At 55.6% G+C, this 461,373-nt stretch carries 364 protein-coding genes, 7 tRNA genes, 4 rRNA genes, 2 other RNA genes, 78 pseudogenes and 1 riboswitch (1 of these 456 only partly in view); of the genes and pseudogenes, 170 read left to right on the top strand and 285 right to left on the bottom strand.

What is annotated here, in order from left to right; genetic code table 11:
• A pseudogene (locus tag JNO11_RS15485) lies at positions 1-673 on the top strand (LysR family transcriptional regulator); it begins 249 nt to the left of the window's first position.
• On the opposite strand, the gene JNO11_RS15490 reads toward JNO11_RS15485, so the two are convergent.
• Complete coding sequence (locus JNO11_RS15490) at positions 670-1,833, bottom strand: MFS transporter (protein WP_010248677.1); 1,164 nt, start codon at positions 1,831-1,833, stop codon at positions 670-672. The pseudogene JNO11_RS15485 and the gene JNO11_RS15490 overlap by 4 nt on opposite strands.
• A gap of 361 nt (positions 1,834-2,194) precedes the next feature.
• Here JNO11_RS15490 and JNO11_RS15495 point away from each other — a divergent pair.
• Positions 2,195-2,822 (top strand): annotated as a pseudogene (locus tag JNO11_RS15495) (serine protease).
• Here the strand turns inward: JNO11_RS15495 and JNO11_RS15500 are convergent.
• From JNO11_RS15500 to xerD, 6 genes and pseudogenes are all read right to left on the bottom strand, one after another.
• Positions 2,819-3,314 (bottom strand): annotated as a pseudogene (locus JNO11_RS15500) (cupin domain-containing protein). The pseudogenes JNO11_RS15495 and JNO11_RS15500 sit on opposite strands and share 4 nt — an antisense overlap.
• Positions 3,315-3,438: 124 nt before the next feature.
• On the bottom strand, positions 3,439-4,959 hold the full coding sequence (lysS, locus tag JNO11_RS15505; protein ID WP_010248682.1) for a lysine--tRNA ligase: 1,521 nt from the start codon (positions 4,957-4,959) through the stop codon (positions 3,439-3,441).
• A gap of 9 nt (positions 4,960-4,968) precedes the next feature.
• Positions 4,969-6,067, bottom strand: a protein-coding gene (gene prfB, locus JNO11_RS15510) for a peptide chain release factor 2 (RefSeq protein ID WP_099257461.1) whose coding sequence is annotated in 2 segments (ribosomal slippage) — positions 4,969-5,991 and positions 5,993-6,067 — 1,098 coding nt in all. Because the reading frame shifts where the segments join, the coding sequence is not laid out codon by codon here.
• 233 nt (positions 6,068-6,300) lie between these two features.
• Positions 6,301-8,035 (bottom strand): annotated as a pseudogene (gene recJ / locus JNO11_RS15515) (single-stranded-DNA-specific exonuclease RecJ).
• Between the two features lie 3 nt (positions 8,036-8,038).
• Positions 8,039-8,752 carry a bifunctional protein-disulfide isomerase/oxidoreductase DsbC gene (dsbC, locus tag JNO11_RS15520; RefSeq protein ID WP_010671049.1) on the bottom strand — a complete coding sequence of 238 codons (714 nt, stop codon included), beginning with the start codon at positions 8,750-8,752 and terminating at the stop codon, positions 8,039-8,041.
• A gap of 21 nt (positions 8,753-8,773) precedes the next feature.
• A complete protein-coding gene (gene xerD / locus JNO11_RS15525; protein ID WP_010248689.1) occupies positions 8,774-9,667 on the bottom strand; it encodes a site-specific tyrosine recombinase XerD in 894 nt (297 codons plus the stop codon).
• Positions 9,668-9,815: 148 nt separating this feature from the next.
• Between xerD and fldB the strand changes: the two genes are divergently transcribed.
• Positions 9,816-10,289 carry a flavodoxin FldB gene (gene fldB / locus JNO11_RS15530; protein WP_325177679.1) on the top strand — a complete coding sequence of 158 codons (474 nt, stop codon included), beginning with the start codon at positions 9,816-9,818 and terminating at the stop codon, positions 10,287-10,289.
• A 128-nt stretch (positions 10,290-10,417) separates the two neighbouring features.
• Here fldB and JNO11_RS15535 read toward each other — a convergent pair whose 3' ends face one another.
• Together JNO11_RS15535 and sdhE are read right to left on the bottom strand one after the other, a co-directional pair.
• Positions 10,418-10,828 (bottom strand): protein YgfX, encoded by a 411-nt coding sequence (locus JNO11_RS15535; protein WP_263056289.1) that lies wholly within the window; start codon positions 10,826-10,828, stop codon positions 10,418-10,420.
• Positions 10,803-11,069, bottom strand: a complete 267-nt coding sequence (gene sdhE / locus JNO11_RS15540; RefSeq protein WP_010248781.1) for an FAD assembly factor SdhE — start codon at positions 11,067-11,069, stop codon at positions 10,803-10,805. Before sdhE ends, JNO11_RS15535 begins: the two co-directional genes overlap by 26 nt.
• A 226-nt stretch (positions 11,070-11,295) precedes the next feature.
• Here sdhE and ygfZ point away from each other — a divergent pair.
• Positions 11,296-12,283, top strand: a pseudogene (gene ygfZ / locus JNO11_RS15545) (tRNA-modifying protein YgfZ).
• A gap of 58 nt (positions 12,284-12,341) precedes the next feature.
• Here ygfZ and JNO11_RS15550 read toward each other — a convergent pair.
• A pseudogene (locus tag JNO11_RS15550) lies at positions 12,342-12,948 on the bottom strand (hemolysin III family protein).
• A gap of 230 nt (positions 12,949-13,178) precedes the next feature.
• Between JNO11_RS15550 and JNO11_RS15555 the strand changes: the two are divergent.
• Complete coding sequence (locus JNO11_RS15555) at positions 13,179-13,898, top strand: MurR/RpiR family transcriptional regulator (protein ID WP_010248792.1); 720 nt, start codon at positions 13,179-13,181, stop codon at positions 13,896-13,898.
• Positions 13,899-14,013: 115 nt separating this feature from the next.
• Positions 14,014-15,453 (top strand): 6-phospho-beta-glucosidase, encoded by a 1,440-nt coding sequence (locus JNO11_RS15560; RefSeq protein ID WP_029519408.1) that lies wholly within the window; start codon positions 14,014-14,016, stop codon positions 15,451-15,453.
• Positions 15,454-15,483: 30 nt separating this feature from the next.
• Here the strand turns inward: JNO11_RS15560 and JNO11_RS15565 are convergent, their stop codons facing one another.
• The 8 genes and pseudogenes from JNO11_RS15565 to JNO11_RS15600 form a co-directional block, all read right to left on the bottom strand.
• Entirely contained in the window at positions 15,484-16,227 is a 744-nt protein-coding gene (locus tag JNO11_RS15565; protein ID WP_263056286.1) for an SDR family oxidoreductase, read from the bottom strand.
• Positions 16,228-16,293: 66 nt separating this feature from the next.
• Positions 16,294-19,168 (bottom strand): annotated as a pseudogene (gcvP, locus tag JNO11_RS15570) (aminomethyl-transferring glycine dehydrogenase).
• An 81-nt stretch (positions 19,169-19,249) separates the two neighbouring features.
• Positions 19,250-19,636 (bottom strand): glycine cleavage system protein GcvH, encoded by a 387-nt coding sequence (gene gcvH, locus JNO11_RS15575; protein ID WP_010248802.1) that lies wholly within the window; start codon positions 19,634-19,636, stop codon positions 19,250-19,252.
• Between the two features lie 23 nt (positions 19,637-19,659).
• Positions 19,660-20,757, bottom strand: a complete 1,098-nt coding sequence (gene gcvT / locus JNO11_RS15580) for a glycine cleavage system aminomethyltransferase GcvT (protein ID WP_325177477.1) — start codon at positions 20,755-20,757, stop codon at positions 19,660-19,662.
• Positions 20,758-21,192: 435 nt separating this feature from the next.
• On the bottom strand, positions 21,193-22,395 hold the full coding sequence (gene ubiI / locus JNO11_RS15585) for an FAD-dependent 2-octaprenylphenol hydroxylase (protein ID WP_010671056.1): 1,203 nt from the start codon (positions 22,393-22,395) through the stop codon (positions 21,193-21,195).
• 13 nt (positions 22,396-22,408) lie between these two features.
• Entirely contained in the window at positions 22,409-23,587 is a 1,179-nt protein-coding gene (gene ubiH, locus JNO11_RS15590) for a 2-octaprenyl-6-methoxyphenyl hydroxylase (RefSeq protein WP_061703080.1), read from the bottom strand.
• Complete coding sequence (gene pepP / locus JNO11_RS15595; RefSeq protein WP_325177478.1) at positions 23,584-24,906, bottom strand: Xaa-Pro aminopeptidase; 1,323 nt, start codon at positions 24,904-24,906, stop codon at positions 23,584-23,586. Before pepP ends, ubiH begins: the two co-directional genes overlap by 4 nt.
• Before the next feature lie 46 nt (positions 24,907-24,952).
• Positions 24,953-25,486, bottom strand: a complete 534-nt coding sequence (locus tag JNO11_RS15600; RefSeq protein WP_325177479.1) for a YecA family protein — start codon at positions 25,484-25,486, stop codon at positions 24,953-24,955.
• A 216-nt stretch (positions 25,487-25,702) separates the two neighbouring features.
• Between JNO11_RS15600 and zapA the strand changes: the two genes are divergently transcribed.
• The 3 genes from zapA (at position 25,703) to JNO11_RS15615 (ending at position 26,940) form a co-directional block, all read left to right on the top strand.
• Complete coding sequence (gene zapA, locus JNO11_RS15605) at positions 25,703-26,032, top strand: cell division protein ZapA (RefSeq protein WP_008925677.1); 330 nt, start codon at positions 25,703-25,705, stop codon at positions 26,030-26,032.
• A gap of 39 nt (positions 26,033-26,071) precedes the next feature.
• Positions 26,072-26,254: non-coding RNA, 6S RNA (gene ssrS, locus JNO11_RS15610), on the top strand.
• A gap of 92 nt (positions 26,255-26,346) precedes the next feature.
• Positions 26,347-26,940, top strand: coding sequence for a 5-formyltetrahydrofolate cyclo-ligase (locus JNO11_RS15615; protein WP_325177680.1), 594 nt, complete (start codon positions 26,347-26,349; stop codon positions 26,938-26,940).
• A gap of 344 nt (positions 26,941-27,284) precedes the next feature.
• Here JNO11_RS15615 and serA read toward each other — a convergent pair whose 3' ends face one another.
• Positions 27,285-28,523, bottom strand: a complete 1,239-nt coding sequence (serA, locus tag JNO11_RS15620) for a phosphoglycerate dehydrogenase (protein WP_010248817.1) — start codon at positions 28,521-28,523, stop codon at positions 27,285-27,287.
• 279 nt (positions 28,524-28,802) lie between these two features.
• Positions 28,803-29,463: pseudogene (rpiA, locus tag JNO11_RS15625) on the bottom strand (ribose-5-phosphate isomerase RpiA).
• 182 nt (positions 29,464-29,645) lie between these two features.
• On the opposite strand from rpiA, the gene JNO11_RS15630 reads away from it, so the two are divergent.
• Positions 29,646-30,551, top strand: a complete 906-nt coding sequence (locus tag JNO11_RS15630; protein WP_010248822.1) for a LysR family transcriptional regulator ArgP — start codon at positions 29,646-29,648, stop codon at positions 30,549-30,551.
• Positions 30,552-30,807: 256 nt separating this feature from the next.
• Here JNO11_RS15630 and JNO11_RS15635 read toward each other — a convergent pair whose 3' ends face one another.
• From JNO11_RS15635 to tkt, 7 genes and pseudogenes are all read right to left on the bottom strand, one after another.
• Positions 30,808-31,530: an oxidative stress defense protein gene (locus tag JNO11_RS15635; RefSeq protein WP_010248826.1), complete on the bottom strand. Its 723-nt coding sequence runs from the start codon at positions 31,528-31,530 to the stop codon at positions 30,808-30,810.
• A gap of 143 nt (positions 31,531-31,673) precedes the next feature.
• Positions 31,674-32,299: pseudogene (argO, locus tag JNO11_RS15640) on the bottom strand (arginine exporter ArgO).
• Positions 32,300-32,423: 124 nt separating this feature from the next.
• A complete protein-coding gene (gene mscS, locus JNO11_RS15645) occupies positions 32,424-33,305 on the bottom strand; it encodes a small-conductance mechanosensitive channel MscS (protein ID WP_010248833.1) in 882 nt (293 codons plus the stop codon).
• A gap of 191 nt (positions 33,306-33,496) precedes the next feature.
• Positions 33,497-34,576, bottom strand: coding sequence for a class II fructose-bisphosphate aldolase (gene fbaA / locus JNO11_RS15650; RefSeq protein WP_010248835.1), 1,080 nt, complete (start codon positions 34,574-34,576; stop codon positions 33,497-33,499).
• A 105-nt stretch (positions 34,577-34,681) separates the two neighbouring features.
• Positions 34,682-35,845 (bottom strand): phosphoglycerate kinase, encoded by a 1,164-nt coding sequence (gene pgk / locus JNO11_RS15655; RefSeq protein WP_010248837.1) that lies wholly within the window; start codon positions 35,843-35,845, stop codon positions 34,682-34,684.
• A 51-nt stretch (positions 35,846-35,896) separates the two neighbouring features.
• A pseudogene (gene epd / locus JNO11_RS15660) lies at positions 35,897-36,917 on the bottom strand (erythrose-4-phosphate dehydrogenase).
• A 314-nt stretch (positions 36,918-37,231) separates the two neighbouring features.
• Positions 37,232-39,226 carry a transketolase gene (gene tkt / locus JNO11_RS15665; protein ID WP_033785631.1) on the bottom strand — a complete coding sequence of 665 codons (1,995 nt, stop codon included), beginning with the start codon at positions 39,224-39,226 and terminating at the stop codon, positions 37,232-37,234.
• Positions 39,227-39,497: 271 nt separating this feature from the next.
• Between tkt and JNO11_RS15670 the strand changes: the two genes are divergently transcribed.
• Entirely contained in the window at positions 39,498-40,253 is a 756-nt protein-coding gene (locus JNO11_RS15670; protein ID WP_010671064.1) for a M48 family metallopeptidase, read from the top strand.
• A 55-nt stretch (positions 40,254-40,308) separates the two neighbouring features.
• Here the strand turns inward: JNO11_RS15670 and JNO11_RS15675 are convergent, their stop codons facing one another.
• From JNO11_RS15675 to speA, 3 genes and pseudogenes are all read right to left on the bottom strand, one after another.
• Positions 40,309-40,719, bottom strand: coding sequence for a YidB family protein (locus JNO11_RS15675; RefSeq protein WP_010248845.1), 411 nt, complete (start codon positions 40,717-40,719; stop codon positions 40,309-40,311).
• Between the two features lie 197 nt (positions 40,720-40,916).
• A complete protein-coding gene (gene speB, locus JNO11_RS15680; protein WP_010248847.1) occupies positions 40,917-41,837 on the bottom strand; it encodes an agmatinase in 921 nt (306 codons plus the stop codon).
• A gap of 169 nt (positions 41,838-42,006) precedes the next feature.
• Positions 42,007-43,984, bottom strand: a pseudogene (gene speA / locus JNO11_RS15685) (biosynthetic arginine decarboxylase).
• An 843-nt stretch (positions 43,985-44,827) separates the two neighbouring features.
• Between speA and metK the strand changes: the two are divergent.
• Both metK and JNO11_RS15695 read left to right on the top strand, forming a co-directional pair.
• Positions 44,828-45,979 (top strand): methionine adenosyltransferase, encoded by a 1,152-nt coding sequence (gene metK, locus JNO11_RS15690; RefSeq protein ID WP_010248851.1) that lies wholly within the window; start codon positions 44,828-44,830, stop codon positions 45,977-45,979.
• 577 nt (positions 45,980-46,556) lie between these two features.
• A pseudogene (locus JNO11_RS15695) lies at positions 46,557-47,918 on the top strand (sugar porter family MFS transporter); the annotation flags it as partial.
• A gap of 78 nt (positions 47,919-47,996) precedes the next feature.
• Here JNO11_RS15695 and JNO11_RS15700 read toward each other — a convergent pair.
• Both JNO11_RS15700 and JNO11_RS15705 read right to left on the bottom strand, forming a co-directional pair.
• Positions 47,997-49,229 (bottom strand): O-antigen ligase family protein, encoded by a 1,233-nt coding sequence (locus JNO11_RS15700; RefSeq protein WP_325177480.1) that lies wholly within the window; start codon positions 49,227-49,229, stop codon positions 47,997-47,999.
• 25 nt (positions 49,230-49,254) lie between these two features.
• Entirely contained in the window at positions 49,255-50,403 is a 1,149-nt protein-coding gene (locus tag JNO11_RS15705; protein ID WP_010248860.1) for a glycosyltransferase, read from the bottom strand.
• A gap of 142 nt (positions 50,404-50,545) precedes the next feature.
• Between JNO11_RS15705 and JNO11_RS15710 the strand changes: the two genes are divergently transcribed.
• The 6 genes and pseudogenes from JNO11_RS15710 to ruvX all read left to right on the top strand — a co-directional run bounded on the left by JNO11_RS15710 (position 50,546) and on the right by ruvX (position 54,764).
• Entirely contained in the window at positions 50,546-51,058 is a 513-nt protein-coding gene (locus tag JNO11_RS15710) for a SprT family zinc-dependent metalloprotease (RefSeq protein WP_069026548.1), read from the top strand.
• A 76-nt stretch (positions 51,059-51,134) separates the two neighbouring features.
• Complete coding sequence (gene endA, locus JNO11_RS15715; protein WP_031594098.1) at positions 51,135-51,839, top strand: deoxyribonuclease I; 705 nt, start codon at positions 51,135-51,137, stop codon at positions 51,837-51,839.
• A 70-nt stretch (positions 51,840-51,909) separates the two neighbouring features.
• Positions 51,910-52,641: a 16S rRNA (uracil(1498)-N(3))-methyltransferase gene (rsmE, locus tag JNO11_RS15720; RefSeq protein ID WP_010248866.1), complete on the top strand. Its 732-nt coding sequence runs from the start codon at positions 51,910-51,912 to the stop codon at positions 52,639-52,641.
• Positions 52,642-52,747: 106 nt separating this feature from the next.
• Positions 52,748-53,693: pseudogene (gene gshB, locus JNO11_RS15725) on the top strand (glutathione synthase).
• 87 nt (positions 53,694-53,780) lie between these two features.
• Positions 53,781-54,345 (top strand): annotated as a pseudogene (locus JNO11_RS15730) (YqgE/AlgH family protein).
• Positions 54,345-54,764: a Holliday junction resolvase RuvX gene (gene ruvX, locus JNO11_RS15735; RefSeq protein WP_003853387.1), complete on the top strand. Its 420-nt coding sequence runs from the start codon at positions 54,345-54,347 to the stop codon at positions 54,762-54,764. Before JNO11_RS15730 ends, ruvX begins: the two are co-directional and overlap by 1 nt.
• 5 nt (positions 54,765-54,769) lie before the next feature.
• On the opposite strand, the gene JNO11_RS15740 is transcribed toward ruvX, so the two are convergent.
• Positions 54,770-55,765 carry a type IV pilus twitching motility protein PilT gene (locus JNO11_RS15740; protein WP_263054477.1) on the bottom strand — a complete coding sequence of 332 codons (996 nt, stop codon included), beginning with the start codon at positions 55,763-55,765 and terminating at the stop codon, positions 54,770-54,772.
• A gap of 14 nt (positions 55,766-55,779) precedes the next feature.
• Between JNO11_RS15740 and JNO11_RS15745 the strand changes: the two genes are divergently transcribed.
• Genes JNO11_RS15745 through hemW form a run of 4 tightly spaced genes read left to right on the top strand, consistent with a single transcriptional unit; the run spans position 55,780 to position 58,801 of the window.
• Positions 55,780-56,487 (top strand): YggS family pyridoxal phosphate-dependent enzyme, encoded by a 708-nt coding sequence (locus tag JNO11_RS15745; RefSeq protein WP_010671071.1) that lies wholly within the window; start codon positions 55,780-55,782, stop codon positions 56,485-56,487.
• A 12-nt stretch (positions 56,488-56,499) separates the two neighbouring features.
• Complete coding sequence (locus JNO11_RS15750; protein WP_010248879.1) at positions 56,500-57,054, top strand: YggT family protein; 555 nt, start codon at positions 56,500-56,502, stop codon at positions 57,052-57,054.
• 21 nt (positions 57,055-57,075) lie between these two features.
• Positions 57,076-57,669 (top strand): XTP/dITP diphosphatase, encoded by a 594-nt coding sequence (locus JNO11_RS15755; protein WP_010671072.1) that lies wholly within the window; start codon positions 57,076-57,078, stop codon positions 57,667-57,669.
• Complete coding sequence (gene hemW, locus JNO11_RS15760; RefSeq protein WP_010248883.1) at positions 57,662-58,801, top strand: radical SAM family heme chaperone HemW; 1,140 nt, start codon at positions 57,662-57,664, stop codon at positions 58,799-58,801. The genes JNO11_RS15755 and hemW overlap by 8 nt, the downstream gene beginning before the upstream one ends.
• Before the next feature lie 36 nt (positions 58,802-58,837).
• On the opposite strand, the gene JNO11_RS15765 is transcribed toward hemW, so the two are convergent.
• The 3 genes and pseudogenes from JNO11_RS15765 to trmB form a co-directional block, all read right to left on the bottom strand.
• Positions 58,838-59,554 (bottom strand): DUF2884 domain-containing protein, encoded by a 717-nt coding sequence (locus JNO11_RS15765; RefSeq protein ID WP_010248885.1) that lies wholly within the window; start codon positions 59,552-59,554, stop codon positions 58,838-58,840.
• A 65-nt stretch (positions 59,555-59,619) separates the two neighbouring features.
• Positions 59,620-59,947, bottom strand: a pseudogene (locus JNO11_RS15770) (YggL family protein).
• On the bottom strand, positions 59,947-60,666 hold the full coding sequence (trmB, locus tag JNO11_RS15775; RefSeq protein WP_010248887.1) for a tRNA (guanosine(46)-N7)-methyltransferase TrmB: 720 nt from the start codon (positions 60,664-60,666) through the stop codon (positions 59,947-59,949). Before trmB ends, JNO11_RS15770 begins: the two are co-directional and overlap by 1 nt.
• A gap of 154 nt (positions 60,667-60,820) precedes the next feature.
• Here trmB and mutY point away from each other — a divergent pair, with 154 nt between their 5' ends.
• The 3 genes and pseudogenes from mutY (at position 60,821) to mltC (ending at position 63,313) form a co-directional block, all read left to right on the top strand.
• A complete protein-coding gene (mutY, locus tag JNO11_RS15780; RefSeq protein WP_033780716.1) occupies positions 60,821-61,906 on the top strand; it encodes an A/G-specific adenine glycosylase in 1,086 nt (361 codons plus the stop codon).
• Positions 61,906-62,179, top strand: a pseudogene (locus JNO11_RS15785) (oxidative damage protection protein). Before mutY ends, JNO11_RS15785 begins: the two are co-directional and overlap by 1 nt.
• A 54-nt stretch (positions 62,180-62,233) precedes the next feature.
• Positions 62,234-63,313, top strand: a complete 1,080-nt coding sequence (gene mltC, locus JNO11_RS15790) for a membrane-bound lytic murein transglycosylase MltC (RefSeq protein WP_033758737.1) — start codon at positions 62,234-62,236, stop codon at positions 63,311-63,313.
• Positions 63,314-64,556: 1,243 nt separating this feature from the next.
• On the opposite strand, the pseudogene JNO11_RS15795 reads toward mltC, so the two are convergent.
• A pseudogene (locus JNO11_RS15795) lies at positions 64,557-66,711 on the bottom strand (ornithine decarboxylase).
• Between the two features lie 564 nt (positions 66,712-67,275).
• On the opposite strand from JNO11_RS15795, the gene JNO11_RS15800 reads away from it, so the two are divergent.
• Complete coding sequence (locus tag JNO11_RS15800; protein WP_033769894.1) at positions 67,276-68,259, top strand: MDR family oxidoreductase; 984 nt, start codon at positions 67,276-67,278, stop codon at positions 68,257-68,259.
• Between the two features lie 27 nt (positions 68,260-68,286).
• Here the strand turns inward: JNO11_RS15800 and JNO11_RS15805 are convergent, their stop codons facing one another.
• The 6 genes and pseudogenes from JNO11_RS15805 to JNO11_RS15830 all read right to left on the bottom strand — a co-directional run bounded on the left by JNO11_RS15805 (position 68,287) and on the right by JNO11_RS15830 (position 74,916).
• Positions 68,287-68,784 carry a CinA family protein gene (locus JNO11_RS15805; RefSeq protein ID WP_325177481.1) on the bottom strand — a complete coding sequence of 166 codons (498 nt, stop codon included), beginning with the start codon at positions 68,782-68,784 and terminating at the stop codon, positions 68,287-68,289.
• 91 nt (positions 68,785-68,875) lie between these two features.
• Positions 68,876-69,652: a heme ABC transporter ATP-binding protein gene (locus JNO11_RS15810; RefSeq protein WP_080760117.1), complete on the bottom strand. Its 777-nt coding sequence runs from the start codon at positions 69,650-69,652 to the stop codon at positions 68,876-68,878.
• A pseudogene (locus JNO11_RS15815) lies at positions 69,652-70,651 on the bottom strand (iron ABC transporter permease). The gene JNO11_RS15810 and the pseudogene JNO11_RS15815 overlap by 1 nt, the downstream one beginning before the upstream one ends.
• The gene (locus tag JNO11_RS15820; protein WP_033772557.1) at positions 70,644-71,465 is read right to left on the bottom strand and encodes a hemin ABC transporter substrate-binding protein; all 822 of its coding nucleotides are present in this window, start codon (positions 71,463-71,465) and stop codon (positions 70,644-70,646) included. Before JNO11_RS15820 ends, JNO11_RS15815 begins: the two are co-directional and overlap by 8 nt.
• The gene (locus tag JNO11_RS15825; RefSeq protein WP_033785621.1) at positions 71,462-72,493 is read right to left on the bottom strand and encodes a hemin-degrading factor; all 1,032 of its coding nucleotides are present in this window, start codon (positions 72,491-72,493) and stop codon (positions 71,462-71,464) included. The genes JNO11_RS15820 and JNO11_RS15825 overlap by 4 nt, the downstream gene beginning before the upstream one ends.
• A 49-nt stretch (positions 72,494-72,542) precedes the next feature.
• Positions 72,543-74,916: pseudogene (locus JNO11_RS15830) on the bottom strand (TonB-dependent receptor).
• Positions 74,917-75,155: 239 nt separating this feature from the next.
• Between JNO11_RS15830 and JNO11_RS15835 the strand changes: the two are divergent.
• Positions 75,156-75,452, top strand: coding sequence for a SelT/SelW/SelH family protein (locus JNO11_RS15835; RefSeq protein ID WP_010248912.1), 297 nt, complete (start codon positions 75,156-75,158; stop codon positions 75,450-75,452).
• Between the two features lie 8 nt (positions 75,453-75,460).
• On the opposite strand, the gene JNO11_RS15840 is transcribed toward JNO11_RS15835, so the two are convergent.
• The 8 genes from JNO11_RS15840 to JNO11_RS15875 form a co-directional block, all read right to left on the bottom strand.
• Positions 75,461-76,000: a PadR family transcriptional regulator gene (locus JNO11_RS15840; protein WP_010248915.1), complete on the bottom strand. Its 540-nt coding sequence runs from the start codon at positions 75,998-76,000 to the stop codon at positions 75,461-75,463.
• A 72-nt stretch (positions 76,001-76,072) separates the two neighbouring features.
• Positions 76,073-76,855: a siderophore-interacting protein gene (locus JNO11_RS15845; protein WP_033785619.1), complete on the bottom strand. Its 783-nt coding sequence runs from the start codon at positions 76,853-76,855 to the stop codon at positions 76,073-76,075.
• 331 nt (positions 76,856-77,186) lie between these two features.
• Positions 77,187-77,381, bottom strand: coding sequence for a hypothetical protein (locus JNO11_RS15850; protein WP_010671084.1), 195 nt, complete (start codon positions 77,379-77,381; stop codon positions 77,187-77,189).
• A gap of 218 nt (positions 77,382-77,599) precedes the next feature.
• Positions 77,600-78,469, bottom strand: a complete 870-nt coding sequence (locus JNO11_RS15855) for a helix-turn-helix domain-containing protein (RefSeq protein ID WP_010671085.1) — start codon at positions 78,467-78,469, stop codon at positions 77,600-77,602.
• Positions 78,470-78,687: 218 nt separating this feature from the next.
• The gene (locus tag JNO11_RS15860) at positions 78,688-78,861 is read right to left on the bottom strand and encodes a DUF2474 domain-containing protein (RefSeq protein ID WP_325177482.1); all 174 of its coding nucleotides are present in this window, start codon (positions 78,859-78,861) and stop codon (positions 78,688-78,690) included.
• Position 78,862: 1 nt separating this feature from the next.
• Positions 78,863-79,867, bottom strand: a complete 1,005-nt coding sequence (gene cydB / locus JNO11_RS15865; protein WP_010248926.1) for a cytochrome d ubiquinol oxidase subunit II — start codon at positions 79,865-79,867, stop codon at positions 78,863-78,865.
• A gap of 1 nt (position 79,868) precedes the next feature.
• On the bottom strand, positions 79,869-81,281 hold the full coding sequence (locus tag JNO11_RS15870) for a cytochrome ubiquinol oxidase subunit I (protein ID WP_010671087.1): 1,413 nt from the start codon (positions 81,279-81,281) through the stop codon (positions 79,869-79,871).
• Positions 81,282-82,063: 782 nt separating this feature from the next.
• Positions 82,064-82,444, bottom strand: coding sequence for a helix-turn-helix domain-containing protein (locus JNO11_RS15875; protein WP_010248931.1), 381 nt, complete (start codon positions 82,442-82,444; stop codon positions 82,064-82,066).
• A 98-nt stretch (positions 82,445-82,542) separates the two neighbouring features.
• On the opposite strand from JNO11_RS15875, the gene JNO11_RS15880 reads away from it, so the two are divergent.
• Both JNO11_RS15880 and treF read left to right on the top strand, forming a co-directional pair.
• A complete protein-coding gene (locus tag JNO11_RS15880) occupies positions 82,543-83,400 on the top strand; it encodes an SDR family oxidoreductase (RefSeq protein WP_050679657.1) in 858 nt (285 codons plus the stop codon).
• 352 nt (positions 83,401-83,752) lie between these two features.
• Positions 83,753-85,411: an alpha,alpha-trehalase TreF gene (gene treF, locus JNO11_RS15885; protein ID WP_045139632.1), complete on the top strand. Its 1,659-nt coding sequence runs from the start codon at positions 83,753-83,755 to the stop codon at positions 85,409-85,411.
• Between the two features lie 80 nt (positions 85,412-85,491).
• Here treF and JNO11_RS15890 read toward each other — a convergent pair whose 3' ends face one another.
• From JNO11_RS15890 to JNO11_RS15910, 5 genes are all read right to left on the bottom strand, one after another.
• Positions 85,492-85,998 carry a DUF892 family protein gene (locus JNO11_RS15890; RefSeq protein WP_064689980.1) on the bottom strand — a complete coding sequence of 169 codons (507 nt, stop codon included), beginning with the start codon at positions 85,996-85,998 and terminating at the stop codon, positions 85,492-85,494.
• A 10-nt stretch (positions 85,999-86,008) separates the two neighbouring features.
• Positions 86,009-86,491 (bottom strand): DUF892 family protein, encoded by a 483-nt coding sequence (locus tag JNO11_RS15895; RefSeq protein WP_033758778.1) that lies wholly within the window; start codon positions 86,489-86,491, stop codon positions 86,009-86,011.
• 506 nt (positions 86,492-86,997) lie between these two features.
• Positions 86,998-87,162 carry a general stress protein gene (locus JNO11_RS15900; protein ID WP_004571242.1) on the bottom strand — a complete coding sequence of 55 codons (165 nt, stop codon included), beginning with the start codon at positions 87,160-87,162 and terminating at the stop codon, positions 86,998-87,000.
• 747 nt (positions 87,163-87,909) lie between these two features.
• The gene (locus JNO11_RS15905) at positions 87,910-88,875 is read right to left on the bottom strand and encodes a sensor domain-containing diguanylate cyclase (protein ID WP_325177483.1); all 966 of its coding nucleotides are present in this window, start codon (positions 88,873-88,875) and stop codon (positions 87,910-87,912) included.
• A gap of 481 nt (positions 88,876-89,356) precedes the next feature.
• Positions 89,357-89,432: transfer RNA gene (locus JNO11_RS15910), tRNA-Phe, on the bottom strand.
• Positions 89,433-89,655: 223 nt separating this feature from the next.
• Between JNO11_RS15910 and JNO11_RS15915 the strand changes: the two are divergent.
• Positions 89,656-90,976, top strand: a pseudogene (locus JNO11_RS15915) (PAS domain-containing methyl-accepting chemotaxis protein).
• A gap of 27 nt (positions 90,977-91,003) precedes the next feature.
• Here the strand turns inward: JNO11_RS15915 and mrdA are convergent.
• The 13 genes and pseudogenes from mrdA to JNO11_RS15980 all read right to left on the bottom strand — a co-directional run bounded on the left by mrdA (position 91,004) and on the right by JNO11_RS15980 (position 104,911).
• Positions 91,004-92,876, bottom strand: a pseudogene (gene mrdA / locus JNO11_RS15920) (penicillin-binding protein 2).
• A gap of 220 nt (positions 92,877-93,096) precedes the next feature.
• Positions 93,097-93,810 (bottom strand): purine-nucleoside phosphorylase, encoded by a 714-nt coding sequence (deoD, locus tag JNO11_RS15925; RefSeq protein ID WP_010248951.1) that lies wholly within the window; start codon positions 93,808-93,810, stop codon positions 93,097-93,099.
• A gap of 26 nt (positions 93,811-93,836) precedes the next feature.
• A complete protein-coding gene (gene deoB, locus JNO11_RS15930; protein ID WP_010671093.1) occupies positions 93,837-95,060 on the bottom strand; it encodes a phosphopentomutase in 1,224 nt (407 codons plus the stop codon).
• A gap of 95 nt (positions 95,061-95,155) precedes the next feature.
• A complete protein-coding gene (deoA, locus tag JNO11_RS15935; RefSeq protein ID WP_060681058.1) occupies positions 95,156-96,484 on the bottom strand; it encodes a thymidine phosphorylase in 1,329 nt (442 codons plus the stop codon).
• A 63-nt stretch (positions 96,485-96,547) separates the two neighbouring features.
• Positions 96,548-97,327 carry a deoxyribose-phosphate aldolase gene (gene deoC / locus JNO11_RS15940; protein ID WP_010248957.1) on the bottom strand — a complete coding sequence of 260 codons (780 nt, stop codon included), beginning with the start codon at positions 97,325-97,327 and terminating at the stop codon, positions 96,548-96,550.
• A gap of 248 nt (positions 97,328-97,575) precedes the next feature.
• Positions 97,576-98,373, bottom strand: a complete 798-nt coding sequence (locus JNO11_RS15945; protein WP_010671095.1) for a TatD family hydrolase — start codon at positions 98,371-98,373, stop codon at positions 97,576-97,578.
• A complete protein-coding gene (locus JNO11_RS15950; protein ID WP_033769872.1) occupies positions 98,370-99,422 on the bottom strand; it encodes a patatin family protein in 1,053 nt (350 codons plus the stop codon). The genes JNO11_RS15945 and JNO11_RS15950 overlap by 4 nt, the downstream gene beginning before the upstream one ends.
• Positions 99,423-99,649: 227 nt before the next feature.
• A pseudogene (locus JNO11_RS15955) lies at positions 99,650-99,805 on the bottom strand (DUF1328 domain-containing protein); the annotation flags it as partial.
• A gap of 112 nt (positions 99,806-99,917) precedes the next feature.
• Entirely contained in the window at positions 99,918-100,532 is a 615-nt protein-coding gene (gene osmY / locus JNO11_RS15960; RefSeq protein ID WP_010671097.1) for a molecular chaperone OsmY, read from the bottom strand.
• 258 nt (positions 100,533-100,790) lie between these two features.
• Positions 100,791-102,377, bottom strand: a complete 1,587-nt coding sequence (gene prfC / locus JNO11_RS15965) for a peptide chain release factor 3 (RefSeq protein WP_010671098.1) — start codon at positions 102,375-102,377, stop codon at positions 100,791-100,793.
• Between the two features lie 293 nt (positions 102,378-102,670).
• Positions 102,671-103,774: a M20 peptidase aminoacylase family protein gene (locus JNO11_RS15970; RefSeq protein ID WP_010248978.1), complete on the bottom strand. Its 1,104-nt coding sequence runs from the start codon at positions 103,772-103,774 to the stop codon at positions 102,671-102,673.
• A 4-nt stretch (positions 103,775-103,778) separates the two neighbouring features.
• Positions 103,779-104,252 (bottom strand): YjiG family protein, encoded by a 474-nt coding sequence (locus tag JNO11_RS15975; protein WP_010248980.1) that lies wholly within the window; start codon positions 104,250-104,252, stop codon positions 103,779-103,781.
• Positions 104,242-104,911: pseudogene (locus tag JNO11_RS15980) on the bottom strand (nucleoside recognition domain-containing protein). Before JNO11_RS15980 ends, JNO11_RS15975 begins: the two are co-directional and overlap by 11 nt.
• Before the next feature lie 489 nt (positions 104,912-105,400).
• Between JNO11_RS15980 and ftnA the strand changes: the two are divergent.
• Positions 105,401-105,907 carry a non-heme ferritin gene (ftnA, locus tag JNO11_RS15985; protein WP_010248984.1) on the top strand — a complete coding sequence of 169 codons (507 nt, stop codon included), beginning with the start codon at positions 105,401-105,403 and terminating at the stop codon, positions 105,905-105,907.
• A 60-nt stretch (positions 105,908-105,967) separates the two neighbouring features.
• On the opposite strand, the pseudogene JNO11_RS15990 reads toward ftnA, so the two are convergent.
• Positions 105,968-108,332: pseudogene (locus tag JNO11_RS15990) on the bottom strand (glycoside hydrolase family 31 protein).
• Between the two features lie 10 nt (positions 108,333-108,342).
• Positions 108,343-109,653, bottom strand: a complete 1,311-nt coding sequence (locus JNO11_RS15995) for an MFS transporter (RefSeq protein WP_325177484.1) — start codon at positions 109,651-109,653, stop codon at positions 108,343-108,345.
• A 1-nt stretch (position 109,654) separates the two neighbouring features.
• Here JNO11_RS15995 and JNO11_RS16000 point away from each other — a divergent pair, with 1 nt between their 5' ends.
• The gene (locus tag JNO11_RS16000; protein WP_325177485.1) at positions 109,655-109,879 is read left to right on the top strand and encodes a hypothetical protein; all 225 of its coding nucleotides are present in this window, start codon (positions 109,655-109,657) and stop codon (positions 109,877-109,879) included.
• Positions 109,876-110,940, top strand: coding sequence for a LacI family DNA-binding transcriptional regulator (locus JNO11_RS16005; RefSeq protein WP_122457718.1), 1,065 nt, complete (start codon positions 109,876-109,878; stop codon positions 110,938-110,940). The genes JNO11_RS16000 and JNO11_RS16005 overlap by 4 nt, the downstream gene beginning before the upstream one ends.
• Before the next feature lie 26 nt (positions 110,941-110,966).
• Here the strand turns inward: JNO11_RS16005 and JNO11_RS16010 are convergent.
• From JNO11_RS16010 to JNO11_RS16040, 7 genes and pseudogenes are all read right to left on the bottom strand, one after another.
• Positions 110,967-113,818, bottom strand: a pseudogene (locus JNO11_RS16010) (bifunctional diguanylate cyclase/phosphodiesterase).
• Between the two features lie 178 nt (positions 113,819-113,996).
• The gene (locus tag JNO11_RS16015) at positions 113,997-114,527 is read right to left on the bottom strand and encodes a hypothetical protein (protein WP_325177486.1); all 531 of its coding nucleotides are present in this window, start codon (positions 114,525-114,527) and stop codon (positions 113,997-113,999) included.
• Positions 114,493-115,086, bottom strand: a complete 594-nt coding sequence (locus JNO11_RS16020) for an MBL fold metallo-hydrolase (protein WP_325177487.1) — start codon at positions 115,084-115,086, stop codon at positions 114,493-114,495. Before JNO11_RS16020 ends, JNO11_RS16015 begins: the two co-directional genes overlap by 35 nt.
• Positions 115,074-116,813, bottom strand: a complete 1,740-nt coding sequence (locus JNO11_RS16025) for an iron ABC transporter permease (protein ID WP_325177488.1) — start codon at positions 116,811-116,813, stop codon at positions 115,074-115,076. The genes JNO11_RS16020 and JNO11_RS16025 overlap by 13 nt, the downstream gene beginning before the upstream one ends.
• A 2-nt stretch (positions 116,814-116,815) precedes the next feature.
• Positions 116,816-117,817, bottom strand: coding sequence for an ABC transporter substrate-binding protein (locus JNO11_RS16030; RefSeq protein ID WP_325177489.1), 1,002 nt, complete (start codon positions 117,815-117,817; stop codon positions 116,816-116,818).
• A gap of 15 nt (positions 117,818-117,832) precedes the next feature.
• Entirely contained in the window at positions 117,833-118,900 is a 1,068-nt protein-coding gene (locus tag JNO11_RS16035; protein ID WP_033769858.1) for an ABC transporter ATP-binding protein, read from the bottom strand.
• Positions 118,901-119,033: 133 nt separating this feature from the next.
• Positions 119,034-119,633, bottom strand: a complete 600-nt coding sequence (locus JNO11_RS16040) for a cupin domain-containing protein (protein WP_010249001.1) — start codon at positions 119,631-119,633, stop codon at positions 119,034-119,036.
• 331 nt (positions 119,634-119,964) lie between these two features.
• Here JNO11_RS16040 and JNO11_RS16045 point away from each other — a divergent pair, with 331 nt between their 5' ends.
• On the top strand, positions 119,965-120,447 hold the full coding sequence (locus tag JNO11_RS16045) for a YlaC family protein (RefSeq protein WP_010249002.1): 483 nt from the start codon (positions 119,965-119,967) through the stop codon (positions 120,445-120,447).
• Here the strand turns inward: JNO11_RS16045 and JNO11_RS16050 are convergent.
• From JNO11_RS16050 to JNO11_RS16060, 3 genes and pseudogenes are all read right to left on the bottom strand, one after another.
• Positions 120,444-121,848: pseudogene (locus tag JNO11_RS16050) on the bottom strand (PLP-dependent aminotransferase family protein). The gene JNO11_RS16045 and the pseudogene JNO11_RS16050 sit on opposite strands and share 4 nt — an antisense overlap.
• A gap of 125 nt (positions 121,849-121,973) precedes the next feature.
• Positions 121,974-124,125: pseudogene (locus tag JNO11_RS16055) on the bottom strand (EAL domain-containing protein).
• A 154-nt stretch (positions 124,126-124,279) separates the two neighbouring features.
• Positions 124,280-126,361 (bottom strand): bifunctional diguanylate cyclase/phosphodiesterase, encoded by a 2,082-nt coding sequence (locus JNO11_RS16060; RefSeq protein WP_325177490.1) that lies wholly within the window; start codon positions 126,359-126,361, stop codon positions 124,280-124,282.
• Between the two features lie 543 nt (positions 126,362-126,904).
• Between JNO11_RS16060 and JNO11_RS16065 the strand changes: the two genes are divergently transcribed.
• The 5 genes and pseudogenes from JNO11_RS16065 to JNO11_RS16085 all read left to right on the top strand — a co-directional run bounded on the left by JNO11_RS16065 (position 126,905) and on the right by JNO11_RS16085 (position 132,166).
• Positions 126,905-127,474 carry a spore coat protein U domain-containing protein gene (locus tag JNO11_RS16065; RefSeq protein WP_010249006.1) on the top strand — a complete coding sequence of 190 codons (570 nt, stop codon included), beginning with the start codon at positions 126,905-126,907 and terminating at the stop codon, positions 127,472-127,474.
• Between the two features lie 22 nt (positions 127,475-127,496).
• Positions 127,497-128,012, top strand: a complete 516-nt coding sequence (locus JNO11_RS16070; RefSeq protein ID WP_039388136.1) for a spore coat U domain-containing protein — start codon at positions 127,497-127,499, stop codon at positions 128,010-128,012.
• 25 nt (positions 128,013-128,037) lie between these two features.
• Positions 128,038-128,736, top strand: coding sequence for a molecular chaperone (locus tag JNO11_RS16075; RefSeq protein WP_010249009.1), 699 nt, complete (start codon positions 128,038-128,040; stop codon positions 128,734-128,736).
• Between the two features lie 7 nt (positions 128,737-128,743).
• A pseudogene (locus JNO11_RS16080) lies at positions 128,744-131,192 on the top strand (fimbria/pilus outer membrane usher protein).
• On the top strand, positions 131,189-132,166 hold the full coding sequence (locus tag JNO11_RS16085) for a spore coat U domain-containing protein (RefSeq protein WP_010671114.1): 978 nt from the start codon (positions 131,189-131,191) through the stop codon (positions 132,164-132,166). Before JNO11_RS16080 ends, JNO11_RS16085 begins: the two are co-directional and overlap by 4 nt.
• On the opposite strand, the pseudogene JNO11_RS16090 reads toward JNO11_RS16085, so the two are convergent.
• The 3 genes and pseudogenes from JNO11_RS16090 to exbB form a co-directional block, all read right to left on the bottom strand.
• Positions 132,163-133,486: pseudogene (locus tag JNO11_RS16090) on the bottom strand (MFS transporter). The gene JNO11_RS16085 and the pseudogene JNO11_RS16090 overlap by 4 nt on opposite strands.
• Positions 133,487-133,721: 235 nt before the next feature.
• Complete coding sequence (exbD, locus tag JNO11_RS16095; protein ID WP_010249013.1) at positions 133,722-134,144, bottom strand: TonB system transport protein ExbD; 423 nt, start codon at positions 134,142-134,144, stop codon at positions 133,722-133,724.
• Positions 134,145-134,150: 6 nt separating this feature from the next.
• Entirely contained in the window at positions 134,151-134,873 is a 723-nt protein-coding gene (gene exbB / locus JNO11_RS16100) for a tol-pal system-associated acyl-CoA thioesterase (protein ID WP_022623877.1), read from the bottom strand.
• 352 nt (positions 134,874-135,225) lie between these two features.
• On the opposite strand from exbB, the pseudogene JNO11_RS16105 reads away from it, so the two are divergent.
• The 5 genes and pseudogenes from JNO11_RS16105 to JNO11_RS16125 all read left to right on the top strand — a co-directional run bounded on the left by JNO11_RS16105 (position 135,226) and on the right by JNO11_RS16125 (position 140,253).
• Positions 135,226-136,198 (top strand): annotated as a pseudogene (locus JNO11_RS16105) (TRAP transporter substrate-binding protein).
• Between the two features lie 48 nt (positions 136,199-136,246).
• A complete protein-coding gene (locus tag JNO11_RS16110; RefSeq protein WP_010249016.1) occupies positions 136,247-136,753 on the top strand; it encodes a TRAP transporter small permease in 507 nt (168 codons plus the stop codon).
• Positions 136,754-136,767: 14 nt separating this feature from the next.
• Positions 136,768-138,054, top strand: a complete 1,287-nt coding sequence (locus tag JNO11_RS16115) for a TRAP transporter large permease (RefSeq protein WP_010671118.1) — start codon at positions 136,768-136,770, stop codon at positions 138,052-138,054.
• A gap of 135 nt (positions 138,055-138,189) precedes the next feature.
• Positions 138,190-139,380, top strand: coding sequence for a cystathionine beta-lyase (metC, locus tag JNO11_RS16120; protein WP_069025384.1), 1,191 nt, complete (start codon positions 138,190-138,192; stop codon positions 139,378-139,380).
• Between the two features lie 210 nt (positions 139,381-139,590).
• On the top strand, positions 139,591-140,253 hold the full coding sequence (locus JNO11_RS16125; protein ID WP_010249020.1) for a DedA family protein: 663 nt from the start codon (positions 139,591-139,593) through the stop codon (positions 140,251-140,253).
• Positions 140,254-140,285: 32 nt separating this feature from the next.
• Here JNO11_RS16125 and JNO11_RS16130 read toward each other — a convergent pair whose 3' ends face one another.
• Positions 140,286-141,194 (bottom strand): AraC family transcriptional regulator, encoded by a 909-nt coding sequence (locus JNO11_RS16130; protein WP_325177491.1) that lies wholly within the window; start codon positions 141,192-141,194, stop codon positions 140,286-140,288.
• A 205-nt stretch (positions 141,195-141,399) separates the two neighbouring features.
• On the opposite strand from JNO11_RS16130, the gene dkgA reads away from it, so the two are divergent.
• Positions 141,400-142,224: a 2,5-didehydrogluconate reductase DkgA gene (dkgA, locus tag JNO11_RS16135; protein WP_010249022.1), complete on the top strand. Its 825-nt coding sequence runs from the start codon at positions 141,400-141,402 to the stop codon at positions 142,222-142,224.
• Between the two features lie 98 nt (positions 142,225-142,322).
• On the opposite strand, the gene ftsP is transcribed toward dkgA, so the two are convergent.
• The 4 genes from ftsP to JNO11_RS16155 form a co-directional block, all read right to left on the bottom strand.
• A complete protein-coding gene (gene ftsP, locus JNO11_RS16140; protein ID WP_010249023.1) occupies positions 142,323-143,753 on the bottom strand; it encodes a cell division protein FtsP in 1,431 nt (476 codons plus the stop codon).
• Between the two features lie 141 nt (positions 143,754-143,894).
• A complete protein-coding gene (locus tag JNO11_RS16145; RefSeq protein WP_325177492.1) occupies positions 143,895-144,632 on the bottom strand; it encodes a 1-acylglycerol-3-phosphate O-acyltransferase in 738 nt (245 codons plus the stop codon).
• Between the two features lie 45 nt (positions 144,633-144,677).
• Positions 144,678-146,951: a DNA topoisomerase IV subunit A gene (gene parC, locus JNO11_RS16150; protein WP_325177493.1), complete on the bottom strand. Its 2,274-nt coding sequence runs from the start codon at positions 146,949-146,951 to the stop codon at positions 144,678-144,680.
• Between the two features lie 192 nt (positions 146,952-147,143).
• Complete coding sequence (locus JNO11_RS16155; RefSeq protein ID WP_325177494.1) at positions 147,144-147,935, bottom strand: transporter substrate-binding domain-containing protein; 792 nt, start codon at positions 147,933-147,935, stop codon at positions 147,144-147,146.
• 141 nt (positions 147,936-148,076) lie between these two features.
• Here JNO11_RS16155 and JNO11_RS16160 point away from each other — a divergent pair, with 141 nt between their 5' ends.
• Entirely contained in the window at positions 148,077-148,658 is a 582-nt protein-coding gene (locus JNO11_RS16160; RefSeq protein WP_010249028.1) for an NAD(P)H-dependent oxidoreductase, read from the top strand.
• 48 nt (positions 148,659-148,706) lie between these two features.
• Positions 148,707-149,015: a putative quinol monooxygenase gene (locus tag JNO11_RS16165; RefSeq protein WP_010249029.1), complete on the top strand. Its 309-nt coding sequence runs from the start codon at positions 148,707-148,709 to the stop codon at positions 149,013-149,015.
• Positions 149,016-149,311: 296 nt separating this feature from the next.
• On the opposite strand, the gene JNO11_RS16170 is transcribed toward JNO11_RS16165, so the two are convergent.
• The 6 genes and pseudogenes from JNO11_RS16170 to nudF all read right to left on the bottom strand — a co-directional run bounded on the left by JNO11_RS16170 (position 149,312) and on the right by nudF (position 154,766).
• Positions 149,312-150,211, bottom strand: coding sequence for a LysR substrate-binding domain-containing protein (locus tag JNO11_RS16170; protein WP_010671124.1), 900 nt, complete (start codon positions 150,209-150,211; stop codon positions 149,312-149,314).
• A 95-nt stretch (positions 150,212-150,306) separates the two neighbouring features.
• Positions 150,307-152,204: pseudogene (gene parE, locus JNO11_RS16175) on the bottom strand (DNA topoisomerase IV subunit B).
• 49 nt (positions 152,205-152,253) lie between these two features.
• Positions 152,254-152,835: an esterase YqiA gene (yqiA, locus tag JNO11_RS16180; RefSeq protein ID WP_010249032.1), complete on the bottom strand. Its 582-nt coding sequence runs from the start codon at positions 152,833-152,835 to the stop codon at positions 152,254-152,256.
• A 3-nt stretch (positions 152,836-152,838) separates the two neighbouring features.
• A complete protein-coding gene (gene cpdA, locus JNO11_RS16185; RefSeq protein ID WP_010671125.1) occupies positions 152,839-153,666 on the bottom strand; it encodes a 3',5'-cyclic-AMP phosphodiesterase in 828 nt (275 codons plus the stop codon).
• 42 nt (positions 153,667-153,708) lie between these two features.
• A complete protein-coding gene (locus JNO11_RS16190) occupies positions 153,709-154,134 on the bottom strand; it encodes a DUF1249 family protein (protein WP_008925735.1) in 426 nt (141 codons plus the stop codon).
• Positions 154,131-154,766 carry an ADP-ribose diphosphatase gene (gene nudF / locus JNO11_RS16195; RefSeq protein ID WP_033758832.1) on the bottom strand — a complete coding sequence of 212 codons (636 nt, stop codon included), beginning with the start codon at positions 154,764-154,766 and terminating at the stop codon, positions 154,131-154,133. Before nudF ends, JNO11_RS16190 begins: the two co-directional genes overlap by 4 nt.
• A gap of 214 nt (positions 154,767-154,980) precedes the next feature.
• Here nudF and tolC point away from each other — a divergent pair, with 214 nt between their 5' ends.
• The 3 genes and pseudogenes from tolC to JNO11_RS16210 all read left to right on the top strand — a co-directional run bounded on the left by tolC (position 154,981) and on the right by JNO11_RS16210 (position 158,431).
• On the top strand, positions 154,981-156,447 hold the full coding sequence (tolC, locus tag JNO11_RS16200; RefSeq protein WP_010249035.1) for an outer membrane channel protein TolC: 1,467 nt from the start codon (positions 154,981-154,983) through the stop codon (positions 156,445-156,447).
• A 142-nt stretch (positions 156,448-156,589) separates the two neighbouring features.
• Positions 156,590-157,262 (top strand): annotated as a pseudogene (locus JNO11_RS16205) (DUF1190 family protein).
• A gap of 7 nt (positions 157,263-157,269) precedes the next feature.
• Positions 157,270-158,431: pseudogene (locus tag JNO11_RS16210) on the top strand (glutathionylspermidine synthase family protein).
• Positions 158,432-158,482: 51 nt separating this feature from the next.
• Here the strand turns inward: JNO11_RS16210 and ygiD are convergent.
• Together ygiD and ribB are read right to left on the bottom strand one after the other, a co-directional pair.
• Complete coding sequence (ygiD, locus tag JNO11_RS16215) at positions 158,483-159,268, bottom strand: 4,5-DOPA dioxygenase extradiol (RefSeq protein WP_325177681.1); 786 nt, start codon at positions 159,266-159,268, stop codon at positions 158,483-158,485.
• 235 nt (positions 159,269-159,503) lie between these two features.
• Entirely contained in the window at positions 159,504-160,160 is a 657-nt protein-coding gene (gene ribB, locus JNO11_RS16220; protein WP_064689999.1) for a 3,4-dihydroxy-2-butanone-4-phosphate synthase, read from the bottom strand.
• A gap of 110 nt (positions 160,161-160,270) precedes the next feature.
• A riboswitch (FMN riboswitch) is annotated at positions 160,271-160,428 on the bottom strand.
• A gap of 171 nt (positions 160,429-160,599) precedes the next feature.
• On the opposite strand from ribB, the gene JNO11_RS16225 reads away from it, so the two are divergent.
• A complete protein-coding gene (locus tag JNO11_RS16225) occupies positions 160,600-160,989 on the top strand; it encodes an accessory factor UbiK family protein (protein WP_022623887.1) in 390 nt (129 codons plus the stop codon).
• A 39-nt stretch (positions 160,990-161,028) separates the two neighbouring features.
• On the opposite strand, the pseudogene hldE reads toward JNO11_RS16225, so the two are convergent.
• The 3 genes and pseudogenes from hldE to JNO11_RS16240 form a co-directional block, all read right to left on the bottom strand.
• Positions 161,029-162,455, bottom strand: a pseudogene (gene hldE / locus JNO11_RS16230) (bifunctional D-glycero-beta-D-manno-heptose-7-phosphate kinase/D-glycero-beta-D-manno-heptose 1-phosphate adenylyltransferase HldE).
• 70 nt (positions 162,456-162,525) lie between these two features.
• Positions 162,526-165,379: pseudogene (glnE, locus tag JNO11_RS16235) on the bottom strand (bifunctional [glutamate--ammonia ligase]-adenylyl-L-tyrosine phosphorylase/[glutamate--ammonia-ligase] adenylyltransferase).
• Positions 165,380-165,412: 33 nt separating this feature from the next.
• Entirely contained in the window at positions 165,413-166,723 is a 1,311-nt protein-coding gene (locus JNO11_RS16240) for an inorganic triphosphatase (protein ID WP_033769845.1), read from the bottom strand.
• Positions 166,724-166,995: 272 nt separating this feature from the next.
• Between JNO11_RS16240 and JNO11_RS16245 the strand changes: the two genes are divergently transcribed.
• Positions 166,996-167,616, top strand: coding sequence for a TIGR04211 family SH3 domain-containing protein (locus JNO11_RS16245; RefSeq protein ID WP_008925741.1), 621 nt, complete (start codon positions 166,996-166,998; stop codon positions 167,614-167,616).
• A gap of 159 nt (positions 167,617-167,775) precedes the next feature.
• Positions 167,776-169,008: a multifunctional CCA addition/repair protein gene (locus JNO11_RS16250; protein WP_325177495.1), complete on the top strand. Its 1,233-nt coding sequence runs from the start codon at positions 167,776-167,778 to the stop codon at positions 169,006-169,008.
• Positions 169,009-169,023: 15 nt separating this feature from the next.
• Here the strand turns inward: JNO11_RS16250 and bacA are convergent, their stop codons facing one another.
• Both bacA and folB read right to left on the bottom strand, forming a co-directional pair.
• On the bottom strand, positions 169,024-169,842 hold the full coding sequence (bacA, locus tag JNO11_RS16255; protein WP_010671134.1) for an undecaprenyl-diphosphate phosphatase: 819 nt from the start codon (positions 169,840-169,842) through the stop codon (positions 169,024-169,026).
• A 191-nt stretch (positions 169,843-170,033) separates the two neighbouring features.
• Positions 170,034-170,393: a bifunctional dihydroneopterin aldolase/7,8-dihydroneopterin epimerase gene (folB, locus tag JNO11_RS16260; RefSeq protein WP_010249061.1), complete on the bottom strand. Its 360-nt coding sequence runs from the start codon at positions 170,391-170,393 to the stop codon at positions 170,034-170,036.
• Positions 170,394-170,501: 108 nt separating this feature from the next.
• On the opposite strand from folB, the gene plsY reads away from it, so the two are divergent.
• Positions 170,502-171,107, top strand: a complete 606-nt coding sequence (gene plsY / locus JNO11_RS16265; RefSeq protein WP_010249063.1) for a glycerol-3-phosphate 1-O-acyltransferase PlsY — start codon at positions 170,502-170,504, stop codon at positions 171,105-171,107.
• 29 nt (positions 171,108-171,136) lie between these two features.
• Here the strand turns inward: plsY and tsaD are convergent, their stop codons facing one another.
• Positions 171,137-172,150: a tRNA (adenosine(37)-N6)-threonylcarbamoyltransferase complex transferase subunit TsaD gene (gene tsaD, locus JNO11_RS16270; RefSeq protein ID WP_010249066.1), complete on the bottom strand. Its 1,014-nt coding sequence runs from the start codon at positions 172,148-172,150 to the stop codon at positions 171,137-171,139.
• 280 nt (positions 172,151-172,430) lie between these two features.
• Here tsaD and rpsU point away from each other — a divergent pair, with 280 nt between their 5' ends.
• The 3 genes and pseudogenes from rpsU (at position 172,431) to rpoD (ending at position 176,795) form a co-directional block, all read left to right on the top strand.
• Entirely contained in the window at positions 172,431-172,646 is a 216-nt protein-coding gene (rpsU, locus tag JNO11_RS16275) for a 30S ribosomal protein S21 (protein ID WP_001144069.1), read from the top strand.
• Positions 172,647-172,764: 118 nt separating this feature from the next.
• Complete coding sequence (gene dnaG, locus JNO11_RS16280; RefSeq protein ID WP_052271461.1) at positions 172,765-174,510, top strand: DNA primase; 1,746 nt, start codon at positions 172,765-172,767, stop codon at positions 174,508-174,510.
• Positions 174,511-174,952: 442 nt separating this feature from the next.
• Positions 174,953-176,795: pseudogene (rpoD, locus tag JNO11_RS16285) on the top strand (RNA polymerase sigma factor RpoD).
• A 75-nt stretch (positions 176,796-176,870) separates the two neighbouring features.
• Here the strand turns inward: rpoD and mug are convergent.
• Positions 176,871-177,389 carry a G/U mismatch-specific DNA glycosylase gene (mug, locus tag JNO11_RS16290; RefSeq protein ID WP_033769837.1) on the bottom strand — a complete coding sequence of 173 codons (519 nt, stop codon included), beginning with the start codon at positions 177,387-177,389 and terminating at the stop codon, positions 176,871-176,873.
• Entirely contained in the window at positions 177,386-177,970 is a 585-nt protein-coding gene (locus tag JNO11_RS16295) for a TetR/AcrR family transcriptional regulator (protein ID WP_250327822.1), read from the bottom strand. The genes mug and JNO11_RS16295 overlap by 4 nt, the downstream gene beginning before the upstream one ends.
• 138 nt (positions 177,971-178,108) lie before the next feature.
• Between JNO11_RS16295 and JNO11_RS16300 the strand changes: the two genes are divergently transcribed.
• Both JNO11_RS16300 and JNO11_RS16305 read left to right on the top strand, forming a co-directional pair.
• Positions 178,109-178,900 carry an SDR family oxidoreductase gene (locus tag JNO11_RS16300; RefSeq protein ID WP_157353705.1) on the top strand — a complete coding sequence of 264 codons (792 nt, stop codon included), beginning with the start codon at positions 178,109-178,111 and terminating at the stop codon, positions 178,898-178,900.
• A 202-nt stretch (positions 178,901-179,102) separates the two neighbouring features.
• A tRNA-Ile gene (locus JNO11_RS16305) sits at positions 179,103-179,178 on the top strand.
• 337 nt (positions 179,179-179,515) lie between these two features.
• Here JNO11_RS16305 and JNO11_RS16310 read toward each other — a convergent pair.
• The 3 genes and pseudogenes from JNO11_RS16310 to JNO11_RS16320 form a co-directional block, all read right to left on the bottom strand.
• Entirely contained in the window at positions 179,516-180,094 is a 579-nt protein-coding gene (locus tag JNO11_RS16310; protein ID WP_325177496.1) for a reverse transcriptase domain-containing protein, read from the bottom strand.
• Positions 180,095-180,672: 578 nt separating this feature from the next.
• Positions 180,673-181,074: a phage regulatory CII family protein gene (locus tag JNO11_RS16315; RefSeq protein ID WP_325177497.1), complete on the bottom strand. Its 402-nt coding sequence runs from the start codon at positions 181,072-181,074 to the stop codon at positions 180,673-180,675.
• Positions 181,075-181,104: 30 nt separating this feature from the next.
• A pseudogene (locus tag JNO11_RS16320) lies at positions 181,105-181,327 on the bottom strand (regulator).
• Positions 181,328-181,469: 142 nt separating this feature from the next.
• On the opposite strand from JNO11_RS16320, the gene JNO11_RS16325 reads away from it, so the two are divergent.
• The 5 genes and pseudogenes from JNO11_RS16325 (at position 181,470) to JNO11_RS16345 (ending at position 184,757) form a co-directional block, all read left to right on the top strand.
• On the top strand, positions 181,470-182,051 hold the full coding sequence (locus JNO11_RS16325) for a phage repressor protein CI (protein WP_325177498.1): 582 nt from the start codon (positions 181,470-181,472) through the stop codon (positions 182,049-182,051).
• 13 nt (positions 182,052-182,064) lie between these two features.
• Positions 182,065-182,631, top strand: a complete 567-nt coding sequence (locus JNO11_RS16330) for a PH domain-containing protein (RefSeq protein ID WP_325177499.1) — start codon at positions 182,065-182,067, stop codon at positions 182,629-182,631.
• Between the two features lie 2 nt (positions 182,632-182,633).
• A pseudogene (locus tag JNO11_RS16335) lies at positions 182,634-183,657 on the top strand (tyrosine-type recombinase/integrase).
• Entirely contained in the window at positions 183,654-184,259 is a 606-nt protein-coding gene (locus tag JNO11_RS16340; RefSeq protein WP_325177500.1) for a hypothetical protein, read from the top strand. Before JNO11_RS16335 ends, JNO11_RS16340 begins: the two are co-directional and overlap by 4 nt.
• Before the next feature lie 180 nt (positions 184,260-184,439).
• Complete coding sequence (locus tag JNO11_RS16345) at positions 184,440-184,757, top strand: hypothetical protein (RefSeq protein WP_325177501.1); 318 nt, start codon at positions 184,440-184,442, stop codon at positions 184,755-184,757.
• Positions 184,758-185,775: 1,018 nt separating this feature from the next.
• Here the strand turns inward: JNO11_RS16345 and JNO11_RS16350 are convergent.
• The 4 genes and pseudogenes from JNO11_RS16350 to JNO11_RS16365 form a co-directional block, all read right to left on the bottom strand.
• A pseudogene (locus JNO11_RS16350) lies at positions 185,776-186,088 on the bottom strand (DUF1493 family protein).
• A gap of 8 nt (positions 186,089-186,096) precedes the next feature.
• Positions 186,097-186,342: pseudogene (locus tag JNO11_RS24835) on the bottom strand (STM2901 family protein); the annotation flags it as partial.
• A 320-nt stretch (positions 186,343-186,662) separates the two neighbouring features.
• Entirely contained in the window at positions 186,663-186,884 is a 222-nt protein-coding gene (locus JNO11_RS16360) for a hypothetical protein (RefSeq protein ID WP_050541948.1), read from the bottom strand.
• Positions 186,856-187,491 (bottom strand): hypothetical protein, encoded by a 636-nt coding sequence (locus tag JNO11_RS16365; protein WP_207254068.1) that lies wholly within the window; start codon positions 187,489-187,491, stop codon positions 186,856-186,858. The genes JNO11_RS16360 and JNO11_RS16365 overlap by 29 nt, the downstream gene beginning before the upstream one ends.
• Positions 187,492-188,021: 530 nt before the next feature.
• Here JNO11_RS16365 and JNO11_RS16370 point away from each other — a divergent pair.
• Entirely contained in the window at positions 188,022-188,246 is a 225-nt protein-coding gene (locus tag JNO11_RS16370) for a hypothetical protein (protein WP_206758783.1), read from the top strand.
• Positions 188,247-188,411: 165 nt separating this feature from the next.
• On the opposite strand, the pseudogene JNO11_RS16375 reads toward JNO11_RS16370, so the two are convergent.
• A pseudogene (locus tag JNO11_RS16375) lies at positions 188,412-188,564 on the bottom strand (tail fiber assembly protein); the annotation flags it as partial.
• 303 nt (positions 188,565-188,867) lie between these two features.
• Here JNO11_RS16375 and JNO11_RS16380 point away from each other — a divergent pair.
• Positions 188,868-189,140: a hypothetical protein gene (locus JNO11_RS16380; RefSeq protein ID WP_254072869.1), complete on the top strand. Its 273-nt coding sequence runs from the start codon at positions 188,868-188,870 to the stop codon at positions 189,138-189,140.
• Between the two features lie 118 nt (positions 189,141-189,258).
• On the opposite strand, the gene JNO11_RS16385 is transcribed toward JNO11_RS16380, so the two are convergent.
• The gene (locus JNO11_RS16385; RefSeq protein WP_216844881.1) at positions 189,259-189,414 is read right to left on the bottom strand and encodes a YnfU family zinc-binding protein; all 156 of its coding nucleotides are present in this window, start codon (positions 189,412-189,414) and stop codon (positions 189,259-189,261) included.
• Positions 189,415-189,722: 308 nt separating this feature from the next.
• Between JNO11_RS16385 and JNO11_RS16390 the strand changes: the two genes are divergently transcribed.
• The 6 genes from JNO11_RS16390 to ddlA all read left to right on the top strand — a co-directional run bounded on the left by JNO11_RS16390 (position 189,723) and on the right by ddlA (position 199,636).
• Positions 189,723-192,329 carry a hypothetical protein gene (locus JNO11_RS16390; protein ID WP_325177504.1) on the top strand — a complete coding sequence of 869 codons (2,607 nt, stop codon included), beginning with the start codon at positions 189,723-189,725 and terminating at the stop codon, positions 192,327-192,329.
• 28 nt (positions 192,330-192,357) lie between these two features.
• Positions 192,358-192,762, top strand: coding sequence for a hypothetical protein (locus tag JNO11_RS16395; protein WP_325177505.1), 405 nt, complete (start codon positions 192,358-192,360; stop codon positions 192,760-192,762).
• Positions 192,686-195,235 (top strand): glucoamylase family protein, encoded by a 2,550-nt coding sequence (locus JNO11_RS16400; protein ID WP_325177506.1) that lies wholly within the window; start codon positions 192,686-192,688, stop codon positions 195,233-195,235. The genes JNO11_RS16395 and JNO11_RS16400 overlap by 77 nt, the downstream gene beginning before the upstream one ends.
• Positions 195,138-196,247, top strand: a complete 1,110-nt coding sequence (locus JNO11_RS16405; protein ID WP_325177507.1) for a hypothetical protein — start codon at positions 195,138-195,140, stop codon at positions 196,245-196,247. Before JNO11_RS16400 ends, JNO11_RS16405 begins: the two co-directional genes overlap by 98 nt.
• Positions 196,165-198,198, top strand: a complete 2,034-nt coding sequence (locus JNO11_RS16410) for a hypothetical protein (RefSeq protein ID WP_325177508.1) — start codon at positions 196,165-196,167, stop codon at positions 198,196-198,198. The genes JNO11_RS16405 and JNO11_RS16410 overlap by 83 nt, the downstream gene beginning before the upstream one ends.
• Before the next feature lie 340 nt (positions 198,199-198,538).
• A complete protein-coding gene (ddlA, locus tag JNO11_RS16415) occupies positions 198,539-199,636 on the top strand; it encodes a D-alanine--D-alanine ligase (protein ID WP_323170229.1) in 1,098 nt (365 codons plus the stop codon).
• 20 nt (positions 199,637-199,656) lie between these two features.
• Here ddlA and JNO11_RS16420 read toward each other — a convergent pair whose 3' ends face one another.
• From JNO11_RS16420 to JNO11_RS16435, 4 genes are all read right to left on the bottom strand, one after another.
• A complete protein-coding gene (locus JNO11_RS16420; RefSeq protein WP_325177509.1) occupies positions 199,657-201,078 on the bottom strand; it encodes a diguanylate cyclase in 1,422 nt (473 codons plus the stop codon).
• Positions 201,079-201,347: 269 nt separating this feature from the next.
• Positions 201,348-202,823, bottom strand: coding sequence for a SulP family inorganic anion transporter (locus JNO11_RS16425; RefSeq protein ID WP_010256584.1), 1,476 nt, complete (start codon positions 202,821-202,823; stop codon positions 201,348-201,350).
• Positions 202,820-203,455 (bottom strand): carbonic anhydrase, encoded by a 636-nt coding sequence (locus tag JNO11_RS16430; RefSeq protein ID WP_029519418.1) that lies wholly within the window; start codon positions 203,453-203,455, stop codon positions 202,820-202,822. Before JNO11_RS16430 ends, JNO11_RS16425 begins: the two co-directional genes overlap by 4 nt.
• 581 nt (positions 203,456-204,036) lie before the next feature.
• On the bottom strand, positions 204,037-204,846 hold the full coding sequence (locus JNO11_RS16435) for a 5'-nucleotidase, lipoprotein e(P4) family (RefSeq protein ID WP_010699771.1): 810 nt from the start codon (positions 204,844-204,846) through the stop codon (positions 204,037-204,039).
• 106 nt (positions 204,847-204,952) lie between these two features.
• On the opposite strand from JNO11_RS16435, the gene JNO11_RS16440 reads away from it, so the two are divergent.
• Together JNO11_RS16440 and JNO11_RS16445 are read left to right on the top strand one after the other, a co-directional pair.
• Positions 204,953-205,660: a polyphenol oxidase family protein gene (locus JNO11_RS16440; RefSeq protein WP_325177510.1), complete on the top strand. Its 708-nt coding sequence runs from the start codon at positions 204,953-204,955 to the stop codon at positions 205,658-205,660.
• Positions 205,661-205,927: 267 nt separating this feature from the next.
• Entirely contained in the window at positions 205,928-207,946 is a 2,019-nt protein-coding gene (locus tag JNO11_RS16445; RefSeq protein ID WP_325177511.1) for an NADPH-dependent 2,4-dienoyl-CoA reductase, read from the top strand.
• Here the strand turns inward: JNO11_RS16445 and rlmG are convergent, their stop codons facing one another.
• Complete coding sequence (gene rlmG, locus JNO11_RS16450; RefSeq protein ID WP_192073185.1) at positions 207,947-209,065, bottom strand: 23S rRNA (guanine(1835)-N(2))-methyltransferase RlmG; 1,119 nt, start codon at positions 209,063-209,065, stop codon at positions 207,947-207,949.
• A gap of 83 nt (positions 209,066-209,148) precedes the next feature.
• Here rlmG and JNO11_RS16455 point away from each other — a divergent pair.
• A pseudogene (locus tag JNO11_RS16455) lies at positions 209,149-209,653 on the top strand (M48 family metallopeptidase).
• Here JNO11_RS16455 and JNO11_RS24840 read toward each other — a convergent pair.
• Positions 209,650-211,342: pseudogene (locus JNO11_RS24840) on the bottom strand (chloride channel protein). The pseudogenes JNO11_RS16455 and JNO11_RS24840 overlap by 4 nt on opposite strands.
• A 146-nt stretch (positions 211,343-211,488) precedes the next feature.
• On the opposite strand from JNO11_RS24840, the gene JNO11_RS16470 reads away from it, so the two are divergent.
• The 3 genes and pseudogenes from JNO11_RS16470 to sstT all read left to right on the top strand — a co-directional run bounded on the left by JNO11_RS16470 (position 211,489) and on the right by sstT (position 215,169).
• Positions 211,489-212,475: a Gfo/Idh/MocA family oxidoreductase gene (locus JNO11_RS16470; RefSeq protein ID WP_033769826.1), complete on the top strand. Its 987-nt coding sequence runs from the start codon at positions 211,489-211,491 to the stop codon at positions 212,473-212,475.
• A gap of 256 nt (positions 212,476-212,731) precedes the next feature.
• Entirely contained in the window at positions 212,732-213,700 is a 969-nt protein-coding gene (locus JNO11_RS16475; protein ID WP_010699777.1) for a TerC family protein, read from the top strand.
• Positions 213,701-213,935: 235 nt separating this feature from the next.
• A pseudogene (gene sstT, locus JNO11_RS16480) lies at positions 213,936-215,169 on the top strand (serine/threonine transporter SstT).
• A gap of 295 nt (positions 215,170-215,464) precedes the next feature.
• Here sstT and JNO11_RS16485 read toward each other — a convergent pair.
• The 3 genes and pseudogenes from JNO11_RS16485 to uxaC all read right to left on the bottom strand — a co-directional run bounded on the left by JNO11_RS16485 (position 215,465) and on the right by uxaC (position 219,827).
• The gene (locus tag JNO11_RS16485; protein WP_010256556.1) at positions 215,465-216,955 is read right to left on the bottom strand and encodes an altronate dehydratase family protein; all 1,491 of its coding nucleotides are present in this window, start codon (positions 216,953-216,955) and stop codon (positions 215,465-215,467) included.
• Positions 216,956-216,959: 4 nt separating this feature from the next.
• Positions 216,960-218,409: pseudogene (locus JNO11_RS16490) on the bottom strand (tagaturonate reductase).
• Positions 218,410-218,411: 2 nt separating this feature from the next.
• Positions 218,412-219,827 (bottom strand): glucuronate isomerase, encoded by a 1,416-nt coding sequence (gene uxaC / locus JNO11_RS16495; protein ID WP_325177513.1) that lies wholly within the window; start codon positions 219,825-219,827, stop codon positions 218,412-218,414.
• Positions 219,828-220,226: 399 nt separating this feature from the next.
• Here uxaC and JNO11_RS16500 point away from each other — a divergent pair, with 399 nt between their 5' ends.
• From JNO11_RS16500 to JNO11_RS16545, 10 genes and pseudogenes are all read left to right on the top strand, one after another.
• Positions 220,227-221,531 carry an MFS transporter gene (locus JNO11_RS16500; RefSeq protein ID WP_010699779.1) on the top strand — a complete coding sequence of 435 codons (1,305 nt, stop codon included), beginning with the start codon at positions 220,227-220,229 and terminating at the stop codon, positions 221,529-221,531.
• An 86-nt stretch (positions 221,532-221,617) separates the two neighbouring features.
• The gene (gene exuR / locus JNO11_RS16505) at positions 221,618-222,394 is read left to right on the top strand and encodes a transcriptional regulator ExuR (protein WP_022623920.1); all 777 of its coding nucleotides are present in this window, start codon (positions 221,618-221,620) and stop codon (positions 222,392-222,394) included.
• 325 nt (positions 222,395-222,719) lie between these two features.
• Positions 222,720-223,394: a DedA family protein gene (locus JNO11_RS16510; RefSeq protein WP_010256544.1), complete on the top strand. Its 675-nt coding sequence runs from the start codon at positions 222,720-222,722 to the stop codon at positions 223,392-223,394.
• On the top strand, positions 223,394-223,741 hold the full coding sequence (mzrA, locus tag JNO11_RS16515) for an EnvZ/OmpR regulon moderator MzrA (RefSeq protein WP_010256540.1): 348 nt from the start codon (positions 223,394-223,396) through the stop codon (positions 223,739-223,741). Before JNO11_RS16510 ends, mzrA begins: the two co-directional genes overlap by 1 nt.
• A gap of 194 nt (positions 223,742-223,935) precedes the next feature.
• A pseudogene (locus JNO11_RS16520) lies at positions 223,936-224,311 on the top strand (DUF1090 domain-containing protein).
• Between the two features lie 35 nt (positions 224,312-224,346).
• Entirely contained in the window at positions 224,347-224,652 is a 306-nt protein-coding gene (locus tag JNO11_RS16525) for a YqjD family protein (protein WP_010256532.1), read from the top strand.
• Positions 224,653-224,654: 2 nt separating this feature from the next.
• A complete protein-coding gene (locus JNO11_RS16530; protein ID WP_010256529.1) occupies positions 224,655-225,050 on the top strand; it encodes a phage holin family protein in 396 nt (131 codons plus the stop codon).
• Positions 225,050-225,334, top strand: coding sequence for a YqjK-like family protein (locus tag JNO11_RS16535; RefSeq protein ID WP_010256526.1), 285 nt, complete (start codon positions 225,050-225,052; stop codon positions 225,332-225,334). The genes JNO11_RS16530 and JNO11_RS16535 overlap by 1 nt, the downstream gene beginning before the upstream one ends.
• A gap of 202 nt (positions 225,335-225,536) precedes the next feature.
• Positions 225,537-225,950, top strand: a complete 414-nt coding sequence (locus tag JNO11_RS16540) for a DoxX family protein (protein ID WP_010256522.1) — start codon at positions 225,537-225,539, stop codon at positions 225,948-225,950.
• Between the two features lie 76 nt (positions 225,951-226,026).
• Positions 226,027-227,001 (top strand): glutathione S-transferase family protein, encoded by a 975-nt coding sequence (locus JNO11_RS16545; protein WP_010256519.1) that lies wholly within the window; start codon positions 226,027-226,029, stop codon positions 226,999-227,001.
• Between the two features lie 941 nt (positions 227,002-227,942).
• Here JNO11_RS16545 and rnpB read toward each other — a convergent pair.
• Both rnpB and rsmI read right to left on the bottom strand, forming a co-directional pair.
• Positions 227,943-228,321: RNase P RNA component class A (rnpB, locus tag JNO11_RS16550), an RNA gene on the bottom strand.
• A 33-nt stretch (positions 228,322-228,354) separates the two neighbouring features.
• Positions 228,355-229,222, bottom strand: a pseudogene (gene rsmI / locus JNO11_RS16555) (16S rRNA (cytidine(1402)-2'-O)-methyltransferase).
• A gap of 62 nt (positions 229,223-229,284) precedes the next feature.
• Between rsmI and JNO11_RS16560 the strand changes: the two are divergent.
• Genes JNO11_RS16560 through dolP form a run of 4 tightly spaced genes read left to right on the top strand, consistent with a single transcriptional unit; the run spans position 229,285 to position 232,851 of the window.
• Positions 229,285-231,309: a penicillin-binding protein activator gene (locus JNO11_RS16560; RefSeq protein WP_192073181.1), complete on the top strand. Its 2,025-nt coding sequence runs from the start codon at positions 229,285-229,287 to the stop codon at positions 231,307-231,309.
• Positions 231,267-231,662 carry a YraN family protein gene (locus JNO11_RS16565; RefSeq protein WP_010256511.1) on the top strand — a complete coding sequence of 132 codons (396 nt, stop codon included), beginning with the start codon at positions 231,267-231,269 and terminating at the stop codon, positions 231,660-231,662. Before JNO11_RS16560 ends, JNO11_RS16565 begins: the two co-directional genes overlap by 43 nt.
• Before the next feature lie 14 nt (positions 231,663-231,676).
• A complete protein-coding gene (gene diaA, locus JNO11_RS16570) occupies positions 231,677-232,264 on the top strand; it encodes a DnaA initiator-associating protein DiaA (RefSeq protein WP_010256507.1) in 588 nt (195 codons plus the stop codon).
• A gap of 14 nt (positions 232,265-232,278) precedes the next feature.
• Entirely contained in the window at positions 232,279-232,851 is a 573-nt protein-coding gene (gene dolP / locus JNO11_RS16575; protein ID WP_022623923.1) for a division/outer membrane stress-associated lipid-binding lipoprotein, read from the top strand.
• A gap of 52 nt (positions 232,852-232,903) precedes the next feature.
• Here dolP and JNO11_RS16580 read toward each other — a convergent pair.
• Positions 232,904-233,609: pseudogene (locus tag JNO11_RS16580) on the bottom strand (pirin family protein).
• A 129-nt stretch (positions 233,610-233,738) separates the two neighbouring features.
• On the opposite strand from JNO11_RS16580, the gene JNO11_RS16585 reads away from it, so the two are divergent.
• The gene (locus tag JNO11_RS16585; RefSeq protein WP_010256496.1) at positions 233,739-234,638 is read left to right on the top strand and encodes a LysR family transcriptional regulator; all 900 of its coding nucleotides are present in this window, start codon (positions 233,739-233,741) and stop codon (positions 234,636-234,638) included.
• A 9-nt stretch (positions 234,639-234,647) separates the two neighbouring features.
• Here JNO11_RS16585 and JNO11_RS16590 read toward each other — a convergent pair whose 3' ends face one another.
• The 11 genes from JNO11_RS16590 to pmbA form a co-directional block, all read right to left on the bottom strand.
• Positions 234,648-236,570, bottom strand: a complete 1,923-nt coding sequence (locus tag JNO11_RS16590) for a PRD domain-containing protein (RefSeq protein ID WP_031594357.1) — start codon at positions 236,568-236,570, stop codon at positions 234,648-234,650.
• Between the two features lie 107 nt (positions 236,571-236,677).
• Entirely contained in the window at positions 236,678-237,418 is a 741-nt protein-coding gene (locus JNO11_RS16595) for a KDGP aldolase family protein (RefSeq protein ID WP_325177514.1), read from the bottom strand.
• On the bottom strand, positions 237,415-238,536 hold the full coding sequence (locus JNO11_RS16600; RefSeq protein ID WP_033769812.1) for a DgaE family pyridoxal phosphate-dependent ammonia lyase: 1,122 nt from the start codon (positions 238,534-238,536) through the stop codon (positions 237,415-237,417). Before JNO11_RS16600 ends, JNO11_RS16595 begins: the two co-directional genes overlap by 4 nt.
• On the bottom strand, positions 238,520-239,650 hold the full coding sequence (locus JNO11_RS16605) for an amidohydrolase/deacetylase family metallohydrolase (protein WP_154210841.1): 1,131 nt from the start codon (positions 239,648-239,650) through the stop codon (positions 238,520-238,522). Before JNO11_RS16605 ends, JNO11_RS16600 begins: the two co-directional genes overlap by 17 nt.
• Before the next feature lie 43 nt (positions 239,651-239,693).
• Positions 239,694-240,335 (bottom strand): DUF4310 family protein, encoded by a 642-nt coding sequence (locus JNO11_RS16610; protein WP_010256482.1) that lies wholly within the window; start codon positions 240,333-240,335, stop codon positions 239,694-239,696.
• A gap of 11 nt (positions 240,336-240,346) precedes the next feature.
• Positions 240,347-241,123: a DUF4311 domain-containing protein gene (locus tag JNO11_RS16615; RefSeq protein ID WP_010256480.1), complete on the bottom strand. Its 777-nt coding sequence runs from the start codon at positions 241,121-241,123 to the stop codon at positions 240,347-240,349.
• Positions 241,124-241,250: 127 nt separating this feature from the next.
• A complete protein-coding gene (locus JNO11_RS16620) occupies positions 241,251-241,550 on the bottom strand; it encodes a DUF4312 family protein (protein WP_010256479.1) in 300 nt (99 codons plus the stop codon).
• Between the two features lie 2 nt (positions 241,551-241,552).
• On the bottom strand, positions 241,553-241,909 hold the full coding sequence (locus JNO11_RS16625; RefSeq protein ID WP_010256477.1) for an SFCGS family glycine-rich protein: 357 nt from the start codon (positions 241,907-241,909) through the stop codon (positions 241,553-241,555).
• A gap of 1 nt (position 241,910) precedes the next feature.
• A complete protein-coding gene (locus JNO11_RS16630; protein WP_022623928.1) occupies positions 241,911-242,258 on the bottom strand; it encodes a glycine dehydrogenase in 348 nt (115 codons plus the stop codon).
• Positions 242,259-242,555: 297 nt separating this feature from the next.
• Positions 242,556-242,942 (bottom strand): cytochrome b562, encoded by a 387-nt coding sequence (cybC, locus tag JNO11_RS16635; RefSeq protein ID WP_010256473.1) that lies wholly within the window; start codon positions 242,940-242,942, stop codon positions 242,556-242,558.
• A 63-nt stretch (positions 242,943-243,005) separates the two neighbouring features.
• Complete coding sequence (gene pmbA / locus JNO11_RS16640) at positions 243,006-244,346, bottom strand: metalloprotease PmbA (RefSeq protein WP_010256470.1); 1,341 nt, start codon at positions 244,344-244,346, stop codon at positions 243,006-243,008.
• A gap of 115 nt (positions 244,347-244,461) precedes the next feature.
• Here pmbA and yjgA point away from each other — a divergent pair, with 115 nt between their 5' ends.
• The gene (gene yjgA, locus JNO11_RS16645; RefSeq protein WP_010256467.1) at positions 244,462-245,007 is read left to right on the top strand and encodes a ribosome biogenesis factor YjgA; all 546 of its coding nucleotides are present in this window, start codon (positions 244,462-244,464) and stop codon (positions 245,005-245,007) included.
• A 40-nt stretch (positions 245,008-245,047) separates the two neighbouring features.
• Here yjgA and JNO11_RS16650 read toward each other — a convergent pair whose 3' ends face one another.
• Positions 245,048-245,788 carry an oligogalacturonate-specific porin KdgM family protein gene (locus JNO11_RS16650; RefSeq protein WP_010256466.1) on the bottom strand — a complete coding sequence of 247 codons (741 nt, stop codon included), beginning with the start codon at positions 245,786-245,788 and terminating at the stop codon, positions 245,048-245,050.
• A 356-nt stretch (positions 245,789-246,144) separates the two neighbouring features.
• Positions 246,145-247,497: a UDP-N-acetylmuramate:L-alanyl-gamma-D-glutamyl-meso-diaminopimelate ligase gene (gene mpl / locus JNO11_RS16655; RefSeq protein ID WP_325177515.1), complete on the bottom strand. Its 1,353-nt coding sequence runs from the start codon at positions 247,495-247,497 to the stop codon at positions 246,145-246,147.
• A 168-nt stretch (positions 247,498-247,665) separates the two neighbouring features.
• Here mpl and fbp point away from each other — a divergent pair, with 168 nt between their 5' ends.
• The gene (gene fbp, locus JNO11_RS16660; protein ID WP_010256459.1) at positions 247,666-248,673 is read left to right on the top strand and encodes a class 1 fructose-bisphosphatase; all 1,008 of its coding nucleotides are present in this window, start codon (positions 247,666-247,668) and stop codon (positions 248,671-248,673) included.
• A 141-nt stretch (positions 248,674-248,814) separates the two neighbouring features.
• Here the strand turns inward: fbp and JNO11_RS16665 are convergent, their stop codons facing one another.
• Positions 248,815-249,390, bottom strand: coding sequence for a hypothetical protein (locus JNO11_RS16665; RefSeq protein WP_325177516.1), 576 nt, complete (start codon positions 249,388-249,390; stop codon positions 248,815-248,817).
• A gap of 156 nt (positions 249,391-249,546) precedes the next feature.
• Complete coding sequence (locus tag JNO11_RS16670) at positions 249,547-251,106, bottom strand: methyl-accepting chemotaxis protein (protein ID WP_010256457.1); 1,560 nt, start codon at positions 251,104-251,106, stop codon at positions 249,547-249,549.
• A gap of 169 nt (positions 251,107-251,275) precedes the next feature.
• On the opposite strand from JNO11_RS16670, the gene JNO11_RS16675 reads away from it, so the two are divergent.
• The 3 genes from JNO11_RS16675 (at position 251,276) to ppa (ending at position 252,830) form a co-directional block, all read left to right on the top strand.
• Positions 251,276-251,686 (top strand): lysozyme inhibitor LprI family protein, encoded by a 411-nt coding sequence (locus JNO11_RS16675; RefSeq protein ID WP_320513747.1) that lies wholly within the window; start codon positions 251,276-251,278, stop codon positions 251,684-251,686.
• Positions 251,687-251,747: 61 nt separating this feature from the next.
• On the top strand, positions 251,748-252,197 hold the full coding sequence (locus JNO11_RS16680; RefSeq protein ID WP_003855520.1) for a DUF441 domain-containing protein: 450 nt from the start codon (positions 251,748-251,750) through the stop codon (positions 252,195-252,197).
• A 102-nt stretch (positions 252,198-252,299) separates the two neighbouring features.
• Positions 252,300-252,830, top strand: a complete 531-nt coding sequence (gene ppa / locus JNO11_RS16685) for an inorganic diphosphatase (RefSeq protein ID WP_003855519.1) — start codon at positions 252,300-252,302, stop codon at positions 252,828-252,830.
• A gap of 59 nt (positions 252,831-252,889) precedes the next feature.
• Here ppa and JNO11_RS16690 read toward each other — a convergent pair.
• From JNO11_RS16690 to JNO11_RS16700, 3 genes and pseudogenes are all read right to left on the bottom strand, one after another.
• Positions 252,890-253,244, bottom strand: a pseudogene (locus tag JNO11_RS16690) (gamma-glutamylcyclotransferase).
• Positions 253,245-253,246: 2 nt separating this feature from the next.
• Positions 253,247-257,014: a translocation/assembly module TamB domain-containing protein gene (locus JNO11_RS16695; protein ID WP_033758895.1), complete on the bottom strand. Its 3,768-nt coding sequence runs from the start codon at positions 257,012-257,014 to the stop codon at positions 253,247-253,249.
• Positions 257,011-258,727, bottom strand: a pseudogene (locus tag JNO11_RS16700) (autotransporter assembly complex family protein). The gene JNO11_RS16695 and the pseudogene JNO11_RS16700 overlap by 4 nt, the downstream one beginning before the upstream one ends.
• Positions 258,728-259,245: 518 nt before the next feature.
• Between JNO11_RS16700 and JNO11_RS16705 the strand changes: the two are divergent.
• Entirely contained in the window at positions 259,246-260,568 is a 1,323-nt protein-coding gene (locus JNO11_RS16705) for a hemolysin family protein (protein WP_010256442.1), read from the top strand.
• Between the two features lie 178 nt (positions 260,569-260,746).
• On the opposite strand, the gene JNO11_RS16710 is transcribed toward JNO11_RS16705, so the two are convergent.
• On the bottom strand, positions 260,747-260,953 hold the full coding sequence (locus JNO11_RS16710; protein ID WP_003855513.1) for a DUF1107 domain-containing protein: 207 nt from the start codon (positions 260,951-260,953) through the stop codon (positions 260,747-260,749).
• A gap of 314 nt (positions 260,954-261,267) precedes the next feature.
• Between JNO11_RS16710 and JNO11_RS16715 the strand changes: the two genes are divergently transcribed.
• On the top strand, positions 261,268-261,825 hold the full coding sequence (locus JNO11_RS16715; protein WP_182500830.1) for a YtfJ family protein: 558 nt from the start codon (positions 261,268-261,270) through the stop codon (positions 261,823-261,825).
• 74 nt (positions 261,826-261,899) lie between these two features.
• Here the strand turns inward: JNO11_RS16715 and cysQ are convergent, their stop codons facing one another.
• Complete coding sequence (cysQ, locus tag JNO11_RS16720; protein ID WP_010256437.1) at positions 261,900-262,643, bottom strand: 3'(2'),5'-bisphosphate nucleotidase CysQ; 744 nt, start codon at positions 262,641-262,643, stop codon at positions 261,900-261,902.
• Between the two features lie 293 nt (positions 262,644-262,936).
• Here cysQ and JNO11_RS16725 point away from each other — a divergent pair.
• A pseudogene (locus JNO11_RS16725) lies at positions 262,937-264,880 on the top strand (bifunctional 2',3'-cyclic-nucleotide 2'-phosphodiesterase/3'-nucleotidase).
• Positions 264,881-264,926: 46 nt separating this feature from the next.
• Here the strand turns inward: JNO11_RS16725 and fklB are convergent.
• Positions 264,927-265,547, bottom strand: coding sequence for an FKBP-type peptidyl-prolyl cis-trans isomerase (gene fklB / locus JNO11_RS16730; RefSeq protein WP_010256433.1), 621 nt, complete (start codon positions 265,545-265,547; stop codon positions 264,927-264,929).
• A 224-nt stretch (positions 265,548-265,771) separates the two neighbouring features.
• Between fklB and JNO11_RS16735 the strand changes: the two genes are divergently transcribed.
• Positions 265,772-266,449, top strand: a complete 678-nt coding sequence (locus JNO11_RS16735; RefSeq protein WP_163640161.1) for a LysM-like peptidoglycan-binding domain-containing protein — start codon at positions 265,772-265,774, stop codon at positions 266,447-266,449.
• 82 nt (positions 266,450-266,531) lie between these two features.
• Here the strand turns inward: JNO11_RS16735 and rplI are convergent, their stop codons facing one another.
• Genes rplI through rpsF form a run of 4 tightly spaced genes read right to left on the bottom strand, consistent with a single transcriptional unit; the run spans position 266,532 to position 267,972 of the window.
• Positions 266,532-266,981: a 50S ribosomal protein L9 gene (gene rplI / locus JNO11_RS16740; protein WP_010256429.1), complete on the bottom strand. Its 450-nt coding sequence runs from the start codon at positions 266,979-266,981 to the stop codon at positions 266,532-266,534.
• A gap of 39 nt (positions 266,982-267,020) precedes the next feature.
• The gene (gene rpsR / locus JNO11_RS16745; protein ID WP_002210155.1) at positions 267,021-267,248 is read right to left on the bottom strand and encodes a 30S ribosomal protein S18; all 228 of its coding nucleotides are present in this window, start codon (positions 267,246-267,248) and stop codon (positions 267,021-267,023) included.
• Between the two features lie 4 nt (positions 267,249-267,252).
• Positions 267,253-267,570 carry a primosomal replication protein N gene (gene priB, locus JNO11_RS16750; protein ID WP_010256154.1) on the bottom strand — a complete coding sequence of 106 codons (318 nt, stop codon included), beginning with the start codon at positions 267,568-267,570 and terminating at the stop codon, positions 267,253-267,255.
• A gap of 6 nt (positions 267,571-267,576) precedes the next feature.
• On the bottom strand, positions 267,577-267,972 hold the full coding sequence (gene rpsF, locus JNO11_RS16755; protein ID WP_003855334.1) for a 30S ribosomal protein S6: 396 nt from the start codon (positions 267,970-267,972) through the stop codon (positions 267,577-267,579).
• A 405-nt stretch (positions 267,973-268,377) separates the two neighbouring features.
• Between rpsF and JNO11_RS16760 the strand changes: the two genes are divergently transcribed.
• Positions 268,378-268,584 carry a hypothetical protein gene (locus JNO11_RS16760; RefSeq protein ID WP_010256150.1) on the top strand — a complete coding sequence of 69 codons (207 nt, stop codon included), beginning with the start codon at positions 268,378-268,380 and terminating at the stop codon, positions 268,582-268,584.
• Between the two features lie 48 nt (positions 268,585-268,632).
• On the opposite strand, the gene yjfP is transcribed toward JNO11_RS16760, so the two are convergent.
• On the bottom strand, positions 268,633-269,382 hold the full coding sequence (yjfP, locus tag JNO11_RS16765) for an esterase (protein WP_325177517.1): 750 nt from the start codon (positions 269,380-269,382) through the stop codon (positions 268,633-268,635).
• Between the two features lie 160 nt (positions 269,383-269,542).
• Between yjfP and JNO11_RS16770 the strand changes: the two genes are divergently transcribed.
• Together JNO11_RS16770 and bsmA are read left to right on the top strand one after the other, a co-directional pair.
• Positions 269,543-271,474, top strand: coding sequence for a Cache 3/Cache 2 fusion domain-containing protein (locus JNO11_RS16770; protein WP_325177518.1), 1,932 nt, complete (start codon positions 269,543-269,545; stop codon positions 271,472-271,474).
• A gap of 56 nt (positions 271,475-271,530) precedes the next feature.
• Positions 271,531-271,857, top strand: coding sequence for a biofilm peroxide resistance protein BsmA (bsmA, locus tag JNO11_RS16775; protein ID WP_010699802.1), 327 nt, complete (start codon positions 271,531-271,533; stop codon positions 271,855-271,857).
• On the opposite strand, the pseudogene JNO11_RS16780 reads toward bsmA, so the two are convergent.
• The 15 genes and pseudogenes from JNO11_RS16780 to nnr form a co-directional block, all read right to left on the bottom strand.
• Positions 271,831-273,460 (bottom strand): annotated as a pseudogene (locus JNO11_RS16780) (isovaleryl-CoA dehydrogenase). The gene bsmA and the pseudogene JNO11_RS16780 overlap by 27 nt on opposite strands.
• Positions 273,461-273,680: 220 nt before the next feature.
• Entirely contained in the window at positions 273,681-274,415 is a 735-nt protein-coding gene (gene rlmB, locus JNO11_RS16785; RefSeq protein WP_010256134.1) for a 23S rRNA (guanosine(2251)-2'-O)-methyltransferase RlmB, read from the bottom strand.
• A gap of 69 nt (positions 274,416-274,484) precedes the next feature.
• On the bottom strand, positions 274,485-276,977 hold the full coding sequence (rnr, locus tag JNO11_RS16790) for a ribonuclease R (RefSeq protein WP_010699805.1): 2,493 nt from the start codon (positions 276,975-276,977) through the stop codon (positions 274,485-274,487).
• Between the two features lie 16 nt (positions 276,978-276,993).
• A complete protein-coding gene (gene nsrR / locus JNO11_RS16795; RefSeq protein WP_010256130.1) occupies positions 276,994-277,437 on the bottom strand; it encodes a nitric oxide-sensing transcriptional repressor NsrR in 444 nt (147 codons plus the stop codon).
• A 218-nt stretch (positions 277,438-277,655) separates the two neighbouring features.
• The gene (locus JNO11_RS16800) at positions 277,656-278,954 is read right to left on the bottom strand and encodes an adenylosuccinate synthase (RefSeq protein ID WP_157353794.1); all 1,299 of its coding nucleotides are present in this window, start codon (positions 278,952-278,954) and stop codon (positions 277,656-277,658) included.
• A 167-nt stretch (positions 278,955-279,121) separates the two neighbouring features.
• Entirely contained in the window at positions 279,122-279,322 is a 201-nt protein-coding gene (locus JNO11_RS16805; protein WP_010256126.1) for a DUF2065 domain-containing protein, read from the bottom strand.
• Positions 279,323-279,379: 57 nt separating this feature from the next.
• Positions 279,380-280,384 (bottom strand): protease modulator HflC, encoded by a 1,005-nt coding sequence (hflC, locus tag JNO11_RS16810; protein ID WP_010256123.1) that lies wholly within the window; start codon positions 280,382-280,384, stop codon positions 279,380-279,382.
• Between the two features lie 3 nt (positions 280,385-280,387).
• Positions 280,388-281,627: pseudogene (gene hflK / locus JNO11_RS16815) on the bottom strand (FtsH protease activity modulator HflK).
• Between the two features lie 227 nt (positions 281,628-281,854).
• Positions 281,855-283,135, bottom strand: a complete 1,281-nt coding sequence (gene hflX / locus JNO11_RS16820) for a ribosome rescue GTPase HflX (RefSeq protein WP_010256119.1) — start codon at positions 283,133-283,135, stop codon at positions 281,855-281,857.
• A 72-nt stretch (positions 283,136-283,207) separates the two neighbouring features.
• Positions 283,208-283,519, bottom strand: a complete 312-nt coding sequence (gene hfq / locus JNO11_RS16825) for an RNA chaperone Hfq (RefSeq protein ID WP_010256116.1) — start codon at positions 283,517-283,519, stop codon at positions 283,208-283,210.
• A gap of 104 nt (positions 283,520-283,623) precedes the next feature.
• A pseudogene (gene miaA, locus JNO11_RS16830) lies at positions 283,624-284,575 on the bottom strand (tRNA (adenosine(37)-N6)-dimethylallyltransferase MiaA).
• Positions 284,568-286,435: pseudogene (gene mutL, locus JNO11_RS16835) on the bottom strand (DNA mismatch repair endonuclease MutL). Before mutL ends, miaA begins: the two co-directional pseudogenes overlap by 8 nt.
• A gap of 46 nt (positions 286,436-286,481) precedes the next feature.
• Positions 286,482-288,152: an N-acetylmuramoyl-L-alanine amidase AmiB gene (gene amiB, locus JNO11_RS16840; protein WP_010256106.1), complete on the bottom strand. Its 1,671-nt coding sequence runs from the start codon at positions 288,150-288,152 to the stop codon at positions 286,482-286,484.
• Positions 288,149-288,626: pseudogene (gene tsaE, locus JNO11_RS16845) on the bottom strand (tRNA (adenosine(37)-N6)-threonylcarbamoyltransferase complex ATPase subunit type 1 TsaE). The gene amiB and the pseudogene tsaE overlap by 4 nt, the downstream one beginning before the upstream one ends.
• Positions 288,623-290,145 (bottom strand): annotated as a pseudogene (gene nnr / locus JNO11_RS16850) (bifunctional ADP-dependent NAD(P)H-hydrate dehydratase/NAD(P)H-hydrate epimerase). Before nnr ends, tsaE begins: the two co-directional pseudogenes overlap by 4 nt.
• On the opposite strand from nnr, the gene queG reads away from it, so the two are divergent.
• Entirely contained in the window at positions 290,144-291,283 is a 1,140-nt protein-coding gene (gene queG / locus JNO11_RS16855) for a tRNA epoxyqueuosine(34) reductase QueG (protein WP_325177519.1), read from the top strand. The pseudogene nnr and the gene queG overlap by 2 nt on opposite strands.
• Before the next feature lie 350 nt (positions 291,284-291,633).
• Here queG and JNO11_RS16860 read toward each other — a convergent pair.
• From JNO11_RS16860 to orn, 4 genes and pseudogenes are all read right to left on the bottom strand, one after another.
• Positions 291,634-291,709: transfer RNA gene (locus JNO11_RS16860), tRNA-Gly, on the bottom strand.
• Positions 291,710-291,733: 24 nt separating this feature from the next.
• A tRNA-Gly gene (locus JNO11_RS16865) sits at positions 291,734-291,809 on the bottom strand.
• Between the two features lie 28 nt (positions 291,810-291,837).
• Positions 291,838-291,913 (bottom strand) — tRNA-Gly (locus tag JNO11_RS16870).
• A gap of 154 nt (positions 291,914-292,067) precedes the next feature.
• Positions 292,068-292,617: pseudogene (orn, locus tag JNO11_RS16875) on the bottom strand (oligoribonuclease).
• A 101-nt stretch (positions 292,618-292,718) separates the two neighbouring features.
• On the opposite strand from orn, the gene rsgA reads away from it, so the two are divergent.
• The 3 genes from rsgA to mscM all read left to right on the top strand — a co-directional run bounded on the left by rsgA (position 292,719) and on the right by mscM (position 298,183).
• Positions 292,719-293,768, top strand: a complete 1,050-nt coding sequence (gene rsgA, locus JNO11_RS16880; RefSeq protein WP_010256092.1) for a small ribosomal subunit biogenesis GTPase RsgA — start codon at positions 292,719-292,721, stop codon at positions 293,766-293,768.
• 171 nt (positions 293,769-293,939) lie between these two features.
• Positions 293,940-294,839, top strand: coding sequence for an archaetidylserine decarboxylase (asd, locus tag JNO11_RS16885; protein WP_010256089.1), 900 nt, complete (start codon positions 293,940-293,942; stop codon positions 294,837-294,839).
• Positions 294,840-294,853: 14 nt separating this feature from the next.
• On the top strand, positions 294,854-298,183 hold the full coding sequence (gene mscM, locus JNO11_RS16890; RefSeq protein ID WP_010256086.1) for a miniconductance mechanosensitive channel MscM: 3,330 nt from the start codon (positions 294,854-294,856) through the stop codon (positions 298,181-298,183).
• Positions 298,184-298,232: 49 nt separating this feature from the next.
• Here the strand turns inward: mscM and mdh are convergent, their stop codons facing one another.
• A complete protein-coding gene (mdh, locus tag JNO11_RS16895; protein WP_010699812.1) occupies positions 298,233-299,171 on the bottom strand; it encodes a malate dehydrogenase in 939 nt (312 codons plus the stop codon).
• Positions 299,172-299,599: 428 nt separating this feature from the next.
• On the opposite strand from mdh, the gene argR reads away from it, so the two are divergent.
• The 4 genes from argR to yhcN (JNO11_RS16915) all read left to right on the top strand — a co-directional run bounded on the left by argR (position 299,600) and on the right by yhcN (JNO11_RS16915) (position 301,523).
• The gene (gene argR, locus JNO11_RS16900; protein ID WP_010256080.1) at positions 299,600-300,070 is read left to right on the top strand and encodes a transcriptional regulator ArgR; all 471 of its coding nucleotides are present in this window, start codon (positions 299,600-299,602) and stop codon (positions 300,068-300,070) included.
• A 477-nt stretch (positions 300,071-300,547) separates the two neighbouring features.
• Positions 300,548-300,811 (top strand): peroxide/acid stress response protein YhcN, encoded by a 264-nt coding sequence (gene yhcN, locus JNO11_RS16905; RefSeq protein ID WP_022623941.1) that lies wholly within the window; start codon positions 300,548-300,550, stop codon positions 300,809-300,811.
• 88 nt (positions 300,812-300,899) lie between these two features.
• A complete protein-coding gene (locus tag JNO11_RS16910; protein WP_010256074.1) occupies positions 300,900-301,166 on the top strand; it encodes a YdgH/BhsA/McbA-like domain containing protein in 267 nt (88 codons plus the stop codon).
• Between the two features lie 93 nt (positions 301,167-301,259).
• Positions 301,260-301,523, top strand: coding sequence for a peroxide/acid stress response protein YhcN (gene yhcN / locus JNO11_RS16915; RefSeq protein WP_010256072.1), 264 nt, complete (start codon positions 301,260-301,262; stop codon positions 301,521-301,523).
• Positions 301,524-301,588: 65 nt separating this feature from the next.
• Here the strand turns inward: yhcN (JNO11_RS16915) and JNO11_RS16920 are convergent, their stop codons facing one another.
• From JNO11_RS16920 to aaeX, 5 genes and pseudogenes are all read right to left on the bottom strand, one after another.
• Positions 301,589-301,858, bottom strand: a complete 270-nt coding sequence (locus JNO11_RS16920) for a hypothetical protein (protein WP_010256069.1) — start codon at positions 301,856-301,858, stop codon at positions 301,589-301,591.
• Between the two features lie 55 nt (positions 301,859-301,913).
• On the bottom strand, positions 301,914-303,365 hold the full coding sequence (locus JNO11_RS16925; protein ID WP_325177520.1) for an NAD-dependent succinate-semialdehyde dehydrogenase: 1,452 nt from the start codon (positions 303,363-303,365) through the stop codon (positions 301,914-301,916).
• A 113-nt stretch (positions 303,366-303,478) separates the two neighbouring features.
• Positions 303,479-305,432 (bottom strand): annotated as a pseudogene (gene aaeB, locus JNO11_RS16930) (p-hydroxybenzoic acid efflux pump subunit AaeB).
• A gap of 9 nt (positions 305,433-305,441) precedes the next feature.
• Positions 305,442-306,375, bottom strand: a pseudogene (gene aaeA / locus JNO11_RS16935) (p-hydroxybenzoic acid efflux pump subunit AaeA).
• A 7-nt stretch (positions 306,376-306,382) separates the two neighbouring features.
• The gene (aaeX, locus tag JNO11_RS16940) at positions 306,383-306,586 is read right to left on the bottom strand and encodes a p-hydroxybenzoic acid efflux pump operon protein AaeX (protein WP_010256058.1); all 204 of its coding nucleotides are present in this window, start codon (positions 306,584-306,586) and stop codon (positions 306,383-306,385) included.
• Positions 306,587-306,816: 230 nt separating this feature from the next.
• Between aaeX and aaeR the strand changes: the two genes are divergently transcribed.
• Positions 306,817-307,734 carry an HTH-type transcriptional activator AaeR gene (gene aaeR / locus JNO11_RS16945; protein WP_010256055.1) on the top strand — a complete coding sequence of 306 codons (918 nt, stop codon included), beginning with the start codon at positions 306,817-306,819 and terminating at the stop codon, positions 307,732-307,734.
• Positions 307,735-307,986: 252 nt separating this feature from the next.
• On the opposite strand, the gene tldD is transcribed toward aaeR, so the two are convergent.
• The 8 genes and pseudogenes from tldD to csrD all read right to left on the bottom strand — a co-directional run bounded on the left by tldD (position 307,987) and on the right by csrD (position 320,494).
• Positions 307,987-309,432, bottom strand: a complete 1,446-nt coding sequence (tldD, locus tag JNO11_RS16950; protein ID WP_325177521.1) for a metalloprotease TldD — start codon at positions 309,430-309,432, stop codon at positions 307,987-307,989.
• Positions 309,433-309,496: 64 nt separating this feature from the next.
• Entirely contained in the window at positions 309,497-313,321 is a 3,825-nt protein-coding gene (yhdP, locus tag JNO11_RS16955) for an AsmA2 domain-containing protein YhdP (RefSeq protein WP_325177522.1), read from the bottom strand.
• 148 nt (positions 313,322-313,469) lie between these two features.
• Positions 313,470-314,940 (bottom strand): annotated as a pseudogene (gene rng / locus JNO11_RS16960) (ribonuclease G).
• On the bottom strand, positions 314,930-315,523 hold the full coding sequence (locus JNO11_RS16965) for a Maf family protein (RefSeq protein ID WP_010256046.1): 594 nt from the start codon (positions 315,521-315,523) through the stop codon (positions 314,930-314,932). The pseudogene rng and the gene JNO11_RS16965 overlap by 11 nt, the downstream one beginning before the upstream one ends.
• Positions 315,524-315,531: 8 nt before the next feature.
• Positions 315,532-316,020 carry a rod shape-determining protein MreD gene (gene mreD / locus JNO11_RS16970; protein WP_010256045.1) on the bottom strand — a complete coding sequence of 163 codons (489 nt, stop codon included), beginning with the start codon at positions 316,018-316,020 and terminating at the stop codon, positions 315,532-315,534.
• A 6-nt stretch (positions 316,021-316,026) separates the two neighbouring features.
• A pseudogene (mreC, locus tag JNO11_RS16975) lies at positions 316,027-317,040 on the bottom strand (rod shape-determining protein MreC); the annotation flags it as partial.
• Between the two features lie 148 nt (positions 317,041-317,188).
• Positions 317,189-318,232, bottom strand: a complete 1,044-nt coding sequence (gene mreB / locus JNO11_RS16980) for a rod shape-determining protein MreB (protein WP_004385136.1) — start codon at positions 318,230-318,232, stop codon at positions 317,189-317,191.
• A gap of 312 nt (positions 318,233-318,544) precedes the next feature.
• Positions 318,545-320,494, bottom strand: a complete 1,950-nt coding sequence (gene csrD / locus JNO11_RS16985) for an RNase E specificity factor CsrD (protein WP_010699819.1) — start codon at positions 320,492-320,494, stop codon at positions 318,545-318,547.
• A 286-nt stretch (positions 320,495-320,780) separates the two neighbouring features.
• On the opposite strand from csrD, the gene msrP reads away from it, so the two are divergent.
• From msrP to JNO11_RS17055, 14 genes are all read left to right on the top strand, one after another.
• A complete protein-coding gene (gene msrP, locus JNO11_RS16990) occupies positions 320,781-321,785 on the top strand; it encodes a protein-methionine-sulfoxide reductase catalytic subunit MsrP (protein ID WP_010256016.1) in 1,005 nt (334 codons plus the stop codon).
• Positions 321,786-322,391 (top strand): protein-methionine-sulfoxide reductase heme-binding subunit MsrQ, encoded by a 606-nt coding sequence (gene msrQ / locus JNO11_RS16995; protein ID WP_010256013.1) that lies wholly within the window; start codon positions 321,786-321,788, stop codon positions 322,389-322,391. It abuts the gene before it with no gap.
• A 232-nt stretch (positions 322,392-322,623) separates the two neighbouring features.
• Positions 322,624-323,076 (top strand): type II 3-dehydroquinate dehydratase, encoded by a 453-nt coding sequence (gene aroQ, locus JNO11_RS17000; RefSeq protein WP_010256011.1) that lies wholly within the window; start codon positions 322,624-322,626, stop codon positions 323,074-323,076.
• Between the two features lie 29 nt (positions 323,077-323,105).
• Entirely contained in the window at positions 323,106-323,564 is a 459-nt protein-coding gene (gene accB / locus JNO11_RS17005) for an acetyl-CoA carboxylase biotin carboxyl carrier protein (RefSeq protein WP_307515937.1), read from the top strand.
• 11 nt (positions 323,565-323,575) lie between these two features.
• On the top strand, positions 323,576-324,925 hold the full coding sequence (gene accC, locus JNO11_RS17010; protein ID WP_010256007.1) for an acetyl-CoA carboxylase biotin carboxylase subunit: 1,350 nt from the start codon (positions 323,576-323,578) through the stop codon (positions 324,923-324,925).
• Between the two features lie 71 nt (positions 324,926-324,996).
• Positions 324,997-325,239, top strand: coding sequence for a YhdT family protein (locus JNO11_RS17015; RefSeq protein WP_010256005.1), 243 nt, complete (start codon positions 324,997-324,999; stop codon positions 325,237-325,239).
• Positions 325,229-326,674 (top strand): sodium/pantothenate symporter, encoded by a 1,446-nt coding sequence (gene panF / locus JNO11_RS17020; protein WP_010256003.1) that lies wholly within the window; start codon positions 325,229-325,231, stop codon positions 326,672-326,674. The genes JNO11_RS17015 and panF overlap by 11 nt, the downstream gene beginning before the upstream one ends.
• A gap of 16 nt (positions 326,675-326,690) precedes the next feature.
• Positions 326,691-327,572, top strand: a complete 882-nt coding sequence (prmA, locus tag JNO11_RS17025; RefSeq protein ID WP_325177523.1) for a 50S ribosomal protein L11 methyltransferase — start codon at positions 326,691-326,693, stop codon at positions 327,570-327,572.
• A gap of 368 nt (positions 327,573-327,940) precedes the next feature.
• Positions 327,941-328,906 carry a tRNA dihydrouridine synthase DusB gene (dusB, locus tag JNO11_RS17030; protein ID WP_008925814.1) on the top strand — a complete coding sequence of 322 codons (966 nt, stop codon included), beginning with the start codon at positions 327,941-327,943 and terminating at the stop codon, positions 328,904-328,906.
• 23 nt (positions 328,907-328,929) lie between these two features.
• A complete protein-coding gene (fis, locus tag JNO11_RS17035; RefSeq protein ID WP_003855228.1) occupies positions 328,930-329,226 on the top strand; it encodes a DNA-binding transcriptional regulator Fis in 297 nt (98 codons plus the stop codon).
• A gap of 543 nt (positions 329,227-329,769) precedes the next feature.
• Positions 329,770-330,795, top strand: a complete 1,026-nt coding sequence (locus tag JNO11_RS17040) for an amino acid ABC transporter substrate-binding protein (RefSeq protein WP_010255984.1) — start codon at positions 329,770-329,772, stop codon at positions 330,793-330,795.
• Between the two features lie 68 nt (positions 330,796-330,863).
• Positions 330,864-332,042: an amino acid ABC transporter permease gene (locus JNO11_RS17045; protein WP_187494988.1), complete on the top strand. Its 1,179-nt coding sequence runs from the start codon at positions 330,864-330,866 to the stop codon at positions 332,040-332,042.
• Between the two features lie 31 nt (positions 332,043-332,073).
• A complete protein-coding gene (locus JNO11_RS17050) occupies positions 332,074-333,159 on the top strand; it encodes an amino acid ABC transporter permease (RefSeq protein ID WP_325177524.1) in 1,086 nt (361 codons plus the stop codon).
• 8 nt (positions 333,160-333,167) lie between these two features.
• Positions 333,168-333,929, top strand: a complete 762-nt coding sequence (locus JNO11_RS17055) for an amino acid ABC transporter ATP-binding protein (RefSeq protein ID WP_010699823.1) — start codon at positions 333,168-333,170, stop codon at positions 333,927-333,929.
• Positions 333,930-334,122: 193 nt separating this feature from the next.
• On the opposite strand, the gene rrf (JNO11_RS17060) is transcribed toward JNO11_RS17055, so the two are convergent.
• From rrf (JNO11_RS17060) to JNO11_RS17085, 6 genes are all read right to left on the bottom strand, one after another.
• Positions 334,123-334,238, bottom strand: a 5S ribosomal RNA gene (gene rrf / locus JNO11_RS17060).
• Between the two features lie 34 nt (positions 334,239-334,272).
• Positions 334,273-334,348, bottom strand: a tRNA-Thr gene (locus JNO11_RS17065).
• 14 nt (positions 334,349-334,362) lie between these two features.
• Positions 334,363-334,478 (bottom strand): 5S ribosomal RNA (gene rrf, locus JNO11_RS17070).
• Positions 334,479-334,690: 212 nt separating this feature from the next.
• Positions 334,691-337,608, bottom strand: a 23S ribosomal RNA gene (locus tag JNO11_RS17075).
• 230 nt (positions 337,609-337,838) lie between these two features.
• Positions 337,839-337,913: transfer RNA gene (locus JNO11_RS17080), tRNA-Glu, on the bottom strand.
• An 88-nt stretch (positions 337,914-338,001) separates the two neighbouring features.
• Positions 338,002-339,545 (bottom strand): 16S ribosomal RNA (locus JNO11_RS17085).
• The 16S, 23S and 5S rRNA genes sit together here with 2 tRNA genes alongside, the layout of an rRNA operon.
• 490 nt (positions 339,546-340,035) lie before the next feature.
• Here JNO11_RS17085 and JNO11_RS17090 point away from each other — a divergent pair.
• Positions 340,036-340,590: a gamma carbonic anhydrase family protein gene (locus tag JNO11_RS17090; RefSeq protein ID WP_187507280.1), complete on the top strand. Its 555-nt coding sequence runs from the start codon at positions 340,036-340,038 to the stop codon at positions 340,588-340,590.
• Here the strand turns inward: JNO11_RS17090 and JNO11_RS17095 are convergent.
• From JNO11_RS17095 to dprA, 6 genes are read right to left on the bottom strand one after another with little or no spacing between them, the layout of a single operon-like run.
• A complete protein-coding gene (locus JNO11_RS17095; RefSeq protein ID WP_010252729.1) occupies positions 340,557-340,814 on the bottom strand; it encodes a DUF1488 domain-containing protein in 258 nt (85 codons plus the stop codon). The two genes, JNO11_RS17090 and JNO11_RS17095, sit on opposite strands and share 34 nt — an antisense overlap.
• Complete coding sequence (gene aroE, locus JNO11_RS17100) at positions 340,811-341,629, bottom strand: shikimate dehydrogenase (RefSeq protein WP_325177525.1); 819 nt, start codon at positions 341,627-341,629, stop codon at positions 340,811-340,813. The genes JNO11_RS17095 and aroE overlap by 4 nt, the downstream gene beginning before the upstream one ends.
• A gap of 3 nt (positions 341,630-341,632) precedes the next feature.
• Positions 341,633-342,205: an L-threonylcarbamoyladenylate synthase type 1 TsaC gene (gene tsaC, locus JNO11_RS17105; protein WP_010252735.1), complete on the bottom strand. Its 573-nt coding sequence runs from the start codon at positions 342,203-342,205 to the stop codon at positions 341,633-341,635.
• 3 nt (positions 342,206-342,208) lie between these two features.
• Entirely contained in the window at positions 342,209-342,757 is a 549-nt protein-coding gene (locus JNO11_RS17110) for a type I DNA topoisomerase (protein ID WP_010252738.1), read from the bottom strand.
• A 24-nt stretch (positions 342,758-342,781) separates the two neighbouring features.
• Complete coding sequence (gene smg, locus JNO11_RS17115; RefSeq protein WP_010252741.1) at positions 342,782-343,255, bottom strand: DUF494 family protein Smg; 474 nt, start codon at positions 343,253-343,255, stop codon at positions 342,782-342,784.
• Positions 343,227-344,351: a DNA-protecting protein DprA gene (gene dprA / locus JNO11_RS17120; protein WP_325177526.1), complete on the bottom strand. Its 1,125-nt coding sequence runs from the start codon at positions 344,349-344,351 to the stop codon at positions 343,227-343,229. The genes smg and dprA overlap by 29 nt, the downstream gene beginning before the upstream one ends.
• Positions 344,352-344,466: 115 nt before the next feature.
• On the opposite strand from dprA, the gene def reads away from it, so the two are divergent.
• The 5 genes and pseudogenes from def (at position 344,467) to mscL (ending at position 349,226) form a co-directional block, all read left to right on the top strand.
• A complete protein-coding gene (gene def, locus JNO11_RS17125; RefSeq protein WP_010252747.1) occupies positions 344,467-344,979 on the top strand; it encodes a peptide deformylase in 513 nt (170 codons plus the stop codon).
• A 20-nt stretch (positions 344,980-344,999) separates the two neighbouring features.
• Positions 345,000-345,944 (top strand): methionyl-tRNA formyltransferase, encoded by a 945-nt coding sequence (gene fmt, locus JNO11_RS17130; protein WP_111535195.1) that lies wholly within the window; start codon positions 345,000-345,002, stop codon positions 345,942-345,944.
• Positions 345,945-345,993: 49 nt separating this feature from the next.
• The gene (rsmB, locus tag JNO11_RS17135) at positions 345,994-347,295 is read left to right on the top strand and encodes a 16S rRNA (cytosine(967)-C(5))-methyltransferase RsmB (protein WP_311974839.1); all 1,302 of its coding nucleotides are present in this window, start codon (positions 345,994-345,996) and stop codon (positions 347,293-347,295) included.
• Between the two features lie 18 nt (positions 347,296-347,313).
• Positions 347,314-348,691 (top strand): annotated as a pseudogene (gene trkA / locus JNO11_RS17140) (Trk system potassium transporter TrkA).
• A gap of 124 nt (positions 348,692-348,815) precedes the next feature.
• Positions 348,816-349,226, top strand: a complete 411-nt coding sequence (gene mscL, locus JNO11_RS17145) for a large-conductance mechanosensitive channel protein MscL (RefSeq protein WP_022625142.1) — start codon at positions 348,816-348,818, stop codon at positions 349,224-349,226.
• Here the strand turns inward: mscL and JNO11_RS17150 are convergent, their stop codons facing one another.
• The 32 genes and pseudogenes from JNO11_RS17150 to rpsJ all read right to left on the bottom strand — a co-directional run bounded on the left by JNO11_RS17150 (position 349,227) and on the right by rpsJ (position 365,857).
• Positions 349,227-349,460, bottom strand: coding sequence for an alternative ribosome-rescue factor A (locus tag JNO11_RS17150; RefSeq protein WP_010252762.1), 234 nt, complete (start codon positions 349,458-349,460; stop codon positions 349,227-349,229).
• Positions 349,461-349,519: 59 nt separating this feature from the next.
• On the bottom strand, positions 349,520-349,936 hold the full coding sequence (gene zntR, locus JNO11_RS17155; protein ID WP_010252765.1) for a Zn(2+)-responsive transcriptional regulator: 417 nt from the start codon (positions 349,934-349,936) through the stop codon (positions 349,520-349,522).
• A complete protein-coding gene (locus JNO11_RS17160; RefSeq protein WP_010252768.1) occupies positions 349,937-350,308 on the bottom strand; it encodes a DUF1992 domain-containing protein in 372 nt (123 codons plus the stop codon).
• Positions 350,309-350,405: 97 nt separating this feature from the next.
• On the bottom strand, positions 350,406-350,792 hold the full coding sequence (rplQ, locus tag JNO11_RS17165) for a 50S ribosomal protein L17 (RefSeq protein WP_003850180.1): 387 nt from the start codon (positions 350,790-350,792) through the stop codon (positions 350,406-350,408).
• 40 nt (positions 350,793-350,832) lie between these two features.
• Positions 350,833-351,823: pseudogene (gene rpoA / locus JNO11_RS17170) on the bottom strand (DNA-directed RNA polymerase subunit alpha).
• 25 nt (positions 351,824-351,848) lie between these two features.
• Positions 351,849-352,469, bottom strand: a complete 621-nt coding sequence (gene rpsD / locus JNO11_RS17175) for a 30S ribosomal protein S4 (protein ID WP_008927131.1) — start codon at positions 352,467-352,469, stop codon at positions 351,849-351,851.
• A 33-nt stretch (positions 352,470-352,502) separates the two neighbouring features.
• The gene (gene rpsK / locus JNO11_RS17180; protein ID WP_004160563.1) at positions 352,503-352,892 is read right to left on the bottom strand and encodes a 30S ribosomal protein S11; all 390 of its coding nucleotides are present in this window, start codon (positions 352,890-352,892) and stop codon (positions 352,503-352,505) included.
• Positions 352,893-352,908: 16 nt separating this feature from the next.
• On the bottom strand, positions 352,909-353,265 hold the full coding sequence (rpsM, locus tag JNO11_RS17185) for a 30S ribosomal protein S13 (RefSeq protein WP_003850176.1): 357 nt from the start codon (positions 353,263-353,265) through the stop codon (positions 352,909-352,911).
• 146 nt (positions 353,266-353,411) lie between these two features.
• Positions 353,412-353,528, bottom strand: a complete 117-nt coding sequence (rpmJ, locus tag JNO11_RS17190) for a 50S ribosomal protein L36 (RefSeq protein WP_010252805.1) — start codon at positions 353,526-353,528, stop codon at positions 353,412-353,414.
• 32 nt (positions 353,529-353,560) lie between these two features.
• Positions 353,561-354,892 (bottom strand): preprotein translocase subunit SecY, encoded by a 1,332-nt coding sequence (gene secY / locus JNO11_RS17195; RefSeq protein ID WP_003850175.1) that lies wholly within the window; start codon positions 354,890-354,892, stop codon positions 353,561-353,563.
• Positions 354,893-354,899: 7 nt separating this feature from the next.
• Positions 354,900-355,334 (bottom strand): 50S ribosomal protein L15, encoded by a 435-nt coding sequence (gene rplO / locus JNO11_RS17200; protein WP_003850168.1) that lies wholly within the window; start codon positions 355,332-355,334, stop codon positions 354,900-354,902.
• Positions 355,335-355,337: 3 nt separating this feature from the next.
• Complete coding sequence (rpmD, locus tag JNO11_RS17205; protein ID WP_003850166.1) at positions 355,338-355,517, bottom strand: 50S ribosomal protein L30; 180 nt, start codon at positions 355,515-355,517, stop codon at positions 355,338-355,340.
• Between the two features lie 5 nt (positions 355,518-355,522).
• Positions 355,523-356,023, bottom strand: coding sequence for a 30S ribosomal protein S5 (gene rpsE, locus JNO11_RS17210; RefSeq protein WP_003850164.1), 501 nt, complete (start codon positions 356,021-356,023; stop codon positions 355,523-355,525).
• A gap of 14 nt (positions 356,024-356,037) precedes the next feature.
• Positions 356,038-356,391 (bottom strand): 50S ribosomal protein L18, encoded by a 354-nt coding sequence (gene rplR, locus JNO11_RS17215; protein WP_003850163.1) that lies wholly within the window; start codon positions 356,389-356,391, stop codon positions 356,038-356,040.
• Positions 356,392-356,400: 9 nt separating this feature from the next.
• Positions 356,401-356,934 (bottom strand): 50S ribosomal protein L6, encoded by a 534-nt coding sequence (gene rplF, locus JNO11_RS17220; RefSeq protein ID WP_003850161.1) that lies wholly within the window; start codon positions 356,932-356,934, stop codon positions 356,401-356,403.
• Between the two features lie 13 nt (positions 356,935-356,947).
• Complete coding sequence (gene rpsH / locus JNO11_RS17225; protein ID WP_003850158.1) at positions 356,948-357,340, bottom strand: 30S ribosomal protein S8; 393 nt, start codon at positions 357,338-357,340, stop codon at positions 356,948-356,950.
• A gap of 32 nt (positions 357,341-357,372) precedes the next feature.
• Entirely contained in the window at positions 357,373-357,678 is a 306-nt protein-coding gene (rpsN, locus tag JNO11_RS17230; RefSeq protein WP_008927132.1) for a 30S ribosomal protein S14, read from the bottom strand.
• A 14-nt stretch (positions 357,679-357,692) separates the two neighbouring features.
• Positions 357,693-358,232 carry a 50S ribosomal protein L5 gene (rplE, locus tag JNO11_RS17235; protein WP_003850155.1) on the bottom strand — a complete coding sequence of 180 codons (540 nt, stop codon included), beginning with the start codon at positions 358,230-358,232 and terminating at the stop codon, positions 357,693-357,695.
• Between the two features lie 14 nt (positions 358,233-358,246).
• The gene (gene rplX, locus JNO11_RS17240; RefSeq protein ID WP_003850150.1) at positions 358,247-358,561 is read right to left on the bottom strand and encodes a 50S ribosomal protein L24; all 315 of its coding nucleotides are present in this window, start codon (positions 358,559-358,561) and stop codon (positions 358,247-358,249) included.
• Between the two features lie 10 nt (positions 358,562-358,571).
• A pseudogene (gene rplN / locus JNO11_RS17245) lies at positions 358,572-358,944 on the bottom strand (50S ribosomal protein L14).
• A 248-nt stretch (positions 358,945-359,192) separates the two neighbouring features.
• Positions 359,193-360,545 carry an 8-oxoguanine deaminase gene (locus tag JNO11_RS17250; RefSeq protein WP_325177527.1) on the bottom strand — a complete coding sequence of 451 codons (1,353 nt, stop codon included), beginning with the start codon at positions 360,543-360,545 and terminating at the stop codon, positions 359,193-359,195.
• Positions 360,546-360,903: 358 nt separating this feature from the next.
• Positions 360,904-361,158, bottom strand: a complete 255-nt coding sequence (rpsQ, locus tag JNO11_RS17255) for a 30S ribosomal protein S17 (RefSeq protein WP_003850147.1) — start codon at positions 361,156-361,158, stop codon at positions 360,904-360,906.
• On the bottom strand, positions 361,158-361,349 hold the full coding sequence (gene rpmC, locus JNO11_RS17260) for a 50S ribosomal protein L29 (protein ID WP_003850146.1): 192 nt from the start codon (positions 361,347-361,349) through the stop codon (positions 361,158-361,160). Before rpmC ends, rpsQ begins: the two co-directional genes overlap by 1 nt.
• Positions 361,349-361,759 (bottom strand): 50S ribosomal protein L16, encoded by a 411-nt coding sequence (gene rplP / locus JNO11_RS17265; RefSeq protein ID WP_008927134.1) that lies wholly within the window; start codon positions 361,757-361,759, stop codon positions 361,349-361,351. The genes rpmC and rplP overlap by 1 nt, the downstream gene beginning before the upstream one ends.
• Positions 361,760-361,771: 12 nt before the next feature.
• The gene (rpsC, locus tag JNO11_RS17270) at positions 361,772-362,470 is read right to left on the bottom strand and encodes a 30S ribosomal protein S3 (RefSeq protein WP_009087585.1); all 699 of its coding nucleotides are present in this window, start codon (positions 362,468-362,470) and stop codon (positions 361,772-361,774) included.
• A 17-nt stretch (positions 362,471-362,487) separates the two neighbouring features.
• Complete coding sequence (rplV, locus tag JNO11_RS17275) at positions 362,488-362,820, bottom strand: 50S ribosomal protein L22 (RefSeq protein WP_008927136.1); 333 nt, start codon at positions 362,818-362,820, stop codon at positions 362,488-362,490.
• 13 nt (positions 362,821-362,833) lie between these two features.
• Positions 362,834-363,112, bottom strand: coding sequence for a 30S ribosomal protein S19 (gene rpsS, locus JNO11_RS17280; RefSeq protein WP_001138115.1), 279 nt, complete (start codon positions 363,110-363,112; stop codon positions 362,834-362,836).
• Between the two features lie 16 nt (positions 363,113-363,128).
• Positions 363,129-363,950 (bottom strand): 50S ribosomal protein L2, encoded by an 822-nt coding sequence (gene rplB / locus JNO11_RS17285; protein ID WP_008927137.1) that lies wholly within the window; start codon positions 363,948-363,950, stop codon positions 363,129-363,131.
• A 17-nt stretch (positions 363,951-363,967) separates the two neighbouring features.
• Positions 363,968-364,270 (bottom strand): 50S ribosomal protein L23, encoded by a 303-nt coding sequence (rplW, locus tag JNO11_RS17290; RefSeq protein ID WP_003850708.1) that lies wholly within the window; start codon positions 364,268-364,270, stop codon positions 363,968-363,970.
• Positions 364,267-364,873: pseudogene (gene rplD, locus JNO11_RS17295) on the bottom strand (50S ribosomal protein L4). The gene rplW and the pseudogene rplD overlap by 4 nt, the downstream one beginning before the upstream one ends.
• Before the next feature lie 10 nt (positions 364,874-364,883).
• Complete coding sequence (rplC, locus tag JNO11_RS17300) at positions 364,884-365,513, bottom strand: 50S ribosomal protein L3 (RefSeq protein ID WP_003850712.1); 630 nt, start codon at positions 365,511-365,513, stop codon at positions 364,884-364,886.
• 32 nt (positions 365,514-365,545) lie between these two features.
• Entirely contained in the window at positions 365,546-365,857 is a 312-nt protein-coding gene (rpsJ, locus tag JNO11_RS17305) for a 30S ribosomal protein S10 (RefSeq protein WP_001181005.1), read from the bottom strand.
• Between the two features lie 393 nt (positions 365,858-366,250).
• On the opposite strand from rpsJ, the pseudogene JNO11_RS17310 reads away from it, so the two are divergent.
• Positions 366,251-367,025 (top strand): annotated as a pseudogene (locus JNO11_RS17310) (A24 family peptidase).
• Here the strand turns inward: JNO11_RS17310 and bfr are convergent.
• From bfr to fkpA, 11 genes are all read right to left on the bottom strand, one after another.
• Positions 367,012-367,485: a bacterioferritin gene (gene bfr / locus JNO11_RS17315; protein WP_010253012.1), complete on the bottom strand. Its 474-nt coding sequence runs from the start codon at positions 367,483-367,485 to the stop codon at positions 367,012-367,014. The pseudogene JNO11_RS17310 and the gene bfr sit on opposite strands and share 14 nt — an antisense overlap.
• A gap of 100 nt (positions 367,486-367,585) precedes the next feature.
• Positions 367,586-367,780, bottom strand: coding sequence for a bacterioferritin-associated ferredoxin (gene bfd / locus JNO11_RS17320; RefSeq protein ID WP_010671585.1), 195 nt, complete (start codon positions 367,778-367,780; stop codon positions 367,586-367,588).
• Positions 367,781-367,952: 172 nt separating this feature from the next.
• Positions 367,953-369,137 (bottom strand): elongation factor Tu, encoded by a 1,185-nt coding sequence (gene tuf, locus JNO11_RS17325; protein ID WP_010253018.1) that lies wholly within the window; start codon positions 369,135-369,137, stop codon positions 367,953-367,955.
• Positions 369,138-369,205: 68 nt separating this feature from the next.
• On the bottom strand, positions 369,206-371,320 hold the full coding sequence (gene fusA / locus JNO11_RS17330; protein WP_010253020.1) for an elongation factor G: 2,115 nt from the start codon (positions 371,318-371,320) through the stop codon (positions 369,206-369,208).
• Positions 371,321-371,410: 90 nt separating this feature from the next.
• Positions 371,411-371,881 carry a 30S ribosomal protein S7 gene (gene rpsG, locus JNO11_RS17335; RefSeq protein WP_003852909.1) on the bottom strand — a complete coding sequence of 157 codons (471 nt, stop codon included), beginning with the start codon at positions 371,879-371,881 and terminating at the stop codon, positions 371,411-371,413.
• 96 nt (positions 371,882-371,977) lie between these two features.
• Positions 371,978-372,352 (bottom strand): 30S ribosomal protein S12, encoded by a 375-nt coding sequence (gene rpsL / locus JNO11_RS17340; protein WP_003852912.1) that lies wholly within the window; start codon positions 372,350-372,352, stop codon positions 371,978-371,980.
• Between the two features lie 124 nt (positions 372,353-372,476).
• Positions 372,477-372,764 (bottom strand): sulfurtransferase complex subunit TusB, encoded by a 288-nt coding sequence (gene tusB, locus JNO11_RS17345; protein ID WP_010253026.1) that lies wholly within the window; start codon positions 372,762-372,764, stop codon positions 372,477-372,479.
• A gap of 9 nt (positions 372,765-372,773) precedes the next feature.
• Positions 372,774-373,133: a sulfurtransferase complex subunit TusC gene (gene tusC / locus JNO11_RS17350; protein WP_010253027.1), complete on the bottom strand. Its 360-nt coding sequence runs from the start codon at positions 373,131-373,133 to the stop codon at positions 372,774-372,776.
• Entirely contained in the window at positions 373,133-373,519 is a 387-nt protein-coding gene (gene tusD, locus JNO11_RS17355) for a sulfurtransferase complex subunit TusD (protein WP_010671584.1), read from the bottom strand. Before tusD ends, tusC begins: the two co-directional genes overlap by 1 nt.
• Positions 373,519-374,241, bottom strand: coding sequence for a transcriptional regulator (locus tag JNO11_RS17360; protein ID WP_010253029.1), 723 nt, complete (start codon positions 374,239-374,241; stop codon positions 373,519-373,521). The genes tusD and JNO11_RS17360 overlap by 1 nt, the downstream gene beginning before the upstream one ends.
• Before the next feature lie 166 nt (positions 374,242-374,407).
• On the bottom strand, positions 374,408-375,253 hold the full coding sequence (fkpA, locus tag JNO11_RS17365; RefSeq protein ID WP_325177528.1) for an FKBP-type peptidyl-prolyl cis-trans isomerase: 846 nt from the start codon (positions 375,251-375,253) through the stop codon (positions 374,408-374,410).
• A 269-nt stretch (positions 375,254-375,522) separates the two neighbouring features.
• Between fkpA and JNO11_RS17370 the strand changes: the two genes are divergently transcribed.
• Positions 375,523-375,741, top strand: a complete 219-nt coding sequence (locus JNO11_RS17370; protein WP_010253031.1) for a SlyX family protein — start codon at positions 375,523-375,525, stop codon at positions 375,739-375,741.
• Between the two features lie 95 nt (positions 375,742-375,836).
• Here JNO11_RS17370 and slyD read toward each other — a convergent pair whose 3' ends face one another.
• The 4 genes from slyD to kefG all read right to left on the bottom strand — a co-directional run bounded on the left by slyD (position 375,837) and on the right by kefG (position 379,177).
• Positions 375,837-376,403 (bottom strand): peptidylprolyl isomerase, encoded by a 567-nt coding sequence (slyD, locus tag JNO11_RS17375; RefSeq protein ID WP_010671583.1) that lies wholly within the window; start codon positions 376,401-376,403, stop codon positions 375,837-375,839.
• A gap of 198 nt (positions 376,404-376,601) precedes the next feature.
• Positions 376,602-376,796 carry a YheV family putative zinc ribbon protein gene (locus JNO11_RS17380; RefSeq protein WP_010253033.1) on the bottom strand — a complete coding sequence of 65 codons (195 nt, stop codon included), beginning with the start codon at positions 376,794-376,796 and terminating at the stop codon, positions 376,602-376,604.
• 23 nt (positions 376,797-376,819) lie between these two features.
• Positions 376,820-378,625 carry a glutathione-regulated potassium-efflux system protein KefB gene (gene kefB / locus JNO11_RS17385; RefSeq protein WP_010253035.1) on the bottom strand — a complete coding sequence of 602 codons (1,806 nt, stop codon included), beginning with the start codon at positions 378,623-378,625 and terminating at the stop codon, positions 376,820-376,822.
• Entirely contained in the window at positions 378,626-379,177 is a 552-nt protein-coding gene (gene kefG / locus JNO11_RS17390; RefSeq protein WP_010253037.1) for a glutathione-regulated potassium-efflux system ancillary protein KefG, read from the bottom strand.
• 112 nt (positions 379,178-379,289) lie between these two features.
• On the opposite strand from kefG, the gene JNO11_RS17395 reads away from it, so the two are divergent.
• Positions 379,290-381,194, top strand: a complete 1,905-nt coding sequence (locus JNO11_RS17395; protein WP_325177529.1) for an ABC transporter ATP-binding protein — start codon at positions 379,290-379,292, stop codon at positions 381,192-381,194.
• 34 nt (positions 381,195-381,228) lie between these two features.
• On the opposite strand, the gene tauD is transcribed toward JNO11_RS17395, so the two are convergent.
• The 4 genes from tauD to tauA are packed head-to-tail and all read right to left on the bottom strand — an operon-like array spanning position 381,229 to position 384,643.
• Positions 381,229-382,068 (bottom strand): taurine dioxygenase, encoded by an 840-nt coding sequence (gene tauD / locus JNO11_RS17400; RefSeq protein WP_325177530.1) that lies wholly within the window; start codon positions 382,066-382,068, stop codon positions 381,229-381,231.
• Positions 382,065-382,892 carry a taurine ABC transporter permease TauC gene (tauC, locus tag JNO11_RS17405; RefSeq protein ID WP_010253046.1) on the bottom strand — a complete coding sequence of 276 codons (828 nt, stop codon included), beginning with the start codon at positions 382,890-382,892 and terminating at the stop codon, positions 382,065-382,067. Before tauC ends, tauD begins: the two co-directional genes overlap by 4 nt.
• Entirely contained in the window at positions 382,889-383,656 is a 768-nt protein-coding gene (gene tauB / locus JNO11_RS17410) for a taurine ABC transporter ATP-binding subunit (RefSeq protein ID WP_022624055.1), read from the bottom strand. Before tauB ends, tauC begins: the two co-directional genes overlap by 4 nt.
• Before the next feature lie 9 nt (positions 383,657-383,665).
• Positions 383,666-384,643 carry a taurine ABC transporter substrate-binding protein gene (gene tauA / locus JNO11_RS17415; RefSeq protein WP_325177531.1) on the bottom strand — a complete coding sequence of 326 codons (978 nt, stop codon included), beginning with the start codon at positions 384,641-384,643 and terminating at the stop codon, positions 383,666-383,668.
• 236 nt (positions 384,644-384,879) lie between these two features.
• On the opposite strand from tauA, the gene JNO11_RS17420 reads away from it, so the two are divergent.
• Complete coding sequence (locus tag JNO11_RS17420; protein WP_031593718.1) at positions 384,880-385,860, top strand: LacI family DNA-binding transcriptional regulator; 981 nt, start codon at positions 384,880-384,882, stop codon at positions 385,858-385,860.
• A 1-nt stretch (position 385,861) separates the two neighbouring features.
• Here JNO11_RS17420 and JNO11_RS17425 read toward each other — a convergent pair whose 3' ends face one another.
• Entirely contained in the window at positions 385,862-386,464 is a 603-nt protein-coding gene (locus tag JNO11_RS17425) for a LysE family translocator (RefSeq protein ID WP_010671578.1), read from the bottom strand.
• A gap of 57 nt (positions 386,465-386,521) precedes the next feature.
• On the opposite strand from JNO11_RS17425, the gene JNO11_RS17430 reads away from it, so the two are divergent.
• From JNO11_RS17430 to JNO11_RS17440, 3 genes are all read left to right on the top strand, one after another.
• Entirely contained in the window at positions 386,522-387,538 is a 1,017-nt protein-coding gene (locus JNO11_RS17430; RefSeq protein ID WP_325177532.1) for a hydrolase, read from the top strand.
• A 4-nt stretch (positions 387,539-387,542) separates the two neighbouring features.
• Complete coding sequence (locus JNO11_RS17435) at positions 387,543-387,761, top strand: YheU family protein (RefSeq protein ID WP_010253066.1); 219 nt, start codon at positions 387,543-387,545, stop codon at positions 387,759-387,761.
• 61 nt (positions 387,762-387,822) lie between these two features.
• Complete coding sequence (locus JNO11_RS17440; RefSeq protein ID WP_010253068.1) at positions 387,823-388,692, top strand: phosphoribulokinase; 870 nt, start codon at positions 387,823-387,825, stop codon at positions 388,690-388,692.
• Positions 388,693-389,041: 349 nt separating this feature from the next.
• Here the strand turns inward: JNO11_RS17440 and JNO11_RS17445 are convergent.
• Positions 389,042-389,447: pseudogene (locus JNO11_RS17445) on the bottom strand (OsmC family protein).
• A gap of 304 nt (positions 389,448-389,751) precedes the next feature.
• Between JNO11_RS17445 and crp the strand changes: the two are divergent.
• Positions 389,752-390,384 (top strand): cAMP-activated global transcriptional regulator CRP, encoded by a 633-nt coding sequence (gene crp / locus JNO11_RS17450; RefSeq protein WP_003852956.1) that lies wholly within the window; start codon positions 389,752-389,754, stop codon positions 390,382-390,384.
• Positions 390,385-390,441: 57 nt separating this feature from the next.
• Positions 390,442-392,517, top strand: coding sequence for a YccS/YhfK family putative transporter (locus tag JNO11_RS17455; protein WP_010253083.1), 2,076 nt, complete (start codon positions 390,442-390,444; stop codon positions 392,515-392,517).
• A 1-nt stretch (position 392,518) separates the two neighbouring features.
• Here JNO11_RS17455 and JNO11_RS17460 read toward each other — a convergent pair whose 3' ends face one another.
• The 5 genes from JNO11_RS17460 to ppiA all read right to left on the bottom strand — a co-directional run bounded on the left by JNO11_RS17460 (position 392,519) and on the right by ppiA (position 395,863).
• Positions 392,519-393,739: an aspartate aminotransferase family protein gene (locus JNO11_RS17460; RefSeq protein WP_022624054.1), complete on the bottom strand. Its 1,221-nt coding sequence runs from the start codon at positions 393,737-393,739 to the stop codon at positions 392,519-392,521.
• Between the two features lie 81 nt (positions 393,740-393,820).
• On the bottom strand, positions 393,821-394,396 hold the full coding sequence (locus JNO11_RS17465) for an aminodeoxychorismate/anthranilate synthase component II (RefSeq protein ID WP_325177533.1): 576 nt from the start codon (positions 394,394-394,396) through the stop codon (positions 393,821-393,823).
• A gap of 41 nt (positions 394,397-394,437) precedes the next feature.
• A complete protein-coding gene (locus JNO11_RS17470) occupies positions 394,438-395,031 on the bottom strand; it encodes a putative adenosine monophosphate-protein transferase Fic (protein WP_325177534.1) in 594 nt (197 codons plus the stop codon).
• Positions 395,021-395,191 (bottom strand): YhfG family protein, encoded by a 171-nt coding sequence (locus JNO11_RS17475; RefSeq protein ID WP_010253095.1) that lies wholly within the window; start codon positions 395,189-395,191, stop codon positions 395,021-395,023. The genes JNO11_RS17470 and JNO11_RS17475 overlap by 11 nt, the downstream gene beginning before the upstream one ends.
• Before the next feature lie 99 nt (positions 395,192-395,290).
• On the bottom strand, positions 395,291-395,863 hold the full coding sequence (ppiA, locus tag JNO11_RS17480) for a peptidylprolyl isomerase A (protein ID WP_003852970.1): 573 nt from the start codon (positions 395,861-395,863) through the stop codon (positions 395,291-395,293).
• A gap of 262 nt (positions 395,864-396,125) precedes the next feature.
• Between ppiA and tsgA the strand changes: the two genes are divergently transcribed.
• The gene (gene tsgA, locus JNO11_RS17485) at positions 396,126-397,304 is read left to right on the top strand and encodes an MFS transporter TsgA (protein ID WP_031593897.1); all 1,179 of its coding nucleotides are present in this window, start codon (positions 396,126-396,128) and stop codon (positions 397,302-397,304) included.
• 35 nt (positions 397,305-397,339) lie between these two features.
• Here the strand turns inward: tsgA and JNO11_RS17490 are convergent, their stop codons facing one another.
• Positions 397,340-398,617, bottom strand: a complete 1,278-nt coding sequence (locus tag JNO11_RS17490; protein WP_031593898.1) for a cytosine deaminase — start codon at positions 398,615-398,617, stop codon at positions 397,340-397,342.
• A 217-nt stretch (positions 398,618-398,834) separates the two neighbouring features.
• Between JNO11_RS17490 and nirB the strand changes: the two genes are divergently transcribed.
• The 3 genes from nirB to cysG are packed head-to-tail and all read left to right on the top strand — an operon-like array spanning position 398,835 to position 403,108.
• Complete coding sequence (gene nirB, locus JNO11_RS17495; protein WP_325177535.1) at positions 398,835-401,375, top strand: nitrite reductase large subunit NirB; 2,541 nt, start codon at positions 398,835-398,837, stop codon at positions 401,373-401,375.
• The gene (gene nirD / locus JNO11_RS17500; protein WP_010253107.1) at positions 401,372-401,698 is read left to right on the top strand and encodes a nitrite reductase small subunit NirD; all 327 of its coding nucleotides are present in this window, start codon (positions 401,372-401,374) and stop codon (positions 401,696-401,698) included. Before nirB ends, nirD begins: the two co-directional genes overlap by 4 nt.
• A gap of 45 nt (positions 401,699-401,743) precedes the next feature.
• Positions 401,744-403,108 carry a siroheme synthase CysG gene (cysG, locus tag JNO11_RS17505; RefSeq protein WP_325177536.1) on the top strand — a complete coding sequence of 455 codons (1,365 nt, stop codon included), beginning with the start codon at positions 401,744-401,746 and terminating at the stop codon, positions 403,106-403,108.
• A gap of 58 nt (positions 403,109-403,166) precedes the next feature.
• Here the strand turns inward: cysG and trpS are convergent.
• The 7 genes and pseudogenes from trpS to aroK form a co-directional block, all read right to left on the bottom strand.
• A pseudogene (trpS, locus tag JNO11_RS17510) lies at positions 403,167-404,169 on the bottom strand (tryptophan--tRNA ligase).
• Between the two features lie 16 nt (positions 404,170-404,185).
• A pseudogene (locus JNO11_RS17515) lies at positions 404,186-404,864 on the bottom strand (phosphoglycolate phosphatase).
• Positions 404,848-405,531: a ribulose-phosphate 3-epimerase gene (rpe, locus tag JNO11_RS17520; protein ID WP_010253116.1), complete on the bottom strand. Its 684-nt coding sequence runs from the start codon at positions 405,529-405,531 to the stop codon at positions 404,848-404,850. The pseudogene JNO11_RS17515 and the gene rpe overlap by 17 nt, the downstream one beginning before the upstream one ends.
• A 67-nt stretch (positions 405,532-405,598) precedes the next feature.
• On the bottom strand, positions 405,599-406,414 hold the full coding sequence (gene dam / locus JNO11_RS17525) for an adenine-specific DNA-methyltransferase (protein ID WP_010671570.1): 816 nt from the start codon (positions 406,412-406,414) through the stop codon (positions 405,599-405,601).
• A 93-nt stretch (positions 406,415-406,507) separates the two neighbouring features.
• Positions 406,508-407,560, bottom strand: coding sequence for an SPOR domain-containing protein (locus JNO11_RS17530; protein WP_201499888.1), 1,053 nt, complete (start codon positions 407,558-407,560; stop codon positions 406,508-406,510).
• A 72-nt stretch (positions 407,561-407,632) separates the two neighbouring features.
• Positions 407,633-408,722 (bottom strand): annotated as a pseudogene (aroB, locus tag JNO11_RS17535) (3-dehydroquinate synthase).
• Between the two features lie 38 nt (positions 408,723-408,760).
• Complete coding sequence (gene aroK / locus JNO11_RS17540) at positions 408,761-409,282, bottom strand: shikimate kinase AroK (protein WP_003852989.1); 522 nt, start codon at positions 409,280-409,282, stop codon at positions 408,761-408,763.
• A gap of 97 nt (positions 409,283-409,379) precedes the next feature.
• Here aroK and JNO11_RS17545 point away from each other — a divergent pair, with 97 nt between their 5' ends.
• Positions 409,380-409,553, top strand: coding sequence for a hypothetical protein (locus JNO11_RS17545; RefSeq protein WP_223265993.1), 174 nt, complete (start codon positions 409,380-409,382; stop codon positions 409,551-409,553).
• 91 nt (positions 409,554-409,644) lie between these two features.
• On the opposite strand, the pseudogene hofQ reads toward JNO11_RS17545, so the two are convergent.
• The 5 genes and pseudogenes from hofQ to pilM all read right to left on the bottom strand — a co-directional run bounded on the left by hofQ (position 409,645) and on the right by pilM (position 413,062).
• Positions 409,645-410,914: pseudogene (gene hofQ, locus JNO11_RS17550) on the bottom strand (DNA uptake porin HofQ).
• Positions 410,856-411,236 carry a DUF2531 domain-containing protein gene (locus JNO11_RS17555; RefSeq protein WP_325177537.1) on the bottom strand — a complete coding sequence of 127 codons (381 nt, stop codon included), beginning with the start codon at positions 411,234-411,236 and terminating at the stop codon, positions 410,856-410,858. Before JNO11_RS17555 ends, hofQ begins: the two are co-directional and overlap by 59 nt.
• Positions 411,237-411,238: 2 nt before the next feature.
• The gene (locus tag JNO11_RS17560) at positions 411,239-411,721 is read right to left on the bottom strand and encodes a hypothetical protein (protein ID WP_325177538.1); all 483 of its coding nucleotides are present in this window, start codon (positions 411,719-411,721) and stop codon (positions 411,239-411,241) included.
• Complete coding sequence (locus tag JNO11_RS17565; RefSeq protein WP_031292127.1) at positions 411,714-412,256, bottom strand: PilN domain-containing protein; 543 nt, start codon at positions 412,254-412,256, stop codon at positions 411,714-411,716. The genes JNO11_RS17560 and JNO11_RS17565 overlap by 8 nt, the downstream gene beginning before the upstream one ends.
• On the bottom strand, positions 412,256-413,062 hold the full coding sequence (gene pilM, locus JNO11_RS17570; protein WP_033759101.1) for a pilus assembly protein PilM: 807 nt from the start codon (positions 413,060-413,062) through the stop codon (positions 412,256-412,258). The genes JNO11_RS17565 and pilM overlap by 1 nt, the downstream gene beginning before the upstream one ends.
• Before the next feature lie 116 nt (positions 413,063-413,178).
• Here pilM and mrcA point away from each other — a divergent pair.
• A pseudogene (mrcA, locus tag JNO11_RS17575) lies at positions 413,179-415,729 on the top strand (peptidoglycan glycosyltransferase/peptidoglycan DD-transpeptidase MrcA).
• 74 nt (positions 415,730-415,803) lie between these two features.
• On the opposite strand, the gene nudE reads toward mrcA, so the two are convergent.
• Positions 415,804-416,367 carry an ADP compounds hydrolase NudE gene (gene nudE / locus JNO11_RS17580; RefSeq protein WP_010253151.1) on the bottom strand — a complete coding sequence of 188 codons (564 nt, stop codon included), beginning with the start codon at positions 416,365-416,367 and terminating at the stop codon, positions 415,804-415,806.
• Between the two features lie 391 nt (positions 416,368-416,758).
• Between nudE and JNO11_RS17585 the strand changes: the two are divergent.
• The 5 genes and pseudogenes from JNO11_RS17585 (at position 416,759) to pckA (ending at position 422,923) form a co-directional block, all read left to right on the top strand.
• Positions 416,759-418,895: pseudogene (locus JNO11_RS17585) on the top strand (intracellular growth attenuator family protein).
• Positions 418,896-418,952: 57 nt separating this feature from the next.
• Positions 418,953-419,600 carry a GMP/IMP nucleotidase gene (yrfG, locus tag JNO11_RS17590; protein WP_022624036.1) on the top strand — a complete coding sequence of 216 codons (648 nt, stop codon included), beginning with the start codon at positions 418,953-418,955 and terminating at the stop codon, positions 419,598-419,600.
• Positions 419,601-419,613: 13 nt separating this feature from the next.
• Positions 419,614-420,018, top strand: a complete 405-nt coding sequence (hslR, locus tag JNO11_RS17595) for a ribosome-associated heat shock protein Hsp15 (protein WP_010253159.1) — start codon at positions 419,614-419,616, stop codon at positions 420,016-420,018.
• 49 nt (positions 420,019-420,067) lie between these two features.
• A complete protein-coding gene (gene hslO / locus JNO11_RS17600; protein WP_010671560.1) occupies positions 420,068-420,934 on the top strand; it encodes an Hsp33 family molecular chaperone HslO in 867 nt (288 codons plus the stop codon).
• 369 nt (positions 420,935-421,303) lie between these two features.
• Positions 421,304-422,923: a phosphoenolpyruvate carboxykinase (ATP) gene (pckA, locus tag JNO11_RS17605; RefSeq protein WP_010253165.1), complete on the top strand. Its 1,620-nt coding sequence runs from the start codon at positions 421,304-421,306 to the stop codon at positions 422,921-422,923.
• Between the two features lie 39 nt (positions 422,924-422,962).
• Here the strand turns inward: pckA and envZ are convergent, their stop codons facing one another.
• Together envZ and ompR are read right to left on the bottom strand one after the other, a co-directional pair.
• On the bottom strand, positions 422,963-424,330 hold the full coding sequence (envZ, locus tag JNO11_RS17610) for a two-component system sensor histidine kinase EnvZ (RefSeq protein ID WP_010253168.1): 1,368 nt from the start codon (positions 424,328-424,330) through the stop codon (positions 422,963-422,965).
• Entirely contained in the window at positions 424,327-425,046 is a 720-nt protein-coding gene (gene ompR, locus JNO11_RS17615) for a two-component system response regulator OmpR (protein WP_003853014.1), read from the bottom strand. The genes envZ and ompR overlap by 4 nt, the downstream gene beginning before the upstream one ends.
• A 537-nt stretch (positions 425,047-425,583) precedes the next feature.
• Between ompR and yjbE the strand changes: the two genes are divergently transcribed.
• The 4 genes from yjbE (at position 425,584) to JNO11_RS17635 (ending at position 430,734) form a co-directional block, all read left to right on the top strand.
• The gene (gene yjbE / locus JNO11_RS17620; RefSeq protein ID WP_033780986.1) at positions 425,584-425,832 is read left to right on the top strand and encodes an exopolysaccharide production protein YjbE; all 249 of its coding nucleotides are present in this window, start codon (positions 425,584-425,586) and stop codon (positions 425,830-425,832) included.
• 182 nt (positions 425,833-426,014) lie between these two features.
• Positions 426,015-426,488, top strand: coding sequence for a transcription elongation factor GreB (gene greB / locus JNO11_RS17625; protein WP_010253180.1), 474 nt, complete (start codon positions 426,015-426,017; stop codon positions 426,486-426,488).
• A 103-nt stretch (positions 426,489-426,591) separates the two neighbouring features.
• Positions 426,592-428,919, top strand: coding sequence for a Tex family protein (locus JNO11_RS17630; protein ID WP_033759014.1), 2,328 nt, complete (start codon positions 426,592-426,594; stop codon positions 428,917-428,919).
• A 129-nt stretch (positions 428,920-429,048) separates the two neighbouring features.
• A complete protein-coding gene (locus tag JNO11_RS17635; RefSeq protein ID WP_301250315.1) occupies positions 429,049-430,734 on the top strand; it encodes an alpha-amylase family glycosyl hydrolase in 1,686 nt (561 codons plus the stop codon).
• Here the strand turns inward: JNO11_RS17635 and JNO11_RS17640 are convergent, their stop codons facing one another.
• A complete protein-coding gene (locus JNO11_RS17640; RefSeq protein WP_010671554.1) occupies positions 430,735-431,004 on the bottom strand; it encodes a YdgH/BhsA/McbA-like domain containing protein in 270 nt (89 codons plus the stop codon).
• A gap of 173 nt (positions 431,005-431,177) precedes the next feature.
• Complete coding sequence (gene bioH, locus JNO11_RS17645; protein WP_325177539.1) at positions 431,178-431,951, bottom strand: pimeloyl-ACP methyl ester esterase BioH; 774 nt, start codon at positions 431,949-431,951, stop codon at positions 431,178-431,180.
• 34 nt (positions 431,952-431,985) lie between these two features.
• Between bioH and gntX the strand changes: the two are divergent.
• Together gntX and nfuA are read left to right on the top strand one after the other, a co-directional pair.
• Positions 431,986-432,667 (top strand): annotated as a pseudogene (gene gntX / locus JNO11_RS17650) (DNA utilization protein GntX).
• 58 nt (positions 432,668-432,725) lie between these two features.
• On the top strand, positions 432,726-433,301 hold the full coding sequence (gene nfuA / locus JNO11_RS17655) for a Fe-S biogenesis protein NfuA (RefSeq protein WP_010253194.1): 576 nt from the start codon (positions 432,726-432,728) through the stop codon (positions 433,299-433,301).
• A 35-nt stretch (positions 433,302-433,336) separates the two neighbouring features.
• Here the strand turns inward: nfuA and malQ are convergent, their stop codons facing one another.
• From malQ to glpE, 5 genes are all read right to left on the bottom strand, one after another.
• The gene (gene malQ / locus JNO11_RS17660) at positions 433,337-435,418 is read right to left on the bottom strand and encodes a 4-alpha-glucanotransferase (RefSeq protein ID WP_325177540.1); all 2,082 of its coding nucleotides are present in this window, start codon (positions 435,416-435,418) and stop codon (positions 433,337-433,339) included.
• Positions 435,419-435,427: 9 nt separating this feature from the next.
• Entirely contained in the window at positions 435,428-437,833 is a 2,406-nt protein-coding gene (gene malP / locus JNO11_RS17665) for a maltodextrin phosphorylase (RefSeq protein WP_064691040.1), read from the bottom strand.
• 155 nt (positions 437,834-437,988) lie between these two features.
• On the bottom strand, positions 437,989-438,747 hold the full coding sequence (locus tag JNO11_RS17670; RefSeq protein WP_010253201.1) for a DeoR/GlpR family transcriptional regulator: 759 nt from the start codon (positions 438,745-438,747) through the stop codon (positions 437,989-437,991).
• A 31-nt stretch (positions 438,748-438,778) separates the two neighbouring features.
• Positions 438,779-439,600 (bottom strand): rhomboid family intramembrane serine protease GlpG, encoded by an 822-nt coding sequence (gene glpG / locus JNO11_RS17675; protein WP_010671549.1) that lies wholly within the window; start codon positions 439,598-439,600, stop codon positions 438,779-438,781.
• A 29-nt stretch (positions 439,601-439,629) separates the two neighbouring features.
• Positions 439,630-439,956: a thiosulfate sulfurtransferase GlpE gene (gene glpE, locus JNO11_RS17680; RefSeq protein WP_033759026.1), complete on the bottom strand. Its 327-nt coding sequence runs from the start codon at positions 439,954-439,956 to the stop codon at positions 439,630-439,632.
• A gap of 228 nt (positions 439,957-440,184) precedes the next feature.
• Here glpE and glpD point away from each other — a divergent pair, with 228 nt between their 5' ends.
• The 9 genes and pseudogenes from glpD to mdcH all read left to right on the top strand — a co-directional run bounded on the left by glpD (position 440,185) and on the right by mdcH (position 449,137).
• The gene (gene glpD / locus JNO11_RS17685; protein ID WP_010671548.1) at positions 440,185-441,690 is read left to right on the top strand and encodes a glycerol-3-phosphate dehydrogenase; all 1,506 of its coding nucleotides are present in this window, start codon (positions 440,185-440,187) and stop codon (positions 441,688-441,690) included.
• Between the two features lie 382 nt (positions 441,691-442,072).
• On the top strand, positions 442,073-443,728 hold the full coding sequence (gene mdcA / locus JNO11_RS17690) for a malonate decarboxylase subunit alpha (RefSeq protein ID WP_010253213.1): 1,656 nt from the start codon (positions 442,073-442,075) through the stop codon (positions 443,726-443,728).
• A pseudogene (locus JNO11_RS17695) lies at positions 443,728-444,589 on the top strand (triphosphoribosyl-dephospho-CoA synthase). The gene mdcA and the pseudogene JNO11_RS17695 overlap by 1 nt, the downstream one beginning before the upstream one ends.
• Positions 444,590-444,597: 8 nt before the next feature.
• Positions 444,598-444,897 carry a malonate decarboxylase acyl carrier protein gene (gene mdcC / locus JNO11_RS17700; RefSeq protein WP_010253220.1) on the top strand — a complete coding sequence of 100 codons (300 nt, stop codon included), beginning with the start codon at positions 444,598-444,600 and terminating at the stop codon, positions 444,895-444,897.
• Complete coding sequence (locus JNO11_RS17705) at positions 444,890-445,723, top strand: biotin-independent malonate decarboxylase subunit beta (protein WP_031592682.1); 834 nt, start codon at positions 444,890-444,892, stop codon at positions 445,721-445,723. The genes mdcC and JNO11_RS17705 overlap by 8 nt, the downstream gene beginning before the upstream one ends.
• Positions 445,723-446,523 carry a biotin-independent malonate decarboxylase subunit gamma gene (gene mdcE, locus JNO11_RS17710; RefSeq protein ID WP_115387102.1) on the top strand — a complete coding sequence of 267 codons (801 nt, stop codon included), beginning with the start codon at positions 445,723-445,725 and terminating at the stop codon, positions 446,521-446,523. Before JNO11_RS17705 ends, mdcE begins: the two co-directional genes overlap by 1 nt.
• A gap of 133 nt (positions 446,524-446,656) precedes the next feature.
• Positions 446,657-447,616: an AEC family transporter gene (locus tag JNO11_RS17715; protein ID WP_010253228.1), complete on the top strand. Its 960-nt coding sequence runs from the start codon at positions 446,657-446,659 to the stop codon at positions 447,614-447,616.
• 1 nt (position 447,617) lies between these two features.
• Positions 447,618-448,238 carry a malonate decarboxylase holo-ACP synthase gene (locus JNO11_RS17720; protein ID WP_325177541.1) on the top strand — a complete coding sequence of 207 codons (621 nt, stop codon included), beginning with the start codon at positions 447,618-447,620 and terminating at the stop codon, positions 448,236-448,238.
• Positions 448,235-449,137 carry a malonate decarboxylase subunit epsilon gene (gene mdcH / locus JNO11_RS17725; RefSeq protein ID WP_010253234.1) on the top strand — a complete coding sequence of 301 codons (903 nt, stop codon included), beginning with the start codon at positions 448,235-448,237 and terminating at the stop codon, positions 449,135-449,137. The genes JNO11_RS17720 and mdcH overlap by 4 nt, the downstream gene beginning before the upstream one ends.
• On the opposite strand, the gene JNO11_RS17730 is transcribed toward mdcH, so the two are convergent.
• The 7 genes and pseudogenes from JNO11_RS17730 to asd (JNO11_RS17760) form a co-directional block, all read right to left on the bottom strand.
• Positions 449,118-450,053, bottom strand: a complete 936-nt coding sequence (locus JNO11_RS17730; protein WP_010253237.1) for a LysR family transcriptional regulator — start codon at positions 450,051-450,053, stop codon at positions 449,118-449,120. The two genes, mdcH and JNO11_RS17730, sit on opposite strands and share 20 nt — an antisense overlap.
• Positions 450,054-450,275: 222 nt before the next feature.
• Positions 450,276-452,724, bottom strand: a pseudogene (gene glgP, locus JNO11_RS17735) (glycogen phosphorylase).
• 19 nt (positions 452,725-452,743) lie between these two features.
• The gene (gene glgA / locus JNO11_RS17740; RefSeq protein WP_010253243.1) at positions 452,744-454,177 is read right to left on the bottom strand and encodes a glycogen synthase GlgA; all 1,434 of its coding nucleotides are present in this window, start codon (positions 454,175-454,177) and stop codon (positions 452,744-452,746) included.
• A gap of 63 nt (positions 454,178-454,240) precedes the next feature.
• Positions 454,241-455,533 (bottom strand): annotated as a pseudogene (gene glgC, locus JNO11_RS17745) (glucose-1-phosphate adenylyltransferase).
• Positions 455,534-455,543: 10 nt separating this feature from the next.
• The gene (glgX, locus tag JNO11_RS17750; RefSeq protein WP_325177542.1) at positions 455,544-457,526 is read right to left on the bottom strand and encodes a glycogen debranching protein GlgX; all 1,983 of its coding nucleotides are present in this window, start codon (positions 457,524-457,526) and stop codon (positions 455,544-455,546) included.
• Positions 457,523-459,706 carry a 1,4-alpha-glucan branching enzyme gene (gene glgB / locus JNO11_RS17755; RefSeq protein WP_010253252.1) on the bottom strand — a complete coding sequence of 728 codons (2,184 nt, stop codon included), beginning with the start codon at positions 459,704-459,706 and terminating at the stop codon, positions 457,523-457,525. The genes glgX and glgB overlap by 4 nt, the downstream gene beginning before the upstream one ends.
• A gap of 362 nt (positions 459,707-460,068) precedes the next feature.
• Entirely contained in the window at positions 460,069-461,178 is a 1,110-nt protein-coding gene (gene asd / locus JNO11_RS17760) for an aspartate-semialdehyde dehydrogenase (protein ID WP_325177543.1), read from the bottom strand.
• Positions 461,179-461,373: the final 195 nt, after the last annotated feature.

Consider the following 461,373-nt stretch of genomic DNA (forward strand, 5'->3'; position numbering starts at 1 on the left):
GCGGCTGAAGGGCTGCGCCAGTTCCGTCAGGGTGAGCTGTCGATCGCCTGCCTGCCCGTTTTTTCGCAGTCGCTGCTGCCACCACTGTGTCAGCCCTTTTTTACAGCGCTACCCGGATGTGAGCCTGAATGTGATTCCGCAGGAGTCGCCGCTGCTGGAGGAGTGGCTGTCAGCACAGCGCTACGATATCGGCTTAACCGAAACCCAGCACGCTCCGGCCGGCACTGACCGTCTCGCCCTGCTGACCTGCGATGAAGTGTGTGTATTGCCTCAGCATCACCCTCTGAGTCAGCGTTCAGAGCTGACGCCGCACGATTTTGCGGGCGAACAGTATGTGAGCCTGTCGCGCAGTGACAGCTATCGTCAGTTGCTGGATGCGCTGTTTCATGAGCAGGGAGTCGAGCGGCGGCTGGTGATGGAGACGCACAGTGCCGCTTCGGTGTGCGCCATGGTCAGAGCGGGCGTGGGCATTTCAATTGTGAATCCGCTGACGGCGCTGGATTACGCCGACAGCGGTGTGGTGATGCGTAAGTTCAGCGTGGCGGTTCCGTTTACCGTCAGCCTGGTGAGGCCGCAGCACCGCCCTGCATCGGCGCTGGTCGATGCCTTTGTCAGCCATCTGCAACGGCAGGTGGCTGACTTTCCGGCACGCATCGCCGCCCGCCTGGCTTAAGCACGAACCCTGGCGGCTGCGCGGCCCGATTTGCGGAAGGTGATCAGACAGATCAGCAGGCCGATTGCCGCCAGCGCAGCGGCAGCAACCGGCACCGCCGTCAGGCCATATCCACGGCCAATCACCGCACCGCCGACCCAGGCACCCAGCGCATTGCCCACGTTAAACGCCGAAATGTTCAGGGTTGAGACCAGGTTAGGCGCCTCTTTGCCATGACGTACCACGTTGATCTGCAGGCCCGGCACCGTCGCAAAGGTCGCCATCGCCCACAGGAACAGGGTGATCTCTGCCAGCCACAGCGCATGGCTGGTCCAGCTGAACAGCAGCGAGAAGATGGCGATCAGGGAGAAGCTGAGGATCAGGCTAAAGGAGACTTTCCAGTCGGCCAGTTTGCCGCCAAGAATATTACCGACCGTCAGGCCTGCGCCAATCAGGAACAGCGTCCAGCTGACGCCGCGATCGCTGATCCCCGTCACCTCTAGCAGCAGCGGCGCAATGTAGCTGAACAGCGCAAACATCGCCGCGGCAAAGAACACCGTCATCAGCAGCGACAGCCACAGTTTCCCGTTGGCCAGTGCACCAATTTCACTCGCCAGGTGAACCGGCTTTTCCTGTTTATTGTTGGGCAGACTCACGATCAGGGCGATAAACGCCAGCACGCCAATCACAGCCACGCCCCAGAAGGTGGCTCGCCAGCCAAACATCTGTCCGAAACTGGTCCCCAGCGGAACGCCCAGCACGTTGGCTAAGGTCAGTCCGGTGAACATCAGTGCGACAGCGGAAGCCTGGCGACCGGCTGGCACCAGACTGGCGGCGACCACCGCGCCAATACCGAAGAAGGCACCGTGACAAAGCGCGGTGACGATGCGTGCCAGCATCAGCAGGTTATAGTTGTAAGCCAGCGCACACAGCAGGTTGCCGACAATAAATATCACCATCAGCAGAATCAGCGTTTTTTTACGCGGCAGCCTGGCGGTAAGCAGCGCCATAATCGGCGCACCTATCGCCACGCCCAGCGCGTAACCGCTGATCAGCCAGCCCGCCGACGGAATTGACACCTGAAGGTCACGCGCCACCTCCGGCAGCAATCCCATAATGACAAACTCGGTGGTCCCGATGGCGAACGCACTCAACGCCAGCGCCATTAATGCTACAGGCATAACACTCTCCCAATATCATTTGCAGGTGAACTGCACAGACGCGCAGCCCCTCGACGCTTATTAAAATTTGATCTGCGTCACGGTGAGCATTACAGCACAGTGCTGATGCGCGACATAGCCTGCGCGCAGCAAAGGATTATTGCCGGGGCCGCAATAATCCTGCCACTTTGCCGGAACAAATGGCTTTGTCAGCCTGCTGGCTAAGCCCGTTAAAGCGCACATGACCCAGGGTCAGGTTGTCATTTCCCGCGAACCCGTTACGCTTTTTAGTGCGTATTTAATTAATAAATCCTTAACGTTGCCGATATATCCCTAATCAATTGCCAGGTGATGTAATCAACTTCTGACGCAGGGAGAGAGAATGCAACGACTCATAGCCTTAATGGTGTTTGGCTTAACCGGCTGCTCGGTAGGTCATTATGAGTACAGTAAAGAAGCTGAAAAACGGGTGGATATGACCGTGACCGGCATTCCCACCGTGCTGGGTTTAGGCACGCTCGGTACCACCATCCCACTGACGCCGGAGTACAGCCTGACCGCCGCACATGTGGCAAAGTTTTCGCTTTACCGGGTCAAAGCCTGGCATCCGCAATGCGATCTGGCCGTGGTCTACCACAAAAACAGCGAAATGAACCTGCCACCCAACTTTCGTAACAGCCACATCGGCGATCAGGTCAATCTCTACGGCTACAGTTTTATTTCGGCCATGCCGGTCAGTTCCAGCGGGCAGAACCTGATCAATACCACGCTGGCGAACAGCTGGAACAAATCAGACTGCGTCGTGGTGGCGGCGAATGCGGGGGGTGGTTAAAGGGATGTCGGGCGGCGCAGTCTATAACGCCTCTGATGATACGCTGGCGGGCGTGATTATTGGCTACAGCAATAACATCAACGACAATGTCAGCGGTAAGACACTCTATAAGAACGTTGCGCTCTATGTGCCTTACTCGCGATTTCAGACATGGCTGGATCAGGCGATTAAATCCTAAGATTTTGTGTCGGGCAAACCTGGATGGTTGCCCATAAGATGTTCGGGCGGATTAAGCCATCTGTCTTTACGGGTTGCTTCGTATTCCGGGTTAAGAGGATAAGTAATACGATTTTCAGGCTTGCTGGTCTCCCCCCACCACTAAAAAGCGTGCCTCGTGCTCGCTGTTATTGATAAAGGTGTGGCAAATGCCAGTGCCCGCCGGAAAAGCCACTGCATCGCCCGGCGACAACGTGTACAGCTCGCCGTTGATCCAGGCGTCAGGATGACCTTCAAGCACAAAAATGAACTCTTCTTCTGCGCTCTCCGCGTGGGGATAAGACATGCGGCGTCCGGGCAAGAGCCTTTCATGGTGAATGCCAAGGCGGGTTAATCCCAGCAACTTAGCCAGTGGCGCACCAATCGACATGCGCTCATCGCTGTCAGCATAATGTTCGTTATCTTCGCCTTCAAGCGCTTGCCAGTGGCGAATACAGTCGGGACGTTGTGTCATGATGGTTGCTCCAGGTTGAGACATTCAGCCTGGCAGAGGGAACGGCATGACTCAAGCATGGCAGGCGAACAGCAGACATAAAAAAAGGCCGGGATGCCCCGGCCTTTTCTGAGAACAGTCAAACTTACTTGCTGCCTGGGCGCAGTGCCGGGAACAGAATCACATCGCGGATAGTGTGGCTGTTGGTAAACAGCATCACCATACGGTCAATACCGATACCCAGACCGGCGGTTGGCGGCAGACCGTGCTCCAGTGCGGTGACATAGTCTTCGTCGTAGAACATCGCTTCGTCGTCGCCAGCATCTTTGGCATTCACCTGCTGCAGGAAACGCTCAGCCTGATCTTCCGCATCGTTCAGCTCGGAGAAGCCGTTACCGATTTCACGACCGCCAATGAAGAACTCAAAGCGATCGGTGATTTCCGGGTTCTCGTCGTTACGACGGGCCAGCGGAGAGACTTCAGCCGGATATTCAGTGATGAAGGTCGGCTGAATCAGATGCGCTTCAGCGGTCTCTTCGAAGATTTCGGTTACGACGCGGCCCAGCCCCCAGCTTTTCTCAACCTTGATGTGCAGTGATTGAGCAATCGCCACCGCTTTATCAAAGTCTTCCAGATCGGCCAGATCCGTTTCCGGACGGTATTTCTTGATCGCTTCACGCATGGTCAGTTTTTCAAACGGCTTACCGAAATCAAACTCCTGCTCGCCGTAAGGCACCACGGTGCTGCCCAGCACATCCTGCGCCAGCGTACGGAACAGGCTTTCGGTCAGCTCGATCAGATCTTTGTAATCCGCATAAGCCATATAGAGTTCCATCATGGTGAACTCTGGGTTATGACGTGGCGAAATACCTTCGTTGCGGAAGTTACGGTTGATCTCGAACACGCGATCGAATCCGCCCACCACCAGACGCTTCAGATAAAGCTCTGGAGCGATACGCAGATACATGTCGATATCCAGCGCATTGTGATGGGTGATGAACGGACGCGCAGACGCGCCGCCAGGGATCACCTGCATCATCGGGGTTTCCACTTCCATAAAGTCGCGGCCCACCATGAACTGGCGAATGCCGGCCATGATCTGCGAACGAATTCTGAAGGTGTTACGCGACTCCTCGTTGGCGATGAGATCAAGGTAACGCTGACGGTAGCGCGTTTCCTGATCGGCCAGGCCGTGGAACTTGTCCGGCAGCGGACGCAGTGCTTTGGTCAGCAGGCGCAGTTCAGAACAGTGAATCGACAGTTCGCCGGTTTTGGTTTTGAACAGTTTGCCGCGCGCGCCCAGAATATCGCCGAGATCCCACTTTTTGAACTGCTCGTTGTAGATGCCTTCAGCCAGATCGTCACGCGAGACGTAAAGCTGAATCCGGCCACCCACATCCTGCAGGGTCACGAAAGAGGCTTTACCCATAATACGACGGGTCATCATACGTCCGGCGACGCTGACTTCGATGCCGAGATCTTCAAGCTCTTCGTTGCTCTTCTCGCCATAGCTCTCATGCAGCTGGTTTGAGAGACTGTCACGACGAAAATCGTTAGGAAACGCCACGCCATTTGCACGCAGCACGCTCAGCTTTTCGCGACGCGCTTTCAGTTCGTTATTTAACTCAACGGCGGCATCAGCGCTCTGCGGTTGTTGTTCAGACATGTCGGTTCCTTATAACCCTGCTTTTAAACTAGCTTCAATGAATCGATCCAGGTCGCCGTCCAGCACCGCCTGGGTGTTACGCGTCTCTACGCCGGTGCGCAGATCTTTGATGCGTGCATCATCGAGAACGTAAGAACGGATCTGACTTCCCCAGCCGATGTCGGACTTATTGTCCTCCAGCGCCTGTTTCTCAGCGTTTTTCTTCTGCATCTCAAGCTCGTACAGCTTCGCTTTCATCTGCTTCATCGCCTGATCTTTGTTCTTGTGCTGAGAACGGTCATTCTGACACTGGGTGACGGTACCGGTTGGAATATGGGTAATACGTACCGCAGATTCCGTCCGGTTAACGTGCTGGCCGCCCGCCCCTGACGCACGATAGACGTCAATGCGCAGATCGGCTGGGTTGATGTCGATATCAATATCGTCATCCACTTCCGGATAGATAAAGGCTGAGCTGAAGGAGGTGTGACGACGGCCGCCGGAGTCAAACGGGCTCTTACGCACCAGGCGATGCACGCCCGTTTCTGTACGCAACCAGCCAAAGGCGTAGTCGCCTGACACGCGAATGGTCACAGATTTAATGCCTGCAACTTCACCTTCAGACTCTTCGATAATTTCGGTTTTGAAGCCTTTGGCTTCGGCCCAACGCAGATACATACGCATCAGCATGCTGGCCCAGTCCTGCGCTTCGGTGCCGCCGGAACCCGCCTGCAGATCGATGTAGCAGTCGGCGCTGTCATACTCGCCAGAGAACATGCGGCGGAATTCCAGCTCGCCCAGCTTGCCCTCAAGGACATCCAGCTCGGCAACCGCTTCGTCGAAAGTCTCTTCGTCTTCCGCTTCTACCGCCAGTTCAAGCAGACCCTGCACATCTTCCAGGCCCTGCGACATCTGATCCAGCGTCTGCACGATCGCTTCCAGCGAGGAGCGCTCTTTGCCCAGCGCCTGAGCACGCTCAGGTTCGTTCCAGACATCGGGCTGTTCCAGCTCGGCGTTTACTTCTTCGAGGCGTTCTTTCTTGGCATCGTAGTCAAAGATACCCCCGAAGAACGTCGCTGCGCTCACTGAGGTCCTGAATACGGTTTTTGACCGGGTTGATTTCAAACATGGCTTTAGCGTCTTTCTTATGTTCGATGGGACAGGAAATTTAACGCACAAGTTTACCCGAAACTGGCGGCAGATTGTAGCGCTGAGACAGCGGGCTGATGCCGGGGCGGCGTGACGCGTTGCATTTGCTTATCGGGCTGCGACGACAACCGCTCGCACAGCAGGTTAACGCAGGGGGAAAAAACCGGCTGACGCGCCTCTGCCGTGACCGGAGACGCGCGCGCCTTATGAAAATCAAAGCGGCCAGATATGGTCAATGATCAGCTGTACCGAGCGGTTACCGCGATACTCATTGATATCCAGCTTATAAGCCAGCTCGACCTGGCGAATGCTGCTGTCGGGCCACAGCGTGGTATCGACATTAAAGGCGATCCCGTCGATCAGCGGACCGCCGTCCAGCGGTTCGACCATCACTTTCAGATGTCGCTCGCCCACCAGCCGCTGTTGCAGCAGCTTAAATTTTCCGTCAAAGGCGGGTTCCGGGAACGCCTGGCCCCAGGGCCCCGCTTCGCGCAGCATCTCAGCGGTCTGCAGCGAAAACTCCTGCGGCTGCAACGCGCCATCTGACCAGATGATGCCCTGCAGAGATTCGCCATCCAGCCACTCACCGACCAGATCGGCAAAGCGCTGACGAAACTCCTCGTAGCGTGCGGTTTCCAGTGATAAGCCTGCCGCCATGGCATGACCGCCAAACTTCAGCATCAGGCCGGGATTCAGCGTATCCAGACGCTCCAGCGCGTCGCGCAGATGCAGACCGGCAATTGAGCGGCCTGAGCCTTTCAGCGTGCCGTCGCCCGCCGGAGCAAAGGCAATCACCGGACGATGGAAACGCTCTTTCAGACGGGAGGCGAGGATCCCCACCACCCCCCTGATGCCATTCGGGATGATAAAAGGCCAGCCCCAGCGGTAGATCGCTCTGCTCACGCTCCAGCGCCTGACACAGCGCCAGCGCTTCGCTCTGCATGCCCTGCTCTATCTCTTTGCGCGTCTGGTTCAGCGCGTCCAGCTCACTGGCTAACATTCGTGCCTGACTGAGATCCTCAGTCATTAACAGCGCCACGCCCACCGACATATCGTCGAGCCGGCCTGCGGCATTGAGCCGTGGCCCCAGCGCAAAGCCGAGATCGCTGGCCGCCATCTGACGCGCATCGCGATTAGCAATCTCCAGCAGCGCCCGGATGCCTGGCCGGCATTTTCCGGCCCGGATGCGGCTGAGTCCCTGCCACACCAGAATGCGGTTGTTGACGTCGAGCGGCACCACGTCGGCAACCGTGCCGAGCGCCACCAGATCCAGCATCTCCGCCAGATTGGGTTCGGTGCGGGTGGCACCAAACCAGCCCTGGGTGCGCAGATGGGCGCGCAGCGCAAGCATCAGATAGAACGCAACGCCCACGCCCGCCAGTGCACGTGAGGGAAAGTTGCAGTCCGGCAGATTGGGATTAACGATCGCCTCAGCGGCCGGTAAGGTATCGCCCGGCAGGTGGTGGTCGGTAATCAGCACCGGAATCCCGTGCTGATGGGCACATTCAACGCCCGCGTGGGAGGAGATACCGTTGTCGACGGTCAGGATCATCGCCGCGCCGCGCGCGCGCGCCTGCTCAACCACTTCAGGGCTGAGGCCATAACCATCTTCAAAGCGGTTAGGCACCAGATACTGCACGTTGCCGCCGCCCATGCTGCGCAGCGCCATGACCGTCAGCGCGGTACTGGTCGCGCCATCGGCATCAAAGTCGCCCACCACCATAATGCGACGCCCATCCAGCAGCGCCTGATGCAGCAGTTCCACTGCGCTCTCAATCCCGCTTAAGGACTGGTACGGCAGCAGGTTTTTCGCCCCGCGCTCCAGCTCTGCCGCGTCGCGCACGCCGCGTTGCAGATAGAGTCGTTTCAGCAGCGGCGGCAGCGTCGCCGGAAGCGCATCATCAACCGTCACCTCACGGCGACGGAGTTCCACATCCTGTTTTACCACCGATTAACCACCACGCTTCTGATTGTCCAGCACCTGCTTCAGCTCCTGCGGCGACTGATAACCTGGGATCATCATGCCGCTGTCAGTCAGCATCGCGGGCGTGCCCTGAATGCCGAACAGCACGCCAAGCTTATAGTGCTGGGCAATATCGATTTTGCAACTGTCTGGTGCGGCCATCTTCGGCGCATTGCCTTTCATCGCCTCATCAAACGCTTTATTGCGGTCGGCGCTGCACCAGATCGCTTTCATCGCTGGTTCAATCTGACCATTCAGCCCTTCACGCGGAAACGCCAGGTAGCGCACGGTGATGCCCAGCGCATTGTAGTCCGCCATCTGCTCGTGCAGCTTGTGACAGTAGCCACAGGTGATGTCGGTGAAGACCGTGATCACGTGCTGCTCTTTAGGCGCTTTGTAGACGATCATCTCCGGCACCAGCGCCTCGACTTTTTTGTCCAGCAGCTGGTTGGTGACGTTGACCGGCTGTTTGCCGCTGACGTCATAGAGCGGCCCCTGGATCATATGTTTGCCGTCGTCGGTCACGTAGAGCACGCCGCTTTCTGACAGCACGGTTTTAAAACCCGGCAGCGGTGACGGGCTGATCTCCGTCTGGTTCAGACCGAGCTTTTTAAGTGATTGCTGAATGGCGCTGTCATCGGCCTGTGCGAGACCGGAAAAGGCGCTGGCTAAAAGAGCCAGCATGGCAAAATGCTTGTTCATTTTTGTCCTTATCGCCGCGGTTCAGGCCCGCGGATGGTGTTGTTGATGCAACTGACGCAGGCGCTCAGTGGCGACGTGCGTATAAATTTGGGTGGTGGAGAGATCGCTGTGTCCCAGCAGCATCTGTACGACACGCAGATCGGCACCGTGGTTCAGCAGATGGGTCGCAAAGGCATGGCGCATCACATGCGGTGATAACTTTTCGCTGTCGATCCCCGCCAGCGTGGCGTAATGCTTGATGCGATGCCAGAAGGTCTGGCGCGTCATCTGCTGCGCCCGATTACTGGGAAACATCACGTCCAGCGTCTGACCGTTGAGCAGCCACGGACGACCATGTTCCATATATTGCTCCAGCCAGTAAACCGCTTCTTCACCTAAAGGCACCAGCCGCTCTTTATCCCCTTTACCGATAACCCGGACAACGCCCTGGCGCAGGCTGATGTCGCTGAGCGTCAGGCCAATCAGTTCGGAGACGCGCAGGCCCGTGGCGTAGAGCAGCTCCAGCATCGCTTTGTCGCGCAGCTCCAGCGGGATATCGATATTCGGCGCCTGCAACAGTCGCTCGACCTGCGCCTCACTGAGATCTTTCGGTAAACGCTGCGGCAGTTTTGGTGCTGACAACAGCGCGCTGGGATCGTCCGGGCGCAGCTTTTCGCGGTAAAGATACTGGAACAGGCGACGCATGGCGCTGAGCAGCCGCGCTGAGCTGGTCGCCTTGTAGCCTCCCTCCAGCCGTTCAGCCAGAAACTGCTGCAGATCCAGCGGCGCCACGCTAAGCAGCGTCAGCTGGTGATGCGCCAGCCATCCGGTCAGCGTCTGGAGGTCCTGGCGATAAGAGGAGAGAGTGTTCTGCGCCAGATTGCGTTCAATCCAGAGCGCATCAAGAAACTGTTCTGTCAGATCGCTGTCCTGCACGTTATCTCCGCCGTCTGGTGTAAAATCATGCTCATTATGCCTGATTCAGCAGCGCTTCTGGTACAATTGCGCCAAAGTCAGTATTTACAGAGTGTTATCTGCATGAAAATCGGTCTTTTTTTACGGTTCCAGTACCTGTTACACCGAAATCGTAGCGGAGAAAATTCGCGATTTTATTGGCGAAGAGTTAGTGACGCTGCATAACGTGAAAGATGACGACCCGCGCCTGATGGAGCAGTACGACTTGCTGATCATGGGCATCCCGACCTGGGATTTCGGTGAGTTGCAGGAGGACTGGGAGGCGATCTGGCCGCAGTTGCCCGCGCTGAATCTGCAAAACAAGATTGTCGCACTGTATGGCATGGGCGATCAGATTGGCTATGGCGAGTGGTTTTTAGATGCGCTCGGCATGCTGCACGATTTGCTGCAGCCGATGGGGGTACGTTTTGTTGGCTACTGGCCGCTTGAAGGCTATGAGTTCACCAGCCCGAAACCGCTGAGTGCCGATGGCTCGCAGTTTGTGGGTCTGGCGCTTGATGATGTGAATCAGTTCGAGGTCACCGATGAGCGCGTTGAGCAGTGGTGCGAGCAGGTGTTAATCGAAACCGCCGGACTGCTCTGACGGCCCTTCTGCCGGTGTCGAACCCTAGCCTGAACAGGTGAGCGGCTTTAATCGCTCTTGCCTGTCATTATTGAACCGCAATGCAGGCAGATGAACGGCTTCAGACGCTCTTGCCTGCACTGCTGCCATTAATGCCGCGCCGGGCTGAAGCAGCAGGCGCGTAACGCCCGCCATTCGCCAGGCTGCATATTGTCCTGCATCAGCCACCAGCGCAGCGTGGCACCCTGTTCGCTCTTCGCCACCAGCAGCACGCCAACGGGTAACCAGCGTAATGGCTGAGTTGGCCGCCAGCGTTTTCCCTGCCAGATCCAGCAATGGACGCTTTCCCGCTGTAACGTACCGTGCCGTTGAATCAATCGCCAAACGCTGCGCCAGCCCTCAGCCAGCAACAGCAGAATAATCGGCGCTTTAACCAGCCAGCCGCCTGCAGACAGCGTCATCAGCACCACGCCAGTCACGGCTGCTATCAGCCAGGCGCAGACTAACCCGCACGCCAGACGAGAGGGCCGCAGCTTACATTGCCACCGGGCCGCGAGCATGGTTACGCTGCTGGATCAGGTTCACCATCCGCTTAAGCTCCGGATCCTTTGGCTCACCGTGATTCATCAGCCAGTTAAACAGATCGGGATCGTCACTCTTTAGCAAATCCACAAAGACCTGCTTATCGGTGTCGCTCAGCGTCTCATACTCAAATTTGAAGAACGGCATAATAGCCACATCCAGTTCCAGCATGCCGCGACGGCAGGCCCACTGAATGCGTGATTTATCATTAATATCCATGCATCAATTTCCACAATTCACAACGTGGCGCCTAGTGTAACCTGGTTTAATGCGGCTCGCAGGCGCAGCGTCGCATGCTGTGCAACCTGCCACATTTCAGGCTGGATCTTTTCAGGGTTATCACGCCTTTTGTGCGCCGTTTTCCGTAAACAGGTTGCATTGCCAGTCGGCTCTTTTAACATTAAAGATATTATTCCGGATGAACCTTCTTATACAGGATATCTCCATGCCCACATTTATTTTACCGCCGCGCCAGCCTGCCGCGTCGTCTCATCTGCCGTTAACCCTGATGTCACTGGATAGCTGGGCGCTGGTTTCTATTACCGGCGCCGACAGCACCTCTTACCTGCAGGGGCAGTTAACGCTGGATGTCGCCGCGCTGGATGCCGACCACCATTCGCTCGCCGCACACTGCGATGCTAAAGGCAAAATGTGGAGCAATATGCGCCTGTTCCATCGCGGTGAAGGCTATGCTTATCTGATCCGTCGTGAAGCTGCGCGACACCCAACTGCCCGAGTTAAAGAAATACGCCGTGTTTTCGAAAGTGTCGATGGTGGCTGATGATGAGTCAGTATTGCTGGGCGTGGCCGGTTTTCAGGCGCGCGCCGCGCTGGCAAATCTGTTTGATAGCCTGCCCGACAGCGAAAAACCGGTGGTGCAGCAGGGAGAAACCACGCTGCTGTGGTTTGCCCATCCGGCCGAACGTTTTCTGATTGTCACTTCGCTGGCCCAGGCAGAAGCGCTGAAGCAGAAGCTCAATGACGATGCACAGTTTAATGACAGTCAGCAGTGGCTGGCGCTGGATATTGAAGCGGGCATTCCGGTGATTGATCCCGCCACCAGCGTGCAGTTTATTCCGCAGGCCACCAACCTGCAGGCGCTGGATGCTATCAGTTTTAAAAAAGGGTGTTATGCCGGTCAGGAGATGGTGGCACGGGCGAAATATCGCGGCGCCAATAAACGCGCGCTCTACTGGCTGGCGGGTCAGGCAAGTCATCTGCCCGAAGCCAATGCCCCGCTGGAGTTGCAGATGGGTGAACGCTGGCGTCGAACCGGCAGCGTGCTGGCTGCGGTGCAGTTAGATGACGGGATTAGCTGGATTCAGGTCGTGATGAATAACGATCTGGAGCCGGACAGCGTGCTGCGGGTGGAAGGCGATGAAGGCGGACATCTGACCATTCAGCCACTGCCCTACTCGCTGGATGAAAGCTGATTGAGCGTATGGCCCTTCCGCTAAGTGAAGGGCCAGTGCCACAATTCAGAGGCTCACTTCAGCGCACATAAAAGTAGATAGCGCAGAAGTGACAGAGACTGCCGCCCAGCACGAACAGATGCCAGATGGCGTGGTTAAACGGAATGCGGCGCGCCACATAGAAAATCACCCCCCAGCGAATAGATAATCCCGCCTGCGGCAAGCAGCCAGATGCAGCCCGGCGGCAGGATCATCGCCAGCTGATAAACCACAATCAGCGACAGCCACCCCATACAGAGATAAGTCACCAGCGACAGCGCTTTAAAGCGATGTGCAATCGTGAGCTTGAACAGAATACCGGCCAGCGCCAGCCCCCAGATCACCGCCATCAGTCCATACGCCAGCGGCGTCCTCAGCGCGACCAGCAGAAACGGCGTATAGGTGCCGGCAATCAGCAGATAGATGGCGCAATGATCAAACTTTTTCAGCCAGGGTCTGGCCGGGCCAGCCGGAATAGCGTGATAGAGCGTCGAGGCCAGAAACAGCAGGATCATGCTGCCACCATAGAGGCTGTAACTGATAAAAGTGAGGGTGTCGGCCTGCCTCTCCGTTGCCTGATTGAGCATCAGCACCAGTCCGACGATACCGAACAGGCAGCCAAGACCGTGACTGATACTGTTGGCAATTTCCTCGGCGAACGAATAGCCCGCAGCGTGTTGATGTTTGTGAGAGAGTGTGGGGGGTCATAACAGGTTCCTGATCAGCTCCATAGCAGTGATATCGTTATCCAGCGTAGCCAACACTTTTTTCAGTGTACACTTGTACGCTAAAATTATCCTGGTGAAATTCACTATCCCTTAAACCGGGTGATGAATCTGGTAAACTGGCCGCCAGTCAACTGTTCAATGAGTCATTCATGTTTTCGCATAGCGATCTCGCCCGCCTTAACGATCTGGAAATGCAGGTCTATCAGTTCATCATTAAGCACCGCGAAGGCGTCAGCTACATGACGATCCGCGAGCTGGCTGAGCAGGCTGGTGTCTCCACCACCACCGTGCTGCGTTTCTGTCGCAAGATGGGCTGTGAAGGCTGGTCGGAATTCCGCATCCGCCTGCGCTTAAACGAACAGCAGAGTGCGCCAATGCTCAACACGGCGGGCGTCAGTGAAATGCTGAGCTTTTTTAAGAGCATCAATAATCCGGAGTTTGAACAGCTCATCGCTGAGGCCGCGCAGAAGATTAATCAGGCTGAGCGGGTCTTCTTTATTGGCGTCGGCACCTCCGGCAGCCTGGCAAAATATGGCGCACGCTTTTTCTCTAACCTCGGTAAATTCAGCCACGCGATTGACGATCCCTATTATCCGGTCAGTCCCGATCTCTATGAAAACGCCATTGCCATTATTTTATCGGTTTCCGGCGAAACGGAAGAGATCCTGCGCATTGCCAGCCAGTTCAGCCTGAATAAGTGCAAAATCATTGCGATAACCAACACGGAGAGCTGCTCACTGGCGAAGATCGGTGATTTCAACCTCTGCTACCATGTGCCCATCATCCGTATGGCGGACAATTCCGACATTACGACTCAGGTGCCAGTGACCTATATTATTGAAGCAATCGGCCGCCAGCTGGGGAAATAAAACAGCCTGTTTTTTGGATGTATCAAACGCAATTATTGCCGCGCTGTTATATCGTGACTTTCATTATTGCCTTGCTACACTCAGCTCAATTTCAATATCCGTAATGGGGTGAAGCATGAGTGCAGAATTGCAGTTACCAAAAGGCTTTCTTTGGGGCGGAGCGGTGGCAGCGCATCAGGTTGAAGGCGGCTGGGATCAGGGCGGCAAAGGCGTCAGCATTGCTGACGTGATGACCGGCGGTTCACACGGCGTTGACCGGGTGATCACCGACGGCGTGCAGCCGGGTCATTTCTACCCGAACCACAAGGGTGTGGAGTTTTACTCCCACTACAAACAGGATGTCGCGCTGTTTGCCGAGATGGGCTTCAAATGTTTCCGCACCTCGATTGCCTGGACCCGTATCTTCCCTAACGGTGACGAGCAACAGCCCAACGAAGCGGGCCTGCAATTCTATGACGACCTGTTTGATGAACTGCTGAAGTATGGCATTGAACCGGTCATCACCCTTTCGCACTTCGAAATGCCTTATCACCTGGTCAAAGAGTATGGTGGCTGGCACAACCGCAAAGTGGTCGACTTCTTTGTGCGCTTCAGCGAAGTGGTGCTGAACCGCTATAAAAGCAAAGTGAAATACTGGATGACTTTCAATGAGATCAACAACCAGCGTAACTGGCAGTATCCGCTGTTTGGTTACTGCTGTTCAGGTGTGATCTTTACCGAACATGAGAAACCTGAACAGGCGATGTATCAGGTGATGCACCACCAGTTTGTTGCCAGTGCAAAAGTGGTGAAACTCGGCCACGACATCAATCCTGACTTTCAGATTGGCTGCATGATCGCCATGGTGCCGGTCTATCCCTTCTCCTGCCACCCGGACGATGTGGTGCTGGCGCAGGAATCGATGCATCAGCGCTATGTGTTCAGTGACGTGCAGATGCGCGGCTACTATCCGGCCTACACCCTGAAAGAGTGGGCGCGCAAGGGTTACGACATTCAGATGGAAGCGGATGATGCCGAGACGCTGCGCCAGGGCTGTGCAGACTATGTGGGTTTCAGCTACTACATGAGCAACGCAGTGAAGACCGATGCCAGCGGCGTTGACGATCCGATCACCGGCTTTGAAGGTGTGGTGAAAAACCCGCATGTGAAAGCGTCAGACTGGGGCTGGCAGATCGATCCGGTTGGCCTGCGCTATGCGATGAACGAGCTGTATGAGCGTTACCAGAAGCCGCTGTTTATTGTTGAAAACGGCTTTGGTGCTATCGATAAGCCAAATGCCAATGGCGTAATTGAAGATGATTACCGCATCGACTATCTGCGTGCGCATATTGAAGAGATGAAGAAAGCCGTGGCGTACGATGGTGTTGAATTAATGGGCTATACGCCGTGGGGCTGCCTCGATTGCGTCTCGTTTACCACCGGCCAGTACGACAAACGTTACGGTTTTATTCATGTGAATAAAAACGATGATGGCAGCGGCGATTTTTCTCGTGGGAAGAAAAAGAGTTTCAGCTGGTATCAGCAGGTTATCGCCAGTAACGGCGAAAACCTGTAAGTCATCACGCCGCATCAGCGGCGAAGTGAGTTAACGCCCACCGGCAGCGTCAATGATGCTGCCGGTGACGTAAGAGGCCGCGTCGCTGGCCAGCCAGACGATCGCTTCCGCCACCTCTTCTGCTTCACCGCCGCGTCCCATCGGGATCACGCTGGCAAGCCTGTCCACTCTGCCTGGCTCTCCGCCATCGGCATGCATCTCTGTATAGATGAATCCCGGACGTACGCCGTTGACCCGAATCCCCTGCTGCGCCACTTCCAGCGACAATCCTCTGGTCAGCGTGTCCATCGCCCCTTTTGAAGCGGCGTAATCGACATATTCGCCAGGCGCACCGGTACGCGACGCTGCTGATGAGACGTTGACAATGGAGCCGCCCTGGCCGCCGTGATGCGTGCCCATCCGCTTAACCGCCTCACGACAGCAGAGAAAAGACCCAATCACGTTGGTGGCAAAGACCTTGTGCAGGCGTGCCGCATCCAGCTGCTCGGTGCGACACTGCTGAAACAAAATCCCGGCGTTGTTCACCAGCAACGCCAGCGGTTCGGACTGCTGGTCGAGCTGCGCAAACATCGCCATCACCTGGGCTTCATCACTGATATCTGCCTGAATAGCAAAGGCTTCACCGCCCTGCTGCCGGATCTGCGCCACCACCTGTTGAGCTTCCGCTTCGCGCTGACGGTAGTTCACCGCAACCCGATAACCCCGGGCGGCCAGTAACAGCGCTGTGGCCCGCCCGATACCGCGGCTGCCCCCCGTAACCAGTGCCAGTTTCATGCTGATTCTCCAGTACAAAGGGCCGACGAATCGGCCCTTTATGGTTAACGTTTGCCTGCGGGAAAATTACTGATAGTCGCTCATCGGCACGCAGGAGCAGAAGAGATTACGGTCGCCAAACACATCATCCAGACGTTTTACCGTCGGCCAGTATTTGTTGTGGCTGCCCGCCGGGAAGACTGCCAGTTCGCGGCTATAAGGATGTGACCACTCACTGACGATTTCCAGCTGAGTATGCGGCGCATTAACCAGTGGATTGTCATCCAGCGGCCATTCACCCGACGTCACCCGATCAATCTCCATGCGGATCGCCAGCATCGCGTCGATAAAGCGATCCAGTTCGATTTTGCTTTCCGATTCGGTCGGCTCCACCATCAGGGTGCCCGCCACCGGGAAGGACATCGTTGGTGCGTGGAATCCATAATCGATCAGGCGCTTAGCAATATCCAGCTCACTGATGCCGGTCTGCTCTTTCAGCGGACGGATGTCGAGAATACATTCGTGCGCCACGCGACCGTCACGGCCGGTGTAGAGCACCGGATAGGCAGACTGCAGCCGGCGGGCAATATAGTTGGCATTCAGAATCGCGACCGAGCTGGCCTGTTTCAGCCCTTCCGCGCCCATCATGCGAATGTACATCCAGCTGATTGGCAGAATGGATGCACTGCCAAACGGCGCTGCGGATACGGCGCCCTGCTGCGTCAGCACACCGTCAATCTGCACCACGCTGTGTCCTGGCACAAACGGGGCCAGGTGCGCTTTGACGCCAATCGGTCCCATACCCGGACCACCGCCGCCGTGCGGAATGCAGAAGGTTTTATGCAGATTCAGGTGCGAGACATCCGCGCCGATATAGCCAGGCGTGGTGATGCCGACCTGCGCATTCATGTTCGCGCCATCCAGATAAACCTGACCGCCATACTGATGCACGATCTGGCACACTTCGCGAATGGTCTCTTCATAAACGCCGTGGGTTGACGGGTAAGTCACCATGATGCAGGAGAGTTTGTCGCCCGCCTGAGCCGCTTTTTCACGCAGGTCGCCAAGGTCGATGTTGCCCTGTTTATCGCAGGCCACCACCACCACGTCCATGCCCGCCATCTGGGCTGAGGCCGGGTTAGTCCCGTGCGCCGAGCTTGGGATCAGGCAGAGATGACGATCGCCCTCGCCACGGCTTTCGTGATAACGACGGATCGCCAGCAGTCCGGCATATTCCCCCCTGCGCGCCGGAGTTTGGCTGCATACAGAGCGCATCATAGCCGGTGAGCTGCACCAGCCACTGCGAAAGCTGGCCGATCATCTGCAGATAGCCGGAAGCCTGTTCAGCCGGGCAGAATGGATGCAGCTCCGCAAATTCCGGCCAGGTGATCGGGATCATTTCTGCCGCGGCATTGAGCTTCATGGTGCAGGAGCCCAGCGGGATCATCGCCTGATTCAGCGCCAGATCCTTTTTCTCCAGGCTGTGCATGTAGCGCATCATCTCGGTTTCGCTGTGATGACGGTTGAACACCGGATGGGTCAGGATCTCGCTGTGGCGTTGCAGGCCAGCAGGAATCGCGTGGCTCTCGCTGGCCACTTCGTTGTCGAGCTTTTCCAGGTCCTGACCGTGTTCATCACCCAGCAGAATGGCAAACAGCGCCAGAATATCTTCGCGGCAGGTGGTTTCATCCAGCGTGATGCCCACGGCGTTATGGATGTCGCTACGCAGGTTAACGCCAAAGCTCAGGGCGCGGTTCAGCACAGCGGCTTTATCCGCCACCTCCACCGTCAGCGTATCGAACCAGTGCTGATGGCGCAGCTTCAGGCCGCCCTGTTGCAGCCCAGCCGCCAGAATGTTGGTGAAGCGATGAATGCGTGAGGCAATGCGTTTCAGGCCCGCCGGGCCGTGGAACACCGCATAGAGACCGGCGATGTTTGCCAGCAGCACCTGCGACGTACAGATGTTGGAGTTGGCCTTTTCACGCCGGATATGTTGTTCACGGGTCTGCATCGCCATACGCAGCGCTGTGTTGCCCGCCGCATCACGTGAAACACCAATGATACGGCCTGGCATAGAGCGTTTATGCTCGTCGCGGCTGGCGAAAAAGGCCGCGTGAGGGCCGCCGTAGCCCATTGGTACGCCGAAGCGCTGAGCTGAACCAAAGACAATGTCTGCACCCTGTTTGCCTGGCGCTTCCAGTAACACCAGCGACATAAAGTCCGCCGCCACGCTGACCACCACTTTGCGGGCTTTCAGTCCGGCAATCAGCGCGCTGTAATCGTGCGCTTCGCCGGTGGTGCCCACCTGTTGCAGCAGCACACCAAACAGGTCGTCATGATCGGGTGCTTTGTCCGCGCTATCAATAATCAGTTCGAAACCGAACGTCTCCGCACGGGTGCGGACCACATCCAGCGTCTGCGGATGGATATCATCGGCAATGAAGAATTTATTGGCATTTTTGAGCTTACTGACGCGTTTTGCCATCGCCATCGCTTCAGCGGCAGCGGTTGCTTCGTCCAGTAGTGAGGCGGACGCGATATCCATGCCGGTAAGATCCAGCGTCAGCTGCTGGAAGTTCAGCAGCGCTTCCAGACGGCCCTGGGAGACCTCAGGCTGATACGGGGTATAGGCGGTGTACCAGCCCGGATTCTCCAGCATATTACGCAGGATGACCGGCGGGGTGATCACCGCGCTGTATCCCATACCGATCCAGGATTTGTAACGCAGATTCTGGCTGGCAATCGCTTTCAGTTCGGCCAGAGCCTGCTGTTCAGTGGCGGCTTCGCCAACCGCTGGCGGGCCTGGCAGCTGAATGTCTGCCGGCACAATCGTGCTGATTAACGCTTCCAGCGAACGGGCACCAATAGCGTCAAGCATCTGCGCCTGCTGCTCAGGTGAAGGACCGATATGGCGCTCAATGAATGCACCGTTGTGTTCAAGCTGGCTGAGAGTCTGAGTCATTAGCAGTAAATCCTGAATCGGGCTGGGGGGAACCGGAGAGCAAACATAAATCTGCGGCCTCTGTGTGAGGCCGCCTGACGACTACTCGTCGATGGAGGCTTTGTAAGCATCCGCATCCAGCAGCGTGTCAATTTCAGACGCGTCACTGGCTTTGATTTTGAATAACCAGCCGCCTTCATAAGGCTCGCTGTTGACCTGCTCCGGTGAGTCAGTCAGTGCTTCGTTGACCGCCACAATCTCACCGCTGATCGGCGCATAGATATCTGAAGCCGCTTTAACGGATTCCGCGACCGCGCACTCTTCACCGGCGGCAAACGTCGCGCCCACTTCCGGCAGATCGACAAACACCATGTCGCCCAGTAGCTCCTGCGCGTGTTCAGTGATACCCACGGTGTAGCTGCCATCTTCTTCTTTGCGCACCCACTCGTGGCTGTCGCGATACTTCAACGTATTCGGCACATTGCTCATTGGCCATTTCTCCTGAATAAAATTTACTGAGCGACCGGTTTACTGGCGCGGACAAAAACGGGACGGGTAACCTGGACCGGCATCTGGCGGTTACGGATCTCAACGATGGCGGTGCTGCCGACTGAGGCCGGTACGCGCGCCAGGGCGATGCTGCAACCCAGCGTCGGAGAGAAAGAGCCACTGGTGATGATCCCCTCCTGCGGCTGCCCCTGGTCATCGGTAAAACGCACCGGCAAGCCGTTACGCAGCACCCCTTTTTCTGTGAGGATCAGCCCCACCAGCTTTTCGGTACCGCGTTCACGCTGCAGTTCCAGCGCTTCCCGGCCGACGAAATCGCGGTCAGCAGGTTCCCAGCAGACCGTCCAGCCCATGTTGGCAGCCAGCGGTGAAACGCCTTCATCCATCTCCTGACCATACAGATTCATACCCGCTTCCAGACGCAGCGTGTCACGTGCGCCCAGTCCGGCAGGTTTTACGCCAGCGGCCAGCAGACGCTGCCAGAAATCGGCCGCCTCCTCTGCAGGCATAGCAATCTCATATCCCGCTTCGCCGGTATAGCCGGTGGTGGCGATAAACAGGTCGCCTGACTGCACGCCGAAAAATGGCTTCATGCCGGCAACAGCCTGACGCTGCTCCTCGCTGAACAGCGTCTGAGCCTTCTGCTGCGCCTGCGGACCCTGCACGGCAATCAGCGCCAGGTCGTCGCGTTCCGTCAGCGTAATGCCATAGCCCTGCGCGTGTTGCGTGATCCAGGCGAGATCGTTTTCACGGGTGGCAGAGTTCACCACCAGCCGGAAGAACTCTTCGTTCATAAAGTAAACAATCAAATCGTCAATGACGCCACCCGAGGCATTCAGCATCCCGGTGTAGAGCGCTTTGCCTGGCTGGGTCAGTTTTGCCACATCATTTGCCAGCAGGTAGCGCAGGAATTCACGGGTACGCGGGCCTGTCAGGTCGACGATGGTCATGTGAGAGACATCAAACATACCGGCGTCGGTGCGCACTACATGATGTTCATCCATCTGGGAGCCATAGTGCAGCGGCATCATCCAGCCATGAAAATCCACCATGCGGGCACCGCAGGCCTGATGCTGTTCAAACAGAGGTGTTTGCTGAGTCATAACCATCCTGTGCAGAAGCGAGTAAGTGCAAAAGTGCGCCGGAATTCAGTGCCGACGCAAACGTTCTCTTATGGCTGACGTTACCACCGAATCTGACGATTAACCATAAGCAAACCGGGGTCGAAAGCAGAGGCACAGCCTAACCAGGAACGGCTGCCAACAGGATATAAAACTGCAATTTTGTGATTAATCGCGCAATAAATGCAGGGAATTTAAATATACGCAGCAAATTTATGCGGGATGGCATTCAGGATGTTAAAAAAAATCCCGCGCCCAGCGGACAGAAGAATGAGAAAAAGTAATGCGAATTCGCCCGCAAAATTAGAATAAATCAAACGAAGACCTCTGCTGGTGCAGCGTTGCCTTTTTTGTGGTGCAGAGCGGTGTCAGGCGTAAAAAAAAGCCAGCAAAAGCTGGCTTAACAGAAGGGCGGATTTAGCGTAGCCAGGCGGGCAGATCATTCAGGCCCATCGCCTGCTTCAGCATCATGGGTTTAACACCCGGCAGGCGGTCAGCCAGTTTCAGACCCACGTCGCGCAGCAATTTTTTCGCCGGATTATTGCCTGCGAACATTTCACGGAAGCCCTGCATTCCCGCCAGCATCATCGCGGCGCTGTGCTTACGGCTGCGCTCATAGCGTCGCAGATAGAGGTGCTGACCAATATCTTTGCCCTGCTGATGCAGGCGGCGAATCTCACCGATCAGCTCGGCGGCATCCATAAACCCAAGGTTAACGCCCTGACCCGCCAGCGGATGAATGGTGTGAGCCGCATCGCCCACCAGCGCCAGACGGTGTGCCGCGAAGTTGCGGGCATAGCGCGCCACCAGCGGAAACGATTTGCGCTCGCTTTCCAGCTGGCACAGGCCGAGCCGCATATCAAACGCCACCGAGAGCTGCTGATTGAACAGCGCTTCCGGCATGGTTTCCAGACGGCTCGCTTCCTGCGGCGAGAGCGACCAGACGATGGAACTGAGATGCGGATCCTGCATCGGCAGGAAAGCCAGAATGCCGTCGCCGTGGAACACCTGGCGCGCTACTGCGTCGTGCGGCTTCTCAGTGCGGACATTAGCCACTAACGCATGGTGATCGTAATCCCAGAAGGTCAGCGGGATATCGGCTTTGTTGCGCAGCCAGGAGTTAGCGCCGTCAGCGGCAATCATTAATCGCGCACTTAACATGCTGCCATCCTGCAGGGTAACAAAGGCTTCGTTGTCACCAAACGCGACCTGCTGTAACTGCGAGGGTGCCATAATCGTCACGTCGCTGCAGGCGCTGGCACGTTGCCAGAGCGCATTGTGGATCACTGGGTTTTCGATGATATGGCCCAGATGCGACAGGCCCTGCTGCTCATCATCAAAGGCGATGGAGCCGAAACTGTCCTTATCCCACACTTCCATACCGTGATAAGCGCTGGCGCGCAGCGAGAGAATGGTCGACCAGACATCCAGCTTCTGCAACAGCCGTTCGCTGGCGGCATTGATTGCCGACACGCGAACTGACGGTGACGCACTCAGCGCCAGCGGTGGCTCCGGTGATTTTTCCAGTACGGCGATGCGCAGTCCGCTGCCCTGCAAGCCGCAGGCCACCGCCAGCCCCACCATACCGCCACCGGCAATCACCACATCAAAAGTTTGCATCTGAGCCTCTTTATTAACGCTTAACCCAGCCAAGCGTGCGCTCAGCCAGTTGATTTCTTAACCACGGCAGATGATCCATCGCCAGCAGGCCCAGGTTCCGTCCTGCCACCAGCGGGCCATAGTGATTTGCAAAGACGCGAACCAGTCCGTCGGTGATACCGATGGTGGCGGCGCGGTCGGGCTGACGACGCTGCTGGTAATGATGCAGCACCGCATAGCTGCCGGGGTCCTGCTGCTGCCGATGGGCGGCTGCCAGCGTTTCAGCCAGCGACATTACATCGCGCAGGCCCAGGTTGAAGCCCTGCCCGGCAATCGGATGCAGCGTCTGCGCCGCATTGCCCACCACCGCCACGCGATGCGTCACTGGCGACATCGCCCGGTGCAGCGCCAGCGGGTAATACTCACGCTGGCCGGTGTGGGTGAATTTCCCCAGCCGCCAGCCAAAGGCACGCTGCAGCTGGCTGAGGAATTCGGCCTCGCTCCACTGCTCAATGCGTTCACGCTGCGAAACCGGATGACACCAGACCAGCGACAGGCGATTGCCGGACATCGGCAACAGCGCCAGCGGGCCATGTTCGGTAAAACGTTCAAATGCCCGGCCCTGATGAGGCAGCGCGGTGGAGACATTGGCAATCACGGCAAGTTGTTCATAGTCGTCTCTTTGCCACTGAATGCCGCACGAAGCCGCCAGCGCAGAGCGCGTGCCATCCGCCGCCACCAGCAGTTTGCCGCTGAGTGGTTCGCCACTGTCCAGCGTCACCTCAACCTGCTGCTCATGGCGGTTAGCCTGGATGACACGAGCCGGACAGCGCAGCGTTACGCCGGGTGCTTTTTTCAGTTCCGCAAACAGACGCTGACCGACGTCAAACAGCTCGACAACCTGTCCCAGCGCCGGAATAGCGTAGTCAGCCGCCGCCAGCGACACAAAACCAGCGTGACCGCGATCGGAGACATGAATGTCGGTAATCGGCGTGGCACAACGGGCGATGTGCTGCCACAGATTGATGTCCGCAAGCTGCTGGCAGGTACCGGCAGAGAGCGCAATAGCGCGGCCATCGAAACCGGGATGCGCCCGACTGCCAGGCTCGCTGCTTTCAATCAGCGTTACCGGCAGTGTGCCCTGGGTCAGATGGGAGATCGCCAGCGCCAGCGTCGCCCCGGTCATGCCGCCACCGGCAATCAGAATCGTCATGCCTGTTTTGCCGCCGCCATCAGTGCTTCAATGTCATCCGCCTCTTTCACGACGCTGTCGGTGAGATTTTCAATGCCATCTTCAGTGATCACAATGTCATCTTCGATTCGGATACCAATGCCGCGATACTGCGCGGGCACGTCGGCATCCGGTGCGATATAAAGACCCGGCTCGACGGTTAACACCATGCCCGGTTCCAGTACGCGGTCGCGGCTCGGGGTGCCGTAGTGGCCGACATCATGCACATCCAGCCCCAGCCAGTGGCCCAGGCCATGCATATAGAACTGACGATGGACTTCTTCGGCGATAAGCGTATCGACGTCGCCCTCCAGGATGCCCAGCTCCACCAGCCCGGTGACCATGATGCGCACCACTTCATCATTCACTTCACGAATGCTGATGCCCGGCCGGAACAGTTCAAGCGAGCGGTTGAGGCAAGCCAGCACGATGTCATAAATCGCGCGCTGCGCCGGGCTGAATTTGCCGTTAACCGGGAAGGTGCGGGTGATATCGCCTGCATAGCCGTGGAACTCACAGCCTGCATCGAGCAGCACCAGATCGCCGTCGCGCATTTCGCTTTCGTTTTCGGTGTAGTGCAGAATGCAGCCGTTAACTCCGGCACCCACAATGGTGTTATAGGAGGGAAAACGCGCGCCGTGACGGTTAAATTCGTGCTGAATTTCCCCTTCGAGCTGATACTCGAACAGGCCTGGCCGACAGACTTGCATGGCGCGGGTATGCGCCAGTGCACTGATTTTCCCGGCGCGACGTAACAGTTCAATCTCATCCGCATCTTTAAACAGGCGCATCTCATGCACCCAGGGACGCCAGTCAGTGAGGGTATCGGGCGCACTGAGATGCTGGCGGAAGCCGCGACGTAGCTTATCCAGCGCGCTGAACACCAGTGTGTCCGCGTGGGCATATTCGCCCTGCGCATGGTAAACCACATCCAGGCCATTCAGCAGCAGGTGCAGCTGGTCACCAATATCATTCCAGGGTAAAGCGCGATCGACGCCCAGTTTGTCGGGTGCGGCCTCCTGACCCAGGCGACGGCCAGACCAGGTTTCCGCCGCAGGATCGCGCACGCGGTTAAACAACACGCTGTGGTTATGATTCTCATCGCTTTTGATCAGCACCAGCAACGCCTGCGGCTCGTTAAAACCGGTGAAATACCAGAAGTCGCTGCTCTGGCGGAACGGATATTCGGTGTCATTACTGCGCATCACTTCTGGCGCAGCAAAGATTAACGCTGCGCTGCCAGGCACCATCTTCGCCAGCAGCGCCTGACGACGCTGCAGGAATCGTTCCAGTGAAATCATCTCTGCACTCCCTGTAAACTGACCGGTTAAACTCGTTGACCTGAAATTAGTGTAGCGTCGGTTTTTGCACTTCTGGCGCGGTTGGCTGCGGGCGGGTGAACGTATCGTGGCACAGCAGCGCGGCGACACGTACATACTCAATCACCTCCTCCAGCGACTGCTCCAGCTCCTCCTGGTCTTCATCTTCTTCGTAACCGAGCTGTGCGATAGTGCGCAGATCATCGATCGCTTCGCCGGTTTCGCCGGTGACTTTATCCAGTTTAGGCTGTGTTACGCCCAGGCCGAGCAGAAAATGGTTAACCCAGCCCGCCAGCGCGTCGGCACGGTCAAATACAGTGATGTCGTCGTCAGCAGGCAGCAGCAGCTGAAACAGGAAGCCTTCATCTTCCAGCGTAGTCGCCGTATGCTCGTGTAGTTCCGCCAGCGGCACGGCAAGAGTGTGTGAAAACGCCATGCCTTCGTTAGCCAGATCGTGTACCAGCATCTTCCAGCTGGTGTCCTGGTTACCACCGCAGAGGATGCCGCTCAGCAGGCCATGCATTTCCGCGGGCGTCATTCCAACGCCCTGCTGTGAGAGCACCGCCGCGAGCGCGTTGTAATCGGGGGGTTGCGTTCTGTAAGGACATAAGTTTTCATCGTCGTTGGCAGAATAAGTTCGTGTTATGCTACCACTAGCTGCCTCAAGGTTTCCAGAAAAGGGGTTGTATCTTATTTCGTGGGTCTATATAGTTGCCCGCCTCCCAAGCCATTGACTGCTAAGGGAGTTGCGAGCGAAGTAATCAGTCAGGAAGGTGGCATGTCTGCACAACCGGTAGATTTACAAATTTTTGGTCGTTCGTTGAGAGTAAATTGTCCGCCAGAGCAGCAAGATGCGCTCAATAGCGCGGCTGAAGATCTCAATCAACGGTTGCAAGATCTAAAAGTTCGCACTAGAGTCACCAATACAGAACAACTGGTGTTCATCGCCGCGTTAAACGTCTGCCACGAGCTGGCGCAAGAGAAAGTGAAAACGCGCGATTATGCTGCTAATATGGAACAGCGTATCCGTATGTTGCAGCAGACGATTGAACAGGCATTAGTTGAGCAGGGTCGCATCTCTGAGCGTGAGGGTGCGAAGTTCGAATAAAACTTCATGGTTGCTATACTTAAGTAACGGTGAGGTAAATTTTCTCTGAGATGTTTGCATGTGGGCCAGTCCCCTGAGCCGATATTTCGAAAAAACAGAATGTGACGCTCGTAACCTGTGTGCATGCTCGGTTCGTCCGAGAAGCCTGATGGTTATGACGGCATGTTCACCTTGAACCAAGGGTTCAAGGGTTACAGCCTACGGCGGCATCTCGGAGATCTCTCTTCCTGTAGTCCTGCTTTTTTCCCCTGACTGACATGTTATAGTCGCTCAACAGCGACTTATCCGGCGGGGAAATCATGTCTGAACCTTCCATGTGTGAACCTTCAATGACCCAACGTCAGGCGATTCGCCAGCATGTGCGACATCTGCGACGGGCACTTACCGATGAGCAGCAAACGCAGGCCGCTGAGCAGCTCGCTGAACATGCGCTCAACTACGCCCCGGTGACTGAAGCGCGCAATATCGCCCTGTTTCTGTCGGTAGATGGCGAACTCAATACCCGTCCGCTGATTGCCCGCCTCTGGCATCTGAAGAAGACGGTCTGTCTGCCGGTTTTACACCCCTTCTCACCCGGTAATTTGTTGTTTCTGCGCTACTCGCCTGATACCCCATTGCTCAAAAATAAGCTGCGCATTCCTGAACCGCCGCTGGATATCCGGCAGGTGATCACCCTTGATCAACTGGATCTGATGATGGTGCCGCTGGTGGCGTTTGATCAGCATGGACAGCGTCTGGGGATGGGCGGCGGCTTCTACGATCGCACCCTGCAGAACTGGCGGCAGCACGGTTTTTTGCCGGTGGGCCTTGCACACGATTGTCAGCAGGTCGATAGCCTGCCGGTGGCAGAATGGGATGTGCCTTTGCCGGCGGTAATGACGCCATCAAAACTCTGGCAGTGGGAGTAGAAGAGTCGCTTTTGCAGACAAGTGAAAACCCATACCTGGGCGCATCTGGCAGCAATGAAATAGCTTAACGCGCAGGGAACATGGTCAGAAGAGGAAAGCGTCCCGCCGCCCGGATAAAAACGCCGGGAGCGTTTTTGAACAACGCAACGCGTTGGCCCGGTTACGGGCGCACCTCAGGGATGAGGTGCGTAATCGCGCGGGCCGGGCATGCCATGGATGGCGGCTTTTGCATCTTTCCGATCTGACCGTGTTCTCTTCGCAGTCTCGGTCTTACAGCAAATTGGGACAGCCTGTATTAACTACCTGAAGAGACGCGACTAAGCGCCTGTTCAGGTTGGTAGCGCTTAGTAAAGCAGACGGGCGCGGATGGTACCCGGAATCGCCTTCATCAGTTGCAGCGCGTTCTCGGCCACTTCCGGCTCTGCATCAATGTCGATCACCACATAGCCCATAAACGGCGAGGTTTGCAGATACTGGGCGGCGATGTTGATGCCCTGCTCGGCAAAAATCTGGTTGATGGCCGTCAGCACGCCAGGGCGGTTCTCATGGATATGCAGCAGACGACTGGCGCTGATACCGTGAATCGGCAGTGACACTTCGGGGAAGTTAACAGCCGAAAGAGTCGAGCCGTTATCGGAGTATTTCGCCAGCTTGCCCGCCACTTCAATGCCGATGTTCTCCTGCGCCTCTTCCGTCGAGCCGCCAATGTGCGGCGTCAGGATCACGTTGTCGAACTCACTCAGTGGAGAGATAAACGGCTCGCTGTTGGTAGCTGGCTCGCTCGGGAAGACGTCGATGGCTGCGCCACCCACATGCTTGCTGGCCAGCGCATCGCACAACGCCGGGATATCCACCACCGTGCCGCGTGAGGCGTTAATCAGCAGCGCGCCAGGCTTCATCTGCGCCAGCTGCTCTGCACCAATCATATCCTGTGTAGAGACGGTTTCCGGCACGTGCAGGCTGACAACGTCGCTCATGTTGAGGAGATCGGCCAGATGGCGTACCTGCGTGGCATTACCCAGCGGCAGCTTGTTTTCAATGTCGTAGAAGAAAACATGCATACCCAGGCTTTCTGCCAGCACGCCCAGCTGCATTCCGATATGGCCGTAACCGATAATACCCAGTTTTTTGCCACGCGCTTCAAATGAGCCTTTGGCAATCTTATTCCAGATGCCACGGTGTGCTTTCGCATTTGCTTCCGGAATGCCACGCAGCATCAGCAGCATCTCACCAATCACCAGCTCCGCAACCGAGCGGGTATTTGAGAACGGCGCATTGAACACGGGAATACCCCGGCTGGCAGCCGCCTGCAGATCAACCTGGTTGGTACCGATACAGAAACAGCCAACGGCGACCAGCTTTTCAGCCGCCGCAAAAATCTCTTCAGTGAGCTGGGAGCGGGAACGGATACCAATAAAGTGTGCATCACGGATCGATGCTTTTAACGCGTCGGAATCCAGTGCGCCCTTATGGAATTCGATGTTGGTATAGCCTGCAGCCCGCAGGTTCTCCAGCGCGCTCTGATGGACACCTTCCACCAGCAGGAACTTAATCTTATCTTTTTCCAGTGATACCTTTGCCATTTCCCGATCCTATTCAGCATTCAATGAGGACTACCATAAGCCAGCCTTCTGTCAAAATATCAAAAAAATCGCGTCGGGCAATACAAACGATTGCCCGGCCGCCAGCACGGCAGCGGCTGACGGCAGCACATTGCCGGACAAAATAAGGAGGTCGGACTGGAAGAGAGAACGAACCCGCTGCCGATGACGGTTATGTGACATAAGTCACCAAATTTCACCGCAGCGAGAAAAGATGATTTGCAGGCAGAAATAACCGACGCCGCATCGACGCCGGACAGATCATTTTTTGATGGTTTTCACGCCATCAGGCCCGCCAATCAGTGCAATATCGGCACCACGCGCGGCAAAAAAGGCCCACGGTAACGACGCCAGGCAAGGCGTTGATGGTTTTTTCCAGCTCAATGGGATCGAGAATGCGCAGATTATGCACATCGAGAATAATGTTGCCGTTATCGGTGACCACGTTCTGACGATACTCAGGCAAACCGCCCATTTTCACCAGCTGACGCGCCACATAACTGCGCGCCATCGGGATCACCTCGACCGGCAGCGGGAAACGGCCCAGCACATCGACCTCTTTTGAAGCGTCAGCGATACAGATAAAGGTTTCAGCCACGGCGGCCACGATCTTTTCGCGCGTCAGCGCCGCGCCGCCGCCTTTGATCATCTGCATCTGTGGGTTGATCTCATCCGCGCCATCTACGTACACCGACAGCAGGTCAATCTCGTTCAGGTCGAACACCTGAATACCCAGGCTCTTCAGCTTCTGGGTTGAGGCATCCGAGCTGGAGACGGCACCTTCAATCTGATGCCTGACCGTGGCAAGCGCATCGATAAAGTGGGCAGCGGTGGATCCGGTGCCCACACCAACAACGGTGCCCGGCTGCACGTACTCAAGTGCAGCCCAGCCAACGGCTTTTTTCAGTTCATCCTGGGTCATGGTATGTTTAAAACCTGTGCGACAACGAAGTGCGCGTAGTATAAAACAAGGCTTGCTGAAAATGCTCCGCTGACCGACGTGGATTTATCGCTTTGGAAGCCAGCCCACAAAAAACAAGAGAGCCATCACAGGTGATACTTTTGTGGCATAGTGACATCCATCCTGAAGGAGAGAGAAGAATAATGAAACGCCCGGATTATCGAACGCTTCAGGCGCTGGATTCAGTGATCCGCGAACGCGGATTTGAGCGTGCCGCTCAAAAATTATGTATCACCCAGTCAGCGGTTTCACAGCGTATCAAGCAGCTGGAGAATCTGTTTGGTCAGCCGCTGCTGGTGCGCACGGTGCCACCACGTCCGACCGAACAGGGTCAGAAACTGCTGGCGTTGCTGCACCAGGTGGAACTGCTGGAAGAGGAGTGGCTGGGCGATGAGAACAGTGGCACCACGCCACTGCTGCTGTCGCTGGCGGTCAATGCCGACAGTCTGGCGACCTGGCTGCTGCCTGCGCTGAAAGATGTGCTGGCAGATTCCCCTGTACGCCTGAATCTGCAGGTCGAAGATGAAACCCGCACCCAGGAGCGTCTGCGTCGTGGTGAAGTGGTGGGTGCGGTGAGTATTCAGCCGCAGCCGCTGCCCAGTTGCCTGGTGGATCAGCTCGGTGCGCTCGACTACCTGTTTGTAGCGTCGCGCGACTTTGCCGATCGCTTCTTCCCCAACGGCGTCACCCGCTCTGCCCTGCTGAAAGCGCCTGCGGTGGCGTTTGACCATCTTGATGATATGCATCAGGCCTTCCTGCAACAGAACTTTGATCTCTCACCTGGCAGTGTGCCCTGCCACATCGTGAACTCCTCTGAAGCCTTTGTGCAGATGGCGCGACAGGGTTCGACCTGCTGTATGATCCCGCATCTGCAGATTGAGCGTGAGCTGGCGAGCGGTGAGTTAATAGATCTGACGCCAGGCTTGTGTCAGCGCCGGATGCTCTACTGGCATCGTTTTGCGCCGGAAAGCCGGTTAATGCGTCGGGTGACCGATGCGCTGATTGCGCATGGACATCGGGTGCTTCGTCAGGATGACGTCGCAGCCTGAAAACAAAAACGGGGCGAAAGCCCCGTTTTTACTGCTGACAAATTATGCCCCGAACGGCTGTAAGGATGGATTGGCTCAGGGAACAAGGTCAGATCGGAAAGGCGCTTAAGCCAATCCCTGGCCGCTCGGCCCGCGCCGTCCATGGCGCGGGACGCTTTCCTCCTCTGACCATGTTCCCTTCGCTTTGAATTTATTCATTGCGGTCAGATCCTGAGATTCATCGGCAGTCTTAACGGGGCATCAGCCCCGTTTTGCACTATGGCGTATTGGGCTTGATCTCAAACACCACATCAACCTGATCGTCAAAGTTGATGCTCTGCTGATCGTAGGTCTCCTGCGCCGAGGTATCTGCCGCTGCAGCCGCTTTATACATACGGTTCATCGGCATCGGCTGATAGTTAGCGACCTGATAACGAATGCTGTAGATCGATCCCAGCTTCGCGTTAAAGCCTTCAGCCAGCTGTGATGCCTGCTGAGTCGCATTTTTAATCGCTGCTTTACGCGCCTGCTCTTTGTAGCTCTCCGGATTTGCCACGCCTAACTCGACGCTACGCACCTCATTCAGACCGGACTTCAGCGCCCCGTCCAGCAGATCATTCAGCTTGTCCAGCTGACGCAGGGTTACCTGCACCTGACGCACCGCACGGTAGCCTTTCAGGACGGATTTACCCTCTTTGGTGTAATCGTACTCAGGCTGGGTGCTCAGGTTTGCCGCATCAATATCTTTCTTCTCAATGCCGTTTTTCTGCAGAAAATCGAAATATTGTGCAACCCGGCTATCCGCCTGCTTTTTCGCATCTGCGGCATCTTTTGACGACACGTTCACCACGATAGAGAGCGTGGCGATATCGGGACGGGCATCGACCGTTGCCTTGCCTGAGGTCACCACGTGTGGCCCGTTCGGTAACTCATCAGCGTGTACGCCAGGCAATGCCCCGGCGCTCATGATTGCGGCCAGAGCCAATGCTTTCAGTTTCATGAAAGTCCTCCTTGAAAAGGTACTATGACGGCTTCCAACCGGCGAAGCCCAACAGCGCATCGGTATGCGCCATGCTTTGAGTGGTCATTATGGCAAAAGTTCGGCCTCCGCGCGGCAATAACCGCATCGGATCGACGTTGGGATCAAAATCCGGCAATGCCCTGGCGCGCCAGTTGCAGGGCGATAAACCACATCACCGCGCCCACCAGCAGGTTAATGATGCGCTGGGCTTTGGCGGTGCGCAGGCGTGGTGACAGCCAGGCGGCCAGCAGCGCCAGACCAAAGAACCACAGGATCGACGCACTGATGGTGCCCAGCGCAAACCACTGACGCGCGGTGGTGGTCGGCAACTGACCGCCAAGACTGCCCAGCACCACAAAGGTATCGAGATAGACGTGCGGATTGAGCCAGGTCACTGCCAGCAGCGTCGCGATAATGCGTCCCCTGCTCTGCTTTAATGACTCACCATCCGCCAGATCGGCGTCGCCGCGAAAAGCGCTACGCAGTGCGCCCCAGCCATACCACAACAGAAAGGCTACGCCCGCCCAGGTGATGACCATCAGCAGCAGTGGAGACTGGCTCAGCAAGGCGCTGCCGCCAAAGATCCCACCGCAAATCAGCAGAATATCGCTCAGCGAGCAGAGGGCCGCCGTCATCAGATGATACTGACGCTTCACGCCCTGATTCATCACAAAAGCGTTCTGCGGTCCCAGCGGCAGAATCAGCGCGGCGCGCCCAGGGCAAGCCCCTGAAAATAGAGAGATAACACAGGATTATTTCCTCACATCGTTAGAGGAGGAGAAGTATAAAGAGAGAGGATGATTAGCGGAAATTGAAAGAATTAATCTGCGATTAGCAAAATGAATGGGCGACAGACGCCGCCCACTGAAAGATTACTGTGGCTGAACCTGGGTTGCTTCTGCTTCAGGCGCCGGCTTCTGATGCAGATGCACATCCATCTGCGGATAAGGAATACCAATCCCTTTTCCATCCAGCGCACGCTTAAAGTTCTTCAGCAGATCCCAGTAAACGTCCTGCAGGTCGCCGCTGTTGCTCCAGCAACGCACCACAAAGTTCATAGAGGAGGCTGCCAGTTCGTTAAGACCGATCTGAATACCTTTATCTTTCAGCACGCGGCTATCCGCTTCTACAACCTGTTGCAGTAAGGCGATCACTTCATCCACATCCGCCTCGTAAGCCACGCCAATGATAAATTCATTACGGCGAACCGGTTCACGCGAGAAGTTGACGATGTTCCCGCTGATGATCTTGCCGTTTGGCACCACCACGATTTTGCCGTCTGCCGTTCTCAGCGTGGTGGAGAAAATCTGCACATGCAGCACGGTTCCCATAACGCCGCCCAGATCGACGAACTCGCCGGTGCGAAACGGACGGAAGGTGACCAGCAGAACGCCTGCAGCAAGGTTAGAGAGTGATCCCTGCAGTGCCAGACCCACGGCCAGACCCGCAGCACCCAGCACGGCAATCACCGAGGCGGTCTGCACACCGATGCGTCCCAGCGCTGCGATAACGGTGAAGGCGATAACCCCATAGCGCACCAATGCGGAGAGGAAGTCCGCCACGGTAGCGTCTATGTGACGGGCGCGCAGCAGGCGATTTACGGCATTAGAAATGATACGGGCGATAATCATCCCGATAATAATGATGGCAATAGCTGCAACGATATTTACGGCATAGCTGATGATCAGCGCCTGATTGCGAACCAGCCAGTTACCTGCGTTGTTTAAGCCGTCGACGACGTGTAACTCTTCCATTAATAAGCCCTGTTGTTAGATTCCCACCGGGAATGAAAAAACTGCCAGATGACATCCGACACCCTGCCATCAAGGGTAATCAATTATCTCCTTAAGCGCCAAACCGACCGGCGTTTAACCCTGCTTTTCCAGAAATTGTGCATAAAAAAAGGCCCTTTCGGGCCTTTTTTTGTACGGTAACGACTCGTCAGTTACAGCACGTCGACAGCGTTAAGCTCTTTGAAAGCCTGTTCCAGACGCACCACCATAGAGGCCTGGGCTGAACGCAGCCAGACGCGTGGGTCGTAGTATTTTTTGTTTGGCTTGTCAGCGCCTTCCGGGTTACCCAGTTGCGACTGCAGATAGCCTTCGTTCTTTTTGTAGTACTGCAGGATGCCGTCCCAGGTTGCCCATTGGGTATCGGTATCGATGTTCATCTTGATCACGCCGTAGCTGATAGACTCTTCGATTTCTGCAGCAGAAGAACCTGAACCGCCGTGGAAAACGAAGTCCAGCGCGTTGTGCGGCAGGCCATGTTTTTCACACACATATTTCTGCGAATCGCGCAGAATGGTCGGAGTCAGTTTCACGTTACCTGGCTTGTAAACGCCGTGAACGTTACCGAATGATGCCGCAATGGTGAAGCGCGGGCTGATAGCATTCAGTTTTTCGTACGCGTAGTTCACATCTTCTGGCTGGGTGTAGAGTGCAGATGCGTCCATATGGCTGTTATCAACGCCATCTTCTTCACCACCGGTGCAGCCCAGTTCGATTTCCAGCGTCATGTCGAGTTTCGCCATGCGCGCCAGATATTTGCTGCTGATCTCGATGTTCTCTTCCAGTGACTCTTCTGACAGGTCGATCATGTGAGAAGAGAAAAGAGGCTTACCGTTTTTCTGGAAGTACTCTTCACCTGCGTCCAGCAGACCATCGATCCATGGCAGCAGTTTCTTGGCACAGTGGTCAGTGTGCAGGATAACCGGCACGCCATACTGCTCAGCCATCAGGTGGACATGGTGCGCACCCGCGATAGCGCCGAAAATTGCCGCGCCCTGTGGTTTGTCAGTTTTGAAGCCTTTACCCGCGATAAATGCAGCACCGCCGTTAGAGAACTGGATGATGATTGGCGCTTTAACTTTCGCCGCTGCTTCCAGTGCCGCATTGATGGAGTCAGTGCCGACGCAGTTTACGGCTGGCAGTGCGAATTTGTTCTCTTTCGCAACTTTGAAGATCTTCTGTACGTCATCACCAGTGACAACGCCGGGTTTTACGAAATCAAAAATTTTAGACATGATTGTGTCCTGTTTCGTGACCGTTGTTCCCCTTGAGGAACGTCGATTTAAACGCCCAGACGGGCAAGACTTCAGGCGATGCCGCCAGGCATCGCCCCCAAAGGATTACTGCTTCGCACGCTCTTCCAGCATGGCAACTGCAGGCAGTTTTTTGCCTTCCACGAACTCAAGGAACGCGCCGCCGCCGGTAGAGATGTAGGAAATTTTGTCTTCGATGCCGAACAGGTCGATAGCCGCTAAGGTATCGCCGCCGCCTGCAACAGAGAAGGCATCGCTGTCTGCAATGGCGTTAGCCACGATCTCGGTGCCTTTACGGAAATTAGGGAACTCAAACACGCCCACCGGGCCGTTCCACAGGATGGTTTTAGCATCCTTCAGGATGGCAGCCATCGCCTGTGCGGTTTCATCACCAAAGTCCATAATCTCTTCGTTATCCGCAACTTCCGAAACCTTTTTCACGGTAGCGGTCGCAGTTTCAGAGAATTCTGTGCCGACGCGTGAGTCAGTTGGAACCGGAATACCGTGCTGATCGCGCAGGCCTTTAGCCGCTTCAACGAAGTCTGGCTCATACAGAGATTTGCCGACGTTGTTGTCGATAGCGACGAAGGTGTTGGCAATGCCGCCGCCCACAATCACGGTGTCCGCGATTTTGACCAGAGATTGCAGCACATCAAATTTGGTAGAGACTTTCGAACCCCCTACCACAGCCACCAGCGGACGCTCCGGGTTGCTCATGACTTTACCCAGCGCTTCCAGTTCTGCAGAGAGCAGCGGGCCAGCACAGGCGATAGGGGCAAATTTGCCGACGCCGTGGGTAGAAGCCTGCGCGCGGTGCGCAGTACCAAAGGCGTCCATCACAAATACGTCGCACAGAGCAGCATATTTTTTAGACAGTGCTTCGTCATCTTTCTTTTCGCCTTTGTTAAAGCGAACGTTTTCCAGCACAACCAGTTCGCCAGCGCCGACTTCAACGCCATCGAGGTAATCTTTTGCCAGGGTCACGGTGGTGCCGCTAAGCTTGTCTTTCAGGTAGTTAACTACCGGCAGCAGCGAGAACTCTTCATTGTATTCACCTTCGGTCGGACGACCCAGGTGAGAGGTAACCATTACTTTCGCGCCCTGTTTCAACGCCGCTTCAATGGTTGGCAGAGAAGCACGGATACGTGCATCAGACGTCACTTTACCTTCTTTAACCGGTACGTTCAGATCGGCACGGATCAGAACGCGTTTACCAGCCAGATCCAGATCGGTCATCTTAATTACAGACATGGTGAATCCTCTCGTTGATTCTCATAAGTTTTGCCAGACGCATACCGCGTCTTACCTGAAACCGCTTGCGGCCATCGCTAACGTCGTGTCGAGCATTCGGTTAGCAAAGCCCCATTCGTTGTCACACCAGACCAGGGTCTTGATAAGGTGTTGACCGCTGACCCGCGTTTGTGTTCCGTCCACAATGGCACTGTGCGGATCATGGTTAAAATCTACTGAGACTAACGGTAATTCCGTATAGTCAACTATACCACGAAATGTCCCTTCTGCCGCGCTTCGCAACAGGGTGTTAACTTCACACGCCGTCACCGCCTGATGCACAGAAACGCTGAGATCAATGGCCGTCACGTTAATCGTCGGGACGCGAACGGCTATCGCCTCGAAGCGATCGTTGAATTTCGGAAAAATACGGGTAATGCCTGCCGCCAGGCGAGTGTCCACCGGGATGATCGACTGACTGGCTGCACGCGTACGGCGCAGATCGCTGTGATAGGCGTCGATCACCTGCTGATCGTGCATCGCCGAGTGGATCGTGGTGACGGTGCCGGATTCGATACCAAACGCATCATCCAGCAGTTTAATCACCGGGATAATGCAGTTAGTGGTACAGGAAGCGTTGGAGACGATGCGGTCACTGGCGGTGAGTAACTGCTGGTTAACGCCATACACCACTGTGGCGTCGAGATCGTTTCCGCCGGGATGAGAGAACAGCACTTTTTTTGGCGCCAGCCTGAAGATGCGCTTCGCCATCAGCGCGTGAGCCATAGACGCCGGTGCAGTCCAGCACCACATCCACGTCGAGTTCACGCCACGGCAGATCGGCAATGGCTGCACGGTGCAAAATGCGCAGGGTATCGCCACCCACCCACATTACATCGCGCTCCTGGCGGACATCGAAAGCAAAACGGCCATGGCTGGTATCGTATTTCAGCAGATGCGCCATACCGGTAGCTTCTGCCAGCTCGTTAATCGCGACCACGGTGATCTCTGCACGTCGGCCCGTTTCATACAGCGCGCGCAGGACGTTGCGTCCAATCCGGCCAAAACCATTTATCGCTACCCGTACCGTCATTTCTCTCCTGCCACGTCAGACTGAAAAAAACGTGCCGTTAGCCTGAGCGTTTCACTGCATTTTGTACAGGAGATTCTTACCCGGCATTGTCCGAAACCAGGGCGATTTGCCTGGCGACTGAAACGGTTCAGCTACAATAATAGAAGGAAGGAATAACAGGAATGATTGTGATCAATCTGGCTGCTTAAATTTGGATCTACGTCACAAATTAAGGCAAAAGGCGGTTATTACTGCAGGAATAAAAAAATAAAAGGGACGAAAATTTCGTCCCTCTGTTTTTACAGTCGGGCGGGAACAGGCCCGCCTGACCGGTTTTACGCCAGCAGCGCTTTCGCTTTCGCGACGACGTTGTCGACGGTAAAGCCAAACAGTTCGAACAGCTGATCGGCAGGTGCAGATTCGCCGAAGCTGGTCATGCCCACGATAGCGCCGTTCAGGCCGGTGTATTTGAACCAGTAATCAGCGATGCCCGCTTCGATTGCGACGCGTGCGCTGACCGCTTTTGGCAACACGGATTCACGGTACTCATCACTCTGCTTGTCGAAGGCATCCGTTGATGGCATAGAGACCACGCGCACTTTGCGGCCTTCGCTGGTGAGTTTGTCCCAGGCACCGACAGCCAGCTCAACTTCGGAACCGGTGGCGATCAGGATCAGCTCAGGCGTGCCATCGCAATCTTTCAGCACGTAACCGCCGCGCGCTACGTTAGCCAGCTGTGCCGTGTCACGATCCTGCTGCGCCAGGTTCTGACGGGAGAAGATCAGCGCAGTCGGGCCATCTTTACGCTCAATGGCATATTTCCACGCCACCGCGGATTCAACCTGGTCACATGGACGCCACAGGCTCATGTTTGGCGTGGTGCGCAGGCTCGCCATCTGTTCAACCGGCTGGTGCGTCGGGCCATCTTCGCCCAGACCGATAGAGTCGTGGGTGTAGACCATGATCTGACGGATCTTCATCAGTGCCGCCATACGCGCTGCGTTACGCGCATATTCAACAAACATCAGGAAGGTCGCGGTGTAAGGCAGGAAGCCGCCGTGCAGCGCCAGGCCATTGGCGATTGCGGTCATACCGAACTCACGCACGCCGTAGTGGATGTAGTTACCCGCAGCATCTTCGTTGATCGGCTTAGAGCCAGACCAGATTGTCAGGTTGCTGGGTGCCAGATCGGCTGAGCCGCCCAGGTATTCCGGCAGAATTTTACCGAAAGCTTCAATAGCATTCTGTGAGGCTTTACGGCTGGCGATCTTCGCCGGGTTCGCCTGCAGCTGCTCAACGAACTTCTGCGACTCTTCCTGCCAGTTAGCTGGCAGTTCGTTGCTGACGCGGCGTTTAAACTCGGCAGCCAGTTCAGGATGAGCCTGTGCGTAAGCGGCGAATTTCTCATTCCATGCAGACTCTTTCGCCTGGCCCGCTTCTTTCGCGTCCCACTCAGCGTAGATATCAGAAGGAATAACGAACGGCGCGTGGTTCCAGCCCAGCTGTTTGCGGGTCAGTGCCACTTCATCATCACCCAGCGGTGCGCCGTGTGAATCATGGGTACCGGCTTTGTTCGGTGAACCAAAACCGATAACGGTTTTGCACATCAGCAGGGAAGGCTTGTCGCTGACGCTTTTCGCTTCCTCGATCGCTTTCGCAATCGCATCCGCATCGTGACCATCGACGCCGCGCACCACGTGCCAGCCATAAGCTTCAAAGCGCTTAGCGGTGTCGTCGGTGAACCAGCCATCAATGTGACCGTCGATAGAGATACCGTTGTCATCATAAAACGCCACCAGTTTGCCCAGCTTCAGCGTACCGGCCAGTGAGCAGACTTCGTGCGAGATACCTTCCATCATGCAGCCATCACCCATGAAGACATAGGTGTTGTGGTCTACGATGTCATGACCCGGACGGTTGAACTGTGCTGCCAGCGTGCGCTCAGCAATGGCAAAACCGACTGCGTTAGCGATGCCCTGCCCCAGCGGGCCGGTAGTGGTTTCAACGCCCACGGTGTAGCCATATTCCGGGTGACCTGGAGTTTTTGAGTGCAGCTGACGGAAGTTTTCCAGTTCGCTCAGGGGCAGATCGTAGCCGGTCAGGTGCAACAGGCTATAGATCAGCATTGAGCCGTGACCGTTAGAGAGCACGAAACGGTCGCGGTCAGCCCACAGCGGGTTGGTTGGGTTGTGGTTCAGGTAGCCGCGCCAGAGTACTTCAGCGATGTCCGCCATGCCCATTGGGGCACCCGGATGTCCCGATTTCGCTTTCTGTACTGCATCCATACTTAACGCACGAATGGCGTTGGCAAGCTCTTTACGAGAGGGCATTTTCTACTCCAGGTCGGATTAATGCTTCGCACCTTAACTTATTGTTATTAATGAGTTACCGGGCAAAACAAGGAAAAAGTTGCCCATCAATGTACATGAGAAACGGGGCAAAAGTACATGCTGTAAAACGCTAAATGCAGCCGCTTCGTATGGCTTTTCCAGCCATATCTGCTAGCAAAGTGCAGACTGGCACGCTATAACCAAATCGTTTATTCACCTGTCTGAGTTTCAGGTGTTTGTTTTTCTTACCTTGTTATGAATGGGATACAGCATGAAAATCAAAAAAATGGTATTAGCGCTTGGACTGACGACGCTGCTCAGTGGCTGTCAGGGTTTAGACAATAATGCGCTGATGCAGTCGGGCGCGCAGGCGTATCAGGCTTATACCCTCAGCGACGATCAGGTAAAACAGCTGAGCGATAAATCCTGTGAGCAGATGGACAAAGATAATCAGATTGCGCCTGCTAACAGTGATTATCAGCAGCGTCTGAACAAGATCGCGGCGGCGCTGGGCGATAACATCAACGGCGTACCGGCTAACTACAAGGTTTATCAGACCAAAGATGTCAACGCCTGGGCGATGGCAAATGGCTGTATTCGTGTTTACAGCGGTCTGATGGATATGATGACTGACAATGAAGTGGAAGGCGTGCTGGGTCATGAGATGGGCCACGTCGCGTTAGGTCATACGCGCAAGGCGATGCAACTGGCATATGCCACAACCGCGGCCCGCACCGCAGCCGCCTCGGTTGGCGGCGTGATTGGTTCACTGTCGCAGTCGCAGCTGGGTGAAATGGGTGAAAAACTGGTGAATGCGCAGTTCTCCCAGACGCAGGAATCACAGGCGGATGACTACTCCTACGACCTGATGAAGAAGCGCAATATCGATCCAATGGGCCTGGCCACCAGCTTTGAAAAGCTGGCGAAGATGGAACAGGGACGTCAGAGTTCGATGTTTGACTCGCATCCCGCCTCTGAAGCGCGCGCAGCGCATATTCGTGAGCGAATTGCTGCCGACGGCAAGTAATTCCGCCGCTGAGCGCGCATGCATCCGGCGTGCGCGCTTAGCCGTGCGAAGTCCGCTAGCGCTTAAATATCTGATCCACCATCGAGCCCAGATCCAGCTTATTGTCATGCAGCGCCTGTTCATCCATGTGTCCCTGCGGCGACATTTTATCAATCAGCTGCGGCAATAGCGCGGCCAGCGTACCCGATGCACCTTTCACATCGGTGCCGAGTTTGTCGGCCAGTGACTGCAGTTCATCCTGACCAAAAGCAGACTGAATCTCACTGTGGCCAACCGGATGGTTATCGCCGGTGCCGATCCAGGAACCAAACACCTCACCCAGCCCGCCCTGCTGGAATTTTTGCAGCAGCACTTCAATACCGCCCTGCTCCTGCACCCAATGCCAGACAGCCTGTAACTGTCCCGGCGGATGCCCTTCACTCTGGTTGCCATCCAGTGCGCCAGCCAGTTCATCAAGAAAGCCCATGATTATCTCCACTACGCCATTTTTACGCTGTAAGTTTAGTTGCAGATAGGGGTTCGCGCCTGACGGTTACCCGTCGGGGTCAGAAGGGAATCGATCGGATCATGGCAAAGAGAGGAAGATCACAGCAGCGGCGTCCGCCCGACGGACAGGACGCCGCGTTCAGCGCCTGCCGGACTGAAGCCGGCAGGCAGCAGGCATCAGCCTTTGTTTACAGCCTGAACATGCAGCATATCCAGCGCCAGCGTAGCCGCTGCCAGTGCCGTCAGATCAGCATGATCGTAACCCGGTGCGACTTCCACCAGATCCATGCCGACAATGTTCATGCCCTGCAGGCCACGGATCAGCTTGGTCGCTTTATCGGTGGTCAGGCCGCCAATCACCGGCGTGCCGGTGCCAGGCGCATGCGCCGGATCCAGACAGTCGATATCGAAGGTCAGATAGACCGGCAGATCGCCGACGGTGCGTTTCACTTCGGCGAGGATATCGTCAACGCTGCGGTCATTGACCTGCGCCGCATCCAGCACGTTGAAGCCCAGGCTCTTGTCGAATTCGGTGCGGATACCAATCTGCACTGAGTGCTGCGGATCGATCAGACCCTCTTTCGGCGCGGTAAAGAACATGGTGCCGTGGTCAAAGGTCGGGCCGTTGGAGTAGGTGTCGGTATGCGCATCAAAGTGCACCAGCGCCATCTTGCCGAAGTGTTTTGCATGGGCGCGCAGCAGTGGCAGTGTGACGTAGTGGTCGCCGCCAAAGGTCATCATGCGCTTGCCATTGGCCAGCAGTTTTTCAGCATGGGCCTGCAATTTGTCGGAGAGATCCTGCGAATCACCGAAGGCGTAAACCAGATCGCCGCAATCGACGACGTTCAGACGCTGACGCAGGTCGAAATCCCACGGCCAGCGGCAGCCTTCCCAGGCCAGATTGGTGGAGATCTGGCGAATCGCGCCCGGACCCAGGCGGCTGCCCGGACGACCCGAGGTCGCGGCATCAAACGGCACGCCGGTGATAACCCACTCGGCGTCGCTGTCGTAAGGCTGAAAATTCAGCGGAAAACGCATGAAACCAAAGGCGTTAGAAACCAGGGAGTTGTCGTACTGATTGCCAAGCGTGTTATACATAATTGCTCTCTCTATGTGCGTAAGTCGGGCCAGCCCGCAAACCATTAAGGTTGAGATGAAAAAAATCCCCTCCGCGTCGTTAGGCCCGACGAGGAAGGGATTGAGTAAGTCAGATTATCGACATAGTTAACGGCAACTGCAATATGCGATTACCGGTCGCCAGGATCGATTATTCATCTTCTAAATAGGTATAGCCGTAGAGGCCGCTCTCGAATTCTTCCAGGAACTGCGCGCGCAGCTTCTTCGTCGAGATCGGATGCCTGAACCTGATTGCGGAACAGCGCCATCAGCTCGTTAGGATCAAGCTGCACGTAACGCAGCATGTCCGCCACGGTGTCGCCTTCATCGGAGAGCTGCACTTCCACATCGCCATTTTCGCGTGCGTAGACATCCACCGCTTCGGTGTCACCAAACAGGTTATGCATGTTGCCCAGAATTTCCTGGTAAGCACCCACCATAAAGAAGCCCAGCATGGGTGGGTTATCAAGGTCATATTCCGGCATCGGCATGGTCGTCGCGATACCGTCGCCATCCACATAGTGATCGATGGTGCCATCGGAGTCACAGGTGATGTCGAGCAGCACGGCACGGCGCTCCGGCTTCTTGTTCAGCCCTTCCAGCGGCAGTACCGGGAACAGCTGATCGATACCCCACGCATCCGGCATTGACTGGAACAGCGAGAAGTTAACGTAAATCTTATCCGCCATCCGCTCCTGCAGTTCGTCGATGATTGGACGGTGTGCACGGTTGCTCGGATCGAGATGCTGCTGAATATAGTGGCAGATGCTCAGATAGAGCTGCTCAGCCCATGAACGCTGCTTGAGATCGTAGGTGCCTGACGAGTAGCCGGTATGGATATCAAACAGATCCATCTGGCTGTCATGCAGCCATTCACGCAGCGAACGGCGGGTACTTGGCTCGTGCATCTCCTGCCAGGTTTCCCACATGCTGAGGATCGGGCGCGGCGCATCCGCATCCGGCGTTTCAGGTTCGCTGAACTCGTTGCGCTCCACACCAATGATGTTGGAGACCAGCACCGTGTGGTGCGCGGTTACCGCACGGCCCGACTCGGTGATCACCGTCGGATGCTCCAGACCGTGCTCATCACAGGCAGCACCAATCGCCCAGATCACGTTGTTGGCGTACTCATTCAGGCCGTAGTTGACCGAGCAGTCAGACTGCGAGCGCGTTCCTTCGTAATCGACGCCCAGACCGCCGCCGACGTCGAAACATTTGATGTTGACGCCCAGCTTGGCCAGTTCGACATAGAAGCGCGCCGACTCACGCACGCCGGTAGCGATGTCGCGGATATTGGACATCTGCGAGCCCAGATGGAAATGCAGCAGCTGCAGGCTGTCGATGCGACCCGCTTCACGCATGATCTCAACCAGTTTCAGCACCTGGGTGGCTGACAGGCCAAACTTCGACTTTTCGCCGCCGCTCGACTGCCATTTACCGGAGCCCTGCGAAGCCAGACGTGCACGGATACCAAGACGCGGCACCACATTCAGACGCTCTGCTTCTTCCAGCACCAGCCGCACTTCGGTCATCTTCTCCAGCACCAGATAGACCTTATGGCCCATCTTCTCACCGATCAGCGCCAGACGAATATATTCGCGATCTTTATAGCCGTTACAGACGATCACCGAACGGGTCTGACCGGCGTGCGCCAGCACCGCCATCAGCTCGGCTTTTGAGCCCGCTTCCAGTCCCAGCGGTTCGCCAGAGTGGATCAGTGACTCAATCACGCGTTTGTGCTGGTTAACTTTAATCGGGTAAACCAGGAAGTAGTCGCCTTTGTAACCGTAGGATTCACGCGCACGTTTAAAGGCGGCGTTAATGGAACGCAGACGGTGTTGCAGGATCTGCGGGAAGCAGAATAAAGCAGGCAGACGCTGGCCCTGCGCTTCGCGCTCTTTGACCAGACGAGCTAAATCGACGCGCACGTCAGGACGATCCGGATCGGGACAGACACTGATGTGGCCCAGTTCGTTAACGTCGTAATAGTTGTTGCCCCACCAGGCGATGTTGTACGTACGCAACATTTTGCTCGCATCCTGATCGTTCATTGCAACCTCCTGCATGGAGCGGAGTGTACCCTGTTCGCCAGCTGACGAACCTTTGATATTCTTCATGTCGTCAGACATCGCGAACCTCAATTTTCCGTTGAAAGATGAAACTGTTAACCGGCTTTATGGCCGCTAATCTGAAAACCTGTTGCCACATTAAACGCAATGTCCTGTTCACCTGACGTTGCCGTCAGCGCGATTCACGCATGAGAGTTAAGTGTAAAACACCCGGGCCATCTCCGTTTAAACAGAGAACATTTAACTGATCTGTATTGACCATGGATAACCTGCGTCGTTCCGCTGCGCGTGCGCAGAGAAGAGACAAAACCGATCGAGCAGAGATAAAGATTAGCCTGCGCCTGTGTCGGTAAAATTACCGCATCGGACATCGCGTCGGCAGGAAAGAGAAACAGATGGGAGGCAGGAGAGAGCCAGCGCAGCGCCGCAGCGCAGAGAACCGGAAGAAGAAAAAGCGTGGTTCATTACTTGTATCACCTCCGCATATGCCAGGGGCACATGGAAAACAACCTGGGTGAAAGCCAGACCAGAGTCTGACAGGCGCGACGCAAACAGTGGCGTCATCCTTGCTGCTGCTATCAAAGCAGCGGCGTTTTATACAGTTTACAGCCGTAAAATGCAAAAATATTATCGGGGAATTGCGTGTAGCGTCAGCAAATTATGCCGATAACAGAGACAGGTTAAAGGCTGAAACAGAAAAAGGGCTGGTAATTGGTTTACCCTCTATCCTAAAATAGCCGTCCAGATGGTTTTCCATCTAAACAGGTTACTATCCAGGCGGTGTTGGCCTGCTGTGCTGACACAACTTCACTGCTCGCGGCTTTGCCTGAAGGGGCGTCAGGTCAGACCACCTCACTGGCGCTATGCAGTCGTACTCAAACCATATTTAAGGTAAAGAACAGAATGGCTAAACACCTTTTTACGTCCGAGTCTGTATCAGAAGGACATCCCGATAAAATCGCCGACCAGATCTCCGATGCTGTGCTGGATGCGATCCTTGAACAGGATCCTAAAGCGCGCGTGGCCTGCGAAACCTACGTTAAAACCGGTATGGTGCTGGTTGGCGGTGAAATCACCACCAGCGCCTGGGTTGATATCGAAGAGATCACCCGTAAAACCGTACGTGAAATCGGCTATGTCCATTCCGATATGGGCTTTGACGCCAACTCCTGCGCGGTATTAAGCGCGATTGGTAAACAGTCTCAGGATATCAATCAGGGCGTTGACCGTACCGATCCGCTGGAACAGGGCGCGGGCGACCAGGGCCTGATGTTCGGCTATGCCACTAACGAAACAGACGTGCTGATGCCTGCGCCGGTGACCTATGCGCACCGTCTGGTACAGCGTCAGGCTGAAGTGCGTAAAAACGGCACCCTGCCGTGGCTGCGTCCGGATGCCAAGAGCCAGGTCACTTTCCAGTATGACGATGGCAAAATCGTGGGCATCGATGCAGTTGTGCTCTCTACCCAGCACGCTGAATCCATCAGCCAGAAAGATCTGCAGGAAGCGGTGATGGAAGAGATCATCAAGCCGGTTCTGCCCGCAGAGTGGCTGAGCGCCTCGACCAAATATCACATCAACCCAACCGGTCGCTTTGTGATCGGCGGCCCGATGGGCGATTGCGGTCTGACCGGTCGTAAAATCATCGTAGACACCTACGGCGGCATGGCGCGTCATGGTGGCGGTGCGTTCTCGGGTAAAGATCCATCTAAAGTTGACCGCTCTGCAGCCTATGCGGCACGTTACGTGGCGAAAAACATCGTAGCGGCCGGCCTGGCTGACCGTTGTGAAATCCAGGTCTCCTACGCTATCGGCGTGGCTGAACCCACTTCTATCATGGTGGAAACCTTCGGCACCGAGAAAATCTCTACCGAACAGCTGACGCTGCTGGTGCGCGAGTTCTTCGACCTGCGTCCATATGGTCTGATCCAGATGCTGGATCTGCTGCACCCAATCTATAAAGAGACCGCAGCTTACGGTCACTTTGGTCGTGAACATTTCCCATGGGAAAAAACCGACAAAGCTGCCCTGCTGCGTGAAGCGGCTGGCCTGTAAGATTACCGGCTGCACATAAAAACCCTGCCACTATGGCAGGGTTTTTTTATTGCCTTTTCAGCCCCATTGCTAACCGGAGCAATTTTGCTCCCGCTCCCCTTCTGAACGACAGGCCAGCGCAGTTTCTGGTGAGCGCGTGACGACAAAAAAAACGCATCTGCCCCACATCTTCTTCTCTCCGCAGCAAATTTTCAGTTCTTAGCTACACTTCTTTTCGCTTTTTCTGACGACTAAATGTTAACGATTACAAATTGAAATGCTTTGTTTATCCGATATTTAGGAATTAACGCACGTAGTTATTCTGCTGAAAATGCGTTATTTTCAGCGTCGTCTGATAGCCAGTAAATAGAGCATTGTCAGAAACTTAATGAGTGCTATACCTCACTGGTTAATTAATCTTTCCGGGAAAAATATGCTGAATTTCAGGGTTTCAGCGTGTGTAAGCGATTACACTGATGTGATCAGGCTCACTTTTTTCCCGCAAAAGGTTTTTTAACATTGATAAAAACAATGATGGATAAACTTGGAGGCTAAAATGCCTGGCAATACACACAAAAGCAGAACTTCAAATAAGGCGATGACCTTATTTGTCTGCTTTCTGGCGGCCCTTGCGGGTCTGCTGTTCGGTCTGGATATCGGCGTTATCGCCGGTGCTCTGCCGTTTATCGCAAAGGACTTTAACGTCACCCCTCATCAGCAGGAGTGGATCGTCAGTTCCATGATGTTTGGTGCGGCGGTCGGTGCTATCGGCAGCGGCTGGATGTCATCCCGCCTGGGCCGTAAAAAAAGCCTGATGGCCGGTGCGATTCTGTTCGTTATCGGTTCACTCTGGTCGGCGATGTCGCCAAACCCGGAAATGCTGATCAGCGCCCGCGTTCTGCTGGGCCTGGCAGTCGGTATCGCCTCTTATACTGCCCCGCTTTATCTTTCTGAGATCGCTCCGGAAAAAATTCGCGGCAGTATGATTTCGCTTTATCAGCTGATGATCACCATCGGTATTCTTGGTGCTTACCTGTCCGATACGGCGTTCAGCTTTACCGGCAACTGGCGCTGGATGCTGGGCATCATCACTATTCCGGCACTGTTGCTGCTGGTCGGCGTTTTCTTCCTGCCAAACAGCCCACGCTGGCTGGCGGCACGAGGCAACTTCCGCGATGCACAACGCGTACTGGATCGTCTGCGTGACACCAGCGAGCAGGCAAAACGTGAGCTGGAAGAGATCCGTGAAAGCCTGAAGATCAAACAGTCTGGCTGGGGTCTGTTCACCAGCAGCAGCCACTTCCGTCGTGCGGTCTATCTCGGCATCCTGCTGCAGGTGATGCAGCAGTTTACCGGCATGAACGTCATCATGTACTACGCGCCAAAAATCTTTGAAATCGCGGGCTTCACCAACACCACCCAGCAGATGTGGGGCACGGTGATTGTGGGTCTGGTTAACGTACTGGCGACCTTTATTGCCATTGGCCTGGTGGATCGCTGGGGTCGTAAACCTACCCTGATTCTGGGCTTTATGGTGATGGCAGCCGGTATGGGCGTTCTGGGTACGATGCTGCACTTCGGCATTCACTCGCCGGGCGCACAGTACTTTGCGGTAGGTATGCTGCTGATGTTCATCATCGGTTTTGCGATGTCAGCCGGTCCGTTGATCTGGGTACTCTGTTCCGAAATTCAGCCGCTGAAAGGCCGCGATTTCGGTATCACTGTCTCCACCACCACCAACTGGATCGCGAACATGATCGTAGGTGCGACCTTCCTGACGATGCTGAATACGCTGGGCAATGCGAACACCTTCTGGGTCTACGCACTGCTTAACCTGTTCTTCATTCTGCTGACGGTGATGCTGATCCCTGAGACCAAAAACGTCTCGCTGGAACACATCGAACGTAACCTGATGGCAGGTAAAAAAACTGCGCGACATCGGTTCACGCGACTAACTTTACCCGGTAAAAAAAACGCGGTAAAAAAAACGGCGGGGTTTCTCTGGAAACCCCGCCGTTTTTATTTGTTCAACGCCCCACTACGCTGTGGTTACCCGCGTTACCGGCAGGGGCCGCCGTATGCAGCAGAGCGCCAGCGCCATAATGAAAATGGTCGCGGTCTGATTATAGGGCAGCACCGAATCGGTCAGTCCGGTGGTAAACAGTGCCACCATCGGCAGCGCCACGCCGCGCAGATCACACTTCTTCAGCCAGCCCGCCAGCACAGTCAGATAGAGCAGCGCCAGCGACGCCGTACCCAGCCAGCCCTGCAATGACGTCACCTCGAGGAACTCGTTGTGCATGTTGTATTTAACGTTGGTGAAGCCTTCAACATTGAGAGGATAGTGCGCAGTGATGAACTGACGCGCCTCAGTGGTGCGCGCATCCGGCGTCGCAAAACCGCCATGGTGCTCAATAAAGTTGACCGCCCCGCCCCAGATGGCGACACGTGCGCCCAGCGAGGTCGAACTGTTTGAACCAAAGTTCTCAATATCCTGCACCCCCTCCACCCAGCGGTTGCTGGTCATCAGAATCAGCACCGCCATTACGCCCACCAGCAGAGCGCTAATCCGCCAGTTGGTCAGCAGCGACAGCCGGTAGGTCTGCACCAGGAACAGCAGCCCCACGGCAATCAGCGCAATCAGAGTCACACGGGTGCCGCACAGGTAGAGCAAGGCAAAGGTCACTGCCAGCACAGCGATATCGGCCACCTTCCAGTAAGCGTGCGTCTCATAGCGGCTTAGCCACAGCCAGGCACAGTAGATAAACAGAATCATGTAAGAAGACATGGAGGCGGCTTCGGTGGTGAGCTTGATGCGGATATTCTCAGTGTAGAGATGCTCGTGGATACCAAAGCCCAGTGTAATCAGCAGGCCAAGAAGGATGAGCCCTTTTCCGACGCGTAGCGTAGTCAGGGAGACACGATCCCCATAAACAGCCAGACTGAGCAGCACAAAGGCACCCATCAACAGCCGCTTCGCGCCCAGCAGATAGTTGCCCATATTAGTGATGGCATCGCCTGAGGGCGCGGTTTCGATCCCCTTCACGTGAATCGCCCAGAACAGACGAATCAGGGCAAAGATAATCAGCACAGCAAACAGGGCGATATAAAAACCGTTCTCTTTAAAGTCCACCCGCCTGCGCACCAGGCCATACAGCACGGACGCGACAGAGAGATAAGAGACCAGATAGAATATTTTTTGCGGCAGGCCGGTAACAAACATATTCAGTGACAGCGCCAGGCAGAGCGCAATAACTGAAAAATTAACCATTAACGTTAATCCATTGCGACTGATTTTATTCGTCATGCTTAACCTCAGTAAGGCGGTTAAACACACTCATCAGGTGCTTCATATAATTTTCCTCATAAAAACCGGTGATGCTCGCTTTAATAGCCTGATGATCGGGGAAGTGGAAATCCCCGCTCATGGCGTTGAGAATCGCGGCCAGCGCCATGCTGTCATGGGTGGGATAGAGCTGACCATTAATACCGTTCTGAATAATTTCCGCCGGGCCGCTGATACAGTCGGATGAAACACAGTAGACGCCGCGCGACATCGCCTCCAGCAGGATCAGCGGGAAGCCTTCGAAGTTAGAGGTCATGACCAGGCAGGTGACCTGTCTGATATGGCGGATGACATACTCCCAGGCATTCTCCTGCCAGCCATGCCAGGTGATGCGATCCTGAATGCCGAGTTGCGTCACGTAGTGCTGACATTGCGTCAGATCTTCCCCGTCACCCACTATCTCCAGCGTCCAGGGCGCATCCAGCTGCTGCAGGGCATCAAACAGATCTTTAAGCTGTTTCTGCCGCTGATAGTGGACGCGACCAATATAGAGAAACTTCAGCGCCTGGGGTCTGCCGATTACCGTGTCATTGCGTTTGATCGGGTTATAGATCACGTCAACGTCAGTGGCGCGTGCGCCCAGTTCTACCAACTGCTCTTTAATCTGATTACTGATCGCAAAATGGTGATCGGCCCGCAGCAGATAATGGGGACGATAACGTTCACGCGGAGGCAGGTGCATCCAGCTCGACAACACGATTTTACGTCCTGAAAGCGTGATTGCCCGGCGCGTCATCAGGCAGGGAATGGTGTTGAGGGTCAGGACATGATCGGGCTGATAACGACGAAAGAAGGCGGCCATTCTCAGCGTATGAATAAGATTTTTTATTTTCTTATTCCGCAGCGTGCAGACGCTCTCAGCCAGAACAGCGTTGGCGGTCCAGGCGCGGGAGTGGCTCTCCTCTCCGCTGTTGATAATAAACAGCCCTGCTTCGGTACCGGGTTCCGCATTCAGTGCCGTGATCAACTGACCGGTCACATTTTCCATCCCACCACGACCGGCCATCAGATCCGTCACCAGCACAATCCGTTGTTTCCTGACGTTATCATTATTTTTCATTGGTTTATCCATGCCCTGTGCCGTTCGCTTTTCATCCATCCACTCTGCGGTGAATGTCATTAATAGAATATTCTAAAAAAAGCCCATAACAATATTTAAACCAGAAATTTTCCCCCAGCCAGAACCACACTTGTCGCTGGCGACGTTGAGTTCCTGCGCGGCGGCGATTATTCTGAGCGCCATGAAAACGCCTCGTCTCCCCATTGCCCTGCAGCAGGCCGTAATGCGCTCGCTGCGCCAGTCGCTTGAACGTGCGAATCAGGCGCTGAAAACCCGTTATCCGGAACCGAAGCTGCTCTACCAGCAGCGTGGTACGGCGGCGGGCACCGCCTGGCTGGCGTCCTGGGAAATTCGCATCAATCCAGTGCTGCTGCTGGAAAACCAGCAGGCATTTATCGATGAAGTGGTGCCGCATGAGCTGGCGCATCTGCTGGTCTGGAAGCAATTTGGTCGCGTCGCGCCGCACGGCAAAGAGTGGAAGTGGATGATGGAGCAGGTGCTGGGCGTTCCGGCACGGCGTACTCACCAGTTTGAGATCGCATCCGTGCGCAGCAACACCTTTGCCTACCGCTGTCAGTGTCAGCAGCATCAGCTGACGGTGCGCCGCCACAATCGTATACTGCGCAAAGAGAGTGAATATCGCTGCGTGCACTGTGGCAGCCTGCTGACCGCGGGTGAATTTGTCGCGTCCTGAGAAGAATCCCCATTCCGCCCTATTCCACATTCTGTTAACCTGCCGCCCTTTTTCGTACTGAGTAGAAATCTGGAATATGTCTCGCATACTAAGTCTGGCGGTTGCGCTGCTGTTTGCGCCCGCCGCTGACGCCCTTAACCTGAATAACTATCATCAAAATAACTTTCAGCAGGCCAAAACCTTTGCGGCGGCGATTAATGCCGATGCGCCGGGTTCTTTTTACTGTGGCTGTAAGATTCAGTGGCAGGGAAAAAAGGGGATTCCCGATCTCAACAGCTGTGGCTATCAGGTGCGCAAAAACGCCAATCGCGCCGCACGCATTGAGTGGGAACATGTAATGCCCGCCTGGGAGTTTGGCCATCAGCGTCAGTGCTGGCAGGATGGCGGTCGTAAAAACTGCAGCAAAGATCCCGACTACCGTCGCATCGAAACCGACCTGCACAACCTGCAGCCTGCGGTGGGTGAAGTGAATGGCGACCGTGGCAACTTCGCCTACAGTCAATGGAACGGCAGCGAGCAGCAGTACGGCCAGTGTGAGATGAAAATCGACTTTAAACTCAAACAGGCGGAGCCACCTGCGCGGGCGCGTGGTGCCATTGCCCGCACCTATTTCTATATGCGCGACCAGTATCATCTGCGTATTTCGCGCCAGCAGACGCAGCTGTTTACCGCGTGGAACAAGCTCTATCCCGTAACAATTTGGGAGTGCGAACGCGACCAACGCATTGCAAAGGTTCAGGGCAATCACAATCCTTATGTGCAGCAGGCTTGCCAGCGCTAAAATCCCTGCCCTACACTAGCTCTTTTTCCAATGACGCCGCTGCAGCGCGGCGTCCGGTCTCAGGAACCTTATGCGCATACCTCGCATCTATCACGCCGGTCCATTAAGCATCGGCAGTGAAATTACCCTGGATGAAGATGCATCCAATCATGTGGGCCGGGTGCTCCGGATGACGGCAGGTCAGCGTCTGGAACTCTTTGATGGCACTAATCTGACTTTTGCAGCAGAGATCACGCATGTAGATAAAAAGCGTGTAAAAGTATCGGTCACAGAGAGCCAGCCGGACGATCGCGAGTCACCGTTACATCTGCATTTAGGTCAGGTGATGTCGCGCGGTGAAAAAATGGAATTCACTATCCAGAAATCGATCGAACTGGGCGTGAATGTCATTACACCCTTGTTTTCCGAGCGCTGTGGCGTAAAGCTTGATGCTGAGCGTCTGGCGAAGAAGATCCAGCAGTGGCAGAAAATTGCTATTGCCGCCTGCGAGCAGTGCGGCCGTAATCGCGTGCCGGAGATTCGTGAAGCAATGACGCTGGAAGCCTGGTGTGCAGAAGCAGATAGCGGACTGAAGCTTAACCTGCATCCGCGCGCCAGCCACAGCATCAATACGCTGCCCCAGCCTGTTGAGCGGGTAAGGTTGCTGATTGGCCCTGAAGGCGGTTTGTCTGCGGACGAGATTGCGATGACGGCGCAGCACGATTTTACTGACATTCTGCTTGGCCCACGGGTATTGCGTACCGAAACTACCGCGCTGACGGCTATTACGGCACTTCAGGTGAGGTTTGGCGACCTGGGTTAAGCGATACTTTCAGCGGAAAGAGAGCAGGCATGATGTCCTGACCGATCGGCCCACTGCAGACCGAACCAGACGAGGCGGTAAATGCCGCCTCACCGAGGAGATAATAATGATTAAACTTGGCATCGTGATGGACCCTATTTCGTCCATCAATATTAAAAAAAGACTCCAGCTTCGCTATGCTGCTGGAAGCACAGCGCCGTGGTTATGAAATTCACTACATGGAGATGCACGATCTCTCCCTGCGCGGTGGCGTGGCCTCGGCCCGCACCCGCCTGCTGACCGTCGAGCAGAACCCTGAGAACTGGTATCAGTTCGGCAGCGAGCAGGTGATCCCGCTGGCTGACCTGAATGTGGTGCTGATGCGCAAAGATCCACCATTCGATACCGAGTTCATTTATGCGACCTATATTCTGGAGCGCGCTGAAGAGCTGGGTACGCTGATCGTGAACAAACCGCAGAGCCTGCGTGACTGTAACGAAAAGCTCTACACCGCCTGGTTTGCCGAGTTTACGCCTGACACTCTGGTGACCCGCAGCAAAGCGCAGCTGCGCGCTTTCTGGCAGGAGCATGGCGACATCATCATGAAGCCGCTGGATGGCATGGGTGGTGCGTCGATTTTCCGCGTGAAGAAAGATGATCCTAACTTTGGCGTGATTACCGAAACCCTGACCGAGCATGAGAGCCGTTTCTGCATGGCGCAGAATTATATTGCGGCGATCACCGAGGGTGACAAACGCGTGCTGGTCGTCGATGGCGAGCCGGTGCCTTACTGCCTGGCGCGTATCCCGCAGGGCGGTGAAACGCGTGGTAACCTCGCCGCCGGTGGTCGCGGTGAAGCGCGTCCGCTGTGCGAAAGCGACTGGGAAATCGCGCGCCGTGTTGGTCCGACGCTGAAAGCAAAAGGGCTGATTTTTGTCGGTCTGGACATCATCGGTGATAAACTGACTGAAGTTAACGTGACCAGCCCAACCTGCATTCGTGAAATTGAGGCTGCGTTCCCGATCTCCATCACCGGCATGTTGATGGATGCCATTGAGAAGCGCCTGGGCTGAGCATGACGCCGGGGCGAAGCTCCGTGATCAACCCAATACCGGTGCGGCCGTCGCGTGCCGGTTATTTTTTTGGTACATCGTGTGAGAATGAATTTACAACATCACTTTTTTGATTGCCATGCCTTCATTGCAGGATCCTTTCTTCAAACGTTCCGTGGTTTATCTCTGCGAACATAACGAAGAGGGCGCAATGGGACTGATCATCAATAAACCCATGGAAAACCTGACGGTTGAAGGCATTCTGAAGAAGCTCAAAATCTCTGCTGACGATCGCGATCCGGCGATCAAGCTGGATAAACCGGTGTTTACCGGCGGCCCGCTGGCGGAAGATCGTGGCTTTATCCTGCACTCCGCGCAACGCACCTTTACCTCCAGTATTCGTGTTTCCGATAACACGATCATCACCACGTCCCGTGACGTGCTGGAGTCGATCGGTACGGCGTCTCAGCCCACTAACGTGCTGGTAGCGCTGGGTTACTGCGCCTGGGAAAAAGATCAGCTGGAGAATGAGCTGATGGAAAATGCCTGGCTGACCACGCCCGCTAACAGCAACATCCTGTTCCAGACGCCGATTTCAGAGCGCTGGCGCGAAGCGGCGCGCAGTATTGGCGTCGATATTCACAACATGGCCAGCGACGCCGGACACGCCTGATGTCAACTCAAACTCTGTTAGGATTCGACTTCGGCACCAAAAGTATTGGTGTCGCCGTAGGTCAGCAACTCACTGGCAGCGCCCGTCCGCTGACCGCCCTGAAAGCGCAGGATGGCATCCCGGACTGGCTGGTAATTGAAAAACTGCTGAAAGAGTGGCAGCCCGATTTTGTGGTGGTGGGATTACCGCTGAATATGGATGGCACCGAGCAGCCGCTGACCGATCGCGCACGTAAATTTGCCAACCGCCTGCACGGGCGCTTTGGCATCCGCGTGGAGTTGCAGGATGAACGACTCAGCACGGTAGAAGCGCGTGCTGGCCTGTTTGAACGCGGCGGCTATCGTGCGCTCAATAAAGGATCGGTCGACTCACAGTCTGCTGCCATCATTTTGCAGGACTGGTTCGAAAACCATTACTGACATCCTCACTCAATCAGTCCGGCAGCCTGACGCGCCAGCCTGCTCTGCTCAAACGTCTGCATACCGGCCTGTGCGCCGGTTTGTAACAGCGCAGGGATCTGGTGCATCTTGCCTTCTCTGATCAGATTGGTGATGCCAGGTGTGGCGATCAGGACCTCAAACAGTCCGATGCGCGAACCGGCAACTGATGGCACCAGCCGCTGTGCAATTACCGCTTTCAGGCTGCCCGCCAGCTGAGTACGCACCAGCTGTTTCTCCTCTGCCGGAAAGACATCAACCAGCCGATCCACCGCCTGCGCTGCGCCACGGGTGTGCAGCGTCGCCAGCACCAGATGGCCGGTCTCCGCAGCAGTCAGCGCCTGACGAATAGTGTCGCTGTCGCGCAGTTCGCCCAGCAGGATGACGTCGGGATCTTCACGCAGTGCTGCCTTTACCCCCAGCGAGAACGAACCGCAGTGCAGGCCGATTTCACGCTGCTGTATCAGCGACTGCTGGCTGTGATGGATAAATTCAATCGGATCTTCCAGCGTGATGATATGCCGCGCCTGCTGGCGGTTCAGCGCATCGACCAGCGCCGCCAGCGTGGTTGATTTACCGCTGCCGGTCGCACCCGTCACCAGAATCAGCCCATCCTGCTGCTCCAGCAGCGTCGGGACAATGGCGGGCAGTTGCAGGCTCGCAAGCGTCGGGCATGCCGTGGCGATGATGCGCAGTGCCAGTGACAGGCCGTTGCGCTGCATAAAGAGATTCGCGCGCAGACGCTGACCATCGGCCAGGCTCAGGGCGAAATCGAGCTGCCCTGCGCGCTCCAGCTCCTGACGCTGCGGGTCACTTAGCCAGCGGGCCATAAACTGCGCCATCCATGCACCAGAAAGCGGGTACTGCTGCGGCATCGCCTCCAGCCTTCCCTGACGCCGCCAGTAGGGCAAATGTCCGCTGCAAAGGTGCAGATCGGCGGCATTATGCTTTACACTAAGCCCCACCATTTCATCCAGATTCATAATTTCTCCTGACTATGACCTCAATCCAGCAGAACCTACAGCAAGTGCGGCAGCGAATCGCTGCTGCTGCCGCGAGTTGCGGCCGCGCACCAGAAGAAATTACCCTGCTTGCAGTCAGTAAAACCAAACCTGCGAGCGCGGTCGAAGAAGCCTTTGCCGCTGGCCAGATTGCCTTTGGTGAAAATTACGTTCAGGAAGGGGTTGAAAAGGTCCAGGCACTGGCCGCACATCCTGAGCTGGAGTGGCACTTCATCGGCCCGCTGCAGTCCAATAAAAGCCGTCTGGTGGCGGAACATTTCGCCTGGTGTCACACCATTGACCGTCAGCGCATCGCGCAGCGGCTCAACGATCAGCGGCCTGCTTCGCTGCCACCGCTGAATGTGTTAATTCAGGTAAATATCAGTGACGAGAACAGCAAATCTGGCATCATGCTGGAGGCCGTTTCCGGGCTGGCGGAGCAGATCGCTGCCCTGCCGCAACTGCGGCTGCGCGGATTAATGGCGATTCCGGCAGCAGAGAGTGATTACGCGCGGCAGCTGGCGGTGTGTCAGCAGATGGCGGAAGCCTTCCGGCAGCTGCAACAACACTATCCGCATGCAGACACGCTTTCGCTGGGAATGAGCGATGACATGGAGGCGGCAATCGCCGCAGGCAGTACGATGGTGCGTATCGGCACCGCCATTTTTGGCGCACGAGATTATGCGCACAACTCACAACAATAACAGAGGAACTTCATGTTAACACTGACGTTTTTAGTAAAAACGCTGATCGATCTCTACGTCATGGTGCTGCTGTTACGCATCTGGATGCAGTGGTCCCGCTGCGATTTTTACAATCCAGTGGCGCAGTTTGTCGTAAAAGTGACACAGCCGATTGTTAAGCCGCTGCGCCGTATACTGCCGGCTCTGGGACCGATTGATACCGCCTCGCTGCTGCTGGCATTTGTGCTGACCACGCTGAAATACCCGATTTTATTGCTGATTCAGGTGGGCGTTTTCTCGGTCGACCCAACCAATCTGCTGGTCGGCCTGCTGTCGCTGGTTAAATCCGCCGGCTATCTGGTCTTCTGGGTGATTATTATTCGCTCCCTGATGAGCTGGATCAGCCAGGGCCGGGGTCCTGTCGACTATCTGCTGGTGCAATTAACCGAGCCGATGATGGCACCTGTTCGCCGCATTCTGCCGGCGATGGGCGGCATCGACTTCTCAGCGATGATCGTCATCCTGGTGCTGTATGCCCTGAACTTTCTCGGCATGGACCTGTTCCCGGGTCTCTGGTATCTGCTGTAAATGAATCAAACTGGAACTGTTATGCAAAAAGTTGTCCTCGCAACCGGCAATCCCGGCAAAGTGCGTGAACTGGCGGAGTTACTCTCCGCCTTTGGTCTGGATATCGTCGCACAGACCGACCTTGGGGTTGAATCGGCGGAAGAGACCGGCCTGACCTTTATTGAGAACGCGATTCTCAAGGCGCGTCACGCGGCACAGATTACCGGATTACCGGCTATTGCCGATGATTCCGGCCTGGCCGTAGATGCGCTGGGCGGCGCGCCCGGCATCTACTCGGCGCGCTACGCCGGTGAAGAGGCCAGCGATCAACAGAACCTGGAGAAGCTGCTGCAGGCGCTGGAAAACGTACCGGACGGTCAGCGCCAGGCACAATTTCACTGCGTGCTGGTCTATCTGCGTCATGCGGAAGATCCGACCCCGCTGGTGTTCCATGGCAGCTGGCAGGGTGAGATCACCCGCGCCGCCGCTGGTGCCGGTGGTTTTGGTTACGACCCGATTTTCTTTGTCCCGGCACTGGGTAAAACCGCGGCCGAACTGAGTAAAGCGGAAAAAGGTGCAGTTTCTCACCGGGGTAAAGCATTGACGCTGTTGCTGGAAGCGATGCGTAATGCCTAATCTGCCGCCGTTAAGTCTCTATATCCACATTCCGTGGTGCGTACAGAAATGTCCTTACTGTGATTTTAATTCCCACGCGCTGAAAGATGAGGTGCCGCACGTTGAATACGTGCAGCACCTGCTGCGCGATCTGGAGATCGATTTACCGCTGATCAATGGCCGGGAAGTGCGCACGATCTTCATCGGTGGCGGCACGCCCAGCCTGCTGAGCAGCAGCGCGATGCAGATGCTGATGGATGGTGTGCGGGAGCGTCTGACGCTCTCGCCCGATGCGGAAGTGACCATGGAAGCCAATCCGGGCACCGTGGAAGCGGACCGGTTCAGCGCCTATCAGCGCGCCGGTATCAACCGTATTTCGATTGGCGTACAGAGTTTCAGTCCGCAAAAGCTGCAGCGTCTTGGCCGCATTCACGGCCCGGAAGAGGCGGTCCGCGCCGCTGAACTGGCAGAGTCGCTCTCGCTGCGCAGTTTTAACCTTGACCTGATGCATGGCCTGCCCGATCAGTCGCTTGAAGAGGCGCTCGACGATTTACGTCAGGCGATTGCGCTTAATCCACCGCATCTCTCCTGGTATCAGCTCACGATTGAACCCAACACCCTGTTTGGCTCACGCCCGCCGGTGCTGCCGGATGATGATGCGCTATGGGATATTTTCGAACAGGGCGATCAGCTGTTGCAGGCTGCCGGTTATCAGCAGTATGAGACCTCTGCCTACGCGAAGCCGGGTTATCGCTGTGAGCACAACCTCAACTACTGGCGCTTTGGCGACTATCTGGGGATTGGGTGTGGCGCACACGGCAAGCTGACGCAACCGGATGGCCGCATAGTCCGCACGGTGAAAACCCGTCATCCGCGTGGATTTATGCAGGGGAACTACCGCGAAAAACAGTATGACGTTGCCGATAGCGACAAGCCGTTTGAATATTTCATGAACCGCTTTCGCCTGCTGGAAGCCGCGCCGCGCGACGAGTTCAGCCGCTATACCGGTTTGTCAGAGCAGGTGATCCGTCCGCAGATGGATGCTGCGATTGCCGCGGGTTACGTGACTGAAACCGCGGAGCAGTGGCAGATTACGGAGAAAGGGAAGCTGTTCCTGAATTCGCTGCTGGAGCTGTTCTTAGCAGAAGAGTAACAAAAGCGCCTCAGCCCGACAGGCTGAGGCGTTGACCTATTTTTTCAGTGCGCCGGTAAGCTGTTTACGCTGATCTTCCAGCGAAATAACGCGATTACACACCTCGTGACCGAAGTTCTGGAAATCCTGCTCCTGCTTGCTCCACTCAGCCTGAATCGACTGCTGCAACCCGCCCAGATTACCCATAATCGCCTGCAGCGGATTACTGCCGCCGCTGCCCTGCTTACTGCCCATCTCGTTCAGGCTATCCTGCATCACGCCGCCCAGCGTCGACTGCACCAGCCTTTCACCTTCGGCGCGAACCTGATCAATCGCCTGATGGTGGAACGTCAGCCCATCTTCACGGTGTTCAATGATGCGGTTCATCTGCTGTTTCAGCTGACCATTCAGCGTGGTCAGGCGATTACGCACGTTGCTGTCGGTGCCCAGTTTTTCAACGATGACCTGATCCAGTGCCGCACGCCCTTTCTCCAGACGTGATGTCGCCCCGCTGTCGATCCACGGCAGATCGCGACGCAGCGCGTTCTGATAGTCGATCGCTTTCTGGCGTCCGGCCGTATCGAGCGTGACCTTCTGTCCATTGAACTGCACGTCGCCCTGCGGCGAGATTTCCATATTGCCGTTGGCACCGACCACCTGCACGCTCTGCGGCTTAATCACCACATCGTCCTGCGGCTTAACGCTGCATTCATAGGCTGCCTGAGCCTGGGTTGCTGCCACCAGCAGCACAGCAAGAAGCGCTTTACGCATCATATCTACTCCCTAAGGTCGGGTCTGAAACCCTTTGATCGGGCCTCAGCCCGACACTGTGTGACGACTTAGTCCCACCAGACGTCAAAGAGTTCAGTCATCTGAACGTCCTGCAGCTTGCGATCTTCCAGCCATTTACGAACCAGAGCACGATGCTCATCGGTGCATTTGCCGGTTTTCTGCAGGCAAACCAGACCTTCCCACACCAGGTAACCGCTGCCATCGAAGGCCAGGCCGTTAGGGTCGATCGCTTCATTGATGAACTGGTTCAGCGTCTCATCAATTTCGCTTTCGCTGGTGCCTTCCGGGAAGCGCCAGGCAACCGAGAAGCCCAGTTCCTGAAACTCATCGATGTGCAGTTTTTTTACGTAAACGGCGGCTGCGTTGTGTGGCCATTATTTCACCCTCTCAAACATTAAATCCCATACGCCGTGGCCTAAACGCTGCCCGCGCTGCTCAAACTTGGTCAGTGGACGCGTCTCAGGACGCGGCACATAATTCTGTTGTTCTGACTGGTTGCGGTAACCATCGATGCTGTTCATCACTTCCAGCATATGCTCCGCGTAGGCTTCCCAGTCGGTCGCCATGTGGAAAACGCCGCCCAGCTTCAGTTTACGCATCACCAGCTCGGCAAAAGGCACCTGGACGATACGGCGTTTATTGTGACGCGCTTTATGCCATGGATCGGGGAAGAAGAGCTGAACCATGCGCAGCGAGTTATCCGGAATCATCTTCTCCAGCACTTCCACCGCGTCATGGCACATCACCCGAAGGTTCTGCACATCGGCTTCTTTGGCGGCGGCCAGACAGGCACCCACGCCCGGCGCATGCACTTCAATACCCAGGAAGTTCTGATGCGGCGTGTTCTGCGCCATCGTTACCAGCGAAGCGCCCATGCCAAAGCCAATTTCCAGCGTCACCGGGGCTTCGCGGCCAAACAGCGCGGGCAGATCGACAGGCTCCGGCTGATATTCCACCCCCATGACCGGCCACAGGGTGTCCAGCGCCTGCTGCTGGCCTTTGGTTAAGCGGCCCTGGCGGCGCACAAAGCTGCGGATCCGGCGTAATGGCCGCCCGTTCTCATCAAATTCTGGGGTGATGACGTCATTAATCATGTAAAAGCCTGCTGGTTAGCCTGTTCCGGGAAACGGGCATTATGCAAAGTTCATAAGCAGAAGCAAGCCTTTGCAATCTTCCGGTTTACACCCAGGTGCGCATGTGCTGGAATTCCTGCCTGAGTGTAGAGTAAACACGGAAAATTTCCTTCTTATGATGCAAGCGCCGCAGTTCGCGCAACAGGTGCTGGACTGGTATCAGCGCTTTGGTCGCAAAACCCTGCCGTGGCAGCTGGAGAAAACGCCTTACAAGGTGTGGCTCTCCGAAGTGATGCTACAGCAAACCCAGGTTGCCACGGTTATTCCCTATTTTGAACGCTTTATGGCGCGCTTCCCCACGGTCACCGATCTGGCTGCGGCTCCGCTGGATGAGGTGTTACATCTCTGGACCGGCCTCGGCTACTACGCCCGTGCGCGTAATCTGCATAAAGCCGCAAAGCAGATTGTCGAGGTTCATCAGGGCGAGTTCCCGCGTAATTTCGATGATGTCTCTGCCCTGCCCGGCGTAGGCCGCTCCACGGCGGGCGCGATCCTGTCGCTGTCACTGGGGCAGCATTTCCCGATTCTGGATGGCAACGTCAAGCGCGTGCTGGCCCGTTGCTATGCTGTCAGCGGCTGGCCGGGTAAGAAAGAGGTCGAAAAGCGGCTCTGGCAGATCAGCGAAGAGGTCACACCCGCCGAGGGCGTCAGCCAGTTTAATCAGGCGATGATGGATCTGGGTGCTATCGTCTGTACCCGATCAAAGCCGAAGTGCGAAATCTGCCCGCTGAACAGCGGTTGTGAGGCGTATGCCAGCAGCAGCTGGGCGAGCTATCCCGGTAAGAAGCCTAAGCAGGTGCTGCCAGAGCGCAGCGGCTGGTTCCTGATGATGCAGGATGGTGATGATGTCTGGCTGGAGCAGCGCCCGCCTGTGGGCTTGTGGGGCGGCCTGTTCTGCTTCCCGCAGTTCACAACGGAAGCGGCGATGACCGACTGGCTGGCGGCCCGCGGCATCCATGCAAAACCGCAGCAGCTTACTGCGTTCCGTCACACTTTCAGCCATTTCCATCTCGATATCGTGCCAATGTGGCTGACGTGGCCTTCTGTCGGGGCGGCGATGGATGAAGCAGGCGGTCTCTGGTATAACTTAGCGCTGCCACCATCTGTGGGATTAGCCGCACCCGTTGAGCGCCTGTTACACGAGCTGCGCCATCCCCGACAACTGGCTTTGAACAGTTGTGAGATTAATGAGGAAGAATAATGAGCCGCACTATTTTTTGTACTTTTTTTACAGCGCGACGCGGAAGGACAGGATTTTCAGCTCTACCCGGGCGATCTGGGTAAGCGCATTTACAACGACATTTCTAAAGAAGCCTGGCAGAAGTGGATGGCGAAACAGACCATGTTGATCAACGAGAAGAAGCTCAACATGATGAATCCCGAAGATCGTAAAGTGCTGGAGAAGGAGATGATCAATTTCCTGTTCGAAGGTAAAGACGTTCATATCGAAGGCTATACACCGCCAGAAGCGTAAACATTCCGGGCCTCATCGCTGAGGCCGGTTATCCAGGTCAGGCTTGCATTCCCAATGAATAAAAAATTAATCGCCCTGCTGGTGATAGCACCACTTTTGGTTTCCTGTTCCGGGTCAAAGAAACAGCAGTCCCACGAGGAGTGGGTAAAAGATACCAACGCCTTTGATATTCTGATGGGGCAGTTTGCTCATAATATTGAGAATATCTGGGGTATCAATGAGGTCCTGATCGCCGGACCCAAAGATTACGTCAAATATAGCGACAACTATTACACCCGCAGCCACATTAACTTTGAAAGCGGTAAGCTGACCATCGAGACGATTTCTGGCACCGATCCTATGGCCAGCCTGCGTCAGGCAATCGTGACCACCCTGTTGATTGGCGAAGATCCGGGTAATGTCGATCTCTACTCTGACGCCAACGATATTGAAATCAGTAAAGAGCCGCTGCTGTATGGGCAGGTGCTGGATAATACCGGTCAGCCGATTCGCTGGCAGGGTCGCGCGGAAGCCTTTGCTGACTATCTGATTCAGAATAAATTGCAGCGCCGCACCTCGGGTCTGCATGTGATTTACACCATTTCGATTCCGATGGTGCCGAACCACCTGGATAAGCGTGCGCACAAATACCTGCCGATGGTGCGTAAAGCCGCCGATCAGTATGGTGTCGATGCCTCATTGATTCTGGCGATTATGCAGACCGAGTCGAGCTTTAACCCCTACGCCGTGAGCCATTCTGATGCGCTGGGTCTGATGCAGGTGGTGCAGCATACTGCCGGTGTTGACGTGTTCCGCATGAAGGGTAAATGGGGCAAGCCGAGCCGCAGCTATCTGCTGGATCCGGAGAACAATATTGATGCGGGTACCGCTTATCTGTCGCTGTTGCAGCGTAGCTATCTGGGCGGCATTCAGGATCCGGTGTCACGTCGTTATGCGGTGATCACCGCCTATAACGGCGGCGCAGGCAGCGTGCTGCGCGTCTTCTCCAGCGATAAAGATCGAGCGTTTTCGATGATTAACGGCATGTCACCGAGCAAGGTTTACCAGACACTGGCGAACCAGCATCCGTCGGCGGAATCGCGTCGTTATCTTTATAAGGTGAGTACCGCGCAGAAGAGTTATCGGGGATTCTGATTGGCTCAGCGCTAAAGCGGGGGAGTGTTCGCTGCGCGAACGGGCTTAGGTGCAGCGCCTGAAGCTGGGATTGTTCGCTGCGCGAACAGGCTATGAGAAGGTTTCGTTCGCCTGATTAGCCGGGCAGTTTCAGATTCGCCTCTGCAGGCGACCGACAAGGGGGCGCCAGTCGCCGCGCCCCCTTGACCCCGGGCTCCGGCCTGCTTCACCGCCGCTTCGCGGTTCCTTCGCCTCTTCAGGATTTCTCACGGAACGGCGGGACGCGCCATCCATGGCGCGAACCCGCCTCTTCGCGACATCCCTGTCGCTCGTCCTGAAATCCCTCATCCGCTCAGCGGCTCTGACGGCCTCCCCACCCCCTCGCTGTTATCTTTTCTTCTTATATTGGGTTCGCTGTCGCTGTGAGTTTGGGATTGCCTCTGACTTTCGGCTCAGCAAACAGAATGGCATTCAACTCGCTCGCTGTTATTTCTGCTTTTATGTTGAGTGCTTTTTCGCTGTAGTTTTTTTTGGGATTGCCTCTGACTTTTGGCTCAGCAGACCGAATGTTATTCAACCCACCCGCTGTTATCTCATCTTGTTATGTCGGGTACTTTATCGCTGTATTTTTTTGGGATTGCCTCTGACTTTCGGCTCAGCACACAGAATGGCATTCAACCCTACCCGCTGTTATCTCGTTTTCAGGTAACTAAGATTGTTGCGGTGAACTTCAGGAATTGAGACTGGCTTTCAGACCACCAGGCAACTGTGCACCAAAGAAAACATAAAGAAATCACAGGCGGGGGGTTTCCCAGAGGCGTCCGAAGCGCTGAGGAACAACCGCAGGCCAGGATGAGCCGACAGGACGTCGGCGAAAGGACGGCACGAGCCAGGGATGGCGAGTCCGGACGGTCCGTCGGCCGCAGGGCGTGACGAAGGTACCCCGCTACGCGGGGCGCGGAGGCAGCCGGACGCCGGGATTGTTAAGGGGCGGGCGTCCGCCCCTTGACGCGTCCGCCTGCTCAGGCAACCTGAAACTCCCCATCGCCTGGCGGGCGGAACCCGCTCAGTGTTAGCACGCTGCTAAGCGAACGAAAATCTCTCATAGCCCGTTCGCGCAGCGAACAGGGCCTGCCGGGCGAAAACCCATTAAGTGCCAGCTCGCTGCAAAGCGTACACCGCCGCCAGGCGAAACCTTCTCAGCCCCGTTCGCGCAGCGAACAAAAGGCAGGCGGGCCGCTACCCGCCTCTGCCCACGCTCAGATCAGCGCCCCACTATCATATTGGCCACCAGATACTTCCGTCCCTGGTCATCCTCTTCGGTGTAAACGCCCTGCAGCTCTGGTGAGAAGCCAGGCAGCAGATTAAGCCCCTCTTCCAGCGCCAGGAAGTAACGCTGCACCGCGCCGCCCCAGACTTCCCCCGGGACGACGCACAGCACACCCGGTGGATAAGGCAGTGCACCTTCCGCGGCAACCCGGCCTTGTGCTTCGGCTATCGGCACCAGCTCCACTTCGCCGCGAATATAAGCCTGATGCGCATCCTGCGGATTCACCCTGACCGGCGGGAACTCCGCGGCGCGGAACATCAGGCGCTGCAGATCCTTGACGTTGTGACTGACGTAAAGGTCGTGCATCTCCTGGCAGAGGCGACGCAGGGTATACCCGGCATAGCGTTCAGCATTTTTGCGGTAAATGGTCGGCAGCACTTCGGCCAGCGGCGCATCCTCTTTAACGTGCTGTTCGAACTGCGCCAGCATCGCCACAAGATTCGCCATCTTCTCCGGACTCTCTGCCGGGGTCAGCAGGAACAGGATTGAGTTGAGATCGCACTTCTCCGGCACAATGCCGTTTTCGCGCAGATAGTTCGCCAGAATGGTCGCCGGAATCCCGAAATCACTATACTCACCGCTGGCCGCATCAATCCCCGGCGTGGTCAGCAACAGCTTGCAGGGATCCACCCGATACTGATCGCGCGCATAACCCGCGAAACCGTGCCACTTCGCCTGCGGTTCAAAGCTGAAGTAGCGCAGATCGCGGGCGATCGTCTCAGTGGGCGCATCCTGCCAGCGCTGGCCATCCACCGTCTCCGGCACAAACGGCAGGATCATCTCACAGCGATCCAGGATCGATTTACGCGCCTCAATACCCAGCGTGACGCACTCATCCCACATGCGACGCCCCGCTTCGCCCTGATGCATTCTGGCGTTGATATCCAGCGCGGCAAACAGCGGATAAAACGGACTGGTGGATGCGTGCAGCATAAAGGCGTTATTCAGTCGCTTATGCGGGCAGAAGCGGCGCTGTCCGCGAATATGATTATCTTTTTTTATGGATCTGCGAAGTCTGCGAAAAACCTGCCAGCTGCTTATGCACTGACTGCGTGACAAAAATGCCGGGATCGTTCTCATTCAGTTGCAGGGTCAGCGGCGAACAGCCTTCCATCAGTGGAATGAACTGCTCATAGCCCAGCCACGCGGAATCAAACAGAATGTAATCACACAGATGGCCGATGCGATCCACCACCTGACGCGCGTTGTAGACCGTGCCGTCGTAGGTGCCCAGCTGGATGATCGCCAGACGGAAAGGCCGCTCTTCAGCCGCGCGCTGCGGAGCCACGGCCGCGATCTGCTCGCGCAGATAAGTCTCATCAAAACAGTGCGCGTCAATGCCGCCAATAAAGCCGAAAGGATTGCGCGTCGCTTCAAGATAAACCGGGGTCGCGCCCGCCTGAATCAGCGCGCCATGATGGTTCGACTTGTGATTGTTGCGGTCGAACAGCACCAGATCGCCACGCGTCAGCAGCGCATTGGTCACCACTTTGTTGGCACTTGAGGTGCCGTTGAGCACAAAGTAGGTTTTATCGGCGTTAAACACTTTTGCCGCATACTTCTGCGCATCTTTAGCCGAGCCTTCGTGGATCAGCAGATCGCCCAGTTTGACGTCGGCATTGCACATATCAGAGCGGAAAACATTCTCGCCGTAGAAGTCATAAAACTGTTTGCCCGCCGGATGCTTTTTAAAGAAAGCACCGCCCTGATGTCCGGGACAGGCAAAGGTGCTGTTCTGCATATCGACATAGCGGGTCAGCGTCTCGAAGAAAGGGGGCAGCAGCGCCGCTTCATACGCCTGCGCAGCCGCTTCCAGCGCGATCCACTCCTGAGGATCGCCATTCAGCTCACCGCTGACGCCGGGCAGGTGCATCACCTCTTCTTCAAACGCGTTAGCGACAAACACCGGCAGATTAAAGCCGGTATGACGCAGCAGCGCCAGCACGCCGCTACGGGTATCCGCTAGCGAGACGACAACCGCCGCCACATCAGTGAAGTCGGTGTTATCCAGCGTCACCACGTCTCGCGCAGTGTTCAGGGTCAGACTGGGCGCCACAGCGGCGCTGGCAGCAATTTTCAGTGGAGTCATAACAGAATCCCTAACGTCAGGGAGGAAGTGCCAGAGGCACAATTATGGGGACAGTGCCCCGGCGAATACTTAACAGTCAGAAGGCGTTACGCAGCCCGTGGAGAGCAGATCCATAGCCGCTGCCCGGCTGGCCTCACCGCATGGTGAATAACGGAGATATCGGAAAAGAGGAAAACCCGGTGAGCGCCGGAAAAAGCGAACGGTAATCCGGGCGGATGCGCGGTGAACCGGACATGGCGACGTCCTCTGTGGCAAAGAAGCAGGGTCAAAAAGTGGCGGTCATAATGTCATCTTTTTCAGGCATGGACAACCCGAACCAGGTAATTATTCAGTCACCCTCTTCGCATGTAACAACATGATTTTTATAGTCTATTTATTATAAAAAATTCACAATACGACTAATTATCTGAATTATATGCAGATTTATGCACTTAACTCACTGCCGCTGTCAGCCTGTTTTCCGCTCGTGTCGTCTTCATTGCCGGGAGACGGGGCCATTGCCCTACCGCATTGCATCTGCCAGGCGTAAACTGATCTTCTCTTTCCCACTCTGCCGGAGGCTGCATGTTCAAGGCACTGGTCATTGAAAATGACGAACAAGGTTACCGTTCCCTGCTGAAAGATCTCCCCGAATCTCAACTGCCTGACCACGATGTCACGCTCGACGTCAGCTACTCATCCCTGAACTACAAAGATGCTCTGGCTATCTGTAACAAAGGCCCGATTGTGCGCCACTTCCCGATGGTGCCAGGTATCGATTTTGTTGGCCGGGTGACGGCCAGCCGCCATCCCGACTGGAAAGAGGATGATGTGGCGCTGCTGACGGGCTGGGGCGTGGGCGAAAAACAGTGGGGCGGCCTGGCACAGAAAGCCAGCGTCAGTGGCGACTGGCTGGTGCGCCCGCCCGCCACGCTGAGTCCGCTGCAAACCATGGCAATCGGTACGGCGGGACTGACCGCAATGCTCTGCGTGATGGCGCTGGAAAAACAGGGCATTACACCTGAACAGGGGCCGGTACTGGTAACCGGTGCCAGTGGCGGCGTCGGCAGCTATAGCGTCAGCCTGCTGGCGCGTCTGGGTTATCAGGTGATCGCTTCCAGCGGGCGCACCAGCGACCATGCCTATCTGATTGATACGCTGGGCGCGGCATCGGTCATTGACCGTGAAGAACTCTCCCAACCCGGCAAGCCACTGGCAAAAGAGCGCTGGGCCGCCGCGATAGACAGCGTAGGCAGTCACACCCTGGCGAATGTGCTGGCCGCCACCCAGCGCGACGGCGCGGTTGCCGCCTGTGGTATGGCGCAGGGACTCGACCTGCCAGCCAGCGTCGCACCCTTTATTTTGCGTGGCGTTACGCTGGCCGGTGTCGATAGCGTGATGTGTCCGAAGCCGCTTCGTCAGCAGGCGTGGCAACGACTCGGTGAGCTGATGGATAGCGAACGGCTCAGTAAGCTGAGCCGGGTGATCCTGCTAAGTGAAGCCAGAGAAGGTGCGCAGGCATTGCTGGATGGCAAAGTGCAGGGACGTCTGATTGTCGACTGTCGCTAAGCCTGTTTAAAGGCGCGTTTCGCGCCTTTAACGATCGGCTCGCTGCAGCCGTTTTATAAGTCCTTCCAGCGCTAACTGTGTCCCCTGCTCCATCACCGATTTCGGATCGCCGCTGAACTGATGGCACTCCGCTTCGTCTCTGCCGTCGGGGAATACCCAGCCAAACCAGATGGTGCCCGCCGGTGTACCATCTTCGCCGCCATCCGGTCCGGCATAGCCGGTAATGGATAATCCCACCGGCTCGCCGGAGCGGGCGCAGGCGCCCTGCACCATCTCCCGCGCCGTCTGTTCGCTCACCGCCGTATGCTGTTTCAGCGTGTCAGGGCGCACCCCCAGCAGACGGATTTTGGCATTTTCGCTGTAGGTCACAAAGCCGCTGGTATAAAAATCTCCGCTGTTTTCCACCGCGGCCAGCGTCATGCTGATCAGCCCGGCGGTACAGGATTCGGCGGTCGCCAGATGAAGTCCGGAAGAGAGTAAAATATTCCCCAGTTGCTCAGCGGTCTGATCTAATGATTTTGCCATTATGGTCTCCTTGAATCTGTCCGGAACTCCAGGTATAGCGCAAAATCAGCGAATAAAACCGCGCAAGGCGATGTTTTTAAAGCGAAACGGTCTAAATACGCAGCTGGATATGCGGCTGTCCACTCCCGGTATGCGCCACTACCTGCAGATCGGCCTGGTACCAGCGCGTCAGCGTCGCTTCCGTCATCACCGTCTGCGGTGAGCCTTGTGCCACCAGTCGGCCTGCGTGCAGCAGCAGTATGCGATCGGCCCATAATGAGGCCTGATTAAGGTCATGTAACACGGTACAGACGGTGAGATCTCCTGCGCGCGTCAGCTGGCGTAGTAAACGCAGGGTTTGCTGCTGCCAGAAGAGATCCAGCGCCGAAGTCGGCTCATCCAGAAACAGCCAGCCGCGTGGTCTTCCCTCATGCCAGAGCTGTGCCAGCACCCGCGCCAGCTGCACCCGTTGTTGTTCACCGCCAGAGAGCTGGCGGTAATCGCGCTGCGCCAACCCTTCACAACCGGTCAGCCGCATAACCTCAGCCACAATCTGCGACGTCTGCGCCTCCGGCCAGGGCGCACGGCCCATCGCCACGACCGACTGCGCAGACTGTGCAAACGTCAGGTTGTTCTGCTGGCGCATCACTGCCCGGCGTCGTGCCAGCTGCTCACGCGGCCATGCCGTCAGCCGTCGATCGCCCAGCCAGCACTCGCCCCGATCGGGCGACAGAAATCCCGTCAGCATCCGCAGTAGCGTCGACTTACCCGCGCCGTTGGGGCCAATCAGCGCCACCAGCTCGCCACCTGACAGCGTGACGTCGAGATTATCGATAACGGTTTTGCCGCCGCGCGCGAGACACAATCCCCTGGCCTGTAAAATGTCCATCACTCCAGCCCTCGCTGTTGACGCAGAATCAGCCAGAGAAACCACGGACCGCCAATCAGGCTGGTCAGCAGCCCCACCGGCATCTCGGCCGGAACCACCAGAGTGCGCGCCAGCGTATCGGCCAGCAGCAGCAGAATCGCCCCCGCCAGCGCTGAGCCGGGCAGCAGCCAGCGGTGATCGCCGCCAAGGCAAAAACGCATCACGTGTGGCACCACCAGTCCGACGAAGCCGATCACGCCGCTGACCGAGACCGCCGTACCGACCAGCAACGCACTGAGGATCAGCAGCTGATGCTGAGTACGCTTCACATCAACTCCCATGTAGTGCGCATCCTCTTCACCCGACTGCAGCAGGTTAAGGTGGCGGGCACGGGTCTGTAACAGCAGCAAGGCTGGCAGAATCAGCAGCAGGCAGATCAGCAGTGCAGGCCACTGTGCCTGGCTGAGGCTTCCCATGCCCCACAGCGACAGCTGGCGCAGCTGCTGGTCGTTGCTCAGCCATGACAGCACGCCTACCGCCGCCCCGCACAACGCATTAATCGCAATGCCGACCAGCAACAGCCGCGAAAGATTGCCGCGCGCCAGCCGACTGAAACTGAAGATCAGCAGTGTAACCAGCAGACTGCCGATAAACGCGGCGATCATCGGTAGCCACAATGCCAGCGGTGCCGGCAACGCCAGCGGAATAATGATTGCCAGCGCCACCGCCAGTCCCGCCCCGCTGCTGATCCCCAGCAAACCGGGATCGGCCAGTGGGTTACGAAAAACACCCTGCATCACTGCGCCAGAGACTGCCAGCGCCATGCCCATCACCACCGCCAGCAGCACGCGCGGCAGACGGATATCCAGCCAGATCTGCCAGATAAGATCGCTGAGCGGTGCCTGCCACAGCGCCCGCACTGAAAGCGACATCGCCCCCCAGATTTGCCGCCAGCACCATCGCCACCAGCAGGAAGATCAGCATCAGCACCAGGCCGCGCAGCGCATTATCCTTAATCATGGTTCAGCGATTCCGCCGCCTGACGCAATTTCACGATTGCCCGCGGCGTATCAAGACCAAACCCCAGCAGTGCCATGGTGTCGATCACCAGCAGACGATGCTGTTGCCCGGCAGGCGTCAGCGCCAGACCCGGTAACTGCCACAGCTGCGCTTCGCCGCCCAGGGTTTTCAGGCCATCCTCGCCTATTACAACCAGATCCGGCGCGGCGGCGATCACCCCTTCCTGCGACAGTGCCTGATAGTGCGGCACCGAGCCCATAGCATTCTCCAGCCCGGCGCTGCGAATGGCGCCATCGGCCGCAGTCTGATTTCCAGCCGCCATCGACTTCATGCCGCTGTTGGCCATGATGTAGAGCACTTTTACCGGCAGCGGTTGCTGCGGCAACTGGCGAATCTGCTGCGTCATTTGCTGCGCCAGTGCCTGAGCTTCGCTTTCACGCTGCAGCGCCTGGCCCACAGTGATAATTTTCTGCGGAATTGCCTGCAGGCTGCTGTCGCCGCTGACCGTGACCACCCTGACGCCCGCGCGGGCAATCTGTTGCAGCACCAGCGACGGTTGCGCCTGCGCGCTGGCGATCACCAGCGTCGGTTTCAGTGCCAGAATGCCTTCGGCGTTGAGCTGACGCATATAACCCACGTCCGGCAGTCGGGCGGCCTGCGCCGGACGCAGACTGGTGCTGTCGCGCGCCACCAGCTGTGACTGGGCATCCAGCGCATAGATAATCTGAGTAACGTCACCGCCAATCGACACCACCCGCTCCGCCGCCAGTGATGGCAGCGTCATCAGCAGCCATAACAGCATCGCTCTTTTCATGCCGCCGCTCCCGGCGTGCGGAGTGCGCCAATCTGCTCGCGCCAGCGTGACTGCTCTGGCGTACCTTCCGTGCGCTGACCGTAGAGCTGGGCGATCTGCGTGCCGTCGGCGGCGAACAGTTCCAGGCTGGTAACAAAGCCATCACCCGTTGGCTTGCGTGTTACCCAGCTTTCGCAGATCTGATCAGCCATCAGATGCAGCGTGAACTTCGGATTGAAGATGTTGAGCCAGTTTTCCACTGGCTGCAGCTTCTCTACCCTTCCGGTGAAAATCTGAGTACAGCCACGGTTGCCGACAAAAATCATAATTTCATTGCCCGCCTGCTGTGCCATCTGTAGCAGGCGCTCAAGCGCGTCGTTGCCGGTCTGCCAGGCGAGATCCTCACCCACCGCGCGAAAGGCCTGCGGCCGTGACACCTGGTGGCGCTTCAGCAACGCGAAAAACTGATGAACATCGGTCATGGCGCGCCATTCACGGTCGATGGCGGTGGCATCAATCGCCTCCGTCAGGGGAGCAGCGGCAACCGGCTCAACCACGAGCGGCGTCGCCACGGCGTCGGTAAAGTCGGCGATCAGCGTCTGCCACACTGCCATGTTGGTCTGCTCCGTGGCGTAAACTTTCAGCACCGCATCGCCATGACGATCAAAAATCTGAATGCTGTGACGAACGCCCTGCCCGGTCGGCTCCTGCAGAGCAAAGGCGCTGCACCACTGACCGACGAACAGGCGCAGATCGAGCGCACGGGGATTAAGCACCAGGCCACCATGCGCGCCAATCTGCACATTGTGGTATTCACCCAGATGTTCATGTACCGCATAAGCGTTACGGGTAATGTTTTTGGTTTCGCCGACTGCGCCCAGTGCCTTCAGCAACGCCGGAAAATCGCGTTTCAGCGCCACGGCATCAACGCCGATGCGCGCTTCACACAATTCCGCTTCGCTGATGCCGATCAGCGTGGCCAGGTCGCGGGCATATTTCTTCGGTTGTTCACCTTTAAGGACAAGATAGTGCTGATAAATCGGGTTCATGACTCAGGCTCTCTTAGTAGTGCCCTGCATCAGCGCAGGGCGACGGCTATCAAAAATCGACGTTAACACCTAACTGGAAAGTACGGCCCGGCATCACGGCCAGCGCCTGATCGTTGCGCTCCTGCTGAGTGGCGCTGGTCAGTTCACGGCTGCTGAGGTAATCCCGGTATTTGCGATCGGTTATGTTGTAAAGCCCGCCACTCAGCCTGACGTTGTGCGCGACACGCCAGTAAGCGGTCATATCCACCATGCCATAACCCGGCACCCGCATGTAATCGGTGCTGGAGTCGGCCAGGCTGCTGCCGTTGTTAGCGAAGCTTTCGCGGTTAGTCGCACTGGCTTGCTTACCTTTGACAAAGGTAGCGGTAACGGCGGCACCGTAGCCGCGCGCCTCATCATCCCAGGCGAGTCCGACGATCGCTTTCATCGGGGCAACACTCTCAAGGTCGATGTAGCGGTCACCAAGGTAGCTCGACTTTGCCGCGCCCTGCGTGTAACCAAACGCCAGATTGGCGCTAAGACCCTCGACCTCGCTGAACCAGCTGCCGAAGTTCACTTTACTGCTGATTTCAGCCCCGTAGATGTAGGCTTTATCGCGGTTCTCCGCCTGATAGGTGGTGTAAATGTTGGCAGGCACATTGACGAACTGACCCGGATTAGCCGCCCGGCTGTAGCGGGTAAAGGCAATAAAGTTTTTATAGTCGTTATAAAAAGCGGCAGCGTTAAGCGTGACGCCTTTTTGCCACCTCTCCTTTTACACCCCACTCGTAGTTGTTGCTGGTTTCGGTTTTCAGATCTGCATTACCAATCAGCGCATACTGCGCGGTGCCGGCATAGCTGGAGCCAAGGTTCCATGAACCATAAAGCTGGGTATCGTTGGGGAACTGCGCGCCACGGGTATATTGCAGATAAGTCATCAGCTTCGGTGTCAGATCGTACTGGAAGGCGATCGACGGCAATACCTGCGTGTCGCTGTTTGGCGATCCATAGAGCGCTGAAACTTCGCTGGCGTCGAGCACGCTACTGTTCGTGGTCAGCGTCGCCACATCACGCGGTCGGGTGTTCTGATAGGCCACGCGCGCGCCTGGCACGATGGCCGCCCGATGTCCGTCAGCATCGAAGCTGATGGTATCCTGCAGATAACCACCCACGCTGTAGCTGCGACTGTTAGCCTGCGGCTGCATGATCGCAGTAAAAGCACTGGCTGGCGGTGACTGACGGAAAGGTCGCTCAGTATCCACCAGGCGCGCATTCAGCCCGGCACTCAGTTCATGTCGCCCGACGCTTTTAAGCGCGCGGGTGTCAAAACCGTAGCTGTCGCTGTTGTAGTCGGAATAGACGGTTTGCCTGGCGGTGGCACTCGACGGCATGCGGGTGTTGTCATGCGCCTGGGTCTGCTGCCAGTAAACGCGGGTCGTCAGGCTGTCGATCAGGTCATTGTAAGGGGTGTACTCATCCGCCAGGCTGATGCCCCAGCGGCGGGTATCACTCTGCTGCTGTGCCGTCCCCCAGACTGTATTGCCTGAAGTGCTCCAGCTGTCGTAATGGCTGTGGTGGGTTTTGTGATAGTAATCGACCGTAGCGCTGAGCTTGTGAGCATCATTGGGCTGCCAGATGCCGGAGGTCATAAAGGCGTCGGAGTGCCAGTTAGCGGGATACGCATCCAGCGTGCCGCTGTTATTACGGGTCTGCTGACCGTCGCGGCGGCTGTAAACAAAGATGCCACGCAGTTCATCGTCACCGGCAGCGGCGGTGATGCCGTTATGCCAGCTGCGACTGGATGAGTCATAGTCGCTCTGATAACTGAACGCGGTCGCTTTTCCGGGATGCAGGTAATCGTCGGGAGACTTATTACGGAACGAGACATTGCCGCCAATCGAGGTGTTCGGCTGTTCCACTGCTGTGGCGCCCTTCTCAATCTCAATACGGCCAAACATATAAGGATCGATGTAATCGCGGCCAATGCCAAAGCTGTCGAGACCTGCGCGTCCTACATAGCTGCGGCCAGTGGCCTGCGGCAACGGAATGCCGTCCACATCCAGACCGACGCGGTTGCTTTCGAGGCCACGAATGTTGTAGCCGGTATAACCGGCCCGATCAAAACCGCTCTTACCGGCTGATGAACCGCCACGGGTACCGGTAGCACTGATCAGCGGTTCATAGCGCATGATCGATCCAAAGTCAGTGGCACCACGCTGTTGCAGATCGCTGGCAGAGAGCGAGGTTTTACTGCCTGCCGTTTTTTTGATTTCCGGTGCCGTCACCGTCATTACCGGTTCGGCACTGCTGCCATAGCGGTCAGAAAGGGCTAGGGTGGCAGATTCACTGCCCGCAGCATAAGTGCAGGTGGTATTGATGAAGGTGGCGAGCAACGCCAGTTGAGTCAGACGCGGTTGCGTCAATCTCCGAAAACGTGGTGACATAGGCGCGAATTACCTGATTAATTGTTAGTATTCGCTCACTTGCTTACTGGCAACAGTAAAACGGCTCCGCATAAAAGCCGTGAAAAGTCAGAACATCAGGCTGGTGTAGTAATTATCGCCCGGAATTTAATGCAACTGATAATCATTATCAATCTTATTTACATTTAGATATAAACCACAGCGCACAAATTGTTAACCCGAATGCATTGGCATTTATCAACACGTAAAGGAATAGAGTTATGGCGCAAAAACCTGTGGTTGTTATTCACTACTGTATGCAATGCAACTGGCTGATGCGGTCAGCGTGGATGGCACAGGAACTTCTGCATACGTTCGCTGAGGATCTGGCGGAGGTGACGCTGAAACCGGGCACCGGAGGTATCTTTGAGATTACGCTGGATGAGCATCTGCTGTGGGAACGTAAGCGGGATGGTGGCTTCCCGGATGCGACCACGCTGAAACAGCGTGTACGGGACATCTGCTTCCCGGATCGTACGCTGGGCCACATCGACAAACACAAAACTGAAGTCAGCTAACTCCGCGATTAGCTGAGGGTGATTTTTTCTGCCGCGTCGTGCAGCGCTTTAATCAGCGTCTGCAGCGCGGCTTCTGAGATATCTTCCTGCGCAAGCCGCCGGTTCAGCGCGACCTTCAGCCCATGAATCGCCTGCTCAACAGCAGGAATGCTGCGGTTATTGACCAGAATCGCCAGCGTAGAGAGACGTGTAATCAGGCTGCTGACCGTTTCACGGTTCTCTGCCAGATGCGCCTCTCCCGCTGCCGTCAGGCGGTAGGCTTTACGCGTTGCCTGCGCATCCACCACCTGAATCGCCTCCATCTCTTCCAGCAGCGTCAGGTTGGGGTAAATGATCCCCGGACTGGGCGAATACTCTCCCTTTGACAGCTCCTCAACAGACTTGATCAGCTCATAGCCGTGCGCAGCATTCTGCGCCAGGAAATGGAGCATCAGCAGGCGAATCTCACTCGCTTCCAGCATCTTTTCACGTCGCTTGCGCCGTCCGCTGCAACTGCCTGCGCGCGCAGTCTGATCGTCAGATGAAGTGGAAGTCGGATGCTGTTTCATGGCCTGCCCTGCTGCGAAAAAGTGGGATTGATGGTAGTGCGCCGCCTGGCAAAACTCAATTGCCTTAGCGGCTTACTTCTGGTGCCAGTAGGCCACCGCCCGTACGAAGTCACTGTTGAGGCCGCGCTGCACCGTAAAGTAGTCACACAGCGATTTAACAAACTCACCTTCGCCGGTCAGCCAGACAAAGTAATCTTCCGTCGGGATAGTGATCTGATCCAGCCGGGCAATCAGCTGGCTGAGCTGCGCTTTCTGCATCTGGCCGCTGCCGAGCCAGTTTGTCGTCACATCAGCCGTATCAGATAAATAGTCGCGGCCTGTCGCTTCATCGGTAAAGGCATAGAGATGCAGCGCCTGCGCCCGGGCGTCACGCTGACGGCGCGCAAAAGCCGGCAGCCCGGTTTCATCACAGACATAGAGCTGGAATGCGTAATCGGTCGGCACCACCAGCGAGCCGCGTGGCCCGCCGACAATCAACCGATCGCCAGGCTGCGCCTGAGTTGCCCAGTCACTGGCTACGCCCTGCTCATGAATATAGAAATCGAGGGTCAGTGAAGATTCACCATCGAATTCCAGCGGTGTGTAATCACGCGCCTGCGGACGCAGCCCTTCGGGCCAGACAATCCCCGCATCGGTGATTTGTGGCAGAGCCAGTGTGGCTCCTTCAGCGGAAGGGAAGAAAACCTTAATGTGGTCATCAAAGCCTGGCGACGTAAAACCCGCCAGATCGCTGCCGCTGAACCGGATACGCCAGAATTTACCGGCAATGTTAGTTTTACTCGCGACCTGGATATGACGGAAACGCAATTCATTACGGACGCGCTGTGGTACACGCTGATCGGCTGATACAGGCAAAATTTCTCTCCTGAAACGGGATGGATGCCCGTGACTCAAGGGCATGCTGACAATAATGGAATAACAATCATTCTCACCTGAAGTGCCAAGATTAGCTATGATATATCTTCACTACAAGAACGAAAAATGCGATCCAGCGGCTTAAGATATATTTTATGCCTGTACGGGTGTGCGTAGTGCAGACGAAGAGCGGCCCTGATAAGAGCGTTCAGAGAGAGGTAAGCAGCAGGTGCGGCGTGTTTACGGGGGCAGGCAGAGAAGGCGGAAACTGTCCGGCTCCTGACGAGTCGGGCATGATGTTGCGCCGCACATTCTGGCAGCGCGTGACCACTTACAGTGTGTCGTTGAATCCTGAGAGGGAAGGATTGCTGCTGGTGTGTTCCGGCAGCTCACCATCACCCAGAATTTCATGCTGGGTGGCCTGAGAGTGCGGATGCAGTCCGGCAGGAGGTGAAAAAGGTTCAGCCTGTTGTGCCATCGCCATGACAGGCAATGCCAGGATCAGTGAAATCATTAAGCGTCGCATAGTTGTCTTCGTTTGTTTTTTTGACCAGAAAAGGCCTGAAATGCAGGTAAATATTCCAGCCCTGGCACAGATGCACGATGATTCAGGCATGGCAGGGTTTCGGGAGAGGATTTTACGCCAGAACGGCGAGTTATTTTATAAAATCGTGCGGTTTGTCACGGTTTACCGCACGAATTATGCATTAACAGGGTCGGGAGCCACACACCCTGCCCTGCTGGCTACGCCTGCATCACCGGAATAGAAAAAACGCCGCTCAGCCAGTCAGGCTTACAGTGCGCAAAATCGAGACGCAGCAGATCTTTACCTGGACGACGCGATACACCCAGTGCTGGCAGATGCTGATAGTAGATATCCTCGATAAAGCGTGTCAGCTGCTCCGGGCTGCCGCTCCAGCGGATCGACGCATAGAGTCCACTAACCTCGCTCCAGCTGGCGGTGTTGTCACCCAGCAGCCCGGCATGTTGCGGCTCCAGCGCCTGAAACAGGCTGATATTTTGCTGATCAGCAGAGCTATGGCCCGGGCCATACTGAAAGCCTAACCAGCCCTGCGACACGCGGCCGCCCGCCAGCGCCACCAGTTGCCGCGCCTGTTCAGCCACCCGGTGATCGCGATCGGCAATGTAATCGCCAAACTTACACTCCCACTCCAGCGTTTCTCCGCACAGATGCAGCTCTTCCTCACGCTCCACCAGCGTTGCACGCTCTGCCAGCGATCGCACCAGAATGCGGCCATGGAAGTTTTTAACCGGCAAATGGGGAATACGGCGAAACGCACCAGGCGTCAGCGAAAAGTGACCTTTGAATACCCGGGTAAAATTTTGCTGGTTATCAAAACCAAAACGTACGGCGATATCGATCAGCGTCATGCGCGTCAGACGCAGCGCCATAGCGGCCATCGTCAGACGCCGTTTACGGGTGTAAGCCGCCAGGGTCTGTCCGGTCATCTCCTTAAACATGCGCTGCATGTGCCATTTGGAATAACCTGACTTGAGGGTAATCTGATCGATATTAAGATCGTCGGTGAGATTGGCTTCAATCCACTCGACCAGATCGTTGATGTGCTGTTTTTTAATGGCCTGACTGAGCATGATGGCGATTTACGACGCGGGTTAGGACTGGGATTTCAGTTACAAAAGAATAACAAAAATCGCAAATCGGTGTAAGGAAAGGGTAAGCATTGCGCGCCCGTTCAGGGCGTTTCCGCATTAATTGCTTAGGTTACTAACTAAAAAAGGCTGACTGTCGTCAGCCTTCTGATTATTGATAAAAACTGCGCCGGATAGCTGTAAGACGGAGCCTGCGACAACTAATGACTGCGCATTCCGGCCGCTGTCATCATCATGCGGAACAGCGAGGCGACAACGCCTAGCGCAAGTACGCTGGCGGCATAGATAAACACCAGCCACATCACACGCTTCCACCATGGCGCTTTCGTTTCTTCATTGTGATTGTGGTCTTTCATGCTCCTGAGGCTTTTCATATCAATGATATCCTGCGTCTGCTTTGATTTTTCCACGGAACACGTAGTAGCTCCAGAAGGTGTAGCCCAGGATCATCGGGATAATCAGCAGGCTACCCACCAGCATAAAGGCCTGGCTCTGCGGCGGTGAGGCGGCAGCCCAGATGGTCACTGATGGCGGAATAATATTTGGCCAGATACTGATGCCCAGCCCGGAGAAGCCCAGGAAGATCAGCGCCAGCGTCAGCAGGAACGGTGAATAGTGCGCCTCGCGCTTAATGGCGCGCACAATGCCCCACGAACAGAGCAGCACCAATACCGGAACCGGCAGGAACAGGAACAGGTTGGGTTTGCTGAACCAGCGATGCGCGATATCCGCATGCGCAAACGGTGTCCACAGGCTGATGATGCCGATAATCACTAACAGCGCAATCACCAGCGGCGTAGCCAGCGCAGACATTTTACGGTGCAACTCATTCTCGGTCTTCATGATAAGCCAGGTGCAGCCCAGCAACGCGTAGGCAACAACCAGACCCACGCCGCAGAACAGCGGGAACGGTGCCAGCCAGTCCATTGCGGAACCGGCAAAACGGCGTCCCTCAACCGGAATACCATCCAGCAACGCACCCACGGCCACACCCTGACTGAAGGTGGCGATGACTGAACCGGCAATAAACGACTTGTCCCAGAACGCCCGATGGCCTTCTACGGCCTTGAAGCGGAACTCAAAGGCGACACCACGGAAAATCAGGCCAATCAGCATAGCGGTCAGCGGAATCGACAGCGCATCGGCAATCACCGCATAGGCCAGCGGGAACGCGCCGAACAGGCCAGCACCACCCAGAACCAGCCAGGTTTCATTTCCGTCCCAGACCGGCGCGACGGTGTTAACCATCATGTCGCGCTCGCCAGCATCTTTATTGAACGGGAACAGCAGACCAATACCCAGGTCGAAGCCATCCATCACGATATACATCAGGGTTGCGAAAACGATAATCGCAAACCAGATAACGGAATAATCGATCATCTTAGTGGTCTCCATCCTTAAAGGTGGCAGCGGAAAGCGGACGCGCCGGGGTTTTCTTCTGACCAGGACCACCCTCTTCGGTGATATGGCCTTCGCCGGTAACCGGTCCCTGCTTAATCAGACGCATCATGTAGTGATACCCCACGCCGAACACCGAGCTGTAGACCAGAATAAAGGCCAGCAGGCTGATGCTCATGTGCATATCCCCATGTGCCGAGACCGCATCAATCGTGCGCTGCACGCCATAGACCACCCACGGCTGACGACCGATTTCAGTGGTAAACCAGCCTGCCAGAATCGCAATCAGACCCGAGGGCCCCATCAACAGCGCAAACCACAGGAAAGGACGCGACTCATAGAGACGCCCTTTGAAACGCAGCCACAGGCTGACCACGCCCAGCGTAATCATCAGCAGGCCCAGCGCCACCATCACGCGGAAGGACCAGAAGATGACCGTTGAATTAGGCCGGTCCTCTTTCGGGAAGGACTTCAGCGCCGGGACCTGCTTGTCCAGGCTATGCGTCAGAATCAGGCTGCCAAGATAAGGCACCTCCAGCGCATATTTGGTACGTTCCTGCTCCATGTCGGGGATGCCGAACAGGATCAGCGGTGTGGCTTCACCCGGTGGGTTTTCCCAGTGCCCTTCAATCGCCGCGATTTTGGCAGGCTGGTGTTCCAGCGTATTCAGACCATGAGCATCACCAATCATCGCCTGAATCGGCGCGACAATCAGCGCCATCCACAACGCCATTGAGAACATCTTGCGGATAGCGGGATTGTTATTCCCCTTCAGCAGATGCCAGGCCGCCGACGATCCCACAAAGAAAGCACTCGCCAGGAACGCCGCTACGGACATATGGAACAGGCGATAAGGGAATGAGGGGTTAAAGACGATTTTGAACCAGTCCTGCGGAACCACGATGCCATTCTGGATGATGTAGCCCTGAGGCGTATGCATCCAGCTGTTAGAGGCCAGGATCCAGAAGGTGGAAATCAGCGTACCGAGGGCGACCATGCAGGTGGCAAAGAAGTGCAGCCCGGGACCCACGCGATTCCAGCCAAACAGCATCACGCCCAGGAAGCCCGCTTCCAGGAAGAACGCCGTCAGTACTTCATAGGTCAGCAGCGGACCGGTAATACTGCCAGCAAACTCCGAGAAGCCGCTCCAGTTCGTCCCGAACTGATAAGCCATGACCAGTCCTGATACCACACCCATCCCGAAGTTAACGGCAAAGATTTTCGACCAGAAGTGGTAGAGATCGCGATAGGTGTGATCGCGGGTTTTGAGCCACATACCTTCGAGCACGGCCAGAAAACTGGCGAGACCGATGGTGATGGCGGGAAAGATAATATGGAAGGAAACAGTAAATGCGAACTGAATCCTGGCCAGATGAAAGGCATCTAATCCGAACATTGCTTACCTCTTTGCCACATAGAACACCATGTATTTACTTATAATTAACAACTTAAGCCTGATGCGCCTGGTTCTCTGCGCTTATTGAAATTCCCGCCGCAAATTTAAAACTATTCGCGGCGAGGAAATAGAAACAGTGGGGTTAATGAAAACTATAACAGTCTTTATTGATTCTGATCATTGTTTTTGACGGGAATTATTTATTTAAAAATAAGGCCTAAAGGTTAATCAGAGCGTGTTTATGTGTCGTTAATGTTACGGTAATTTGTACTTTAAAAATCGATAGCGCTAAAGCGAACCTTGCCTGAAAAATGCCTTCAACAGGCTGTTTTCAGGCACTATTTTGTTATAAACCCTGATTGAGTAAAGGTCAAATTTTAGAGCCTCCAAATTAAATACCCTTATTTTTTAACAGGTTAAAAGAGTAAATAGTTACCTCTGCCGCTTTGTTTGCTTTTTTGCTTTTGCCTGGCTAATGCAGCTATAACTTCTGACAGAAAAAACGTAGAACGGCGCTTTTAAGCGCCATCAGAGATGTTAATAAAATGAGTCAAAAAAGAAGGTATGAATTAACAGCGCGCTGCGGGTAGTCGATTATTCCGGGCCAGAGATTCATAAAACGATTTAATAACCAGCAACCGTGCGAAAAGATCGACTGGATTATTTTCGCTGCCGTTACGTTATCGCGCTTTCAGGAAGTGAGATGACAGACAAATGGGGTCAGAAATTTTGCAGCGAGTATACCCATGCCGTCACGTTATGACGGCTGATACAGGGTGATTTTACTCTGCCGCAGATTTTTCGCGCTGTGCCAGAATCCGGCTCAGGTTCAGCTCCAGCCAGTCAGCCAGCCCCACAACCTGTTCACCGACTTCGCGTCCAAGCGGGGTTAAGCGATATTCCACGTGCGGTGGCACCACATCGTAGGCGATACGCTGCACGAAGCCATCTTCTTCCAGGTAGCGCAGATTCTGCGCCAGCATCCGCTCGCTGACGCCACCGACCGTCCGGCGCAACGCGCTGAAGCGCAGCGTCTGGTCCTGCAGGGCCAGCAGAATTAATACGCTCCAGCGGCTGGTTACGCGTTTCAGCACGTCACGTGACGGGCAGTTGACGTTGAGCAGTTCGCCGCGGATAAATTTTTCACTCATTTTTTCAGACATTTAACTTATCCACCTCAAACTAACAATTCTGTAAGTACTTACTAAAAATTAGTTTATACACTAGTCTGAATTTCACCAACAGCCACAGGAGTATTAACATGATTGCAGTTACAGGTGCCACCGGCCAGCTGGGCCGTTTCGTGATTGATGCATTACTGAAAAAAGTCCCGGCGGGAGAAATTATTGCCGCCGTCCGTACGCCTGCCAAAGCGGCCGATCTCGCAGCGCTGGGCGTCATTGTCCGTCAGGCCGATTATGGTCAGCCAGAGACGCTGGAGGCCGCTTTTGCAGGCGTGGATAAGCTGCTACTGATCTCCGGTAGTGAAGTGGGCCAGCGTGAAGCGCAGCATAAAGCCGTCATTGAGGCTGCTCGGGCGGCGGGCGTGGGCTTTATCGCTTACACCAGCCTGCTGCATGCGGATACCTCGCCGCTGGGCCTGGGCGTTGAACACCGCGCAACAGAAGCGCTGCTGAAAGCCTCTGGCATCCCGTTCGCCCTGCTGCGTAACGGCTGGTACAGCGAGAACTACGCAGCGAGCATCCCACCGGCGCTGGCGCATCATGCGTTTATTGGCGCAGCAGGCGAAGGTCGTATCGCCTCAGCAGCGCGTCAGGATTACGCCGAAGCGGCGGCAGAAGTAATGACCCGTGAGGATCAGGCGGGCAAAGTGTATGAACTGGCAGGTGATGACAGCTACACGCTGGCGCAGTTTGCTGCGGAGATTGCCGCGCAGAGCGGTGAAAAGGTTGATTACGTCAATCTCTCTCAGAGTGAGTTTGCGGCGGCGCTGAAAAACGCAGGCCTGCCAGAAGGTCTGGCGGAAATGCTGGCGGATTCTGATGCCGGTGCAGAGAAAGGCGGTTTGTTCGATGACTCCCGTCAGCTAAGCCAGCTCATCGGTCGCCCCACCACCACCTGGCAGGCAGTCATTCGCGCGGCGCTGGCAAATCGTTAATTCTGTCGTTCATGAGCGGACAATCGGGTCCGCTCACCTCACTCTCCTGTCCGAATTCCCGTTGGGTATGCCACTTTCTGCACTCTTTGCGGCTGCGGTTTCTTTTACAAAATGTGAATAAACGCCAGTTTTCTTCAGGTTAAATTTTTTTATTCAGGTCGCTAAGAGATTCATCTGAAATGCGTTTTTTGTGAACAGCGCTATATTTGGTTGAATTGTCTGGAATTTATCCAAAAACCTCGATTAATCGACAATATTTATTACGTTCATAGATATTCTGCATTGTTGTTCCGGGGGGAGGAGAGGTCTATAATTTGTCCTTTGTGCAACCACGACCGCTCAGGAGGCCGTTATTAATACCCATCGCCAGCAACAAAATGCACTTGAAGAGGTTCGTGCCGGGGCGGAAGTTGAGTATCAATACGATCCCCATGAACTGAAGCTGGATCGCATGCAGGATTCTGAACCGGAGCCGGAGCTGATTGAAGGCTTGCCGGCGCCGGATGCGCTGACCCCTGCCGATCGTTATCTGGAACTGTTTGAACATGTTCAGATGTCGCGGATTTTCGAGGACAGCAAAACCTTCCCCGACTGTTCGCCCAAGTACGATCCGCTGGATGTGCTGATGCGCTATCGTCGACAGAAACGCAGCAGTGATTTTGACCTGTCGCGTTTTGTCGCCGATCACTTTTATCTGCCTGGCGTAAACGAAAGCTTTTATGTCTCCAACCCGGATAAAACGCTCAATGAGCATATCGACGACCTGTGGCCGGTTCTGACCAAAATGCCGCAGCAGCATATGCCGCACTCATCGCTGCTGCCATTACCCAAACCCTATGTGGTGCCGGGCGGACGTTTTGGCGAAACCTACTACTGGGATTCTTACTTCACCATGCTCGGCCTGGCAGAATCGGGCCGTGACGATCTGCTGCGTCACATGGCGGATAACTTTGCCTGGTTGATCGATAACTACGGTCATGTGCCAAACGGCAACCGTACCTATTATCTCAGCCGCTCGCAGCCACCGGTGTTTGCCCTGATGGTTGAGCTGTTCGAAGAAGATGGCGTGCGCGGTGCTAAGCGCTATCAGGAACAGCTGATGAAGGAGTATCAGTTCTGGATGGACGGTGCTGGTTCACTGATGCCGAACCAGGCTTATCGTCACGTAGTGCGGATGCCAAACGGCTCACTGCTGAACCGCTACTGGGATGACCGCGATACGCCGCGTGATGAGTCGTGGATTGAAGATGTGGAAACCGCCCGCGAATCGAAACGTCCGGCCAGCGAAGTGTATCGTGACCTGCGTGCCGGAGCGGAATCGGGCTGGGATTACTCCTCGCGCTGGCTGCGTAACCCGAAACGGCTGTCGAGCATCCGTACCACGCAGTTTATTCCTATCGATCTGAACTCGTTCCTGTACAAGCTGGAGCTGATGATCGCCACCCTGTCGCACGCGAAAGGCGAAGAGCTGACCGCGCTGGCCTGGCAGAAAAAAGCGGAAGCGCGCAAGCGTGCGATTACCCGTTATCTCTGGGACAGCACCGCCGGTGTGTTCCGTGACTACGACTGGCGTCGGGAGCGTTTCGGTGCCTTTACCGTCGCCTCCGTGGTTCCGCTATTTGTCGGTCTTGCGACGCCGCATCAGGCGCACCTGCAATCGATCTCGCTGCGCCATCTGCTATTGAGCAACGGCGGCCTGCTGACCTCAATGGTGGAAAGCGGTGAGCAGTGGGATCGACCCAACGGCTGGGCACCGATGCAGTGGATGGCGGTTGTTGGCCTGAATAATTACGGTGAAGAGACGCTGGCGACTGAAGTGGCAGTGAACTGGCTCAACACGGTCAACAACTTCTATCAGTTGCACCATAAGCTGGTAGAGAAGTATGACATCAGCGGCGAGCGCGCCCGTCCTGGTGGCGGTGGTGAGTATCCGTTACAGGATGGATTCGGCTGGACTAACGGCGTCACACGTAAGCTGATGACGATGTATGGGCATTTAATGGCTGACTGAGTAGCGCAGCCGGTAAACCTTTAAAACGCAAAAAGCCGGGTTATCCCGGCTTTTTCATGTTTCATGCAGGCTATTCAGCGCTACTTCTTCGCTTCAGTGCCTGGTTGTGACGCACGTTGCAGGAACTGCTGTGTCACTTCAGGCAGGTGCTGCAGCAGCCACTCCGCCATCGCCACTTCCTGATCGCGGATCTCATTCAGTATGCGTACGCCCTGCGCATCACCAACCTGCTCAGCCGCAGCGATCAGGCTGGTGTAGCTGGCGATCTCGGCATTCTCGAATACATAGCCACTGATGGCGCCCTTCACCACTTCATCTGAGTTAAACATGCCGCCCACGGCCTGGCCGGTGGCTGCCATTTTGCCTATCGCATCTTTCATTACAGAGTGATCGATACCGTGGCTGTCGAGCAGCTGTTCCAGCAGAGTCAGCTGATGTTTAGTTTCATCCAGATGTTGCGCCAGACGCTGTTCCAGCGCCGGATAGTGTTCAAGACGACCTGACATCTTGCTCAGCATGCTTTCTGCTTGTTTTTCCATCGCATGCGCATCGCGCAGCCAGTCGTGATAATGTTCAATCGCAGTCATGTGTTGCTCCTTAAGAGACGGTAATAGACTCAGCTACCGAGGTGAGCTTCTCATCCGTTTGCTTCTCTTCATTCAGGGTTTCTTCCAGCAGCTGCGCGGCTTTGGTGTAACCCAGCTTCAGCGCCAGCGCATGCAGCGTACCGTAGGTGGCAATCTCATAGTGCTCAACTTTCTGCGCCGCACCGATCAGCCCCTGATCGCGAATCTCGCCTTTCTCGACCGAGTCGATAATTTCCTGCGCTTCTTCAACCAGACCTTCCAGCGCATGGCATTTCATTCGTTTGATTTTGACTTCAGGTGTTACTTCCACCAGTTCGTCGAGTCGTTCAATCTGAGCACGGGTCTCTTCCAGATGCTGATTAAACGCAGCGATAAGATTTTCGTCACTGGCTGCACGCGCCATTTTAGGCAATGCACGGGTTATCTGCTTCTCAGCGCTGTATACATCGGATAAGTCATGGATGAACAGATCGTTTAACGTTTTCACTGTCATAAGATAGCCTCATTGATTAAAAAGCTGCGTCTGTAATAACGCAGCGCCAGTCATATCGTTGACACCTGAAAAGTCTAGTGGAGATTCTTAATATCGCACGCAGCATCAGTATGAATTTAAGACAAAAGTGGCATATAAAATGCATTTTCCTTTTTTACAGCAAAGATTTAGCTGAATAATGTTTTTATCGTTGCCGCTTCGTTAGCTGCGCTGGATTTTGTACAAAGTAATAAATCGTTGTATACATTTTTTTAAGATTAACTGCATAAAAAAGTACCAGTCAAAAACTTACCTGTACAAAGTTGTATTTAATCGTATAGCTTTAATCAAGCGGAAATAAAAAAACCGGAAGGGTAAACCCTTCCGGTTCAATTAACAGCTCCCGCCATTGCCAATGATGGAGCAATGACATAATTCAGGGTGTAATTATCTTCACGAGGAACTAAACAGATTCAAAATGCCCGGCTAACAGAGTAACCCTGCCGTCACAGCAGTGTTAAAGACGTTCAGCTCCGGCGGCTAACCTTACCTCCCTTGCGCCCCGCTTCAATGGCACGTTCAGGATCGTTCTTGAAGTTACCGCCGCTTTTCTGGCCTCCTTTGCGTCCTGCTTCAGCAGCACGCTCTTTGTCGGCCGCAAAATTCCCGGCCCCACCGCGATATTGAGTCATATGCGTCCTCTTTGAATTTTAAAAATTGGAATTTGCACAGTTAACGCTTCATCAGGCCGATTCAGCAACATAAATGTAGACAGAAAATCGGACCGATCAAGTGAGATAAATAAAAAACCCGTCACAGTTCTGGCTTAATGATCGTACTACCCTCAACCGAAATGATAACGGATTCCAACCATCGCTCTTTTCAATTCATAAAAGAGCCGCGGCATGAAAAACCTTTATAACGAAAATCGCCGCGCCCTATTAATCGATCTTTTTCAAAAAAAGTCCAATTGAAAAAAATATAAGCGAAGCGGTAAATAGATAGATTAATCAACATCAGGTAGTGAAGATGATCAACAAACGATCAATTTCCCCAAGCGAAGCGCTAAATAGAAATTTAAAACCCTGCTTTTACGTCAAAAATAAGCGAAGCGTGACGCATTGATGGCACCAGTTAAAAATAGCCGGAATCGATCAATAAACGTTCAACTCTGCTGATTTAATGAAAATTTTTATTAAAAAGAGAGGTCAGATTTAGCGATGAAATTTGAATCTAAGCGAAGCGGATGAATTTCTGCTTCCTGAGGGCAAAAAACGGGTTTTCGGAATAGTACTAAAAAGCATTTTCTGCGGGGATACGCATAAATTTTGCATGCCTGCGAAAAGGGGAACTCAACGTTATGAATGAGATGGCGCAAAGCCATGAGGGGGGAGATTGTGCGTTAATGGCAGGCAAAACATATGCCCTGTTCAGCAGAGTCAGAGGGAGTTGGGAAAAGTGGAATCAAAAGCGACACCGCGCTTGCCATTTTTCTTGATGCGGTACATCGCTTCATCAGCACGCTGCAGTGCAGTATCAAAGTCATCTTTGTCCTGCGCCTGAGACACACCGACAGACGCCCCAATGAGGGCATGCCCGTTTGCCATATCAAAAGGTGTCATTACCGCGTCAAGACAGGCGTGCGCCAGTGTCTTTACCCGCGGATGGTTCAGCGCCAAGGGTATTAACAATACAAACTCGTCGCCGCCCAGTCGGCCAATGATCACTTCTGCCGGAGAGAGTTCCGTAAACCGCTGACTTAACTGGATGAGGACTTCATCTCCGCTGCGGTGCCCCAGGGTGTCGTTGACGTGTTTGAAGTTATCCAGGTCAATAAAGACCACGCAGAGCGGTCCCTGAGCTTTCATTTCACAGAAATAATTCTGCAGAGCATGACGATTGTTGAGCAGCGTAAGGGGATCGTGCAGCGCCAGCAGGGCGAGCTGCTCCTCATATTGCTTCTCTTTGGTCATATCGATGTGAGTGCCGATCACTTTAACCGGCTCTCCGTGCGCATTCCATTCGCTGACCCGGCCCCGATCCAGCACCCACGTAATGCTGCCATTTTTGGCGATCATGCGATGCAGAGCCTCGTAATAAGGCGCTTTCCCGGCGATGTGGTCGTTGAATGCCTGTAGAACGTCGGCGGCATCATCGGGATGCAGGCTCTCTTTCCAGGATTCAAAGTTGGCATCGGTCTCTTTCGGCTGGAAGCCCAGCATCGCCCCCCAGCGCCGGTTGAAGATCACCAGTTTGCCGCTGGGAATATCCAGCTGCCACAGGAACAGCCCGGTACCATCCAGCGCCGCATTGAGTTTTGTGCGGGCGTCATGCGCTATACGCTTCAGACGCGCATTGTGCTTTTTCAGGTTCTGTATCTGCAGACGCAGCGCTTCTTCTGACATAACCGTGTGAGAGGAGGAAAAAGGGGGTATTGTGCCTGTCAGGCTGATTCTGTAAAGGGTGGCTTATAAAACACGATTAGCCGCGGTCAATTGCAGGCTGGACAGGATATCAGGCGGTACCAGTCTGGCAACGCAGCACAGAGGCAAACCTGGCAATTGGTTTCGCCATGAAATCTGTTTGTGTTGCTACAGGGTTGAGAAGTGGAATGGGCGCGGGAGAGGCGAAATTCGGAATGTTCGGGAATGGCGGGAGTCTGTCGAACCTTCGATAACGGGTTCGCCCCATAAACGCAAAAACCCGCCAGAGGCGGGTTCTTTAAAGATGGTGCCCGAACCCGGACAAAAATGCCGGGAGCATTTTTGCATCGCGTGCCAGCGCGACCCAGAGGGCGAGCCACAGGGATGTGGCGAGTGAATCGAACCTTCGATAACGGGTTCGCTCCAGAATGCAAAAACCCGCCATAGGCGGGTTCTTTAAAGATGGTGCCCGAACCCGGAATCGAACCAGGGACACGGGGATTTTCAATCCCCTGCTCTACCGACTGAGCTATTCGGGCAACGGGGCGCATTAAACCAAAGCGGCCCGGCAGCGTCAAACGCTTTTCACCAAAATCAAATCGACTGACCGCTTTTCCATCAACCCAAAGAGTGGGTCTGACCTGCCGCCATAAACCTCTCTGTTGGCCGGATATATTTTAGTCAGAAAGCAGGCAGAGTCTGCATTGTGACGCGAAATTGCCGATATAGCATGCGAGACCAACACTAATAATAAGGATCGCCATGTTTTCCACCATTACATCAGGTATCGCTTCCCGTCACAGCTGGCAGAAGCGTTCACACTCAGCGGCAACGCTGAGCTCTCTCAACGGCTCCATCGCCATGATTGAATTCTCCCCCCGATGGCTCCATTCTCAGCGCGAATGCGCTGTTTCTGGCGCGCATGGGCTACGCGCTGGCGGAGATCGAAGACCAGCACCACAGCCTGTTTTGTACCGCAGAGCAGCTTGAGTCGCGGGACTATCAGGATTTCTGGCTGCGACTGAACCGGGGCGAAAGCTTCAGCGATAAGTTCCTGCGCGTGGCGAAAAATGGCCGACCGGTATGGCTCGAAGCCAACTATGTGCCGGTGCAGAACCGCCATGGCCGGGTGATTAAAATCGTCAAACTGGCAACCGACATCACCGATCATATCAACGATGCGCAGGAGCAGCGCGCCATCACCACCGCCATAGAACGGTCGATGGCGGTGATCGCTTTTAACCTCAAAGGTGAAGTGCTGAAAGCCAATGACAACTTCCTGAAAACCATGGGCTACCGTCGTGAGGAGGTCGAAGGTGTCCACCACCGTCGCTTCTGCTCGCAGGCGCTGCGCGACAGCCGCGAATATAGCGAGTTCTGGCAGCAGCTGAACCGCGGCGAATTTGTCTCAGGCCAGTTTCCCCGGGTCAATAAACGGGGTGAGACTATCTGGCTGCGCGCCACCTATAATCCGGTGTTTGACGAACAGGGCAGGCTCTATAAAATCGTGAAATTCGCCACTGATGTGACCGCGCAGGTGGAAAAGAATCAGCAGGAACATGATGCGGCACAGCGGGCTTATCACACCGCGCTGCAAACGGATGAAAGCACAAAGCTGGGTGCCGATGTTATCGCCAGCAGCGTGCAGACCATGAACGCCCTGGCGGGTGAACTGCAGGGGATCTCCGGTGATATTACCGGCCTGAGTGAATCCTCAGAGCGTATCGGTGCGATTGTGGAAGGTATCCGCCGGATAGCCGATCAGACTAACCTGCTGGCGTTAAATGCCGCTATTGAAGCGGCGCGGGCCGGAACCCATGGCCGCAGCTTTGCGGTAGTGGCTAATGAAGTCCGCACGCTGGCAGCAAACATCAACCGCGCCACCACCGACATCGAAAATCGGATACAGCAAAACCATCTGCTGGCGAGCCGGGCACTGAAAGGAATTGAATCCAACCTGAAGCGCGCCGATCAGGGCGTACAGCTGGCCCAGGAGGCGGGCGGCGTGATTGCGGAAATCCGTGAAGGCGCAACCGATGTAGTACGCGCCATCGGCCAGGTGACCAAAACGCTTAAAGTCTGACGCTCTGCGGGGGGCAACCGCCCCCTTTTAAGGTGTTGCCTGAACCGGCGCTTCTGGCACCGGCGGGATAAAGATATGATCCAGAATCGCCCGCATTACAGGTGCCGCAGTAATTCCTTCGTTGCCACCATTCTCCAGAATTAACGCTACCGCCACTTTCGGGTCATTAAAGGGCGCAAAGGCGGTGTAGAAGATATGGTCACGCAGCCGAACCGGTATCATCTTCGCGTTATAGGTCTGGTTCTGGCGCAGGCTGAACACCTGCGACGTCCCGCTTTTCGCAGCGATGCCATAGGGTGCCGTGTGGAAATATTTATAACCGGTGCCGTTGGGTGCGTTAGCCATGCCAAACATCGCGTGGCGTACCAGCGACCAGTAAGGTGAATGAGGATCGCCAATCTGCGCTTCATGCTGCTGCGGATGATAGTTCTCCACCAGCGTGCCGCGCTGGGTTTTCTCCAGCAGATGGGGGGCAATGACCCGGCCGTTATTAATCAGCGCCACCATCGCTTTCACCATCTGAATGGGTGTCGCAATCCAGTAACCCTGTCCGATACCGACTGAAACCGTATCGCCCTGATACCAGGCCTTTTTTATGCACCTTCTGCTTCCACTCCCGGCTCGGCAGTAAGCCGCTGTACTCCTCATTCAGGTCAATGCCGGTCGATTTGCCATAGCCAAACTGGCTGAGCATGGTGTGAATGCGATCGATGCCCATCATAAACGCCACCTGATAGAAGAAGGTATCGGCGGACTCTTCGATTGCCCGCGTCACATCCAGCATGCCGTGCCCGGTTTTTTTCCAGTCGCGATAGCGCCGGTCCGTGCCTGGCAGCGTCCAGGTGGGTGCGCCAAAGAATTGCGACTGCGGCGTAATCACATGAGTCAGCAGCGCCGACATCGCCATGTAAGGCTTCACCGTGGAGGCGGGCGGATAGAGTCCCTGCGTGACGCGGTTAATCAGCGGCAGGTCTTTATCCTGTAGCAGCTTTTTGTAGGCCTGATAGCTGATGCCTTTCACAAACGGATTGGGATCGTAGCTGGGACTGGAGACCATCGCCAGCACGGAGCCGTCGTGCGGATCTTCAATCAGCAGCGCCGCACGCTGCCCCGCCAGCAGGCTTTCCACATACTGTTGCAGGTGCAGATCCAGCGTCAGCGTCAGGTTTTTACCCGCGACCGGCGGTACCTCTTTCAGCACCCGCACAATGCGGCCATGATTATCCACTTCCACTTCCTGATAACCCGGCTTGCCGTGCAGCAGCGCTTCGTAATAACCCTCAATCCCCTGCTTACCAATGTTATGGTCAGCCGCATAGTTTTCGGCGATCCCTTCCGCATTCAGCCTTTTATAGTCGTTATCGTTGATTTTCGACACATAGCCGATCACATGCGCCAGATCCGCGCCATAGGGATATTCACGATCCTGGTAGGTCTCAATGCTGGCGCCGGTGAAGTGAAACTGATTGACCGCAAAGCGGGCGACCTGCTCTTCGGTCAGCTCCTCTTTCAGCACCACCGGCTTGTAACGGCTGGTCTGCTTCAGCGCATGGCGGAAGGTGTCGATTTCGTCCGGCGTCAGATTAACGATCGGCGTCAGTGCCCGCAGCGTGGCGTCCATGTCGCTGATTTTGTAAGGCGTCAGCGTAATGGCGTACCAGCTGACGTTTCGCACCAGCGGAATGCCATTGCGGTCATAAATCAGCCCACGCGTCGGCGTAATGGGGATCATTTTGATGTCGTTCTGGTTGGAGCGCGTCTGGTAATAGCCATGGTCGCGCACCTGTAAGCGAAAAAGGTTTACGCCAAGAATGGTGAAACAGAGACAGACCAGAGCAAAGGCTATTGCAGCGCGGCGGGCAAACAGCTTCTCTTCAGCTTCGAAGTTACGAAAGTTCATCAGGGGGCATTATCAGGCGACTAATTATTATCTGTTATTGCGCACCATGATAAAGCGCGATCGCGGGCGTGCCAGCGCGAAGATGCACAAGCCTGACCAAAAGTGTGTCATTTGATGTGAATGTTACCGGGACGGCGAGGCGGGAAAATGCAGATCCCCCCGGTTAAGGGGGATCTGCGCAAGGGGATCGGGCAGCAGGCGTCAATGCCTGCCACGCTGATTAATCACCCAGCAGAACAGACTCCAGCGCAATCTTGATCATGTCGTTGAAGGTGGTCTGACGCTCAGCAGCGGTGGTCTGCTCGTGCGTACGGATGTGGTCTGATACGGTGCAGATGGTCAGCGCTTTAGCACCGAACTCTGCGGCCACACCGTAGATACCTGCAGCTTCCATCTCAACGCCGAGGATGCCATATTTTTCCATCACGTCGAACATCTGCGGATCCGGGGTGTAGAAGAGATCGGCAGAGAAGATGTTACCTACGCGCGCTTCAACACCCAGGTTTTTCGCCGCATCAACCGCGTTACGCACCATGTCGAAGTCAGCAATCGCAGCAAAATCGTGATCTTTGAAACGCATACGGTTCACTTTGGAATCGGTGCAGGCACCCATACCAATCACGATGTCACGCAGTTTTACATCGGCACGCACGGCACCACAGGAGCCCACACGGATGATCTTTTTCACGCCGAAGTCGGTGATCAGCTCTTTGGTGTAGATGGAGCAGGAAGGAATACCCATTCCGTGGCCCATTACAGAGACTTTGCGGCCCTTATAGGTGCCGGTGTAGCCCAGCATCCCGCGCACGTTGTTCACTTCTACCGGATTTTCCAGGAAGGTTTCAGCAATGTGCTTTGCACGCAGCGGATCGCCAGGCATCAGCACGACGTCTGCGAAATCGCCCATTTCAGCATTAATATGAGGGGTTGCCATTGTTTAATCCTTGTTAAATTGCTGATTTACAGCATGTTCTTGCCATAGTCCATCTCGGACAGGCCAAAATAGTGTGCAATTGTCTGACCAATATCGGCGAAAGTTTCGCGGTAACCGAGTGAACCCGGCTCGACTTTCGGTCCGTAGATAAGAATCGGAATGTGCTCACGCGTGTGTTCAGTACCTTCCCACGTCGGGTCACAGCCGTGGTCAGCGGTCAGGATCAGAATGTCATCTTCTCCGACTAACTCCATCAGCTCAGGCAGACGACGGTCAAACAGCTCCAGCCCGCCCGCATAACCGGCAACATCACGACGATGTCCCCAGGTTGAGTCGAAATCAACGAAGTTAGTGAAAACAATCGCCTGATCCGGCGCAGTTTTCATCTCCTGAATCGTGGCGTCAAACAGCGCATCCAGACCGGTCGCTTTGACCTTTTTGGTAATGCCCTGCTCAGCATAGATATCAGCGATTTTACCCACGGAGATCACGTGACCGCCCTTCTCATCCACCAGCTTTTTCAGCATGGTGGCGGATGGTGGCTCAACTGCCAGGTCGTGACGATTGCCGGTGCGCTCGAACTGACCCGCTTTGTCGCCCACAAACGGACGGGCGATAACCCGGCCAATGTTGTAGCCACCTTCGGTCAGCTCTTCACGGGCGATTTCGCACAGCGCATAGAGACGATCCAGACCAAAGGTCTCTTCGTGACAGGCGATCTGGAACACCGAGTCCGCAGAGGTATAGAAAATCGGCTTGCCGGTTTTCATATGCTCTTCGCCCAGCTGGTCGAGGATCACCGTACCTGAAGAGTGGCAGTTCCCGAGATAGCCCGGCAGATCTGCGCGCTCGACCAGTTTGTCCAGCAGTTCCTGAGGGAAGCTGTTCTCTTTGTCGCTGAAGTAGCCCCAGTCAAACAGCACCGGCACACCGGCGATCTCCCAGTGGCCTGACGGCGTATCTTTACCTGACGAAAGCTCGCTGGCGTAAGCGTACGCGCCGGTGATTTTCGCCTCAGGATCCAGACCTGCCGGGAAGCGGCCGGTCGACAGCTCTGCGGCTTTGCCCAGACCCAGCGCGGTAAGATTAGGCAGATGCAATGGGCCTTTACGTCCCTTGTCTGCTTCACCCCTGAAACAGGCTTCGGCGATGTGACCTAAAGTATCCGAACCTGCGTCGCCGAATTTATCGGCATCTTTACTGGAGCCAATTCCAAAGGAATCGAGAACCATAATAAAAGCACGTTTCATGCAAGTCTCCTGCGCATTGGCGCGTGACAAGTCAAAAAAAAGCGATCAGATCAGTATACCCGAATGCATCGCAGCTGGCACCGGTTACCGGTCAGTTAGCTGATATCGCTCACACGGCGATAGACAACCGGCGTCTCAGCCGGGGCAGAATCACCGAGCACCAGCGCGGCTTTGACGGCCGCGGCGGCCTGCTGCCATTTGTCTTCGCTGCTGGCGTGAATGATCGCCAGTGGACGCTGCGCATCGGCACGTTCGCCCAGGGTGATCATGTCGCTTAAGCCGACGCTGTAATCAATACTGTCGCTGGCACGCTGACGTCCGCCGCCCATTGCCACCACCGCCAGACCCAGCGCACGGGTATCCATGCTGCTGACGATGCCTGGCTGGTCGGCATACACCGGCTTGCTCAGCATGGCTTGCGGCAGATAAGCGTCGTAGCGTTCCACGAAATCGGCAGGTCCCTGCTGGGCAGCGACCATACGACCAAATACCTCGGCTGCTTTGCCGTTATCCAGCACCGTCATCAGCTTCTGACGCGCTTCGGTGTCGCTGGCGGCCAGTTTGCCGGAGACCAGCATTTCGCTGCAGAGCGCCAGCGTCACTTCCAGCAGACGCGGATTACGCTCTTCGCCGGTCAGGAAGCGAACCGCTTCACGCACTTCCAGCGCGTTACCGGCTGAGGAGGCGAGAACCTGGTTCATATCCGTCAGCAGTGCGGTGGTCTGGCAACCTGCGCCATTGGCGACGCCAACAATTGACTGCGCCAGACTTTCTGACGCCTCATAGGTTGGCATAAACGCGCCGGAACCTACTTTGACATCCATCACCAGTGCATCCAGCCCTTCTGCCAGCTTCTTCGCCAGAATCGAGGCGGTAATCAGCGGGATCGAATCGACGGTGGCGGTGATGTCACGCGTGGCGTAGAAACGCTTATCCGCCGGTGCCAGCGAGCTGGTCTGGCCGATAATCGCCACACCCACCTGCTTAATGATCTCGCGGAAGCGATCATCGCTCGGGAAGATATCGAAGCCCGGAATCGCTTCCAGTTTATCCAGCGTGCCGCCGGTATGGCCAAGGCCACGACCCGAGATCATCGGAACATATCCGCCGCAGGCCGCGACCATCGGCCCTAACATCAGCGACGTCACATCGCCGACGCCGCCGGTCGAGTGCTTATCCACCACCGGGCCATTGAGATTAAGTGATTTCCAGTTCAGTACCGTACCGGAATCACGCATCGCCATAGTCAGCGCGACCCGCTCAGGCAGCGTCATATCGTGGAAATAGATGGTCATCGCCAGCGCGGCAATCTGACCTTCCGAAACGGTGTTATCACGCACACCATTGATGAAGAAGCGAATCTCCTCTTCAGTCAGCGCATGGCCGTCACGTTTTTTGCGAATTATTTCTTGTGGCAGGAACAAGGTAACCCCCCTGGTTCAGGGAAATCAGGATGGGGAACAGGCGGTCAGCGACCGCCTGAAGGATCAGTAACCCGCTTTGCTGGTGTCGCTGTCATGACCCAGGGTGTTGAGCAGGCTCGCCAGCAGGCTTGATGCACCAAAGCGGAAATGACGCGCATCGGCCCAGTCGGCACCCAGCGTCTCTTCCGCCATTTTCAGATAGATAGCGGCATCTTCAGCGGTGCGCACGCCGCCAGCGGGCTTAAAGCCAACCTGCTGGCTGACGCCTTTATCGCGGATCACGTTCATCATGATCTGCGCCACTTCAGGCGTGGCGTTAACCGGCACTTTACCGGTAGAGGTTTTGATGAAATCGGCACCGGCATCAATGGCAATCTCAGAGGCCTGACGGATCAGCGCTTCCTGCTTCAGTTCACCAGTTTCAATGATCACTTTCAGCAGCACATCTGCTTCGGCACAGGCGGTTTTACAGGCTTTCACCAGATCGAAACCGACCTGGCTGTTACCGGCGATCAGCGCACGATACGGGAACACCACATCCACTTCATCGGCACCGTAGGCGATAGCGGCGCGGGTTTCTGCCAGCGCAATATCAATGTCGTCATTGCCGTGCGGGAAGTTAGTCACCGTGGCGATGCGGATCTCCGGAGTACCCTGCTCGCGCAGCGTTTTACGGGCAATCGGAATAAAACGCGGATAGATACAGATTGCGGCGGTGTTGCCTGCCGGGGATTTAGCCTGATGACACAGGGCGATCACTTTTGCGTCGGTGTCGTCGTCATTCAGGGTGGTTAAATCCATCAGTTTCAGGGCGCGCAGGGCAAGGTCTTTGATATCGGTCATGAGGCTCTCCAAAGGATCGGGGTGCAACCCACCGGCTCGCCGGCGGAATGTTATAATAATAACACTCTGATGCGGCCTGATATGTGCCAGGAGTCACATAGGAATAAGAAATTAATGCAACATTGCCACGTTTACTGTGACTAACATTACAGATAACGGGGTTTGATGGTTATTATACGCCAGCGGGTGCAATGTTACTATTATCACATTTAAGCGCGAAAGCTGCAGGTCGGGCGAGACACGGGCGGTCAGTTGCGCAGCGCCGGGAAAGCGGGATCGAGCTGAAATAGCTGCTGACTGTTGTGCCACAGCGCATCGGCAATCTCCTCCGGTGACTCTTCTCGCAGGCTGCAGAGCACCTCCCACACCTGACGCGCCCGCTCCGGACGATTAGGCTGGCCCTGAAAGCCCTGCAGCGGCATATCGGGTGCATCGGTTTCCAGCAGCAGCGAAGAGAGCGGCAACTGCGCCACGGTCTGACGGGTTTTGCTGGCGCGTTCATAGGTAATGGTCCCGCCGATGCCAATCGCATAACCCAGCTTAATAAAGGCCTGTGCCTGCTGCAGGCTGCCCGCAAAACCATGCACCACGCCACGGCGCGGCAGATCGTAACGACGCAGAATCTGCGCCAGCTTGTCATGAGTGCGGCGCGAATGCAGGATCACCGGCAGCTGATACGCTTTCGCCAGCTTAAGCTGCGCCTCAAGAAAGCGTTGCTGCTTATCAAACTGCGGATCGTCGCGATAGAGATCCAGCCCGATCTCGCCGATCGCCACCAGCTTACGCGGCCGCTGTTGCAGTAAGGTTTCCAGCTGATCGAGATGGGCCTCCTGATGATTTTCGATGACGATTGGATGCAGGCCCAGCGCGGCATAGAGCGCCGGTTGCGCCGCGGCTAACGCGCAGACCCGCTCAAAGCGGCTGGCATCGATCGCCGGAACGATAATCTTTTCCACGCCCGCTTCTGCAGCACGTGCCAGGCTGCCAGAGATATCCCCTTCAAACGGCGGAAAATCGAAGTGGCAGTGCGTATCGATAAACTTCATGCCAGCGATCCTTTGTCGTAATCAGCATCATTATCCGCCAGCGGCGGTGTGATGATGAGGCGGGTATCAGGTGCATTGGCTGCCGGAGCAGGCGGCGTAACGATACGCGCCGTGGTCATCGGTTCCGCATCACTCAGCCACTGGCCCAGCGTGGCGAGGAAATAGCGACCGCAACGCCGTCCCAGATGATAATCCTGATTCAGTGAAGCGATGCGGCTCCCCAGCGCACTGCTGGCCAGCGCATGCGGCGGAAAGATTTCGATAATGCGCAAATCATCGGGAGGATTCTCAATGAACTGCTGAATTTCCCGATAGCTCTGTTCATGCTTATTCAGCACGTTAATCATCGGCTGCAGTGCGCCGGTGCTGAGCCAGCGTTCCATCCGCTTAAACCATTTCGGGGTATAGAACATCTGCGACGGCACGGTGCGGATCACCACAATGGTATCAGCGCCACGGCGGGCGGCTTCACGCACCGGAATCGCATCGCTGATGCCGCCATCGAGATAGCTAATCCCTTCAAGACTGACCCCCAGCCGGTAAAAACCGGGAATGGCACTGGAGGCTTTGATCAGATCCAGCCAGTTATCGGCGGTCGGGTTGAAGTAGCCGGGCGTGTAGTCGTCACTGCGGCAGGCGCACATATAAAACTCGCGGCCGCTGGAGAACAGCTGCTCCGCGCTGCTCATCGCCAGCGGAAATTCACTGCGGGTAATATCTATCAGCCAGTCGAGGTCGATCAGATTCCCACCACGCACAAAGCGCAGCGGATCAAAAAAGAGTTTACTGGTGGTATAGCGGGTAATCACACGCCGGGCATAGCCGGGCTGACCACAGACAAAGGCAGAAAGATTTTGTGCACCGGCAGAGGTGCCGAGCATCAGCTGAAAGGGGTTGAATCGGGCACGCTGAAATTCATCTAATACGCCTGCGGTGAAAATGCCGCGTTGACCGCCACCTTCACAAACCAGCGCAATTTTCTGAGATTTAAACGGAGTCAGGGCCAGAGGTTCAATGGCGCCGAGCGTGACAGGAATGCGTATACCCACTGTACGAACCTCAAAAAGCGGTTCCGGGTCTGCTGGAGGATCGATCCGTTAAAAACGGCAGCATTCCGGAGAACCAGTCATATGTTCCTTTAACCGGCAGGCCAGCAGGGCTGGCTTACCTTGCAGCGATGTGAAGGTGTCCCTCTCTTCACGTCAGTCGCTACAGATGACTGGTCTCCGCTCTATGCTTTGCGTTGCATTACACTGCAGGACTCATCGGCTAAAGCTTTTTTACGGCCGGTAAACAGGCTGATGAGGAACAGGATAATACCAACGACGAAGACAACTTTAGCTGCCCATGCTGCTGTGCCCGCTAAACCGCCAAAACCTAACGCTGCAGCGATCAGTGCGATCACCAGAAAAATAATGCCCCAACGAAACATAAGCCTCTCCTTACCCTATTTAAAAATCGAATATTTTAAAATCGATCTGCTTATTTCATCCCCGGATGGGTATCTTTTATTCGTACGGCCACAGAAGTGGCCGTACGCAAGCTTAAGATTTAACCGTCAGGTCATTCTTAACGCTTTTCACGCCTTCAATGGCTTTAGCAATGCTTTCTGCACGATCTGACTGTGCCTGATTAGCAACCTGCCCTGAAAGCTGAACAACGCCGTCGGTGGTCTCAACTTTTACGTTGCGCGACGGAACAATGTCATCCGCTAATAGCTTAGCTTTAATTTCGCTGGTCGTGGCAGTATCGCCCGCATAACCTTTCATTGATGATGCTTTGCTGTCTCTGACGTGTAGTTTGTCGCTGACGGATTTAACACCTTCGATTTTCTGCACCACAGCCACAGCCTTCTCAGCCTGATCCTGTGAGGTGACGAAACCGCTTAAGGTCACGACGCCGCTATGCGTTTTTACCGAGATATCCGTGCTTTTAATTGCGTCATCATCTACCAGCGCCGCTTTGGCTTTGGCGGTGATGCCGCTGTCATCCATATAACCATCGACTTTTTTCATAGAACTATCGATTTTTGAACCCGCGCTGTCGGCTGTCTGTGACGCTTTCTGCGACATTGATTCGTCAGCCAGTGCGCTGCCGCTGATCAGTGCTGAGCCAATCATGGCGGCCATCAGGGTTTTAGCAATCTTAGTCTTGTTCATCGATATCTTCCTTCTATCAGTTAACTCACCCAAAAACTGTGGGCGCAACAGAGGCACAGGTGCCGCTGCGTTACAGGACGTAAGGACAAGAGAAGTCTCTTCCGCCGTCCGATAGATTAATCATAGACGGCATTTTGCAATTTGCCTGGCTAACTGGTTGATCACACGTCAAAACAGAAGAAAAACGGGGTTTTTAGGAGGAGTCTGGAAGGAGGAAAACAGGGCCACTCCCAGCTGGAATGGCCCGGAAACAGGCGATTAGTGCTCGCGCGTTTTGCGGAAACGGACGTCGGGGTAACGTTCCTGCGTAATATTAAGATTAACCATGGTTGGCGCAATATAAGTCAAATTATTACCGCCATCGAGTGCCAGGTTAACTTCGTTTTTGCGCTGGAAGTCCTCAAACTTTTTCGCGTCGCTGCATTCAACCCAGCGCGCCGTAGAGACGTTGATCGCTTCGTAGATCGCTTCGACGTTATATTCGCTTTTCAGACGGGCGACCACCACATCGAACTGCAGCACCCCGACCGCACCCACGATCAGATCGTTGTTATGCACCGGACGGAACACCTGTACTGCACCCTCTTCAGACAGCTGAACCAGCCCTTTCAGCAGCTGTTTCTGCTTCAGCGGATCGCGCAGACGAATACGGCGGAACAGCTCTGGCGCGAAGTTCGGAATACCGGTGAACTTCATGTTTTCACCCTGGGTAAAGGTGTCGCCAATCTGAATGGTGCCGTGGTTATGCAGGCCGATGATATCGCCGGGATACGCTTCTTCAACGTGCGAACGGTCGCCCGCCATAAAGGTCAGAGCGTCGGAGATCACCACATCTTTGCCGGTGCGCACCTGACGCAGCTTCATCCCTTTTTCATATTTACCGGACACCACACGCATAAAGGCCACGCGGTCGCGGTGTTTCGGGTCCATGTTTGCCTGGATCTTAAACACGAAGCCGGTGAACTTCTCTTCTTTCGCTTCTACCGTACGGGTGTCGGTATCACGCGGCATCGGACGTGGTGCCCATGCCACCAGGCCATCCAGCATATGGTCAACGCCAAAGTTACCCAGCGCGGTGCCGAAGAAGACCGGCGACAGTTTGCCGCTCAGGAAGGCTTCCTGCTCAAACTCGTGCGATGCGCCCTGTACCAGCTCCAGCTCTTCACGCAGCTGTGCCGCCAGATCGTCACCGACTGCGGTGTCGAGGTCCGGGTTGTTCAGCCCCTTCACGATGCGGACATCCTGAATGGTGTGGCCTTTACCGGTCTGGTAGAGATAGGTCTCATCTTTGTAGAGGTGATAAACCCCTTTGAACAGCTTGCCGCAGCCGATAGGCCAGGTGATCGGTGCGCAGGCAATTTTCAGCTCGCTTTCCACCTCATCCAGCACTTCCATCGGGTCGCGGATGTCACGGTCAAGTTTGTTCATAAAGGTCAGGATCGGCGTATCGCGCAGACGGGTAACTTCCATCAGCTTACGGGTACGATCCTCGACGCCTTTAGCGGCATCAATCACCATCAGACAGCAGTCAACCGCGGTCAGCGTACGGTAGGTATCTTCCGAGAAATCTTCGTGACCCGGGGTATCCAGCAGGTTCACCAGGCTATCGCGATAGGGGAACTGCATCACAGAGGTGGTAATGGAGATACCACGCTGTTTCTCCATCTCCATCCAGTCCGACTTAGCGTGCTGGTTAGAGCCACGGCCTTTTACCGTACCGGCGGTCTGGATAGCCTGTCCGAACAGCAACACTTTTTCGGTAATGGTGGTTTTACCGGCATCCGGGTGCGAAATGATCGCGAAGGTGCGGCGGCGTGCCACCTCTTCTAAAAAGGGATTAGACATGGAATTCTTCTCAATAGGCAGCGCAACTTACTGGCGCTGCTGATAAATCACGGTGGCCGGCAGAACCTTACCGGCGGGTAAACGGTGCCAAAAACGATCTTTCATCGTTGGCGGGTCAGCGCGAAGTTACATTGGCGTGAATTCCGGTTACCTGGTCAGCTTTAAGGCGGCATAGCATACAATATTTTGCGCGCGCGGCCTACAGGGAGAGGGGCAGGATTTCAGGGGCGGGGAATCGGGGAAAGGTGGATGCCGCAACAAAGCGGGACGGGTCTGCACCCGCCCCGCCTCCGTTATCCCAGCACCTTTCTGACGCAGGCTTTGAAGATCTGCACACCAATCTCCAGCGAGTCGAGATCAAAATGCATGTCGGGATGATGCAATCCGGGCGTCAGGTTGGTGCCCAGCCCCCAGAAGCCCGCTTTTACACCCGGACGCTTCACCGGATAGTAGAAAAAGTCCTCGCTGCCCGGCGTGGTCCGGGTTGACAGCGCGCCCTCTTCGCCCAGCACCTCGACGATCGCGGCGCGGATCACCGCCGTCGCCTCATCATCAATCTCGGCGGCGGGCATCTCTTTTAATACGCGGACCTCGGCGCTGGCACCCAGGGCCGCCACGCTGTGAGTAATGGCGCGCGTGACCTGCTCTTTCAGCAGCGTCATCGGCCCGTTCTCCTGCGAACGCAGATCCCAGACTACACGGGCTTCATCCGGCACCGAGTTGGTGACACCGGCGTCGCACAGGAAGCGGGTCGCTTTGACGCTCCAGGTCAGGCCGGGCGAGAGGTGGATGGCGTTGACCGCCTGAACCGCCTGTACGGCAGCATCCAGCGCATTCACCCCCAGGTGCGGACGCGCCGCATGGGCGGGCTGGCCTTTGATGGTCGCTTCCAGCGTGCTGCAGGCTGAGTAGAGCACCGCAGGCACCGCCTGGCCGACCACGCACTCCTCCAGCGGACGCAGATGGAACCCCAGAATCATCTCCACATCATCCAGTGCGCCACCTTCGATCATTGAGAGCGCACCGGCGCCCAGCTCCTCGGCGGGCTGGAACAGGATCTTCAGCCGGCCACGTTTCACCGCGCCCTCCTGCAGCAGAGCCGTCGCCGCCGTCAGCACGACCGAAGAGTGACCGTCGTGACCACAGGTGTGGCGCGCACACGGCACGCCATCAATGATGTGCCCCAGCGCATCCATATCCGCGCGCAGCGCCAGCACCGGGCCCGGTACACCGCTGTCGATCTCGGCCACAATGCCGGTGGTGTTATTGATATTGCGCGTCACCTTCAGGCCCGCTTTCTCCAGCTGATCGGCGATGTAGGCCGAGGTTTTCACCTCCTGAAAACCCAGCTCCGGAATTTCGTGCAAATAGTGGTAATGCTCTAATACCTCAGACACAGCGTTACTCCTGAATAAACAGACGCATAACAGACATTGCGATCAGCGCGTTGATGATGCTCACCAGCATCAGCAGCGGCCAGTATTTTTTTGGCACATCGGCCACGCCCAGCAGCCGTCCCATATATTGCAGCTGCGATCCCATCAGGAAAATCGCCGGGGCCAGAATCGTGATATCCGCCCCGGTCAGCAGCCCTTTGGTCAGCAGACTCACCGCTACGCCGGTACCCGCCGACGATGAGAGCCAGGCGGTGAGCAGCACCGTAATTGCCTCACCCGGCAGCCCGAACAGCCCCATCACTGGCGCAAAAACGTGCCCGAGAAACTGCATGATGCCGAGCAGATTGAGCACTTCTGCCAGTACATAGGCCATCACCACATTTGGCATCAGATTGTGAATGGCAATGTGAAAGCCCTTACGCGCGCCGGTCACAAACACATCAAAGGGATTACTGCTGGTCGTGATTTTATTTTCCATCGGCGAAATCCTTCTTATAAACACTGTTTAACACAGCGCGCGTTATCGCCGCACCGACAAATTTCAGCACGAACATTAATAACAGCGGAATAATAATCGGCAGCGTCATTGAGGCGAATAGCGCGGAGCCGATGGCGAAGTAATTATTGATTAAGCCGGCACCGGAATATTGCCAGGCACTCATCACCACCACCTCTTTTTTTACCGATCTGTTTCTGGTCTGCCATCTCTTTGGTTAATGCCGCGCCCGCGTCGGTACTTTGCAGGTCGGTGATTAACGCCAGACCGCAATGGCCCGGCAGCCCCATCAGCGGCTTAAGCAGCGGCGTCAGCAACCGATGCGCCGCGCGAATCGCGCCGTAGTGGGTGAAGATTTCCAGCACACCCAGCGCCAGCATCACCGTGGGCGTCAGCGACAGCGCAAACAGGAAACCCGCTTTGGCACTGAGTCCGCCTGCGCCAAGAAAGGTGTTGCTGGCGGGATCTTTCATGGTGCCAAAGCTGCCGCCCAGCGTGGTGAAGTCAAAGGCGCCCAGCCATGAAAGACCCTCGACGTTATAAAACAGCCCTGAGAAAAACAGGATGGCAAAAATTAACGCGACATAACTGCCTTTGGTCGCCGTCATTTTTACCGGACTAATCACACTTTCATCTGACATTATTTTCTCCTGATAACCTGGCTTGCCGCCTGTTCCCTGCCGTGGCAAGTTTCAATATATGGAACTGAGTTCTAAGCATGATTTATGCCAGAGCCGATTGGCGCGCGATGATTAATGGCCCTGCTGTCACCTCTGGGCGTTTAATCCACGCCATGCCTGTTATGGCTCTGCGAAATATCTTTTTCTGACGGCAACGTGATATTTCCGGCGCGTTATCAGATGACCGCTATTTCTCCAGCTTCAGCGGCGATTGCACCAGCAGGATAGCGACCGGGCGCACTATCATGGTGCTGAAATTCTGATTTTGTTGCCCGATAAGGAGTGATGCAGAATGAGAATCGCTCGTATTCAATTTGTGAAATAATTCTATTTAAATCAATCAGATAAATTAGCTGTTTTTGCGGAAAAGCCTTCGCTTTACTAACATATTTGATGCATAATTCACCGACTATACCTGTTTATTTAACATCTTCTTAAAAGGACTCGGCCATGCTGACTGCTGAAATGACTGGGCGTTTAAACGACCAGCTGAACCTGGAATTTTTCTCTGCCAATCTTTATCTGCAAATGAGCGCCTGGTGCAGCGACAAAGGCTTTGAGGGTGCCGCTTCCTTCCTGAAGATGCATTCACGCGAAGAGATGCAGCATATGCAGCGTCTGTTTGATTACCTGAGCGATACCGGCGGCATGCCGGTGCTGGGTACCATCGCTGCGCCGCCAGTTTCTTTCACCTCGCTGAATGAAATTCTGCAGCAGGCGCTGGAGCATGAGCAGCTGATCACCAGCAAAATCAATGAACTGGCCCATGCTGCCATGACCTCACAGGATTACTCTACCTTCAACTTCCTGCAGTGGTATGTCGCCGAGCAGCATGAAGAAGAGAAGCTGTTCAAAACCGTGCTGGATAAACTGGCGCTGGTCAGCAACAGCGGCAACGGTCTGTTCCTGGTCGATAAAGATCTGGGCCGCATGAGCACCGAGAACCACGCAGAATAATGTTTATCGGCCCCTTTTCGGGGCCGATCTTATTGCCGTCTTGCTGACACCACTGCACCGCTATTCCAGCCGGTAACTCGCGGCTTTCACGCCATTCACCCACAGTTCACGGCTTTCACCCGCAGGCAGTAACAGCGCGATCTCCCGCCAGGCTGGCTGGTAATCTCCACGTTTTTCCACCGTCAGCTCGATACGCGTGGCGCTGCTGCAGAGCGTCCAGCGAAGCCATAGCGCATTACCCTGCTGCCAGCCGTGGCTCTCGCCATCGTCATCAAACATTTCGCCTTGTGTCTGCACGCCTTCGGGGGGCAGGCCATAGCTGCCATTGCCGCACCGTATCACGCCGCGCATCGGTGGTGCTTTCGCACTCGCCCAGCGGGATCACCGCACCGGCCCTTACCAGCAGCGGCAACCGATCCAGCGGCGCATCCAGCGTGATGGTCTCACCGCCCGCAAACGCCTTGCCGCTGTGCCAGTCATACCAGCCGCCGCGGTTACGGGGCAGATAGACTTCACGACTGCGCGCGCCCTGCTCCACTACGCTGGCGACCAGCAGATCGCGCCCCAGCATAAAGTCATCACACTCCTGATAGGTCAGCGGATCCTGCTCGTGATCGAGGAAGGTCGGGCGCAGCATCGGCTCATCTTCCACACTGGCCTGCCACGCCAGGTTATAGAGGTAGGGCATCAGGCGATAGCGCAGCCGGATCGCCTCGCGGATCATCGGTGTGACCTCCGGGTACATCCAGGGCTCGTTTACCGTGTGATCGTCATTCCAGGAGTGGATAGTAAAGCGCGGATGCATAACGCCGTTCTGAACCCAGCGCACAAACAGCTCGGCATCCGGCTTATCGCCCGAGAAGCCACCGACATCGTGCCCGACGTTAAACAGCCCGGAGAGGCTCATCCCCAGTCCCATGCGGATGTTGTAGCGCAGCGTTTGCCAGCTGGTGCGGTTATCGCCGCTCCAGGTCTGTACATAGCGCTGCATCCCGGCGCAGCCGGAACGGGAGATCAGATAAGGGCGTTTGTCCGGTGCAAACTGCTGCTGGGCTTCCATTGAGGCGCGCATCATCAGCAACGGCATTACCGGCCGGATATGCTTGATGGCGATCGGCTGACCAAAACCGTGACAGCGCGCTTCGCCATCCCACACCTCATATTCGTTGTTGTCATTCCAGGTGGAATCGATGCCCTTTTCCAGCAGCTGCCGGGTGACATTCTCCTGCCACCAGCGCACCGCCTGCGGATGAGTGAAGTCGAGGTGCGAGCCTTCATCGTCCCAGAACACCGAACGCTCAGGACGATCCTGCTCAGAGTCACAAATAAACAGCCCCTGCGCGGCCACTTCCTGATAGCGCGGATGATCCTGCAGCAGGCAGGGCTTGATGTTGGCTGCCAGCTTCATTCCGGCAGTATGAAACGCGTCGCTCAGCGCATTGGGATTCGGGACTTTGTCGTAGTTCCAGTTGAAGACGTAGCGCTTGTTGTTAATCGAGGTGTAACCCGAAGAGAGCTGGAACGAGTCGCAGGGAATTTCATGCTCGCGACACAGACGGATAAAGGATTGCAGCTGCTGTTGCGCGTCGGGCGCGTCGGTATAGTGCATGGTGGACCCGCTGTAGCCCAGGCTCCACTTCGGCTGAAACAGGGTGCGACCGGTCAGACGCACAAAGGCTTTGGTGACGTCGAGCAGCGTCGGGCCCAGCATCATGTAGTAATCAAGATCGCCCGCTTCGGCGCGGTAACGGCGATAAGGGAGATGGTAGTTATCCAGCTCATTCCCCAGATCGAGCCAGCTGCTGCTCAGGTTGTCATAGAACAGGCCAAAACTGATGCCATCGCGCTGCGTCAGGGTAAACGGAATATGTTTATAGAGCGGATCGGTGCTGGCGGCGTTGTAGCCCATGGCGTCCAGATTTCGCATCTCAAAACGGCGGTTAACGCGGTTCAGGTCGCCGCTCTTCTCGCCCAGGCCATAAACCCGATCCTGCGGCTGGCGACGCTGATAGTGCTCGACCCCGTCGCCGTGTGCATTGAGCAGATAGGCACCGGTGTGACGGTCGGCGGCCAGCGGCTGCCAGCTCTCACCATCAAACTGCTCCCAGCTCAGGCAGAGCGGCTGATGCACCGTGACACGCAGCCGTTGCGTGCTGATGCACAACTGCTGCGCATCGTGTTCAACCTTAAATGCCGGCAGCGTAAAGCCATCCAGCGCCTCACGATCCCGCCCCTGCCAGGGCACGTCGCTGACAGGGGCAATGCTCCAGGTGCGGTTCAGCGCCAGCTCACCGTCGCGCTTCAGCAGCACGCGCATCAGCTTATCCTCCAGCACGTAAAGCCGCAGGAAATGACGATCTTCGACCTTGAGTTCAACAAAGTGATCGGCCTGCTGATGCAGCGTCCAGTTCTTCAGGGTTTTCATCGCGATATCCTTATGGGTTAGCAGGGCGCTGGCGGCGTTCGGCGACCAGCATCACCAGGAAAACGGCACCAATCAGGTCAAAGAAGCCCATCGCCACAAACAGCGGATTGAAGCCGATGGTATCGGCGGTGACACCGATAATCAGCGAGAAGATAAAGCTGGCGATCCAGGCGCAGGAGCCGCGCATGCCGTTGACCGTGGCCATCTGGCGGCGATCAAAACGCTCCACCACCAGCGCGCTCAGCATGCAGGAGATCACCTGATGGCCGAAGCCACCGACCGAGATCAGGGCGATCGCCAGCCAGGGATCTTTTACCAGCGTCATCAGCGCCAGGGAGACCATTAGCAGTGCGCCGGTCACCGAACTGGCGACAATCGAATTGACGCGGGTGAGACCAAACCAGCGCACATAGATTTTGGTCAGATAGCCGCTGGCAACGCTGCCGAGGTCGGCGGCCAGAAACGGCAGCCAGGCAAACATCACGATCTGCTTGAGATCCATGCCGCGCTCATTGGCCAGATAGAGCGGCACCCAGAAGCTCAGTACCGCCCAGGCCGGTTCGGCCAGAAAAGCCGGGATGGCGATGCCGTAGAATTTCTTCTCTTTACCAATCACTTTCAGCGCGGTGAAGAACGGCAGTTTTTCCCCGATCGCTTCGTTGTCCTGATTAATAAAGGCCCGCTCCTCATCAGAGAGACGAGGATGGCTCTCGGGCGAGTGATATCCCCACCACCAGAGTGCAACCCACAGCAGGCCCAGCCCGCCGGTCAGCAGAAAGGCGCCCTGCCAGCCAAACGTTATGTGCGCGACATAAATAATCGGTGGCGCCAGCATGGCACCAATCGAAAAGCCGACGCCCGCCCAGCCCGCCGCGACCGGGCGCTCCTTTTTCGGAAACCAGTCACCGATCGCTTTGGCGTTAGCGGGCGTTGCCGCCGCCTCAGAGGCGCCCATGACAAAACGCAGCAATGCCAGATGCAGCCAGCTTCCCGCGCCGGCGTGCAACAGACAGGTCACCGACCAGATCAGCGCACAGATCAGGAAGCCCATCTTCAGTCCGATCACATCGATCAGCCAGCCGCAGATTGGCTGAAACAGGGTATAGGCCAGCTGAAACGCCGCCACTACCCAGGAGTACTGTTCGGTCGTCATGTGCAGACTGTTTTTAAGTTCCGGTGCCAGAATGCCGAGCGAGTTGCGGGTGATGTAGTTGACGGTTACACCCAGCAGGAACATTCCCAGCATCCACCAGCGTAAATTTTTAATCACGCGCACCGTGCGTGATGCACTGATGGGTTTGGTTGTTGATTCGAGGATCATTGTGCCACTCCTGATTGCCATTGATGACGCACACCGCCTGCTGGCGTACCGCGTGTCCTGTAACGAACTTAGAAAAGTGCGAAACGTGGGTACAGACACTTTTTTGCAACGCTTTTCATGGCAGGCTGAATCCCGGCAGAAAATGGCACTGAAAAGCTTATCTGACGCGATTCAGCAGGTTATGAAAAATTTTTCATCAGCAGATTTGAAGGCGATCACAGAATGAAACAAAGGCTGAAAGTAAGCGAAATTGCGGCACTCAGCGGCGTCTCCATCAGTACGGTGTCGCGGGTGCTGGCGGGTAAAGCCAATACCCGGCCCGCCACCCGAGACAAAGTACTGGCCGTGGCGCAGCAACAGGGCGTGCTTAACAACCTGCACAGTGGTCGCCTGCTGCTGAATAATCTGATGGTTTTTGCCCCGCCGCGCGCCTTTGATGTACGCAGTGACATCTTCTACTACAAAGTGATTCAGGGGATCAGCCAGGCGGTAGAGCCGCATGAGGTGCGGCTGCGCTACTGCCCGCTGGAGGAGGTGGAAAGTGATGCGGCGCTGTTTATCGATAAGATGCAGCAGACCGAAGCGGCACTGCTGATCGGCATTGATGATGAGCATATTCATCAGCTGGCGGCGGAGATGAACAAACCCTGCGTGCTGATTAACGCCCGCGATCGCCGAATGCGCCTGCCTTCAGTCTCACCCCATCATCAGCTGATTGGTGAATTCTCAGCGCGCTATCTGTTTGAGCAAGGACACCGGCAGATCCTGTCGCTGCATTGCTTACGCCGCTACACCATGGAGCAGCGATTGCAGGGGGTGCGCGACGCCTGGCATGCCATGAACCTGCGGTTTGACAGCCGCCAGCATCTGCTGACCCTGAACAGCTTCAGCAGCAATGAAGCGGCGGATCGGCTGAGTGAATATCTGCGCCACTGCCCTGATGCGCTTCGCCCGACCGCGATTCTCGCCAGCGGTGATTACATTGCGGCGGGCGCCGTCACTGCGCTGGAGCAGGCCGGTCTGCGGGTGCCGCAGGATATTTCGGTGATGAGTATGGATGGCTTTAACCTGGCCGCTATCCACGATATTCCGCTGACCTCGGTGCAGGTGCCGCGTGATGAGCTGGGCGCAGCGGCAGTGAGAATGTTGCAGGAGATGCGACTGAATCCCGGCACGCCCACCGGCAGCCTGCTGCTGAATGGCAGGCTGGTGGTGCGCGAGTCGGTGCGGCGCATTCGCGATAATCTCAGCCATGCACCGGTCCAGCAGCATGGCCTCTATGATTAACACGGTATGGATTAACCCGGCGCGGATTAACCCAGCGTTTTCAGCCGCAGTTCCGACGGCTGAGGCCGTCCGAACAGGAAGCCCTGGAACAGGGTACAGCCCTCATCGCGCAGCTTAGCGAACTGCTCATCGCTCTCCACCCCTTCGGCAGTAATCTGGATATCCAGACTGCGACTCATGCCGGTGATGGCGCGGATAATCGCCAGCGCCTCGCGGCTGTCACCCATATCATTGATAAAGGATTTGTCGATTTTGATTTTGTCGAACGGGAAAGATCGCAGATAGCTCAGCGACGAATAGCCGGTGCCGAAATCATCCAGCGCAATCTGCACGCCCAGCGCCTTGAGGTTTTGCAGGGTACGGATATTACCCAGCGAATCATCCAGCAGCACCGATTCGGTGATCTCAACCTCCAGCCGTGCCGGATCGAGACCCGACTCTTTCAGCGCGCCTTCCACCACCGGCACCAGCGAGCTGTTTTTAAACTGCAGCGGTGAGAGGTTAACCGAGACCGACTGCTCCCCTTCCCAGCTCGCCGCTTCGCGACAGGCTTCGTAGAGTGCAAACGCCCCCCAGCATATGAATCAGGCCGGTCTCTTCAGCGATCGGGATGAAGTCGTTGGGCATGATCAGCCCGCGAACCGGATGATGCCAGCGCATCAGCGCCTCATAGCCAATGATGGTACGGTTATCGCCGTTGGTGATGGGCTGATAGTAGAGCCGCAGATGCCCGCCGCTAATCGCATCGCGCAGATCGTTTTCAATCAGGCGTCGACTGCGCGCCACATCGTCCATCTCCAGCGTGAAATGCTCATAGCGGTTGCGACCGTTTCGTTTGGCTTCATACAGCGCCATGTCCGCACAGCGCAGCAGCTTGCTCCGGCGTATTGGTGATGGTGGTGCTGAGCGCAATCCCCACGCTGAGCCCGACCGACAGATTATGGCCTTCAACGTTGACCGGCGGGCGAATCGCCTCAATCAGGCGCTGCGCCACAATGCTCGCCTCTTCATTACTGGCCACCGAAGGCAGCACGATGGCGAACTCATCGCCTCCGATACGCGCCAGAGTATCCTGGTCACGCAGCGCGTTACGCAGACGCTTAGCCACACTGCGCAGCAACTCGTCGCCAATCTGGTGGCCCAGCGCATCGTTCACATTTTTAAAGTTATCGAGATCAAGGCAGAGCGCGGCGGTCTGGCGCTGTATCTGACCGGCAGTGCGCAAGGCTTCACTCAGACGCTGGCGGAACAGAATGCGGTTCGGCAGGCTGGTGAGATTGTCGTGGTGCGCCATATGGTGAATACGGGCATCAGCAGCGCGCTGGTCAGTGACATCTTCCACCAGCAGCATCAGGTAGTTACGTCGCGCATCCTGACCGTTAATCGCGGTGGCGCGGGTATGCAGAATGCGTTCGCCGCTGGCGGTCATCAGCAACTGCTCACGCTCATGCATGCCCTCACTGCGCAGCGCAACATCCGCCAGATTATTAAAGTAATCGCTGAGTTCGGGCGACATACATTCATGCGGGCGCTTGTTGACGATCAGCGATTTCGACAGGCCGAACAGCTGCTGAGTGCGGTCGTTAACCAGCAGGATCTCGCGGGTGATCGCATCTTCAACAATCACGCAGGAGGGAATGTTGGCGATGATATTATCCAGGAATTTAGAGAGCGCGGTTTTCTGGGTGCTCTGGGCTTCAGCCAGATCCCTGGCGCGCAGCACCTGCTGCTCCTGCTCACGGCGTTCCGTGCGGTCGCGGGTGATCTTAGCGAAGCCAACCAGCTTGCCGTCATCATCGTGGATCGCGTCGATGACCACATGCGCCCAGAAGGCGCTGCCATCTTTGCGGTAGCGCCAGCCCTCATCTTCAAAACGGCCAGTCTTAAGCGCGATACCGAGATTCGCTTCCGGGATGCGGTTCAGCCGCTCCTGGGAACTGTAAAACAGCGAGAAGTGCTGACCCACCACTTCATCCGCTTTGTACCCTTTGGCACGCTGCGCACCGGCATTCCAGTTCACCACCACGCCGTCGACATCGAGCATATAGATGGCGTAATCGGTGACCCCTTCTACCAGCAGACGGAAACGCTGCTCCTGCTCCCGTTGCTGGCTGCGGACGCGCTGCTGTTCGGTGCAGTCGCGGGTGATTTTAGCGTAGCCCAGCAGCTTGCCCTGATCGTCGCGGATCGTGTCGATCACCACATGCGCCCAGAAGGCGCTGCCATCTTTGCGGTAGCGCCAGCCCTCATCTTCAAAGCGGCCGGTGCGATAAGCGGTTTGCAGGTTCTGCTCCGGGACACGGTTCAGGCGATCCTGGGCGCTGTAGAAGCGGGAAAAATGCTGGCCGACAATCTCTTCCGCCACATAGCCTTTGGCGCGCTGTGCCCCGGCATTCCAGTTCACCACGTTGCCGTCATGATCGAGCATATAGATAGCGTAATCGGTAACGCCCTCCACCAGCAGGCGGAAGCGCATCTCCTGCTCCCGCTCTTTGCGCTGCTGCTCCTGCTGCTGAGTGCAGTCGCGGGTAATACAGGCGTATCCCACCAGCAGACCGGCGTCATTGCGTATCGGGTCGATCGTCTCGTGTGCCCAGAAAGCACTGCCATCTTTGCGATAGCGCCAGCCTTCGCTTTCATGGTGTCCGGCAGTCGCAGCCATATCCAGCCCACGCTGCGGCAGGCCCCGGCGGCGATCTTCTTCGCTATACAACAGAGCGAAGCTACAGCCAATCATCTCGTCTGGCGTATAGCCTATCGTGCGCTGAGCACCCTGATTCCAGCTGCCGATGATACCGTCAGGTTTTAGCATAGTGATGGCGTAATCATTCACGCTTTGTACCAGCATGCGATAGATGACCTCAGAGTTATTATCCATTGTGATTAGCCTGCTGCTCTGTAGCCGGATGACGGCTTAGGAATGTTCTTAATAGCGTGCGCAGACTACAGCCGAAAAGAGCTGAGATGACAAGCGCATTAAGAAGATTAATCAGTGTTTATAAGGGGTTTATCGGCAGCGGCGAGTAAATGTTCAATGACTCCGTGGCGGCGGCGCGTCAGGCGACCCGCTCCCAGCGCGAGGAGAGCGAATAACGGTGCTGCCAGCAGAGCATTGCCGGACTTTGGCTCATCAGCTGTTGGCACTCTTGCGGCGCGACAAACGCCGGGATCACTTTCTGGGCCGCCGTCTGTCTGATCAGCGCCAGCTGATCGTCGAGGGGCGGATGCACATTCCACGGCAGCCAGCGTGCCATGCCGGATTGCAGCATCTCAAAGGCACGGGTGCCGCTGGAAACGTGACTGCTGAAGATCAGACGAAAGTCGGGCTGATGGCTGAGCTGCGCCGCCAGCCCGCTGTCAGCCACCGCATCCGCCGCGACAATTACCGTATCCGGTCGCCAGTGGTCGGGTGTTGCGACGCGCAATAACCGGGCCAGCGCCAGCATCGCCGCGGCGGGCAGGCTGTTGAGCGCCAGCAACTGCGCCACCTCTTCGCGCACCTGGGGACACATCACCACCGGCAGCCCGCGAGCGCTGAGCTGCAGCGCCATCTCAGGGCCGCGCCCGTGCAGCGGCGCGGTGACCACGGCGCCCCCCTTGTGCCGCCAGGGCCAGCGCGTCGATCTGCTGCGCCAGTCGCTGATTGCGGTCGCCATAGGAACCATCGGTAATCAACAGCCGTGCGCGTGGCGGGCAATCAAACGGCAACAGCAGCGATTCGCGACTCCAGTCGCCCATATAGGTGATGCCACCCGCAATCGGCAGATGAAACCAGATCGATCCTGGCGAATGCCCGCTGCGACCGGTAAAGAGATTCAGCGGCCCCAGCGCGCACTGGCCGCGCAATGGCAGGATGCGTCGCGCCTGAGCCGGCACGCCAGCCTCGCCCAGCTGCTGCCAGGTGATCTCACTGGCATAGACCGGCGGTGAACCGATGTCGGCCCAGCTATCCAGCGCCGCCGCGTGATCCACATGGGAATGGGTCAGGCAGAGCGCATCGACCTGGCCGATGGCGTCCATTGCGGGCCGGACGCCCGGCTCCGGCCCGGCACCTAAATCCCATAACAGACGGTATCCCTCTATCTCCAGCAGGAAAGCGGCAGGCAGTTTTCCGCCGACGCCGCTGATCACCGTCAGGCTTGCCATGGCAGGACTCCCTGCGGCAGACGGCGCGTCAGTCGTGAGGCCAGTAGCATTAAGCCCAGCACGATCCCAATCATCAGGCATCCGACCGCCGCCGCCAGCGGCGCCGATCCGCCTTCGTCCAGGAAAATAATGGTCGGGCCAAGCGTCTGGGTTTGCGCGGTAACCAGCAGCACTGAAACCTGTATTTCATTCAGCGCGGTGAGGAACACCAGCAGCGCACCGGCCAGCACAGAAGGTGCCGCCAGCGGCAGCAGGATGTCAGTCATCCGCCGCATCAGACCCGCGCCGCATAAGCGCGCCGCCTCATCCAGTGACGGTTCGATTTGCGCGAACCCGGCCAGCGTCGGCCTTAACACCAGCGCCAGGAAATTGGCCAGATAGGCCGCGAGAATAATCCACACCGTTCCGTAAAGAGAAAATCCCAGCAGCGGCAGTGGCCGCAGGAAAAACAGCATCGCCGCCACGCCGGTAACAATGCCGGGCAGCGCATAGGTCAGCTCGCTGGCGAATCCCAGCCCCCGCACCAGCCGGGTACGATGCCAGCTGAGAAAGAAAGCCAGGAACAGTGCCATGACGCTGAGCAGCAGCGCCGTCAGGCCGGTGAGCCACAGGCTGGTAAAGAACGCCTGCCGTATCGCCGGATAGCCCCACAGCGCCTGCTGAAAATTCTCCAGCGTCAGAGTTTGCCAGTTCAGAGCCTGACCGAAACCGCGGGTTAAGGCGGTGGTCAGCAAGGCGCTGAGCGGCAGCAGCAAGGTGATCACCATCCACAGCCAGGCGATGATTTCGCCCGGCAGTCGCGCGCGCTGCAGCGGCTGGTGCCAGGGTCGTGGCGATCCGCTGACCCGGACATCGCGTCGTCCGCCCAGCCAGCCGCTAATCAGCATCCCGGCGAGGGTGATCAGCGCAATCAGCATCGAGTAGACGGCGGTATTGGGCAGCGCACCGGGGCCGAGGGTATTGAGCTGCTGATAAACCAGCGTAATCAGCGTCGGCACCCGCGCCGGAATACCCAGCATCGCCTGGATACCGAAATTCCCGACCGCAGCGACAAACGCCAGCGCCGCCCCGGCGAAGATCGCGGGGCGCGCCAGCGGCAGGATCACCGTGAACAGAATCTGCCGGGGTGATGCGCCGCTGATACGGGCCGCCTCCACCAGTTCGGCGGGGAGTCGACGCAGGCCAGCCCGCACCGTGAGGAACACCAGCGGCGCATTGTGCAGACCCAGCAGCAGTACCATGCCGGTCGCGGAATAGAGCGGTTGCTGACCGGGTGCCAGCCATGTCCCGCCCAGCGCATTCACCGCTGTGGCCAGCAGACTGCCCGGTGCCAGCGCCTGTATCCAGGCCAGCGCAGTCACCTGCGGCGGGATCATCAGCGGCAGGATAAAGGCGAATACCCAGGCCGCTTTGGCACGCAAATCGGTGAGCGCCACCAGCCAGGCGGCCACCGTTCCCAGCAGCAGCGACAGCAGCGTCGCGCTGATGCCGATCGCCAGGGTATTCAGCGTGGCACTGAGCACCCGCCGGCTGGTCAGCAATCTCAGCAGGCGATCGCTATCCAGTATGCCATCCGGTGCCAGCGCGGTTCCCATCAGCCGGGCAAAGGGTGCCACCGACAGCAGGCCAATCACCAGAACCAGTATGCCCAGCACCAGCGGTTCCGCCCGCCATCTGCGATGCCTGGCGGCCTGGCCTCTTCGCCATTCGTTGCCCAGCACGCTCACGATCAGCCGCCAAACAGTTCAGTAAAGGTTTCGCGGACCTGAGCATCCTCGGCCACCGCTTTTGCCACATCCGGCGTCAGCAGCGTGATTTGCTCAATCGGCGCAAAGCCACTGGGTGCCGCCACGCGGGCATCGACCGGCCGGTTGCCCTGCTTCGCCACCAGCTGCTGTCCTGCTTCCGACAGCATGAAATCAACAAAGGCTTTGGCGGCCGGCAGATTATGCGCCGACTTCATGATCGCCACCGGCTCGGTCACATAGGAGACGCCCTCCTGCGGATAGACCAGATCGATGGGCGATCCCTGCTTTTTGGCGCGGATAATATCGGCATCCGTTATCACGCCATACTTATCCATGCCGCTGGCAACCGCTTTCAGCGCCGGTCCATTGCCGCCCTGTGGCGCAATGCCGATGGCGGCCAGTTGCTGATAGAACGCCCAGCCAATCGACGGGGTATGGATATCGGTATGCAGCTTATAGAGCGCCGCACCGGAATAGAGGGGACTGGGGACCGCAATCTGGCCTCTGTTTTCTTCTACTGCCAGCGCTTTCCAGCTACTGACTGGCTTCGCACGCTGGGTGTTATAGGCGATCACCGTGGCGATAATTTTGGTGCCGAAAAAGGTTTTATCCACATCGTAATAGGCAGGCTTCAGGTGGCTGACCGGGGCGGCCGGATATGAATAGAGCTGCCCCTCTTTCTTGAGCGCGCCCAGATTGATCGCGTCGGCCACCAGCAGCACATCGGGTTTGACCTGGCCGCTCATCATCTCCGTGCGCAGCACGTTCATCAGTTGAGTGGTGCCGTTGCGGGTCCACTCCACCTCCACCGCCGGATACGCGGCCTTAAACGCATCGATGGTCTGTTGCGCAATTTCAGGTGCCTGCGACGTGTAAACCACCAGCTTGCCGCCGGGCGCGTCGGCCGCCTGCAACAGGGTTGAGGCCGCCAGGCTCGATAGCAACAACAGCGCGTGAAGCGGAGTACGAAAAGCCGTTTTCATGGTTTCTGAAACCCTTTATGCAGGAAGAATCCAGCCGTCATCGACGGCGACGCCGACGGTGTCATCCACCGCCAGTAATGCAGCATCATTAAGCGTCAGCGACAGGCTGACATCCGGTTGATTAAGCGGTCGAAGGTTGATCTGATGGTAGCCACCGCGAAAGATGATGCGCTCAACGCGGGCGGCAAACTGCCGCTCTCCCTCAGCGGCGAGGTGAAAACTGACGCTGTGGAAGCTGGCTTTGCCGTGTGGCAGCGGGCGCTGGTGAGGCGAGCAGCGCAGCAAAACCCGCAGCCCGCAGAGCGTGGCGGTTGCCTGACCCGGATCGAGCGGCTCAATGTCGCTGACCGGCAGCACCCGCCCCTCATCAATAAAGGTCGCCACCATCTCATTAGCCGGTTCGCGCCACAGGGTTTGCGGGCTGGCGAACTGCATCACTCTGCCGTGTTCGAGCACCACGATGCGGTCGGCCAGTGCCATCGCTTCGCGTTGATCGTGGGTGATATAGAGTAAGGTGGCGCCACTGTGGCGATGGAAGCGGCGGAACTCCTCTTCCATGGTGGCGCGCAGATGGACATCGAGGTTAGCCAGCGGCTCATCCAGCAGCACCAGCGTCGGCCGTGCCACCAGGCAGCGTGCCAGCGCCACGCGCTGGCGCTGACCACCGGAGAGATCGGCGGGTCGGCGGTCGGCGAAGCGATCCAGCCCGACCAGCGTCAGGGCCTGGGTGGTGCGCAGTTCGCGTTCTGCGCGCGCCACACCGTTCACCTTCAGGCTGTAGCCGACGTTCTCCGCGACCGTCATATGCGGCCACAAAGCGTAGTTCTGGAACACCACGCCGAGCTCGCGGGCTTCCGGCGGCAGGTGCAGCCCGTCTGCGGCAACCTGCCGTTCACCGATGCGGATTTCACCGCTGTCGAGCGTTTCAAAGCCGGCCAGCAGGCGCAGCAGGGTGGTTTTGCCGCAGCCTGAAGGCCCAAGAACGGCGACAAACTCGCCCTGATTAATCTGTAACGAAATCGCGTCCAGTACCGGCTGGGCGCCGAACGCTTTACTCAGTCCGGTTAACGATATTGCCGCCATCTTACTCTGCCTTTGCCGTTAACATGCTGGGCAAAACGCTACGACAGTTTGATGACAGCCCGGTGACAGCCAGGCTTACGGGACGCGAAAGCCGGGCTGGCGGAGCGGCATCGGGGCGTGCTCGCCCCGTGGCTTACTGCTGGGCGGTGAGCGCCGCAATCGGCTGCCAGATCTCGGTTAATGCGCCCTCTTTGCCGGTAAAGGGATCCTGCGTCGGCAACGGCACTTTTTTCACCTGCTCCTGGGCCATTTTCAGCTTCGCGGGCTCATCGCGCAGCGTCTCCGGCGACATCCCGTGCGGATAGGCACCTATCACCATAAAATCTTCGCTGGCGCTGACCTGCCGATGGCCGACACCCGCCGGAATCAGGACTGCATCGCCTGCGCGCAGGGTCACCATCCGGCCACTGTCGCCGCCAAACAGCACTTCCGCCCAGCCTTCAGCGACGCCCAGCAGTTCATGGGTATTAGGATGATAATGGGTGTATGGGAAGATCGGATAGCGCCAGGCGGGTGGCCAGCCGTTCTCCTCAAAGGTTTTCTCAAACCACGCAGCGATCTCCTCCTCTTCCGGCACCACGCGCGGCCAGATAATCAGAGGTAACGGGTTATTGGGTACACCGCCCGACGGGCTGGCGAGCATCAGATGCTGAGGATTGTCAGAGGCCCCGGCCGAGAAGGTGCCAGCGGCAAAGGACATCATTAATAGCAGACTGGAGGATGAGGCACGCATACAGGTTCTCCGATGTTTTTCTAAGTGTGGCAAACCCGCAGCACAATGCAATGTGCGCCAGACGACACAATTGAGATAATTGACTGATATTGCTGACTAAAGCCAAATGTGTCGTTAACTATAGGGTCGGAGTGTGCCTGCGCGACGGCGGATAGCGGTTCTTACTGCGGCAAAGTGTTGCAAAATGTCAGGCGGGAAGTCTAAAGGCGCAGCAGCCCGACGCCCCGGTCACTGTCGTATAAACTGTTATATAAAAAAAAGCTCAGATCTGTTTCTGATATGCTTGACTGTTATCTGTTGTAATAGCTAACAGATGACAGTGAGGTAACAAATGGACGCTATTAAACAAATCCTGATTGACGAGATCGCCCTGCTTAACCGCGAAGAACGTCGCGACAATTTGCCGCGTTTCAGCCTCTCGTTTCTGAAGAACCACCCTGGTCTCTGGGCAGTAATGTATCTCTGCTACGGCCTGTGCGTGGCGCTGATTTTCACCACCGAGATGCTCGGCTGGCCCGCCTTCTGGTTTGCCACCGTGTTTGTGCTGGTGATGAGTGTGCTGATGCTGCTGGATATCAACCCGAAATATCGCTTTGAAGATATCGATGCCCTCGATCTGCGCGTTTGCTACAACGGCGAGTGGTATTACATTCAGCCGGTGCGCGAACAGGCAATCTCACGCATTCTGTCGCTGCCTGAGACACCAGAACGCGTGAAGAGCGGTATCCAGCGTCTGCTGACGCAAAAAGGGGAAGTGGACTTCTATGATGTCTACTACCTGACCTGGGGCCATCAGGAAGCGGCGCGGGTTTAATCCGCCTGCCCTTCCGCCATCAGCTGACCCAGCTTCACGATTGCCGCCTCGGCCCGACTATCCCACGGCCAGGCGGTATTTAACCTGAAGCAGTGCCTGAACTGCTCACCTGCCGAAAATAGCTGCCCCGGTGCAATACTGATCCCCTGAGCCAGCGCCCGCTGATAGAGCCGGGTCGTATTGATGCTTTCCGGCAGCGTCACCCAGAGAAAATAGCCGCCACGCGCTTCGCTGACCGTGGCCTGCGGCGGCAGCACCTTCATTAACGCCTGGCGCACCATCTGCTGTCGCTTCGCCAGAATCTGCCGCAGCCGCTTCAGATGGGTGTCGTAACGCCGCGTGGCAAGAAAATCGGCCAGCGCCAGCTGCATCGGCGCACTGGTAGAGAGCGTGCTCATCAGTTGCAGCCGCTGAATACGCTGCGCATGCTGCCCCGCCGCGACCCAGCCGACCCGGAATCCTGCCACCAGCGACTTTGAAAATGAGCCGCAGTGCAGCACGTTCCCCCTGGCGATCCCAGGCTTTCGCCGGCAGCGGCGGCGCATCACCCGCCCAGAGTTCGGCATAGACATCATCTTCAATCATCGGCACCTGATAACGCGCCAGCAGTGCGACCAGCTGCTGTTTGCGTTCCGGCGTTAAGGTTACGCTCAGCGGATTCTGCAGGGTGGTCATCAGCCAGCAGGCTTTCACCGGCCAGCGCTGCAGGGCCTCCTCCAGCTGGACGAGGTCGATGCCATTTCTGGCGTCGACCGGAATCGCCAGTGCCTTGAGCTTAAGCCGCTCTATCGCCTGCAGCGCGCCATAAAAACTCGGCTGTTCAATCACCACATAATCGCCCGGCTCGGTAAGAGATTGCAGACTGAGGTTCAGCGCCTCCAGCGCTCCGCTGGTGATGACAATTTCATCCGGCGACAGGGTGATGCCCTGACGCGCATAGCGCTGCGCCAGCAGCTGTCGCAGTGTGGCGTTGCCAGGCGGCAGATTGTGCAGCGCATCGGTTGGGGTCAGATGATGAGAGACGTTAGCCAGCGAGCGCATCAGCTGGCGCTGCGGAAAGAGTGCGGGATCGGGAAAGGCGGAGCCAAACGGCACGATGGCCGGATCGCGCGTGGCCTGCAGCACATCAAACACAAAGTCGTTGATATCGACCTGTTCACTGATCGCCACGCTCAGCGGTGCGGGTGCTAAGGCACGGGGTGCAACGTAGTAACCCGACTGTGGACGGGAGACGATCCAGCCCTGACTCTCCAGCAACTCATAGGCATGCAGCACCGTCATCAGGCTGACACCCTGCTGCGCGACCTGCTGACGCAATGACGGCAGACGGGTGCCCGGCAGCCAGATGCCGGCCTCTATCTGCTGCTGAATCTCATCCATCAATCGCTGGTATTTCGCCACGGGTGACCTCTCCTTGTTTGACCGTGAATAGTCTGACCGCGAGACTTTACCACGCACGGCGACCAATGACAGGCGGCGCGAATCGCTTTATCCGATTGCGCTGATTCTTCACGGCTTCAGGCAGGTCAGATCACAGCGACCTGCGGCGTCAGCGGCTGCCCGGCTTCGGCTTCGGCATTAAGACTCACTTCCGCAATCGCCTCTTCAATTTCTGCCACCACATAATCAGCCAGCTCCGGCACCCGCTCCGGGGGGAACCGGCTTGCCCAGCAGATAGCCCTGCAGCGTATTACAGCCCAGGCTGGTCAGGAAGGCCTGCTGCTCAGCGGTTTCAACGCCTTCGGCCACCACTTTCAATTGCAGCGACTGCGCCAGCGCCACTATCGCCGACACGATGGTGGCATCTTCTGTGTGATGCTGCAGCTCGTTCACAAAGGCCCGGTCAATCTTGAGTTCACTGGCCGGTAGCCGTTTCAGATAGAGCAGGCTGGAGTAGCCAGTGCCAAAGTCATCAATTGAAGCTTTAACCCCGAGCTGGGTCAGCTCAGTCAGAATACGCACGCTCTCATCGGGATCGCGCATCGCGGTGGTTTCCGTCACCTCCAGCGTCAGCAGTTCGGCCGGAATCTGATGTTTTTCCAGCGCATCCACCACCGTCTTCACCAGATTCGATTGCTCAAACTGCAACGCCGACAGGTTCACCGCCACCGACCAGTGCGGATGGCCCTGCAGATGCCACTGGCGCAGCTGGCGACAGGCTTCATGGATTACCCAGTTGCCGATATTGACTATCATTCCTGTCTTTTCTGCCATTGGCAGAAATTTATCGGGCGACAGCAGGCCGCGCTGCGGATGCTGCCAGCGCAGCAGCGCCTCAAAACCGAGAATCGGACCGCTCGGCGCGCAATATTTTGGCTGATAGAACAGGCGCAGTTCATCATGATCCAGCGCCTGCCAGAGATCGTTATTCAGCTGAAGCTGGCTCTGGGCCTGAATGTTCATAGAAGGCTGAAAGAAGGTGTAGCCGTTGCGGCCATTATTTTTGGTGTGGTACATCGCCGCATCGGCGTTGAACATCAGTTCGCGCTCATCCACGCCATCGCCGGGATAGACCGCGATGCCAAGACTCAGCGATACCACCAGCTCATAGCGTGAGATATCAAACGGACGATCCACCGCCTTGACCAGCTTATCGGCGATGGCCGCCGCATCATTGGGATCGTCGATCTCCACCAGCAGCACAAACTCATCACCGCCAAGCCGCGCCAGCGTGAAGTAGCCGGTCATCTGCTCGCTCATGCGCTCGGTCACGCCGACCAGCAGACTGTCGCCAATGTGGTGCCCGAACGCGTCGTTGACCGCCTTAAACCCATCGAGGTCCATAAACATCAGGGCAAACTGCCTCTGCTCACGGTTCGCTTTGTTGATCGCCTGCTCCAGCCGATCCTCCAGCAGGATGCGGTTAGGCAGCCGCGTCAGGTTGTCGTGCAGCGCCAGCTGTGCCAGCTCGCGATTGGCTTCAGCCAGCGAACTGGCGAGAATCGAGGTACGCGCCTGCATCCGCGCATCCAGCATCGACACCAGCAAGGTAATGCCCAGAATCGAAATAGTGACCACCGTGACCAGAATCGCCAGCCAGTTGCTGTTGACGCCCTGCCCGACCGGATGACTGTGGACGGGAAACTCTGCCGCCATCATGCCGGTATAGTGCATGCCGGCAATAGCACAGCCCATCACCACCGATGCGCCAATGCGCAGCAGGGTGACCCGGCTGGTCTGTCCTTCCCGCAGGTTAAACGCCAGCCACAGCGCGGTGCCAGAGGCGGCCAGGGCGATCGCTACCGACAGTGCCACCCAGCCCCATTTCCAGACGATACCGGGGGAGAACATCAGCGCCGCCATGCCGGTGTAGTGCATCGCGACTACGCCGCTGCCGAGGATCAGCGCGCCGCCCGCCAGGCGCGGCAAAGGCAGATCGCCATTGCAGACCAGCCACAGCGCAAATATCGACGCACAGACAGCGATGGCCGCAGAGAAGGCGGTGAGCCCGGCGTTGTAGCTCATGACCATCTCCATGTTCATCGACAGCATGCCGATAAAGTGCATCGCCCAGATGCCGATGCCCATGGAAAAACCGCCGCCGAACAGCCAGACCAGCGCAACTTTGCCGGTTGAATGCACCACCCGTCCCGCCATATCTAAGGCGGTGAACGAAGCCAGCATCGCGACAAGAACGGAGACGATGACGATAAAAGAGTCGTATGAGGTCGCTAACATAGTGCATTCCCGCGAAAGCAGAGCTTGTGGTTGGGCAGAGGGTTTTTAAAATTATTCTCTTAGTTATCGGCACAGCCCGGCGGTTAATGAGCCGCGAACCCTGCATCCTTCCACTCATTCTGAGTGATGAAATCTATCGTAGCTGTCAGCGCTATCAGCCGGACAGTGACGCCACCGGCTGTCGCAGTGAGGGAAAACTCAGCGCCTCAACCCGGTCCGCTGGCGTCGGCTTGCCCAGCAGATAGCCCTGCAACGCATCAAAGCCTAAGCTGGTGAGCAAATGCTGCTGCTCTTCAGTCTCCACCCCTTCCGCCACCATGCGCAGATTGAGGCTCTGCGCCAGGGTCAGCATGGCGCTGACTACGGTCGCATCTTCACTGCCGGGCCGCAGGCAGTTGATAAAGCTGCGATCAATTTTGAGTTCACTGGCATCCAGATCTTTGAGATGCAGCAGGTTGGCATAGCCGATGCCGAAGTTATCAATCGCGACGCTGACACCCGCCTGCTGCAATTCACGAATGCGCTGCTGGCTGAAAGCGGGATCGCGCATGGCAATCGCTTCAGTGATCTCCAGCATCAGCGCGCTGCCCGGCAACTGGTTACGCGCCAGGGTCTGCGTCAGGATAGTCAGCAAATCACGCTGGTGAAACTGCAACGCGGAGAGATTCACCGATACTGTCCAGTCACTGTGGCCCTGGTTGTGCCATAGCCTGAGCTGACGGCAGGCCTCCCCGATCACCCAGTTACCCAGCGCAATAATCTGACCAGTTTTTTCGGCGCGCGGCAGAAACAGCTCAGGCGTCAGTAAACCGCGCTGCGGATGCTGCCAGCGCAACAATGCTTCGAATCCCATTAACCTGGTGCCGCCGGAACAGAATTTCGGCTGATAGAACAGCCGCATCTGCTCGCGCTCTATCGCCTCCCACAGATCGTTCGCCAGCTCCAGCTGATGCTGCGTCGCGGCGCTCATGGCCGGTTCAAACAGGCACCAGCCGTTTCGTCCGCTGTGTTTGGTGTGGTACATCGCCGCATCAGCATTAAACAATAGCTCCTGCCGGTTGCGACCGTGCAGCGGAAAGATCGCAATGCCCGCGCTGAGTGAAACGTGCAGCACATAGCGGTCAAGTTCAAACGGCGAACTGATAACTTTAACCAGTTTTTGCGCCAGCTGGCGGGCTGCGCTGATATCGCACTCAGCCATCAGCACAAATTCATCGCCCCCCAGACGCACCAGCAGCATCGTGTTGCTGAGCTGGCTGCACAGCCGTTCCGCCACCGCCACAAGCAACCGATCACCGACATGATGTCCCCATGTGTCATTGACCGCTTTGAAGCCATCGAGATCCATATAGATCACGGCAAAGCGATGCTCATTAAGCATCGCCTGTTTAATGGCGAGATCGAGCTGCTGCTCCAGCATTACACGATTGGGCAGCGTGGTCAGGTTGTCATGCATCGCCAGCTGACGCAATTCCTGGTTAGCGCGATTGAGGCGGGTCGCCAGACGCGCGGCGCGTAGCTGCGCATCCAGCATCGAACTCAGCAGAGTGATACCCAGAATAGTCAGGGTAATCAGCGTTACCCACACCGCCAGGCCCGCATTACTGACGCCGTGCGGCTGCATCATACTGCTGTGGCTGAACTCTGCTGCCGCCATACCTACATAGTGCATACCGGCGATGGCGATGCCCATGACCAGAGAGGCCAGCCCGCGCATCAGCATCAGATGATGATCGCCCTGGCGCAGATGAAAGGCCAGCCACAGCGCCAGGCCAGAGGCCGCAAACGCAATCAGCACAGAGAGCACCACCAGCAGCGCATTCCACTCCGGTTGCGGTTCAATCAGCAGGGCATACATACCAAGATAGTGCATGACCACCACACCCGCGCCCAGGATCAGCGTGCCGCGCAGCAGCCGCTGGCGGGTGAGATGCAGGCCACCCACCGTCTGGCCAAAAGCCAGCACAGACGCCAGGATCGCCACCAGCAGCGAGAGGATCGTCAGTCGCGTGTCATAGCGCATCATCATCGGCATCATCATCGCCAGCATCCCGATAAAGTGCATTGCCCAGACGCCAATCCCCATTGCGATGCCGCCCACCAACAGCCAGAACCGGGCGCTCCAGCCACGGGATACCGCTACCCGTCCGGCAGTATCCAGGGCTGTAAAAGAGGCAATGAACACCACGATCAGCGAAACGCAGATCAGGACGCTATCCCAGGTGACAGGCAACATGTGCAACTCCTCACCACCCGCGGAGAAACGGGTGCTGTGTACAGTCTGATAAGTGATCTGAAAACACCCGATGGGTGAAAGTGATTAAATTTCGGTATTTTCTGGTCCTGAAGGTCAGGCAAAACGCGCCCGCCGACGCTGGCAATTTATAACCTGCATCTTATTAACCGCCCCCAGAGCAAGCCGGTAAACCGTTATTATGTCTGATTGGTACAGGAACATATCACCGAAGCAGAAAGCATGCCAGATACCGAAAAAACAAAGAATTTTGTTTTATCGCCTCGTCTTCGCGCCTTGCTGTTACTGGGTTATCGGCCGGGGTGACGTTTTGATTAATCAAAAATAAATAGCAAGGCTTCGCGTAACGCTTTAACTGATCTATAGTAAGTAAAACTGATATAAATCAGCATTCTTAAGTCTAAGATTTTTCTTAAGATAGCGGCACTGCCTCCCTTGTTATTTTATTTCCTTTATTTTGGGTTGAATCGTTAATAAACACCGGGTGAAAAAGCACTGACTCTGGATAATCCGTAAGGAAATATTATGAAACTCAAGCTTTTTCTGTTTGCCGCTGCAGGATTAACTGTCGCTATTCCGTCATTAACCCAGGCGGCGACGACCTCGGGAACCATCAATGCCACGTTAACCCTGACCACCGGTTGTCTGGTGAACGGCCAGTCGGCTACGGCGGGCGTTAACTTCGGTACCCTGAACTTTGGTAGCAGCGCAGCCACGTTCGATACCCTGAACGCCACACTGGTCGGTGCGGCTGGTAACGGTATTTTTGTGCGCTGCACCACTGGTCAGGATTACAACGTGGTGGTCACCAGCAGCAATACTGCACCGGCGACCATCTACGGCACCGCCTCTGCATCGCCGCGTTATCTGGTACTGGGATCGGATAATGCACAGGGCATTGCCTATACCCTCTACAGTGACGCCTCCTTTACCACGGCGATCGCCAACAATACGCCTATCGCCGCCAGCGGTACCACCGATCCGACGCTGGGGACCAACTACGCCATCTATGGCCGGGTGGTCGGCGGCGGCTTCAATCCCCTGATCCCTGCCGGAACCTATACCGACACGATTAACGTTGCCGTGAACTATTAACTGCTGTCGCAGGTAAATACGGTTGGTTCTCTGGCGATCCTGCCTGACGATCGCATGCGGTCTGCCCCTGCTGACAGGGAGTATCAGCGCCTGGAGTCTGCCAACCAGCACCTTCCAGGTTACCGCGTCGATTGTGGCAGGCTGCGTGATATCCGGTACCAATACCGGCGTCTTTGGCACGCTTAATTTCGGTACGCAGTCTGGCGTGGCGGCGAACACCGTCAATGCCAGCTTTCTGCAGAGCACCTCAATTAATCTCGCCTGTACGCCAGGCACAACGCTGAGCATGAGTATTAATCAGGGCAACAATTTCACCACGACCCGTAACCTGAAGCTGCCCAATTTCAGCAACACCGTTCCCTACACGCTCTTTAGCAACGCCAGCCGCACCACGGTGATCCCGGTCAATCAGGCGGTGCCGCTGAGTTATAGCAATGCCAATAACATTACGCTGCCGATTTACGGTCAGCTACAACTGCCCGGCACTGCGCGCGCCGGCGTTTATACCGACACGCTGACCGTCACCCTGAGCTGGTGAGGTGATAGAAAACAAGGATATGATCATGAAGCCACTGCGCGCCCTGTTGCTGCTGCTAAGTTCCACCCTGCTCTCCCCGGCCTTCGCCGCGAATTCGGTCATGATCTGGCCCATCGATCCCGCCATTAATCCTGAAGAGAAAGCCAGCGAACTCTGGCTGGAGAATCGCGGTAACAGCACCACCATGATGCAGATCCGCGTCTTCAGCTGGCAGCAGAACAATGGCCAGGAGCAGTATCAGACTCAGCAGCAGGTGGTCGCCAGCCCGCCGATGGTGCGGATGGAGCCAGGCCAGAAACAGCTGGTCAGGCTGATTAAACAGACGCCGCCTGCGGCCGGTAAAGAGCTGGCCTATCGGGTGGTGCTGGATGAGATCCCGACCCCGCGTAATCCCGGCGAGAATCAGGCCGGGCTGACCTTCCAGATGCGCTATTCGGTGCCGCTGTTTGTTTACGGTACCGGGCTGAACACAGACAGCGCTCGCCCGGCTCTGCGCTGGCAACAGATCAGCGAGGGCGGCAGGCGCTGGCTCCAGTTAACCAACAGCGGCAGCGGTCACGCCCGGTTAAGCAATGTGGCGATTGGCGGTCGCAAACTGGGCGAAGGCTTATACGGCTATGTGCTGGCTGACAGCTATCACCGCTGGCCGCTCACCTCGCCGGTGAGCGGCGAACTCACTGCAGAGGTTAACAAGAGCCAGTGGCGCAGCGCTGCCCAGAAGTAAGCGCTGAATGAGACCGTTTTCCCTGCATCCCTCTGCGCTGGCCGTGGCCAGCGTTATTTACGCTTTTACGCCGGATCCTGTGCTGGCGGAGACTTACTCATCCCTGCCCCCGCCGCCCAGCCTGCAGACCAGCAGCAACGGTCAGCAATATATGCTGGAGCTGGTGATTAACCAGCAGGAGAACGGCAATATTGTGCCAGCAGAGCAGCGCGACGGTCATTTCTGGATTCGCAGTGGCGATCTGCAGCGTGCCGGCCTGCCAGCGGATAAGCTGGGCCAGCAGCCGCAGGTCGATGTCAGCAGCCTGCAACCCATCAAAGTGGAGTATGACGCTGCGCGACAGCGTCTGCTGCTGACCGTACCGCCTGAGTGGCTGCCCGGTCAGGTGATTGGCGAGGCGAAGAACGGACCGCGCTATCCGGGCCGTACCAGCAGCGGCGCGCTGATTAATTATGATCTTTATGCCAGCCGCACGGATAACAGTGGCTCCCGCCTGTCCGCCTGGAACGAACTGCGGCTGTTTGGGGATGCCGGTCATTTCTCCACTAACGGCGTCTGGCAACAGCAGCTGGAAGGCAGTACGACTTATCAGGATGATGGCTATATCCGCTACGACACCTGGTGGAGCAATGAAGATGAGAATGCGGCGGTAAGCTGGCGGGTCGGCGATCTGGTCACCGACTCGCTGGCCTGGAGCAGCAGCGTGCGGCTCGGTGGCATCCGCGTCGGTCGCGACTTCAGCGTCCGTCCCGATCTGGTGACCTATCCGCTGCCCGCCTTTTCCGGTCAGGCCGCCGTGCCTTCCACCGTCGATCTGTTTATTAATGGCTATCGCTCCAGCCAGGCGAACGTGCAGCCTGGCCCCTGGTCGATGACCAATGTGCCATTCGTTAACGGCGCAGGTGACGCCGTGATCACCACCACCGATGCGGTTGGCCGCCGTGTTACCACCACCATGCCGTTTTACGTCTCCAGTAACCTGCTGAAATCGGGGCTGTCGGACTACGCCTTCTCTGCCGGGGCAATCCGCGAAAACTACGGCATAAAGAACTTCGATTATGGTGAGGCAGCGGCCAGTGGCTCTTATCGTTACGGTATGACCGACTGGCTGACGCTGGAGAGCCACGCCGAAGGCAGCGAAACGCTGGCGATGGGCGGGCTGGGTGGTCAGCTGCGCGTCGGCAGCTGGGGCGTGGTCAACGGCGCGGTGGCGCAAAGTCAGCTCGATGGCGAGAGCGGCAGGCAATATAGCTGGGGATATCAGTACAACAACCGCTGGTTCAACATCGGCACTCAACAGACCCAGCGCAGCAGCGACTTCGGCAATCTGGCGCTGGTCGGCAGCCGTGCCGGTAGCCAGGCGGATAGCCGCTACGCACTCTCACGCCGCAGTGCTCAGTACAGCGCCAGCGTCTCGCTGAACCGCTTTGGCAGCGTCGGTGCCGCTTTCATCGACATCACCGACGGTCAGGGCGATCGCACCCGGCTGTGGAACCTCTCATGGAGTAAAAATCTGTGGGGTAACAGCAGCCTGTATGTCTCGGCCAGCCGCGATCAGCAGGAGAAAAGCTGGACCGGGGCGATTTCGCTGGTGATCCCGTTTGGCGAACAGGGCAGCGTGGCCCTCAGCAACGAACGCGACCAGCGTGGCCGCGACAGTCAGCGCGTTTATGCCTCACGCGCCATGCCCAGCGACGGCGGGTTCGCCTGGGATGCCTCCTGGGCGAATCAGAGCGGAGACAGCGGCGATTATCGTCAGGGCAGTCTGCGCTATCGCAACAACCAGATTGATACCTCGGCAGGCTTCTATGGCGATGATGATAACCTCACCCAGTGGGCCGATCTCTCGGGTGCGCTGGTGTTAATGGACAACAGCGTCTTTGCCGCTAACGAGATCAACGACGCCTTTGTGCTGGTAAAGACCAACTATCCCGACGTAAACGTGCGCTACGAGAATCAGTCGATGGGACGCACCAATCAACAGGGCTATCTGCTTGTGCCTGCCATCAGCAGCTACTACCCGGCCAAATATGATATCGACACCCTCGACCTGCCGGCAGATATGACCACGCCTCGGGTTGAGCAGCGCTTTGCGGTGAAACGCCAGAGCGGCTATCTGCTCAACTTCCCGGTGGAGAAACTGCGCTCAGCCAGCGTAATCCTGGTCGATGCGCAGGGCCAGCCGCTGCCGGTATCAAGCCTGGTGCAGCGTCCCGATCATCCCACCGGGTATGTCGGCTGGGATGGCATCGTCTGGATGGAAGATCTCACCGCCAGTAACCCGATGCAGGTGGTGACGCCCGATGGCCGCCAGTGCGAAACCGAACTGCGCATCGCCAGCGGTCAGCCGCAGGCGCTGAAAACTTACGGCCCCCCTGACCTGTGCGCTGCCCGCCCCTGCCGCAGGCAGCGCCCCCTCTCCCGCTGAATCTTTTACGTCCGGAAACCGACCATGATGAAATCTGTGATACTGGCTGGCCTGCTACTCTTACTGCCGTCGCTGGGCTACGCCGCCTGCGCCCTGCCCGCATCGACCGCCAGTTTCGGTTCAGTCACAACCTTTGTGGCTAACACCACCGTCAGTTCCACCACCACGAATGCCAACGTCAACTGTGGCGCGGGCGCCGGGCTGTCGCTGCTGGGCAATAACCAGATCACCTTTCAGCTGACGGGCGCGACCAATAGCAACGGCACGCGCGGTACGCTGAAACGCAGCGGTGATACCGGCAGCGATAATGTGCCGGTGCGGCTCTGCACCGACACGGCCTGCGCTACCGAACTGACGATTGGCGGCACGCCATTTGTCTATGGTTCGCAGACCCTGATCAACCTGGCGGGTTTGCTGGGCAGCCTTAACTTCGCCATCCCGGTCTATCTGCGCACCGTTCCCGGTCAGGTGGTCGCCGCCGGGACCTACCAGCTGACGCTGAATATGGCCGTGACTTATCGCATCTGCACCAGCGTTGCGATTGGCAATGTCTGTTTAAGCGAGCAGAACGGCAGCGGTGTCATCCCGATTAATATCACCGCCATTCTAACTAATGACTGCACCACCATTACCGCGCCGAATATCAGCTTTGGCAGCGCGCCGCTGGTCGGCAGCTTCTCCGCCGTGTCACAGACCATCAACGTGTTGTGCAGCAAAGGCAGCACCTATACCGTCGGGCTGAGCAACGGCAGTTATCCGGTGGGCAGCGTCAGGAATATGGCGAGCGGCGCGAATCGGCTGAGCTATGAAATTTATAAAAGCACCACCAGCAATCGCTGGGGATCGGCAGGCACTGAACGCTGGAGCAGTACCACCTCGACGGCGGTATCCACGGATGGACTGACGCGCGGTTTTAACTACACCGCGCGCATCCTGACCACGCAAAACACGCCGCCAGCCGGAAACTACAGCGACAGCGTGGTGGTCGATTTGTCGTTTTAGAGTGAAGCACTGACCGGCGTGCCGCTGTGACGGGTCTGATACTGCTTCACCATCCGGCCAATCAGCAACGTGCCGATCAACCCACAGACTGCGGCAAAGGTCAGCCAGACGCCCGGCATCGCTTTGTCACCGGTGGCGTGAATCAGGTAGCTGGAAATAGCAGGCGTAAAGCCGCCAAACAGCGCCGTCGCCAGGCTGTAAGCCATGGAGAAACCGGCGGCGCGCACCTCCGCAGGCATGATCTCCGCCAGATAGACCACCATCGCACCGTTATAACTGGCATAGAGAAACGACAGCCACAGTTCCGCTTCCAGCAGATGGGCGAAGCTGGCCGATCCCACCAGCCAGTGCAGCACCGGCCAGGTGGTGACAATCATCAGCAGGGTAAAAATGATCAGCAACGGACGGCGTCCGACGCGGTCCGACAGCGCCCCCATCAGCGGCAGCCAGATGAGGTTTGAGACACCGACACAGAGCGTCACCAGGAACGCCTGCTTGTCACTCATCATCAACACCGTTTTACCAAAGGTCGGGGTAAAGGCGGTAATCATGTAGAACATTACCGTGGTGGTGACCACCATCAGCATTCCCGCCAGCACCAGCGCCCAGTTGCTGGCGACAGACCGCATGATTTCCGTCATGCTGGGATGATGTTTACGTTTGCTGAACGCCTCGGTCTCTTCCAGCATCCGGCGGATATAGAACAGGAACGGCACAATCAGACAGCCGATCACAAACGGGATACGCCAGCCCCACTCCGTCACCGCCTCTTTCGCCAGCAAATGATTCAGCATCAGACCCAGCAGAGCAGCAAAGATCACCGCAATCTGCTGGCTGCCCGACTGCCAGCTGACGAAAAAGCCTTTGCGTCCTTTGGGCGCGACTTCGGCCAGATAGACCGACACGCCACCCAGCTCCACGCCCGCCGAGAAGCCCTGCAACAGCCGTCCCAGCAGGATCAGAATCGGCGCTGCCACGCCCAGGGTGGCATAGCCCGGCACCAGCGCGATGGTCAGGGTGCCCATCGCCATTAAGCCCAGCGTCAGCAACAGCCCTTTACGACGACCATGATGGTCGATGTAGGCACCGAGGATGATCGCCCCCCAGCGGGCGCATCAGGAAGCCTGCACCGAAAGTCATCAGGGTCAGCATCAGGGAGGCAAACGGGTCATCGCCGGGAAAGAAGGTTTTTGAAATGGCAGTGGCGTAGTAGCCAAATACCATAAAATCGTACATCTCCAGGAAGTTACCACTGGTGACGGTGAAGATGGTTCGGGCGGCACTTTTCGGCGGCTTTTGTAAAGAGGGGGTGTGACTCATAACGGCTTCCTGTTGTTTTTTAGCCGTTTTAGCCTGCCTGATGCGGGATTAATGTGACCTGGCTCACCATTGCACTTTACAAACCTATGTACATAAGTAACAACCAATTAACAACTCAGCTCAGGCAGCATAAGTGATTACCCTGGCCCTGATTTGCCTGATTTTATAGGGCTGGAGAGCAGCCATAAAAAAAGGCGACCTGAACAGTCGCCTTTTTCCTGAGCCGGATAACCCGCTATTTCTTCACGGTTTCCATGCCCATCAGACCAATTTTCAGATAGCCCGCCGTGCGCAGCTTATCCATCACGCTCATCAGCGTTTCATAATCGACTGACTTATCCGCCTGGAAGAAAATGGTGGTCTCTTTATTGCCCTGGGTCTGGTTAGTCAGCACGTTAACCAGCGACTCCGGCGTGACCTGATCGTTACCGACGTAAAGCTGCTTATCCGCTTTAATCGACAGGTAAACCGGCTTTTCCGGACGCGGCTGCGGCGCGCTGGTTGAGGCGGGCAGATTGACGCGTACGTCGACCGTGGCCAGCGGCGCGGCCACCATAAAGATGATCAGCAGAACCAGCATGACGTCGATAAACGGCGTCACGTTGATCTCATGCATTTCACCATCCGTTTCCAGATCGTCGTTTAATCGCATTGCCATAAGAACTTACCCTAAGCGCAGTTTCTGAGCCGTCGCAGGACGAGGAACATCAGTGGCGACGGTGCCCAGATCGATATCACGACTCTGCAGCAGCATCACCTGAGCGGCGACATCACCCAGCGAGGCTTTGTAGTTGGCGATCATGCGGGCAAAGACGTTGTAGATCACCACCGCCGGAATCGCAGCGATCAGGCCAATCGCGGTTGCCAGCAGCGCTTCGGCGATACCCGGTGCAACAACCGCCAGGTTCGTTGTCTGGGTTTTAGCGATGCCGATAAAGCTGTTCATGATGCCCCATACGGTGCCGAACAGGCCGATAAACGGCGCAACCGAACCGATGGTCGCCAGGAAGCCATTGCCCCGGCCTGCATGGCGGCTGAACGCAGCGACGCGGCGCTCAAGGCGGAAACTGGTGCGATCTTTAATCCCGTTGGTATCTTCCACGCCAGCCGACAGTTCAAGCTCATTCTGCGCATCATTCAGCAGCACCACACTGTGGCTGTGACCGGTAAACGACTGGGCAATGCGGGCGGCGTCATTCAGATTGCGGGCTTCGCCCAGCGCCAGATGCTCGCGCTTCAGGCGGCGCTTAGCGGCGCTGAGTTCGGCATATTTGCCGAAGAAGATCGCCCAGGTCACCACTGAGGCCAATAACAGGCCTATCATGACCACCTTTACCACGATATCGGCATGTTGATACATGCCCCAAACGGAGAGGTCCGTTTGCATCAAATCACTGGCTACCACGCTGCTTCTCCAACTTCTGATTCAGGGATGCGAGACAAGCGCGAATAATAGCAAAACGACGGCGAATTGATAGTAGTTCTCATTAGTATTTACAAAGCTGATCGCCGCCATTTACCCGCAATTGACCAGGTTTAAACACTTTTGACAAGGATGTTTCGAAAATGTGAAGTTGCATGAAAATTTATTAAAACATCGTTTCAAAATGTGATGGCATTCATTCAATCAGCATTGCCGCATTTTACTGGCGCGCGTTTTCACTATGCTGGCTCCACACGGTTCTCTCCGGTTAGCCCCCGACGCCGGACGCCGTCCTACCTCAGCGGGAGACAAAATAATGAGAATGACGAAAACATGCCTGGCCAGTGCCCTGGCGGCGATGATGATGAGCGCCACCGCCACGGCACAGGTGATCAAAGTGGCTGAAGTCCAGCCTGCCGGTTATCCGACCGTGGTCGCCCTGCAGCACATGGGCGACAAACTCAAACAGGCCACCGATGGACGGCTGGAGATGAAGCTCTTCGCTGGTGGCGTGCTGGGGGGACGAAGATCAGACGCTGCAACAGGTGCAGCTGGGCGCAATCGACATGATCCGTGTGTCGCTGGCGCCAGTCACCTCGATCGCCCCGGAAACCAGCGTGCTGACCCTGCCCTACATTTTCCGCGACATTGACCACATGCACAAAGTGCTGGATGGCGAGATAGGTCGCGAAATTGCCGACAAATTCGATAAAGATCCCAACGCCCGCATGGTGTTCCTGGGCTGGACCGATGCCGGTGAGCGCAACATGATCACCAAGAAGCCGCTGGCAAAACCGGAAGATCTGAAAGGCATGAAGATCCGGGTGCAGAACAGCGCCATCTCGCTGGCGACGCTGAAAGCGATGGGCGCGAATCCGGTGGCGATGGGCGTCAGTGAAGTGTTCAGTGCGATGCAGACCGGTGTGGTCGATGGCACCGAGAACAACCCACCGACCTTTGTCGCCCATAACTATATGCCGGTGGCGAAGTACTACACCCTCAGCGGCCACTTTATCCAGCCAGAGATGATCCTGTTTTCAAAACGCGCCTGGGATCGCCTGAAACCTGAGGATCAGGCGCTGCTGAAGAAGCTCGGCAAAGAGGCGCAGGATGAGGAGCGCCAGCTCTGGGCGACCTATACCGAAGAGTCGATCGCCAAAATGAAGGCAGGTGGCGTCACCTTCCAGCAGACCGACCGTGACTACTTCGTCAAAGCGACCCAGCCGGTGCGCGATCAGTTTGGCGGCAAATATCAGGATCTGATGACCCGGATCGCTGAGGTGAAATAACCCTTCCGCGCCACACTGCCGTGTGGCGTGCTTAATCAGGTATCAATTATGGCTGCTTATACACGTCTGATGGATGGGCTCTATCTGCTCTGCATGCTGGTGGCCGCCGTGGCACTGATGATTATGGTGACGGTGATCCCGATCGGGATCTTCGCCCGCTACGTGATGAACGGTGCACTCTCCTGGCCGGAACCGGTAGCCATTATCTGCATGATCATTTTTACGTTTATTGGCGCACCGGTCGGACTGCGGGCCGGGACGCATATCTGCGTTTCCATGGTCACCGATCGCCTGTCACCCGCCCGGCAACGCCTGATGCTGCGCGTCAGCGATCTGCTGATGATCATCACCTGTCTGGTGATCTTTCAGGCCAGTTACAGCCTGTGCGAAGCGATGTGGGTGCAGACGCTCGCTTCATTACCGGCAGTAACTTACGGCGAGATGTATCTGCCGATTCCGATTGGCGCGATCTTCACCCTGCTGTTTGTTGTTGAGCGATTGCTGACCGGCGATCAGAGCCAGCGGCCGATTGTCACGCTGGGCGGCACCCACTAACGCGGAGCAGAAAAATGGATGCATTGATCTTGATAGGCAGTTTGCTGGTGTTGCTGATGGTGGGTTTTCCGGTCGCCTTTGCGGTGGGGCTGAGCGCCTTTATTGGCGCCTGGTGGATTGATCTGCCGCTGGAAGCGGTGGTGATTCAGGTGACCAACGGCATTAACAAATTTTCGCTGCTGACTATCCCGTTCTTTATTCTCGCGGGTGCGATTATGGCGGAGGGCGGGATTGCCCGGCGGCTGGTCAACTTCGCCTATATCTTTGTCGGCTTTATCCGCGGTGGCCTGTCGCTGGTGAACATTGTCGCTTCCACCTTCTTTGGCGCGATTTCCGGCTCATCGGTGGCGGATACCGCCTCGATAGGCTCGGTGATGATTCCGCAGATGGAGGAGAAAGGCTATCCGCGTGATTTCGCCGCCGCCGTCACCGCCAGCGGCTCAGTGCAGGCGGTGCTGACGCCACCCAGCCACAACTCGGTGATTTACTCGCTGGCGACCGGCGGCATGGTGACCATCTCCTCGCTGTTTGTTGCCGGTATCTTTCCCGGCCTGCTGCTGGGTGGCTGCCTGATGATAATGTGCCTGGGTTTTGCCCATAAACGCGGCTATCCCAAAGGAGAACGTATTCCGTTTCGTCAGGCGCTGAAAATCTTCTTCGACGCGTTCTGGGGCCTGTTTACCGTGGTGATCATCATGGGTGGCATTCTCTCCGGTATCTTTACCGCCTCGGAGTCCGCCGCGATCGCCTGTATCTGGGCCTTTTTCGTCACCATGTTTATTTATCGCGACTTTAAATGGAACCAGCTGCATATCCTGCTGTTCCGCACCATTAAAACCGTCACCATCGTGATGGTGCTGATCGCCTTCGCGGCCGGATTCGGCGCGGTGATGACCTTTATGCAACTGCCGACGATTATCACCGAGGCGTTCACCAGCCTCTCTGATAACAAATATGTGATCCTGATGTGTATCAACATCCTGCTACTGGTGGTGGGAACGCTGATGGATATGGCACCGCTGATCCTGATCCTGACGCCGGTGCTGTTGCCGGTCGCCACCGCGCTTGGCGTCGATCCGGTTCACTTCGGCATGATCATGCTGACCAACCTCGGGATCGGCCTGATCACCCCGCCGGTCGGTACGGTACTGTTTGTCGCCAGTGCGGTCAGTAAGCAGAAAATCGAGCAGGTGGTCAGAGCCATGCTGCCGTTTTACGGCATGCTGTTTATCGTGCTGATGCTGATTACCTATATTCCGGCTATCTCCCTCTGGTTACCGCGCCTGATGGGCGTGATGTAGCGTCGGCAAAATCGGGTCCGGTAGCGGACCCGATTTTCATCCTGCGAAGCACTCTGATAATCACCATTGAGTCTCAACCCTGCTGGTCGTTTCGTGGTAACGTGAGGGCTTAGTCAGAAGCGGCAAAGGCGACTCATGACCACCAGAAAAATTGATACCACGCTCGTCAGTGCAGGACGCAGCAAGCGTTATACCCAGGGCTCGGTGAACAGTGTGATTCAACGGGCCTCCTCGCTGGTTTTTGATACGGTCGCGGAGAAGAAACGCGCCACTGCCGGTCGGGCAAAAGGCGAGCTCTTTTATGGCCGTCGTGGCACCCTGACGCACTTTGCGCTGCAGGATGCGATGACGGAGCTGGAAGGCGGCGCAGGCTGTGTGCTCTACCCCTGCGGCGCGGCTGCCGTGGCGAACGCGATTCTGGCGTTTGTCGAGGCGGGCGACCACGTGCTGATGAGTGGCGCAGTCTATGAACCGACCCAGGATTTCTGTACTAAAATCCTGACTAAGCTGCAGGTTTCAACGGGCTGGTTCGATCACTGCATCGGCAGTGAAATCGGTGAGCTGGTGCAGCCCAATACCCGGGTCGTTTTCCTGGAATCGCCTGCCTCTATCACGATGGAAGTTCAGGATATTCCGGCGATTGTGGCGGCGGTTCGCGCCAAAGCGCCCGAGGCGATCATTATGATCGACAACACCTGGGCGGCCGGTATTTTATTTGATGCGCTGGCGCACGGCATCGATATTTCGATTCAGGCGGGCACCAAATATCTGATTGGTCACAGCGATGCGATGATCGGCACGGCGGTCGCCAATGCGCGCTGTATCGATCAGCTGCGCGAGAACTCCTATCTGATGGGTCAGATGGTCGATGCCGATACCGCCTACATGGCGAGTCGGGGTCTGCGCACGCTGGGCACCCGTCTGCGTCAGCATGAAGAGAGCGCGATTCAGGTGGCAGAGTGGCTGGCAGCGCGTCCCGAAGTGGCGCGGGTTAATCACCCGGCGCTGGCGCAGAGCAAAGGTCATCAGTTCTGGCAGCGTGATTTTAACGGCAGCAGCGGCCTGTTCTCTTTTATCCTGCAGGAAAGACTCAGCGCGCCCCAGCTGGCGGAATATCTCGATCACTTCCATCATTTCAGCATGGCGTACTCCTGGGGCGGCTATGAATCGCTGATCCTGGCGAATCAGCCGGAAGAGCTGGCCGCGATTCGTCCGGCGGGTGGAGTCGATTTCACCGGTACGCTGGTGCGACTGCATATTGGTCTGGAGCACGTTGACGATCTGCTGGCTGACCTGGACGCCGGTTTTGCGCGCCTGACGCGTTAATAAACTCAGGCAAAAGATAAACAGACGCTAAACAGAAGATGAACCGGGTAGCGGCCACCCGCAGAGTTTGCCGGGCTGCTGCTCATTTATTGTTAAAATTTATCCCAGACCGTTCAGGTCATCAGTGAGGTCGCTGCATTTATTGCGCAGCGCCGCGACCGATTGCCTGAATGCAGACGGATAGTTCCTTGTGACGTGATGGAATAGCAAATGGGTGTTTTACACGAGATTGTCCACGCGCTCTGGCATCAGGATTTTGCCGCGCTGGCAAATCCGGATGTGGTGTGGGTGGTGTACGGCGTGATGTTCCTGACGCTGTTTCTGGAAAATGGGCTGTTACCCGCCTCTTTCCTGCCGGGCGACAGCCTGCTGCTGCTGGCGGGTGCGATGGTGGCAAAAGGGGTGATGGATTTTGTGCCGACGATGGTGATCCTCACCACCGCCGCCAGCCTGGGCTGCTGGCTGAGCTATCTGCAGGGTCGCTGGCTGGGGAATACCCGGCTGGTGAAGAGCTGGCTGATGCATCTGCCCGCGCAGTATCACCAGCGCGCGTGGAATATGTTTAACCGTCACGGCCTGATGGCGCTGCTGGTCGGCCGTTTTCTGGCTTTCATCCGGACGATCCTGCCAACCATGGCGGGCATTGCGGGCTTGCAGAATGGTCGCTTCCAGCTGTTCAACTGGCTCAGCGGCGTGCTGTGGGTTGGCATCGTCGTGACGTTTGGCTATGGCATCAGCCAGGTGCCGTTCATCAAGCGTCATGAAGATCAGGTGATGGCGATCCTGATGATACTGCCGATGGTGTTGCTGTTTCTCGGGCTGTTTGGCAGCATTCTGGTTATCTGGAAAAAGCGTCGGCAGAAACAGGCCTGACGTCAGCGCGTAGCATCAGGATCCGCCGCCACTCAGGCGGACGGATCCGCTACCGTCTGCCGCACACGATTCACCTCTTCCCCTGGCGTCACGCCAAAATAGCGCTTAAATTCCCGCGAAAACTGTGAGGGACTTTCATAGCCAACCCGCACCGCCGCCGCACTCGCTTTCAGTCCATCGTGCAGCATCAGTAATCGCGCCTGATGCAGGCGATATCGCTTGAGATACTGCAGGGGCGACGTCTGCGTAACCGCTTTAAAGTTATGGTGAAAGGCTGAAACGCTCATGTTTACTTCCGCCGCCAGCGCATCGACGCTGAGGTTTTCCGCATAGTGATTCTCAATCCGTCGCAGGGCACGCGCGATCAGGCTGAATTGCGTCTGTCGGCTCACCAGTGAGAGCAGCGCACCACCAATCGGGCCAGTCAGCACGTAGTAGATAATCTCCCGCACGATGTGCGGCCCCAGCACCCGCGCATCGCGTGGCTGGGTCATCACATCAAGCAGCCGCTCAGCGGCACACAGCATCGGTTCCGTCAGCCACGCCGAGTGGATCCCTGAGGTCTGCGGCTGCGGCTGGAACTGATCGTCATCGCCGATTTCAATCAGCAGATCCTGCAGGCTGGCGGTATCGACATTAAGACACAGCCCGGCAATCGGCATCTCTGGCGAGGCCCAGGTTTCGCACTCCACCGGCAGCGGCACCGTGAGCATCAGGTACTTGCTGGCGTCATACTGAAACACCGTGCTGCCGAGATAGCCGGTTTTGCTGCCTTGAAACAGGATCACAATGCCGGGCTGATACATCATCGGCGTACGGGGACGATATTGATTAGCGTAAATCAGCGACACATTTTCGACCGGACAAAGACGGTCGTGACCATGGGTCATTAATGTGACGACCTGCTGCGCCAGCCGGTGACACAGGGCATCGTGCGCCATAGCGACTCCTTTTACGGGCAAAAAAGCCAGTGTGCCGTGCGAATGCCTGAATCACCAGCAGCCTGGAGAATCAGGCAAGAAATTTACCGGATCGGGCATGGCGGCAGAACCACTGTTGTTGCCTCAGCTAAGCAGGCTGAGAATTGTTGGCTAGACTTAAGCACAGTGAAATCTCACGGATTAACCGCAACGGAAAGGAGCAACTATGGCAGACCAACCCATTATCAAACTGCGCGATGGCAATATGATGCCGCAACTCGGACTCGGTGTGTGGCAGGCCAGCATTGAAGATGCACGTCATGCGGTGCTGAAAGCGCTGGAGGTCGGCTATCGCTCAATCGATACCGCCGCCGCCTATAAGAATGAAGAGGCGATTGGCCAGGCACTGCAGGAAACTGACGTGCCGCGAGAAGAGATTTTCGTGACCACCAAACTCTGGAACGACGATCAGCAGAACGTTCAGCAGGCGATGGAAACCAGCCTGGAGAAACTGAAACTGGAGCAGGTTGATCTCTATCTGATGCACTGGCCGTGCCCGGAAAAAGACAATTATGTCGATGCCTGGAAGAAGATGATTGAATTGCAGCAGCAGGGGCTGACTAAAAGTATCGGCGTCTGTAACTTCCATGAGGCGCATCTGAAGCGACTGCTGGATGAAACCGGTGTCACGCCGGTGGTGAACCAGATTGAGCTGCACCCGATGCTACAGCAGCGCACGCTGCATGCGTGGAACGCACTGCATCAGATCCAGACAGAATCCTGGAGTCCGCTGGCGCAGGGCGGCAAAGGGGTCTTCGATCAGGAGATCATCAAGTCGCTGGCGAAGAAATATGGCAAGACGCCGGCACAGATCGTAATCCGCTGGCATCTGGATAGCGGCCTGGTGGTGATTCCGAAGTCGGTGACACCAGCCCGCATTGAAGAGAACTTTAAGGTGTTCGACTTCCGTCTGGACAAGCATGAAGTGAGCGATATTGCGAAGCTGGACAGCGGCAATCGTCTGGGGCCGGATCCGGAAACCTTTAACTAAGGCTGGGCGTCACCAGGTGAGCTCACCTTATCTGCCCTGCGGCTGGGGCAGCTAACGATTAACGCGGTCAGGCGGGCTCTCCCTGCCTGACCGCGCTGTTATGCGCTGGGCTGCACCACCAGCTGACCGGCAGTACCGCGGTCGGCCAGTTCCAGTGTCTGACTGTAGTAGACGAACGGGAAGTGATCTGACGAACTTTGCGGGAAAGTGACCATCAGTTCCACGCTGCCATCCACCCACACCGTATCTTTCCAGCCACGATCTTCGCCCATCGGCTGCGCACCATTCACACTTTTAATCAGGAACATCACGCCCTGGATATGCAGCGACTGTGGCCGGTCAGCATGCAGGATCCAGCGCTCAAAGGTGCCCTGCTGTGCCGTGGTGTCAATGCGGCTCATATCCCAGATCGCGCCGTTAATGCCCGGCATGCTGTCACCGATGCGGAATTCACGGGTGCGAACCGCCACGCCATCCAGAATCTGATCGGCCAGCAGCCGCATCGGCAGATTATCCGTCACCAGCGGCAGCAAGCCGGTTGGCCGCAGCGTCAGGATCAGGGTTGACGTCAGAATGGAGGATGGCTCAAAGAAGCCGCGCAGCCGATCCATAATGCCCGCCGCCGTACCTGCGGTAATCGACACTTCATCGCCCTGCGACATATCCACCAGCACTTCGCGGCGTTCGCCTGGCGCCAGTGACAGGCGCTGCACCGCCACCGGCGCAGGCAGATAGCCCTGATCGCTGGCGATGACCATAAACGGGCGATTGTCGCTGAGCACCATCTCATAGCGGCGCGCATTCGAGGCGTTCAGCAGACGCAGACGCACCCAGCCGCGTGATACTTCCACAAACGGATTGCGTACGCCATTCACCAGCAGCGTGTCACCCAGGAAACCACCATCCTGCGGCGGGTCATAGACCGGCGTGGCAAAGTTATCGAGCCGCTTGTCCTGAATGATAATCGGGAAGTCATCGACGCCGTAATGCTTCGGCAACGGCAGCTGCCTGCCAATATCATCTTCCACCAGCCACATCCCGGCCAGTCCGTTATAGATGTGCGGAGCCATGCGGTTCGGCGTGTTGGCGTGATACCAGCAGGTTGAGGCCGCCTGACGAATCGGCAGCACCGGCGACCAGTCGACACCGGCTGACATCATACGCGGCGCGCCACCCATCAGCGCACCCGGCAACTGCAGGCCGCTGATAGTCATGGAGACCGGCTCGTTCAGACGGTTGCTGTAGATCAGCTTAACGTCATCGCCGCTGTAAACCCGGACGGTCGGGCCAAGATAGAGGCCATTAATGCCCCACACCGGCACTTTGTTGTTGTCGCCATTAAAAGACCAGTGGCTGCGCTGCATTGTCAGGAACAGCGGCTGGCCGCGACGGGATTCCAGCAACGGCGGAACCGGAAGTGGCGTGTCGCCATTAGCTGAAGAAGCGGCACGCGCCGCATGAGGTAGTACACTGGCGCTAAGCGCCGCTCCGGCAGAAAGCTGGATGAACTGACGTCTGCTGAAAGACATAAAACTTCTGACCCTTTACGCGTGGCGCTAAGCGCCGACCCTGTTTTTATTGATCTGTTTTTGCTGTGCTGCGTTCACGGCGGGCGGACGTGCCCCGCCGTGCGGCATCCCTGCAGGATAGTTCGGCGAATGGTTCGCCGGTCAGATATTTCCGTTTTTTTCGCGTTCTGCGACTTCGGCGTTCAGCTCTTCCAGCTTTGCCGCCATCAGTTCGCGACAGTGGGTCGCCAGCTTACGCACCGACGACGACTCGAAAGCCTTTACATCAATCGGTGGCAGCATCTCAACGATCACCAGCCCGTTTTTCCAGCGATTGAGGTTGATCTTGCCATGTGTGTTGGAGACCACAATCGGAATGATCGGCACACCCGCCGCCACAGCGGCGTGAAAGGCACCGGTTTTAAACGGCAGCAGGCCACGACCACGGCTGCGCGTTCCTTCCGGGAACATCCAGATGGAGATGCGCTTACTGTTAAACTCATCTACCAGCTGACCGATCGTGCCGCGTGCTTTTGCACGGTCATCGCGATCAATCAGCAGGTTACCGGTCAGCCAGTAGAGCAGGCCAAAAAACGGCACCCACAACAGGCTCTTCTTGCCCACCGTCACCGTACAGGGCTGCACCATTTTAGCCGCGGTGACCATGTCGTAGTTGTTCTGATGGTTCGCGATGTAGATCGCATTACCATAATTCTCAGCACCTTCCGGTCTGCGCAGTTCTACTTTAAGGCCAAATACCGTCGACAGTTTGCCTAACAGATGGCCAAATGTGGCGACATGACGCGGATTACGCGGTGAAAACAGACACCAGATACAGCCAAATATACAGACTAAGATCGAATAGATGACGACAATAATGGCACGCAGAATCAGTAACATAGTTCCCTCATTGAGCCACGGCTGACGCGGTGTCAGCCGGGTAGTTTACGCTTCGCTATCCGGGCTCGCCGGACGCGCAGGCGCATCCAGTTCAACACGATCAATTTTTTGCAGGCCGCGCGGTAACAGCGTGCCGCGACGTCCGCGATCGGCGCGGAATTTTTGTAGCTCTTCACTGCGCAGCAGCATTTTACGCTTGCCTACGTGCAGCGTGATAGCGCTGCCCGGCGGTAAAATCATCAGCCAGGCCAGTTTGTCCTGACCAGCGGCCGCTTCCGCGGATGGAATCGAGATGATTTTGTTGCCCTTGCCTTTCGACATCTGCGGCAGCTCCCCGACCGGGAACATCAGCATCCGTCCCGCCTGGGTGATCGCCAGCAGCATGTCATCTTCATGATGGACGGCCATCGGCGTCATCACGCGGGCGTTTTCCGGCAGCGTCAGCAGCGCTTTACCGGCCCGGTTGCGCGACACCAGATCGCTGAAGGTACAGATAAAGCCGTAACCCGCATCAGAGGCCATCAGCAGGCGCTGATCATCTGGCTCCATCAGCACCTGTTCAACTACCGCACCCGGCGGTGGCGTCAGCTTGCCGGTCAGCGGCTCGCCCTGCCCGCGCGCTGAAGGCAGCGACGTCGGATCCAGAGTGTAGCTGCGGCCGGTGGAGTCGATAAAGGCCACCGGCTGATTGCTCTTGCCGCGTGCCGCAGCCAGATAGCTGTCGCCGGCTTTGTAGCTGAGTCCGGCTGGATCGATATCGTGGCCTTTGGCGCTACGCACCCAGCCCATCTGCGACAGCACAATGGTCACCGGTTCAGACGGCACCAGCTCGGTTTCGCTCAGGGCTTTGGCTTCTTCACGCTCACGCAGCGGCGAGCGACGATCGTCGCCGTAGCTGGCGCTGTCAGCCTGTAACTCTTTTTTCAGCAGGGTATTCATCTTGCGTTCAGAGGCCAGCGTGGTCTGCAGCTGATCGCGCTCTTTTTCCAGCTCCGCCTGCTCGCCACGGATCTTCATCTCTTCCAGTTTTGCCAGGTGGCGCAACTTCAGTTCGAGGATCGACTCGGCCTGGGTTTCGCTGATGCCAAAGCGTGACATCAGGACCGGCTTAGGCTCATCCTCAGTACGGATGATCTCGATCACTTCATCGATGTTCAGGAACGCAACCAGCAAACCTTCCAGGATATGCAGGCGGCGCAGCACGCGATCCAGGCGGTGATTCAGACGACGTTTGACCGTATCGCGGCGAAACACCAGCCATTCGGTCAGGATCTCATGCAGATTTTTCACCGCCGGGCGGTTATCCAGCCCGATCATGTTGAGATTAACGCGGTAGCTCTTTTCCAGATCGGTGGTGGCGAACAGATGGTTCATCACCTGATCGAGATCGACGCGGTTGGAGCGCGGAACGATCACCAGGCGGGTCGGGTTTTCGTGATCCGATTCATCACGCAGATCCTCCACCATCGGCAGTTTTTTATTGCGCATCTGGTTCGCAATCTGCTCCAGCACGCGCGCGCCCGACACCTGATGCGGCAGCGCGGTAATCACCGCCTCGCCCTCTTCCTTCTTCCAGACTGCACGCTGGCGAATCGAGCCGCGACCGGTCTGATAGATTTTGCGGATCTCGTCACGCGGCGTGATGATCTCCGCCTCTGTAGGATAATCAGGCCCCTGGACAATATCCAGCAGCTGTTCCAGCGTGGTTTTCGGCGAGTCGATCAGTGCGATGGCGGCCTGAGCCACTTCGCGCAGGTTGTGCGGCGGAATATCGGTCGCCATACCCACGGCAATCCCGGTGGTGCCGTTCAGCAGAATATTGGGCAGGCGCGCCGGTAACATCTTCGGCTCCTGCAGCGTGCCATCAAAGTTCGGCTGATAATCGACCGTCCCCTGACCCAGCTCACCCAGCAGCAGCTCGGCATATTTCGACAGGCGGGATTCGGTGTAACGCATCGCCGCGAATGACTTGGGATCATCCGGTGCACCCCAGTTACCCTGGCCATCGACCAGCGGATAACGGTAGGAGAACGGCTGCGCCATCAGCACCATCGCTTCATAACAGGCGCTGTCGCCGTGCGGATGGTATTTACCCAGCACGTCACCTACGGTACGCGCCGATTTTTTGAATTTTGCGCTGGCGCTCAGTCCCAGTTCGGACATGGCGTAGACGATACGTCGCTGAACCGGCTTTAATCCGTCGCCAATGTAAGGCAGGGCGCGGTCCATGATGACGTACATCGAATAGTTTAAGTACGCATTCTCGGTGAATGTGTGCAGGGCAAGACGCTCTGCACCATCCTGAGTCAGTTCACTCATTAATTTCTCATCCTCACATCGTGGCCCACAACGGCGGGACACCCGGCGGTGGTTTGGCGAGGATAGTACCTTATTCGCTGGTGTTAGTCACAGGGGAAGCGCGGGAGAGCAGGCGTCCCGCCGCGCGATTTCATGTGCCGGAGGCACGCCGGATTCAGACCGGCAAGTGTCTGACCTGTCTGTGGAAGTGGCTCAGGGCTTTGCACCCATCCACTGGCGGGCAATGTCACGATATTCGCCAGTGGCGGTGCTGAGATGCAGCCACTGATCGACATAGAGCTTCCAGCTGATATCGTCACGCGGAATCATGTAAGCCTTCTCGCCATACTGCAGCGGTTTGTCGGGATCGATCGCGCAGAGCGTCGGGTAATGTTGCTGCTGAAAACGCGCTTCAGAGGCATCGGTGATCATCACATCCGCCTTGTTGTCCACCAGTTGCCGGAAGATGGTGACGTTATCGTGGAACAGCGTCAGTGAGGCCTTTGGCAGGTGGCTGTGCACAAAGGCTTCGTTGGTGCCGCCTGCCGGTTCAATCAGCCGCACGTCAGGCCGGTTGAGCTGTTCGATGGTCTGGAAGCGATCTTTATCGCTGCAGCGCACCAGCGGGATTTTGCCATCCACATCCAGCGGCCGGGCGAACCAGGCGGTCTGCTGGCGTTTCAGCGTGACGGAGACGCCGCCGACGGCGATATCACACTGCTTTGCCAGAAAATCGGGCATCAGGTTTTTCCAGCTGGTTGGCACCCACTCCACTTTCGCGCCGAGCGAGGTAGCCAGCGCGTTCGCCATGCTGATATCCAGCCCTTCATACTGACCATCGGGTCGCAGGTAGCTGTAAGGCTTGTAATCCCCGGTGGTGCAGACCTTAAGCGTTTTAGAACTGAGGATGGTGTCGAGATGAGATTGTGCCTGGACAGCACCGGTGGCGAGCAGCAAAGAGAGGACAATTTTTTTCATTTTGCGTTTTTCTTTAATTGTTTTCATCGTGAGTTTGCCTGCCGATGGTGCCATAAACCGGCGCATTGTTGCTTCCACAGCAAAAGTGTTGTGATCAACCTCCCATTTTTCTGCGACCGTAGCGCGCGTAAGCTAAGCGCCATATTCAGGAAATGAGGCAAACTATTCATGAGCAAGATTTTAATTATCGATGGCGGCAAAACCTTTGCCCACTCTAAAGGCGAACTGAACCACACGCTGACCGACGTTGCGGCCAGCCAGTTGCGTGACATGGGGCATGAGGTGTCTGTGACCCTGGCTGACAGCGACTATGTGGTCGCCGATGAAGTGCAGAAATATGTCGATAGCGATGTGGTGATTTATCAGATGCCTGGCTGGTGGATGGGCGAGCCGTGGACCGTAAAGCGTTATATCGATGAAGTCTTTACCGAAGGCCACGGCTCGCTCTACGCCAGTGATGGCCGTACCCGTTCTGATGCGGCGAAGAAATATGGTTCCGGCGGTCTGCTGCAGGGCAAAAAATATATGCTGTCACTGACCTGGAACGCGCCGCTGCAAGCCTTTACCGATCCGGAGCAGTTCTTTGAAGGCGTCGGCGTCGACGGTCTTTATCTGCACTTCCACAAAGCTAACCAGTTCCTGGGCATGGAAGCGCTGCCGACCTTTATCTGCAACGATGTAATTAAAGCGCCGGACGTGCCACGCGATATTGCCGCTTATCGGACCCATCTTAGTCGCGTTTTTGCGTAAGATGGCTGGGGGATACCCCCTATTTTCTCACGAAAGAGGAATTCGCGAATGTTAACAGTCGTTGCTGAAATTTGTGTCAAACCCGGTCGCCGTCAGGCCGTGCTGGATGCGGTGAAAAAACTGATCCCGCTGGTTTTAGAAGAAGAAGGCTGCCATCAGTATGACGCGCTGCTGGACCATCAGGCGCAGGTGCCGTGGAAGCAGAACTCGCCGGACTCCATTTTTATGCTGGAACAGTGGGAAACGCTGCGTCATCTGGAGCAGCATCAGCAGATGCCGCACATGGATGCGCATCGCGCCATCATTAAAGATGATGTGGTGGATGTGAAGATTCTGGTGCTGGAACCCAGCGCCTGATTCGTGCTGAAGGCTTAACCCCTTTTTCGGTAAACGGGGTCAGGCTGCTGACAACCTCAAACCTGAGTGCCTCTGGCAGCAATGAATTAGCTCAACGCGAAGGGAACACGGTCAGAAGAGGAAAGCGTCCCGCGCCAGGGATGGCGCGGGTAGAGCGACCAGGGACTGGCTTGAGCGCCTTTCCGATCTGACCGTGTTCCCTGTGCAAGCACAATCTCACAGCGAATCCGGCCAGACTTGCCAGCATCTCCAAACCCCTGCCCTATGACAGGGGTTTTTTATTATGGCAGGAGAGATCATAGCAGCTGACGCCGATCAATCTCGGTGCGGAGAAAATCCAGAAAGCAGCCGATGCGCGAAGAGAGCGTGGTGTTACGGTAATAGACCGCATGCACCGGCAACCGCAGCTCGCGGGTTTCAGCGGGGAGAACCGGCACCAGTCGTCCTGCCGCGCAATCTTCCCGGCTAACAAAGTCGGAGAGGCGTGCGATCCCCTGTCCTGCCAGCGCCAGTTGCCGGATGGTTTCGCCGCTGGAGGCAGAGATTGTGGGCTTAATGCGCATGAAATCGCCATCAGGCTGCCAGATCGGCCAGACGTTGTGCGCCTCAAGATGGCTGAAGCCGATGATTTGATGCTGCGCGAGATCGGCCACGCTCTGCGGGGTGCCCGCTTTCGCCAGATAGGCCGGACTGGCCATCAGCCGGATCGCACTGCTGCCAAGCATCCGGGCGCGCAGCGTAGAGTCGCGCAGTTCGCCGATGCGAATGGCAATATCCGTTTGCTGCTCCAGCAGATCGATCAGGATATCGTCAGTATTCAGTTCAAGCTGGATCAGGGGATAGCGGGCGCGGAAATCGTCCACCAGCGGCACAATCACATGCAGCATAAAAGGGGTGGCGGCGTTTACCCGCAGCCGCCCTGACGGCATCTCGCGCCGCAGGGCTATCTGCTCTTCGGCCTGCTCAACCGAGGCCAGGATCTGTCGCGCATGCTCCAGAAAAACCTGTCCCTCTTCGGTCAGCGCCAGCCGTCGGGTGGTGCGATGCAGCAGGGTGGTCTGCAGCTTGCTCTCCAGCCGGGACAACGCCCGGCTGATGCCCGAACTGGTCTGCGCCAGCTGGGATGCCGCCGCGGTAATAGAACCGCTGTCCACCACCGCCACCCAGGCGCGTAGCTCTTCCAGGGTAATTTTCACAAGGGTTACTGTCTCTGCTCTGAATCTGCCGGGTTCTCTGGGGATGTGCTGGCTGAAGCACAAAGAGAACAGGACGCTTTCGCGTCCTGTTTTTTTTACACTTCGATATCGGCCTTGTCGCCTTTTTCCTGCAACCAGTTACGCCGGTCTTCGGAACGTTTCTTCGCCAGCAGCATATCCATCATGCGCAGCGTCTGGTCGATATCCTCTTCACTGATGGTCAGCTGTACCAGACGGCGGGTATTCGGATCCAGCGTCGTTTCGCGCAGCTGCAAGGGATTCATCTCACCCAGCCCTTTAAAGCGCTGAACGTTAGGTTTGCCCTTTTTTGCGTTTCAGCTGCTCCAGCACGCCCTCTTTCTCATCTTCATCCAGCGCGTAGTAGACCTCTTTACCGAGATCGATACGGTAGAGCGGCGGCATGGCAACGTAGACGTGTCCGTTTCTGACCAGTGAACGGAAATGTTTCACGAACAGGGCACACAGCAGCGTGGCGATGTGCAGACCATCCGAGTCCGCATCCGCCAGAATGCAGATCTTGCCGTAGCGCAGCTGTGAAAGATCTTCGCTGTCGGGATCGATGCCGATCGCCACGGAAATATCATGCACTTCCTGCGACGCCAGCACCTCATCGGAAGAGACTTCCCAGGTGTTCAGGATCTTGCCCTTAAGCGGCATGATCGCCTGATATTCACGATCGCGCGCCTGCTTGGCCGAGCCGCCTGCCGAGTCCCCTTCGACCAGGAACAGTTCTGTTTTATTCAGATCCTGCGCGGTGCAGTCTGCCAGTTTGCCCGGCAGAGCCGGACCGCTGGTGAGCTTTTTTACGCACCACTTTTTTGGCTGCCCGCATACGTCGCTGGGCGCTGGAGATCGCCAGCTCAGCCAGCTGCTCTGCGATCTGGATATTCTGGTTCAGCCACAGGCTGAAGGCATCTTTTACCACGCCAGAGACAAAGGCTGCGCACTGACGTGAAGAGAGGCGCTCTTTGGTCTGCCCGGCGAACTGCGGATCCTGCATCTTCACCGACAGCACATAGGCGCAGCGATCCCAGATATCTTCAGCGGAAAGCTTCACGCCACGCGGCAGAATATTGCGATATTCGCAGAACTCGCGCATCGCATCCAGCAGCCCCTGACGCAGGCCGTTGACGTGAGTCCCGCCTTGCATGGTCGGGATCAGGTTAACGTAGCTTTCAGTTAACAGCTCGCCGCCCTCCGGCAGCCACAACAGCGCCCAGTCAACCGCTTCCACATCGCCAGCAAAGCTGCCGACAAACGGTTTTTCCGGCAGCGTCGGTAAGCCATTCACCGCTTCGCACAGGTAGTCAGTCAGGCCATCTTCGTAGCACCAGGTCTGTTCGGTATTGTTCAGCTTGTCTTTAAAGACAATCTCAACGCCAGGACAGAGCACCGCTTTGGCTTTCAGCAGATGTGATAAGCGTGACACCGAAAAACGTGGGCTGTCGAAGAAGCTTTCATCGGGCCAGAAATGGACGCGCGTGCCGGTGTTGCGTTTAGCCACCGTGCCGGTAACCGTGAGATCCTGGACTTTGTCGCCGTTCTCAAACGCCATGTCATAGATTTCGCCATTACGGCGCACCGTGACTTCGACGCGTTTTGACAGGGCGTTAACCACCGAGATACCGACGCCGTGCAGGCCGCCCGAGAACTGATAGTTTTTATTGGAGAACTTGCCGCCCGCGTGCAGACGACACAGGATCAGCTCGACGGCAGGCACGCCCTCTTCCGGGTGAATATCCACCGGCATGCCGCGACCATCATCAATAACTTCCAGCGACTGGTCAGCGTGCAGAATCACTTCAACCCGCTTCGCGTGGCCGCCCAGCGCCTCATCGACGCTGTTATCAATCACTTCCTGACCCAAATGGTTGGGTCGCGTCGTATCGGTGTACATCCCCGGGCGACGGCGAACAGGCTCAAGGCCAGTCAGGACCTCAATGGCATCCGCGTTATAGTTAGATTGACTCATCGTAAATGTCTGATTAGAAGGGTGAAATGGGGTGCGATTTCCGCATTACTCAGGGATGATTCAGACCGAGAAAGTCCAGAATCTGCGGGAAATGGCGCTCGAATCCAGTAAATGCATGATTTCCGCCCTCTTCTACCGTGTGACGGCACGCGCTGTAATAGTCGAGCGCCTGACGGTAATCGAGAACTTCATCGCCGGTCTGTTGCAGCAGCCAGAGTAAATCGGGCGCTTCCAGCGGTTCAATCTGCATTACTTTCAGATCGTAAATGTGGCGTGACTCTAACACATATTGCTGGCCGGTGTAGGGATTCTGATTTTCGCCCAGGAAATCCGCCAGCAGCTCAAAAGGCCGTACCGCGGGATTGACGACCACAGCAGGCAGCATAAAGCATTGCGACAGCCAGGTGGCGTAATAACCGCCCAGCGACGAGCCCACCAGCCCCAGCGTTTCGCCACTGCGGCTCAGTACCAGATCTTCCAGCATTGCGGCGGCATCGGCCGGAAACGTCGGCAGCTGGGGCACAATCATTTCGATCTCCGGATGCTGCGCCTCTAACCATTGCCGGAACTGCGTCGCCTTAGCCGACTGCGGCGAGCTGTTAAAACCGTGCAGATAGAGTAATGCCGCCACGCGTCAGTATCCTTCTGAGTCTAAATCGGGACGAAAAGCGTCGGTGTCGAGCCGGTTAACCTCGGTCTCAAGGCCGCCATCCGGATACAGCGTGAACCAGCGCCAGCCTGGTGCCACGGTGTCGATCGTAAAGCTGGTGCAGTGCGGTTTGAACTGAACGCAGGTTGAAGGGGTGGCCAGCACACGACGACCGTGCCACTCAACATCCAGCTCCTGGTGAATATGACCACAGACCAGCGTCCGGGCTAACGGGTAATGCTGTAACACCGCATCGAGCTGATGTGAGTTGCGCAGGCTGTGCTGATCGAGCCAGGTACAGCCAGAGGCCAGCGGATGGTGGTGCAGCAGGACCAGCGTATGACGTTGCGGATAGCGGGCCAGCGCGTTATCGAGCCACTCCAGCTGATAATCGCTCAGCATCCCGTGCGGCACACCCGAGACCTGGCTGTCCAGCAACACAATCTGCCACTGCTCACCCACCAGCACCTGCTTGTGGGCATTGATATGAGCGGCTGCCAGCGTGTCGAACATCGCGGGCTGAAAATCGTGATTACCGGGCAGCCAGACGCAGGGCCGCGGCAAACGTGAGATGCCCTCAGCAAAATGCTGATAGGCTTCGATAGAGTGATCCTGGGCGAGATCGCCGGTGGCGATAATCAGGTCGTAATCGCGATGTTGCGCAATAATCGCATCCAGCACCGCTTTATAGCTCGACCAGGTGTTCACCCCAAGCAGCGATTCATGTTTTCCCGCGAACAGGTGGGTATCCGTGATTTGCAAAATCCTGATTTCGGAACCGTTCGCTGCAGGAAGAGTTAGCAGGCTATCCAAAGCGTTTCCTTCGTCTCCACGCCATTTACTGCATTATACGCATCAGCAGACCGGAACTGCCATCGCACCATGTGCCAGGCAGTAGCGCAGCCAGTCTGCGAGAAACTGGTTTATCTGATGTTTTTCATCGCGCTGATGCAATTTTTTATTAGGATAATCATAGCGCGCTTTGAAACGATAGATCTGTTGAGTTGAACACACTTCGGCGACCATCGCATCGTGATAGAGCCTTACCGACATCGAGGGCAGACTCCAGTAACTCACGGCAGGCGCGACCTGGCGGATCTCCACCAGCGTGGTGTAGCGTGTGGACTCCTGGATCGTCAGCTGATAACGGGCGCCACTCACCTGATAGATCACCGATTCTCCCGCCTCATCGTTACGCGGCAGCAGGCGGCGTAACTGGGCGAAATTGGTTTCGCAGAGCCGCATCATTTCGGGAAAGTCAGGGGTATAGCGCTGTTTCATTTTTGTATCCACTCTTCGCGTAGTTTCTCATGGTGCAACGCCAGCCATTGCAGGGCGATGACAGACGCCGCATTGTCAATTATCCCCTCTTCCACCCAGCGGTAAGCCTGTTCGCGGCTCACCACATGGACAAGAATATCCTCATTCTCTTCCTCCAGACCATGGCATCCCTCTGCCTGGCTGGCATCCACTTCCCCAATCAGCACCGACAGACGTTCGCTGGTGCCGCCAGGGCTGGCCAGATAGTTAAGCATGGGCTTAATCCGGCCGACCTCTAATCCTGCTTCTTCAACGGCTTCACGGCGCACGACCTGCTCAACAGATTCACCGGGCTCAATAATGCCGGCGACCATCTCCAGCAGCCAGGGCGAAACACTGCTGTCATAAGCCGGGATGCGGATCTGTTCAATCAGCACCACTTCATCGCGTAAGGGATCATAAGGTAGCAGCACGGCGGCATGTCCGCGCTCAAAAACTTCGCGCTGTACTTCCCCACTCATTTCGCCGTTAAACTGGCGGTGGCGGAAGCGATAACGTACGACGGAAAAAAAACCATCATAGACGGTTTCGCGTGCAATAATTTCTACATCGTTTTTTGTGAAAGTCACAGGGGATTTTTTTTCTTCCGGCATCATCGGGTTCCTTATGCAGATTGAGGTGGAGCGAAAAAAGCCTGTAACCGTGCTCCATGTAAGTGGTTCTTTCTGAATTATTTACGTAAATTAGGGGGGAGAAGGCACGTTCAGCCAACTTATCTCACAGTTGCCCTCTGCTAGAATCGGCGATAATTTTTTGGCTTACCCGGCAGCGCACCCACTGCAATTTGCTGCAACAAAAGGAATGCAAATGAAAAAACTGCTCCCATTTTTTATTGGGCTGAGCCTGGGCGGTTTCAGCTTCGCCAGCCAGGCCGAAGACCTGCTTCAGGTTTATCAACAAGCACGTCTGAGCAACCCGGATCTGCGCAGCGCCGCTGCCGATCGCGATTCTGCCTTTGAGAAAATCAACGAAGCGCGTAGCCCATTATTACCCCAGCTCGGCCTGGGTGCAGACTACACCTATAACAACGGCTATCGCGACAGTAGCGGTCTCCATTCCAACACGACCAGCGGCTCGCTGCAATTAACCCAGACTATTTTCGACATGTCGAAATGGCGCGCACTGACCCTGCAGGAAAAAGCTGCCGGTATCCAGGATGTGACCTATCAGGTGGCGCAGCAGGATCTGATTCTGAACACCGCGACCGCCTACTTCAACGTGCTGAAAGCGATTGATACCCTTTCTTACACCGAAGCGCAGAAACAGTCGATCTATCGCGAGCTGGATCAAACCACCCAGCGCTTTAACGTTGGCCTGGTTGCCATTACTGACGTACAGAACGCCCGTGCGCAATATGACAGCGTGCTGGCTAACGAAGTGACCGCGCGTAATAACCTCGATAACAACGTGGAAACGCTGCGTCAGATCACCGGCATGGACTACATGTCGCTGGCGTCGCTGAGCATTGATCGCTTCAGAACCGATAAGCCCGAACCGGTCAGCGCGCTGCTTAAGCAGGCGGAAAGCCGTAACCTGTCGCTGCTCTCTGCGCGTCTGAACCAGGATTTAGCCCGTGAGCAGATCCGCTCAGCTGAAGCTGGTCACATGCCGACGCTGGGTCTGACGGCCTCTACCGGCATGTCGAACAGCAAATATGGCGGCAGCCGTGCGAACCAGAGCCAGGGGTCTACTGACTCCATTACCGGTTCTAACCAGGTGGGTCTGAGCTTCTCACTGCCACTCTATAGCGGCGGCAGCGTCACCTCTCAGGTGAAACAGGCGCAGTACAGCTTCGTCAGCGCCAGTGAATCACTGGAAAGCGCGCACCGCTCTGCGGTTCAGACAGTCCGCTCATCGTTTAACAACGTGAATGCTTCTATCAGCAGCATCAACGCTTATAAACAGGCCGTGGTCTCTGCGCAAAGCTCTCTGGATGCGTCAGAAGCGGGCTATCAGGTTGGTACGCGTACTATCGTTGATGTGCTGGATGCAACCACCGTGCTCTACAACGCTAAGCAGCAGCTCTCTGATGCGCGCTATAGCTATCTGATTAACCAGCTGAATATCAGCTATGCGCTGGGTACGCTCAATGAGCAGAGCCTGCAGAAACTGAACAGCCAGCTGGGTAAAGAGATCCCGACCTCACCGGAAACGGTAGCACCGGAAAATGCACAGCAGACCGCGCGCGTGGATAGCGGTCCGGCAGCAACCGGCTCTTCTGAGGCAGCACGTCCTGCGGCTCGCCACAGCAGCGGTAATCCTTTCGGTAATTAATGAGCGGGCGGGCTGCTTTGCGGCCCGTCTCTCTGTTGAACGTATAACTAAGTAAAGATCCCTGTTGTATCAGGCCTCCAGCTTCAATTTTACCCCCCCATCCCCTATTCTATGCGCTACCTTTGGGCACAGGATAATCATAATGAAACGCACAAAATCTATTCGCTATGCCGCTTTTCGCAAGAGCTGGCAGGCACGCCATTTAACGCCCGTTGCTATCGCCGTTTCGGCGGTATTTATGCTGGCTGGTTGTGAACAGAACGACGAAACAGTTTCGATGTACCAGAATGCCGATGACTGTTCAAAAGCCAATCCGGGCCAGAGTGCGCAATGTACTACCGCATTCAATGAAGCCAAAAAAAGAGGCGGAACGCACCGCGCCAAAATATGCCACGCGTGAAGATTGTGTCGCTGAATTTGGTGAAAACCAGTGTCAGCAGACACCGGCTCAGGCGGGCGTGGGCACCACTAATGCCGAATCGCAGCAGAGTGGCGGCAGCTTCTGGATGCCACTGATGGCAGGTTACATGATGGGTCGCATGATGGGCGGTGGTTCGGGCTTTGCACAGCAACCGCTCTTCTCACCGAAAAATGCCCGCAGCCCGGCCAATGGTCAGTTTGTTGATGCATCAGGCCGTAATTATGGTGCAGCAACATCCGGCAAAAGCATGACCGTGCCGAAAACGGCGCTGGCACCAAAACCGGCTACCACCTCCACCATTACCCGTGGTGGCTTTGGTGAAACCGTCGCGAAGCAGAACAGCATGCAGCGTAGCAGCGCCAGCGGCACTTCCAGCCGCTCAATGGGAGGCTAACGCCCCGATGGAACGCATTGCCATTTCAGAGCGCCCAGGCTGGCGCGAAAAAGCCACCGAGTTCGGTTTTCGTTTTCACACCATGCATGGTGAACCCTACTGGTGTGAAGATGCTTATTATCAGTTCACGCTGGCGCAAATCGAGCATCTGGAAGAGGTGACCGCTGAATTACATCAAATGTGCCTGCAGGTGGTGGAAAAAGTGGTTAACAGCGAAGCGCTGCTGGCTAAATTCCGCATTCCTAAACACACCTGGGACTTTGTGCGCGATTCATGGCATCAGCGTCAGCCTTCGCTTTACTCTCGTCTGGATCTCGCCTGGGATGGCAAAGGCGATGTAAAGCTACTGGAGAACAATGCCGATACGCCGACCTCGCTGTATGAAGCGGCATTTTTCCAGTGGCTGTGGCTGGAAGACCAGCTTAACGCCGGTCAGCTCCCCCGCAGGCAGCGATCAGTTTAATAGCCTGCAGGAAAAGCTGATTGAACGCTTCGCCGCGTTACATCAGCAGCACGGCTTCAACTGGCTGCACTTCGCCTGCTGCCGTGACACCGACGAAGATCGCGGCACCGTGCAATATCTTCAGGATTGCGCCACCGAAGCGGGACTGCCGAGTGAGTTTCTCTACATGGATGAAATCGGACTGGGCGAAAAAGGGGAATTTACCGACGCCCAGGATCAGGTGATTAGCAACCTGTTCAAGCTCTATCCGTGGGAATTCATGCTGCGTGAGATGTTCTCCACCAAGCTGGGCGATGCTGGCGTGCGCTGGCTGGAACCGGCCTGGAAAAGCATTATCTCGAATAAAGCCTTGCTGCCGCTGCTGTGGGAGATGTTTCCGAATCACCCTAACCTGCTGCCCGCCTGGTTCGCGGAAGATGACGTGCCGCACATGGACAAATATGTGGTGAAGCCGCTATTTTCACGTGAAGGTGCCAACATTCGCATCGTGGAAAATGGTCAGGAGATCGCCCGCGTCGATGGACCCTATGGCGAAGAGGGAATGATCGTCCAGCAGTTCCATCCGCTGCCTAAGTTTGGCGACAGCTATACGCTGATCGGCAGCTGGCTGATTGACGATCAACCGGCCGGTATCGGCCTGCGGGAAGATCGCGACCTGATCACGCAGGATCTTTCCCGTTTCTATCCGCACGCTTTTATCGGTTAATGCACCGCGATAATAACAGGCCAGCTTCTGGCCTGTTTTCTTCTGACTTCCCTAACCTACCTGAACCGACAACATGCTGATCGCCCCCATCTCCATGCCATCAACCGGAATGCTGATGGCGTCATCCGGCTGACGTGCGCCAAGTACATAGAGCAGCGGCAGATAGTGCTCAGGTGTCGGATTAGAAAGCGCCGCACCAGGATGATCCATAAAGTTAACCAGCGGATGAGAAGCAGCATCGCTCTGCACCGCCAGGTTATCGCGGACAAACTGTTCAAAACTGCTGGCCCATGGATAAACTTCGCTGTTGCCATCCCAGCGCACTTTACGCAGGTTATGTACCACGTTGCCGCTGGCGACAATCATCACACCCTGATCGCGCAGTGCAGCCAGTTTCTGGCCCATCTCAAAGTGCCATGCCGCAGGTTTGGTGCCATCAATGCTTAGCTGGACCACCGGAATATCGGCCTCCGGATACATCTTGATCAGCACACCCCAGGAACCATGATCCAGTCCCCACTCGTGATCCAGCGTCACCGCAACGGGCGCTAACTGCTCCACCAGCTGCTGCGCCAGTTCAGGCGATCCCGGTGCCGGATAGCGCGTATCAAACAGCGCCTGCGGAAAGCCCCCAAAATCATGAATGGTCTCAGGCTGTGTCATTGCCGTCACGGCGGTGCCGCGCGTATACCAGTGCGCAGAAACCGCAATAATCGCGCGTGGACGTGGCAGAGTATCGCCCAGGTGACGCCACGCGGCGGTATAGCGATTCTCTTCAAGGGCATTCATCGGGCTGCCGTGACCCAAAAACAGCGCTGGCATTCGTAACTGGCTAATTCGTGATCCCCGGGATCGAGTATTTGATAGCCATTACGATACGCGCATCCGCTGCTTTATCACGCGGATAACCATGATGGTGATCATCAGGAAATTTGAATGAAATTTAACGTGGCAGGTTTAACAGGGTTTTCGGCATGAAGGAGAGAGGAGAAGTCAGCTGTCAGGCCGCGCCATTCCGGGTGTCAGGACGATAAACAGGCCCGGGAGGGGCCTGTTTATCGCAGCAGCCAGATTAGCTGGCGTGGCGTGTTTCGTGCGCGCGACGCCAGGCGATCAGATCTTCAATGGTCACCACCGGCATGTTGTGCTGACCGGCGAACGCAATCGCTTCTGGCGCATGAGCCATGGTGCCATCGTCGTTGGTCAGTTCGCACAGCACACCTGCGGGCTTAAAGCCGGCCAGGGTGACTAAATCAATAGTCGCTTCGGTATGCCCGCCACGGGTTAATACGCCGCCTTCGCTGGCACGCAGCGGGAAGACATGACCAGGGCGATGCAGATCGGTGGGTCTGGCATTGTCGGCAATGGCGGCGCGGATGGTGGTGATACGATCCTGCGCGGAGACGCCCGTGGTGACGCCTTCTGCGGCCTCAATGGTCACGGTGAAGCCAGTGCCGAAAGAGCTGGTATTGTTTTCCACCATCATTGGCAGATCGAGCTGCTGGCGACGCGCTTCGGTCAGGCAAAGGCAGACGATGCCGCTACCGTGACGGATAGTCAGTGCCATCTGTTCAACGGTCATGGTTTCTGCGGCGAAGATCATGTCGCCTTCGTTTTCGCGATTTTCATCGTCGAGTACCATCACACCGCGTCCCTCACGCAGGGCGGCGATAGCACGTTCTACACGCTGTTCAGGCGTGCCAAATTCAGAAAGTAGCGTCTGATTCATGGTAATAAAAACCTTAAAATGTATGGGTTACCAGAATCAGGGCGTGCTTAGGAGTGACGTCAAAAAGACGTGGCAATAACGTGAAGCAGACACAATTGTCCGACAGATGTCGTTACCCTCTCCCATCCGGACTGTAACCGTCGGCCCCGGAATTACACCGGATCTGCTGACCTTTACCTCTCTTTTCATAAAGATAAAGCGCTCGCGGGCTTTCAGCCTAAGCTGATTTACCGCCGGTGGGGAATTGCGCCCCGCCCTGAGAATAAGCACTTTAACTATAACGCCGATCGTTTGAGGCGGCAATCATCAATAGCGCAATTGCTTTTGCATTTCCTGCGTTACCGATTTGAGGTTTATCCTTTTCATTTCTGGCATTACACTTAACACTTATTACGTTGGTAAACACGCTGACACAGCTCCCCGTAACCAGGAAATCATCATGATCGACACGAAAAAAATTGAACAACTTGCCCGTCAGGTTCACGAAGCGATGCCTAAAGGTGTTCGTGAGTTTGGTGATGATGTCGAAAAGAAAATTCGTCAGGTTCTTCAGGCGCAGCTGACCCGGATGGATCTGGTCAACCGTGAGGAGTTTGATGTGCAGACGCAGGTATTACTGCGTACACGTGAGAAGCTGGCGGCGCTGGAGCAGCGTCTGGCGCAGCTGGAAAGTCAGGGGTCATCAGCCGGTACGCCGCCGACGGCAACCGCACCAGTAACACCTGCTGCCGCGACCACACCATCAGCCGCCGTAGCGACCTCACCTGCAGCCTCGCCGTCACCGGTTGCGGACGTGGTGAAACCTGTTGTGGACAACAAGCCCGAATAAGCCTTTAAGCGGGAGCGCGGCTCCCGCTTACGCTGCGTTTTAGCTGCCGCGGATGGTTTTGATAATGTTGGTAGTGGAGATACCATCTTCGAAGTTCAGCACCTGAACGTCGCCGCCATTTGCCCACACTTCTTTGCTGCCCGCGATATCTTCCGGCTTGTAATCTCCCCCCTTTGACCAGCAGGTCAGGGAGAATGCCCGCAATCAGCCGCTGCGGCGTATCCTCTTCAAATACCACCACCCAGTCGACCGCTTCCAGCGCGCCCAGCACGATCATCCGGTTTTCCTGCGGATTCACCGGACGGCTTTCGCCTTTCAGACGTTTAGTTGACGCATCGCTGTTCACCGCGACAATCAGTCGATCGCCGAGCTTGCGGGCATTTGCCAGGTAGGAGACATGACCGGCATGCAGAATGTCGAACACGCCGTTGGTCATTACCACTTTTTCGCCACGGCGGCGGGCCATCTCAACGGCGGCTTTTAACTGCGCTTCGGTCATGATGCCGAAACCCTGTTCCGGGCGGGCATGAATCGCATTTTCCAGCTCAACGGTGCTGACGGTGGACGTACCCAGTTTACCCACCACCACACCCGCAGCCGCGTTGGCCAGGAAACAGGCTTCTTCCAGCGAATCACCGGCCGCTAATGCCGCCGCCAGCACGCCAATCACCGTATCGCCCGCACCGGTCACGTCATAGACTTCCTGTGCCTGGGTGGGCAGATGCAGAGGCGCTTTGCCCGGCTGCAGCAGCGTCATGCCATTTTCTGAACGGGTCACCAGCAGCGCGGCGAGGTCAAAATCGGCGATCAGCTGGGTGCCGCGCGCCACGATCTCCTCTTCGTTTTTACATTTGCCGACCACGGCTTCAAACTCAGAGAGGTTCGGCGTCAGCAGCGTCGCGCCACGGTAGCGCGCAAAATCGGTGCCTTTCGGATCGATTAATACCGGTACGCCCGCTTCGCGCGCCAGAGTAATCATGGTCTGCACGCTGGAGAGCGCACCCTTGGCGTAATCGGACAGCACCAGCGCACCCGCGGCGGCCAGTGACTCACGCATTTTCTGGTGAATCGGCTCCGGATCGACCTGATCAAAGCCCTCTTCAAAATCGAGGCGGATCAACTGCTGATTGCGGGAAAGCACGCGCAGTTTGGTAATGGTCGGATGGCTTTTGACCGCCACGAAGTCACAATGCACGTTGACGTCTTTCAGCGTGTTACTCAACACACGCGCCGCATCATCTTCGCCAGTCAGGCCAATCAGGCGCGACGCGGCACCGAGTGCTGCAATGTTCATCGCCACGTTTGCCGCGCCGCCAGGGCGCTCTTCAACCGTGTCCACTTTCACCACCGGAACCGGCGCTTCAGGGGGAGATACGGCTGGTTGGGCCATACCAGTAACGATCCAACATTACATCGCCAACAACCAGCACTGAGGCTTGGCCGAACGCGGGCAGAGTCACTTTCATTCCAGACACTCCAGACTGCATTAAAAATAGTGCGCGGATGATAGCACAGTTGCGATTTGTGCTATCAGCATCACGCCAGGATAGACGCAGGCGTTATCAGCCAGCGCTGCCAGCTGCTCAGAACCGTCTGCCGCTCCGCTGCATAGGCCTCTGGCTCAACGTGGCCGGGCTGTTCCTGCAGGGCGCGATGGTGCAATGCGTCGCGCAGCGTCACATAAGCCTGCGTCAGCGCCTGTGCTTCATCGGCGGGCATTTTATGGTACTTCGCCATCAGCTCGAAAATGCGCACATTGTCAGACCAGCGCGTCAGTTCAGGCTGCTCAGCGGCGTAGCGTAAGACAAGATATTGGGCGATGAATTCAATATCGGTGATGCCGCCCGCGTCGGCTTTAATATCCCAGCGACCTTTATGTTTGTTGCTGAGGTGAGCGCGCATTTTTTCACGCATCTCACGTACTTCAGTTTGCAGCGCTTCGGCGGCACGTGGCAGCGACAGAATCGCCTGACGAATCACGCTGAAACGTTCACCCAGTGCCGCCTCGCCAAAGACGACGCGTGCCCGGACCAGCGCCTGATGCTCCCAGGTCCAGGCTTCACTGCGCTGATACTCTTCAAAGGCCTCAAAGGTACTGACCAGCATACCCGCCGCGCCCGAAGGGCGCAGGCGCGCATCCACTTCGTAGAGAATGCCGGAGGAGGTGCGGGTACTGAAAAGATGCATGATGCGCTGGGCGAGGCGCAGATAGAACTGACGGCCATCGATGCTGCGCTCCCCTTCTGTCACCGCGTCTGCCGGGCAGTCATGCAGGAACACCAAATCGAGGTCAGAACTGTAACCCAGCTCCCAGCCCCCCCAGTTTGCCGTAGCCCAGTACGGCAAAACCGCGTTCATGTTCATTACTCAGATGCGAAGGACGGCCGTAACGCTGCACCATCATATTCCACGCCTGGCGCACCACAGATTCGATAATCGCTTCTGCCAGCCAGGTGAGATGATCGCTGACTTTCATCACCGGCAGCGTTCCGGCGATGTCGGCGGCAGCAATACGCAGATGCTGTGCCTGCTTAAACTGCCGCACCGCTTCCAGCTGCTGCTCTTCGTCCTCGGTAGGGATGCGCAGCAGATATTGTCGCAGCTCATCGCGATAGGCATCGGTGGCGGTTGGCTGATAGAGCGTGGCGGGATCGAGCAGTTCATCCAGCAATAAGGGATGACGCGCCAGCTGGCTGGCTATCATCGGTGAGGCGGCGCACAGGCGAATTAAGTGGCGCAGCGCACCGTGATATTCGGTCAGCAGTTCCAGATAGGTGCTGCGGGTCAGTACGCCGATCAGCAGCGGCGTCAGGCGGCCGAGCGTCACCGCCGCATCTTCACGCGGGCAGACTTCGCTCAGCAGACGCGGCATCAGCTGGTCCAGCGCCTGACGGCCACGCGGGCCGATGGTGCGCCGGTTGATATCCTGACGAAACGCCTCCAGCGTCTGGTGCAGCGTAAGCCGCTGCTCGTCACTGAGCTGCGGCACCAGCGGCGCCAGTTCGCTATCCTCCAGCTGGTCCTGCCACAGCACCTGAAACTCTGACAGCTCACGCTGATCGCCAATCTCAGGGGTATCTTCGCCAATCAGCTCGTCGAAGATAGCGCGCACCGCCGCCATCTGGCCGTCGAGCCGGGTCATCAGAGCAGGCCAGTCGGCACAATCCATCGCCCACGCCAGCCGGACGCGATGCAGTTCATCCTCTGGCAGGGTCTGGGTCTGCTCGTCGCCCAGGCTTTGCAGCAGATTCTCCAGCCGCCGCAGGAACAGGTAGGCAACACGCAACGCATCGACCTGTTCCGCGGGCAGCAGGGCCAGGGTTTTGATCGCCTCCAGCGTCGGCAGCAGTGAGCGCAGCTGTAACGAGCGCTCACGCCCGCCGCGAATCAGCTGGAATACCTGCACGATAAATTCGGTTTCACGGATGCCGCCCGCACCCAGTTTGATATTGTTTTTCAGCCCGCGTCGCCGCACTTCGCGGCTGATCATCCCTTTCATGTTACGCAGCGACTGGATCACGCTGAAGTCGATGTAGCGGCGGTAAACGAATGGCCGCAGCATCTGCTGCAGCTCCAGGCTCCAGCGATCGTGGTCATCACCCATCAGCCGCGCCTTGACCATGGCGTAACGCTCCCAGTCGCGTCCCTGCTCCTGGTAATAATCTTCCAGCGCGGCAAAGCTCATCACCAGCGGGCCGCTGTCGCCAAACGGGCGCAACCGCATATCCACCCGATAGACAAAGCCATCCATGGTGGGTTGGTCCAGCACTTTGATCAGCCGCTGTCCCATGCGAGTAAAGAACTGAGCGTTGTCGAGTTCACGCCGTCCGCCACGCGTTGTGCCGTTTTCCGGCCAGGCAAAGATCAGGTCAATATCAGAAGAAAAATTGAGTTCGCCGCCGCCCAGCTTGCCCATGCCCAGAATCAGCATCGGCTGCGCGTCGCCGTCCGCATTACAGGGCGTACCAAAATCACGACAGCAATCCTGATAAACCCAGTCACGCGCCCGGCTGATCAGCATTTCGGCTAATGCGCTGAGCTGTTGCAGGCTCTGTTCGGTTGTAGCGTGCTGCAGAGACTGCATCCAGGCGATGCGTACCAGCATACGGCGACGAAACAGCCGCAGTTCACGCATCAGGCTCGCTTCACTGTCGATGCCGCTAAGCGCCTGATTGAGCCACGCAGAGTAGTGTTGCCACTCATCAGGCTGCGGCGGCTGGTTGAGCATCGCCTGCCACCAGTCGGGATGTTGTTGCAGGTTTTCCAGCACAAAATCGCTGAAAGCCAGTCCGGCAGCCTGCTCCGGGCTTAACGAAGCCAGCGGAACCCCAATCTGTCGGGCGGCCTCTTCGGCCTGGTCGCGTAGCAACGCGGGAAGTGCTGACAACATAACTCCCTCCTTGATGGCGTGACGGAATGTCCTTTAGCGGCCAGCGCCGCTGGTGAGCCAGAACGGAGGCTGTTTCAGCGCCTGCATCGCCAGCCAGGCTAACCCGGACGTCTGTTTTTCATGAATTGCCGACAGCAGCTGTTGCCACGGGTCGAGCCAGCTGACGACCGCCTCAGACGGATAGAATCCCGCCAGCAGGTGGACGGTAAGCAATTGACGCGCCAGACGGGTAGCTTTGTCCTGATACTCGTTGGGTTGTTTTACCGTGATGAACGTTTCTCTCAGATCGGCGTTGACGCGGCTCAGCATAATGTCGCTGAAGCGTTTATAGGACCCCTGCAGCTTGGCTTCCCCTTTGGCATCGATCCACTGACGCCACTGAGATTCAGCCAGCCAGTGTGTCAGCGCCAGCTGCGTCTCAACCGAGAGGGAAGATAAGCAGAAAGTGGCAGCATCCTGCTCTTCATTCACCAGCGTCTCTTCCAGCGTGGTCAGCTGCTGACGCAGCGCACTGCTGGCTTTACGCGGCACCAGCGCACCAAACAGGCTGAACGCCTGACGCAGCAGATCCAGCGCTTCGCGCACCGCATCCTGGGCCGCCGCATTGCCGCGCAGCCAGACTTCTTCATGATATTGCCAGTGATGAAGTCCTGCCGACATCGCGGCCACCATGCCCTGCTCTACGGTGGCTTTGGCGCCCGCTTTCAGCAGCGGGAAAGGCTGTATCTGGCGCGGCGGATTACCCTGCGCCAGCTGATAGCCGCGGGCGGCTTTGCTCAGGCTGCCCATACGCAGACCACCCAGCGCCACCAGCTGCTGTGCGAAGGCCAGCAGATCCTGGCGTTCGCCACGTTTCAGCTCCAGCTCGATCTCGCACAGCGGTTCGCTGAGATCACCTGCCGTGACCTCGCCCTGATCAAACGCCACTTCAATTTCACTGTTGCCTGTGGTGATCAGCCAGATCTCGCGCTGGAAATGGGTGGTGAACAGGGGCTGCAAGCGCGGCTGCAACGCCGCGACATCGGTGCCCTGCGGCCAGATCTCTGCCGGCAGGCGTGCAATGTCCAGAACCGGTTCGCTGAGCTCAACGTTGTATTCCGGGCGCTGATGCAGTCCGCCGAGCGTCTGCCCCGCCGCTTTCAGCGTCATTTCATAACGCTGGTCAACGCCGCGGATACGCAATCCCATATTCCAGCGTCGTAGCTGGTTGTCGTCGGTTTCAAAGTAGATGTTGGTCAGCTCGCGAGCAGCCTGATGCTGATGCGGCAGAGTGGAGAGCAGTTCAGCCAGTTTCCCGGCCGCCTGTGGAGTTGCAATGAACTTTAGTTCGATTTCGATGGTCATAATTTTTTATTCACTACGCCGCTGGCACTTAAGAGGGTGTTTCCTGCATATTTCAGGCGATTATCAGCAGGTTACTCAAGCTGTCGCCTGGAGGGCAAGGGGTTATCAGGCGAAGATTAATGCACAGAAGCCGCGCTGTCTCTGCTTTCTTTGCTCTTTCGCAGACCTTTTCGCACTCTCATGAGACCAGGATAGTTCTCATTCAGATTTATGCGAGGCCTCTCCAGACTGTGCCGGTAAATTTTTAGTCAGACTAAGCCAAACGAAATCGAATGAAAAAAATTACTCTCGCTGGACTCACTTTGCTGGCCCTTAGCACCCTTGCACCTGCCCATGCCGACGAAAAACGCTATGTTTCTGATGAACTTTCAACCTGGGTTCGCAGCGGACCGGGCGATCAGTTTCGCCTGCTCGGTAAGCTGAACGCCGGGGAAGAGGTGCAGCTGTTACAGACCAACAATGACACGCATTATGGCCAGATCCGTGATTCGGAAGGCCGCACCACCTGGATCCCCCTGTCGCAGCTCAGTGCTAATCCGAGCCTGCGCACCCGGGTGCCTCAGCTTGAGCAGCAGGTGAAAGATCTGACTGCCAAACTGGATAACATCGACAACAGCTGGAACCAGCGCACGGCTGAAATGCAGAACAAAGTCGCCAGCAGCGACGGCGTTATCAACGGGCTGAAAGGCGAGAATCAGAAGCTGAAAAATGAGCTGATCGTCGCGCAGAAGAAAGTCAGCGCCGCTAACGTTCAGCTGGATGATAAGCAGCGCACCATCATCATGCAGTGGTTTATGTATGGCGGCGGCGTGCTGGGCGTCGGCCTGCTGCTGGGCCTGTTACTGCCGCACATGCTGCCGCGCCGTAAGAAAAGCGATCGCTGGATGAACTGACACCATTTAGCCGGATTTGAGCAGGGGATCGCAGGATCCCCTTTTTTGGCATGTCTGCAATCCGGGGAATCTGTGCAACAATAAAATGATATGCACCGCTGATTTCAGGCGCGGGACGCGCCCGGCGTGCAGGTCATTTCTTTTTCTCTGGAGTTTTGCGTGAAGACGTTTCTTGTTGGCGGTGCGGTGCGTGATACGCTGCTGAATCTGCCGGTTACAGACAAAGATTGGGTGGTGACAGGTTCCACGCCCGAAGCCATGCTTGAGCAGGGCTATCACCAGGTCGGTCGCGATTTTCCCGTTTTCCTGCATCCCGTCAGTCGCGAAGAGTATGCGCTGGCACGTACCGAGCGGAAAAACGGGAAAGGCTACACCGGTTTTGTCACCTGGTCCGCGCCCGACGTGACGCTGGAGCAGGACTTACAACGCCGCGATCTGACCATCAATGCGATTGCGCAGGATGAAAACGGTGAGCTGGTCGATCCTTATAATGGCCAGCGTGATATTGCCCTGCGCCTGCTGCGTCACGTCTCTGACGCCTTCAGTGAAGATCCGCTGCGGGTACTGCGCGTTGCGCGCTTTGCGGCGCGTTTTGCCCATCTCAACTTTCGTATTGCCCCCGAAACCCAGCAGCTGATGCAGCAGATGGCCGAAAGCGGCGAGCTGTCGAATCTCACTGCTGAGCGAGTGTGGAAAGAGACTGAAAAGGCGCTGAGTTCCCGTAATCCGCAGGTCTATTTTCAGGTCCTGCGCGACTGCGGTGCGTTGCAGGTGCTGTTTCCTGAGCTGGATAATCTGTTTGGTATTCCTGCGCCGATTAAGTGGCACCCGGAAATCGATACCGGCGTCCATACGCTGATGACACTGGCGATGGCCGCCGCCCTTTCCAGTGAGATCGAGGTGCGCTTCGCCACGCTGTTCCATGACGTCGGCAAGGCGCTGACGCCGCCTGAGTTGTGGCCCAGCCACCACGGTCATGGCCTGGCCGGCGTTCCCCTGGTCGGGGCGCTGTGCCAGCGACTGCGGGTGCCAAATGCGATTCGCGATCTGGCGCTGATTGTGACCGAATTTCACGACGTGGTGCACACCATTGAACGGCAATCTGCCGCGTCGCTGGTAGCACTGTTTGACCGAATCGATGCCTGGCGTAAGCCACAGCGCGTTGAGCAGATGGCGCTGACCAGTGAAGCGGATGCGCGCGGGCGAGCCGGACTGGAGAGCATGCCTTATCCGCAGGGTGACTATCTGCGTCGTGCTTTTGCGCTGGCGCAGGCGGTGCCGACCAAAGCGGTGGTCGAAGCGGGATTTAAAGGTGCAGAAGTGCGGGAAGAGTTGACGCGACGACGGATTGACGCCGTCGCGCAGGGTCTGGCGATTACGCAGCCTGACTAGCAGGCTGCGTGGGCTTTACATGAAGACCATGTAAACCGCGGCTGCCACAATAAAGCGGTAGATCGCGAACGAAACAAATGAGATGCGTTTGATCAGCTGAAGGAAGGCTTTAATCGCAATCAGCGCCACGATAAACGCCGTGACAAAGCCCACCGCGAACATCGGGAAATCCGCCATCGTCAGGAAGCCGATGCTCTTGTACAAATCCAGTACGGTTGCACCCATCATCATTGGCACTGCCAGGATGAAGGAGAACTCCGACGCGGCATAGCGGCTCACGCCCATCAGCATGCCACCGGAGATGGTTGCACCGGAACGTGAGAAGCCCGGCCACAGCGCTAAGCACTGGAAACAGCCAATCATCAACGCCTGACGATAGGTAATATCATCGACGCCCACCGCTTTCGGCTGTTTTGGCTTAAGGTACTCAGCTGCCAGCAGCAGCACACCCCCTACCACCAGGGCGTACATCACGTTGATCGGATTAAACAGCGTTTTGATCTGATCGTGCAGCACCAGACCCACGACCACCGCCGGTACCATACCCAGCAGGATATGGATCAGCGACAGACGGCCAGTGCCGACGCCTTCATGTTTGACTTCGCCAAAGTGGATGCCGATCAGGCCAAACAGACGGCGCCAGAACATCACTACTACAGCCAGAATCGATCCTAACTGGATCACAACTTCAAAGGTCTCGGCTTTTTCACCTTCAAAGCCCAGCAGGTGACCCACTATAATCATGTGCCCTGTGGAAGAGACCGGTAAAAATTCGGTCAGCCCTTCCACAACGCCCAGGATTGCAGCTACCCAAAGCTGATGAATATCTGCCATCAAATGTTTCCTCTATCCGTTTCAAAACCATTAAAAAGGCGGTAGCGCGTGGCTATCGCCTGAAATCATGCCGCTATCAGCCTGAATTAAACCTTAAGGTCTACACCATTTCGCCTGCTGTAACGAAACGGTACACGCTATGACAGACAGTAATTTGGTTTGGTTTCATTGTGATGGCAATCACATCGTATTTATTTAGGAATAGTCCCGCGCTCAATTCGCACGCCAACCTGTGCTGCCTGGGCTACAGCCCCCGGTTTGCTTACCTTTATGCGGACGCCAGGCGAATTGAAACGGTTCATCAACAGATCCGCGATTTCTTCAGCAACCCGTTCAACCAGCGCAAAACGACTGCCGGTAAGATGCGTCAGAATCGCCGAGGAGACATCCGCATAGCTCAGACAATCTTTCACATCGTCGCTGCTGGCCGCCAGACGGTTATCCCAGGCCATTTCGACATCGAGCACCAGCTTCTGCTGTATGCCCTGTTCCCAGTCATAAACGCCAATAGTGGTGAAGACCGTGAGTTGTTCTATAAATACGATATCCATGATGAGAGTCTCTGTTTTTGGCTAAGCCGGATACCACTTCCGGCTGATTATGCGTATTATCCACGGTTAAAGAGATCAAAACGACCCTAAAGGGAACGGTACGGTGTTATGAGTGCTTTCGCGCTTGGTATGATTATTTTCGCGTATCTTTGCGGTTCGATTTCCAGTGCGATTCTGGTTTGCAAACTCGCTGGCCTGCCCGATCCGCGCACACACGGTTCCGGTAATCCGGGTGCCACCAACGTACTGCGTCTGGGCGGTAAAACCGCAGCAGCCAGCGTATTAGTGTTTGATGTGCTGAAAGGGATGGTGCCGGTCTGGCTGGCCTATCTGATGCACGTGACTCCGCTCTATCTCGGCCTGACCGCCATCGCCGCCTGTCTGGGTCATATCTATCCGGTGTTCTTTCACTTTCGCGGTGGCAAGGGTGTGGCGACGGCATTTGGCGCGATTGCGCCGATTGGCTGGGACTTAACCGGGCTGGTTACCGGCACCTGGCTGTTAACGGTCTTACTCAGTGGCTATTCCTCGCTGGGTGCCATCGTCAGCGCACTGATCGCGCCTTTTTATGTCTGGTGGTTCAAACCGCAGTTCACCTTCCCGGTTTCTATGCTCTCCTGTCTGATCCTGCTGCGTCATCACGACAATATTCAGCGGCTGTGGCGGGGTCAGGAAGGCAAGATCTGGAAGCGCAAAAAGAAATCTCAGCCATAAAAAAAGCCGGTAAGCCGGCTTTTTTCACATCAGATGGCGGGCAGTTCCGCCAGCGGCCAGCGCGGTCGCACGCTGACGCTTAACTCTCCCCGCGTTCCGCCTTTTAACCGCACCATGCCCGCATACGCGATCATCGCACCGTTATCGGTACAGAACTCCGGGCGGGCGTAGAACACTTCGCCGCCGCGCTTTTGCATCATGATCGCCATCTGCTCGCGCAGTGTGCGGTTAGCGCTGACGCCACCGGCAATCACCAGACGCTTAAAGCCGGTCTGATCCAGCGCACGCTTACATTTGATCGACAGCGTATCCACCACCGCATCTTCAAAGGCGCGGGCGATGTCAGCACGGGTCTGAGCGTCATCATCATTGGCGCGGATGGTATTAGCGGCAAAGGTTTTCAGGCCGGAGAAGCTGAAATCCAGGCCCGGACGATCTGTCATCGGACGCGGGAAGGTAAAACGTCCCGCCGTGCCCTGCTGCGCCATCTTCGACAGCATTGGCCCGCCCGGATAATCCAGCCCAAGCAGCTTGGCCGTTTTGTCGAACGCTTCACCCGCCGCATCATCGATCGATTCACCCAGCAGCGCGTATTCACCAATGCCGGTGACGCTAATCAGCTGCGTATGTCCGCCCGACACCAGGAGTGCAACAAATGGAAATTCCGGCGGATTCTCTTCCAGCATCGGCGCCAGCAGGTGGCCTTCCATATGGTGGACCGGCACGGCGGGGACTTTCCAGGCAAACGCCAGGGCGCGGCCAATGGTGGCACCAACCAGCAGCGCACCGACCAGTCCAGGGCCTGCCGTGTAAGCCACCGCGTCGATCTGCTGCGGCTCCAGACCGGCCTCTTTCAGCGCAGCCTGAATCAACGGCACGGTTTTACGCACGTGATCACGTGAGGCCAGTTCCGGCACCACACCGCCATAATCGGCGTGCAGTTTTACCTGGCTGTAGAGTTGGTTAGCCAGTAATCCGGCCTCGTCATCATAGATTGCGATGCCGGTTTCATCGCACGACGTTTCAATACCCAGAATTCGCATTGCATCACCTCATTCTTGCGGCGCGCAGTTTATCACAGCAATTGGATGTGCAGCGCAGGCATCCACCGTAAAAAAGTCATTTTCTGTCGGCTAAAGAGTGCGCTATACTCCCGCCCCTGGAAAAACCGGCAGCCGCACAGGCAAACGCTCCTGTTGGTTTCAAATTATCCATGGTGCTTTACAAACCAACTTGAGTTGGAGTAAAATGCTGCACCATTTTGAAATGTGCTGGCGCCGCAGTCAGCAGCAAAAAACCGAATTTTATCGAGGTGAGAGTTACATGCCGGTAATTAAAGTACGTGAAAACGAGCCATTTGACGTAGCACTGCGTCGCTTCAAGCGTTCATGCGAGAAAGCAGGCGTTCTGGCTGAAGTTCGTCGTCGTGAGTTCTATGAAAAACCGACTACCGAACGTAAGCGCGCTAAAGCGTCAGCAGTTAAGCGTCACGCCAAGAAACTGGCTCGCGAAAACGCACGCCGCACTCGTCTGTACTAAGTCGTTCCGGAGGTCCGCCTCCACCGCGTGATTCACGCAGACAGAGTCAAGTAAAAGGCCGTGCTTTCCGAAAGGAAGCGCGGCTTGTTGCCGTTTATGAGCTGAAAATCTGGGGCGTATGGCTGGACGAATTCCACGCGTATTTATCAATGATTTACTTGCCCGCACGGATATCGTGGATCTTATCGATGCCCGCGTTAAGCTGAAAAAGCAGGGTAAGAATTTCCATGCGTGCTGTCCTTTCCATAATGAAAAAACGCCCTCTTTCACCGTAAACGGCGAAAAGCAGTTCTATCACTGTTTCGGCTGTGGTGCACACGGCAACGCTATCGACTTTTTAATGAACTTTGATCGTCTGGAGTTTGTGGAAAGTATTGAAGAGTTAGCCACTTCCCACGGTTTAGACGTGCCTTACGAAGCAGGCAGCGGGCCTAGCCAGATGGAACGCCATCAGCGCCAGAGCCTGTATCAGCTGATGGAGAACCTGAACGGTTTTTATCAGCAGGGTCTGCAGCAATCCAGTGCGCAGCCAGCACGCGACTATCTTGATCGTCGTGGTCTGAGCGCCGAAATCATCAATCACTTCGCCATAGGTTACGCGCCAGCCGGCTGGGATAACGTTCTCAAGCGTTTTGGTAAGCAATCGGAAGATCGCGAGTCATTGATGGAAGCGGGCATGCTGGTCAGCAATGACAAAGGCCGAACTTATGACCGGTTTCGCGACCGCGTCATGTTTCCGATTCGCGATAAGCGTGGACGCGTCATAGGTTTTGGCGGACGCGTGCTGGGTAACGATACGCCGAAGTATCTGAACTCGCCGGAAACACCTATTTTCCATAAAGGCCGCCAGCTCTATGGCCTTTATGAAGCCGTTAAGAACCATCCTGAACCCGCCCGCCTGTTAGTGGTTGAGGGATACATGGACGTGGTTGCGCTGGCTCAGTACGGGATAGATTATGCCGTCGCGTCATTAGGCACCTCCACCACTGCTGAACACATTCAGTTGCTGTTTCGCAGTACCGACACCGTGATCTGCTGTTACGACGGCGACAGGGCTGGTCGTGAAGCGGCATGGCGTGCGCTTGAAACCGCATTGCCTTACATGAATGATGGTCGTCAGCTACGCTTTATGTTTTTACCCGATGGTGAAGACCCGGATACGCTGGTACGCAAAGAGGGTAAAGACGCCTTCGAAGCGAGGATGGAGCAGGCGATGCCGCTCTCTTCGTTTTTATTTGATAGTCTGCTGCCGCAGGTGGATCTGAGCTCACGCGACGGAAAAGCGCGCCTGAGCACGCTGGCTTTACCGCTGATTACGCAGATCCCTGGTGAGACCTTACGTATTTATATGCGTCAGGAACTGGGGAATAAGCTGGGTATTCTTGACGACAATCAGCTTGAAAAGCTGATGCCGAAGCTGGCCGCAAACGGAACGACGCCGGTAGCGCCACCGCTGAAGCGTACCACTATGCGCGTGCTGATCGCGTTGCTGATTCAGAGTCCGCAGCTGGCCACCCTGGTGCCTTCGCTTGATGGGCTGTCTGAGTCAAAAATGCCGGGTTTACCGCTATTTATTGAATTAGTGGGCCGTTGTAATGAGAATCCTGGATTGACCACCGGTCAGCTACTAGAGTTATATCGCGGAACAAATTTTAGTCAGACGCTTGAAACACTGGCGATCTGGAACCACATGATAGTAGATGAGGAAGCCGAAGCGGTGTTTCAGGACTCGCTGGCCAGCATCTACGACTCTGCTCTTGAAGAGCGCCTGGAGTTTTTGATTGCGCGTGAACGCACCCAGGGACTGAGCGCCGATGAGCGCCGGGAACTCTGGACTCTCAGTCAGGCGTTTGCCAGAAAGTAACTGTTTTCAGCACGCTGCCCATTCTGACAGATGAAAGGGCAGATTGCCTGTTTTAGTGCTGCTGACACCCGTTTCGATACCGTGAACAGTCCGGGACCGAAATAGTCCGCAGTACCAGGTTTAAAGGCCTCTGGCGTAGAGCCAGGCCCGCAGCACATAGTTTTAAGGCCGCAGGCGTCGAAGCCAGTCTGGTCACCGCCAGCGCACAGCTTCCGGAGCGTACTGAAGTACGTGAGGAAAGCGAGCACTGCCGGGGAGCAGAATGGCGAGTAAGCCAGGCCCTTAGCACAGAGTTTATACAAGCGGCTTAAGTGCCGATTACTGATGGGCAAAGCCCACGCCGCGACGAAGGCAGCGGCAAGAATTAAATGCCTTTACTGCTATTGTTGGCTCGCTGCCGACCGACACCAATCTAATTTAACAGAAGTGTGGATACCGTCTTATGGAGCAAAACCCGCAGTCACAGCTCAAGCTTCTTGTCACCCGTGGTAAGGAGCAAGGCTATCTGACCTATGCTGAGGTCAATGACCATCTGCCGGAAGATATCGTCGACTCAGATCAGATCGAAGACATCATCCAGATGATTAACGACATGGGTATTCAGGTGGTTGAAGAAGCCCCGGATGCCGACGATCTGATGCTGAACGAAAACAGCTCCGATACTGACGAAGATGCCGCGGAAAGCTGCCGCTCAGGTGTTATCCAGCGTTGAATCTGAAATCGGGCGTACCACTGACCCGGTCCGCATGTATATGCGTGAAATGGGTACCGTTGAACTGCTGACGCGCGAAGGCGAAATTGACATTGCTAAGCGTATTGAAGACGGTATCAACCAGGTTCAGTGTTCTGTAGCCGAATACCCTGAAGCGATTACGTATCTTCTGGATCAGTACGACAAAGTTGAAGCAGGCGAATCACGCCTCTCCGATCTGATCACCGGTTTCGTCGATCCTAACGCAGAAGAAGATATCGCCCCAACGGCAACGCACGTGGGCTCTGAACTTTCTGAAGCCGATCGTAAGGACGATGAAGAAGAAGATGAGGAGGATGATGACAGCTCCGACGACGATAACTCAATCGATCCGGAACTGGCGCGTGAGAAGTTTTCTGACCTGCGTAAGCAGTATGAAACTACCCGCGCAGTGATTAAAAGCAAAGGTCGCAGTCATGCTGCCGCCGTTGCTGAAATCCAGAACCTCTCTGATGTCTTCAAGCAGTTCCGCCTGGTACCGAAGCAGTTCGATTACCTGGTAGGCAGCATGCGCACCATGATGGAACGCGTTCGTACGCAGGAACGTCTGATCATGAAGCTCTGTATTGAGCTGTGCAAAATGCCGAAGAAAAACTTTATCACGCTGTTTACCGGCAACGAAACCAATGAAACCTGGTTCAAAGCTGCTCTGGCCATGAACAAGCCGTGGTCTGAAAAACTGCTGGAAGTGCAGGACGACGTGACACGTTCCCTGCAGAAACTGGCGCAGGTTGAAGAAGAGACCGGTCTGACCATTGAACAGGTCAAAGACATTAACCGTCGCATGTCGATCGGTGAAGCCAAAGCACGTCGCGCCAAGAAAGAGATGGTGGAAGCTAACCTGCGTCTGGTTATTTCGATTGCCAAGAAATATACCAACCGCGGTCTGCAGTTCCTTGACCTGATTCAGGAAGGTAATATCGGCCTGATGAAAGCGGTAGATAAGTTTGAGTATCGCCGTGGTTACAAGTTCTCGACCTATGCGACCTGGTGGATCCGTCAGGCTATCACTCGCTCTATCGCCGACCAGGCGCGTACCATCCGTATTCCGGTGCATATGATTGAGACCATTAACAAGCTCAACCGTATTTCACGCCAGATGCTGCAGGAGATGGGCCGCGAACCTACGCCGGAAGAGCTGGCTGAACGTATGCTGATGCCAGAAGATAAAATCCGCAAGGTGCTGAAAATCGCTAAAGAGCCGATCTCTATGGAGACGCCGATTGGTGATGATGAAGATTCACATCTGGGCGATTTTATCGAAGACACCACGCTGGAGCTGCCGCTGGATTCTGCTACCTCAGAGAGCCTGCGTTCTGCTACCCATGACGTGCTGGCTGGCCTGACCGCGCGCGAAGCGAAAGTGCTGCGCATGCGTTTCGGTATCGATATGAACACTGACCATACGCTGGAAGAAGTGGGCAAACAGTTCGACGTTACGCGTGAGCGTATTCGTCAGATTGAAGCCAAAGCTCTGCGTAAACTGCGCCATCCGAGCCGTTCGGAAGTGCTGCGCAGCTTCCTCGACGATTAAGTCAGACAAAAACCCCGGTTCGCCGGGGTTTTTTTATGCCTGCCTGTTACTGCCTCTGCCCTGCCCTGCGCAGATTCATTCGCTCCCCGCATGCAGTTCCACATAGAGCTGACGATACGCCTCTACCATCTCGTCCAGAGATGCGCGATTAAGGCCGCTGGGATTCGGCAACACCCACACCTGCGTTTTCCCCATACATATCGGCTGTTTGCCCCATTCGACTTTGTTCTGCTTAAAAGCACGACGAAACGCATCCTTACCCAGGATAGCCAGCGCAGCCGGCTGGTAATCCAGTACCTTTTCCATCAGCCGTTTGCCGCCATCGCGCAGCTCATCAGGCGCTAATTCACTCGCCTGCACCGTGGGCCGCTCAACCAGCATGGTGATGCCGCAGCCGGTCTCCGTTAAGCGCTGCTCCTCTTCCGGCTTCAGTTGCTGCTGGGTGAATCCCGCCAGATGGATGACTTTCCAGAACCGGTTGCCGGGATGCGCGAAGTGGAACCCCTGATGGGCGGTTGACTGACCCGGGTTAATGCCACAGAACAGCACATCAAGACCGGAACTGATGATGTCGCGGATAGCGTGTTCACTCATGCCGCCACCTCCAGCGTACGCTGCTTCAGCGCATCGCGGCTGCGTTGCAGCATCTGGCTGGCCTGCTCTGCATCCGGACAGGCTCGCGCCAGCGCCAGCGCACCAACCATCTCTGCGAGCATGCTGGAGGCCAGCGCTTCCGCATCCGGCAACTCCAACTCACGTAATATCTGCGCCAGACCGGCATGCATCGCATTAAAGCCCTGTGCGAAGATCTGCCGTGTCGGCTGTGGAAGATGAGCCACTTCACTCACCAGAGCGGCTAATGGACAGCCCTGTGCCGGCGCATTGCGATGCGCCTCGGAAAGATAGCTATCAATAAAATCTGCCAGCTGCTGCGCTGGCTGGGTCACGGACTCCGCGGGCTTTAAGGTATCGGCTTCAGCAAACATATGCTTCAGTACCTCCTCAACCAGCTCCTCGCGTGAGGTAAAATGCGCATAAAAACCGCCATGTGTCAGACCGACCCGCTTCATCAGCGCCGCTACACCAATTCCTTCGGTGCCGGTTTCACGCATCACGCGCGCCGCCTCATCAAGGATACGCCGCCGCGTATGCGCTTTGCTGCTCTGCTTCTCCATCTCATCTCCTGCGGTATCTGCTACGTAGCGTCTGGCTATTATAGTAATTATTACGGTCATCATATTCCAGCTTGACGACAGATATGATGATCGTCATATTGATAGCTATTATGACGACCATCATACGAGGAAAAAGAGATGTCACAATCAGGCACAGCTTTAATCACCGGCGCATCCAGCGGTATCGGTGCGACCTATGCAAAACGATTGGCAGCACGCGGTTATGATTTGATTCTGGTCGCGCGCGATCAGGGCCGGCTCACCACCCTGGCTGACGCACTGGCAAAGCAGCACGATATTCGGGTGACGGTTATGGCGGCTGACTTAACGCACGAGCAGGATCTGCAACGCGTGGAGTCGGAGCTCGCGAACAACGCACAGATTACGCTGCTGCTGAACAACGCGGGCATGAACGTTGAGGGTGAGTTTCTGGAGGCGGACATCACACGCATTAACAGCATGCTGGCGTTAAATATTCTGGCACCCACCCGTCTGGCACAGGCGGCTGGCCGGGCTTTCAAAGCGCGCGGAAATGGCATCATTATCAATATCGCGTCGGTGCTGTCGCTGGTGCACGAGATGTTCAACGGCGCTTATAACGCCACTAAGTCTTACGTACTGACTCTGACGCGTGCGATGCAGCGTGAACTTGCAGAGAGCGGTGTGCAGGTACAGGCGGTGTTGCCCGGAGCGACCCGTACGGAAATTTTCGACCGCGCAGGCCAGTCTATTAATGACATCCCGGCTGAAATGCTGATGGACGTTGATGAGATGGTGGACGCCGCGCTTGCCGGACTCGACAGCAAGGAGACGGTAACCATTCCGTCGCTGGAAGATCTGCAGATGTGGCACGACTACGATCAGGCACGTGGCACGATGGTTCCTCATCTTTCACGGAATCAATCAGCATCCCGTTATCGTCAGCGCTGAGCCAGCCATCAGCCATAATGACTGAAGTCCGGTTTCACTAAAGGCGCGGAGAAGCATAATCCGTGCCTGTTTGCGACTTAGGGATCGCGGTTCGCCAGATTTGTTATAGAAATCAGCAGGTAAATCACTGCTGCTTATTTCAGCAACCGATGGCTGAGTGCTGGATTGCCCTGAAGAGATACTTTATAATCCCCGCTCCGCTGGCCCCTTAGCTCAGTGGTTAGAGCAGGCGACTCATAATCGCTTGGTCGCTGGTTCAAGCCCAGCAGGGGCCACCAAATTTAGTGATGTAAATCATGCAGTTAAGCCACTCTACTGAGTGGCTTTTTTTGTTGTCCTATTTATGAGTGTCGAAAAAGTGTCGCATGAGAAAATAGGCTGGCGCTGATAGCATCCGGATCAGCGTCTGGTTCTGATAAGAGGATAGCGGGCAAATTAGGCCCGGAGCCTGGCCGCTATCCTTTTTTGAGATGTATTGCAAAAGTCTAAAACTTAAACAAATAGATGATATTTTTCAGTTAGTTACATTATGAATTTTAAAGAATGGCGGCAAAATGGCGACACAGTTTTTCTTTTAGCCGCCAAAACATTAGGTTGACGTTTAAGCATACATCTTCACGGGAAGTGGCGATTTGCCTGAACGGGATTAACGGAACGGACATAAGAAGCAATGCCCTCACGCTCATATTCATTTGTAGATTTTGCATATGCAATAACAAATTGTACCATTCTCGCTGATGACACTTTTAGATGATCGTGAGAAAGCTCAAGGTTGAATACAGCAATTTTTTTAGATGGCACCTGAGTTTTATCTTTATTAATTTGATAACGTGATTTTTCCAGTGCAGTGCAAAATGAATCAAAAGCATTGTTAATGGCTGTCAAATCCTTGCTTGAAAAAATAATATCGTCCATATAGACCGAGACAAGAACATTATCGCTTTTACAGATTGAATCAAGGACGCGGCCTGCAAATGAATTATGAAGACAAAGTGAGGCCAGGATTGGTGACTGAGGAAAGCCGTATGGAACTGAGAATTTTTTAACGCTTCTGCCTGGAACTCTAACTGTTGATATTTTTGCAATTTTCCTTGCTTTTTCATATGGAAATAGCGTTTTTAACTCTCTGGTCACTCTACTCTGTGAAGTTGATTCAAAAAAAATTGCTAATATCAACCAGTGAAAAGTATTCATTTACTTTGTGCATTTCAGCAGAAGAAACATGACCTCCATTTCTCAGATGGAAGTAATAATCAGGAGATGACCACTTAATTCTAATAACTTTATGAAGTTTTTTTCCAAATAGAGCCATTTCCTTTGAAGGAACATGAACCCATCTATTTTTCTTTATTTCAAATTTATGCTTCCACATGTCCATTGCAAAATAAATTCCTTTTTAAAATATAGTGTGGGACTACGTGAAGGTAGCTTTGAACCTTTTCAATGAACGTAATCAGCTCATTGAGGAAGGTTAGAATTGTTGTAGCAATTCCTAGCACCTTCACTAAGCCAAGTATGTATTTAGACATTCTTGTTCTCTCTATACAATCCTGACGTTTCTTAGCGCAAGCGCATAGCCCAAACTAAATAACCCGGCAACCCCTAAGAGGCCATCCGCAACCTTCGGCAGCTTAGAGTAGCGTAAAGCAGCGTTAAGCAGCGTTAAGCAACGTAAAGCAGCCATAAGGCATGCCGTATAACGGCGAGTGTACAGAGAGGCCGACATATGTCGGCTAACGTCAGGAATTTAAGGATACACGCTGTTTGCAACATTAATAAAGAGAATTTAACTCTGATTTCAATTCTGTATTCTTCCTGAGATAGGATGTCTTCTCCGTTGAAACCGCTTCCCCAGCGATTACCCCGACGCTGGCCACAGCAGTTAATGCGCAAAACTGCATGTTTTCAGGTCTGGCGTTGTTAACCGGTACTGAAGGCTGACAATTAATCTGACGCAAAAAACCATCAAGAATGGTTGGGTCTTCAGTGAGATCGATGATCGCCAGCAGTTCAGGTAATGTCAGTTGGTGCGACTGGTCCGGATTCAGCTTGTTGCGCAGTGTGGCCGGTTGCATTCCTACTTTTTTAGCCAGTTCTGCGATTTTGTGTGCCAGTGAAAACTGGCGGCAGGCATCATCAAGGTAGTTTCGTACTGAAACTTTATAATCGTACATGATTCGCACCTTACGAATTGATAGCCTGGATTACGCGTTAAACGAAACGTTGCATTCGCTTAATGCCATGACAGTGAGAGCGGCCATGTTGACTTCGACCAGCCCTTTTTTTTGCGCTCCTTTGGGCTTTATTGGCAATTTTCCGTATGAAATCAGGTTCTCAGCAGTGCTGCGAGACATGCCAGTGCGGCGGCAATACTCATCAAGGGGGGATGTATGGATCGGGGATCACGATTGTAATGTTGGGACGCATAATGCAAACTCCATTCGTTTAATGGATACGCCAATATCCATCAGTGTCAGCCAATATAGCTTAAAGCTACATAACGGAGACAGGCTATCTCGTAAAAAACTACATATCAATAATCATGTAGCTTTACGCAATGGAGGTGCTTATGCAAAAACGACAATTTGATATGGGTGGCGAGAGTGCTCCAGTTCTAGACCGAGTCCTTGAGGCTTATGGTTTTAGTACAAAAATCATGCTGGCTGATCACTTAGGTATTGCTTCAAGCAGCTTGGCAGGTAGGTATAAACGTGGTGGCTTTCCTGCGGATATTGTTGTTCGTTGCATGGCAGAAACAGGTGCTAATCTGGAATGGTTAGCTACGGGTTGTGGGCCTAAGTTTACTGATGAAGCTTTGGACATACTTAAGTTATCCCGTCGTAAAATTGTTGATGGCCAATTGTATGAAGCGGGATTTTATCTATTGGACAAAGCTTCGTTTCTACCTGGCAGACAAATACCTCAAGAAGCTATATGCGTTGTAGATGGGACCACTCAATACATAGTTGATCAACAGTTTTCAGAAATTTATGACGATGAATGGTTGGTGGAGATAGAAGGAAAAGTCAGCGTCAGGACATTGACTCGAATCCCTATTAAAAAGGTTAGAGTTAGTGGTGTAGGCATGGCTTTTGATTGTTCTATTGAAGATATAAGCGTATTGGGACGCGTTGTACTTACAATAAAATAATAGGGAATATTAAATGTTAAACTACAAAACAGCATCTAAAGAAGATTTGAAAAAAGAAATGAAAAGGCTTGCGTCCGTAGTTTCCGATGCACCTTTTGGTACTAAAAAGGAATTCTATCATCTGCCTGAAATACTTGGAGTAGATGAAACTCCTTTAGCTATTGCCAGTGGAATGATGGATAACAACACTTGGTTGATTACTTTGACCAATAAGCGTGTGATTTTCCTAGATAAAGGAATGCTTTACGGTGTGAAACAAGTGGATATTAACTTGAATAACATCGTAAGTGTTGGTGGTAAAACTGGCCTGCTGCTTGGTGAAATCATGATATCAACAAGTGGTCAGAATTATACCATCAAAAATGTTATGAAGGGTTCAGTTATCCCTTTCACTAATTTAGTAAACGAAACTCGTAATAATCAAAACCAGTCACCAAAGCCAGAACAGCAACAAGCTAAAACATCGTTGTCCTTTGATGAACAAATGGCGAAGATAGAACACCTTGCTGAAATGAAAGAAAATGGAATCCTCACTGATGAGGAATTCCAAGTTCAGAAACAACGAATCCTGAATGGTTAATTATGCCAGTTCGAAAGCATTCTAATGGGCAGTGGATAGCCGATTTTTATACAGTCGATCGGAGCGGCGGCAAAGAAGGTAAGCGCGTTCGTAAAAAGTTCGCAACCAAAGGGGAGGCTCTTGCCTTCGAAAATTATACCCTACAAAAAATTGACGATAGTCCCTGGCTTGGGGAAACCAAGGAACGACGTAAGTTAACGGACTTGGTGCATCTTTGGTATGAACGACACGGCATAACCTTGCAAGATGGCGATAAGCGCAAAAGCTCAATGTTATGGGCAGCTGAATGCATGGGGCATCCATTAGCAACCGAGTTTAACGCGCAGTTGTTCACTACTTATCGAGCTAAGAGATTAGACGGCCAATTTGCCCGTACTACGCGTATAAGCCAGGTTTCACCTCGAACAATGAACCTTGAGCACGCCTACTTTTTAGCGGTTTTTAATGAACTGAAAAGACTTGGTGAATGGAAAGCGCCGAATCCTTTAGAAAATGTTCGCCAGTTCAGAACAGAAGAAAGTGAGATGGCCTATCTAACTGGAGAGCAGATTGATAGGCTCTTAGAGGAAAGCCGCCATAGCTCTGCTAACGATTTGGAAATGATTGTCAGGATCTGCCTGTCTACTGGCGCTCGCTGGGGTGAGGCTGAGAAATTGAAGCGCAGCCAAATCGGTGCTGGAAAGGTCACATTTATAAAAACAAAAGGTAAGCGCAATCGCTCCATTCCTCTTGACCCAAAGATCATAGCAGAATTACCAAAAAAAGAACGGTCCACTTTTTAGCCCATGTTATTACGCATTTAGATCTGCGTTGGAAAGAGCTGGGATAGAATTACCAGCCGGGCAGTTGACTCACGTATTGAGGCATACTTTCGCATCTTACTTTATGATGAACGGAGGAAATATCCTTGTTTTGCAGAGAATACTTGGGCACACCGACATTAAAATGACAATGCGCTATGCTCATTTTGCCCCTAATCACTTAGAAGAAGCCCTGTTGCTTAATCCTTTGGTGCTGAGAAAATGAATATCGAATTAAAAATAACTTTATGGGCTCTTGCTTGTGCATATGCAATTTTAAACTCATTTATTTATTCTTGGTCTTTCTGGTCCGCTTTCGATATCAACATACTCCAATTTGCATCTTTCTCTGATATATTCCCATCAATCTTATACACAATAACAATCCCATGCATCGTAGCTGTTATTGGCTTAGCCTCAGCTGAATTCTGGGACAGGATACAAAGAAAAACTTATAGTATTCTTGGAAGAGAAATATTAGTGTTAGGTAAACATTATAATTACATGCAAACGATAATGAGCATGGCATCTGGAATAACCTTTACTGCATGTAGCTTTATATTAATCGTACTTATTTATATTTACTATAAAAAGCCAGTTTCAGTTCAAGAGTTCGTTTCGAGTGAATTTGGTCAATTTACAATACCTATATTAATATCCTTTATTGCCATTTTTATAATACTTTATAAAACTAATTTCCTAAAAGAGTTAAATTTAAAAAGACAGCTTTGCATAATCATAATTTGCTTTATCCCTAGCGTATGCTTTATATGGGGCCATGTTAATTCTAGTAATATAAAAAATGGGATAGATACCTTTTTTGATTGAATCTGATGGTAAATGCAAATCCCCTTCAGATGTAAAGTATCGATACATCTCATCCATTTCAGATAAAGTTTTTGCAATGTCATTGTCCGACAGCTCAGTCTGTATTTTTAAATATGACTCTCTAAAGCTCACTCCAGAAAACGGGATTGCTCACATGAAGGCACTGCCAATCAACAGCATTTGAGTGTCGCAAAAATGTCGCACAAGCTCAAGGATATTGGTTGTTATTGGCGGATATTGGCCCTTCAAGATATTGATTTTTATATAAGTTATTGTTTTTGCTTTATCTATCATGGTTCTTATAATCGCTTGGTCGCTGGTTCAAGCCCAGCAGGGGCCACCAAATTTAGTCATAAAATACATATATTTAAGCCGCTCATTGAAGCGGTTTTTTTTGTATCTGAATTTCTGAGTGGCGGTAAAGTGGCGGTGCATTTTCCTCAACAGCCTTATCATGCCGCTGCTGATTGCTTTAAGCAGGTGGAACAAAACTACTAAACAAAGCAAAAAACCTCAGAAGTATGTAAAGTAACTCGCTTATCAATAGGGAGAAGCTCTGATAGTTTTTTCCAGCCAAATAAAATTACCGTCTGTATCGTAAATCTGCCACAATCCCGGTGTTTGAAATGGTGAATAGTCGATACTCATACCTGTTCACCATCAACGATAGGCTTTATGCCATTTGTATAAATTGTTGGCAGCTTTCAAAGAATTAATCGTATGTTCATAATGGCTGATAAGTGTAGTAGCGATCCGATTCTTCACTTGCTACCAATCTTGTAACAGGGAGCACGTCACTGTAATTCAAGATAATGAATAATATTATCAGGCTAATATAGGTAGGATTCATAAACTGTATAAAATAGAGGGAAAAGTAAATGCATCACATTCTTGAAATGCTCTCAGATTTGCTTACCAATTGGCCTGTAACAGCAGGGAAGCGAGAGAAAAAGCCAAGAAAAGACAGAAAGAAGATATCAACTCTTCACTACAAACCTATATGCAAGATCACGACTGATCAAAAAAGTAACGATATACCGCAGAAAGATGAGGCCAACTAAGAAAAACATTAATATTTACAAAATCAGTCTTATTACTTGTAAAAGATTTCAGTGGATATGATTAAGATCATAATAACAGCATCTGCTGCTGACCTCTGCCTGGAAATGACGAGACGTCTTTAGCATTACCAGGCAATGTGATAATTTTGACATCGCCTTATAGAATTTAAAAGTGTAGATATAAAAGGTTTAAAAATGAAAGTTCTGTGGAATACTCCTTCTCATTCAAGTACCTAATGAACACCGGACGAAGATATCAAGCCATTAATGAGTAGTAAGCTCCCAGCAATGCTGCGTAAACTCATTGCCATATCGAGCTATTAGTAGCGCTCATATCGATAGCAACCTCTGTATACTCAGGAGTTTCAACTATTTTCCATTTCCCTCTTTTAATTTTTATCTAACCTTTCATTTTTTATAAAAAAAATTAACGTTCTCTTTTGCTGCATCACATTTTAGTAAAGCCACTCCCCCGCCTCAGCGGAATCAATCAGCATCTGAACAGTCAAAGGCTCAGGTTGATGATGATCGGTGCGCAGATATTTTGGCAAAATAGCGTTCGGCAAAAAAAGGGATTCCTGTAGCCGGGAAATAGAGACGAAAATCAAATCGCTTCATATCAACACTAAATAGTTCAGCATACTCTTCAAAAAACTCAGAAGCCTCTTCAGGCAAAACGCAATTTTTACCTGTACTCAGGGATGCATCATCTGGCATTTCCCAAAAGTATTTATTTATCAGACGATGAACATCTTCCACTTTACTCATAACCAGCCTTATCCTTTTTCACCTGTAATCAGCTTATAGCGATGAACAACATTGCGGGTAATAATCGAAAGATCATATGCAGTTAACACAGCGCCAATCCAGGGCATCCAACGTCCAACATATGCCCCGACACTTGTTGTATATGCCCATTCACCGCGCAGCATTTTTTTTCATGTAATAGTACGGCGTTTTTTCTGAAAACGTTGGCGAATAAACATTCGGCTTGCGAGAGAAAGCGGTCTGGTTCAACGTGTATTTTTTTGGGGATCTAACTTACCATAGTCTCAGCTTTCCCGATCAAAGCTTCTGCAGAGGATAATTTTATGTTTAACGCCTGTACGGCCTATACATACTTTCTCCATTACGTAAGCGATGCTTTTAATCGAAGCAGTAATGATCTACGTAGCCCATGCATAATTCGTTAATAAAAATCTAACTAATGATATGCATCACTCTGACTTTGTTAGTCAGCTTTATAGTTTCATTGCTTTTTTTTACAACCACAAAAAAGGCCATAATCTGTGTCACGGCCTTGTTGTTTGATAGCTTAATTACGGATAAAAACACATACCGATCATGCTTCTCCTTTTAGCTTATCCAGCAGGTAAGCAACTAAATAGGCCAGCATGAAGAACCCGAAGAAACCAATAATTTTCCATAGCCAGCCATCAAGTAAAAACAAAGAGAAAAATGCGGCAAATGAGCAAATACCCGTAGAAATGGCTTCAACAACATTTGTGGTTTGTATACCAATGAACTTAACGAATTTAAGAAGAAATGATTTTGCAGAGTTCATTTTGTATCCTTTCACAAATTAATCTATGGCTGTTGATATAAATCAGATAGGGTTCGAGTGGCCTCTCTACGAGGAAATAGACCATATCCAGATTCATTCGTGAAACCTTTGAATAGGTCATTGGAAATCTATTTTGCATCCGTCTTGATGCGACTGAAGCCTCTTCAATCAATCCTTGCACCATGAGAATGTTCAACGAAAGCGACGAGCCAACTCTGACAAACCGCTTAAAGGCCTCAACTGTCAAGATACGAGTTAGTATTCTTTTAGCAATAAATTGGGCCAGGAAAAATTGTGAACCAATCCTTCCCCCCATTCTGCCAGCACCATAACCCAACTTACTATCGATAGCTTGTTTGCTTTCATTATCGAGCTTTGCGTAGAAATCGTTAATCACAATAGTAATCAGTTGCCGGATGGGTTCATGTCTGTCTGCAGTGGCTTTGATTAATCGCATAAACCGTTCAGTTTCTCTTTGATTTCGGTTCTTCAGATCGCTCCCGGCAAGACCGCTTCCCTCCCATGTTCTTACAACTCCCTGATACATGCCTGAAGGGATAGATGACATACCCTCCACGATTCCATAGGCAATTTGCTTTGCATCCATACTTATTCCTTGTAAGCAAATAATGTTCAAGGCTGAGAATATCTAATCTGAAGTAGTAATTCCATTAGCACTCTATTTAAGTTGTTTATGCGTCAGTCATTCTTTTGATCTACTGATTACTAGCGTTATTTATTGATTCAATTAATGAGTACATCAAATGTTCACGATCTATCCAAAAAATTCATGATTAAGGTTATTTTCAATAATAACAATAAGTTAGATTCTTTTTCAGACCATTCTTTAAGATTAAATCACTAAAACTCTTTTTAATTTTTTTAGTTTGGTTTTCCGATAAAAGCCCAATGGCGGTGCGGACTGTCGATGTAGTTTGTAGCAAAATGAAACTGAAAATTTTTATGTTCAGAATTGCACTGCCGGGAGCAGTGCCGCCGATTTTGTCTTCAGGACGATTATTTGCCGGTGTTGACGCGCAGTCAATGTCAGACTATGCGGATACTCTCTTTGTGGTTATCGTGCTCGTGGTGGCCACGCATTAGCGTGGTGCTGCTTACGTTTGGTGCGCTCTGGTGATGGATAATCAAAAACCTGCAGCAATAGCGAGTTATCAGTGTGGATTATTTGCCAATCACGGGCAAATGTCTGGCATTAATCACAGCGGCCTTCTGGCCAATCCACGCAATGTCGCTGCTATTAACTGGCTGGCCGCGATCAAAGGGCTCGTCTTGCTGGCCAGCAAACTGCTGCACAAGCTCCAGGATATCGTTCATCAACTGAGCCACGCTATTCTTTGCTAAGCCAATCCATTAGCGCACTTATCTTCTGCCACGTCCCGACAATGCTCTTACTAACCTAGCCGATTTTTCAGTCAGCGCATGCCAGACCGTAATCACCGCGCTGCCGTCACTCATCTTAAGCACCTGCACGCCTTGGTGAAAATCACTCAGCCGGTTACTCCGTGGTTAGTTCCACTCAGCCAGACGTGCAATCTCGTCATCAGCTGCAATACTGATATCAACCCCATCCTGCAGCGGCTTAGTGGTCCGCTTTGCTTCATCGGTCGCGGCGTCGAGTCGGTTGATAGCTTTCAGCACTGCATTTTCAGCTTCTGGTACCGACTCAGTAGTTTCACCTCTCCCTTTCCCCGATTAACCTCACATTCTCTTACCCACCATTTTCCCTGTAAAAGACGCCACTCATCCTCATTCTGATAACCCGACTAATACCCCGAAGTCACTTTTTAACTCTGCAGAGGGTGTATCAGATTATTTTCATAAACCCGCTATATTTACGGATATGAACAAATGCAGTCCAGATGGGCCAATTGAAATCTGCACAACGTGTGCGCTGAGGTCAGATTCACAATTTTGCAGATTAATTTATTGAACAGAAGAGTATGAATAGATTAGAGGTTTATCATGAAAAGTTCATCGAGTGCTGAACTCTGCTGCCGGGTAATTCGTGGAAGAACCATCATGCCGCTGAAGAAAATTGCGTTGTATCAGGTCGAATTTGAAAATGGCAGATTTGCTGTGTTACGCATTAATAACCTTCTGACGCTTCAGGAAGGCGATATTATCTCAAGAGTTAATGAAGTGTGGTCTGCAGGACCAGATATTATTCAACTTTCACCATTCGAATTTCTCGACCAGGGTGAATCAAAGCGTTATTTCACCGAGTATGAAAGATAATGCATAATTATCAACACATTGAAATTAATGTTACGGATAAATTGCTTCAATGAGGGATAAGGTTAAACAGTATGACTTGCTGCTGCCTGCTGTTCGCAACATAAAAAGACGGCGGACTTTATATAACATACAATGACTTACAGTGAGGGCATAAGACTGCCTGTCCTTTATTCTTTTTAGCTACAGACTGTCTGGAAAACTTTTTACACACCGGACACTGTGTATTGGTTTCGCTGCTGTGTAGCGCGTCGAAGAGAAAGCTCAACCAGGTCATGTCGTTATCCTCTGAAATGTTTCCCTCAGCGTAACACAGTGGAGGTAAATTAATTTTTTTATCTGTCGGCTCTGATGTTAAACAGGGCTAAGGTGAGGAGAAGGCAGCTGTTTATTTTTTTAACTTTATTTTATCGCCATAAAGAAACGCCAGCCGGTTAATCAGGATAGCTACGAATAACGGAAACAGGACTATAATCAATATCATCTACACCTGTTTATCACCTCCAGCCCTTCTTTTGGCTCCTTTTTTGTCATCCTTTCTTTTTTTTCCGGATCCAGCTGCTGCGCAAGCGCAAGGAAATGAGTGTGAAAATAAAACTGACGACGTGGTTCAGCCGGGAAAGTGAATTACCCGATGAGCATTTTCCTTTGTTCCCGACTGAAGGTATTTATCAGGCCCACCGGCCAGATATTTTTTCGGCTGAACAAATGGATAACTACGGCGAAAAATTAGCGAAAACGCATAATCTGTCGGGTGGAAAATGGTCCTACCGACTGTTGCAGCAGCTGGCAGATAATGAACTGTCATTGACGCGCAGCGCAGAGATCCTGAGTGAAGGTGATAAACGCAGCCAGACACCGGCGGCCGTCTGGATACTGGATAATTTTTACATCATTGAAGAGCAGATCCGCCTGGTCCGGCATCTGTTACCGGCAAAATTCGGTAAAGGACTGCCCATGCTGGAGGAGTCGGCTCATTACCTGCGCATCCAGGCTATCGCCGAGGAGATGATTAAGCACAGTGATGGCCGACTGGAAACCAGCGTCCTGCATCCTTTTATCGCTGCCTACCAGCGCGTTACGCCCCTGCTGCTCGGCGAACTGTGGGCCCTGCCTGCCATGTTACGTTTTGCGCTTATCAACAATCTGGCCCGGATTGCAGATGACGTGGCCAGGGTTCATCAGGAACGTAATAAAGCGGAGCAGTGGATCAGCAATATCCTCTCCACTGCTGCCGAAGATGCGTCAAAAGTTATTCTGGTCATCGCTGATATGGCTCGCCAGAATCCGCAGGTTTCCGGCGCTTTCGTCGCTGAACTTGAACGGCGATTAAGTGGCCAGAACAATACTCTGGCGTTAACCTGGGTCGAACAACAACTGGAAAATACCGGCCGGAAAACCTCGGAAGTCATTGAGCAGTTCAACCGGCAGCTGGCCTTGAGTCAGCTCTCTGTCAGCAACAGTATTACCGGCCTGCGGCAACTCGGCGAAATTGACTGGCAGGCCTTTGTCGAATCCGTCAGCCTGGTTGAGAAAGTCCTGCAGCAGGATCCCACCGGGACATACCCGCTGATGCATTTTGACAGTCGTGATGACTACCGCCATGTGATTGAACGTCTGGCACGGCACAGTCGCTTTGATGAACGTGAAGTCGCCCAGGCGGTGCTGACGCTGGCCAGCCAGCCTGATCTTCCCCTGCGTCAGCAGCATGTCGGCTATTACCTGCTGGATAAAGGATTTCAGCAACTGGAACAGCAGCTTGACGTTAAGGTGACGTGGCTGAACAGGAGCCGGCAGCATCTGAGTCAGACTCCTTTACTCTCCTGGTTAGGCAGCCTTTTACTGCTGACAACCGCGTTTACCGCCGAGATGCTCTACAGCACCCATCAGGCGGGCATGGCATCTTTATTGTGGTTGCTGGTGCTGCCCGCCATCATTGTCAGCAGCCAGCTAGCCTTACAGTTGCTGAGCGAGTTAACCACCCGTAGCCGCCATCCCCTTCCCCTGCCCCGACTCGATTATTCTCTGGCGGTACCGGAGCATGACCGCACACTGGTAGTTATCCCCTGTTTACTCAGCAGCAATGAGGGAACAGACGCCCTGTTGCGCTCTCTGGAAATCTGCTATCTCGGTAACGCCTTAACGAATATCAGTTTTGCGTTGCTGACCGACTTTACCGATAGCGCCGAACAGGACCATCATCATGACGCCGCGCTTATCCGTTACGCCGTGCTGAAAACGGAAGCGCTGAATCGGCGCTACAGCGGGGGTAAATCGGATATTGCGCTCTTCTCCCTGTTACACCGTGACCGCACCCATAATATTTCTCAGGGCGTCTGGATGGGGTATGAACGCAAGCGCGGTAAGATCCATGCCCTGAATCGCTGGCTTCAGGGTGAAGAAAACGCCTTCAGCGTCACGGTAGGTGCCACGCAGACGCAGCTGCACAGCGTTAAATATGTGATTACTCTCGACAGCGACACAATACTGCCGCGTGAGACAGCGCATAAGCTGATTGGCGTCATGGCCCACCCACTCAATGCGCCGGTGTTCGACGATGTCAAAAATCGGGTAGTTGAAGGCTATGCCATCCTGCAGCCTCGTCTGGCTGAAGAGATACCGGTTAACGGTCAGAGCCGCTATGCCCGGCTGTGCAGCAGCATTCCGGGGAATGATGCTTACTCCTCACTCTCATCCGATATTTATCAGGATCTGTTTGGTGAAGGCTCATTTGTCGGCAAGGGTATTTACGATGTCGCTGCCTTTAGCCGGGCGATACGCAATACCTGTCCGGAAAATCTGGTGCTGAGCCATGACCTGCTTGAGGGGTGCTATGCCCGCTCCGGTGTGGTCAGTAACGTCGTCCTGTATGAACAATATCCGGATAGTTATCTGAGCGATGTTGCCCGACGATTTCGCTGGGTGCGGGGCGACTGGCAGCTCCTTAACTGGCTACGGTTGCAGGTGCGGCAGGAAGATTGCAGTCGTCAAAAAGAACCCGCTCAGTGCGCTTTCCCGCTGGAAATTAACAGACAATCTGCGCCGCAGCCTGGTAGCGCCTGCCCTGCTGATGCTGGTGTTTATGCTGTGTACGATAGTACCGAACCCGATATTCTGGCTAGGATGCATCATGCTCTTTCTGCTGCTTCCGGGACTGCCAGCGTTGGTAATCGACGGGGTGACGAAAAGTAAAACGCGTGCCTGGCGGCAGCATCTATCCATGCTGGTCACCGATGCCTTTAACCGCCTCTCCCGCGCTGGCCTGGCGCTGGCCATTCTGCCTCACGAGAGTTACTGGTCGCTGAAGGCGATTATCGTGACCTTATGGCGCCTGACTATCAGCCATCGCTACCTGAACGAGTGGAAAAGCGCTTCATCACTGAAACCTGTCGAGCCTGATGTGCGCCATTTCTACCGCCGCATGTGGATTAATCCGGTAGCAGGCACGGTTCTGGTATTCCTGACCAGCCTGAGCATGCCGTCGATGACGCATGTCGCACTGGCGCTCGCTTTATTGTGGGCGGTCGCCCCCCGCGTTACTGAGCCGCATGAGCCAGCCCAAACGCGCTCAGCCAGGCAGCCTTTCAGCGGAACAGCGCCTCTTTTTGCGTCGCACCGCGCGTAAAACCTGGGCCTGGTTTAACGAATTTGCCAGCAGTGACAACAACCATTTGCCGCCGGATAATCTGCAGGAGATTCCGGAGTCGCGGGTGGCCAACCGGACCTCACCGACCAACATTGGCCTGTCGCTGCTGGCAAACCTGACGGCATGGGATTTTGGTTATATCAGCCAGAATCGGGTCATCAGCCGGACGCTCGACACCCTCGATACCCTTGATCGAATGGAGCATTTCAGAGGACATCTTTATAACTGGTATGACACCCAGACGTTAAAACCACTGAACCCACGCTACGTCTCAACGGTAGACAGCGGTAATATGGCGGCTCACCTTGTAACCCTTCAGGCTGGCCTGGCGCAGTGGAAATACCAGCCGGTGATGTCTCTCCCCTGTATCCTGGAAGGTCTCTCCGATACCTTCTCACTGCTTAAAGACCAACTGAGCGACACCCGCAGCGACATTGTGGAACAAATCGCAGCTAAGCTAAGCCTGATGCAGCGCGCTTCACCCGCCGATTTTCACGCCGGGATGCAGGCTCTGCTGGCATTAAGCGTATTGGCAGAACAGGCTTATCTTCCGACAACGCGGGTAAACTGGCCGGCGCTTTTCCATCAGCAACTGGTCGATTTTACTCAGGAGTGGGCCCTCCTTTTCAGCTGGGTTACCCCGGATGCGCCACTGCCTGCCGACATTCCGTCATTGCTGTGGCTCGCTGAGTTGAACCTGAACCGCCCCGGGCTCCCGGAAAAACAGGCAGAGACTGCGATATGGGCCGCCCGCGAACGAATGGCTGCCCTGCTGGAGCTGGACAGCCGCCTTAGCGATCACGCCAGTATGGACTTCCGCTTTCTCTATTATCCGGCCACGTCTTTACTCAGCGTGGGCTATAACATGGACAGCGGTCTGCTGGACGCCAGCAAATATGACCTTTTCCCTTCAGAAGTCCGCCTGACGCACTACTTTGCTATCTCCACCAGTCAGCTTCCGGCCAAGAGCTGGTTTGTACTGGGTCGCTTATTTACTCAGTTGAATAACCAGCCCGCCGTGATGTCATGGAGCGGCTCAATGTTTGAATACCTGATGCCGCACCTGGTCATGCCGGTTTACCCCGACACACTACTGGAAAAGATGGCGTTATCGGCGGTCAGGCAACAGATTGCCTCGGGTAACAGTACCGATACGCCCTGGGGCGTTTCGGAATCGGGTTACGCTGCGTTTGACGTCAATCATAACTACCAGTATCGGGCATTTGGTACGCCAGAACTGGGGCTGAAACGCGGCCTGAATGACAATCATGTTGTTGCGCCCTATGCGACGCTGCTGGCGCTGATGGTGCTGCCGCAGGAGGCGACGGCTAATCTGATAAGACTTAAAAAAATGGGTGCCAGCGGTGACTACGGTTATTACGAAGCGCTGGATTTCACCGCGGACCGACTGGCTCCCGGTCAGCCATTTGCGATCGTCAAATCGTATATGGCTCATCATCAGGCGATGGGATTGCTTGCGCTCTCTCACCAGTTGCTGGATGCGCCCATGGTCGCGCGGTTTATGTCCAGCGCACTGTTTCAGTCGTCGCGTTTGCTGCTTCAGGAAAAAGTGCCTGATGATATTGAGCTCTATACCCCACGCCGCAGTTTTGTCGAAAACAGTGACCCTAAACAGCAGCGCAGCATTCCCGACCAGCGTGAATTCAGTGGTTCAGATCCGCGCCAGCCACAACTGCAGCTGCTTTCCAATGCAGATTATCATCTGATGGTGACGCACGCGGGGACAGGCTACAGCCAGTGGAAGGGGCTGGCACTCACCCGCTGGCGTGCAGATAGCACCAGCAACAACTACGGAACGTTCTGCTACGTTACCGATCTGCAATCCGCCGAAGTGATTGCTCATAGCTATCAGCCGACCTGCTGCGAGCGTCCGCATTATAAAACCCGTTTCAATGATGCCGGGATTGAGTTTGACGCTTCAGGCACTACCTTCAGCATTCACACGCATATCGTGGTCTCCCCGGAAGATGATGTGGAGATCAGACGCATCACGGTCACTAACCGTTCCCGTCAGACCCGCCCGTTCGATATCACCAGCTACACCGAAGTGGTACTGGCGCCAGCAGCCAGCGATATGGCCCACCCTGCGTTCAGTAATCTGTTCGTCCAGACTGAAATCGTTGACAGGCTGGAAGCGATTCTGGCTCACCGTCGGCCACGTGAAGAGAATGAAGTGACGGCATGGATGTTTCACGCGATGGCGATACATGGCAATACCGGCCGCCAGACCTCTTTTGAAACCGACCGGGCTCGTTTTCTCGGGCGTGGCAGGACACCAGCCGATGCTCAGGCGCTGATGCCGGGCAGTGAATTAACGGGTCAGCAGGGGGGCAGTGTTAGATCCCGTGTTATCAATTCGCCAGTCAGTAACGTTAAAAGCGGGAGAGACCGTCACCATCGATATGCTTTACGGTGTGACACTTCAGCGTGACACCACTATTGCGCTGATTGAGAAGTACCGTAACCATATCAGCGCCGATCGGGTGTTTGAACTGGCGTGGTCCCACAGTCAGGTCGCCTTGCGTCAGTTGAATATCCGCACCGAAGATACCAGCCTGTTTAATCAGCTGGCCAGTGCCGTGCTGTTTTCCAGTGCCGAAATGCGTGGCGAATCAGACGCGCTGATGCAGAACCGGCTGGGCCAGGAGTCATTGTGGCGTCATGCGATTTCGGGTGATCTGCCGATTCTTCTGGTTCGGATAGAAAACATTAATCAGCTCGACCTGGTCACCACCCTCATTCAGGCGCATCAGTACTGGCGACAAAAAGGGCTGACGGTCGATCTGCTCATCCTGAACAGCGACCAGGGCGGCTACCAGCAGAACCTGTTCAATCAGCTCACGACCCTGATCCCTGCCGGAGATGAACGGCAGCAGGCGGACAAACCTGGCGGCATATTTATCCGCAAAAGCGAAAGTTTTTCCGCTGACGATCTGCAACTGTTGCTGAGCGTCGCGGCGGTCGTGCTGGAAGGCCGGAACGGCAGCCTCGCCGATCAGCTCAGCACGCTGTTAAAACCGGTGCGCACCCCGCCTGCATTTGCGTTTCCATCGATCAGTAAGACGCCGCCGCCTGCAGCCGTCACCTTTTCGCCGGAGCGGTTGCAGTTTTTTAATGGCACCGGTGGCTTCAACGAAGACGGCAGCGAATATCACATCATTCTTTCCGGCCAGCAGCAGACGCCTGCGCCGTGGTGCAATGTGCTGGCGAACAGCCAGTTGGGCACCGTCATTTCCGAGAGTGGCCAGGGCTATAGCTGGTATGAAAACGCGCATGAATATCGTCTGACGCCCTGGCACAACGATCCCGTCAGTGACAGCTCTGGCGAAGCGCTTTATCTGCGTGATGAAGAGACGGGTGATGTCTGGTCGCCCACGCCGCTTCCGGTTCGCGGCAAGGGGGGATTATCTGACCCGTCATGGCTTCGGTTACAGCACGTTTGAACACACGGAGTATGGCATCAGCAGCACGTTAACGGTGTTCGTGGCAGAGGAGGCGCCGGTCAGACTTTCCCTGCTGACGCTGAGTAACCTCTCTGGCAAAACGCGTAATCTTTCGATTACCGGATACGTCGAATGGGTTTTGGGTGAGCTGGCGAGCCGCTCCGCAAGGCATGTGGTGACGTCCCCTGCCGCTATCGCCACAGGCAGCGCGGTTCTGGCCAGAAACTTTTATAACAGCACGGGCTCTGCGCGGACCGCTTTTTTTGCCGTCACAGGTACCCGGATTGCGTACAGCGGCAACCGGCTTGAGTGTCTGGGCCGTAACGGCACCACACGGCAGCCCGCGATGATGAATGTTCGTGGTCTGTCGGGTAACACCGGGGCAGGAATGGATCCCTGCGCCGCGCTGCAGACGCTGACGACACTGATTGACGGCGACAGCCGCAGCTTTGTTTTTGCTCTCGGCGTCGGGGAAGATGAGGGTGCAGTGACCGCGCTGATGCAGCAGTTCCTCTCCACCGGGGAGGCTCAGAACGAGCTGACCAAAGTTAAACAGCACTGGCACCAGCTACTGACTAAAGTGCAAATCCAGACACCGGCAACGGAGGTCGATTTACTGGCAAACGGCTGGCTGCTTTACCAGACGCTGGCCAGCCGTTTGCTGGCGCGCAGCGGATATTACCAATCCGGTGGTGCCTTTGGTTTCCGCGATCAGTTGCAGGATACGCTGGCGCTGACCCACGCTGCCCCGCAGCGGCTGCGCGATCAGCTGTTGTTGTGTGCATCCCGCCAGTTTATTGAGGGAGATGTACAGCACTGGTGGCATCCGCCTGCTGGCCGTGGCGTCAGAACCCGCTGCTCCGACGACTACCTGTGGCTGCCCTATGCGCTGTGCCGCTATGTGCAGGCAACCGATGATATTACGCTGCTGTCACAGCCCGTCAGCTACCTTGAAGGTCGCCTGCTGGCTGAGGACGAAGAGTCTGTCTATGAGCTTCCGGGCGTCAGTAAGATTAACGAACCGCTATGGCAGCACTGCGTTCGCGCGGTTAACCACGCCCTTACTTTCGGTCAGCACGGCCTCCCGCTGATGGGCTCCGGGGACTGGAACGATGGTATGAGTACCGTCGGGATTGCCGGCAAGGGTGAAAGCGTCTGGCTCGGCTTCTTCCTCTATACGGTTCTGGACCGCTTTGCCGCGCTGGCTGTGCGGTTCGGCGATACCGATACCGCCCGCCACTGTCAGGAGCACGCGCAGACGCTCAAAACCGCGCTTAACCATGCGGCCTGGGATGGCGAATGGTATCTGCGCGGCTTTTTTGACAGTGGCCAGACGCTCGGTTCACATGCTGACAGTGAGTGCCGGATAGACGCCATTGCCCAGAGCTGGTCGGTACTCTCTGGCGCAGGCGAGGACGCCAGATGCCGGTCAGCGATGGAGGCGCTTTATCAGCATCTGGTTGATAAGGATAACCGGCTGATTAAATTGCTCACTCCGCCTTTCGATGGTGCAGGGCCAAATCCGGGCTACATTCGCGGTTATTTACCGGGCGTCAGGGAAAATGGCGGTCAGTACACCCATGGGGCTCTGTGGGCGATTATGGCCTTTGCGGCGATGGGTGAAACAGAGCGCGCCTGGTCCCTGCTCTCTATGATTAATCCGGTTAATCATAGTGGCAATCAACAGGATATGGCGATCTACAAAGCAGAGCCTTATGTGATGGCTGCGGATGTGTATGCGGCCGAAGGCCACAGCGGGCGGGGTGGCTGGACCTGGTATACCGGTTCGTCAGGCTGGACCTATCAGCTTATCAGTGAGAGTCTGCTTGGGATAAGCCGGCGCGGCAACGCGCTGTCTGTCCGGCCACAGCTTCCCGCTGACTGGTCAGAGATAAAAATTGTCTACCGTGAGGGGGGAAGGGATCTACAACATCCGGGTCACTCGCGGTGACAGCACTTATCAGCTGTGGCTGGATGGCAAACGGTGTGACGGTGACGAAATAGCGCTGGAAAGCCATCGCCAGGAACATCAGGTTGAAGTCAGGCTGGGCTCTGCATCAGGTTAAGTTAAACCTGACAACCCTTCTGCATCAGCTTAAAGAGGAGATTCAGTGACCTTTGCGAGCGGGCCGTTGAGCTGCCACCCGCGTCAGCACTGGGAGCTGAACGGCAGCGTTCTGGTGAGTGGCGAGGGTTAATCGCCTGCCCACAATTATCTGTCGCCCTGCCCTGTTTTCCCTCGCGAAGCCCATGCTATCTTGTGGTTTTGATTTTTTCAGTGGGCAAAATTGATGACAAAGTTGCGGGTAGGGATCGTGTTTGGCGGGAAATCGGCTGAGCATGAGGTGTCGTTACAGTCGGCCAAAAATATCCTTGAGGCGATCGACAAAACCAGGTTTGACGTGGTGTTGCTGGGCATTGATAAGCAGGGACACTGGCGTCTTAACGATGCTTCAAACTTCTTACTTAACGCTGAAAATCCGGCGCTGATCGCGCTGAATCACGCCGCTGAAGATGTGGCGCTGGTGCCCGGCACAACTCAGCAGCAGATCATCACCCGTCATAACGCCCATCCGCTTTCGCAGATCGACGTTATTTTCCCTATCGTGCACGGTACGCTGGGTGAAGATGGCTCCCTGCAGGGCCTGCTGCGTATGGCCTCGTTATCTTTTGTCGGTTCCGACGTGCTGGGCTCTGCGGTCAGCATGGATAAAGATTTTACCAAACGCCTGCTGCGCGACGCCGGCCTCAACGTCGCGCCGTGGGTGAGCGTCACCCAGGCCCAGCGTGCACAACTGGACGCCAGCGCAGTGATTGCCCGCTTTGGCCTGCCGCTGTTTATCAAACCCGCCAACCAGGGTTCATCGGTGGGCGTCAGCAAAGTGGATAGCATTGAAGAATTTGATGCCGCGCTGGCGCTGGCCTTCTCCTTTGACCGCAAGGTGCTGATTGAGCAGGGTATCAAAGGCCGCGAGATCGAGTGTGCGGTGCTGGGCAACGATGCCCCTGAAGCCAGCCCCTGCGGTGAAGTGGTGGTGCATGACGCCTTCTATTCGTATGACACCAAATATATCTCCGAGAGCGGTGCGCAGACGGTGGTCCCGGCAGCCATTTCATCGGAAACCAGCGATGCGATACGTGAGGTTGCCATCAAGGCCTTTACCGCGCTGGAGTGCTTTGGCATGGCGCGCGTCGATGTGTTTTTAACTGCCGACGGCGAAATTATCGTCAACGAAGTGAATACCCTGCCCGGCTTCACCAATATCAGCATGTATCCGAAACTGTGGCAGGCAGCCGGACTCAGCTATCAGGATCTGATCAGTCGTCTGATCGACCTGGCGATTGAACGCCACCAGCAGGCCAGTACCCTGAAAAGCAGCGTCAGCTGACACAACCCGGCGGCGTGGCCTTATGCCACGTCGCTGGTGATGGCACGGTAGTTAACCGGTGAGGTCTGATTGCGGCCATTACGTTTCGACAGATAGAGATTTTTATCGGCTGCGGAGATCAGCCGGTTGATGACGCGGTGCCACTCCGTCGCCTCACCGGCACTGCCATGCGCCAGCCCCAGACTGACAGTGACCGTGGCCGTACTGCCCTGCAGCCAGAACTTCTCCTTCGCCATCTTCTGCCGGATGCTCTCAGCAAGAAAGTAGAGCTTTTCCGGATTCTGGTCGAACAGCACCACCGCAAACTCTTCGCCGCCAAAACGGCAGATGCGCCCCTCTTTACCCACGACGCGCTGCATACGGCGGGCGATCTCTTCCAGCACGCTGTCACCCGCATCATGACCAAAATTGTCGTTAATCGCTTTAAAATAGTCGACATCCAGCAGGATCACGCCCGCCCGGCGGTCCGGGAAGATCGGCTCAGCACGCAGACTTTCATAGAGGCCGGAACGCGACAGCAGCCGGGTCAGGAAGTCATAGTTGGCGCGCAACGCCAGACGCTGGTTGAGCTGGCGAATCGCATCCATGCTCACCGCCACAATCAGCGGGCTGATCGCAATGGTCGCCACGCCCAGCCGTGCCGAGGTCAGATGGGTGATCGGCAGCATATTGTCATCGCCCTGGATATTCATCACGCCGTGCGAAACCAGAATGATTTCGCTAATGCCGGTGAGCAAAATCACCAGACTGGTGAGCGGCATCGGCAGCACGATGGCGCACCAGACCAGCGCCGGAACCGGGAACGTCAGGCTGCCTGCGCCGCCCATCATCGCGCCAATCATCAGCGAAAAAATCACGGCGACAACCGGTGCCAGCTTGCGCATCTGCATAAACTGCCGGGGCGACAGCGACGCCCAGTCGCGCGTCAGCAAAAAGGGCAGCAGCATCAGCCCGGTTGAGAACTGTTCGCTGAACCATTCGCCCCAGGCCGTCACCAGCCCGCTGTTAAAATCGGCCTGCTGCGCCAGCGCCCCCCAGCTGGCGCAGGCCAGTCCGGCCAGCAGACAGGCCGGAAAAATGCGCAGCACGCTGGTTATACGCTCGCTGCCGGAGTCGTGCTGAAGATGTTTTACCAGCAGCGTCACCGCCACCAGCACAAACAGAAGATTCGCCATGTTGAGGGTAAAAGCAGAGAGCGCCCAGCCTGAAAAAACGATGTCGTTAAACACCATCGCAGCAAAGGTGGCCAGGTAATTGCGGGTCTGATGCAGAAAAGGATTCCGGACGATCACGCCAGTGACGATCGCGTTGACCGGCCAGAACAGCGACAGCTCCTGTGGAAAGCGCAGGTGTCCGCCGATAAAGCAAAACAGCAACGTGATTAAAAACAGTGAAAATGCGTTCTTCTTAACGTTGTGCTCTTCAAACAGCTGTATGCGCATACATCCGGACCTTGTCACAGAGAGGCTGGCTGTCCACGCCAGCCTGGACAGGCGCGTGGTGTCAGAATGATTAAATCCTGAATATCCTCAATGTCATCCGGCGATAAAACCTCGTTTCATGGGCTAACTCAGAAAAGTTACCGTTTTGAGGCTAAACCCATCAGATGACAGCAAAAACTGGGGCTCTATTATGCATCCCAAATAAAAAAATCGGATATCCGAGATATCCGATTTTTGCTGTTCTGACGACTTTACCGTTGCGCTAAACGCTATTTTACGGCAACCGGCCACTGACTCAGGCGAATGCCGCGTTTGTCGGCGTTATCGCCAAAATCTTTCAGCACCGCTTTAACGTCGGGATCGATATATTCCGCATTGTCGTTATCGACGATGACTACGCTGTTCTCCGGGATCTCATCCAGCAATCCCTGCAGCTTTGGATTGTGCATAAAGGTCAGGTTCTGCTGAAAGCGCAGCACGTAGTGGTCGTCATAGCGGGTGAGCTGCAGCGCGTTGCGATGGCTTTTATAGATGCTATAGAGGATCTGCGTGGCGATGCCGATACCAATCCCGACCAGCATGCCCAGCGTAATAATACCGACGATGGTGGCCAGAAACGGCACGTACTGCTGGGCGCCCATCCGGAACTGCTCAATAAACAGTTTGGGTGTCGCCAGCTTGTAGCCGGTATAGAGCAGCACGGCAGCGAGGCTGGCCAGCGGAATGGCGTTCAGCATCTCACTGAACCACATACCGCAAATCAGCAGCAGCACACCGTGAATGAAGATCGACAGTTTGGTCTGCGCACCCGCACTGACGTTAACCGAACTACGCACGATCACCGCCGTGATCGGCATCGCGCCAAGGAAACCGGCCGCCAGGTTACCGATGCCCTGCGCGAACATCTCTTTGTTGGGCGATGGCGCCGGCGTCTGAGGACGCAGTTTTTTCAGCGCCTCCTGACTCAGCAGCGTTTCCAGACTGGCGACCAGGGCTAAGGTCACCGCAACGACCCAGACCTGCGGATTCTGCCAGGCCATCCAGTCGGGCGTTTCCAGCTCTGCCACCAGCGCGGAAATGCTGTCAAAAGCGGGCAACGAAATACGCGCCAGACCGCTGGTCATCTCCGGGAACAGCCGTCCACCCACGACGGTAGCAAGGCAGCCTATCAGCACGGCAATCAGCGGCCCAGGGATCCAGGCCAGTGCTTTGATCCGCTTCACCGGTGCGGTGGTCCAGAGACATAAAATGGCCAGGCCGACACCCGCTACTGCTACCGCAGGCAGCGAGAAGGTCATCTCACCGGTAACCAGTGAAACCAGCTCCGCATCGCCCGCGGCTCCCAGCGCCACCGGGATCTGCTGCATGATCAGCAGCAAACCGATCGCCGCCAGCATCCCTTTGATGACGCTGCCCGGCACCAGCGAAATAAACCGTCCGGCACGCAGCAGGCCAAACAGACATTGCAGTGCTCCGGCGATAATCAGCGCGGTGAGAAAGGCGGAAAAGCTGCCCAGAGACGCCATTGAGGCGACGACGATAGTGACCAGGCCTGCCGCCGGGCCGCTGACGGCAAACCGGGACGGACTCAGTGATGTGACCACCAGGCCGCCGATCACACCGGTCAGCAGACCGGCAAACGGCGGTAATCCGCTGGCCTGTGCGATGCCAAGACAGAGCGGTAAGGCGACCAGAAACACCACCAGACCCGCAGGAATGTCGCGACGCAGGGTATCGAGGTTCATAATGAAGGTTCCTCTGCAGATTGATGAATCAGCTCTTTAAGATGGCCGGAGCGCAGGTCATACACACAACCAAACACCTCCAGTTCCTGGCCCGATTGCCAGATTTGCCGGACCGGTTCAGATTTCACCAGTCTGGCGAATTGCGCCTTAACGTTGGCCTCAACCAGCCGATCGAGCTGTTCACCCGGCTCCGCGTCTGAAGGGGGGCTTTCCGCCAGGCCATGCTGAATATCATGACGCAACGTCTGAATGCGTCTCGCCAGCGCGCTCTCCTGCCCGTCCAGCACGCTACCCGGCAGATTCTGCGCGGCTTCCACCCCACCGCAGCCATAGTGGCCGCTTAATACAATGCGTTTTACACCGAGAAAGAAGAGCGCGTATTGCAGCACGCTCAGTAAATTGTCATCGTCCTCAATCACCATGTTGGCGATATTACGATGCACAAAGAGTTCGCCAGGATGGGAGCCGGTTAAGACTTCTGCCGGAACGCGACTATCAGAACAACCTATCCAGAGTGAGTGCGGCTTTTGCTGATGAAGGAATTTTTTAAAGTAGTCTGGATTACGCTGGCGGCGCTGTAATGCCCAACTGCGATTTTTCGCTAATAAGGGTTTAAGTGTCGTCACAATCATCTTCTCTCTACTACCGGGATGTCGCATCCTGGCTAACCACAAAGTGTATCGGCTCACAAATAAAGCGTGAGCCGCCAGGTAAATAAGAACTGAGTCACAGAAAAAGGTTATAGCCGCTAACCATTACCAATGCACGAGCAATATTTCACAGCACTTTAACATCATGCTATTTGTCAATCTGGCGTCAGTAAGAGTCAGGGGTAAGTAAATTTAATTAAGCAGCAGAGAAGTGAAATAATTAGCGGAAACTATTTTAAGATCAATAATATCAATAGATTAAAATATAAAATATAATAAACTAAAGTTATTGCTGACAAAAAAATACAATCATTAACCAAGGGGATATTCACTGCCATACCAACCGGCCTGCTTTTTACCAGGAATACTCTTAATTAAAAAATTAACCATTAGCACGATCAACCGGCTTAATTGCTGATAGCCAGTCAGATATGCCTGATTTTAGATAAGAATGAAGCAAGAGATAATTAATTTAATTTGCAGCAAAATAGTGACGGGAGAAAGTAAATCAGGACCATGTTTTAACAGAGCCTGACACGGTCAGGCTCTTTTTTCTTGACGAATTATTTACCGTTCCAGCTTTGCAGGCGCGATTCCCGCACAGACAGCTGCTGTTCGGGCGTCAGTTTATTGTAGTTTTCCGCCATTCCGCTCTCCCAGTCGCCGTAGAGCGGATTCGGCAGCACGATGAACTGCGTTCCAAACTGCTGATGGTTAAGATTCACAAAATCACGACGCGTCTGATTACCCTGATGCCAGGTCGCGCCACCAAAATCGTTGAGGTTATCGCCAACGTAGAGCACCACGTTATAACCGGCATTTTTAATGGCATCGAAACGCGCCTGCTTATTGGAGCTGTCAGTATTCAGACGTACCGTTTTATCGCTGACGTTGGGGAAGCCAAGCTGCTGCATGTTAGCGACCGTGGCCGCGTAATCTTTCTGATCGCGGTTCGACACATAGAACAGCGTGCCGCCATTCTGTGTGACATGACGCGCAAACTCTATCGCGCCCGGCACCGCTTTCGCCTGCCGCGCCTGTGTCCAGGCTGACCAGGTTTTGCTGCTGAACGGCTGGCCGTTCTTCGCCTGCCACGCGCTGTAGGCACTGTTATCCAGCATCGTCTCATCCAGATCGACAATCACCGCTTTGGGTTTGCCAGTCAGCGAGGGGGCCTGATCAAACGCCATACGCGCGGTATTAAATGCCTGCCAGGTCAGCGCCTGATATTCACCAGACTGCTGGAACCAGTTTACCGCCAGCACCGATTGCTGGCCGAGTTGCTGTTGCGCGGTCTGATGTGTCGACGAGGCGCAGCCGGTAAGCAGCAGCGCGACCAGTCCGGATGCAGCCAGTTTTGCGGAGGTTTTCATCATTTCATCCTTAAGGTGAGAAAGGTCTGAGGAGAAGCTTCAAAAATGTAGCAGTTAACGTAAGCTGTGGGCAGCCCAACGCACGCTGTTATAACAGGAGATTCCTATGGCCGTGATCCCGCGCTCGCCATTGCTCGATTCGCTGGAGTGGCTCGAATATGCGTTTCAGCCAGCCGGTGAGCCACCACCCGCTGATGCCGCCTATGGACATCAGCGCCACAGCGCGACCGTGGTCACCGATATCGAGAACATCCCACCCAAAAGCTGCGAGTCTGATGGCGTGATTGGCAGCGGGACGCGCCCGGTGGCGGTCTACACCGCCGACTGCCTGCCAGTGCTGTTCGCCGATCGCCAGCAGCGGATCGTGGCCGCGGTTCATGCCGGACTCAAAGGTACGCTGGCGGGTGTGCTGACCCGCGCGGTTGAAAAACTGTGCGAGCAGGGCTGCGAGCCGCAGAACCTGATGGTGGCGATCGGTCCGGCGATGGGCCCCTGCTGTTATGAACTGGCCGAACCGCAGCTGGCGGAGATTGCGCAGAACCCGGCATTGGCCAGCGGGCTGCGCTGGCACCAGAACCAGCCGGTTAATCCTCTGGTGCAACGTCCACAGGCCGCTGCCCGCCAGCAGGGTGTCTGGTTCGATCTGCCTGCGCTGGCAACGCATTTACTGGTGCAGGCGGGTGTGCCGGCTGCGCAGATCGATAACGTCAATGTCTGCACCTACTGCATGGCCGAAAGCGGTTCAAGCTACCGCTTCAATACCCACCACGGTAGCGGCTATCACTCCCGCTATTCGTGGATCCGTCGACGTTAATGGGTTTTCTGGCACCGCGCTGACAGCAGTTAGCGTGATCTTAACAGCGACGGGCGCTGACGCCTGTCGCAAAGCTACGCGGGCCACGGATGGCGGTCTTAACTTCTTTGCGCAAGGCACGGGCTAGCTCCGCCCACTCTTTGTTACTCACCTCACTCCCCTGCCGTTGTTTATGATTTCACTCACACCCTGACATTCTTTCACTTTTTTTTAACGCAGAAGTGGCTAGAGTGAACTCATCCGACCACTTTACCGTGAGTGACTATCATGTCCGTCAATCCTGACTATCCTGCGCTGTTTACGCCGCTTGACCTTGGCTTTACCCGACTGAAAAACCGCTTTCTGATGGGGTCAATGCACACCGGACTGGAAGAACACCCGGATGGCGCAGCCCGGCTGGCGGCTTTCTACGGCGAGCGGGCGCGTGAAGGTGTCGCGCTGATCGTCACCGGCGGCATCGCCCCCAATGCTCAGGGTGTCACCACCGCGCATGGCGCGATGCTCACCGACGAGACGCAATGTGACTGGCACCGGCAGATCACGGAGGCGGTACATCAGCATCAGGGCAAAATCGCCCTGCAGATCCTGCATACCGGCCGTTACAGCTATCAGCCCGATCTGGTTGCGCCCTCGGCACGCCAGGCGCCGATTAACCCGTTTACGCCACAGGCGATGAGCGAGGCGGCGATTGAACAGACCATTGAGGACTTTGCCCGCTGCGCCCGACTGGCACAGCAGGCGGGCTACGATGGCGTGGAGATCATGGGTTCCGAAGGCTATCTGATTAATCAGTTTCTGGTGAAGCACACCAATCAGCGCACCGACCGCTGGGGTGGCGACTTCCGGCAGCGGATGCAGTTCGCACTGGCGATTACCCGCGCCGTTCGCGCCGCGACCGGCGACGCCTTTATCATCATCTTCCGGTTGTCGATGCTCGACCTGATCGAAGAGGGCAGCACGCTGGAGGAGACGCTGTTGCTGGCGGGCGAGCTGGAGCAGTGCGGCGTCACGCTGTTCAATACCGGTATTGGCTGGCATGAGGCGCGCATCCCGACCATCGCCACCTGCGTGCCGCGTGCGGCCTTTGCGTGGGTGACGCAGCGCCTGCGTGAACAGGTGAAGGTGCCGGTCATCGCTACCAATCGCATCAACCATCCCGCCGTCGCCGAGCAGCTGTTGCAGTCCGGCTGCGCCGATATGGTGTCGATGGCCCGCCCTTTTCTCGCCGATCCCGCCTTTGTCACTAAAGCACAGCGCGGTGAACCGGACAGCATCAACACCTGCATTGCCTGTAATCAGGCCTGCCTCGATCAGGTGTTCGCCGGTAAAATTACCTCCTGCCTGGTCAATCCGCGCGCCTGCCATGAGTCGCTTATGCCGGTCATCGCCAGCACCGCCCCGCGCAGGCTGGCCGTAGTGGGCGCCGGTCCGGCCGGCATGGCGTTTGCGCTACAGGCGGCGCAGCGCGGCCATCAGGTAACCCTCTATGAGGCCGCGCCGGAGATAGGCGGCCAGTTCAATCTTGCACGGCTGATCCCTGGCAAATCAGAGTTCAGCGAAACGCTGCGCTATTTCCGGCATGAGCTGGCGGCCGCAGGCGTGACGGTTCAGACAGGCAGTCGGGTGACGGCGGATCAGTTGAGTGACGCCGATGAAGTGGTGCTGGCGACCGGCATTCAGCCGCGTACGCCCGATATTCCGGGCATCGACCACCCCAGCGTGCTGAGCTATCTGGAGGTGCTGCGCGATAAGCGCCCGGTGGGTAAACGGGTAGCGATTATCGGCGCCGGCGGTATTGGCTTTGATGTGGCGGAGTATCTGTCACAGCCATCCCATGACGAAGATCTGGCGGCGTTTTATGCCGAATGGGGCATCGACCACAGCCTGACGCAGCGTGGCGGCGTGATGAAACCCGAGCCGCCTGCCGCGTTACGGCAAATCTGGCTGCTGCAACGCCGATCGGGAAAACCGGGTGCCGGGCTGGCAAAAACCACCGGCTGGATCCATCGCGCCAGTCTTCAGGCGCAGGGCGTTGAGATGTGGGGCGGCGTTGAGTATCTGGCGATTGATGACAGCGGCCTGCATCTGCGGCGCAACGGCGAAACGCTGTTGCTGGAGGTCGATAACGTGATTATCTGTGCCGGACAGGAGCCGCAGCGCGAAGTGGAAGCCGCGCTGCGTGCAAAAGGACAGAGGGTGACAGTCATCGGCGGTGCGGATGTGGCGCAGGAGCTGGATGCGCGCCGTGCGATTGCGCAGGCGACGCAGCTGGCATTAACCGTCTGACTAGCGCATTTTCACCGCGCGCAGCACCACGAACTTCTGGTTAGAGGCGATCAGCGTACAGTTACCAAACAGCTTCTTCAGCTTGTGGTGATAATCGAGGTGGCGGTTGCCGACAATACGCAACTCGCCGCCATACTGAAGGCAGCGTTTGGCATCACGGAACATCTGCCATGCCAGGTGATCGGTCACCGCGTGCTGCTGGTGGAACGGCGGGTTGCACAGCACCGCGTGCAGCCGATCTGACGGATAGCCGCTCAGCACGTTGTTCACCAGGAACTGACAGCGTGACAGATCCTCAGGACGGTTCACTTCCACGTTAAGCTTGCTGGAAGCGACCGCCATGTAAGACTCATCAAGGAAATGCACCTCGGCCTGCGGGTTCTGCTCCAGCGCCACCAGTCCCACCACGCCGTTACCACAGCCGAGATCGACAATCTCGCCCTCAATGTTTTCCGGCAGATGCTGCACAAAGAGCCGTGCGCCGATATCCAGCGAAGCGCGCGAGAAGACGTTGGCGTAGTTGTGAATCTGATAAGGGGTGCCATCCAGCGGCCAGACCAGCGTCGGCGTGGCCTCACGCAGTTCAGGCTTGCTGAACTGGCTGTAGATCAGACGCGCTTTTTTCCACGCCAGTGAGGTTTTGGTTTCACCAATGATCTGTTCGAACAGCTGCAGGGTAGAGTTATGGATCTCTTTGGCGCGCGCCGCCGCCAGAATCACCGTATCAGGCGTGACGACTTCGCGAATGGCGCGCAGCTGGTGCTCCAGCAGCGCCAGGGTTTTAGGCACCTTGATCAGCACAGCCGCAGGTGAAGCAGGCAGTTCCGCCAGGCTATCAACAAAGTGAACGTCGCTGTCATCCAGCCCATTAAAGGTCAGATTCTGACGGGCGGCCTGCTGGCTCAGCCAGGAGTCGCTGACGTGCCAGACGGGACGCGAATTCAGGGCGCAGGTTAAGGCCCCGAAACTGTCGTTGAAGACCAGCACCGGCCCCTCTGGCAGCGCCTGCTGTAACAGATATTCATCAGCCGCATCCCAGGCTTGTAATGGACTTTCGTCACGCATCTGCGGGAAGCGATGCAGGATCAGTGTGCGATCGTTCAGTTCAAGTTGGCTCATGAATTCTCCGGCGTGGTACACTTTGGTTGATTTTCGCCCCAAAATCGGGGGCGCAGTATACTGTCTTTCGCCTGGAATCCCTAATGTCCTCACTGATCTACCTTCAGGGTTATCCTGCCCCCCCTTCTTGAGCAGGTTCAGTCGTTGATCGCCCATCAGCGCTTAGGTGCGTTCCTGCAGGAACGTTATCCTGACACTCATGACGTGATGAGTGATAAAGCGCTGTATGACTACACGCAGGCGCTGAAAAATCGCTATATGCGCAATGCGCCGCCGATCAGCAAAGTGATGTGGGATAACAGGATTAAGGTGATGAAGCATGCACTCGGGCTGCACACAGCCATCTCACGGATTCAGGGCGGTAAGCTTAAGGCGAAAGCGGAAATCCGTATCTCGACCTTTTTCCGCCTCGCGCCAGAGCCGTTTCTGCGGATGATCGTGGTGCATGAGCTGGCACACCTTAAAGAGAAAGATCACGATAAGGCGTTCTACCAGCTCTGCTGCCATATGGAGCCGGATTATCACCAGCTCGAATTTGATGCGCGACTGTGGATGACGGACCAGGCGATGCGCGGCAACGCGGCTTAAAGAAACTCCTGCGCTTTCTGAATCAGACTGGTTTTGGTCAGCGCCCCCCAGAAAGCGCCGTTCCTGCGGATTGTTGAGCACCGGCAACCGCTCCAGCGTCACCGCCGCAAAGGCTTCCCATCCCTCACGCATACTCTGATTCTGATACACCACGGGGAAATCCTGATCCATCACGCACTGCACCGGTGAATCGAGGGTGATCTCCTGGGCCAGCACCCGGCGCGAAATTTCATGAATCGAGACCACACCGAGGAAAGCGCCCGCGGCGTTGATCACATAAACATAGCGTTCGCGCTTCAGGGAGCTGACCGCCAGCGCCTGCCCCACCGACTCCTCCGGCTGCAACGCCGCACCCGCAATAATCAGCTCGGCAATGCGCATATTATCGAAATCATATTTCGCTTCTGAACGGCTGAAGTGATGACTTACGACCGGATAAGTACTGGCGGATTGCAGGCGATAGACCACCATCGACGCCAGCACCGTGGCGATCATCAGCGGAAACAGCAGGCTGCTGTTGAGCGTCATCTCCAGCACCATCAGCATCGCCATCAACGGCGCCTGACTGACTGCTGCCAGCACCGCCGCCATACCAATCGCGGCATAGAGCAGCACATTGCCGAGCGGCAGATGCAGCGCCGCCCCCCACCGTCGCGATGATCACCCCCCAGCAGCGCGCCAATCAGCAGCGAAGGGGTAAAGAGTCCGCCGACGGCGTTCGACCCTACCGACAGGCTGGTAGCGAGGGTTTTCAGCACCAGCAACAGCAGCAGACCCGGCAGCAGGTAGTGCCCTGCCATCACTTTGATGATCACCTCGTAGCCGTTGCCGAGGATATCAGTGGAGATCAGCGCCAGTAAGCCGACCGCAAAGCCGCCCGCCCCGAGGCGCAGCGGCAGGGAGGCGACCCGGCTGAACAGCACTTTGCTGCGGGCGATGCATTTAATCACGATCCAGCCCGCCAGACCGGCGCACAGACCAATCACTACCGTCATCAGCAGGCTGCTGAGATCCATGGCGAAGTTCGCGTTTGCCAGCGGATAGAGCGCGCTGCGAAAACCCAGCGTCCACATGGTCATCACCGCCGTGGCGGCAGCGATGATCAGGGGGGATCAGCCGCTGCAACGCAGAAATGCCGAAGGCGATTTCCGCCACAAAAATCGCCGACGCCAGCGGCGCATGGTAAACCGACGCGAGGCCCGCCGCCGCGGCCATCGCCACCACGTCACTGTTTTTCAGGTTAAGTGAGGCCGGTAACAGGCGACCAATCGCACTGCCGCACAGTGCCGAGAGCTGCACCATCGGCCCCTCTTTACCTATCGACGCGCCGCTGCCGATACTGGCAATCGACGATAAGGCGCGGAACAGTGAGGTCCGGGTCGGCACCGCATCCAGCCGGGCGTTGATCACTTCAAGGTAATCCGTTTTCACCGTCTGCTGCTGCTCAATGGCAACGGCATAACGCAGAAAATAGCCCGCCAGTACGCCGCCCGCCCCCACCAGCAGCGGCCAGAATATCCACGGCCAGAGATGCAGGGATTCGGTTATTTCGCCACTGCGGGCAAACAGCAGATGGTTGATCAGTTCAATCACGCCGCGGAAAGCCAGCGTCACCAGCGACGCCGCACACCCGACCGGAATGGCGATCAGAAGTGTGGTCCAGTTTAATGCGTGCTTACTTGCTTTCACCTGCGCTCCCTGGTTGGTACATAAACATCATCGCTTCCGCATATTATTGGAATGCGGATCGCAGGATCAATCCCTGCCCGCCCGGCACCATTGCACAGTGTGGGTGAGATGTTACTCTGCCGCTTTACAGCTGCCGGAGAGATGACGTGATTCGTTTTGCCATTGTGGGAACAAACTGGATTACACGCCAGTTTATTGATGCCGCTCATGAAACCGGAGCGATGAAGCTCTGTGCGGTCTATTCACGCAGTCAGCAGCAGGCTGAGGCCTTTATCGCCGATTATCCCTGCAAACAGACCTTTACCTCACTGGAAGCGCTGGCCGCCAGCCCGGAGATCGATGCGGTCTATCTGGCCAGCCCCAACGCACTGCACTGCCAGCAGGCGCTGCTGTTTATGTCGCACGGCAAGCATGTGATTTGCGAAAAACCGCTGGCCTCTAACCTGGCAGAAGTGGAACAGATGATCGCCTGCGCCCGTGAGCATCAGGTGGTGCTGTTTGAGGCGTTTAAAACTGCCAGCCTGCCTAATTTCCTGCGGCTGCAGCAGGCACTGCCTGACGTGGGTAAACTGCGAAAAGCGCTGCTGAATTACTGCCAGTACTCCTCACGCTACCCACGCTATCTCAACGGTGAGAACCCCAATACATTTGATCCGCGCTGGTCGAATGGCTCAATTATGGATATCGGTTATTACTGCCTGGCCTCGGCGGTGACGCTGTGGGGCGAGCCAGATCGCGTGCAGGCCAGGGCGACTTTGCTTGCGAGCGGCGTGGACGCGCACGGCGTGGTAGTGCTGAGTTACGGTGATTTCGACGTGACGATTCTGCATTCTAAGGTGAGTGATTCCAGCCTGCCCAGCGAGATTCAGGGTGAAGCGGGCGCACTGGTCATCGAAAAGCTATCGGAGTGCCAGCAGCTGACGTTTGTGCCGCGGGGCGCGGAAAAGCAGACGCTGAGCCAGCCGCAGCATATCAACACCATGCTGTATGAGGCCGCCGCTTTTGCCCGGCTGGTTGAGCAGCGCCAGGTGGACCACCCTTCGCTTGAGGTTTCGCGGATTACTGCGTCGCTGCTGACAGAGATACGCCGCCAGACCGGCGTGATCTTCCCGGCCGACCAGGCTGCTGTGTAAATATTTCTAAATATGTCTGAGAGATGTTGCTTCCTGTGCGGCTAAACCGTAACTTACCCTCCTGCAAAGGGGAGTAACTTGTAAGCTGATTGATCGTCATTACGATGCGAAAGCATCCGGTCATCAGGCAACCCGGAATCAATTTCTGTGTTGTAAGTGAGACCTTGCCGGAAGGCGAGGTTTGCTTACACAAAAATAAGCGGCTGACGTCTTCTGACTTCAGCCGTTTTTTTTATTTTTCGGACAGGATACGAATATGCAAACTGTGGGTACGCCTTTACTGTGGGGCAGCTTTGCGGTTGTGGTGCTTATCATGCTGGCTATCGACCTGCTGTTGCAGGGACGCCGTGGCGCGCAGACCATGTCTTTCAAACAGGCGGCCGTCTGGTCGCTGATCTGGGTTTCAGTCTCACTGCTGTTCAGCGCCGCCTTCTGGTGGTATCTGGAGGGCAGCGCGGGACGTGAAGTCGCTAACACGCAGACGCTCGCCTTCCTGACTGGTTACGTGCTGGAAAAAGCGCTGGCGGTGGATAACGTCTTCGTCTGGCTGATGCTGTTCAGTTACTTCTCTATTCCGGCCAATCTGCAGCGCCGGGTGCTGATCTATGGGGTATTAGGCGCTATCGTGCTGCGTACCATCATGATCTTCGCCGGTAGCTGGCTGGTCACGCAGTTCAGCTGGATCCTCTATGTGTTCGGTGCCTTCCTGCTGTTCACCGGTGTGAAAATGGCGCTGGCGAAAGAGGATGACAGCGCAGTGGGCGAAAAACCTGTGGTGCGCTGGCTGCGTAAGCATCTGCGCATGACTGACGATCTCGACGGCGAGAAGTTCTTCACCCGCAAAAACGGCGTGCTGTTTGCGACGCCACTGCTGCTGGTGCTGATCATGGTGGAAATCAGCGACGTGATCTTTGCGGTCGACAGTATCCCGGCGATCTTCGCCGTGACCACTGACCCGTTTATCGTACTGACCTCAAACCTGTTCGCTATCCTGGGTTTGCGTGCCATGTACTTCCTGCTGGCAAACGTGGCGGAACGGTTCTCGATGCTGAAGTATGGCCTGGCGATTGTGCTGGTGTTCATCGGCTTTAAGATGCTGATTGTCGACCTCTACCATATCCCGGTCGGTATCTCGCTGGGTGTGGTCGGTGCCATTCTGGCATCAACCCTGCTGATTAATGCCTGGGTTAACCGCAAAAGAGACCAGAAAAAGCTCGCACCATAATTACCTGCAGGGGCAGCCGATGCCCCTGTTTTATTTTGTGGCAGCCTGTCACGCCATTTCATCCCTCTGTCACACTTCCACTATCCAGCATAATAAAAATCTGACCTGCTCCACAGTGACAGAACTTTCTCTTTTCTCGTCCGATCTTTTCCTTATACTCCGCCGGGCAAACCGTTTTAGCCGATGCAAAACATCGCGTCTGAAACTACATCCGCGACAAAATATAGAAAATATTATGCAGAAAACTCTCTCCGCACGTCTGGGCACGCTGCTCGCCGGAAGCCTGGTGAAGCAAATCATGATTGGGCTGATCGCCGGTGTGGCGCTCGCCTGGATTTCACACGATGCCGCTATCGCGGTCGGTCTGCTGGGTGAACTGTTTGTCAGTGCGCTGAAAGCAGTCGCGCCATTGCTGGTACTGATGCTGGTGATCGCCTCGATTGCCAACCACCAGCAGGGACAGAAGAGCAATATCCGGCCGATTATTATGCTTTATCTGCTGAGCACCTTTTTCGCGGCGGTCGTCGCGGTGGTCTTCAGCCATCTGATCCCGCAGACGCTGACGCTGGCGGTGGGTACCACGGAAATCACACCACCATCCGGCATTACCGAAGTATTACGCGGACTGCTGATGAGCATGGTGTCGAATCCGATCACGGCCCTGATGAACGCCAACTACATCGGCATTCTGGTGTGGGCAATTGGTCTCGGGCTGGCGTTCCGTCACAGCAGTGACAGCACCCGCGCCTTTCTCAATGATGCCTCTCATGCGGTGACCTGGCTGGTACGCTGCGTGATTCGCTGCGCACCGGTCGGTATTTTCGGTCTGGTGGCCTCGATCCTCGCGTCTACCGGCTTTGGCGCGCTGTGGCAATATGCCCATCTGCTGACGTTACTGATCGGCTGTATGCTGCTGATGGCGCTGGTGGTGAACCCGCTGCTGGTGTTCTATAAAATCCGTCGCAACCCCTATCCACTGGTCTTCACCTGCCTGCGCGAAAGCGGCGTGACCGCCTTCTTTACCCGCAGTTCTGCCGCCAACATTCCGGTAAATATGGCGCTGGCGAAACGTCTGGATCTGGATGAGGATACCTATTCGGTGTCGATTCCGCTGGGTGCAACTATCAGTATGGCGGGGGGCATCGATTACCATTACCGTGCTGACGCTGGCGGCGGTGCATACGCTGGGGATCAGCATTGATGTGCCGACGGCGATTCTGCTGAGTCTGGTGGCATCACTCTGTGCCTGTGGTGCATCTGGCGTGGCGGGCGGTTCGCTGCTGCTGATCCCGGTGGCCTGTAACATGTTCGGCATTCCGAATGATCTGGCAATGCAGGTGGTGGCGGTCGGCTTTATTATCGGCGTATTGCAGGATTCGGCGGAAACCGCGCTGAACTCCTCAACCGATATTCTGTTTACCGCCGCCGTCTGTCAGGCAGAAGCGGATCGCGAAACCAGCCGGGCCTGATTCAGTTAACATAAAAAAGGCGACCCGTATGAATAATTACGGATTGCTTAAGACTGCTGCTATGCCCACATCAGGGTTAATCCAGCCGCAACGGATAAACTCAACGCGCAGGGAACACGGGCAGAAGAGGAAAGCGTCCCGCGCCAGGGATGGCGCGGGCCGAGCGTGTCATGGATGACGGCCTTTGCGACTTTCCGATCTGACCGTGTTCCCTTCGCAGGCTCGGTCTCACCGCCACAGAGTCGGACTTTGTCAACGATCTCAAGCGACCCGTACTTTAGCGGGTCGTTTTTGTTTAAAGCGTCACACCGCTTTTGAAAATCGCCAGCTCGCGGAAATCGTTCTTCTCGTTGTTGGTCGGCTGACCGCTGGCAATCGCCACAATGCTGTCGACAAAGTCTTCCAGCATCGCATCCATGCTCATTCCCTCGATCAACCGTCCGGCATTAAAGTCGATCCAGTGCGGTTTCTTCTCCGCCAGCGGCGTATTGGTGGCCAGCTTCACCGTCGGCACAAAACCGCCATAAGGTGTGCCGCGTCCGGTACTGAACAGCACCATGTGGCAACCAGCTCCCGCTAGCGCACTGGTGGCGACCGCATCATTGCCCGGCGCACTCAGCAGATTCAGCCCCGGCGTTTTTAACCGTTCGCCATACTTCAGCACATCGACCACCTGGCTCTGCCCCGCTTTCTGAGTACAGCCCAGCGACTTCTCCTCCAGCGTGGTGATACCGCCCGCTTTGTTGCCTGGTGACGGGTTTTCGTAGATCGGCTGCTGGTGATCGATAAAATACTGTTTGAAATCGTTGATCATCGCCACCGTTTTGCTGAAGGTCTCCTCGTCGCGACAGCGACTCATCAGAATCCGTTCTGCGCCAAACATTTCCGGTACTTCGGTCAGTACGGTCGTGCCGCCATTGGCGATCATCTGGTCCGAGAAACGTCCCAGCAACGGATTGGCGGTGATGCCAGACAAACCATCTGAACCGCCGCACTCCAGACCAAACTTCAGCTCGCTGAGTTTGCCCGGCTCGCGCTGGTCGTGACGCATTTTTTCATACAATGCGTGCAGCCGCTCCAGCCCGGCTTCCACCTCATCGTCATGCTGCTGGCACACCATAAACTCGACCCGGTCGCTTTCAAACGCGCCGAGGGTGTCACGGAAGGCATCAACCTGATTGTTTTCGCAGCCGAGACCAATCACCAGCACCGCGCCAGCATTAGGATGGCGCACCATATTTTGCAGCATGGTGCGGGTGTTTTCGTGATCCTGCCCCAGCTGCGAACAACCGAAGGTATGGCTGAACAGGAACGCGCCATCGATATCTTCTGCCTCCTGCGTCTCTTTCAGGAAACGCTGCAGGATCTGACGCGCAATGCCGTTGACGCAGCCAACGGTCGGCAGGATCCACAGCTCATTGCGGATGCCGACCTCGCCGTTAGCACGACGGTAGATCTGCACCTCACGGTCACCCGGCTGCGGCGGTAGCGTCACAAACTCGGGCTGATACGCATACTGATCCAGATCGCTGAGATTGGTGCGGGCGTTCTGCGAATGGATTAACTCACCGGCGGCCACAGGCTGCGTGGCATGGGCAATCGGCAGCCCATATTTGATCACCAGCTCATCCTGCGCGATAGGCTGCAGGGCAAATTTATGCCCGCGTCCGACCGCCTGTTGCACCGCCACACTCAGTGGCGGCAGCTCTATCATGGCGCCCGCGTCTAAATCACGTAACGCCACGGCGACATTGTCGCGGGGATCAATTTTAATTGCGTCTTGCATAGCGTTATCTCAGTTGGCTCAGCGCCTCACGCATTCCGTGGGCGATGATATTTTGCAGGTGTTGGGTGACAGCCGCAGCCAGTCCGGGCTGACGGGTTAAATCTTCACCCCAGTGTTGCGCGTCGCTGAGTACGCCGTTCACCAGCTGTTGCGGTGACAGCTGATCCGCATCAAGTGCTTTCCAGGCGTCGGCGTAGCGCTGTAACCACTGCGGCTCGTCCTGCAATGGCCAGCTTTTGCCGGCTGACTCGCCGCGATAAAAAGCGATCAGCGCAGCCAGCGCAAAGGTGATGTGTGTCGGCCACTCGCCGGTTTGCTGATGCGCGGCAAGGAGTGGCGTCAGCAGACGGGTGCGGAATTTGGTCATGCCATTAAGGGCAATCGACAGCAGCGCGTGGCGAATAAACGGATTGCGGAAACGACGCTGTACCGCATCGGCAAACGCGTGCAGTTCATCGGCAGGCAGATCCAGCGTCGGGATCACTTCGTGACGCAGCAGGTTATCCACAAATCCGGCGATAGCCGGATCGGCCATCGCCTCTCCCACACTCTCAATACCGGCCAGAAACGCGACCGGTACCATTGCAGTGTGCGCGCCATTGAGAATGGCCACTTTTTTGCGCTTTATAGGGCGCAATGTCATCCACATGCCGAACCTGCGGCGACAGCGCCGCCAGCTTCAGTTCATTAAACAGCGCCGACGGCCCCTGAATCACAAACTGATAGTAGACTTCGCCCGCCACCAGATAGCGATCTTCATAACCCAGCTCGCGTTGTAGCTGCTCGCTTTCCGCCGGGAAGCCGGTGACGATGCGGTCGACCAGGGTGTTATAGAACGCGCAGTGCTGATGAACCCAGGTTTTAAATTCGGAGGGCAGATGCCACTGATCGGCGTAGCGCAGCACCAGATCGCGCAGCGTGTCGCCGTTATGGTCAATCAGCTCGCACGGCACCACCAGCCAGCCCCGGTCGCTGGCGCCATTGAAGTGGGAATAGCGCGCCCACAGCAGCTGCGTCAGTTTGCCAGGGAAACTGCTGGCAGGCTGATCGGTAAGCTGATCCGTGCCGACAAAGGCGATGCCCGCTTCGGTGGTATTGGAGAAGACCATGCGCAGATCCGGATTACGGGCCAGCGCCATAAACTCGCCGAACTGCTGCCAGGGCTGGATTTCACGGTTGAGACTGCGGATCAGCCGGGTTTCGCTGACCTGCTCGCCCTGATCGTTCAGCCCGCGGATCAGTGTGGTATAGAGTCCATCCTGCTGATTCAGGCTGTCGCTGACTTCACGGTTGCGCGGCCGCACCACCACGATCCCGGCATCGGTGCCCTGATGTTCATTGAGCCAGTCGATCTGCCAGTCAATAAAGGCGCGCAGGAAGTTGCCTTCGCCGAACTGGATCACCCGGTCGCGATAGACTGCGCCCGGAAAGTCGTGACGGTTTAGCCTTTTCATTATCAGGCTCCCAGCTCGATGCCGAAGTAATCGCGGGCATTGTTGAAGCAGATGTTCTGTACCATCTGACCTAACAGTGCTTCATCGGCTGGCGCTTCACCCTGCTCCACCCAGCGGCCTATCATCTGGCACAGTAGCCGGCGGAAATATTCGTGGCGGGTGTAGGAGAGGAAGCTGCGGCTATCGGTCAGCATGCCGACGAAACGGCTCAGCAGACCAATCTGCGCCAGCTGCGTCATCTGACGCTGCATACCATCCAGCTGGTCGTTGAACCACCAGGCTGAACCGAATTGCATCTTGCCCGCCTGACCTTCGCCCTGGAAGTTGCCCGCCATGGTGGCCAGCACTTCGTTGTCGCGCGGGTTCAGGCAGTAGAGAATGGTTTTAGGCAGCGCATTATTGAGATTCTGCGCGCCCAGCAGGCGTGCCAGCGGTTCGGCCAGCGGCTGGTCGTTGATTGAATCGAAGCCGACATCAGGCCCCAGCAGCTGGTACTGGCGCGGATTGGTGTTGCGCAGTGCGCCAATATGATACTGCTGCACCCAGCCACGGCGGGCATATTCGCTGCCCAGCCAGACCAGCACCGCCGTTTTAAACTGTGCCGTTTCCTGCGGGTTGGGCGCGGCACCGCTGCGACGACGCGCCAGAATCGCATCCAGCGTAGCGTCATCCGCCTCGGCGTAGCAGACCACATCCAGCGCGTGATCGGAGACTTTACAGCCGTGCGCCGCGAAGTGATCCAGCCTCTGATGCAGTGCGCTGCGCAGATCGTCAAAACGCTGCACGCTGATATCCGTCAGCTGCTCCAGCGTCTCGATCCACGGCAGGAAGGTTTCCGCTTCGATATTAAACGCTTTGTCCGGACGCCAGCTCGGCAGCACTTTAACGCTGAAACTGGCATCGTCTGCCAGCGCGCGGTGATGGCGCAGGTCATCCAGCGGATCGTCAGTGGTGCCCACCATCTTCACCTTCATCTGCTGCATGATGCCGCGCGTGGTAAAGCTATCCTGCGCCAGCAGTTCATTGCAGCGATGCCAGATGCTGTCAGCCGTTTTCTCAGAAAGCAGCGTATCGGTAATACCGAAAGGCCGGCGTAACTCCAGGTGGGTCCAGTGATAGAGCGGGTTGCCGATAGTGTGCGGCACGGTGCGCGCCCAGGCGTCAAATTTTTCACGATCGCTGGCGTTACCGGTACAGAACGCCTCAGCCACACCGTTGGCGCGCATGGCCCGCCACTTATAGTGATCGCCCTTCAGCCAGATGTCATAAAGGTTGGCGAAGCGATAATTTTCGGCAATCTGCTGCGGCGGTAAGTGGCAGTGATAGTCGAAAATCAGCTGATCCTTTGCATAGTCGTGATAGAGACGACGGGCGAATTCGGTATCCAGCAAAAAATCTTCGGTCATGAAACGTGACATACATGCTTCCTCATCGACTGAACCACTGATGGCCCAAAGTTATCATACCAATTTTAGTCCGTTACGGATTTATTTGCGATCCTGCTCACATAAACGGCGGTAGCTGGCTGCCGTTATGGACGTTTTTGTCGCCCGTATCGCGCTAAATGGCTGTCATTACGCAGGTTTCCAGTATCCCACAGTGCAGAAAGGGTTTTTGTGATGGCTCTCAACTTTTAAAGTTGTATAACAAGTTAGGCTCTCGCCCCATCGTGAGGTCGTTAGCGACTCACAAATGGCAAGGTCATAACAGGGTTGCTCATACAGAACCTGCGGGCGTGAGCAGAGCTGCATCACGTGCTGTCCCGCTCCAGATAACAACAGCGGCAAGACCGCATACAGAACTGGAAGAGGTAGAGGATGCGTAAGATCAAAGGGTTACGCTGGTACATGATTGGACTGGTGACGCTCGGTACGGTGTTGGGGTATCTGACCCGTAACACCATTGCCGTGGCGGCCCCGACATTAATGTCAGAGCTGCATATCACCACGCAGCAGTACTCCTACATAATTGCGGCCTATTCAGCCTGCTACACGCTGATGCAACCGGTGGCAGGTTATGTACTGGATCTGCTCGGCACCAAAGTCGGCTACGCGGTGTTTGCTATTATGTGGGCGATTTTCTGTGCCGCTACGGCGATGGCGGGCAGCTGGGGCGGACTGGCGCTGGCACGTGGCGCAGTCGGTGCGGCTGAAGCGGCGATGATCCCGGCCGGACTGAAAGCGAGCAGCGAATGGTTCCCGGCTAAAGAGCGTTCGGTCGCCGTGGGCTACTTTAACGTGGGTTCGTCTATCGGTGCGATGCTGGCTCCGCCGCTGGTGGTCTGGGCGATCGTGGCGCACAGCTGGCAGATGGCATTTATCATGACCGGTGTGCTGAGCATGGCCTGGGCACTCAGCTGGCTGGTGTTTTACAAGCACCCGAAACAGCAGAAGAAGCTGAGCGATGAAGAGCGCGACTATATTATCTCCGGCCAGGAAGCGCAGCATCAGACCGGCAACACCCGCAAAATGTCAGCACTGGAGATTATCCGTAACCGCCAGTTCTGGGGTATTGCCCTGCCGCGCTTTCTGGCAGAACCGGCGTGGGGAACGTTCAACGCCTGGATTCCGCTGTTTATGTTTAAGGTTTACGGCTTCAATCTGAAAGAGATTGCGATGTTCGCCTGGATGCCGATGCTGTTCGCGGACTTCGGCTGCATCCTCGGTGGCTATCTGCCGCCGCTGTTTCAGCGCTGGTTCGGCGTTAACCTGATCGTCTCCCGCAAGATGGTCGTGACGATGGGTGCGGTGTTAATGATTGCGCCGGGCACCATCGGCCTGTTCACCAGCCCCTATGTCGCCATTGGTCTGCTGTGCATCGGCGGGTTTGCGCATCAGGCCCTCTCTGGCGCGCTGATCACCCTCTCCTCAGACGTTTTCGGCCGCAATGAAGTTGCCACGGCTAACGGCCTGACCGGCATGGCAGCCTGGACCGCCAGCACCATGTTTGCGCTGGTGGTCGGTGCACTGGCCGATACGCTGGGCTTCAGCCCGCTGTTTGCCGCGCTGGCGGTGTTTGATCTGCTGGGCGCCGTCGTTATCTGGACGGTTCTGAAAAATAAACCCATTTCAGAGCTGAATGCCGAAGCCGTTATTCCGCAGGCCAGCGCCGTTCGCAGTTAATCTGCCGGACTGGCGCAAGCCAGCCCATTTCCTCGCACCTCCTGAAGTGGTATAACAACTTATCTGTCTGCTACCAGGATTGTGCTATGGACTTCACTGAATCCCGTCGACTTTATCAACAGCTGGCCAGCGAGCTGAAAAGCCGCATTGAAACCGGGATCTATCCGGTGGGTGACAAACTGCCTGCTGAGCGCCTGATTGCCGAAGAGATGGAAGTGAGCCGCACCGTCGTACGTGAAGCGATCATCATGCTGGAAGTTGAAGGCTATGTTGAGGTCCGCAAAGGCTCGGGCATCCACGTCATTGCCAGCCAGCAGCAGAACCGCATCGCTTCCACCAGCAGTCAGCTGGAGTTCGCCACGTTTGGCCCCTTCGAACTGCTCCAGGCTCGTCAGCTGATTGAGAGTAATGTGGCCGAGTTCGCTGCGACGCAGGTAACGCGTCAGGACATTATCGACCTGATGGCGATTCAGGAAAAAGCCCGCCAGGAGGATCACTTCCGCGACTCCGAGTGGGATATGCAGTTTCATGTACGTATCGCGCAATCCACCCAGAACAGTGCCTTAGCCGCCATCGTTGAAAAAATGTGGCTGCATCGCCTGCACAATCCCTACTGGCTCAAACTTCACGAACACATCGACCAGCGCAGCATTCTCAGCTGGTGCGACGACCACGATCAGATTCTTAAAGCTCTGATGCGCAAAGATCCCGCCGCTAGCAAACTGGCGATGTGGCAACATCTGGAAAATACTAAACAGATGCTGTTTAACGCGACGGCGGATGATTTTGAATTTAACGTGGATCGATACATGTTTGGTGAGAATCCGGTCATCCTGCCTGATGGGTCCAATAACGCCCGCTAAAAGTGCCTGAAAATGCCCTGAGATGGTCAGTTAATCTGCAATAGTGTCAGGTCATGTAAAGCTCCTTTTTTACACGCCGTTTCACAAGGTAAAACTCCTGTTCGCCAGAGAGTTTTCCTGTCTCAGACAGGCGATTTTTGTTACAGTTATCGCCCTTTTATTACCCTTTGCGACTGGGGGTTATAAAGTCGCTGATTTAACAATCAATTCTGGAAGGATCCGGAAAATCCCGCCCAGGCTGCGCTCCTAAAATTTATAACGAAATGCCGGTCTGCGTTTAAGTCCCTGTGGGACATGTTTAACAATGATGTTCAGGAATGAATTGATGGATATTTTGCAATCGTTGCTGCATGCCCTCTGGCAGCAGGACTACGAAACCCTCTCCGATCCCACGCTGGTATGGGCCATTTACGGCGTGCTGTTTATGATTTTGTTTTTAGAAAATGGCCTTCTTCCCGCTGCATTTCTGCCGGGTGACAGTCTGCTGATTCTGGTCGGCGTACTGATTGCCAAAGGCACCATGAGCTTCCCTCTGACGATTCTGGTGTTAACGACCGGTGCCAGTCTTGGCTGCTGGGTAAGCTACTTACAGGGCCGCTGGCTGGGTAACACGCCCACGGTACAGAAATGGCTCTCCCATCTTCCTGCCCAGTATCATCTGCGCGCGCACAGCATGTTCCATCGTCACGGCTTATCTGCCCTGCTGATTGGTCGCTTTATCGCGTTTGTGCGGACTCTGCTGCCTACCATCGCCGGATTATCAGGCCTAAGTAATGCCCGCTTTCAGTTCTTCAACTGGGTAAGTGCGTTCCTGTGGGTGGTGATTCTGACCGTTATCGGCTTCGCGCTGGGTAAAACCCCGATTTTCCGTCGTTATGAAGATGAGATGATGTTCTTCCTGATGATGCTGCCGCTGGTGCTGCTGGTGTTTGGTCTGGTGGGATCGCTGGTGGTGATATGGCGTAAACGTCAGGCGAATCAGAACGGGAAAGCCGAGTAATGAAACTGCTGCAGGCTATTCCTAAACGGTGGTTACCGTGGTTGATCGCTGGCGTCTTTGCGCTGGTCGCGCTTTGTGTGGTCCCCGGTCTGATGAAGCACGAGACGGTGGTGCAGATTCGGGTTTCCCATGCTGGCGCCACCCTGCCCGATGGTTTTTATCTCTACCAGCAATTAAGTGCGCAGGGTATTCGTATCAAAAGCATTACGCCTGCGGGTGATGCACTGATCATCCATTTTGATAGCGAAGAGCAGAGCCTGGCGGCCCAGAAGGTGTTACGCCGTCTGCTGCCACAGGGCTTTATTGTGGCGCAGCACGATCACTCTCAGCACCTCTCACTGGCGTAATCTCCCGATTCCCCTCTCCTTTTCAGACCGTCGCGCCATCGCTCGGCGGTCTGAAAGGCGCTCTATCTCCCGGTCTTCTTTGAACTTTTTACTATGGGTGTCTATGCTTAAGCGAGAGTCGATTCTTAGGACCCGCAGCCATATGATTACGCGGGTGATGACGGATCAGGTCGCAATGGAAGGGTCCAGGACCAATGAAATATCAAGTATTACTGGGAGTCGCGCTGTTTTCGCTGTCGGGTTCGCTGCTGGCGGCAGAATCGCTGTGTGAGCAGAAAGAGCAGGATATTCAGCGTGAAATCGGGATGGCGCAGAAGCATAACAACCAGCGCCGGGTTAACGGTCTGGAGCGCGCGCTGACCGAAGTCCGGGCCGATTGCAGCGACAAAAAAGCTCAAGGCCGCCCATCTGGAAAGAATTAACGCTCAGAAGCAGAAAGTTGCTGAGCGTGAGCACGCACTCAGGGAAGAGCGTGAAGAGGGCCATGACAAGGAGAAGATTGCTAAGCGACAACAAAAACTGGATGAAGCGCGCCGGGAGCTGAAAAAGTTACAGGCGGAGCCCTATTAATCGGAACTAACCAACTGATGTTAAAGGAGTATTTTATGTCTAAAGACACATCATCGGAACATTTGCGTGCTGAACTGAAAAACCTGGCCGATACCCTGGAAGAGGTGCTGAGCAGCAGCACTGAAAAATCCAAAGGCGAGCTGGATAAACTTCGCAATAAAGCGCGTGTGGCGCTGGATAGCTCACGTGAACGTCTGGGCGAATCAAGCGAGCGCATTGCTGCGACCACCCGCGAAGCGGCGCAAAAAGCCGAAGGCTACGTGCGTGAAAATCCATGGCATGGTGTGGGTATCGGTGCAGCGATTGGCGTCGCACTGGGCATGCTCATTTCGCGTCGATAATTATGGCTGACTCACAGCATAACCACGGCCCGGCTAAAGGGGTCATTAACATCGGCCAGCGCATTGTTACCACGCTGGTTGGCATGGTCGAGACACGCGTTCGTCTGGCAGTGGTGGAACTGGAGCACGAGAAAGCTAACCTGATTCAGCTGCTGTTGATGGTTGGCCTGACAATGCTGTTCACTGCATTTGGTCTGATGAGCCTGATGGTTCTGATTATCTGGGCAGTGGATGCGCAGTACCGTCTGATGGCCATTGGCATCACGACCGGCACGCTGCTACTGCTGGCGGTTATTCTGGGGCTCTGGACGCTTCACAAATCACGTCAGTCCACGCTGTTGCGCCACACGCGCAAGGAGCTGGAAACAGACCGGGATTTACTTGAGGACCAGCGCTGATGAGCCGCCGCGAGCGTGAAGAACGCATCCATGAACTGCTTAAGCATGTGCAGCAGCAGCGGCTGGATTTAAGCGCTGCGCGGCGTGACTGGCTGGAAGGCACCGCCCATTACGATCGCGGCTGGTTCACCTTCCTCAGCTTACGCCGCTACCTGGCCATTGGCAGCAGTGCGCTGGCTATCTACTCCGTTCGCAGTCCCAACATGCTGTTACGCTGGGTAAAACGGGGATTCGGCGCCTGGAGTACCTGGCGCATGATCAAGTCCGCTCTGCCACCGCGTTAATTTTGCTAAAAGCCGGTCCTGAAAAGGCCGGCTTTTCTTCATCAGAATTTCTGAAAAACACTGACAGTATATCTCGCTTACAACCTTTCCACTCCGCGACTATCATCTCCAGCTATCAACCCAATGAACGCAATACTGCTTTCAGCGGGCATAAACCTTGCGGGCAGCTTGCCCTGCATCCCTGATAGCGCTGGAGTAAATGATGAAAAAATTCGAAGACGTTGGTTTGTTACTGGCTCGCATCCTGATGCCAATCCTGTTCATTACGGCTGGCTGGGGCAAAATCACCGGTTATGCAGGCACTCAGCAATATATGGAAGCAATGGGCGTCCCGGGCTTTATGCTGCCGCTGGTTATCCTGCTGGAGTTTGGCGGCGGTCTGGCTATCCTGTTTGGTTTCCTGACCCGTTTCACTGCCCTGTTCACTGCTGGCTTTACTATCCTGACCGCGTTTCTGTTTCACAGTAACTTTGCCGAAGGCGTGAACCAGCTGATGTTCATGAAGAACCTCTCTATCGCCGGTGGTTTCCTGGTGTTAGGTCTGGTGGGTCCTGGTGCATACAGCATTGATCGCCTGATCAGCAAAAGAAAAACACAGCCAGCGATTGCGCGCTAATCTCACATAAAGCGTAATGCCACATATACTTAGCAGGGCGGGGACATTTCCCCGCCCTGTTTGCATTGGAGCCATTATGGGACAGTTAATTGACGGTGTCTGGCATGACACCTGGTACGACACCAAATCTACCGGCGGACGCTTCAAGCGTTCAGAGTCGGCTTTCCGCAACTGGGTTACCGCGGATGGCAGTGCTGGCCCGGTGGGTAAAGCGGGATTTGTCGCCGAACGCGACCGCTATCATCTTTATGTCTCGCTGGCCTGCCCCTGGGCGCACCGCACGCTGCTGATGCGTCAGCTGAAGGGCCTGGATAGCATGATCGATGTCTCCGTGGTACATCCGCTGATGCTGGAGAATGGCTGGACGTTCGATGATAGTTTTCAGGATGCGACTGGCGATAAGCTCTACCAGAATGAGTTCCTCTATCAGCTCTATCTGCACGCCGATCCGCAATACAGTGGCCGCGTAACCGTGCCGGTATTGTGGGACAAGCAGCAGAACACCATCGTCAGCAATGAGTCTGCCGATATCATCCGCATGTTCAACAGTGCGTTTGATGCTGTCGGTGCCCGTGCCGGGGATTATTATCCTGTTGCTCTGCACGAAAAGATTGATGAACTGAATAGCTGGATCTACGACACCGTGAACAACGGCGTTTACAAAGCAGGCTTTGCCACTTCTCAGTCCGCTTACGACGAGGCAGTCACTGCGCTGTTCCATTCGCTGTCGCGGCTGGAGCAGATTTTAGGCCAGCATCGCTATCTTACTGGCGATCAATTGACCGAAGCGGATCTGCGGTTGTGGACCACACTGGTGCGATTTGATCCGGTCTATGTGACCCACTTTAAATGCGATCGCCATCGCATCAGTGACTACAGAAACCTGAGTGGTTTCCTGCGTGATATCTATCAGATGCCTGGTATCGCAGAGACGGTTAATCTGCCGCATATTCGTCATCACTACTATTGCAGCCATAAGACCATCAACCCGAACGGCGTCATTTCGCTGGGCCCGGCGTTTGACTGGGACGAGCCGCACGGCCGCGGTTAAGCTGCCTGCATATCGCGCAGGGAGCAGATACAATCTGACCGCAATGACAATCTAAACGCGAAGGGAACAGGGTCAGAAGAGGAAAGCGTCCCGCGCCAGGGATGGCGCGGGCCGAGCATGTCAGGGATGACGGATTTTGCGACTTTCCGATCTGACCCTGTTTCCTTTGCAGGCGCGATCTCACCGCTGACCTTCAAACCACCGCGCGTCACAAAGCAAAAACCCCGCCGAAGCGGTAATGCCAGTCAGTTAAGCGACAGGTGATAACGCAGTCTGGTGCCGGGCAGGGGCTGGCGGTCCTCGCGCCGCTGCGCGGTTCCTTCACTTCATTCCTCTGCCTGACGGACCACCGGGGATGGCACATCCTGTGCCGCCCCGCCTTTCGCCCGCGTCCTGCGGGCTCTCCTGGCAGACTCATTCTGTTCAGCGCTGCGGATTGCCTGCCCCTGCCCGCCACCGGCCTGCTCTGAAACTTCAGTGTGTATTGTTAAAAAGGGCACTAGAGTGGAGGCCTGAGCGCCTCTGCTGCTGAAAGGGCTATCCGCAGCGCTGAGGCGTGACGGCGGGCCAGAAGTCCACGCCGGGAAGCGTGGACAGTTCGGGGCCGTCCAGGGAGGGCCGATCCCCGAACGGTTCGTCGGCACGACGTCAAAGCCGAAGGTACCGCGTGAGCGGCGCGAGGACGGCCCGGCAGCAGCAGAGGTGCGCTGGCCCGCACTGCGGCTCGCTCGCCCGGAAAAAAGCTGCCACGTTTGACCGTGACAGCCTTTACAAATCTAATCTTAACTGATCAGCATTACGCCGGAGCGGAGTTTTGGTAAAAAAGCCGAAGCTGACCGTTAAGCCGCGTTCTTTTCATAGAAAGCGTCGTGGGCAGTCATTCATCCTGTCACCGCGCGTCACAAAGCAAAAACCCCGCCGAAGCGGGGTTTTTGATAAAAAGTCGAAGCTGACCGTTAAGCCGGGTTCTGTCGTGGACAGTCATTCATCTAGGCCAGCAATCGCTCACTGGCTCAAGCAGCCTACCCGGGTTCAGTACGGGCCGTACCTTGTGAACCCCTATTTGGCCTTGCTCCGGGTGGAGTTTACCGTGCCACGAACTGTTGCCAGTCGCGCGGTGCGCTCTTACCGCACCCTTTCACCCTTACCTGATCCCATTTCTGGGCCATCGGCGGTTTGCTCTCTGTTGCACTGGTCGTAGGCTTGCGCCTCCCAGGCGTTACCTGGCACCCTGCCCTATGGAGCCCGGACTTTCCTCCCCTCTGCCCGTCTCCCCACAAGTGAGGACGACGACAAAGCGGCGACTGTCTGGTCAGCTTCGGCGCGGGATAATAGGACATTCGCCGGCGTTTGTCACGCCTCTTGCTGCTCCAGCGCATACTTATAAAGCGCATTTTTCTTCACGCTGTGGATCTCAGCGGTCAGCGCAGCCGCGCGTTTCAACGGCAGCTCTTTTTTGCAGCAGCGCCAGCGTACGCAGCGCATCGGCTGGTAACGCATCTTCATCATCGGTCTTGTACCCTTCGACAATCAGCACCATCTCGCCTTTGCGACGATTCTCATCTTCTTTAACCCACGCCAGCAGCTCGCCGACCGGTGCACCGTAGATCGACTCCCAGGTTTTAGTCAGCTCGCGCGCCAGCACCACGTAGCGTTCGGCACCCAGCTCACTCACCATATCCTGCAGGCTGTCGATCAGACGGTGGGTCGACTCATAGAAAATCAGCGTGCGCGGCTCCTGCACCAGCGCCCGCAGGGCGTCGCAACGGCCTTTGGTTTTGGCGGGCAGAAACCCTTCGTAACAGAAACGATCGGATGGCAGCCCTGCAGCACTTAACGCAGCAATGGCAGCACAGGCGCCCGGCAGCGGCACCACACGGATGCCCGCTTCACGGCAGCGACGCACCAGATGGTAGCCTGGATCGTTGATCAGCGGCGTGCCAGCATCAGAAACTAAGGCTATGCTTTGACCCTCCTGCAGCTTCGTCAGCAGCAGTTCAGCCTTGTGCTGCTCGTTGTGGTCATGAAGTGAGAAGAGTCGCGCATTGATGGCGAAATGTTGTAGCAACAGTCCGGTATGACGTGTATCTTCCGCAGCGACCAGATCGACGCTCGAAAGCACCGTCAGCGCCCGCTGGGTGATATCACCCAAATTACCAATCGGGGTTGGAACGATGTAGAGCGTGCTGGCAGAAATCTCTGCCCGATCGAGTTGTTTCATTGTTTCATCCGAATTGCCGATTTAATATTGAGCATCTTGAAAAAAACATCACTGGATACAGTATGCTTCCTTCAAAAGTCGTTCGTCATAAAGCAGGACGCTTTCTGCCTGTCATTCTTGCTGGGCTGATTTTAGCCGCATGTAGCGGTCAGGGGCCGCAAACCTCAACCGTCAATATTCAGGGGCCCGTCACAGCCAGCTCCGCTTACTATCTGCAGCAAGCGCAGCAAAGCAGCGATGATAGCAAGACCGACTGGCAATTACTTGCAATCCGCGCCCTGTTGAAGGAAGGAAAGTATCCTGAGGCGACTCAGCAACTGAGCCAGTTGCCGCAGCAGCTCTCTGAGACGCAGCAACAGGAATCCCTGCTGCTGAAAGCGCAATTGCTGATTGCACAGCAGAAGATCAAAGACGCCGAACCGCTGTTAGCGGCAGTGAAAACCGGCGCACTGTCGCAGGATCAGCTGGCGCGTTATTACAGCCTGCAGATCGCCAGCGCACAGGGTCACCCTTCACTCTCGCTGCTGCGCAACTATATTGCCCAGGAGCCACTGCTGAAAGGCACCGATCATCAGGGCAATATCGACGCCACCTGGCAGACACTGACCCAGATGTCGCCGCAGGAAGTCAGCAACCTGGTCATCAATGCCGATGAAAATGTGCTGCAGGGCTGGCTGGATCTGCTCGCGGTCTGGCGCGCCAACACGCAGGATGCTGAGATGCTCAAGTCAGGCATCAAAGACTGGCAGACCCGCTATCCGCAGAACCCGGCGGCCAAAACGCTGCCGACGCAGCTGAGCCAGATGCAGAACTACACCAAAGCTTCAACCAGCATCATCGCGCTGCTGCTGCCGCTGAATGGCCAGGCACAGGTGTTCGCCAACGCGATTCAGAAAGGCTTTAATGATGCGAAGAATGGCATCTCCGCGCCGGTCACTCAGCCTGCGGCAGCTCAGCCCGCCGCTGCTGATGCAACCGCCAGCACCCAACCCGCTGCCGCTGCTGGTTCTTCCACCGATCCCATCAGCGCGCCGCAGCAGCAACAGCCTGCCGACGCGACGCCACAGCCTCAATCTCAGCCTGCTGCCGCAGAACCGGCCAGCAACGCACAGATCAAGGTCTATGACACCAGCAGCCAGCCGATTGAGCAGGTGATGCAACAGGCACAGCAGGATGGTGCCACCATCGTGGTCGGCCCGCTGCTGAAGAGCAACGTTGAGAAGGTTGCCAACAGCCAGACGCCACTGAATGTGCTGGCGCTCAACGAGCCGGAAAAGATCCAGAACCATCCGAATATTTGCTACTTTGCGCTTTCTCCTGAAGACGAAGCGCGCGATGCGGCGCACCATATCTGGGATCAGGGCAAACGCCAGCCGCTGTTGCTGGTTCCGCGCAGCGGACTGGGCGATCGCGTCACCAACGCCTTTGCTCAGGAGTGGCAGACGCTGGGTGGCAGCACGGTGATGCAGCAGCGCTTTGGTTCGACCTCAGAGCTGAAACAGGGCATTAACAGCGGCGCGGGTATCAGCTTATCCGGTACGCCAGTGAACGCTGCACCTGCCGAGCCGCAGGGTGTTACGATTGCGGGCCTGACTATCCCGGCACCGCAGCAGAACACGCCAGATGTGGTCAGCACCAGCAGCGGTGGTGGCGTCGATGCGGTCTACATCGTCTCAACGCAGGACGAACTGCAGCTGATCAAACCGATGATCACCATGCGCACCGGCAGTCGCAGCAATATCTCGCTCTACGCCAGTTCGCGCAGCGCGCAGGCTGGTGCCGGCCCGGACTTCCGTCTGGAAATGGATGGCCTGCAGTTCAGCGATATTCCGCTGCTCTCCGGCAGCAATCCTGGCCTGATGCAGCAGACATCAAAGTCATTCAATAATGACTATTCGCTGGTGCGTCTCTATGCCATGGGAATGGATGCCTGGACGCTGGCGAATCACTTTAACCAGATGCGTCAGTCACCTGGCTTTACGCTGGACGGCAATACCGGCAAGCTCAGCGCCGACACGGATTGTGTGATCAACAGGAAGTTGACATGGAACCAGTATCGTCGGGGCGAAATCGCACCGGCCAACTAAATCGGCGTCAGACTGGCGCCAGGCATGAAGAAGATGCCCGGCGCTATCTGGAGCAGGCTGGCCTGATATGGGTCGCCAGTAATGTTCACTTTCGCAATGGTGAACTTGACCTGATAATGCGTGACGGGCACTGTTGGGTGTTTGTTGAAGTTCGCTACCGACGCGATGCGCGTTATGGTGGCGCGCTCGCCAGCGTAACCCGGAATAAACAACAAAAGCTGCTGCGCGCTGCTGCTCTCTGGCTGGCGCAACGCGGCGGCAGTTTTGAAACAGTGAATTGCCGTTTCGACATCATCGCCATTACCGGCACGGCGCTCGAGTGGCTGCCGAATGCCTTTAATGCAGACGTTTAGAACCAGGTGGTCGTGTGCAGGACAGAATTAAAGCGTGTTTTACCGAAAGTATTCAAACTCAGATTGCCGCAGCCGAAGCGTTGCCCGATGCCATCTCCCGCGCCGCTATGACGCTGGTGCAGTCGTTACTGAATGGCAATAAAATCCTGAGCTGTGGCAACGGTGCCTCATCCGCCAATGCACAGCACTTCGCCGCCAGCATGATCAACCGTTTCGAGACCGAACGCCCAAGCTTACCGGCGCTGGCGTTGAGCGCCGACAACGTGATGCTGACCGCGATTGGTAATGACCGCCTGCACGATGAAATCTATGCCAAGCAGGTGCGCGCTCTGGGACACGCAGGCGATGTGTTACTGGCTATCTCAACCCGTGGCAACACCCGTGACATCGTTAAGGCCGTAGAAGCGGCGGTAACACGCGATATGACTATCGTTGCGCTTACCGGGTATGATGGCGGAGAGCTCGCCGGACTGCTGGGTCCGCAGGATGTGGAGATCCGCATTCCGTCGCATCGCAGCGCCCGTATTCAGGAGATGCATATGCTCACCGTTAATTGCTTATGCGATCTGATCGATAACACTCTCTTTCCCCATCAGGAATGACCGAAGGAGCACGAATGAAAGCATTGAATGCTATAGCTATTCTGTTAACCGCCATGCTGCTGCAGGGCTGCGTTGCGGTTGTGGCGGGTGGCGCAGCGGTTGCCACTAAAACGGCCACCGATCCACGCTCGGTGGGTACGCAGGTTGATGACAGCACGCTGGAGCTACGCGTGACTAACGCGCTGGCTAAAGATCAGCAGATTAAAACCGATGCCCGCATTATCGCCACGGCCTATCAGGGCAAAGTGTTGCTGACCGGTCAGGCGCCTTCGCAGGAGATCGCCAATCGTGCCAAACAGATCACCATGGGCGTTGATGGCGCAACCGAGGTCTATAACGAGATCCGTATCGGCCAGAAAGTGACGCTGGGCACCACGTCGTCAGACACCTGGATTACCACCAAAATCCGCTCGCAGCTGCTGGGCAGCGATCAGGTGAAATCCTCCAACGTGAAGGTGACGACGGAGAATGGCGAAGTGTTCCTGCTGGGTCTGGTGACACCGCAGGAAGCGCAGGCAGCGGCTGATGTCGCCAGCCGCGTCAGTGGCGTGAAGCACGTCACCACGGCCTTCACCATGCTGAAGTAGTACGCAAAACGCAAAAAAGGCGGCCATGGCCGCCTTTTTTATTGCCCGATGTTCAGACGGGAATGTCGATGACCAGTGCGCGGGTCGCGGTTTTCGCCGTCAGTTGCAACAGCTTCTCTTCCTGCAAAAAAGGCACCATCGCCACAGCCCAGCTTCTCCTGATGATCCGTGCCGGACATCGCTTCCAGCGAACCGTGAATCGACTGCAGATAGGCACGCGGCCCCTGTAACCGCAGCGAATGCTTTTCGCCTGGTGCCAGCTCGACCTGATGAATCCACACCTGCTGACGCAGTTGCAGACTGTCGTCCATGCCATCCGGCGAGGCGATCAGCTGGGACAACCGGCCATCCGTCAGGGCGATTTTCTGCATCCGCGGATTTTCGCGCTCCGGACAGGCGGCCAGCCAGAGCTGCATGCGTGTCAGCGGTCGATCTTTGCTCAGGTTCATTTCGGTGTAACTCACACCCGGCTGGGCAGAGAGCAGCAGCGCCTCCCCTTCCCGCACGCTGATGGTGTTGCCTTCGCTGTCGCGGTATTCAGCTTCACCCTGCAGCACGATGTTCAGGACATCAACCTGTGGATAGGTGCGCGGCTGAAAAGCGGCACCCGGCGCCAGCACTTCCTGGTTCAGTACGCGCAGTGACGCGTACCCCATCAGTTTGGGATCAAAATAGTGGCCAAAAGAGAAACTGTAGCGCGCCTGTAACCAGCCGAAATCGGCCTGACCACATGCGGACGCACTGCGTGTCGTTATCATTGTTTACCTCCAGCATCCGGTGACGAGGATCGGCCACGGACTATATGCTCCCATGGTAAAAGTCTGGACGCCGGATTGTTAGCCAGTTAATCTGCCGGGCATGTTCAAATTTCCTGACAGAGAACCGGGATGGCTAAAGAGCGTGCGTTAACCCTTGAATCTTTACGCGTTATGGATGCGATTGATCGGCGTGGCAGTTTTGCCGCGGCGGCGGATGAACTGGGGCGCGTCCCTTCCGCCCTCAGCTACACCATGCAAAAGCTGGAAGAGGAGCTGGATGTGGTGCTGTTTGACCGTTCCGGTCACCGTACTAAATTTACTAACGTGGGACGCATGCTGCTGGAGCGTGGCCGGGTGCTGCTGGAAGCAGCCGATAAGCTCACCACCGATGCGGAAGCGCTGGCACGTGGCTGGGAAACCCATCTGACCATCGTCACCGAAGCACTGGTACCTGTTGATGCGCTGTTTCCGCTGGTGACGCGACTGGCCGACAAGGCCAATACGCAATTTTCGCTGGTGACGGAAGTGCTGGCGGGCGCATGGGAACGGCTGGAACAGGGCCGGGCCGATATCGTGATCGCCCCCGATATGCACTTCCGCGCCTCCACCGAGATCAATACCCGCAAGCTCTACACCATGATGAGCGTCTATGTCGCCAGTGCTGACCACCCGATTCATAACGAGCCTGAACCCCAGTCTGAAGTGACGCGGGTGAAATACCGTGGCATTGCGGTCGCAGATACCGCGCGTGAGCGTCCGGTGCTGACCGTGCAGTTACTGGATAAGCAGCAGCGCCTGACCGTGAGCAGCATGGATGACAAGCGCCGTGCGCTGCTGGCTGGCCTGGGCGTGGCGACCATGCCCTATTCGCTGGTGGAGCAGGATATTGCGGAAGGCCGTCTGCGGGTGGTGAGTCCGGAATATACCCGCGAGGTCGATATTATTATGGCGTGGCGGCGTGACAGCATGGGCGAAGCCAAATCCTGGTGCCTGCGTGAGATCCCGCGCCTGCTGGCGAAGAAAAACTAAAGCGCCGATTCAGGGCGAGGGCCAGGAGCGGCTCAGGCAATCCATCGCCACTGCCCTGAAGCGGGTGAAATCGGTGCTGTCCCGCAGGCGGGTCATCGCCCTTTCACGCAGGAACGTCACAAACAGATCGTATATCGCCATCGCCTCTTCATATTCACTTTTGCTGATCGCCAGCAGGAAAATGACATAGGCGGTATCGTCTCCCCAGGCAATGCCGTGCGGCGCCAGCACGGTGTAAACCACGGTTTTCTTTGCCAGCAGCCCCAGCGAGTGCGGCAGCGCAATGCCTTCGCCGAGCATGGTGCTGACAATCGCTTCGCGCTCTTCAACCGACGGATAGAACGCCGCATCCACAAATCCCTCCGCCTCCAGTTGATCGCACAGCTGGCGAAACAGTTCAGACTGGGTCATCGGCCTGTCGACGATATGAAAGTGCTGAGCATCAAAAAATTTCGCCAGCATATAGGGCCGGGTACGGTCCACCAGCACCAGCTTGCCAATCTGTTCCAGCTGAAAACCGGTGGGAAACGGCGACATCACCACCACCGGCTTCTCTTTTTCGCTGAGCCGGATGGTGGAGATAACAAAATCTTCGTCGATGCGGCTGCGCGCCTCATACTCGCGCTGGGACAGGCGGGCCGTGACCTGCAACTGCGGATATTTGCGCAGCAGCATCGCCTCAATCATTCGCAGCGTAGAGTTACCGCTGTCGCAGACCAGCAGCACCTGCGGATGACGCTGATAACCGACGTCATAGTGGCGCTCCAGCCCGACACCGATATGCAGCACCAGAAAGCCAATCTCATTCTCGGTGATGACGTAAGGGGTATATTTTCCCCAGCTGGTCACCGCCGCTAAGGTGACATCATAGGCCATGGGATAGTGCTGTTTGATGTTACTGAGCAGCGGGTTGGGAATATGAATCTGATAGCGCACCCGCGTAATCATGGTTTTGATGTGGGTGAGCAGGTCAGCACGCAGCTGCTGATCGTTTTGCAGATTGAAGTTGTAATGCGTGTTGATAAAGCTAAGCAGATAGTCCACCAGCGCGTCGGCGTCATCAGCATTGATGGCGCTGGGAGCAATCGCCTGAATGCGTCGCGCGGCGATATTGACCCGCAGCCAGTTCTCTTCCGCCGGTGAAATCGGTTTGCTGACCAGCGGGCGCATCAGATTAATCAGGTGATGGGCCGCTTCACGCACCTCATCACCAATCTCCTCTGCACCCGGATCGTTAAGCGGATAGCCTTCACTGATGCGCCGCACCGCCACGGCGCAGTAAAGCCGCAGATAGCGTTCACCCTCATCGCTGAGCCGAATGTTGTGCTGAGCAAAACAGCTTTGCAGCAGCGGGCGCAGCGTCTCCAGCATGCCGCTGTTCAGCGCTTCGATAGTGAGCAGCGGGCTCTCGGGCTGCGCCTGATCAATTTGCCATAACAGGTCGGTCAGGCAGGTACGAATTGCCACTTCGCTGCCAAACAGCTTCATGCCGTAGTGGGGCTTGCTCTCAATGGTGAGGTGATAGCGCCCCAGCCATTCGCGCACCTCCGCCATATCATTCTGCAGGGTGGCGCGGCTGACAAACCACTCTTCTGCCAGCTCTTCAAGTTTCAGGGAATAGGCGGCGGTAAGAAAGCGGGTCAGCAGGTAGCGAACCCGATCCGGCGAGGTGCGCGGCACCCGTAGCGGCGACGCGGTATGCTGTTGCAGATGCTGAAAGCGCTGAGCATCCTCAATCTTCAGCTGATAGCCCGCGCCGCGATTGAGGACAAACTGCGCGCCATGTTCTGCCAGCAGCGCATTCAGCGCCGTGATATCGGTACGCACGGTGCGTGTCGAGACGGCGAAACGCCGCGCCAGCTCATCCTGAGGCAGCGTTTCGTTTTGCATGGCATCGAACAGTTGCGCAAGGCGCTGATTGGGAAATCTCACAAGCGTTACCTGTTTGCAGACAGAAATAGGGAACATCAGCCTACGGAGATCGTCTCGCAACGTCCATGTTGCGCGATCTGCCTGTTGCAGGCAGATCGTGTTGATCTCTAAGCCAGCAGCGTTTTACAGATGGCCAGCAACTGCTTCACATCTACAACGCGGGTCTCTCCGCTGGCTTTGTCGATGATCGAACTGTAGACGTGCGGGATCACTTTGCTGACGCCCGACTCCAGCGCTATGCGCACGATCTCACCGAAATTTTCCAGATCGATGCCGCCGGTTGGCTCCAGCCAGAAATCCAGTTTTGCACAGACTTCCGCCACAGCGCGATACTCATCCACCGCCTGCAGACCGCCCATCGGGAAATATTTTACCGAGCTGCCGCCCATATCCTGCAGCATCGCGATCGCCGTTTCGACGGGCACGATCCCGTCACGCTGTTTTGAGCTGCGCGGTCCGGTGGAGATTTTCACCTGCCCTGGCGTGCCGGTGGGCGAGATCAGACCATTCACTATTGTCTTCGACTGCCCCAGCAGCGCACGGCTGGTGGCGACGCCGGTAAAGACCTGATTCACATGCTGCGGTTGCAGCACTGCCGCAATCTCACTCACCATCTGTGACTGGTTGGGATCGCCCGCACCCAGACCAATCGAGAGCGCATTATCGATCAGCGCGGCATACTCGCGCATATCGGCGATAGCGGCTTCATTGCTGGCGTAGTTTTTCGACAGCACGCCGACCAGCACATGCCCTTCTGCCGCCTGCCAGATAGCGCGTGCATTCTCTTTCGATCCCGCCAGTACGTTAAGGCAGAGACGATCCTGATAGAAATTGGGGGTCAGCGTCATGCGTTTTTCTCTCCGTTTAACAGTGCCTGAATGCGGGTGAAAATAGTGTGCAGTTGATCGGCGCTGACGCTGCGCACGTCCGCCTCAATGATCCCTTCGTTGGCTTTGTAGCCACGAAAGTAGATCGCCACATCGCCGTTTTTCAGCGCCTGCACCAGATCGCCGGTGCGCTGCTGGATCGCGGCTTCGTCGAACTTGATCTCAGCCCGGGCGATGTCGCGTCCGGCTGCGTCCCACACTACCCGGGCCGTCACGCCATTCAGACTGTTGAGCTGTTCAATGAACGGCGTCATTTTTTCCACCATCTGCGCGCCGCTGATTTTTGGCTGCGTCAGATAGTTTTCAATCGCCTGGGTCAGCCCCAGGATCCCCTCTTTGCCCACTTTCATCGCGCGGCCAATGCCGTTGGTCTGGCGTTTGACCCACTCAACGTAGTGGTGTCGGCCAATCACCAGCCCGCTGGTCGGCCCTTCAATCGCTTTTGCTCCGCTGTAGATCACCAGATCGGCACCCGCCTGGTAGTAGCATTGCAGATCCTCTTCTGCCGCCGCATCGACGATCAGCGGGACGCCATGCTGGCGCGCAACGGCTGCGGCCTGTGCCACATCGAGATGGCTCTTCTGCACACAGTGGTGCGATTTTACATAAAGGATCGCCGCGGTCTGTGGGGTGATCGCCGCCGCCAGCTGGGCGGGTGAGCACTCGTTGCTGTAACCCGCTTCCACCAGTTGCCCGCCACCCAGTGCCACCATGCTGCCGACCGGTGCGCCATAGTTCACGTTGTGCCCTTTCGGCACCACAATCTGATGCGGGACGGTCAGCGGCGCGGCATGCAGGTTATCCACCAGCCAGTCGTTGTCTTTCACAATCACCGCCGCCACGCTCTGGGCGATACCGGCCGAGGCGCAGGAGACCACCAGCGCGTTCTCCACCTTCAGCAGACCGGCGATATAAGCACCGGTCTTATCCACCAAATCTTTCATTTCGAAGTAGTGATCGAGGCCATATTTCACCGTATCGATCACCTCACTCGATGGCGTAGAGACGCCGAGGATCGTCATACGGCCAGAGGCATTAATCACCGGCTTCAGGCCATACTTTTCATATACCGAGGTCATGCGCTATTCCTTCTTCAGTCGCGATCCACGTACCAGCAACGACGGCCGCCAGCGGGACCAGATGCTTCTCACCTGCGACCTGTTCACCTTCTGAATCGATGAATGGCCGGGTTTCCTCTTTGACGCTAAACACTGTCAGATCGGCGTCGTAGCCCACTTTCAGCTGGCCTTTGCGCTGCAGGCGCAGTCCTGCCGCCGCATTGACCGTTACGCAGTCAATCACCTGCGGCAGGGTCATACCGACACTGAAAAATTTCGACATCACATGCGCCAGGTTGTGAACCGGTCCGGCCAGACGATTGCGGCAGTAGATGTCAGAGCTGATGGTGTCGGGCAGAATGCCCTGCGCAATCGCCGCGCGGGCGACTTCAAAGCTGAAGCTGGCACTGCCGTGGCCGACATCAAGTTTGACGCCACGCGCGATAGCCTGTTTTACCGCCGCTTTGAGTTCGCCCTGCGGCGTCAGGATACGGTTGGGTTTGCCGTTAAAGCAGTGCGTGATGATGTCACCCGTGGTGAGCAGATCCGCAATCTGGTCGAGATTGGGCGGATTATTGCCAATGTGAACCATCAGCGGCAGCCCGCCGGTTTCCTGCTGGATCGCCTTCGCTTTAATCAGCGGCTGCACACCATTCTCGCCCACCACGCTGCTGCTGATGCGCGCCTTGAGGCCGACAATAAAATCGGGCAGCCGCGCCACCGCCTGCTGCACCGCCTCGCCATCTATCTGCGTCATGTCAGCCAACTCATTCTGGGTGACGATGCCGGTGCGGGCGATATTGATCAGCGCATAAACCTGGGTCTGTGCCGCGCGTGTCAGCCGGTAAAAGTCATCAATGTGCTCTGCGCCGGTGCTGCCCGCATCGACAACCGTGGTGACGCCATGCGCTACGCCAATCGCATCCGCTTCATCATGATAAATTGGTGATTTGGGATAGCAGTGAACGTGGGAGTCGATCCAGCCTGCGCTGAGGTAGTAACGGCCAGCCAGATCGCGCTCGTGCTGCGCGTTACCCTGCACCTTGCCTATGGCGGCGATACGGCCATCCTGCAGCGCAATGTCGACCACCTGCTCATCGCTGAGACGCGCACCGCGAATAATCAAGTCGTACATGGTTTCTCCTTAACGGCAGCCCGCTGCCGGGCTGCCGGTGAGATCAGAGAGCAATCGGAAACAGTGCCCCAAGGATCATCGCGCCGAGGATTGCGCCGCCGGTAATGGGCTTGTTCCAGAGATAGAAGAGCAGCGCGCCCAGCAGCGAACCCAGGCCAATCGGAATGGATGCCGCCATGGCTGACAGGATGATCAGCGGCCCCAGAAAGCGCCCCGAGGCATTACCCGCACCCATCATCACGTCTGCGCCGTAGGTTGAGTCGCTCTGATTGATGGTGAATTTACGCGCCAGAATAATCAGGTAGCCAATCGCCACACCAATCACCAGGCCCGTCGCCAGCGAGGCAGCGAAGTTCGCCACCGGGAAGACAATGCCCGCACCCAGCAGCAGTGCCGGAACGCCCAGCCCGACGCCGGTCTGAATCGCCCCGCCGATATCCAGAATGCCCACCAGCGAGCCTTCGATGATACGGGCGAACAGGAAGCTGGCACCAAAGGCAGCGACCGCGCCGTAGACGCCGGTCTCCATGCCTGCGCGCAGCATCGACACAAACGCCACTTCGTTGAACGCGCCGATGCCATAGAGGTAATACATGTGTGTCCCGGCAAAGACGCCAGAAGAGAGCAGGCCAACAAAGATCGGGAAAGACCAGTCGGCGTACCAGAAGCCTTTATTTTCGTTCATCGCATCGCCTCTTATTTGCCGCTGACTGAGTTATGGATCATGTCGAGCCAGCCGGGAATGCCGAGCTGGAAGGACTGCAGCAGCTTCATATCGAAACCACGGAAGAAGCCGCTCAGCACAAATAGCAGCACGATGGCGGTCATCATGACTTTGGTGACCCGGTTCCAGCCGCTCTCTTCCACGCCTTTACCGATCAGGATTCCCAGCACCAGTCCCGGCACGGCGTTGCCCATGATCAGCTGCGCCAGACCGCCAAAAATGGTGGCCCAGAAGCCTGACTTTCTGCCCGCGTCGATCGCCGCCAGCCAGAAGATCACCGGCATGACGGTGTTCACCAGCAGGTTAGCGGCGGGCACCAGCACTTTGACCGCCGTGACCTGCAGCGCAGCCGGAACAGCCGAGGCGGTGGAGTTGAGGAAGGCGACCACGATCATGCCGATGATGCCGCAGGCGATGGCCATTTTTTTCGGATCGTGCAGCGTCTCCGCCACATTACGATTCTTCACCATCAAGGCGGCCGCACCCCAGTTTGGAATGATGCGATGATCCACATCCTGAGTGAATGAACCGGCTGCGACAGACGATGCCCAGGCATTGAAAAAGAAGCCAAGACCAAAGGAGAAGTGGGATGCCGGATCGCCCTCGCACGAGTTCAGCTCGCCCAGCGTACGGAAAGCGCCCATGCCCTGAGTGGTTGGCGCGTGGAACATGCGCGCCGCACCCGCACCGACGCCGACCCCTACCAGCCCGCCAATGATCAACGACTTAAACAAAATGATTAAAAACATGTTGTTGTACCTTGTTGTCGTTTTTACCTGCCCAATCGCACGCGCCGCATCGCCCACGCCTGATCATCGCAATGTCGCGACAGCAGAGCATCGGGCAAACGGCTGGCTGGCGTTAACAGGCTCTGTTTTACGATGCCGCCGTGAACGCCACCTGTTCGGTGTCGAAAACGGTGACGCTGACGGTGATCTCCAGCGTGACGCTGAAGCTCCGCCGTTGGCGCGCCAGAAAGAAGAAGAGAAACTTCTCGGTTTTGACGCTCTCCTGCGCGCGCAGCACCCGGACATCCTGAGGTTCAATGCGCAGCAGAATTTTTTGCGTCGCGCGCAGAACCTGGTTCTGCACACGACTCAGGGCATCGGCAAAGGCTTTCGCTTTGGTGTCGCCTTTGCCCTCGACCGTCACCTGGGTAACGTATTGTTCTTTCATAATCAGCTGCCGTGCTTCTTGTTCCAGGCCTGCACCAGCCGCTCGCCTAACTCTTCTTTATCCATAAAGCCGAAGCCCAGCACCGTGGCACCTTCATTAATGGCGGTGACGCCTTCGTCGACAGAACGCATGCCATGCTTTGCTTTGTAGCCATATTTGTTCTGAGCGGTGATAGCACCGGCGCCGCCGCTGCCGCAGAACGAGATGCCGAAATCGGCGTTTTCCGCCTTCATCACGTCACCCAGTTTCATGTCAGCGGCGACACCTGGCACCACGACGGCACGGCCACCCGCTTTTTCGATGCCCGCCGCCACTTTCTGTCCTTTACCTAAACGATCACCAATCACTACTGTTACCATCTTATGTTCCTCTCTGGTTGTTTGATCGCGCGACTTCAATATGCACTGACAGCAGCCAGGCCTCTTCGCGGGGCAGATTGCCAAACAGATCGACGACCTGCTGCGCCAGCGCTAACGTTTCCGGCGGAATATCCTCAAACAGCTCCGCTTCCACTTCCGGCAGCGGCTCACCGCTCAGCGAGCGTGACGCCATGGCACCGACATGTGATTGCAGCATCTGCTGCTGAACCGCATTGGGCTGAATACCCTGCTGCTGATAGATCGCAGCAATCTGCGTCATCACGCTGTCAGCCAGCTGTTGCACTTTCTCAGGTGCCGCTTCATACACCGGGACGCCGTTATTACTCACCTTGCTACTCCTGTTAAACCGGATAATTCGCGTTAAAAACAAATTAGCGGTCATCGCCCCGGCTGTGGAGAGGCAACATTTCCAGCAGCAAGTGGAAATTGAAGTGAAGGTTGTGCGTCAGATCGCAGGCTGCATGCTTAGTGCGACACGCGTCGCAGAATGCGTAATTTGATGGATTTAACCGTGTAAGACGGTGATGTTGTGCGGCGACAAGCCGGACGCGCGGGGGGTTCAGGGTGCGGTGATAAGCAGAAGTGATGGTAAAAAAACCGCCGGCCTGGCTGGCCGGCGATCTGATTAACGGAATTTCTTATGGTTGGTATTGCGGATGTCGTCGAACTTCGCTGCTTCGCGTTTCGCCCCGTCCACATTGTTGGCTTTCGCCAGCGCGCTGACCACATCGATCTGCGCGATCAGTGAGTCGATACCGGCATGGAAATCTTTCACCTGTGGGCTGTCAGCCGGCTGGCCTTCCAGCTTATCCGGCGTGCCCTGTCGCGCATCCTGTGCCGCGGCACGCATTTTGGTCAGCGCCTGCTGCATCTCCTGGGCATTGTCACTTTTTTTGACGATTTTCAGGTTCGCATTCAGTGTATCCATATCCTGCTCCAGATCCGCCGCATAGAGACTGACGCTGGAGAACAACAGAGAAGCCGACAACATTGCAATCACATGCTTACGCATCATTACTTCCTTTTTATTGTGATGAAAAAAAAGCAGCCAACCGGCTGCTTCAGGAATCCATCTTTATTGTCCCGCTATCTTCATCTCAGGCAGTAACACTGAACCGCACTGGATATTGCTGCGGGTTTCAATATCGTCACCGATGGTCACCATATTGCGCCACATCTCTTTGAGATTTCCGGCGATAGTCACTTCGCTGACCGGGTACTGAATAACGCCATTCTCGACCCAGAACCCGGCCGCACCGCGTGAGTAATCACCGGTAATGGCGCTGACGCCCTGTCCCATCAGTTCGGTCACCACTAACCCGGTGCCCATCTGCTTCAGCAGGTCGTCAAAGCTGTGGCCCTGGCCCGCAATGCGCCAGTTATGAATGCCGCCAGCGTGACCGGTGCTGGTCAGGCCCAGTTTGCGGGCTGAGTAGCTGGTTAACAGCCAGGTCTGCAGCACGCCATCTTTGATGATGTCGCGCGCCTGGGTACGCACCCCTTCGCTGTCGAATGGCGTGGAGGCGAGCCCTTTCAGCAGATGCGGCTGTTCATTGATGGTGAGCCACTCCGGCAGGATCTGCTGACCCATAGAATCCAGCAGGAAGGTCGATTTACGATAAACGTTGCCGCCGCTGATCGCGCCAACCAGATGACCAAATAAGCCTGTTGCCACTTCAGAGGCGAAAATCACCGGGGCTTTCATGGTCGGAAGTTTACGCGGTGCCAGACGGGAGAGCGTGCGGCGCGCGCACTCTGCACCGACCCACTCCGGGCTCTTCAAATCTTCAAACGCGCGTCCAATGGTGTAGGCGTAGTCGCGCTCCATATTACCATCCTGCTCGGCAATCACGCTGCTGGAGAGCGAGTGACGGCTTGAGCAGTAGCTCTGTAACATACCGTGGCTGTTGCCAAAGACTTTGATGCCGACGTGGCTGTTGAAGCTGCCACCTTCGGTATTGGTAATACGCTTGTCGGCGCGTAGTGATGCCTGTTCCGCCTGCGCAGCCAGTTCAATGGCGCGGTCAGCATCAATCTCCCACGGATGGTAGAGATCCAGGTCTGGCGCATCATAGGCCAGCAACTCTGCGTCGGCCGGACCGGCAAAGGGATCGGGCGAGGTATAGCGCGCAATATCAATCGCCGCCTGCACGGTGCGTTTGATCGCGTCCGGGCTGAGGTCGGTCGATGAGGCGCTGCCTTTACGATTCTGATGATAGACGGTGATGCCCAGCGCACCGTCGCTGTTGAATTCGACGTTTTCCACTTCGCCATAGCGGGTGCTGACCCCGATGCCGGTGGTTTTACTGACTGCCACTTCCGCGCTGTCAGTGCTTGCTTTAGCCAGTTCAAGTGCCTGCGCAATGGCCTGCTCCAGTACTTTTCGCTGTTCTGCAACCTGAGTAGATACGTTCATCGACCTGCCGTCTAATCTTATGTGTGAATGATTTGAGTCTATCAGAGTCAGAGAACAATTTCGCAGTCACCCGATAAACTGGTAGGATTAGCCTCTTTTTTTTGGGAGCCCGGAAATGACCAAACAGCCCGATGAGTGGCTCGACGATGTGCCAGATAATGACGAAGAAGAAGATGAAGAGATTATCTGGGTCAGTAAGAGTGAAATTAAACGCGATGCAGAAGAGTTAAAGCGCCTGGGTGCCGAACTGGTTGATCTGGGTAAAAACTCGCTGGATAAAATCCCGCTGGATGAGCGCCTGCGTACCGAAGTTGAACTGGCACAGCGCATCAAGAAAGAGGGTCGCCGCCGTCAGCTGCAGCTGATCGGTAAACTGCTGCGCAGTATTGATGTGGAGCCGATCCGCGTTGCGCTGGATAAGCTCAATAATCGCCATAACCAGCAGGTTGCGCTGTTCCATAAACTGGAAATGCTGCGCGATCGTCTGATTGAACAGGGTGATGAAGCGATGGGCGACGTGATTGCGCTTTATCCCGATGCCGATCGTCAGCAGTTACGCAGCATGATCCGTAACGCGCAGAAAGAGAAAGCGGGCAGCAAGCCGCCGAAGTCTGCCCGTCAGATTTTCCAGTATCTGCGCGAACTGGCCGAAGCGAAGTAACGCCATGGCGGGCAGCCTCGCCCGCCTCCCGGAAGCGCATTTATCGATAGATATAGAGAATACCGGTGCGCAACCGCAGCTGGCGTTCGCTCGATGTCGCAGAACGTCCGATATCGCCAAAGGTGACGTAAGGCACCCAGACGCGATCGTTGCCAAGCGCATAATCGAACTGTAACTCCTGTTCGTAATCATCATGTTTATTGGCAAAGAGTTTCGCATCCGCGTGTTTATACACCAGCTTATAGGTGGTGGTCAGCCGATCGCTTTTATTTCGCAGATAGAGATCAAAACGGTTGGCAGTGCGATGCCGGTCAGTATCGCAATAATCAATACCGCCGGTACGGCATTGATCGTCATGCGCATAATCGGTCAGCTCAAGACGATAAAGGCCACCGAGAGACCAGCGATCATTAAATTTATACCAGGGTGCCACACCAAATTTCCATTCAGTGCGCGAGGAGTTAAATTCTGGCTGAATAAAAGGCGACACTGTCCAGTTTCCCCAGTAATACGACTTCAGAAAGGTCACCTCCACTACGTTTAACACGGTGTCGTTATAATATTTGTCTTTTGGATCGGCGCCGCCGGTTTTGAATTTGGTTTCGACGCCGAGAAACATATTGTCCGGCAGCGTGGTGCTCAGACCCAGCTTGTCGTAGTGCGTGCGGTCGCGAAGGCGGTACTCATGCCGGTAATCAACGGTGGCCGTGGCCAGCGCCGCAGCAGAACTGCATAACAACGCGGCGCCCAGCAAAAACGACAATGAATTATTATTTCCCATATGAACATCCTTATTAGTGGTAATCAGAGCAATGAATTATCCGAACTCATTCGTTTAACCCAGAGTTAACTTATATTTAAAACCCTCATCAATATAAGAGCGCGCATAAAGAGAACCTGTTATTTATCCCTTTAACTTTAACGCGTTAATTATTATTCCTCAGTTACTACAGGGATGATGCTAGAAATAACCGGCGAGAGCGGCCTTTCTGTTTCAGACACTAACAATAAAAATATGGCAACGGCAGGAAGAGTGAGCAGATCGAATTCAAAAATATGCGGGATTTATTGAGGGAATAATATTTCCGGAGATAATGCTTTTTAAAAAAAAAGCGCCCGAAACGGGCGCCTGTGACATTATGCCAGCCTGTCCAGCAGCTTCTGGTGGATGCCACCAAACCCGCCGTTGCTCATGACCAGAATCGTGTCGCCTGGCTGAGCGGCTTTGGCCACCATTTCCACCAGGGTATCGATATCCGCGCTCCAGTGCGCAGGCGGAATGCACGCTTCTGCGACATCTGATACCTGCCACGGAATATGGTGCGGCTGGAACAGAAAGACCTCATCAGCACGTGCCAGCGACGGTGCCAGATCGTTCTTGCTGACGCCCATCTTCATGGTATTAGAGCGTGGCTCCAGCACAGCCAGGATACGCGCTCTGCCGCCAACTTTGCTACGCAGGGCAGCCAGCGTCGCCAGAATCGCGGTCGGATGGTGGGCGAAGTCATCATAGACTTTGATGCTGTTCACTTCGCCGCGCAACTCCAGCCGTCGACGCGCATTGATAAAGCTGTTCAGCGCCTGGCCTGCATCTTCCGGCTTCACACCCACATGGCGCGCGGCAGCAATCGCCATCAGCCCGTTGTGCATATTGTGTTCACCCACCAGCGCCCAGTTCACTTCCCCGACTTTTTCGCCGTCGAGCCAGATTTCCCAGTGAGACGCATCGTTGGTGAGCTTCTTCGCCTGCCAGCGCCCGTGCTCGCCGACGTTCTCCTGTTCGCTCCAGCAGCCCATCGCCATCACCTGTTTGAGGTTAGGATCATGTTCCGGCAGCAGGATCTTGCCCTGGCCCGGCACGATCCGCACCAGATGGTGGAACTGCTTCTGGATCGCCCGCAGATCGTCAAAGATATCGGCGTGATCAAACTCAAGATTATTGAGGATCAGCGTACGTGGGCAGTAATGGACAAACTTGGAACGCTTATCGAAAAACGCGCAGTCGTACTCATCCGCCTCAATCACGAAGAATGGACTTTTTCCTAATTTTGCCGAGACATCGAAGTTTCCGGGCACACCACCAATAATAAAGCCTGGCTCAAGGCTGCAGGCCTCGAGAATCCACGCTGCCATGCCGGCTGTGGTGGTTTTGCCGTGGGTTCCCGCGACCGCCAGCACCCAGCGATCGCGCAGCACGAAATCGTGCAGCCACTGCGGGCCAGAGAGGTAAGGAATGTTGCGTTCCAGCACCGCTTCCACGCAAGGATTACCCCGCGTCATCGCGTTGCCGATTATCACCAGGTCAGGCACCGGGTCAAGCTGACTGGCGTCATAACCTTCTGTTAATTCAATACCTTGCTGTTCAAGCAGAGTACTCATAGGTGGGTAAACGTTGGCGTCTGACCCGGTCACCTGATGACCAAGTGAACGGGCCAGCATCGCCAGACCGCCCATAAAAGTGCCACAAATCCCGAGGATGTGAATGCGCATTACGTGATCCATTACTCAAAAGTTCGGCGCACAGTGTAACGCCGCTCGCAGATGGAAGAAACGGATTAGGACTATGGTTTTTGAAGTTCAATCGGCTAAACTGCGTACGCATCCGTTGGCAGACTGTTACGCGTGCTGCCACTCCATCGAAGATTCAGGGAATGTGTTATGAAAACGTTGGGCGAATTTATCGTCGAGAAGCAGCATGACTTTCCGCACGCTACAGGTGAACTGACAGCGCTGATTTCCGCTATTAAGCTGGGTGCCAAAATCATCCACCGCGATATCAACAAAGCCGGTTTAGTGGATATTCTGGGTGCCAGCGGCGTCGAGAATATTCAGGGTGAGCAGCAGATGAAACTTGATCTGTTTGCCAACGAGAAACTGAAGGCAGCACTGAAAGCACGCGGCATCGTCGCCGGTATCGCTTCTGAGGAAGAAGACGAGTTTGTGATCTTTGAAGGTGAAGAAAACGGTAAGTACGTGGTGTTAATGGATCCACTGGATGGTTCTTCTAACATCGACGTTAACGTTTCCGTCGGCACCATTTTCTCTATCTACCGCCGCGTCAGCGAGCCGGGTACGCCGGTTGTTGAAGCGGACTTCATGCAGCCAGGCAACAAGCAGGTCGCTGCCGGTTACGTGGTTTACGGCTCCTCCACCATGATGGTTTATACCACCGGTGCAGGCGTGCATGCGTTTACTTACGATCCGTCTCTGGGTGTGTTCTGCCTCAGCCACGAACGTATGACCTATCCACCAACGGGTTACACCTACTCCATTAACGAAGGTAACTACATTCGTTTCCCGCAGGGTGTGAAGAAATATCTGAAGTTCTGTCAGGAAGAGGATCTGCCCACGCACCGTCCTTATACCTCACGTTACATCGGATCGCTGGTCGCGGATTTCCATCGTAACCTGCTGAAAGGCGGCATCTACCTCTACCCAAGCACCGCCAGCCATCCTCAGGGTAAGCTGCGTCTGCTGTATGAGTGCAACCCGATGGCGTTCCTGGCAGAGCAGGCGGGCGGTAAAGCCAGCGACGGTCAGAAGCGTATTCTGGATATTCCACCGGTCACGCTGCACCAGCGCTGTCCGTTCTACTGCGGTAACGAGGCGATGGTGAACGACGTTGAGCGTTTCCTGGCCGAGTTCCCGGATTGCCGTCAGGGTTAATCCGGCAGTGGTAAGGTAAAATTTTAAAAGCCTGCTCAATGCAGGCTTTTTTTATTGTTTCGCTAATAGTGCGTCTCAGCCGCATCGCGATGCTGGTAATAATGGGCTATCTCTTTTTCAGCTCGTTTGCGCATACCTGAATTAGCGGGAAAATGAACTAATCCTGCAAAATATAAAAGCAGCCCCAGAAAACTGATGAATAAGCCAAAAAAAGGAGCCAGCAGACATTATGAATATCCCCAATGCCAATGCTGCCAGACCTATAACTAAAAGCATAAAAGCAGTGCAAATTCTGGAGCTTATCTTAGATTTATTGAAATATAGCTTTCCACCATTATCGATACTCAAAACATATTGATGGACAGCAAAATACTTAAAATCTGTTATTTCACTCGAATGGTTAATGATGCCAATAACTTCCTGCTGAATTATCCTGTTTTTTATACCATAAATCTGCTGATTCGATAGTGTCACATAACGATTCTTAAGATGCGTTGACTCTTCCTTTTCGATAATTCCATCATTAATTTTATTTTTCAAAAGTTTAATTTTATTGCTAAGTGTATGCTGAAAAACATGTTCGACCTTAATATTTTTAGCAATCCGCCGACATAAATAAAATAAAGTAAGCAATATCACAGCCAACATGACATTAAGAGGCGAACGCTCCAACAGGGAAGTTAGCCTTTCAAGGGTTTCAACGAATACAGTATCCATATTCTCAGTCCTGATTATTTACAATAATGATTTATTATCCATGCTAACTAAAAAAACATTAGATAAAAATAACTTAGGCTCAAAGAACAGTTAACATGTCGACTTTAGTAAAAATGAGAAAAAAGAATGAGCGCATCATAAATGCGCTCACCATTTTTACGCCGTCTGCAACCTGAACTGCGCCATGGTTGCCTGAAGCTGATCGGACTGCGCTTCCAGCGACTGGGTTGCGGCGGTGGCCTGCTCCACCAGCGCCGCGTTCTGCTGCGCCGCCGCATCCATCTGTGTGACCGCCAGATTGACCTGCTCAATGCCACGGCTCTGTTCGTCGGAGGCCATCGAGATCTCTTTCATCAGTGCCGTTACGCGCATGACCTCACCAGAAATCTCATCCATGGTTTCCCCGGCCCGCGTCGCCATCTCGCTGCCCTCTTTCACCCTCGACTGTGAATCACTAATCAGCGTACGGATCTCTTTGGCCGCGTTAGCGCTGCGCTGCGCCAGCGTGCGCACTTCGTTTGCCACCACCGCAAAGCCACGGCCCTGTTCGCCTGCGCGCGCCGCTTCAACGGCGGCGTTGAGTGCCAGGATATTGGTCTGGAAGGCGATACCATCAATCACGCCAAGAATGTCGCCGATACGATTGGCACTGTCGGTAATCTCATGCATTTTTTCCATCACATAGCAGACCACCTCCGCGCCGCGATCGGCAGTATCAGAGACCGCGTTAGCCAGCTGGTGCGCCTGCTGGGCATTGCTGGCGTTAAGCCGCACGGTTGCCGTGAGCTGCTCCATGCTGGCGGCAGTCTGCTCCAGCGAGGCGGCGGACTCTTCGGTACGCTGCGACAGATTGACGTTGCCCGCGGCCAGTTCACGACTGCCGATGTCGATCTGCATACTCGCTTCGCGCACCTGACTCACCGAGGTACGCAACGACTGCTGCATCCCGGCGAGCGCATGATTAAGCCGCCCCAGCTCATTGTTGCCCGACGGTGGCAGCGCCTGCGAGAGGTCGCCCGCCGCGACCTGCTCAAGATGGAGAATGGCCAGGTTCAGCGGCTGCAGCAGCATCCGGCGCAGCAGTTGCCAGGCGAGCACCAGCAGCAGCAGTGTTAATACCACCGCCACGGCGATCAGGATTTTCATTTTGGTTTCGTTGTAGGCCGCCTGCGCCAGCTGGGCCTGGGTGATCTGATCGGCCAGCTGGCTGAAGTCCGTGACAGCCTTGTTGTAGCTGGCCGCCAGCGTCGCCAGGTTGCCTTCCAGCAGCTGGTAATACTCGTCGGTATATTGCTTATCCAGGGCGTTCATCATCGGTTTGATGCCCTGGTCGAGATAGGCTTTGTAACTGGCCGAAACCGCATCGGCCAGCTTTTTGCCGTGCGCCGTCACCGTTCCGGCGTCCACAAAGCGCTTCAGGCTTTGCTGTGATGAGACCACATCCGCCTGCGACAGTTTTGTTACTGCCGCCCCCTCTTCCAGCAAACCAATTTCAATTTTACGCACCGCCAGCGCGGCGTTAGCGCGGGCCCGCATCAGATCGGCATTGCTCTGGTAAAGACTGTTCAGCTCGATCCCCTGAATGCGGTTGATCACATCCAGCGAGCGATTCCCTTTGTTAATTGCCACGATACCCATAAAACTCACCGCCAACAGCAGCAGTGTCATAAATGCCAGCAATGCCAGCAACCCCGTGCGAAGTGATAACTGTTTCATCCAGATAGTTTCCGTGTATGTGAAAAGGCAAATTTTCCAGCGGCCCTAAAACGGATGAAGTATCGGCAGTAACGGCGCGAAACTTTAACCCTGATTAGTGTTAACAACTTGATCATCACGGGAACATCCATCAAGCTAATCGCCGCTTATCCGTTATCCGGAGAAAAGAATGAAACCAGGATTACTTCTGATGCTGCTGTGCCTCAGCACGGCGGCGCTGGCAGAGGATTTGCCGACAGACGCCTCGCCCGATCGCTGCCTCAATGACGCCTCTACTACCCTTGCCATGAACCAGTGCTACGCTGCGGCTAATCGGGCCTGGGATCAGGAGATGAATAAGCAGTACAACAAACTGATGAAAACCCTCTCCGGCGAACCTAAAAACAAACTGCGTGCAGCGCAGCGCGCCTGGCTGAGCTACCGCGACAGCTGGCTTGAGGCGAGCCGCAGCCAGCTCAGTTCGCAAGGCTCGCTGGGCAGCGTGGCGCTGAGCGCTCAGAGCCTGAGCCTGGTGCGCAATCAGGCACTGATGCTGCAGTCACTTGGTAAAGGCAGCTGTGCTAACCCCGATGACTGCTGATCGATAACCGGCTTTTGCGCTGGCTGAAGTCAGCGCGCTCATTAACCTTCAGGGAGAAACCATGGCTGCTTACGCCTCGACCATCATTCTGATTTGCCTCGCCGTGCTGAGTTATTTCGTTCACAACAACGCGGTCACGATTTCGATTCTGGTGCTGCTGGCGATTAAAATTACCCCGCTGGCTCAGTTCTTCCCCTACGTAGAAAAACAGGGCATTACCTTAGGCATCATTATTCTTACCGTGGCGGTGATGGCCCCGCTGGCAAGCGGCTCACTGCCCGCCTCTGCGCTGATCAAGTCGTTTGCTAACTGGAAGTCGATTGTGGCGATTCTGGTGGGGATCTTTGTCGCCTGGCTGGGCGGCCGTGGCGTGAACTTTATGAGCGTCCAGCCTTCGGTGATTGGTGGTCTGCTGATTGGTACAGTGATTGGCGTGGCGTTCTTCCGTGGGGTGCCGGTAGGACCACTGATTGCCGCAGGCATTGTTTCGCTGTTTGTGGCGGCTAAGTAGCGTTTGGGCGCATTCCGAAACGCCAAAAAGGGGGGGCATACTTTCAGAGTCAGTTGGCTATAATAGCCGACACTCAACATACGACTACTGAAGGAATGCCAGATGAGTTTGAACCAGGTGCCAGCAGGTAAAGACCTGCCAGAAGATATCTACGTTGTCATTGAGATCCCAGCGAATGCTGATCCGATCAAATATGAAGTTGATAAAGAGTCTGGTGCCCTGTTTGTAGACCGTTTCATGTCTACCGCCATGTTCTATCCGTGCAACTACGGCTACATCAACCATACCCTTTCTCTGGATGGTGATCCGGTTGACGTACTGGTTCCGACCCCGTATCCACTGGTTCCAGGCTCAGTGATCCGCTGCCGTCCGGTTGGCGTGCTGAAAATGACCGACGAGTCTGGCGAAGATGCCAAACTGGTTGCCGTTCCGCACACCAAACTCTCTAAAGAGTACGATCACATCAAAGATGTGAACGACCTGCCAGAACTGCTGCGTGCACAGATCACCCACTTCTTTGAGCACTACAAAGATCTGGAAAAAGGCAAATGGGTGAAAGTGGATGGCTGGGATAATGCCGAAGCCGCTAAAGCTGAAATCATCTCCTCTTACGAGCGCGCACAGAAGAAGTAATTCTGCTGCCGGTTTGTGAGTCGAAAAAAAAACACCGTCCGGATGGACGGTGTTTTTGTTCAGGCCTCTGGCTCCTCATCGCGCTTCAGCCAGTCACCACTCATGATGCGCTGGCGTCCTGCCACTGAGCGTTGATAGACATAAAGCCATGCACTGCCAAACGGCGTCTGAGTCAGATAACGTTTGTACTCTCCCCCTTTGGTGCGAAGCGCATCCAGCTCCCGCAAGGGTTGAGGCATCAATGCGGTACACCTCACAATGTACCGCTCCATTGCCCTCAATCACGCCGGGATAATGGCCCAGACTGTAAAGCTCAAAGCCTTCAATCTGGTGATCACCCAGCCACTGCGCATTCGTCATCCAGTGACTGTTTCCCTGTTTGCGCCGTAAACTGCCGTAGACAATTATTCGCATTGCTAAAACTCAAACTGATAGAGCAAATCGAGAGCCTGATCCACACCGGACACGGCTTCCAGATAGAGTTTAGGCATCAGGCGGTAACGCAAGGTTAACGTCGCCAGTGAATCAAATATGCCAACACCGTATTTTACCTGCAGACCCGGTAGCACATAGCCGCTGACCTGCACCTGCTGGCTGTCGCCAACACCGGCAGTATCAACAGCGAGATTGCTGACACCGAATGTCTCCCCGATTTTACCCACAACCTGCCCACTTTGTGCAACCCCTAAGCCAACAAGTGCTGAAGTGAGGGCGTTACTGTCGCCGTCGCTGCCCAATCCCTGACCGCGCAGCAGATAGGAAAGCGCTTCCTGTTGCGACATCGCCGGATCGGAGAAGACTTCCGCTTTTGGCTCATCCGCCAGGCCAGTGACGCGCAGACCCGCGGTGACGCCATCTTCGGTGGCATCCGGGTTACGGATGGCTTCCAGGTTGACGTAAGGCTGATCCGGCGGACCGGCAAACTGCAGCTCGCCTTTACGCACGATCAGATCCTGACCATAAGCGTGGAAGCGACCGGACGGAATGTTGATCTGACCGTTCAGGCCGAGTCCTGACTTATCCTGCACCATTTTCAGATCGCCATTCAGCTTCGCTTTCAGGCCAAACGCAGAGAGTCGCACATCGTTGCCGACGTGGATCACCAGATTGCTGTTAATCGGAATCGCGGCGGTTTGCGGTGCAATCGGCTTCAGCTGTTTATCCAGCAACACCTCATCCGACGAAACGCCAGTGGCGCTTTCCGGCACTTCCTGCACCGTGATGCGCGCCCATGGAATATCGACCCGGCCATCAAGGTTAAAGGCCGCTGGCGTCGCTTCAAACACCAGATCCGGCGAGACATCCATGCGCACCATCGGCGGCACGGTGACGCGAACCCGGCTGCCCTGTGCCGCAATGCGCGCACGCCAGTTGTCGAGCTGGCTCCAGTCTGCGTTACCGCTGAGGTTGATATTGCCCTGCCCGGTCTGCACCAGCCCGTTCAGGGTAGAGCTCATGCCGTTAAACACCAGATTCAGGTTGGCACTGGTCAGGTCAACCGGCATAAAGTTGCCATCCACATCCACACCCGTCAGGCCAAGCTGACCAAATACCTGCGGCTGCTGCACGCTGCCGCCCAGGCGCAGGCTGCTGTTCAGGCTGCCTTTGATCTTCTCGCCCTGCATCAGCGCCGGATTGAGCATCGCCAGCGAGACATTGCGGATGTTGACGTTACCGCCCAGCGTGCGGCGGTTTTGCGGATCGTCGATCTGCACGTTACCATCCAGCTGACCGTTATTGGCGATGCGGATCAGCCAATCGAGCTGGGCGCGTCCGTTTCGCAGCGCGGCATTGAGGTTCAGCGTGTCAAAGGCGATCGGCAGATTGTTGCCCTGCACATCCTGCACCACTTTCACGCCGTTGCCCTTCAGCGCCACGGTACCGGTCGGCAGGCTGCCATCGGCAGTCCAGTTGACGCGCACGTCGCCGCTGAACAGGCCGCTAAGCTGAGTCGCATCCGGCATAAACGGCTTCACCATCGCCAGGTCAAAGCGATTCAGCACCACATGCGCCTTGCCTGCCGGGCCCGCTTCAACCGGCTCCGGCACACAAATTTGCGCATTGGGGTTCTGCCAGCAGTGTGGGCCGATGGTTGCCGTCTGGCGGCTGTTCAGATAGTCGATGGCCATGGCGCGGGTCAGACGCCACTCACCGACTGGCGTATCAAAGTGGGTGTCGTTCAGCGACCCTTTCCAGCGCTCGGTCTGGCGATCAAAGCTGCCGTTCAGCGCCAGCTGGCCAGAGACCGGTTTGCCCTGCACATTGAGCTTCAGCTGATGCTGATGCTCATTGCCGTCGGCATTCAGCGTCAGCAGGCTGATGTTCAGCGCATCCTGCTTCAGCTGCTCGACGCGCAGTTGCAGTTTACCCGCCACCTGCTCGCCGGAACGGACGTCACCATTCAGAGTAACGCGATTGATCTGCATCTGCTGCCAGCGCAATCCACGGGCATTGAGATCGGCCAGCAGCTGCGGTGCTTTCAGGGTACCCCGCGCTTTTATTGTGCCGTTGATGACGCCGCCCAGACCCGGCAGCGCATTGTCGAGCTGGGGCGCGTCGATGCTGGCATCGAGATCCAGACTATCGCCCAGCGCCCCTTTAACATCCAGATGGTTGCGTCCCAGCGCCAGCTTAATGCCCGGCACCGTCCACTGGTTGTAGCTGTTACCGGTCAGGGAGCCATCAGCGGTCACGGCATTCTGTTTCACATTGCCTTTCAGCTGTAGCTGCGGCACGCTCAGTTGCCAGCTGCCGCCATACAAACTGCCGCGGGTGGTGATTTTGCCATCCAGCCTTGCTGGCCAGTCGGGATACTGTTTAGCGGTATTGATTCCCGCCAGCGTCAGCTCACTGCGCCAGCTTATCGCCTTGCTCCAGTCCACCAGCGCGGTGAGATCGATATTGCCCTGCAGCGCAGCCACGCGCAGGCGGTCGAGGCTGAACTGCTCAACGTTGCCTTTACCCGTCAGCGAGATCGTCGCCGGTGGTACAGATTCACCCTTCACGGCAGTCTGCAGCGACATCACATAGTCGGTGGCTTTGCCTTTGAACTGATAGTCCAGGTTATCCGCCTGATACGCTACCGGACCGGTCAGCGGCCAGCGTAACTGCGGACTGGTCAGCTTCAGTGACAGCGGCAGTCCCGCCACCGCCAGCTGGGTCGTGGCGTCCAGCTGCGCATTCACCGGACCGGAGAGGTTCAGCCCCATCTTCAGCTCGTCGCGCATCGCGCCATTAAGTTTCAGCGCGAGCTTTTCGCCTTTAATCGGATCGGTATTCACTGTGCCGTTAAGGGAGAAATCGACCGGCCAGTTATCCGCCAGCGTCGCCTGACCGCTACCCTTCAGGTTGCCGAGGTTCGAGTCCACCTCCAGCGTGCTGAGCTGCATCTGACGATCGGCGGTTCTGGCTTTCAGCAGCAACCGGCTGACGGAAATATCGGTGTCGCCGGTAATGCGCAGCTGTTCACCCAGAATCTGCTGCACCTCAATATCCAGCGGCAGACGGAAATCAGGCATTTCAGGCAGCAGGGGTTGCGCAAACATCGCCTGCAGCGTTTCACCCAGCGGTTTTTCAGCGGGATGTGGCTGCTGGACTTTCGGTTCTACCACCTCGTCATTGACCACTTTCGCCGCTTTCGGCAACGCAATCAGCAGGCTTTGAATATGGGTCGGGTTCAGCGTCAGCGCACGATCCTGCCACTGCAGGCCGGTGGTGAAGTCGAGCAGCGATATTGCGGTGTCATCAACTTTGACATTGATATTGTGCAGGCCAAAGTGACGCAGCGTGATGGGGTATGGCGTGCTGAGGTTAGTGTTGCCACTCTCCTCTTCCGGCGCTGGTGCCGCTGGCGTCATTTTCTTGCTGTCGACCACCACGCTGATATCGCGCAGGGAGACATCGTTAACGCACACGGAGGAGTGCAGCAGGCAGTTGAGATCCACCGCCAGATGAATTTGCCCGGCATCGACGCTGACGCCGGGCATTTCGTAACGCAGACCGTTAAGGGTCAGGTTACGCCAGCCACCATCGACCTGCTTGATTGACAGGCCCGGCACCCAGCGCGACGCACCTTTCAGCACTAAATGCAGCCCAGGCGTGGTACCGATTAAAAATGCCACCCCACCCAACAGCACGACCAGAAAGATCAGAATGCCGATCAGGACCTTTTTCCACAGCTTCATAGTTCTGGCCCCAGCCCTACGTAAAATTGTAATCCATGCTCTTCGTCATCCCCGATGGGTCTGGCGATATCAAATTTGATTGGGCCAACCGGTGAAGACCAGCGCACGCCGACGCCCGCACCGGTTTTGACGTTACTTTGCTTGATGTCGTTAACCGCTTCGCCCGAGTCGACAAACACTGCGCCCCACCATTTCCCGGTGACGTTGTACTGATATTCCAGCGATCCGGTGGCGAGTTTTGACGCACCGGTGAGTTTGCCGTCATCATCGCGCGGTGAAATGTTTTTATATTTGTAGCCACGAATACTGCGGTCACCACCGGCAAAGAAGCGCAGATCCGGCGGCACTTTTTCGAAGTCGTTGGTTTCGATCCAGCCCAGATTGCCGCGCGCCACAAAGCGATGACTGTCGCCAAGGGTACGGATCCAGACGTTTTGCGCCTGCAGGATCAGGAAGTCGACGTCTGAACCCCATGTGGTATCAGAGACGTCTGCCGAATAGCGCTGTGAATCGCCCCATGTCGGCATCAGGCCGCCACGGGAACGGGTACGGTTTACGCTGACGCCGGGATAGAGCAGCATAGTAGTGTTGGTCACGCTGCCCTGAGTAAAGTGATCCAGGCTCCAGCGCAGGTTGACCGCCTTCTGCCAGCCGCTGCTGCTGTCCCAGTTGCGCGACATCGCAAGCGTCGTGGTATCCGCTTTGGTGTCGTTTAGGTCGGTGCGCTTCAGGCCGCCGGAGAAGGTGTAGTACTGCTCAAGCGGGCTTTTCAGCAGCGGCACTTTGTAGCTGAGATCGACCTGCTGTTCCGGCGCGGAAACGTAGGCGCTGGCCGCCAGGCTGTGGCCGCTGTCGTTGATCCACGGTTTTTTCCAGGTCCCTTTCAGGCGCGGACCGACGTCTGTGGAATAGCCGACGCCGGTTTCAATGGTGTTTTCGGTGCGGGGTGACATTACTGCGCTCAGCGGCAGCACTTTGGTCTGTCGTCCCTTGCTGAATTCCGGCGCGACCACCACCGAATTAAACCAGCCGGTAGCGGAGAGGCGGCGATTCAGCTCGGCTAAATCGCGGGAGCTGTAGTAGTCCCCCCTCTTTAAACGGCACCAGGTTTTGCAGGTACTCTTCGCGAATTTGCGATCCCTGGAAAGTGACGTCGCCAAAGCGATAGCGTTCGCCACTGTCGTAGTCGATATCCCAGAACGCTTCACGCCGCTCCACCGAGACACCAAGCTGGCTTTTTTTAAACGTGCCGTCGAAATAGCCGTTACGCAGTGCGAGATTAGAGAAGCCGCTTTTGAATTTGTCATATTGCCCGTGGTTAAGCTGGCTGCCCACTTCAGGGCGTCCCTGCTTCACCCAGGCTTTGTAATCCGCGTCATTGCGCGCATCGCCTTCAACCACAATCGTGCTGCCGCCGATTTTTACCGGTTCACCAGGCGTTACGTGTGCCACTAATACCGGTCGTCCCCCCTGCGCAGGCGCGGGGCGGGATTCAAAATCGATGGTGGGCTCGTAATAACCGAGCGCGCGCAGCCCCTCTTTTATCGCAACAGAAACGCGCGCGCGAAAGCGGCCATCATTCGAGACCTCATCGCTGCCGATGGTGGACAGACGCGCTCTGACATTCTTTTGCAGATCCCCGGATAAGCCGTCTACCTGTAATCGCACTGTCGCCGCCTCAAGGGCGGGCGCGGCAAGCAGCAGGCCAGCCATGCAATAAACATAAAATCGTGGCACCTGTACTCCTGTTAATCATGCCGGCCCCTTTTCCGCGGGGCGCTTATTAATCTTCTTTGCCCGCACTACCGCAACGGCAACATCCTCATCATAGCCGCACTTTATGGCAAACGGCGGTGCAACTCTGACATCTGAGTCAAATAACGGGGCTATTGTCGGTAAATGGGGTGAGCGATACAACTCCTGCGGGTCGGAATGATCAGTCCGATATGACTCACTCAGATAAATCCGAGTCTGTAACCGGCCGCTCCGGCTGCTAATGCGCCCTTAAGCAGTAGTTTGCCCTCTGGCGGCACAATGAGCGCTCCTGCTATAATCGGCCACCACAGGCATTCCGCCTGTTTTCATTTCTGCCCCGACATGTCTTTTGTTGTCGAACTGGCGCAGACATTTTTGGCACGGATAGCTTTGTTTCACGGATAAACCAACTCTGTTTGCGCTTACCCACGCTGCCCAGGCCAAAAATGACAAGTGGATAACCCTTTGGATCTCATATGTTAGATAGCTTACTTGTCATTCTGTTACTGATCGTAATCAGTGCCTTTTTCTCCCTGTCGGAGATCTCGCTGGCGGCCGCCCGTAAGATCAAACTGAAACTGCTGGCCGATGAAGGCAACGTAAATGCGCAGCGCGTGCTGAAAATGCAGGAAACGCCGGGCATGTTCTTCACCGTGGTGCAGATTGGCCTCAACGCCGTCGCCATCCTGGGGGGTATTGTCGGCGATGCGGCGTTTTCGCCGGTTTTCAGCGGCCTGTTTAACCGCTTTGTCTCGCCGGAACTGGCGGAGCAGCTCAGCTTTATCTGCTCCTTCACCATCGTCACCAGCCTGTTTATCCTGTTTGCTGACTTAACCCCAAAGCGGGTCGGCATGGTCGCACCGGAAACCATCGCGCTGCGCATCATCAACCCGATGCGTTTCTGCCTGCTGATAATGCGTCCGTTGGTGTTTCTGTTTAATGGCCTGGCTAACGTCTTCTTCCGTATTTTCAAGCTGCCGATGGTGCGTAAAGATGACATCACCTCCGACGACATCTACGCGGTGGTGGAAGCCGGTGCGCTGGCTGGCGTGCTGCGTAAGCAGGAGCATGAGCTGATTGAAAACGTGTTTGAGCTGGAGTCACGTACCGTTCCCTCCTCCATGACCTCACGTGAGAATATTGTCTGGTTTGATCTGCATGAAGATGAAACCAGCCTCAAAACCAAAATCGCCCAGCATCCTCACTCGAAGTTTCTGGTCTGCAGCGGCGATATCGACCATATCGTTGGCTATGTCGACTCCAAAGAGCTGCTGCTGCGCGTGCTGGGTAATCAGAGCATGGCGCTGAACAGCGGCCTGCAGATTCGCTCGGCGCTGATCGTGCCGGACACGCTGACCCTCTCTGAAGCGCTGGAAAGTTTTAAAACCGCCGGAGAAGATTTCGCGGTGATCATGAACGAATATGCGCTGGTTGTGGGCATTATTACCCTGAATGATGTAATGACCACGCTGATGGGCGATCTGGTTGGTCAGGGTATGGAAGAGCAGATTGTGGCGCGTGATGAGAATTCATGGCTGGTTGAAGGCGGTACGCCGATTGATGACGTGATGCGCGTGCTGGACATTGATGATTTCCCGCAGTCAGGCAACTACGAAACCATCGGCGGCTTTATGATGTATATGTTGCGTAAGATTCCGAAGCGTACCGATTTTGTGAAGTTTGCTGGCTACAAGTTCGAGGTGGTGGATATTGATAGCTATCGCATCGATCAGCTGCTGGTCACCCGCATCGATGAACGACCACCGGTGCTGAGCATGACGAAAAGCGAAGAAGAGTAGAATGACCAGCAGTCTGGCCCAGCAGGTGTAATTGCTGCAGGCAGTCTGGACACGGACAGCGCGGAACAACCGGAATGTGACGTAGTCTGTGAGAATTGTTGGCACTGCTCAGGTTCAGAGTGACAAATAAAATGGCCTGACTGGCCAGACATTAAGGGCGCCATCGGCGCCCTTATGATTAGTTGAACTCAAGTTTGAGACGAACGACCTGGCGGTTAATTTCTGACATCACGCTCAGGTGCTGTTTGTCTTTGACGCGCGGGATTAATACCTTCCCTTTGTCGAACTCGAACGCGCCGACGTCCTTGATATACAACCTTCCTTTGAACAGCGTTTTTACATATTTCGCTATTTGTAGCGGATTATAGCGCTGGAAGATCTTCATACTGACTAACTCCTGTACATTTTTAAGCACGCTTCGCCGTTTCCAAATTTGGTTCCAGCCCATGAAGCGCGAATTCGCGATAACTATAGAACACTCAAACCTACTAATGTTCCTAAAAGTGATTTTTTTTACTGAATTGACACATCATTACAGAACACTCTGTTATCAGGCTCACACAACACAGTATAAACCTTCGTTGGTTAAGGAATTGTGGCGGCCATAACAAACCTGACACCTTTCCAGGACAGGCGCATCATCCCTGCTTACTATTGCAGTAAAATGACTAACTGGTCTGATCACTCAAGGAAATAGCAATGCGAATAATTCTGGCAGCTGTAGCGTTGTCTTTACTGATACCGGCAAGCGTGATGGCTCATGACCTCAGGCAGGATATGCGGGTACCGGCCGTTGGCGTGAACGACAAAGGCGAGCTGTTATTGCAGCAGGATAAGTTTAGCTATAAAAACTGGAATAGCGCGCAGCTCAGCGGAAAAGTTCGCGTGGTTCAGCACATCGCGGGGCGCTCATCCGCTAAAGAGATGAATGCCGCATTGATCGAGGCGATTAAGGCCGGGAAGCTGCCGCATGATCGCTATCAGACCACCACCATCGTGAATACAGATGATGCCATTCCCGGTACGGGCATGTTTGTGCGCAGCAGCGTCGAGACTAACAAGCAGCAATATCCGTGGTCGCAGTTTGTTGTCGACAGCAAGGGCAATGTGCAGCATGCCTGGCAGTTACAGCCGGGCGGTTCCGCCATTGTGGTGCTGGATAAGCAGGGTAAGGTGAAATTTGTGAAGGATGGATCGCTGACGCAGGATGAAGTGACAAAAGTGATTACGCTGGTCACCTCCCTGCTGAAGGATTAATCGCTGAAGCCCCGGTGGGAAGAGCATCGCCCGCCGGGGTTTCAGCCTTCAGCAGGCTGAGCGCTCAGACAGCGTTAAAACAGTGAAACGCGGAAGCCAGGATTAAGGAAGGATTCGCGCGGCGCGTAGTCCAGAGTTTTACCCTGCCAGTCGTGCACATGCGCGCCCGCCGCCATCGCCACGGCATGGCCCGCGCCGGTATCCCAGATGTTGGTGGGTCCGAAACGGGGATAGAGCTGCGCTTTTCCTTCTGCCACCAGGCAGAATTTCAGTGAAGATCCGGTCGCGACGGTCTGATGTTCACCTAACTGCTTCAGGTACTCTTTCATCTCATCGTCGTCGCCATGTGAACGGCTCACCACCACCAGCGGAGGACGCGCATCACGGACATGAATCTGTTCACGCTGACCGCCCTCCTCTTTCCACGCTTTGCCGTCTGCAGCGGAGTACATCACGCCCAGCACTGGCGCATAGACCACGCCCATTACCGGCTTGCCCGCTTCGATTAGCGCAATGTTAACGGTGAATTCGCCGTTACGCTTGATGAACTCTTTGGTGCCATCCAGCGGATCGACCAGCCAGTAGCGCTGCCAGTGCTGACGCACCTCCCAGGCTGGCGGATCTTCTTCTGACAGCACGGGGAGATCAGGCGTCAACTTTTTGAGGCCAGCGAGGATCACCTCGTGTGCAGCGATATCCGCGGCGGTCACCGGCGAATCATCCGATTTGTGAGAAACGTCAAGCGGCGCGGCACCGTTATAGACCTGCATAATCGCGTCGCCTGCTTCGCGTGCCAGTTGGCAGATTTGCTCTAACATTTTTCACCTCATTGTGTCTGTCTGCTGCCGGATCAGCTCATCGTCAGATAGTGACATTTTAGCAGTTCCGCCTGAAGTACCCATTTACAGGCACTCCGGCGATTCAATTTATAGATATATCAATATCATAGTTACCCATTTATCGCCACGCCTGTGCCGCTACGCCTCCATCGTTTAAGAATCCGTCGCTGACCGATGCGTCAAAACGTTATACCCATCACGATTTAAAATGACTATCTGTCATGCTTTTACATTATTTTGAGATCCTTATTTATTTTGCAGCAGGAGCAAGCATGTTTAAGCCCGGAATGATGTTACTGGCACTGAGCGTTTCCGTCGCCACCCAGGCGGCGACGGTGGATTTGCGGATACTGGAAACCACCGATCTGCACAGCAATATGATGGATTTCGACTATTACAAAGAAACGCCAACCGAGAAGTTTGGTCTGGTGCGAACCGCCACGCTGATCCACGCCGCACGCCAGGAGGTGAAAAACAGCCTGCTGGTCGATAACGGCGACATCATTCAGGGCAGCCCGCTGGGTGACTACATGGCGGCCAAAGGATTACGTGAGGGCGAGATCCATCCGGTCTACAAGGCGCTCAACACGCTGGATTACAGCGTCGGTAACCTCGGCAATCATGAATTCAATTATGGCCTGCCCTACCTGAAAAAAGCGCTGGCGGGCGCACGCTTTCCCTATGTGAACGCCAACGTGATTGATGTGAAGAGCGGCAAACCGCTGTTTACCCCATACCTCATCAAATCCACCACGGTGGTTGATCGCGAGGGCAAAACGCAGACCCTGAAGATAGGTTATATCGGCTTTGTGCCGCCGCAGATCATGGTGTGGGATAAAGCCAACCTGCAGGGCAAGGTACGCGTCGATGACATCACCGAAACGGCTCGCCGCTACGTGCCTGAGATGCGCGCGCAGGGCGCCGATCTGATTATCGCTATTCCCCACTCCGGCCTGAGCAGCGAGCCGTATCACACGATGGCGGAGAACTCGGTTTACTATCTCAGCCAGGTGGAAGGCATTAACGCCATCCTGTTTGGTCATGCGCATGCGGTCTTCCCCGGCAAGGAGTTTGCTGACATCAAGGGTGCAGATATCGCCAACGGCACCCTGAACGGTATTCCGGCGGTGATGCCAGGCATGTGGGGCGATCACCTTGGCGTGGTTGACCTGGTGCTGAACAATGAGGGCGGACGCTGGCAGGTGAGCAGCGGCAAAGCACAGGCGCGGCCAATTTACGATACCGCAGCGAAGAAATCGCTGGCGGCAGAGGATCCGGCGCTGGTGAAGGTACTGGCTGACGATCACCGCGCCACGCGAGAGTTTGTGGCGAAGCCCATCGGCAAGTCCGCCGATGTGATGTACAGCTACCTGTCGCTGGTACAGGACGATCCGACGGTACAGATCGTCAATAATGCCCAGCGCGCCTACGTGGAGCATTTCATTCAGGGCGATCCGGATCTGGGCCGCCTGCCGGTGCTCTCTGCTGCTGCGCCGTTTAAAGCGGGCGGACGTAAAAACGATCCGGCCAGCTATGTCGAAGTGGAGAAAGGCGCGCTGACCTTCCGTAACGCGGCCGATCTCTATCTTTATCCCAATACCCTGGTGGTCATGAAAGTCACCGGTGCGCAGGTAAAAGAGTGGCTGGAGTGCTCAGCGGGCCAGTTTAATCAGATCGATCCCCACAGCACGAAAACGCAGTTGCTGATCAACTGGGATTTCCGCACCTATAACTTTGATGTGATTGACGGGGTTAATTATCAGATTGATGTGACCCAGCCCGCACGCTACGACGCAGAGTGTCAGTTGATCCATCCTGAGGCCTCACGTATCCGTCAGCTTAGCTGACAGGGTAAACCCGTCGATCCACAGGCGACCTTCCTGGTGGCGACCAATAACTATCGCGCTTACGGCGGCAAGTTTGCCGGCACCGGAGATAAATACATTGCCTTTGCCTCGCCGGATGAGAACCGTTCCGTGGTTGCCGCCTACATCAGCGCGGAAACCAAAGCGCACGGTGAAGTTCAGCCGAAGGCGGACAATAACTGGCGGCTGGCACCGATTACCTCATCCACCCCGCTCGACATTCAGTTTGAAACGGCACCGGGTGATAAAGCGACCGGATTTATTAAGCAGCATGCGCAATATCCGCTTCAGCCCAAAGGGACAGATGCGATCGGCTTTGCTCTGTGGCAGGTGAATTTACAGCAGAAATAAGGCGGAAGAAAACGCTGCAACCGGGGGGGGGTTGCAGCGTCCGGAATTACAGAATTTCCAGCAGTTCGACTTCGAAGATCAGGGTGCTGAATGGTGGGATAGAGGCACCCGCACCGCGCTCGCCATACGCGAGATTCTGTGGGATCACCAGTTCCCATTTTGAGCCAACCGGCATCAGGGTCAGCGCTTCAATCCAGCCTGGAATTACGCCGCTTACCGGGAATTCCGCCGGTTCGCCACGGGCAACAGAGCTGTCGAATACGCTGCCGTCGATCAGTTTACCGGTGTAGTGAACGCGTACGCGATCCTGACGTGATGGGATTGGACCCTCGCCCTGCGTAATCACGCTGAACTGCAGACCTGATTCGGTGCTGCTCACGCCTTCACGCTGCGCATGTTCCTGCAGGAACGCCTGACCTTCTGCGGCCATGGCTTCGGTGCGCTCACGACGCACGCCTTCAGCGCGTTCATGCACTTCACGCAGTGCGCGATGAACCACATCAACCGGTACGGCCGGCGAGTTCCCTTCCAGCGCGTCGCGCAGACCCGCGAGCAGTGCTTCTGGTTGCAGACCCTGCAGACCAGATTCCAGCAACTGCTGGCCAACCTGTAAACCAATACCGTAACTTGCTTGTGCTTCGACGCTGTCGAAAGAAGGGGTAGTCATCTTCGTTCCTTTCACTCTCGGATAAATTCGAACCGGCAGCATAGCAGCGCAGGCCGCTGGCGTAAAATGCCCTGCATCGCAGATGACTTTTGCCGGGGAAAGAGAAACAATAGAGCCGTCAATTTTATCAATGCTGGCAGGCACTTCGCGCCGGTATTGCCCATACTATAACTATCGGGGGGGGGGGATCACCCCCTCTGTAGCACACGAATAAGAGAGCAAACATGGGCCAGATAGCCCCACGACGCCGCAGGATGCGTGCAAAATATCTTGTATCCCGGCTGCAGACCTGGCTGGCCGCACGCAGGCTAAAGCAGCCTGCCGGAGAGGAGGAACCCCGAATGGCTTCAGACACGTCATCCCGCCTGCCGACATGGCTTCAGCGTATCTGGCATTTTACCGACCACATTCGCTGGATGGACCCGCTGCCTGCGCCGCACCGCCGTGGCATTGTGGCCGCACTGCTGGTGATGCTGGTGGCGTTTCTCTGGCCCGCCAGCACGCTGCGCTATCCGGTCGAGCAGCCGGTCGCACCCCAGACGGAGAAAGAGGTGCCGATGCAGGCGGATATTTATGAGAACAACAGTAGCCGCCAGCCGTCATCCCCACCGTCTCAGCAGACGCCAAAAGCCGATTCTCAGGGTGAGTGGCGCAATCTGACCATCGCTTCCGGTCAGACGCTGGCGCAGCTGTTTCGTGATAATAGTCTGCCGGTCAATGATGTGTTTGCGATGGCGCGGGTGGAAGGCAGCGATCAGCCACTCAGCTCACTGAAAAGTGGTCAGCAGGTGAAAATCCGTCAGGATGCGCAGGGGGCGGTAACAGGTCTGACGGTGGAGGGCGCAAACGGTCCGGTGCTGTTTACACGTCAGCCAGACGGCAGCTTTATTCGCGCGCAGTAACGCGAACAGCGGCGATTGAAAGGCACAAAAACAAAAACGCCGGCACAGGGCCGGCGTTTGTGTCGTGCTCAGTTAATAAAGATTAACCAGCAACTACTTTCACGTTCAGTTTCGCGAATACTTCGCTGTGAACCTGGAAGCTTACTTCATGCTCACCGGTAGTGCGCAGAACGCCGTTCGGCAGACGAACTTCGCTCTTAGCCACTTCAACGCCAGCTGCAGTCACTGCATCAGCGATGTCGCGGGCACCGATTGAACCGAACAGTTTACCTTCATCGCCCGCTTTAGACGTGATGGTTACAGTGCCCAGTTCATTGATTTTCTCAGCGCGTGCAGTTGCTGCAGACTGAACGTCAGCCAGTTTGGCTTCCAGTTCAGCACGGCGTGCTTCGAAGAACTCAACGTTTTTCTTGGTAGCAGGAACAGCTTTGCCCTGCGGTACCAGGAAGTTACGAGCGTAGCCCGCTTTAACGTTAACCTGATCACCCAGGGTGCCAAGGTTTGCTACTTTATCAAGCAGAATAACTTGCATTACCTTATCCTCTTAAAGTCGTTAATGGACAGTTGCCGATTACTGATGACGATCAGTGTACGGCAGCAGAGACAGGTAACGCGCACGCTTGATGCAGCGAGCCAACTGACGCTGGTATTTTGCACGAGTACCGGTGATACGGCTCGGGACAATTTTACCGCTTTCGGTAATGTAGTTTTTCAACGTTGCGATGTCTTTGTAATCGATCTCAACAACGCCTTCCGCGGTGAAACGGCAGAACTTGCGACGACGGAAATAACGTGCCATTAGGCTAGTCTCCAGAATCTATCAATTCAATCTGCTCGGCATGGAACACCACTTTGCTCTGGCCATTTCGTGCCTGATGGCAACTAATGAAACCGTCGAGTGTGAGTTGCGTGCCGACCGTTATATGTTGAGTAATCACCTGATGGGCGCTGCCGCTGATAATAACCGGCATACGACACCAGGCTTGCCGGTGAAACCCGGCCTCCTCCTGCACTGAGCGGTGCTCAAGCACGAACTGACAGTGAGGAATTCCTGACGGGCTAACTCTTCGAACCGGTGTCTTGCACACAGTGCCAGACAGGCGAAGTCGATTAACCGTCACGATGGATTACTCTTCAGAATCCCCAGCATCTGACTCATCAGCGGATTCGTTAGCAAAATCTTCGCGACGATCACGACGCTCATCTTTCGCTTTAACCATCGGCGATGCTTCAGTTACCGCGTTTTTAACGCGCATAACCATGCTACGGATAACGGCGTCGTTGAAGCGGAAGTTCGTTTCCAGCTCATCGATCGCTTCCTGCGGCGCTTCAACGTTCATCAGAACGTAATGCGCTTTGTGCAGTTTATTGATCGGGTAAGCCAGCTGACGGCGGCCCCAGTCTTCCAGACGGTGAATCGTGCCTTCTGCACCAGTGATAGCACCAGTGTAACGCTCGATCATGCCAGGAACCTGTTCGCTCTGGTCAGGATGAACCATAAATACGATTTCGTAATGACGCATCGAAATTGCTCCTTACGGATTATTCAGCCTCCTGTCGGGGTCAACCGCGGCCCATGGAAGCAAGGAACGTTATAGGCTGTGTCCCACAAAGGTTCGTTGTGACGAGCGTTTGTGGGACACAGCCTGAGAATGCGGCTGAAAAATTGACGCGTAATCATACTGGCGGCGACGGCTAAACTCAAGCGCACATTTCAACAAATGCCATCCGGCGTGCCATATACGGTAGCTTTTCGTGCTAATCATGTGAATACAGCGCGTTAAGCGGGAAAGGTTCAAAAAAGCTGATAAAGAGCTTCAGGCGGACGATCTGGCGATAATGTGCACAGTCGCTAAACTTAATGCAGACGTTACGGTTTGGCTTATCGGCGTCTAACAGAGTGTGTTCCCTGAAGTGAGGAGTCGGGCATGAAAACGTTCGTCATCGCCACTTTACTGGGTCTCTTCCTGTCTCCACCCGCTCTTGCCAGCAATGCTGACTGTGCGCAGCAGATAAGAAGTCACAGCAGCGAAGCGGCATCGGGTTATATCTATGTTAATCGGCTGGATGCGCCACAAAAGAACCCGGTCAACGCGCCTGCCAGAGCAGCAGAAAAATCGTCTGCGCACTGGTAAGTGCTGGTAAATTTACGGGCGGCAGATCCACTCTCCGCCCGCTCATTTTTATAGCTGCTGTTTAAAAAAGCTGACCAGCGCCGTCAATGCTGATGGCGTGATCTTATGTCCAATCTGTTTTTCAGACAGCGAAGTCAGATGCTTCGCCAGCCCGTTGTCACGCAGCGCCCTCTCCAGCCGGACGCTCTCCGCCCAGGGCACCACCTCATCCGCCTCACCATGCCACAACAGCAGCGGACGGTTTGCCAGGGCCTCCAGCCGGTTGCAGGGATCGTAGTCGGCCAGCGGTGCCATGCGGGCAGCAAACTGCGCTTGCTGCTCAGGCGTGTCGGCCACCAGCGGCGGAAACAGCGACTGACTGAGCTGCATAAAATAGCCCGATCCCATCAGGCAGGCGACGCTCTGAATCTGCGGATAACGTGCCATCGCGCCCAGCGCCGTCATGCCGCCCATCGACGCGCCCGCCAACGCAAAACGCTCGCTGGCGATCAGATCGTCAGCGCGCAGCGCCGATTCCAGCTGCGGCAGCTCATCAATGTTCTGTTTCAGAATCTCCCAGAAGCGACCAAGGCGTGCATCGGCATCGCCGTGATAGCGCGCGCCGTGCAGATCCGCATCCGGCATCACCGCCCGGAACCCCGCCTGAGCCAGCGCGACAGCGAAGTAGGCGTAGACCTCTTTTGAAGAGGTAAAGCCGTGATAAAACAGCACGGTAGGAAGTGGCTGATGCCGTTGTCCGGCAGGCGTGGCGTGCAGGCATTCGATACCGGCCAGCGTTTCTGTGGTGAGTTCAATCATGGTCTCTCCTGAGAAGGGGGCAAGGCGTGCCGATTGAGTGTACGTCTGCGGGTTAATTTACGAAATCCCCTGCTGCGTTTAGTCGCCAGATTTCGGCCTAAACCTTTCCCGCGCTTTGCCGTTGATGTTGTGTCCCCCCTAACTTGATCAAAGGTAATTTATGAAGCGTCTCTCTCTCAGCGGCCTGAGTCTTGGAGTTAAGCTGTCTGTACTGACGTCTCTCAGCGTAGCGTTATTGTTGCTGGTTCTGACGCTAACCCAGAGCCACACCGCTTCGCGGCAGCTGGAAAATCTCGCCATCGATGACATGCAAAACCAGGTGCAGGGCATCAGTGAAATGGCCACCATGTTCAACGCCACTCTCACCGAAGAGGTGGCTCACTACACCAGTCTGTTTACCAGTTTCCTGCCTAAGCGTTTTAGCCTGGATGAAGGCTCACGGGTGCAGGTCGGTGCCTTTTCGACGCCGGTGCTGCGCGCCGGGTTAAAAACGCTGAACCTCGACCAGACCGCGGTAGACGATTTCACCGAACGCACCGCCGCCGTGGCGACCATTTTTGTGCGCGACGGCGATGATTTTATCCGTATTTCCACCTCGCTGAAAAAGCAGGATGGCAGTCGCGCGATCGGTACGCAGCTTGACCGCAACGGCGCCGCCTGGAAAAGCGTCCGTCAGGGCGACGTCTATCAGGGGCTGGCGACGCTGTTCGGCCATCGCTACATCACACAATATCAGCCGGTAAAAGATGAGAGTGGCAAGGTTGTCGCCATCCTGTTTGTCGGCGTTGGCATTGATAAGCAGTATGCGCTGATGCGTGAAAAAATCCTGGCACGCAAGCTGGGTGATAGTGGTCATTTCTTTGTGCTCAACGGCACCCCCGGTAAGACGCAGGGAGAGTATCTGTTCGATCAGCACAACGAAGGAAAACGACCCGCCTGGGATGACGCGACACTCCAGCCGCTGCTGACTCAGCCGCTGGGCATGATGCAGGCAGAGATCAACGGCGAGCACCAGATTCTGGCCTGGCAGCAGCTGCCGGGCTGGAACTGGGTGATCGCCGGCGAAGTTAACCGTGAAAGCCTGCTCGCCCCGATTACGCATAGCCGCAACCTGTTCCTGATAACCGGACTGATTCTGGTGGTGGTCTTTGCGCTGGGGTTTGTCTGGTACAGCCGTCGGGCGATTACCCGTCCGCTGCAGCAGGTGATCCATCTGGCGGAGCAGTATGCCGCCGGGAATCTGCAGGTCCATATGGATACCCAGCGTCGCGATGAAGTGGGCCAGTTGATCGTTGCGATCAACGGCATTGGCGATGGTCTGGAGAAAATCGTCAGCCAGGTGCGCGGCGCGGCGCAGGAGATCAGCGACGGCACGGACACCATCGCGGCCAGCAGTCATAACATCAGCGAGCAGATCGGGCGTCAGGCCAGCAGCGTGGAGCAGACCTCTGCCAGCATGGAGCAGTTTGGCGCGACGGTTGAACACACCGCAGACAGCCTGCGTCAGGCGATGTCACTGGTGGCCGAAGCCAGCGATATCGTCAGTCACGGCAGCCAGACGGTGGTGCGCTCGGTCAACACCATGTCGGCGATTAAGGTTTCATCACAAAGCATTGCGGATATCACCCACGTGATTGAGTCGATCGCCTTCCAGACCAATATCCTGGCGCTGAATGCCGCCGTTGAAGCGGCACGTGCCGGGGAACAGGGCCGTGGCTTTGCCGTGGTGGCCGCAGAAGTGCGTGCGCTGGCACAGCGTTCTTCGCAGGCCGCTAAAGAGATTGATGGACTGATTGCGACCTCCATCAGCAACGTGGCGGAAGGCCATCAATTATCTGAGCAGACGCGCGATGCGATGAGCGACATTGTGACCCACATCGAGCAGGTGCAGGCGCTGATGGGCGAGATCAACGTGGCGGCGCAGCAGCAGGCGGCAGGAATCGGCCAGGTTAATCTGGCGATGAACCAGATCAGCCAGGCGACTCACCAGAACAGCGAACTGGTGACACAGGCGGAAAACAGCGCGCAGAACCTGAGTGATAAAGGGCATCACCTGACCCAGCTGGTCAGCGTATTCAGCCTTAAATCCTGACGCCATTCAGGGCGATGACATACACTTAATGCTTCGTCCTGAAAGAGGGTTTTGCTATGCGTTTCGCTTATTTACTGATGATAAGCCTGCTGCTGGCAGGCTGTTCCGCGCTTGAGACCACGCCAAAAGCACCGCCCGCGCCGACGCAACAGGCGCAGGAGATTTCACGGGCGCAGAGTGGTGGTTTGCCGAAACTGGGCAATATTACCGTTAATGTGCGCGGCTCACCGGATGATGCCGGGCGGGCCGTGGCCACCCGGGCTAACCAGGCCGGTGCGGCTTACTATCAGATCGTGGCGCTGAGTGAAACGGTAATGCCCGGTCTCTGGTACGCCAGCGCGATTCTTTACGGCGCATCACCTGCCACGGGCACGGGCCAGTAAACGGTCTGTGATTGCTGCCTCAAGGGGGGCGGGAGCCACGCCGATCGAGCCACTGCTGGCACCATGCATCCGCCAGCGGCGGTTCGCCATATTTCAGTAGCTGAGCGCCGGTCGCAAGCTGCAGCAGCGTGCGGGTCACCTCGCGCGCCTGCTCTTCGGGGACTTTGCTCATTCGCAGCCGTAACTGACGCCAGCGCGCATCGAAATGACGATTACTCCCTTTCACCGCTTCAAATTCCTGACTCAGCATCTCCGAAACCTCTGCCTGACGGGTGAGCACGCGCAGTACGTCAAGACACATCACGTTGCCCGACCCTTCCCAGATGCTGTTGACCGGTATGTCACGATAGAGGCGCGGCAGCTCGCTCGCTTCGCAGTAGCCGATGCCACCCAGCACTTCCATCGACTCCGCGACGAACGGGGCTCCCGCTTTGCAGATCTGATATTTTGCAGCCGGAGTGAATAAGCGGGCAAACGTGACCTCATGCGGTTTTGCCGGTTGTGACCAGGCGCGCGCCAGCCGCATCAGCAGCGCGGTTTGTCCCTCCAGCTGCAGCGCCTGCTGTGCCAGAACCTGACGCATCAGCGGCTGATCCACCAGGTTTTTCCCCATCACCTGGCGCTGATGTGCATGCCAGAGTGCCACCGAGAATGCACGCCGCATCTGACCATGACTGCCGAGTGCGCAGTCGAAGCGCGTCATACCGCCCATTTTAAGGATCAGCCGCACGCCTTCGCCCTCTTCTCCCAGCAGCCAGCCGGTCGCATCGCGAAACTCCACCTCACAACTGGCATTTGAGCGATTACCCAGCTTATCTTTAAGCTGCTCAAGCTGGATGGCGTTGCGTGACCCGTCAGGCAACAGGCGCGGCAGGAAGAAACAGCTTAATCCGGCGGGCGTCTGCGCCAGCACCAGATGCGCATCGCTCTGCGGCACCGAGAAGAACCATTTGTGGCCGGTCAGCCGGTAGGCTTCACCTGGGCCGCGCGCGCCCAGCGGCTCGGCCCGGGTGGTGCTGGTGAGCAGATCGCTGCCGCCCTGTTTTTCCGTCATGCCCATACCAATCAGCAGACCCCGTTTCTGGTCGCCGGGCTGCGCATGGGTGTCGTAACGATCGCTGAGCAGCGGATCGAGCCAGCCTTCGAACGCGGCGGGCAGATAAGTCTGCAGCAGTGGAATGGCCGCGTGCGTCATGGTCACCGGGCAAAGCGTGCCCGCTTCAACCTGCGCATGCAGAATAAAGCGCGCAGCGCGCGCCACGCTGGCCTGTTCACGTACTGTGGGATGCCAGCTGAGATTATGCAGGCGGCTGGCGCAGACACCCTGCATCAGCAGGTGCCAGGCGGGGTGAAAACGGACTTCATCCATCCGTACGCCGCGGGCGTCGTAGCGCAGCAGTTCAGGTGGCTCCGCGTTGGCGAGCCGGCCCAGTTCCAGCGACTCGGCGCTGCCCAGCTGTCGGCCTACCGAAGCCAGCCACTCCCGATCCCATCCGGCGCCTTCGCGTGACAGTGCCTCGCCGAGCGGCGTATCAGACAGGAACAGGTTGCTGTTGCTCAGAGGATGGGGCTGATTAAAAACGGTGTGTGTTGTCCAGGTCATAACCACTCCTCGCGGATGTCACTCAGTAAGTATACCCGTCGTCTTTCAAGCTGCATTTTTGTTGGCTGCGTTCACTCACCCGAATCACTTACTCATGTAAGCTCATCGGGATTCGTTCTCTTGCCGCCTCAATGCAACCCGAAATCCTTTGGGTATATACGAATGACGCGCAGTTATGCCTGGTACAGAAACTAATTTGTGGCGAGGATCACATCGGGGATCAGGCGTTGCGCTGACGCACTGCTTCAAACAGGCAGACACCCGTAGCCACCGAGACATTCAGCGAAGAGACGCTGCCGGCCATCGGAATGCTGATCAGCTCATCGCAATGCTCACGGGTCAGACGACGCATGCCTTCCCCTTCCGCGCCCATCACCAGCGCCATCGGACCGGTCATTTTGCTCTGGAAGACGGTATGGTCAGCTTCACCTGCGGTACCGACAACCCAGATGTTGTACTCCTGCAGCAGACGCAGGGTACGTGCCAGGTTGGTGACGCGGATCAACGGCACATTCTCTGCCGCGCCGCTGGCCACTTTTTTGGCCGTTGCATTCAGGGGCGCAGAGCGATCTTTCGGCACGATAATCGCGTGAACACCGGCCGCATCGGCACTGCGCAGGCAGGCACCCAGGTTGTGCGGATCGGTGACCCCGTCCAGCACCAGCAGGAAGGGTTTCTCCAGGCTCTGCAGCAGATCCGGCAGGTCGCCTTCCTGATACTGACGACCCGGTTTTACCCGCGCCACAATACCCTGATGCACACCGCCTTCAACCTGGCTGTCGAGCCACTTGCGCTCGGCCAGCTGAATCACGACCCCCTGAGCTTCCAGCGCGGCGACCACGGGTTGCAGGCGACGATCGTCGCGGCCTTTGAGGATAAAGACTTCCTGGAAACGTTGTGGATCACGTTCCAGCAGCGCCTGCACGGCATGGATACCAAAAATAATTTCGCTCATCGATCTGCTCAGTGTTTGGAAATGAATGAATGACCGCCCTTTCTCAGTGAGAAAGGGCGGGTGCGCGCATCAGTCAGGCTGCGCCTTTTTTCTGGCGCGCTTCGCCCGGGTGGCGGCGGCGATTTTACGGGTTTTTTCCGAGACGTTTTTACTTTTATTCTCGGTATTTGCAGCGGCGGGCTTGCCCTTGTCGCCCCGGAAAGCGGCGTCCGGCTCGAAGTTGGACTTCTTGCTCGCATCACGACGGCGTTTCGCTGGCGCTTTGTCGTCACGCTTCGCCCGATCACGTGCGGTTTTGCCTTCACCACGTACCTGACGCTGGCTGGAGATCAGGGCAAAGTCGATTTTACGCTCATCCATATGGACGGCTTCAACACGCACTTCAACCGTATCACCCAGACGATAGGTGCGACCGCCCGATTCACCGATCAGACGCTGACCTACCGGGTCAAAACGGTAGTAATCGTTGTCGAGCGTCGAAACGTGGACCAGACCATCAATGAACAGATCGCTTAAGCGTACAAAGAAGCCAAATCCGGTCACGCTGGAAATGACGCCGTTGAAGACGTTGCCAACCTGATCCTGCATGAAGTCACACTTGAGCCAGTCCGCGACGTCACGGGTCGCTTCATCGGCGCGGCGTTCGGTCAGAGAACAGTGCAGGCCCAGTTGCAGCATCTGCGGCATCTCGTAGTGATAGCCGCCGGTCGCTGTCGTCATATCTTTGGCTACGCTGCGATCTCTCGGCATCAGGTATTTAATGGCGCGCTGTACCAGGCCTTTACCTTCATCCTGCTCTTTTGCCAGCAGATATTTGATGGCGCGATGCAGCGTCAGATCCGGATAACGACGGATTGGCGAGGTAAAGTGCGCATACGACGAGAGTGCCAGACCAAAGTGACCGCGGTTTTCCGGGTCGTAAACGGCCTGCTTCATCGAACGCAGCAGCATGGTTTGCAGCATTTCCGCATCAGGACGATCGGCAACCTGCTTCAGCAGCGCCGCATAGTCGATTGGCTGCGGTTTATTGCCACCAGGCAGGCTCAGTCCCAGCTCGTTGAGCACGGTACGGAAGCTCTTGATGCTTTCGTCGGTCGGGCGATCGTGATCGCGGAACAGCGCCGGTTCCTGATTTTTCTCAACGAAGCGTGCCGAGGCGATGTTCGCCAGGATCATGCACTCTTCGATCAGCTTATGGGCGTCATTACGTGACACGCGCTCAACACGCTCAATACGGCGCTCGGCGTTGAAGATAAACTTCGCCTCTTCCGTTTCAAACGAGATACCGCCGCGCTCTTCACGAGCGGCTTCCAGCGCATGATAGAGGTTGTTCAGCTCTTCAAGGTCTTTAACCAGCGGCGCATACTGCTGACGCAGCTCTTTGTCGCCCTGCAGGATGTTCCAGACTTTGTTGTAGGTCAGACGCGCATGGGAGTTCATCACCGCTTCGTAGTGCTTGAAGCCGGTCAGTTTACCTTTGGTCGAGATGGTCATCTCGCACACCATACAGAGGCGATCAACCTGCGGGTTAAGCGAACATAAGCCATTCGACAGCACTTCCGGCAGCATCGGCACAACCTGCGACGGGAAGTAGACCGAGGTTCCGCGCTGATGCGCTTCGTCATCCAGAGGGGTGCCAGGACGGACGTAATAGCTGACATCCGCGATAGCTACCCACAGACGCCATCCGCCACCGCGCTTCTTCTCACAGTAAACAGCATCATCAAAGTCACGGGCATCTTCACCATCGATGGTGACCAGCGGCAGCTTACGCAGATCGACGCGGCCTTTTTTGGCCTCTTCCGGGACTTCTTCTTTCAGTTTGCTGACCTGAGCTTCCACTTCCGGCGGCCAGGTGTGCGGGATTTCATGCGTACGCAGCGCCATATCCACGGCCAGGCTGGTACCCATATCATCGCCCAGAATCTCGGCGATTTTACCGATCGCTTTGCTGCGACGGTTCGGACGCTGGACCAGCTCAACCACCACCACGGAACCCATGCGGGCATTCATCGTCTCTTCAGGCGGGATGAGGATGTCAAAACTCAGGCGACTGTCGTCCGGCACTACGAAGCCAGCACCGGCATCGGTAAAGTAACGGCCAACGATCTGATTGTTGCGGGGTTCCTGCACCCGGACCACGCGCGCTTCGCGGCGGCCTTTGCGATCGGCACCCAGCGGCTGCGCCAGGATCACGTCACCGTGCATACAGAATTTCATCTGTTCTGCGGAAAGGTAGAGGTCATCTTTCTGACCTTCTGCCCGCAGGAAGCCGTAGCCATCGCGGTGGCCAATGACTTTACCGCGCAGGAGATCAAGACGTTCTGGCAGGGCATAACACTGACGGCGGGTGAACACCAGTTGACCATCACGCTCCATGGCGCGAAGGCGGCGACGCAGCGCCTCAAGGTGTTCTTCTTCCTGCAGATTCATCTCTTCAGCCAGCTCTTCGCGGCTGGCCGGTTTTTCACGTTTTTCTAACAGAGCCAGAATAAATTCACGGCTCGGAATAGGGTTTTCGTATTTTTCAGCTTCTCTATCCTGAAAAGGATCTTTTGACATAGCGGTTCCTCCGATGTCATTTAATATTTATTTCCACCGGCGATCTGGACAAGATGATCTCATAAAGTGGTGTATTTCCTTCGACCAGATCTGCCAACGTATAGCTATCCAGCTCCTGCAAAAATCGCTGCACCGCATCATGTAACGCCTGCTTCAGACGACAGGCTGGCGTGATGGAACAGGACGCACAATCCACTAATTGTAGTGGTTCCATCTTACGTACCACATCGCCAATGACAATCTGACGAGCTGGCATACCCAGACGAATGCCCCCGTTTTTACCACGCGTTGCGGCGACATAGCCCGCCCGGCTCAGCTGATTGATAATTTTGACCATATGATTACGGGACAAACCATAAGTGTTCGTCACTTCCGTAATATTGGTCTGCTGACCTTCCGGCAACGATGCCAGATAAATCAGTGCCCGTAAGCCATAATCAGTAAAACTCGTGAGCTGCACAGTAACCTCAGTGAACCTTCAGGCGCGGCATGACCTTATTCGCCCTGTGATTGATGCCAGGATTAAATCGGATCGCCATTCGATTAGCTACGATGATAAACCAGAGTCTGTCTGGCCGTGCGCTTTTTTAAGCCAGCAGAAGGTTTGACAAGCGAAGGGAGGTTAAGTGGCATCAAAGAATGGAAAAACAAGGGCCGGACAGCGTCCGGCCTGAATGATTACGCGTCGAACGGGTCGCGCAGAATCATTGTTTCACTACGATCAGGGCCGGTTGAGATGATATCAATCGGCACACCCGTTACCTCTTCCACACGCTTGATGTAGTCACGCGCAGCCTGAGGCAAACCTTCCAGCGTCTTGACGCCAAACGTTGTCTCACTCCAGCCTGGCAGGGTTTCGTAGATCGGCTCAATGCCTTCCCAGTTCTCTGCCGCCAGTGGCGTGGTGGTCACTTCGCGGCCATCAGGCATACGGTAAGCCACACAGATCTTCACCTCTTTCAGGCCATCCAGCACGTCCAGCTTGGTCATGCAGAAACCTGACAGGGAGTTGATCTGGACCGCGCGGCGAACCGCTACCGCATCCAGCCAGCCGGTACGACGACGACGACCGGTGGTCGCACCAAACTCATTACCCTGCGCACAGAGGAATTCGCCGGTTTCATCGAACAGCTCGGTCGGGAACGGGCCTGCACCAACGCGGGTTGAGTAAGCTTTCACAATACCCAGCACGTAGTCGACATAACGCGGGCCAATGCCTGAACCGGTCGCTACGCCACCTGCGGTGGTGTTGGATGAGGTCACGTACGGATAGGTACCGTGATCGATATCCAGCAGCGTACCCTGTGCACCTTCGAACATAATCAGATCGCCACGCTTACGCGCGACGTCCAGCAGTTCAGAGACGTCAATGACCATGCCAGTGATGATGTCAGCGACTTCCATCACATCACTCAGCACTTTATCGAAGTCAACTGCCGGCTCTTTGTAGTACTCCACCAGCTGGAAGTTGTAGAAATCGACCACTTCTTTCAGCTTGGCAGCAAAGGTTTCTTTGTTAAACAGGTCGCTGACGCGCAGGGCACGGCGAGCGACTTTATCTTCGTAAGCCGGTCCGATGCCACGCCCCGTGGTACCAATCGCTTTGGCGCCACGAGCACGTTCACGCGCCATATCCATCGCAACATGATATTGCAGGATCAGCGGACAGGCTTCAGAAATCAGCAGACGTTCGCGTACCGGAATCCCGCGCGCTTCCAGGCCTTTCATCTCTTTCATTAAGGCTTCAGGAGAGAGCACTACGCCGTTACCAATGATGCTGGTGACGTTATCGCGCAGAATGCCAGAAGGGATCAGGTGGAGGACGGTTTTTTCACCGTTGATGACAAGCGTGTGGCCCGCATTGTGGCCGCCTTGATAACGCACAACGTAATTCGCGCGCTCAGTCAGAAGGTCTACAATCTTACCTTTACCTTCGTCACCCCATTGGGTGCCCAGTACGACGACGTTCTTACCCATTTCTCAAAATCACCGATTGCTTAAAAAAAGGATTCTACCATCTGATCCCGTGGTTTTCAGCACTTTTAGCATACGATTGCGCGCTTTTTTGCCTGAGTTTTGATCACTACAACATGTTGGGGATAATAGCGTTGAAAGGCACAATTTAGCCGGTCTGAACGTCAGCCTCAGAGGTTGCCGTGCAGGCTGAGCATGCAGTAAATCACCATGCCAGCAACGACCAGTCCTCCACCAAAGCGGTGCAGCAGACGATCGGGCAACCGCGTCATCGTCAGGATCATGCGTCGCCAGGCGCGCGGCATAAACATCGGTCCCAACCCTTCCAGCACTAACACCAGCGCCAGCGCCATCCAGATGCTTGTTTTCATTCTGATACCCAAAAAAAAGGGCCGACAACATTGTCGGCCCACAGGTTATATCAGTTCTTAGCGTGTCGCGTTAGAGGGCGCCTTCATATATCGGAAGAAGTCGCTATCCGGGCTTAACACCATCACATCCTGATCGCTATTGAAGCTGTTTTCATAGGCACGCAGGCTACGAATAAAGGCGTAGAAGTCAGGATCTTTGCTGAACGAATCGGCAAACAACCGCGCCGTTTCCGCATCACCGTCACCGCGTGTAATCAGCGCTTCACGCTGGGCTTCAGCCAGAGTACGGGTGACCTGGTAATCGGCCTGGGCGCGCAGTTTTTCCGCCTCTTCCTGACCCTGTGAACGCTGGCTCCGCGCTACCGCTTCACGCTCAGCACGCATACGGTTAAAGATCGCATCAGACACTTCAGTCGGCAGGTTGATCTGCTTGATGCGAACATCCACCACCTGAATACCTAACGCCGCCATACTGTTCGGGTTTGGTGCTGGCTCGCTGCTGTTGGTTTCACGCTCGACACGGGCCGCTGCACTGGCAATCGCGTCATCAGCCGCAGGGGTTGCGATTTCATCATCGTTGCCTGCAGAGCCGGTATTCAGCGCGTCACGCACATCGGTAGTCAGACGACCACGGGAGTCCGTTACGATATCTTTCACATCCAGACGACCCATCTCAGAACGCAAGCGGTCACTGAACTTACGTTTCAGCAGCACTTCCGCCTGAGAGACATCACCGCCACCGGTGGCCAGGTAGTAGCGACTGAAGTCGCTGATACGCCACTTGATGTAGGAGTCCACGATCAGATCTTTCTTCTCTTTGGTGACGAAGCGATCGGCCTGGTTATCCATGGTCTGGATACGCGCATCCAGCGTTTTAACCGTTTCCAGGAATGGAATCTTGAAATGCAGACCCGGCTCGAACACCTGCGGTTTGTTTTCGCCGTCGCGCAGGACTTTACCGAAGCGCAGAACAATGCCTCGCTGCCCTTCCTGCACCACAAACAGGGACGCATAGAGCGCCACCAGCACGACAATGATTAAAAATACTATTGGCTTACGCATCGATTACTCTCTCCCTTCGCGCTGGCTGTCGCTGCGCTGAGCATTTGCCCGACGCTGATCCATGATGTTGTCCGGACTGTATGACGACGTGTCATTGCGGCTGGCACTGCTATCGGAGCGCGCAGGCTGCGAAGAACCGTTCGCGCCTTTCTGACCATTCTGGCCCGATGAAGTCTGACCGCCACGCATCAGTTGATCCAGCGGCAGCACCATCAGGTTATTACTCCGATCGTTAACCAGTACTTTGCGGGTATGGCTCAGCACACGTTCCATGGTCTCGATATAGAGACGCTCTTTGGTGATTTCGGGTGCAGCTTTATACTCAGGCAGGATCTTGGCGAAACGCGCCACCTCACCCTGCGCTTCCAGAACGGTACGCTCTTTGTAAGCGCGTGCCTCTTCCAGAATACGTTGCGCCTGGCCGTTAGCACGAGGCTGAACTTCGTTGGCGTAAGCTTCGGCTTCGCGAACGTACTGCTCGCGGTTTTCGCGTGCGGCAATCGCGTCATCAAATGCAGACTTCACCTCTTCCGGCGGACGTGCAGCCTGGAAGTTGACGTCCAGCACCGCGATCCCCATGTTATAAGGGCGAATCGTCTCGTCGATTTCACGCTGGGTATCGCTACGCACCACGGTACGACCTTCGGTCAGGATGCGGTCCATGGTAGAGCGACCAATCACGCCGCGCAGCGCGCTGTCGGTAGCCTGACGCAGGCTGTCGTCCGCGCTGGTCACAGCATAAAGATAACGTTCCGGATCGGTCACGCGGTACTGCACGTTCATCTCCACGCGTACTACGTTCTCATCCGAAGTCAGCATGACGCCAGAAGCAGCCAGTTCGCGCACCGATTCAACGTTAACCGCACGCACCTGATCAACGAATGTCGGCTTCCAGTTCAGGCCGGGTTCGACCAGATGACTGAATTTACCGAAGCGCGTCACCACGCCACGTTCCGCTTCTTTGATGGTGTAGAAACCGCTTGCAGCCCAGATGACTACAGCAGCAACAGCCACGATACCAACAATTTTGCCACCGCTGCCGGAGCCGCGCTGACCGTTGTCGTTCTGTTTGCCACCGCCCAGTCCACCAAGCTTCTTGCTCAGCTTACGGAAGATATCATCCAGATCAGGAGGCCCGGATTCCCGTCCTCCCTTATTCCCCCCCAGAGTTGCCGCCTTGATTATTGCTGCTTCCCCACGGGTCGCGGTCCTGTCCGTTATTTCCGGGCTGATTCCACGCCATGTTTCTACTCCATTTATTGTAATTACGATTTTTACCCTTCAGCTTTCGGATTGCAGCGGTGTTGGCTGCCTTCGCTCACTCCGGTCACTTACCTGCGTAAGCTCCCGGAGATTCACTCAGTTGCCGCCTTGCTGAAATCCGAAATACTCGGGTAACGCCAGCGTATTCGGGTCTGCAAAGAAAGTGCGACAATCTTCAATTTTTAAGGTAAATGCGTTTGGGCAATATCAAACAATGTAACTGGTCAGCGACGGTTCCTGCTTACATAAACGCATCCACTCAATAATGGGCATACGTATCTGCAATCCTACACTGCCGTCTTCTTCATTCCACTCTTTCTCAATCGCCTGCAGCTGATAGAAACGGCTGCGAAGTCGCCCCGCTTCCGGTGGCAGACGTAATGCGTGCTGGGCTATTTCACCCGCCAGACGCTCAGACAGCGCCTGCCATAGCAACGGAATGCCTGCGCCTGTCTGGGCGGAAAGCCAGACGCGGATTGGCAGGTTCTCTTCGTTACGATCGATACGCGGTTCGAATCCGTCGAGCATATCGATTTTATTCATCACCAGTAACGTCGGGATTTCGTCCGCTTCAATCTCTTCCAGTACGGCATCGACGGCGGCGATATTTTCCGTGACGCGAAGGTCAGCCCCATCAATCACGTGCATTAACAGCGTCGCCTGACGAGTCTCCTGCAGCGTGGCTTTAAAAGCGGCAACCAGATCGTGAGGAAGATGGCGAATAAAGCCTACCGTGTCCGCCAGTACCACGTCCCCGACATCAGCAACATTCAGACGGCGCAGTGTGGGGTCGAGCGTCGCAAACAGCTGGTCTGCGGCAAAGACGTTGGCGGAGGTCATGGCGTTAAAGAGGGTCGACTTGCCGGCATTGGTGTAACCCACCAGCGAAACCGTTGGCACATCCGCTTTGGCTCGTGACTGACGTCCCTGCTCACGCTGTTTTTCAACTCGCTCAAGACGAGACAAAATCTGACTGATACGGCCGCGCAACAGCCGGCGGTCCGTTTCTAACTGCGTTTCACCCGGGCCACGTAAACCAATCCCGCCTTTCTGGCGTTCAAGGTGGGTCCAGCCGCGCACCAGACGTGTCGCAAGATGGCGCAGCTGTGCCAGCTCAACCTGCAATTTACCTTCGTGGGTACGTGCGCGTTGGGCAAAGATATCCAGAATTAAACCGGTGCGATCAATGACCCGGCATTCGCACAGGCGCTCGAGGTTTCTTTCCTGAGCGGGCGTAAGGGCATGATCGAATAATACGACCGATGCTCCTGTTGTTTTTACCGCATCGGCAATTTCAACGGCCTTTCCTTCACCGACAAAATACTTGGGGTGTGGCGCTTTGCGGCTGCCAGTAACCACTTGCAGCGCCTCAACGCCAGCAGAAGAGACCAGGGTTTCAAACTCCTGCAAATCTTCTACTTCTTTGTCTTGGGAGAACCAGATGTGTACCAGTACGGCCTGCTCACCGGCTTCATAACGGTCAAACAAGCTATAACCTCGCTAAATAAAAGACCAGGACGGAAAACCGCTGTTCTCCGTTCCTGGCTGTACGGTGACGCGTTATTCTGCGTTATCACCGTCTTGTTGTGGCTGTGGCTGCGCAGTTGTGTTGCTGCCGCCATGATGGTAATTGTTGCTGCCGCCACCGGTATTATTGCTATGGTGAGAAACCGGGCGTGAAGGAACAACGGTAGAAATGGCGTGCTTATACACCATCTGACTCACCGTGTTTTTCAACAAAATGACGAACTGATCAAATGACTCAATCTGACCCTGCAACTTAATACCGTTAACCAGATAAATCGAAACCGGAACACGTTCACGACGCAGTGCGTTCAAAAACGGGTCTTGTAATGATTGCCCCTTAGCCATTCTATCTTTTCCTTATATGCTTGTTGTTTGTTGCAAGTAGAACCTATGGTTCTGAAAAAAACTGCGTAAAAATTTGCGCACGATAACCCATCAATTGTACACAATCACCCATGCTTCGCACTAAGAACCTGTAACACTGTATCACGCGCCAGCCGGGGCTCGTCACTGTCAAGCCAGTGAATATTTTCCCAACCGCGTAACCAGGTCATCTGTCGCTTAGCAAGCTGCCGGGTTGCGCAAATTCCCCGATAAACCATCTCGCTGTAATCGATTTCGCCCGATAAATAAGACCACATCTGACGATAGCCAACACAACGAATGGAAGGCATGTCCGTATGCAAATCACCTCGTGCAAAAAGGGCCCGAGACTCCGCTTCAAATCCTGACGCCAACATCTGCTCAAAACGCAACGCGATGCGCTGGTGCAGCAATTCACGGCTCGCGGGGGGCGATGGCAAACTGTTGCACGTCGTAGGGTAACGCTTCACCGGATGTTTTTGTCAGTTCCGTTAAAGTTTTACCCGAAATAAAAAAAACTTCCAGTGCTCGCGAAAGTCTCTGCGGATCATTCGGATGAATACGACTGCCGGCAACCGGGTCGATTTCACACAGCTGGCGGTGTAAAGCTTCCCAGCCTTTTTCACGCGCCGTTTGCTCTATCCGCTGACGAACGTCGGGATCGGCCGAGGGCAACGGCGACAATCCTTCAAGTAACGCCTTGAAGTAGAGCATGGTTCCACCAACAAGCAACGGTATTCGTCCGGCTTCAACGATATCCGCCATTTCTGCTAAAGCATCCCGCCGGAACTCCGCTGCCGAATAGGCTTCAGCGGGATCGCGAATGTCGAGCAGACGATGGGGTGCCACTGCTAACTCCTCAGCCGACGGTTTCGCCGTACCAATATCCATCTGACGATAGATTAAGGCAGAGTCTACGCTGATTAGTTCCACTGGTAACCGCTTACGCAATTCAATTGCTAAAGCAGTCTTGCCAGAAGCCGTGGGTCCCATCAAAAAAATAGCCTTTGGCCGGCCAGCCTGGTTTAATTCACTCATGCTTCAACGCGTTGATCGCGCTCTCAATCTCTATGGGCTGTAATAAGCCTGAAGGCGGCGATTTCAGCAGCTGTGGGCAAAGCCGTTCAAGCTCTGCCAGCAGGTTGATCGCCTGTGAGTGATTCCAGTCGGAGGACTCTGTATCCTGACGCCGCGCCAGCCACTGGGCCAGTTGCGTCGCAGAGATCTCCTGCTGCCGGGCGAGATAGCCTAACAGCTCAGGAATCAAGATTTGTAAATTTTGTGTTCGTAACGGTAAAGGCACCGCGCGTAAGGTCACGTGGTCACCTTCCGGCTGAAGATCAATACCCATCTGATTGAGCAGGCTGCTCTTTTCTTTTGCGGCCTGCCGTTCATCCAGGGCGATTTTGAGCCGCACCGGAATCAGCAGGGGTTGCGGTTTAAGCCCTTCCTCACCCGGTTCAAGCTGCGCCTGTTTCAGCCAGCGCGCCGCGACCGGCAGCGCCATCAGCATTAACTTCTGATCCTGCTCCAGCAGCGCATAGTGGTTTTGCAACACGGTCAGTACCCGGCCAAAGCTCTGGGCATGCGCGGCCAGCGGCGAGGGTTTTTCGGCCGGACGCGGTGCCGGTTCACGGTTTTTTTGGCGGCGGCGTGGCGCTGACAGGCGTTTTCAGCAGCTGCTGATAAACCGCGCCTTCACGCTGACGATACACGTTCTCTTTGTTTTGCCAGGCCGGCGCCGCTGCGGGCGGTGTTTGCCGCGTGGAGGCTGAAGATTGATTCTCGCTGGCGGGCGCTGCAGGCTGCGCAAAATGATTCCCCCCCCGCCGCCTGACGGTTTTCCGGCTGCCAGCGCGGTGCGGCTTCTTCTGCCTGCAGCGCAGGCAAAATGGGTGACGCTATCGCCTGTAACGCGCTGACCACGCCCTGATAAATAAAATCATGCACCAGGCGTGACTGATGAAAACGCACTTCATGCTTGGCCGGGTGAACGTTGACATCCACCTGATGCGGATCGATCTCCAGATAGAGCACGTAAGCGGGCTGCTGGTCATCCTGGAGCTGGGTCTGGAAAGCCTGGCGAATAGCGTGATTAATCAGCTTGTCGCGCATCATCCGGCCATTGACGTAGCAATATTGTAACTCGGTGACCTGGCGCGAACCGGCGGGATCGGCGACCCAGCCGCGCAGCGAGAGATCATCATGCTGCCAGTCAATTCGCAGCGCATGCTGAATAAACGTGGTGCCGCAGATAGCTGCCAGTCGCCGTTCGCGCTGGCTCTCCTCGCTGACGGCCCGATACTGACGCATCATTTTGCCGTTGTGGCTCAGTGAAAGCGCGACATCAAAACGCGCCAGTGCAATACGACGGATCACTTCGTCGATATGACCGAACTCGGTTTTCTCTGTGCGCATAAATTTGCGGCGTGCCGGGGTGTTATAAAACAGATCCAGCACTTCGAGCGTAGTCCCACAGGGATGCGCAGCCGGTTTAACCGTTACCGTCATATCACGCCCTTCCGCATAGGCCTGCCAGGCTTCGGTTTGATCGGCGGTACGTGAGGTTAAGGTCAGGCGGGAGACAGAACTGATACTGGCGAGCGCTTCACCGCGAAAACCCAGGCTCATAATCGCTTCCAGGTCATCCAGTGAGGCGATTTTACTGGTGGCGTGTCGGGCCAGTGCCATCGACAGCTCGCTTTTCACGATGCCGCAGCCGTTGTCACGGATGCGGATAAGCTTTGCGCCCCCCTTTTCAATATCAACGTCAATGCGCGTTGCACCAGCATCCAGGCTGTTCTCCACCAGCTCTTTTACAACCGATGCAGGACGTTCAACCACTTCACCCGCCGCAATCTGGTTTGCCAGTTGGGGCGGTAAAATTTGTATCGGCATGGTTTTCCTTTTAGCTGGCCGCCCGGCGCAGCGGCCGGGCAAACAATCAGGATGCAGGGATTTTCAGGTTCTGCCCCAACATGACGTTGGTCGATTTCAGATTATTGGTCTGCATTATCGCTTTCGGGCTGACGCCATAATGTGCGGCAATGCCGGTCAGTGAATCACCCACGACCACTTTATGACGCACAACGCCGCGTGGCGTGGCGCGCGTGGTGCGGCTGGCGGCCGCACTGGCCGGCACTTTCAACCGCTGTCCGACCCATACCACATCCCGCTTCAGGGTGTTCATCTCACGCAGGGTCGCCATGCTGACGCCATACTTCGCGGCAATCCCGGAAAGTGTCTCACCGCGCGTTACCGTATGGCGCTGAGTTACGCCGGTATATTGCGTCACCCCGGTCGCCGGGTTGCTGGCGACGTTAACCGCTGGCGACGAGCCCAGCGGCCGGTTTTCCTCCTTTGGGATGGATTGCAGCGGGTGCGCCAGGAAATAAGTGCGCAGACCTTTATAGATCGACTGCGCAATCTTATCCTGGTGTGCGCTACTGCCAAGCAGTCGCTCCTCCGAGGAATTACTGATAAAGCCGGTTTCCACCAGCAAAGAAGGAATATCGGGTGAACGCAGCACGCCAAGACTGGCATGCTCAGGCAGACGTTTATGCAGCGATGTCACGCTGCGCATCTGCTGCAACACTTTCTGGGCGATGTCATAACCGACCCGCTGCGAGTGACCGAATTGCAGGTCAAGTACCGCCTGGCTGAGGTAGGGGTCGGCCTGACTGTTAGCCAGCAGGTCACCTGCGCCGCCCAGCAGCTCAGACTGTTTCTCTTTCTGCTCCAGCCAGTTAGCCATCTCGTTATTGGCCCGGCGGTTTGATAATACCCAGACCGATGCACCGGTCGCCGCATGGCTCGGCGCGGCGTCAGCATGAATTGAAACCAGCACGTTGGCGTTGGCTTTACGCGCCACGTCGGAGCGGCCCATAACCGAGATAAAATAGTCGCCATCACGCGTCAGGACGCCTTTGAACATCGGATCGTTATTCAGCAACACCCGCAGTTTACGTGCAATTGCGATCGTGACGTTCTTCTCTTTCAGTCCGCGCTGCCCGATAGCGCCGGGATCCTGACCGCCATGTCCGGCATCAATCGCCACAATCACGGTATCATTCTGGCTGACGGCCCGGCCAGGACTCACGGTGCTGGCTGTGCTGGTCACGGACGTCACCGGATTCGAATTAAAGGGGTTAGCCGCTGCGGCACTCTGGGTGGGCACGCGTGTCGGGGCCGTTACCGGCGCAGGCACACTGCGCGTAACAGCAGGTGGCTTACCGGTAATGGTGAAGACCACGCTGTAGCTGTTGCCATTGCGCTGGGTGACCGCCCGGGTTTTACCCGCCTGCGTCAGCTCAAACACCAGCCGCACGCTCTGTTTATCTTTCGGGGTGCTGGTGCGAATTCGCTTTACGATGTTTTCGCCGCTGAAATTTAACGGCAGCCCCTGAACCACGCCGCTCTGGCGCACATCAAGCACCACACGGTCAGGATTGCGCAGCGGGAAGAAGCCATAGACAGGCTGTCCGGCAAAGTTCAGGGTGATGGTTGCCTGGCTGTCGCCATTAGCGACTTTGATATCCGACAGGGTGGCGGCAAACAGGGGTGTACAGACCAGCAGCAACAGTGTCACCAGCGCTATTTTCATCCGTGACATCATGCCTGATCCCTGCCCTGACCAAATTGTTCAAGCCATTGCTGGCCCGACGAGGATTGTGCCGTCAGTTCCGCTTCACGCGCCTCACCCACGTAACGCAGCGTTAGCGTGAGATCGGGCGGCGGCAGAAAACCGGCGCCCTGCTGCGGCCATTCAACCAGGCAGATAGCATCGCCGCTGAAATAGTCGCGGATGCCCATGAATTCAAGCTCTTCAGGATCGGCAAGACGATAGAGGTCGAAATGATAAAGTGTGCGGTCGTCCAGCGTGTAAGGCTCAACCAGCGTGTAAGTAGGGCTTTTGACGTTGCCCTGATGGCCCAGCGCCTGCAGAAAGCCGCGGCTGAAGGTGGTTTTACCCGCCCCCCAGATCGCCATAGAGATAAATCACTGCCGCGCTGCCACAGGCGCGCGCCAGCTGAGCGCCCAAACTGAGCGTAGCCGCCTCATCGGGCAAAGAGATAACACAGGTCTTCATGCTTCTTTATTCATCTCAGGATTAACAAACTGCCACAGCAGATCCAGTAAATCAGTTGCCAGCATACCGCGCGTACCACGTTCCGCAGCGACCGCATCGGCCGCGGCACCATGTGCAACGCAGCCGGCGCAGGCCGCATCAAACAGCGTCAGTTTCTGGCCCACCAGCGAGGCGATGATTCCACTCAGGAGATCGCCCATACCGCCGGAGGCCATACCGGCATTGCCCACGTCAGCAAAGGCCATTTCACCTTGCTCGCTGGCAATCAGCGTACCGGCACCTTTCAGTACCACTACACCACCATAACGCTGCGCCAATGTCTGCGCTGCATGTAAGCGGTCACTCTCAATTTCACTGGTCTCGGTATTCAGCAAACGCGCCGCTTCTCCAGGATGCGGCGTAATAATGCGATTCTGACGTTTCTCCGCACTGATTGCCAGCAGGTTAAGTGCATCCGCGTCCCAAAGCATCGGCTTTTCACTGCTCGCGACCTGCTTCAGCGCACGCTTTCCCCAGTCGCGCTGACCCAGACCGGGCCCTATCGCAATGACATCGGCCCACTCCAGCGCCTCCGTCAGGCGCTCATCGGTCAGTTCATCGACCATAATTTCGGGCCGGGCGGTCAGGATCGGAATAATATTATCTTTGTGAGTAAGTACTCGCACCAACCCACTACCGCTGCGCAACGCCGCTTCGGCCGTCATCCGTACCGCGCCAGCGGTACCGGCATCGCCCCCCACTACCAGCAGCCGGCCATGACTGCCCTTGTGCGAGGTTGGTTTGCGCGGCTTGAGCCAGCGGGTTAATGCGCTGGCATCATAACGCGCGATGGGAGCCCCTTCGCCCGCCAGAAAAGCGGCCAGGCCGAGATCGGCATAGTAAAGCTCTCCAATGTAATCTCGCGCTTTGCCAGTGATCTGGCCCGGTTTAAGAGCGACCACACTCAGCGTATGGCTGGCATTAATTACCTCACCGGGCGCGGTGCCATTGCGGGCTGATAAGCCGGAAGGCATATCAATGGCAAGTTTCGGCGCCGCATGGGCGTTCGCCTGCTGGATCAGCGTGGCATAGGGTTCTTCGGGCGCACGATGACTGCCGGTTCCCAGCAGCGCATCCACAATCATATCGATCTGCTCTGGCCAGACCGCATCGGCCGCATGAATTTCACCGCCCGCATCCAGCCACGCGTCACGTGCACGCTGCGCCTCTTCAGGCAACGCTTTTTTTACTTGCGCACGCCAGCAGCGTAACGGTTTTGCCCGCCGCCTGTCCCAGTCGCGCCAGCACATAACCATCGCCACCGTTATTGCCGTGACCACACAGAATCAGCCAGTGGCTGGCCTCTGGCCAGTGCGCAGTCAGATGCTCGTAAGCGGCCTGTCCGGCACGCAGCATCAGCTCATACAGCGTAATGCCGAGCGCATCGGCCCCCCTGTTGCTCAAGCTGGGCCACAGCCTGCGCAGGCCAGACAGAATATGGTAAACTGCGGCTGTTTTTCTTCGAATCCTGGTTACTCATGTCATACCCTCTCGATCTTCATCAATTCGCACAACAGATTAAACAGTGGGGATTGGATCTCGGCTTTCAGCAGGTCGGCATCACCGATACCGATCTCAGTGCGGAAGAGCCGCGCCTGCAGGCGTGGCTGGATAAGCAGTATCATGGCGAGATGGAGTGGATGGCGCGACACGGCATGATGCGGGCGCGTCCTCATGAACTGCTGCCCGGCACGCTGCGCGTTATCAGCGTTCGCATGAACTACCTTCCGGCCAAAGCCGCCTTTGCCAGCACGTTGAAAAATCCCCAGCTGGGCTATGTCAGCCGTTATGCATTAGGTCGTGATTACCACAAAGTATTGCGCAATCGACTGAAAAAGCTCGGAGAAATGATCCAGCAGCATTGTGGCGAGCTTAATTTTCGCCCGTTTGTGGATTCGGCCCCGCTGCTTGAGCGGCCGCAGGCAGCCAAAGCGGGACTCGGCTGGACCGGCAAACATTCGCTGATACTGAATCGGGAAGCAGGCTCATGGTTTTTCCTCGGCGAACTGCTGATCGATATTCCGCTGCCGATAGATACACCGCAGCAGGAGCAGTGTGGCCGCTGTGTCGCCTGCATGACCATCTGCCCTACCAGCGCGATCGTTGAGCCCTACGTCGTGGATGCCAGGCGCTGTATTTCCTATCTCACCATTGAGCTGGAAGGCGCGATCCCGGAAGAATTTCGCCCGCTGATGGGCAACCGGATATATGGCTGTGATGACTGCCAGCTGATCTGTCCGTGGAATCGCTATGGACAACTCAGTGACGAAAGCGATTTTTCACCGCGAGCGGCGCTACACGCCCCTGAGCTGATCGATCTGTTTCAATGGGATGAAGCGAAGTTTTTACGCATCACTGAAGGCTCAGCGATTCGCCGCATTGGTCATTTACGCTGGCTGCGTAATATTGCAGTGGCGCTGGGTAACGCGCCCTGGTCGCCCGAAATCGTTCAGGTACTGGAACAACGACTCGGTGAAAGTGACCTGCTGGATGAACATATTCTGTGGGCAATCACGCAGCAGCAGCAGAAACGCGAGCAACTCGTGGTTGAAGTGCAACCTGCCCAGCAGAAGCGCCTGGTTCGTGCAGTAGAGAAGGGTTTACCGCGTGATGCGTGATTGAACAGCTTGATCGCGAATTATCGTTTTCCACATGCTGTGAATAAAAATAAAAAGCTGTTGTCATTCAACTGCAACAACGCTGATTTTGCTGTTAAATAACAAATTGAAATATTTTCATAATGATAAATATCAACAACTTATATAAAAGTTGTGTTTATTTAATAATGAGGCTATCGCTTCGGTTAACCTGCAAAGTTGTGGATAACTCTGTTCAAAAGCCATTTACAGATCGCCGTAACAGGCGCAGATGATGGGGTGCAGTGCTGTGGATAACCTTCATGAAACAATCAAAATCACGCGACGTAAAACAGTCGGCTAACGGACTGAAATGAGGGTGATGTTAAATCTGGAGCGGGAAACGAGACTCGAACTCGCGACCCCGACCTTGGCAAGGTCGTGCTCTACCAACTGAGCTATTCCCGCATAGAAGGGCACTACTAAAAAAACTGGAGCGGGAAACGAGACTCGAACTCGCGACCCCGACCTTGGCAAGGTCGTGCTCTACCAACTGAGCTATTCCCGCAAAGAGGGTACTGCTTACATTTTAAAACTGGAGCGGGAAACGAGACTCGAACTCGCGACCCCGACCTTGGCAAGGTCGTGCTCTACCAACTGAGCTATTCCCGCGCCTTGTACCGTTAATAAATTCTTCACCGGTACGGGGTGCGCATTATACGAGAAATCGTTGCTGCTGCAAGCGTCTGAAAGCAAAAATTTTCGCTTTCAGCGCGTTTGCTGATTAAATCAGCAACCTGGTGATTTCATGCGCACCCGTCGCCGATTAAAGCTGCAAAAAGTGTTCGCGGTAGTACGCCAGCTCCGCCACGGACTCACGGATATCATCCAGAGCCTGGTGCGTCCCCCTTTTTTTTGAAGCCAGGAAGGATATCGGGTTTCCAGCGACGAGCCAGCTCTTTCAGGGTACTGACATCCAGATAACGATAGTGGAAGTACGCTTCCAGCTCAGGCATATACTTAAACAGGAAACGACGATCCTGCCCGATGCTGTTGCCGCAGATAGGCGAGGTGTTCGCCGGAACCCACTGTTTCAGGAACTCAATGGTCGCCAGCTCTGCTGCGCGATCGTCAATCTGACTCTCCTTCACCCGCGCAACCAGACCGCTGTTGGTATGAGTGCGGACATTCCACTCATCCATCAGCGCCAGCTGCGCATCGGACTGATGAACGGCCATGACCGGCCCTTCCGCCAGAATGTTCAGGTTGGCATCAGTCACCAGGGTCGCAATTTCAATAATGCGATCGTGCGTCGGATCAAGTCCGGTCATCTCAAGATCAATCCAGATCAGATTCTGTTCATTTCCAGTAGCCATGCTGTTTCCTGCGGTTGCTGTAGTCGTCATTTACGATGAATAAGGTGTATCATAGACGTTTTGCCCAGCCGGGCGAAATCTGGCTAACGCTGTGAGGGTGAGTGAGTAAAAATAAACTGTCGAAGGGCCAACAACGCCGCGTAAGCGCTAACCACGATCGCCGTCTCAACCAACGCAGAGAGCGTCCGGAAGCGGATGACAACCTGTTTGGTGAAGCTGCAGATGGGGTCGTTGTCAGCCGTTTTGGCATGCACGCTGATGTTGAGGATAGCGCAGGCGTCGCCCACCGCTGCAATATCCGCCGAACCATTCGTTCGCTGGTCACCGGTGACCGGGTGCTGTGGCGTCCGGCAACCAGCGGCAACAAAGGTATTGTTGAAGCGGTGCATGAGCGCACCAGCGTATTAACCCGCCCCGATTTTTACGACGGCGTGAAGCCGATGGCGGCGAATATCGACCAGATCATCGTCGTCTCCGCAATCCTGCCTGAACTGTCGTTAAACATCATCGACCGCTATCTGGTTGCCAGCGAAACGCTGGATATTGAACCGTTGCTGGTACTGAACAAAACCGATCTGCTGGATGACAAGGCGCGCGCCTTTGTCGATAAGCAGATGGATATCTATCGCAATATTGGCTATCGCGTGGTGATGGTTTCCAGCCGGGCGAAAAACGGCATGGACGACCTGAAAGCGGCGCTGACTGACCGCATCAGTATCTTTGCCGGTCAGTCTGGCGTCGGCAAATCGAGTCTGCTGAATGCCCTGCTCGGCTTCGACAAAGAAGAGCAGGTCGCTATTCTGACTAACGAGGTTTCGGATGGCTCAGGCTTAGGCCAGCACACCACCACCGCATCGCGCCTTTATCACTTCCCGGACGGCGGCGATGTGATCGATTCACCCGGCGTGCGTGAGTTCGGTTTATGGCATCTTGAGCCGGAACAAATTACCCGCGGATTTGTCGAATTCCGCGCATTCCTTGGCGATTGCAAATTCCGCGATTGTAAACACGGCAGCGATCCCGGCTGTGCCATTCGCGAAGCGGTCGAACAGGGCAAAATCAACAGGTCCCGTTTTGATAACTACCACCGTATCCTGGAGAGCATGGCGCAGGTAAAAACGCGTAAAAATTTCCCTGATGGTGAAAGTTAATCGGTATAACCGCGTCTGAACGGATAAGCCGGGGCATTTTGCGAGGTGCATTCCAGTCGCGCGTCCAGACCGTGCAGCGTGCCGGAATTCGGGTATAGTCGCCATCTGAACGGGGCGCTGCTACAATCCGCCCCCTTTTTTACAACGTCATAAAATAGCCAGGAGGCTAAGGTGTTTGATCGTTTAAAACTCGGCTTGAATCATATTCTCCCGAAGAAATGGCTGACTGAACTTGCCGGTTGGGGCGCCAGTCGCCGCGGTGGTTGGTTGACCAAACTGGTCATTGACATCTTTGTCTGGTTTTACAAAGTCGACATGGCGGAAGCGCGTAAGCCCGATACCGCCAGCTATCGCACCTTTAATGACTTTTTCGTTCGTCCGCTGAAAGACGATGCGCGTCCGGTGGATGCCGATGCCAATCTCATCGCCCTGCCCGCGGATGGCGCTATCAGCCAGCTCGGCCACATTGATGGCGATCAGATTTTCCAGGCTAAAGGTCATCACTACACCATTGACGCCCTGCTGGCAGGTGATGAGCGGATGGCAGCCCAATTTGTTGATGGCGAGTTCGTCACCACCTATCTGGCGCCCCGTGATTATCACCGCGTCCATATGCCGTGCAACGGCATCCTGCGTGAGATGATTTATGTGCCTGGCGACCTCTACTCCGTCAACCCGCTGACCGCGCGTAATATTCCCAACCTGTTCGCCCGTAACGAGCGCGTCATCTGCTACTTCGAAACCGATATCGGGCCGATGGTGCAGATCCTGGTGGGTGCCACCATTGTCGGCAGCATCGAAACCGTCTGGGCTGGCACCATCACGCCACCGCGTGAAGGCGTGATCAAGCGCTGGCACTATCCGGCAGCGGATGATGAAAGCGCCGTGGTGCTGTTGAAAGGCCAGGAAATGGGCCGCTTCAAGCTTGGCTCTACCGTCATCAATCTGTTCGCACCTGGCCGCGTCAAACTGGCTGAAAGCCTGGAAGCAGAAAGCAAAACCCGTCTGGGTCAACCGCTGGCGATTGCGCTGCCGGTCGCGACAGACATTTCCGACGTCATCGTCGATTAAATTGAGTGTCCTCTGTGCGTTCGATTCTCCTCCTGCTGCTGAGCCTGTGGCTCAGCAGCCCGGCCTTCGCGGCCAGCCTTCCTGATGCCAGCCAGCTCAAACAGCAGCTGGAAGAGATAAAATCGGCCAAAAGTTCACCCTCTCAGGCTGAACAGATCCAGACGATTGAAGCCGCCTTAAACTTTCTCTCTGAACGCGATGAATCGCTGGAGCGCGCGGCGCAATATCAGCAGGTTATTGATGATTTTCCGCGTCTGGCGCGCGAACTGCGTCAGCAGATCGCCGCGCTGAGTGACAGCGGGAAAACCGTGCGCAACAACATGAGCAGCGCCGAGCTGGATCAGGAGATCCTGCAGGTCAGCAGCCAGCTGCTGGAAGAGGGGCGTCAGGCACGGCAGGAGCAGGATCGGGCGCGGGAAATCAGTGATTCGCTGTCGCAACTGCCGCAGCAGCAGACGGAAGCACGCCGGGCGATGACGGAGAGTGAACGCCGTTTGCAGAGCGTCAGCAGCAGTTCGCCACAGGGGCAGCTGCAGCTGGCGGCTCGCCAGGCGGAAAGCGCCGCGAATAAAGCGCTGGTCGATGAACTTGAGCTGGCACAGCTCTCTGCCAACAACCGTCAGGAACTGGCGCGGATGCGGGCTGAAGCCCACCAGCGCAAAGCGACTCAGCTCGATAACTATCTTCAGGCGCTGCGCAACCAGCTCAACGATCAGCGGCAACGTGAAGCCGAAGTCGCGCTGGCCCGCACCGAGCAACTGGCAGAAAACAGTGGCGATCTTCCGCCAGAGATCAGCGATCAGTTTCGGGTTAACCGCGAACTCTCGGTTGCCCTGAATCAGCAGGCGCAGCGCATGGATCTGGTGGCGTCGCAGCAGCGACTGGCCACCAACCAGATTATTCAGGTCCGTCAGGCGCTCTCTACCCTGCGTGAACAGTCGCAGTGGCTGGGTGCCTCTAATCTGCTGGGCGAAGCGCTACGGGCGCAGGTCGCGCGTCTGCCGGAGATGCCCAAGTCGCAGCAGATTGATAATGAGATGGCACAGCTTCGCGTGCAGCGTCTCAATTATGAAGATCTGCTGGAGCGCCAGGAGGCGCTGCGCAAGGGACGGCAGGCCGATGGTCAGCCCTTCACCGCAGACCAGAAGCGTATTCTTGATGCGCAGCTACGCACTCAGAGGGAACTGCTCAATTCGCTGATTTCCGGCTGTGACACGCTGATTCTGGAGATCACCAAGCTCAAGGTTGGCAACACGCAGTTGCAGGATGCGCTGACAGAAGTCAAAGAGGCGACGCACCGCTATCTGTTCTGGACCGCCGACGTTAACCCGATTGGTTTGAGTTATCCGCTGGATCTGGCCAAAGATCTTTCCCGTCTGCTGTCGCTGGATACGCTGGGTCAGCTCGGCAAAGCGATGGCGATGATGTTTACCAGCCGCAACTCGGTGCTGCCGATTATTGGTGCGTTGCTGCTGGTCGGCTTCAGCATCAGTTCGCGCCGCCACTTCAATGCTTTCCTTGACCGTTCCGCCAGCAAAGTCGGCAAGGTCACGCAGGATCGTTTCCGCCTGACTATCCGTACCCTGTTCTGGTCGATCCTGGTGGCGCTGCCGCTGCCGGTGTTATGGGGTGCGCTGGGTTATGGCCTGCAGAACGCCTGGCCCTACCCTATCGCCGTAGCGATAGGTGATGGCATTACCGCCACGCTGCCGCTACTGTGGGCGTTTATGATCAGCGCTGCCTTTGCCCGTCCTAACGGCCTGTTCATTGTGCATTTCCGCTGGCCGCAAAACCGGGTGGCGCGCGCCATGCGCTACTACTCGCTGAGCATCGGATTAATTGTGCCGCTGATTATGTTGCTGATCGCCTTTGGTAATCTGGAAGATCGGCAGTTCTCCTCGTCGCTGGGCCGTCTCTGTTTCATCCTGATCTGCGGGGCAATCAGCATTGTCACCGTGAGCCTGAAGCGTTCCGGGATTCCGCTCTATCTCGATAAAGAGGGAAATGGCGAGAACATGGTGAACCGGATGCTGTGGAACCTGATGATCGCTATGCCGCTGATGGCGGCTCTCGCCTCCGCTGTGGGTTATCTGGCTACCGCGCAGGCGCTGCTGGCGCGACTGGAAACCTCTGTCGCCATCTGGTTCCTGCTGCTGGTTATCTATCACATTATCCGGCGCTGGATGCTTATTCAGCGTCGCCGTCTTGGCTTTGATCGCGCCCGTCAGCGCCGTGCCGATATGCTGGCTAACCGTGCGCGCAGTGAAGAGGAGAAGGAGCAAGGCTCTCTGAACACTGATGCGATTGAAATTGAAGAGCCGGTAATTGACCTGGATGCGATCAGTGCGCAGTCGCTGCGGCTGGTACGCTCTATCCTGATGCTTATCGCCCTGGTCTCTGTGATTGTGCTGTGGTCAGAAATCCATTCGGCCTTTGGCTTCCTGGAGAATATTCAGCTGTGGGACGTCAGTACCTCAGTGCAGGGCGTAGAGTCGATTCAGCCCATCACCCTGGGGTCAGTGCTGATCGCCATTCTGGTGTTTATTATCACCACCCAGCTGGTGCGCAATATGCCCGCGCTGCTTGAGCTGGCGCTGTTGCAGCATCTTAATCTGACGCCAGGTACGGGTTACGCCATCACCACACTGACCAAATATCTGCTGCTGTTGATTGGCGGGCTGATTGGTTTCTCAATGATTGGTATTGAGTGGTCGAAGCTGCAGTGGCTGGTTGCCGCGCTGGGTGTGGGACTGGGGTTTGGTTTGCAGGAGATTTTTGCCAACTTTATCTCAGGTCTGATTATCCTGTTCGAAAAGCCGATTCGTATCGGCGATACCGTGACAATCCGCGACCTGACCGGCAGTATCACGCGAATTAATACCCGCGCGACCACCATAACCGACTGGGACCGCAAAGAGATCATCGTGCCGAACAAGGCCTTTATCACCGAGCAGTTTATTAACTGGTCGCTGTCCGATTCCGTGACGCGCGTGGTGCTCACCATTCCGGCTCCGGCGAAAGTCAGCAGTGAACAGGTGACCACCATTCTGATCCAGGCGGCTGAGCGCTGCAGCTATGTCCTGGACACGCCGCAACCGGAAGCCTTCCTGGTCGATCTGCAGCAGGGGATTCAGTTATTTGAACTTCGTGTGCATGCTGCTGAGATGGGACACCGTATGCCGCTGCGTCACGAACTGCATCAGTTGATTCTGAGCGGATTTGATCAGCACGGTATTGAGATGCCGTTCCCGCCGTTCCAGATGCGTATGGAAACCCTGGGTAAGAAGCTGCCTGCCAGCAACGGCACACCCGCTGCCCGCGCCTATAAGTCTGGCGGACTGTAATGCAAAACGCCCGGCTGAGCCGGGCGTTATTGCAAGTCTGAGCCGTCAGTTACTGTTTAACGAACTCTTCGCCCTGGGCGATATCTTTCTTCAGCGTATCCAGCATGCCTGACAGCGCCTGCTGTTCGTAAGCGCTGAGGGTACCAATCGGCCTGCGTTCAGCCACACCGTTTTTACCCAGCAGCAGCGGCTGGGAGAAGAAGCGCGCATGTTCACCCTCGCCTTCTACGTAAGCACACTCCACCACATTAGCTTCACCCTTCAGCGCGCGTACCAGTGACAAACCGAAACGTGCGGCTGCCTGGCCCATCGACAGCGTGGCCGAGCCGCCACCCGCTTTGGCTTCCACCACTTCGGTGCCGGCGTTCTGGATGCGTTTGGTCAGATCGGCCACTTCCTGATCGCTGAAGCTGACGCCTTTAACCTGCGACAGCAGCGGCAGAATGGTTACGCCAGAGTGGCCACCAATGACCGGGACTTCCACCTGGTCAGGCTGCTTGCCTTTCAATGCAGCCACAAAAGTATTAGCGCGAATGATATCCAGCGTGGTCACGCCGAACAGCCGATTTTTGTCGTAAACACCGTGCTTTTTCAGCACTTCTGCCGCAATGGCCACGGTGGTATTGACCGGATTGGTGATGACACCAATCAACGCTTTAGGTGCCGTTGTGGCAACCTGTTCGATCAGATTACGGACGATACCTGCGTTAACGTTAAACAGGTCGGCGCGATCCATACCAGGCTTACGTGCGACACCCGCGGAAATCAGTACCACATCGGCACCCTGTAAGGCAGGCGTGGCGTCTTCTCCACTGAATCCCTGAATAGCCACTGCGGTAGGAATATGGCTGAGATCAACGGCAACACCCGGCGTAACCGGCGCGATGTCATACAGCGAGAGTTCTGAACCTGCGGGAAGCTGGGTTTTGAGCAGAAGTGCGAGCGCCTGGCCTATGCCGCCAGCGGCACCGAGAACGGCAACTTTCATTCTTAACTCCTTATTAAGGTGGGGCAGAGATGGGCCGAAATTCTATCTGTGTCAGACCTTAATCAACTGCTCAGGCGATGATAAATATCCGTTGTTAATTCTACGTGTTTTCACACTTAATCTCCGGATTCAAAAGTTACTTATCATTGCACCTGAATGACCGACAACTTTGCCGTCGTCAGACAGAGAACGGCTACGTGCGTTTTCTGTTACTACACCACCAATAATATAACAACTTTGCAACCTTCGCCTTCCGGGGCTGTGACGCGTGTTTTGGTCTGAGCGGATTTATTTGCTATTATCGCCGCCCGCTAGCCGCCCGGACGCTGCTCATCAATCGAACGATTGCATAAAAATGCATATAAATGCATAATCACCACTCTGCCGCGGGCGGATGCGCGGTTATTCTCTCTATTTATTGGTAACCTATGCGAAACCCATCGAAACAAGACGATCTGGTTAAGGCTTTCAAAGCCTTATTAAAAGAAGAAAAATTCAGTTCCCAGGGCGAAATTGTTCAGGCGCTTCAGGACGAGGGCTTTGAAAATATCAATCAGTCCAAAGTCTCGCGAATGCTGACCAAGTTTGGCGCAGTGCGCACCCGGAATGCCAGGATGGAGATGGTCTATTGCCTGCCCGCTGAGCTGGGTGTGCCGACCACCACCAGCCCGTTAAAAAACCTGGTACTGGATATCGACTACAACGATGCACTGGTAGTGATTCATACCAGTCCCGGCGCAGCACAGCTGATTGCACGTATGCTGGATTCACTGGGTAAGTCGCACGGGATTCTGGGTACCATCGCTGGCGATGACACAATCTTTATTACCCGCGCGCGTGACTTCACCGTTAAGCAGCTGCACGGTGCCATCCTCACCCTGTTTGAACAGGAACTCTGATCGCGGACTGACGACCGGCCATCATGCGCCAGATCGTCAGTTCGTTCTCTCTGCTCACCCCTTTCCACGACAGTTACCCGCTCTGGATAAGTAATAAGCCTGCTTTTACACGCCCGGCTGTTGGTCAGATCGATAACTCTGCTTCACTTTATGCGCTATTTTACACTGCTTTACATCACTGAACCGGCACCATTGCCCGGATCCAGATCAAACTCCAGCCCGATACACCTCCGACTTTCGCACTAAAAGTTAAAGTGATCTATCTCACTGTTTTTGCAATTAAAAGTGGCTTAAAGGTTACTTTTTATCCTTTTTTTTATAACGTTAAGTTATTAAAAGTAGCCATAAGGATAAAGAATCACAAAAAAAACATTATTAGCGGGGTATTAATTTCTGACGTTATTAGTTCTATACTTCTTTTCGTGATGCAAATCACACTAAATAAAAAAGATAAAAATAGACGACGAGGAAAAATCTATGAACGTAAAAACTACTATTGCTACCCTGAGCATTCTCTCCGCCCTCTCATTTGGTGCTGTGGCAGCAGAATCTATTGATGCGTCACAGGCACAGAATCTGCAGGCTGTCGGCACCATCAGTGTCAGCGGCGTGGCGGGTTCGCCGATGGATATCAAACAGAAACTCAGCGACAAAGCCGATCAGCAGGGCGCAAAAGCCTATCGCGTGATTGAGGCATACAATAACGGCAACTATCACGCTACCGCCGCACTGTATAACTAAGGCGTAACCGATAATGCCATCTGCTCTCTGTCTGACGCGCCCTTTTGCGCTCCGGAGAGCTGAAGCAGAAATTTCAGGAGAGTTGACCATGAAAATGAAATTAGCTATCGCTGCACTGAGTCTGGCATCCCTGTTCTCAGTGGGTGCTAACGCCGCCAGCCTGGTGTCCAATGAACAGGCACAGGGCCTGCAGCCAATGAATCAGACCATCAGCATTGGTGGACGAAATGGCGACCAGACACATATCCGTCAGGTGCTGTCAGAGAAAGCGGATGCCCAGGGCGCAAGCCACTATCGCATCATCGAAAACAACCAGGATAACACCTGGCATGTCACCGCTGAGCTTTATAAATAATTAACCGTGATGACGCCTGAAGGGCGTCAGAAGATATCGACGACCCGCCTTTACGAGTAACCGCAGGTTGTTGAAAGTATTGAGGAGATAATCATGAATATCAAAACAACCATCGCTACAGTCAGTCTGCTTTCCGTTATGGCGTTCGGCGCATCAGCCGCACAGCTGGTCACCGGCGATCAGACGCAGAACCTGCAGCCTGCGGGCACCGTGACCATCAGTGGAACCGCGGGATCGCCAATGGATTACCGCGCTGAGCTTTCTCAGAAAGCGGATGAACAGGGTGCCAGCGCCTATAAAGTTATTGAGGCGCGCACCGGCGATAACTATCACATCACCGCACAGCTTTATAAGTAATTCCTCGTCAGATGTATGACGAACCCTTTGGCCCCGCTCGCCGGGGCCTTTTTTCATCTGACGTTTTATCTGACATTAAAGTGAAGCTGACCTTCCAGCTCCTCTTCCGCTTCATCAAATAACAGAATCAGCGCGCCATAACGCCGTCGCTGTCCCCTGCCCAGATTAACAAATTCAATCTCCAGCGGCAGCGGTAACAGATCGCCCGTCACCACATCCCATAATCCATCCAGATCGCAGATGCGGCGCTCCTCCAGCGCAAATCGCTCGCTGAACTGGCGGAAGAAATGGGCCTGATCGACAATTTCATTAAAATCAAAACGCTCGATTTTCATGCTGACGGCTCCCATGCTCCGTCTGCGGGCGACCTTCGCCGCCCGTTACTGTCCGCTAGCTCAAACCGCCCAGGTGCAGCGCTTTGACCTCCAGATACTCTTCCATGCCGAGTACCGAACCTTCGCGGCCCAGCCCCGACTCTTTCACGCCACCAAACGGCGCCAGCTCGGTTGATACGGCACATTCATTAATGCCGATCATGCCGCTTTCCAGCGCGGCTGAAACACGGAACACCCGCTGCAGATTCTGGGTGTAAAAGTATGCGGCAAGGCCGAACGGCGTATCGTTAGCGCGGCGGATGACGTCATCTTCATCATCAAAGCGGAAACAGGCTGCCACCGGACCAAAGGTCTCCTCCTGCGCGAGCTGCATCCCTTCGTGCGCCTCAGTAATCACAGTGGGCTGCCAGAAGTTGCCACCCAGCGCATGTCGCTCGCCACCCGCCAGTAATTTGCCACCTTTTGCTACCGCATCATTGACGTGCTGCTCAACCTTTTCCACCGCCGATGCCTCAATTAATGGCCCGACAATCACGCTCTCTTCCATGCCGTTGCCCACCTTCAGCTTGTTCACTTCGGTAGCCAGCTGCTGAGTAAAACGATCATAGATTGCATTGTGAATGTAGAAGCGGTTTACGCTGACGCACACCTGGCCCGCATTACGGAATTTGTTGGCAATGGCGCCCTGTACGGCGGCATCAATGTCGGCATCGTCAAACACGATATAAGGGGCATTACCCCCCAGCTCCATCGACACTTTTTTCATGGTTTCGGCAGCATTGCGCATCAGCAGCTTGCCCACCTGGGTGGAGCCGGTGAACGAGATTTTACGCACCGCTTTGCTGGCCATGATGGCATCGCTGATAGCATGGGTATCACCGGCTACCGCATTCAGTACACCATCAGGCACACCTGCCTCCTTCGCCAGCGCCAGCAGGGCAAAGGCGGAGAGTGGCGTGTTATTGGCAGGTTTAATAATGCCGGTGCAGCCGGCAGCCAGAGCTGGCCCCAGTTTGCGGGTCAGCATCGCCATCGGGAAATTCCACGGCGTAATGGCAGCCACAACGCCAATCGGTTCGCGGGTTGCCAGAATACGGGAGCCGGGTTTAGCTGGCGGAATAATCTCACCATTGGTCCGTTTCGCCTGCTCGGCGAACCACTGAATAAAACTGGCGGCGTATTCTACTTCCCCTTCCGCCTCTTTCAGGGGCTTGCCCTGTTCGGTCGTCATCAGCTGTCCCAGCCAGCGCTTGTTCTCAATGATCAGCTGGTACCAGCGAGTGAGAATTTCAGCGCGCGCTTTTGCAGTCTGCGCCCGCCAGGCGGGAAATGCGCGCTCCGCTGCGGCGATAGCCTGTTCCGTTTCAGCTTTACCCGCTTTCGCCACCTGTGCAATCACCTCACCGGTCGCCGGATTGGTCACGTCAAAGGTAGAGGCCGCCTGATGCCACTGGCCGTCCGCTAAATAGCCGGTCCGGAACAGTTCGCTCTCTTGCAGTGATTTCATTGATTCGCTCCTGTCAGTTTTGCTCTTCCGTCTGGAGAGTATAGTTGGCAAAAGCGACAGATTTTGTGATGGGTGGGGATTGCGCAGGCCGCTGCAGGTCACAGCGGCCAGATTCAGATTTGGATGAGCGTGTTCTGGTACTTATCCAGCATCATAGCCAGTCGTTTTACCGGTTCCGTTACGCTGGCGGGAGCCTCGTAATGGGCCAGTTTTTCCTGATAGACATCCAGCTCTTTCAGCAGACGTTCAAAGTAGTAACGCCGCTTGTCATCGCTGCTGGCGGAGATCACCCGGTCAGCGGTGTAACGCAACTGCCGGTGATAAGCAGAGAGATCGGCATTCACCGGCACTTCTGCGTCGCGTAACCGCTGATGACCGATGATCAGCGTCAGGGCGATGCGATATTTGTTGATATCGCCCGGAAACAGGTTCAGCAGCAGAAACAGTTGCTGATAGAGCGCTGGCAGATGGTTTTCACGCCGGCGCGCCTGATTGGTCGTCATGGCAGAGACAGCCGCATACATAAAGCGGTTCAGCAGCTTGCGGCCGGTGCGCGCTTTTGATTTATCACGAATCAGCAGGATCACCATCATCGCCACGAAGCAGCCGATGACCTGGCCCAGAACGTTATCGAGAAAGACGTTAATGTGGAATTCCATCGGATTATCCAGCACCAGAACGTTAAGGGTGCCAATCAACGCCCCCAGCGTGCCGAGCTGACGCCGCTGAATAAAGATACCACCGATAAAACCGAGCAGGCCGATTGCGATGCAGAGCAGCAGTGCGCTCTGCTGCGTCGCCGGGAGTACATACATAAAGTAGAGCGCGCCCAGCGGAACCGCGACCGTCATGCCGTAGAGAAAGTCCTTTGCCATCATCAGCGGGTTGGGCATACGCATCGCCAGTGCGGTGATGACAGCCAGCATGACCATGCAGCCACTGCCAGAGGTCCAGCCGGTATAGAGCCAGAACAGCGAACCCAGCGCGGTCGCCACAAAGGTACGGATACCATTGATCATCGCATGATGCGTTTCAGCGGAACGCGCCTGGATCACCACCTCGCGCTGCAGAATCTCCTCTTCCAGCGAGGTGATCCGGCTATTACTTTTGATCCCTTTCAGTAGCAGCAGATATTCGGTAGCAGTGCCTACCCAGCTGGCCAGCGTGACCGGCGTTGATTTGCCGCTGGCACCAATCACCCGCCGCATCACTTTCATCCGCTTATGCACCTCTTCAACGGTCGAGGCTGGTTTTTCAACCATCAGACGATACTGGGGCGGAATGTAATCAGGACGGGAATTCTGGATCAGAAAGGTTTCGGCTGCCTGTGTAATCAGCGTCAGTGACAGCGTATTGAGCATCTGCAAACGGCGGTTGCTGTTCTTCCAGCGTGAGGACTCCATCATCAGCTGGCTGCGCATGCTGTTCAATGCCGTGGTGCGCCGTACCAGCGCGCTCCAGGCTTTATCGACCTCTTCTTTATCACCGTGAGCGACGCAGAGTTGCAGCAGGTTATAGTGTGCCACCAGCAGCGAATCGACCTCAGCGTCGATCACTTTTTTTAATCGAACGGGGTGAGAAAATCATGTCGGCCAGAATGGCGCACAGGATGCCGAGTACGATTTCACTGCAGCGCTCTACCGCATATTGTGGCACCAGCGTCAGACCGCCGCTGGCATTAGCCGTCACCACAATAATCAGCGCGGTGTAGCCCGCCAGTCCAAGCGCGTAAGAGTTTTCTACCTTGATCAGCGAAGAGAGCCAGACGCAGAGTCCTGCCCAGATGCAGCACAGCAGCAGCATCACGACCGGTGCACGCACGGTGGCGATCATGATGGTCAGCGCGGCGATACAGCCAATAAATGTCCCGATAATACGCAAAACGCCGCGATAGCGCAGCGCCCCTGAATAGGGGTCACCCCCGGCCGCAAACGCGGTACCGCCGGCCACGATACCGGCGGTCATCACCGCCCAGCGCGGCGTTTCAAGGTTAAAGTGAAAACCCACCATCAGCGCTAATACCAGCGCAAAGGTGAGCTTTACCGGGAACCGCAGGAACTCGATCATATCGCCCTCTTAACCAAACTCACGCAGGCGATTAAACAGTCGGACCATCGGTGAAACCTGTTCAGGCTGACGATCGGCCTGACCGGTGATCACCACTGTCGCTGTCGTGCCCGCCGGGAAGCGATTGCCGGGCTGCTGATCAAGCCGGATGCGCACCGGCACACGCTGCGCCAGACGGACCCACTCCAGATTGGAATCTACTGTGGCCATGCCTTTGCTGTCGACCGAGCTGCTACTGTTGGTGACGCCAGCCGCCACACTGTCTACGGTGCCACGCAACACGATGTTGCTGCCAAGTGGGGTGACTTCCGCGCGGAAGCCCTTCTCCACGCCGTGCAGTTTGGTCTCTTCCAGGTAAGCCAGTACATAGAAGGAGTGCTGCTGAACCAGCGCCACGGCAACCGAACCACGGGTAATAAATTCACCCTGGTAGACATTCAGGTTGGTGACCCAGCCATCGGATGGCGCTTTCACCGTGGTGCGCTCAAGGTCAATCTTCGCCAGATCGCGTGTCGCCACCGATTTCGCCAGCTGGTGCTCGCTGGTTTGCAGATCGTTATTGGATTGCTCGATAGCCTCGCGCGACATGGCGGAGGTGCCCAGCTGGTTACGGCGCCCGGCTTCGCGACGTTTCTCACTGACCAGCGCCTGGTAATATTCAACATCCGCCTGCGCCTGATCGAGCGCTTTTTTGATAGCGCGGCCGGTCAACCACAAACAGCGTATCGCCCTTCTTCACCAGTTGGTTGTCGTGCACCGGAACCTCGGTAATCAGGCCGGTGACGTCAGGGGAGATCGCCACCACGTCAGCGGCGAAACGCGCATCACGGGTCCAGGGCGATTCGGTATAGAAGACCCAGGCACGGAAAATAATGACCACTGCGATGATGACCAGCAGGATAGTAATCGCGTAGCGCGCGATTTTTCTTATGAGTGCTTTCACTTAAACCTCAGACTAATAAACGGGAGACAAGGTAAAACACACAGCAGTAAAGCGCTGTATTAAAAAGTGCCGGATGCCAGACAAGATCGTAGATACCGCTCGGCGTAAGCACGCGTTTCACTAACCAGAACAGCATCAGTGAAATAATAAGTTCGATGAAAATGGGCGGAAAAGAGAGCCCAAACATGACAAATACCGGAAGCACACTCATCACAAATCCTTAGTTCGACCTTGCCGGGATACTCATGCCTCTTCAGATGTCGCAGGAAAACCCTCTGGAAGCGTTATCCGAACCGCAGCTGGCTTAATAATAGCGTATCATCGAAGGGTATCAGGCAATGAAGAATCACCGGGAAATACCCCGGCGCGCTTATAATAACGCGCCTGACTATAAGTTTTCTACAGAATGTGATCTAAATCACTTTTAAGTCAGAGTAAATAATGGAACGACTGAAAGGCATGTCTGTCTTCGCTAAAGTGGTCGAACTGGGTTCGTTTACCGCTGCGGCGCGTCAGCTTCATCTGAGCGTCTCATCAATCAGCCAGATCGTCGCGAAACTGGAAGATGCATTGCAGGTTAAACTGCTGAATCGCAGTACCCGCAGTATCGGGCTGACCGAAGCGGGCAAAATCTATTATCAGGGCTGCCGCCGTATGCTGGCCGAAGCGACGCAGGTGCATGAACAGCTTTACGCTTTTAACAATACGCCCATTGGCGTACTGCGAATTGGCAGCTCCTCTACCATGGCGCAGAACGTGTTAGCCGGCATGACCAGCGATATGCTGCGGGAATATCCGGGGCTGAGTGTGAATCTGGTCACCGGCGTTCCGGCCCCGGATCTGATCGCGGATGGTCTGGATCTGGTGATTCGGGTGGGAGCGTTAAAAGATTCCAGCTTATTTTCGCGTCGCCTGGGTGCGATGCCGATGGTGGTGTGCGCCGCAAAAAGCTATCTGGCGCAGCATGGTACGCCGGAGAAGCCGGGTGATATCGATAATTTTTCCTGGCTGGAATATAGCGTACGGCCCGACAACAATTTCGAACTGATTGCGCCGGAAGGATTAGTGACACGCCTGGCACCGCAGGGACGTTTTGTGACCAATGATTCCCTGACGCTGATTCGCTGGCTGAAGTCGGGCAATGGCATCGCCTATGTGCCGATGATGTGGGTGATTGATGAGATCACCGCAGGCGAGATCGATATTCTGTTTCCGCAGTATCAGTCCGATCCGCGCCCGGTCTACGCGCTCTATACCGAGAAGGATAAGTTACCGCTTAAGGTGCAGGTCTGTATCGATTATCTGACCGGCTATTTTGAACAGGTGGCTGAACAGTATCAGCAGCATCGTAAAAGCTAACAATAGATTGTTGACAACATCTGTCCCGACCAGCTGTAAGACCCAGCCAGCGAAGGAAACACGGTCAGATCGGAAAGACGCAAAATCCGTCATCCCTGACACGCTCGGCCCGCGCCATCCGTGGCGCGGGACGCTTTCCTCCTCTGCCCGTGTTCCCTGCGCTTTCAGCTATTGCATTGCTGCCAGTTTCATCCGGCTATGGATTTGTCAGCATTCTGACAACCCGCCGGGCGGCGGGTTGTTGGGGTCACATCAGGCAGTGCCGCCGATGGTCAGTTTATCCAGCTTCAGGGTGGGCTGACCGACACCGACCGGCAGGCTCTGCCCCTCTTTACCACAAACGCCGACGCCTTTATCCAGCGCCAGGTCATTACCTACCATCGAGATCTGCTGCATCGCTTCGATGCCGGAACCAATCAGCGTTGCGCCTTTAACCGGTTTGGTGATTTTGCCGTTCTCAATCAGATAAGCCTCTGAGGTTGAGAAGACAAATTTGCCGGAGGTGATATCCACCTGACCGCCACCAAAGTTCGGCGCATAGAGGCCATACTCAACGCTTTGAATAATATCCTGCGGTGATGACTTGCCAGCCAGCATATAGGTGTTGGTCATGCGCGGCATCGGCAGATGCGCGTAGGATTCACGACGTCCGTTACCGGTAGGGCTAACCCCCATCAGTCGCGCATTCAGCTTGTCCTGCATGTAGCCTTTCAGCACACCATTCTCAATCAGCATGTTGTACTGACCGGGAACGCCCTCATCATCTACTGCCAGTGAACCGCGCAGCCCTTCAAGGGTGCCGTCATCCACCACGGTACAGAGGTCAGACGCAACCTGCTGACCAATTTTACCGCTGAACACCGAGGTGCCACGGCGATTGAAGTCGCCTTCCAGACCGTGACCGACCGCTTCATGCAGCAGCACGCCCGGCCAGCCCGCACCCAGTACCACTGGCAACGCACCAGCAGGTGCGGCCACGGCGGAGAGATTCACCAGCGCCATACGCACTGCTTCACGCGCCCAGGCGTCAGCGCGGACTTCGCCATCTTCATCTGCCAAGAAAAACGCATAACCGGTACGCGCACCGCCGCCGCTTGCGCCGCGTTCACGTTTGCCCTGATCTTCCACCTGGACACTAATAGAGAGGCGAACCAGCGGACGGACATCTGCCGCCAGCGTGCCGTCAGTCGCGGCTACCAATACCTGCTCGTAAACGCCGGTCAGGCTGGCATTGACTTCCTGCACGCGCGGATCAGCCGCACGAGCCACTTTATCAACGCGATGCAGCAGGGCAATTTTGTCTTCACGTGTCAGGCTGCTCAGCGGATCGATAGCCTGATAGAGCGAACGGTTCATCACGGCAGAAAGCGTGTGTGCCTTGCCATTTCCCTGTTCGCGTACGATGCTGCGTGCGGCTTCAGAGGAGAGACGCAGTGCATTCAGCGTGATCTGGTCTGCATAGGCGAAGCCGGTTTTCTCTCCGCTGACCGCACGCACGCCCACACCCTGATCGATATGGTAGGAGCCATCTTTAATGATTTTGTCTTCCAGCACCCAGGATTCGTGAAAGCTGGACTGAAAATAGAGATCGGCATAATCCAGACGACGTTCTGAAAGCTGCCCTAACAGGGAAAATAGGTCCTGCTGATTAATGCCGTTAGCAGTCAGTAACTGCTCACTTACCAGGTTCAGAGTCATCGTTTCTCACTCATTATGTGCTCAGATAATCATAGCCTGCGGTAATTCCGGTACGGCGTCAAATTCACTTGTTGTCAGTCTCACGCGGTTTACGCAGCACTTCATTGATTTCTGGTTTATCCAGCGGGCCACTGATGTGATAACGCAGCAGCGATATCTTGTTCCACAGGGGTCCCAGAACTTTACTGGCGGCAAACACCGCCGCGCCAATCACCGGATTGATGGCAAAAGCTGTCGCCACACCAACCGAGGCGGATATTTCCGGCGCAACCACCGCTTCCATGTCGATCTGACGCTTCACCAGGTCGAGATTACCCTGCATCGCGATGTCCGCTTCCAGTCCATCCACCAGCAGATTATCGGTGCGCATCATGCCGTTTTCGATCCAGGCGGTGCCGTTAATCGAGTCGAAGTAGAAAGAATTGGTGAAGGTGTCGCTGAAGTCGAAGCGCAGCTTGCGCAGTAGCGCATCAAAGCTCACCAGCCGCAGAATTTTCCCGGCGGCACCGGTATTCACATCGGCGATCTGGCCTTTGCCAAAGTGGGTCTTCAGGGTGCCGCTCAGCGTCTCTGCCGAGGGCTGCCAGGGGGCAGAGCGCCAGTGCAGGTCATACGCAATATCAAATGGCGCATCGCGCAGCGGCGTGTTGACCCCAAACCAGTTGGTCGCGTTATTAATATTCGGGCCTTTCAGCGTGCCCTTCAGCGAAGTGCGCTGGTCGTCCGGGCGGTTAACCCATTCCCCGTTGATTTTCAGCTGTGAGCTGCCAGTATCCACTTTTCCGTTAGTAAGCGCTAACGTATCTCCGCGGGGTTGCAGCATCGCGGAGACCTGACCATATTTCTGACCCAGCACCCAGCACTCTTTACAGCGCAACTGTAAAGCGGGCCACTGGCTGAAGTTAATGTTCGTGGCTTTTTGAGGTGGCGCTTTGCCGCCTTTGCCTTCACCGTTATCCCACTGCGGATTGTAGTAAAGGTAATCCAGGTTCACCTGCCACGGTGCTTTCGGTGCCATTGCCAGCGCACCACGCAGCTCTTTAGCCCTGACGCCGACCTGGCCCTTGCCGCCCGCACTCTGAGCCAGTGTCGCTTCAACCTCATGCCATTGCTGCCCGGCCAGGGTGACGGCCGGGCTACGAAGCGTGATATTGCCGGGCAGCGTGACGCCACCCGTTTTGAGGCCGCCGCCTGACTCGCTGCCCCCGGATGCTCCCCCTGCGGCCATCATCGCCACCCAGGCCTCGCCATCCAGCGCGGGCAGGTTCAGTACCATGCCGGGATGATCGGGCAGAGCAGGTGTTTTCTGCGCATCATTCAGCCAGATGCCACGATCGACGCGCAGCGTCGGCTCCAGCAACCAGCGGCTGTTAAAGCGATGGTTTGCATCGACGCTGCCACTGAGATCGAAATGGTGCAGGTCGCCACTGGCCTTGATTGCGACTGGCATCGCCTCACCGGCTTTCTTATCGAGCGGTGCAGGTAAGTGACTACTTACTTCTTTTGCATTACCGTTCAGCGTCACGTCATAACGCGCACCGCCATGATGGGGCAGCGTAATATTAACGTCGCCCTGCCACGGCAGATTTCCGCCCAGCTGCTTGCTGACGGCTGCAGGAAGCTGGCTGATTTTAGCGGGCTGCCAGTCGCCCTGAAGTTTGACGTTCACGCCAAAGTCGTCCGGATTCTCTTTAGTGCTGAAACGCACGCCCATCGGCTGACCAAACCAGTTCGCACGCAGATCTTCACTGGCCAGATTGCCGTTGTCGTAACGGAAGCGCCCGGAGAGATTGTTAATGGTGGTTTTTAACGGTTTGATAAACAGCGAATTATTGTTCAGGTCCACATTGCCACGGGCGTGAACCTGCTCACCATCCAGCGGGATATCCAGATTCAGGTGGCCGCCGACGCGGCCTTTGATTTCCAGCTGCTCCAGCGCGGCACCCAGTGAAGGTTTCAGCGGAGTCTGCCCGAAATAGTCCGCGATTTGCTGGCCTTCACCACTGATATCACCCTCAATGATCAGTTTTTCTTTCAGGTAGTCGGGGATCACCGCAGTGACGTTGCGCGCGTCCACCTCGCCCAGTTTCGCCACCGGCGCTTTCATCCAGAGACCGTCATTCAGGAAGTTAAGGTCGATATCGAGATTGCTTAACGCTGGCCATTTGGGCTGAAACGCATAGGTTGCCTGGCGAAGCGGCACCCAGACCTGGAACATGCCATCATTATGCTTGAACGGGAACAGCGCCGGATTACCGGCAAACAGCAGTGTGGCGTTGTCCACCTTGCCACCCTTCACTGCCCCACTCAGATAGTGCGTCAGGCTGTTACCCAATAGCGGCACCGGGAAGTAGCGCCAGGCATCGCCCGCATCGGTAAGCCGGATACCGGCCAGAATATCCAGACGAGGCTCACCGCCGCTGTTCTGCTGGTAGCTGAAGTCGCCGCGCGCCCAGAGCGAGCGTGCCTCCAGGTCAAGATTTTCGCCTGCCAGCGTGAGGCCATGATCATCATTCAGCCAGCGCAGCGCACCGGTCACCCGCTTAATCTCTAACGGAGCCTGGAACATGTCGCCATAGGGAACGGTCGCCGCCCCCATATCCACACTGACCTGACCATTGCTCAGGCTGCCGCGCGCTTCACCGCTTAAATGGCTGATGCCCGGCAACAGTTTCCAGTGCTGCCAGCTGAAATCACGCCACTTCACCTGTACGCGGGTTTTTTCAGGCTGCTGTAACGGAATATCCAGCGCCAGGCCATCGATGGTGCCCTGTGGCTGCAGCGTCTGCCAGTTTTCAAACAGTGCCGGAGAGAGCGGCGCAAACAGCGGAACGATCGGCGCAATATGACTCAGCACCAGCTGTGTGGCGCGAACGCGCACTTCCGGCTGACCATCCGGTCCCAGCATCTGCTTATCTTCAGGACGCCATAACAGAGAGAAGTGACCGGCGGGCCAGGCGTGGCCGTCGGTGCTGAGCCGGGTTTGTGGCACATTGACCACCCAGCCATTCTGGAAACGTGACAGATGCGCGGTCAGTCCATCGACCTCAATGCGGTGTCGTCCGGTCTCGCCCTGCCAGCTGGCTCCGCCCTTGCGCAGCAGCAGATCACCCGCGTAGATGTCGCCATCGCGCAGGTTAACCCAGGCCGCCAGGCTAAATCGGGCGCTATCCAGCCGGGTATTGTCACGCACCCAACGGCCCAGCCACGGGCGCATATCGACGTCGTCGGCCTGCATCCAGATGCGGCCATCATTGAGTAAACCGTTGCTGTCGTTAAGATCAAGCCGCACCTGGACCACGCCGTGCTGGCCGGTGAAGCTCGACAGGCTGACTTCGCCTTCGGCCCGGTGGCGGTTATCTTGATTGACCCAAGTGAGTCGCGGGATCGCCAGCTCAGCATGCTGACCGGAAGGGGTGCGGAAACGGATGGTGCTGTCACGCAGGTCAAAGTGGTCAAACTGACGCAGGAAGAGTTCGTTTATCTGCGCCGGACGGAAGCTGTTTTTCTCTTTGTCGTTATCCAGCAGCGGGCGATTAGTATCGAGGTGCAACTGCCAGAAGGTCAGATCGCGAAACTGCCACCGCCAGTGCAGCAGGGACTGCCAGACGTCGAGAGCCAGATTGATGCGTTTGATAGTGAGTTTGCCGTTCTCATGCAGATCGACGCTAAGATCGCGAACCTGCAGGGTTGGGCCAAAATTCTCCCATTTACCCTGTAACTGGCTGGCGTTGACCGGCACGCCGCTGCTGTCGGAGATGTATTGCAGAAGGTTGCTGCGATAGCTGTCGAGATGCGGCATCACCAGACGCAATCCGCTGACCAGCAGCGCGACAATCACGATGATTGCCGCGACCAGCAGTAACAAAATCCTCGGCAACTGCCTCACTCACGCCTCTCCTTGTGTTCCGTAAACGACGGATAGTTGGTTCTCATACCCGACCGTCTCCCGATAAAAGCGTTAAAACGCGCATTTTATCTCAAACAAGGGCGATTTTTCAGCCCGATATCCGAAGAAACCGGTAACCGGGCTGGCGTTACATCATCACTACGTCGAACTGCTCCTGAGTGTAGAGCGCTTCGACATGAACTTTAACCTGCTTGCCGACAAAGATTTCGACTTCAGCCAGTGCATGAGACTCGTCAGTTTTTAACGCCTCACCCACCGTCGGTGAAACATAGACCAGAAAGCGGTCAGAATCATAAGCGTGATGAACCCGGACAATCTCACGCATGATTTCATAGCAGACCGTTTCAACGGTTTTCAGCGTGCCGCGCCCTTTGCAGACCGGGCAATCCTGGCACAAAACGTGCTCAATGCTTTCGCGGGTACGCTTACGCGTCATCTCCACCAGACCCAGCGCCGAGAAACCATTAATACCGGTTTTAACCCGATCTTTACTGAGCGCGCTTTCCAGCGAATGCAGTACCCGGCGGCGATGGTCTTCGTTGCTCATATCGATGAAGTCGATAATGATGATGCCACCAAGATTACGCAGTCGCAGCTGGCGCGCGATCGCCTGAGTAGCTTCAACATTGGTATTAAAGATCGTCTCATCAAGGTTACGATGGCCGACAAACGCACCGGTGTTGATATCGATGGTGGTCATCGCTTCGGTCTGATCGATGATCAGATATCCGCCTGACTTTAGTTCAACTTTGCGATCCAGCGAGCGCTGAATCTCATTTTCGACGTCAAACAGGTCGAAAATAGGCTGTTTACCGTTGTAGAGCTCCAGCTTACCGGCCATTTCCGGGATATATTCACCGGTAAATTCTACCAGCATGTCGCAGGTCAGGCGGGAGTCGACCCGGATGCGATCCAGCGCCGCGCCCGCAAAATCACGCAGAATACGCTGGGCCAGAGCCAGCTCACCGTAGAGCAGGCAGCGGGTCTGATTGCGCTTTTTTACGCTCGCTGACTTTGGTCCAGAGTCGTTTGAGAAAAGCCGCGTCCTGCGCCAGCTCCTCTTCCCCGATGCCTTCTGCGGCGGTACGGATAATAAAGCCGCCCAGATCGTCGCAGTAGTCAGCCACGACCGCTTTAAGCCGATCGCGCTCTTTCTCGCTCTCAATACGCTGAGAGACACCCACATGCGATGCGCCTGGCATAAAGACCAGGTAACGCGAAGGCAGAGTGATGTCAGTGGTCAGCCGGGCACCTTTGGTGCCAAGCGGATCTTTGACGACCTGAACCACCAGATCCTGTCCCTGCCGCACCAGCTCGGCGATATCCCGCACGATAAAGTTTTTCTTTTCGTCGCCCGCCACACATTCAGTATGCGGCATGATATCTGAGGCGTGCAGAAAGGCCGCTTTCTCCAGACCGATATCAACAAAGGCGGCCTGCATGCCGGGCAGAACACGGCTTACACGGCCTTTATAAATATTGCCAACGATGCCGCGCCGCGCCTCACGCTCAATGTGAATTTCCTGCAGTATGCCGCCGTCAATATAGGCAACACGTGTTTCAGAAGGCGTGACGTTTACCAGTAATTCAGCCGTCATGTTGACCCCTTACGGCACGCAGTGACTCGAAATGGCTGATCAACTCCCCTGTCTCAACCAAGGGTAATCCGACCACTGCATGGTAGCTTCCATTAATTTTGCGGACAAAGTTTCCTCCCCTGCCCTGAATACCGTATGCACCCGCTTTATCCATTGGCTCGCCGGTCGCGATATAGTCGTCGATGTCGGTGGCGGTTAAGGTGCGGAATGTCACATCAGTGGTTACGACGCAATCCAGCGCCTGCTGACTGTCGGCCAGCGCTACCGCCGTCATCACCTGATGCGTATGACCAGAGAGTTTGCACAGCATCGCGCGGGCATCAGCGGCATCGCGCGGCTTTTCCAGCACTTCGCCATTCAGCACCACAATCGTATCCGCGCCCAGCACCGGCAGATCCTGCGCGGCCAGTTTGACACCCGCCTGCGCTTTATCATTGGCCAGACGGCGGACATAGATTTCCGCCGCTTCGTTCGGCTGACGCTGCTCTTCAACGTCAGTCACGATGCGCTCGAATGTCAGACCAAGTTGAGTTAACAGCTCACGACGACGCGGTGAACCGGAAGCAAGATAGAGGGTTACCATAAATTTCCTTATTGAACAGCGAACTGACGACGAATTTTTCTCATTAATAAGAATAGCCAGGGCCAGAGAATACCGTCGACGACACTGCTCCAGAAAATTTCAGGTCGGAATGAAACGTTGATTACCAGGAATTCAGCCCAGAAGACAATCACATCCATCGCCAGCGACAGCACCATAACCATTAACGCTTGCTGCCACAACGCTAAGTTGCGGAATAACTGGAACTTAAAGGCAATCAGGTAGGCGATGATACTGAGTGCCAGCGCACGCACGCCGAGTGTGGAACCCGCAATCAGATCCATGATGGCACCCAGCACAAATCCGCTACCGACATTGACCCGATGCGGCAGTGCGAGCACCCAATAGATAAGGATCAACAGCAGCCATGAGGGCCGGAACATATAAATTTCATCCGGCCAGGGCATGATCTGCAGGACAAGCGCAACCAGGAAAGAGAGCCAGATGACCCAACGTCCCTGGCTGCGATATCGACTCAAGGCTGCCCCCCCGCGTGAACGCGAGGAGTTGCTTTGTCCACTGCTGCTGGTAGCTGACGGTGCAGGCGGTCCCATCTGTACTGCAGGCGCAGGCGGGCCCATTTCTCCCGCAGGCGGTAAGACCTGCGGCATCATCTGCATCAGACGCTCGTTCGCAACGCGATGAACTTCATCCTGCGGCAGCGGCATATCACCATTGCGATCGGCACCCCACAGCAGCAGCAGGTAACGCAGACGCTGCAGACCCGCGGTCGGATGCGCCTGAATCACCGTATAGGCGCGTTGGGTATCCACTTTTACCGAAGAAACCACACCCACCGGATAGCCTTCAGGGAATCGGCCACCGATACCTGAAGTCACCAGCACATCGCCGACCCGAATGTCCGTATTACCCGGCAGATGCTCAAGCTGAAGATCTTCAGTACAGCCGTTACCTGCGGCAATGACACGGATGTCATTACGCAGCACCTGAATCGGCAGGGCATGTGACGCATCACAGATCAGCAGAACACGGCTGGTGAGTTGTCCGACAGCGATGACCTGACCGACTACCCCTTTATCACTGATGACCGGCTGGCCTTCATAGACGCCGTTAACGCTGCCTTTGTCGATTACCACCTGGTCGGTGTAAGGATCGGTGCCGGTAGAAATGACCTGTGTCACCATCTTTTGCTCATCCTGACGCAGCGGTGAACCCAGCAGTTCACGCAGGCGTGCGTTTTCCTGCTTATATTGCCCCAGCATTAGCAGGTTACTGTTTTTCAGGAAGAGCTCACGACGTAACGCTTTGTTTTCCTGCTCGAGTTGCTGACGCGACGCCAGCGACTCTGACACGCCATCCAGCAACTGACGTGGCCCATTGGCCAGGAAGTAAAACGGACTGACCGACGTATCCAGATAGTTGCGTATTTGGGTGAAAGAACCCACACGGCTGTCGGCAATGATAATGGCAATCGCCACGATAACCGCCAGGAATAGACGCAACTGCAGGGAAGGTCCCCTGCTAAAAATCGGCTTCATATAATCTGCGTGATCCTCGACAACAGGAGAGGAAGCGACGGCATAACACCGTGCTTCCCTGGGCTGAACGCACTGCACCGGCACAGATTGCGCCGGTTCACATGCCACTCCCTCGCATGATCATTGCGTTCTTAGCCGGTTGAGGCAATTATTCTTCGCTGAACAAATCGCCGCCATGCATGTCGATCATTTCCAGCGCTTTGCCGCCACCGCGAGCCACACAGGTCAGTGGATCCTCAGCAACCACAACCGGAATGCCCGTCTCTTCCATCAGCAGACGATCCAGGTTGCGCAGTAACGCACCACCGCCGGTCAGCACCATGCCGCGCTCCGAAATATCTGAAGCCAGCTCAGGCGGACACTGCTCAAGGGCAACCATCACCGCGCTAACGATGCCGGTTAATGGCTCCTGCAGCGCTTCCAGAATTTCATTAGAGTTCAGTGTAAAGCCGCGCGGTACACCTTCTGCCAGGTTACGACCACGCACTTCGATCTCACGGACTTCATCACCCGGATAGGCTGAACCGATCTCATGCTTAATACGTTCTGCGGTCGCTTCGCCGATCAGTGAACCGTAGTTACGACGCACATAATTAATAATAGCTTCATCGAAACGATCGCCACCAATACGCACTGACGAGGAGTAGACCACACCGTTCAGCGAGATCACCGCCACTTCTGTGGTACCGCCACCAATATCCACCACCATTGAGCCAGTCGCTTCTGAAACGGGCAGACCCGCACCAATTGCTGCAGCCATCGGCTCTTCAATCAGAAACACTTCACGCGCGCCTGCGCCCTGAGCGGATTCACGAATCGCGCGGCGTTCAACCTGTGTTGCCCCGACGGGTACGCAGACCAGCACACGCGGGCTGGGACGCATAAAACTGTTGCTGTGAACCTGCTTGATGAAGTGTTGCAGCATCTTTTCGGTCACGAAGAAGTCAGCGATAACGCCATCTTTCATCGGACGAATCGCTGCGATATTGCCTGGCGTACGGCCAAGCATCTGTTTGGCCTCATGACCCACGGCCGCAACACTTTTCGGTGAACCGGCACGATCCTGTCGAATAGCGACGACGGAGGGCTCGTTCAGTACGATGCCCTGTCCTTTCACGTAAATCAGGGTATTCGCGGTACCCAGGTCAATGGACAAGTCGTTGGAAAACATGCCACGAAATTTTTTAAACATACTAAGGGGTAATCCTGCAAGCTGGGGGGCGGAAAATAAAATCCGCTTACTTTACCAACCACACGAAGCTGCCACAAGGCGCAAAAACGTTCTGCTTCGGTGAAAAAAGACGCCTGATTGCGTTTAAGTCATCTGAACAGGCGATCCACAACAGCAGAATGGCGACCAGACGCCATCAGCACTGCATTTCACGCTATTTCCCCTTGCCCTGTCCGACATAAAATCTAACATTTCCGGCAGTAAGTTCAGAGGTTCAGACGCGGATAAACATTAAAAAAAACCGTAAATTTCCGTCAGTACGACCGCAATTCATTAAATACGGTAACGTTGTGAATACTTCTTCACGTTACTGTTAACCGGAAGCGAGGGAGCAAAAAAGTCGCCCTGCCCACCTGCTACGCCCAACGCGACTAAGGTTTGCCACTCCGCTTTAGTGCGGACACCGGTAGCAAACACCTGAATGCCCGTACATTTACAGACTTCCAGCAGACTCTGCACAAACAGCTGATTTTCAGTCCGGCGCTCAATATTGCGTACCAGACCGGCATCAAGCTTGATCAGTTCCAGCGGCAGCTGTCGTATGTAGGCGCTGCTTACCACGGTTAAACCCGCCTGATTTACCGCAACCCGACAGCCAAAAGCCTTAAGTGCGCGGAAAACTGGCGTTAAACGGTTGATGTGTTGACAAACATCTGCCTCGGCAAGTTCAAATAAAAATCGTTTTCTTTGCGCTTTCGGGCACTGCAGCAGCATGTTCTGCAGCCAGAGGACAAAAGAGCGCTGCAGAAGCGAGGTAATCGTCACCGGGATCACCAGCGTCTCTTCTGGCCAGAGTTCAGAGAGTGCCGCAATGCGAGTCATTAACTGGCGATCCCAGCCATCAGCCATGCCGAGCTGCTGTACCAGGGGCATATATTCTGCGGCCAGCACTTCTTTATCGCCGTCGAAGATGCGGGTCAGCATCACCCGGTGCTGTACCTTACCCTCAATATTGACGGTGGGTTTATGATAGAGCCGCGGGCCGCCACGGCTAAGCGTGTTCTCCAGCAGGGTTCGCCAGCGCACACTACCCCGCCCGGCGTCCTGCGGATTTCCGGCACCATTGGTCCAGTTGTTGCCGCCCAGCAGTGCCGCACGTCGGGTAGCCATTTCGGCATTTTCCATCACCTGCGGCACAGTCTGCCCGCTGTGCCAGGCGCTGATACCGATATGAATGAGATCATCACGATTAACCAGCCGCATCGGCGGCAGAGAATCAACAGCATTGATCAGCTGATCCGCAATACTGTTTGCCTCTTTAAGACTGCGATGTGGCAGTAGCACGGCAAAATCACTGCGGAAATAGCGTGCCAGCAGGGCGCCAGGATAGCGCAGCACAAAGGTGGAAAGCATGTTGACGAAATTGAAGAGGTACTCCTCAACCAGCCCCGGCTCCAGCGAATCCTTCAGCGTGTCCAGATCGGGCAGGCGCACCATCATCACCACACCATGGGTGCCGACAGCTTCCTGATCCTCCAGCAGGGTGGCGAGCTGGTTATCAAAGAACAGCCGGTTGTTGAGACCGGTGCGTCCATCCTGCGCAGCAAAGGTGCGGATCAGCGTGTCGATACGCAGACGCTGCTCGCCCGCTTCCTGCAGATCCGCCAGCAACACATCCAGTGCGCGGCTCGCTCTCGGTGGCCACTCATCCGCACCGCGTTTCGGCATTACGCCGCGCTCACCGCTGATAATCGCCTCTGCCCGCACTTCAAGATGCTCCATACCGCGCCACTGACGACTGAGCCAGCGATGCATCAGCAGCAGCACCAGACTCATCACCAGCATGACGGTAAACAGGATGCCCAGCGTAGAGGTGCCGGTAATGGAGCGCAGCCAGGTTTTGGCAGGATCAAGGGTGACGACCCGCAGCTCTAACCCCGTCTGGTGCATCAAAGGCACATCGACCTGGATAAAACGATTAGGCTCGTCTTCCAGCATCTGGTTTTCGTGTCGGGAGAGGGTAAGGAAAGTCTGCCTGCCGTTGTGAAGGGAAATCTGCTCGGCATTCATTATCGGCATCATACGCGTGAGCCAGACATGCAGCTCTGCCGGCGTCTGGGTGAACATCGCCTGATCCACTTCGGTCGCCAGTATCTGCGCCCGATGTTCAACCCGCTGATGACTGAACCAGAAAACACTGAATGCACAGCCTGCCAGCATCAACGACATGGCCAGCAGGCTTAAAAAGGTAATAAACGCAGATAATTTTGTGGTTAATCGCATCCCTGTGCCTGTATTACTGCGGTGATAACCGGATCACCCAACCTTGTACCGTCAGCCTGACGAAAACGCGAGCAAAAATAGCATAATTTGCCGTTGCCGACAGCGCCGGGACGTATGAAGCCGAAGTATATCGTCGGGATATCATCGCTGACGTTGATCCTGGCACTTTTCGGTGCATTCTCATCGTACCGGCCAGCCAGGAAATTTCACATTTTCAGGGCGAAACTGGCTGATATCAGTAATAGTCATCATGCTGGTTAATGACATCCTGTCTGGAGAGGGCACCATGAAACGCACACCCCGTCTGACCGAAGCCGACGTAACGCCGGAAAGCATTTTTAACATGAAGCGCCGCCAGGTGCTGAAAACGCTGGGACTGAGCGCAGCGGCGATGGGTATGCCGGGCGTGGCGCAAGCCGATATTCTCAGCTGGTTCAAAGGCAACGATCGCCCACCCGCGCCAGCAGGCCGGCCGCTGGACTTTACCAAACCAGCGCAATATCAGGCCGATCTGACCTTAACGCCTGCGGATAAAGTTTCCGGCTATAACAACTTCTATGAGTTCGGGCTGGATAAGGCCGATCCGGCTGCCAATGCCGGTACGCTGAAAACAGAACCCTGGAAACTGACCATTGATGGCGAAGTGGCTAAACCCGTGACCCTGGATATGGATGACATCTTTAAACGGTTTGCCATGGAGCAGCGAATCTATCGCATGCGCTGCGTGGAGGCCTGGTCGATGGTGGTGCCCTGGATAGGCTTCGAGCTGAATAAGCTTATCTCTCTGGCGGAACCCACCAGCAAAGCGCGTTTTGTCGCCTTTCAGACACTGTACGATCCTGAGCAGATGCCAGGTCAGAAAGATCGCTTTATTGGCGGCGGACTCAATTATCCCTATGTCGAAGGTTTACGTCTGGATGAAGCCATGCATCCGCTGACCATTCTGACCACCGGCGTCTATGGCAAAGCGCTGCCGCCGCAGAATGGCGCGCCGATTCGCCTGACGGTGCCGTGGAAATATGGTTTTAAGGGCATTAAGTCGATTGTCAAAATCACCCTGACCGCAAATCAGCCACCAACGACCTGGAATCAGATCGCCGCAGATGAATATGGTTTTTATGCCAATGTGAATCCGCATGTTAATCATCCACGCTGGTCGCAGGCCACTGAGCGATTTATTGGCCCGGGCGGCAGTCTGAAGGTCGAACGTCAGCCAACTCTGCTGTTTAACGGCTATGCCGAACAGGTTGCGTCGCTCTATCGTGGCCTGGATTTACGGGAGAATTACTAGGTGGTACGCCTGTCGATAAAACAGATCACCTGGCTTAAGGTGATTCTGCATCTGGCGGCCCTGTTGCCGCTGATTTATCTGGTTCTTGCCGCGATGCAGGGCGGCCTGAGTGCGGATCCGGCAAAAGATATTCAGCATTTTACCGGCCGCATGGCGCTGAAACTGCTGCTGGGTACGCTGCTGGTCTCACCGCTGGCACGTTATGGCAGGCAACCGCTGTTAATCCGCACCCGGCGTCTGCTTGGCGTCTGGACGTTTGTCTGGGCTTCTCTCCATCTGCTGAGCTATTACCTGCTGGAGCTGGGCGCTGACAATCTGCGTCTGCTGGGCAGCGAGCTGATTTCCCGTCCCTATCTGACACTGGGGATTATCAGCTGGCTGATATTACTGGCCCTGGCGCTGACGTCGTTTCAGCGCGCTCAGCGCAAGCTCGGTAAGCGCTGGCAAACCCTGCACAACGCGGTCTATCTGGTGGCCATTCTGGTGCCGATTCACTATATCTGGTCAGTGAAAACCGTGTCACCCCAGCCACTTATCTACGCACTACTTGCTGCAATACTGTTAGCCTGGCGTTACAAAAAATTTCTCAAATGGTGGCCTCGCTAGCGCTTCACCCGTTGTTTTCCTCTGCACTTTTCTGATAAAAGATGTGGCCCGCAGGCCACATCCGATCATCTTCGCAGATAAGACCAGTATTTTGCTGCGAAATGACACGAAACGGATATAATGCCCGGCTTTATTGCTCGTCGGGTCTTCTTTTTCATTCTCAAAGGTGACAAATGAAGATTCGCAAGGTATTTTACGCGATGCCTCAATGATTGCGGGAGATGGCAGCACGATGGCGCATAAATTACATATTCTGCTTTTAAACGGGCCCAACCTGAACCTGTTGGGAACGCGTGAACCTGAGAAGTATGGTCATACCACGCTGCGTCAGATCGTTGACGATTTGACACGTCAGGCAGACCAGTTGAATGTGGAATTGAGCCACCTGCAAACCAATGCTGAATTTCAGCTGATTGATCGCATTCATGAGGCCAAAGGCAATGTGGATTACATCATTATTAATCCTGCCGCGTTTACCCATACCAGTGTCGCACTACGTGATGCCCTGCTGGCGGTAGAAATACCGTTTATCGAGGTTCATCTCTCCAACGTGCATGCCCGCGAGCCCTTCCGCCATCACTCCTATCTTTCTGATGTCTCTGCTGGCGTGATCTGTGGGCTTGGCGCTGACGGCTACACATGGGCTTTACAAACGGCAGTAAAACGCCTGTCTCAAACTAATTAATCAAACTGAGTACGGAACCCCACTCATGGATATTCGTAAAATTAAAAAAACTGATCGAACTGGTTGAAGAGTCTGGCATTTCAGAGCTGGAAATTTCTGAAGGTGAAGAGTCCGTTCGCATCAGCCGTGCACCTGCAAACGTGGGTTACCCGATGATGCAGCAGACTTACGCTGCGCCGGTTCAACAGCCTGCTCTGGCAACAGCTGTTGCTCCTGTTGCAGCGGTTGCCGAAGCGGCACCGGCTGAAATCAGCGGTCACATCGTGCGTTCACCAATGGTAGGGACCTTCTACCGTACGCCGAGCCCGGATGCGAAAGCCTTTGTGGAAGTCGGCCAGAAAGTGAATGCCGGCGATACCTTGTGCATCGTCGAAGCCATGAAAATGATGAACCAGATCGAAGCTGACAAATCAGGTGTAGTGAAAGCTATCCTGGTTGAAAGCGGTCAGCCGGTCGAATTTGACGAGCCACTGGTTATCATCGAGTAACGGGGCAGATCATGCTGGATAAAATTGTTATTGCTAACCGTGGTGAGATTGCGCTGCGCATTCTGCGTGCCTGTAAAGAACTGGGCATCAAGACTGTTGCGGTACACTCAAGCGCGGATCGTGACCTGAAGCACGTGCTGCTGGCTGACGAAACCGTCTGCATCGGCCCGGCGCAGTCAGTTAAAAGTTACCTCAACATCCCGGCGCTGATCTCTGCTGCAGAGATCACCGGCGCGGTGGCGATTCACCCTGGCTACGGCTTCCTCTCTGAGAATGCCGATTTTGCTGAGCAGGTTGAGCGCTCCGGCTTTATCTTTATCGGTCCGAAAGCAGACACCATTCGCCTGATGGGCGACAAAGTCTCTGCGATTAATGCCATGAAGAAAGCAGGCGTCCCAACCGTACCCGGTTCTGACGGTTCGCTGACCGATGATATGGAAAAAAACCGTGCCTTTGCGAAGCGCATCGGTTATCCGGTCATCATCAAAGCCTCTGGCGGCGGCGGCGGTCGTGGTATGCGCGTTGTGCGCAGCGACAAAGATCTGGAACAATCCATCAACATGACGAAAGCGGAAGCCAAAGCGGCTTTCAGCAACGACATGGTTTACATGGAGAAGTATCTGGAGAATCCGCGCCACATCGAGATTCAGGTTCTGGCTGACGGCCAGGGCAACGCGATCTATCTGGGCGAACGTGACTGCTCTATGCAGCGTCGTCACCAGAAAGTGGTTGAAGAAGCGCCAGGCCCAGGTATTACTGAAGAACAGCGCAGCTTTATCGGCAATCGTTGTGCCAAAGCCTGTATTGAGATTGGCTATCGTGGCGCAGGTACCTTCGAGTTTCTTTACGAAAACGGTGAGTTCTACTTCATTGAGATGAACACCCGTATTCAGGTGGAACATCCGGTGACCGAGATGATCACCGGTGTGGATCTGATCAAAGAGCAGCTGCGCATTGCTGCGGGTCAGCCACTGTCGATCAAACAGGACGAAGTGGTTATTCGCGGACATGCGGTCGAGTGCCGTATTAACGCTGAAGATCCGGTCACCTTCCTGCCAAGTCCGGGTAAAATCACCCGCTTCCATGCGCCAGGCGGTTTTGGCGTGCGCTGGGAGTCGCATATTTACTCAGGCTACACCGTACCGCCGTATTACGACTCCATGATCGGTAAGCTGATCACCTATGGCGAAACGCGCGACGTGGCTATCGCCCGCATGAAGAATGCGCTGGCGGAACTGATCATCGACGGTATCAAAACCAACGTTGAACTGCAGATGAAAATCATGTCCGACGAAAACTTCCAGCACGGTGGAACCAATATCCACTATCTGGAGAAAAAACTCGGCTTGCACGAGAAGTAAACGCAACGCTGAGTCAGTCAGAGGCCGGTTAATCCGGCCTTTTTCTTTGCCGCTGGCGTTAAGGTTGAATCATGGATGCTCGTTTTATACAGGCACATAAAGAGGCGCGCTGGTCGCTCTACCTCACCCTGCTCTGGCTCGCTGCCTGGGGGCTTTCTGCCTGGCTGGGTGGCAGTGAAATTGGTATCACCGGCCTGCCGCGCTGGTTTGAACTCTCCTGCCTGTTTGCTCCCCTGTTGTTCATATTCCTGTGCTGGATGATGGTGCGGTTAATTTTCCGCGACATGCCGCTGGAGGACACAAATGAACAGTGAAATTATCCTGCCGTTACTGATTTATCTGGTGCTGATTGCCGCGCTGTCGGTGTTTGCCGTGCGCAAAAGGCGCGAGGGTAGCTTCCTCACTGAATATTTCCTTGGCAGCCGCTCCATGGGCGGATTTGTGCTGGCGATGACGCTCACCACCACCTATATCAGCGCCAGCTCGTTTATTGGTGGTCCCGGTGCCGCCTACAAATATGGGCTGGGATGGGTATTGCTGGCGATGGTGCAGGTGCCCGCCGTCTGGCTCTCGCTTGGTGTGCTGGGGAAAAAGTTTGCCATCCTGGCGCGTAAGCATAATGCGGTGACGCTGAATGACATGCTCTACGCCCGCTATCAGAGCCCGCTGCTGATCTGGCTGGCGAGTCTGAGCCTGCTGGTTGCCTTTATCGGTGCCATGACGGTGCAGTTTATTGGCGGCGCGCGGCTACTCGAAACCGCCGCAGGCATCCCGTATGACACGGGTCTGCTGATTTTTGGCGGCACTATTGCGCTCTACACCGCTTTTGGCGGGTTCCGTGCCAGCGTTCTCAATGACGCCATGCAGGGAATCGTGATGCTGATTGGCACATTTCTGCTGCTGTTCGCGGTGATTCATCAGGCTGGCGGCCTGAGCACGGCCGTGCAGAAACTACATGACATTGATCCCGCTCTGCTGTCGCCGCAGGGACCGGGTGAGATTATAACGCCGACCTTCCTCAGTTCATTTGTCGTGCTGGTCTGCTTTGGGGTGATTGGCTTGCCGCATACTGCGGTGCGCTGCATCTCTTATAAAGACAGCAAGGCAGTCCATCGGGCCATTATTCTGGGTACCATTGTGGTGGTGATCCTGATGCTGGGAATGCATCTGGCCGGAGCGCTGGGCCGGGCGATACTGCCGAATCTGACCGTGCCGGATAGTGTTATACCCACCCTGATGATCACTGTGCTGCCACCGTTAGCTGCCGGACTGTTTCTGGCAGCCCCCATGGCCGCCATTATGTCGACCATTAATGCCCAGCTGTTACAGGCTTCGGCCACGCTGATCAAAGATCTCTATCTGCGTGTCGCCCCGCAGCAGATGGAAAATGAGACGCGGCTGCGGCTGTTATCTGGCACCATTACGTTCGCACTGGGTCTCCTGCTGCTGATTGCGGCCTGGAATCCACCCGATATGATTATCTGGCTCAACCTGCTGGCCTTTGGCGGCCTTGAGGCGGTTTTCCTCTGGCCGCTGGTACTGGGTCTCTACTGGGAACGCGCTAATGCCGCAGGCGCCATCACCGGCATGGTGGTGGGTGGAGGCTGCTACGCTTTTCTGGCGAGCCTGAACCTGCAGATTCTGGGTTTTCATCCCATTGTGCCCTCACTGCTTTTAAGCCTGCTGGCATTTTTAGTGGGCAACCTGTTTGGACGCGCGCCGCAAACGGTCGACGCGCCGCAACATTGACGGAAAGAGAGACGTTATGCCGTGGATTCAAATCAAAATTAATAGCTCAGGTGAACACGCGGAAACGCTGAGCGATGCGCTGATGGACATCGGTGCGGTTTCAGTGACCTTTCAGGATACCAACGACACGCCGGTGTATGAGCCGCTGCCAGGTGAAACCCGCCTGTGGGGCGATACCGATGTTATCGGCCTGTTCGATGCAGAAACTGATATGGCCGCGATTACCGCCGAACTGGCGCAGCATCCGTTGCTGGGCGCCGGTTTTCGTCACCGGATCGAGCAGATCGAAGATAAAGACTGGGAGCGCGAATGGATGGAAAACTTCCATCCGATGCGCTTCGGTGAGCGGCTCTGGATCTGTCCGAGCTGGCGTGATGTGCCGGATCCCGATGCCGTCAACGTGATGCTCGATCCCGGCCTGGCGTTTGGGACCGGCACGCATCCGACCACCTCACTCTGCCTTACCTGGCTTGACGGGCTTGATCTGGTGGGCAAAACGGTGATCGATTTCGGCTGTGGTTCGGGGATCCTGGCGATCGCCGCACTGAAGCTGGGCGCGGCTCAGGCGATCGGGATTGATATCGATCCGCAGGCTATTCAGGCCAGCCGGGATAATGCTGAGCGCAACGGCGTCTCTGATCGCCTGTCGCTCTATCTTCCCCACCAGCAACCCGAAAATCTGCAGGCTGATGTGGTGGTGGCCAATATCCTGGCCGGCCCGCTACGTGAACTGGCCCCGCTGATCAGCGTTCTGCCGAAGTCTGGCGGTTATCTGGGCCTCTCGGGCGTGTTAGAGAGCCAGGCAGAGAGCGTCTGCGAAGCGTATGTCAGCGAGTTCACGCTCGACCCGGTTGCGGTTAAAGAGGAGTGGTGCCGGATTACCGGGATTAAATCCTGAATATAGCGCCTGTCTGCCCCCCTCTGATATCGCGCTGCCCGTAACAAAGTGCCTTAACAGAACATTCAGCCAGCCCGTAGCGTAAGTTGCGGGCTTTCCCGATTTGAAATGGATGCTTGTATCGTTAATCACGGCATGTGACGTTTTTTATCTGGCGAATTGACGTACTTTTCTGGAAAAACTTTTGCTCACAATTTCAGCATAAATTGTTAAGTCATTGATATTTAAGCTTAATAAATATGCGCATCGATCATGACCCGGATTTCATTGATCTTTCTTGCTGATTGTTCAAAGTTTGGCCTTTCATCTTCCTGCAAAAATGCGTAATATACGCCGCCTTGCAGACACAGTATGGCCATTCTGACTTCATGCGTATTGGAAACCTCCAGCTGAGAAATCGACTGATTGCAGCACCGATGGCCGGTATTACCGACAGGCCGTTCAGGGCGCTGTGTCACGAAATGGGTGCAGGCATGGCAGTTTCTGAGATGTTGTCTTCAAACCCGGAAGTCTGGGCTAGCGACAAATCTCGATTACGTATGGTTCACAGCGATGAGCCAGGCATTCGCGCCGTGCAAATTGCCGGTTGCGATCCCAGTGAAATGGCGCAAGCTGCACGCATTAATGTTGAGGCTGGTGCACAGGTCATCGACATTAATATGGGATGCCCTGCCAAGAAGGTTAACCGCAAAATGGCGGGTTCAGCCTTGCTGCAATATCCCACCGTGGTGGAGTCAATTCTCTCCGCAGTGGTTAATGCAGTGAATGTGCCGGTTACGCTGAAAATTCGTACTGGCTGGGATCCTGAAAACAGGAACTGTGTCGCGATTGCCCAATTGGCTGAACGCTGCGGTATACAGGCTCTGACGATACATGGTCGCACTCGTGCCTGCCTGTTCAACGGAGAAGCTGAATATGACAGCATTCGGACAGTTAAGCAGAGTGTCTCCATTCCGATTATCGCGAATGGAGACATAACTGACCCGCATAAAGCCAGAGCGGTGCTCGACTATACAGGGGCCGATGCTCTGATGATAGGACGTGCTGCTCAGGGAAGACCGTGGATCTTCCGGGAAATCCAGCATTATCTGGACACTGGGGAGTTGCTTGCCCCGCTGCCGATGGCAGAGGTCAAGCGCTTGCTTGTTTCGCATATACGTGAGCTGCACGACTTTTACGGTTCAGGCAAGGGATACCGTATAGCGCGAAAGCACGTCTCCTGGTACCTGCAGGAGCACGCCCCGAATGACCAGTTTCGGCGCACATTCAACGCCATTGAGGATGCCAGCGAACAGCTGGAGGCGTTGGAGGCATACTTCGAAAATCTTGCGTAACGAAATAAAGAGCTGAAAGAACTATGTTCGAACAACGCGTAAATTCTGACGTACTGACCGTTTCAACCGTTAACTCACAGGATCAGGTAACTCAAAAACCTTTGCGTGATTCGGTTAAACAGGCACTGAAGAACTATTTTGCTCAACTGAATGGTCAGGATGTGAGCGACCTGTATGAGCTGGTTTTGGCTGAAGTCGAGCAGCCTCTGTTGGACATGGTGATGCAGTATACCCGTGGCAATCAGACCCGTGCTGCCCTGATGATGGGTATCAACCGCGGTACGCTGCGTAAGAAATTGAAAAAATACGGCATGAACTGATTTTTAGTTCTGTCTGTAAATCACGCCAGCCTTCGGGCTGGCGTTTTTATTTGTGCGTCGACGCACAAAGCCACGGTAATGATAGTGAAACAGTTTCCGGTAATATGGTAACTGTAGTTGCAATCGCTGGCGTGATATTTCACCCTCTCGCTTTCGCCCGCTGTGATTTGACTTAGTGCCTGCCTGACCCTCACCTCGCTTCACATCCCCGCCACTGCTGGGTATGTGACTTTCTGCGCATTAAAAAGCAACGCAATCTCTTCATACATTTCTGCCTGAGTGAATGCTCACACTGCTCCCACATAGTGAAACTATTTGCACTAAATGTGATCGGGTCGACTCGCATTGCTTCCTTTTGGTGCGCCATATTAGCGGAACTTTCTAAGTGCTTCCGATTATTAACCGTTCTTTCATACGAATTCAGGAACCTGCAAACCTGGCATCAGCTTTGCAGAGTCGTGGATGGCTGACCGCCACAGACAGTAAAAACGCACACTAAAGTGCGCAAACATAACAACATGATCCCGCCACACAGGATGCTTTATGAAAAAGATGATGCTCTCTACGCTGATCGCTGCTGCCTCGCTGGTTGCCGTTGCTCAGCAAGCACACGCAGGCACCACACTGGATGCGATAAAGAAAAAAGGGTTTGTTCAATGTGGTATCAGTGACGGCTTGCCGGGCTTCTCCTATGCAGATGCTGGCGGCAAGTTTACCGGTATCGATGTGGATGTGTGTCGTGCGACGGCTGCCGCTGTGTTTGGTGATGCGACCAAAGTGAAATATACCCCGCTGACCGCGAAAGAGCGTTTTACCGCCCTGCAGTCCGGCGAGGTGGATGTGCTTTCACGTAATACCACATGGACCTCATCGCGCGATGGCGGCATGGGCTTCCTGTTTGCGGGCGTGAACTATTACGACGGTATCGGCTTCCTGACTCACCAGAAGGCCGGCCTGAAAAGTGCGAAAGAGCTGGATGGTGCCACCGTCTGTATTCAGGCGGGAACCGACACCGAGCTGAACGTAGCGGACTTCTTTAAAGCCAACAAAATGCAATATACGCCTGTAACCTTCGACCGCTCTGATGAATCGGCTAAAGCGCTGGATAGCGGACGTTGCGATACGCTGGCGTCTGACCAGTCTCAGCTTTACGCATTACGCATTAAGCTGGGCAAACCGGACGAATTTATTGTTCTGCCCGAAGTGATCTCCAAAGAGCCGCTGGGGCCGTTGGTACGTCGTGGTGATGATGACTGGTTCACCATCGTGAAGTGGTCGCTCTACGCCATGCTGAATGCGGAGGAGATGGGCATCTCCTCGAAGAACGTTGATCAGATGACGGCCAAGCCAACCACACCAGACATGGCACACTTCCTGGGCGCAGAAGGTGATTTTGGTAAGGATCTGAAGCTGGATAACAAGTGGGCCTACAACATCGTCAAGCAGGTGGGTAACTATCAGGAAAGCTTTGACCGTAACGTCGGTAAAGACAGCGCACTGAAGATTGCACGTGGTCAGAATGCGTTGTGGAACCAGGGCGGTATTCAGTACGCACCACCGGTACGTTAACAGACCTCACTAATCGGGCACCCTATTCTGTGGTGCCCTACCCCAGCTTTCGTTACTGAGGTTTCAACATGTCACAACGCCCAACCGTGAAAAGGGATATTTCATTTGGTAATCCCACGGTTCGCGCCTGGATTTATCAGTTCATCGCCGTCGTCGCGGTGCTTGGTGTGGTGGGTTATCTGGTGCATAACACCATTATTAACCTTGCCAACCGCGGTATTACATCGGGGTTTGGATTTCTTGAGCGCACTGCCGGTTTCGGCATCGTTCAGCATCTGATTGAGTACACTGAGGGAGATACCTACGCGCGCGTGTTTCTGGTCGGATTAACCAACACGCTGCTGGTCTCTGCACTCTGTATTGTTTTCGCTTCGGTTCTCGGATTCGCGGTCGGTCTTGCCCGCCTTTCTGACAACTGGCTGCTGCGGAAACTCTCGAATATCTATATCGAAACCTTCCGTAATATCCCACCCCTGCTGCAAATCTTCTTCTGGTACTTTGCAGTCTTACGCAATCTGCCGGGGCCACGTCAGGCGCTGAATGCTTTTGATCTGGCGTATGTCAGTAATCGCGGACTCTACGTTCCGTGGCCGACCTATGCAGCAGGCAGCTGGCCATTTGTTATTGCACTGCTTCTGGCCGCGGCTGTGAGCTATGGCCTGTACCGCTTTAACCGTAAACATCAGCTGAAAACCGGTCAGTTACGTCGCACATGGCCCGCTGCCGTTGTGATGCTGATTCTCTTTCCTTTGCTTGCACACATTGGGTTTGGCCCAGCCACGCACTGGGATGTGCCACAACTGCGCGGTTTCAATTTCCGTGGCGGCTCGGTGATGATACCGGAGCTGGCAGCCCTGACGCTGGCACTGTCGATTTATACGTCGTCGTTTATTGCTGAAGTGATCCGCTCCGGGATCCAGTCGGTACCCTATGGTCAGCATGAAGCAGCGCGGTCGCTGGGGCTGCCTAATCCGGTTACGCTGCGCCAGGTGATTATTCCTCAGGCCATGCGCGTCATTATTCCGCCACTGACCAGCCAGTATCTGAACATCGTGAAGAACTCCTCACTCGCCGCCGCTATCGGTTATCCCGATATGGTGTCGCTGTTCGCCGGATCGGTACTTAATCAGACCGGTCAGGCCATTGAGACGATTGCTATCACGATGGGCGTTTACCTGATTATCAGCCTGCTGATATCAATGCTTATGAACTTCTACAACCGCAAAATTGCGCTGGTTGAGCGTTAAGAGAACGGGATAACTATGTCTGTGACTACGCATGAAACGCCCCCCCGTCCCGACGACTCTGGTCAGTCGCGCCTGGTTTTGGGCTCGTAAAAACCTGTTTTCCAGCTGGTTTAATACGCTACTGACGCTGTTTTGCATCTGGGTTATCTGGCACGTCATTCCGCCCGCGCTGAACTGGCTGGTCTTTCAGGCAAACTGGATCGGCACCACGCGCGCCGATTGCACCAAAGAGGGTGCCTGTTGGGTCTTTATCCATGCTCGTTTCGGCCAGTTCATGTATGGGCTTTACCCGCATGAATTGCGCTGGCGTATTAACCTGGCGCTGGTGATCGGCCTGTTGTCGATTGTGCCGATGTTCCTGAAGAGCCTGCCGTATCGTGGACGCTACATTGCTGCCTGGGCTGTCATCTATCCGGTGATTGTCTGGTTTCTGCTGTATGGCGGCTATCTGGGGCTGGAACGTGTCGAAACACGTCAATGGGGCGGATTAACGCTGACGCTGATTATTGCGTCAGTGGGTATTGCCGGTGCGCTGCCGCTGGGTATTTTGCTGGCGCTGGGCCGTCGCTCACGCATGCCGGTCGTGCGCACGCTGTCGATTATCTTTATTGAGTTCTGGCGCGGCGTGCCGCTGATTACCGTGCTATTTATGTCATCCGTGATGCTGCCGCTGTTTATGTCTGAAGGCACTAACATCGACAAGCTGGTGCGCGCGCTGGTCGGGGTCATTCTGTTCCAGTCCGCCTATGTGGCAGAGGTGGTTCGCGGTGGCCTGCAGGCACTGCCGAAAGGTCAGTACGAAGCAGCCGAATCTCTGGCGCTGGGCTACTGGAAGACGCAGATGCTGGTTATTCTGCCCCAGGCGCTGAAGCTCACTATTCCCGGCCTGGTCAATACCATCATCGCACTGTTTAAAGATACCAGCCTGGTCATCATCATTGGTCTTTTCGATCTGTTCAGCAGCGTCCAGCAGGCAACGGTCGATCCGACCTGGCTGGGGATGTCGACCGAAGGTTATGTCTTTGCTGCACTGGTCTATTGGATCTTCTGTTTTAGCATGTCGCGCTACAGCCAGTATCTGGAAAAGCGCTTTCACACCGGGCGTACATCGCACTGAGGTTTTACATGACTGACTCTATGACACACTCTTCCGACGCGTTGATGATCTCGCTTGAGAACGTGAATAAATGGTACGGGCAATTCCATGTACTGAAAGACATCAACCTGCAGGTTAAACCCCGTGAACGCATCGTACTGTGCGGACCTTCCGGCTCCGGCAAATCGACGACGATCCGCTGTATCAACCATCTGGAAGAGCATCAGCAGGGCCGCATTGTTGTTGACGGTATCCATCTTAATGATGACGTTCGTAACATTGAGCGCGTGCGCACCGAAGTCGGTATGGTCTTCCAGCACTTCAATCTCTTTCCGCATCTGACCGTACTGCAAAACTGCACGCTGGCACCTTCCTGGGTAAGAAAGATTCCAAAGAAGGAAGCTGATGAGCTGGCCATGCACTATCTGCAACGCGTGCGTATTGCCGAGCATGCACATAAGTTTCCGGGCCAGCTCTCTGGCGGACAGCAGCAGCGTGTCGCCATCGCCCGCTCACTCTGTATGAAGCCCAAAATTATGCTGTTTGATGAGCCCACGTCAGCGCTGGACCCTGAGATGGTTAAAGAGGTGCTGGATACGATGATTGGTCTGGCGGAGGATGGGATGACTATGCTGTGCGTCACCCATGAGATGGGCTTTGCCCGAACGGTGGCTGACCGGGTGATCTTTATGGATCGGGGAGAGATCGTCGAAGTCGCGCCACCGCAGGAGTTTTTTGCGAATCCAAAATCGGAGCGTACCCGGGCGTTTCTATCGCAGGTTATTCACTGATCAGACGTTCAGTTATCTCACTACCCGGCCTGGTGCCGGGTTTTTTATGGACTGAACAGCCGCTTTAATATGCTTACTGACCTGTTGCTGTTATGAATAAACAGACAGATACGCTGTGAAGAGGGAGTTTTATCGCGGTTTGCCACAACGAAAAAAGCCCTTCGCATACGCAAAGGGCTCTCTCTTATTTGATGCCTGGCAGTTCCCTACTCTCGCATGGGGAGACCCCACACTACCATCGGCGCTACGGCGTTTCACTTCTGAGTTCGGCATGGGGTCAGGTGGGACCACCGCGCTACAGCCGCCAGGCAAATTCTTTTATTTACCGAACTCGTGTCTTAACTGGTGCTGATACCCAGAGTCGAACTGGGGACCTCACCCTTACCAAGGGTGCGCTCTACCAACTGAGCCATATCAGCACACTAAATTTGATGCCTGGCAGTTCCCTACTCTCGCATGGGGAGACCCCACACTACCATCGGCGCTACGGCGTTTCACTTCTGAGTTCGGCATGGGGTCAGGTGGGACCACCGCGCTAAAGCCGCCAGGCAAATTCTTTGTGCTCTGTCCTGTGTCTTTTGTGCTGATGCTGCGTTGGCCGCCCTCGCGCTACTCCGTCACATACTTCAGTATGCTCCTTCGTATCGCTCGGTTGCCGCCTTGCCTCAGCGCAAAATCCTTCGGACTTCAGTCCGCAGGACACAACTGTATCCGGTTAACAAGCTGAAAATCGTGTCTCTCAAAAACGCCTCTGGCGTTGTAAGGTTAAGCCTCACGGGTCATTAGTACCGGTTAGCTCAACGCATCGCTGCGCTTACACACCCGGCCTATCAACGTCGTAGTCTTCAACGTCCCTTCAGGACTCTCAAGGAGTCAGGGAGAACTCATCTCGGGGCAAGTTTCGTGCTTAGATGCTTTCAGCACTTATCTTTTCCGCACTTAGCTACCGGGCAATGCCATTGGCATGACAACCCGAACACCAGTGGTGCGTTCACTCCGGTCCTCTCGTACTAGGAGCAACCCCCCCTCAATTCTCCAGCGCCCACGGCAGATAGGGACCGAACTGTCTCACGACGTTCTAAACCCAGCTCGCGTACCACTTTAAACGGCGAACAGCCGTACCCTTGGGACCTACTTCAGCCCCAGGATGTGATGAGCCGACATCGAGGTGCCAAACACCGCCGTCGATATGAACTCTTGGGCGGTATCAGCCTGTTATCCCCGGAGTACCTTTTATCCGTTGAGCGATGGCCCTTCCATTCAGAACCACCGGATCACTATGACCTGCTTTCGCACCTGCTCGAGCCGTCACTCTCGCAGTCAAGCCAGCTTATGCCATTGCACTAACCTCACGATGTCCGACCGTGATTAGCTGACCTTCGTGCTCCTCCGTTACTCTTTAGGAGGAGACCGCCCCAGTCAAACTACCCACCAGACACTGTCCGCAGCCCGGATTACGGGCCTACGTTAGAACATCAAACATTAAAGGGTGGTATTTCAAGGTTGGCTCCACGCAGACTGGCGTCCGCGCTTCAAAGCCTCCCACCTATCCTACACATCAAGGCTCAATGTTCAGTGTCAAGCTGTAGTAAAGGTTCACGGGGTCTTTCCGTCTTGCCGCGGGTACACTGCATCTTCACAGCGAGTTCAATTTCACTGAGTCTCGGGTGGAGACAGCCTGGCCATCATTACGCCATTCGTGCAGGTCGGAACTTACCCGACAAGGAATTTCGCTACCTTAGGACCGTTATAGTTACGGCCGCCGTTTACCGGGGCTTCGATCAAGAGCTTCTCCTTACGGATAACCCCATCAATTAACCTTCCGGCACCGGGCAGGCGTCACACCGTATACGTCCACTTTCGTGTTTGCACAGTGCTGTGTTTTTAATAAACAGTTGCAGCCAGCTGGTATCTTCGACTGGCTTCGGCTCGGGGAGCAGGTCCCTCCACCTACGCGCCAGCGTGCCTTCTCCCGAAGTTACGGCACCATTTTGCCTAGTTCCTTCACCCGAGTTCTCTCAAGCGCCTTGGTATTCTCTACCTGACCACCTGTGTCGGTTTGGGGTACGATTCTGTGTTACCTGATGCTTAGAGGCTTTTCCTGGAAGCTGGGCATTTATCACTTCAGCACCGTAGTGCCTCGTCGTCACGCCTCAGCGTTAACAAGCGTCCGGATTTACCTGGACACTCCGCCTACACGCTTAAACCGGGACAACCGTCGCCCGGCTGATATAGCCTTCTCCGTCCCCCCCTTCGCAGTAACACCGAGTACAGGAATATTAACCTGTTTCCCATCGACTACGCCTTTCGGCCTCGCCTTAGGGGTCGACTCACCCTGCTCCGATTAACGTTGAACAGGAACCCTTGGTCTTCCGGCGAGCGGGCTTTTCACCCGCTTTATCGTTACTTATGTCAGCATTCGCACTTCTGATACCTCCAGCATGCCTCACAGCACACCTTCGACGGCTTACAGAACGCTCCCCCTACCCAACAACGCCTAAGCGTCGCTGCCGCAGCTTCGGTGCATGGTTTAGCCCCGTTACATCTTCCGCGCAGGCCGACTCGACCAGTGAGCTATTACGCTTTCTTTAAATGATGGCTGCTTCTAAGCCAACATCCTGGCTGTCTGTGCCTTCCCACATCGTTTCCCACTTAACCATGACTTTGGGACCTTAGCTGGCGGTCTGGGTTGTTTCCCTCTTCACGACGGACGTTAGCACCCGCCGTGTGTCTCCCGTGATAACATTCTTCGGTATTCGCAGTTTGCATCGGGTTGGTAAGCCGGGATGGCCCCCCTAGCCGAAACAGTGCTCTACCCCCGAAGATGAGTTCACGAGGCGCTACCTAAATAGCTTTCGGGGAGAACCAGCTATCTCCCGGTTTGATTGGCCTTTCACCCCCAGCCACAGGTCATCCGCTAATTTTTCAACATTAGTCGGTTCGGTCCTCCAGTTAGTGTTACCCAACCTTCAACCTGCCCATGGCTAGATCACCGGGTTTCGGGTCTATACCCTGCAACTTAACGCCCAGTTAAGACTCGGTTTCCCTGCGGCTCCCCCTATACGGTTAACCTTGCTACAGAATATAAGTCGCTGACCCATTATACAAAAGGTACGCAGTCACCCCCCATAAAGAAGGCTCCCACTGCTTGTACGTACACGGTTTCAGGTTCTGTTTCACTCCCCTCGCCGGGGTTCTTTTCGCCTTTCCCTCACGGTACTGGTTCACTATCGGTCAGTCAGGAGTATTTAGCCTTGGAGGATGGTCCCCCCCATATTCAGACAGGATACCACGTGTCCCGCCTTACTCATCGAGCTCACAGCATGTGTGCTTTTGTGTACGGGAGTATCACCCTGTACCCTGCGACTTTCCAGACGCTTCCACTAACACACAAACTGATTCAGGCTCTGGGCTGCTCCCCGTTCGCTCGCCGCTACTGGGGGGAATCTCGGTTGATTTCTTTTCCTCGGGGTACTTAGATGTTTCAGTTCCCCCCGGTTCGCCTTGCAGCACTATGTATTCATGCTGCAATGATGCACAGAGTGCACCGGGTTTCCCCATTCGGACATCGACGGCTGTAGCGGTTCATATCACCTTACCGTCGCTTTACGCAGATTAGCACGTCCTTCATCGCCTCTGACTGCCTGGGCATCCACCGTGTACGCTTAGTCGCTTAACCTCACAACCCACAGGCGTTTTACAACGCTGCGAATTGCAAGCATTTGAGAGACTCGAACGCATCGCTTTGCCATTCCTTATTACGGAGGAATGACGCGCTGCGTCGTTTCAATTTTCAGCTTGTTCCGGATTGTTAAAGAGCAAATATCTCAAACGCGGCCCGGCTGCTTACGCAACCAAATCGGTTTTGAGATACTGTATGGAGACACCTTTCACCTGTCACCAAGCAGGTGGCGTCCCCTAGGGGATTCGAACCCCTGTTGCCGCCGTGAAAGGGCGGAGTCCTAACCGCTAGACGAAGGGGACACAAAAGTGTCACGACTTCGCAGCCGTCCTGCTCATTACTTTTTATCAGACAATCTGTGTGGACACTGCGCGGGAAGGTATCTTCAGGTAAGGAGGTGATCCAACCGCAGGTTCCCCTACGGTTACCTTGTTACGACTTCACCCCAGTCATGAATCACAAAGTGGTAAGCGCCCTCCCGAAGGTTAAGCTACCTACTTCTTTTGCAACCCACTCCCATGGTGTGACGGGCGGTGTGTACAAGGCCCGGGAACGTATTCACCGTGGCATTCTGATCCACGATTACTAGCGATTCCGACTTCACGGAGTCGAGTTGCAGACTCCGATCCGGACTACGACGCACTTTGTGAGGTCCGCTTGCTCTCGCGAGGTCGCTTCTCTTTGTATGCGCCATTGTAGCACGTGTGTAGCCCTACTCGTAAGGGCCATGATGACTTGACGTCATCCCCACCTTCCTCCGGTTTATCACCGGCAGTCTCCTTTGAGTTCCCGACCGAATCGCTGGCAACAAAGGATAAGGGTTGCGCTCGTTGCGGGACTTAACCCAACATTTCACAACACGAGCTGACGACAGCCATGCAGCACCTGTCTCACGGTTCCCGAAGGCACTAAGGCATCTCTGCCAAATTCCGTGGATGTCAAGAGTAGGTAAGGTTCTTCGCGTTGCATCGAATTAAACCACATGCTCCACCGCTTGTGCGGGCCCCCGTCAATTCATTTGAGTTTTAACCTTGCGGCCGTACTCCCCAGGCGGTCGACTTAACGCGTTAGCTCCGGAAGCCACTCCTCAAGGGAACAACCTCCAAGTCGACATCGTTTACGGCGTGGACTACCAGGGTATCTAATCCTGTTTGCTCCCCACGCTTTCGCACCTGAGCGTCAGTCTTTGTCCAGGGGGGCCGCCTTCGCCACCGGTATTCCTCCAGATCTCTACGCATTTCACCGCTACACCTGGAATTCTACCCCCCCTCTACAAGACTCAAGCCTGCCAGTTTCAAATGCAGTTCCCAGGTTAAGCCCGGGGATTTCACATCTGACTTAACAGACCGCCTGCGTGCGCTTTACGCCCAGTAATTCCGATTAACGCTTGCACCCTCCGTATTACCGCGGCTGCTGGCACGGAGTTAGCCGGTGCTTCTTCTGCGGGTAACGTCAATCGACAGGGTTATTAACCCCGTCGCCTTCCTCCCCGCTGAAAGTACTTTACAACCCGAAGGCCTTCTTCATACACGCGGCATGGCTGCATCAGGCTTGCGCCCATTGTGCAATATTCCCCACTGCTGCCTCCCGTAGGAGTCTGGACCGTGTCTCAGTTCCAGTGTGGCTGGTCATCCTCTCAGACCAGCTAGGGATCGTCGCCTAGGTGGGCCATTACCCCGCCTACTAGCTAATCCCATCTGGGTTCATCCGATAGTGAGAGGCCCGAAGGTCCCCCTCTTTGGTCTTGCGACGTTATGCGGTATTAGCCACCGTTTCCAGTGGTTATCCCCCTCTATCGGGCAGATCCCCAGACATTACTCACCCGTCCGCCACTCGTCACCCAAGGAGCAAGCTCCTCTGTGCTACCGTCCGACTTGCATGTGTTAGGCCTGCCGCCAGCGTTCAATCTGAGCCATGATCAAACTCTTCAATTTAAGTTTGATTTGCTTAAACAAGTTAAGCGGTGCTCATCTGTAAAACGTCATAATGAATTTCATTATGTGTTCACTCGTGAGGCTTGATATTTTTTTACGTCCGGAGACGCTGATATCAATCCTGCGAGTGCCCACACAGATTGTCTGATAAATTGTTAAAGAGCAGTGCGAACAGTGCGTTAGCGTCCTGTCGCGAGGTGGCGTATATTACGCTTTCCTCCTGCAGAGTCAACCTCTTTCTCAGAAGTTTTTCTCCGGCGGCGCAGTCTCCTGTGCCTCTCAACCCGCTTCCCGTTGCCGGTGTTCCGTGTCGATGGAGGCGCATTATAGGGATCCCGCTTCAGAGCACAACCCTTTTTTTGGATCTTTTATCTGAACGGTTATAAATGATCCAGATTGATGAGATCGCCAGCGATCCAGGCCAGAATTGGCTTGTCAGCTGCCTGAAATCGCATCAGGCTGCATTGAAAACAGAACAAAGGAGAACATGATGGCTTCCGCCCTACGTCCATATAAAGACCTTTTCCCGCAAACTGGCCAGCGCGTTATGGTCGATCCAAGCAGTGTTGTGGTCGGTGATGTCATAATGGAGGACGACGTGAGCATCTGGCCGCTGGTTGCGATCAGGGGTGATGTGAATCAGGTCCGCATTGGTGCCCGTACTAATGTACAGGACGGCAGCGTTCTGCACGTTACGCATAAATCAGCGTCTAACCCGCAAGGCTTCCCTCTTATTATTGGCGAGGATGTCACGGTCGGGCATAAAGCGATGTTACACGGCTGTACCATTGGCGATCGCGTGCTGGTCGGAATGGGATCGATTCTGCTTGATGGCGTAATAGTAGAAGAAGAGGTGATGATTGGTGCCGGAAGTCTGGTGCCGCCAGGTAAAAGACTGGAGAGCGGCTATCTCTATCTGGGTAGTCCGGTCAGGCAGATCAGGCCGCTGAATGACAATGAGAAGGAAGGTTTACGCTATTCCGCTAATAACTATGTCGCCTGGAAAGAGGATTACCTGGCGGGAGATAACCAGATCCAGCCCTGAGCATCAATATTATCCTGACGGATAGCCGCTTCAGCCTCATCTTCCAGATCCCAGCGATGGTGCTGAAACAGCGCCATCGCCTCCCCTTCACCAAAACGTGAAGCCAGCGACTTCCTGCTGATTGCACAGGTCAGCCGCATGCCGTTGACCAGCACCGGGAAACAGACCGCGTTCAGTTCAGCATTATAGGTTTCATCATCAGGAAACTGTATCGCCTGATTCATGGCTGCATGGCCTGTTTAAGCTGGGTAATCACCGGCGCGATTTCCGGCATCACACCGTGCCACAGATAGAAGGCATGAGCAGCCTGCCCCACCAGCATGCCCAAACCATCTGCCAGATGAGCCGTGCCCTGCGCCTGACACCAGCGAAGGAAAGGCGTCAGCCCGATTTGATAAAACATGTCATAACAGCGCACATCAGCATGAATGACTGCTGCAGGTAAAGGAGGGGTTTCGCCATTCACACCGCTTGATGTCGCATTAATGATCAGATCAAAGTGCTGATCTGTCAGCTGCTCAAAACCACATGCGCGGATAGTGCCGCTCGCTGCAAACAGGCCAGCCAGCTCTTCCGCCCGCGCGGCGGTACGGTTAACAACAGTGAGTGTCACGCCTGCTGAGAGAAGCGGCAGAATGACCCCACGTGCAGCACCACCCGCCCCCACCAGCAATACCTTGTCACCAGCGTTGATCATCTTCAGCCGTTCAAGATCGCTTAACAGCCCGATACCATCCGTGTTGTCACCCAGGATCTGCCCATCGCTGAGTTTTTTCACCGTGTTTACCGCGCCGGACAGGGCTGCACGTTCGCTGAGCTGATCGGCAAATTCCCATGCCTGCTGTTTAAAAGGTAACGTCACGTTGGCGCCACGGCCTCCCTGTTCGAAAAAGGCAGAGAGCGCCTGAGGAAAACCATCTATCGGGGCACAAATCCGACCATAGCGATGTTCAATGCCCGTCTGTTCAGCGAAAGCCTGATGGATCAGCGGAGATTTACTGTGGTTGATCGGATTACCGAAAACGGCGAATTGATCCATGAATTAGCCCTGACGTATAAGTTCGCCGCTGATGACATCGCGGATTTCAGAGGGATTGAGCCGCCCACCCGTTTTTCCCGACAGAACCGGGAACTGCTCACCAAACTGCTGCTTCACTTCTTCAGCCGTTCGGCAGGGAGGCAGGCCTGACAGATTTGCGCTGGTTGAGACCAGCGGTTTACCAAATGCGCGGCAAAGGGCCTGCACATCAGGATGGTCACTGACGCGAATGGCCAGTGAATCAAACTGTCCGGTAAGCCAGCGAGGCGTTTGTGGCGGAACGGGTACGACAAAGGTCACCGGGCCGGGCCAGCATGCAAACATCCGCTCACGCTGTATCACAGACAGTTCCCGAGCGGAGATGTAAGGTTCCAGCTGGGTGTAATCAGCCGCAATCAGGATAAGCCCCTTTTCTACCGGACGCTGTTTCAGCGCCAGTAAAGCCATGACGGCAGATTCACTGTCAGGGTCACAGCCCAGACCAAATACGGCTTCAGTAGGATAGGCGATGACCGCCTGTCGATTCAGCTGCTCTAAGCAGGTTTCAAGTGAATCGGCGAGGTGTTGATTTTCCATGGTCTATGAATTCTCTTCAGCAATGGCTTTGCCACAACTTTTACTGGCGCAAAAGCGTTTGATCCCTTGGGCCGTCTTTTTTTCAACTAATAGCGGATACTGGCAATAAGGACAGATTCCGGCAACGGGTGTCAGATTCACAACAAACTGGCAGGCTGGATAGCGGTCGCAGGAGTGAAACGTTTTGCCGTAACGGGAGCGCCGCTGAACTAACCGGCCTTCATGGCACTGTGGACAGGCCAGCGAGGTTTCATCCGGTTTGTCGATGGTTTCGGTGTATCCGCATTCCGGATAGAGGCTACAGCCAATGAACATGCCAAATCGCCCCTGCCGCAACACTTTATCCGCACCGCATTCGGGACAGGCGTGGCCTTCCAGCACTTTGACCACATGACCATCGGCCTGACCCTTTAAGGGTCGAATGTAGTCGCATGCCGGGTAGTTCGCGCAGCCCAGAAAAGGACCGTGTTTACCGGAGCGGATAACCAGTTCTGCCCCGCAAGCGGGGCAGGGATCCTGTTTACGCACGGTGAAGAGTGCAGCTTTACTCATATCGATCAATGCATGAAAGGAAATTTAATGCAGCATACCTTCATTGGCGTCGAATAGCAGTTCTTCCATCTGCTGATAGGCATTTTCACATCCGGGAATGTTGAACAACACCATCAGTACCACCCATTTGAGATCCTCCAGGTCAAACTCAGAGGTATCCAGCGCCATAATGCGTTCGATGACCATTTCACGCGTTTCCAGGTTCAGCACCTGAATCTGCTCCAGGAACAGCAGGAAACCACGGCTGTCAGCATCTAAACGTTTGCTCTCTTCATCGGTATAAATACGCATGGAGAGCGGATCATTTGTCAGTAAAATTGGCGCAACCAGTCCTTCCTGATAGTCAGCCAATCTTTCTAACCAGTTCAGCGCACTGTAAATATCTTCACGATGGAACCCGGCATCCGTCAGGTCGTCTGTCAATCTGTCCTGATCAACACCCATTTCTGCTTCGTTGTGGATATATGTCTCAAACAAATACATCAGTACGTCGAACATGGCATGCCCTCCTCAATCGGACATAGCCGCCGGGTACAGCTGCGATCCATCCTGCTAACTCCAGTTCCAGCAACTGAGCTGAGATAACTGGCACAGATTGGCCGGCACGTTCAGCGACAACGTCAACAGGTGTAACATCATCACCTACGTTAGCCAACACATCAGCAAATGGCAATGGAGCATCGTCACTCACCTCAGAATAAATTTCACCGGCCGGTGTCATCGGCAGCCAGTTAAGTGCACTAGCCAGATCTTCCACGATGTTATGGGGATGGGCCACCAGCAGCGCCCCCTGCTGAATCAGCCAGTTTACGCCTTCGCTTAACGGGTTACCGAGCGCGCCAGGTAAGGCATAGACATTACGATTTTGCTCCAGCCCATACCGCGCCGTTACCAGGGAACCACTCTTCAGCGAGGCTTCTACCACCAGCACCCCATGGCTCAGGCCGCTGATAATACGATTACGGCGCGGAAAATTAAGCGGATGCGGCAGGGTCGTCAGCGGAAACTCAGAAACTACCGCACCACCCTGTTCAACGATCTCTGCGGCAAGATGGGCATGATTGCTGGGATAGAGCCGCTGCAAACCACTACCTAACACGGCCACCGTTTTACCGCCTACGTTGAGTGCTGCCTGATGCGCAACACCATCAATACCCCTTGCCAGTCCGCTGGTAATGGTCAGACCGCTGAGGCTTAAGTGCTGGGTAAACCAGTCGCACCAGTAGCGGCCATAGTGTGAACAGTTTCGGCTGCCCACCACCGCTAACTGTGGTGTGCTGATAAGCGCAGGATCGCCATCAATATAGAGCAGCGGCGGAAAGCGGTTGGTTTCTTTAAGACGGGCAGGATAGGCCGCGTCCAGAGCAGTCACCAGATGGTGAGCCGGACTCTGAGCCAGCCAGGAATAGACTTCTGTAAGATTATTTTCATTAAAATCATCATATTGCTGGCACTGGCTCTCATCTAAGCCAAGCCGGATAAGCTGCTCCCTGTCTGTCTGTCCGGCACCTATTTGCTGCGCCACATCAACCCAGCGTTTCCCTGTCATTCCAGTGACGGCGGCCAGCCGTACAGACTGCGCTATTTTGTCCATCTTCAGCTCCCTGATCGCCCTTGCTTCCTGCCGCAGAATGCTGTCAATCAGGCCTCGAAAAGTCTACAATATAAGGTAGTAATCTTTTCTTAACCGAATACAGATCTGGATATTTATGTCAGTTTTGCAGGTATTACATTTCCCTGACGAGCGTCTTCGCAAAGTTGCTGCGCCCGTTAAAGAAGTTAACGCAGACATTCAGCGTATCGTTGATGATATGTTCGAGACGATGTATGCCGAAGAAGGTATCGGTCTTGCGGCCACGCAGGTCGATATTCATCAGCGCATTATCGTGATTGACGTCTCTGAAAGTCGTGAAGAGCGTTTAGTGCTGATTAACCCTGAGCTGCTGGAAAAAAGCGGTGAAACCGGCATTGAAGAGGGCTGCCTCTCTATTCCGGAACAGCGCGCATTTGTTCCGCGTGCCGAGCGGGTAAAGGTCCGTGCACTGGATCGCGAGGGTAAAAGTTTCGAACTGGAAGCCAGCGAGTTACTGGCCATCTGTATCCAGCATGAGATCGATCATCTGGAAGGCAAACTGTTTATCGATTATCTGTCGCCTTTAAAGCGGCAACGGATCAAAAATAAATTAGAGAAACTGGCGCGTCAGAACGCGCAGGCTTCCTGAGATCTTAATAAGGGATAAACGTGTCTGCCCCGCTAAAAATCATCTTTGCCGGCACACCTGACTTTGCAGCGCGTCATCTTGACGCGCTGCTTGCTTCTGAACATCAGGTTATCGGCGTATTCACCCAACCCGACCGTCCTGCTGGTCGGGGTAACAAATTAACGCCAGGCCCGGTCAAAACGCTGGCGATGGCACATGACATTCCGGTTTATCAGCCTAAGTCACTGCGACCTGAAGAAAATCAGCAACTGGTTGCTGACCTCAAGGCCGATGTGATGGTAGTTGTAGCCTACGGATTAATTCTGCCCAAGGCCGTGCTTGATATGCCACGTCTGGGGTGCATCAATGTCCATGGCTCACTGCTGCCACGCTGGCGCGGAGCTGCGCCTATTCAACGTGCGCTCTGGGCTGGCGACAGCGAAACCGGCGTGACCATCATGCAGATGGACGTGGGACTGGATACCGGCGATATGCTGCATAAGCTGGCCTGTCCGATTACTGCCCAGGATACCAGTGCCACGCTGTATGACAAGCTGGCACAGCTTGGCCCACAGGGGCTGCTGGATACGCTGACATTACTGACCACTCAGCAGGCTTCACCTGAAAAACAGGATGAAACGCTGGCCAACTATGCTGAGAAACTCAGTAAAGAGGAAGCACGTCTTGACTGGACACTCTCTGCAGAACAGCTTGAGCGTTGTATTCGCGCTTTTAACCCGTGGCCGATGAGCTTTTTCACCATTGAAGATCAGCCGGTTAAAGTCTGGCAGGCAAGCGTTCTGCCCCACTGCGATCGTGCGCCTGGTGAAATTATCCATGCTGACAAGCATGGCATCCAGGTGGCAACGGCTCAGGGCGTACTGAACCTGCTCCAGTTGCAGCCCGCCGGTAAAAAACCGATGTCGGCTCAGGATCTTCTCAACTCGCGCCGGGAATGGTTTGAACCTGGAACCCTTCTGGACTGACTCTCAGGCCCGGTCCCTCACCGGGCCTTTTGTTTGATGACAAAACCCTATGACTAAATCTATCAACCTGCGTAGCCTCTCGGCTCAACTTATTGAGCGTGTGGTCGACAAGGGCGAATCCCTGAATACGGCACTGCCAGCCGCCCAGAAAAAGCTCTCTGACAAAGATAGCGCATTAGTGCAGGAGATCTGTTTTGGCGTATTGCGCACATTACCGCAGCTGGAAGCGCTGATTGGCAAACTGATGGAGCGTCCACTTACCGGCAAACAGCGGGTTCTGCACTATCTGATCATGGTCGGGCTTTATCAGCTGGAATATACCCGTGTGCCTGCCCATGCCGCACTGGCAGAAACCGTCGCGGGCGCCGAAGTACTGAAGCGCACCAGTATGAAAGGCTTATTAAATGGCGTATTACGCCAGTTTCAGCGTCAGCGGGAAGAGCTGCTCGCCACTGTTCAGGATGGCCCGCAACGCTATCTGCATCCCGGATGGCTGCTAAAGCGTTTACAGCATGCCTGGCCGGAACAATGGCAACAGATTGTCGAAGCAAATAATCTGCGTCCGCCGATGTGGCTGCGGGTTAATCGCCAGCACCACGATCGTGACACGTGGCTGGCAATGCTGGCCGAAAGCGGCAGGAATGCACAGCCTGCTGTCAATGTGCCGGATGCGCTGCGGCTTGACGCCCCTGCCCCGGTCAGCCAGCTACCAGGCTTTGATCAGGGTTGGGTTACCGTGCAGGATTTATCTGCTCAGCGCTGTGCCTTGCTGCTTGAGCCCCAAAACGGCGAACAGATACTGGATTTATGCGCTGCGCCCGGCGGTAAAACGACCCATATCCTTGAAATCGCGCCTCAGGCCGAAGTTATGGCCGTCGACGTGGATGCGCAGCGTCTTAAACGCGTAAATGAGAATCTGCAACGACTGGGTATGAAAGCAGACGTGAAACAGGGTGATGGACGAACGCCGCAACAGTGGTGCGGCGATCGTCAGTTTGACCGTATTCTGCTGGATGCGCCCTGCTCTGCTACCGGTGTGATCCGACGCCATCCCGATATTAAGTGGCTGCGTCGCGATCGGGATATCGCCGAGCTGGCAAAGCTTCAGGGTGAAATTCTTGATGCTATCTGGCCGCACCTGAAACCTGGCGGTACACTGATTTATGCCACCTGTTCCATCCTGCCTGAAGAGAATCATCAGCAGATAGATGCTTTCCTGCAGCGCCAGCATGATGCGCAGGCTGAGCCCCTCGGAGATGCGCCCGCGAACGGCTTACAGGTATTCCCGGAAGCCGAGGGCGGAGATGGTTTCTTCTACGCTAAGCTGATAAAAAAATCGGGTACAAACTGAAATGAGTATTGATAAGCGATGAAAATAATCATTCTGGGCGCAGGACAGGTTGGCGGAACCCTGGCAGAAAATCTGGTGGGTGAAAACAACGATATCACGGTGGTTGATACCGACTCTTCACGCCTGCGTCACCTGCAGGATAAGTTCGATCTTCGCGTCGTGCAGGGTCATGGTTCTCATCCACGCATTTTACGTGAGGCGGGTGCAGAAGATGCCGACATGCTGGTTGCCGTAACCAACTCCGATGAAACCAACATGATTGCCTGTCAGATTGCTTATTCGCTTTTCAATACGCCGAATCGCATCGCCCGTATTCGCGCAGCCGACTATCTGCGTGATGCGGACAAGTTATTTATTCCTGAAGCGGTGCCTATCGATCACCTGATCTCGCCTGAACAGCTGGTGATCGACAATATCTATCGTTTAATCCAGTACCCTGGCGCATTGCAGGTCGTTAACTTTGCTGAAGGCAAAGTCAGCCTCGCCGTGGTGAAAGCTTATTATGGCGGGCCACTGGTGGGAAATCCGCTGTCGATCATGCGTGAGCATATGCCACATATTGATACCCGCGTAGCCGCTATATTTCGTCAGGATCGCCCCATTCGCCCACAGGGTTCAACCATCGTAGAAGCGGGTGATGAAGTCTTTTTCATTGCAGCCAGTCAGAACATTCGTGCGGTAATGAGTGAAATGCAGCGGCTGGAGAAACCTTATAAACGGATTATGCTGGTAGGTGGCGGTAATATCGGTTTCGGTCTGGCACAAAAACTTGAGAAAAATTACAGCGTGAAGCTGATTGAACGTAACCCCCCAGCGCGCAGCAGAACTGGCAGAGCATCTTCACGACACAGTCGTCTTTTATGGCGATGCGTCAGATCAGGAACTTCTCGCTGAAGAACATGTTGATCAGGTTGATCTCTTTATCGCCGTCACCAATGATGATGAAGCCAATATTATGTCAGCCATGCTGGCAAAAAAGATGGGGGCGAAGAAGGTTATGGTGCTGATTCAGCGCCGCGCCTACGTCGATCTGGTACAAGGCAGCGTTATCGATATCGCTATTTCACCTCAGCAGGCCACGATTTCTGCCCTGCTTGGTCATGTGCGCAAAGCGGATATCGTGGGCGTTTCATCGCTACGACGCGGTATTGCAGAAGCGATCGAAGCGATAGCGCACGGAGACGAATCAACTTCACGCGTGGTCGGCCGCTCCATTGATGATATCAAACTACCGCCAGGCACCATTATTGGCGCAGTGGTTCGTGGAGACGATGTGATGATTGCCAATGATAACCTGCGAATTGAACAAGGTGATCATGTCATCATGTTCCTGACCGACAAGAAGTTTGTATCAGATGTGGAACGTCTCTTCCAGCCGAGTCCATTTTTCCTGTAAATGCCGCGTTTATAGGCGAACAGAACACAAGGAACGCAAAACTGCCGCTTAATTCGCTGTGTTGATGGCAAAACCAGTAGGGTTTGTTAGACTTTATGGCATTGGCTTGGGCAAGGAGATAAGTATGAGTTTAATCAAAGAGTTTCGCGATTTCGCAATGCGCGGCAATGTGATGGATTTAGCCGTCGGTGTCATCATCGGTGCTGCATTCGGTAAAATTGTTTCATCGTTAGTCGCCAACATCATTATGCCGCCTTTAGGCTTACTGATTGGTGGTGTCGATTTTAAATCATTCGCCTGGGTACTTAAGCCTGCAGTTGGTGATGCTCCAGCCGTTGTAATGCAGTACGGTATATTCCTTCAGACCATCTTCGATTTTGTCATCATCGCTTTCGCAATCTTTATGGCGATCAAGTTAATGAATCGTCTGTACAAGAAAAAAGAAGTAGAGAAGCCAGTTGCTAAACCGTCAAACGAAGAAGTTCTGCTGACTGAAATCCGCGATCTGCTGAAACAGCAGAATACCCGGGTCTAGTTAATAAGCCGCCGCACAGGCGGTTTTTTTAACCGTAAAAGCAGAAGGGCAGTGATAAGACGCTTTCTTATCACTGCCCTCCCATCCAGTCCCCTTGCCATGTTTCTCTTTCCGCTTGAAACTACCTTTACCCTTTTGCTTCTGCTCTATGCGTTGCCGAAATAGTGGGTCGTGTAACAGAGCCTGAATCGCGTTATCGCGGATTTGCCCTTTGGTGTGCTGATATTTACTCATGACGCCTCCTGTTGAGATGGTCTGATACTCTATTCCTTTGCAGCAAAATAACAATATGCTTATTTGCTCGAAGCCTCTCCCCGCTCCAGCGCCTCAAGAATTGAGCACGAAATGCTACTGTGACTGTCACCACAACAGGCATCGGAAAGGTGTCGCAGGGAACGCTGCATCGTTTCTAACTCTGCGATCATCTGAGCAACTTCACTCAGCCGTTTTTCAACGATCGCTTTTGATTCCTGACAGGTGTGATGCGCAGGATCAACCCGGATCGAAAGTAGCTCTCTGATCGCTTCCAGACTGAAACCCAGTTTACGACCATAACGAATAAATTTCAGACGCTGAAGATCGCCCTCGCTGTAAAGGCGAAAGCCACCTTCCGTCCGACCATCATGATCCATCATCTGCTGCTTTTCATAAAAACGGATAGTGTCTGGCGTCACCTCCGCAAGCTTAGCTAACTGACCGATGCGAAACATTTACTCCTCCTCGCGGAAACGATGCTGAATAGCAGTGGAATAACTGCCATGGAGAAAATCGGTACTGATACCCGCCTGGCGTAATCTTAGCTCCAGCACCTGAAGCCGATGGCAATGATCCTGATAATTTTGATCCGCAGGATCGAGGTTGCGAATAAGATCGTTAACTTCCATGGCTTCACGTCTGAGCTCAAGCTCCGGCGGCAGAAAGCCCGCATTTTTCAGTAAACGGTAGCCCGCTCTTAACTCAGGCGGAACATGACTGTCATCATCCAGCTGCAGCGGCTTACCAGAGCCGGGAAGATTACTCAGCTCGCCTTTTTCCAGCGCCGCTTTGATGTGCTGTTCAGCAAGTTCATCAACCAGCCACATAGTTAGCTCCTTTGAACATGAAAAGAGTAAGCTCTAAGGTAGTAAATTTCAGGCAATAAAAAAACCCGCCGAAGCGGGTTTTTTACGTTGCTACAGATTACTCTGCGGCTGCTTCTGCTTGAGCTTCTGGACGATCAACCAGCTCGATGTAAGCCATCGGAGCGTTGTCACCAGCACGGAAGCCACACTTCAGAATACGAGTGTAACCACCGGCACGGCTCGCGAAACGCGGGCCCAGCTCATTAAACAGTTTTGCCACGATCTCGTTATCACGAGTACGGGCGAATGCCAGACGACGATTAGCTACGCTGTCGGTCTTGGCAAGAGTAATCAGCGGCTCAACTACGCGACGCAGTTCTTTGGCTTTCGGCAGAGTCGTTTTGATGATCTCATGACGAACCAGAGAACCGGCCATGTTGCGGAACATAGCCTGACGATGGCTGCTGTTGCGGTTCAGTTGACGACCACTCTTACGATGGCGCATGACCTTATCCTTCTCAGTGAAACCTTAACCTGTGATCTGATTATTCATCAGCAATGCTTGCTGGCGGCCAGTTCTCGAGGCGCATGCCCAGAGAAAGACCACGCGAAGCCAGCACATCTTTAATCTCGGTAAGAGATTTTTTACCAAGGTTAGGCGTTTTAAGCAGCTCAACCTCGGTACGCTGTACCAGATCACCGATGTAGTGGATAGCTTCTGCCTTAAGGCAGTTAGCAGAGCGGACAGTCAATTCCAGATCGTCAACAGGGCGCAGCAGGATCGGATCGAATTCTGGTTTCTCTTCTTTAACTTCCGGCTGACGTACATCACGTAAGTCAACGAAAGCTTCAAGTTGTTCTGCCAGAATGGTTGCCGCACGACGAATCGCCTCTTCAGGATCGATTGTGCCGTTGGTTTCCATTTCGATGACCAGCTTTGTCCAGGTCGGTGCGCTGCTCTACACGCGCTGCTTCAACATTGTAGGCGATACGGTCTACAGGGCTGTAGCAAGCGTCAACTAACAGGCGGCCGATTGGGCGCTCATCTTCTTCCGAATGAATTCGGGCAGAAGCCGGCACATAGCCACGACCACGCTGAACTTTGATACGCATGCTGATAGCAGCGTTCTCATCGGTCAGATGGCAAATGACATGCTGAGGCTTGACGATTTCGACATCACCATCATGGGTAATGTCGGCTGCAGTCACAGGGCCAATGCCAGATTTATTCAAGGTCAGAATAACTTCATCTTTCCCCTGAACTCTTACCGCCAGCCCTTTCAGGTTGAGCAGGATTTCCAGGATATCTTCCTGTACTCCCTCTTTGGTGCTGTACTCATGAAGTACACCATCAATTTCAACCTCGGTCACCGCGCAACCCGGCATGGATGAAAGCAGAATACGGCGCAGTGCGTTACCAAGAGTATGGCCAAAGCCACGCTCTAAAGGCTCAAGGGTCACCTTGGCGTGCGTCGAACTCACTTGCTCGATATCTACCAGGCGCGGTTTTAGAAACTCTGTCACAGAACCCTGCATTGTGTCCTCTCTTTGGTACTAAGCCTTACTTGGAGTAAAGCTCGACGATCAGGTGTTCGTTAATGTCCGCAGACAGATCAGTACGTTCAGGAATACGCTTGAACACACCTTCCATCTTAGTCGCATCAACTTCCAGCCAGGTTGGCTTTTCACGCTGCTCAGCCAGCTCCAGAGCGGCCTTCACGCGAGATTGCTTTTTGGCTTTCTCACGGATGCTAACGACATCATTCGGAGATACCTGATAAGAAGCGATGTTAACAACGCGGCCATTTACCAGAACAGACTTATGGCTAACCAGCTGACGTGCTTCTGCACGAGTGGCACCAAAGCCCATACGATAAACTACGTTGTCCAGACGACCTTCCAGCAGAGCCAACAGGTTTTCACCGGTGTTGCCTTTCAGACGAGCTGCTTCTTTATAATAGTTACGGAACTGACGCTCCAGCACGCCGTAGATACGACGAACTTTTTGCTTTTCACGTAACTGACCGCCGTAATCAGACAGACGCGGTTTACGCGCACCATGCTGACCAGGGGCTTGTTCAATCTTACACTTGGAATCAATCGCGCGAACGCCAGACTTAAGGAATAAGTCAGTGCCCTCACGACGGCTCAGCTTGAGCTTAGGACCCAAATATCTTGCCATTTTCTTTCTCCAACTATCCTAAAAAAACGGGCGTTATACGCGACGTTTTTTCGGCGGACGACAACCGTTATGAGGGATCGGAGTCACATCAGTAATATTAGTGATGCGGAAACCAGCGGCGTTCAAAGCACGAATCGTAGATTCGCGACCTGGACCCGGACCCTTTACCATAACTTCCAGGTTCTTAATTCCGTAATCTTTTACCGCTTCTGCACAGCGCTCTGCAGCGACCTGAGCAGCAAACGGAGTGGATTTACGTGAACCGCGGAAACCGGAACCACCGGCGGTTGCCCAACCCAGTGCGTTACCCTGACGATCAGTAATGGTAACGATGGTGTTGTTAAAAGAAGCATGGACATGAGCCACGCCATCTGAGACTTGTTTTCTTACACGCTTACGTGCACGAACTGGTGCCTTTGCCATTATTTACTCACCCCGATTATTTCTTGATCGGTTTACGCGGACCCTTACGGGTACGTGCGTTGGTCTTAGTACGCTGACCGCGAACCGGAAGACCACGACGATGGCGCAAACCACGGTAGCAACCAAGGTCCATAAGACGCTTGATGCTCAGGGTGATTTCACGGCGCAGATCACCTTCTACAACGAATTTCGCAACTGCATCACGCAGCTGATCAATTTGTTCTTCAGACAGCTCACTGATCTTAACATTTTCAGCAATACCCGTTGAAGCGCAGATGGCTTTAGAACGAGTTTTACCGATACCGAAGATCGAAGTTAATGCGATAACGGTATGTTTTTGATCAGGAATGTTAATGCCTGCTATACGGGCCACTATGCACTCCTATAATTAAACAAGCACGTCCCATGCTGAAAAGCCCGTTTTCAGGATACTCAAATGGAAACGCACTGACATACAAAAGATTGGCTGGCTAATCTAGCCAGCTCAACCCGACTTTGCAAGAAAAATATGTGACAAAATCAGCCTTGGCGCTGTTTATGCTTTGGCTCGGCGCTGCAGATCACACGGACGACACCGTCGCGACGAATGATTTTGCAGTTACGACATAATCTCTTGACGGAAGCACGAACTTTCATTTTTACTCTCCGTAACTTCTCAACCAACTGAATTAACGGCCGTAGCCTTTCAGGTTAGCTTTCTTCAGTGCCGACTCGTACTGACTTGACATCATCAGAGTTTGCACTTGAGCCATAAAGTCCATGATGACGACAACTACGATAAGCAGTGAAGTACCGCCAAAGTAGAAGGGGACCTTCATCGCATCACGCATGAACTCCGGGATAAGGCAGATAAACGTAATGTAGAGAGCGCCGATTAAGGTCAATCGCGTCATTACTTTATCAATATACTTCGCCGTTTGCTCTCCCGGACGAATTCCCGGTACGAATGCACCAGACTTCTTCAGGTTATCTGCTGTTTCACGTGGGTTGAAAACCAACGCCGTATAGAAGAAACAGAAGAAGATGATTGCAGTCGCATAGAGTAGCACATAAAGCGGCTGTCCTGGCTGCAAATACAGCGAAATTGTTGTCAGCCAGTTCCAACCGGTACCGCCCCCAAACCACGATGCAATCGTTGCCGGGAACAGAATAATGCTGGAAGCAAAGATGGCTGGAATGACGCCTGCCATGTTCACTTTCAACGGTAAATGTGTGCTCTGTGCAGCGTAAACGCGACGACCTTGCTGACGTTTTGCGTAGTTCACCACAATGCGGCGTTGACCACGTTCAACAAAGATAACAAAGAAGGTCACTGCGAATACGAGTACTGCAACCAACAGCAACAGAAGGAAGTGCAGGTCGCCTTGCCGCGCTTGCTCGATGGTATGGCCAATGGCCGGCGGGAGACCCGCAACGATACCTGCGAAGATAATGATCGAAATACCGTTACCGATACCACGTTCAGTAATCTGTTCGCCCAGCCACATCAGGAACATCGTTCCTGAGACCAGACTCACAACAGCGGTAAAGTAGAAAGCAAAGCCTGGATTCATTACCAGGCCTTGCATCCCTGGCATATTCGGCAGACCGGTAGCAATACCGATCGACTGAAATATGGCCAATACCAACGTACCGTATCGGGTGTACTGGCTAATCTTACGACGGCCAGCCTCCCCTTCTTTCTTAATTTCCGCTAACGCTGGATGAACCACCGTTAATAACTGGATGATAATCGATGCCGAAATATACGGCATGATGCCCAGTGCGAAAATAGAAGCACGGCTCAGAGCACCACCAGAGAACATGTTAAACATTTCAATGATGGTGCCACGCTGTTGCTCAAGCAGTTTGGCAAGTACAGTGGCATCAATACCAGGGATTGGAATAAAAGAGCCAATACGGAAGACAATGAGTGCGCCGATTACAAACAGCAGTCTGCGTTTCAGCTCACCAAAGCCACCCTTGGCACTTTGAAAATCTAATCCCGGTTGTTTAGCCATCTGCTACTTATTCCTCGATTTTACCGCCAGCAGCTTCGATTGCAGCACGTGCACCTTTGGTGACACGCAGACCGCGAACCGTTACCGGTGTAGAAACTTCACCAGACAGAATTACTTTAACGAATTCAATCTGAACACCGACAATGTTGGCTGCTTTCAGCGCGTTCAGGTCGACGATACCGCCTTCAACTTTCGCCAGATCAGACAGACGAATCTCTGTGGTGATCATTGCTTTGCGAGAGGTGAAACCGAACTTCGGCAGACGACGGTACAGAGGCATCTGACCACCTTCGAAACCGCGACGTACGCCACCGCCAGAACGTGAGTTCTGACCTTTGTGACCACGACCACCGGTTTTTCCGAGGCCAGAACCGATACCACGACCCAGACGCTTGGTAGCGTGCTTAGACCCTTCGGCCGGAGACAGAGTATTTAAACGCATCTCTTACTCCTCCACTTTAACCATATAGGAAACCGCGTTAACCATACCGCGTACTGCAGGCGTGTCTTCACGCTCAACGGTGTGGCCAATACGACGCAGACCCAGGCCAACCAGAGTGGCTTTATGCTTAGGCAAGCGGCCGATTGAACTACGGGTTTGAGTGATTTTAATAGTCTTAGCCATCGTGATTACCCCAGAATTTCTTCAACGGATTTACCACGCTTAGCAGCGACCATTTCCGGAGATTTCATATTGCCCAGGCCGTCGATAGTTGCACGAACCACGTTAATCGGGTTAGTAGAACCATAGGCTTTTGCCAGTACGTTATGAACTCCAGCGACTTCCAGAACGGCGCGCATTGCACCACCGGCAATAATACCGGTACCTTCTGAAGCCGGCTGCATGAACACGCGGGAACCCGTGTGTGCACCTTTAACTGGGTGCTGCAGGGTGCCGTTGGTCAGCGCGACGTTAACCATGTTGCGACGGGCTTTCTCCATCGCTTTCTGGATCGCTGCTGGAACTTCACGCGCTTTACCGTAACCAAAACCTACGCGACCGTTACCATCGCCTACCACAGTCAGTGCTGTGAAGGAGAAGATACGACCACCTTTAACAGTTTTAGAAACACGGTTTACCGCGATCAGTTTTTCCTGCAGTTCGCCAGCTTGTTTCTCGATGTGTGCCATCTTAGACCTCTACCTTAGAACTGAAGGCCAGCTTCACGGGCAGCATCTGCCAGTGCCTGGACGCGACCATGATATTGGAAACCGGAACGGTCGAAAGAAACACCAGTGATGCCTTTTTCGATTGCGCGTTCTGCGATAGCTTTACCTACTGCAGCTGCGGCTTCTTTATTACCGGTATACTTCAGTTGTTCAGTGATAGCTTTTTCTACAGTAGAAGCAGCGACCAGAACTTCGGAACCGTTCGGGGCGATTACCTGTGCGTAAATATGACGCGGGGTACGATGTACCACCAGGCGAGTAGCACCCAGCTCTTTGAGCTTGCGACGTGCACGGGTCGCACGACGGATACGAGCAGATTTCTTATCCATAGTGTTACCTTACTTCTTCTTAGCCTCTTTGGTACGCACGACTTCGTCGGCGTAACGGACACCCTTGCCTTTATAAGGCTCAGGACGACGGTAGGCGCGCAAGTCCGCTGCAACCTGACCAATCAGCTGTTTATCAGCGCCTTTCAGCACGATCTCAGTCTGAGTTGGACATTCTGCAGTGATACCCGCGGGCAGCTGGTGATCGACTGGATGAGAAAAGCCCAGAGACAGGTTAACCACGTCGCCTTTAACGGCTGCACGATAACCTACACCAACCAGCTGCAGCTTCTTAGTGAAGCCTTCGGTAACACCGATTACCATTGCGTTCAGCAGCGCGCGAGAAGTACCCGCCTGCGCCCAGCCGTCAACGAAACCTTCGCGCGGAGCGAAAGTCAGAGCGTTGTCAGCATGCTTAACTTCAACAGCATCATTGATAGTACGAGTCAGCTCGCCGTTTTTACCTTTAATCGAAATTACCTGACCGTTGAGTTTTACCTCTACGCCGGCAGGAACAACGACAGGTGCTTTAGCAACACGAGACATATGTATCCTCCGATTACGCTACGTAGCAGATAATTTCGCCACCAAGACCTGCCTGGCGCGCTGCACGATCAGTCATGACACCTTTAGATGTAGAAACTACAGCGATGCCCATACCAGCCATTACCTTTGGCAGCTCATCTTTTTTCTTATAGATGCGCAGACCAGGACGGCTTACTCGCTGAATGCTTTCTACAACAGCTTTGCCCTGGAAATACTTGAGAGTAAGTTCCAGTTCCAGCTTGATGTCGCCTTCGATTTTGAAATCTTCAATATATCCTTCTTCCTTCAGAACGTTGGCAATTGCCAATTTCAGCTTGGAGGAAGGCATGGTGACCGCAACTTTGTTTGCGGCCTGACCGTTACGGATACGGGTCAGCATATCCGCGATCGGATCTTGCATGCTCATCTGTGTTACTCCCGTGATTCAATTGGTGACAATTACCAGCTAGCCTTTTTCAGGCCCGGGATTTCACCGCGCATGGCGGCTTCGCGGACCTTGATACGGCTCAACCCAAACTTCCGCAGGAAACCGTGCGGACGACCTGTTTGACGGCAGCGGTTACGCTGACGCGAAGGGCTGGAATCACGCGGCAGACTCTGCAGCTTCAGAACAGCATCCCAACGATCTTCGTCGGAAGCGTTCACATCAGAGATGATCGCTTTCAGTTCAGCGCGTTTAGCGAAGAATTTGTCTGCTAATTTTGCACGCTTAACTTCGCGTGCTTTCATAGATTGCTTAGCCATTAAGTAACCCTACCTTACTTACGGAACGGGAAGTCAAAGGCAGCCAGCAGAGCACGGCCTTCATCATCAGATTTCGCAGTAGTGGTAATGGTGATATCCAAACCACGAACGCGATCGACTTTGTCGTAGTCGATTTCTGGGAAGATGATCTGCTCACGTACACCCATGCTGTAGTTGCCACGACCATCGAATGACTTAGCGGACAAGCCACGGAAGTCACGGATACGTGGAACAGCAATGGTGACCAGACGCTCAAAGAACTCCCACATGCGCTCGCCACGCAGAGTTACTTTACAGCCGATCGGATAGCCCTGACGGATTTTGAAGCCTGCAACTGATTTGCGTGCTTTGGTGACCAGCGGTTTTTGACCGGAGATTGCTGCCAGGTCAGCTGCTGCGTTATCCAGCAGTTTCTTGTCAGCGATCGCTTCACCAACACCCATGTTCAGGGTGATCTTCTCGACCCGAGGGACTTGCATGACAGAATTGTAGCCAAACTCTGTCATGAGTTTCTGGACTACTTCGTCTTTGTAGTAATCATGCAGTTTCGCCATCGTACTACTCCAAATTACTTGATAGTTTCGCTGTTAGACTTGAAGAAACGGACTTTTTTGCCGTCTTCGAATCTAAAGCCTACACGGTCAGCCTTACCAGTTGCCGCGTTGAACAGTGCAACGTTAGAAACCTGAATAGCAGCTTCTTTTTCAACGATGCCACCTGGTTGGTTCAGAGCCGGAACCGGCTTCTGATGTTTCTTCACCAGGTTGATACCTTCAACGATGACCTTACCAGAAGACAGGACATTCTTAACTTTACCGCGCTTACCTTTATCTTTACCGGTTAACACGATAACTTCGTCGTTACGACGGATTTTAGCTGCCATTGTTCGCTCCTTAGAGTACTTCTGGTGCCAGAGAGATAATTTTCATGAACTTTTCAGTACGAAGTTCACGAGTTACCGGCCCAAAAATACGCGTACCGATAGGCTGCTCACTGTTATTGTTCAGAATAACGCATGCATTACCATCGAAGCGAATGACAGAACCGTCCGGGCGACGAACACCCTTCCTGGTGCGCACCACTACCGCCTTCAGGACATCACCTTTTTTTGACTTTACCACGCGGAATTGCTTCCTTGATGGTAACTTTGATGATGTCACCGACGCCTGCGTAGCGACGGTGCGAGCCACCCAGAACCTTGATACACATTACGCGACGTGCACCGGAGTTGTCGGCGACGTTCAGCATAGTCTGTTCTTGGATCATTTTAGTGCTCCGCTAATGTCAACTACTACTTCGGGACCTAAACCTCAGGTCGTTAGAAAGCCCCATAATTGAGGGCGCGGCATTGTAACACCGGTTCTCACAGATGGGTAGAAAAAATAAACGGCTCTCAATCGAGCCGCTGATTTCCCCTGATGACAGGGAGGGCGTATTCTAGGGAATAGTGCGAACAGTAGCAAATGTAATCTGCCTTATTTTTCGTCGCCTCCCAAATAAAGTGCCCTTCTGACTCAACCAGCCAGTTTCCTGGCCAGTTGGTTATGCTGACGCAACACGGCTGGCAGTTCAATTCCGGCCACTTGTCCGTCCCGTACCCGGACTTTTCCGTTAATGATGCTATAGGCAACCTGTCCCGGATTACAGAACACCAGGGCGGCGACAGGATCGTGCCCTGCCCCGGCAAGTCCAATTCGGTTCAGGTCAAAAATGGCCAGATCGGCCATCATGCCCGGCGCAATGGTGCCCACATCATCGCGGTTAAGCACCTTTGCTCCACCCAGCGTCGCCAGTTCCAGTGCCTGACGTGCCGTCATCGCATTCGGGCCGAAGCCAACGCGTTGCAGCAGCATCGCCTGACGAACCTCGGCCATCATGTCTGAGCTGTCATTGGAGGCTGAGCCATCCACACCCATACCCACGTGTACGCCGGCATCACACATATGGCGTATCGGCGCAATACCGGAACCGAGACGCATGTTCGAGCAGGGACAATGCGCGACGCCGGTACCGGTACGTGCAAAGAGTTCTATGCCATGCTGATCCAGTTTGACGCAGTGTGCATGCCAGACATCCGGTCCTACCCAGCCGAGGTCTTCAACATACTGTGCTGGCGTCATATTGAATTTTTCACGGCTATAACGGATATCGCTGTCGTTCTCCGCCAGATGGGTATGCATAGAGACATTGAAGCTGCGTGCCATCGCTGCGGATTGCTTCATCAGCTCACGGCTGACTGAAAACGGCGAACATGGCGCAACCACGATGCGTAACATCGAACCGTGGCTGTCATCATGGTAGCGCTCAATCACACGCTGCGTATCTTTAAGAATGGCGGCTTCATCCTCTACCAGCGCATCGGGTGGTAAGCCACCCAGGGACTTACCGACGCTCATGCTGCCCCGGCTCGCATGGAAACGCATGCCCATTAAGGCTGCAGCCTCAATACTGTCGTCAAGCTTACAGCCATTCGGGTAGACGTAGAGATGGTCACTGGTAGTGGTGCAGCCGGAGAGCATTAACTCGGCCATGGAGATCTGTGTTGAGATATGAATCATCTCAGGCGTCAGATTCTGCCACAGTGGATAGAGGTGGGTCAGCCAGTTAAAGAGCTCGCCGTTTTGCACTGCAGGAATAGCGCGGGTCAGGCTCTGATACATGTGGTGATGCGTATTGATCAGGCCAGGGATGACAATATGTCCTCGCAGATCGATGATCTCATCCGCGCTATCAGGTAACGAGCGTGCTTCCCCGACTGCAAGGATCTTATTTCCTTTTATCAGAATAGAGGCGTTACCTATTTCCCTACGGTCAGCATCCATGCAGACCACACATTCAGCATTCTTCAGTAACAGAGTTCGTTCCATGCTATTGCCTGTGGGTAGTGGTTGTGTGTTACCCGATAATAGCGGCAAGCTTTTGGCAGAGCTAATCGCAGGTAACGCAGCTAACAGTGGCAATTTTAACAGTGACCGGCGTAAGCGGTCATGACTCTCCATTTTCACGGCACATTTCCTTGTACAGTTATGATAACCCCGGCGTTTATAGCCTGGCGTTTTCAGGCCACCTCGCCTGAAGAGAGGCAGCTTAATCCCTGCAAGCCCCTGAATTTGTGAGCACCATCAAATCCGTATTGCCACGGGCACAAATGGATCAAGCCCGAATCGCAGGCAAAAAAAAACCCCCTGCCGAAGCAGAGGGTTTCCTCAGAAAAAACGATTCTTATTACAGAACAGCTTTCTCGATTACGCGAACCAGGGTCCAGGATTTAGTCTTGGACAGTGGGCGGCATTCGCGGATTTCTACCACGTCACCAATTCCACATTCATTGTTCTCGTCATGGATGTGCAGCTTGGTCGTACGTTTAATGAATTTGCCGTAGATCGGGTGTTTCACGAAACGTTCGATAGCAACAACTGCAGATTTCTGCATTTTGTCACTTACTACACGACCCTGCAGAGTACGGATTTTATCGGTCATTACGAACCCGCCTTCTCAGTCAGTAAAGTCTTAACGCGTGCAACATCACGGCGAACCTGTTTCAGCAGATGAGTCTGCTGCAGTTGGCCAGATGCTGCCTGCATGCGCAGGTTAAATTGCTCACGCAGCAGATTAAGCAGCTCAGTGTTCAGCTCTTCAACGCTTTTTTCACGCAGCTCAGTTGCTTTCATTACATCACCGTCTTAGTTACAAAGGTGGTTTTGATAGGCAGTTTTGCTGCTGCCAGCTTGAATGCTTCACGGGCCAGCTCTTCTGGTACGCCGTCCATTTCATACAGGACTTTACCAGGCTGGATCAGGGCAACCCAATACTCTACGTTACCCTTACCTTTACCCATACGCACTTCCAGCGGCTTCTCGGTGATCGGTTTGTCCGGGAATACTCGGATCCAGATCTTACCTTGACGCTTAACTGCACGGGTCATAGCACGACGTGCTGCTTCGATCTGACGAGCAGTCAGACGACCACGGCCAACAGCTTTCAGACCGAAAGTACCGAAGCTGACATCCGTACCCGCAGCCAGACCGCGGTTACGGCCTTTGTGCACTTTACGGAATTTCGTACGCTTTGGTTGTAACATCAGCGACTCTCCTTACTTACGGCCTTTACGCTGCTGCTTTTTAGGTTGAGCAGCCGGTTCCGGTTGTTCAACAGCAGCCATACCACCCAGGATCTCACCTTTGAAGATCCATACCTTAACGCCGATTACACCATAAGTGGTGTGCGCTTCAGAGGTGTTGTAGTCAATGTCAGCACGCAGTGTGTGCAATGGCACGCGACCTTCACGATACCATTCGGTACGTGCGATCTCGGCGCCACCCAGACGGCCGCTAACTTCGACTTTAATACCCTTCGCGCCAAGACGCATGGCGTTCTGAACTGCACGCTTCATAGCACGACGGAACATCACACGACGCTCCAGCTGTGAAGTGATGCTGTCAGCTACCAGTTTCGCGTCCAGTTCCGGCTTGCGGACTTCGGCGATATTAATCTGTGCAGGAACGCCAGCGATATTCGCGACGACCGTGCGCAGTTTTTCTACATCTTCGCCTTTCTTACCGATAACGATGCCCGGACGAGCGGTGTGAATAGTCACACGGATGCTCTTCGCTGGACGCTCGATAACGATACGAGAGACAGATGCTTTAGCCAGTTCTTTAGTCAAAAACTGACGTACTTTAAAATCGCTGTCCAGGTTGTCAGCGAATTCTTTGGTGTTCGCAAACCAGGTAGAGTTCCATGGTTTTACAATACCCAGGCGAATACCATTAGGATGTACTTTCTGACCCATTGCTAGTCTCCAGAGTCTCAGCGATCGGACACAACCACAGTAATGTGGCTGGTGCGCTTCAGGATGCGATCTGCACGACCTTTGGCACGCGGCATAATGCGTTTCATGGTCGGACCTTCATCAACGAAAATTTTCGTGATTTTCAGATCGTCGATATCAGCGCCATCGTTGTGTTCGGCGTTAGCAATGGCAGATTCCAGAACTTTTTTGACCAGTACAGCCGCTTTCTTATTGGTGTAGGTCAAAATGTCCAGTGCCTGCGACACTTTCTTACCGCGAATCAGGTCAGCAACAAGGCGAACCTTCTGAGCAGAAGAACGAGCGTGGCGATGTTGAGCTAAAGTTTCCATCTCTTCCTCCTACTTATTTCTTCTTGGCTTTTTTATCAGCCGCGTGACCGCGATAAGTACGTGTCGGCGCGAATTCACCCAGTTTGTGACCAACCATTTCGTCGGAAACAAAGACAGGAACGTGCTGACGACCATTATGGACAGCGATGGTCAAACCGATCATGTTAGGAAAGATCGTTGAACGACGGGACCAAGTGCGCAAAGGCTTCTTGTCACCGCTTTCCACCGCTTTCTCTACCTTCTTCAGCAAGTGCAGGTCAATAAAAGGACCTTTCTTGAGAGAACGTGGCATGGCTTATCCTCTAATATTATTTGCTACGGCGACGTACGATAAACTTATCGGTACGCTTGTTGCTACGGGTCTTCTTACCTTTGGTCTGAACGCCCCACGGAGTTACCGGGTGCTTACCAAAGTTACGACCTTCACCACCACCGTGCGGGTGATCAACTGGGTTCATCGCGGTACCACGAACGGTAGGACGAACACCACGCCAACGGGCTGCACCAGCTTTACCCAGAACGCGCAGCATATGCTCAGCGTTGCCGACTTCGCCCAGTGTTGCGCGGCAGTCAGACTCGACTTTACGCATTTCACCTGAACGCAGACGCAGGGTAACGTAAGAACCTTCACGCGCAACGATCTGCACGTAAGCACCGGCTGAGCGAGCAATCTGACCGCCTTTGCCTGGTTTCATTTCTACGTTATGCACGGTTGAACCCACCGGGATGTTACGCATCGGCAGAGTGTTACCTGCTTTAATCGCAGCATCAACGCCAGATTGGATCTGGTCGCCGGCTTTCAGGCCTTTAGGGGCCAGGATGTAACGGCGCTCGCCGTCTTTGTACAGAACCAGTGCGATGTTCGCAGAGCGGTTCGGATCGTACTCAAGACGTTCAACAACTGCCGGGATACCGTCTTTGTTGCGTTTGAAGTCAACAATACGATAAGCCTGCTTGTGACCACCACCGATATGACGGGTAGTGATACGACCATTGTTGTTACGGCCACCGGATTTGCTGTTTTTTTCTACCAGCGGGGCAAATGGTTTGCCCTTGTGCAGCTCCGCGTTTACCACTTTAACTACATGGCGACGACCCGGAGATGTCGGTTTACATTTAACAACTGCCATTGTCTTTCTCCTCCGACTTACTCAGCGCCGCCAGCGAAGTCCAGATTCTGGCCTTCTTTCAGGGTGACGTAAGCTTTTTTCCAGTCGCTACGACGACCGATACGCTGTCCTTGACGCTTAACTTTGCCCTTAACTACCAGGGTGTTTACGTCTTTAACTTCTACTTCGAACAGTTTCTCAACAGCAGCAACGATCTCTGCTTTGGTCGCGTCATTAGCAACTTTGAGAACGATGGTATTGGTTTTTTCCATCGCGCTAGATGCTTTTTCAGATACGTGCGGCGCGCGCAGTACTTTCAGCAGACGTTCTTCACGGATCATGCCAGCATCTCCTCAACTTGCTTAACTGCATCAGCAGTCATAACGACTTTGTCGAAGGCGATCAGGCTAACTGGGTCGATACCGGATGCATCACGTACGTCAACCTTGTACAGGTTGCGCGCAGCCAGGAACAGATTCTCATCCAGTTCACCGGTGATGATCAGCACGTCTTCCAGAGCCATGTCTTTCAGTTTCTGTACCAGCAGCTTGGTTTTCGGTGCTTCTACAGCAAATGATTCGACAACGATCAGACGATCTTGACGTACCAGTTCGGACAGGATGCTTTTCAGCGCGCCGCGGTACATCTTTTTGTTAACTTTTTGACTGTGGTCCTGCGGCTTCGCAGCAAAGGTCACACCACCTGAACGCCAGATTGGGCTCTTTACAGAACCTGCACGCGCACGGCCGGTGCCTTTTTTGACGCCATGGCTTTTTGCCTGAACCGGTTACTTCGGCGCGAGTTTTCTGCGCACGAGTACCCTGGCGGGCGCCAGATGCGTAAGCAACAACAACCTGGTGAACCAGCGCTTCGTTGAAATCACGACCGAAGGTAGTTTCGGAAACAGTCAGCGCGCTCTGCGCGTCTTTCAATACTAATTCCATTGCTATCCCCTTACGCCTTCACAGCTGGTTTAACGATCAGGTCGCTACCGGTAGCACCGGGAACTGCACCTTTAACCAGCAGCAGGTTGCGCTCAGCGTCAACACGTACTACGTCCAGACTCTGAACGGTTACGCGCTCATTACCCAGCTGACCTGCCATTTTCTTGCCTTTGAACACTTTGCCCGGAGTCTGGTTCTGACCGATAGAACCCGGAACGCGGTGAGACAAGGAGTTACCGTGAGTAGCGTCCTGGGTACGGAAGTTCCAGCGCTTAACGGTACCGGCGAAACCTTTACCTTTAGAGGTACCGGTTACGTCAACTTTCTTAACTTCAGCGAAAATCTCAACGCTGATGCTCTGACCTACAGAGTATTCTTCACCTTCAGCGGTGCGGAATTCCCACAGGCCACGGCCAGCTTCAACGCCAGCTTTAGCAAAATGACCAGCTTCAGGTTTGGTCACACGGTTTGCTTTTTTAGCACCGGTGGTAACCTGAATTGCCTGGTAACCATCGTTTTCCAGGCCTTTGACCTGAGTAACGCGGTTCGCTTCAACTTCGATTACGGTGACGGGGATAGAAACGCCATCTTCAGTGAAGATGCGGGTCATGCCCACTTTTTTACCGACTAAACCAATCATTGTTTCAACCTCTCAATCGCTCGATGACCTGATTAACCCAGGCTGATCTGCACGTCAACACCGGCAGCCAGATCCAGACGCATCAGAGCATCAACGGTTTTTTCAGTTGGCTCAACGATGTCTACCAGACGCTTGTGAGTGCGGATTTCGTACTGATCACGCGCATCTTTGTTAACGTGCGGAGAGATCAGAACAGTAAAACGCTCTTTGCGGGTTGGCAGCGGGATTGGACCACGAACCTGCGCACCAGTGCGCTTGGCGGTCTCAACGATTTCCGCGGTTGATTGATCGATCAGACGATGATCAAACGCTTTAAGACGGATACGGATTCTTTGGTTCTGCATGAGACCAGAGCTCCAAACTTTTTATAGACGAAAAAAATTACTACTCGAGCCCATTACGATTGATGGGAGAGTGTAATCGTTCAGCATATAACTCCACAATTGGGAGTATTGTCAGGCGGCCTAAATTTCAGCCGTCTGCGATTCTGCTCGAATCGCGCCTGCAATATCTGCAGGCCCGCGCATTATACGTAAATCTGTTCAGGAAGCAACCCGTGTTGAGGTTTTACCCATTAAATTGTGGCCGGTTCGTGAAGCGTGCGTCGCATTGCACTGCCGTATCGCTGATAAATCAGTTATTCAGTTGTGACTCTGTTTCCGCCCTTCTTCATTCATAGGTGACACAGAACCCGTTGCCCACGAGAGTGCATCTAACCTTTCGTCCGGAGCATAATCATGTCGCCCACTCTGATAACTCACATTGCTGCACTCGCAGGCGGAGGTGCATTGGGAAGCTTTCTTTCGCTGACCAGCCAGCGCTTCACCCCCGCCCTCTCACCCGCTCAATGGTTTGCCCTACTCTGCTTTCCGGGTTCGCACTGTAATCATTGCCAGCAGCGCCTGCTGTGGCGAGATGCGCTGCCGTTAATAAGCTGGCCTGGCTTAAAAGGGCGGTGTCGCTTCTGTCATCGCGCGTTCGGCGCAGAAAGCGTTGTCATTGAATGGCTGTTTGCCCTTCTGTGCCTGCTGGTGCTGCAGAGTTTTGACCACTCTGCGGAGGCTATTTTTATTATTACGGCCTCAGGCCTCTTGCTGCTCGTGGCTGCCATCGATCGTCGCCACTTCTGTATACCTGACCCGCTCAATTATCTGCTGCTCTGGTCTGGATTATTCCATGCCACGCTGTCCGGAACCGAAACAACGGCGATATGGGGTGCTGTGGCGGGCTACTGTGCGTTGTGGCTGCTCGCCTGGAGCTATCGGCAGATGCGGGGGTACGAGGGATTAGGTTATGGCGATATCAAGCTCTTCGCAGCGTTAGGTGCCTGCTGTGGCTGGCAGGCATTACCCTGGATTGCGTTGGGTGCCACCGTTATGGCGCTGACGTCGATCGTGATGCTGCAACTGCGGGGTTTTATTCAGGGGGGACAGCCCGCTGCCGTTTGGCCCTTTCCTGGCCATTGCGGGCTGGGTAGCGATAGTACTGCAGACCCGATTCACTCTTGTTTGATTTGAGCCTGCAGATAGTTCTGGATGCCCATCTTCTGGATTAACTCAAGTTCCGTCTCAATCCAGTCGATGTGATGTTCCTCATCAGCCAGGATTTCAATCATCATGTCACGGCTGACATAGTCATGCACTTTGTCAGCATAGGAGATAGCTTCACGAAGGTCTTTCGCGCCCTCCAGCTCCAGATTCAGGTCTGAACTCAGCATCTCTTCAACATCTTCACCGATACGGAGCCGTCCCAGATCCTGAAGATTTGGGATCCCTTCAAGGAAAAGAATACGCTCAATATATTTATCGGCATGTTTCATCTCATCGATTGATTCATGGTATTCCACATCATTGAGGCGCGTCAGACCCCAGTTTTTGAACATGCGCGCATGAAGAAAGTACTGATTGATAGCAACCAGTTCATTTCCAAGCAGTTTGTTGAGATGACTGATAACTTTGATATCGCCCTTCATTGTTAACCCTCCGCGTCTGGTTTATTAGAGCGTAGATGCGGTTAAAAAGAAGTCAAAAAAACGCGACAGATATTGTGGGTATTCACGCACCGATCGTCGGTCAGGCTATCTCTTTGTAGAGTGGTGCATGCTGCATCTCTTCATCCATAATTTCACGCGCAGCACGAATACATTTGCCGCATTGCTTGCCGACCGGCACAAGCTGGCGCAGTTGCTGAATAGATTTGGGCTGATAGCGACGCACGACTTCACGAAGGGTTTTATCACTGATGGCATTACACAGGCAGACGTACATTGATTCATCACTCGGGTACATTTTCTGTACACAGTGTAAATGCGAATCGTTTTTATTTCAAACCCACCCTTTGCAGGGTTATGGCGTTTTCAGAGCAAAAAAAAAGAGCACCGAAGTGCTCTTTTTTACTGTGTTGCAGTGGCCATTTACACAGCCACAGCAGATATCACAATTAAGCGATAACTTTAGCAACAACACCCGCGCCAACGGTACGGCCGCCTTCGCGGATTGCGAAGCGCAGACCTTCGTCCATTGCGATTGGGTGGATCAGGGTAACAACCATTTTGATGTTGTCGCCTGGCATTACCATTTCAACGCCTTCTGGCAGCTCTACTGAGCCGGTTACGTCAGTTGTACGGAAGTAGAACTGTGGACGATAGCCTTTGAAGAACGGAGTATGGCGACCACCTTCGTCTTTAGACAGAACGTAAACTTCTGACTCGAACTGGGTGTGCGGCTTGATTGAGCCTGGCTTAGCCAGAACCTGGCCACGCTGGATGTCTTCACGCTTGATACCGCGCAGCAGAACACCACAGTTTTCGCCTGCCTGACCCTGGTCCAGCAGCTTACGGAACATCTCAACACCGGTACAGGTTGATTTCACAGTATCTTTGATACCAACGATTTCAACTTCGTCGCCGACTTTAACGATGCCGCGCTCAACACGACCGGTAACAACGGTACCACGTCCAGAGATTGAGAATACGTCTTCGATTGGCAGCAGGAACGGCATGTCGATCGCACGCTGTGGCTCTGGGATGTAGTTGTCCAGATGCTCAGCCAGTTCGATGATTTTCGCTTCCCACTCTGGGTTGCCTTCCAGCGCTTTCAGAGCAGAACCACGAACGATTGGAGTGTCGTCGCCTGGGAAGTCATATGCTGACAGCAGGTCACGAACTTCCATCTCTACCAGTTCCAGCAGCTCTTCATCATCAACCATGTCACACTTGTTCAGGAACACGATGATGTAAGGAACGCCAACCTGACGACCCAGCAGGATGTGCTCACGGGTCTGTGGCATTGGGCCATCAGTCGCAGCAACAACCAGGATCGCGCCGTCCATCTGCGCAGCACCGGTGATCATGTTTTTCACATAGTCGGCGTGGCCTGGGCAGTCAACGTGCGCATAGTGGCGAGTCGGGGTTTCATACTCAACGTGTGAAGTGTTGATGGTGATACCACGTGCTTTCTCTTCTGGTGCGTTATCGATCTGATCGAATGCACGAGCCTGGCCGCCGTAAGTTTTAGACAGTACGGTGGTGATAGCTGCAGTCAGGGTGGTTTTACCGTGGTCGACGTGACCGATGGTGCCCACGTTTACGTGCAGTTTGTTACGCTGAAATTGCTCTTTCGCCATGGCGATAATTCCTTACGTTGTGCCTTCACCATCTGGGTGAAGGCATCAGTTCAAATTTAAACCGTAGCTTATTTGCTACGAGCTTCAATAACGGCCTGCGCTACGTTGTTTGGCGCATCGTCATACTTCAGGAACTCCATGGAGTAAGAAGCACGACCTTTGGTCAGAGAACGCAGCTGAGTTGCGTATCCGAACATCTCAGACAACGGAACTTCAGCGTGAATCTGAACGCCAGTAGCGTTAGATTCCTGCCCTTTGAGCATACCACGACGACGGCTAAGGTCACCGATGACATCACCCGTGTTCTCTTCTGGCGTTTCAACTTCAACCTTCATGATAGGCTCAAGCAGAACAGGTGTCGCTTGTTTAAAGCCTTGTTTGAAGGCAAGAGACGCGGCCAGTTTAAACGCCAGTTCTGAGGAGTCGACATCGTGGTAAGAACCGAAGTGCAGACGCACGCCCAGATCCACAACCGGGTAACCAGCCAGAGGGCCTGATTTCAGCTGCTCCTGGATACCTTTGTCAACCGCAGGGATGTATTCACCAGGAATCACACCACCTTTGATGTCGTTGACAAATTCGTAGCCTTTCGGGTTCGAACCTGGCTCCAGTGGGTACATGTCGATAACAACATGGCCATACTGACCACGACCACCAGACTGCTTGGCGTGTTTACCTTCAACATCGGTAACTTTGTTGCGAATCGCTTCACGGTAAGCAACCTGTGGTTTACCCACGTTTGCTTCAACGTTGAACTCACGCTTCATACGGTCAACGATGATGTCGAGGTGCAATTCACCCATACCGGCGATGATGGTCTGGTTAGATTCTTCATCAGTCCATACGCGGAATGATGGGTCTTCTTTTGCCAGACGGCCCAGAGCCAGACCCATTTTTTCCTGGTCAGCTTTGGTTTTTGGCTCAACGGCGATAGAGATTACCGGCTCCGGGAACTCCATGCGCTCAAGGATGATGACGTTATCTGGGTCACACAGGGTGTCACCAGTGGTCACATCTTTCAGGCCGATCGCAGCTGCGATATCACCCGCACGAACTTCTTTAATCTCTTCACGCTTGTTAGCGTGCATCTGAACGATACGGCCCAGACGCTCACGGTTTGACTTAACCGGGTTGAACACGGTGTCACCCGTGTTAACAACACCAGAGTAAACGCGGAAGAAGGTTAAGTTACCCACGAACGGGTCGGTAGCGATTTTGAACGCCAGTGCAGCAAACGGCTCGTTGTCATCAGAGTGACGAACAGCCGGCGTGTCTTTACCGTCGTCCAGCATACCGTTGATCGCGGTAACGTCAGTCGGTGCTGGCAGATATTCAACAACTGCATCCAGCATCGCCTGAACACCTTTGTTCTTAAATGCAGAACCACAGGTTACCAGGATAATTTCGTTGTTCAGAACACGCTTACGCAGAGATGTTTTGATCTCTTCTTCAGTCAGTTCTTCACCACCGAAGAATTTCTCCATCAGCTCATCAGAGCCTTCAGCAGCGGCTTCAACCAGCTTCGCATGCCATTCTTCAGCCAGTTCCTGCATATCAGCTGGGATATCTTCGTAGACGAAGGTTACACCCTGGTCTGCGTCGTTCCAGTTGATTGCTTTCATTTTCACCAGGTCAACAACACCGGTGAATTTCTCTTCTGCGCCGATAGCCAGCTGCAGAGGAACTGGAGTTGCGCCCAGACGAACTTCCATCTGTTTAACAACTTTCAGGAAGTTAGCACCCATGCGGTCCATTTTGTTAACGAACGCAATGCGTGGAACTTTATATTTGTTAGCCTGACGCCATACGGTCTCAGACTGTGGCTGAACGCCACCAACTGCGCAGTAAACCATTACCGCGCCATCAAGCACACGCATAGAACGTTCAACTTCGATGGTGAAGTCAACGTGTCCTGGGGTGTCGATAATGTTTACGTGGTGTGGTTCAAACTGCTTGGCCATACCAGACCAGTAACAGGTGGTCGCAGCGGAGGTGATGGTAATACCACGTTCCTGTTCCTGCTCCATCCAGTCCATGGTTGCTGCGCCGTCATGTACTTCACCGATTTTGTGGTTTACACCGGTGTAGAACAGAACGCGTTCGGTAGTGGTAGTCTTACCGGCGTCGATGTGCGCACTGATACCGATATTACGGTAGCGGGCAATGGGTGTTTTACGAGCCATTTGATTCCTCTGATTCTCGGACGTTCAAGGTAAGTCGACCCCAGCGGGTTGGCTGATTGAGCGCCCGCTGGTTTAACAACTACGTGGTGATTACCAACGGTAGTGTGCGAACGCCTTGTTGGCTTCTGCCATGCGGTGAACGTCTTCACGTTTCTTAACTGCTGTACCTTTGTTCTCTGCAGCATCAGAAAGTTCGTTCGCCAGGCGAAGAGCCATTGATTTATCACCGCGTTTACGAGCAGCATCTACGATCCAGCGCATTGCCAGAGCATTACGACGAACCGGACGGACTTCTACTGGTACCTGATAAGTAGAACCACCAACGCGACGTGACTTAACTTCGACAGTCGGACGCACGTTTTCCAGGGCTACTTCAAAAGATTCCAGCGCGTTTTTACCTGAACGCTGAGCCAGGGTCTCAAGCGCGGTATAAACGATTGATTCTGCAGTAGATTTTTTACCATCTACCATCAGGATATTTACAAATTTGGCCAGCAGCTCTGATCCGAACTTAGGATCTGGCAGAATTTTACGCTGACCAATGACGCGACGACGTGGCATGGAAATACTCCGTTGTTAATTCAGGATTGTCCAAAACTCTATGAGTTTATTTTGACATTTAATTTAAAACGTTTGGCCTTACTTAACGGAGAACCATTAAGCCTTTGGCTTCTTCACGCCGTACTTGGAGCGAGCCTGCTTACGGTCTTTAACACCTGAGCAGTCAAGCGCGCCACGAACGGTGTGGTAACGCACACCTGGCAGGTCTTTTACACGACCGCCACGGATCAGGATCACGGAGTGTTCCTGCAGGTTATGACCTTCACCACCAATGTAGGAGGTAACTTCAAAACCGTTGGTCAAACGCACACGGCAGACTTTACGCAGTGCGGAGTTTGGTTTCTTAGGAGTGGTGGTGTACACACGAGTACAAACGCCACGTTTTTGCGGGCAAGCTTCCAGCGCCGGCACGTTGCTCTTTGCAACTTTGCGGACGCGTGGTTTGCGAACCAGCTGGTTAACTGTTGCCATTAAATAGCTCCTGGATTTGCTTTTGCTTCGTAAACACGTAATAAATCGCCTCGTAGAATTACGAGGAGGCAGAATTTTAGGGCTGAGTCAAAGGGGTGTCAAGAAATAACCAGGTTTTAGCCGATTACCAGACCATTTGTTGCTGATGCCTGATCGTTAGCGTGACAAACCCAGTATAGTCTACTGACTGCACACGGGTCGAAATTTGTCCAGCGAGACCGCGAGCCTGGACATCTTCGTCCAGCACCCAGAGCGTCGCTTCGCTCTCTGACAGTCGCATCAATGCGTGGCTGCCAGCTAAAGCGGCCAGCACGCCATCCTGCAAAAGCAGCAGGTCATCACCCGCACCCGCCATTAAAAGCAGGCTCTCAAGGTCACAGTGTGCCGGTGAGTGCAGTAACGTATGCAGCATTAACGTCTCTTAAAAAGTAAGAATGCGATCGTAGCTGGCCAGCGTCTGTCGCAGCGCCGGCGCGTCCAGTAGCGTAACATCCAGCAACCGGTCAGCGTCAACCTCTAATCCACGCGCTATCAGCGATGTCCGGCAGAGATAGCAGTGTTCAATCTCATACAGTGCCAGCACGCCAAAGGTCGCGGCATAGTGACGGCTCTTAATCGTCTCAGGTTGCTGGTGCAGATTAAGCTGCAGCACGCCATCACCGATAAAAAACAGGCCGATATCCTCACTGAGCGCGCCCGTGGCCAGCGCGGCATCCAGCCCCTCACGTCCTGCGCTGCTGCCGTGCGGCGCCCGGGTAAAGACAAACGCGACCCGATTCATCAGAACTGCACCATGCGTTCACAGCTCAGCGCCGCTTCCGCCAGCGCGCCCAGCCCGCTCAGGGTAAAGCCCGGCTGCAGGTTACTGCCCGCCAGCTGGAGTCGTGCCGCTTCCTGCTGGTCGCTGACGCCACGACGCAGCGCGGCCGCCACACAAATATTCAGTGCCACACCCTGCTCCTGATGCAATGTCTGCCATGCGCGCACCAGATCAAACTCATCACTGGCGGGCGACGTCAGTTGGTTAGCGTTCAGCACCCCTTCGCGATAGAAGAAAACACTGTCAAGCTGATGGCCTGCCGTCAGCAGTGCGCAGGCAAACAGCCAGGCACTGGTCGCCTGTTGCGTACCGTAAGCCGGGCCGGTGACCAGCAGGGTGTAACGCATTACCGCTCCTGCCCCTGGAAGTCGCCATTTTTAAACTGACGGATATAGAGATAGACGGTGTGTTTGGAAATATTCAGCCGATCGGCCACCTGGTTGATGGCATCCTTGATGTCGAAGATCCCCTTCTCATACAGGTTCAGCACAATCTGACGATTCTTGGCGTTGTTCGATACATTACGGTCAGCACTCACCTCTTCAATGGTGAACTCCAGCGTCTGCATCACCAGATCGTCTACCGAACTGGCGAAGTTGACGTTGGAGTCAACCTGCTGCATCTCGGGCGGCATAAAGGTCGACATGATCTGTGAGAACGGCACATCAAGGTTCATGTTGATGCAGAGCAAGCCAATAACCCGCTGCTGACGGTTACGAATCGCAATCGTGACTGATTTCATCAGCACGCCGCTTTTGGCACGTGTGAAGTAGGCACGGGAGACATTACTATCCGCGCCATGCATATCATGCAGCATACGCAGGGCTAAATCGGTAATAGGCGAACCGACTTTACGTCCAGTGTGTTCACCATTAGCGATACGCACGGCCGAACACTTAAGATCTTCAAGCGAATGCAGGACAATTTCACAATGCGAACCGATCAACATCGCCAGGCCATCCACGACAGCCTCGTACGATTTCAGAATATCGTAATCACTTTGTTCGAACGGGCGCTGCTCCAGAAGATCGAAGTCGCTCAGTTCACCCGGATTGAATGGATTAGACATTGAAGAGTATCACCCTGAATGGCTGGAGCCTGTCACAGCGGCTTATGGGCAGACTCAATATTGGGATAATTAGGCAGGCATTAGTCTGGCAAATGTCGTCGGCTTATGCCAGAGGTTTGTCGTGAAGCCGAAATGAAACCGCCGCCCGGAGGCGGCGGTCAGCAGATTACTGCGCTTTTTCTGCAGCAGCAGGCGCTGGAGCCTGTGCTTTTTCATCTGCCTTTGGCGCTGGTTTGATATCAAGCAGCTCGACATCAAACACCAGGGTGGAGTTAGCCGGGATGCCCGGAACGCCATTTTTGCCGTAAGCCAGATTTGGTGGGATCACCAGCTTGATCTTGCCGCCTTTCTTCACGTGCTTCAGACCTTCAGTCCAGCCCGGAATGACACCATCCAGACGGAATGAGAGTGGCTCGCCACGGGTATAAGAGTTGTCGAATTCAGTACCGTCAATCAGTGTACCTTTGTAGTTTACCACTACAGTGTCGCTGTCTTTAGGTGCGTCGCCGGTACCCTCTTTCTCAACTTTATACAGCAGGCCGCTTTCGGTTTTCTTCACGCCGCTCTCTTTAGCAAATTTGGTTGCGTAAGCTTCGCCCTTTTCAGAGTTCTCTTTCGCATCTTTTTCCATTTTCGCTGAGGCTGCGCCTTTCACGCGGCCTTCAAAGGATTGCAGCGTCTGCTCAATCTCTTCATCAGAGAGTTTGCTTTTGCCACCAAATGCATCCTGAACACCAGCGATCAGCTGCTGCTTATCCAGTTTGATGCCCAGTTTTTCCTGCTCCTTCAGGGAGTTGTCCATGTAGCGACCCAGCGAAGCACCCAGCGCGTAGGCAGACTGCTGGTCTTCATCTTTGAAGGCAGCATTTTTCGGTGCCTGAGGCGCAGACTGTGGCGAGGCGGCTGGTGCAGCCTGTGGCGCCGCAGCGGTATCTGCCGCCATTGCCAGCGAAGCATTCAGCGCAACAGCCATGGTGGTAGCTAACAATGTGACTTTAAACAGTGATTTCATCCATTCTCCAAAACCGAAGCGTCTAACCTCGGGAAACATTGCGGACTTCAGGGTCCACACTATAACTTTACGTGGCAGTGTCGAACACTCCCACAATGTAATTACCCGGTTAACCTCCGACCTTTATAACATCGGGAAGTTTCATCAGAGATGATGCCGCGCTGCCTTTTTTCAAGCGCAACGCCTCCGGGCGTGAAAAAAACAGGTGATTCCTGGCATTCAGATCGTAGAATCACGCCCCGAGTCGCACCTTAACAGAGGAACAGGTCATGCAACAATCTGAGTGGGAACAGCGTCTGGAGACGCTGGAGAGCAAACTGGCCTTTCAGGAGATGACTATCGATCAGCTGAACAGCGCGGTCGTTCAGCACGAGCTGGAGATGAATAAGATGCGTGAGCAGATGCGCATTTTAACTGACAAGCTCAAAGCGAATGCGCCATCGATCGTCGCCTCACAATCTGAAGAGACGCCACCACCGCACTACTGATCGCGGGCTATCTGGCCCCGGCTTACCCGGGCAGAACCAGAATACGCGACAAAAGAAAGGCCACCCGAGGGTGGCCTTGAAAGGTCTGTTGAGACTTAGTGGCTGCAGCCGCAGCCGCCAGTGCCACAACCGCCTTTACCCTGATCATGGTCGTGGTCGTGATCATGGCCGTGATCGTGGTCATGATGATGGCCATCTGCACCGTGAACGTGGCCATGAGCCAGTTCTTCCGGCGTGGCTTCGCGGATAGCAACCACTTCAACGTTGAAGTTCAGGTTCTGACCCGCCAGCATGTGGTTACCATCAACCACGACGTGATCATCTTCCACTTCGGTGATTTCTACCGGTACCGGGCCCTGATCGGTTTCTGCCAGGAAGCGCATGCCAACCTGCAGTTCGTCAACGCCCATGAAGACGTCTTTAGGAACGCGCTGCACCAGGTTATCGTCATACTGACCGTAGGCATCGTTTGCCGGGATATGCACGTCAAACTTGTCGCCGGCAATGTGGTTTTCCAGCGCATTTTCCAGACCAGAAATCAGGGAACCATGACCGTGCAGGTAGTCTAACGGTGCACTCACCGGTGACTCGTCAACTAACACGCCGTCTTCTGTACGTACCTGATAGGCCAGGCTTACCACCAGGTCTTTTGCTACTTTCATGATATCTCCTAACCGTTGAGAGCTGAGATCCCGTCTCATTGGTCTATTCTTTCGTGCAATAACACCAACCAGAAAGGTTCGGGGCTGAGTACAAGAGGGTTTTCACTTTCTCTTGCGACTACAGCGTTAATGGCGACAATTGTAACGGAATTCAATCCCGCTGTAAGTCCAGGTGTAAAAAAAAGCTGCGCCATTCCGCTACTCAGGATGAAAAATACCGATAACCTGCTCATTAGTGCGAACCTGATCGCGCGCCTGCTTATCGGCCTCACGCATCTGGTGACCACACTTCACGCACTCCACCACATCGACATTATTTTCACGCCACATTGCCAGCGTGTCCTTCTCCTGGCAGTGCGGGCATGTCGCACCAGCAATAAAACGTTTACGCATTAGCTTCTGCCTGTTTAAAGAGGTTATTCATCATCGTCCCAGCCGTCGATCTGCCGCTTTTCGCGCTGCATTTCGCGCTGGAAGATATCTTCCAGTTCACGCCGCGCTTCACGGACGCGCGAAGCCTGCGCGCTTTCAGAGAGATTGGGCATCAGCTCGCGCAGCATCCGCATATCAAGATGGCGGAAATACTGCTGGGCGCGGTGCGCCTGATGCGGATGCATCCCCAGCGTCATCAGCGTTTTACGTCCCAGCTCCAGCGCACTGGAGAAGGTCTCACGCGAGAACTGTGTGACGCCCGCCTGAAGCAGTTCATGCGCTTCTACACGGCCCCGGGCGCGCGCCTGAATCTGCAACTGCGGAAAATGCTGCTGGCACAGATGTACAATCGTCATCACATCTTCGGGCTCGTTACAGGTGATCACAATCGCCTGAGCGCTGGCCGCACCGGCTGCCCGCAGCAACTCCAGTTCAGTAGCGTCGCCGTAATAGACCTTATAGCCATATTTCCGCATCAGACTGACTGCACTGATGTCGCGCTCAAGCACGGTGATGCGTTTGTTGTTCGCCATCAGCAAACGACCCACCACCTGCCCGAAGCGACCAAAGCCCACCACAATCACCTGCGGCTGATCGTCTTCGACAAAGTGTTTCTCTGCCTCGTCATCCGGCTCATTGAAGCGGCGTGCCAGCAGACGATCGATTCCCTTCATCAGCAGCGGCGTAGTCATCATCGACAGGGTCACCGTCACCAGCAGCATCGGCAGTTGATCGCCAGAGAACAGCTTTGCCGAGGAGGCCGCTGAAAAGAGCACAAAGGCGAACTCGCCCCCCTGACTCAGCACGCCAGCGAACTGCTGCCGCTCAGAGCTGCGCAAGCCATAAATGCGCGCCAGCAGATAGAGCACCAGCGTTTTCACCGCCACCAGCGTCACGACGCCCAGCAGGATGGTCACAATATGGGTATAGAGCACACCGAGGTTGAGCGCCATGCCAACCGAAATAAAGAACAGGCCCAGCAGTAAACCTTTAAACGGGTCGATGGCGACTTCCAGCTCATGCCGGTACTCGCTCTCCGCCAGCAGGATCCCGGCAATAAAGGTCCCCAGCGCCATCGACAGACCCAGCGCATCCATAAACAGCGCCGAGCCCAGCACCAGCAGCAGCGAAGCGGCGGTAAAGACTTCGCGCACGCCCGACGCAGCGATGTAACGGAAGATAGGCCGCAGCAGATAGCGTCCGCCTACCAGCATGCCGGCAAACGCCAATACTTTCATGCCGACCTTCATCCAGTCGATATGACCGCTGTCGGTTCCGGCCAGCAGCGGGATCAGCGCCAGGGCTGGGATCACCGCGATATCCTGAAACAGCAACACCGAAAAGCCCAGTTGCCCCGCTTCGCTGCGGTTCATGCCTTTATCCATCATCAGCTGCAGGGCCATGGCGGTCGAGGACATCGCCAGACCAATCCCGCCAATGATCGCAGCCTGCCAGCTAAAGTTGGTCAGCCACAATAAGCCGCCCAGAATCGCCGCTGAGAAGATCACCTGCGCCGCGCCGACGCCAAAAATGGAGCGGCGCAGCGCCCACAGCTTTGCCGGGTTCAGCTCCAGCCCGATAATAAACATCAGGAACACCACGCCGAGCTCAGAGAAGTGCAGAATCTCGTCGACGTCGCTGATAAAGCCTAATCCCCACGGGCCGATAGCGATACCCGCCACCAGATAGCCCAGAACTGCACCAATACCGAGGCGAGCCGCCACCGGTACAATCAATACCGCCGCGACCAGATAAATCACCCCGGCGGTCAGCAGCGTTTGCCCTTCCATCTATACCCCTCCATTCGGCAGCGGTGCCGCCAGCCAGTCGCCATAGGCGCGGGCGTAATTTTTCATTAATTCAGGACTCTGACGACGCGCCCAGTAGACGATCATCGGCGGCATCCAGTGCATACGGCACATCTGCGCGGTCAGCTCAAAAGGACGCATAATGTCATTGAGCGAATAGCGGTTCAGACCCTGATGTCTGAAGGCACTTTCCGGTTCTCCGGTGGTGACGACGCTGCGCCAGTACTTTCCTTCCAGCGCATTGCCATCCACGCCATTGGCGAAACCGCGCGACAGAACTCTGTCCAGCCACTCTTTCAGCAGCGCCGGACAGCTATAGGTATAGAGCGGATGCTGAAAAATGATGACATCATGTTCACGCAGCAGCTGTTGTTCATGGTGAATATCGATAAAAAAATCCGGATAGGTCGCGTACAGATCGTGCACGGTAACGTGTTCCAGTGCCTGAGCCGGCTGCAGCAGAATCCGATTGGCGATCGAATCCTGTGATTCCGGATGAGCATAAAGCAGCAAAACCCTGGGTGGCTGCGACATCCTTTCCCTCCAAAGCGTCGTCATTGGTGCGGTTTTCCGCTACCATGCACGACGCAGCAAAATCTCATTATGTTGCCAGTAAATTAACATATTCTGACGATACGGCGCTTACATGATTGTCTTCTCAGCCTTACAAATTCGCCGCGGCATCCGCGTCCTGCTCGACAATGCCACCGCCACCATTAATCCCGGCCAGAAGGTCGGGCTGGTGGGTAAAAACGGCTGTGGAAAATCCACGCTGCTGTCGCTGTTAAAAGGTGAAATCACCAGCGATGCCGGTACCGTCACTTTCCCCACTCACTGGGCGCTGGCCTGGGTGAATCAGGAAACCCCTGCGCTGGATAAAGCCGCGCTGGAGTACGTGATTGATGGCGATCGCCAGTTTCGCCAGCTTGAAGCAGAACTGGCGGACGCCAATCTGCGTGACGATGGCAATGCCATCGCGCTGCTGCATGGCAAGCTGGACGCGGTGCAGGCGTGGAGCATCCATGCGCGTGCCTCAAGCCTGCTGCATGGTCTGGGCTTCAGTCAGGAACAGCTGCAACGCCCGGTCAGCGACTTCTCGGGTGGCTGGCGCATGCGCCTCAACCTGGCACAGGCGCTGATTTGCCGTTCCGATCTGCTGCTGCTGGATGAACCGACCAACCACCTCGATCTCGATGCGGTGATCTGGCTGGAGCGCTGGCTGAAGAGTTATGAAGGCACGCTGATCCTGATTTCGCACGATCGTGACTTCCTCGATCCCGTCATCGACAAAATTATTCATATCGAACAGGAGTCGATGTTCGAATATACCGGCAACTACAGCTCCTTTGAGCGGCAGCGCGTCGCCAAACTGGCACAGCAGCAGTCACTGTATGAGAGCCAGCAGGAGAAAGTGGCGCACCTGCACAGCTACATTGATCGCTTCCGTGCCCAGGCCACCAAGGCGAAGCAGGCGCAGAGCCGCATCAAGATGCTGGAGCGCATGGAGATGATTGCGCCCGCCCATGTCGATAACCCATTCAGCTTCACTTTCCGCAAGCCGGAGAACCTGCCTAATCCACTGATGAAGATGGAGAAGGTCACCGCGGGTTATGGCGATCGTATTATTCTCGACGCCATCAAGCTCAACCTGGTCCCCGGCTCGCGCATCGGCCTGCTGGGACGTAACGGTGCCGGTAAATCAACCCTGATTAAGCTGCTGGCGGGTGAGCTGGAGGCGATGGACGGCAAGATGGGTCTGGCGAAAGGGATCAAGCTCGGTTACTTCGCCCAGCATCAGCTGGAGTACCTGCGGGCCGATGAGTCACCGTTGCAGCATCTGTCGCGTATTGCGCCTGAGGTGCTGGAACAGCAGCTGCGCGACTATCTGGGCGGCTTCGATTTCCGCGGCGATAAAGTCACTGAAATCACTGAGCGCTTCTCCGGCGGAGAGAAAGCGCGACTGGTGCTGGCGCTGATTGTCTGGCAGCGCCCTAACCTGCTGCTGCTGGATGAACCCACCAACCACCTCGATCTCGATATGCGCCAGGCGCTGACCGAAGCGTTGATCGACTTCGAAGGTGCGCTGGTCGTGGTATCGCACGACCGACATCTGCTGCGCGCGACCACCGACGATCTCTATCTGGTGCATGATGGCAAAGTGGATGTGTTTGAAGGCGATCTCGAAGATTATCAGAAGTGGCTGAGCGATCTGCAGAAGCAGCAGGCGCAAAAGGATGCCGCGCCGAAGCAGGATAACGGCAACAGTGCCCAGGCGCGTAAAGACCAGAAGCGTCGTGATGCTGAACTGCGCACCCAGACGCAGCCGCTGCGCAAAGAGATAGAGAAGCTGGAAAAGCAGATGAGCAAATGGCAGAGCCAGCTGGCCGAAGCCGAAGCTCAGCTCTCAGACAGCGCTATCTATGAACAGAGCCGTAAAGCGGACCTGACCACCGCGCTGCAGCGTCAGGCGGAGAGCAAATCTGCGCTGGAAGAGGTGGAGATGGCGTGGCTGGAAGCGCAGGAACAGCTCGAACAGATTATGGCCTCATAAAAAAAATCTCCCCGCGAGCGGGGGAGATTCTCTTTTAACGGGGTTTATCGCCCAGCACCGTTGCCCGCTGCATAATGCGCCGGGCAGGATAGTAATCAGCATTGGCATAATGCTGCGTGACCCGATTATCCCAGATAGCCAGATCGTCTGGCTGCCAGCGCCAGCGCACCTGAAACTCCGGTTTGGTGGCGTGCGCAAACAGAAAGCCCAGCACCGCATCACTCTCTTTCTCGCTTAAATCGACGATCCGCGTGGTAAAGCCCTCATTCACAAACAGCGCTTTTTTGCCGCTGACCGGATGGGTGCGGATGACCGGATGCTGCACCGGCGGATGTTTTGCTACCGCCTGCTGCCAGCGCTGATGCTCCTCCTCGGTTTTGCGGTACTTATACTCCTGGAATGACTTTTTGAAATCATGCTCGGCATGGAGACCTGCCAGCAGCTGCTTAAAGGGTTCAGAGAGCGCTTCGTAAGCCGCAATGCCGCTGGTCCAGAGCGTGTCACCCCCCGACTCCGGTAACACCTTCGAGGCCAGCAAGGCGATCGCTGGTGGCGTATCAATAAAGGTGACATCGGTATGCCAGTTGTCATTATCCGGCGGATTATCCTGATGGGTATCCAGCACGATAATCTCCTCGACGCCTTCCGCATGCGGATAGACCGGATGGATGTGCAGATCGCCAAAGCAGATTGCCAGCGCGCGGTGCTGTTCCGGCGTTATTTTCTGGTCACGCAGAAACAGCACCTGATGACGCAGCAGGCCATGATAAAGCTGCTCAAACTGAGCATCACTCAATGGGCGAGACACATCCAGGTTTGAGACCTGCGCGCCAATGTACGGGCCAAGCGGGGTAAAACTGAGACGTTCGTTCATGATTGTTCTCCACTCCAGGGCGTCAGACGGCGCTGCAACGCGCGGAGCCCGAGTTCTAAGCTAAAAGCAATAAAGGCGATTACCGCGATACCCGCCAGCACCACATCGGTGGCGAGGAATTCTCCTGCTGACTGCACCATAAAACCCAGACCCCGCGTGGCAGCAATCAGCTCAGCGGCCACCAGCGTTGACCAGCCAACCCCCAGACCGATGCGCAGACCGGTGAGGATCTCCGGCAACGCGCCTGGCAGAATCACCCAGCGCAGCAGTTGCCAGCGGTTAGCCCCCAGCGAGCGAGCCGCACGAAGTCGGACCTGCTGCGTGTTACGCACACCGGCCAGGGTGGAGAGCGTCACCGGCGCGAAAATCGCCAGATAGATCAGCAGGATTTTCGAGGTCTCACCAATGCCGAACCAGATCACCATCAATGGCAGATAGGCGAGTGGCGGAATCGGGCGATAGAGTTCAATCAGAGGATCGAGCAACCCGCGAGCGACCGGGCTGAGGCCCATCAGGATCCCTACCGGAATGCCGATGGCGGCAGCGGCAGTCAGCGCAATCAGCATTCGTGTCAGGCTGGCGGCCAGATGCTGCCACAGCGTGGCATCCATAAAGCCCTGCGCGCTGGCAATCAGCAGCAGCTTGCTTAACACCTGCTGCGGCGACGGCAGGAACAGCGGGGCAATCAGGCCCAGCGCGGTCACGCCCCACCAGAGCAGCAACAGCAGAGAGAGACTCAGCATGCTCAGCGTAAAGGCGGTTGAAAACGGCCAGCGCAAACGACGGCGCACCGGCAGAGACTTGTCATTGATGAGTGCACTCATGCAAACGCCTCCCGCTGATCAAAGACCCGGCTCAGCACATACTCGCGCTGGGCGATAAACTGCGGATCGGATTTGATACTGCGGCACGACTCCCCTGCGGCAAAGCGCTGACCAAAGCCAGGACGCAGCCGCTCAACGATGCGGCCCGGTCCTGGCGACAGCAGAATCAGTTCGCTGGCCAGGAAAATCGCCTCTTCTATGTCGTGCGTAATCAGCAGAATCTGTTTACCGCTGTCGCGCCACAGCGTCAGCAGCAGGGTTTGCATCTGCTCGCGGGTAAAGGCATCCAGTGCGCCGAAAGGCTCATCCAGCAACAGCAGTTGTGGATCCGTGGCCAGCGCGCGCGCAATGCCCACCCGCTGACGCTGACCGCCGGACAACTGCCAGATGGCGCGCTTTTCCGCACCTTCCAGCCCCACCTGTCTGATTAACCGGCGGGCAATCATGTCGCGATCCGGGCGCGACATCCCCGCCAGCTGCAGGCCAAAGGCGACGTTATCCAGCACGTTGCGCCACGGCAGTAATCCTTCATGCTGAAACACCACGCCGCGCTCCGCACCAGGCCCGGTCACCGGCTGGTTATCCAGCGTGATGCTGCCCGACTCCACCGGCAGGAAACCGGCAACCAGATTGAGCAGTGTGGTTTTGCCGCAGCCGGAGGGGCCGAGCACCACCAGCAGTTCATGGCTATCCAGCTGCAGATTGATATCCTGCAATACCGGCTGTCCGGCATAACGGGCATTAAGGTGAGCGATGCGCAGCATAGTGCCTCCTTAAGGTTTAACTAATGGCTCGACGAAACGGGAGGTCACATAGCTGCTGTAGTCGTTATCCGCCTGCGGCACCCGGCCCTGTGCTTTCAGAAACTGCGCGGTATCGACGATCGCTTTATTGACCGGTTTGCCCAGTTGCTCAACCTGCTGCTGCGCCGTGAGGTAGGTATTGCCCTTCACCAGACCGGGCACCTGTGCTTCCGGCACACCGCTGAGGCGAGAGAGTTTGCTGAGGTTATCGGACTGCTTCAGCCAGCTGTCGGGGCTGTTCAGGTAGGCCTGCTGCGCGTCAAGCGCGCTGCGGGCAAAAGCAGTCACGATCTCCGGATGCTGCTGAGCAAAATCTTTGCGTACCACCCAGACATCCAGCGTCGGCGATCCCCAGCTTCCCACTTCCGCAGAGTCGGTTAACACCTTGCCCTCTTTTTCCAGCTCATTAACCGCCGGTGCCCAGACGTAAGCGCCATCAATGTCGCCACGCTGCCAGGCAGCAATAATCGCTGGCGGCTGCAGATTGACCAGCTGTACCTGTGACGGTTTGATGCCCCAGTGTTTCAGCGCAGCCAGCAGGCTGTAGTGGGTGGTAGAGATGAACGGCACCGCGATGCGCTTGCCAATTAAATCTTTGGGCGTGGTGGTGTTCTTCTTCACCACCAGCGCTTCAGAGTTGCCCAGCTGAGAGGCGAGTAAAAAGGCTTCAATCGGCAGCTTCTGCGCCGCCGCGACCGCTAACGGGCTGGAACCGATATTGCCAATCTGGACGTCACCGGACGCCATCGCACGTAATACCCCGGCGCCGCTGTCAAACTTGCGCCAGTCAACGCTGGCCCCGCTCTCTTTCGCAAAGCTGTTGTCAGCCTGCGCCACTTTCGCCGGCTCAGCCGAGGTCTGGTAAGCCACGGTGACATTGACCGCATCAGCCCGAAACGCCAGCAGCGCCAGCGCTGCGGCTAAAAAAGTTAAACGTGTTGCTGCCATGATCACTACCCCACCGTTTTTATAGTGGAGGCAGTGTCTCTGCGCGCTATAGTTTCATAAAGGAATTAAAAATTATCCCTAATAGAAATAAGTTCTTAGATCACTATCTGCAAAACTAAGTCAAAAATCGCAAATGCTGAAAATAGCTAAAGTAAGCAAAAATGTCAGGCGCTCACATTGTCCCTGTGCTATTCATATGCGTTCCCAATTATTGCCTGTTAAGGTTTCTGAATCCGATGTCGATCGAGAAAGTCGCTCAGCTGGCTGGCGTCTCCAAAGCCACGGTATCGCGGGTTCTCAACGCGCATCCCGGCGTGAAGCCCGATACGCGTGAGAAAGTTCTGGCGGCAATCTCTGCCTGCGACTATCAGCCCAACTTACTGGCGCGTCAGCTGCGTACGTCGCAAAGCAACATGCTGCTGGTGCTGATCTCGGATATCACCAATCCCTTCTGTTCACGCGTGGTTCAGGGCATCGAGGCCGAAGCGGAACTGCACGGCTATCACATCCTGCTCTGTAACTCCGCCTCGCAGCTTCAGCGTGAAGCCGCTTATCTCTCCCTGCTGACCGGAAAAGTGGTCGATGGCGTGATTACGATGGATGCGGCCTCCGGTTTACAGGATTTGCAGGCGCTCATTGCCGGGGCGCCCTGGGTGCAGTGCTGCGAATTTGATCCGGATATCCCCGCCTCCTCGGTCAGCATTGATCACCTTGAAGCCGCGCGCGACACCGTCCATTACCTTGCCGGTAAAGGGCGTAAACGCATCGGGCTGATCAATGGCGACATGCGTTACCTTTACTCACATCATCGTGAAAAGGGCTACCGGCAGGCGATTGAGGAGCTGGGGTATGCGTGGTCCGGCGTCTCCTACACTTACGAAATCTCCTGTGAGGCGGGCAGTCAGGGGCTAAGGGAGTTGATGGCGCTGCCGGAACCGCCGGATGCGGTGTTTGCGGTTTCAGATGTGCTGGCGGTAGGCGTGGTGCATGCGGCGCTGGAAGCGGGTCTGCGCGTGCCGGAAGATCTGGCGGTGGTCGGGTTTGATGGCGTGTCGTTTACCCGCAGCCTGAATCCGCCGCTGACGACCATCGAGCAGCCGATGAACCAGCTGGGCGCGCGTAGCGTGCAATTGCTGCTGCAAAAGATCCGCAACGCTAATGCGCCAGTCATCCGCGAGGTGCTGCCGTGGACGCGCGTTGAACGCGCATCCAGCTAACTTAGTGCCAGATTAACAGCACGCAGGCGGCGGTCAGCAGCCCCATGGCGAGGTTAAAGATTTTCCAGGCGCGACGGCTGCGCAGAATGCGGCCGATCATCGCACCAAATCCCATCCAGATAACACCCGACACCAGATTAACCAGAAACATGCCGATGCTTATCGCCATCACTGAATGGCGATACGCGTCACCGGCCAGGCTGAAGCTGGCGACCGCGCCCAGCGCCATCAGCCAGGCCTTGGGATTGATCAACTGCAACAATCCGCCCTGCCAGAAGGGCATCGGCGCATCCGGCGCCTGATCGGTTTCCAGCTTCTCATAACTGGCGGTAGCGATTTTCCATGCCAGCCAGAGCAGATAGAGGCTACCGGCGATTTTCAGCACCAGGTGCAGCGAAGGATAGAGCAGGATCAGCCCGCCGACGCCAAAGGCCACCATCAGCAGCATCACCTGCATTCCGATCATGATGCCAATCATCAGCGGAATGGTGCGCATAAAGCCAAAATTAGCGCCCGAGGCGGTGAGTAACATATTATTAGGCCCGGGCGTAATGGCCGCGACCCAAAGAAATCCCAACATTGATAAGAAAAGACTCAGTTCCATGGCAATCGGGTACTCCTTACCCTGCAAGAAAAAACTTATCGAAGCTAACAGTGTGATATGGAACAGACAAGCTTTTACCACATGAAATTTACCGGACCGGAAAACGAGCACTTCACGCCTCCTGAGAGTCTGCGTAACGCGCACCTGCAGACCCTGCTGCCGCGCCTGCTACGTCGTCGTATCACGGGCGATCCCCACTGGCAACGTCTCGACCTGCCGGATGGCGACTTCGTCGATCTCGCCTGGAGTGAAGATCCGCAGTTCGCGCAGCATAAACCGCGCGTGGTGCTGTTTCATGGGCTGGAGGGCAGTTTTCACAGCCCCTATATTCATGGACTGATGGCGATCTGCCGCGCGCGCGGCTGGCTGGCGGTGGTGATGCATTTTCGCGGCTGCAGCGGCGAACCGAATCGGCTCAACCGCATCTATCACTCTGGCGAAACCGAAGATGCCCGCTTTTTTCTGCACTGGCTGCGCTCCCGCTGGGGCCGCGTGCCCACCGCGGCGGTCGGTTTCTCGCTGGGCGGTAACATGCTGGGCTGCCTGCTGGGCCAGCAGGGCGCAGCCGCTGAGGTAGACGCGGGTGTCATTGTCTCCGCTCCGCTGCTGCTGGAGCCCTGTAGCGTAAAACTGGAACGCGGCTTCTCACGCGTCTATCAATACTATTTGCTGGCGCAGCTCAAGAAAAATGCCCGCCGTAAACTGCACGCCTGGCCGGATACGCTGCCGGTCAATCTGGCGCAGCTGAAATCGCTGCGGCGACTGCGCGATTTTGATGATGCCATTACCGCCCGCGCCCACGGTTTTCTGGATGCGGCCGATTACTATCATCGTGCCAGTGCCATGCCCTGGCTGAAGCACGCAGAGAAACCGCTGCTGATCATTCACGCCAAAGATGATCCTTTTATGAGTGATGAGGTGATCCCGCACAGCAGCCAATTATCTGCCACTATTACTTATCAACTGACACCACACGGCGGCCATGTAGGTTTTGTTGGTGGGACATTACGCCAGCCTGAAATGTGGCTGGAACAGCGTATCCCCCAGTGGATCGCCCCTTTTCTGGATAACTGATCTCGTGATTATTCCCTGGCAACAGGTCTCACCTGAGACCCTTGAAAATCTGATTGAAACCTTTGTGCTGCGCGAAGGCACGGACTATGGCGAGCAGGAACGCAGCCTGATCGACAAGGTGGCCGATGTGCGACGTCAGCTGGAAACGGGTGAAGTGGTACTGGTGTGGTCGGAACTGCACGAATCGGTCAATATCATGCCGCGCAAAGAATTTCGTGGCTGATGCACCCAACGGCATTTCGTGTTAACAATGCCTATTGCCCGACCTCACAGGGAGCTTTTCTATGTCTGCACGTCATCCCATTATCGCGGTGACTGGTTCCAGCGGCGCAGGGACCACCACCACCAGCGTGGCGTTTCGCAAAATCTTTCAGCAGCTCGATCTTCATGCGGCGGAGCTGGAAGGTGACAGTTTTCACCGCTTTACCCGCCCTGAAATGGATATGGCGATTCGTAAGGCGCGCGATTTAGGACGTCATGTCAGCTACTTCGGCCCGGAAGCCAATGACTTTGGCCTGCTGGAGCAGAGCTTTAAAGAGTATGGTCAGAGCGGACAGGGCCAGTCGCGTAAATATCTGCATACCTATGATGAAGCAGTGCCGTGGAATCAGGTGCCCGGCACCTTTACGCCGTGGCAACCGCTGCCGCAGAACACCGATATTCTCTTCTACGAAGGGCTGCACGGCGGCGTGGTGACGGCGCAGCACAACGTAGCAGAACAGGTTGATCTGCTGGTTGGCGTGGTGCCGATTGTGAATCTGGAGTGGATACAGAAGCTGGTGCGCGACACCGGCGAGCGCGGCCATTCACGTGAAGCGGTCATGGATTCGGTAGTGCGCTCGATGGAAGATTACATCAACTTCATCACACCACAGTTCTCACGCACTCACCTCAACTTTCAGCGCGTCCCGACGGTCGATACCTCAAACCCGTTCGCTGCCCGCGCTATTCCGTCACTGGATGAGAGCTTTGTGGTGATCCACTTCCAGGCGCTGGAAGATATCGACCTCCCCTACCTGCTGGCGATGCTGCAGGGCTCGTTTATCTCGCACATCAATACGCTGGTGGTGCCTGGCGGCAAAATGGGTCTGGCGATGGAGTTGATTATGGGCCCACTGGTGAAGCGGCTGATGGAAGGCAAACGAATAGAGTAAGAGGCCAAAAGGGCCTTTCCAGACTAATGCCAATGCCAATGCCAATGCAGGATGAATCTGACAGCAGCGAAAAAGCTTAACACGCAGGGAACCGGGTCAGAAGAGGAAAGCGTCCCGCGCCAGGGACGGCGCGGGCCGAGCGGCCAGGGATTGGCTTAAGCGACTTTCCGATCTGACCCGGTTCCCAGCGCAGGCACAGTCTGACAGCGGACCGACACAAACCGCTCTGACCCTGTTCAATACGCAGGCACAGTATCAAAGCGGATTCCCGGCCCAGGCACAGTCCTAAAGCAACCTGCATCAGATACTGGAAGTGAAGTTAGCAGGTCTGCAATAACCCCTGCGGCTACTACAGCTCAATCACTTCATAGCTATGCGTGATGTTAACGCCTTTACCCAGCATGATGGCCACAGAGCAATATTTTTCAGCAGAAAGATCAACAGCGCGTGAGACCGCTTTATCCTGGAGGGCTTTACCACTCACGATAAAATGCAGGTTGATGTGCGTAAAGATTCGCGGCGCCTCTTCACGACGTTCTGAGGTCAGTTTTACTTCACAATCAGCCACATCGTTTCGGCCTTTTTTGCAGAATTGATACCACGTCAATCGCGCTGCATCCGCCCGCCGCCATCAGCACCATCTCCATTGGGCTGGGCGCTTTATCACCCGAATTTCCATCCATCAGTATCTGATGGCCGGATGAGGATTCTCCGAGGAATGTCAGCCCTTCTACCCATTTCACTCTTGCCTGCATGATTTTTGCTCCGGAATACGCTGTTTTGTCGCCAGAGTACGCTTTCGCCTGGTAAACAGCAATCCAGAGAAATCCGCCCGTAGCTGAAGCGAGACAACAGAAGACAGTCGGCAAAAGCTGTGCTACAAACAGTGCTGAAAATATTTTTCGTCACCCGATGACGAAGCCGGGAAGGATGATGCGCACTGCGCCTGATGCGGCCCGAATAATTTCCTGAAATGGAAACGCTTGAAGCTTTCACCGCCTGACAGGGAAAACTGCCCCCCTGTATTTTGGGCACGATTACAACAGAGGATAATAGCGAATGGTTCTCGGCAAACCGCAAACAGACCCTACACTCGAATGGTTCCTGTCCCATTGCCATATTCACAAGTATCCATCCAAAAGTACGCTGATTCACCAAGGTGAAAAAGCAGAAACGCTTTACTACATCGTGAAAGGTTCCGTTGCGGTTCTGATTAAAGATGAAGAAGGCAAAGAGATGATTCTTTCCTACCTGAATCAGGGCGATTTTATTGGTGAACTTGGCCTGTTCGAAGAAGGCCAGGAGCGCAGCGCCTGGGTACGTGCGAAAAGCGCGTGCGAAGTGGCGGAGATTTCTTACAAGAAATTCCGTCAGCTGATCCAGGTTAACCCTGACATCCTGATGCGACTCTCATCGCAGATGGCGCGTCGCCTGCAGGTGACGTCTGAAAAAGTGGGTAACCTCGCTTTCCTCGACGTAACCGGACGCATTGCACAGACCCTGCTCAACCTGGCGAAGCAGCCAGATGCCATGACGCATCCCGACGGCATGCAAATTAAAATCACTCGTCAGGAAATTGGCCAGATTGTTGGTTGTTCACGTGAAACCGTGGGCCGTATTTTGAAGATGCTGGAAGATCAGAACCTGATCTCCGCACACGGCAAAACCATCGTCGTTTACGGCACCCGCTAATTCCTGTCACCCACGGCGTGATGGCAACATCACGCCGTTATTGTTTGTGTTGGGCCGATGTGGCGTCGAATTATTTACCATCCTGAAGTTAACTACGCCTTGCGGCAAACGCTGGTGCTCTGTCTGCCGGTGGCGCTGGGCTGGTTGGCTGGCGACCTGCAAAAAGGTCTGCTGTTCTCATTAGTGCCCGCCTGCTGCAACATCGCCGGTCTGGATACCCCGCATAAACGCTTCTTCAAACGCCTGATTGTTGGCGGCAGCCTGTTTGCCCTCGGCAGCTTTCTGATGCAGTGGCTCACCCTGCATGCTATTCCGCTGCCGCTGATTCTGTTTGCCATGCCCTTATTGCTCGGCGTTACCGGGGAGATCAGCCCGCTGCATGGTCGTCTGCTGCCCGGCACCCTGATTGCCGCCATCTTTACCCTGAGCCTGATTGGCCGCATGCCAATCTATGTTCCCCCGCTGCTCTATATCGGCGGCACGCTATGGTACGGGCTCTTTAACTGGTTCTGGTTCTGGCTGTGGAAAGAGCAGCCGATGCGCGAAAGCCTGAGCCTGATCTATCGCGAGCTGGCTAACTACTGCGACGCAAAATATACCCTGCTGACGCAGCTGACCGATCCGGAAAAGGCGCTGCCGCCGCTGCTGGCTCGTCAGCAGAAAGTGGTCGATCTGATTAACACCTGTTATCAGCAGATGCATATGCTGTCGGCAAGCCGCGATCACAGCCATAAACGGCTGACGCGCGCCTTTCAGGTGGCGCTGGATCTGCAGGAACATATCTCGGTCAGCCTGCATCGGCCGGAAGAGGTGCAGAAGCTGGTCGAACAGAGCCACGCCGAAGCGGTGATCCGCTGGAATGCCAAAACCATCTCGGCCCGGTTGCGGGTGCTGGCGGATAACATTCTCTATCACCAGCTACCCGATCGCTTTGCGATGGATAAACAGCTCGGCGCGCTGGAGAAAATCGCCCATCAGCATCCCGACAATCCGGTGGGTAACTTCTGCCTTTACCACTTCAACCGCATCGCGCGGGTCCTGCGCACCCAGAAACCCCTTTATCAGCGCGATCTGATGGCTGACCGCCAGCGCCGTCTGCCGCTGTTACCGGCGCTGCGTAGTTATCTCTCGTTCCGCTCATCGGCCCTGCGCACTGCCGGCCGCTTTGCGGTGATGCTGATGCTGGGCAGCGCGCTGGCGCTGTTCTTCAACATCCCCAAACCCTACTGGATCCTGATGACCATCATGTTCGTCAGCCAGAACGGCTACAGCGCTACCCGTGTCCGCATTCAGCACCGGGCGCTGGGCACTTTTGCCGGTCTGGTGATCGCGGCCGCCACGCTGCGCATGGCGGTGCCGGAGTCGCTGGTGCTGCTGATCATGCTGGCGATTACCTTTATCAGCTATCGCTTTACCCGCCAGTTTTATGGCTGGTCGATGATTGGCTTTACGGTCACGGCGGTTTACTCGCTGCAGTTGCTGTCGCTGAATGGCGCGCAGTTTCTGCTGCCGCGACTCATGGATACGCTGATGGGTTGTCTGATCGCCTTTGGCGGGATGCTCTGGCTGTGGCCGCAGTGGCAGAGCGGCTTGCTGCGGCAGAACGCCCACGACGCACTGGAAACCTATCAGGATGCGCTGCGGCTGTTGCTGGGTGACGAACAGTCACCAGAGAAACTGGCTTATCAGCGGGTGAAGGTCAATCAGGCACACAATGCGCTGTTTAACTCACTGAATCAGGCGATGCAGGAACCCGCGTTCAACTCCCGCTATCTGAGTGATATGCGGCTTTGGGTCACGCACAGTCAGTTTATCGTCGAGCATATCAACGCCATGACGATTCTGGCGCGTGAGCACACCATGCTCACTGCCTCGCTGGCTGAGCGTTACCTGCAATCCTGTGAAATCGCGCTGCAGCGGTGTCAGCAGCGGCTGGAATATGATGGTGAAAGCTCACAGGTTAACCTGCTGGATGAGCTGGAGAACATCAGTGAGGGACCGATCACGGTGGTGGAGCAGCATGTGCGGCGCATTCTCGATCATCTGAGCGTGATGTACACCATTTCATCGCTGGCGTGGAACCAGCGGCCGCAACATGGCCGCTGGCTGATCAGACGCTTACGTAAAAACTAAGCTAGCCGTTGAGCACGTTGCCGACGGCCGTGGCGAAGCGGCTCATGCCCTCTTCGATATCGGCAGGCTCAATGATCAGTGACGGGGCAAAACGCATCACGTCGGTGCCGGCAACCAGCACCATCACGCCTTCTGCGGCCGCGGCATTCAGGATATCGCGTGCTTTACCGGCATGCTGCGGTTTCAGCGCCGCGCCAATCAGCAGACCCTTGCCGCGAATATCGCTGAAGAGATCATACTTCGCATCGATGGCCTGCAGCGCCGTGACAAAGTGCTGACGACGCGTCTCAACGCCTGCCAGCACCTCCGGCGTATTGATAATATCAAGCGCGGTTTCAGCGATGGCGCAGGCGAGTGGATTGCCGCCATAGGTGGTGCCATGCACGCCCGGCGCCATGGTCGAGGCGATCTCGTTAGTGGTCAGCATGGCGCTGACCGGGAAACCGCCGCCCAGCGCTTTGGCTGAGGTCAGAATATCGGGCTGGATGCCATAATGCTCATAGGCGAACAGCTTGCCGCTGCGCCCCATGCCGCTCTGCACTTCATCCAGCACCAGCAGCGCCTGATGCTGATCGCAAAGCTCACGCAGTCCCTGCATAAACTCCTGCGTTGCGGGCACGACGCCGCCCTCACCCTGAATCGGTTCAACCACAATGGCGCAGGTGTGATCGTCAATCACCGCTTTTACTGCGTTCAGATCATTGAACGGCACATGGACGATATCCGCCGGTTTAGGCCCGAACCCATCAGAATATTTTGGCTGTCCGCCGACCGTGACGGTAAACAGCGTCCGGCCATGAAAGGCGTTATGAAAGGCGATAATCTTACTTTTGAACGGGCTGTGACGTTTGCAGGCGTAGTAGCGCGCCAGCTTAAAGGCGGCCTCGTTGGCTTCGGCCCCGGAGTTAGCGAAGAAGACCCGCTCGGCAAAGGTCGCCTGAATTAACTTACTGGCAAGACGCAGCGCCGGTTCGTTGGTGAAGACGTTGCTGGTGTGCCACAGCGTCTCGCCCTGACTTTTCAGCGTCTCGACCAGCGCAGGATGGCAGTGTCCAAGTGCGGTGACGGCGATACCACCTGAGAAATCGATATACTCTTTGCCCTGCTGATCCCATACACGACTGCCCTTGCCTTTTACCGGCACGAACTGCGCAGGTGCATAAACAGGCAAAATAACGTTATCGAACGTCTCCCGCGTGACCGCAATTTTTTCCGCTGCCATTGATGACCCCATTTAGATGATTGATGTGCAACTTTGAAATAATAATCACAAAATATGCATAAAAAATCACTCAAAGGCAACTTATTGCTCAAGGAAATTGCGCAGCAGCTGATGTCCCTGCTCGCTGAGAATGCTTTCGGGATGGAACTGCACGCCTTCCAGCGCCAGAATTTTATGGCGGAATCCCATAATTTCGTCAGGCTCGCCGTCACGCACCGTCCAGGCAGTCACCTCGAAGGCATCTGGCAGGGAGTCGCGCTGTACAATCAGCGAATGGTAGCGGGTCACGGTCAGTGGATTATTCAGAGTGCGGAAAACGCCCTGTCCGGTGTGCTGAATCGCAGAGGTTTTGCCGTGCATCACCTGACGCGCGCGCACGACCTGCGCGCCATACGCCTGCGCAATTGCCTGATGGCCCAGACAGACGCCCAGCACCGGCAGCTGACCGGCGAAATGCCGGATCGCCGCCAGCGAAATGCCTGACTCCGACGGCGTGCAGGGACCAGGGGAGATCACCAGATGAGTCAGCGGTAACGCCGCCATCTGCTCCAGCGTGATGGCATCATTGCGCACCACCCGAACCTGCGCGCCCAGCTCGCAGAAATATTGATAAAGATTCCAGGTAAAGGAGTCGTAATTGTCGATAAGCAGCAGCATGGCCAGTCCAGAATAATTACCCGCGCCGCTATTCTACGCGGTTAAGCCGCCTCGCTCACCACTTTCGCAAATACCTGCTCCAGCAAAGTCAGGTCTCCGGCCACACCAGCCTGATTCGCCGCTTTCCAGCTTTCAGCGTCAGTCTCTTCCCAGGAGAGCAGATAACCGGCATGCAGCGCCAGCTGTTCAAAGAAAATCCGCTGCGCCCGACCGTTGCCGTGGCGGAAAGGATGCAACATGTTGATTTCGCAGTAGTAGTGGGCAACACGCTTAATAAACGCGTCACGCGGCAGGTCAGCAAGGCCCTTCTCCTCCTCCAGCGCGGCCATCAGGGCGTTACCTTCCTTTTCGATATATTCGAAATGACAGAACGGCGTCTCATCGCGCCAGATATCGATAGTGCGCAGTTCACCAGCCCAGCTGTAGACGTCCTGAAACAGCGTACGGTGGATCTGGCACAGGTAAGGCAGTCCAGGATTACCGGGGCCCAGCTCCAGCGTGGCGGCACGCGCCGCACTAAAACTCAGCTCCGCCTTACGCAGCTGCGCGGCATCGTGAATATCTGGCAGGTTTTTCAGCACATTGTCATGCTGCCACAGGTAGGGATCCTGGCTGACGGCGGTATTAGAGTCCATATTGCCTCCTCAGTGACGCCAGACGTGCGGCCGCATCATCGCTGTTTACGCTGGTTTCATTTGGCGAGAAGCCTTCCAGCCGACAGCTGGCCTGATAGCTGGCGCTACGCCGCTGTCGCCACAGGGTGACCTTCTGTTTTTCGGTGAGTTTGTTCGCCATGCCGCCTCCTGCTCAGGTTTTTGCCCTAAGTATAAGAGCAAATTCTGGCTTTGCCGGATGCGGCAGGCGGTCGCCATCCGCAGATGGCGACGAACGGACTTAAGGCAGGACTTTGGCGGAGAGGATAACTACCGGTTTGGATGGAACATTCTGGTAAGGACCCACATCTTTGGTCGGTACCTGAGAAATTTTTTCAACCACATCCTGACCTTTCACAATCTTACCAAATACGGCATAGCCAAAATCGCGCTGTCCGTGATCGAGGAATGCATTATCCGCGACGTTGAGGAAGAACTGGCTGGTCGCACTGTCTTTATCGGCGGTTCGCGCCATGGAAATCGTGCCGCGCAGGTTACGCAGGCCGTTATCCGCTTCATTCTTGATCGGCGCGTTGGTCTGCTTCTGCTGCATGTCCGTAGTGAAGCCCCCACCCTGCACCATAAAGCCCGGGATCACGCGGTGAAAAATGGTGTTGTTGTAAAAACCGTTGTTGACGTAATCAACGAAGTTTTTCACAGAAACCGGCGCTTTCTGGTTATTCAGTTCGAGTTCGATATTGCCGGCGGAGGTGGTGAGCAGAACGTGGGTGTCACCTTTTGCAGCCAGCGCCTGGGCGGAAACGGAAGAGAGCGCTAACAGGGTGATGGCCGCTGTTAAAGTACGTTTAAACATGAAAGATTCCTTACCTGGGAGAGCGGGCACAAAAACGTGATTGATTGTAAAGAGACTCTATTCCAGGAGCCAGCGTTTTACCTATATTTACGCTGTGGCAGCAAATGGGGGGAGCAAACGTTAAACCCCGGCAATTACGTGATTAAAATCACACAACACATGAAATATGGATCTCTGGTTTCACTGGTTGTTTATTAAGATCACGGTTCCGTTTACACTTTCTGACACTTTTTTGGCACCCGGTTCTCAACAGGTTCAGAACATGACAAACCGTAATCGTATTGGCCTCACCTGGATAAGCTTCTTCTCCTACGCGCTTACCGGCGCGCTGGTGATTGTTACCGGCATGGTAATGGGCGATATCGCAAAAGATTTCCAGATCCCCATCTCCAGCATGAGTAATACCTTCACCTTCCTCAACAGCGGCATCCTGGCGGCGGTTTTCCTGAACGCCTGGCTGATGGTGATTGTGCCACTGAAGCGTCAGCTGATTTTCGGCTTCGTCCTGATGGTACTGGCGATAATCGGGTTGATGACCAGCCGCGATCTGACCGTCTTCTCGCTCTGTATGTTTGTGCTGGGCGTGGTCAGCGGCATTACTATGTCGATCGGCACCTTCCTGATCACCCATATGTATGAAGGCCGCCAGCGCGGTTCACGCCTGCTGTTTACCGACTCCTTCTTCAGCATGGCGGGCACGCTGTTTCCTGTGCTGGCGGGGATTCTGCTGGCGCGTCAGCTGCCGTGGTACTGGGTCTACGTCTGCATCGGCTTTATCTACGTCGCGATCTTCATCATGACGCTGTTTGTCGAGTTCCCGGTGCTGCGTAAGCCCGAAAACAGCCCGACAGTTGAGAAAGAAAAATGGGGTGTGGGCGTGCTGCTGCTGGCAGTGGCGGCGCTCTGCTACATTCTGGGCCAGCTTGGCTTTATCTCCTGGGTACCGGAATATGCCACCAAAGTCATGGGCATGAATATTAACGATGCCGGACAACTGGTGGGCAGCTTCTGGACCGCGTATATGGTGGGGATGTGGGCCTTCAGCTTCCTGCTGCGCTTCTTCGATCTGCAACGCATTCTGATGGTGCTGGCGGGGCTGGCTACCGTGCTGATGTACTGGTTCGTCAGCAGCCAGGATGCCAGTATGCTGAAGTGGATCATTATGGTGTTGGGCTTCAGCTCGAGCGCAATTTACACCACCATCATCACGCTCGGCTCGCTGCAGACCAAAGTGGCGTCACCGAAACTGGTGAACTTTATTCTGACCTGCGGCACCGTTGGCACCATGCTGACCTTCGTGGTGACCGCGCCGATTGTTGAGAAGAGCGGCGTGCACACGGCGCTGGCCACCGCCAACGGCCTCTACGCGGTGGTGTTTGTGATGTGTGTCCTGCTGGGGCTGGTCACTAAACATCGCTCGCACGGTCACGTTACGCATTAATCATTCAGGGCGGCGATTGATCGCCGCCCTGCTGTTTAACGCCGGAAGTCTATCCGCTCCCGCTCCCGCCAGTAAATCTCGCTTTCTGCGGGCTTTGTCTCTGCCACCACGATGCCGCGACGCAGCGAGTAGCGCACCGGAACCTGTCTTCTTACTGCATCAAAACCACTCTCTGCCGGCAGAATAATCAGGCTGGCATCGTTGCCGGTCTGAATGCCATAGCCTGACAGCTGCAGCGTCTTCGCGCTGTTATGCGTAATCAGATCCAGCCCCGCATCAATCTGCTCATAGCCCATCAACTGACAGACGTGTAAGCCCATATGCAGCACCTGCAGCATGCTGGCGGTGCCCAGCGGATACCAGGGATCGAACACATCGTCGTGGCCGAAACAGACGTTAATCTCCGCCTCCAGCATCTCTTTCACCCGCGTAATGCCGCGCCGCTTAGGATAGGTATCAAAGCGGCCCTGCAGGTGAATATTGACCAGCGGATTCGCGACAAAATTAATGCCCGACAGCTTAAGCAGCCGAAACAGTCGTGAGGTATACGCGCCATTGTAAGAGTGCATCGCGGTGGTATGACTGGCCGTCACGCGCGCGCCGTTGCCATCGCGATGCGCCAGCGCCGCCACGGTTTCCACAAAGCGCGACTGTTCATCATCGATCTCATCGCAGTGAACATCGATCAGCCGATCGTAGCGGTTAGCCAGCGCAAAGGTTTTATGCAGCGACTCAACGCCATATTCACGGGTGAATTCGTAATGCGGGATCGCGCCGACCACATCCGCGCCCAGCCGCAATGCCTCCTCCAGCAATGCTTCACCGTTGGGATAAGAGAGAATACCCTCCTGGGGAAAAGCAACAATCTGGATAGTGATCCACGGCGCCATCTCCGCCTTCAACTCCAGCATCGCTTTAAGCGCCGTCAGTGACGGGTCAGAAACGTCAACATGAGTACGGACAAACTGAATGCCGTTGGCAATCTGCCACTTCAGCGTCTGCATCGCCCGCCGCTTAACATCTTCATGACTGAGCATGGCTTTGCGTTCAGCCCAGCGCTCAATGCCTTCAAACAGCGTACCGGACTGGTTCCACGCAGGTTCGCCAGCGGTCTGGGTGGTATCCAGATGAATATGCGGCTCAATAAAAGGCGCGCAGGCTAAGCCACCCTCGCCGTCCAGCGATTCATCCGCCGGTGAAGCGTGCTGCGGCTGGGCTGAGAGCCGGGCAATTTTGCCATCGGCGATGGCGATCTGCCATAAACCATCCCGCCAGGGTAAACGCACGTTATTGATCCACTTAGGTGACATCATTGCCGACTCCTTTTCCGGTTTTGTGTTTTAAAACTAACACGATTCAGGTGACCCGCCGCAAGCCCGAATAATCAGCGGGTTAGCCGCACCAGAAAAAATTATTTTAAATCAACCATATACCTCTTAATGGGTATATGGCGTCGTGGTTGATGTATATCAATAAGTGCCAGAAACGGCGCGCTATTGTAGCCGCAGATATCGCAAATTTGAGGCAAAAATGAGCAAGCACAATGTCGTCGTTATCGGTAACGGCATGGTCGGCCACCGCTTCATAGAAGAATTACTAGAGAAAGCGGAACCTGACCAGTTTTCGCTGACCGTCTTTTGTGAAGAACCCCGCGTCGCCTATGATCGTGTCCACCTGTCCGCCTACTTTTCCCATCACACCGCTGAAGAATTGTCGCTGGTTCGTGAAGGCTATTACGACAAACATCAGGTCAATCTGCTACTGTGTGAACGCGCCATCACCATTAACCGTGATGAGAAGCTCATCCACTCCAGTACCGGTCGCGCGGTGCATTACGATACGCTGATTTTTGCCACCGGCTCTTATCCGTGGATCCCGCCAATTAACGGTGCCGAAGGCAGCGACTGCTTTGTCTATCGCACCATCGAAGATCTCAACGCCATCGAAGCCTGTTCGCGCCGCAGCAAACGCGGCGCGGTGATTGGCGGCGGCCTGCTGGGGCTGGAAGCGGCGGGCGCACTGAAAAATCTGGGCATTGAAACCCACGTTATTGAATTTGCGCCGGTGCTGATGGCGGAGCAGTTAGATCAGCAAGGCGGTGAGCAACTACGTCGCAAGATTGAGCAGATGGGTGTACGGGTCCACACCGGTAAAAACACCCAACAGATTGTGCATCACGAACACGGCGGCAAAACGCTGCAGTTTGCTGATGGCAGCGCGCTGGAGGTCGATTTCATCGTCTTCTCCACCGGCATTCGCCCGCAGGACAAACTGGCGAAACAGTGTGGATTAGCACTGGGGCCGCGCGGCGGCATCGCCATTGATGACCAGTGCCGGACCAGCGATCCCACCATCTACGCTATCGGTGAGTGCGCTGCCTGGCAGAATCGTGTCTATGGCCTGGTGGCGCCGGGTTACAAAATGGCCCAGGTCGCCAGCGACCATCTGCTGGGCCGCGACAATGCGTTTACCGGCGCGGACATGAGCGCCAAACTGAAGCTGCTGGGTGTTGATGTTGGCGGCATTGGCGATGCGCGCGGCACCACGCCAGGCGCTCGCAGCGTGGTCTGGCTGGATGAGAGCAAATCGATCTACAAGCGCCTGATTATCAGCGAAGATCAGAAAACCCTGCTGGGTGCCGTCCTGGTGGGCGACACCAGCGACTATGGCAACCTGCTGCAGCTGGTGCTGAATGGTATTCCGCTGCCTGCTAATCCGGAAGCACTGATTCTGCCAGCCGGCAGCGGGGATAAACCGGCCATCGGCGTCGATTCTCTGCCTGATACCGCACAAATCTGCTCCTGTTTTGACGTCAGTAAAGGCGACATCATTAAGGCGGTTCAGGGTGGCTGTCATACCGTGGCAGCACTGAAAAGCAGCACCCGTGCCGGCACCGGTTGCGGCGGCTGTATCCCACTGATCACCCAGGTTCTCAACAGTGAACTCAGCCGTCAGGGCATTGAGGTCAATAACCATCTTTGCGCCCACTTCGCCTGGTCACGTCAGGAGCTTTATCACCTGATTCAGGTAGAGGAGATTAAAACCTTTGACGAACTGCTGGCCCGCTATGGTCAGGGTTACGGCTGTGAAGTGTGCAAGCCGGTGGTTGGCTCACTGCTCGCCTCCTGCTGGAATGAGTATGTGCTCAAGCCCCAGCACGCGCCGTTACAGGACAGCAACGACCTCTACCTTGGCAACATCCAGAAAGATGGCACCTACTCGGTGATCCCGCGCTCGCCCGGCGGTGAAATCACGCCCCAGGGACTGAAAGTGATTGGCGAGATCGCCGAGCGCTATCAGCTCTACACCAAAATTACCGGCTCTCAGCGTATCGGTCTGTTTGGCGCGCAGAAAGACGATCTGCCCGCCATCTGGTCACAGCTGATCGACGCCGGATTTGAAACCGGCCAGGCCTACGCCAAGGCGCTGCGGATGGCGAAAACCTGCGTTGGCAGCGCCTGGTGCCGTTATGGCGTGGGTGACAGCCTCGGCTTCGGCGTGATGCTGGAGAACCGCTACAAAGGCATCCGTACGCCGCACAAGATGAAGTTTGGCGTCTCTGGCTGCACCCGTGAATGTGCAGAAGCACAGGGCAAAGATGTCGGCATTATCGCGACCGAAAAAGGGTGGAACCTTTACGTCTGCGGCAACGGCGGCATGAAGCCGCGCCATGGCGATCTGCTGGCGGCCGATCTCGATCAGCAGACGCTGGTTACCTATCTCGACCGTTTCATGATGTTCTATATCCGCACTGCCGACAAACTGCAGCGCACCTCGCTGTGGCTGGAGAGTCTGGAAGGCGGCATCGACTATCTGCGTAAGGTGATTGTGGATGACAAACTTGGCCTCAACGGCCAGATGGAGCAGCAGCTGGCCGCACTGCGCGCCAGCGTCAGCTGTGAATGGAAAGCGACGCTGGAAGATAAGGATCACCTGACGCGCTTTGCCCACTTTATCAACTCGCCGCAACGCGATCCTGGCGTGCAGCGGGTCGCGGAGCGCGACCAGCACCGCCCGGCACGCGCCGATGAACGCATTGCCGTGACCCTGATTGAGGAGACCGAATCATGAGCCAGTGGAATCCGGTGTGCCCGCTGACGCAGATCCTGCCCGCCACGGGCGTCTGCGCGCTGGTCAAAGGCCAGCAGGTTGCTATCTTCCGTCCCCGCAACGATGAGCAGCTCTATGCCATCAGCAATATCGACCCCTTTGCCGATGCCAGCGTGCTGTCACGCGGCATTATTGCTGAACATCAGGATGCGCTCTGGGTTGCCAGCCCGCTGAAAAAGCAGCGTTTCCGTCTTAGCGATGGCTACTGCATGGAGGATGAAACGCGCTCCGTGGCGGCCTGGCCGGTGCGGGTCAATGCCGGACAGGTTGAAGTCTGCCTGTAACTCCCGTCAACAGCCCGCCTCCGCGGGCTTTTTTAAGGACGTCTGATGGACTACTTCCCCTTATTCTGCCGCCTGCAGGGCCGACGCTGCCTGCTGGTCGGCGCAGGTGACGTGGCTGAGCGGAAAGCCCGCCTGCTGCTGGAGGCCGGCGCCGAACTGCTGGTCGGTGCCCTTGATTTCTCCCCCGCCTTCCGGCAATGGGCGCAGCAGGAAACCATCACGCTGCTGCCAGGGGCGTTTGATCAGCACTGGCTCCCCGGCTGCTGGCTGGTGGTCGCCGCGACCAGCGATGATGCGGTTAATCAGCAGGTGGCTGAAGCCGCCGAAAAACAGCAGATCTTCTGCAATCTGGTGGATGCGCCGCAGGAGGCCAGCGCCATTATGCCGTCGATCATCGATCGTTCCCCGCTGATGGTCGCCGTCTCTTCCGGTGGACGCGCGCCGGTACTGGCGCGCCTGTTGCGGGAGAAGCTGGAGGCGATGCTGCCGCAACACCTTGGCCAGCTGGCTCAGTTGGCAGGCACTCTGCGCGCGCGGGTTAAACAGCAGTTCAGCTCTGTCAATGCTCGCCGCTACTTCTGGGAACGCTTCTTTAACAGCGAGCGGCTGGCCCAGACGCTGGCCAACGGCGACAGTGAGCGCGCAGAGCAGATTACCGACCAGCTCTTTAACGCTGACCTTCGCCAACAGGGTGAAGTGGCGCTGGTTGGTGCCGGTCCGGGTGATGCCGGATTACTGACCCTGAAAGGCTTACAGCTGATCCAGCAGGCAGACGTCATCGTTTATGACCGGCTGGTCTCTGATGAGATCCTGAATCTGGTGCGCCGCGATGCCGAGCGCATTTTTGTCGGGAAACGCGCCGGACATCACTGCGTGCCGCAGGATGAGATCAACCAGCTGCTCTGCGAACAGGCGCAGCGGGGAAAACGTGTAGTGCGGCTGAAAGGCGGCGATCCCTTTATCTTTGGTCGCGGCGGTGAAGAGCTGGAAGCGCTGGCGCAGCGGCAGATTCCGTTCAGCGTGGTGCCGGGGATCACCGCCGCATCGGGCTGTGCGGCCTACAGCGGTATTCCCCTGACCCACCGCGATCATGCGCAGAGCGTCAGACTGGTTACCGGACATCTGCAGAAAGAGGGCTCGCTCGCCTGGCAGACGCTGGCGGCGGAACAGCAGACGCTGGTCTTTTATATGGGGCTCACGCAGGCCGGAGAGATTCAGCAGCAGTTGATAAAGCACGGTATGCGCAGCGATATGCCGGTGGCGCTGGTGGAAAACGGCACCACTACGCGTCAACGCGTGGTCACCGGGACACTGAGCGAGCTGGAGGCATTAGCCGGTCAGGTGACCAGTCCCAGCCTGATGATCATCGGCAGCGTGGTAAGTCTGCGTGACAGCCTGCGCTGGTTCTGAGTCCGGCAAATAAAAACGGCGGGCACAATGCCCGCCGTCCTGGTTGTCTGCTCAGCCATTACGGCATCGCGACAAAGCCTACCGCCTGATACACCTTCTTCAGCGTTTCCTGCGCCTGTGCGCGTGCTTTGGCCGCGCCATCACGCATCACCTGCTCCAGCAGTGCTTCATCGTTGCGGAAGCTGTGATAACGCTCCTGCAGCTCAGAGAGCATACCCGACACAGCATCGGCTACTGCGCCTTTCAGGTGGCCATACATCTTGCCTTCGAACTCCTGCTCCAGCTCGGCGATGGTTTTACCGGTCACGCCCGACAGTATATCCAGCAGGTTAGAGACGCCCGCTTTCTCTTTGATATCGTAGCGCACCACTGGCGGCTCTTCAGAATCGGTGACGGCGCGTTTAATCTTCTTCACGACCGCTTTCGGATCTTCCAGCAGGCCGATCACGTTATTGCGGTTATCGTCAGACTTGGACATCTTCTTCGTCGGTTCCAGCAGCGACATCACGCGCGCGCCAGACTTCGGAATCAACGGCTCTGGTACTTTGAAGATATCGCCATAAATCGCATTGAAGCGATGCGCGATGTCGCGGCTCAGCTCCAGATGCTGCTTCTGATCTTCACCCACCGGCACCTGATGGGTCTGATAGAGCAGAATGTCAGCCGCCATCAGCACCGGATAGTCGAACAGACCGGCGTTAATGTTCTCTTCGTAACGCGCTGATTTATCCTTGAACTGCGTCATGCGGCTCAGTTCACCGAAGTAGGCATAGCAGTTCAGGATCCAGCTCAGCTGCGTGTGCTCTGGCACATGCGACTGAACAAAGATGGTGCTTTTTTTGCGGGTCGATACCACAGGCCAGATAGAGCGCCAGCGTGTCCAGCGTCGCTTTACGCAGTGCAACAGGATCCTGACGCACGGTGATCGCGTGCAGATCAACGATGCAATAAATGCAGTGGAAATCATCCTGCATCTGCACCCACTGACGCAGCGCTCCCATATAGTTGCCAATGGTCAGTTCGCCGGACGGCTGTGCGCCGCTGAAAACGATGGGTTTCATACTTATGTCCTGATATTTACAGCCCCAGAGCGGGCAAAAGTTCGTCGAAAGAGTCGAGGGTTAAATCGGGCTGGCTGGTGGCAATCGGCTCGCCATAGTTATAGCCAAAGGTCATGCCGATATTGGGTACGCCCGCCGCCTGCGCCGCCTGGATATCATTGCGTGAGTCGCCGACAAACAGCAACTCATTCGGCAACACACCAAAGGTGCCCAGCACCATAAAAATTGCCGCAGGATGCGGTTTTTTTAACCGGCACATCGTCGCCACCGATAATCAGCGAAAACGCATCAGCAATGCCAAGCGACTCCAGCAGCGGTGCCACAAACGGCGTCGGCTTGTTGGTGACTATCGCCATCGGCAGCCCGGCGGCCTTTAAGGCGGCCAGCGTCTGCTTTACCTGTGGAAACAGCGTACTGCCCGCATCCACGGTATCGGCATAATGTCGGTCAAACAGCGCCCGCGCATCACGCTGCTCTTCCGGCTGCGGCTCACGGCCCAGCGCGAAGGTCAGCGCGCGGGCCATCATGATATCCGCGCCGTTGCCAATCCAGGTTGAGACACGCTCAAGGCCCGCCTGCGGCAGACGGAGGTCGTTCAGCGTGCGGTCAATCGCATCGGCCAGGCCGGGTGCGCTATCCACCAGTGTCCCATCGAGATCAAACGCCAGCGCACGAATATCAGTGAAATGAGCCATTGGCCTTCTCCAGTTCGTTGCGCATATCATCGATCACTTTTTTATAGTCAGGGTGACCGAAGATCGCGGAACCGGCGACAAACATGTCGGCACCGGCGGCAGCGATCTGGCCAATATTGTCGATCTTCACGCCGCCATCCACTTCAAGACGAATGCTGTAACCACTCTGATCGATACGCCTGCGCGCTTCACGCAGTTTATCCAGTGTGCCAGGAATAAATGACTGACCGCCAAAGCCGGGGTTCACTGACATCAGCAGAATGATATCCAGCTTATCCATGACGTAATCGAGGTAGCTCAGCGGGGTTGCCGGGTTAAACACCAGACCCGCTTTGCAGCCATGCTCTTTGATGATTTGCAGGGTGCGGTCAACGTGTTCGCTGGCTTCGGGATGAAAGGTGATGTAGGTGGCACCCGCTTTGGCGAAATCAGGGATCAGCGCATCTACCGGCTTCACCATCAGATGCACATCGATGGGGGCAGTGATGCCATAGTCGCGCAGTGCTTTCAGCACCATCGGACCCATGGTCAGATTAGGCACGTAGTGGTTGTCCATCACGTCGAAGTGAACCACGTCACCTCCGGCCGCCAGCGCTTTGGCTGTGTCTTCGCCCAGGCGAGCAAAGTCCGCCGAAAGGATTGAAGGGGCCAGCAAATATTGTTTCATCCGATTCTCCCACTGTTGTGCGCCAGCACGCAGGCTGGCGTAATGCGTTGGTCGCGGACGAAACAGACTAGCTATAAAGTGCCAGCAGTTCGTCGACCTTGGTGCGACCCGTTATGCTTCGGCTGATAGAACGCCGGGCTTTGACCACATGTAACTCTGCATCCTGATACCATAAACGCGTCAGTGCAGTGTCGTGGTTAGAAATGAGTACCGGAATCCGGTCCTCCGACGAAGCCAGCTTTGCCGCTAACGCCGCCAGGTTCTCCTGCTCACGCAGGCTGAAGCTGTTGGTGTGATAAGCCGTGAAATTGGCCGTTGCCGACAGCGGCGCATAAGGCGGATCGCAATAGACTACCGAGCCTTTACCGGCATTGGTCAGGGTAACATCGTACGATTCACAGACAAACGTCGCTTTTTGCGCACGCTCGGCAAACCATAACAGTTCTGCTTCCGGAAAGTAGGGTTTGCGATAGCGGCCAAACGGCACGTTGAACTCGCCACGCAGGTTATAGCGACAGAGGCCGTTGTAACAGTGACGGTTCAGATAGAGGAACAACAGCGCGCGCAGGTAGGCGTCGGTGCTGGTGTTAAATTCGGTGCGACGCTGGTAATAACAGATCTCGTTGTTACTTTCCGGCGTAAACAGCAGCTGCGCGTCACGGATGAAATCCGCCGTGCGCGTTTTAACAATGTTATAGAGATTAATCAGGTCACTGTTGATATCAGCCAGATGGTAGCGATCAAATTCAGTGTTCAGAAACACCGAACCCGCGCCAACAAAGGGTTCTACCAGACAGTCGCCTTGCGGCAGATGGCGATGGATCTCTTCTACTAAGGGAAATTTTCCCCCTGCCCATTTCAGGAAAGCGCGATTTTTTTTCATGCTGTCGTGGTTATTACATCTTATTGTGAGGCTGTGGCTGGACCGACAGCAGATCTGCGCTTAAAACGGGGCCAGAAACTGGCCCCACATCCGCTATTGGCTGGCTTCTTTCTTCACCTGGCTTACTGGTTTAACCCACGGGTTCTTCGCACGCACTTCGGCAGGCAGTGAGGCTACCGCGCGTTTGGCATCAGCCGGTGTGGCATAGGAACCACTCACCAGCACGTACCACGACTGACCGTTACGGGTGGTTTTGTAGACGTGATACCCACTCAGATTCTGCTGCTTAGCCCAGGCATTCAGGCTTTCCGCCTTCGATGCACCGCTCAGCTGCAGGGTATAGCTGCCGCCTGGTAATGATTTGCTGGCTGAACTGCTGCCTGCCGCCGCAGTGGCCGGAGCAGAAGGGGCTGGCGTACGTGCTGGCGTGGTATGCGTTTTGCTGTCACGGGTTGCAGGCTTCGAGGCAGTTTTATGCGATGAATCGTGCGCCGGACGGGCAGAAGCGTTTGATTTGTTTGGCGTCTGACGGCCTGCAGGGGCCGTAACCGGATTCACAGCCGTTCCGGCATTACCGCTGACTGTGGCAGGGGCTGTTGGCAGTGAACTGCCACCCTGCGTGCCCATCGCGGCACTGTCGACCTGCTGCTGCTGATTACTCAGCGCGCTGTTCAGATCGCCCGGCAGTGTGACACGCTGTTGATTTGCTGGCGTGTCAACAGGGGCGGCCTGCGTAGGCGTTGAAGCCACAGGCGGCATTGAGACGTCGCGCTGCGGGTCAGACGCAGCATTACCGCTGGTCGCCGCGTTATTTTCGCTGGTAGCTGGCGTGGTCTGCCCGCCGGTTGGCGTCGTCTGTCCACCTGACATGGAAGAGGAGCCGGCCAGGTCGATGTTCTTCTCGCTGCCGGAACCGCCGCCAGCGGCAGGCGTGTTGCCCGCAGTCGCAGGTTTTTTCTCATCCGGGCCATTCAGCGCCGAACCAATACCCAGTACCAGTAATAGCAGAACCAGGATCCCGACACCCATCATGATGCGCTGGCGCGAAACCGGTATTTTGGCTGCGGGAGACGACTTACGAGGGCGCGAGGGACGGCGATCGCTGGCGTCAGGTTTTAACTCATCTTCCGGTTTAAACTCATCCATTTTGCCTCCTCCGTAAAGCGGCATTCCGCACTGCGCACCCTGCGCGCCGCGTCACCACTCAACTGCTTAATCTCAGGATTGCTGACAATCATTAATTGCAGCCAGCACCATATCATGTGCCACGCCACCACGCACTTCAGAGCGGCCAATCGACAGCGGGAGTACCAGCCGCAATTCGCCCGCCAGAACTTTCTTATCGCGCATCATGTGCGGCAGATACATCTCCGCACTCATCGCCTCCGGCCCATGTACCGGCAAACCGGCACGCAGGAACAGAGCAATAATGCGGTCCGTCTCCTGTGCCTGGAACTGCCCCAGGCGTTCAGCCGTGCGTGCCGCCATCACCATGCCCGCTGCAATCGCTTCACCGTGCAGCCAGTTGCCATAGCCCATGTGTGCTTCAATCGCATGACCAAAAGTATGGCCCAGATTCAGCAACGCCCGCTGACCGTTTTCACGTTCATCGGCGGCCACGACTTCGGCTTTCAGTTCACAGCAGCGACGAATGCAGTACGCCAGCGCCTGTTCATCCAGCGCCAGCAGGGCATCAAGATTCTGCTCCAGCCACTGGAAAAACGCACCGTCGAGGATGATGCCGTACTTAATCACTTCCGCCAGACCCGACGCCAGTTCGCGCGCGGGCAACGTCTGCAGACAGGCAGTATCAATCACCACCGACGCGGGTTGATAAAACGCGCCGATCATGTTTTTGCCCAGCGGATGGTTAACGGCCGTTTTGCCGCCAACCGAAGAGTCGACCTGCGACAGTAAGGTGGTCGGTACCTGAATAAAGCGTACACCACGCTGATAACTGGCCGCAGCAAAACCGGTAAGATCGCCAATGACGCCGCCGCCTAAGGCGATAAGCGTCGTATCACGACCGTGCGGCTTTTGCAGGAGCGCGGTAAAAACCTGATCCATCACGGCCAGCGTCTTATATTGCTCGCCGTCGGGTAAGATCACCTGATCCACTTTTACACCTGCCGCCGTCAGCAGCGCCGTCAGCTGGTCAAGATAAAGCGGAGCCAGCGTCTGGTTTGTCACCACCATGGCGTTTTCGCCCGCGGTTAGCGGCCAAAAAAGAAGCCGGATCGTTAAACAGTCCGGCAGCGATAGTGATGGGGTAACTGCGTTCCCCCAGTGAGACGGTGATCTTCTCCATGATGCCCGATACCTGTTAAGGAGCCTTCGAACGTTGGATCAACTTTTTTCCAACATGTGGATAATCTGATTCGCCACCACTTTCGCACTCTGATCATCTGTGCGAATGGTTACATCGGCGATCTCTTCGTAGAGCGGGTTACGTTCGCCAGCCAGCGCTTCGAGCACTTCACGCGGCGGTGAATCCACCTGCAGCAACGGACGTTTTTTGTCACGTTGGGTGCGCGCCAGTTGCTTCTCGATGGTGGTTTCAAGATAAACCACAACACCGCGGGCGGAGAGACGATTACGCGTTTCCCGGGATTTGACGGAACCACCGCCTGTCGCCAGGACGATGCCTTGCTTCTCGGTCAGTTCGTTAATGATTTTTTCTTCGCGATCGCGAAAGCCAGCTTCGCCTTCGACATCAAAAACCCAGCCCACATCCGCTCCGGTGCGTCGCTCAATTTCCTGATCGGAATCGAAGAACTCCATGTTGAGTTGCTGAGCCAACTGACGGCCAATAGTGCTTTTGCCGGCACCCATCGGCCCAACCAGAAAGATATTGCGTTTCTCTGCCATTTTGTCGGTATTACTAAGAATTCGTTAATGATACCCCGCGTTCAGCATTTGCTGGCGGGACAGGAACTGAGACCTCATGAGCGTTAGCAAGAGTCAGATGAAAAATTATCTCAACACTCAAGGCTGTTTGGCAACCGATTATATTGCCTTCAGCACATCCATTTCTGAATTGGCCTGTGTTCGCGAAACTGTAACGCGCCAGCGCTGCGTCTTTACAACGCTGCGTACAGAGGAGTTTTCTGATCTGTTTGCCGGGATTTACCCAGCATAGACGGTTACACCGTATTGAAAATCGCTAAACCTTGTAAGCTAATTCCTCTCCTGCGTCAACGCAGATGGCCTTAAGGGACGCATTTTCCGTTTTATCCAGCCGTAAGCGCTGCTTCCCTGACCAATCGCGGCGTAATGAAGATCACCAGCTCTCTTTTTTTGCGCTGATCAGATTGCTGGCGAAACAACCCGCCAATCAGCGGCACATTTCCCAGTAGCGGCACCTGATTCTGTCCGCGGGTGCGCTGCTGCTGAAAGATACCGCCTAACGCCAGTGTTTGCCCGTCACTGACCGTGACCTGAGTCTCAATTTCCTGTTTATCGATGGATAATATGTCGCTATCGCCGGTTCTGATGCTGCGACCCGGCATATTCTGACTGATATGGATCTTCAGCTGGATGCGGCCATTGCCGGAAATCGTCGGTGTCACCTCCATACCCAGTACCGCTTCTTTAAACTCAATACTGGTGGCCCCGCTGTTTCCTGCCGACACTTCATAAGGAATTTCTGTGCCCTGCTTAATCGAAGCGGTCTGCTGATGTGAGGTAAAGAGGCGCGGACTGGCGATAATTTCAATCTGGTTCTCCTGCTCCAGCGCACTTAACTCCAGATCCAGAAGCTGCCCTCCAATGCGCGCCAGCGCCATACCCACGCTGATGCCGGGTGAACTCACCGCCAGCGGAACATCCAGCCGCGGATGATGCAGGATATCAGTTACGGCGGCGTCCCCCCGCCTGCAATCCCCACTTCACGCCCAGCTCCTGCAGATGCTCCTCGCTGATAGTGACGATGTGGGCTGACAGTTCAATCTGTTCCAGTGGCAGATCCAGCGCCCGTATCCAGCGCTCCGTCTCTTTTAAAGCCGCCGCACTATCGCGCAGTAACAATGCGTTGGTGCGTTTGTCGACCGTCACGCTACCGCGCGGCGTCATCAGCGACTGACGCTCACTCAGCAGGCTGGCATACACCTCGCTGGCGCTGGCATAACGCAATATCACAGCGCGCTGTTGCAAAGGAACCTGCTGCAACTGCGACTGCTGCTCAGCCTCACGTGCCTGCTGCTGAGCCTGCTGCCAGCTTTCCGGATAGACCAGCAGGACATTATTCTGTTCAACCAGCGTCAGCTTTGCCATGCGCGCCACCAGGTTGAGCGCCTGATGCCAGGGCAGGTTATCCAGCCGCAGCGATAACGAACCTTCAACCTCTGGCGCAATCATCAGATTGATCTGCTGATAGTCAGCCAGCGCCTGCAAAATACGCTCTACCGGGGCGTTATCAAAAGTCAGGCTGAGAGGCTCCTCATCAACGGCGTAAACCGGCAGCAGGCAGCTTAGTAGCAGCAGAGTGGTTATCCTTATCATGCGAACGTCCTTTTAAATAAAATGCGGCCTGTTGTGCGTTGCAGCTATTCGGCACCGCTAAGGTGAGGCTGCGGCGGGTCATACCCGCCAGTTGCCAGGGTGCGAATGGAAATGGCTTGCCGGTGCGGGCCGTAATACTCTCTCCCTGCGGGGTCAGCAGCCAGGCATGGAAATGCGCCTCCCGGCCAATGATCCCCTGCAGACGCCAGCCGGTGAGCGGTTCCACTGTCGCCTCACAGACGGAACCGGCTACAGGCCGGAACGGATCGCGCGCCAGCACGCCGCCACAGCACAACAGTAAAATCAGCAGACTATGGCGCATCGTCAGGTTCCAGCCAGAGTTGAGCCACCAGGTACTGCGGCTGCGCCAGCAGCTGGAAATGCACCGGAAACGGTGCGGAGGCCTGGGCCAGCTCGGCAAAAAGCGACTGGAACGCCGGCCACTGCAGATGCAGCGTCAGCATGCGTGAGGGGGGCGTCCGGCTGCCACTCTTCCAGCTGGCTACGGCGTGCCGCCAGGATCTCTTCCACTGCACGGCCCGATGCAGATGCTGATCTCGCGATCTGTATCGACTGCAGCTGCGCCTGCAACTGTGCATTATCGGGGTTCTGACGCCACTGGTGCTGGCGCAGCTGCAGAGTGCGGGTCAACTGCAACAGCGTCTGCTGTTCAGCAATGAGCGCCTGCTGCTGTGGCCGTAACCACAGGATCCAGGAGAGCAGCAGCAGACCGGATAAGAGTGCGGCGAGCAAGCCATAGCGCGCAATAGCGGCCATCTGCCACCAGCGCTCCCACCATTCACTCACTGTTCACCTCCTGCATCTCTGCCCGCAGTGAAAACCGATAATGGCCATCAGCCTGACGCTTAACCCCGCCCTGCTTCACCAGACCAAACAGGGCCACAGTGGTTAATTGCTGGCGGAACTGTCGGACTGCCGCCATATCCTGTGCCCGCCCCTCCAGTGTCAGACGGTTGTCGCGCTTTTCCAGCCGGGTCAGCCAGGCGGTGTCGGGCAGCAACGCGGGTAAATCGAGCCAGAACTGCTGCCAGGCGGCCAGTTGTGCAGCCTGCTGGCGATGCTTCGCCTGCTGTTTTTGCACGACCGCGAGCTGCTCCAGTAACTGCTTTTGTTGCGCTAACTGCTGCCCCAGGCTTTCCAGCGCCTGCTGCTGCGTCCTGCTCGCCTGTGCCACCTGCTGACGCGTCTGCTGGATCCGCCAGGTTTGCTGCATCACCACCAGTAACAGGGCGCCAGTCGCCAGTGACAGCACGACCAGGCTCTGTCGCCGCTGCTGTTGCCGACGGCGCTGCCGCCAGGGCAGCAGATTAACCGCGACCATCACTCATCTCCGTCGCGCAGCGCCAGCCCGGCCGCCAGCGCAAAAGCGCCCGGATTCTCCGGCAAAGGTGGCTGCTTATAACGAAACAGATCAAAAGGGGAAAACGCGCTAACGTCTGCAGGCAACGGCGCCTGCTCTGCAGTACACCAGGCGACAGAACGCGCCCCGGGAAAGGCCTGCCGTTGCAGTGCCTCCAGCGTGGCGGCTTCGCCTGTGTCAGCAGCGGTGTGCGCATCGCTCCAGAGCCAGCGGTTATCCTGCTGCAGAACCAGTACCGCATCGTCCTGCAGCGCTGCCTGCCGGGCTAACCGCTTCAGCGCCTCAGTGGTTAATTCGAACACCTGCGGCTTTAAACCCGCCTGCAACAGGGGTGCCGCCCACTGGTCGATAATCTCCAGCCGCGCTGCCGTGACGCAGAGCTGCCCGCTCTGCACATCCGGTCGGTAATCCAGCGCCAGCGCAGCGGGCTCCAGCGGAAAGAGACGGCGCGCGGCCGCCTGCACGTAGTGCCCCAGCGCGGGCTCATTCAGCGACTGCGCAGGAAGGGGGAGCTGGCGCTGCAGCACCAGCTGGGCAGGCAATCCGACCCGCAGCGAATAACGGCGTGGTAACCGCTGACGCCAGGTCGTTAAGGCCGCCAGTAATTCAGGCGAAGATTGCAGCACGCCGTTTCTTAACGTATCTTGCGGCAGCCGCTGCTGCCACCAGTGGCGTAGCTGCCAGCCATCACGACGAGGCTGGAGGGCCAGGGCGCAAATCTGCCTATTCTGAATATCCAGCCCAATTTGCCAGGTATGAAAAGCCATACGCGCGATCTCCTTATCGTCCGGGAAAATGGACATATCAAAGCGTCTGGCTTGCCTTTATACTACCGCGCGGTTGTTTATAAACTGCTCAAACGACAACAGATGGGAAATTCCAGGTGAAGTTCGTAAAGTATTTATTGATCCTTGCAGTGTGTTGCATCCTGTTGGGAGCTGGCTCGATTTATGGTTTATACAAATACATAGAGCCACAGCTGCCCGACGTAAACACGCTGAAAGATGTGCGTCTGCAAACCCCTATGCAGGTTTACAGCGCCGATGGCGATCTGATCGCCCAGTATGGCGAAATGCGCCGTATTCCTTTGACCCTGCAGCAAGTGCCACCTGTGATGGTGAAAGCGTTTATTGCGACCGAAGATAGCCGTTTTTATGAGCACCATGGTGTTGATCCGGTGGGTATTTTCCGTGCGGCCAGCGTTGCGCTGGTCTCCGGTCACGCCTCGCAGGGTGCCAGTACTATCACTCAGCAGCTGGCCCGTAACTTCTTCCTGAGCCCGGAACGCACCCTGATGCGTAAAATAAAGGAAGCGTTCCTGGCGATCCGCATTGAGCAGTTGCTGAACAAAGATGAAATCCTTGAGCTCTACCTGAATAAGATCTACCTCGGCTACCGTGCTTATGGCGTTGGCGCAGCCTCACAGGTCTATTTTGGTAAGCCGGTTGACCAGCTGTCGCTGAGTGAGATGGCGATGATTGCCGGTCTGCCGAAAGCCCCTTCCACCTTTAACCCGCTTTACTCGCCGAGTCGTGCCCTGTCGCGCCGCAACGTGGTGCTGGCGCGTATGCTGGATCAGCATTACATCACGCAGCAGCAGTATGATGAGGCGCGTAATACGCCGCTGGTCGCGAAGTATCACGGCCCGGAAATCGCTTTCTCTGCCCCCTATCTCAGCGAGATGGTGCGTCAGGAGATGGTGAAACGCTACGGTGAGAATGCCTACACCGACGGTTACAAGGTCTACACCACCGTGACCCGTCGCCTGCAGGAAGCCGCGCAGACCTCCGTTCGCAATAACGTCATGGCCTACGATATGCGTCATGGCTATCGCGGCCCGACCAGCGTGCTGTGGAAAGTGGGTGAACCGGCCTGGGATCAGACGAAGATTGAGAAAGCGCTGAAGACGCTGCCGGTCTATGGTCCGCTCAATCCGGCAGTCGTAACCGAAGCGCGCAGCGATGAAGCGACGGTGATGCTGAAAGATGGCAGCAATGTGTCGCTGGCATTAGCCGGTGTGCGCTGGGCGCGTCCTTATAAGTCTGACACCGTGCAGGGCCCGACGCCGAAAAGCGTGACGCAGGTATTGCAGGCCGGCCAGCAGATCTGGGTGCGCAAAGTGGGTGATGAGTGGTGGCTGGGCCAGGTGCCGGATGTGAACTCGGCGCTGGTCTCGCTGGATCCGAATGATGGTGCGGTGCGCGCGCTGGTAGGCGGCTTTGCCTTTAACCAGAGCATGTTTAACCGTGCGACCCAGGCGCTGCGTCAGGTCGGCTCTAACATCAAGCCTTTCCTCTATACCGCCGCAATGGATCGCGGGCTGACGCTCGCCTCAATCCTTAACGATGTGCCGATTTCACGCTGGGATGCGGGTGCGGGTGCTGACTGGCGTCCCAAGAACTCCCCGCCAACTTACGATGGTCCGATTCGTCTGCGTCAGGGTTTAGGCCAGTCGAAAAACGTGGTGATGGTGCGTGCGATGCGTGCGATGGGCGTGGACTACGCCGCTGAGTATCTGCAGCGCTTTGGTTTCCCGGCTCAGAACATTGTTCACACCGAATCGCTGGCATTAGGTGCGGCCTCGTTTACCCCGTTACAGGTGGTGCGCGGCTACTCCGTGATGGCGAATGGCGGCTTCCTGGTCGATCCTTACTTCATCACCCGGATTGAGAACGAACAGGGCGGCCTCGTATTTGAAGAGAAACCGAAGATCGCCTGCCCGCAGTGCAATCTGCCGGTGATCTACGGCGAGACCAAAAAAAGCGCTGGCCCTGAATGAAGAGAGCGTCGAGAACGTTGCAGCCTCTAATAACAACCAGAATCAGGCCGTTCCTCAGCCTGAACTGGAGCAGGTTCCCGCTCAGGCACAACAGGGTGAGCAGCAATATGCGCCGCACGTGATCAACACCCCGCTCACCTTCCTGATCAAGAGCGCGCTAAACAGTAACATCTTTGGCGAACCGGGCTGGATGGGAACAGGCTGGCGTGCCGGGCGTGACCTCAAGCGTAATGATATCGGCGGTAAAACCGGTACCACTAACAGCTCGAAAGATGCCTGGTTCTCGGGTTACGGCCCTGGCGTGGTCACCTCAGTCTGGATCGGCTTTGATGATGCGCGCCGCAATCTGGGCCGCAGCACGCTCTCCGGCGCCATTCCCGATCAGATTTCGGGCTATGAAGGCGGTGCGAAGAGCGCACAACCGGCATGGGATGAGTACATGAAGAGTGCGCTGGATGGTGTACCGGTGCAGCCGTTAACGCCGCCGGATGGCGTGGTCACGGTGACGATCGATCGCAGCACCGGCAAGCTGGCAAATGGAGGGGGTAACACCCGTCAGGAGTACTTCATCAATGGCACCCAGCCAACCGAATATTCGGTTCATGATGTGGGTACCACCATTATGGATAACGGTGAGAGTCACGAGCTGTTCTGATGTGACCCACGAAACCGCACTGTAAAAAAAGGCCGACGTCAGTCGGCCTTTTTTTATTCAGTCACAGATGATATTCAGTAACTCAGCCGCCCCTGCTTCACCAGCCATTCGCGCGCCATAAACAGCGCACTGACATTACGTGCCTCGCGGAAATCGGGCTCATCCAGCAGCGACATCATATCGCTCAGCGGCCAGCGGTGGACAATCAGCGGCTCCGGCTCATCGCCTTCCAGCTTTTCAGCGTAGAGACCTTCCGCCACCACAATGTTCATTTTGCTGGAAAAGTAGGAGGGCGCCATGGTGAGTTTGCCCAGCGTTGTCAGTTGGTCAGCACCAAAACCGACCTCTTCTTTCAGTTCGCGAACTGCCGCTTCATTCACGGTTTCACCTGAATCGATCAGCCCCTTGGGGAAACCAAGCTCATAGGTTTCCAGTCCGACGGCATACTCCTGAATCAGGATCAGATGGTCATCAATAATCGGCACAATCATCACCGCTTCACGTTCTGAGGGCTTCATCCGCTCATAAACGCGATGCGCACCATTGCTGAAAGTCAGATCGACCGATTCAATGGTGAATAACCGTGAACGTGCCACGGCGGTGATATTGAGGATGTCAGGTTTTTTTGGAATTTTCATATCAGCCTCAAATTATTTTGCGCCGGCTATCTGGAGCGAATTAGCATACCTAACCACAGGCAATTGTGCGACAGTCAGACAATCACGTTATCGTTACACAGATTACATCGATTGAATAACAGCCTTTGGTTATCAGTTAAGACTAAATTTGCATTAGTCAATATGCTGCGATAAGTTTCAGATAATACCGATATTTAATCCAGTCTGAGCCGGTTACCATTCGGACAAGGCAGGGTTTAACAAATGCTAATCAGATATACGCTGGCACTATTTCATCGGGTGTCTGACTCCTCAGGGTTATATAATCTTCCGGAATGCCTCTTTTATAGTGAGCATAACCGAAAGCGAAAGTTTAAAGTGAAGGCAGCATTTTGGCTGAATTGAGCAGAGCATGAGCACAATCTTGATGATCCTGGCCATAGTGCTGACCTGTTCAATCCTGGCAGGCATTGGGTTCTGGTACGCTATGCGGCATCGTCCGCCGTTGGCGAAACCTCTGCCATTTATCAGTCCGCCCTGCCGTAAACTCTCTGCTCAGGAGCGTGAGGCGGTTGATAAGTATGTCGCCGCGCTGGAAAAGCAGCCCCGTACCACGGTGACGACCGATAAGCGCAGCGCGTCCGAACGACTGACGCTGACGGCACAAAGCAACAATGTCTACCCCGTTACCCGTGCGATTACCCGCTACGGACTCTCAACGGACGATCCCCATAAATGGCGCTACTACCTTGATGAAGTTGAAGTTCATCTGCCGCCGCTGTGGGAACAGTACATCGCCGACGAAAACTACGTTGAGTTAATCCGCACCCAATCTATTCCGCTGGTGATCTCGCTGAACGGCCACTCGCTGGTGGATTACGCCGTGGATCAGCAATCGCTGCCGACGCTGATGCGTCCGGTGTCGACCAACGCCTCTATCCGCAAAGCGGAAACGGAAAACGTCGAACTGCTGCAGGTGCGCAAAGAGACGCCGGAAGAGTATCGTCTGTCGCGGCCAGATGGCACGCGTGAAGCGGTGATCATCTCTCTTGCCTTCTTACTCTTCTTCTTCAGCCTGTTAGTCCCCGCAACGCTGATGATCTGGCTGGTGCTGACGGGTGCAGTCATGATTGCCGCCAGCCTGTGGCTGCTCTACCGCATTCCGGGTGAGCGCGGCCTGCGTGACATACACTGCCTGCGCGGCGCGCCAAAGCGCTGGGGCCTGTTCAGCGAATCGAACCAGGAGCAGAGCAATATCACACTGGGGATTATTGACCTCGCCTATCCACCACACTGGCAGCCTTATGTCGCGCACGATCTCGGACAGGTGACGGATGTGGAGATCTACCTTAACCGTCAGGTGGTGCGTCAGGGTCGCTTCCTGTCGCTGCAGGATGAAGTCAAAAACTTCCCTATTCAGCGCTGGCGGAAAAACGTGGTGCTGGCCTGTGGTTCACTGATGGTGCTGACCATGCTGGTCACCTGGATCCCGCTCGGCATGCCGATCAAGCTCAGTCTGGCCTGGGCCAGGGGCACCGACAGCCTGGAGGTCAGCAGCGTCGATAAACTCAGCAGCGTGCCCCTGAATATTGGCGACAACCTCAAAGTGAGCGGTACCGGCATGTGTTCGGTGCCGGACAACTATCAGAGCAACCGAAGTTACGCCTTCATGCCGTTCGACTGCTCGGCGGTCTACTGGAATAACGCCACGCCGTTGCCGCAGCCACAATCGGACATTATTGATAAAGCCGCTGCTCTGCTGGAGACCACCACAAAGCAGCTGCATCCGGAAACCAATACCGATCCTAAACTGAATCCGCAGCTGGCCTCCGCGATTCAGAAGTCCGGCATGATCCTGCTGGATGACTTCTCCGATCTGGTGATGAAAACGCAGGATCTCTGTAATCAGCCACAGGATTGTATGCGCCTGAAAAATGCGCTGGTGAACCTGGGCAATGCCAAAGACTGGGAAGCGCTGATGCGTCGCGCAGATTCCGGCCAGCTAAACGGCATGAATGTGCTGCTGCGGCCGGTCAGTGCTGAAGCCCTGGAAAACCTGGTCAATACCGCCACCTCGACCTTCTTTTTCCGCGAAACCCGTCGTGCAGCAGAAAATCTTAACAGCCCGCCGCCAGGGGGGTTTTCTGATCGTCAGCGACGAGGGCCGCCAGCTGGTGAATCAGCCTCAGCCAACCGTGTCGCTGTTTGATCTCGATCCGCCCTCTCAGTGGCGTGAACTGCAACGTATCTCCGCCATGCTGCTGCATACGCCTTTCAGCGCCAGCGGCATCATCACCAGCATTTCAACGGATGCCAACGGCACGCGTCACATCGTGCTGCACAATGAACCGGATGCCATGGCGCAGTGGCGCTATCTCGGCACCGTATTGCTGCTGCTGGTGCTGTTAACCTGCGGTGTGATCAATGGGTTACTGGCGCTGCGCCGTATGCACCTTAATCGCCAGCGCATGATCGATATCCAGCACTATTACGACAAGTGCTTCAATCATAACCTCGGCACTTTGCAGAGCGTGCGCCCGATATTCTGAGCCCTGCCCTTCTGTGCTACCCTGTCGCCCGGTTTTTTTACAGGGTAAAACATCCGCATGCTCAACTGGTCTGAGATTGATACCGTGCTGCTCGACATGGATGGCACGCTGCTGGATTTGGCGTTTGATCGCCACTTCTGGCTGGAGCATGTGCCTGAACAACTCAGTCAGCAACGCGGCATTACCCGGGCGGAAGCCGAAGCAATCATCGCAGAAAAGTATCAGGCCGTTGCCCATACGCTAAACTGGTATTGTCTGGATTACTGGGCAGAAGCGCTGGCGCTGGACATCCGTGCCATGACCTGGGCGATGCGCAGCCGGATTGCGCTGCGTGACGATACGCTGCCTTTTTTGCAGGCTCTGCGCCGTGCCGGCAAGTCCACTATCCTGCTGACCAACGCGCATCCTTACAATCTGGACGTCAAACTGGCGCAGACAGGTTTAGCGCCGCACCTTGATTTATTACTTTCCACCCATACCTTTGGGTATCCGAAAGAAGACCAACGTTTATGGCAGGCGGTACAACAGCACACCGGCTTTTCTGCGCCGCGCACGCTGTTTATCGATGATAGCGAAGTGATTCTGGATGCTGCGGCGTCATGGGGCATCGGCGAGTGCTTAGGCGTAAAGAACCCCGATTCGGGTCGTCCTGAGCAAATCTTTCAGCGTCATCGCGCCACCGGCGATTACCGGACGCTGATCTGAGTCAGGAGCAGCAATGAAGAAAGAGAAAAGCAGCGAAGAGGTACGCCTCGACAAGTGGCTGTGGGCCGCGCGCTTTTACAAAACCCGGGCGATTGCGCGGGAGATGATTGAAGGCGGCAAAGTGCATTACAACGGCCAGCGCAGCAAACCCGGCAAGGTGGTAGAGCTGAATGCGGAACTGACACTGCGTCAGGGCAACGATGAACGCACCGTAGTGGTGGCGGACATCAGCGCTCAGCGCCGTCCCGCCAGCGAGGCCCAGCAGCTCTATCGCGAAACCGATGCCAGCATTGAAAAACGCGAAAAAATGGCGCAGGCGCGCAAAATGAATGCGCTGACTATGCCCCATCCCGATCGGCGACCTGACAAAAAAGAGCGTCGCGATTTGATGAAGTTTAAATTATCGGGCGATGAATAACGTCGTCTTAGCTGACGCGCCATCGCCCCGTACCAGTGAGAGAAAAAATATGTCAGCCCAGGATCAACTGCACCGTTATCTGTTTGAAAATGCCGCCGTGCGCGGCGAGCTGGTGAACGTCTCTGACACCTGGCGTGAAACCGTAAAGAACCATGACTATCCGGCACCGGTTAAAACGCTGCTGGGTGAGATGCTGGTCGCCACCAGCCTGCTGACTGCCACGCTGAAGTTTGATGGCGAAATCACCGTGCAATTGCAGGGTGACGGCCCGCTGTCGCTGGCGGTGATCAACGGCAACAACAACCAGGAACTGCGCGGCGTAGCGCGTATTAAAGGCGACATCCCGGACGACAGTACCCTGAAAAGCATGGTGGGCAATGGCTATCTGGTGATCACCATTTCCCCTGAAAAGGGCGAACGTTATCAGGGAGTGGTGGGACTGGAAGGTGAAACTCTGGCGGAGTGCCTGGAAGATTACTTCATGCGCTCAGAGCAGCTGCCAACGCGGCTGTTTATCCGCACCAGCGACAAAGGCGCCGCGGGTATTCTGCTGCAGGTGATGCCGGCGCAGGATACGGAGAAAGAGGTTTTCGACCATCTGGCAACGCTGACCGAAACCATTAAAACGGAAGAGCTGATCGATCTGCCTGCGAATGAAGCGCTGTGGCGTCTCTACCATCAGGAAGAGGTCACTCTCTACGATCCGCAGCCAGTGATCTACAAATGCACCTGCTCGCGTGAGCGCTGTGGCGAAGTACTGACCACGCTGCCGCAGGAAGAGGTAGATGAGATCATCGCGGAAGATGGCAAAATCGACATGCACTGCGACTATTGCGGCTCAAACTACGTGTTTGACGCTGTCGATATCGCCGGTATTCGCAGCCACTCCCTTGAGAATAATAACCAGCTTCACTGATTTATCGGGCGGCTTCTGCCGCCCCTTCCGCGCCGCCCATGCCTATCCCCATAATTTTTCAGACAAATTATCTTTTTTTTACTTTCATAACATCTTTTAAACGTTCGAAACATAGCCTTAACGCGCCCTGAGTCGCATTTTTAGATCACTGCTCTTTTTCCCTTAACGCAGAAGAGTAAACTGCGCGCGATCGTGCAAACGCCCGGAAGTCAGAGGCAGATGCCCTGAATAGTCCGGTGATCTTTGCAGGCTGTCGTGACGAAGCGCAGTCGACTGTCAGTGATTTGCCGCACCCGATACAACAGCCGGTGGCACGATCCCAACCTATCTCTGCTTTGCAGAACAGACACCGATTTAAGGAGCAGTAAAATGCGCGTTAACGGCCTGACCTCGCAAGACCTTGCCGCTTTGGGCATCGTGGATACCACGGAAGTGGTTTACAACCCTGATTACGACACGCTTTTTCAGGAAGAGACGCGCCCGGACCTCGAAGGTTTTGCTCGTGGCACCCTGACGCAGAGCGGCGCGATTGCAGTAGACACCGGGATTTTCACCGGGCGATCGCCAAAGGATAAGTACATTGTGCGTGACGACACCACGCGCGATACCCTGTGGTGGAACGACCAGGGCACCGGCAAAAACGACAATCAGCCCCTGTCGCAGGAGACCTGGAACGCGCTGAAAAGCTGCGTCACCCGCCAGCTTTCCGGCAAGCGCCTGTTTGTGGTGGATGCGTTCTGTGGTGCCAATGCCGATTCCCGTCTGAGCGTACGTTTTGTCACCGAAGTGGCCTGGCAGGCACACTTCGTGAAGAACATGTTCATCCAGCCTGACGACGCTGAACTGGCCGAATTCACTCCCGACTTTGTGGTGATGAACGGCGCCAAATGCACCAATCCAGACTGGCAGGCGCAGGGTCTTCACTCTGAAAACTTTGTCGCCTTCAATCTGACTGAACGCATGCAGCTGATTGGCGGAACCTGGTACGGCGGCGAGATGAAGAAAGGTCTGTTCGCCATCATGAACTACCTGCTGCCGCTGAAAGGCATCGCCTCAATGCACTGCTCAGCAAACGTGGGTAAAGCGGGCGATGTGGCGGTCTTCTTTGGCCTCTCGGGCACCGGTAAAACCACACTTTCTACCGATCCTGACCGCCAGCTGATCGGTGACGATGAGCACGGCTGGGACGATGATGGCGTGTTTAACTTCGAGGGCGGTTGTTACGCCAAAACCATCAACCTCTCTGAGCAGGCTGAGCCGGAGATCTACCGCGCCATTCGCCGCAATGCGCTGCTGGAAAATGTGGTAGTTCGCGAAGATGGCAGCGTCGATTACGACGACGGCAGCAAAACCGAAAACACCCGCGTCTCCTATCCGATCAATCACATCGACAATATCGTGCAGCCGGTCTCAAAAGCGGGCCACGCGAAGAAAGTGATTTTCCTGACCGCCGATGCGTTTGGCGTGCTGCCACCGGTTTCACGTCTGACACCGGAGCAGACGCAGTATCATTTCCTGTCAGGTTTCACCGCCAAACTGGCGGGGACCGAGCGTGGCGTCACTGAGCCGACCCCCACCTTCTCCGCCTGTTTCGGCGCGGCGTTCCTGATGCTGCATCCGACGCAGTATGCGGAAGTGCTGGTGAAACGGATGGAGGCGTCCGGTGCGCAGGCTTATCTGGTCAATACCGGCTGGAACGGCAGCGGCAAACGCATCTCACTGAAGAATACCCGCGCCATTATCAATGCCATTCTGGCGGGTGAGCTGGATGATGCGCCGATGGAAACGCTGCCGATCTTTAATCTGCAGATGCCGGTTACGCTGGGCGAACTGGATAGTGATACGCTCGATCCGCGTCGTAGCTGGGAGAGTGAGGAGAAGTGGACCGCCGCCGCCGAAGGTCTGGCGCAGCGCTTTATTGATAACTTCGACAAGTACACGGATAACGCCGCAGGTGCTGCGCTGGTGAAAGCTGGCCCGCAACGCTAAAAGAAGCGGCGCGGCAATGAAACTGCCGCGCCGTTTTTATCATCCCGACACGCTGTTGCTGCCGTTGTTGTGGCTCAGCGCCATGCTTTCCACTAACGGCAACCAGGCACGAATGCGTAAACCGCCGCGTTCGCTCTCGCCAATCTCCAGCGAGCCCTGATGGGCATCAATGATACGCTGCACGATCGCCAGGCCCAGACCGGTTCCGCTGGTGCTGCGGGCGCTGTCACCGCGCACAAAGGGCTGGAACAGATGCGCCAGCTGATCCGGCTTGATGCCAGGTCCATCATCTTCCACCTGGAACCAGGCACGATGCAGTTCCCGTCCGCTGCTGACCCTGATCCAGCCATTACCGTATCGCGCGGCATTGACCACCAGGTTAGCCAGTGCCCGTTTAATCGACAGCGGGTTGATATCCAGCATTAACTCTTCCGGCATCACCGCATTTTCGATCTCACGTTCATAGCCGCTTTCAGCGGCCACCACTTCGCCCAGCACACTGTTAAGGTCGGCGCGCTCAGTCTGCATCTCCTGACCGGTACGCAGGTAGTCGATGAACTGTTCGATAATGGCGTTGCACTCTTCGATATCTTTATTAATCGATTCGGCCAGGTAGCCATCCTGCTCGCTCATCATCTCGGTGGCGAGACGAATACGGGTCAGCGGCGTTCGCAAATCATGGCTGACGCCCGCCATTAACAGCGTGCGGTCATCCGCCAGCTGCTTCACCCCGGCCGCCATCTGGTTAAAGGCGCGGGTCACCGATCGCACTTCTGACGCGCCATACTCGCGCAGCGGCGGCGGAATAATCCCGCGCCCGACCTGCAGGGCGGCGTGCTCCAGATCCACCAGCGGGCGGTTCTGGATGCGGATAAACAGCCAGGCACCGCCAATCGCCAGCAGCATAATCGCCAGGGTGTAGCGGAACAGCGGCGAGAAGTCGCCCTGATGAATCTCAGTCAGCGGCACCCGCACCCAGATATCGGGCGACAGCCAGGTTTTCAGCCAGACGACGGGCGAGTTTTTGTTGACCTCAACCCGCACATCGGTGGGACCGCCAAGCTGCTGGCCCATCTGCTCGCTCAGGAATTCATAGTGCTGCGCCCATCGTAATCCGCTCTCCTCTGCCGCTGCATTGGTGTAGAGCGAGATCCCCAGTTCGCGGTAGATTTCCCGGCGAAACGCCGGTGGCACTTCCAGCTGCGTGCCATCTTCCAGCTGCAACCGGTCGGTCATCAGCATACGAACTTCGTAAGCGAGCACCTTATTGAACTGTTGCAGGCTGGGAAGAATGGCGAAGTTCAGCACCACCAGATAGGTCGTTACCAGGCTGACAAACAGCAGGGTAACGATCAGCAACAGGGTGCGGGCAAACGAACTGCGAGGCGAGAAGCGCAGTCGCTTCATGCTTTACTGCCGTCCGGCACAAAGACGTAGCCCAGACCCCAGACGGTCTGGATATAACGCGGATGCGCAGGATCCTCTTCCACCATGCGACGCAGGCGGGAGATCTGGACGTCAATCGAACGTTCCATGGCGCTGTATTCACGGCCACGCGCCAGGTTCATCAGCTTATCGCGAGACAGTGGCTCACGTGGATGGCTGACCAGTGCTTTCAGCACCGCAAACTCACCGCTGGTCAGCGGCATCGGCTCATCTTCACGGAACATCTCGCGGGTGCCGAGGTTAAGTTTGAACTTACCAAAGGCGATGATCGCCTCTTCCTGCGAAGGCGCGCCTGGCAGTTCATTAGCCTGACGGCGCAGCACCGCACGGATGCGCGCCAGCAGCTCACGCGGGTTAAAGGGTTTAGGAATATAGTCGTCAGCGCCGATCTCCAGCCCCACGATACGATCCACCTCTTCGCCCTTGGCGGTCACCATAATAATCGGCATCGGGTTGCTCTGACTGCGCAGACGACGGCAGATAGAGAGACCATCCTCGCCTGGCAACATCAGGTCGAGCACCATCAGATGAAAGGATTCACGGGTTAACAGACGGTCCATCTGCTCGGCATTAGCGACACTGCGCACCTGAAAGCCCTGCTCGGTGAGATAGCGTTCAAGCAGTGCACGCAGACGCATATCATCATCGACGACCAGAATTTTGTAGTTCTCTTGCATTTTCAACTCCCAAAGGCGCTATTGCCTGAGCCAACATTGTTAAAAAAAGATGCCTTATAGTGACAGTCATTAATGGTTTATATTCTAGCCAAAATTGTTACAAAGCATATTAAACAGGAGCTTATATTTGATTTAAGGCGATTTCGGGTCAGTTTTAACGCGTCTGGCGCTGCCCGGCCCCTGTTACGGCAAATCTGAAAAAACGGCTCTGTTTCTCTGAATCGCTGGCGTCAGAAGCGGGCCAGTTTTTATTCGATGAACGAATTCAGCAAGTTAGCAGACAATTTGACTTAATGATCAGCCATCACTGTGGATAAGCTCCAGATAATCTACCTCAACAGTAGCCAGGCAGCATAATATTCCAGCAAACCTGCGTAACGCCCCACTCTCCTCTCGGATTAGTTTCAGCGATGCCACCAGCAAGACCAGTTGAAATTAAAGTCCGTTAAATCAATCAGTAAAGCCAACTTTTCGCCTTCTCCGTTTTCAACCAGACTGCTCAGGCAACATTCGATGTCTCAACGGGGATTACACACAATGAAAAAAACAATTTTACTGCTGAGCGCGCTGACATTAAGCAGCGTCACTCCAGCTTATGCTGCCACAGCCACCGGTGAAGCAGCTGGCGCAGCGGCAACCACCACAGCACAAGGTAACTCTAACGCCATCGGTGTTGGCGCAGTCGCAGCCCTGCTGGGCGTTGCGCTGGCCACCATGGGCGGCGGCGGCGGTGACGGTCACAGCACCGGTACATCGACCACCACGGCGACTCACGCCGGTAAATAAGTATCACGACTTCTTTTACAGCTTCAGATTACTGGCTTCAGATTGTTGTTCAGCACCAACCCTTTCGCCGCCGGGGAAGTCAACGTGGGTTTTTAGCCTTTAAAAACCCTTTCCCCGCCCTTTTTTGCCGCGCCCCCTTTGTCTTACACTGTTCTTCTTTGGATCTCTCTGGCCGGTATAGCATGAAAACCCGACTCATTACCCGCGAAGGCTTCGATAAGCTGAAAGCAGAACTCGACTATCTCTGGCGTGAAGAGCGACCGGAAGTGACAAAAAAAGTCACCTGGGCTGCCAGTCTTGGCGATCGCAGTGAAAATGCCGATTATCAGTACAATAAAAAACGGCTGCGTGAAATCGACCGTCGCGTTCGCTATCTGACCAAAAGTCTTGAACAGCTGCGTATCGTTGACTATTCACCCCAGCAGGATGGCAAAGTCTTCTTTGGCGCCTGGGTGGAAATTGAAAACGATGAGGGCGACCTCAAGCGCTTCCGCATTGTGGGCTACGATGAGATTTTTGGCCGCAAAGATTACATCTCCATCGACTCGCCCATGGCGCGGGCGCTGCTGAAAAAAGAGGTCGGCGATGCCGCCACCGTCGAGACGCCAGTGGGGCCGGCGCTGTGGTATATCAACGCGATTGACTACCCGCAATAACCCTTCAGATTATCGCTGAAAGCCGCCCGCGTCTCTGGCAATTTTAACCATCAATCCGTATAACTGTCGGCTATTTCTCAACCCGGAAAGCAAGACAATCCTGATGATGAAAGTTCTGAGCCAGATAATTGCCAGTGAGCTCCAGGCGCGTCCAGAGCAAGTTGACGCCGCCGTTCGCCTGCTGGATGAAGGGAATACCGTGCCGTTTATCGCACGCTATCGTAAAGAGGTCACCGGCGGGCTGGATGATACCCAGTTGCGCCAGCTGGAAACCCGCCTCAGCTATCTGCGTGAACTTGAAGAGCGACGCCAGTCGATTCTGAAGTCGATTGACGATCAGGGGAAACTCACTGACGACCTCGCCCGCGCGATCAACACCACCCTCAGCAAAACCGAGCTTGAAGATCTCTACCTGCCCTACAAACAGAAACGCCGGACGCGTGGACAGATCGCTATCGAAGCGGGTCTGGAGCCGCTGGCGGAGACGCTGTGGCAGGAGCCGTCTCACATTCCTGAGCAGCTTGCCGAACAGTATGTCGATGCCGACAAAGGCGTCGCCGACGTCCGTGCCGCGCTGGATGGTGCCCGCTACATTCTGATGGAGCGTTTCGCTGAAGATGCCGCGCTGCTGGCGAAGGTGCGTAATTACCTGTGGAAAAATGCCCATCTGGTGTCACGCGTGGTCGAAGGCAAAGAGGAAGCGGGCGCGAAGTTCCGCGACTACTTTGATCACCACGAAGCGCTGAGCGGCGTGCCGTCGCACCGTGCGCTGGCGATGCTGCGTGGCCGCAACGAAGGCGTGCTGCAACTGTCGCTGAATGCCGATCCACAGTTTGATGAAGCACCGCGTGAGAGCCACGGCGAAACGCTGATTGCTGAGCACCTGAACCTGCGCCTGAATAACGCTCCTGCCGACAGCTGGCGTAAAGCGGTGGTGAGCTGGACGTGGCGCATCAAGGTGATGCTGCATCTGGAAACGGAGCTGATGGGCACGGTGCGCGAACGCGCAGAAGATGAAGCGATTAACGTCTTTGCCCGCAACCTGCACGATCTGCTGATGGCCGCTCCCGCCGGTATGCGCGCCACCATGGGGCTGGATCCGGGCCTGCGCACCGGCGTCAAAGTGGCGGTGGTCGATGCCACAGGCAAGGTCGTCGCGACCGATACCGTCTATCCGCATACCGGCCAGACCGCGAAAGCCGCGGCCGCCGTAGCGGCACTCTGCATTAAGCATCAGGTTGAGCTGGTGGCGATTGGCAACGGCACCGCTTCACGTGAAACTGAGCGCTTCTTCCTGGATCTGCAGCAGCAGTTCCCGCAGGTCACGGCGCAGAAAGTGATTGTCAGTGAAGCTGGCGCATCTGTCTATTCGGCCTCTGAACTGGCGGCGCTGGAGTTCCCGGATCTCGATGTTTCATTGCGCGGCGCGGTGTCGATTGCCCGACGTTTGCAGGATCCGCTGGCAGAGCTGGTGAAAATCGACCCGAAATCGATCGGTGTGGGTCAGTATCAGCATGACGTCAGTCAGAGCCAGCTGGCGAAGAAACTCGACGCGGTAGTCGAAGATTGCGTGAACGCCGTCGGCGTTGACCTCAACACCGCCTCGGTGCCGCTGCTGACCCGCGTGGCGGGCCTGACGCGCATGATGGCGCAGAACATTGTCGGCTGGCGTGATGAGCATGGCCGCTTCCAGAACCGTCAGCAGTTGCTGAAAGTGAGCCGTCTTGGGCCAAAAGCCTTTGAGCAGTGTGCGGGCTTCCTGCGCATCAACCATGGCGATAACCCGCTGGATGCCTCAACTGTGCATCCGGAAGCCTATCCGGTGGTGGAGCGCATCCTGGCCGCCACCGAGCAGGCACTGAGCGACCTGATGGGCAACGCAGGCAGCCTGCGTAATCTCAGCGCCCGCGATTTCATTGATGAACGTTTTGGCCTGCCGACCGTCACCGACATCATGAAAGAGCTTGAGAAGCCGGGCCGCGATCCGCGTCCTGAGTTTAAAACCGCACAGTTCGCTGAAGGCGTAGAGACGCTGAACGATCTGACGCCGGGCATGATCCTCGAAGGTGCCGTCACTAACGTGACCAACTTCGGTGCATTTGTGGATATCGGCGTGCATCAGGATGGCCTGGTGCATATCTCTTCGCTCTCCGATCGCTTCGTGGAAGATCCGCATCAGGTGGTGAAAGCGGGCGATATCGTCAAAGTGAAAGTGATGGAGGTCGATCTCCAGCGCAAGCGTATTGCCCTGACCATGCGTCTTGATGAGCAGCCAGGCGAAGGCAATGCCCGTGGTGGCGCGAAAAACGCTGCTCCGCGCGAGGAGAAACGTCAGAACACCGCGAAAGGTCGTCCGCGTCCGGTCAGCTCGTCAGCAGGTAACAGTGCGATGGGTGATGCGCTGGCTGCGGCTTTCGGTAAAAAACGCTAAGCTTTTCAGGGGGGCCACTGCCTGGCCCCCTCTTCACACCCTTCTCCCCGGTTGAAAATCCCCGCCATCGCGCTACGCTAAAAAGACGCCTGTCATAAAAACAACACCTGCTGTGGCACCCAATTCACGATGGAAACGATCACCGATCTGATTGATAAGATTTATGCTGGCACATTTCCGGAGGCGACCTTTGCGCGCCTGCTGGCTGACATCGCCACCGCCCGCGAGGCCATTAAGCTGCCGCGCAAGGCACACTGGGATGAGCAGGATGTGGTGCTGATCACCTATGCCGATCAGTTTCGCGAAGCCGATAAACCCACGCTCAGCACCTTTTCCCGGTTCTATCAGCAGCACCTGCAATCCACGTTTCCGCTGGTTCACCTGCTGCCCTTTTTCCCCTGGTCGTCCGATGACGGCTTTTCGGTGATTGATTACCATCAGGTCGATCCGCTGTGCGGCGACTGGCAGGACATTGCGCGGCTGCATCAGGAAACCCGGCTGATGTTCGATTTTGTCTGCAACCATATGTCGGCACACAGCGCCTGGTTCAGCCACTTCCTGGCGCAGGATCCCGGCTGGGACGATTTCTTTATCAGCATGCCGCCCGCCACCGATCTCAGCGCCGTGACGCGTCCGCGCACCTCGCCGCTGCTGACGCCGTTTAAAATGGCGGATGGCGAAACCCGCTTTATCTGGACCACCTTCAGCGCTGACCAGATCGACCTCAACTTTGCCAATCCTGAGGTGCTGCTGCGCATGGTCAATGTGCTGCTCGACTACCTGAAACGCGGCGCTGACTATGTGCGTCTTGATGCAGTCGGCTACATGTGGAAAACGCCCGGCACGCGCTGTATTCATCTGGAAAAGACCCATCAGCTGGTGAAGCTGTTTCGCGCTATTGCCGACCAGGTTGCGCCAGGCACGGTGATTATCACCGAGACTAACGTGCCGCATCAGGACAACATCAGCTATCTGGGCAACGGGCACGATGAGGCGCAGATGGTCTATCAGTTTTCGTTGCCGCCACTGGTGCTGCATGCGATTCACACCGGCTCGGCGCGCGCACTGCGGCAGTGGGCGAGCGCTCTGGATCTCAGCAGCAACGACACCACCTTTTTCAACTTTCTGGCGTCACACGACGGCATCGGCCTTAATCCGGCGCGCGGCATTTTGTCTGAAGTGGAGATTGTGGCGCTGGTGCGCGATCTGGCGCTGGAAGGCGCGCTGGTCTCCTATAAAAACAACCCTGACGGCACCACCAGCCCCTATGAAATCAACGTCACCTATCTGGATGCGCTCAACCGTGAAGATGACGATGACGCCACGCGGCTGAAACGTTTTTTGCTGGCCCATGCGATTCTGCTGGTCTTTCCCGGCGTGCCTGCCATCTATATCCAGAGCATTCTGGGTGGTCGTAACCATTACGATGGCGTGCGCGCCGCCGGACACAACCGGGCGATTAATCGGCAGAAGTATGATTTACAGCAGATTGAGGGAGATCTGGCGGGCGGTAACTGGCTGCGCCAGCAGGTCTATACCCGGCTCGGGCAACTGATTCAGCTGCGTCGTCGTCAGCCTGCGTTTCACCCGGATTATCCGATGACGCTTTATGAGAGCGAAAACGCCGTGCTGGTGCTCAGACGTCATCAGCCAGAAAGCGGCGACGGGCTGTTGTGCGTGTTTAATCTCAGTGGACGGTCAGTGGAGACGCAATTGCCGGTGGCGCATACGTTGCAGGATGTGGTGAGCGGAGAGAAAATTGATGGCACCCAGCCGGTTAAGCTGGATGCCTGGCAGTTCATGTGGCTACGTTAATTACTTGTAGACTTCAGCCGTTGCGCTGAATTTACCGTGTTCGCGGCCTGCGATCACGCGGTAGTATTTACCGCCCTTTTCGTCAGCGAGCTTTGACAACACTTTCTTAGCATCCATTGGCGAGGTGGTTTCCGCCGTGGTGTTAACGTTGCCGATCTTTTGCAGGTTCATTGTTTTAACTTCTTCCTGGGTGACTTCTTTCGCTGCCATCGCAGAAAATGAAATCGCGCCCATCATCATTGAAGCCACAACCCATTTAAAAACCTTCATTATGTTTACCCTCATTCATGATCCATTGTGAGATGTAAGCAGCCGCTAAACGCGTAAGGCAGTATGGAACGGCATAGTCATTTCCATGACTAATCACATAAAATTGCAACGGCCTCGCTCACAGAGAGAAGTATTGCTGCTGTCTGCGATTTTGCCAGTTCAAAGCGTCATTATCACGGCAGATTACTGATAAAATTAACAATATGCTGGCAAAAGCGCTCAGGATGGGAAATAAAAGGCGCATGTGCGGCTTTTTCGATAACCACTGAGGGCGATGCTGGCAACATTTCATCAATCTCCGCCACAATCCGGCGCGGCACCAGTCCGTCTAACGCGCCATAGAGCCGCAGGAACGGCAGCGTAATCTGCGGTAACGCGTCGCGCAGATCGACCTGGCGCAGAATATCCAGTCCGCCATCCAGCACCGCCACCTCCGGCATCGGCTGCGACAGCACCACCTCTTTCAGCTGCCGCGCATCGGCGCGAGCCGTTTCGGTACCCAGCGTCTGCAGCGCCAGAAAGCGCTCCACCGTGCGCTGGAAATCGTTGCTGAGCATCTGCTGAAAGTTCTGCAGCGTCTCCGGTTTAATGCCGGGCCAGCTCTCTGTGGCGGTGAAACAGGGCGACGAGGCAACAGTGATCAGTGCAGCCAGTTTTTCTGGCGCACTCAGCGCCAGCTGCGTCGCCACCAGTCCGCCCAGCGACCAGCCCACCACAATCGCCTGTGGTGGCAGCGCAGGCAGCAATTGCGCTGCCATCTGCTCCAGCGTCAGCGCACCGAAATGCTGGCTGCGGCCATAGCCGGGCAGATCGACCAGATGCAGGCGATAGTGCGCGCTGAGTCGCGGAATGATGCTTTGCCAGACTTCGGCATTCAGTCCCCATCCGTGCAGCAGCACAAGATCGCGTTTTCCTTCTCCGCAGGTGTGCCAGTAGAGCGACGTCATCAGTTACTATCCCGAAAATGATAAGGAGGTCGCTATGCTAGCAATGCCCGCCCTGTGTTGGCTATGCCGGATGCCGTTGCGGATAGCCCGGCACGGCATCTGCAGCTTATGTCTGCGCGGATTACCGCCGTTACCGCTGCTCTGTCCACGCTGCGGATTGCCGGCAGGTTCAGCAAAGGTCGCCTGCGGCCGCTGCCAGCTTAAACCGCCCGCCTGGCAGGCGCTGGTCTGCGTCAATGACTATTGTCCGCCGTTCAGCCAGTGGGTTAACCAGCTTAAATTTTCTCACATAACCGCACTCAGGGTGATGCTGGCGCGGCTGCTTTTGCTAAGCTGGCTTAATGTTTACCGGCGTGGCAGTGTGCCGCGTCCCGATCTGCTGCTGCCGGTTCCGCTGCATCGGCGACGACGCTGGCAGCGTGGCTTTAATCAGACGGTACTGCTGGCCGCACCGCTGGCGCACTGGCTGGGATGTGAATGGCGCGAAGGTCTTTCCCGCAAGCGCGGGGGGCGCATTACAGCATCAGCTCAGCGCCCGCCAGCGCCGCACCAACTTACGGGGTGCTTTCTGCCTTGAAATGGTGGTGCAGGGACGCCATATCGCTCTGCTGGATGACGTCATTACCACCGGCAGTACGGTAGATGAAATCAGCCGCCTGTTAATGGCCCAGGGTGCCGCCAGCGTGCAGGTCTGGTGCCTGTGCCGTACCTTGTAGAGCGTCTTTGATGGGCGTATTATAACCAACTAAATTAGTCAACTATTGAGCAATCGACATGATCCGAATTACTGACTCTGCCCAGGAACATTTTTCTAAACTGCTATCCAAACAAGAAGATGGCACCCAGATTCGCGTATTCGTGATTAACCCGGGTACGCCAACAGCCGAGTGTGGCGTCTCTTACTGTCCGCCCGATGCCGTTGAAGCTACTGACACCGAACTGAAGTTCGAAAAGCTCTCTGCTTACGTTGATGAACTGAGCAAGCCGTATCTGGAAGATGCTGAAATTGACTTCGTTACCGACAATCTTGGTTCACAGCTGACGCTGAAAGCGCCGAATGCCAAAATGCGTAAAGTCTCTGATGATGCGCCAATGGTTGAGCGCGTTGAGTATCTGCTTCAGGCGCAGATCAACCCACAGCTGGCCGGCCATGGCGGTCGCGTGTCGCTGATGGAGATCACCGATGAGGGCTACGCCATTCTGCAGTTTGGCGGCGGCTGTAACGGCTGTTCGATGATCGACGTGACCCTGAAAGATGGTATCGAGAAAGAGCTGCTGGCCGCCTTCCCGGAACTCAAAGGCGTGCGGGATATTACTGAGCATCAGCGCGGTGAACACTCGTTCTACTGATGATTAAGCGCGGCAGCCTGGCTGCCGCGCTTCTGTTATTGCTCTTTCTGTCCTGACTGACGCTGCTGGCTGACCACCTTCAGCAGTGCATTCACTTCCTTGTCCGCAAAGATCTCCTCCAGCGTTTTGCTCAGCTTGCGTCGCCAGTTAGGGTACTGCTCCACCGTGCCCGGGACGTTGACCGGCGTGGTCATGCCAAGCCAGTCCTCAGGCTGCAGGCCAAGCAGCGCACTGTCGGTATCCGCCAGGAAGCGATGTATTGCCCGATTCAGCGCAGGCGTCATGGTGAGCTTCTCTGCCTTCTTCTGGCTGCGTGCCGGTAAGGCGCCCGCCTGATGAAGCGCATCCAGCAGCGCCTGCTTCTGCGCGGCGCGCTGCTGATGTAACGCTTTCACCGCATCGCCCGGATAGAGGCCAATCTTCTCACCCAGCGCCAGGTCGCCCTGCTCCCAGAAGCCGGTCAGCGTAGGCAGATCGTGCGTGCTGGCGCTGGCGATAGACTGGCGCGGATAGTCCTGCGGCGCGCGATAGCGCTCATCCTTCTCCTGCTCAAACCAGAGCACCTTCCATGAAAAGACGCCACTTTTACGCAGCAGGCTGACAATCTCCTGGGGCACAGTGCCAAGGTCTTCACCAATCACCATGCAGCGCAGCCGGTGGCTCTCCAGCGCCAGGATACCCAGCAGATCGTTGACCGGATAGGCCACATAGGCGCCTTTATCCGCCGTCTCCCCGGCAGGCACCCACCACAGACGCAGCAGTGACATCACGTGATCGATGCGCAACGCGCCGCAGTCGCGCATATTGGCGCGCAGCATGTCGATAAATGGCTGGTAGCCGCGCGCCTTCATTACATGCGGATCCATCGGCGGTAAGCCCCAGTTTTGTCCCAGCGGACCGAGGCGGTCAGGCGGCGCACCCACCGAGGCCTTGAGGCGGTAAAGCTCCGGGTCGTGCCAGGTTTCCGCGCTGCCTTCCGCCACGCCCACTGCCAGGTCACGATAGAGTCCGACGCTCATGCCCAGCGCCTGACTGTGCGTCCAGCAGCCAGAGAACTGCTGCTGCGCCAGCCATTGCAGCCACTGCCAGAAAGCGATCTCCTCTTCATGCTGTGCACACCACTGCTGCACCTCCGGCAACTGGCTGTTGCGCCACCCTTCCGGCCACGCAGGCCAGCCGCCCTGCTGCGCCTTGTCTGCCCGCCGCTCCAGCTGTATGCCGTCGTAGGCGGCCTGATAACGCAGGCTGTCGCCGCCTTCATGCACAAAGGCCGCCCAGGATTGATGCTCTTCGCTCTGGCTGTCTCGCGTCTGAAAGTGTGCCCAGGCGTGCCGCAGCGCAGCGAGCTTAAGCGCCATTACGGCCTCGTAGTCAACCAGCTCCGCCTCACGCGCTTTGGTCAGCGCCTTCCGGGTTCTGGCGCTGTTCCACCACTTCTGTGCCGCCGCGCTTTGCTGAAAATCGGCCACCTGACTGACGTCGATATAGATTACGTTCAGCCAGCGGCGCGACGACGGGCTATACGGACTGGCGAAACCGGCGCTGGCGGGATAGAGCGCATGCAGCGGATTCAGCCCGACGAAATCGCCACCGCGTTCAGCCAGTTGCACCAGCAGCTGATCGAGATCGCCGAAGTCGCCGATGCCCCAGTTCTGTTCAGAGCGCACGGTGTAGAGCTGCACCAGCGCACCCCAGCGTTTTTCCCCCGCCTCCAGCGGCGGAGGCAGATAGCAGCGGCGCGGCGCGACGATAATCCGCGTCTGCCAGCTTTTTTTGCCCTTACTGAGTGTGAGCTGGTGGTACCCCTGCGCCAGCGGGCCAGGCAGTGTAAAAGGCTCACTGGCGGTTAACTCGCCGCTGTGCTGTTTGCCGTTTTCAGTCTGCAACTGCCAGCGGTAAACGCCGCTGCCCTGTGGCGTCAGCTGTCGCTTGCCACTGCCGCTGAACACCGCGACCGGCGGCAGCGGCGATTTTTTTGCGTCCTGCGGATCATCCATCACCGCCAGCAGCGCCTGCAGGGTCTCATCGCTGATCGCCTCTTTCTCGCCATTGACGTTGATGTAGTCCAGTGAAATTCCCGCGGCACGGGCGGCCTGACCGAGTGAATGTTGCTTCATTGCTGCTCCTTAGCGCGGTGCCTGCCAGATACGTTGCTGATAGTCACGAATTGACCGGTCCGAACTGAACATGCCGGTTCGTGCCGTATTGAGGATGGCGGCGCGGGTCCAGCCTTCCGGGTCGCGCCACAGGGCTTCCACCCGTTGCTGCGCCTCGATATAGGCCTGGAAATCGGCCAGCACCAGCCAGGGATCGCCATGTTTCGTCAGGCTCTCCAGCATCAGGTCAAACGCATGTTTATCCCCGTTGCTGAATTTGCCCTTCTCCAGCGATTTCAGTAGATCGTCCAGCGGCTTGTTCTGCTTACGCACCTTTTTCGGGTTATAGCCTTTCGCCTTGAGCGCTTTGACCTCATCCACGGTGTGACCAAAGATAAAGATATTCTCCTCACCCACCTGTTCGGCAATCTCGACATTGGCGCCATCCAGCGTGCCAATCGTCAGCGCACCGTTCAGCGCCAGCTTCATGTTGCCGGTGCCGGAGGCTTCATATCCGGCGGTGGAGATCTGCTCTGAGAGATCGGCCGCCGGGATCATCAGTTCGGCCACGGTGATGCGGTAGTCCGGGATAAACACCACTTTAAGTCGGTCACCGACGCGTGGATCGTTGTTCACCACCTCCGCCACCTTGTTAATGGCGTAAATGATATTTTTGGCGAGGTAATAACCCGGCGCGGCTTTGGCACCGAACAGGAACACCCGTGGCGTAAAGGTGACATCCTCCGGGTTATGACAGATTTTCTGATAGCAGTAGAGGATATGCAGCAGGCTGAGGTGCTGGCGCTTGTACTCATGCAGCCGTTTGATCTGCACATCGAACAGCGCGGCCGGGTTCACGATAATCCCCGTGTGGCGGGCGATATACTCCGTAAGCTGCGCTTTGTTCTGCTGTTTGATGCTGCGATAGCGCTGACGAAACGCCTGATCGTCGGCATACGCCTCCAGACCGCTTAACGCCTCAAGGTTATTGGCCCACTCGGTTTTCAGCGTCTCATCAATCAGCCCGGCCAGCGCCGGATTACACTGCTTCAGCCAGCGGCGCGGCGTGATGCCGTTGGTGACGTTGTGGAATTTCTGCGGCCAGAGCTGGTGATATTCCGGGAAAAGATCGCTGACCACCAGACTTGAGTGCAGCGCCGCCACGCCGTTGACCGCAAAGCCGCTGACGACGCAGAGATTCGCCATCCGCACCTGACCGTCAGCGACCACCGCCAGCTTGTGCCACATCGCTTTGTCATCCGGCCAGCGCTGCTTCACCTGCTTTTTCAGCCGCTGGTTGATCTCTTTGATGATCAGCATATGGCGCGGCAGCAGACTGCGCATCAGCTTCTCATCCCAGCGCTCCAGCGCCTCCGGCATCAGCGTGTGGTTGGTGTAGGCAAACAACCGGCTGGTGATCTGCCACGCCTCATCCCAGCTCAGCTGATGCTCATCCAGCAACACGCGCAGCATCTCCGGGATGGCGATGGTGGGATGTGTATCGTTGAGCTGAATCACTTCGAAGTCAGGCAGGCTGTGAATGCTGCGTCCCGCCAGATGGTGACGACGCAGGATATCCGCCACCGCACAGGCGCACTGGAAATATTGCTGCATCAGGCGCAGCCGCTTGCCGGCCTGATGGTTGTCATTGGGATAGAGCACTTTGGTCAGTTTTGCCGCCTCGATGCCCGGCTGCTCCGCCTGCAGAAAATTGCCGTCATTAAACGCCGTGAGATCAAAAGGATGCGCACTCACTGCCTGCCACAGACGCAGCGGCAGCGTAACGCCGTTGCGGTAGCCGGTTACCGGCAAATCCCAGGCCTCGCCGCGCAGCGTAAAATCGGGCAGCCAGCGTACACCGCCGTTTTCCTGCTTTTCTACCCGGCCACCCATCGCGACTTCCACATCCAGCGCCGCGTTATGGCGGAACCAGGGATAGCGTTCACGCTGCCAGTCATCGGGCGCTTCAATCTGCTGACCATCATCGAAAGACTGGCGGAACAGGCCATACTGGTAGTTCAGTCCGTGGCCGGTGGCGGACTGCCCCACCGTTGCCATCGAATCCATGTAGCAGGCGGCCAGTCGTCCCAGCCCGCCGTTGCCCAGCGCCGGATCGACCTCCTGCTCCAGCAGTTCCGTTAAATCGAACTCGTGCTCAGCCAGCGCCGCTTTGACATCGTTATACCAGCCGAGATTGAGCAGGTTGTTGCCGGTCAGACGGCCAATCAGAAACTCCATCGAGAGGTAATTAACGTGACGCTGCTGCACAGCCGGACGCGGTGCCGGTTGTGCGTCCAGTAGCTCCGCCAGCGCCGCGCTGACCGCCTGCCACGCCTGGTGCGGGGTCATCTGCTGGGCGGAACGGAGACTTAACTGTTGCCACTGGCGGGTAAAGGCGGCATTAAAACGGGCTTTATTAAATTTTTGCTGCGGCATATCACTCCCTTCTGTTACGCAATGAGGTGAAGCAAAAATAGAAAGCGCACGGGCTGGCAACCGGGTGCCAGCAACCGTTAAGTAAAGACGGGAGTGAGGAAAAAAGCGACAGCAATCAAAGAAAAACGCCAGCCGGGAGGCTGGCGTGGCAGAAATCAGCAGAGTTCGAGGTGAACCTCATGCTGCTCAATCACCTTCATTACGCTGGCAGGCGGCGTTTTGTCCGTGTAGAGGTAGTCAAGCAGACTCATGTTGCCGAGGTTGACCATGGCGTTACGGCCAAACTTCGAGTGATCCACCACCAGCATCACGCAGCGTGAATTTTCAATGATGGCGCGCTTGGTGCGGACTTCGTGATAGTCAAACTCCAGCAGCGAACCATCCATATCGATGCCGCTGATCCCCAGAATGCCGTAGTCGAGCCGGAACTGAGAAATGAAGTCGAGCGTCGCTTCACCCATTACCGCGCCATCGCGGGTCCGCACTTCACCGCCCGCGATAATGACCCGGAAATCGGGTTTATCCATCAGCAGCATGGCGACGTTAAGGTTATTGGTGACCACGCGCAAATCGCTGTGGTTGAGCAGCGCATGCGCCACCGCTTCCGGCGTGGTGCCGATATCGATAAACAGCGTAGCACCATCCGGGATCTGGCTGGCCACGCGCTGGGCAATCCGCGCTTTTTCCGCTGACCACATCATTTTACGGTCGTGCCAGGCGGTATTCTCAGAGCTGGAGGGAAGCGCCGCGCCGCCGTGGTGACGCTGAATTTTGTTCTGATCGGCCAGATCGTTGAGATCGCGACGAATGGTTTGCGGGCTGACCTCAAAATGATCCACCAGCTCCTCAGTACTGACATATCCCTGACGACGGACTAAATCGATAATCGCGTCATGACGTTGCGTCTGCTTCACGTTCCTCTCCTGTTAACCCGCATAATCCTGTCTAACGACGCGTGACTTTACGCGTATCCACCAGCGCCATCGCCAGTCCGACCACCAGACCGGCGACGTGCGCCGCGTTGGCAATAGCCAGACCAAAGACGCCAAACCAGCCAATCACCAGCCAGACCAGCGCAAAACCGATCAATCCCCGTTCAAGATAGACGCCGCTGTCGGGATCGCGCTCCCCGCGCAGCCAGCAGTAACCCATCAGGGCATAGACCACGCCCGACAGGCCACCAAACCAGATGCCGCTGAACTTCGCCTGCAGCCAGCCGCTGAGCAGAGCCGAAATCAGCAGGATGACAAAGAGTTTGCCGCTGCCAAGTCGCTTCTCAACCGCGCCGCCCAGATACCACCACCACATCAGATTAAACAGAATGTGCAGCAGTGAAAAGTGCAGCAGCGCATGGCTGAACCAGCGCCAGACCTGAAGATGCTGATCGGCATCCGGCCAGGAGAGCCAGGCCATCACGGTACGATCGCCCATGACCTGCATCAGAATAAATATCGCGATACAGAGCACCATCAGCGTCATGGTCAGCGGACCGGCACGCTCACGGATATTCGCCCAGATATTGCTGCGCTCATAGCGCAGGCCACTGTCAGTTTTTCCGCTGTGCCAGCTGGCGGCCTGATAACGCGGATGGTTAGGGTCGTGCAAAAACTGCTGAAGTTCGTTTTCGACCAGTGAAATCTTGCTCTCATCATCCAGCATGATGACGTAGTGATTTTCATGCTCAATACGCAGCGTGATGCCCCGCGTCGCCATGTAGTCAACAAAGGCCTGCGCCATGCGGGGCTGATTAAATTGGGTAATGCGCATCAGTAACTCTCCATGTGACGAGCGGCAATCTATTCGCTGCCGAGGGCAACCTGCTGAGGAAAGGCAGCACGCCAGGCATCAAAGCCGCCATCAATGCTGTACGCCGCGCTGAAGCCCTGTCCCAGCAGATATTGTGCCGCGCTTTTGCTGCTGTTGCCGTGATAGCACATCACCAGCACCGGCAGGCTGTGATCGGCACCACTGACAAAATCGCTGAGGTTGGTGTTGGTCAGATGCAACGCACCGGCCGCATGACCCAGGGCATAACTTTGCGGATCGCGGATATCTACCAGCAGCGCACCCTGCGCCAGACGCGCCTGCGCCTGCTGCACATCAATACATTCGAACGTTTCCATGGGATCTCTCATAACAGCGTCACAATAGCGCGTAGTGTAACCCGAGAATCCACGCCGATAACCTGACAATCGTTACGGCTATCGGTTTTTTTTGGTGGGCAGAATGTTAGCTATATCACGCAAAAATGTTTTTACCTGGTTAAAAGCTGGCGTCAATGTTGGTTTGCGATTATGATTATGCTCGAAAACGAACATTAGTGAACTATTCCGAACATCGGAGGAGATGACGTGGAAACCAAAGACCTGATCGTGATCGGCGGCGGCATCAACGGTGCCGGCATTGCAGCAGATGCTGCAGGACGCGGACTGTCGGTGTTAATGCTGGAGGCGCGGGATCTGGCTTGCGCGACCTCCTCTGCCAGTTCAAAACTGATTCACGGCGGCTTGCGCTACCTTGAACATTACGAATTCCGTCTGGTCAGTGAAGCACTGGCCGAGCGTGAAGTGCTGCTGAAAATGGCTCCGCATCTGGCGTTCCCGATGCGCTTCCGTCTGCCGCACCGTCCGCATCTGCGTCCGGCGTGGATGATTCGCACCGGCCTGTTTATGTATGACCATCTTGGCAAGCGTACCAGTCTGCCAGGCAGTAAAAGTTTGCGATTTGGCGCGGATTCGGCCCTGAAGCCGGAAATTACGCGCGGATTCGAATATTCTGACTGCTGGGTCGATGATGCCCGCATGGTGGTACTGAACGCACAGGAAGTCGTGAAGCGTGGCGGCGAAGTCCGTACCCGCACCCGCGTGACCCGTGCCTGGCGTGAAGGCGGCCTGTGGAAGGTCGAAGCGGAAGATGTCGACAGCGGTAAAACCTTTACCTGGCAGGCGAAAGGCCTGGTCAATGCTGCCGGCCCGTGGGTCAAACAGCTGTTCGACGACAGCCTGAAGCTGAAATCGCCTTACGGTATTCGCCTGATCAAGGGCAGCCACATCGTGGTGCCACGCGTCCATACCGAAAAGCAGGCTTACATTCTGCAGAACGAAGATAACCGCATCGTGTTTGTCATCCCGTGGATGGATGAGTTCTCTATCATCGGTACCACCGACGTCGAGTACAAAGGCGATCCGAAAAACGTCAATATTGATGACAGCGAGACCGACTATCTGCTGAAAGTGTTCAACGGACACTTTAAAAAGCAGCTGACCGCTGACGATATCGTCTGGTCCTATTCCGGTGTCCGTCCGCTGTGTGATGACGAATCCGATTCGCCACAGGCGATCACCCGTGATTACACCCTGGATGTGCGCGACGATAATGGTCAGGCTCCGCTGCTGTCGGTGTTTGGCGGCAAGCTGACCACCTACCGTAAGCTGGCAGAACATGCGCTGGAGAAACTGGCGAAGTACTACCCGAACGCGGGCCCGGCATGGACGAAGAACTGCGTGTTGCCAGGCGGAAATATCTCCGGCACCCGTGAAGATTATGCGGCCAGCCTGCGTCGTCGCTATCCGTTTATCAGTGAAAATATGGCGCGCCACTTCTCGCGCACCTACGGCAGCAGCACTGAAACCCTGCTGGCTGGCGCGAAAAGCCTGGACGATCTGGGCGAGAACTTCGGTCACGAGTTTTACGAAGCAGAATTACGCTACCTGGTGCAGCATGAGTGGGTTCGTGAGCTGGATGATGCTATCTGGCGTCGTACCAAACAGGGCATGTGGCTGACCAAAGAGCAGCAGGCGCGAGTCACCGAGTGGCTGGCAGCGAAAGCTAAACCCGCCCTGTCGCTGGCATCATAAACGGACAGTAACTAACTAAAGAATCAGAAAGCAGGCTTCGGCCTGCTTTTTTTATGTCTGCGATAGCGGGTCGGTGAATCCGGGTGCTGATCCAACAGGTTGCGCTTTTCAGCGTGTAGCAGAGTTTATTTTTGTAGGACGAACTTTTTTATTAAAAATGCCAGGCTCAAACCATTTTTTATACAGAAATCCGTTTATGCGATCACATTTTTGGTCAGCGCCTAAACTCAACTCTTTCTGCTTCGCATATCAAAACGTTCACATCCTATTGTTACTGTAAATATAACGTTCAGGCTTTTTGCTTAATTGAACGACGTCATCAGAAAGCACAAACTTTCCTCAGTAAAAACGAAACAACCGTTATTTTAATCAGGAGGTTGAAATGAACACAGGCCAAACGCCTGCCCGGGAATGGAACACACGCCGCAGTGAAAAAGCGCGTCGTCTGGCATCCTTCCCTGTTGATGGCAAAGTCATTCCTACTGAAAGAGCTGTAGAAGCATTTGAAAAACTGATTGCACCGGGCGACCGGGTGGTACTGGAAGGGAATAACCAGAAGCAGGCCGATTTTTTATCACGTACCCTGGCTGAGGTTAATCCGGCGATAGTACACGACCTGCATATGATTATGCCGAGCGTGGGTCGCAGTGAGCATCTGGATATTTTCGAAAAAGGCATTGCGCGTAAACTCGACTTCTCTTTTTCCGGTCCGCAAAGTCTGCGTATTTCTCAGTTGTTAGAAGATGGTCAGCTGGAAATAGGCGCAATCCACACCTATATCGAACTCTATTCCCGCCTCTATGTCGATCTGAGTCCAAACGTCGCGCTGATTGCCGGTTATAAAGCTGACCGCAAAGGCAACCTCTACACCGGCCCGAGTACGGAAGATACGCCTGCCCTGGTGGAAGCCGCCGCGTTCCGTGACGGTATCGTGATTGCCCAGGTAAATGAGCTGGTCGATGACGAGACCGACCTGCCCCGCGTCGATATTCCTGGCTCCTGGATCGATTACATCGTCGTAGCCGATAAACCTTTCTTTATCGAACCGCTGTTTACCCGCGATCCGCGCCTGATTAAGCAGGAACATATCCTGATGGCGATGATGGCGATTAAAGGCATTTACGCCGAACATCAGGTGCAGTCACTTAACCACGGTATCGGTTTTAATACCGCCGCGATCGAACTGCTGCTGCCTACCTACGGCGAACAACTCGGCCTGAAAGGCAAAATCTGTAAGCACTGGACCCTTAACCCGCATCCGACGCTGATTCCGGCGATTGAGAGCGGCTGGGTTGAGAGCGTGCACTGCTTCGGTGGCGAACTGGGCATGGAAGAGTACATTCGCGCCCGTCCCGATATCTTCTTCACCGGCAGCGACGGCTCTATGCGCTCTAACCGCGCCTTCTGTCAGCTGGCAGGTCAGTATGCGGTGGATATGTTTATCGGCGCCACCCTGCAGGTCGATGGCCTGGCAAACTCCTCAACCGTGACCCGCGGTCGCCTTTCCGGATTCGGCGGTGCGCCTAATATGGGCCACGATCCGCACGGCCGACGTCATGCCACGCCTGCATGGCTCAATATGATCACCGAACCGGATCCGATGCAGCGCGGTAAAAAACTGGTGGTTCAGATGGTGGAAACCTTCCAGGCCGGTGCCAAACCGACCTTTGTTGAAACGCTTGATGCCGTTGAAGTGGCGAAATCGACCGGTATGCCGCTGGCACCCGTGATGATCTATGGCGATGACGTCACCCACGTGCTGACCGAAGAGGGTATTGCCTATCTCTATCGCGCGGAAAGCCTTGAAGAGCGCCGTGCGATGGTCGCTGCGGTAGCCGGCATCACCGATATCGGCCTTGGCGTCGATGCGGCGCGCGTGGCGGCCCTGCGTAAAAGCGGCAAAGTGGTCTATCCGGAAGATATGGGCATTCGTCGTTCAGATGCGACCCGCTCACTGCTCGCCGCCAGCAGCGTCTCTGACCTGGTGGAATGGTCGGGTGGTCTTTATAACCCACCGGCAAAATTCCGGAGCTGGTAATGAAACTTCTGTCGCAGACTCAAACCGAGGCGCAGGCCAGCCAGCTGGCGACGATTGCGCGCGATTGTCTGACCGATGAAGCGCGGCTAAGCCCCAAGCCGGGTCTGGTAGACAGTCGGGGGGAACGGCGCGCATCAGGATCTGACGCTGGCGCTGATGGAGCGTTCCGCTCACAGCCTTGTGCCGACCTTTCTGGCGCTGGCCCGTCACAGCTGGCTGCGCCCTGCTGATATTGCCCTGCGCGAAACGGTGGGTCGGCTGGGCCGTGACGGTGAACAGCAGATGATGGCGGCAACCGGCGGCGTCAACACCCATCGGGGTGCGATCTGGGCGCTGGGACTGCTGGTCAGTGCTGCAGCCATGCACGGTGGCGCGGCCAGTGCCGACCAGCTGACCCGCACCGCAGCCGCGCTGGCCAGCCTGCCCGACCGCGCCGCACCAAAACTGTTCAGCAAAGGGTTAAAAGCGACGCACCGCTATCAGGTGCCCGGCGCACGCGAAGAGGCGCAACAGGCGTTTCCTCACGTGATGAAGCTGGCGCTGCCACAACTGATGACCAGTCGTGCAACGGGTGCCAGTGAAAATGAAGCCCGCCTTGATGCGCTGATGGCGATCATGACCTCGCTCAGCGATACCTGCGTGCTGTCACGGGCCGGTATGACCGGACTGAAAGCGATGCAGCAGGGAGCACGCGCCGTGCTGCTGTCTGGCGGCTGTCGCACAGCAGGCGGCCAGAAGGCGCTGGCGCAGCTCGATCAGCGCATGCTGTCGCTCAACGCTTCGCCTGGCGGGGCCGCCGATTTGCTGGCCGCGACGCTGTTCATTGATCGGGTCTGTTCACCTGAACATTCTTATTTCTAGAGGCCATTATGGAACACATCACATTATCTTTACCTGCTAACCGCTCACTCAGCGGTAAAGCTCTGGCAGGGGTCGTTGGTTCCGGTGATATGGAAGTGCTGTACACCGCAACTGAAGGACAAACGCTTAGCATTGATATCACCACCTCACTGGATAACAGCGACGCCCGCTGGAAGGCGCTGTTTGACCGCCTGAATTTAACCAACGGTCTGCCTGCCGGAAAGCTGATTATTCACGATTTCGGCGCGACACCCGGCGTAGCGCGTATCCGTATTGAACAGGTTTTTGAGGAGGTGAGCCATGCGTAACGATGCCAGTTTTATTGAATTACGCGCCCGTGAGCGCGCCCGTGCACTGCTGGACGACGGCAGCTATCGCGAACTGCTGGATCCTTTCGAAGGCATCATGTCGCCGTGGCTGGCCCCGCAGGGTGTGGTGCCGCAGTCAGATGACGGCATGGTGGTGGCACGCGGCACGCTGAACGGTCAGCCTGCGGTGGTTATCGCCATTGAAGGCACCTTCCAGGGTGGCAGCATGGGCGAAGTCTCCGGTGCCAAAATGGCGGCGGCGCTGGAACTGGCAGCCGAAGACAATCGCAATGGAATACCCACTCAGGCGGTGCTCTGCCTGGAAACCGGCGGCGTGCGTTTACAGGAAGCAAATCTGGGGCTGGCGGCGATTGCCGATATTCATGCCGCGATTGTCGATCTGCGCCGCTATACCCCGGTTATCGGCATTATTGCCGGTACCGTCGGCTGCTTTGGCGGGATGTCCATCGCCGCTGCGCTGTGCAGCTACCTGATTGTGACGCGTGAAGCGCGCCTGGGGCTGAACGGTCCGCAGGTGATTGAGCAGGAAGCGGGCATTGAAGAGTATGACTCGCGCGATCGCCCGTTTATCTGGAGCATGACTGGCGGTGAAATCCGCTACGCCAGCGGCCTGGTCGATGCGCTGGTCGGTGATGGCGTCAATGCGGTTAAGAGTGCGATGAATGACTGCATCGCCAAAGGCGTTCCGGCGCAGCACCGCAGCGATAAATATGCCGATTTCCTGCCACGTCTGACACAGTTCGACACCCGTCAGCAGGCGGACACGGCGCAGATTAAACAGCTTTTCGCCCGGGAGGATAAATAATGACCCAGACAAACAGCCGCGGTGCAACCTGGCTGGAAAAACTTGCACCTGATGCGCAGCGCCTCAGCGGCCTGTGCGCCTCTGTCCAGGTGGCGGACGGCCAGCTCAATGGCGAAAGCGTGCGCTTTATCGCCGTGGTGCCCGATGCACAAAACCACTATCCGCGTGCCGCGCAGGGCGAAGTCGGTCTGCTGGAAGGCTGGACGCTGGCGAAAGTGGTGAATGAAACGCTGGAAGAGGACAAGAACAGCGACGTGAAACGCCCGATTGTGGCGGTGATCGACGTGCCGAGTCAGGCCTATGGCCGTCGCGAAGAGGCGTTCGGTATTCATCAGGCGCTGGCCGGGGCTGCGGGCGCTTATGCCAAAGCACGCCTTGCGGGTCATCCGGTGATTGGGCTGATTGTTGGCAAAGCGATGTCTGGTGCCTTCCTGGCGCACGGTTATCAGGCCAACCGCCTGATTGCGCTCAACGATCAGGGTGTGCTGGTGCACGCGATGGGTAAAGAGTCCGCCGCGCGTATCACGCTGCGTTCCGTGGAGGCGCTGGAGAAACTGGCGGCGACCATTCCGCCGATGGCCTATGACGTCAGCAACTTCCATACGCTGGGTCTGCTCTCCGATCTGCTGAACGTGGCTAATCCTGATGCGCCTTCTGACGCCGATGTGGCGATGGTCGAGATCGCCTTGCAGAAAGCCATTAGCGATGCGCGTCAGGATCCGAGCCTGAAAAACCGGCTGGGCGCATCCAATCGCCACAGCTCCTCCCTGGTTCGCGAGCGGATGCGCGCAACTTGGTAATTAAATAAAAAAATAAACCTGCCGAAACCGGTCTGACGGGGCGCATTGCTAAGTGCGCCCCGGGGCAGTGGCCGTGTTCAGAATTATAAACATCGCTGTTAACAGAAAATTCTTTCTTAAATACAGGTGATTTATGATTTATATAATTGTTCATGCCCTTGCTCCGATTTTTGTCATCATGCTTCTGGGTTTCTGGGCCGGTAAGGCCGGAATGGTCAACAACAAAGACGTCTCTCTGCTGAATATTTTCGTCATGGATTTTGCGCTGCCCGCCGCGCTGTTCAGTGCCACGGTACAAACGCCCTGGCCGGGCATCGTGGCGCAATGGCCGCTGATTGTGGTTATTACCGGCGCAATGTGGATTACCTATGGAGCTGTCTATTTCGCGGCTACAAAAGTTTTCAAAAAGTCACCGCAGGATGCGGCTGTGCTGACACTGACTGTGGCGCTGCCAAATTACGCCGCGCTGGGCCTGCCCATTCTGGCCAGCGTACTGGGTGAAAATGGCGCCACCTCGCTCTCGGTAGCGGTCTCCATCGCCTGTGGTTCAGTGCTGCTTACACCGCTTTGCCTGCTGATTCTGGAACGTGAAAAAGCGTTTGCCGACGGCACCGAACACGGTTCAACCCTGACCATGCTGCCGATTCTGATGTGGCGTTCAGTGAAAAAACCGATCGTACTGGGACCGTTGATTGGCGTGGTGTTATCAGCGCTGGGCGTTAAAATGCCTGATCTGGTGCTGGCCGCCATCAAACCGCTGGGTCTGGCTGCCACCGCCGCTGCACTCTTCCTGACCGGTGTCATCCTGTCGGCACGCAAACTGAAACTCAACGCGGTGGTGGGCGTCGGCACGGTAACTAAACTGCTGATTCAGCCCTTTATCGCCTGGGGTCTGGTACTTGCATTGGGTCTCAGCGGTCCGGTGGCAATTACCGCCATTCTGATGATTGCGCTCTCCGCCGGTTTCTTCGGGGTGGTGTTTGGCAACCGCTTTGGCGTGCAGTCGCCGGATGCAGAGGCTGTGCTGCTGCTCAGCTCTATTCTCTGTATTTTGTCATTACCGCTGTTCATTACGCTGACATCAGGAATGTAATATGAGCTCTGTACCGCGCCCCCACGATCTGCTCTGGCTGCGAGACGGCAACGCCTTAGCCGCCATCAGTGAGAGCTGGGTCAGTCAGTTCTGGCATCCCGGCCTTCCGGTCGTGGTTCGGCGCGACCGGAGCGAAACCGGGCTGATACCGGTGGGTGTGCGCGGCGAGCGCCGCGAACAGCGCGCCGCCGGATGGGTCAATGCAGCGGATATCGTTCGCGTTGTCACGCCGGAGATGCTGGCGGCGCGTGCGCAGTTGCTTGCCTCGCCGTTTACCGCTTATGCGCCGGTCGGCGCGGCGATTGCCCTCAGTGAGCACGACTGGCCGTGGCGCTGGGGCATTACCGGCAGTACCGGTTACGCACTGGCAACTCAGCAACCCACGCTGCATGCCGCCAGCGATCTTGATTTAGTTATTCGCGCGCCAGAGCCGCTGGCGCGCGATACGCTGCAACGCTGGCAGGCGCAAACCGACACGCTGGCCTGCCGGGTCGATACGCAGGTAGAAACGCCGTCCGGCGCGTTTGCCCTCATCGAATGGCTGCGTGAAGGCCGCGCGCTAGTTAAAACCGTTACCGGGCCGATACTGACCGCTTCACCCTGGAGCAGGGAGCTACAATGAAAATACTCTTTACCTTTCCCGGCCAGGGCACTCAGCGTGCCGGGATGTTACAGCACCTTCCCGACGGCGACGCCCTGTTAAACAGCGTGCGTGCAGTGCTGGGCGACGAGACTGACCAGCTCGACAGTGCCGATGCACTGCGCCACACGCGCGCCGTGCAGCTCAGTCTGCTGATTTGCGGTGTCGCCTGGGCGCGCGAGCTGATTCGCCGTGGGGTGAAACCCGATATCGTCAGCGGTCTGTCGATTGGTGCGTTTCCTGCTGCGGTGATTTCCGGCGCGCTGGATTTCAGTGATGCTTTGCGGCTGGTGGCGCTGCGCGGCGATCTGATGGAGCAGGCTTATCCGGAGGGATATGGCCTGACCGCCATCACCGGCCTGACGCTGAGTCGTCTGGAAAAACTGCTGCCCGGCAGCAACACCTATATTGCCAACCTGAATGCGGAAACGCAGATTGTGATTGCTGGCCGCGACGAGGATATGGCGGTAGTCGCGCAGAAAGCGCTGGATGCCGGTGCCAGCAAAGCGATTAAACTCGCGGTGAGCGTGCCGTCGCACTGCGCGCTGCTGGATAAGCCCGCCGCAGAACTGGCGCGCGCGTTCGGGTCCGTCAGCCTTTCCCGTCCCCATTGCGCTTACCTCAGCGGTTCAACCGGACGCGTGATTTGGGAGCCGGAGAAGATTGCCGACGATCTTGCCTTTAATATGGCGCGTACGGTGCAGTGGAATGATGCGATGGTTTCAGCCAATCAGCGCGATGCCCGACTGGCGATTGAGATGCCGCCTGGCAATGTGCTGACCGGCCTGACGCTTCAGGCGGGCTGGCAGGGCGACGCGATTTGTCTGGAGCGCAACAGCGTTGAGGTTGCACTCCATCTGGTTAAACGGCTGAGTCAGTAAGGCTGCGGGCGTACATCCGCCCTTCTGCCGCCAGTGCCAGCAGGTCATTATCCCGTTCGCGGCGATGTGAGTAGACAATCGAGATCTGCTGACGCATCTGGTAAGGCTCAGCGAGCGTCAGCAGCTGAATGTTGTTTTCATACACCTTCTTCATCCGTCCCGGGATCAGTGCCAGGCCGACGCCCGCCTGTACCAGGCTTATCATCGAGAAGATGTCATTCACCTGGGTGACCATGCGCGGTTCAAATCCGGCTATCTGGAACGCCTCCTGCGAACCGGCATAGGTGGCAAACCCCTCAGCCAGCGAGACAAAATCACGGTCGGCATAATCACGCAGATCCACCGGACCAGCTCCGTCCCGCGTCTCACCGGCCGGTGTGGCCAGAAAGATCCTGTCCTCAAACAGCGGAATCACATCAAAATGCGCGTCGCTGAGTTCGCCGTCATCGGTGGCGATCAGAATCGCATCCAGCGCGTCATCTTCCAGCATATTCAGCAGCATTTGATTAGAACCCATGGTCAGATCGAGCTCCAGCGTGGGCCGACGCAGCTTCATGCCCATGATCAGCCGGGGAATGGTCTCCAGCGTCAGGGAGTAGAGCGTGCCAAGTCGCAGACGCCCTCCGCCGATGCCTGCGACTTTGCGCGCCTCTTCAATGCCTTTGCCCATCAGGGTGGTCACATCGCGACAGTAGTCCAGCAGTGTCCAGGCGGCAGGCAGCGGCACCAGGTTGCGGCCCTTGTGGATAAACAGCGGGCAGTCGATGCCCTCTTCCAGCGTATGCAGTGCGCGATGCACGCTGACGCTGCTCAGCGCCAGCGCTTCCGCCGTACGGGCGATATTGCCCTTGCTCATAAACATCATGAAGACGCTGAGTTTACGGAAGGTAATTTCCTGGTTGATGTTGTCACTCATTGCTGCTGTTGCCTGTAGGGTCATTTTGCTTTCCCGCATAGTAGCGATTCTCAGCCAGGGTGTAATGATCTGGCTCGCACAAGAGGCACTTACGGAGGCAGAGGCGATAAGAGGCTGAACCTGCTGAAAGAGGTGCGGGATAGACGGTGAGCAAAGAGAGCACAGGAGAGTGCGGCCGATCCCTCGGCCGCAAAGAAAGTCAGAAACCTGACTGCACGCGCCTTACAACCTTACTGGCGAGATATTCCAGATCTCATCAGCGTACTCCTGAATCGTACGGTCCGACGAGAAGTAGCCCATTCCGGCGATGTTTTTAGCCGCGCGGCGTTGCCACTCATCCGGTTTACGGTAGAGCGCATCCACTTTATCCTGGGTATCCACATAGCTGCGATAATCCGCCAGCAACTGGTAGTGATCGCCGAAGTTGACCAGTGAATCGAACAGATTGCGGTAGCGGCCCGGATCCTGCGGACTGAACAGACCGGAAGCAATCTGAGTCAGCACCTGATGCAGCTCTTCATCCTTTTCATAATAGTCACGCGGGTTATAGCCCCCCTTTACGCAGGGCTTCGACCTGCGGCGTGGTATTACCGAAAATGAAGATGTTCTCTTCACCAACGTGATCCAGCATTTCAACGTTGGCCCCATCCAGCGTACCGATGGTCAGCGCGCCATTCAGCGCAAACTTCATATTACTGGTGCCGGACGCTTCCGTCCCTGCGGTAGAGATCTGCTCAGAGAGATCAGCCGCCGGAATAATGATCTGCGCCAGGCTCACGCTGTAGTTCGGGATGAAGACCACCTTCAGTTTGTTCTTCACCTGCGGATCGTTGTTGATCACATTGGCGACATCGTTGATCAGATGAATGATGTGCTTGGCAACGTAATAAGCCGACGCCGCTTTACCGGCAAAAATATTGACGCGTGGCACCCAATCCGCCTGCGGATCGGCCTTGATACGGTTGTATCGGGTGATCACATGCAGCACGTTGAGCAACTGGCGTTTGTACTCGTGAATGCGCTTGATCTGCACATCAAACAGCGCGTTCGGGTCGAGCACCACGTCCAGATTCTTCGCCACCCAGTCGGCCAGCCGACGCTTGTTCTGATACTTGGCGACCGCCACTTTTTCAATAAACGCCGGATAGTCGATCTGCGCCTTCAGCTCCCCCAGCTGGCTGAGATCGGTGCGCCAGTTGCGGCCAATCTCCTCATCCAGCACCTCTGACAGCGCCGGGTTCGCCAGCGCCAGCCAGCGACGCGGAGTGACGCCATTGGTTTTGTTACAGAAGCGACCAGGGAACAGGCGGGAGAAATCGGCAAACAGCGACTGTACCATCAGGTTGGAGTGCAGCTCCGAAACGCCGTTTACTTTGTGGCTGACCACCACCGCCAGCCAGCCCATGCGTATCCGGCGGCCATCGTTTTCGTCGATGATCGAAATGCGCGACAGCAGATCCAGGTCATCGGGATAGTGATCCTGAATGGTCTTAAGGAAGAAGTCGTTAATTTCAAAAATAATGCTGAGGTGACGCGGCAGGATCTTGCCGATCATATCGACCGGCCAGGTTTCCAGCGCTTCGGTCATCAGCGTATGGTTGGTGTAGGAGAAGACCTGACAGCAGACGTCAAAAGCGTTGTCCCAGCTGAATTTATGATCGTCGATCAGCAGACGCATCAGTTCGGGGATCGCCAGCACCGGATGGGTATCATTCAGGTGAATAGCGATTTTATCCGCCAGGTTGTCCCAGGTCTGATGCATCCGCCAGTGACGATTCAGAATGTCCTGCACCGTCGCGGAGACCAGGAAATATTCCTGACGCAGGCGCAGCTCGCGGCCTGAGTAGGTCGAATCATCCGGATAGAGCACGCGCGACACGTTCTCGGAGTGGTTTTTATCTTCCACCGCCGCAAAGTAGTCGCCCTGGTTGAACTTGCCGAGGTTGATTTCGTTGCTGGCCTGCGCGCCCCACAGCCGTAAGGTGTTGGTAGCGTCGGTGTCAAAGCCCGGAATGATCTGGTCATAGGCCATCGCCAGGATCTCTTCGGTCTCCAGCCAGCGCACTTTCGCACCTTCGTGCTGGACGCGGCCACCAAAGCGCACTTTGTAACGGGTATTGAAACGCTGGAATTCCCACGGATTACCATATTCAAGCCAGTAATCCGGCGACTCTTTCTGCTCACCTTCCACAATGTTCTGTTTGAACATGCCGTAATCATACCGGATGCCATAGCCACGGCCCGGCATGCCCAGCGTCGCCAGCGAGTCGAGGAAACAGGCCGCCAGGCGACCCAGACCACCGTTGCCCAGCCCCGGATCGTTTTCTTCTTCCATCAGCTCGGCCAGATCCAGTCCCATCTCATCCAGCGCCTGGTTGAGATCGTCATAAATCCCCATCGCCAGCAGCGCATTGCCCAGCGTGCGGCCCATCAGGAACTCCATCGACAGGTAATAGACCTGCCGGACATCCTGAGAAAGCTGAGCACGGCTGGAACGCAGCCAGCGCTCCACCATCCGGTCGCGCACCGCCAGCAGCGAGGCGTTAAGCCACTCATGCTTATTGGCGATAGAGGGATCTTTGCCGATGGTAAACATCAATTTATAGGCAATCGAATGCTTTAAGGCATCAACCGTCAACGTTGGTGAGGCGTAAGTGAAAGGTGCATTCATATCCAGTTTTCCCAATCCGTTACATCAAACGTTGGTAGAGATCACGGTAGGCTTGTGCTGCCACCTGCCAGCTAAAGTCCATCGCCATTGCCTGCCGCTGAACATAGCGCCAGAGCGAAGGACGGGACCACAACACAAACGCGCGCCGGATAGCTCGAAGCAGTGACCAGGCGTTTGCATCTTCAAAACTGAATCCACTGGCGATGCCGTCGGCCAGATTCTCCAGTGAGCTGTCATTCACGGTATCGGCCAGCCCGCCGGTGCGGCGCACTAACGGCAACGTACCATACTTGAGGCCATAAAGTTGTGTCAGACCGCAGGGCTCAAAGCGACTCGGCACCACAATCACGTCTGCGCCGCCGACAATGCGGTGTGAGAACGCTTCGTGGTAGCCGATCTGCACGCCGACGCTGCCTGGATGCTCTGCTGCCGCCGCCAGGAAGCCCTGCTGCAGTTCAGCATCGCCCTGGCCCAGCAGCACCAGTTGACCGCCCTGCGCCAGCAAGCCGGGCAGCGCCTCCAGCACCAGGTCCAGCCCTTTCTGTTTGGTCAGACGGCTGATCACGCAGAACACCGGCGCTTTATCATCCACCTTCAGACCCATCGCCACTTGCAGCTGGCGTTTGTTCTCCGCTTTCGCTTCCAGCGTGTCGCGGTTATAACGCGCGCTGAGCAGCAGATCGTGCGCCGGATCCCAGATAGAGGGATCAACGCCGTTGAGAATGCCGCTAAGACGGCCTTCACGCATCCGCTGTGCCAGCAGGGTTTCCATGCCGTAAGCATATTCGGCAGAGGTAATTTCATGGGCGTAAGTCGGGCTGACCGCCGTGATATGGTCGGCGTAAAAAAGTCCCGCTTTCAGGAAGGAGATCTGACCGAAAAACTCCAGCCCGTGCATGTTAAAGAATGACCATGGCAGGCCAATCTCTTCCATGTGGTGCGCCATGAACAGCCCCTGATACGCCAGGTTGTGCACGGTGAAGACCGATTTAGCCGGACGACCACGCGCTTCCAGATAGGCGCAGGTCAGGCCTGCGTGCCAGTCATGGGCATGCACAATATCGGGACGCCACATCGCGTCCATGCCGCACGCCAGTTCACAGCCAACCCAGCCCAGCAGCGCAAAGCGCAGATAGTTGTCGACATACGCAAACTGCGATTCGTCATGGTAAGGACTACCCGGACGATCGTAGAGGCCGGGAGCATCAATCAAGTAGATGCCCACACCGTTAAATTCACCAAATAGCAGACGTACATGACCGGCAAATGTTTCTCGCTCTGTCACGACCTGGAGATCAGGTATGCCTTTGCGCAATGCGGGAAAAGCGGGCAGTAGTACCCGCGTATCCGTGCCGCCCGCAATTTGTGCCTGAGGTAATGCCCCGACTACATCAGCCAGTCCGCCCGTTTTTAGCAGCGGGAAAAGTTCCGAACAGACATGTAAAACCTGCATCCTCGACCTCATTAAGTTATCCGACACGCTCCGCGTGCCGATTGCGTAAGTTTCGCTTATCGCTTACAGCCCCGCTTTGGCCAGCCTGGCCAGCATGGCGCGGGTTACCAGTACGATGCCTTCATCCGAACGGTGAAACCGGCGACTGTCTTCATCCGGGTTTTCGCCAATGACCATGCCTTCCGGTAACTCGCAGGCACGATCAATGACGCAGCGACGCAGACGACACGATCGGCCCACTACCACATCAGGCAGCAGTACAGTTGAATCTATATTGCAAAAAGAGTTAACGCGTACCCGCGGGAACAGCACCGAATTGACCACCACTGAACCGGAGATGATGCAGCCCCCCCGAGACCAGCGAGTTCATGGTCATCCCGTGACTGCCGGAACGATCCTGAACAAATTTGGCCGGCGGCAGCGGCTCCATGTGGGTACGAATCGGCCAGGTGACGTCATACATATCGAGTTCAGGCATCACCGATGCCAGGTCGAGATTGGCGCGCCAGTAGGCTTCCAGCGTCCCGACGTCGCGCCAGTAAGGCGGCGCATTGTCATCGTTCTGTACGCAGGAGAGCGCAAAGGAGTGCGCATAGCCTTCGCCGCTTGCCACGATTTTCGGCAGGATATCTTTGCCGAAGTCGTGGTTAGAGCCTGGCGTCTGCAGATCCTCTTCCAGCAGTTCATAGAGATAGTCTGCGTTGAAAACGTAGATCCCCATGCTGGCGAGCGCCTGAGTGTCATCACCCGGCATGGTGGGCGGTTTCGCGGGTTTCTCCACGAAGTCGATCACCATGTTCTCTTCGTCCACCGCCATCACGCCAAACGCCGTGGCTTCATGCACCGGCACCGGTAAACAGGCGATGGTACATTTCGCCTCGTTGACCACGTGATCCAGCAGCATGCGTGAATAATCCATCTTATAAATGTGGTCCCCGGCAAGGATCACGATGTACTGCGCCTGATAGCGGCGAATCACATCAAGGTTTTGCGTCACGGCATCGGCCGTCCCGCGATACCACTGTTCGGTCGAAAATCGCTGCTGCGCTGGCAGCAAATCGACAAACTCATTCATCTCTTCATTGAAGATCGACCAGCCACGCTGGATGTGCTGAGTCAGGGTATGAGACTGATACTGAGTAATCACGCCAATCCGTCGGATACCGGAGTTGACGCAGTTGGAGAGGGCAAAGTCGATAATGCGGAACTTGCCGCCGAAATGCACCGCCGGTTTGGCACGTTTGGCCGTTAAATCGACCAGGCGCGTGCCGCGTCCGCCGGCGAGGATCAGAGCAACCGTCTGTGTAGGAGCTGGCGGGCCAGCATCAGGTGATCTGTTCTATCTAACTTAACCATGTCTGACTCCTTATGATTGCTTTTGGAACACGCACACACCGTGTGCGGGACCATGCCAGACAGTTAGCAGGATGGGGTTGTCGTCCCCGGCGAAAGGAGGAAGGGCGCGCCATTCTCCGTCTGGTAACACGATGTCATTCACCGTATCCGTGGCGTTTATTGTTATTAACCAGCGGCCGGACAGCAGGATCTGCAATCTGTGCATCCCCTGTGCCCATTCATCGTGTTGCAGTGGCTGGCCACCGGCATTGAGCCACTGCACATTGCCGTCACCGTCCTGCCACCAGCGATCTGCGGTCAGCGCCGGAATGCGCTGGCGCAGCTCGATCAGTGCAGCGGTGAATCCGACTAATCCCTTCTCATCCGCCTGCCAGTCAAGCCAGCTCAGGGCGTTGTCCTGACAGTAAGCGTTGTTATTGCCGCGCTGGGTGTGGCCGCGCTCATCGCCTGCCAGCAGCATCGGCGTGCCCTGTGACAGCAGCAGCGTCGTCAGCAGTGCCCGCACGCTGCGACGGCGACGTTCAATCACGTCGAAGCTGACGTTCAGCCCCTCTTTGCCGTGGTTGTGGCTGTAGTTATCGCCGTGACCATCACGGTTATCTTCCCCGTTCGCTTCGTTGTGTTTACGTTCGAAGCTCACCACATCCCACAGCGTAAAGCCGTCGTGGGCGGTGATCAGGTTAACCGTGGCGTGTGGCGACCGGTCATCATGCTGGTAGAGATCGCTGGAGGCGGCAAAGCGGCGGACGAACTCGCCGTTGCTTATGTCGCCGTGCAGCCAGTAACGACGCGCGGTGTCGCGAAACTGATCGTTCCATTCGGCAAACGGCGGCGGAAAACGACCAACCTGATAGCCGTCAGGGCCGATATCCCAGGGTTCAGCAATCAGCTTGACCTGAGAGAGCAGCGGACAGGCGCGTATCGCCTCAAAAAATGGCGCATCACGCTGGTAATCCGGTGTGCGGCCCAGCACCGGCGCGAGGTCAAAGCGGAAGCCGTCGACGTGGCAGACACGCACCCAGTAGCGCAGCGCCTCTAAAGCCCACGTCATCACCTGCGGATGATGGATATTCAGCGTGTTGCCGCAGCCGGTCCAGTTCTGATAATCGCCCTGCTCATCGAGCCAGTAGTAGCTGGCGTTGTCGATGCCGCGCATGGAGATTGTCGGGCCAATCTCATCCAGTTCAGCGGTGTGGTTGAACACCACATCCAGCAGCACTTCGATACCCGCGGCGTGCAGGTTTTTGACCGCCTGCTGAAACTCCTGCAACGGCGTCACGTCCGGCTGACCGGAGGCGTAACGGGGATCCACCGCCCAGAGCGCAAAGGGGTTATAGCCCCAGTAGTTGCTGAGGCCGAGCTGCAGCAGTCGCGGCTCGCTGGCGAAGTGCGCCATCGGCAGCAGCTCAAGGGTGGTAATCCCCAGACTGCGCAGGTAATTCACCATAACAGGATGACCGAGCGCCGCGTAAGTCCCGCGCAGCGTTTCCGGAATTTCCGGATGCTGCTGCGTCAGGCCGCGCACGTGGGCTTCGTAAATCACCGTGTTACCCCAGGGAATACCCGGTGCGACGTCGTCCTGCCAGTCAAAATCCTCCGCGACTACCCGTGACTTCGGCGCAATCGCCGCGTTGTCATGCGGATCGGGCTGCGCCTCGCCGCCATGAAACAGCGGGTCATCCGGTACATCGCCCTCAACCGCGCGGGCGCAGGGGTCAACCAGCAGCTTCGCCGGATTAAAACGGTGTCCCTGCTGCGGGGCCCAGGGACCATGCACCCGGTAGCCGTAGCGCTGTCCTGGCTTCAACGCCGGAACATAACCATGCCAGATATCCCCGCTGCGGCCAGGCAGGTCAAGACGCTGTTCTGCACCCTGCTCATCAAACAGGCAGAGCTCTACGCGCCCGGCATGCTGTGAGAACAGGGTGAAGTTAACGCCTTTGCCATCGTAACTGGCACCCAGCGGTTCGGGATCTCCGGCAGTGATGGTCATTCAGCCTCCCGCACCAGCCATACCGTTGCCAGCGGCGGCAGATTGAGACTCAGCGACTGCGGTCGCCCGTGGCTCTCCTGCTCATCGGTATGCACCCGATGGTTGCGCACGTCGCTGCCGTGATACTCATGCTGATCGGTATTCAGCACTTCACGCCAGTAGCCAGGCTGGTTAACGCCAAAGCGATAGCCCGGACGCGGCACCGGCGTAAAGTTACTGACCACGATCACTTCGTTGCCTTCACGGTCACGACGGACAAAGGCGAAGACGGAGTGTTCCGCATCGTTTACCACCAGCCACTCAAAGCCTGCCGGATCGAAGTCGAGCTGATGCAGCGGCGTGTAGTACTGATAGGTGTGGTTGAGATCGCGCACCAGACGGTGAACGCCGTGGTGCCAGTTGTCGTCCCCTTCCAGCAGATGCCAGTCAAGGCTGACGTCGTGGTTCCACTCGCGACCCTGGGCAAATTCATTGCCCATAAACAGCAGTTTCTTGCCGGGGAAGCCCCACATCCAGCCGTAGTAAGCACGCAGGTTGGCGAACTTCTGCCATGCATCGCCCGGCATACGATCGAGAATCGAGCGCTTACCGTGCACCACTTCGTCATGCGACAGCGGCAGCACAAAGTTTTCGGTGTAGTTGTACATCATGCCGAAGCTCATCAGATCGTGATGGTGCTTACGGTAGATGGGATCGACCTTCATGTAGTCGAGTGTGTCGTGCATCCAGCCCAGATTCCATTTGAACCAGAAGCCCAGCCCGCCGTCTTCGGTGGGACGCGTCACGCCAGGATAGTCCGTCGACTCTTCGGCCATGGTCACCGAACCGGATGCCACGGTGCCGAGCGTACGGTTGGTGTGACGCAGAAACTCAATCGCTTCCAGGTTCTCACGGCCGCCGTACTGATTCGGCACCCATTCCCCTTCGCTGCGGCTGTAGTCGCGGTAGATCATCGACGCCACCGCATCCACACGCAGGCCATCAATGCCAAAGCGCTCCGTCCAGTAGAGCGCGTTGCCCGACAGGTAGTTGCTCACTTCCCGGCGACCAAAATTGTAAATCAGGGTATTCCAGTCCTGGTGAAAGCCTTCACGCGGGTCGCTGTGCTCATAGAGCTCGGTGCCGTCGTACCTTGCCAGACCGAAATCGTCGCTGGGGAAGTGGCCCGGCACCCAGTCGAGCAGCACGTTGAGGCCCGCTTCATGGGCGGCGTCAATGAAGGCGCGGAACTCGTCACGGGTACCAAAACGTCGGGTCGGCGCATACATGCCCAGCGGCTGATAGCCCCAGCTGCCATCAAACGGATGTTCGTTGATCGGCAGCAGTTCGATATGGGTAAAGCCCATCTCTTTGACGTAGGGCACCAGCTGTTCAGCCAGCTCTTTGTAGCTCAGCCAGAAGTTGTTGTCGGTGTGACGACGCCAGGAGCCCAGATGCACTTCATAGATGGAGATCGGCGCGTCAAAGGCGTTGGCCGCCTTGCGCTCCGCTTTCATCTCAACCGGCTCTGGCAGACCACAGATCATCGACGCAGTTTGCGGACGCATCTGCGCTTCAAACGCGTACGGGTCCGCTTTGATGCGCAGTTCGCCATTGGCGTCGATGATTTCATATTTGTAGAGCTGGCCGTTGACCGCGCCCGGTACAAACAGCTCCCAGATGCCCAGTTCCTGACGCAGACGCATCGGATGACGGCGGCCATCCCAGAAGTTGAAATCGCCAACCACTGACACGCGACGGGCGTTGGGTGCCCAGACGCAGAAGCGGGTGCCGAAGACGCCATCGATGACGTCACCGTGCGCGCCCAGCGTCTCATAAGGGCGCAGGTGCGTCCCTTCTGCCAGCAGCCACAGATCCATCTCCTGCAGCAGCGGACCAAAGCGATAGGCATCGTCTACCAGGTTTTGCTGGCCGTGCCAGTTCACCGCCAGCTGATAGCGGAACGGGTTTTTGCGGCGTGGAATAACGCCACTGAAGAAGCCACGTGCATCTTCACACACCAGCTGAGCCAGTTTGCGCCCGGTGGAGGTTTCAATGACCCACACTTCAAGCGCTTCGGGGAGCAATGCCCTGACTTCAAGGCCTTGCTGAGTTCGGTGCATCCCTAGTAACGAAAAAGGGTCGGCATAATTACCCGCAAACAGGGCATTGATCGCATCGCGATCGGGAAGCTCTGACATGACTTTCTTCCTGTGATAATTGGCAGCCGAAATGAACGCGACACAGCCTGTCGCGGTTCACCTGCGCTGCTCTTCATTGAGCCATACGTACAACGACAAAGAAGTCAGGCCATTCCGTGGGAAAAGTGTTTTTGCCGTGTACCACAACCATTTAATCCGGAAAGCACAAGAGTTACCTGTGGCACATCATGGTTAAATCATAGCTTGGTCACGGCACTTGCCATGGACTAAAGCAAAATAATCTTTACCGACCGGCAAAAAAAGGGAAGTTGATCACTGAGTAAGCGAAACGGCAGATTGTTTCGTGTACGACAAAAACAAAAAAAGGCCGGATAAATCCGGCCTTTGGCGATGTTTTCTGTTTAGCTGGTTAACAACCGCAGCATGCGACGTAGCGGTTCGGCTGCGCCCCATAACAGCTGGTCGCCCACCGTGAAGGCAGAGAGATATTCCGGCCCCATATTCAGTTTACGCAACCGGCCAACCGGCGTGGTCAGCGTACCGGTGACAGCGGCAGGCGTCAGTTCACGCATCGTCAGTTCGCGGTCATTCGGCACCACTTTGACCCACTCATTGTGAGAGGCCAGCAGCTGCTCAATGTCAGCCAGCGGCAGGTCGCGTTTCAGCTTCAGCGTAAAGGCCTGGCTGTGGCAGCGCAGTGCCCCGACGCGCACGCACAATCCATCAACGGGGATGACATTACGGGTGGCGAGGATCTTGTTGGTCTCAGCCTGGCCTTTCCACTCTTCGCGGCTCTGACCGTTTTCCAGCTGTTTGTCGATCCACGGGATCAGGCTGCCCGCCAGCGGCACGCCGAAGTTATCGGTCGGCAGGGTACCGGAACGGGTGAAGTCGGTCACGCTACGCTCGATGTCGAGGATGGCGGAGGCCGGGTTCTGCAGCGCAGGCGCAACGTGATCGTGCAGCATGCCCATCTGGGTCAGCAGTTCACGCATGTGGCGCGCGCCGCCGCCAGAGGCCGCCTGATAGGTGGCAACCGAAGCCCACTCCACCAGGTCCTGAGCAAACAGGCCGCCCAGCGACATCAGCATCAGGCTGACGGTACAGTTACCGCCGACAAAGGTTTTGATCCCACTGTCGATACCCTGGCGAATCACCGCATGGTTGACCGGATCGAGGATGATGATGGCATCATCTTTCATGCGCAGCGTGGAGGCCGCATCAATCCAGTATCCCTGCCAGCCGCTGGCGCGCAGCTTTGGATAGACGTCACTGGTGTAGTCGCCACCCTGGCAGGTAATAATGATATCCAGCGCCCGCAGCGCCTCAATATCAAACGCATCCTGCAGTGTGCCCTGCTGTTTGCCCGCAAATGCGGGTGCCGCCTGACCATGCTGCGACGTCGAGAAGAAGACCGGATTGATTGCATCAAAATCGCGCTCTTCACTCATGCGGGACATCAGCACGGAGCCGACCATACCGCGCCAACCAACAAAACCTACATTCTTCATGTCGTGTCCGTCTAAGGCAGTTACACCTGCTTTTCATTTCAGAGGAGAGAGCGGCGTGCTATTTTCACGCCGCTCTGCGTAATAATAAGATTTACCTGTGTCCCTTCACTCTACAAAATGCAGGCCGGGTAGCAAGTGAATTAATTCGATTACGCTAACTTTTTCAGCAGCGTAACTAATAACTCCGCTTTTTCG

Source organism: Pantoea sp. 1B4 (genome assembly GCF_016925765.1).
Classification (GTDB): Bacteria; Pseudomonadota; Gammaproteobacteria; order Enterobacterales; family Enterobacteriaceae; genus Pantoea; species Pantoea agglomerans.

What these genes read in the sequence shown, in the direction of transcription:
- JNO11_RS17050 (WP_325177524.1), top strand. Translation starts at nt 332,074, where the DNA reads ATGAAACGCCCCCCCGTCCCGACGACTCTGGTCAGTCGCGCCTGGTTT.
- JNO11_RS15880 (WP_050679657.1), top strand. Translation starts at nt 82,543, where the DNA reads ATGATTGCAGTTACAGGTGCCACCGGCCAGCTGGGCCGTTTCGTGATT.
- JNO11_RS17430 (WP_325177532.1), top strand. Translation starts at nt 386,522, where the DNA reads ATGGAACAGACAAGCTTTTACCACATGAAATTTACCGGACCGGAAAAC.
- greB (WP_010253180.1), top strand. Translation starts at nt 426,015, where the DNA reads ATGAAAACCCGACTCATTACCCGCGAAGGCTTCGATAAGCTGAAAGCA.
- JNO11_RS15710 (WP_069026548.1), top strand. Translation starts at nt 50,546, where the DNA reads ATGAAAACGCCTCGTCTCCCCATTGCCCTGCAGCAGGCCGTAATGCGC.
- dprA (WP_325177526.1), bottom strand. Translation starts at nt 344,351, where the DNA reads ATGGACAAAATAGCGCAGTCTGTACGGCTGGCCGCCGTCACTGGAATG.
- dkgA (WP_010249022.1), top strand. Translation starts at nt 141,400, where the DNA reads ATGGCAGACCAACCCATTATCAAACTGCGCGATGGCAATATGATGCCG.
- JNO11_RS15810 (WP_080760117.1), bottom strand. Translation starts at nt 69,652, where the DNA reads ATGGACATTTTACAGGCCAGGGGATTGTGTCTCGCGCGCGGCGGCAAA.
- aroE (WP_325177525.1), bottom strand. Translation starts at nt 341,629, where the DNA reads ATGGATCAATTCGCCGTTTTCGGTAATCCGATCAACCACAGTAAATCT.
- JNO11_RS16360 (WP_050541948.1), bottom strand. Translation starts at nt 186,884, where the DNA reads ATGAACTCTGCAAAATCATTTCTTCTTAAATTCGTTAAGTTCATTGGT.
- tauB (WP_022624055.1), bottom strand. Translation starts at nt 383,656, where the DNA reads ATGCTGCGCATCGCTCACCTTAATGCCCGTTATGCCGGACAGCCGGTA.
- JNO11_RS15820 (WP_033772557.1), bottom strand. Translation starts at nt 71,465, where the DNA reads ATGAAAAGAGCGATGCTGTTATGGCTGCTGATGACGCTGCCATCACTG.
- JNO11_RS16565 (WP_010256511.1), top strand. Translation starts at nt 231,267, where the DNA reads ATGGAACCAGTATCGTCGGGGCGAAATCGCACCGGCCAACTAAATCGG.
- parC (WP_325177493.1), bottom strand. Translation starts at nt 146,951, where the DNA reads ATGAGTGAACTGACTCAGGATGGTGCAGAGCGTCTTGCCCTGCACACA.
- JNO11_RS16245 (WP_008925741.1), top strand. Translation starts at nt 166,996, where the DNA reads ATGAAAAAAATTACTCTCGCTGGACTCACTTTGCTGGCCCTTAGCACC.
- cybC (WP_010256473.1), bottom strand. Translation starts at nt 242,942, where the DNA reads ATGCGTAAGCATGTGATTGCAATGTTGTCGGCTTCTCTGTTGTTCTCC.
- fis (WP_003855228.1), top strand. Translation starts at nt 328,930, where the DNA reads ATGTTCGAACAACGCGTAAATTCTGACGTACTGACCGTTTCAACCGTT.
- JNO11_RS15905 (WP_325177483.1), bottom strand. Translation starts at nt 88,875, where the DNA reads ATGTCAGAAGAAGCGCTGCGTCTGCAGATACAGAACCTGAAAAAGCAC.
- exbB (WP_022623877.1), bottom strand. Translation starts at nt 134,873, where the DNA reads ATGCAAACGGACCTCTCCGTTTGGGGCATGTATCAACATGCCGATATC.
- JNO11_RS16045 (WP_010249002.1), top strand. Translation starts at nt 119,965, where the DNA reads ATGGACGCTATTAAACAAATCCTGATTGACGAGATCGCCCTGCTTAAC.
- yhcN (WP_022623941.1), top strand. Translation starts at nt 300,548, where the DNA reads ATGAACGTAAAAACTACTATTGCTACCCTGAGCATTCTCTCCGCCCTC.
- JNO11_RS17565 (WP_031292127.1), bottom strand. Translation starts at nt 412,256, where the DNA reads ATGGTCGCGGTTAATCTGCTGCCCTGGCGGCAGCGCCGTCGGCAACAG.
- JNO11_RS17460 (WP_022624054.1), bottom strand. Translation starts at nt 393,739, where the DNA reads ATGGCAGCGGAAAAAATTGCGGTCACGCGGGAGACGTTCGATAACGTT.
- JNO11_RS16545 (WP_010256519.1), top strand. Translation starts at nt 226,027, where the DNA reads ATGGGACAGTTAATTGACGGTGTCTGGCATGACACCTGGTACGACACC.
- JNO11_RS15675 (WP_010248845.1), bottom strand. Translation starts at nt 40,719, where the DNA reads ATGGGCTTTCTTGATGAACTGGCTGGCGCACTGGATGGCAACCAGAGT.
- msrP (WP_010256016.1), top strand. Translation starts at nt 320,781, where the DNA reads ATGAAACGCACACCCCGTCTGACCGAAGCCGACGTAACGCCGGAAAGC.
- rpmC (WP_003850146.1), bottom strand. Translation starts at nt 361,349, where the DNA reads ATGAAAGCAACTGAGCTGCGTGAAAAAAGCGTTGAAGAGCTGAACACT.
- JNO11_RS15900 (WP_004571242.1), bottom strand. Translation starts at nt 87,162, where the DNA reads ATGACTCAATATCGCGGTGGGGCCGGGAATTTTGCGGCCGACAAAGAG.
- JNO11_RS16670 (WP_010256457.1), bottom strand. Translation starts at nt 251,106, where the DNA reads ATGAAACAGTTATCACTTCGCACGGGGTTGCTGGCATTGCTGGCATTT.
- kefB (WP_010253035.1), bottom strand. Translation starts at nt 378,625, where the DNA reads ATGGAAGGGCAAACGCTGCTGACCGCCGGGGTGATTTATCTGGTCGCG.
- JNO11_RS15895 (WP_033758778.1), bottom strand. Translation starts at nt 86,491, where the DNA reads ATGACAGTGAAAACGTTAAACGATCTGTTCATCCATGACTTATCCGAT.
- folB (WP_010249061.1), bottom strand. Translation starts at nt 170,393, where the DNA reads ATGGATATCGTATTTATAGAACAACTCACGGTCTTCACCACTATTGGC.
- JNO11_RS15855 (WP_010671085.1), bottom strand. Translation starts at nt 78,469, where the DNA reads ATGCTCAGTCAGGCCATTAAAAAACAGCACATCAACGATCTGGTCGAG.
- JNO11_RS15560 (WP_029519408.1), top strand. Translation starts at nt 14,014, where the DNA reads ATGAGTGCAGAATTGCAGTTACCAAAAGGCTTTCTTTGGGGCGGAGCG.
- JNO11_RS17095 (WP_010252729.1), bottom strand. Translation starts at nt 340,814, where the DNA reads ATGAATCAGGCGATACAGTTTCCTGATGATGAAACCTATAATGCTGAA.
- JNO11_RS17640 (WP_010671554.1), bottom strand. Translation starts at nt 431,004, where the DNA reads ATGAAGGTTTTTAAATGGGTTGTGGCTTCAATGATGATGGGCGCGATT.
- pepP (WP_325177478.1), bottom strand. Translation starts at nt 24,906, where the DNA reads ATGATTTCACTGGAACGATTCCTGCAGCGTCGTCAGGCGCTGCTGGCG.
- JNO11_RS16625 (WP_010256477.1), bottom strand. Translation starts at nt 241,909, where the DNA reads ATGGTAACAGTAGTGATTGGTGATCGTTTAGGTAAAGGACAGAAAGTG.
- rpsL (WP_003852912.1), bottom strand. Translation starts at nt 372,352, where the DNA reads ATGGCAACAGTTAACCAGCTGGTTCGCAAACCACGCGTCCGCAAAGTT.
- fusA (WP_010253020.1), bottom strand. Translation starts at nt 371,320, where the DNA reads ATGGCTCGTAAAACACCCATTGCCCGCTACCGTAATATCGGTATCAGT.
- JNO11_RS15535 (WP_263056289.1), bottom strand. Translation starts at nt 10,828, where the DNA reads ATGCTCGCGGCCCGGTGGCAATGTAAGCTGCGGCCCTCTCGTCTGGCG.
- nfuA (WP_010253194.1), top strand. Translation starts at nt 432,726, where the DNA reads ATGATCCGAATTACTGACTCTGCCCAGGAACATTTTTCTAAACTGCTA.
- zntR (WP_010252765.1), bottom strand. Translation starts at nt 349,936, where the DNA reads ATGTTTCGCATCGGTCAGTTAGCTAAGCTTGCGGAGGTGACGCCAGAC.
- tldD (WP_325177521.1), bottom strand. Translation starts at nt 309,432, where the DNA reads ATGACTCTGAACCTGGTAAGTGAGCAGTTACTGACTGCTAACGGCATT.
- tkt (WP_033785631.1), bottom strand. Translation starts at nt 39,226, where the DNA reads ATGCCCTCTCGTAAAGAGCTTGCCAACGCCATTCGTGCGTTAAGTATG.
- bfr (WP_010253012.1), bottom strand. Translation starts at nt 367,485, where the DNA reads ATGAAGGGCGATATCAAAGTTATCAGTCATCTCAACAAACTGCTTGGA.
- JNO11_RS16445 (WP_325177511.1), top strand. Translation starts at nt 205,928, where the DNA reads ATGTCCGTCAATCCTGACTATCCTGCGCTGTTTACGCCGCTTGACCTT.
- rpsK (WP_004160563.1), bottom strand. Translation starts at nt 352,892, where the DNA reads ATGGCAAAGGCACCAGTTCGTGCACGTAAGCGTGTAAGAAAACAAGTC.
- JNO11_RS16710 (WP_003855513.1), bottom strand. Translation starts at nt 260,953, where the DNA reads ATGAAGATCTTCCAGCGCTATAATCCGCTACAAATAGCGAAATATGTA.
- ddlA (WP_323170229.1), top strand. Translation starts at nt 198,539, where the DNA reads ATGACAAAGTTGCGGGTAGGGATCGTGTTTGGCGGGAAATCGGCTGAG.
- JNO11_RS16675 (WP_320513747.1), top strand. Translation starts at nt 251,276, where the DNA reads ATGAAACCAGGATTACTTCTGATGCTGCTGTGCCTCAGCACGGCGGCG.
- JNO11_RS16500 (WP_010699779.1), top strand. Translation starts at nt 220,227, where the DNA reads ATGCGTAAGATCAAAGGGTTACGCTGGTACATGATTGGACTGGTGACG.
- plsY (WP_010249063.1), top strand. Translation starts at nt 170,502, where the DNA reads ATGAGTGCTTTCGCGCTTGGTATGATTATTTTCGCGTATCTTTGCGGT.
- nirB (WP_325177535.1), top strand. Translation starts at nt 398,835, where the DNA reads ATGAGCAAGCACAATGTCGTCGTTATCGGTAACGGCATGGTCGGCCAC.
- JNO11_RS16650 (WP_010256466.1), bottom strand. Translation starts at nt 245,788, where the DNA reads ATGGGAAATAATAATTCATTGTCGTTTTTGCTGGGCGCCGCGTTGTTA.
- JNO11_RS16510 (WP_010256544.1), top strand. Translation starts at nt 222,720, where the DNA reads ATGGATATTTTGCAATCGTTGCTGCATGCCCTCTGGCAGCAGGACTAC.
- exuR (WP_022623920.1), top strand. Translation starts at nt 221,618, where the DNA reads ATGGACTTCACTGAATCCCGTCGACTTTATCAACAGCTGGCCAGCGAG.
- rsmB (WP_311974839.1), top strand. Translation starts at nt 345,994, where the DNA reads ATGACTAAATCTATCAACCTGCGTAGCCTCTCGGCTCAACTTATTGAG.
- JNO11_RS17465 (WP_325177533.1), bottom strand. Translation starts at nt 394,396, where the DNA reads ATGCTGCTGCTTATCGACAATTACGACTCCTTTACCTGGAATCTTTAT.
- mug (WP_033769837.1), bottom strand. Translation starts at nt 177,389, where the DNA reads ATGAGTGAACACGCTATCCGCGACATCATCAGTTCCGGTCTTGATGTG.
- JNO11_RS17110 (WP_010252738.1), bottom strand. Translation starts at nt 342,757, where the DNA reads ATGAGTAAAGCTGCACTCTTCACCGTGCGTAAACAGGATCCCTGCCCC.
- mzrA (WP_010256540.1), top strand. Translation starts at nt 223,394, where the DNA reads ATGAAACTGCTGCAGGCTATTCCTAAACGGTGGTTACCGTGGTTGATC.
- yjfP (WP_325177517.1), bottom strand. Translation starts at nt 269,382, where the DNA reads ATGATTGAACTCACCACAGAAACGCTGGCCGGTATCGAATGCCTGCAC.
- asd (WP_325177543.1), bottom strand. Translation starts at nt 461,178, where the DNA reads ATGAAGAATGTAGGTTTTGTTGGTTGGCGCGGTATGGTCGGCTCCGTG.
- glpG (WP_010671549.1), bottom strand. Translation starts at nt 439,600, where the DNA reads ATGCGCATTACCCAATTTAATCAGCCCCGCATGGCGCAGGCCTTTGTT.
- rpsJ (WP_001181005.1), bottom strand. Translation starts at nt 365,857, where the DNA reads ATGCAGAACCAAAGAATCCGTATCCGTCTTAAAGCGTTTGATCATCGT.
- JNO11_RS15750 (WP_010248879.1), top strand. Translation starts at nt 56,500, where the DNA reads ATGTTAACACTGACGTTTTTAGTAAAAACGCTGATCGATCTCTACGTC.
- smg (WP_010252741.1), bottom strand. Translation starts at nt 343,255, where the DNA reads ATGTTCGACGTACTGATGTATTTGTTTGAGACATATATCCACAACGAA.
- JNO11_RS16715 (WP_182500830.1), top strand. Translation starts at nt 261,268, where the DNA reads ATGCGAATAATTCTGGCAGCTGTAGCGTTGTCTTTACTGATACCGGCA.
- JNO11_RS16125 (WP_010249020.1), top strand. Translation starts at nt 139,591, where the DNA reads ATGGGTGTTTTACACGAGATTGTCCACGCGCTCTGGCATCAGGATTTT.
- JNO11_RS16315 (WP_325177497.1), bottom strand. Translation starts at nt 181,074, where the DNA reads ATGTACGATTATAAAGTTTCAGTACGAAACTACCTTGATGATGCCTGC.
- exbD (WP_010249013.1), bottom strand. Translation starts at nt 134,144, where the DNA reads ATGGCAATGCGATTAAACGACGATCTGGAAACGGATGGTGAAATGCAT.
- malP (WP_064691040.1), bottom strand. Translation starts at nt 437,833, where the DNA reads ATGCCGCAGCAAAAATTTAATAAAGCCCGTTTTAATGCCGCCTTTACC.
- JNO11_RS15870 (WP_010671087.1), bottom strand. Translation starts at nt 81,281, where the DNA reads ATGTTCGGATTAGATGCCTTTCATCTGGCCAGGATTCAGTTCGCATTT.
- JNO11_RS17015 (WP_010256005.1), top strand. Translation starts at nt 324,997, where the DNA reads ATGGATGCTCGTTTTATACAGGCACATAAAGAGGCGCGCTGGTCGCTC.
- uxaC (WP_325177513.1), bottom strand. Translation starts at nt 219,827, where the DNA reads ATGTCACGTTTCATGACCGAAGATTTTTTGCTGGATACCGAATTCGCC.
- JNO11_RS16735 (WP_163640161.1), top strand. Translation starts at nt 265,772, where the DNA reads ATGGGCCAGATAGCCCCACGACGCCGCAGGATGCGTGCAAAATATCTT.
- rplC (WP_003850712.1), bottom strand. Translation starts at nt 365,513, where the DNA reads ATGATTGGTTTAGTCGGTAAAAAAGTGGGCATGACCCGCATCTTCACT.
- JNO11_RS15840 (WP_010248915.1), bottom strand. Translation starts at nt 76,000, where the DNA reads ATGAAACAGCATCCGACTTCCACTTCATCTGACGATCAGACTGCGCGC.
- JNO11_RS15800 (WP_033769894.1), top strand. Translation starts at nt 67,276, where the DNA reads ATGTTCAAGGCACTGGTCATTGAAAATGACGAACAAGGTTACCGTTCC.
- JNO11_RS16040 (WP_010249001.1), bottom strand. Translation starts at nt 119,633, where the DNA reads ATGCGTGCCTCATCCTCCAGTCTGCTATTAATGATGTCCTTTGCCGCT.
- rpsR (WP_002210155.1), bottom strand. Translation starts at nt 267,248, where the DNA reads ATGGCACGTTATTTCCGTCGTCGCAAGTTCTGCCGTTTCACCGCGGAA.
- aaeX (WP_010256058.1), bottom strand. Translation starts at nt 306,586, where the DNA reads ATGAGTGTGCTTCCGGTATTTGTCATGTTTGGGCTCTCTTTTCCGCCC.
- JNO11_RS16615 (WP_010256480.1), bottom strand. Translation starts at nt 241,123, where the DNA reads ATGTTTTTAATCATTTTGTTTAAGTCGTTGATCATTGGCGGGCTGGTA.
- pckA (WP_010253165.1), top strand. Translation starts at nt 421,304, where the DNA reads ATGCGCGTTAACGGCCTGACCTCGCAAGACCTTGCCGCTTTGGGCATC.
- rpsG (WP_003852909.1), bottom strand. Translation starts at nt 371,881, where the DNA reads ATGCCACGTCGTCGCGTCATTGGTCAGCGTAAAATTCTGCCAGATCCT.
- JNO11_RS16060 (WP_325177490.1), bottom strand. Translation starts at nt 126,361, where the DNA reads ATGTTGCCTGTCACCTGGGATAGCGTCCTGATCTGCGTTTCGCTGATC.
- mdcH (WP_010253234.1), top strand. Translation starts at nt 448,235, where the DNA reads ATGAAAATACTCTTTACCTTTCCCGGCCAGGGCACTCAGCGTGCCGGG.
- yhcN (WP_010256072.1), top strand. Translation starts at nt 301,260, where the DNA reads ATGAATATCAAAACAACCATCGCTACAGTCAGTCTGCTTTCCGTTATG.
- tsaC (WP_010252735.1), bottom strand. Translation starts at nt 342,205, where the DNA reads ATGGAAAATCAACACCTCGCCGATTCACTTGAAACCTGCTTAGAGCAG.
- JNO11_RS16365 (WP_207254068.1), bottom strand. Translation starts at nt 187,491, where the DNA reads ATGGATGCAAAGCAAATTGCCTATGGAATCGTGGAGGGTATGTCATCT.
- glgA (WP_010253243.1), bottom strand. Translation starts at nt 454,177, where the DNA reads ATGCAGGTTTTACATGTCTGTTCGGAACTTTTCCCGCTGCTAAAAACG.
- JNO11_RS16585 (WP_010256496.1), top strand. Translation starts at nt 233,739, where the DNA reads ATGGCTAAAGAGCGTGCGTTAACCCTTGAATCTTTACGCGTTATGGAT.
- aroQ (WP_010256011.1), top strand. Translation starts at nt 322,624, where the DNA reads ATGGCGCATAAATTACATATTCTGCTTTTAAACGGGCCCAACCTGAAC.
- deoD (WP_010248951.1), bottom strand. Translation starts at nt 93,810, where the DNA reads ATGGCAACCCCTCATATTAATGCTGAAATGGGCGATTTCGCAGACGTC.
- secY (WP_003850175.1), bottom strand. Translation starts at nt 354,892, where the DNA reads ATGGCTAAACAACCGGGATTAGATTTTCAAAGTGCCAAGGGTGGCTTT.
- JNO11_RS17475 (WP_010253095.1), bottom strand. Translation starts at nt 395,191, where the DNA reads ATGGCGAACAAACTCACCGAAAAACAGAAGGTCACCCTGTGGCGACAG.
- JNO11_RS16420 (WP_325177509.1), bottom strand. Translation starts at nt 201,078, where the DNA reads ATGCGCATACAGCTGTTTGAAGAGCACAACGTTAAGAAGAACGCATTT.
- JNO11_RS16395 (WP_325177505.1), top strand. Translation starts at nt 192,358, where the DNA reads ATGCTGGTCACCGATGCCTTTAACCGCCTCTCCCGCGCTGGCCTGGCG.
- cydB (WP_010248926.1), bottom strand. Translation starts at nt 79,867, where the DNA reads ATGATCGATTATTCCGTTATCTGGTTTGCGATTATCGTTTTCGCAACC.
- glpE (WP_033759026.1), bottom strand. Translation starts at nt 439,956, where the DNA reads ATGGAAACGTTCGAATGTATTGATGTGCAGCAGGCGCAGGCGCGTCTG.
- rplB (WP_008927137.1), bottom strand. Translation starts at nt 363,950, where the DNA reads ATGGCAGTTGTTAAATGTAAACCGACATCTCCGGGTCGTCGCCATGTA.
- bacA (WP_010671134.1), bottom strand. Translation starts at nt 169,842, where the DNA reads ATGGCAGATATTCATCAGCTTTGGGTAGCTGCAATCCTGGGCGTTGTG.
- pgk (WP_010248837.1), bottom strand. Translation starts at nt 35,845, where the DNA reads ATGTCTGTAATTAAGATGACCGATCTGGATCTGGCTGGTAAACGCGTT.
- JNO11_RS17360 (WP_010253029.1), bottom strand. Translation starts at nt 374,241, where the DNA reads ATGTCTAATCCATTCAATCCGGGTGAACTGAGCGACTTCGATCTTCTG.
- JNO11_RS17370 (WP_010253031.1), top strand. Translation starts at nt 375,523, where the DNA reads ATGCAACAATCTGAGTGGGAACAGCGTCTGGAGACGCTGGAGAGCAAA.
- rlmG (WP_192073185.1), bottom strand. Translation starts at nt 209,065, where the DNA reads ATGAGCCAACTTGAACTGAACGATCGCACACTGATCCTGCATCGCTTC.
- deoB (WP_010671093.1), bottom strand. Translation starts at nt 95,060, where the DNA reads ATGAAACGTGCTTTTATTATGGTTCTCGATTCCTTTGGAATTGGCTCC.
- mpl (WP_325177515.1), bottom strand. Translation starts at nt 247,497, where the DNA reads ATGCGCATTCACATCCTCGGGATTTGTGGCACTTTTATGGGCGGTCTG.
- JNO11_RS16400 (WP_325177506.1), top strand. Translation starts at nt 192,686, where the DNA reads ATGAGCCAGCCCAAACGCGCTCAGCCAGGCAGCCTTTCAGCGGAACAG.
- JNO11_RS16695 (WP_033758895.1), bottom strand. Translation starts at nt 257,014, where the DNA reads ATGAAGCTGTGGAAAAAGGTCCTGATCGGCATTCTGATCTTTCTGGTC.
- JNO11_RS16385 (WP_216844881.1), bottom strand. Translation starts at nt 189,414, where the DNA reads ATGACCTGGTTGAGCTTTCTCTTCGACGCGCTACACAGCAGCGAAACC.
- zapA (WP_008925677.1), top strand. Translation starts at nt 25,703, where the DNA reads ATGTCTGCACAACCGGTAGATTTACAAATTTTTGGTCGTTCGTTGAGA.
- JNO11_RS16605 (WP_154210841.1), bottom strand. Translation starts at nt 239,650, where the DNA reads ATGTACGACTTGATTATTCGCGGTGCGCGTCTCAGCGATGAGCAGGTG.
- JNO11_RS15835 (WP_010248912.1), top strand. Translation starts at nt 75,156, where the DNA reads ATGGCGCAAAAACCTGTGGTTGTTATTCACTACTGTATGCAATGCAAC.
- JNO11_RS16705 (WP_010256442.1), top strand. Translation starts at nt 259,246, where the DNA reads ATGTTAGATAGCTTACTTGTCATTCTGTTACTGATCGTAATCAGTGCC.
- bfd (WP_010671585.1), bottom strand. Translation starts at nt 367,780, where the DNA reads ATGTACGTCTGCCTGTGTAATGCCATCAGTGATAAAACCCTTCGTGAA.
- tolC (WP_010249035.1), top strand. Translation starts at nt 154,981, where the DNA reads ATGAAAAAACTGCTCCCATTTTTTATTGGGCTGAGCCTGGGCGGTTTC.
- JNO11_RS17470 (WP_325177534.1), bottom strand. Translation starts at nt 395,031, where the DNA reads ATGGACTCTAATACCGCCGTCAGCCAGGATCCCTACCTGTGGCAGCAT.
- kefG (WP_010253037.1), bottom strand. Translation starts at nt 379,177, where the DNA reads ATGTCGCAGCCACCCAGGGTTTTGCTGCTTTATGCTCATCCGGAATCA.
- fklB (WP_010256433.1), bottom strand. Translation starts at nt 265,547, where the DNA reads ATGACTACCCCTTCTTTCGACAGCGTCGAAGCACAAGCAAGTTACGGT.
- rpmD (WP_003850166.1), bottom strand. Translation starts at nt 355,517, where the DNA reads ATGGCTAAGACTATTAAAATCACTCAAACCCGTAGTTCAATCGGCCGC.
- JNO11_RS15565 (WP_263056286.1), bottom strand. Translation starts at nt 16,227, where the DNA reads ATGAAACTGGCACTGGTTACGGGGGGCAGCCGCGGTATCGGGCGGGCC.
- cysG (WP_325177536.1), top strand. Translation starts at nt 401,744, where the DNA reads ATGGACTACTTCCCCTTATTCTGCCGCCTGCAGGGCCGACGCTGCCTG.
- rpsH (WP_003850158.1), bottom strand. Translation starts at nt 357,340, where the DNA reads ATGAGCATGCAAGATCCGATCGCGGATATGCTGACCCGTATCCGTAAC.
- mscL (WP_022625142.1), top strand. Translation starts at nt 348,816, where the DNA reads ATGAGTTTAATCAAAGAGTTTCGCGATTTCGCAATGCGCGGCAATGTG.
- JNO11_RS17630 (WP_033759014.1), top strand. Translation starts at nt 426,592, where the DNA reads ATGATGAAAGTTCTGAGCCAGATAATTGCCAGTGAGCTCCAGGCGCGT.
- JNO11_RS17530 (WP_201499888.1), bottom strand. Translation starts at nt 407,560, where the DNA reads ATGGATGAGTTTAAACCGGAAGATGAGTTAAAACCTGACGCCAGCGAT.
- rplO (WP_003850168.1), bottom strand. Translation starts at nt 355,334, where the DNA reads ATGCGTTTAAATACTCTGTCTCCGGCCGAAGGGTCTAAGCACGCTACC.
- trmB (WP_010248887.1), bottom strand. Translation starts at nt 60,666, where the DNA reads ATGATTAATGACGTCATCACCCCAGAATTTGATGAGAACGGGCGGCCA.
- JNO11_RS16485 (WP_010256556.1), bottom strand. Translation starts at nt 216,955, where the DNA reads ATGCAAGACGCAATTAAAATTGATCCCCGCGACAATGTCGCCGTGGCG.
- rpsF (WP_003855334.1), bottom strand. Translation starts at nt 267,972, where the DNA reads ATGCGTCATTACGAAATCGTATTTATGGTTCATCCTGACCAGAGCGAA.
- rsmE (WP_010248866.1), top strand. Translation starts at nt 51,910, where the DNA reads ATGCGCATACCTCGCATCTATCACGCCGGTCCATTAAGCATCGGCAGT.
- nirD (WP_010253107.1), top strand. Translation starts at nt 401,372, where the DNA reads ATGAGCCAGTGGAATCCGGTGTGCCCGCTGACGCAGATCCTGCCCGCC.
- envZ (WP_010253168.1), bottom strand. Translation starts at nt 424,330, where the DNA reads ATGAAGCGACTGCGCTTCTCGCCTCGCAGTTCGTTTGCCCGCACCCTG.
- JNO11_RS17150 (WP_010252762.1), bottom strand. Translation starts at nt 349,460, where the DNA reads ATGAGTAAATATCAGCACACCAAAGGGCAAATCCGCGATAACGCGATT.
- lysS (WP_010248682.1), bottom strand. Translation starts at nt 4,959, where the DNA reads ATGTCTGAACAACAACCGCAGAGCGCTGATGCCGCCGTTGAGTTAAAT.
- tsgA (WP_031593897.1), top strand. Translation starts at nt 396,126, where the DNA reads ATGACAAACCGTAATCGTATTGGCCTCACCTGGATAAGCTTCTTCTCC.
- ruvX (WP_003853387.1), top strand. Translation starts at nt 54,345, where the DNA reads ATGTCAACTCAAACTCTGTTAGGATTCGACTTCGGCACCAAAAGTATT.
- JNO11_RS17425 (WP_010671578.1), bottom strand. Translation starts at nt 386,464, where the DNA reads ATGGAACTGAGTCTTTTCTTATCAATGTTGGGATTTCTTTGGGTCGCG.
- JNO11_RS16610 (WP_010256482.1), bottom strand. Translation starts at nt 240,335, where the DNA reads ATGAACGAAAATAAAGGCTTCTGGTACGCCGACTGGTCTTTCCCGATC.
- JNO11_RS17730 (WP_010253237.1), bottom strand. Translation starts at nt 450,053, where the DNA reads ATGAGTGACAACATCAACCAGGAAATTACCTTCCGTAAACTCAGCGTC.
- aroK (WP_003852989.1), bottom strand. Translation starts at nt 409,282, where the DNA reads ATGGCAGAGAAACGCAATATCTTTCTGGTTGGGCCGATGGGTGCCGGC.
- argR (WP_010256080.1), top strand. Translation starts at nt 299,600, where the DNA reads ATGCGAAACCCATCGAAACAAGACGATCTGGTTAAGGCTTTCAAAGCC.
- deoC (WP_010248957.1), bottom strand. Translation starts at nt 97,327, where the DNA reads ATGACCGATATCAAAGACCTTGCCCTGCGCGCCCTGAAACTGATGGAT.
- dam (WP_010671570.1), bottom strand. Translation starts at nt 406,414, where the DNA reads ATGAAAAAAAATCGCGCTTTCCTGAAATGGGCAGGGGGAAAATTTCCC.
- rplQ (WP_003850180.1), bottom strand. Translation starts at nt 350,792, where the DNA reads ATGCGCCATCGTAAGAGTGGTCGTCAACTGAACCGCAACAGCAGCCAT.
- JNO11_RS16525 (WP_010256532.1), top strand. Translation starts at nt 224,347, where the DNA reads ATGTCTAAAGACACATCATCGGAACATTTGCGTGCTGAACTGAAAAAC.
- JNO11_RS16920 (WP_010256069.1), bottom strand. Translation starts at nt 301,858, where the DNA reads ATGAAAATCGAGCGTTTTGATTTTAATGAAATTGTCGATCAGGCCCAT.
- JNO11_RS16910 (WP_010256074.1), top strand. Translation starts at nt 300,900, where the DNA reads ATGAAAATGAAATTAGCTATCGCTGCACTGAGTCTGGCATCCCTGTTC.
- rplE (WP_003850155.1), bottom strand. Translation starts at nt 358,232, where the DNA reads ATGGCGAAACTGCATGATTACTACAAAGACGAAGTAGTCCAGAAACTC.
- JNO11_RS15490 (WP_010248677.1), bottom strand. Translation starts at nt 1,833, where the DNA reads ATGCCTGTAGCATTAATGGCGCTGGCGTTGAGTGCGTTCGCCATCGGG.
- amiB (WP_010256106.1), bottom strand. Translation starts at nt 288,152, where the DNA reads ATGATGTCACGGATGAAAATAGCGCTGGTGACACTGTTGCTGCTGGTC.
- JNO11_RS16800 (WP_157353794.1), bottom strand. Translation starts at nt 278,954, where the DNA reads ATGGGTAAGAACGTCGTCGTACTGGGCACCCAATGGGGTGACGAAGGT.
- rpsD (WP_008927131.1), bottom strand. Translation starts at nt 352,469, where the DNA reads ATGGCAAGATATTTGGGTCCTAAGCTCAAGCTGAGCCGTCGTGAGGGC.
- rpmJ (WP_010252805.1), bottom strand. Translation starts at nt 353,528, where the DNA reads ATGAAAGTTCGTGCTTCCGTCAAGAGATTATGTCGTAACTGCAAAATC.
- endA (WP_031594098.1), top strand. Translation starts at nt 51,135, where the DNA reads ATGTCTCGCATACTAAGTCTGGCGGTTGCGCTGCTGTTTGCGCCCGCC.
- JNO11_RS15860 (WP_325177482.1), bottom strand. Translation starts at nt 78,861, where the DNA reads ATGAAAAGCCTCAGGAGCATGAAAGACCACAATCACAATGAAGAAACG.
- JNO11_RS16425 (WP_010256584.1), bottom strand. Translation starts at nt 202,823, where the DNA reads ATGAACCTCGATACCCTGCGTCGCGACATTCCTGCGGGTCTGGTGGTG.
- metK (WP_010248851.1), top strand. Translation starts at nt 44,828, where the DNA reads ATGGCTAAACACCTTTTTACGTCCGAGTCTGTATCAGAAGGACATCCC.
- JNO11_RS16620 (WP_010256479.1), bottom strand. Translation starts at nt 241,550, where the DNA reads ATGAAAGAACAATACGTTACCCAGGTGACGGTCGAGGGCAAAGGCGAC.
- JNO11_RS15825 (WP_033785621.1), bottom strand. Translation starts at nt 72,493, where the DNA reads ATGAACCCGATTTATCAGCACTATCTTGTCCTTAAAGGTGAACAACCG.
- JNO11_RS15740 (WP_263054477.1), bottom strand. Translation starts at nt 55,765, where the DNA reads ATGAATCTGGATGAAATGGTGGGGCTTAGTGTAAAGCATAATGCCGCC.
- hslR (WP_010253159.1), top strand. Translation starts at nt 419,614, where the DNA reads ATGAAGAAAGAGAAAAGCAGCGAAGAGGTACGCCTCGACAAGTGGCTG.
- prmA (WP_325177523.1), top strand. Translation starts at nt 326,691, where the DNA reads ATGCCGTGGATTCAAATCAAAATTAATAGCTCAGGTGAACACGCGGAA.
- rplW (WP_003850708.1), bottom strand. Translation starts at nt 364,270, where the DNA reads ATGATCCGTGAAGAACGTCTGCTGAAAGTACTGCGCGCGCCGCACGTA.
- mdh (WP_010699812.1), bottom strand. Translation starts at nt 299,171, where the DNA reads ATGAAAGTTGCCGTTCTCGGTGCCGCTGGCGGCATAGGCCAGGCGCTC.
- osmY (WP_010671097.1), bottom strand. Translation starts at nt 100,532, where the DNA reads ATGAACAAGACTAAGATTGCTAAAACCCTGATGGCCGCCATGATTGGC.
- tuf (WP_010253018.1), bottom strand. Translation starts at nt 369,137, where the DNA reads ATGGCGAAAGAGCAATTTCAGCGTAACAAACTGCACGTAAACGTGGGC.
- cysQ (WP_010256437.1), bottom strand. Translation starts at nt 262,643, where the DNA reads ATGTTAGAGCAAATCTGCCAACTGGCACGCGAAGCAGGCGACGCGATT.
- JNO11_RS17635 (WP_301250315.1), top strand. Translation starts at nt 429,049, where the DNA reads ATGGAAACGATCACCGATCTGATTGATAAGATTTATGCTGGCACATTT.
- JNO11_RS16225 (WP_022623887.1), top strand. Translation starts at nt 160,600, where the DNA reads ATGATCGACACGAAAAAAATTGAACAACTTGCCCGTCAGGTTCACGAA.
- JNO11_RS17045 (WP_187494988.1), top strand. Translation starts at nt 330,864, where the DNA reads ATGTCACAACGCCCAACCGTGAAAAGGGATATTTCATTTGGTAATCCC.
- JNO11_RS16300 (WP_157353705.1), top strand. Translation starts at nt 178,109, where the DNA reads ATGTCACAATCAGGCACAGCTTTAATCACCGGCGCATCCAGCGGTATC.
- mutY (WP_033780716.1), top strand. Translation starts at nt 60,821, where the DNA reads ATGATGCAAGCGCCGCAGTTCGCGCAACAGGTGCTGGACTGGTATCAG.
- JNO11_RS17395 (WP_325177529.1), top strand. Translation starts at nt 379,290, where the DNA reads ATGATTGTCTTCTCAGCCTTACAAATTCGCCGCGGCATCCGCGTCCTG.
- JNO11_RS17440 (WP_010253068.1), top strand. Translation starts at nt 387,823, where the DNA reads ATGTCTGCACGTCATCCCATTATCGCGGTGACTGGTTCCAGCGGCGCA.
- JNO11_RS15755 (WP_010671072.1), top strand. Translation starts at nt 57,076, where the DNA reads ATGCAAAAAGTTGTCCTCGCAACCGGCAATCCCGGCAAAGTGCGTGAA.
- JNO11_RS15700 (WP_325177480.1), bottom strand. Translation starts at nt 49,229, where the DNA reads ATGGTTAATTTTTCAGTTATTGCGCTCTGCCTGGCGCTGTCACTGAAT.
- ubiH (WP_061703080.1), bottom strand. Translation starts at nt 23,587, where the DNA reads ATGACGATTCTGATTGCCGGTGGCGGCATGACCGGGGCGACGCTGGCG.
- JNO11_RS16560 (WP_192073181.1), top strand. Translation starts at nt 229,285, where the DNA reads ATGCTTCCTTCAAAAGTCGTTCGTCATAAAGCAGGACGCTTTCTGCCT.
- nudF (WP_033758832.1), bottom strand. Translation starts at nt 154,766, where the DNA reads ATGCCGGAAGAAAAAAAATCCCCTGTGACTTTCACAAAAAACGATGTA.
- glgB (WP_010253252.1), bottom strand. Translation starts at nt 459,706, where the DNA reads ATGTCAGAGCTTCCCGATCGCGATGCGATCAATGCCCTGTTTGCGGGT.
- JNO11_RS15875 (WP_010248931.1), bottom strand. Translation starts at nt 82,444, where the DNA reads ATGTCTGAAAAAATGAGTGAAAAATTTATCCGCGGCGAACTGCTCAAC.
- dsbC (WP_010671049.1), bottom strand. Translation starts at nt 8,752, where the DNA reads ATGAACAAGCATTTTGCCATGCTGGCTCTTTTAGCCAGCGCCTTTTCC.
- JNO11_RS15945 (WP_010671095.1), bottom strand. Translation starts at nt 98,373, where the DNA reads ATGAAGTTTATCGATACGCACTGCCACTTCGATTTTCCGCCGTTTGAA.
- JNO11_RS16115 (WP_010671118.1), top strand. Translation starts at nt 136,768, where the DNA reads ATGGATGCATTGATCTTGATAGGCAGTTTGCTGGTGTTGCTGATGGTG.
- rplI (WP_010256429.1), bottom strand. Translation starts at nt 266,981, where the DNA reads ATGCAAGTTATTCTGCTTGATAAAGTAGCAAACCTTGGCACCCTGGGT.
- rpe (WP_010253116.1), bottom strand. Translation starts at nt 405,531, where the DNA reads ATGAAACAATATTTGCTGGCCCCTTCAATCCTTTCGGCGGACTTTGCT.
- def (WP_010252747.1), top strand. Translation starts at nt 344,467, where the DNA reads ATGTCAGTTTTGCAGGTATTACATTTCCCTGACGAGCGTCTTCGCAAA.
- malQ (WP_325177540.1), bottom strand. Translation starts at nt 435,418, where the DNA reads ATGAAGCAACATTCACTCGGTCAGGCCGCCCGTGCCGCGGGAATTTCA.
- sdhE (WP_010248781.1), bottom strand. Translation starts at nt 11,069, where the DNA reads ATGGATATTAATGATAAATCACGCATTCAGTGGGCCTGCCGTCGCGGC.
- ftnA (WP_010248984.1), top strand. Translation starts at nt 105,401, where the DNA reads ATGCTGACTGCTGAAATGACTGGGCGTTTAAACGACCAGCTGAACCTG.
- JNO11_RS16160 (WP_010249028.1), top strand. Translation starts at nt 148,077, where the DNA reads ATGAGCAAGATTTTAATTATCGATGGCGGCAAAACCTTTGCCCACTCT.
- JNO11_RS16770 (WP_325177518.1), top strand. Translation starts at nt 269,543, where the DNA reads ATGAAGCGTCTCTCTCTCAGCGGCCTGAGTCTTGGAGTTAAGCTGTCT.
- JNO11_RS16145 (WP_325177492.1), bottom strand. Translation starts at nt 144,632, where the DNA reads ATGTTACTGATTCTGCGTGCCATTATTGTCGTCATCTATTCGATCTTA.
- JNO11_RS15555 (WP_010248792.1), top strand. Translation starts at nt 13,179, where the DNA reads ATGTTTTCGCATAGCGATCTCGCCCGCCTTAACGATCTGGAAATGCAG.
- fbaA (WP_010248835.1), bottom strand. Translation starts at nt 34,576, where the DNA reads ATGTCTAAAATTTTTGATTTCGTAAAACCCGGCGTTGTCACTGGTGAT.
- JNO11_RS16370 (WP_206758783.1), top strand. Translation starts at nt 188,022, where the DNA reads ATGGATAATCAAAAACCTGCAGCAATAGCGAGTTATCAGTGTGGATTA.
- crp (WP_003852956.1), top strand. Translation starts at nt 389,752, where the DNA reads ATGGTTCTCGGCAAACCGCAAACAGACCCTACACTCGAATGGTTCCTG.
- yrfG (WP_022624036.1), top strand. Translation starts at nt 418,953, where the DNA reads ATGCTCAACTGGTCTGAGATTGATACCGTGCTGCTCGACATGGATGGC.
- JNO11_RS17720 (WP_325177541.1), top strand. Translation starts at nt 447,618, where the DNA reads ATGAGCTCTGTACCGCGCCCCCACGATCTGCTCTGGCTGCGAGACGGC.
- dolP (WP_022623923.1), top strand. Translation starts at nt 232,279, where the DNA reads ATGAAAGCATTGAATGCTATAGCTATTCTGTTAACCGCCATGCTGCTG.
- JNO11_RS15975 (WP_010248980.1), bottom strand. Translation starts at nt 104,252, where the DNA reads ATGGAAAATAAAATCACGACCAGCAGTAATCCCTTTGATGTGTTTGTG.
- mdcA (WP_010253213.1), top strand. Translation starts at nt 442,073, where the DNA reads ATGAACACAGGCCAAACGCCTGCCCGGGAATGGAACACACGCCGCAGT.
- pilM (WP_033759101.1), bottom strand. Translation starts at nt 413,062, where the DNA reads ATGGCTTTTCATACCTGGCAAATTGGGCTGGATATTCAGAATAGGCAG.
- JNO11_RS17040 (WP_010255984.1), top strand. Translation starts at nt 329,770, where the DNA reads ATGAAAAAGATGATGCTCTCTACGCTGATCGCTGCTGCCTCGCTGGTT.
- ppiA (WP_003852970.1), bottom strand. Translation starts at nt 395,863, where the DNA reads ATGTTTAAACGTACTTTAACAGCGGCCATCACCCTGTTAGCGCTCTCT.
- gcvT (WP_325177477.1), bottom strand. Translation starts at nt 20,757, where the DNA reads ATGACTCAGCAAACACCTCTGTTTGAACAGCATCAGGCCTGCGGTGCC.
- JNO11_RS16165 (WP_010249029.1), top strand. Translation starts at nt 148,707, where the DNA reads ATGTTAACAGTCGTTGCTGAAATTTGTGTCAAACCCGGTCGCCGTCAG.
- JNO11_RS16380 (WP_254072869.1), top strand. Translation starts at nt 188,868, where the DNA reads ATGAAAAGTTCATCGAGTGCTGAACTCTGCTGCCGGGTAATTCGTGGA.
- hemW (WP_010248883.1), top strand. Translation starts at nt 57,662, where the DNA reads ATGCCTAATCTGCCGCCGTTAAGTCTCTATATCCACATTCCGTGGTGC.
- JNO11_RS16440 (WP_325177510.1), top strand. Translation starts at nt 204,953, where the DNA reads ATGGCCGTGATCCCGCGCTCGCCATTGCTCGATTCGCTGGAGTGGCTC.
- JNO11_RS16925 (WP_325177520.1), bottom strand. Translation starts at nt 303,365, where the DNA reads ATGAAATCACTGCAAGAGAGCGAACTGTTCCGGACCGGCTATTTAGCG.
- JNO11_RS17455 (WP_010253083.1), top strand. Translation starts at nt 390,442, where the DNA reads ATGTGGCGTCGAATTATTTACCATCCTGAAGTTAACTACGCCTTGCGG.
- JNO11_RS16005 (WP_122457718.1), top strand. Translation starts at nt 109,876, where the DNA reads ATGAAACAAAGGCTGAAAGTAAGCGAAATTGCGGCACTCAGCGGCGTC.
- ubiI (WP_010671056.1), bottom strand. Translation starts at nt 22,395, where the DNA reads ATGCAAACTTTTGATGTGGTGATTGCCGGTGGCGGTATGGTGGGGCTG.
- tusC (WP_010253027.1), bottom strand. Translation starts at nt 373,133, where the DNA reads ATGAATCGGGTCGCGTTTGTCTTTACCCGGGCGCCGCACGGCAGCAGC.
- mltC (WP_033758737.1), top strand. Translation starts at nt 62,234, where the DNA reads ATGAATAAAAAATTAATCGCCCTGCTGGTGATAGCACCACTTTTGGTT.
- rnr (WP_010699805.1), bottom strand. Translation starts at nt 276,977, where the DNA reads ATGTCAAAAGATCCTTTTCAGGATAGAGAAGCTGAAAAATACGAAAAC.
- rplV (WP_008927136.1), bottom strand. Translation starts at nt 362,820, where the DNA reads ATGGAAACTTTAGCTCAACATCGCCACGCTCGTTCTTCTGCTCAGAAG.
- JNO11_RS16030 (WP_325177489.1), bottom strand. Translation starts at nt 117,817, where the DNA reads ATGAAAACGGCTTTTCGTACTCCGCTTCACGCGCTGTTGTTGCTATCG.
- panF (WP_010256003.1), top strand. Translation starts at nt 325,229, where the DNA reads ATGAACAGTGAAATTATCCTGCCGTTACTGATTTATCTGGTGCTGATT.
- mscS (WP_010248833.1), bottom strand. Translation starts at nt 33,305, where the DNA reads ATGGAAGAGTTACACGTCGTCGACGGCTTAAACAACGCAGGTAACTGG.
- JNO11_RS15615 (WP_325177680.1), top strand. Translation starts at nt 26,347, where the DNA reads ATGTGTGAACCTTCAATGACCCAACGTCAGGCGATTCGCCAGCATGTG.
- JNO11_RS16155 (WP_325177494.1), bottom strand. Translation starts at nt 147,935, where the DNA reads ATGAAAACAATTAAAGAAAAACGCAAAATGAAAAAAATTGTCCTCTCT.
- queG (WP_325177519.1), top strand. Translation starts at nt 290,144, where the DNA reads ATGTCATACCCTCTCGATCTTCATCAATTCGCACAACAGATTAAACAG.
- JNO11_RS15995 (WP_325177484.1), bottom strand. Translation starts at nt 109,653, where the DNA reads ATGATCCTCGAATCAACAACCAAACCCATCAGTGCATCACGCACGGTG.
- JNO11_RS17250 (WP_325177527.1), bottom strand. Translation starts at nt 360,545, where the DNA reads ATGGAACGAACTCTGTTACTGAAGAATGCTGAATGTGTGGTCTGCATG.
- JNO11_RS16325 (WP_325177498.1), top strand. Translation starts at nt 181,470, where the DNA reads ATGCAAAAACGACAATTTGATATGGGTGGCGAGAGTGCTCCAGTTCTA.
- JNO11_RS16595 (WP_325177514.1), bottom strand. Translation starts at nt 237,418, where the DNA reads ATGACGCTGACCCCCAATTTCTATCAGGATCGTCTCTGCCTTAACGTA.
- JNO11_RS16435 (WP_010699771.1), bottom strand. Translation starts at nt 204,846, where the DNA reads ATGAAAACCTCCGCAAAACTGGCTGCATCCGGACTGGTCGCGCTGCTG.
- JNO11_RS16680 (WP_003855520.1), top strand. Translation starts at nt 251,748, where the DNA reads ATGGCTGCTTACGCCTCGACCATCATTCTGATTTGCCTCGCCGTGCTG.
- JNO11_RS17420 (WP_031593718.1), top strand. Translation starts at nt 384,880, where the DNA reads ATGTCGATCGAGAAAGTCGCTCAGCTGGCTGGCGTCTCCAAAGCCACG.
- JNO11_RS15630 (WP_010248822.1), top strand. Translation starts at nt 29,646, where the DNA reads ATGAAACGCCCGGATTATCGAACGCTTCAGGCGCTGGATTCAGTGATC.
- JNO11_RS15890 (WP_064689980.1), bottom strand. Translation starts at nt 85,998, where the DNA reads ATGACTGCGATTGAACATTATCACGACTGGCTGCGCGATGCGCATGCG.
- JNO11_RS16600 (WP_033769812.1), bottom strand. Translation starts at nt 238,536, where the DNA reads ATGACCTCGGTATATGAAAAGTATGGCCTGAAGCCGGTGATTAATGCC.
- JNO11_RS16085 (WP_010671114.1), top strand. Translation starts at nt 131,189, where the DNA reads ATGATGAAATCTGTGATACTGGCTGGCCTGCTACTCTTACTGCCGTCG.
- bsmA (WP_010699802.1), top strand. Translation starts at nt 271,531, where the DNA reads ATGCGTTTCGCTTATTTACTGATGATAAGCCTGCTGCTGGCAGGCTGT.
- tauA (WP_325177531.1), bottom strand. Translation starts at nt 384,643, where the DNA reads ATGGCAGCAACACGTTTAACTTTTTTAGCCGCAGCGCTGGCGCTGCTG.
- JNO11_RS17705 (WP_031592682.1), top strand. Translation starts at nt 444,890, where the DNA reads ATGCGTAACGATGCCAGTTTTATTGAATTACGCGCCCGTGAGCGCGCC.
- glgX (WP_325177542.1), bottom strand. Translation starts at nt 457,526, where the DNA reads ATGACCATCACTGCCGGAGATCCCGAACCGCTGGGTGCCAGTTACGAT.
- JNO11_RS15850 (WP_010671084.1), bottom strand. Translation starts at nt 77,381, where the DNA reads ATGCGACGCTTAATGATTTCACTGATCCTGGCATTGCCTGTCATGGCG.
- csrD (WP_010699819.1), bottom strand. Translation starts at nt 320,494, where the DNA reads ATGCGATTAACCACAAAATTATCTGCGTTTATTACCTTTTTAAGCCTG.
- ppa (WP_003855519.1), top strand. Translation starts at nt 252,300, where the DNA reads ATGAGTTTGAACCAGGTGCCAGCAGGTAAAGACCTGCCAGAAGATATC.
- JNO11_RS16065 (WP_010249006.1), top strand. Translation starts at nt 126,905, where the DNA reads ATGAAACTCAAGCTTTTTCTGTTTGCCGCTGCAGGATTAACTGTCGCT.
- rpsC (WP_009087585.1), bottom strand. Translation starts at nt 362,470, where the DNA reads ATGGGTCAGAAAGTACATCCTAATGGTATTCGCCTGGGTATTGTAAAA.
- JNO11_RS16665 (WP_325177516.1), bottom strand. Translation starts at nt 249,390, where the DNA reads ATGGATACTGTATTCGTTGAAACCCTTGAAAGGCTAACTTCCCTGTTG.
- tusD (WP_010671584.1), bottom strand. Translation starts at nt 373,519, where the DNA reads ATGCGTTACACCCTGCTGGTCACCGGCCCGGCTTACGGTACGCAACAG.
- dnaG (WP_052271461.1), top strand. Translation starts at nt 172,765, where the DNA reads ATGGCTGGACGAATTCCACGCGTATTTATCAATGATTTACTTGCCCGC.
- JNO11_RS16130 (WP_325177491.1), bottom strand. Translation starts at nt 141,194, where the DNA reads ATGGCGCACGATGCCCTGTGTCACCGGCTGGCGCAGCAGGTCGTCACA.
- JNO11_RS16110 (WP_010249016.1), top strand. Translation starts at nt 136,247, where the DNA reads ATGGCTGCTTATACACGTCTGATGGATGGGCTCTATCTGCTCTGCATG.
- rpsS (WP_001138115.1), bottom strand. Translation starts at nt 363,112, where the DNA reads ATGCCACGTTCTCTCAAGAAAGGTCCTTTTATTGACCTGCACTTGCTG.
- JNO11_RS17090 (WP_187507280.1), top strand. Translation starts at nt 340,036, where the DNA reads ATGGCTTCCGCCCTACGTCCATATAAAGACCTTTTCCCGCAAACTGGC.
- rpsN (WP_008927132.1), bottom strand. Translation starts at nt 357,678, where the DNA reads ATGGCTAAGCAATCTATGAAAGCACGCGAAGTTAAGCGTGCAAAATTA.
- ftsP (WP_010249023.1), bottom strand. Translation starts at nt 143,753, where the DNA reads ATGTCTTTCAGCAGACGTCAGTTCATCCAGCTTTCTGCCGGAGCGGCG.
- JNO11_RS15745 (WP_010671071.1), top strand. Translation starts at nt 55,780, where the DNA reads ATGACCTCAATCCAGCAGAACCTACAGCAAGTGCGGCAGCGAATCGCT.
- JNO11_RS16805 (WP_010256126.1), bottom strand. Translation starts at nt 279,322, where the DNA reads ATGAAAACAAGCATCTGGATGGCGCTGGCGCTGGTGTTAGTGCTGGAA.
- mreB (WP_004385136.1), bottom strand. Translation starts at nt 318,232, where the DNA reads ATGTTTAAAAAATTTCGTGGCATGTTTTCCAACGACTTGTCCATTGAC.
- gcvH (WP_010248802.1), bottom strand. Translation starts at nt 19,636, where the DNA reads ATGAGCAATGTGCCGAATACGTTGAAGTATCGCGACAGCCACGAGTGG.
- JNO11_RS16535 (WP_010256526.1), top strand. Translation starts at nt 225,050, where the DNA reads ATGAGCCGCCGCGAGCGTGAAGAACGCATCCATGAACTGCTTAAGCAT.
- JNO11_RS16760 (WP_010256150.1), top strand. Translation starts at nt 268,378, where the DNA reads ATGAAAACGTTCGTCATCGCCACTTTACTGGGTCTCTTCCTGTCTCCA.
- JNO11_RS16530 (WP_010256529.1), top strand. Translation starts at nt 224,655, where the DNA reads ATGGCTGACTCACAGCATAACCACGGCCCGGCTAAAGGGGTCATTAAC.
- JNO11_RS17555 (WP_325177537.1), bottom strand. Translation starts at nt 411,236, where the DNA reads ATGCGCCATAGTCTGCTGATTTTACTGTTGTGCTGTGGCGGCGTGCTG.
- JNO11_RS16310 (WP_325177496.1), bottom strand. Translation starts at nt 180,094, where the DNA reads ATGAATACTTTTCACTGGTTGATATTAGCAATTTTTTTTGAATCAACT.
- hflC (WP_010256123.1), bottom strand. Translation starts at nt 280,384, where the DNA reads ATGCGTAAGCCAATAGTATTTTTAATCATTGTCGTGCTGGTGGCGCTC.
- JNO11_RS16475 (WP_010699777.1), top strand. Translation starts at nt 212,732, where the DNA reads ATGCAAACTGTGGGTACGCCTTTACTGTGGGGCAGCTTTGCGGTTGTG.
- rplR (WP_003850163.1), bottom strand. Translation starts at nt 356,391, where the DNA reads ATGGATAAGAAATCTGCTCGTATCCGTCGTGCGACCCGTGCACGTCGC.
- tauC (WP_010253046.1), bottom strand. Translation starts at nt 382,892, where the DNA reads ATGAGTGCACTCATCAATGACAAGTCTCTGCCGGTGCGCCGTCGTTTG.
- JNO11_RS16330 (WP_325177499.1), top strand. Translation starts at nt 182,065, where the DNA reads ATGTTAAACTACAAAACAGCATCTAAAGAAGATTTGAAAAAAGAAATG.
- speB (WP_010248847.1), bottom strand. Translation starts at nt 41,837, where the DNA reads ATGTATAACACGCTTGGCAATCAGTACGACAACTCCCTGGTTTCTAAC.
- accC (WP_010256007.1), top strand. Translation starts at nt 323,576, where the DNA reads ATGCTGGATAAAATTGTTATTGCTAACCGTGGTGAGATTGCGCTGCGC.
- JNO11_RS17715 (WP_010253228.1), top strand. Translation starts at nt 446,657, where the DNA reads ATGATTTATATAATTGTTCATGCCCTTGCTCCGATTTTTGTCATCATG.
- yjgA (WP_010256467.1), top strand. Translation starts at nt 244,462, where the DNA reads ATGACCAAACAGCCCGATGAGTGGCTCGACGATGTGCCAGATAATGAC.
- JNO11_RS16190 (WP_008925735.1), bottom strand. Translation starts at nt 154,134, where the DNA reads ATGAAACAGCGCTATACCCCTGACTTTCCCGAAATGATGCGGCTCTGC.
- JNO11_RS16410 (WP_325177508.1), top strand. Translation starts at nt 196,165, where the DNA reads ATGTCTGGTCGCCCACGCCGCTTCCGGTTCGCGGCAAGGGGGGATTAT.
- JNO11_RS15670 (WP_010671064.1), top strand. Translation starts at nt 39,498, where the DNA reads ATGAAAATCAAAAAAATGGTATTAGCGCTTGGACTGACGACGCTGCTC.
- mdcC (WP_010253220.1), top strand. Translation starts at nt 444,598, where the DNA reads ATGGAACACATCACATTATCTTTACCTGCTAACCGCTCACTCAGCGGT.
- rpsQ (WP_003850147.1), bottom strand. Translation starts at nt 361,158, where the DNA reads ATGACCGATAAAATCCGTACTCTGCAGGGTCGTGTAGTAAGTGACAAA.
- rpsE (WP_003850164.1), bottom strand. Translation starts at nt 356,023, where the DNA reads ATGGCACACATCGAGAAACAAGCTGGCGAACTGCAGGAAAAACTGATC.
- JNO11_RS16075 (WP_010249009.1), top strand. Translation starts at nt 128,038, where the DNA reads ATGAAGCCACTGCGCGCCCTGTTGCTGCTGCTAAGTTCCACCCTGCTC.
- JNO11_RS17380 (WP_010253033.1), bottom strand. Translation starts at nt 376,796, where the DNA reads ATGCGTAAACGTTTTATTGCTGGTGCGACATGCCCGCACTGCCAGGAG.
- tusB (WP_010253026.1), bottom strand. Translation starts at nt 372,764, where the DNA reads ATGCTGCATACGTTACTGCACTCACCGGCACACTGTGACCTTGAGAGC.
- JNO11_RS16295 (WP_250327822.1), bottom strand. Translation starts at nt 177,970, where the DNA reads ATGGAGAAGCAGAGCAGCAAAGCGCATACGCGGCGGCGTATCCTTGAT.
- JNO11_RS17160 (WP_010252768.1), bottom strand. Translation starts at nt 350,308, where the DNA reads ATGTGGCTGGTTGATGAACTTGCTGAACAGCACATCAAAGCGGCGCTG.
- fbp (WP_010256459.1), top strand. Translation starts at nt 247,666, where the DNA reads ATGAAAACGTTGGGCGAATTTATCGTCGAGAAGCAGCATGACTTTCCG.
- JNO11_RS16965 (WP_010256046.1), bottom strand. Translation starts at nt 315,523, where the DNA reads ATGGTAACCCTCTATCTTGCTTCCGGTTCACCGCGTCGTCGTGAGCTG.
- JNO11_RS16540 (WP_010256522.1), top strand. Translation starts at nt 225,537, where the DNA reads ATGAAAAAATTCGAAGACGTTGGTTTGTTACTGGCTCGCATCCTGATG.
- JNO11_RS16340 (WP_325177500.1), top strand. Translation starts at nt 183,654, where the DNA reads ATGAATATCGAATTAAAAATAACTTTATGGGCTCTTGCTTGTGCATAT.
- JNO11_RS17545 (WP_223265993.1), top strand. Translation starts at nt 409,380, where the DNA reads ATGAAAAATTATCTCAACACTCAAGGCTGTTTGGCAACCGATTATATT.
- JNO11_RS16035 (WP_033769858.1), bottom strand. Translation starts at nt 118,900, where the DNA reads ATGGCGGCAATATCGTTAACCGGACTGAGTAAAGCGTTCGGCGCCCAG.
- rpsU (WP_001144069.1), top strand. Translation starts at nt 172,431, where the DNA reads ATGCCGGTAATTAAAGTACGTGAAAACGAGCCATTTGACGTAGCACTG.
- mdcE (WP_115387102.1), top strand. Translation starts at nt 445,723, where the DNA reads ATGACCCAGACAAACAGCCGCGGTGCAACCTGGCTGGAAAAACTTGCA.
- JNO11_RS16020 (WP_325177487.1), bottom strand. Translation starts at nt 115,086, where the DNA reads ATGGCAAGCCTGACGGTGATCAGCGGCGTCGGCGGAAAACTGCCTGCC.
- tauD (WP_325177530.1), bottom strand. Translation starts at nt 382,068, where the DNA reads ATGAACGAACGTCTCAGTTTTACCCCGCTTGGCCCGTACATTGGCGCG.
- ribB (WP_064689999.1), bottom strand. Translation starts at nt 160,160, where the DNA reads ATGAATCAGACGCTACTTTCTGAATTTGGCACGCCTGAACAGCGTGTA.
- aaeR (WP_010256055.1), top strand. Translation starts at nt 306,817, where the DNA reads ATGGAACGACTGAAAGGCATGTCTGTCTTCGCTAAAGTGGTCGAACTG.
- JNO11_RS15805 (WP_325177481.1), bottom strand. Translation starts at nt 68,784, where the DNA reads ATGGCAAAATCATTAGATCAGACCGCTGAGCAACTGGGGAATATTTTA.
- JNO11_RS15705 (WP_010248860.1), bottom strand. Translation starts at nt 50,403, where the DNA reads ATGGATGAAAAGCGAACGGCACAGGGCATGGATAAACCAATGAAAAAT.
- JNO11_RS17055 (WP_010699823.1), top strand. Translation starts at nt 333,168, where the DNA reads ATGACTGACTCTATGACACACTCTTCCGACGCGTTGATGATCTCGCTT.
- tsaD (WP_010249066.1), bottom strand. Translation starts at nt 172,150, where the DNA reads ATGCGAATTCTGGGTATTGAAACGTCGTGCGATGAAACCGGCATCGCA.
- JNO11_RS16430 (WP_029519418.1), bottom strand. Translation starts at nt 203,455, where the DNA reads ATGATTGTGACGACACTTAAACCCTTATTAGCGAAAAATCGCAGTTGG.
- JNO11_RS17490 (WP_031593898.1), bottom strand. Translation starts at nt 398,617, where the DNA reads ATGATGTCACCTAAGTGGATCAATAACGTGCGTTTACCCTGGCGGGAT.
- rplF (WP_003850161.1), bottom strand. Translation starts at nt 356,934, where the DNA reads ATGTCTCGTGTTGCTAAAGCACCTGTCGTTGTTCCTGCCGGCGTAGAG.
- bioH (WP_325177539.1), bottom strand. Translation starts at nt 431,951, where the DNA reads ATGACGTCGCTCTACTGGCACACCTGCGGAGAAGGAAAACGCGATCTT.
- rlmB (WP_010256134.1), bottom strand. Translation starts at nt 274,415, where the DNA reads ATGAGCGAAATTATTTTTGGTATCCATGCCGTGCAGGCGCTGCTGGAA.
- JNO11_RS15635 (WP_010248826.1), bottom strand. Translation starts at nt 31,530, where the DNA reads ATGAAACTGAAAGCATTGGCTCTGGCCGCAATCATGAGCGCCGGGGCA.
- pmbA (WP_010256470.1), bottom strand. Translation starts at nt 244,346, where the DNA reads ATGAACGTATCTACTCAGGTTGCAGAACAGCGAAAAGTACTGGAGCAG.
- JNO11_RS15765 (WP_010248885.1), bottom strand. Translation starts at nt 59,554, where the DNA reads ATGATGCGTAAAGCGCTTCTTGCTGTGCTGCTGGTGGCAGCAACCCAG.
- dusB (WP_008925814.1), top strand. Translation starts at nt 327,941, where the DNA reads ATGCGTATTGGAAACCTCCAGCTGAGAAATCGACTGATTGCAGCACCG.
- metC (WP_069025384.1), top strand. Translation starts at nt 138,190, where the DNA reads ATGACCACCAGAAAAATTGATACCACGCTCGTCAGTGCAGGACGCAGC.
- hfq (WP_010256116.1), bottom strand. Translation starts at nt 283,519, where the DNA reads ATGGCTAAGGGGCAATCATTACAAGACCCGTTTTTGAACGCACTGCGT.
- ompR (WP_003853014.1), bottom strand. Translation starts at nt 425,046, where the DNA reads ATGCAAGAGAACTACAAAATTCTGGTCGTCGATGATGATATGCGTCTG.
- JNO11_RS16240 (WP_033769845.1), bottom strand. Translation starts at nt 166,723, where the DNA reads ATGACCATCGAAATCGAACTAAAGTTCATTGCAACTCCACAGGCGGCC.
- yjbE (WP_033780986.1), top strand. Translation starts at nt 425,584, where the DNA reads ATGAAAAAAACAATTTTACTGCTGAGCGCGCTGACATTAAGCAGCGTC.
- nudE (WP_010253151.1), bottom strand. Translation starts at nt 416,367, where the DNA reads ATGAAAATTCCAAAAAAACCTGACATCCTCAATATCACCGCCGTGGCA.
- rplP (WP_008927134.1), bottom strand. Translation starts at nt 361,759, where the DNA reads ATGTTACAACCAAAGCGTACGAAATTCCGTAAAGTGCACAAAGGCCGT.
- rplX (WP_003850150.1), bottom strand. Translation starts at nt 358,561, where the DNA reads ATGGCAGCTAAAATCCGTCGTAACGACGAAGTTATCGTGTTAACCGGT.
- serA (WP_010248817.1), bottom strand. Translation starts at nt 28,523, where the DNA reads ATGGCAAAGGTATCACTGGAAAAAGATAAGATTAAGTTCCTGCTGGTG.
- prfC (WP_010671098.1), bottom strand. Translation starts at nt 102,377, where the DNA reads ATGTCTAATCCCTTTTTAGAAGAGGTGGCACGCCGCCGCACCTTCGCG.
- fkpA (WP_325177528.1), bottom strand. Translation starts at nt 375,253, where the DNA reads ATGAAATCACTGTTTAAAGTCACATTGTTAGCTACCACCATGGCTGTT.
- hslO (WP_010671560.1), top strand. Translation starts at nt 420,068, where the DNA reads ATGTCAGCCCAGGATCAACTGCACCGTTATCTGTTTGAAAATGCCGCC.
- slyD (WP_010671583.1), bottom strand. Translation starts at nt 376,403, where the DNA reads ATGAAAGTAGCAAAAGACCTGGTGGTAAGCCTGGCCTATCAGGTACGT.